Here is a 457,065-nt window from a genome sequence, read left to right as displayed (position 1 = left end):
ACGGCATTCCCCATGGCAACGCCTGTTCCGACAAACTGAATCATTTGCAGATCATTTAATCCGTCGCCGAAGGCATATGTATCGCTGATATCAAACGGAAGACGCTCGATTACTTTTTTAATCCCCTCCGCCTTTGATCCGCCGCGCGGCAGAACATCAGTCGAAAGCTCATGCCAGCGCACAAGATCGAATTCAGGAAAAGCCGCATAAACTTTTTCTTCTTCATCCTGGCAAAACAACAGAAGCTGAAAAATGTCTTTTCCTTCATAGAAGAGGTCATCGGTTTCAGGATAGTCGGTCTTCAGGCTGCCGATTCCCTCCAAGACATGAGGATGATCTGCAACAGTTGCTTTCATTGTATCTTCAGCCATAAACACAACCGGGTGGCTTCCTTCTCCCGCCTGCTTTAACAATCTTCTGATAGCCTCTTCAGGCAGCGGATTCTTATAAATCACTTCTTTTTCAAAGACGACATACTGACCATTGTAGGAGATAAATGAGTGAATGCCTAACTCCTCTAAAATCGGTTTCACCAGAAACGGGGACCGCCCGCTGGCGATAAACACATGGTGTCCCTGCCGCTGAAGCTCTGCTACCGCTTTTCTTGTACTTTCCGGTATTTTTTTGTCATGATCATATATCGTGCCGTCAATATCGAAAAAGATTAATTTTGAGTCCATCGTTATTCCCCTTTATGTCTTAATCTGCAATTCCCACACTCATCATACAAAAAGATTCCGGTTCAGCAAACCATTTCCCTCAAAAACTAAATAAAATTCCATTAATATCCACGAAAAGTCCGTGCTAAACTCCGTATACTATTTGTATATAACAACCTTGGACAAGTAACAATTGAAGGAGGGACCTGCGTTATGCTTAGGAAATTAAAAAAGAAGCTCAGAAGACAATGGAACGGAATGCTCCGCAGGAAAGTCATTGCCTGATAAGGGATCTGTCACTTTTTCAAAGGTCCTTATTTTGCTCAAGACTTTCCTTATATTCCGTTTTCGAATATAATAGAGTAAGGCGAGTCTAACATACGGCATTTAAGGAGAGATTTGGATGATTTATAAGGTATTTTATCAAAAAAAAGCTGAGGAAGTACCTGTTCGGGAAAAAACAGATTCACTTTATATTGAAGGCGTATCAGAGCGTGACGTCAGAACAAAACTGAAAGACAAGAAATTTAATATTGAATTTATCACACCTGTTGACGGTGCTTTTTTAGAATATGAACAACAGAGTGAAAATTTTAAAGTATTGGAGTTATGAGCGGTATGAAATTTGTAAAAAATGATCAGACTGCTGTTTTCGCCCTCGGAGGACTGGGCGAAATCGGTAAAAATACGTATGCGGTGCAGTTTCAGGATGAAATTGTGCTGATTGATGCGGGGATTAAGTTTCCCGAGGACGAACTGCTCGGTATTGATTACGTCATTCCCGATTACACGTATTTAGTCAAAAACGAAGATAAAATTAAAGGGCTTTTTATTACGCACGGGCACGAAGACCACATAGGCGGCATCCCGTACTTGCTTAGACAAGTCAATATTCCCGTTTACGGCGGTAAACTCGCGATCGGCTTACTTCGGAATAAACTTGAAGAGCATGGATTATTAAGACAGACTAAGCTTAACATCATCGGTGAGGATGATATCGTAAAATTTCGCAAAACGGCTGTGTCATTCTTTAGAACAACACACAGTATTCCGGATTCCTACGGTATTGTTGTAAAAACGCCGCCCGGAAACATCGTACATACTGGAGATTTCAAATTCGACTTTACTCCAGTCGGCGAGCCGGCAAACTTAACGAAAATGGCCGAAATCGGCAAAGAAGGCGTTCTGTGTCTCCTTTCAGACAGCACAAACAGTGAAAACCCAGAGTTCACTATGTCTGAACGTCGTGTCGGAGAAAGCATTCATGACATTTTCCGCAAGGTGGACGGCCGAGTTATCTTCGCTACATTTGCGTCGAATATTCACCGCTTGCAGCAGGTAATTGAGGCTGCTGTATTAAATGGAAGAAAAGTTGCCGTATTTGGACGCAGTATGGAATCGGCTATCGAAATCGGACAAACTCTCGGCTATATTAACTGTCCTAAAAATACGTTTATTGAACATAACGAAATCAATCGCATCCCTGCCAATAAAGTAACGATCCTGTGTACAGGAAGCCAAGGGGAACCGATGGCGGCTTTATCCAGAATTGCAAATGGCACACACCGGCAGATTTCTATCAATCCTGGGGATACAGTCGTATTTTCTTCATCCCCTATCCCAGGCAACACAATCAGCGTGAGCCGCACAATTAACCAATTGTATCGTGCGGGGGCCGAGGTTATTCACGGACCTCTTAATGATATCCATACATCAGGCCACGGCGGACAGGAAGAACAAAAGCTGATGCTGCGTTTAATCAAGCCAAAATTCTTCATGCCGATTCACGGTGAGTACAGAATGCAAAAGATGCATGTCAAGCTTGCAACAGATTGCGGCATCCCTGAAGAAAACTGCTTTATCATGGATAATGGTGAAGTATTGGCGCTTAAAGGCGATGAAGCTTCAGTTGCCGGTAAAATCCCATCCGGTTCAGTATACATCGACGGTAGCGGTATCGGTGATATTGGAAATATCGTGCTTCGCGACCGCAGAATTCTTTCTGAAGAAGGTCTTGTGATCGTCGTTGTCAGCATAGATATGGATGACTTTAAGATTTCAGCGGGCCCTGACTTGATTTCTAGAGGGTTTGTTTACATGAGAGAATCGGGCGATTTGATCAATGACGCTCAAGAGCTCATTTCAAACCACTTACAAAAAGTCATGGAACGAAAAACCACTCAATGGTCAGAAATCAAAAATGAGATTACGGATACGCTTGCTCCGTTCTTATATGAAAAAACGAAACGCCGCCCAATGATCCTTCCGATCATTATGGAGGTTTAAAAAAAGATGCACTCACTTAGGAGTGCATCTTTTTTATTGCAGTGCTATATGCTGAAATGACTTTACATCAAACAACCCTGTTGTCGTCATTTTGATGTCAGGAATGACAGGCAAAGCCAAGAATGAAAGCGTCAAAAATGGGTTAAAGCAGTCTTTGAAACCAATAAATGAGAGCTTTTCATGAAGCGTCATTAAACTTTGATTCACCAATTCTGCAGATTGGTCAGATAATAATCCCGCAATCGGCAGAGGAACAGAGTGTAGTTCTTCCCCATCTTTTATAACTGTTAATCCGCCGCCAATTTCCTGCAGCTTATTAACTGCGGCTGCGATATCGGCGTCATTTGTCCCGACAGCAATGATATTGTGCGAATCGTGTGAAATGGTTGTTGCAATCGCTCCGCTTTTCAAACCAAATCCTTTCACAATACCGAGTCCCGTTTCTTTTAATCCCTTATGCCGTTCAACGACTGCAATCTTTAACAAGTCAAGTTCAATATCAGGATGAAAAATGTGTGCTTCTGGAGCCGGAACACTCACAAGGCGTGTTTCAAGCTGATTTGGTATGATTTGAATGACATTCATCTGCTGCTGGGGATTAATTGGCATATGAAAATCCTGTTCGGAAAGAGGAGCAGCAAGGTTAACGGAATCAAGCAGTGCAGGGTCTGGTGTTAGCGTATGAACTTGTGCCTGACCGACTGCTTTATTATCTTCAGCAACAGTTTGTCCTTTTACCATCGTCTTTGTGACAGTGACATTTTCCACATCTGAAATAAAGAGCAGGTCGGCGTCAAATCCCGGAGCAATTGCTCCCTTTGTATCTAGTCCGTAACATTCCGCTGCATTCAGGCTTCCCAATTGGTATGCCAAAAACGGATCGAGGCCTGCTTGAATGGCCATTTTCACCTGATGATTCACACTTCCCTCTGACAATAAATCATCTACATGTTTATCATCAGTACAGAAGAAGAAACGACGCGCATTCTTTTCATTAACAGCCGGCAGCACTTTCAATGTGTTTTTTGCCACTGACCCTTCTCGCATCATGACATACATCCCTCTTCTGATACGATCAAGCGCTTCTTCCTTCGTTGTTACCTCATGATCGGTCAAGACAAGAGCGGTCCTGTATATATTGATGAGATCAGTTGACAAGCCTGCTAAATGCCCATCAATCCGTTTCCCGGCACTCCGGGCATCTAACAGCTTATTAACCATGTCTGCTTCACCCTGCTCAACCGATACATAATCCATCACTTCAGCCAGACCCAATACCTCTTTTTCTTCGTAAAATGGCTCCAAATCGGGCGCCCGGAGTACTGCACCGGATCGCTCAAAGCTGGCGGCAGGCACACTGGAGGGAAGCATAAAATGGATATTCAGCGGTGTTTGGCGGGCCTGTTCAATCATAAATTTGATTCCTTCTTGACCGGACACATTCGCTATTTCATGCGGATCGGTAATAATGGTCGTCACGCCATTCGGCAATACGGCTTTGGCAAACTCGATCGGTGTCACCATTGATGACTCAATATGTACATGACCATCGATAAACCCCGGCACAATGATTTGCCCCTCTGCATCAATGGTTTCTTCACCTTCATACTGGCCGAGGCCTACAATGACTCCGTCTGTTATCGCAATATCTTCATAGATCCACTCATGATTATATACGTCCATGATTTTCCCGTTCTTAATGACGATGTCAGCTTTTTGTCTGCGGGCTGAAGCATTCAGCCTTTTGACCAGCGCTTCTTTATTCAAATGGCCCCCTCCTCTTTTTTATTTATATGGTACAATATGCTATCGGAACGCTTATCCGTAGTCAATAAAATTTTAATAAATTGGCACTCAGTTCTTTAAAGTTGTTATATTCTGATAATATGAAAAAACCGCCCCTAAGGACGGCTTATATTTCTTCTATTTCGTATGAAGAACTCTTTTCTCAAAACGTGAAATATCCGTAACCGATCCAATGACGATGAGAATATCTTCTTGGTGTATCACTTCAGTCGCAAGCGGCGACACGATGACTTCCTTGCCCCTTTTAATCGCTACAATATTAATACCGTATTTCGCCCGTATATCTAAATCGAGAAGAGTGTTTCCGGCAAGACGGCTGTTGGCCACAATCTCGACAAGACTATGCTCTTCTGACAGCTCCAAATAATCAAGTACATTGTTGGAAACGATATTATGCGCAATCCTTTTTGCCATATCTCGTTCCGGGTGGACAATGTGATCCGCGCCGATTTTAGACAGCACTTTTTCATGATAATCGTTCTGAGCCTTAACTGTAATCGTATTGACACCCAGTTCTTTGAGGATCAGAGTTGTTAATATACTCGCCTGAATATTTTCACCGATCGCAACAATGACGTGGTCAAAATTCCTCAAACCTAAATTTTTCAGAACAGATTCGTCGGTCGAATCTCCGATGACGGCATGTGATGCAATTTTGGCATACTCGTTGACTTTATCTTCATCAATATCCATCGCCATGACCTCGACGCCCTCTTCGCTCAATGCTTTGCAAATACTTCCACCAAAACGGCCGAGTCCAATTACCGCAAATTCTTTTTTCATAGTGGTGCTCCTTTACCTAACATCATATTGATCAAATTTTATCATATTCTTTTGAAGCAGTGTTAATTTCATCAACCTTTTGGCAGCGAATTCATATGCTGCTTAAGCCGTTCAGTAAAGCCCGGGGTCAAATAAAGCTCGGCTCCCCGTTCAATCTCGGTTTGATAATGCTGAGGAGGTGCTGTTTCTGCTTCTTTTCGGAGGACGAGAAAGGTTAAACAATCGGTATAGAGCTTTCCCCCTGCTTCAACGTCTACAAATGCCGGCCGATAGGTAAGAGATTCAACCCCTTCTCTTTTATACAAATAGGCGACAGCTGAAAAAGGAAGACGATACAAAACCCCTTCTGTCGTGCCTCCGTCTTCAGTGATATCCGCTCTTGAGCCGTCTTGTCTTTTTAACGTAAAGCGGGTTGTATACCCTTTTAAAACAGCTCCTCCCACTGGATCTTGAAAATAATGATCAACCCCTGCCTTTTGAAAACGGGCATTGTCCATACAAGATCCGTAGGCAAAATAGTACACGGGACCTTTAGATTTGCTGATCATCTGATGTTCTTTCCAGTCACCGCTGCCTATTTTCACAAAGTCAGCACAATCATCTTTTTTCATATCATACACAAGTGCTTTCTTAATTCCAGCATCAGTTTCTACATGTACAGATTTCTTGTAATAGCCTTGATAAAAAAGATCCAGCTTATGTATACATGATTCATCTGCTTCATAAATCTCACCGCAAATATAGCCATCAGCCTCTAAGACGGCCGCAGGTTCCTCGGCTGCCGTATCAAAAAGACATCCCTTTGTCCGTGCCTGCTCACTGATACAAGCCGACTGTGATAACAGATGATGATTTTTTTCATGCTTCCTTAAGGTCCCATATACAAACAGAAGCGAGTTCATCTTGTTTTTCCCCTCTCAGCTGTCAGATTTTAAAGGCAGAACAACTTGAAAGATGCTGCCTTTTCCAGCTTCACTTTCAATCTTCAATTCCCCGTTATGCTCCTTTAATATTCTCAAACAAATCGCGAGCCCCAGTCCTGTGCCTTTCTCCTTTGTTGAATAAAAAGGTTTTCCGATTTGTTCAAGCTTTTCCTGTGACATGCCGTTCCCTTCATCTTTTACGCTTATTACGACGTGTGAAGCTGTTTTAGCAGTAGAAATCGTAACGACACCGCCTTTTGGCATTGCTTCAATTCCATTTTTGATTATATTGATAAAAACCTGCTTCAGCTGGTTTTCGTCCCCTTTAATCATACAGGTTTCTGTCTCATCAAAATTCTTTTCTATAGCAATATTGGACAATATGGCATTTGTATCAAGCAATGTTGTGACTTGTTTCAAAATTTCATTAATTGGGTGCGTTTTAAATGTAATTTCCTGTGGCTTCGCCAGCAGCAAAAGCTCGCCGAGCACCAGATCAATTCTTTTAATCTCTGAAAAGATGATATCAAAATAATCTTTTCTATCCGGATATGATGTTTTCATAATTTGAAGGAATCCGCTGACGGACGTTAAGGGATTTCTGACCTCATGGGCAATGCCGGCAGCCAGTTCACTCGTGATCGACAGTTTCTGCGACTCTCTCGCAAGCCGTTCATTAATCTCCAGAAGCTCATCTTCAGCCTCTTTTCGCTCAGTGATGTCTGACATTGTACCTAAGCTTCCGGTAAATTGCTCATCTCGGTCATAGTAAAGTTTATAGTGGACCTCACCCCAAAAGATCGTCCCGGTCTTTGTCACATATTTTGCCGTAAACATTCCCGAGGATGCTTTGTTTTTGATTTGAGTATTAATGTGATCAGCTACATGCTTTTCTTTTATGAAGTAATCATTATACATTGTCCCCATACATTCACTGATCGAAAAACCTGTGATCGCTGCCCACGCTTGATTTAAGTATGTAATTTCGCCTTTTGCATTTGTTTGGAAAACGATCTCCTGTAAATTATCCATGATGCGGTTCTTCTCATCAGAAAGCTGTTTATACTTCCATTCATTATCTTTCATTTTCTTGACCAGCTGTTTTTTCTCATCGACATAATACGCCAGCATCCAGACACTGAAAATCGTGACTGCTGTATACACAATGTCAACAGGCCAATTAATCGGGTTTTTGCCTATAAAATAAAATAAATAATCCCAAAACATAATAAAAATCATTGCCAAAATAATGGAAATGATACGTGCTTGATATTTTCTCATATGACCACCTGCCGCTTGTGTTTCTCTGTTTATTGTACCATTCTTCGACAAATAATTGAGTAAAATATGTAAAGTATCCCAAATCATTCATTACCTTTTGTTCATGATGTCATATCTTAGGCGGCGGTAATCAGAAATGAGCACGCAAAAAAAGGCGGAGATTACACATTCCGCCTTTTAACATATATTATTCTTTTAAAGCGGCTTGGATTTCTTCGAGAAGCAGCTGTGCACCTTCAGGGCTTAACGTAATTTTACCGTTGCCGTATTCTTTATTTTCTGAAGTGATTTCCCCAGTCATTAAACAAACGCCATGAGGTTTGTACTTTTTCAAGATAATTTTATCACCGTCGACAAAAAACTCAATGCTGTCTTTAATAGCAATATCTAGTGCCCGTCTTAACTCGATCGGCATAACAATACGGCCTAATTCATCTACTTTTCTTACAACACCTATTGATTTCATAAAAACCCTTCTTCCTTAAACGTTTCTTTTTTCATGTAATATTAAAGGTTGTCCCTCAATATATCGTAGACGTACGAAACTTAGAAAAAGTTTCCCGCTTTCTTGAAGAATTGCTCGAAATTTTTTCCATAAAACCGATAAATGTATTACTTCTGTTACACCCTTCCGCATTTTTTTACAAAAACATTTCTTTCCCGACGCACACCCCCACAAATCACTTCTTTTCTTAGAAACTTTAAATGTAGAATCATATTAAATCAGGATAAAGATTGGGTGAAAACATGTTTCAATCAACTGAAATTGGAATTGACTTAGGAACAGCTAATATACTTGTTTACAGCAAAAATAAAGGAATCATCTTAAATGAACCTTCTGTTGTCGCAGTAGATACAACGACGAAAGCAGTGCTTGCGATCGGGACTGACGCGAAAAATATGATCGGTAAAACACCAGGAAAAATTGTCGCTGTCAGACCGATGAAAGACGGCGTTATCGCTGACTACGACATGACAACTGATTTGTTAAGGCACATCATGAAAAAAGCCGGAAAGAGCATCGGCATGTCGTTTAGAAAGCCGAATGTCGTTGTGTGCACACCATCAGGCTCAACTGCAGTGGAACGCCGCGCCATCAGTGACGCGGTGAAAAATTGCGGAGCGAAAAACGTCCATTTAATCGAAGAACCGGTGGCAGCTGCGATCGGAGCGGATTTGCCGGTTGACGAGCCGGTTGCTAACGTGGTGGTAGATATCGGCGGCGGCACGACGGAAGTCGCGATTATTTCCTTTGGAGGCATTGTCTCCTGCCATTCAATCAGAATCGGCGGAGACCAGCTTGATGAGGATATCGTTGCTTTTGTGCGGAAAAAGTACAATTTGCTGATCGGTGAACGCACAGCTGAGCAGGTTAAAATGGAAATTGGCCATGCATTGATTGAGCATGTGCCGGATGCAATGGAAATTCGCGGACGTGACCTTGTAACAGGGCTACCAAAAACCATTCTGCTTCAATCAAATGAAATTCAAAATGCGATGCGTGAATCTCTCCTTCATATTCTTGAAGCGATTAGAGCCACACTTGAGGACTGTCCTCCTGAATTAAGCGGAGACATTGTCGATCGCGGTGTCATTTTAACAGGCGGCGGGGCGCTTCTTAAAGGAATAAAAGAATGGCTGTCAGAAGAAATCGTTGTACCCGTACACGTTGCGCAAAACCCGCTTGAATCCGTGGCAATCGGCACCGGACGTTCCTTAGAGGTGATTGATAAGCTCCAAAAAGCGGTTAAATAATCCTTTTCTCGCAAAATCTCAGAAAGTAATTGAAATTCCTGCTTCTTTTTTCCTCTCTCTCTTCATATTGTGGGAAATGGAGAAACGATAAGGAGGAAACAGATGCTTAGAGATTTAGGAAGACGGGTAGCGATTGCAGCCATTTTGAGCGGAATCATTCTTGGAGGCATGAGCATTTCACTGGCAAACATGCCTCATGCGCCTGAAGGCCCTGTTAAAATGAATCATCCATAAGTATTGAAAAGCCCAAGACAATTTTGTGTTGGGTTTTTCTCTTTGCACTCCTTTCTTTTCTTTATTGGAGATTATTTGATATGATGAGAAAAAAGCACGAGGAGGAAAGATTGATGGATACATTTTCAGAGAAATTAAATACATATGCCCAGCTGGCGGTTGAGGTCGGCGTTAATGTCCAAAAAGGCCAGTATGTGGTTGTAAATGCTTCGACGGAGGTACGTGACTTTGTCCGTCTGATTGTGAAACATGCATATGAAAAAGGCGCAAAAAATGTAACAGTGAATTGGCAGGATGATGAAGTAGCCAGATTAAAATATGAACTGGCGCCATTTGAAGCCTTTGAAGAGTATCCTGAATGGGAAGCAAAAGGCAGAGAAGAGCTAGCCAAAAAAGGAGCTGCTTTTATTTCAGTCGTATCCTCAAACCCAGACTTACTGCAAGGTGTAGATTCCAAACGGATTGCCGCCTTCCAAAAAGCAGCAGGAAAAGCGTTACATACATACAGACAATACATTCAATCAGATAAAGTGAGCTGGACTGTCGTCGGTGCTGCATCAGCAGGTTGGGCTCAGAAAGTGTTCCCTGACAAATCAGAAGAGGAAGCGACACAGCTTCTGTGGGAAGAAATTTTTAAAGCAACACGCGTAAACGAAGAAAATCCGGTCCAAGCGTGGATCAATCATGATCAAAACCTTCATGAAAAAGTTGATCATTTGAACCAAAAACATTACGCCGCTTTACATTATCAAGCAGAAGGAACTGATTTAACAATCAAGCTTCCGAAAAAACACGTTTGGGCTGGAGCCGGAAGCGTAAATGAAAGCGGACATGAATTTATGGCTAATATGCCGACAGAAGAAGTATTCACGCTGCCGCAAAAAGACGGGGTTGACGGGTTTGTATCGAGCACAAAACCGCTCAGCTACGGCGGGAGTATTATCGAAAACTTCACGCTCACATTCAAAAACGGCCGTATTGTTGATATCAAAGCTGAAAAAGGAGAAGACATATTAAAAGAATTGGTCGAAACAGATGAAGGCTCTCACTATCTTGGTGAGGTAGCTCTTGTTCCTTACGATTCAGCTATCTCACAATCAAATATTCTTTTTTATAACACTTTATTTGATGAAAATGCATCAAATCACCTGGCAATCGGCAGTGCCTATGCTTTTAACATTGAGGGTGGAAAACAGATGTCTCGTGAAGAGCTTGTCAAAGAAGGCTTAAACGAAAGCATTACCCACGTAGATTTTATGATTGGTTCTAAGGATATGAACATTGATGGAATTACTGAAGACGGAAAAAGAGAACCGATTTTCAGAAATGGAAATTGGGCTTTTTAAAATAAGAAGGAGGCTTTCGCCTCCTTCTTATTTTTCTGCTTCATACATTTGCAAAATTGGCATAAACCGTTTCTAATACTGGTGTTGAAAGAGATAAACGCTTTGCTTTATCAAGCAAAAAGCCATGCAGATGATCACCTTCAGTCGTTTGGCCATTTTCCATATCACGGAGCATGGAGGATTTCATATGATAAGACATTTTTGTCATCGTGCGGAAGCTATCTTCTTCAAGCTCTGGATCAGCGGGCACCCCCTCCTTGCGCAAGATCATGCCGATTTCCCCAATGAGTGTTTGCGCAGTGTGCCGTCCGCTCTCTGTTTCAAGAATTGGTCCAAGCGGTCTTTGAAATAAGGTTGTCATTCCTGCTTGCGCTGCAATAAACAGATATTTTTTCCAGATGTCTTTCTCGATATGCTCGCTAATGATGACCTCCGCCTTCACTCCTGCGAATGCTTTCTCAAGCTCTTTTATCCGTTTCGTACGCTCACCGTTCCATTCACCAAACACAAAACGATGCGACGCACTTGTATGGTTGATTTCTCCCTGCTTGTTTAAAGCACTTTCTATGAAACACAGCCCGCCCAGCACCTGATCTTTCGAAAATGCCGTAAACAGCTGCTCATAGTGGCGATAACCGTTTAAGAAAGGAATAATGACTGATGCGCTGTGGACAAAAGGTTTGACATCGTCAATCACCTGACCGAGTGAATATGCTTTAGAAGCGATGATGATCACATCAAACTGTCCTCTTTCTCCTGCAGTGATTACTGCTGGGTCGAAGGACACGTCACCCTTTTCACTATGAATAACGAGTCCCGTTTGTTTTAACTGTTCAGCTCTTTTTTGGCGGACAAGAAACGTCACCGCATTCCCTTTCTCTGCAAGCCGTCCGCCAATATAACCGCCTACTCCACCTGCTCCGATTATTAAAAATTTCAAGTGAATGTCCCCTTTCTTTTCTATGTACAAAAAAAAGCAGAGAATTCTCTGCTTTTTTATTACGCGTATAGTTCAGCCAGTTTTTTCTGCACATCAGCATTTTCAAGGAACTCGTCATAGCTCATTTGCTTGTCAACGATGCCATTAGGCGTAATTTCTATGATTCTGTTGGCAATCGTCTGTACAAACTGGTGGTCATGTGATGTAAACAACATAGCGCCTTTAAAGCTGATTAAGCCGTTATTGAGCGCTGTAATGGATTCTAGGTCTAAATGGTTGGTCGGTTCATCCAAAATTAAAATATTGGCGCCAGAAAGCATTGCTTTCGAAAGCATGCAGCGAACCTTTTCTCCCCCAGATAATACATTTGCTTTTTTGTGTACTTCTTCACCGGAAAACAGCATGCGACCTAAGAAGCCACGTAAAAAGCTTTCACTTTGATCATGAGGAGAATATTGGCGAAGCCAGTCTACAAGGTTTAAATCACTGCCTTCAAAATATTCGCTGTTGTCTTTAGGGAAGTACGCTTGAGATGTCGTCACGCCCCATTTAAACGTTCCGCTGTCAGCTTCCATTTCCCCGGAAATGATTTTGAACAGAGTAGTAACAGCCAATTCGTTACGTCCTGTAAATGCAATTTTATCTTCTCTATTCATAATAAAGCTGACATTGTCGAGAACTTTTACACCATCAATTGTTTTCGTTAATCCTTCTACCCGGAGAACGTCATTACCGATTTCTCGTTCCGGTGTGAAGTTGACGTAAGGATAACGGCGTGAAGACGGTTTAATGTCATCAAGAGAAATTTTATCAAGAAGTTTCTTTCTTGAAGTCGCCTGTTTTGATTTAGACGCATTCGCGCTGAATCTAGCCACAAACTCTTGCAGCTGTTTAATTTGCTCTTCTTTTTTCTTGTTCGCTTCTTGTGAAAGCTTCAAAGCAAGCTGGCTTGATTCATACCAGAAATCATAGTTTCCAACGTAGATTTGGATTTTGTTAAAATCAAGGTCAGCAATATGTGTACACACTTTGTTTAAAAAGTGACGGTCATGGGATACAACAATCACAGTATTGTCAAAGTTAATCAGAAACTCTTCCAGCCACTGAATTGCCTGAAGGTCCAAGTGGTTCGTCGGCTCATCAAGAAGCAGGACATCGGGTTTGCCGAATAATGCCTGGGCCAGGAGAACCTTTACTTTTTCAGAACCTCCAATATCTTCCATCTTTTTCGTGTGAAGATCTTCTGAGATGCCGAGACCTTTTAAGAGGATCGCAGCTTCACTTTCTGCTTCCCATCCGTTCAGCTCTGCAAATTCACCTTCGAGCTCTGCCGCACGAATTCCGTCTTCATCCGAGAAATCAGGCTTCATGTAAATTGCGTCCTTCTCCTGCATGACCTCGTATAAACGCTTATGTCCCATAATCACAACTTTTAGCACTTCATACTCTTCATACTCAAAGTGGTTCTGTTTCAGAATGGCAAGACGCTCGCCAGGGCTCATATGAACATCGCCTGTCTGAGGCTCAATTTCTCCTGATAACACTTTCAGAAACGTTGATTTACCAGCACCATTGGCACCAATTAACCCGTAGCAGTTGCCTGGGGTAAATTTAATATTTACATCTTCAAATAACTTACGATCCGCAAACCGCAAGCTCACATTATTTACAGCAATCATTTAATATCCTCCATCATGTCTATCATCATTAAAAGTATACCATGAATGGAAGACAAGAGAAATGCTTCCCTGATAAAAGCAGGCAGAAACACTTCTACACTAAAAGGGAGAAGCTGTGGTACAATTGAAGGCAAAGAGGATGCATCCAGATGGAAAATCATACATTCTTACTCGGAGGAACACATTGAGGCTTTTAACACTGACTGAATATTGCTTATTGATCTTTTTTACAGGCTTTTATCTTGCCGTAACTGGCTTTACCGCCAAAGATATCGGCTTATATATCGGGATCGCCCTGATTTATATCTTCTCACATATCTTCTCTAAACGGTTATTAGAAAAACGCGGCAAAGAGAACAAACAAGTGCACCTTTTCTTCAGTGTGCTGGCCATTATCGGTTCAGTATTTGTCACTGTATTATGCATTGCATTGGTCGCTTCTTTTTCCAATTAAAAAACGCCTGCTGTCCAAAGGCCAGCAAGGCGTTTTTATTTGGTTTGGCGCATTTCATTAAACGGGAAAAATACAAACTTCGACGTACCCACAATCCGATCTTCCGCAATCAGTCCGAGGCCATTTCTGCTGTCCATGGAGTTTAGCCGGTTATCCCCCATGACGAAATATTTGCCTTTCGGTACTTTCACCGGGCCAAAGTCGCCTGTAAGACTGACACCAAGCTTTTCTGCCTCTTTTTTGTTTTTAGACAAATAAGGCTCGTCAACTTTTTTTCCGTTTATATAAAGCGTGTCATCCTTCATTTCCACGGTTTCTCCAGGCTTACCGATCAATCGTTTGACGTAATGGATTTTTGAAGTCTCACCATTGATAATGACGATATCTCCCCGCTTCAGCTCACCGATATAGTGTACCGTTTTATTGACAAACAGCCTTTCGCCGTCATGTAAAGTGGGATACATAGATGAACCTTCGACTAAATACGGTTCAAATAGGAAGTGGCGGATAATGAGTGCCAGCAGGACAGCAATGACAATCGCTTTTCCCCATTCCCAATACGTATTGGTTTTTTTCTTCCCCGCTTTTTCAGTTTTTATTTGATTTTCTTCGGTCAAAGTGTTTCCTCCTAGACGATTGCTATATCAGTTGTTTCCCTTCTTTTACTTTATCATAATTTATTATAAAATACATAACTTAACCGCGCTGCTGCAAGAAGATAGAGAAAAAGCGTCCTTTAGTAACAGGACGCTTTTTCCTTATTTATCAGTTACAGGTTTTTTCACGATACCTAGGATAATCGCCATAACCACAGCACCAATTACAATACTTAATAAGTAAAGGAGCGGATGGTTTGTAATAAAGGCTACGAATATGCCTCCGTGAGGTGCAGGAAGGGTTACACGGAAGAATTCAGTTAATCCGCCGGCAACCGCTGCACCGACCACAGCAGCTGGAATGACGCGAAGCGGATCAGCCGCAGCAAACGGGATTGCGCCTTCTGTTACGAAAGCCGCACCCATGAAGTAGCACGTAATACCTGCTTCACGGTCACGCTGAGAGAACTTGTTTCTGAAAATTGTTGTTGCAAGTGCGATACCTAATGGAGGAACCATACCGCCGGCCATGATCGCTGCATGAGGCGCATAGTTGCCTGCATCAATCATCGCGATACCGAACGTGAAGGCTGCTTTATTAAGCGGACCGCCCATATCGATCGCCATCATACCACCTAAAATAATACCCATTAACACCAGGTTTCCTGTACCAAGACTTTGAAGCCAGTCTGTTAAGAAATTCATAAATGCTGCCACAGGTGTATTGATTACAAATTGCATTAATACGCCAGTGATAAAAATACCAAACAGCGGATAAATCAATACAGGCTTTAATCCATCAAGTGACTGAGGGATAAACACAAATACTTTTTTCAATAAAATTACGACATAACCAGCAAGGAATCCGGCAATCAGGCCGCCTAAGAATCCCGCATTCGCTTGAGTGGCCATAAACCCGCCGACCATACCAGGAGCAAATCCCGGACGATCTGCAATACTCATCGCGATAAAACCGGCCAGAACTGCAACAATCAGTTTTAATGCGTTGTCGCCGCCGATAAAGTTCAATGCTGCAGCAAACGTATTGTAGCTAGGATCATTCGGATCTGAAGAATGGATCCCCCAGAAGAATGAAATTGCAACGAGTATACCGCCGCCCACTACGAATGGAAGCATGTTGCTGACACCGCTCATAAGGTGCTTATAAAACGCGTTTCCAATACCGCCGGAGCTGCCTTTTGCTTCATTTTCATCACTCTGAGCAGAAGAACCGCCGCCGCTGCCTTGATAAATCGGTGCGTCTTGGTTCACCGCTTTTTCGATAAGCTCTTGCGGGCGTCTGATGCCTGCCGTTACCGGAACTTGAAGCACGCGTTTGCCTTTGAAGCGCTCCATTTCAACCTGCTTGTCCGCTGCGACAATGATTGCAGGTGCATCTTCAATTTCTTGGGCAGTTAGCTTGTGCTTAATACCGCTTGATCCATTTGTTTCAACCTTAATCTCAACACCAAGCTCTTTTGCTTTTTCTTTAAGGGCATCCGCTGCCATGAAAGTATGGGCGATACCTGTCGGACAAGCTGTGACCGCTAGGATTTTTCCTTTTCCGGCTGGTGCTGGTGCCGTTTCTTCTTCTTCTTCCTCTTCATCATCATCTTTATCATGCTGATTGATAATGTCAATAATTGCGTCTTCTGATTCAGCTTCAAGCAGCTGTTTGCGAATTTCTTCACGCATTAACAGTGTAGACAGTCTTGACAGCGCTTCAAGGTGGGTGTTGTTTGCGCCTTCAGTCGCTGCAATCATGAAGACCAAGTGAGCCGGCTGGCCGTCTAGTGATTCATAATCGACACCGTCTTTTGAACGCCCAAAGGCAATCGCCGGGTTGATAACGCTTGCCGTTTTCGCATGCGGGATAGCGATTCCTTCACCGATACCCGTTGAACTTTGGCTTTCACGATTTAAAATGGCTTCTTTGTAGGCTTGTCTGTCATTTAATTTACCAGCCTTATCAAGAACTGTGACCATCTCGTCAATAACGTTTTCTTTTTCTTTGCTTTCAATATTAAGCTTTATCGTATGCTTCGTTAAAAGCTCAGTTATTTTCACTTTTGTTTCCTCCTCTATAGACGTGTGACCTTAACTTCAGGAAGAAGCTGCTGGACAAATTCTTCTGTACCAAGTTCCTCAGAAAACGCGGTAGCGCTGCCTGATGTAACTCCTAAGCGGAATGCCTCTTCAAGCGGCAGCTGCTTGGAAACACCGGCAAGAAAACCTGCAACGACAGAATCTCCTGCTCCGACAGAGTTTACCAATTTCCCCTTTGGTACGTTTGCAAAGTAGACGGCATCCTTTGTAAACAGAAGCGCTCCGTCACCGGCCATGGATACGATTACATGCTCAGCGCCTTGTTCTACAAGCTTTTTCCCATAAGGAACAGCTTCTTCAACAGATGAAATCGTCGTTCCGAACATTTCACCAAGCTCGTGATGGTTCGGCTTCATCAAAAATGGTTTCATTTCTGTTGCTTTCATAAGCGCTTCGCCTGAAATATCTAATACAACACGTGCGTTCTGCCGTTTGCAAGCCTCTGCGATTTTTTCATAGGTATCTTGAGGCAGTGAAGAAGGAATGCTGCCAGCAAGAACGACAATATCCCCCTCTTGCAAAGATGTAAACTGTTCTAAAAAGGCATTGAAATCTTCGTCTGAAATCGTTGGTCCCTGACCGTTAATTTCCGTTTCATCACCAGTTTTCAGTTTTACATTGATGCGGGTATCTTCTTTTACTTCAGAAAAAGCTGTTTCCAGATTTTCCTCCCGCAAAAATGTTTTGATATATTCTCCTGTAAATCCGCCGACAAATCCGAGCGCTTTTGACTGAACATGATGTCTTTTCAGCAGTCTCGATACGTTGATGCCTTTTCCCCCTGGATACTTTGTATCATATGCGGAACGGTTCAGGCCTCCTACAGTAAAATCTTCAACGTGAACAATATAATCGACAGATGGATTAAGTGTTACAGTATAAATCATGGTTTCACTACCTTTACGACAGTTTTTTCTTGGTAATTATCGAATGTAAGCTCTTCAGCGTCAGTCGTAATGATTGTTGCGTCGCCTATGCCGGCAAATGCCGAAAATGAAATTTCTCCAAATTTCGAAGGGTCCGCTAAGACGTAAGCGTGTTTTGCCTGTTTGACAGCCTTCGTTTTCAAAAGGGCTTCATCAGGGTCAGGTGTTGTGAAGCCAGCCTCTGTATGCACACCGTTTGCCCCCAGAAAACTCTTATCGAATCTGTACTGATCCATGGCAATCAGTGAAGTGCCCCCGATAACCGCGCCTGTTCTGTGCTTTACATATCCTCCAAGCAGATAAAAAGATATTTCTTTCCTTATCAATGCGTCGATGTGCATAACCCCATTCGTGACCACAACGATATCTTTGCTTTTATCCATAAAATCAATCATGTGCAAAGTCGTCGTGCCCGCATCGAGATAAATGCAATCCCCTTCCTCCAAAAGTGAAGCGGCTTTTTCAGCAATCTTCAATTTGTCTTGAAGGTTTTTGGATGATTTTTCAAGCATATCGGGTTCAAGTCTGATATCGGAAAGCTTGGCAGCTCCCCCATGAACACGCTTTAAAAAACCGCGTTCTTCAAGCGTCGATAAATCTCTTCTGATTGTTGATTCAGAAGCATGTGTTAGATTTATGAGCTCTTGAATCTTTACCACATCATGCTTTTCTATTTGATCAATAATCAATTGATATCTTTCAGGAGTTAGCATGCTTCACCTCCTAATGAAAACGTATTCATTTTGAATACAATTTCATTGTAAACGCTTTTTTTACAATAGGCAACTGAAATCATTCAAATTCATTCAATAACTATCAAAATCTTTCACGTTTCTCCATATTAACGTATGTATATAGGGTTTGTAAACTGTAAATTCGACAAAAACAAGGACAATTGTATGACTTTTTCTCCTTATCTTAATGTAAAAAGTCTTTTATATTCATAGTAAAAAACACCAAGCATTAAAAAACCTCATGCATATGCATGAGGTTACTCGTAACGCAGCGCTTCAATCGGATCGAGCTTAGCAGCTTTATTTGCAGGAAGCATTCCAAACACTACGCCAATAAGCATACTGAACAGCACGCCTACGCATACGACCTGCCAGGATACTAAAGACGGCCAGCCGGCGATGGCAGAAACCAGCGCGGCCCCTCCATATCCGATCCCGATCCCAATTAGTCCGCCGATGAGCGTTAATACCACAGATTCAATTAAAAACTGGGTCAAAATTTGTCCTCTAGTCGCTCCGAGAGACTTCCGAATTCCGATTTCCCGCGTTCGTTCTGTCACTGACACAAGCATAATATTCATGACTCCGATTCCGCCGACTACAAGCGATATGCCTGCAATTGAGCCGATAATTGTGGTCATGATTGTTGTGATCTTTCCAATTCCTGCTGCAATCTCTTCCATGTTCATTACTTGATATGAATCCTCAGTGCCGTGATTGTCATTCATCAGCTGTGCCGCTTCTTTTCCGATAGATTTTATATCATCAGCCGATTCGACCTGCAATGACACATTACTGAAGTCACTTGTACCAAAAGACGATTTCATCATATTAAACGGCACATACATTTCACTTAGTCCGAAAGACAGCAAACCTGTTTCCTTCTTCAGTACACCGATAATTTCAACAGGCTGTCCGTTTACCCAGACAACTTCACCGAGAGGAGAGGATTTATCAAACAGCTCTTCGGCCATTTTTTGTGATATAATGCCCGCCCTTTTTCCCGCAAGAAAGTCATTATCAGTAAAGGTTCTCCCGCTTTCTATTTCTAAGGAATTCACATTCATATATCCGTCGTTGATTCCGTTAATGGTTACATCGGTTTCTTCCTCATGATAACGCGCCTTCATGCTTTCAGAAGTGGATGCAACTACTTGTCTTATCCCATCTATCTCTTTTAATTCGCTAATATCGTTTTCTGTGAAAGTTGACTCCGTTACGGCGTTCGGATTGCTTGCAAGCTCTTCGTCACTCGGCATGTAGTATAGTTCCACCGTATTCCCCGGACCGCTGATGGACTGCTTAAGCATCTGCTCGCCGCCCTGCCCTACAGCAACGACAACAATAACAGAGCCAACACCAATGATGATTCCAAGCATCGTTAAAATGGAACGCATTTTATGTGCAAGAACAGAGCTCAAAGCCATTCTGATGTTTTCTAACAGACTCATTCTCCCACGCTCCTTTGTCCGGAGCCCGGAGGAACAATTTCTCCATCTCGCACCATGATGACCCGGTTCGTGCAATCTGCAACTTCAGGCTCGTGGGTGACAAGTACAATTGTTGTTCCCTCTTCGTTTAACGCTGTAAATTGGTCCATAATCGCTGCACTTGTTTTTGTATCCAACGCGCCCGTCGGTTCATCCGCCAAAATTAATTTTGGTTCATTGACAATTGCCCTTGCAATGGCCACACGCTGCTTCTGGCCACCGGATAACTCATTCGGCATATGAAGCATTCGATCGGCTAATCCGACCTTTTCTAAGGCTCTTTCAGCTCTCTCTTGGCGTTCTTTTTTTCCAATGCCGGAATAAATCATTGGCAGCTCGACATTTTTTTTAGCGTTCAGCCGCGGGAGAAGCTGGAATTGCTGAAAGACAAAACCGATGGATTTGTTGCGGACTGCGGCCAGTTCTTTGTCTTTATAAGAAGAGATGTCTTCGCCGTCCAGCTTATATATACCGGAAGTCGGACGATCCAGACAGCCGATAATATTCATAATCGTTGATTTTCCCGATCCTGACGGCCCCATGATCGAAACGTATTCCCCTTGATTGATGTTCAAATCAATCGAATGAAGAACATCAAACGTTTCTCTGCCGATCTGGTAGCTTTTTCGCACTTTTGAAAGCTGAATCATTTATGCTTTCACTTCCGTTCCGTCAGCCAAATCATCAGCAGGATTTAAAATGACTTGGTCATCCTTAGAAATTCCTTCTTTGATTTCCGTTACGTTGTCTGTTACTTCACCGATTTTGACATCGACTCGCTTGGCTTTACCATCCTTTACTGTATACACGTAATATTGATCATCTTCTTTTTTAACTGCCTTAGAAGGAAGCGTATTGGTTTTCCGCTTATCCGTCTCAATGTTCATAATGAATTTAAAACCCGGCTTTCCTTCTGGAAGATCGCCTTTTATTTTAACTTGGAGCGGGTATTGAACCGCCTGATCTGTGCCAGCTGCTGCCGCGGCGTTTTCCTGCTGATCCGGCACCAGCCCGACAGCGGAAACTGTCCCTTTCCATGTTTTATCCTGAATGACATCTGAAGTGAGTGTGACCTTTTGGCCTTTTTTGACTTTAAGTGTATCGTATTCAGACAATTTTCCTGAAACAACAAGGTTTTTAGGATTACCAATATGTATGACAGGTTCTTGAATATCTGATTTTTTTGAAGCCGCTTCTTTGTTGACTGAAATTACAGTGCCATCGATCTCACTTTTCACTTGAAGATCTGACATTTTATTAGCAAGCGACTGCCGCTGAAGCTCAGTTTGCTTTAATTCAATTTGAGCCGTTTTTTCCTGCATTTCAAGCTCTGTGCGCTCAGATTCAATTTGTTTTTCTGCTTCTTTCTTTCCGAGCTGTTTTGTCAGTTCTTTTTCTTTATTGTCCAACGCTTGTAACTTTTCTAGAATCTGATCGATTTGCAGCCGGTTCGATTCAGCGGTTAATTCATTTTGTTCTTTTTCCAGACTGAGCTGCTCATTCGAATAAGTGACTAACGGCGTACCCTTTTTGACTTTGTCGCCTTCCTTCACTTTAATGTCGTGCAGAGTACCTTTATCCGCTTCATAAAACACATATTGTTCATCTGAAAATTTAAGTGTGCCTGGAACCATAACCGTTGACGATATCTTTTTTTCTTCGAGGCTTCCCGTCTCCACCTTCTGGCCGGCGCTGCCGCTTGCAGGAGCGGCAGACCGGTAAATATTAATTCCAATAAAAAGAGCGACTAATGCTGCAATCCCAATTCCGATCCAGACTTTTTTCATCTAATTATGCACCTGCCACAGAGCTTATTGATCCTGAAATAAACGAAAATGCGACCAAAAGGACGAAAAGAATAATAACGGATATCCACCCTGCTTTTTTTGAGATGCCTCCCGTTTTATGAAGACCGATCGCTAATAATACATAGCTCCAAATGCTGAAGATCTCAAATGTATTTAATACGCTTGTTAAAGGCATGTCTGAATGAATAATTCCAGCAAGTGACGTCATGCTGTAAAGTGAACTTGCATCAGTGGTAAAAGCTACAATTCCATTAACCAATAAGCCTAAGCTGCTGATTAAGGAGACAAACAGACCGAGAGAAAGCATTTTCTTATATGTCGTTACGCCTCCTGATATTTTCACGCAGAGCCAATAAATAAGAGGCGCAATAAATAAAGCTGCAATTCCGCCAAGAATCGAACCTGCCATTGCTCCAAATTTGGTAATGGTTGCGACAGTTGAAATTTGCTCAGGCGATAAGCCTTCAGTATCGGTCGCTTTAAGAAGCTCGCTATAATCCGTTCCGAGCCCCTGCAATACAGCACCAACTATGATGATTGCCGCAACAATTAAGAGCGGGCCCCATACAACCGGCCTTTCTCTTATTCTCTCAAATTGAATTCCAGGACTTGTGATCACGCCAAAAAGGGATGGCTTTTCAGTTGTTACTCCACCGTTTTTTTCTACATTTGCTTCCATATAAATCCTCCTTTAACATATCTAGCTGATAATACGTAAGGACCTAAAAAAAGTTTCATATTTTTTAAAAAATATCCAAATCATTCAAAAGACCTTCCTGATGTTAAAACTGAAGGCTTTTATTCTGCAGCGATGCTGTACTGCGATTTCACCAGTCCTGCGTAAATACCTCTTTTCCCAAGCAGCTGTTCGTGATTCCCCTCTTCTATTTTCCTGCCGTGATCTAGAACGATGATATGGTCGGCGTCGCGGATCGTGGACAGTCTATGGGCAATCATGACGGCTGTACGATCTTTCAGCAATGTTTTTAAAGCCTGCTGGATTTTGACCTCTGTCTCTGTATCAATGCTTGCCGTGGCTTCGTCAAGAATGATAATAGCAGGATCTGCGAGCAGCGCTCTTGCGAAGGAAATGAGCTGGCGCTGACCGGCGGATAATACGCTTCCCCTTTCTTCCACCTCTGTTTCGTATCCTTCTGCTAAACCAGAAATAAACTCATCCGCTCCGACTGCTTGAGCAGCTTTTATTACTTCTTCGTCTGAGGCATCCGGCCTTCCGAAGCGAATATTTTCCATAATCGTTCCGGAGAAAATAAACGTGTCTTGAAGCACAATGCTGATTTGAGAGCGCAAACTGGCAAGGGATAGGTCTGTTATCGGAATGCCGTCTATTTTAATGGTTCCTCCTGTTGCATCATAAAAACGGCTGATTAAATTGGCAATCGTTGTTTTCCCGCTCCCTGTGTGTCCGACAAGTGCAAGTGTAGAGCCTGCAGGAATGGAAAAGGAGAAAGAATGAAGAGCCTTTCGTTTTTCATCATAAGAAAATTCAACCTCTTCGAAGCTGATATGGCCTTTTATATTTTTCTTATGAATGGCTTCCGGTTTTTCCTTGACGTTCGGCTGTTCATCTAAAAATTCAAAAATCCGCTCTGACGAGGCCATCCCCATTAACAATTGGTTATAAACCTGGCCTAATCTTGAAATAGGCTCCCAAAACATGCCTAAATAGAAGGCAAAAGATACGAAGACACCTATCGTAATGGTTTCGTTCATGATGAGTGTGGCGCCATACCATATTAATACGGCTGTTCCTATCGCATTTGTCATTTCTACCAGCGGACGGAACACAGCATTTTTTCTTGTTGCTTCCCGCCATGATTGATAGTTTTCTTGATTGACTCCGTCAAAATACGTCTTGTTTTCTTGTTCCTGCGTGAAAGCCTGCGTTACGCGGATACCTTGGATGCTTTCGTTTAAATGGGAGTTCAGCTTTGATTGCTTCAGGCGCACCGTTTGCCATGAACGGCGGATTTTTTTTCTGAGACTTGTTGAAATAAAAAACATAATCGGCAGAGTCACCATGATGGCTATGGTCAGTTCAGGACTTAGCGTGAATAAAATGATGACGACTCCCGCCAAAAGCAATAAATCTGTTAATAAGTTAATTACGCCGCTTGTGAAAAGCTCCTGAAGGGAGTTAATGTCATTCATAATTCTGACGAGAATAGACCCTGCCGATCTCTGATCGAAAAATCGATGGGACAAGCGCTGCACATGGGTAAATAAATGCTGGCGCAAATCGTAAATGACATGCTGGCCAAGCTGGTTCATCCATCTGATCCTTAGCATATTGGCTGCATAATTAACTGCGTATAAAACACTGATCAAAATCATCAGCTGCATCAGCAATTCCGAATTTTTTGCTGTAATGGCTTGATCGAGAACATAAACACCGATCAGAATGGGAATGACAAGCTTCACAGCAGTCCCAATCAAAACGGTGAGAAAAGAAAGCGGCAGAATTGTTTTTCGATACGGTTTGACATAGCTTAACAGCCGCCACATTTGAGCCCAGTTAAACGGTTTTTCAATGATTTCATCTGAAGAATAATAGAAACGCTCCAAAATCCCCTGTTTTTTTGCTTGTTTCATATGTTCCTCCCTATCCGACCTGATGCGGCTCATTTATCATATTGGCATCCCGGTATTGCAAATCGTATATCTTTTTGTAATAGCCGTTTTTGGCAAGAAGCTCGTGATGAGTGCCTCTTTCACGAATGCTGCCTTTATCGAAGACGAGAATTTCATCTGCGTGTTTCAGTGATGAAATGCGGTGAGCGATGATAAAGGTTGTGCGGTTTTTCATGACATCTTTTAACGCAAGCTGTATGCTGTGCTCCGTTTGCATATCTACTGCACTTGTAGCGTCATCTAATATTAAAATGCTTGGGTTTAAGCAGATGGCTCTGGCAATAGCAATGCGCTGCTTCTGGCCGCCTGAAAGCCCCAGCCCCCTTTCTCCAAGCATGGTGTCATACCCGTCAGGCAGTTCCATAATAAACTCGTGAGCCTGAGCCCTTTTTGCAGCAGCTATAACATCCTCGATCGAAGCATCCGGCTTTCCGTATGAAATATTTGATCGAATAGTAGATGAAAATAGGAATGATTCTTGAAGTACGACTCCAATATTTGAGCGAAGGGTTTTTAATGAATAATCTGTGATAGGTTTATGATCAATCGTGATGATTCCGCCTGCCGGACTGTAAAATCTAGTGAGGAGCTGTGTGACTGAGCTTTTTCCAGATCCCGTAGGGCCCAAAAGTCCGATCATCTTTCCGCTGTTGGCTTCAAAGCTTACATTGGAAAGCGCGTTCGTTTGCTCATTTTTGTATGCGAGAGTCACATCTTTGAATGAGACATCTCCGGTTAACTTTGGCTGGTGTAAAGCATGAGCATGGTCTTTAATGTCTTCCTCTTCATCAAGAATATCTAACAGACGCTCTCCTGAGGCTTTTGCCTGAGAAAACATATTAATCACAAAACCTAAGTTCATGATCGGCCACATCATATAACTGACAAGACTGAAGAAAGCGACAAGCTCACCCGGATTCAGCTGATTTTGCATGACCAAATAGCCGCCGTATGAAAGAAGAGCCACAATACAAATATTGCCGATAAATTCCATCAGCGGAAAATACGCAGACCAGATGAATGACGTTTGTAAATATGTTGTTCTGTAGGCCGCATTTGCCTTATTAAAGGCGCTAATTTGAAAATCTTCTCTTGATAGTGACTTAACTGTGTTGATGCCGCTGATATTTTCCTGCACCTTTGTATTGAGCTTCGCAAACGATTTTCTGATACCTCGGAAGGCAGGGTGTACTCTTTTGTCAAATTGATATACTGTGATCGCCAGAAAAGGCAAAGCAGCGATTGTTACCAGCGTAAGAGGGACCGAATAGTAAAACATGACTGATAAGCTGATCGCAACCAGCAAGCCGAATCGAATAAACTCAGCAAGCCCATAGGATAAAAAAAACCTAAGCCCCTCAACATCGGCTGTCAGCCTGGACATCAAATCACCTGTTTTGGCATTGTCATAGTAAGAAAAAGAAAGCCTCTGCAATTTTCCATACAGGCCATTTCTCAGCCGATAAACAGATTTGATTCCAAACATATCACCTAAATACTGATGAAAAAAAGTGGCGGTTCCTTTTACAGCCATTACCGCAATAAATCCCAGACTGACCCATACTGCAAGCTGATACTGACTCCCCAGTACGATCTCATCAATCGTAATTTGAAGAATGATCGGATAAACGACCGTTATCGCTGTCATCAAAAACATCGCCAGAAGCGACCACATAAACACCTTTCTGTACGGCCAATAAAATGATTTTAATCTTTTAAATGTCTCCATATCCAGCACCCTTCCAGTTTTTTCACCCTTACTATATCGATTCCCGAAATAAATTTCTGTTAATTTTTCAAAATTCAATCTAATGATGGAGATGGTCTCTTACTTTATATGGTGGGACTATGTAAAATAAATGCTTACAGAAAATCATTGTATGCAGGATGAGGAGCAGGATATGCAAAAAACGAGAGATATGGCTTCTAACGCAAAAACCGGACGGCTTTATCGCCGTCCGGTTTTCACCCCCCGCTGACAGGAGGAATAACAGCCACCGTGTCACCGGAAGATACAGAAGTATTTTCTTTGACGTAGCTTTCATTTACGGCAATCATAGCCGTATCAATTGATTCAAGTCCGTATTGTTCCTTTAATACTGCTTTTACATCATCGGTTGTTGCTTGTTCCATATCAATTTCAAGCGTTGACGTGCCGGCCTTTTCAGCAAGTCCCGCAAACAAAAGAATTTTAATCATGCTACTCTCCCTCACTTAGATCTGGTTTTCCATTCGGATAAGCTGTTGTCTCAAGCTGGTCACCAATCCATTGCTCTCCGTCTTCCCAAATTTCTTTTTTCCAAATAGGCACTATTTGTTTAATGCGTTCGATTGCATACTCATTGGCTTCATAAGCAGCTTTTCGATGGGGGGAAGACACAGCGATGACAACTGCCGCTTCGCCGATATCCAGTACACCGATCCGGTGTGTGATAGCAGCTGAGGCACCTCTCCATTTCTCTTCTATTTCAGCCCCGATTTGGGCCAGCATCTGCACAGCCATCGGTTCATAAGCCTCATATTCCAGCCTGATTGTTTTTTTTCCGTTTGTCCACTCCCGAACCGTCCCGATAAACGTGGTAATAGCTCCAGCTTCCCGTTTCTCTACCTTTTTTATGATATCTTCAGTAACGATGGGTGTTTTCGTGATCTCAAATCGACCCATTACACAGATTCCCCCTTCAGCTGTGAAAGCACATAATCAACTCCTGCTGGATCATCCGCGTGAAAAACGGGTAATCCTTGGTGCGAAGCCATTTGTTCTTTTTCTCTGTACATGATTGCGATTATATTTACTGCCTGCAGTTTGGCCAGATCATCCTTATCTCGTACTATAACGACTTTAGGATAAGGAGCTTTTTTAAAGCCTTCTATGAGCAGGCAATCCATATCGAGAAAGCGATATAACTCGATCAGCTGCGGGAGATCCCATTTACGGCGGGCCGTAAGCTGTAAAACACCCGCTCCTTCTACTGCTGTTATATCAGCTCCTGCGGCTTGGTAACGGTTAGTGTCTTTTCCTTCAGTGAATGCTTCCGGTTCGCCTCCATGACCATGATGCTTCAAACAGCCTGCATGCAGCCCCTGTTGTGCGGCTTTTTTAAGTATACGCTCTATCAACGTTGTTTTTCCGCTGTTTTGGAACCCTACAATTTGGACGATTGGGAAAGGACGGACCAAGGCCACTCACTTCCATTCTCTTCTCTGATCAGCAGCACGTGAACCGTTCTGCCCGATTCGTAACCTCTCGTACCGCCCGGCAGGATGATAAACGCATTCGCCTCTGCAAGTGAAGTGACAGAGCTTGACTTATCCAATCCAACGGGAGCCGCTAACAGCTTTCCTTCCTTATGGTGTACATAAGCACGTACAAATCGGGTAAAAGGATTTGGCTTAGGAAAGTCCTTAGTCAAAACAGCTTCTGCGCAAATGGGATGCGGTTTATCATGAAGCAGCCATGTCCGGATCATCGGTTTTACAAACAGTTCAAAACCGACATAGCATGCCGATGGGTTACCTGACAGCCCAAACAGCAGCATATCATTTGCATGAGCGACAGTCGTTACACTTCCTGGACGCATAGCAACTTTATTAAAGAGCACTTCCGCCCCGAGTCTTTCATAGATTGCAGGCAAAAAGTCAAAGTCACCAACTGACACGCCGCCTGTTGTGATTAGAAAATCAACCTTTTCCATTGCTTCTTTGACCGCAGCAAAGCTTTGATCAAGATCATCGGAAATTTTCCCTAAGTAAAGAGGTGAAGCGCCCGCTTCAAGGACTTGTGCATATACCATACTTGCGTTGCTGTTACGGATTTTCCCCGGCTCCAGCGGGTCACTGACATTCAGCAATTCTGTGCCGGTTGCGATGATCCCAACAACAGGCTTTCTCACGACAGGCACAGAAGCGTATCCAAAGGTTGCCAGAAGAGCTGTTACTCCCGGGGTAATTCGAGTGCCCTTTCTGACTAAAACGCTCCCTTTTCTAGCATCTTCACCTGTTTTTGAAATATTGTCCCCTGGGTGGAAGCGGCGTTTTAAAGACATAAACGGCTGACCATTCTCTTCAAAGGTTTGAGTCAGCTCAATCATGACCACGGCATCCGCGCCTTTTGGAATTTGCGCACCTGTCATGATTCGCACTGCCTGAAACGCAGCAAGTTCTTTCTCAGATACAGCCCCTGCTCCGATATGGTCAATGACCTCAAAGCGGACAGGGTGCTCGCGTGAAGCTTCAGCCGTATCGCATGCTCTGACAGCAAAACCGTCATATGGCGAACGGTCAAATGCAGGCACATGGTGATCTGCCGTTACATCTTCAGCTAAAAATCGGTGAAGGCTGTTTTCAAGCGCCACCCATTCTGTTTCCCCTCGTTTTTGAAATCGGCCGACACGCCGAACAGCTTCATCTACCGGTATCGGTGTTCTTTTCTCCAGCATTCTGAACCCTCCTGTTGTTACAATCCGATTACTCTTGCCAACACAGAATTGGCTTCTTTCACATCACTTGTTCCGTGAATCAGAGCCCGTCCGTCATTAAAAATGACGATTCTAAAATGTTCATAATAGATATGAAGCAAAAATGCATTGGCCTCTACCTTGCCGATTGTTTTCAGCCGACTGACGAGCTCCTGCTTCGGTATTCTTTTTAATGACTCTGATCTGACTTGAACCGTATCACGGCCGCACAGTACAGCGGCTTTTGGCGTGTTCCAGTCTTGAAGATAAGGATAAACTGCGTGTGCGCCGCATGACGGACAATCTTCGACTCGTACATCGCTAACGTTTATTTTCATATGTGAATTGTTCCAGACATCAAACGTGACAAAGCCGCGCTGTATCGCCTCTGTGTTTCCTGTTAACAGTTTCAGCGCTTCTGCCTGCTGATAGGCTGAAACCATATGGACCGCAGGGGGAATAATCCCCGCTGTATCGCACGTCGCTCCGCCGACAGGAATTTGTTCAAACAAACAAGACAAACAAGGTGTCTCCCCCGGTATGATCGTCATGAACATCCCTTGACTGCTTACACATGCACCATAAATCCACGGTGTCTTTGTTTTCTGAGCTAGATCGTTGATAAGCATACGTGTTTCAAAATTATCTGTCGCATCGATAACAATATCCGCTTTTTCAATCAGCGGTTCAAGTGTTTCAGCCGTCCCCTCTGTAACATATGCCTCAATATGTATGCCGCTGTTTATAGCGGATAAATGTTCTTTGGCAGCCATAGCTTTCGGCATGCGGAGTTCTGCATCGCTTTCTGTATACAGCTGCTGCCTTTGCAGATTGCTCCATTCTACATAATCACGGTCAATGATGGTGACGGTTCCCACTCCCGCTCTCGATAGCCCTTCAGCTCCGGCTGTTCCGAGCGCTCCTGCTCCTACGATCAGCACGCGGCTGTCTGCCAGTCTTTGCTGGCCCTCTTCTCCAATTTGCTTAAATCTGATTTGCCGTGAATAACGCTCCTCCATCAAACCTGATCTCCTTATCTTTTATGTCAATCATACCATGTTTTTCTCCCGTCAGTCCCAGCAGGAGAATGCCTTGAATTCTTCCAAACGCCTATAGTCATCGCGTGTATTAATATTCATAAACTCTTCCGGCACTGCCGCGATTTCCTCTGCCTGTACGTAACGAACTGAAATACGGTCTAAGAAATCTGATAGTTTTAATTTTTTCTCGGATAGCTGTTCATATAGAATAGGCATGATCCTTTTATGATACAGTGCTATCAATGGCTGCTCTCGTCCGCCTGATATCGGGATGACAGCGTCCGTATCGGCAGTCACCATGCGCCTGAGTTCCGCCATCGTCCTTCTACGTATTAACGGTGTGTCACAGGATAGAATTGTATACAGGTCACCGTCTGTCTTTTCAAAAGCAGTATAGATACCAGCCAATGGGCCCATTCCCTCGAACGGCTCCGCGTCTTGATATACTTCGGTTTCGCCATTCTCTTGAAATCTATCGATAAACTCGGGACGGCTGATGATGACCGCTTGCTCACCAAGCGCCTTTTTAGCCCATTCGTAAAACATGCGGCCTCTCCATTTTACAAAAGCCTTGGGCTCCCCGAATCGGCGTGAGGCTCCTCCTGCTAAAAGTACATTTATATGCTTCATGCTCTCACCTCTAGTTACCAAAAGCATAGCAAAAGCAAGGCTCCAACGCCAATGCTTGTCTGTTTATTAAAGAGGAATAGCTGTTCAGTATTTGCATATTGTAATGTTAACATCATGAGGGAGATGGTTCGCTTGAAAAGATCAGGTCCTTTTTTCCATGACGTGTCACAGGAGAACCTTTATTTAAAATCAGAGCTGTCAAGGTGCCATAAACTTATTTCCGAGCTTGAGGCAAGCTACTTCCATCAGAAAAATAACAAATTGCTCAAAGAAAATACCAATATGAAAGAAAAACTTCAGCAGCTGTCTGCTGAGTTAAAGCAAATGTCAATGAAAGAAAAACACGCCTCCCATACGAGCCATACACTGCATCAAATGAGAGCCGAACTGCTCGATAAAATCGTCACCTTGCAGGAGCTTCTTTCCGCGGAAACCTACAAACGCAAAACTGAAATTGAAGGAAAACATAAGCTTCATATCGAAAAAATCAAAATTGAGGAAGAAAATAAAAATTTGCATAAACAAATCATTCATCTTAATACCTCTATCCAGCGAGAACAGCACGAATTGTTTCAAGCAAAGCAGCAAGCCGAAACGATAAAAGCCGAAAACGGACGCTTAAAAGAGCAAATGATAGAAAAAGAATACCAGCTAAAACATATCAAAATAGAAATAGATCATATGAAAGATCGAATCATAGAAACGAAAGAAAGGCTGCTTGAAATAGAAAAAACGAAAGAAAAACTATTTCAAGAAACTATTATTTCGTACAAACGGCAGCTTGATGAAAGTGATGCCTGGATTGCTTCTCATTTTGCCGATATTGATGGCGGCGCGAAACAGAAAGAAAAAACGGCAGAAGAAGCTCAAACCGTTTACGCACCGTCAAGTCATGTAGAGACCATCCTTGAAGATGTCACAAAACAAGTAAATGAGCTTCAAAAACAGCTGACCAGAGCCCAATCATCTGACCAGCTTATCAATCATAAAATTGAAGAGCTGAAGAGCCGCGCCGCCGAAGAAAAACCTTATCAAAAATGGGTGTATAAGCTTAATCTTGAAAAAGAAAATAAACCTTCCTCGAAAAAAACCCAATAATAAAAAAACTGCTTGAGCTCGCCAAGCAGTTTTTCTGTGTGCTTATTCTGTTGCTGATTCAGTTGATTCAACGGATTCGATTTCGCCCTCTAAAATGTACTGGCCGCGATACGGTTTTTTCACTTCAGGATACATTTTAATTAAGCTTTGCATAAACGTTGTCATATTAGGAATTTCCAGACCGCTTTCCTTTTCAATCTCTTTTTGAAGTTCGGAACTTTTAATTGCCGCGTTGTGGCGTTTTAATGTTTTAATAGCCGCTTCACGCAGTTTAGCTGCTTTTGACCCCGGTCTTGCCGTTCCTCTTCTTCTTCTTGTCGCTCCATCTGGTATACCGGCAGGAAGAGAGGAAATAGTTTGAAGCTGAGGTTGGGCGGACTGCTGCTGTGATGGCGGCTGATAGCTTCTGATTTCCTGAGCTGCAAGCTCGGCGAGAACTGGCAGAGAGTCGGTTTTTCTTTCAGAACGGAACTCTTTTTTCGTTTCGGAAGGGCTTCCATTTCTGTCCAGCTCTCTTAATTTTGCGTATATTTTATCGCGTTCAATTTGATATTCACGAATGACTTTCACTTCAGCTTCATTTAATTGTTCTAATCGCAAGCGCAAAGCTTCTCTTTCATTAAACATTCCTCAATGTACCCCCTATCAGAATTAACATCTTTAATTAAGATATTAGATTACAAAAGTAATTTTATCAACTATTATTTTAGCATTTTACTATTATATTTACTCTATGAAAAATTCCTTATTTTCTGAAAACGTTTTATTTTTCAACAGACCTCTTTATTCACAAGGGTTCAAAGCTTATGTTAATCATTTGGAATAATGTTGAAAATCTATCTTTTAATTACTTCTTTAATGAAATTTAGCGTAATATCTACAATTTTCGCGTTCTGAGATATGAAAAATATCTAAATTTGCAGAAAAACATAAGAAATTAGGTCTCTTTTTTAGAAGATAAGTCATTAAAAAAGGTTTTTCTCATACCCAAATATGGAAAAATAAGCTTCTTACTCTTTTCCTTTTTTGCGCAAATAAAAAAACCTGATACCCTCAGGTTTTTTTATTTGCGCAACATTATTCAGCAGCTTGTTCTGTTTCAGCCAGAACGCGGTTCACACGTTTTTCAAGCATTTTCATGCCGCTTCCGCCCGCTTGAAAATGACGAAGCTGGCCGGTTTTATCAAACACATAGTACGCAGGCACATACTCGTTTTCAAATGCGTCGGTTAAAGCGTGGTCGCTATCAACAAAAATAGGCTGAGTCATGTCATGTTCAGCAGCTACTTCCTTGATTTTGTCGAGATCCAGGTCGTCTTCGGAACGAGGCATATGAACAGCTACAACGTTCAGCTTGTCTTGATATTTGTCACGGAATTCATTCACCTGCGGCATTGCTTCTTTGCACAGATGACAGCTGATAGACCAGAAATGAATCAGTGTCGGTTTTTCTCCAATCAGTTGTTCTTTTGTTACTTCACCGTTGAACCAAGCTTTTTCTCCTGTCAATTCAGGCATTGGCTGACGTAATTTCATCGCTTTTTCCTCCTAGTGAGCAGTAAGAGTCAAAAAGGCCTAACGAATGTTAGACCTTTTTCTTTCGTTCTCAAAAAGAATTAAAGTGTTTTTTGACCTGGTTTCCAGTTAGCCGGGCATAGTCCGCCTGTTTGAAGTGCTTGCAGCACTCGAAGCGTTTCATCAACGTCACGGCCGATATTGTTATGGAAAACCGTTTGATATTGTAGCTCGCCTTCAGGATTGATAATAAACAATCCGCGAAGTGCAACGCCTTCTTCTTCAATTAAAACGCCATATTCACGGGATACTTCATGGTTAGTATCAGCAGCAAGCGGATATTTCAGCTGACCTAGACCATTTTCTTTGCGGTCTGTGTTGATCCACGCCAAGTGGGTATGGATTGTATCAGTTGAAACGCCGATCACTTCAGCATCAAGATCTTCGAATTCGTCATAACGGTCAGACATCGCTGTAATTTCTGTCGGACAGACAAAAGTAAAGTCCATTGGATAGAAGAAAAGAACCGTCCATTTCTCGTTTTTCATGTTTTCTTCAAGACTAACTTTGCCAAATTCCTTATTTGCAAGGACTGCTTCCATTTCAAAACGAGGAGCTTGTTTACCTACCATACGTTCTGCCATATGTATCCCTCCAATTGATAGTTTGGCTTTAAAAGCCAGACGGATAAGAAAATAAAGGAAAATATCCCTTATTTCGTTAATAACATCACAATGACCATTATATCGAAGCGCATTTTCACAGTCAATTTTTAACAAAGAATACATGTCTTTGCCTTCGACATTTTACGTTAAAAAGTTTAACATGTTCATGTATAGGGAAACAAATTTTAACATGCTGCAACACATTCAGAAAGGAAGCTCCAACATGGATTTTATTACACACTATGATTGGGCAGGTCTTGTCACCAATGCGGGTGTTTTACTCATTAAGCTCGTCATTATGATTTGCCTCTATTTTATCGTTCGATCTGTAGGCATGAGAATTATTAAACATCTATTTGCAAAATTTGAAGCGCAAAACAACCTGACTATTGGACGGGCTCACACGCTCCGAAGCCTGACACTTAATGTATTTGCTTACATATTGATTTTTATTTTTTTCGTTATGGTTCTGGATTTGTTTCATTACGATCCGAGCGCTCTTTTAGCAGGTGCGGGAATTGTAGGTCTGGCGGTCGGTTTTGGCGCCCAAGGCCTTGTCAGCGACATCGTGACAGGTTTTTTTATTCTGCTTGAAAAACAATTGGATGTCGGAGATTATATAACCGTTGCAACCTTTAATGGAATTGTGGAGCAGGTCGGTTTAAGAACGACCCAAATCCGCAGCTTTGACGGCACACTGCATTATATCCCGAATCGGAACATCACAAATGTAAGCAACCATTCCCGCGGAACGATGCAGGCGCTGGTTGATATTAAAGTCCCTGCTGAAAGAAACCTCGATGAAACCATTCACATCTTACAACATGTATGTGACGAAACGGCAGCTGCTCTTCCGCAAATTAAAGAGGGCCCTAATGTTATCGGCATTCAAGAGCTGGGAACCTCTGAAATTGTGATCAGAGTCATTGCCAAAACAGAAAATATGGAACAGTGGCGGATCGAACGCGTGCTGAGAAAAGAAATAAAAACAGCACTCGACCGCGCTTTTCCTAAAGAAACAGAATAACAAAAGAACCGAAGCTTTTGCTTCGGTTTTTACTTTATTGAATTCTGCTTTCAACTTCGCTGCAAATTTCTTCAGCAGTCATCCCGGAAGCTGTAATGACTGGTGCTTGTGTTACTGTATCGGCAATACCTTGCACATTGTTGTCTAGCCCTGTTACGACACAGCAGTCACAGCCTTTTGCATCTGCAGGACTTTTCATCATGACAACGTCATATCCTTTTTCTCTTAATGCAGCTTCTACATCTGATAACGACTGTTCAATTCCAATTTTTTTTGTCATAAAGAACACCTCCGTTAAATAGGGTGCTCATCATATGGCATTTTATTCTTTCCATTGTACTTAATTGGCATAAACAGAAAAATAACCTGTCATCACGTTAACCGCTGTTTCGATCGCATTTTCATCAGGATTCAGCTTCGCGTGATGGAGTCCGTGCGATGAATCAGCGCCGAGCCAGAACATGAAACCCGGATATTTTTTTAGCATGTAGCCAAAATCCTCTCCGGTCATCGCTTCTTTTGCTTCAATTACTTGTGCCAATTTGTGCTCAGCAACAAAAGACATAAATTCCTCTGTGAGCCCGCTTGTATTGTAAACTTGGTGATACACAGACGGATACGTCACTTTTCCTTTACAGCGAAAGCCGATTTCGATTCCTTTCACTAAATCTTCGATCCGTTCCTTTACCTGCTTCATGGATTCTTCAGAAAGCGTGCGGATTGTGCCTTCCAGGTGAGCTGTTTGCGCAATGATATTTTGCGCGGAGCCGCCCGTAATCGTACCGATAGTAATCACAGCGCTGTCCAGCGGGTCCGTATTTCTGGAGATGATTGTTTGCAGTTGAGTAACGAGTGTGCTTGCCGCTACAACCATATCCTCGGCTAAGTGCGGATAAGCTGCATGCCCCCCTTTGCCTTCCAGGTCAATGACAAGCTCTGATGTATTCGCAAAAAGCAAACCGCTTTTTGTCGCGATGGTTCCGACCGGCAGCTCTGGAGCAATATGAAGCGCAGTGATGAGATCAGGCTGCCACTTTTTCAAAATGTCGCTCTCTAGCATCGGTTCCGCTCCGCCTGGACCTTCCTCTGCCGGCTGAAATAAAAAGAGCAGATCATGCTTAACAGGGTGATGAACAAAGTGGTCGATGATGCCCAGCGCAATCGTCATATGCAAATCGTGTCCGCAGGCGTGCATTTTGCCGTGATGCTCTGATGCGAATGGCAGCCCTGTCTGCTCTTCGATTGATAGCGCATCAATGTCCGCTCGGTATCCGAGCATTTTTTCCGGCGCTGTTCCGTTCACTTTCACAAAAAGCCCTGTTCTCCATTTCTCAATTTCAATTCTGTCTTTCGGATATTGCTCCAAGACGTTTAATAAATATTGCTGTGTTTTGAATTCCTGAAATCCAAGCTCGGGAATACGGTGCAGATCTCTGCGGATTGCAATGAGCTCCTCTTTCTTCATTTTCATTTCCTCCTGCCTATACGAATAAGGCGTGGATATATCATCCACGCCTTTTTGATCAAATCATTCCTTACAGCTGGCGTAATTCCTGCTTGATTTCAGTTTTGCCTTTTGTTTTCTCATCGATATCTTTAATTTTCTTAGCAGGTGTTCCTGCAACAACTGTGTATGGCTCAACATCGTTTACTACGATCGCACCCGCAGCTACAACAGCTCCTTTACCAACTGTTACACCTTCGAGCACGACAGCATTTGCGCCGATCACAACGTCGTCTTCAATGACAACCGGTTTAGCGGATGGCGGCTCAATAACGCCCGCAAGCACAGAACCCGCACCGATGTGACAGTTTTTACCGACAGTAGCTCGTCCGCCAAGGACAACGTTCATATCGATCATTGTACCTTCTCCGATAACTGATCCGATATTGATAGAAGCCCCCATCATGATGACTGCGTTATCGCCGATTTCAACTTGGTCGCGGATGATCGCACCCGGCTCGATGCGCGCTTTTACATCTTTAAGATCAAGCATAGGAATCGCAGAGTTGCGGCGGTCATTTTCAACCACGTAATCCTCGATTTTGCTTTTGTTTTCTTCAATTGCTGTTTTGATTTCGTTCCATTCACCGAAAACAACACCAGTGTTTCCGTTTAGAAAAGCTTTCGCAGATTCACCGAAATTGATTCCTTCCAGCTCACCTTTTACATAAACCTTTACAGGTGTAGATTTTGTACTATTTTGAATAAATGAAATAATTTCATTTGCGTCCATCATTTTCATATGTATAGTCCTCCTCCTGATTTTCTACCTCATTACTGTATCAAAGGAAAGATACAAAGACAAGAAAAAAAGGAAACAGGCGCTCGGCATTTCTCTTTGCATCTATCAGACAGCACAGCCGCTTTTTCTAGCAAATTGTCTGCCGAATTCCTTTAATGCTTCCTCTTCTTCCCCTTCAGGATTCATTTCAACTTTTACGGAAGGAAGCACAATTTCGCCGCCTCGATCTTTTATTTTCTCTTCAAGTGTATCTACAGCACCGCAGAAAAATTCATATGCTGTATCACCGGAACCGAAAACGGCGCATGTTTTACCGGTAAAGTCAAGTGCATCCATTTCTTCGGCAAGGTCGAGAAATTCGTCAGGCAAATCTCCGTCTCCCCATGTATAGGTTCCTAAGATGATATGTTCATAATCATTAAACAGCTCGGCATCATCAATGTCCATCGCTTCAAAACGGTCTACTTCCGCTTCCGCCTCCTGAAGTCCCTTTTCAATCAAATCAGCCATGGCTTCTGTGTTGCCTGACATCGTTGCGTAAACCAGCAAAATCTTCCCCAATTCCGTATTCCTCCTCTAATGAATCATTGCTGAAACTTCGTACGGCTGGACAAATTTACATTCATACAAACCTGCACAAAAGAAATTTTCTCTTTGATTGGCCACTCTCCAGCCATGACCTTTAATGGTATCAAACCATCTTAGCTCTCGGGCCTTAAGATCAGCCTGATAAATCCTCGAATAGCCATTTTCATCTTGAGCCGTTGTGACATAAATAATGCCATCATCCTCTGAAATATCAAGAAACGATTCTTCCTTTTTCATCATGCTGGAATGTATCGTGACTTCTTCAGCCGTTAAAATATGCTGTGCAATGACGGCTCCGCGTTTCCCTTTTACAGAGCCCATTGCAGCAACCAGCCATTTTTCATTGAACACTAGCATGGATGCCGTCATACGGTTGTCTTCTTTTTTTACCATTCGGACAGCGTCTTGTGTGAAATCGTAAGCCCAAATCCCTCCGAAGCATTCGTGTATTTGTGTACCAATATACAGATTACCACCGTGCAGACACAGTGAACGGATAACAGGCGGATGTTCAAATTCCGCAAAGGGTTTGGCAACCCGCCACGAAATACCGAAGTCTTCTGATACATAAACGCAATGTTTGCCATGGGCGCAAACAAATCCATCATTCCTGCCCGTAATCGCCCACACTGTCGCATTTGTCGGGAAGCTCGATATCGACCATGTTTTCCCCTCGTCAGATGAACGAATGATCGTTCCCTTTTCACCGACACCGAATAAATAAGGACCGATGTAACTGATGCAGTGTATTTTCGCTTTTAAACGAAAAAGCTTCTTCCAGCCTTGTTCCAAAGAATAATGAAAAATGCCCTCTCTTTTTACTGCCACAAAATAGCCAGAAAACGATGATGCCGCAACAGCTGTCGCACCTTTATGAAACATGGCTTTTTCCCTTGTTCACAAAATCTGCCCATGCAAGAAAACCTCTTGCAAATTCTCTGCAGCTTTCCACGTCATCATCCGTTTCAGGGGCAAGCTCAATTTTAAGTGTTTCTTGATAGACAGCAGCTCCCGCCTCTTGCAGCATGTCACTGAACAGATTGACAGCTTCACAAAATTTTGGATAAGAATAATCCCCCGAGCCGAAGCAAGCTGTTTTCAAGCCGTTCAGCTCGAGCTGCTGAACCTCTTCGAAAAAGTCCTCTGCTTCGTAAGGCAAATCGCCATCCCCCCATGTATAGGTGCCAATGAGCACATAATCATAAGAAGTCAGAGCCGATCCTTCTGCGTCATCCATATCGATGCAATCAATGTCTAAACCATATTCCTGCAGCGTATCTTTTATAATTCCAGCAATGTCTTCGGTATTTCCTGACATGCTTGCATATGTAATCAAGGCTTTTGCCATGTTATCACCTCATAATTGATAATGATTTTCAATATCATATGTACCACTTTAAATGATAATGATTTTCATTGTCAATATGTAAATAAAAAAAGACAGCCTTGTGCTGTCTTTTCTCTTAAAATGGGTGCTCTTGATCAAGCATCTCCTTTACAACTGAAACAAAAGCTTGAACTTGCTTCAGTTCAAAAGCAGGTTCATAGCCTAATAACCACGTATCCCGCCCGATAGGGTTTCCTTTACCGTCTAACAGAGGCATTTTATTGACTTTGTCTTCGTTCTGAAGGGTAACAGACGGCAAAATCGCATATCCGATCCCGTGCAGCGCCATCTGTTTGCACGTTTCAATCTGATCAACCAATATAGTCTGTTTTGGCGACGTTTTAAATTTTTGGTGCCACCAATGCTGAATCTCCTGAAAATAAGTGCTGTCGCTTTTAAATTGGATAAACGGCCGTTCTGTATGAGCAATATCTTCTATACAGGATATTTCAGTATCGACTAAATACAGATGGTCTGTCATTAAATAGTCTTTGCGGCCTTTCCACTCGGGGTTACCTCTAATAATGCCAATATGAACCTGATCCTCATAAAGGCTTTTCAGCATTTCGCTGCTCCAGCCGGTAATAAGCGAAACCTTTGCATTCGGATACTTTTCCACATACGTTTTCAGAACTTTAGGAAGCCAATGCTGGCCGATGATAGAGGCGACGGCGAGCTTCAGTGTGCCGTGAATTTCTCCTTCGAGCTCATCGATATTTTCTCTAATTCTATCCTGCTCTGACGTAACGTCATTCGCAAACTGAATGATTTTCTCTCCGGCCGGCGTTACCGTCAATCCTTTTTGGGATCTTAAAAATATCTTTGTCCCCCACGCCTTTTCAATGGTTTGTAAACGCTGAGATAAAGCCGGCTGGGATACAAAAAGCCGTTCAGCCGCCTTTCTCATATTTAACTCCTCAGCTAAAACTACGAGCATATGAAGCTCTTGAAGCTGCATGTCATCCTCCTTTTTATTATCAATAAGTTTTTCTTATCTCCCATTCTAATAAAAACTTAGTTTATGATTCAAGTCCTTTTCACCCCAATTTATGTATGCGCTTTCTTTATTGCTCTGCAAATATAATAAAAAATAGGCCGAGCAGCCTACTTGTTCAACGAGCGAATATGCTTATTCAATTCCTTCAAAACCACTCTTCTCGTGAAGATCCCCTCAAAGACCTGATCATCATTTTCAACGCAAACAAACCCGTTATCAATGACCATGCTGAATCCTTTGATAATCGGATCATTTATATGAAGACGCGGAATATCACTCAGCATGACTTCCTCTACGGTAATCTGGTCAAGCTTTTCGAATTCAATTCTTTCAAGACCAAAAATGCTGTTCATGATCATATTTGTCCCGATTAAGCCGTGTAAACGATAAGACGCATCCAGCACCGGGATGGCCGTGTATCCTGTTTTTGTCAGCACTAATAAAGCGTGCTCCAGGTTGTTCCCAACTTGAACGTGCGCTACTTTGTCCGCCTCAATCATAAATTGTCCGACTGTTGCCTCAAGAAGCTGATCTGATTGCAAGCTTATCATGTTTTCGACCCCTTTTCATTTTCATCAACACATACATTCCCTATACTACAATAATATAAACTTTATCAGTATTTGTCGAAAAGTTTCCTCAATAAAAAAGATACTCTTTGGAGGAGTATCAATTATAAAGTGTTCCATTAATTTTCAAATCGAAATCGGTCGTATAGCGTTACAAGTTTTTTGTAGGTGGTTCCGTCAACGTTTTTGGTTCCTGTCTCTATATCGTTGATCTCACTGCTTAAAAGCTCGATAGCATACTCATGATTGATCAGGATATTCAGCAGAAGTTTTTGTTCTTCTTCTGTAAATCGTTCACCGATAAGACTCATTCGTAATCAGGCCCCCTGTTTTATACTGAATACCTCTGAAAGCAAGAAAACTTACTTTCAGCTCTACCGCTAGAATAAGTAATCAGAAAACAATCGTCAACCGCATAATTCGACATTTCCCTCGGCTTGCGAGCCGGAATTATTTTGTGAAACGATTTGCATAGCTGAAGGCTGTGTATGAATCCGGTTTGATTTTAGCCTCAATCCCCATTGAAGTAATACGTCCTGTCATTTCTTGAATCAGTTCTTTTGTAAGCCCTTTTTTCCCAATATCCAAGTGAACCTCAAATGTAAGATCCGCCCCTTCACCTGTAAAAGGCAGGAGCAGATCGGTAATATCCATCAAGTGTCCATCCAGAATATAGGCGGCTGTTTCTTGACTGTACGCAGTTTCTAACGAAATCTTTTCACGAAGGCTATGTATGGGTCTGTCGACTGCGTGGTTTTTCAAGCAGCCCCAAGCTCCCTTGCCTGTACGATGCAAATGTAATGCAGTAATAAACTTTGTGTAATCACGATAAACCTGAGAATCGGTTCCGATCGATAACACATATGAAGAACGGGGGTCCTTTCGGATAAAGGCTTTAAGCCGCTCCATCACTTCTTGAAAGGTCATCTGTGCTTCTGAAAGATTATAAAACAGAAAAGAATCGGCCATGACGACACTCCTTTTCAAGGATTTACAACCATGAAACAAGTATGCTCCTTACCGTTTATTTCGATTACATGCTGCAAAGCGAAAGCTTGTTTCCCCTATATCAAGAGTCTTACTGCAAAAGTTCAAAGATTTCGATTGAAACCATGTCGATATTATCAAACGGATATGTGTTCGGCTTTTCACCTTTTTGGAAAACCGTCAGTTCGAACGTTTGATTTTTTTCGAAATATTTAACACTGCATATTTTTTCACCATTTACTTCGAAGTAGCGCTGCATTGGCTCGCTAGCCGCTTCCGCCGTTTCTTGCAGACTTTGCAGCCGTGTGATGATACCCATTAATTGTGACATTCTAAAAAAAGACTCCTTTCAAAAAACAACTTCAAATCAACAAGTATTTATTATAATACAAGTTCTATTGAGCATCATACCATAAAGTCGGACAGGATGGCATTTTCCCTGCTGAATTTAAGAAAAGAAAAAAAGTGAAAAAACTATTTTTACGTAGTTTGAGGCTTTTTTTGGAATGTCATACACACAATTATAGTTTTTTTGATATTCCGGCAGAATTCAACAGCCTTTTTGCAATTTTTTCAAAATCCTCTTTTGAATAACGGGATTCGGGATTGGATGCATTTTGCCGATACTTCCGCCAGTCGCAACCTCAAGCGCTTGATGTGAACGCCGCCGCACATGAGCAAATTCAGCACCAGGTTTCCGCTGTTAAACCCATTTTCACCAGTCTAGACTTCACCATCGAATTAAACGGATACGTTTGAGCCGTTTCAATAAGATGCTGGGAATTGCGTTTATTTTTTGCATCTCTCATCGGTGTAAAACACCGGGATCACCTTTAAATGACGAACCTGTCAGCATTAAAGACATAATCCTTCAGCCGTAATGCTTGATACGAGATCGTCGTAAAACGGTTTTAATTTTTTCTTGCAGCGAAAGTTACAGAATTGGAACATGTAATGATTGAGAGTGGACAACCAAATTTGCCGCCTAACAGCTCTTGAACCGCGGCTAGAGCATTTGGGTCAGGATGTTCTGGGGTTGGAAGGTCAATGCGCAGGCTGTTGCTCCTATTGCACATGTTTTAACCTCCTAGTGGCGTTGTTTACCACTAATAAGGTTTATTGTTTTATGGTTTGTCTTATTCGTTGACAAATAAAAAACTTGGCGGGGGTAGCGCCAAGCTTTTCGGATCTTGATCTGATAGAGGGGTTGGGGAACAGAGAGTAGCTTCTCTCTATAATTAAATGATAATGATTCTCAGTATCAATGTCAATCGTTTTTTTTATAATTTTTCAATTCATAAAAAAAAAACGGCTCTTCAGCCGTTTAAATCAAACCATCCTGCTCATATAAATAAGAATACGGCAGGTCTATAAATAAATACATATGATCATCCATCGGATACGAAAACGTTCTAATCATTTCACCTGTTTCCAAATCGCTGTACAAATCACTGAAAAATCCTTTTCTGAGGTTTCTCATTCTCATAATATTCTCTAAAAAATAAGGACGCCAGCTCCAGTTCTTCTCCGTATACTCCGGCTGGTAAATCCATTCTCCGTCTTGTTTAAAAACATTTCCAGTCAGCTGATCGCCTTCTTCATCACAAATATAAATTCTAAAACTGCAATCCGTCAGTTCTTCCGCCAGCTTTTTAATAAAGTCGTCATCATCCGGAGACTGGTTATATTTTCGCAATGATGTAACAGCCTGATGCACCCGTTTGTAAAACTGTTCAGAGTGCTCATAGACGGTTTCTAGTTTCTTTTTCTCATGTGTGATAAATTGGTGAAATTCAGTCTTAAGTCTTCGCTTCAATACATCTCTCTCTAAAAACGATTCTGACGGGGACACCAAATAAAAGCCCTGAAAATAGCGGCCTCCGTTTCTCCATGCATATTGAAGCTGAAAATTCGCCTCAATATCTTCGTAAAGCAGCGCCGCACCGATTTTTCTTGCTAATAATGAAATGCTGTACAGCACATGCTCATAAGACGGAGATGGCTGCGATATTTTCAGCGCCTGCAGATCAATTTTTAACAAATCTGGTGAAAGCAGCGCAATTCGGTCCAGATTGCTGCTTTCTTTTCCGATATTATCAACTGCAATTTTAATTCCGTATGTACGATAGTAGGCAAGCATATGGTAAAGCTGCTCAATATCCCCTTCAAAATTGTGCTCCGTAATTTCAAGCACGAAACGATGAAGTTCGATCCCTCTCGCTTCATACTCTTTCAGAAGCTCAAGAAAGCTTTCGCCGTGATCAAGCATTAAAAGATTGGCATCCTGATTCATAAAAATCAGCAGATCAGAATCCGCTTCTAAAAAGCGGTCAAGAGCCTGGCGGATAATTCTGTTATCAACCTCTAATTTATATTCTTCGGGTATCCCCGCATCTAAAAAAAAGGGTCCGAGACTTTGAATTTCTGAATCTGCCAATATACGTCCCAGCACCTCATACCCGACGATTTTCTGCTCCTCGGCACTGAAAATCGCCTGGTAATATGGGTGGACATCATCAATGTTCGTTAAAATATCAAGTGGATCCAACATGTTATCACCTGCTTCTCTATCTTTGTCTGATTATACACACAATTATATCTACACCACAAATTTTTAAAAAAACATAGCGGAAAAGTGGGTTGTATGGAAGTGTCTTAAAAGAAGAGGATAAAATATTTTTGGGATTATAAATCTACAGACTTAATTAAGGATTTTATTCATTTGTTTCCCAATAACCAAGACAAATACATAAATAAGAGCATTAATACTAGCAGCTGTCCAAAAGTAATGATTCCAATCAGTGCCTTTAAACATCCAATCATTATCATGTTTCAAATTAAAGAAAGTTCCTTTTTTATCGTATGTGCCAAATGTAAGAGTTGTTGAACCACCAACACTCTTTGAAACATCAACTCCATACATTGAACCGACATTGTCAGTATAGTTTATTTTCATATACGTGTAATCAGATAAAATTTTTTCTACCCGTTTGGTTGGCAGAGACACATATAATACAGCAGACGTATCGCCTCCGGGCCCAGCCAAATACTCTCTAGCTTTAATAAATTTCGTTTCATCAGGAAAATCTATATGGTAAAGTTTTTCAAATCTTATTTTTTCATCAGATGTAAGATTTGTATTTTGATAATACTCTGGAGTAAAAGCACATATAATAAAGTACCAAATATTAAAGATGATAACTAAACTGCTTAAAAATAATACAGCTGACATTTTTAACAATTTCTTCAATCGACCACCCCTTAATCTTTAAAAATTATATCATAAATTTGAATAGAAAATAAAACAAGCGAACGACCAGCATTAACGTTCGCTTGTTTTGCAGTTTATTCAGATCTCATTTTTTTCTTAATAACATCTCTAAATGCTTGTGCTGTTATTTTTCCAATCTCTTCACTATAATCCTCAACATCAAAAGCTTTTTTAAAGGCTAACCTAATCGGAACAACAACTGGATCAAGATTTGTATTTAAATAATACTCTGCCTCAGAGAAAATTTTGTCTAATGAACCATCAAATCTATTATTTACAAATTGAGTGAACCTATTCATAAACTCATTATTACTATAGTAATCTCTGATTACGATATTCAGAGGTTGAGCATTAGCACCAACTGATGTCTTATTCGCCAGATTAATTGCATCTACATCACTAAATAAATCATCTAAGCTAAATTGATACATATTACCTATTATCTTTGTAGCCGCATCATAAGGCGAATTAAATTCTTGAGCATGTAATTTCATGTCCTGTATTGTTGTTAATAGATCTCCAGTCCAACCAGCAAAATCTCGTAAAGTTTGAGAGTAACCACCACTATAAATAATGGCATTATAAGTTGCCATAAGATGCTGTGTTCCTATGACAGTTTTCGATTTAGGATCAACAATTCCATTTACTAAATCTTCCCCTAGCGCTTTATCAGCCCATTCGCGATAAATAGGATCAATCTGGCCTGCAGTAGGCACCCACTTCCACCCTTTATAGTTATCCTTTCTTAAATACTGGGCAACCAACTCATTAGCTAATTGTGTTTTTTCTACTCCGTTATTTAAATCACTTTGCATTTGGGCATATTTTTCAGCTGTTTCGTATAAAACATCAATTTGGTCAAAAAACTTTTTATTCTCTGAAGAGACTTCATTTATAGTATTAACTCCAATATCCAAACCTGAACAAATATCATTATCAATTTGTATCATTCCAGAACCACTTCCAACAGTAATTGTTGAAATTTGGTCAAACGCCCAATTGTAAGGCAGGGGATATCCTAAGTTTCCACTAAAACCGGTAGACATACCACTTACAAAACTTGCAAATGCTAAACCTTTTTTAGAAACTGAAGTACATACATTTCTAGGTGCATAAATGCCAATTTTGTAAGTCGAACCTAAAAAACCATTCATTATTTCATTAATACCTTCGAAGTGTGGAATAATATTGTTGTTTAAATCGTTACCATAAGCATCATAATCTACTGCAAAATATATTACAGTGTTATTTTTAAACCCATATTCTTTTGCTGCCTTATAAGCTGCAAGCGTATCTTTTTTTCCTTGTTCTTTATTAAAATAAATTGCTTCTCCCCCATAGGTTTGATAAATCGGAAAAACATTTAAACCTGCTTTTAAGATTGTTTCTAATTCACCTGGTTGTATTTTTTTATTTAGAGTACTCCCCGGCGCATTTGTGAGATATCGCCCTACAATCTTATAACCTGCTCTCTTAAGGGACTCCGCTCTGTCCGATGTAATTTGAGTAATTGAGTCACAAGCAACTCCTTTTCGATTGGGGTCGCCAGTACTTACTAGAAGCGAAGACCATGTTTGAAAGTCAGCGATACCACTCTGTTGCAATTTTACAAAAGATTGAAAATCCATTACTTTTGATTTTACGGATTCAGAGTATACTCCATCAAAAGGAACATTGTACCCATTAAAAATTAGAGCAGCTTGAAATAAATGAACAAAACTATTTCTTTCATCCGTGGATCCAATTCCCAATACAGGAATCAATCTTTGTGTAGTTGGTCCAAAATTCCCATTAGCTATACTATCACCTAATCCTTCCTCGTACTGTATTGCATATACAAGAGACTTTTGAGTATCCCTTGAATACTGACCATCACAGGGCATTAAATAGAAATTCTCTCTATGGTTAAATTTATTATTTAGCCATTGCTGTATTGAACGAACTTTCTCTGATGCTCCACTTAAAAGGATATAAGAGTCCATGTTCAATAAAGCCTTAAACACTTTAGGCGTTACTACACCATCTGCTTTAGAAAGACCCATATTCATTTGCATTTCTGCTATCGCGCCTTTCGTTCCCTGTCCAAATGTACCCGTTAATCCACCTGGACCATAACCTTTACAATAAAGGGCACCTTGAATAATTTTCACAATATTTTTTTTTGAATTAGATGACATAGAAATTGGGCCTAATTCTTCAAGCTTTCTCAAAGTTGTAGGACCAAAACTGTCGGAAGTCTGTATAATTCCCAATTCTAGTTGTAACGCTCTAGTTAATGCATACATTGTTTCCCAGCCAGTTTTCCCATTTTCCTCAATGGGATTATAGCCACTTTTCCCCTTGTACGTTTCATTGAGCCATTCCTGAGTTAACAATACCATTTCGTCCATTATTTAACCTTCTTTCCATAATAATATAACCATAATTAATTCATTCCTATATTTCCTCTTTTTAGTTAACGAAGTAATTATATGAATGTTTTAATCTAAGTTCTTCATACTTCGCCTCCCCTTTTGAAATATAACTTTCATATATTAGGTGGCTTACGTATGACACCAAATCCTCTTAAACACTTAGAGTTTTTTATGTGTTATCTTAATAGGTTTAATGGGATAGGAAGAAGGTTAATTTTGGAGGTTAAACTTTTAAACATAAAAATTTCACTTAATAATTTCAATATTTACTGATAAATATTATTGTAAAATTAAAACGGATAGGGATTCAGCCATTGCCCCCCATCCAGAGTGACACATTCTCCATTCATATAGGAAGCTTCATCAGAAAGCATAAACGCTGCCAAAGCGGCAATTTCCTCGGGTGTGCCAAGCCGGCCGAGCGGTACACTGTTTATCGTTCGGGACATCGCTTTTTCTGATTCAAAAAGCTTCTCTGCACCGCCTGTTCGTTCAATTGGACCGGGTGCAATCGCATTTGAACGGATTCCGTATTGCCTGCCCCACTCTACGGCAAGAGTTCTAGTGAGCGATAATACGCCAGCTTTTGCCGCAGCGGAATGAGCAACTCCCGCACCCGCTCCCCACGCATAAGTGGCGGCCATATTTAAAATAACACCCTTCTGCTGATGCTCAATCCAGTGCCTGGCTGCGGCCTGACTGCAAAAAAATGTACCATTTAATACAATTTCAATTACCGCTTTCCATCCATTGGGCGTGAGCTTTTCCGCCGGACAAATAAAATTGCCGGCTGCATTATTAATAAGTCCATCAAGACGCCCAAACCGATTTAGCGCTTCTGCAACCATTTGTGCTGCAGAAGAATCAGAACGGACATCCATTTGAAAGCAGGCAACTTGGCCCTCAAAGGTTTCAATTTCTTTTTTTGTTTCTTCAAGCGCTTCCTGGTTCCGCCCTGTTATCATGACGTTCCAGCCCAATTCGGCCTGTTTCTTTGCCATTGCTTTTCCCATGCCGCTTGACCCGCCAGTAATAATAACAACCTTTTTTTCCATTGTATGATCCCTCCTATTATGAATGATCATTCATTCAATATTATTCTATCATCATACACCATCTTCTGTCAGCACATGCTGAGATGAGATTTTTTAAAGGTACAGGTGATATAATAGAAAAACTCTATTAAAGGTTGGTTTGAAATGAAAAAGATGTCCAGAAGACAATTTTTAAAAGGAACGTTCGGCGTTTTTGCGGCCGGGGTTTTAACGGCTGGCGGCGGATATGGCTATGCCCGCTATCTGGAACCGCATATGATTGAGACTACTAAACACACGATTAAAAACTCTCTCATTCCCCATGGATTTGACGGTTTTAAAATTGTGCAGTTCAGTGATACACATTTAAGCGATTATTTTACGCTGGATGACTTCAAAACTGTCATTCTGACAATCAATGAATCTAAGCCTGATTTAATTGTTTTTACCGGTGATATTATCGATAACCCTGATACGTACCACAATTATCAGGCAGTGATTCCTTTCTTGAGAAAGCTGCAGGCACCCTTCGGAAAGTTTTGTGTTTACGGCAATCATGATCACGGCGGCTATGGAACCGATGCTTATAAAAGCTTGATGACTTCAGGAGGTTTTACGGTGTTCCGCAACGCCTATCAAAAATTGACGCTCACAGACGGCAGCGAAATTGAGATTGCTGCGCTCGATGATTTAATGCTCGGGAAACCCGATTATGAAGGCACCCTATCGAAACTAAGCGAGAAGCTTTTTTCCATCCTGCTCGTCCATGAGCCTGATGCCGCCTTGAATACAAAAACATATCCTGTCAATCTGCAGCTATCCGGACACACACACGGCGGGCAAATTCAGCTGCCCTTCTACGGACCGCTTATTACGCCTCCGTACGGAAAAGTCTATACCGAAGGAATGTATCAAACAGATGACACTCATATTTATGTGAACCGCGGCCTTGGGATGACGAGACTGCCTTTGCGATTTCTGGCTAAACCTGAGATCACAGTCTTTACATTAAAAAGCACAAATTAATGTAGCAGAATGGGTTCCTCATCAATACTTATAAATAAAAAAGGGAGGATGAGGAAACTGCTCACGTACCAGATTAAACAAGGCGATACACTCACCAGCATCGCGGCCGATTTCAGAATCAGCACCGCTGCTTTAACTCAGGCCAACCCTTCGCTGCAATCAGGAGCTATCGCCGGACAGCGCATTGTCATCCCCGGTCTCCCGGACCCGAATACGATCCCCTATCATATTGCAGTCTCAATTGGGGCTAAAACCCTTACTTTGTACCAAAATAATCGGGTAATAAAAACATATCCGATCGCCGTCGGTAAAATCCTGACACAAACTCCGACTGGCGAGTTCTATATTATTAACCGCCAACGCAATCCCGGCGGCCCATTTGGCGCTTATTGGCTGAGCCTTTCAAGGCAGCACTATGGAATACACGGCACGAATAATCCCGCTTCGATTGGCAAGGCTGTGTCTAAAGGCTGTATCCGCATGCATAACAAAGATGTTCTAGAACTCGCTTCCATTGTGCCAAACGGAACAAGAGTCATGATTAACCGGTAATGTTTTCTTATTTGTTTCAAAAACAGGCGGTTTATAATATGATAAAGTGGGACCTTTAGGGTAAGGAGCGTTTTTATGGATATATTTAAAAATCGTAATTTTGTTCGTCTTTTTTTCGCAGCACTCGCTTCTCAAATGGGCACGACAGTAGGCAACATGGCATTTGCTTTTTTCTTGCTGGACCGCTTCAGCAGCCAGCCTTCGTACACAACCTTGGCTGAACTGATGTATTCGCTTCCTACAGTATTTGTGTTTTTACTTGTGGGAGTTGTGGCGGACCGGTTTGACAGAAAAAAAGTCGCGGAAAACTGTGATTGGATCAGAGCCGCCCTGACTGTCGTTCTTTTTTTCACTTTATTTACCGGCAATATTCCTCTTGTTTTCTGTATTTTGTTTGTCAGAAGCGCTGTAACCAAGTTTTTCTTTCCTGCAGAAAACAGTTTAGTACAAGCCATCCTGCCGAAGGAGCATTATGCGAAAGCGGCCGGGCTTAATCAGATGCTTTTTAGTATCTTTATGGTATTTGGGGTTGGAATCGGTGCTTTTATGTATAACACAATCGGAATTCATGGAGCGATTATTCTTGATTTTATCAGCTTTATTATTTCCGGCCTGCTGATCCGTACCTGCCGGATTCCGAAAGAAGCCAGACAGCCGAACGGTACATTTAACTGGAGACAAGCTTCCTTAAAGGATTCGATAAACGATTTTAAGGAAGGCATTGTCTACATTTTAAAAAACAAGCTGCTGGCCTCTCTGATTTTTGGTTTCTTTGTTTTTGGTTTTGTGAACGGAGGATTTGCTGTATTGCCGATGTTTACAATGAAGTATGGACTGGCCCCCGACCGTTATGAGTGGCATACATCCGTATTTACGATCGCGATCGGGTTTGGGCTGTTGGCAGGAAGTGTGATCGGCACGTTAATCTCTAGAAAAGTAAAGCCTCACTTTTTAATGTCGGTGCCGATTTTAATTGCAGGCTTGCTGATTTTTGTCCTTGGCTACACCAAAGTTTTATGGGTGTACTACGCGACTACTTTTGTACTGGGGATGTGCATCGGTCCGGTAAACATCGCCATCGGGGGATGGATGCCTAAGATTGTCCATCCGAAGCTGATGGGACGTGTAAGCGGCTGGCAAGATCCTTTTATGATGTTTGCGCAGTCTTTGACACTCGGCTTAGTGGCGCTGTTATTCCCTAAGTTCGTATCAAACATCGATTATCTGTATTACGGCATGGGCGTTTTCATCCTGGCTGTTTTCATTTTCTATTTTGTGGCACTGCCAAAATACAGTGCGCAGGCTGTGGAAGTGAATGTACAGGAAACATTTCAAGCTCAGCCGAAAAAGAAAGCAAAATCTGTATAATATCAGTTAAAAATGCGCTTTTTTCCTCAGAAAAAGCGCATTTTTGCATTCAATATTTGCATTTCAACCTTAAAAAAGTATAATCTAATCATAAAGTATTTGATTAGAGCAAAGGAGAGAAATAATGGACGACCATGCATACTCGAAAGATCTGCAGCCAACCGTAGATAATCTTTCAAAAGCAGTTTACACTGTGAACCGCCATGCAAAAACCGCCCCCAACCCTAAATACCTATATCTGCTGAAAAAACGGGCTTTGCAAAAGCTTGTCAAAGAAGGTAAAGGAAAGAAAATAGGGCTTCATTTTTCAAAAAATCCAAGGTTCAGCCAGCAGCAATCGGACGTGCTTATCTCAATCGGAGACTACTATTTTCACATGCCTCCAACTAAAGAAGACTTCGAACATCTTCCGCATTTAGGTACACTTAATCAGTCGTACCGAAATCCTAAAGCTCAAATGTCTTTAACAAAAGCAAAACACCTATTGCAACAATACGTCGGCATGAAAGAAAAGCCGCTTGTGGCGAATCGCCAGCAGCCTGCATATCATAAGCCTGTCTTTAAGAAACTCGGCGAGAGTTATTTTTAATAAAAAAAGCCGCTGCCACTGGGGGACTGACCCCCGTTTTTGAGACAGGGATCAAAACACCTTTTATCCAGCCAATTGCCGATAGCTTATCGGTGATTGGCTGTTTAGTTTCGTTTGAATACGGCTTGTTCCCATACAAAAAACACCTCCAGTCTTATTTCGGACAACAACAATCCGTTTTCAAACTTGAAGGTGTTTTTTATTTGTCTCATCTTATGGGGTCAGTACCCACTTATGGCATCCGTCTTTTTATTAATCGATCACATACGTATCTACTTTTTTAATCAGATCGCCGATTTCCGGCTTGCTGATTTGCTCATCGGCACCGACCACTTCTCCCCGGTGACGCAAATCATCTGTAATTAATGATGAGAAAATCATAATCGGCACATCAGAACTCTTCGGATTGTCTTTAAGCAGCTTTGTCAGCCTGTGCCCGTCCATTTTCGGCATTTCAATGTCACTGATGATCATATCGATCTGTTCTGTTAAATCATTGCCGCTTTCAGCAAGGTTCATGATATAGTCATATGCGTCTTTTCCATTCTCAAACGCTGTAATATTGTTGTATCCGGCTTCTGTTAATTCATCCTTTAAGAGGCGCATCAGAAGCGGTGAATCCTCCACAATGATAAGTTTTTTATCAGCTCTTCTTTCATCGAAGCCCTCGGTATGCATATTATACGTATCAACACCTGAGTCTGATTCGATATCATAGATGATTTTTTCATAATCAGGCAAAAAGATCATCATGTCTTCCAGTTTGATAATCCCTGTGAGGTGGCGCTCCATTCCTTGATTTAAGGAAGTTGGCTTTTCAATCGCTTCCCAGGAAACCCTGTGAATTTGAGAAACAGATCCGACATGGAAAACAATTTTTCGCTGGTTAAATTCAGTTACGATATACTTCTCGTCTTTTGATCCCTCAGGCTCAACCCCAAAAAAGGAAAACAAGCTGATGACTGGGAGAATTTCTCCTCTTAGTTTAATCATTCCTTCTACATGCTGGTGGGAGTGAGGCACTGATGTGACCTCGACAGGCTGAATAATCTCTCTCACTTTCATGACGTTAATGCCGAAAGCATTGCCACCAACGCCAAACTTCACAATTTCTAATTCATTTGTACCAGAATCCAATAAAATTTCGTATTGTTGTAACGACAATTCAATCCCTCGCTATTCGCATTCAGTATTGTACTGTATATATCGGCGCAAATTATAAAAAATGAATGGTGAGGCTCTTCAAAATCCTATTCTGGCCATAGTTATGCTGACAATCTCAAAAAAAGAAACTTTTTTCCTAATGTCCATTGACATTCCGACTGACAGTGATAAAATAGTCAAGGATTTTTCCAAAGAAGGGTGTAAATAATGGGTACTTTAGTAATATTTAAAGAAGATGAAATGACTGTTTTAGAGGATATCAGTGAAGAGACTTATCTTCATATGAAGAAAGAATCTGCTGATCTTCAACAAGAGCATCCCCCGTACATGATTTGGCACGAAGACCTTCATTTTGACTATGGTTATTGATGAAATTGGCACATATAAACAATAATAGAACATGATACAATAAAGACAATCAAATCGCTGGTTGTCTTCTTTTTTTCTGAGAAGGAAGGTATGTTTAGAAAATAGGCGCATACAATCGAAATGTATCGGTTAAAAAGGTGACAAATGGCCAGCTAGTGGTAAAATAGGATAAACTCATTATATATATTAAGGTGATGAATTATGGAACATTTGCTGAATCCGAAAGCCAGAGAGATTGAAATTTCAGGAATACGCAAATTCGCAAATCTTGTATCTCAACACGAAAATGTCATTTCACTTACGATCGGCCAGCCTGATTTTTTCACGCCGCATCACGTAAAAGCTGCCGCAAAAAAAGCCATTGATGACAACGTTACATCATACACTCCAAATGCCGGTTACCTGGAATTGAGACAAGCTGTTCAGCTTTATATGAAGAAAAAAGCGGATTTCAACTATGAAGCTGAAAGTGAAATAATGATCACAACAGGAGCAAGCCAAGCCATTGATGCAGCATTCCGCACCATTTTGTCTCCCGGCGATGAAGTCATTATGCCCGGTCCGATATACCCGGGTTATGAACCTATTATCAATTTGTGCGGTGCTAAACCTGTCATTGTTGACACGACGTCCCACGGTTTTAAGCTCACAGCCCGGCTGATTGAAGAAGCTCTGACTCCCAATACCAAGTGTGTCGTGCTTCCTTATCCGTCAAATCCTACCGGTGTCACGTTATCTGAAGAAGAGCTGAAAAGCATCGCGGCTCTATTAAAAGGCAGAAATGTCTTCGTATTGTCAGACGAAATATACAGCGAATTAACATATGACAGACCGCACCATTCGATCGCAACACATTTGCGGGATCAAACGATTGTTATTAACGGCTTGTCAAAATCCCACAGCATGACGGGATGGAGAATCGGATTTTTATTCGCTCCTAAAGAAATAGCAAAACACATTTTAAAGGTTCATCAATACAATGTGTCATGTGCGTCCTCTATTTCTCAAAAGGCAGCGCTTGAAGCTGTCACTAACGGATTTGACGACGCCCTGATCATGAGAGAGCAGTACAAAAAACGGCTCGATTATGTGTATGACCGCCTCGTGTCTATGGGGCTTGATGTCGTAAAACCGTCTGGCGCATTTTATATCTTTCCTTCTATTAAATCCTTTGGAATGTCTTCGTTTGATTTTAGTATGGCTCTTTTGGAGGATGCTGGTGTGGCGCTTGTGCCCGGCAGCTCGTTCTCAGCGTTTGGTGAAGGATATGTACGGCTGTCTTTTGCATACTCGCTGGACACATTAAGAGAAGGATTAGATCGTTTAGAATTATTTGTACTAAAGAAAAGGGAATCGATGCAGACGATATAAACAACGGCGTTTAAGCCGTTGTTTTATTTTTTTGGAAATGAGATCTTAAACGCTGTGCCTTTATCCGGCTGACTGTCTACATGGATAACGCCTTGATGATTCTCAATGATATTGAATGTTACCATCAGCCCGAGTCCCGTTCCCTTTTCTTTTGTCGTTAAAAATGGTTCTCCAATACGGTTGAGCACCTTTTCAGGTATGCCCTCCCCTTCGTCCTTGACGGTAACATGAACAGAATGCTCATCTTCTGTTACGATAATGTCTACAGTGCCTCCGTCAGGCATGGATTCTACAGCATTTTTTATTAAATTAATGAATACTTGCTTTAGCTGATTTTGGTCCCCGTTTATATAAATGCTGTCTTTCTCATAACGGGTTCTGATGAAAATCCCGTTCAAATTCGCCTGAGTTTCCAGCAGCGCCGAGACTTCACCAATTAGTTTTTTCAAGTTCAAATGCTTTTTAACCGCATTCTGCTGGGGCTTCGCCAGCATCAGCAGTTCACTGAGTATTAATTCAATTCGGCTGAGCTCAGAGAATACAATATCAAAATAATGTTCATTTCCTTCCATCGTCGGTTTCATCAGCTGTAAAAATCCTTTGATCGCTGTCAGCGGATTGCGGATCTCATGCGCGATTCCCGCTGCGAGCTGTCCTGCGATAGATAACTTTTCTGATTTAAGCATGAGTTCCTCTGTTTGTTTTCTCTCAGAAATATCACGCAGAATGACTTGGACAGCTGCTTCACCGAAAAAGGTCGTCGGAATGCAGACCATCTCCGTGTAGATGACCCTGTTTTGAAAGGTAAACCATGATTGCTTAACGATTTCCGATTCTGTTTTTTGCTCGGCAATGTTTTGGATTCTCTCTTTCACGTCCTCATGATCGCAAGGGTGAAGCTGATCGTATATATTTTTGCCGATTAAATCCTCATAGGTAGCCGCTTCAAACAGCGAAATTCCCGACTCATTCATAAACACCCATTTCCCATTATGAATCACAGCAATAGTATCGATTGAATTTTGAATCAGCAGCTGATATCGTTCACGGCTTTTTTGCAGGATGGTTTGGAATTTTTTCCTTGAAGAGATATCGATTAGCAGAAGCAGTTCAGCCTGCTGGTTTTTGTAGACGGTCGGGGACGCTTTCACTTCTAAATGAACAGGTGTGCCATCAAGCCTTTTCCACGTCTGTTCAATCATTCCGACTTCCATTCCTTTTTGCATTCTTATAATTCTGTTTTTCACGATATCATGATACTCTTCCTCAATAAATTCATAGGACCATTTGCCAATAACAGCATCCTTGCTCTTTGCTCCCAGCATAGAAAGCATCGCGCTGTTCACATAGACGATTTTGCCGCTGACACTGATGCATAGCGGGCTTGGAAGATTTTCAACTAGCCGCTCATAATCATCCGTTATATATGTAGTTGATTCCGGGTTCGCAGGCTCAATTTCATGTTTTTCGCAGGTAAGAGGCTGATGCCCGGACTCTTCTTCGAGAATCTTCATTTTCAAAATGATTTCCCGTTCCGTCCGCTCAGCTCTCGTCGTCACAATTTCTACTGCAGCCTCCACCCATACAATCGTATGATCTTTTTTAATGAAACGAAAGGTACACGGCATCAGATGATGTTCATTATAAAAATAGCTTTCAACTAAAAATTGGTCTTCCTCATGCAGAAATGTCTTGAGGAATGATCCGATCATTTCTCCCTGGAGATAACCCAGATACAGTTTGGAGTTGGCTGATATATAAATGATGCGTCCATTAGAAGCCAAGACTGCATGAATATCGGTTTTCGTTTGAAATGGCTTAACATACTGCGTATCCTGTTCCACAGAATCCCTCCTTTGCATGATCATCATGTTCGACATTTACAGATTGACTTTTACCTAGTATGATTCGCTAGAAAATGAGTATTCTCCTTCTATTCTTATAGTGATCTCTAATTTTTGAGGAAAAGAAAGGGCACACAATCTGTCAGATGTGCACCCTGTTTTTTATTTTTCGCTATTTTTCTTTTCGAGCTCTGCGTAAGCGTGTATGGCTCTTTTGGCGATTAACTTATTGATCGGATCGTGATCGTTTGCTACTGAAGGTACAACCACACTAAATGCAACTTTTGGATTTTTCGATGGGTAATAGCCGACAAATGTTAGATTGTATGGGCTTTTTCCCCACCAATTTTGATTTGTGCCATAGTAAAATGTTTCCGCTGTTCCCGTTTTTCCAGACACGTCTTCTGTAAAAGTATTTTTAGCGGTCCCCGAAGTTGTAACTAATTTCATTCCAGTTTTTACTTGCTGAATATCACTTTCCGTATTATTGATTTTATTCAGGATGTTGGGCTTTCTTTGCTCAATTGTTTTTCCAAGCTCCTCTTCACTGCTGGGTTTATGGATACTTGTGACGATTCTAGGCTGTATGCGGTATCCGCCATTTGCGATTGCCGAAATGTACTGCGCCATCTGAAGCGGTGTATATGTATCATATTGACCAATTGCCAAGTCTAAAATTAAGCCCCCTACAACATCAGGTGTCGTTTGCATTCCTGCAGATTCCTGCGGCAGGTCAACACCAGTCTTGACTCCAAGGCCAAACTGGCTGTAGTAATTTCTCATTTTGAGCAGATCCTTCTGATCAGCAGGAAGCGGTCCATGCGGCTTATACGTTACCCCAGCAATATGCATAGCAACATTAAACATATAAACGTTTGAGCTTTTTTGCAAAGCCGTTAATTCATTGATGGTTCCCATATTTGTGTAAGATTTTTTTATGAGGTTCGTTCCTAAATACATCGGCGCATCATGGAAATATTTATAATGCGGAATCCCATCCTGATAGCCCGCGAGAACGGTTGCACCCTTTACTGCTGATCCCATTTCATATTGGGTTGTAAAAGCACCGATCGCATAATCTTGAATCTTATTTGTTTCTAAATCTATCTTTTTTCCTGCCATCGACAAAATATCGCCGTTATTCGGATCCATCATCACAACAAAGGCCCGGTCAAGCATATAGTTTCCGCGTGCGCGGCTATTTCTCACTTCTTCTTCCACAATCTTTTCTACCTTTGCCTGCAGCTCCATGTCAAATGAAAGACGAAGATCATAGCCCCGGCTGCCTTTGTCGATTGTTTTCTGGCTGACGACATTTCCTTTATTGTCTTCCACGTATTCCACTTTTTCTTTATGAGAATTTAAATAGTCCTCATATTGATACTCCAAATAACTTTTGCCGACTCTGTCATTGCTCGCATAGCCTCTCGTAACATAAAAGTCTTTCCGGTCGCTGAGCAGCCCTTGATCAGGTGTTGTGACACCTCCAAAAACGGAATAAAGTGTTTTGTCATAAGGGTATTTTCGTGTCCAATCGTTTACGACATCTATCCCCGGCAGCTCTTCTAAATGCTCAGACACAATAGAAATTTCATCATATGTTAAATCATTTTTCGGTCTTTGCGAGGAGTTTTTCTTTTCATCAAGCAATGATCCATTCTTGCCGTTGCCATTGCTGTTATTCGGGTCCATCGCTTTTACAATCTGAGGTTCATACGCATTCCCGCTTGAAAATCTTGTGTATATGGCCGCGGTTTGCATTTCTCCGTCATCCCGCTGGATGGCCTTCAATTCTTCAGCCGGGACGCGTTCCACTTGAAGCTTGTAAGCCTGTGTCCCCTTCAGATTGCTTTCAGATTCCTTTAACAGGCGGGCGGCTTTTTTCGGATGAGAAGCGAGCCAGTAATCACGTAAATCTCTATCCTTTAAAAATTCGGTATCAATATCGATCAAAGCGGCAAGCCGTTTAGCTGTTTTGATTTTGTCCTTTGTTTTTGTGCTTGATGTTGAGACATACACAATTTCCGGAACGCTCTGGTTATCAACAGCCACTTTCTCGTTTCTGTCATACATCTTTCCCCGAGGCGCTGGATAATACGCTGTTTTCGCATTAGCTTTCTCAGCGTTTTCTTCATGCTGTTCGCCTTCGACAATTTGAACAACGCCAAGCTTAAAGATTAATGCAGTAAATAGAACAAAGACCGCTAAGAAATACAGATTCATTCTGATTGCTCTGCTTCCTTTTCGCTTTTTCTTTGGTTCACGTCCTATTTCAGTCACTTCTGGTTACCCCTCTCAAATCATTCAATATATTTACATATACTGTTTTTAATTGTAACACCTTTGTAATAGTTGTTACAGCGAAAAGGGATAAAAAAAGTTGTCAATAATGAAATACATTAAAATATAACTAACGATTCAAAAAATAGGAAGCTATGTAACTGTGAGATAAAGTCACTACATACACATGACTCGCTTGTCATCAGCAGTTCAGCGCGTTTTGATTACAAAAATGACAATCATCATTTGTCAAAGGAAAGTGATGGATTCTTTATGACAAAAAAGCTATGTTATGATTTTTTTGTAGAAAACAAACAACTCTAGGAGGTTACGAACTAATGAAAAAAGCATTTATTTTATCTGCTGCCGCTGCGGTTGGATTATTCACATTCGGAGGCGTACAGCAAGCATCAGCGAAAGAACTCTCCTGCCAGCCTGTGGTAACGGTCAAAACGGGGAACACAGTGCAAAACCTTACACTTAAGGATGTAGTGAAAAAGCTACATATTAAAACAAATATAAAAACACTAAACGCGGCGAATGAAAAAGAGCTTGAGCAGCTTCTTCAAAAGCATGCGAAACAATCCAACATGAAGATTCAGGATGTTCAAAAACCGGAAGCTGTAAAGCCAGCTCAAAAGGCTCCTGAAAAAGCCGCTGATCAAAGCACTGCTGCTAAAGCACCGGCTACTGCTGAAAAAACCAGCAATAATACAACAACAGCTGCACCTTCATCTGTAAGTGCATATGAGAAAAAAGTTGTTGAGCTGACAAATGCAGAAAGACAAAAACAAGGTTTAAAACCGCTCCAAATTGATGAAACATTAAGCAAATCTGCACGTGCAAAATCACAGGATATGAAAGACAAAAACTATTTTGATCACCAAAGCCCAACTTACGGCTCACCGTTTGATATGATGAAATCTTTCGGAATCAGCTACAAAACAGCTGGTGAAAACATTGCTAAAGGACAAAAAACACCTGAAGAAGTAGTAAAAGCTTGGATGAACAGTGAGGGCCACAGAAAAAACATTCTTAACCCTAACTTTACACACATCGGTGTGGGTTATGTTGAATCAGGCAGCTACTGGACACAGCAATTCATCGGAAAATAATAAAAAGAGATTGCCTGTTTTGACAGGCAATCTCTTTTTATTTCACCCAAAGCTTATATATACTTTGAGTTCCGCTGTTTTCTTCTCCTTGTGCGGCAAGTTGGTCATATAATGATTTCGCTAGCGACAAGCCTGGCATTTCTTCCCCCATTAATTCCGCTTCCTCTAAAGCAATTCCCATATCTTTAATAAAATGCTTTACGTAAAAACCTGGTTCGAAATCACCTTTCAGCATACGCGGGGCGAGGTTTGACAATGACCAGCTTCCTGCCGCTCCAGTTGTAATGCTCTTCAGGACGTTTTCCGGCTGAAGACCTGATTTTTGGGCATAAGCCATCGCTTCGGCTACACCGATCATACCTGCTGCAATCGCGATTTGATTACACATTTTTGTGTGCTGCCCGCTTCCTGCCGGCCCTTGATATTGAATATTCTCTCCCATTAAAGAGAAGATGGGCAGGCAAGCTTCAAACGCTTCTTTTTCTCCTCCGACCATAATCGCCAGTGTTCCGTTTTGCGCGCCGATGTCACCTCCTGAAACAGGTGCGTCTAAGGCACATAATGATTTTTCTTTGGCTGCCTCCGCAATTTTTTTGGCTAACGACGGTTTAGAAGTCGTCATATCAATGAGATACGCGCCTTTTTTAGCATTTTCAATAATTCCGCTGCTGCCGAAATACACTTCTTCTACATCACTGGGATAGCCTACCATTGTAATAATGACATCAGCTTCTTTTGAAAGATCTTTTACGGTGCCTTTCCATACCGCACCTTTTTCCAGTATGCTGTCCGCTTTTTCTTTTGTGCGGGTGTACACCAATACAGGATGTCCATCATTAAGGATATGTGAAGCCATACTGTTTCCCATTACTCCAAGACCGATAAAACCGACTGTTTTTTTCAAGGCGATTCCTCCCAGACGTATTGTTTTCATTTAGTTAAAATTTATCATTTTCTAGACTACCATATCTAGTAATCATATAGTAGAGTCTAGAAAATGAAAAAACCCAAAACTTGAAAAAGTTCTGGGTATCCAATATTTATAATGTGAATTTCTCAATAGCGTTCATAAGCTCTTGGCTAGCATGTTTTAATGTATCAGTTGAGTGTTTGACTTTCTCAAGCGTGATCAGCTGTTCATCGGTTGAGGCGTTGACTTCCTCCGCTGCAGCAGCCGATTCCTGTGATATAGCTGAGATGCTTTGAATCGCTTCAGAAATGGCAAGCTGTTCTTCACTCATTCTTTGTATGTCTTCGTAAATTTGATCAATCCCTTGTACAAGTGACTGCATTTCCGACGTGATTGTGTTTAATACTTCGCCAGTCTCATGGATTGCGCTGTTTTGTTCATCATTCATTTTACTTGCTTCAACCATTGCATGGGAAGCCTCTTTTGTTTCAAGCTGGATCAACTTCACTGTCTCACTGATATGCTTGGTGGAAAGCGCTGATTGCTCGGCAAGCTTCCGCACCTCTTCAGCCACCACTGCAAATCCGCGTCCGCTTTCACCGGCTCTGGCTGCCTCAATACTGGCGTTTAAGGCAAGTAAATTGGTTTGATCTGAGATATTTGAAATCGCAGTAACCACTTCTTCAATATTCTTGGTTTGATTTTCTAAATCCAGCAGCATCGTTTCGACTTTCTTTGTTTCCGTATTGGCTTCGTTTGATTTCATCAGCAGCTGGCCGAGAGCGTCAAGCCCTTTATAGCTTGCATCCTCTGAGGATTTTGAACGTGCTTTCATGCCGCCTGCCTGATCCGCAATTCGTCTGATTTTAGCAGATAGGTTTTCCGATTTTTCGTTAATGGTTTCAACCTCTGAAGCCTGTTCTGTTGCCCCTGCTGCCACTTCTTCGATCGCTTTCGCAATTTGTCCGCTCGTTTCATTGGTTTCAGCGGAGACAGCTGTTAGTTGTTCAGAGGTGTCAGACACTTTTCCTGAGGAATATCTAACTTGTTCCACCATATCCTTCATGTTTTCAACCATCTGATTAAAGTCTCTTGTTAACATGCCGACTTCATCCTTAGTCTTTGACTCTGCGTGGACTGTCAAATCGCCTGCAGAGACAGCCTTTGTTTTCGCAATCAGCTGCTGGATCGGCCCGGTTATTGTTTTGGCGAGGAAGTAGCTGAGAATAATCGTCACCGCCAGCGCGATGAGTGAGATGAAAAGGTTCGCCCGATTCATTTTATCTGAAATCCACATTAATTGATTTGTGTCAAATTGTGTTCCGACTTTCCATCCCGTTTCTCCAACCGTTTGATACACAATCATTTTTCCCTTTGCATCTTGTATCCCGTTTTTGTCAGATGCAATGGTTTTTAATGTTTTGTCCTTGGAGATATTTTTTCCTTGATTTGACGGATGTGCTAAAAGATTGCCGCTTGCATCAGCTAAAAAAGCAAAGCCATTGTATGGCACCTTTTGCTTATTTACCATAGCTTGGATGGAAGAAAGTTTCAGATCATAACTGGCAACCCCTATCACCTTCTGCCCGTCAAGAATTGCTTTTGAGGCTGTGACGACCATTTCTCCCGTCACGACATCTTTATAGGGTTCAGTCCAGACGACTTTATCCGGTGTTTCAGCCGCGCGCTTATACCATGTTCTAGAAGCCGGGTCATAATCTTCTGCGAATTCGGCTTTCGGATATGTAAACATTTCTTTTTTTGCGGTGCCAATATAGGCCATCGCTACATAATCATCGTTTTCTTTAATTTGTTTGATGTCATCATTAAACAGCCTGGCAGCTTCTTTACTTGAGTTTGTCACAAACGCACGGGTTAACTCTCCATTTGCCAATCTTAACAGCGAAATGTCATAACTCTTTAATTGCAGTTCAATATTTTGTTCAAGCGAGTTTGTTACGTTTTGTGTCGTGTTTTTCCCATCCTCTGTAATCATCGGTTTTAACGTCAGGTAAGAAGAAAGCATTAAAAGAACAACTGTAACGATTAACATGATAGAAACAAAAACAGCAATTTTCATGTGAAGTTTTTTAAACAAACCAATCCCCTCCTAATTTCTATATCGGCCTTTTCACCCAAAAAATGAATAATCATAAAATAAATGATATTGAAAACACAGAATATTCATTGAAAATTGTGTTTCAGCAGTTTGATTACGATATAATAAACAGCATGAGAGGGAGTGATTGTCATTTTTAAACAGATGTATGTCCATAATGGCATTAAATTTGAGCGGCTGACGATCAGAAATTATTCAAAAACAGACATTAAGGGATTGCTTTCTCTTCAGAAAGAGTGTTTTCCCCCTCCATTTCCGCAGGAATTGCTGTGGTCAGAAGAACAGCTTGACAGCCATATCAACACCTTTCCGGAAGGGGCTTTATGCGCGCTGGTTAATGGTGAAATCGTCGGTTCGATGACTGCCCTTATCGTGCATTTTGATCCCGATGCTCCCGAGCATACATGGGCGGAGACAACAGATAACGGCTATATTACATGTCATGATCCGCAGGCAAATACATTATATGTAGTTGATATTTCAGTTTCACCGCATTACCGGAAGCTTGGAATAGGAAAATGGCTGATGAATACGATGTATGAATTAGCTGTTGAAAAGCGAATGGAACGGTTACTCGGCGGCGGACGTATTCCTTTTTATCATAAGTACGCCCACGAGATCAGCGCTTCACAATATGTAGAGGATGTAATAGAAGGAAAAAAGAAAGATCCTGTACTGTCATTTCTCCTGCATTGCGGCCGTTCACCGCTCTGTATCGTCAGCAATTATTTAGACGATGAAGAATCGCTGAATTATGGAGTTTTGATGGAGTGGAAAAATCCCTTTTATGAAAAAACGAGCTGTAAAACTGACAGCCCGTTTACGTGAAATATTCAATTTTCGCATTAGGAAAATACGTATCGATATAAGATTCGAGTGTTTCCCGAAGCACATGTTCTTCATCTTTCTGATAAATATATTTTCCGATTCCGTAACGTCCCCATTTATAACGACGTTTTTCTTCATCTAATTCTAGCTTCGTCTTCGGATAATTCTTCTCTATCACTCGTTTGGCCGGTTTTGTAAAACGATGCTGAATTAATTCAAAGGTAACATCATGTCTGACGTCCTGCGGCAAAGCAGCATCCAGCTTTTCAAACAGATGTCTGTATCCTTCCTCCCAGCCTTCGTGAATGTATATCGGCGCAACAATAAAGCCTAGCGGGTAGCCTGCTTTCGCTACTTTTACAGCCGCTTCAATCCGTTTATCGAGAGGAGAGGTTCCCGGCTCAAAATTCTTAATCACATAGTCAGCATTTATGCTGAATCTGAATCTTGTTTTTCCGTTATGTTTAGCATCCAAAAGGTGGTCAACATGGTGAAACTTTGTGACAAACCTGAGCTTGCCAAGCTCACTCTGTCCGAAATGTTCAATGGCGTGCTTGAGCGTGTGTGTCAAATGGTCGATGCCCACAATATCAGAGGTACATGAAGCCTCAAACCTTGTAAACTCCGGTGCACGTTCTTTCATATACTGATCTGCCTGATCCAATATTTCTTCGACGTTTACATAGGTTCTAATATAGGGTTTTGTTCCCATTGTGGTTTGTAAATAGCAGTAATGGCAATGCCCCATACAGCCTGTCGCAAACGGAATCGCATATTCAGCTGACGGTTTTGAAGAATCAAACTTCAATGTTTTTCGGACACCAACTACTAACGTTGATTTTGCATTACGGTATTGCTGAAGATGGTTTTTACCAGGAATATTGCGCACTTGGTTATGGGACGTCGTTTCTCTGATTTCGATGCCCATTTTTTCAAATTTATCATGTAATTCCTGTGCCAATGGATATTCCATTGCTCTCGGTTCAATATAAACGAGCTGCGGAACAAATGGGTTCTGCATGGTGCCACATCCTTTTCCTTTTCCTTTTCTACCGTTACTTTTCTCATAAAACGGAAAGGATATGAGTTGTAATGTTTTCCTTGTTACTCGTACGGATCGATATCAAACAATTCTTTGTAAAGTGTTTTTGCTTCTTCATAGCTTGCAAAAACAGCATCATCCTCGGCAAACGGATGGTAGGTTTCAAATATAAACAGGGAAAGCTCACCCTCATGGTATGGATGATGCACAATTTCAGCTTCCTTTATATGAGCAACATTGGCGGCGTGCGGATTTCTGTAGATCACGTAGACTGTATCTCCTGCGTTAAATTCGTTTGACATTCTATCCCTCCTAGCCATGTTATTGTGCCCCGCTGCAACCCTGATTATGAAAAAAAACCAGACAGGCCGGAGGCCGTCTGGTTTTTGCACATTACTTGAATGTTTCTTTTACGAACGCGACAACTTCTTCTGTCGTGCTCATAGATAAGATTTTCTCTTTGAATGACTCAGCTTCTTGTTTAGACAATTTGCTGATTTGAGTTCTTGCCGGAAGAATAGAAGTTGCGCTCATTGAGAACTCATCTAAGCCTAAGCCAAGAAGAATCGGAATCGCAATTTCGTCTCCTGCCATTTCTCCGCACATGCCGACCCATTTTCCTTCTTTATGTGCTGCTTCAATTACGAGTGTAATTAAGCGAAGGATTGCAGGGTTGTATGGCTGATACAGGTAAGCTACACGTTCATTCATACGGTCAGCTGCCATTGTGTATTGGATCAAATCATTTGTTCCGATACTGAAGAAGTCAACTTCTTTAGCAAACTGATCAGCGATGACTGCAGTCGACGGAATCTCAACCATCATACCGACTTCAATATCGTCAGATACAGGTTGTCCCGCTTTGACAAGCTTTTCTTTCTCTTCAAGAAGGATCGCTTTCGCTTCTTTGAATTCGTTAACTGTCGCAATCATAGGGAACATGATTTTCAAGTTTCCGTATGTACTTGCACGAAGCAGCGCGCGAAGCTGTGTTCTGAAGATTTCTTGCTCTTCAAGGCAAAGACGAATTGCTCTGTATCCCAAGAACGGGTTCATTTCTTTAGGAAGCTGCAGGTAAGGAAGCTCTTTGTCTCCGCCGATATCAAGTGTCCGCACGACAACTGATTTTCCTTCCATACGCTCAAGAACCGTTTTATAAGCATCAAACTGTTCATCTTCTGTAGGCAGCTGATCTCTTCCCATGTAAAGGAATTCTGTACGGTAAAGACCAACTGCTTCTCCGCCGTTTTCAAGAACACCCTTCACATCATCTGGAGTACCGATATTCGCTGCAAGCTCTACATGATGACCGTCTTTTGATACAGTCGGTTCATTGACCAGCTTCGCCCACTCTGCTTTTTGAGCTAAATAAGCGTTATGTTTTTCTTCATACTCTTTTACAGTTTCCGCAGAAGGATCGATAATGACATCGCCATTAATACCGTCAACGATAACAGTCACGCCGTTTTGGATCGTGCCTGTAGCCGCTTTCGTTCCAACAACTGCAGGAATCTCAAGAGAACGCGCCATGATGGCAGAGTGAGATGTGCGTCCGCCGATATCAGTTGTGAATCCTTTAACGAACTCACGGTTTAATTGAGCTGTGTCAGACGGTGTTAAGTCTTCAGCTACAATAATTACCTCTTCTGAAATCATGCTTGGGTTTGGAATTTCAACGCCAAGCAGGTGGCCGGTTACGCGTTTTGTGACGTCGCGGATATCTGCCGCACGCTCTTTCATATATTCGTTGTCCATTGATTCAAACATGGTAACGAACATAGAAGACGTTTCTTTTAAAGCGAATTCAGCGTTCACAGAATCAGAGCTGATTTTTTCTTTCACAGGATTCAGAAGCTCAGGGTCACTGAGAACTAAAAGGTGAGCAGAAAAAATATCAGCTTTATCCTGACCCAGTTCTTTCAAAGCATGCTCTTTGATTTTTTCGAGCTCTTCTTTAGAACGTGCAATCGCTTCTTCAAAACGGCTTACTTCCGCTTCAGAATCAGAGATGTTTTTCTTTTCAACCGTTAAATCTGGCTCTTCAAGCCGGTACGCTTTTGCAATCGCGATGCCGGCTGAAGCACCAATCCCTTTTAATTCTTGCATTACTCGCCGAGACCTTCGCTTTTCATTGTTTCTTCTAAAGCGTTAAGAGCATCGTTTTCGTCAGCGCCAGCTGCAGAAATTGTGATTTCAGCGCCTTTAGCGATTCCAAGAGACATAACACCCATGATTGATTTAAGGTTTACAGTTTTTCCGTTATATTCCAAATTAACGTCAGCGTCGTATTTGCTTGCAGTTTGTACAAGAACTGTCGCAGGACGAGCGTGAATTCCAGAATCTGCAGTTACTTTGAATGTTTTTTGTGCCATTTTTATCATTCTCCTTTTAACTTAAAGCTTTATTACTTCACAATATTATATCATACAGCCGTACTTGTCATCTGACAAGCACAGCGTACTATATACCCTTATTTTTCAATCTTCACAATGTCTTTTTGCTCTCTGTTAACTGATCCGCTTGCCTTAATGCTGACTGTTTCTCCTTCAGCAAGGTTCGTAAATACGATCGGTGTCATCAGAGACGGTACATTCGGTTTTACTGCGTCCAAATCAACTTCAAGAAGCTTTTGTCCAGGCTCAACGCGGTCCCCTTCTGATACGAAAGACGTAAACCCTTCGCCCTTGAGGCTGACCGTATCAATGCCGAAGTGGATTAAAATTTCTTTTCCTCCGTCGGATTGCAGGCCGATTGCATGTTTTGTCGGGAAAACATTTAGTATTTTTCCTCGTACCGGAGAAACGACGATGCCTTCAGAAGGAAGGATCGCAAAGCCGTCACCCATCATTTTTCCTGAGAAGACTTGGTCAGGAACATCAGTAATCGGGTGAATTTCACCAGCAATCGGAGAAACAAAGACTTCCTCGCCAATTTCATTTTGCAGCGGTTCTGCAATGACTTCCTCAACCTGCTGCCCTACTTCTTCCTCAGCGGATGTTTTCGGTTCAGGTCTTGGTTTGCGTCCCGCGATGATGTCCTGCATTTGTGTTTTTAAACCGTCAGAACGCGGTCCGAAAATCGCCTGAATGTTGTTGCCCACTTCCAGCACCCCGGAAGCGCCAAGCTGTTTCAGACGGTCTTTATCAACCTTTTTCTGATCGTTTACAGTTACGCGCAGACGAGTGATACAAGCATCAAGGTGTTTGATGTTTTCTTGGTCACCCATTGCCTGCAGAATCTCGTAAGGAAGGTCGCCTGCTTCTCCTGTTTTCCCAGATGCTGCTGTTTCAGCTGAAGCATCCTCACGGCCTGGTGTTTTCAGATTAAATTTGCGGATCGCAAATCGGAATCCGAAGTAGTAAATAACCGCAATCCCTAAACCAACAGGGATGACAAGCCACCATGCTGTCCGGTTCGGTAAAATACCGAAAAGGAAGTAGTCAATTAAACCGCCGGAGAATGTCATACCAATCTTCACATTCAACAGCTGCATGACCATGAATGAAAGCCCTGCAAACACACAGTGGATCGCAAACAGGACAGGGGCAACGAATAGGAATGAGAATTCTAATGGCTCTGTGATCCCTGTCAGGAAGGATGTCAGTGCTGCTGAACCCATAATACCTGCAACAAGTTTTTTGTTTTGCGGTTTTGCTTCATGATAAATCGCAAGTGCCGCAGCAGGAAGACCAAACATCATAAATGGATATTTACCTGTCATGAACGTACCTGCTGTTAACTGTACGCCATCTTTAATCTGCGCCATAAAGATGCGCTGATCCCCGCGGATGATCTCTCCGGCTGCACTTTTGTAGCTGAAGAACTCATACCAGAACGGCGAGTAGAAAATGTGATGCAGACCAAATGGAATAAGTGAACGTTCAATGACCCCGAAGATAAATGCAGCAAGGGTTGGATTCGCTTCCACTAATCCAGTTGAAAAGGCATTCAATCCATGCTGGATCGGAGGCCAGATCACTAACATAATAAGACCCAGAATCAGTGCGGAAATTGACGTAATAATCGGTACGAAACGTTTACCCGCAAAGAAACCAAGATATTGCGGCAATTCAATTGTATAAAATTTGTTAAACAGCAATGCCGCCAGCACACCGACGATAATACCGCCGAATACCCCTGTCGCCAAGGTGGGTATGCCGAGCATGTTTACATATGCCGGGTGGTTTTCCGTGAAGAACTTGGCTCTTTCGATTGAATCGGAAGGAATGGTTCCGTTTGCAAGAAGAACCGCACTCATGGATACGTTCATCACCAGATAACCGATAATTGCTGCTATCCCGGCAACTCCATCTCCGTTGGCAAGCCCGATGGCTACACCTACTGCGAAAAGAAGCGGAAGGTTATCGAAAACAATCTGTCCAGCGCTTTCCATCACACCCGCTACGAGCTGAACATTGTCATTGCTCAGGAAATGCAGGACTTGAATCATGTCCTTGTTTTGCATTGCATTCCCGATCGCAAGCAAAATACCCGCAGCCGGAAGGATCGCAACTGGAAGCATAAGCGCACGCCCAATTTTTTGAAGAACGCCGAATAATGCTTTAAACATAAGAATTGACCTCCTCTTTTTACTAGTCTGACCTTACAGCTAAAAATCATGACAACGAATTCACAGGCGTAAGTCTTCCAGTTTAACCGTTTACATTTGCCCTTTTACACAACAAAAAAGGCATGAGCAAAATAGGGTGCGCAAAAGAACGAGAATGGACTTCCCGTTTTTTCCCCTCAATCACTCATGCCTGATCGGATCAGTAACACGTTTTTAAAGGATAAACTGAATTTATGAAATTTTATTGGTTAATCGGTACAGATGAAGCGTGAGATAAACCGCTTCCGCCTCATGAACTGGTTTCTTCAATGTTTGCTGCAAGATTTTAATCAATTTCCAAGCTGTATTGTAGCATAGCGGATATTCATTTTTCAATAACAACATTAATTTTTCTGGTTCTTTAGTCGGTTCCTCTTTTTTAATTCTTTCTATCGTAAATCTGATGTGCCGGATAAGCCGTAAATAGTTGACGCTTTCTTTATTTACTTTCATTTGAAACGAGTCTTCAATCACCTCTACAAGCTGCGCCATCAGCTGTGAGTGCTTGTTGACTTCTGACAGCGGGCGATTCGTCAGAGCTGAATGAATGTGCAGGGCGATAAAACCGATCTCCCCTTCCGGAAGGCAGATTCCCGCTTTTTCATTGATAATGTCAATGACTTCTTGGGCTATCTGATATTCATCCGGATAAAGTGACTGCGTCTCCATTAAGAAAGGATTTTTCATGTCAAAGCCCTGCTGCTGCCTTTTGATTGCAAATGCAATATGGTCAGTCAGTGCAATATGAATATGTTCATTTAGTGAGCGGTTTGTCCGATTGCTGATGTGATATATGACGTCGTTTGAAATATCAACGAGCTTTTCATCAACATAGTCGAGGAGCTTTTTAAACTGCTTCTGTTCCTTTTCATCCTTTAAAATGAACATTTTATCGTACCCTTTATCTTCAATCACATCATCTTGTTTTTTTCCGAAACCAATTCCTTTTCCGATCAAAACTACTTCACTGTATTTATGATGAGAAGCAATTAATACATTATTATTCAGTACCTTTTTCACTGTAAAGGACCCATTCACGATCCTCAGCTCCTTTGTCATTCAATACCTCATATCGTACATAACGAACGGAATGCGCGTCAAACCTTTTTTCATGCTTTCACTAAACAGTCGATCTTTCAATGAGACGGTAATCAAGAACCCTGCTTTCAATCGGCTGACCCTGAATCCTTTTTTCCAGCATGGCAAACGCCTGCTTGCCCATTTCCTTCGCTTGAATATCAATGGTCGATATCCCAAGCAATTGGCTGATTTCATGGTTATCAAAACTTAAGATCGCAAGTTCATCCGGAACAGACACTTGCTGAGCTCTCGCTTCCAATATAAGCCCTGCCGATACCTGGTCATTGGCGACAAAAATAGCCGTCGGCCTTTCCCTCCAGCTGTTCCATTTATGAAAAAGCGCTTTTCCGTCGTTCATTGTAATCGCTTTCTCAATCACCCATTCTTCCTTGAATGTTTCTCCGATCTCTTCCAATGCATCTTTATATGCTTTGATGCGAATATGACTGTTCATGCCTTTTTTTCTCGCTAAGCAAATCGCTATTTTTTTATGCCCTTTGGCGATTAAGTAGTTGAGGCCGTCCCGGAATGCAGCTTGATGGGGAATGCTGATTGTGGAAAATCCCCCCTTGTTTGAATTCTGACAAAGCAGTATCGGGCCTTCCCACTCCTTAAGCTTGTCATCAGACAGCGCCTTCGAACAGAAAATCAATCCGTCAACCTGGCGCTGTTTTAATTGGGACAGTGCAAAGATTTCTTTCTTCACGTCATAATTTGTCTGGAACAAGGAGAGGTGAATGCCCGACTCTGCGGCAGCGTCTGCGATTCCCGCCATCATCTCCGCAAAATAAGGAAGGCTGATCGTCGGCATCACGACACCGATCATGTTTGAAAACCCCTTCGACAGATGCACAGCGTGGACATTTCTTGCGTACTCCAAAACTTCCATTGCTTCAAGCACTCTTTTTCTTTTCTCTTCACTGACATAAGGATGATTGTTTATGACTCTGGAAACCGTCGTAACGGAGACACCGGCTTTATCTGCAATGTCTTTAATATTAGCCATAAATTCCCTTCTTTCTGATTTCCCTTGATCTGGAATGCGTTTCATACAATACGATAAGAACGTACCGACAGATTAGATGGTTTTTGCTGAAAGGAGAAGATTTACATGGGTTTCTTCATTTTAATTGGATTATGTCTGGCCGTTCTGGGCGGAAGCTGCCTGGCTGTAAGACCGCTCAATCAAAAACATGAAGTGAAACCATTTCGGACGTTTGATGATTTTTTTATTTAAAGCAGATAAAAAAGGACGATGTCGAGAACAAAGTCCTTTTTTATCTCTGCCTTGTTACGGCAATATCGTTAATTCCTTCGGATATTGAGTCAGCGTAACTGCCCCCTCTTTTGTTACGTGAACGTCATCTTCAATACGTACGCCGCCGACATCCGGCACATAAATGCCCGGTTCGATTGTGTAAACCATTCCTTCTTGCAGCAGCGTGTCATTGGCTTTGCTCATCGACGGGTACTCATGCACTGAAATGCCGAGACCATGGCCCAGCCGGTGAGGGAAATATTCTCCATATCCGGCTTTTTCAATGATTCCGCGGGCAGTTAAATCGAGATCTCCGATTCTCACGCCTGGGTTGCTAGCTTCTATCGCGGCTTTTTCCGCTTGAAGCACCGTCTCGTAAATTTCTTCCTGCTTCGGATTGATTGTTTTGTAAGCAAAGGTTCGCGTAATATCAGAGCAGTAGCCATCCATAATAACACCCAGGTCAAACAAGACAAAATCGCCTTTCTTTAATGTGGCTGTTCCCGGATTTCCGTGAGGCTGACCTGATTTTTTGCCGAATAGCACCATTGTCGAGAAAGACATGCCCTGAATTCCTTTTTTCTTCAACTCATACTCAATCTGAGCGAGAACTTCCACCTCACTGATGCCTTCACGCAAAGCAGCTGTCCCGACTTCAACACCAAAATCGGCAAGCTTTGCCGCCTCTTTCAGCAATTTAATTTCATGCTCGTCTTTAATCAGACGAAACTGGTTAAGGGTTTCTTCTGCTGATACAAATTGTGCCCCTCCAGCTGAATGCTTCAGTTGTTCGGCACGCGAAAGCGAGATTGAATCCTTTTCCACGGCAAGCGTATGTATGCTGACATTTCGTTTTTTGAGAGCTTTTTCAATGAGCTCCCATGGATTTTCGTGATCGGCATAGCCAATAATTTCGTGATTCCATCCGGCATTTCGGGCCTGATCTGCCTCCATTCCCGGACAAACGAAAAATGGCTCCTCCTCTTGAAAGATAAACAAACCCATTACACGTTCATGCGGCTCTGTATAAAAACCGGTTAAGTAAAATACATTTTCTTTCGTATGAATAAATGCGGCAGTATGCCCCGCTTCCTTCAGCCATGAAGATATGCGTTGTATTCTGTTCATTTCTTGTTCCTCCCTGCCTTTTGCCATGCGTTGTTCTTTATATATTGTAACAGGTTTTACGGGTGTTTGCCTTGCACGGCGACTTTCCTTTATCCATCATTTTATTTCCTGCCGGTCATCTTGTATACTGAGAGGAGAGTGAAACGCAGGGAGTTGTTCCGTTTGCTGATGAAATTTTTCAGACGTAAGGCAGTTGTGCTGTTAACAGTTGTGGGAATTTCCGCTCCTTTTATCGGTATGAAGCTGGTGGATTTTTATTATTACAGCTCTATCATAGGCTGTGCAGCCGGCTTCCTTTGCTGCATCCTTGCTCTCATCATCGTGATGAAAAGGCCAGATCAAGAAAAAAAGCAAAGGAAAGTAAAACTTGATCCATAAAAAACAGCTGTCCATTTGGACCGCTGTTTTTTATTTTAAAAGCCTTAAGCCGTTTAAAATCACCAAGATTGTACTTCCTTCGTGGCCGATAACGCCAAACGGCAATTCCATCAACTGTAAAAAGTTTGCACAAATAAGGAGGCAAATGACTGCGAGAGAAAATACGATATTCTGCTTTACAATCCTGTTCATTTTCCGTGATAAACGGCACATTTTTACGAGTTTTTTCAAATCGTTTTGCATGAGCACCATATCAGCAGTTTCAAGCGCCACATCTGTTCCGCCGCCCATTGCAATACCGACATCCGCCGCTTTTAGTGCCGGCGCATCGTTGATTCCGTCTCCGACCATTGCAATCGTTCCGAACTCTTCTTTTAATCGTTTCACTTCATTTACTTTTTGGTCAGGCAGACATTCTGCTGCAACAGTTGTCATTCCCGCTTCCTTCGCTATCGCTTGAGCCGTGTCTTCGTGATCTCCCGTCAGCATGGCCGTTTTAATCCCCAGACGGCTCAGTTCATCCATGACTTCTTTTGCTTCAGGTCTGATTTGGTCTTTCAGAGCGATACAGCCGGCAATGTGGTCGTCCTTTTTCACAAACACAATGGTGTGTTGGCCATTTTGAATGATATCTGATGCAGATTGGTTCAAAAATTGAGCTGCCAATTCTTCCCCAATAAAGCCTGCTTTTCCGACTTTCCATTTGGCACCCGCCACTACAGCCATTACACCAAAGCCTGATGTTTCTTCGATTGATATGTAGCCTGACTTGTTGATGCCGCGGCTTTCAGCGTAGCCGGCAATGGCTTGCGCGAGCGGGTGGCTGGACTGCTTCTCAATCGCATAGACAGCTTCAAGTACTTCCGTTTCTTCGTATCCTTCCGCAATTTTGACCGTCTCAACCGCAGGCTGGCCTTTTGTTACAGTCCCGGTCTTGTCAAAAGCGATCATTTGCACAGATCCCAGCTGTTCAAGAAATACACTTCCTTTCACCAGCATGCCGTTGCGGGCGCCATTTGATATCAAGGACAGCGCTGCCGGCATGATGGACGCAACAAGTGCGCAAGGTGACGCAACCACCATAAATACCATCGCGCGATAAAAGGTTTCACTCCAGCTCCAGCCAAGTGCAAAATGTGGGACAAATAACAGCAGCCCCACCACGATCAGAACGCCTTTTACATATGCATTTTCAAACCGTTCGATAAAGGCTTGCGCAGGTGATACACTGTTTTGCGCAGATTCCACCAATTTGATAATCTTTCGGAATAAAGAATCTTCGTTTGCTTTTGTAACACGGACGGTCAGGGAGCCGTTGCGGTTAACAGTTCCCGTATATACAGCATCGCCGGCGTTTTTTTCTACAGGCATCGATTCGCCCGTTAACGCTGATTCGTCAAGGCTTGTAGAACCAGATTCAATAACCCCGTCAGCTGCCACCCGTTCCCCAGGTTTGATAACAATCTTATCACCGGCCTTTATATCTGCAACCGGTACCCTTTTGGTTTCGCCGTTTACAATCAGCGTTGCTTCTTCAGGTTCAAGCTTCATTAAAGAAGTTAAATCCCTGCTGCTTTTATTCATCGTGTATGTTTCTAAAGCTCCGCTTAAGGAAAAAATAAAGATTAAAACGGCACCCTCTGCCCAGTACCCAATCAATGCGGAACCCACGGCTGCAAAAATCATTAAAAGCTCAACATTCAGCGTTTTGGATTCAAGCGTTTCTTCGATTCCTTCTTTCGCTTTAGCAAATCCGCCGATGACAAAGGCCAGCAAATATAGCGTTACCGATAACAACTGATGTGCGGAAAGGAGCCAGCCTGCTAAAATAAGAGCACCTGACACCAGGGCTGCGATAAGTTCCGCATGCTGAGTCCAGCTTTTTTCTGGCTGTTCTTTCTTTAAAGGCTGATGCTGATCATGTTGGAGCATCACTTGTTCATCCATATCGAATTCTCCTCCCTAATTGAGAACGTAAATCATCTTCATTTCTCTTATAAAAACAAAAATCGCCGCCCAAAAGGCAGCTTCATCGTTTGGTCATTTCATGATGTCTTTCTTAATTATAGCATGCAGAAAGAGAATTTCAATTATAATTATTTTAATTTCTTTTTGATAATAATTATCATTAACAACGGTTCACCTTTCATTATATGACAAAAAAGCTGAAAGGCTACGCTCTCAGCTTATTCTTTCATCCATTCTTTCAATTGTTCTGCCGTCATCGGCCCCACTTTTGTTTCCTCAATTTCACCCTTTTCATTCAGCAAAAACGAGGTAGGAATCGTTATAATATGATATTCCTTCATCAAATCCCCTTTTGTGTCGAGAACAATCGGAAAGGTCAGGTGGTTTGCTTTGATAAAGTCTTCAACAACTTGCTGATTTTGTTCTGAATTGACTAAATTGACCGTTACCAGCTTCACACTGTCAGATCGATGAGCCTCATAAAATGATTGGAACTGAGGAAGTTCCTTTTTGCAGGGCGGACACCATGAAGTCCAAAAATGAAGGATCGTTTTCTGCCCTTTATTGGGGATGGAGATATCCTCCCCTTCTATCGTTTTCATGAGAAAAACCGCAGGAACAGCAGGCTGTTTATTGGCAGCCTGTGCTGAAAGAGGCAGCCATGAAATCATAGCAAATAAGATTAGGCAAGTAGTGAGGGTCAAGCGTTTCGTCAACATGGAATCTTCCTTTCATGCTTTTCAAATAGCTTGCCCCGCTAGAGATTTATCATCCTTCAATCCGCGGCGTTCGGTTTCCTCCCGTCAGAAAAACAGATACACGCAGCGCTTTGCAGATCGTTGTATAATGTAGGCTCGTCAGCAAAATCATACCTGTATTCATCCCAAGGATAATACCGAGCATTTGAAGGTTTTCCATTGAACCCAGCACATACATCATACTCAACGCAACGAGATGGCTCCACACGTTATGATAAAAAGCTTCTTTGACAAAGCCCATCCCGATTAAACATGCCTGAAGGGGCATCACAAATAAATGGAAGAGAAAGTACGGCCACAAAAGCTGCAAATAATATTGTGCTTCTGGAGAGTGAAAAAACAGATGGGTCAAGGGCTCCGCAAACTGGAACATGATCCAGACAGCTGGTATACCGTATCCAAACGTGATAAAGATCGACTGCTTCAGCCTTTTTAATACGATGTCATATTGAGAGAGAGAATAAGCTTCAGAAATACTCGGAATCATGACGACCATTAGCGAGTGGGCGATAAAAGCAGGAAACGCCCCTATCGTCACAGCCACTCCGGCAAGCATGCCGTATTGATCGATTGCAGTTGTCCCGGCAACGCCCGCGGCCAAAAGCGCTCCTTTTACTAAAAAGGGCTCAATGGCATTGACCACAGCGTGAAAAATACGCAGCCCGGTTGTCGGAATCGATACGGCCAGCAGTCTTTTTCTAACATCTTTCCCGCGTAAATGGATATGCTGCTGGCCCGATACCGCACGTCTCGCCAGAATAAACTGCGAATACAAGTACACAAGCACGATCACATCGCTCACGACAAGGACAAACAGCGAAATCAGCACAGCCATGTCCAGCTCAAACGAGTACCATTGAAAAAAGATGAACAAGCACAACAGCTGAATGATTTTTTTAAGTACATTAGCGATTGCGATCTTCCCCATTTTTTGCACACCCATGAAGTAGCCTCTGGCAATTGACGTAAAGGCGACAATAGGAATCAAGCCGATGACGATTCCTTTGATAAACGGGTGATATGTATCAAACACCGGAATAAAAGGAAGCGCAATACTGGCGGCGGCAGTGGAAAAGGCTGTGAAAACAGCTGTCATTCGAAAGGCGTGCCTCAGCATGCTTTCATGGAGCTTTGGATTTGATTCAGCAATAAATTTAGAAATTGATATAGGCAGCTCCAGGCTTGCGATGACAATAATTAAAAAGATGGTAGGCAAAATACTCATGTAAAGCCCCATCCCGTGCTCGCCAAGCTCGCGCGCCAAAATCATATTCACGACAAATTCAAGGCATTCGGCGAAAAAGGCGGCAATGGATAAAAGAATAATCCCTTTTACAAATCGATTCATGATGTCTCTCCTTGTCTCTTGTACTATCAACATCATATGAGACAAGTTCAAAAATTATTTTATTTTTACTCTTTCTATAAAAAAAAGCACAGCTGAGACGTATGGTCTCTTCTATGCTTATATGGCAAAGACATGCCTGCCGATTTTTTCAATGATTTTCCTTGAGCGAATCCAGTCATCTGACGCCGTTTTCGGGTTATAAAAGAAAAGAGCTTCTGTTTCTCTGTCCTTAGATGACATCGCTTCTTCAACAGCCTCAATTGATTCTTTGTCAGGCTCTTGATTAATGCTTCCGTTTGCGACAGGTTCAAAGGCATTTTTCTGATAAATAACCCCTCTGATTGTATCGGGAAAGCCCTTCTTATCCGTCCTATTCAGCACGACGCTTGCAACAGCGACCTTGCCTTCATAGGATTCGCCCTTCGCTTCTGCGTGAACGAGTCGGGAAAGCAATTCTTTTTCAGACTGAGAATAAGTTTCTTTCTTCTCATTCGTTTTCTCTGATTGTTCTTCTTTCTTTTCAGTGTTCGCTGAAAGCTTGATCGGCTTTATTTTTTTCTTGTCCTCATCAGCAGACAGTGAAGAGAAAGATATGTCTGTGTCATGATTTATATGGGTAAGCAGCTTAGCTTCTTCATGGTTTGTCTTCTTTGTGTTCAGTAGTGAAGCTTGTGTATGTTCAATTTTCGAAGCAGGCATGAAACAAAGAAGAAAAACAGCTAGAGCAGTAAATTTTGTCGTCATACAGTTTCCTCCTTAAAGTGCTCAAAAAACACTTCATAACCTTAACAAGAGATCAAATCAATTTCACGGAAAAAGATTTTCCAACTCTCCCAAACAGGTATCAGGATGGAATATACCGGGTGACGCACTGATTAATGGCAAAAAAACAGCCTCATTTTCTATAAATCTTGTCAATTCAAAACATATTTTTCCACTTTTGCCGTTTTACATTTAATTTACGTATGTTACAACGTTTGTAATAAATAACTACTGTTCTGTCATATATGATAAAAAGGCTTCTCACTTATGAGAAACCTTTTAGCTTCTTGGCTGTTCTAAATATTGAAACACCACATCTCCGCCTTGCTGGGCAATGCCTCGGAAATGCTTAAAATCGTCCTGTTTCGATAAAACGGCTCTAAAATCAAGAAAGTGTTCCTTTTGGACTCTCAGTTCTTTTATTTCACCGGTACGCAGCTGCTCAATCTGTTCTGTTATATCTTCGGGACGCAATCAAAACTCCCCCTTTTCAATCTTTGAACGAAAATCAATATATCATTTTTCCTGCGCCAGGACAATTCCTTAGAACGATAAAACTCCTTATCGCTTTACTTCTCAATGAAAATACTGTTTAATACTTTCAAAAGGAATTATTATGTTTAAAGGAGAGGAAGCTTGTGAAAATCGCTAAGGTCGGAAACGTCATTGAATTTAAAAACGGGTTAACCGGTGTTGTTGAAAAAGTTAATGAGAATTCTGTTATCGTAGATGTTACCATTATGGATAACTATCGGGATCTTGAGCTAGATTCACTGACCGTTGTAAATCATAAAAATTACAAGATCATCAGAGACTCCTATTAAATCCTCCTTCATCCACACGCATTTGCAAAAACTGCTAGACAAACAATTAAACACCTTACATATCAAATTAGCTTTCTCAAAAGCTGCCGGCCGGCAGCTTTTTTCATCAAAAAAACACCAATTATAAATCGGCGTTCGCGTCTGTTTCCGTTATTTCGATATAAAATTCACTCACGGCTCCCGCTTCGTACAGGTTGGTCAATGACGTTGAATAATTTGTGATTTCACCGCGGAAGGCAAGATCTCTTTCCGGAACTTCGACGTTAAATGACTTTTCATATAAAAGCACAGCGATATCATGATAAGCCTCACTGGTAACGTGTAAGGTAAAGGCAATTTTCCGCTTCGGCTCGCTCTCTTCTTGAAATGCAGATATTTCTAACGTGACATCGTTTAAACGCAATGTTTTCACTTTGTATCACTCCTTATCAGTTCATGCATCTTAACATAACGCCGTTAACGTTTACAATGAATCTGTTCTGAACATTATTTTAACCATTTCTTTAAAAAAGACGCCTTTACAAACATACGTTCGATACTTTATAATAAAACAGACGAGCTGCCATCCAGCATCCCGTCTTTCATTAGAAGGTGACGAGTGGCATTCCCCCCGGATTCACTCGTCTTTTTTGTCATTAAACTAGAACGAAATTCATTAGGAAATTCTCAAAAATGTGGGTTGTTCTGTTAAGGAGGTGAATATTTTTTATTAAAGATCATAACGTCAACTAACCATCTACAAACATTTTAAGTATATGCTTAATATCAATAAAGTCCTTATATTTAAGATTCAGGTGGTTTAGTACAATTACTATTCCTCTGTACCGTAACAATCCAAAACACATAGCTGAAGCATTTACGATTCTCTTGAGGATAAATCGATTTCAAATATAATAATTACTTGTATCAGTATGGTTTACCATTTTCGTTAAATCTTATAAGAGCATTACCTTCCCTGAATTCTTCAACTAAGTGAAAATTTTTGAGATCTGCATCTTTCCATATTGAATCAGGAATATGTTCTAATAGAATAATTTGATAATCTAATTTTAATTCGTTGTTAACATAATTCATAAATTCATTTAGTAACTTCATTGCAATTGTAATCTTACCTTTATCAGTATCTTTCACTTTTTCCCAGGGAGTATCGTTTTTTATTTCTTCTTCACCGTAATAAGGACGGCTAGGTTGATCCAATATTAACCATCTTGGAACAAAAGAAGACTTTTGCCGAATAAATAACTCATGTAACCCCAAAAACAAACATATATGTAAAAACATATAATTAGAACTACTTCCAACTCTACTTGGATAAGCTGATTTTGGTTTTCTCAGTTCTAATCTTTTTTCATTATAGTTAAATGCCGACTTAAAACCTTTGTAATTTCCTAAAGCATCTTCGCTCTGAATTAGATACGTATCTATTAATTCATCTAACAAATCTAAAATAGTTTTTTTTCTTTCTTCGTAATTATTTAGCTTTCTAGACGCTTTTTCCAACTCCTTCTCCTTACTACGTATATTTTCTCTCAATACATTCAAATTATCATCATTCATTTTTCGAGAACCAAATATATCTAGCTTCGCCTTCAAATGACCTATAAATATTAATTTTTCAATCTCGTTTGTTGTTGCTTTATTAATGGGAACTTCGATAATCCTTTTATCTATTTCCGCTAACTTTTTTTCATAATCTATCAATTTTTTCTTTATATTAAAATTAAAAGGCTTTCTTTTCCGAATTTCATTTTGTATTGATTGAAATTCTTCAGTTAGACTATTAACCAATAATTTAAGCTCAGGAAACTCGTATATTTTCTCACTTTCTTTAATGAAGTCTATAGGCATTAGACTATCTAGGGTGTTTTTTTCAAGCTCTTTATACTGATCATATTCTTTAATAAATCTCTTGATATTTCTGATTTTTCTTATTAAACTATTTTTTTCTTGTTTAAGGTTGTTTATCTTATCAAAGTTCAAGTTAATATTTTCTTGTTTATATTCTTCTGAAATTTTCATTAAACTGCCTAGGTTCTTTTCATTATCCACCTGATCATAACTTATTAGATTATAATATTTTGCTTTATTTATTAATTCAATTAAATTATCATGAAATATTTCTAGTTCTTTCTCCATATTCGATTCTTTTTTCATTAATCGTTTCAATTCAGATTTAATAACATTAATCTTCTCACGAGATTTAAGATTTTGTTCAGTTTCAATGCCTACTGCTAAATCAAAGACTGTTTCCAAAGCATCTCTATATCTATCAGTATTTTGTTTATCAAAAAATACGTCAGTATCGGTAATTATGTTTTCAGATATCGTATTAAAAATCAAAAAATATCTTAATGATATTTTACTTCCTATTTTTATATATTTTCCTCCTTTAGGAAAAATTGTGTTTTCTGAAATTCCAAATTCCTGTTCTAAAATTTCTTTCAGCTCAGAATCATCTATTTTATAAAAAGGTTGATTTGGTATCTCTCCAATAGGAGAAAAATAGTATTGTTTAGAAACATCTCTATTAACTATACGCCCTCTAGCAATTGTGTAAAATTTATTATTTATATTAAAATTAATACCATACCAAGTAACATTCTCATTAATAATTTCATCAGCTATACTAGGCTTACTCCCAAAAAAACAATAATCAATGATACTCAAAATTTCAGATTTTCCAGTCCCACTACTACCTGTAATTACATTTACTTTATTTTTTTCAAAAGATAACATTCTAGTTTTACCATTTTTTAACCACAAAATTATTTTATTAATATGAAAATTCATATTTTCACCCTTAACTCGAAATAAAGACTATTATTATCCATAGATATTAACTTTGCTATTGCTGAAGAAGCATTAATTATATTATTAGCCCTTTTTCCAAGCATTTTTTTTTGTTTAATTAATCTCGTATATTCATTAGCCTCTTTATTCGGCACTATGTTGCCGTTTTCATCAAATGATACTAATCCTAATTTTATCAATATGAGAAGGGAGTTCATGGATACATCCAACAATGAATAATACCTTCTATTAAAATTAGAAAAGAACTCGGTTTTTTTTACAATTAATTGACCCAAACTCATTACTTTAGTACGTGAATCATTCAAGTAAGAGACTAAAGAATTATGCATTGCAATAGGCAATATGAGCATTACCTTTGCGGGGCTAATAGACGAAAATCTCGATATTACTGAGTATAATGCTATAACCCCTAGAATTTCATTATTATATAGTTCAGTCCTAGCAATAGAATTATATAATGTTGTATATTTAGTCATTATTTAGATACCTTTCTTTCCAATCATACCTCCACCCAATAAAAGGATAATCAGATAAATAATAGAATTTTCCATTACTCAAATCAATATCAAGACAAGTTTCATCTAGCACGAGTTCAATATCTAAAACAGCAAAATAACATTCCCTAGCCAATTTATCTAATCTGTATTTATCGATTTCAGATATACTTTTATTTCTAAGTTCAATTTTTAAATCAGCATGTATTCTCTTAAACACATTTCTCCATTTACTCTGCGCTCCCTTGTTAAGAGCTTGTATTTCTTCCTTTGTTATATCACTATCTTGCAACCACCTCTGTTCGTTATTATACATATATATTTTATTAGCAAATATGCTAATTAAATCATCTTCAAAATCCTCATCTTCTTTACTGATGACTTCTGAATCTAATAATTGTTTAATAAAAGTATAGTCAAGTGGATTGGAAGGTAAAGATTCTTGTCTTTCTATTGATCTAATTGGAAGCTTTTTCGATCTTCCCAATTCATAGTATTTTGTAAATTTATGATAATATGTTTTGAAATCTATGTTTACCTTAGTTCTATTAGACACAGTTTCATATATATATGACCTTAGATTGCTATCAATTGACGCAAAAACATCATCTATTCTTGATTCCGCAATGTTTTTTTCTTTAATTTTCAACTTAATTTCTTCGATTAATGACTCCTTTTTCATCAATATCTCTAGTCTTTTAAGAAAGGATTCTAACCAAGCGTCGTCTTGTACTATTAAAGTAGAAATATAACCATCAACTGTAGAAGCTTCTTTCCCATTTGATGGTGCACTTATTTGTTCCAAGTGGTTTTTAATTTCAGCTAGTGAAGTAATATCATTCTTATACTTCTCAAGCAAACTTAAAAATTTGTTAGTATTAGTTTCACCCTTATTTGTAACTAATAAAAATTTTGTTTTATTTATGTATTCAAGCTGTTTTTTTAAAGTATTTCGACCTTCTATTTTATCATTTATAATCTTTATCCAGTTCGATATTGTCTTCCATAAATCACTGTCCTTCTCAGTTAAGTTATTTTTTTTATCAATAGAATGTTTTAATTGAATTAATATTAGCTCGCCATTACTATGATCAATATGAACATCATCCTTTACTTCGTATCCAACTGTCTGTCCTTCTTGAAGTTGAATCATTTTAAGAAAATAATAATAATACTGGTAATCAAATCCTATAGATTTAGTCTCAGCAGCTATCTGATCTTGAATTGATTTCTCCTTACTTTCATTCGTCAATTGATGAATCACCTCATTATAGTTAATAATCACTTCCATTATTCTACTTTATTTAACAAAATTCAATACAGAACAAATGTCCCCCTAGTATTAAAGCATTACAGCAATATGTCCGATTTAAATTTTTTTGACTCTAAAATATTGAGATTAAAACTAGCTACATAAAATGCTTTGATTATTTAAATACAACGAAAAAGGTATCTCCCTTTGGAGATACCTTAATTACACCGGATATTTGTTGATTGCATCACACTATATAGTGTAGCAATTAGGCCGAGTCAGAGTAACTCTTTTTTTGTGCACCTGCCACTCATCTATTATCCACATTCTCCGGATACAAGTCATGATTCATCATGCGGTACTCGGCCATTTTCTCATACTTCGTGCCAGGTTTTCCGTAGTTTGTGTACGGATCAATGGAAATTCCGCCTCTTGGCGTGAATTTGCCCCATACTTCAATGTAGCGCGGGTCCATTAATTCGATCAAGTCGTTCATGATGATGTTCATGCAGTCTTCGTGGAAGTCTCCATGGTTTCTGAAGCTGAACAGGTACAGCTTTAGTGATTTGCTCTCCACCATTTTTTCATCAGGAATATAGCTGATGTAAATTGTTGCAAAGTCAGGCTGTCCTGTTTTCGGGCATAAAGATGTGAATTCAGGGCAGTTGAATTTTACAAAATAATCACGGTTTACATGTTTATTTGGAAAGGATTCCAGCACGTCCGGCGCATATTCAAACAAATAATTTGTTCCTTGGTTGCCAAGCAGTGTTACACCTTCTAATTCGGATTCTTTTCTTGTCGTCATATTTATCTTCCTTCCTATTAAACTCCTCTTTTGTTGCCCCATAACAGGGTATGCAGCTGCGGAAGCACTCTGACGAGATTCAGCTCCGCATCGGCAGCGACCTGATCAACAAGCGCTTCATATTTTCCAAGTAAATGTGCAATGAGTGATTTGTCATCTGCCGTATGCACATCATCGTTCCCGACTTGCAGATAAAACGGTATTCCCGGGTAGCGTTTGTGTACAGTTTTGGCAAACTCGAGATCTTCATCATTAAAAATGACAACCTTCAAGCTGACAGCATGCTGTCTGTTATTCTCTTTCAGTGATGTCAAAATGTGATCCAGCTTATTAAAGTTCGTCACCATTTTCGAACTTGGCGGTTTAGGTGAAATCGTCAGATCATCGATCAGTGTAAACCAATCCTGATAGACTGTCCCCTGTGTTTCGAGAGCTGCACGGATATTGTTTTCCTTCAGCAGCTCTATCAAAGCATCCAGCTGTTTTAACAGCGCCGGGTTTCCGCCGGAGATGGTTACGTGAGAAAACGCGTCTCCCCCAATCTCCTTAAGCTCTGAAAAAATCTCCTCGGCTGTCATCCAGCGAATATCTTTTTTAGCAGATCCGTCCCAAGTGAAGGCGGAGTCACACCAGCTGCAGGAATAATCACAGCCTGCTGTACGGACAAACATTGTCTTCTGTCCGATCACCATGCCCTCCCCTTGAATCGTCGGGCCGAAAATTTCTAATACAGGAATTCCTTTAGCCATTCAAACCACCCTTTTTCGGACGGTAAACACAATAACTGGTCGGTGTTTCACGGACAAACACCTGCACACAGCTTGGTTTATTCTCCAGTGTGTTTAAATAAGCCTGCACTTTGTCATAAATCGTTTTTGCCACGACTTCAGTTGTCGGCAGCGAATACCGGTCGTCCTTAGAAAATTCTTCATGATCATTTAAAAGCGTATGATCATAGGAGCCGTGAACCAGTTTTTTGAGCACACTGAAATTCACGAGAAAGCCGGAATCGTCAAGCTCATCACCGGCAACGGTAATATTTACGGTATACGTATGCCCGTGCACCCTGCTGCACGCTCCCGCACTTTCACGCGGAATAAAATGAGCGGCAGAAATTTGCATGTCCTTATTCAATTCAAATGAATATGGATGCTGGACCTGTGGATAGATTTGAGATAACAATTTATGCCCTCTCTCCTTTCATCGCCATATATTCATCATAGCCTCTGGAGCGAAGGTGACATGCCGGACATTCGCCGCATCCGTCTGCGATCACGCCGTTATAGCATGTGAGCGTGTTGTTCTTCACAAAATCAAGCGCGCCCAGTTCGTCAGCAAGTTTCCACGTTTCCGCCTTATTCAGCCACATGAGCGGTGTATGAATCACAAATGGCTTCTCCATGGCCAGGTTCACCGTCACATTGCAAGATTTAACGAATTCATCACGGCAGTCAGGATAGCCGCTGAAATCCGTTTCGCAAACGCCCGTGATAATATGACGGGCGCCAATTTGATACGCCAGGATAGACGCAAAAGATAAGAATACTAAGTTACGGCCTGGAACAAATGTTGATGGCAGCTCGCCGTCTTTTGCTTCAATTTCTATATCATTTCTTGTAAGGGCATTAGGCGCAAGCTGGTTCAAAAGTGACATATCAAGCAAATGATTTTTCACGCCAAGCTTATCCGCAATCCCCTTCGCCACTTCAACTTCCTGCGAATGACGCTGATTATAATGAAAAGTTACAGTTTCAACTTCTTCAAATTCCTTTAACGCCCACAGTAAACATGTAGTACTGTCTTGGCCGCCGCTAAATACGACAATTGCTTTTTCCTTTTTCATGATTCCTCTCCTTCTCCGCTATAAAAAACCTCGGCGAGAGACATCGCTACAACTGTTAAAATATAAAAAAACACCTTTCCGGAAAGGTGCTCTAGAAAAACATAAAAAAGGCCGTATCCAAGGATACAGCACGTCCTTAGTTTTTTATAGAGGGTGTAGCTAGAACCTCTCCCGCATATCCACGGATTTTCTTCAATTTTTTCACTTCTGCTATCTTACCATAATGTTGTTTTTCTTGACAATAAAAAGATAGCCAAAAGCCTGTCTCATTTCTTTCGCTTGATTCTTCTACACAGCAAAAACACATCAATTCCTGGCTAGCGCAGAGTCCAGCATAAACGTTTGCTTCATTATTATATACGTATAAACATTTTGACTACAAACTGTGCCGGGGAACCTTTTTACAGACCAAAGCGCCTATAAAGGCCAAGCTCACATAGCCAAACAATGGATAAATGGTTGAAATGAGCTTGCCGTAACCAATTTGACTCGTGATATAAGCCGTAATCATAATTGCCGCAAAGATATATTTACTTTTTATAGGAAGAAAGCTCTTCACTTGTTTTTCCAGCCCATAAAGATTTCCGATCACCGACGTGAACACTTCGCCGAATATAATCAACAAGTAAATCAAATGTACAGATCGCGCAAAGAGGTAAACCACTTGAGCCATTGGAATATCATACAAAAATACATCCGGCAGCATTGACAAAGACAAAAAACTAGCAGAAAGCACAATTGTCAGCATTGTCCCTCCGATGAAAGCGCCTTTTCTTATCACCTGTTCTGAAGACATTTCATTCGCCAGCGGCACCAAAACAGCTTGGGCAAGCGATAAATTCAAAGCGCCGTACGACACCGCTGATAATAGCCAGTCCCATCGATGCGGCCACACCCACTGAGTTGTATTCCGCGTCTCACTGAAAATAAAAGAATCGGCCACCACAACCATAGAAAAGATAATCAAAAGCGGTACAACAAACACATTTACACCGAAAATGCCTTTTACTCCTCTTGTCATCACAATCAAACTTAATCCAATTGTGATCAGCATTCCAACTTGAGCGGACATGCCAAGCTGTTCCTCAAAAAGCGCCCCTGCGCCAGACAGCATGACAGATGTGACACCAAGGAGAACAAACAGCATAAAGACATTGATAATCCTTCCGGCAGCCTCCCCGAACAAGTATATATTCATTTCCTGATATGACTTGGCATTGATTCGCTTTGAAATGATCATCAGCTTTGCGCCTAAAAACGTGAACATCCCTCCGCTTATAATAATACCAAGCAATCCGAACCAGCCGAACTTCAGAAAAAACTCAACAATTTCCCTGCCAGTTGCAAATCCCGCTCCGACGACTGTGCCTACATACACAAAAGCGAGCTGATGTGCAGACCCTTTTGATTGTTCCATTTCTCCCCTCCGAACCAACAGCAGTATTGTCCTTTTAGCCTTTTTATAGCCTATGAGACAAGTTCCTTGAAAAGACGAACAAAACAAGTTTTACTGTGGAAACAACTCAAAAATATTTTTGAGCAAAAGGCTTGAAAGTCAAAAAAGGTCAGAGTATACTATTAATCAAAGAAGGTCAAACCAGCCGTCTTTTTTATTATTCTATTGGTCAAAGTTGGTCAAGAAAGACCACTTTGAGCAAATGGTTTTGAAAGCCAGTGAATCTGGCGTATACTATTAGTCAAAGAAGGTCAATTAAATCGACCTTTTTTTTTCAAGTCAATTGGTCAAAGTTGATCAAATTTTATAAGGGGGTTTTGGCAAATGCGTTGTCAACACTGTCATCAAAACGAGGCGACGATTCGCCTTAACATGCAAATAAATTCTGTTCATAAACAAATGGTTTTATGTGAAACTTGCTATCACGAACTGACTCGTAAACCTTCAATGAGCATGGGTCCTCAATCTTTCGGTTTTCCCTTTGAACAAGCATTCCAGCCGAAAGAACAAAGCGCAGCTAAAGCAAGCGAGAAAAAAGGTTTGCTTGATGAGCTGGCGCAAAATATTACAAACGGCGCTAAAGCCGGTCTGATTGACCCTGTCATCGGCCGTGATGAAGAAGTTGCGCGTGTGATCGAGATTCTAAACCGCCGCAACAAAAACAATCCGGTGCTGATTGGAGAGCCAGGTGTAGGGAAAACAGCTATTGCAGAAGGACTCGCTTTAAAAATCGCTGAAGGCGATGTACCACATAAATTAAAAAACAAAGAACTTTACTTGCTAGATGTCGCATCCCTTGTTGCAAACACTGGCATCAGAGGTCAATTTGAAGAAAGAATGAAACAGCTGATCACTGAGTTGAAAGAGCGCAAAAATGTCATTCTTTTCATTGATGAAATTCACCTTCTCGTTGGCGCAGGCTCTGCAGAAGGCTCAATGGATGCAGGAAACATTCTCAAACCCGCTCTTGCCAGAGGTGAGCTCCAAGTCATCGGAGCGACAACACTGAAAGAATACCGTCAAATTGAAAAAGATGCGGCGCTGGAAAGACGTTTTCAGCCTGTCATGGTACAGGAGCCTACAATTGAACAAGCGATCAGCATTCTGCAAGGAATTAAAGACAAATACGAAGCATATCATGGCGTGACATTCAGCGATGAAGCATTGAAAGCATGTGTCACTTTATCAGCACGCTACATTCAGGACAGACATCTGCCGGACAAAGCGATTGATTTATTAGACGAAGCTGGATCTAAAGCCAATCTGTTAATTGATGATTTAAATGATGAAGATGCAGCTGAACAGCTGACTGCAATTGAAGCAGAAAAAACAAAAGCCCTGGAAGAAGAGAATTACGAATTGGCAGCAAAACTCCGTGATGAAGAAATCGCACTGGAGAAAAAACTGAACAGCTCTTCCGCACATTCCGCCGTCACAGTGGAAGCTGAGCACATTCAGGATATCGTCGAACAAAAAACCGGCATTCCTGTGGGAAAACTGCAGGCAGACGAGCAAACAAAAATGAAAGAGCTTGAAGCAAAGCTACATGAACGCGTCATTGGACAAGAAGCGGCTGTTCAAAAAGTGGCAAAAGCGGTCAGACGCAGCCGCGCCGGCTTAAAATCAAAAAACAGACCAGTCGGCTCCTTCCTCTTTGTCGGACCAACCGGCGTAGGGAAAACAGAGCTTTCTAAAACACTGGCGGATGAATTATTCGGCACGAAAGATGCCATTATCCGTCTCGATATGAGTGAATACATGGAGAAACACGCCGTGTCTAAAATCATTGGTTCACCGCCTGGATACGTCGGCCATGAGGAAGCTGGACAATTAACGGAAAAAGTGCGCCGCAATCCATACAGCATCGTGCTGCTTGACGAGATTGAAAAAGCGCACCCAGATGTTCAGCATATGTTCCTGCAAATTATGGAAGACGGCCGCTTAACGGACAGCCAAGGCAGAACCGTAAGCTTTAAAGACACCGTCATCATTATGACAAGCAATGCAGGTACCGGTGAAAAACAAACGAAAGTCGGTTTCCAATCAGAAGACAGCGTGATTGAAGAACAAACATTAATTGATTCGCTCAGCATGTTCTTTAAACCTGAGTTTCTCAACCGCTTTGACAGCATCATCGAATTCCGTTCCCTTGAAAAAGAGCATCTGGTCAAAATCGTCAGCCTTCTTCTTGGAGAATTGGAAGAAACCTTGGCAGAACGCGGCATCAGCTTGAGTGTTTCAGATGAAGCAAAAGAAAAAATAGCTGAACTGGGTTACCATCCTTCATTCGGTGCGCGCCCGCTCAGAAGAACGATCCAGGAATGGATTGAGGATGAAATGACTGATCTGCTGCTTGACAATAACGAGATTGCAAGTTTTCACGTCACAGTAGAAGATGATAACATCAAAGTTCATGCAAAATAAAAATCAGCGGCTTCCTTTTCAGGAAGCCGCTATTTATGTAAAATCCTTCTCTTGTCCGAGAACTGTCATTCCTTCCCTTTCTTAAGGAGGGATGGAACATGTTTATCTATTACGAATATCTATTTCTATTGACAAAAGCCGTTTAGAGAATCAGATACCCACCAATCTATCGCGGTACCGTTAAAACCCGCGGGCTTTTCCATGCTGAAAAGCCCGCGTTTGTTTATTTCTCCCTTCTATGTATCTTCCTTGAATATTTCATGAACAATTTCACAATGTCCCTAAAGTTCCAGACACTGATACCGATATTAACCATAGACAAGCTAGTAAAAAAGGATTTGGTGAAAATTATGGATAAAACTTCGATTATCGGTATTATTCTTGCTTTTGTTGCATTGAGTGTGGGAATGGTTCTTAAGGGCGTCAGTTTCGCTGCTCTTGCAAATCCCGCTGCCATTTTAATTATCATCGCCGGAACGATATCAGCGGTAGTCATTGCGTTCCCAACGAAAGAAATTAAAAAAGTGCCTGTGCTGTTCCGTGTGCTATTTAAAGAAAACAAACAGCTGACAATAGAAGAACTCATTCCTATGTTCTCTGAATGGGCTCAGCTTGCACGCCGTGAAGGTCTGCTGGCTTTGGAAGCAAGTATTGAAAATGTAGATGACGCGTTTCTGAAAAACGGCCTCAGCATGGCTGTTGACGGGCAAAGCGCAGAATTTATCAGAGATATCATGACTGAAGAAGTTGAAGCGATGGAGGACAGACACCAGGCCGGAGCCGCCATTTTTACACAGGCGGGAACTTACGCGCCGACACTTGGGGTGCTCGGTGCTGTTATCGGACTGATTGCCGCGCTTTCTCATATGGACAATACAGATGAACTTGGTCACGCCATCAGTGCAGCCTTTGTAGCCACCCTTCTCGGTATCTTTACGGGATATGTATTATGGCATCCTTTTGCAAACAAATTAAAACGCAAGTCAAAACAGGAAGTCAAGCTCCGTGAAATTATGATTGAAGGCGTCCTGTCCGTTTTAGAAGGACAGGCACCGAAAGTGATCGAGCAAAAACTTTTAATGTACCTTCCTGCGAAGGACCGTTTGAAATTTGCAGAACGAGAAGGAGAGGCGCAAAATGGCGAGAAAAAAGAAGAAGAAGCATGAGGACGAGCACGTTGATGAATCATGGCTGGTTCCTTACGCCGATATCCTTACCCTTCTCCTAGCACTGTTTATTGTGCTGTACGCGAGCAGCTCGATTGACGCAGCTAAGTTTCAAATGCTTTCTAAATCATTTAATGAAGTCTTTACAGGCGGAACCGGCGTATTGGATTATTCCAGTGTCACCCCTCCTAAAAATGAGTCAGATGGAATCGATGAAGTGGAAAAGGAAAAAGAAGAGAAAAAGGAAAACAAGAAACTAAAGGAAAAAGCAGCTGATCAAGAAGAACTTAAAAATGTGCAGAGCCAGGTGGAAAAGTTTATTAAAGATAAAAAGATGGAGCATCAACTGGAAACAAAGATGACTAAGGAAGGTCTTCTGATCACGATTAAAGACAGTATCTTCTTTGATTCAGGAAAAGCGACCATCCGCAAGGAAGACATTCCGCTTGCAAAAGAGATTTCAAACCTTCTCGTGATTAATCCGCCGAGAAACATTATTATCAGCGGACATACAGACAATATGCCGATTAGAAATTCAGAATTTCAGTCAAACTGGCATTTAAGTGTAATGAGAGCCGTAAACTTCATGGGGCTTCTGATTGAGAACCCTAAGCTTGATGCCAAAGTTTTCAGTGCCAAAGGCTATGGGGAGTATAAACCAGTGGCCTCCAACAAAACTGCGGAAGGCCGAAGCAAAAACAGACGGGTTGAAGTTCTCATCTTGCCAAGAGGCGCAGCGGAAACAAATGAAAAATAGTAAAAAAGGAAGCCTTATCTATCACAAGGCTTCCTTTTTTTACTTATTATGAAACTGTTTTGCGTTTAATCCTACCCTTTTTAACATTTCAGTGCACAGTTCAACTTCTTCTTCGCTTAATACGCTGATCATTTCATCAATCTCAGCTGCATGATCAGGGAAAATATCATCCAAAAGACTGATGCCTTTTTCGGTAATTTGTGCAAATGTTACTCGTCTGTCTGTAGGTGATGCTTTCCGAATAAGGAGCTCTTTTTGCTCAAGCTTATCTACGACGTAGGTGATGCTCCCGCTGGCCAAGAGAATTTTATCCCCTATCTGCTGCAGCGGCTGATCACCTTTATGATATAACAGCTCCAGCACAGCAAATTCAGTAGGATTCAGTCCATGCTTATGAATATGCTTATTCATATGATCATTAATAGACCGATACGCGCGCGACAGCACGATAAATAACTTCAGTGATTTTTCTGTCATGTCTCAATCATCCTTTTAGAAACCGTTACAGAGAAACATTAATAAACAAATACCGAAATGTCAATAAAAATCTTTCCAATATTTCTCTTCTTTTTTATTATTCATGTGAGCAACTTGTTTTTCTTAATTATTTTGGTTATTTTTTCTTATTAAACAAGAAGAAACAATGATATAATACCTCTAATCAGGTGTATGTTGGAGCGATGCAAATTGAAAATACTAAAAGGCGCCTGCGGGAGAATTAAGCTTTATATTGCACTAGTAGTGATTCCGGCACTCGTCATAAGCTTTTTCGTCTATGAAAAGGAAAAAGAAACAATAGCTGCCGAACATAAGCAAGAAGCCAGTGTTATGCTGAATCTTCACCGCAACAAAATAAATTATTTAATCGGCGAAACAAAAGCGAGAATGACTTCCTTGTCTATTGCTATCGACAGACCGATAGATATTAAAAAAATGAAAACTGTTTTAGAAAAAACGTTTGATTCCGAACCAAGGTTTTCCGGTCTTTATTTGCTCAATGCCAAAGGAGATGTCACTGCCAGCGCAACAGAATTAAAAACTAAAGTCAATCTGGCCGACAGATCCTTTTTTACAAAAGCAAAACAAACAAAAAAGACTATCATTACAGACAGCTATTCAAGCAGAATTACAGGCCAGCCGATTTTTACAATTTGTGTTCCCGCGCTGGACGAAAAGAAAAATGTCACAGATTATCTTGTGGCAGCTATACAAATTGACTATCTGCAAAACCTGATTAACTTGCTGAGCCCTGATGTCTATATTGAAGTTGTGAACGAAAATGACAAAATGATTTTCTCAAGCGGACAGGCTTCTCACGCAAAGGATCAAAAACCTGTCAGCGGTTATCTCGATGATATCAGCTGGAATATGAAAGTATACCCGAATCCTGTCTCAATAGAGGAGCTGAGTAAAAGCCTTGTGCTTCCTCTTTCCTGTATTATCGTTTTGCTGAATATTCTTTTTATTCTTGTGCTTTATTATTTGCTGAAGCGGCGGACCCAACTGGAGCGCTCGGAAAATGAGCAGCAAAAATTAGAGCTGATCGGAACGCTTGCTGCCAGCACGGCTCACGAAATCCGCAATCCGCTCACCGGCATAAGCGGTTTTATTCAGCTGCTGCAAAAGAAATATAAAGGTGAAGAGGATCAGCTTTACTTTTCAATTATCGACCAAGAGATTAAACGTATCAACCAAATTGTGAGTGAGTTTTTAGTTCTCGGAAAACCGACAGCTGAGAAATGGGAGCTTAACTCGCTTCAGGATATTATCGAAGAAATTATGCCGATCATTTATTCTGAAGGAAATTTATATAATGTGGAGGTAGAGTTAACATTTTTAACTGATAAACCTCTAAAAGTAAAATGTACAAAAGACCATATTAAACAAGTCATTTTGAATGTTGCGAAAAATGGCCTTGAGTCTATGCCGGAAGGCGGCAAACTCACAATTTCCTTAGGAGCAATTGATAAAAAGGCCATTATAAAAGTGATGGATAACGGCGAAGGGATATCACAGGAAATGCTGGAACATATCTTTCTTCCATTTGTCACTTCTAAAGAAAAAGGAACCGGCCTCGGGCTTGTCGTATGTAAACGGATCGTTCTGATGTACGGAGGTTCCATTCATATAGAAAGTGAAGTACGAAGAGGAACCGAGGTTACCATTACCCTCCCCGTCTCCTCTTCCTAGCCCCCTGACAGTCTCAGGAGGGCTTATTTTATTTTCGGGAACGGGTATTTCCATTCCCCTTGCTTACAGCTCCTCCTGAAAAGAAGAATCGGATCAAACGCAGAAGCATTTTTAAAAGCAAAAAGATGACAAAGAACACCAAAAAGCCTTTTAACCCTTCTGTTGCATCTAAAAACTCCATATTTCCCCGTCCGGTCACTTTTTGCTGAATCTCAATTGCAAATACGATCACAATGATGATCGTTACGGTATAGATAAAGGACAAAGCCGTCAAGCTCCATTTAGAAAGCCATGTAAATACAGCGTGAGTGACAGCGAAAAAGAAGATGCCAAATATCCCAATTACCCAAAAATACATTTCTTTGTCGGTTAATTGAATGCCAAGCACCCCGCATATCGAAATAAAAGCATCATGAAATTGGTTTATCATTTCAGTAATGACTACCGCCAGTTCTTTCATCAGTTCCCTCTTTCGTATGAAATTTTCCCAGAAAAAAAGAGCGCTTCTGAAAAGCTCTCTCTTTATATATGCATCAGATAGCGCCGCTATTTATGTGCATCATATGCAGGCATGACGTCTCTTCGGGGCCACAAGCCTAATTTCTTCACAAGGCCTTGAATTCCTTGGGAATGTTCGCTTTCTTGCATGAGCTGGTGGTATTCGTTCATTAAAGAATCCAGCTCCTGACTGTGTCTGATTGTGTCATGCCCTGTAAATCCCTGCTTACTAGCGGCGTCTATCATTAACTTTCTTTTTTCATCAATAGACACCAGCAATCTTTCTTGTTCAGAAGAACAGCCCATTCAATTCACCCCTCGCCGCTAAGAAATAGGAAACAAGTTTGATTGGGTTATTGTGCATTATTACAGATTATACTTTATTTGTAAACATATTTTTATTAAATAACTTAATTTTTCATTTATAATAGATATATTGATAGGATTAGAAGAACAATACCCAGACGAAGACCATCTTAAACACACCGGCAGGCAGGAGGTATGCTAAATGAAGAAAAAAAAAGCGATAATGCTCGGTGCAGCAGGCGGAAAAGCTATTCTGAAAAGAAAAACCCGCAAAAAATTAATCAATCATATTACAATCTTTTGCCAAATGCTTCGTGATTGGCGAAACGGTGACTATCCCCGTTCACAGATGAAAACACTTTTGCTTCTGACAGCTGCTGTCTTTTACATCATCATGCCAATTGATATGATTCCGGACTTCGTGCTCGGTTTAGGAATTCTTGACGATGCTGCCGTTCTCGGTTTGATTTGGACGCTGATCAAAAAAGAAATGTCCCAATACGAGGAATGGCGTTTACGATAAATTAAAAAGCCCCGCTTTTATAAACGGGGCTTTTTGTTCTTATTGGTTTACGCTGTCTTTTTCATAAATCGGAACCCAGCCTTCAGATGTAACAAAAATCCGCACCGCCACAACTTTGCGATCTTCTTGAAGCGTGAAGTAATGGCGGATATTTTCAGGTACTGAGATTAAATCTCCAGGATTTAAACGGACATCAAAAAATGTGCCGTCCTTGCCTTGAATGACGAAAATTCCGTGGCCGCTTACGATAAAACGGACTTCATCGTCTGTATGGTGATGTTCTCTTTTAAAGTTTTCAAGCAGTTCATCCAGTTTCGGATTAGCGTCAGACAAAGAGATGACATCTTGGGCTTTGTAGCCGCGGCGGGCTGAGATATCTTTAATTTCGGCGTCGAAGGTGTCAAGAATCTGTTGTTTTTCTTTTTCAGACAGGTCATATTTTTCTGATAGCTGTTCAGGGAGCTTAGCGATATTCCATTGCTCATAGATTACCTCTTGACTGTCCAGAAAACTTGCCACTTCTTCTTGATTTTCAATTGTTGTATTCGCCTCATCATGAATTCGAATTGTTGCCATTTGCGGTTCCCCCTTTTATTTAACCAGCTGATGCTGGAGTGTTTTCAGTTTCAAATGATAGCTGAATAAAAATTCATATGCTTCAAGCACTCTTTTCGCTTCAAATGCTGTTCTTCCCCAAGCCGTAATGCCATGGTTCCGGATCAGGACAGCTCCTGAATCTCCAGTAACCTGATCCGCGAAAAGCGTTGCGAGAGTCGGAATATGAGCCGGATTTTCTATAATTGGAATGGACACTTCTGCATTCTCTTCCCACAGGCCAAACGCTTTTATAATTTCCTGTCCTTTAAAAGTGATTTGTTTTTGATCTCCATACAGCTCTGAGATGACGTTATTGTTTACCGTATGAATATGAAGGCAGCATCCGGCATTTGTTTTATTGTACAGGTGCGTATGCAAAAGCGTTTCCGCTGACGGTTTTAGATGATGTCCGCTTTCGGCAGGCTCTCCGTTCTGATCCACCAACAGGAAGTCTTCATCCGTTTCTTTTCGTTTATCTTTTCCGCTCGCCGTTACGAGAAATTGCAATGGCTCATCGGAAACCTTGATGGACAGGTTGCCGCTGGTCGCCGGAAACCAATCTCTTTCTGCCAATTCCCGTTTTACTTCGGCAAGCTCTCCCCAGCGCTCTTGTTTTGCAGCCATTTCTTTACCTCCGTTACGTCTTCAATTGCTTTCTTTATTTCATGAAAATCATGGTATGGCATATGATTCAGATGATGCTCCTTGCATTCATTTAATAAATAATCCCTTGCAAAGCAAAGATCAGACAGCTTTGCCGCCTCCACGTCGGTAACGGAGTCACCGATCATGATGATGTATTGATCCGGCTCAGAAAGCTCGTTAATAACAGTCGGTTTGCAGCACCCGCATTGATTTGTGCATGTGCCTTTGCAAGAATGAGGCCAATCAATATGAATGAATTCGTTCTCAAATGACGCACGGTTGCAATAAATATGATCTTTCTCAACAATTCCTTCAAGCAGCGGATAAACAAAAAAGTCCATCCCCCCGCTTACGACATAAAACGGGAGTTCATGCTCGTTAACAAATGCGACAAATTCCCGAAAGCCGTCCCTGATTTTTGCGTCTTCTATTACAAATCTCGTAATCTCCTCTTTTAAACTGCTCGGCAGAAGGCCGAACATCCGCCTGACGCCTTCTTGGATCGACATTGTTTTGGAGAGCACGCCGTCTTTTAACGCAGTCCACTCCGGCGGAGCGAATGTTTTCATAATGTTTATAATGTTGTCGTTCATCGTAATGGTTCCATCAAAATCACATATAATCAACGGTTTTTGAGACGTCATACGGCTTCAGCCTTTCCCCATTTATCAAGCGCAAGCTTCAAATCTTCGCATTGACCGGCTTTTTCTTCAATCGGCTGCGCCTCCAAAACCGCATCAATCATAGCTCTGAACGCTTTGCCCCCGCCTTGGGCGCCGTTTGGATGTCCGTGTATGCCTCCTCCGGCGTTAATAATATGATCAATGCCGAAATCACGCATTAAAAGCGGAACCATACCAGGGTGAATGCCAGCAGACGGAACGGCAAATGTCTGATTAAAGGCATCTTCTCTAACACATTCTTCATGAATCGCCAGCGCGTCTTCTCTCGGAAGCGCAACTGAACCGTATGGAGAAGGAAACAGACTGAAGTCAGCGCCGCAATATCGGTTTAATTTTCCGAGCAAAAGGGCATGGGAAAACCCATAAAACGGTGAGGACGTAAATGCCCCGCTGACTGCAGGGTGCGCCATAATGGGGATTGATACGTCCGGATCTTCCGCAAGGCTTTGCATGACGTCCAAACCGTAAGCGAAGACATTAAATAAAAGCGTATCCGCTCCCAATTCAGCGGCGCGTCTTGCTTTATCTTTAAGCTCAGCCGTTCTTCCAGTCAAATTCACTGCATACAGCGTTTTATGGCCGGTCTGCTCGTATGTTTCTTTCAAAATTTGTTTTCCCTCTGTAATTCTTGTTTCAAAAGGTGCTAAACCCGTCTCAAAGAAAATTTCATCGTCTTTGATTAAGTCAACCCCGCCCAGTGCCTGCTGCCTGAGCTGTTCTTTAATATCATTCAGGTCCCTTCCGATGACCCCTTTAAAAATGCTCATTAACAGCGGTCTTTCAAACTCTCCAAGCATCTTCCGGATGCCGTATACGCCAAACTTCGGTCCTGGAAGTGTACGCTTAAACGCTTCTGAAAATTCGAGATCTATTAATTTGATTTTTCCGTCCAGCGACAGCTTGCCAAACACAGTTGTCAGCAATGCCGGAATATCCTGTGAAAAATTCACCTCGGGATAAGCAATTGTGATGACCGCTTGTTTTCCTGATGCAAGATGTCCCTCTCTCTCCTCGACCTTCACAACCCGTCCCTTATGCTTTTGCATCTGCTCCTGCTTCACCAGAGGCAGATCAGTCCAAGAGCCCACCGTCAACCCTGTTGCGATTTGTTCTGCTTTTTTCACCGTGTCGGCTCCCGGATCGGTCAGGAGATATGTTGCTAATAATTCACTCATGCCAGAGCTCCTTTCATTTTTTCACCCATATAAAAAACCTCTTCAAACAGCAATGCGTCTAAAGAGGTTTCGTTTCTCGTCCGAATCTTATCTCTCAGCCGCCAGCTGCAAGAATTAGCACCGTGCTTTACAAGTCGGTTGCCGGGCTTCATCGGGCTCGTCCCTCTGCCTGCTCTTGATAAGAAAATATAGATTTTATAAATTATTTTGAATTATCCCACCGTTAAAGAATCTTGTCAATGCTTTTTTGGGTAAACAGGTTCAGTTTGCCAATTCGGTAAGCTGCTTCTTTGAGCCTAGCTTCACTCGTTAAGAGCCCCACTCTGACATACCCTTCTCCATATTCACCAAAACCGTTTCCAGCTGCCACCGCCACATTCGCTTTTTCAAGCAAGAGATCTGAGAATTGCTCAGAGCTATAGCCTTCAGGCACCGGCAGCCACGCAAAAAATGAACCCGACGGTGCTGTTACATCCCAGCCGATTTCCCGGCATGCTGCTATCCAAGTGTTGCGCCTGCTTTCATATCGGGCATTTTGCTCCGCTACGCAAGTCTGCTCAGATAAGAGTGCCGTCTCAGCAGCCTGCTGGGTTGCTCTGAAAAGACTGACAAACATATGGTCTTGATAAAGATTGATCGCTTCTATGACCGAGGCGTTTCCAACTGCAAAACCGACCCGCCAGCCCGCCATATTATATGTTTTGGACAGTGTGTAAATTTCAATTCCGATATCCTTAGCGCCTTCAGTCTGCAAAAAACTTAAAGGCTTGTGTCCGTCAAAGCCCACTGCCCCGTAAGCAAAATCATGGATCACACAGATTTCGTTTTCTTTCGCAAAACTCACCGTTTCTTCAAAAAAATCGGCGGTAGCGACGGCTCCAGTCGGATTATTCGGATAATTCAAGTACATCAATTTCGCTTGTTCTCTTATGTCAGCGGGAATGCTTGCGTATTCAGGAAGAAACGCTTTCTCCTTAGTGAGCGGCATCATTTCCATTTTCGCTTTCGCAAGCGTGACACCGGACCAATAATCCGGATAACCGGGATCAGGAACCAAAATCGTATCCCCAGGATTTAGCAGGCATTGCGGCAGCTCGACAAGACCGGCTTTCCCGCCGAATAATACGGCTACTTCAGTTTCCGGATCAAGCTGAACGCCGTATTCTCTGTTATAAAATGCCGCCGCTGCTGATTTTAGACTGTGCGAACCTCGGAATGACGAGTATTTATGATTTTCGGGCTGAGCAACGGCTCGCTTCATTTCCTCCACGATATGCTCGGGCGTTGGCTGATCGGGATTCCCCTGCCCCAAATTAATGACATCATGTCCTTCTTTCAGCTTTCGATTCACTTTCTGCACTAGAGAAGCAAAGAATTGTTTAGGCAGTTCCTGCAGCACTTGAGAATGTTCAAATTTCATCTGTTTTCACCTTCTAAAAAAGTCTTGAAATGATAGTCCAGTATCATATATGGTTAAATGAAAAAAGTAAAGAAAAATATGGGGTGTTAAAAAATGAAATGGACCATATCTTGTCTTCAATTTGATATTTCATACGGAAAACCTTCTGAAAATATAAAAAAGGCTGAATATTTAATCGAAAAAGAGAGTAAACATGCTGATGTTCTTGTTCTCCCTGAATTATGGACGACCGGTTACGACCTTGCCAATCTTGATCAGCTTGCTGATGAAGACGGGCACACTGCTCAAAGCTGGCTGCAAAGAACCGCAAAAAAACACGGGGTTCATATTATCGCAGGATCTGTTGCTGTCAGAAAGGGTTCTGATGTTTATAATACAATGTTCATCGCAGATAAGGAAGGACGAATCATTAAAGAGTACAGCAAAGCCCATCTTTTTCAGCTGATGGATGAGCATGTATATTTATCAGCCGGTTCCGAGGACGGATACTTCGAGCTTGATGGCGTCAAAAGTTCAGGGTTGATCTGTTATGATATCCGTTTTCCGGAATGGATCAGAAAACATACGACAAAAGGCGCTAACGTGCTGTTCATTTCTGCGGAATGGCCTCTGCCCCGCCTTGATCATTGGAAAAGCCTGCTTATTGCGCGGGCCATTGAAAATCAATGCTTTGTCGCTGCCTGCAATTGCACAGGAGCTAATCCCGATAATGAATTCGCCGGGCACAGCCTGATTATTGACCCTTGGGGACGTATTTTGGCAGAGGGCGGCCGAGAAGAAGGCATTGTCAGAGCGGAAATTGACCTCCAAGAAAGCGTTGAGGTACGGGGGAAAATCCCTGTTTTCGATGATATTAGAAAAGATTTATATTAAAAAATATATTGACAATTAAAACACTCACCTGTTACTATGTTCATCAACTGATAAATTAGAATTGTTTAACAAGTGAATATATTCTCTTATCGAGAGTTGGGCGAGGGATTGGCCTTTTGACCCCAACAGCAACCGACCGTAATTCCATTGTGAAATGGGGCGCATCTTCATGGCGCCAGAGACTGTGGTCTCGTAAGGCACGGTGCTAATTCCATCAGATCTGATCTGAGAGATAAGAGAGGCGGGACATAATTGTTAAGCCTCCTTCTCTCTGAGAAGGAGGCTTTTTTACGGCCATTCTGCGGCACACATATCAAGATGTTACATAATTGGAGGGAATGACGATGGCAGTCACAAAAACACCTTTATACGAAACGTTAAATGAAAGCTCAGCTGTCGCCCTGGCGGTAAAACTCGGCTTGTTTCAAAGCAAAAGCACGCTGACATGCCAGGAAATCGGCGATGGAAATTTAAACTACGTCTTTCATATTTATGACCAAGAAAATGACAGGGCTTTGATCATTAAACAGGCGGTTCCTTATGCAAAAGTTGTCGGGGAAAGCTGGCCTCTGACAATCGATCGGGCAAGAATTGAAAGCAGCGCACTGATTCGTCAGGGTGAGCACGTCCCTCACCTCGTACCGAGAGTTTACTATTCAGATACCGCATTGGCGGTCACGGTCATGGAGGACCTTTCACATCTGAAGATCGCTAGAAAAGGACTTCTCGAAGGCGAAAATTATCCAAACCTGTCACGCGACGTTGGAGAATTTTTAGGAAAAACGCTTTTTTACTCCTCTGATTACGCACTTGAGCCTAAGGTGAAAAAACAGCTTGTTAAACAGTTTACAAATCCTGAGCTCTGCGATATTACCGAAAGGCTTGTATTTACAGATCCTTTCTTTGATCATGATACAAATGAATTTGAGGAAGAGCTTCGTCCATATGTTGAAAAGCTTTGGAAAAATGACAAGGTCAAAGTTGAAGCCGCTAAGCTGAAAAAGTCATTTTTAACATCTGCCGAAACCCTGATTCATGGCGATCTGCATACAGGAAGCATTTTTGCCAGCGAGCTTGAGACAAAGGTGATTGATCCTGAATTCGCTTTTTACGGACCAATTGGTTTTGATGTAGGCCAATTTATCGCCAACTTATTGTTAAATGCACTCAGCCGTGACGGTGCTGATCGAGATCCGTTATATGAACATGTAAAACAAGTTTGGAACACGTTTCAAACAACATTCAGTGAAGCCTGGGAGAAACACAGCCTCGATGTGTATGCCAAAATCGAAGGTTATCTCGCTGATACACTCAGCCATATTTTTGAAGAGGCAATTGGGTTTGCCGGCTGCGAACTGATACGCCGCACCATCGGCCTTGCCCATGTCGCAGATCTGGATACGATTGTACCGTTTGATAAACGAATCGAAAGAAAACGGCTGGCGTTGGAAACCGGTGCTGGCTTTATTGAAAAACGTTCACAATTAAAAACCATTACAGATGTTATTGAATTATTTAAGTTACTTGTAAAGGAATGATTCAACCATGACCAATTCATTTGCTGTTCCGCGTTCTGTTGAATGGAAAGAAACAGCCATTAAGATTTTAAATCAGCAAAAGCTTCCTGATGTCACGGAATATTTGGAGCTGACAACGAAAGAAGAAGTATTTGACGCGATTGTCTCACTAAAAGTGAGAGGAGCCCCGGCGATCGGCATTACGGCAGCATTTGGGCTCGCGCTGGCGGCAAAAGACATTGAAACTGATAATGTGGCGGATTTCCGCCGCGAATTGGATAATATCAAAAATGATTTGAACAGTTCAAGGCCGACCGCGATTAATTTATCATGGGCGCTCGAAAGACTGAGCCAATCAATTCAAAACGCCATTTCTGTAAATGAAGCAAAAACCAACCTTGTACATGAAGCGATTCAGATTCAAGTCGAGGATGAAGAAACGTGCCGGATGATCGGCCAAAACGCGCTTCAGCTTTTCAAAAAAGGCGACCGGATTATGACAATCTGCAATGCCGGTTCTATCGCGACAAGCCGCTATGGAACCGCACTTGCCCCGTTTTATTTGGCCAAACAAAAGGATTTGGGGCTTCATATTTATGCTTGTGAAACCAGACCGGTTCTTCAAGGTTCACGGCTTACTGCTTGGGAGCTGATGCAGGGCGGTATTGACGTCACTCTGATTACGGACAGTATGGCAGCCCATACGATGAAAGAAAAACAAATTTCTGCCGTCATCGTCGGCGCTGACCGAATTGCAAGGAACGGAGATACTGCGAATAAAATTGGCACTTACGGTCTTGCTATTTTAGCAAACGCCTTCGATATTCCGTTTTTTGTAGCAGCACCTTTATCTACTTTTGATACAAAAGTAAAAAGCGGGGCTGATATCCCGATAGAGGAACGGGATCCTGATGAAGTCAGGAACATTTCCGGCGTCCGGACCGCTCCGGCTGAAGTGCCTGTCTTTAATCCTGCTTTTGATATTACACCTCGCCATCTTATTTCTGGGATCATTACTGAAAAAGGGATTATGACTGGTTCCTATGAAGAAGAAATTGAAAAGCTGTTCACAGGCGAAAAGGTTCATTAAAAAACCGCTGAAGACTTTGCTCATAAAGGGCCGAGTCAGCGGTTTTTTTGTTTACTCATATTCATATTGATCATTTCATCTTTTTGAGCGCTGGATAAGATATGCAGTTTCACAAGCAGTTCGGCAAAAACGGCAATTTTCTCAGAGCGGCTCGGCTTCAATTGCTTTGTCCTCCTCTTTCATCAGACCAACTTTTTTAACTTAGTAAAATTATATGTCGGCAGCGAAAAAAGGGAACGTGCCATATGTTTTATTTTTCTTTGTAGGAGATTTGCTCGATGCTAAGCAAATAAGATTTGATGTCAGTTTTGCTTCCGGCATACCCTGTTAACGTGCTGTTTTTGCCAATCACTCTGTGGCATGGGACAAATATCGGCAGGTCATTTCGTTTATTTGCCTGTCCGACAGCACGTACCGCTTTCGGACTGCCTACCGCAACGGCGATATCAGCATAGCTTCGTGATTCTCCATATGGAATCATGGCAAGCGCCTCCCATACTTTTTGCTGAAAAGGCGTGCCCTTTTGGCTCAATGGCAGTGAGAATGTCCTTCTTTCCCCTGCAAAATATTCGTGAAGCTGCTTTTTCGCTTCTGCCAGAAAAGCAGTCTCTAACTGCTCCGCACCCTCAACAGATTCTTTCCACTCGATCAAATCTTCCTTACTGAGAAAGAGACGGGTGATGCGGCCTTCTTCCTCGACAATCGCGAGGTTCCCGAGCGGCGTTTCCGCTGTCGTATAGTAATTCATTCGTCTAGCCTTCTTTCTTCAAAATTCTGCCGGACGGGCAGTGTAAGATGGAAAACAGTTCCCTTTCCTTCTTCACTTTCCACCATTATTTTGCCTTGATGTTCTTCAATAATTTTATAGCTTACCATGAGCCCGAGTCCAGTTCCCCGTTCCTTTGTTGTATAAAACGGTTCTCCGAGACGCTTTAATTTATCCTCTGTGATTCCGACTCCTTCGTCTTTTAAAGATATTAAAATATGATGTTGATCAGCTTTTTTGATTGTCACATAAATATTGCCGCCGTCAGGCATGACTTCGATGGCATTCTTTAATATATTGATAAAAACCTGTTTCAGCTGATTCGGTTCACAGTATATCGGCGGAATGTCGCCGACTAAATCCAGATGCATTTGTACGTTGCTGAGATTGGCTTGCGCGTTAAGAAGGTCTAATGTGTCTTTCATAATTTGTGTCACATGTTTCTCCTCATACATGATAGCCTGGGGCTTGGCTAAAATTAAAAACTCTGTGATGATGGATTCGATGCGCTTTAATTCTGAGGTGATGACGTTGAAGTAAAGAGAATAGTCTCCCTCCACACTTCCTTTCAGGAGCTGAATGAAGCCTTTAAGGGCTGTCATTGGATTTCTGATTTCGTGAGCGATGCCGGCAGCGAGTTCTCCAACCACATGGAGGGTATCAGATTTGCGAAGGCGCTCTTCCAGTTCTTTTCGCTCTGTGACATCTTTAAAGATAGCCAGGTTCATATTTTGAATAATATTTCGTTTAAATGAAAATTCTAGTTTTCTATTATCATTGCTGCTAAGCAAGAATGGAATTTCATTATCCATTTCATCGAAATTAATCTGCCTTGCCGGTGATGCCAGATTTTCTATTTCATAGGAAGATATAATATCAAGCAGGCTGTGTCTTTTTAGCTCTTCATGCGGCAGGCCCAAAATATCGCTCGCTAACGGGTTGGCGTCGATGATTCGGTACTGATTGTCGAATAATACGTTGCCGTCCATTGAACCGTTGAACACTTTTCTGAATTTGAGCTCGCTTTCCCGAAGCTCCTTTTCCATCCGCTTTCGGTCACTGACATTTCTTAGAATTGTTAAGTGCTGGTTTTCAAGGATTGTCCGCTTTGAAGTAAATTCAAGCTCTTTGAACTGCCCGTTTCCCATTTGAAACAGCATCTCTTCTCTGATCTCACCGTATTTTGCATATTTTCTCTTCGTCATGCTGTATTTCTTCGAGTCCACGAGAAAATCACACAGCTTTCTTTTTAACAGCAAATTCATCGGCAGCTCAAAAATTTTACAGGCTGACTGATTGGCCTTAACGATTCTTCCGTCATTCGACCAGATGATAATGGCATCCATGGCGTTTTCAAAAATTTCTCTGAAGCGCTCCTCACTTTTAAATAGCTGGAGCTCCATGGATCTCTTCTCAGTGATATCCCGCATAATCGACATATAAAAACCGCTGATGATGTTAGACGTAATCGTAAATTCAAACAGCTTCTGATCTCCTGAACGAAGCCTGACAGGCAGCTCGCCCTTTGCTTTTCCCTTTCGATAGAGCGTGTGCCAAATGTTATCGAAATCTTTTCGTGAGCCGCTGTCTATAAATTGATACAGCGACAAATGTGACAGCTCATTCTGATCGATTTCAAAGCTTTTGCAAAAGGACAGATTGGCATCAATAAAGCCGCCGTCTTTATCAAATAGAACGATTCCGTCGACAGCTCTGTCAAACAAGTCCTTAAAAAGCTGTTCATTCATGGAAAATTCCCGCTCCAAAATTTTCTTTGAAGAAATATCTCTCATAACGACAAAAAAGAAATCTTCACCAATCCCTCTTTTGGCAAGAAACTCAATGTATTTTGTCGCTCCGCTGTCCAGCCGGATTGGAACCTCCTTCCACAGAAAACCTTTCTTAAAAAACTTCTTTACGGAAAGGTCCAGCTCATCCTTTGGAATAGAAAACAAAAAATCAATAACGGAACGCTCTTTCAAACCTTCCGCATCCACTTGAAGCATCCTCGCTGTTGCTTCATTTGCCTGCACGATTTTCATTTCATTATTACATATAAAAATAGCATCGAGCGTATTGTTCACAATCACTTGATGCTGATGTAATTCCTTTTTCAGCCGATCATTTTCTTGTTTGAGGCGCTTCAGTTCCTCTTTCAGACCTGAATTTGTCTCGACATCGAGAGTTTCCATGCGTAAACACTCCTTCTTCAAAACCTATCCCTCAATATTTCTACAAATTGCATGAACTTCCTTCATTCGCCCTATACATTTCAGAAAATTTCAGCGTCATTACATAAAGAAGACATTTTCAACGATCCTTACCGTCACTTTACATCGTCCTAACAATCAGCCATTTTTTCAAATCCTTTTTGATCTTTTATTTTAAAATAAATACCAACAGGGAATAATCTTTTAGTGACTGATTTAAAGAGAAGGTGATGCTATGAATAAATCGCGAGACAGTTATTTTGACAATGCAAAATTTTTATTGATATTCCTTGTTGTATTCGGTCATATTCTTCGATCTTTTATTCATGATAACAATTTTATGCTCTACCTCTACAAGTTCATTTACACGTTCCACATGCCTGCCTTTATTCTTGTATCCGGTTATTTCGCCAAAGGTTTTAAACGTGCCGGATATGTGAAAAAGCTGGCGGTTAAGCTGATTATTCCATATTTGATTTTCCAAAGCATCTATTCCGTCTTTTATTACATTATTCAAGACGAAAGCATGACAAATATGAATCCGATTGATCCGCAATGGTCATTATGGTTTCTGGTAAGCTTATTTTTCTGGAATATCCTGCTCTATCCTTTTTCAAAGCTTTCTAAGCAGTGGGCGCTGTTTGTCAGCTGCGGAATCGCGGTGTTGATCGGCTATCTCGACTTTGTCAGCAGCACACTGAGCCTCTCCCGGACATTTGTATTCTTGCCGATGTTCCTTGTAGGGTTTTATTTGAATAAACATCACTTTGATTTACTGAGATCAAAACGAGGCAAACAGATTGCGCTCGGTGTGCTCGCTGCTGTATTTGTCATCTGTTGGGGGGTCGACTTTGACTATTCATGGCTGTTCGGCTCTAAGCCGTACTCATCATTTGGCGATGTCACCTTGGCAAGCGGTCTTTCCCGGATCAGCTGGTATGTACTTGCCTTTGCGGCAACCTTCAGCTTTTTAGCGCTTGTTCCGCAAAAACGCTATTTCTTTACAAAGTGGGGAACAAGGACATTTTACGTATACCTGCTCCACGGGTTTATCATTAAAACACTCCGGCAGGTCGGGCTTGAGGATGGACTCACCGACTATCAAAACTTAGTCATCCTGCTGCTCTTAACTGCTGCCCTTACCTCCATTCTCTCAAGCAATTTTGTCAAAACGGTTGCTCAGCCGTTCATTGAACTGAGAATGACAGGCTTGCTGCAGCTAGTCAGAGGAAACAGCAAAAATGCCTATTTAAAATAGAAAATCACCTCTTAAGCGGCATTCCGCCTAAGAGGTGTTTTTTATTTTTGCTTTTTCTCTTTTTTCTTTTTCGGCTTTGTTATTTCAAGAGTTTCAATGATTTTCCCGGCGTTGTAATCCCCGAGCTCACTTGAGAATTCTTCCTCAAGCACCTTCTTATTCATCGGCTTTTTATGATTTTGCATATCTTTGCTATGCTGGTTCTTTTTCATGATCACGCGCCTCCTTGCTGACCTTGTTTGGAATTGCGATTGGCCCCACGGAAATTCGGGTCGTCGTGATATTGAGTCTTATATGCATTTCTGTCCATACTCTCAGTCGGTGTATTGTTGTTTTTTATGGCTTCATTGACCTCAGCTTTACGTTTCACAGAAATCCTCCTCGCCAGTTTTTCAAATTTTTATTTCGCTTGAAAATGCAAGACCAGCTAATCAACTGCAGCTGTTTATGTTAGGATCTCCAACTGGTGCCGGGTCACACATCTTTTTTTTGGCAATAAAAAACACCGCCAGATGCGGTGTTTAATTATCCAATAATGACTCTTTCCTTCGGATAATGGTAATTTGCTTCAATTTCTTTTCTTCCGATCAGATAAAGGAAGGTCAATATTCCGATCCGTCCGATAAACATGACGATCATAATGACACATTTTCCTACGTTGCTCAAATCAGCTGTAATGCCGAGGGACAGACCGGTCGTTCCAAAGGCCGAACATACCTCAAACAAGAGCTCCAGCAGAGAATGCTTCTCTGTTATCGTAAGGATCAGTGTCGCTCCAAAAACGAGCAAAATCGCCATCATTGTGACAACAAGAGACTTCATCAAATCTGCTGGGTGCAGCTCCCGTTTGAATACTTTTACCGCTTTATTGCCGCGGGCAAAATGAAACAGCGCAAGCAGGTTCAAAGCAAACGTTGTTGTCCTTATGCCTCCTCCGACTGAGCTTGGTGAGGCACCGATAAACATCAGCGCACACATAAAAAACAGCGTGGGATCCGACAGCTGGCTGATATCAATTGTTGCAAGCCCTCCGCTTCGGGTAGCTGTTGATTGAAACAAAGAGAGAAACAAAATATCGTGCCAAGCCTTTCCCGCAAACGAGTGGCTTGCTTCCAGCGCATAGATGCCGATGGCGCCAAACACTACGAGTGAGCCAAACATAATCGTCGTGATTTTTGTAAAAAGCGTAAACGGATATCTCCGATGCTTTGAAAACAAGAAGTCCTTTACTTCGACAAGCACCGGAAAGCCAATCGCTCCGAATATGATCAAAAGCATCGTAATAAACTGCACAAAATAATCATGGCGGAACGGAACCATAGAATTTCCTGTTATATCAAACCCGCCATTTGTGGTTGCACTGACACTTGCAAAAAACCCGTGTAAATAAGCTTCTTGAAAGGAATCATAGTAGGTTAGAAAATAAGTGCCAAGTATGATTCCTCCAAAAAATTCAATCCACAATATAAGGAAAAGAACCTGTTTCATTAAATTGACAATTCCTGAAAACTGGGATTGATTTTGGTCTACCATAATCAATTTCCGTTCTTTAAGGCCTATTCTTTTTCCCATGATCAGCCAAATAAATGTGCCGAGCGTCATAATACCGATTCCGCCAAATTGCAGAACAAATGCCAAAATAAAAATGCCTGTAGTGCTGAATGTATCAGCTGTATCAACAACCGTCAGCCCCGTGACGCTGACTGAACTGACAGCCGTAAAAAGTGCGTCAATAAAAGTCCAATCCGCTCCCTGCTTATGGGCAGCAGGCAGACTCAGCAATATCAGGGCCACAGTTACTGCGAGAAAATAATATAATGCAATCAGCTGGGCCGGAGATAATGCCTGTATCAATTTTCCAAGCTTTAATCTCATGTGAAATCCTTCTGCCTCTCCATTTAAAGTACGGTAATTATTCTAAAGATATTAGTTCCATTTTTAAAGGCTTTTGCGAAACATTTTCTTAACTTGCATATTTTTTTATTATTTTAGTCAAAGTGAAACAGAAAAAAAACCTCTGAGGGTTCTCAGAGGAAGGATGTTTGATTTTATTTAGCTTCTAACCGTCTGATTCTTTCATCTAAATCAGGGTGAGTAGAGAAAAGCGATGAACGTTTCTTGCCATTAATCTTTAGCGTTTGGACAGCTGTCTGATCTTCTTCCATGATGCGGGAAGAATAGCTCTTAAGCGTTCGAAGAGCATGAATCATCTTATCCTTGCCGGCAAGATCAGCTCCTCCCCGGTCAGCATGGAATTCACGGTGGCGTGAATACGCAAAAACAACGAGGCTTCCGAGAATGGAAAAGACAATCTGAAACACAATCATTGCGATAAAATGAACAATCGGCGCAAGATCTTCCTTAACAAAGCGGCTCGCGATCCATGCAGCGATACGTGATAAAAAGACGACAAAGGTATTCACAATACCTTGTAAAAGCGTCATTGTCACCATATCACCATTTGCAATATGCGCGACCTCATGGGCAAGCACGCCTTCAACCGCAGCGTCATCCATTTGGTCAAGCAGACCTGACGACACAGCGACAAGAGAGCGGCGTTTTGAAGGGCCAGTCGCAAACGCGTTCACTTCGGATGAGCGGTAAATTCCGACCTCCGGCATCTTCGTTAAGCCGGCAGAGCGGCTTAATTTATAAACACGGTCAACCAATTGCTGCTCTTCATAGCTAAGTGTATGTTTTTCCGGATTCAGCACTCTGACACCCATCATTGTTTTTGCCATCCATCTAGACATCGCAAGAGATGTAAAGGAACCGACAAAACCGACGACTAAACTGAATACAAGAAGAGCAATAGGATCTATACCGCCATCAGCTGTAAAGTACGTCCCAACTCCAGTGACAGAGCTTATGACAGATAAAACAATTCCGATTGTTGTAAGCACCAAAATATTCGTTAAAATAAACAGAAAAATTCTTTTCGCCATAATAACCTCCGTTATTTTTAAGATCAAAAGAACTTGTATATTTAAATTATAAAACATCTGTTTGAAAATGCAAGGATTTAGACGTATGATGTTAATGTATTGCTGACGCTTTAATAGTGCATTTATACATAAAGATTATATCCGCGTCAAATTGTCTTGAAGAGGTGAACAATGAATATTTTTAAACTCACTCGAATTGAGATGGTACGGCTGCTCTATTCCCTTAAAGGCCTGGGAGACATTAGCCCGCTCGACATCCTCGTCAAATCAGCGAATATGCCAGCGGAAGAAGCTGCAAGCCATCTTCAGATTCCGGAATTTCTTACAAGATATGAACGAAAAAAACAGAAAAAAGAATACGGTCTGTCTACCAACGAAATCGTTGAGCTTGGCAATTTATGCGAGCTGACGTCGTTAAAGTCAACCGCGATTCAAAATTGGGTGAAACGCGATATCAAAGATCTCATTGGCCATCCTGAGCTGGGTAAAAAGTATTCAGTTGAACAGGCAGTGATTCTTTTAATTGTACGTGACCTAAAATCCATTTATGACTTTGAACACATACGAGCTATCTTAAAAGTTGCTTTTAACACCATCTCAGACAGATCTGATGATGTCATCAGCCCGTTAGCATACTACGAAAGCTGCGCGCGTGTGCTGCATGCCATTCATCACCAAGACACTCCTTCCATGAAGGATTCAAATCTCCAGCAGATCGTCGAACAGGAAACGGACCTTATCCGTCACCATTTTGAAGAGCTGAGTGACGCTCAATGGGTCAAAATCAGGCAGATTATTGCCATTACAGTTCTCTCCATTTTGACGTTCCATATTCAGGCGACCGCGAACAAAATGACCGCAGATATCCTATAATCAGGATGTACCCCCGGCAGGTTGCCGGGGGTTTTTTATTCCCCCACAACAATTGCCAGCATAAATAAACCCCGTACATTTCAAACTAAATACGCGTTAAGAATTTCTTACGAGAAAAAGGAGATGAAAAAAGATGGCGAGCAGAAATAAACTCGTTGTTCCAGGGGTGGAGCAGGCACTAGACCAATTTAAACTTGAAGTAGCTCAAGAATTCGGTGTGAACCTTGGTTCTGATACAGTTTCACGTGCAAACGGCTCTGTAGGCGGGGAAATGACAAAGCGTCTGGTTCAGCAAGCACAATCACAGCTAAATGGCACAAATAAATAAACTCAGGACTCTATTCGCCGGGGGCACTCGGCGAATCTTCAGTTTGAGCTGATTTATTATTGCTGCTGTAGCTATTTGGGTTACGGTGGTAAGAAGCATTATCCCGATTAGATGAGGAATGACCCTTTCCTTTTTCACCGTTATTCCAATTTTTTTGATTCTTGCTATTCTGTTCACCATTGTCTTCTTCTTCATTTCCGTTATCTTGAGGATCTTGTGTAGGGGTTTGCTCAGTATCCCCATCTTTTTCAGTTTTCGTGTTTTCATCTGATTCCTTTACGTCTTTATTCAGTTCACTATCGTCATTCTGCGTGTCTGTTGTATCTTCTTTCTCTGAGTCCGTATCATCCAGCTGTTCATTTTCTCCTTGTTTGCTGTCTTGATCATCTGTTAGATCCGTGTTTTCTTCCTCGCTGCCGGTATTTTTTTGATCCTCTTCCCCGGATTTTTGAGAATCTTCGTTTGGATCTTTCACATTATTCTTTTCATTTGATTTTATGTAGCTTCCTGTTGATACGCCTTCCTTTTTTGCTTTTTCTCTCGTTTTCATATCGGTTTCGAGAGATTCCATGCGGTATGTCGTTTTATATTTTTCCGTTACATCATTCAGCTGTTTTTTTACTCCTGATTTATATGTATTGTCATCCGTATTTTCATAAACAGTGGAAATCAATATTTCTTTCGATTCCTTTACATATCCATGCTCGCTGCAATCCGTAATAATATCGTCTATCACCTTTTTAAAATCAGTCTCCTCCCAATCATCAATGTCACTGATAATCTTCTTGCCGTCATCATTGAGGGGCGTCAGTTCAATCACTTCGTAATCGCTGTTTAACGCCATTTCGAAGCTTGGATTGATATCAATTGTCATATACGCATAGGCCTTGTCATTAGAGAAAACGGGGAGAATAATAAAAATAAAAAGCATAATAGCAGTCATCGTAAAAATCCCCATTTTGAAAGGGCGCAGTCTTAAAAAATCAAAAAAGCTGGCCCTTCTGCCCATACGTGTCTCAGTCGGAAGCATGATTTCTTCTCCGATTTCATATGTTTGGCGATCATTTTTGGCTTTTAAAAATTGTCCGTCAGGGGTCAGCAACGTGACGAATTTTTTATTTTTCTCGACTATGATCCCTCTTCTCATGAGTGCAGCACCCCTTTAAGATAATCTTTTAAATAAATATAATCACCGGTAATGATAATGCACATGGCAATGATATATTTTCTGTTTCGCTCAATCGTTTTTCTGCTTACTGAAACGAGCTGTTCGAGCTGTTTAACAGGAAGCTGTTTCTTCGTATAAAGAATCGCAGCTAGTTCTTCATGCTCTACAAGGGTGAGCGCCACCTTTATAGCGTTTTGCCTTGCGTCTGCATGCTTTGGAGAATGTTCAAGCAGCTCTTGAAATGAAAGACCGTAGTCTTTAAGCTGCTTTTGAAAATACAGGATTTCCTCACGCCTCTGTTCCTGTTCTATTTGGCGGCGGTATTCATCAATAGAAAGCTCGGCTTCAATCAAGCTTTGTGAGGATTCCTGATCGTCACCCTCCTGTAAATCCATATTAATATTTTGAGCGGTTCTTGCTTCTTTTCTAATGTAATCAATAACTTTTCTTTTTATAATAAGCTCTGCGAATGCGAGCAGCGAATTTCCTTTTTCAGGTGAGTATTTTTCAATAGCTTCGTTAAATGCAATCAGTCCGATGCTAAACTCATCGTCTTTTTCATCTATATATCGTTTACAAACGGATGAAACCGTCTTTGCGATAAATGGCTTATACTGCTGTATCAACTCGTTTTGCAGATCTTTATTGCCTTTTTGTATACTTTCAACAGCTTTTTCAAGCGTTTGCTTCTTTTTTCCCAATTTAAACAAAAGGCTAAGCACTGGTTTCACCTCAGTTCCTCCCTATAACTACTCATTAATGATAGCTAATTTGATAGGGAATCGCAAAGGAGAAAAAGAAATATTGATTTCCAATGTCTCAATTGTGACAATACATTCTCACGTACTATACAGGATTTCGTGCCCTTAAAGAGAATTTTGGGGGTTTTATAAGAGGTTTTTGTAACAAAGCTGTTATAAAAATGTTATTTTATTTCGTCAGTGAAAACGCTTCAAACATGAAAAGACTCTGCTTTTCAGCAGAGTCTTTATGATTAAGCCCTTTCTTGGCTTCTGTTATTTTGTTCGTTTTGTGCGTCTTCCGTCTGTTTTTTTGAGCCTGACATAAACCAGCCGCTAACTGCGATCGCCGCTAAGACAACCCAGAAAATCAGCTTCCATGTCCCTGAATGAATAAAGTGCGAGGAAACAATGGCTATGTCATCATGTGCGAGTGTATATAAAGCAAGCTTTACCCCGACCCATCCGACAATTACAAAAGCTGCTGTTTCTAGGCTTGGACGTTCCTTTAAAAGCTTAACAAACATCGAAGCCGCAAAACGCATAATCACCAGCCCGATAATGCCTCCGGCCAAAATAACGAGGAATTGTCCTCCATCAAGTCCGCCGATCTTCGGAAGTGAAGTTCCAGGCAGCGTAACCGCCAGAGCGACTGCTGCTAAGATGGAGTCTACAGCAAAAGCAATATCTGCCAGCTCAACCTTTAATACAGTCGGCCAAAATCCACTTTGCTTCGTCACCTTATGATTGTCTTCTTTCTTAAATACATATCTTTTGAGCAAGTGGCTTGCTGCAATATACAGCAAGTAGAGCGCGCCAATGGCTTGAACCTGCCATACATTGACCAAAAAAGAAATAGCGAATAAAGAACCAAATCTCAAAACAAAGGCGCCTGCCAGCCCGTAAAACAATGCCTTCTTTCTTTGCTCCTCCGGCAGATGTTTTACCATAACCGCCATCACTAAAGCGTTATCGGCGGCTAAAATACCTTCCAGCCCGATCAAGACGAGAAGAACCCAACCATACTCCAATAATAATGCTGCATCCATAAATGATACCCTCCCAAAAAAGTTGTTTTCTTTCTCTTCATCCGATCTTATGCCGGCCGGACATGCAAAAAAGACCTTTGCCGACATAAGGCAAAGGTCTTGCTAGACATGAATTCAGGCATGCCAACAAAGCCGATGGATATCACTATCCATGAAATGACGACTTTGTTTCCGGAAACATTCCGGACGCTACTCCCCTTTGGGATTTCAAGAAATATCATATTATAAGTCAATGATATGCGGAGCGAGCTTATTTGTCAACGCTTATTTTTTAAAAAAACTGAAAAATGTTCAGACTGCATTCGTTTTTTCCTCTTCTTTATCACTAAATAGAGAACAAACAAGATCAAAATGGCGATTCCGATCGGAAGCATATATTGGTCTAGAATAGAGCCAACGTCTTTCCAATTTTCTCCGAGCTTCACACCGAGATATACATAAACAAATGTGATCGGCAGCATAGCGATAAATGTGTAAAGAGAAAACACCCAGACATTCATTTTTGCGATGCCGCACGGTATGGAAATCAGGGTGCGGACCCCCGGCAGGAAGCGGCCGCTGAAAGCGACAAAACCGCCATGTTTTTTAAAAAATTCATCCGATTTGTCAAGAGCCTCAGGCTTGATAAAGAGATACTTTCCGAAACGTTCAAGAAACGGCCTGCCTCCATAACGCCCGATCCAATACAGGGTGAGCGGACCGGCGACTCCTCCTAATGATCCTGCCAGAACAGCGCCGGCAAGCGTCATGTCACCTCTCGATACCCAATAACCCGCAAGCGGAAGGACAATTTCAGCCGGTATAAATTCAATACAGAGCGCCAGAAAAATTCCGAAATAAGATAAGCTTTTAAATGCTTCTATCAATGACATAACCAATTCTTCGATCATCTTCACTTCCCTTTTCCCTGATCTATGTATACACATTTTTGTTTTTAACTCAAAACATCAAAATGATTTTAACATATTTTTGACGGTCAGCAGAACTAAAAACAGAGAATCTTCATTCCAAACGTTTTTCTGACAATTTCTCTAGGCTTATAGACTGAAATTCTTTAGCTGGCAGCCGATATTAAGGAGAGTCAACCAGACTGGAACACACGGGGGAATCTCCATATGGAATTACACGTAACATATAATACAGCACTCATATGTTTATCTATTCTTATTGCTTGTGCAGCATCTTTCACCTCCCTTGAACTATCAAGAAAAGTCACCATTCATACAGGATTAAAAAGCAAGGTGTGGCTGATTGCAGGCTCTTTCATCATGGGCTTTGGGATTTGGTCTATGCATTTTATCGGAATGATGGCTGTTCATACGGAGGTACCGATGCATTATGAACTGGTGCCTTTAGTTGCCTCGATTGCAGCTGCTGTTTCTGGATCATTTGTTTCTTTATATATTGTCAGCCGGTATATGCTTACCTTTTACAGGCTGCTTACAGGATCGGTGATGCTGGGTGCATCGATTTCATCTATGCATTATATCGGAATGTCTTCCATTTCCCGGGTAATGATGATATATGAACCGCTGCTGTTCACATTATCCATTGTCATTGCCATTGCAGCATCATTCATCTCACTAAAGATTTTCTTTGACTTGTCCATGAAAAAACCTGCAGACAATTTGCTGATTTATAAAATCATCAGTGCCTTAATAATGGGAATTGGCATTTCGGGAATGCATTATACAGGAATGATGGCCGCTACATTTTATAAAGATAGTGCACCTCCCGACCATCATATGGAAGTCCATACATTCGATTGGTCTATTCTGATTGCCTTAATCATCTTCTGTATTCAAACGTTATTATTATTCAGTTCCCATGCCGATCGAAAATTCATGAAACAAAATGAACGCATGAAGGATAACGAACAGCGGTTTCAATCTTTAATTATTCACAATATTGATGCGATCTTTATCCTGTCATTAAAAGGAGATATTATTTCTTCTAATCATGCTGGTGAGGATATGATGAATAACTTCGGCCTAAACCATCAAAATTGGAATCACTATATGCCGACAAAAATCAATGCGCTTTTTAAGCAGGTCAAAAGCGAAAAACAAGCCATTAACAGCGATGCCACTCTTATGACGGACAAAGGCCAGTTTCATTTGAATATTACGTTTATACCTGTTGAGGTTAATCAAGAACTGGACAGCATATATGTCATCTGTAAAGATGTGACAAAACAGTACAGAGCCGAAAAAAAAATCCATAGAATGGCTCATTACGACTCACTTACAGATTTACCCAACAGAAGACATGCGATCTCCCACCTAACAAAGGTCTTGAACCGCGAGCATGCCCTGGATTATAACACCGTGGTATTTTTCTTAGATTTGAATCGATTTAAAGTGATAAATGATGCATTAGGCCACAATGTCGGCGATCAACTGCTCCAGCTCGCGGCTAAACGGCTTTCATCTGTTATACCAGATAATGGGTTTATCGCACGGCTTGGGGGTGATGAATTCATTATTATTTTGACTGACGCCAATACCGGAACGGGTGAAGCAGACATTTTGGCTAAAAAAATCATTCAGCAATTCAAAAAGCCATTTAAAATTCAGGACCACACACTGATTACATCCGTCAGCATCGGTATTGCGATTTCTCCTAAAGACGGAACAGACGGCCCTGAATTGATGAAAAAGGCAGATATGGCAATGTATGCGGCCAAAGAGCGAAACAAAAGCAAATACAGATACTACTCTTTCTCAATCGGCAATAAAGAAACCGTCAAGCTCAATCAAGAAATGGAGCTGAGGGAAGCGATTGATAACAAAAGATTTGTCTTGCATTATCAGCCGCAATTCAGTTCAAAAGATCAGAAAATGACAGGTGCTGAAGCGCTCATACGCCTTGTCACTCCAGACGGCAATCTGCGTCCGCCTGGAGAATTCATCGGTGTTGCCGAAGAAACCGGCCTTATTATTGATATCGGAAAGTGGATTATTGATGAGGCGTGCCGGCAGGCAAAAGTGTGGCACGACAAAGGATTTGATCTTTCTGTCGCCATTAATATTTCCGCCAGACAGTTTCAATCAGAGGAACTGATTCCGCTCATCAAGAATACCCTTTTTAAATACAGGCTTCCCCCTCGCCTTCTTGAAGTTGAAGTAACAGAAAGCATGACCATGGATAATCTAGACCACTCCAAAAAGGTTCTATCTTCTTTAACCAAATTAGGCATCAGGATCAGCATTGACGATTTTGGCACGGGGCACAGTTCTCTAAGCTATTTAAAGGATTTTCCGATTCACAGACTGAAAATCGATAAATCATTCATCGATGATATTCAGACTCATCCGAAATCAGAACAAATTACCGGCGCCATTATTGCCATGGGCCATCAGCTGTCTTTACAAGTCATTGCCGAAGGCGTAGAAAACTCCGGCCAAAAACAGCTGCTTGACGAAAAAGGCTGTGACCATTTACAGGGCTTCTTTTTCAGCAGACCGATACCGCCGGAACAGCTTGAACACTTGATATTAAACCAGCCGCCGCATTAACAGCGCCGGCTGTTTTTTATACCCATAAGTTACTACACATGAATCCCCCCTCATATCTCCACAATAATGAAAAAAAGGTGGTTCATCGATATGCACACAATGTGGAAGGGATCCATCAGCTTCGGTTTGGTGAATATCCCCATCAAGCTTTATGCCGCCACAGAAGATAAAGACATTAAGCTGCGAAGTCTTCATAAAGAAGATCATGCGCCAATTAAATATGAAAAAATATGCACGAACTGTGAAAAAACGCTCAGCCCTGATGAAATTGCGAAGGGATATGAATACGTAAAAGGAAAATATGTCGTGCTGACTGATGAAGATTTAAAAAGCTTAAAGCAGGAGCATGAAGAGAAAGCGGTTGAAATTGTCGATTTTGTTCAACTGCAGGAAATAGACCCGATATATTTTAACCGTTCCTACTATGTCGGGCCCGGTGATAACGGCACAAAAGCCTATACTCTTCTTCGCGAGGCGCTTCGATCCACCGGAAAAATCGGGATCGCCAATATGACGATCAGGTCGAAACAGCAGCTTGCCATTCTCCGCGTATATGAAAATTGCATCGTAATGGAATCCATTCATTATCCCGATGAGGTAAGAAGCGCTGCCCACGTACCCGGAGTGCCTGATCAATCAAATGTAAATGATAAAGAGCTGCAGACCGCCATTACGTTGATAGATGAGCTGACAACTGAATTTCAGCCAGAACAATATGAGGACACGTATCGAAAAGCCTTGCTGCAAAGAGTCAATGATAAGCTGGAGAATAAAGAAACAGCCGTTACTCCTGACAAAGCGCCTCCTCGTGAGGATGTGATCGACCTGGTCAGCGCACTTCAAGCCAGCATCGATCGAACCAAAAGGCCGAATCGGGAAAAACCAGCGGCAGCACCAGCCGAAGGCGGAGAACCGAAAGGAGCCGGAGAAAAAAAGCAGAAAACCACTAGAAAAAAAGTCTCCGGCACATCATAGCCAATGGCGTTTACCATGCAGCCCGTCCTTACTTCTTCACCTCCAAAAGGAGCGGAATGGCGTTACGAAGTAAAATATGACGGGTTTCGCTGTATTCTCCGCATTAATCCGTCAGGTGTGACATTAACGAGCAGAAATGGTTTAGAGCTTAACAGTAAATTCCCTGAAATTTCTACATTCGCCGAAACTGCTTTTCAGCATATAAAAAAGGAACTTCCGTTAACACTTGATGGAGAAATCGTTTTTTTGGCGAATCCATTCCGTTCAGATTTTGAACATATTCAAGTGCGGGGACGCTTGAAAAGGCCGGATAAGATACAGGAATCCGCAAACTCTCGGCCTTGCTGCTTTCTCGCATTTGACCTTTTGGAACGAAGCGGACAAGATGTATCCACTCATTCCTATATTGACCGAAAAACATCGCTGCATGAGCTGATGTCTGCTGCAAAGCTCCCGGCTGAGCCAAATCCTTACGCAAAGGAAACCATTCAGTATATCCCCTCCCACCAGCACTTCGATCCAATTTGGGAGAAGGTAATAAAGTATGACGGAGAGGGAATTGTAGCGAAAAAAATCAACAGCAAATGGATCGAAAAAAAACGATCATCTGATTGGCTGAAATACAAAAACTTTAAACATGCCGATGTTTGTATCACAGGATTTAATCCTCACAATGGATTTCTGACGGTTTCTGTGTTAAAAAACGGTGTAATGACGCCTGTCGCCTCTGTATCACACGGAATGAGCGAGGAAGAAAAAAATGCCATACGCGCAATTATGGAACAGCACGGACAAAAAACATCATCAGGTGAATACACACTCGAACCATCGATCTGCGCTACTGTTCAGTACTTAACGATTTTACAAGGCACGCTAAGAGAGGTTTCGTTTGTCAAATTTCAATTTCATATGGACTGGACCGACTGCACCTTTGCACAGCTCGTGCGCCGCTCAAAGCCGGTTCATCCAAAACTGCAGTTTACAAGCCTAGATAAAATCATATTTGAAAAGCATAAAAAAACAAAAGAAGATTTCATCCAGTATATGATTGAAATCAGCGACTATCTGTTCCCGTTTCTCAAAAATCGTGCTGTCACGGTTATTCGCTATCCGCACGGATCAAGGGGTGAATCCTTTTTCCAAAAAAATAAGCCTGATTATACGCCGGACTTTGTCCAATCCTTTTTTGACGGGAGCCATGAACATGTGGTCTGTAAGGACCTGTCTACCTTATTGTGGCTTGCCAATCAGCTCGCTTTGGAGTTACATGTTCCTTTTCAAACGATTGCAAGCAGGAGGCCGGCAGAGATTGTCATTGATTTAGATCCCCCGTCCCGGGATGACTTTCTAATGGCTGTTCAGGCAGCAAATGAACTTAAACAGCTCTTCGAATCCTTCGGCATCACATCGTATCCTAAGCTTTCCGGCAACAAGGGGATTCAGCTTTACATTCCCTTGTCACCAGAAGCATTTACGTACGAGGACACACGCCAATTTACACAGCTGATTGCCGAATATTGTACCAATGCATTTCCGGAGCTATTTACAACCGAACGTTTGATCAAAAACAGGCATGGAAAATTGTATCTCGATTATTTGCAGCATGCTGAAGGAAAAACGATTATCTGTCCCTATTCCACCAGGGGAAACGAGCTTGGCACCGTAGCGGCACCGCTCTATTGGCACGAGGTACAGCCATCTTTGACACCGGCGATGTATACAATCGATACCGTCGTTGACCGGGTCAAGAAACACGGATGCCCGTTTTATGAATTTTACCGCAATCCGCAAGATGAACCTCTTGCCGCTATTTTGAATCAGCTGAAGAAAAAGAGCTGACTTATTCGGTCAGCTCTTTGTGTTATTTCAACTGTATTTTTTCTCCAAATGCTCACTTTCCTGCCGCTGCAGCGGGCTTAAGGGCTCATTATACAAATCGATATCAACCGCATATTTCGGCCGTCTTTTCACCTCAGAAAAAATCGTTCCAATATATTCGCCGATAATGCCGATTCCCATGAGCTGCAACCCGCCCAGAAACCAAATGGAGATGATGAGAGACGCCCAGCCTGCATTTGTGTGTCCGAGCATTTTTTGAATGACTGCGCCAACCCCCGCCATGGCGCTTACCAAAAATAATAGAAAACCCAAAAGCGTAAAAAAGCGAATCGGGGCCACGCTGAAGGATGTGATTCCGTTAAAAGCGAATGAAAGCATCTTTTTCAGCGGATATTTCGTTTTACCGGCAAAACGTTCTTTGCGGTCATACAACACTTCGGCTGATCTGAAGCCGATCATAGGAACGATGCCCCTTAAAAACAAATTGGCTTCCGGATAGCGCGCAAGTTCTTCAAGCGCCCTTTTATTCATTAAACGAAAATCGGCATGATTGTAAATTAACTTAATCCCAAGCTTATTCATGAGCCGGTAAAACCCTGTAGCCGTCGTGCGCTTGAAAAAGGTATCGGTTTTCCGGCATCGGCGCACGCCGTAAACAATTTCAAAACCATCGTGATATTTCAGCATAAATTCCCTGATAACAGAGATATCATCCTGCAGATCGGCATCAATCGAAATCACGCAGTCTGATTTTTGCTTTGCTTTATGCAGACCTGCTAAAAGCGCTTTTTGATGTCCGACATTGCAGGCTAATTTTAATCCGGTTACCTTCTTGTTTTTCACGCTTTCCATGGCAATCAAAGACCAGGTGCGGTCTTTGCTGCCGTCATCAACAAATAAAATTTTACTGTCTTCTGATATCATTTTTTCTTCCATTAAGCTGTTTACAACCTCCGTCAGCTGACGGCTTGTCTCTTTAAATACTTCCTCTTCATTGAAACACGGAACGACGATGGTTAACACTGGCTGTGGCTGTTTCAATCGATATCCTCCTTATTTTGTTTCGTATAAATAAATGCGCCAGGCGGAGTCTTTATGGTCAAATGTTTTCACGAGCGCCAGGTGGTTTTGATCAGCGTTCATGATGGGAACCGAAGAAAAAATATATCGTCCGCCCATTTGTTTAAACACATCTGTATTTAATTCAAGATGATTGATTGTTTTCTTTGAATTCTTTTTAAAGTCATATCGTTTGCCAAGCTCATCGACGAACAGATAGCAGCGGCTCCCCCATTCATCAAAGTACCGTTTCAATTGGGCGTTTTTTTCGAGCTCTTTTTCAATGATTTTTCTAAATTCATATTTATATGAGAGCGGGTACAGGTTGTTATATGTATCTAAGGTGTAAAAGCCGTTGTATTGAGCAATAGACGGATGCAGACCGATACTCGCCACCCTGTACGAATCTTGCGGGCGCCCGATATACTCCTTAATCTCTTTGAATTGGTCAGACGCGTAAAATTCGCGAAATGTCGGCGCGTTGTAGTGAACGCCATACGTATACTCCTCATTAAAAGGCGCCAGCACCATCAGCTGCGCAGTAATTGCCGCATATACGAGCCATTGCCACTTCTTCCCCATTCGCCAAATGAGGTACAAAGCGAGCGCAAAACTCATGTAGATTACCAGCGGTCGCAAAAAATGAAAACGGGCAAAATTGAATTCGGCTAAAAATGCAAATTTCTGCTTTGGAACAGCCCATATTTTGTTGAACCAAAACGCATACCACAGTGAAAGCGCATAATTCAGCACGCAGAGAAAAAGATAAACGTTTTCTTCCCTTGTCCGATTTCGTTTGAACAGCACAGCAAAAAATACGAGTAATAAGATTGGAAGAATCACAACGGTATGAACTGTCATGACATGGTTATGGCCGTAGACAAAGTTTTTGACGGATAAACGCAGAGAGTGCCATACATCATGCCTTGATGAAATAAATTCAATCCGGTGCATCGGCGCGTGTGAGATCACCATTGAATAGACAAGCCGGTACTCGACAAAAAGATAAATACTTGTCATAAAAGCGATGCTGCCTAAAAAAATGAAATTCCATTTTCTTTTTGTGATGACATCATACAGCCAGAAGCATGCCATCCCAGCCAAGAAAAAGAAGAAGCCTAATACAAAGCTTGAATACAGCGGCAGCAAACCGAGCGTCAGCCATTCTCTCCATGAGATATCCCCTTTTCGGATATTCAAAAAAGCCCACAGCGCCAAAGGGTATCCAAGCGTGCTCAGCATTCCAGAAGGCCAAAAAGGCGTTAAGGCAAATGCGAGCGATACGCCAATTCGGATCAATGCCGCTTTCTGCTCCGGAATCACATGTTTCTTCAGCAGCACATACATTCCGAAAAAAGCGACAACTCTCGTAATGGTCTGGCTTACCGCATAGGCGGTCATAGAAGAAAACAACGCGTGCAGCCAAACAATGCCGCTCCACTCGGTGCCGAACGCATCCCGGGGCAGCCCGTTAATGATCTGCGGAATGGCCGCATCCACTTTGCCGATGATTTCTCCGCTGTCGGCCAGCACCTTATACCACGCGATATTAGAATCCAAATTATCGTGTACGCGAATATGGGCGTCTTCCTTCAAAATAAAAAGCGGGGACACATACAGCAAAAGGAGAAATAAAGCCATCAAAAGATAATAGGTTTCTTTTTTGTGTCGTCTTAATCGTAACATCCCTAACACATCCATCTGTTATTCTGACTTCTATCGGGCATGATCTGCCTCACGTGTCAAAATTTATTATCCCTTTTCCCTTCTAAAACATTCATCAAATGTCAATCCTTTCTGCATTTTTCAAACTGGTCTTCAACCCATTAATTCCCGCTATCCATAGGGCTGGACCACTTACTATACTGGTAGAAGGGAGGGGATACATGTGTCCATCTTACTTTCATTGGTCATACTGGCTGTTATACCATTTATATATAAAGCAAACCGCAACACAAAAGATGTGAAGGTCAACACGATTTCAATTGATCAGCAAGACGGCCTTCCAGCAAGAAAAAAACTGAATATCCTTCATTTATCGGATCTTCATTTAGAAAATATTTCTGTATCGCCTGATGAGCTGTATCGTTTAACAAATAATCAACCTGTAGACATCATTGCTCTTACCGGAGATTTTCTGGACCGGAAACGAAATATTCCAAAGCTGGCCGGCTACTTGCAGGCATTGCAAAAACTGAAGCCTGCCTATGGCATGTACGCGGTGTTTGGCAACCATGATTATGTATTAAAAGAAAAGGACTTTCTAAGATTAAAGCGAGTGCTGGAGGAAAATGGATGCATGACGCTTCAAAATGAACATGTTCACATCAATACTGATGCAGGACCTGTTAATATTATCGGCATTGACGATTACAGTACGAATCGCAGTAAAATCACAAACTCTTATAAAGGTCTGGAGAATGGCTATCACCTTGTACTGACACATGATCCGAACATTATATTAGAGATGGAAGATATTCATTTTGACTACCTGTTATCAGGCCATTTTCATGGAGGGCAAATCCACTGGCCAAAGCCGTATCATTTGGTGAAAATGGGCAAGCTTGTACGCATGAATATGATTAAAGGCCTTCATTATCACCACGATAAACCGTTTTATATCAGTGAAGGTTTAGGACAAACTGGCGTTAATATCCGTGTAGGAAGCCGCCCGGAAGTGACTTTCCATCAAATTTAAAAAGACTGTGCTGACCATGGCATCAGTCTTTTGTTTGATAGGTGTGCTGAAGCTTTTCTTTCGAGATAAACAAATAGGATGAATTCGGTAAATTTCGGAAGCTCACTGGCTTTGACGTTAAATATAAAATCGGCATATGGGTGATCTTTTTAAAGGATCTGTAAAAAGGATTGACCGGGGTTACCACGTCAAAGCCGAGCCTTTCTACCCCTTTATCAAGCATTGTAATGCCAATGATTCCTTTGATTTTTTCGCTTTTTTTATGATTGTTGATATATTCCAGCAGCATCGGCATTGATTGATATACTTTTTGATAAATGATGATTCCTTTTCTGACCGCGCTTTCAATGCTTTGCAGCTCTCTGACCAGCTTGATGTTATGCAGATGGATTTTAACGAGCACATCGTTTTTTCTTATATGGGTTCCGTCACTCAGCACGACATGATGCCCTTTGTATTTTGTCAGTCTGACTCGAAAGACACATTTTTGCTCATCATCAATCAAGGTCAGCCTCGAAAAAAAGAAATAAATTGGGTCAATCACTCTCCAAATGGAAAGGAAACAGGTTTTCATCTCTTCACCTTCCTTATCAGCAAAAAAACACCCTTATATTTTGTGATGATTCTCCCCAAAATATAGTTGGCATATTTTTAAGGGGGACAGACATGACAAACATTCTCATTTTTCCTTTTTTAAGTATTTCCACCGGGCATCATCATGTCGCTGATACCTTGAAGACTGATCTGGAATCTAAAGGGCTGCATTCAGAAAAAATCGATATCTTCTCTCATACGTATAAACGCTTAGAAAAACTGTCCTCCTCAGCTTATTTAAAATGGATTCAATATGTTCCGAAAACGTACAGCGGAATATACAAGCTTCTCGCTTGCGGAGATTGTAAGAAGGTCAGACGCTACGCCATGTATGAATGGCTGTTTATGCAAAGCATGAGACAGATTCTCAAAGAAAAACAGCCTGATATCGCCTTCTGCACGCATGCCCTGCCTTCTTACCTGCTGAACCGGCTAAAACCGGAATATCCAAACATGGCCATCGTAAATGTATACACGGATTTTTTTGTGAATCAAGTATGGGGGCGGGAGAACATTGACTACCACTTTGTCCCGATTATGGATATTAAGAAGCAGCTCATGTCCGAAGGAATCAACCAGGAAAAAATATTTATGACCGGCATTCCCGTTCACCGGGCTTTTGAAACAGGAACCGCAGACACCTGTCAGCATCGTCCGCCTTATACTGTCATGATCACAGGCGGCAGTATGGGAGTCGGAGGTATTTTTAAGCTGGTGCAGGAGCTGTCGCCAGGCGGAAATATCTTATACAAAATATTATGCGGCAGAAACGAAAAGCTCTACCGCTATGTTAAAAGTTTACAACATCCTTTTATTGAGGCGATCCCTTACCTTCACAGCAAAGCAGAAATGAACCGGCTGTACGCAGAGGCCTCAGGCGTCATGACAAAGCCAGGAGGCGTAACCATTAGTGAATGCTTAAAGAAAAGGCTTCCGGTATTTATCTATCATGCGTTGCCGGGCCAGGAGGAAATGAATGTGAACCTGTTAAAAGAACGGCAGCTTGTTACAGATATAAGAAACTGGGATATGAAGCGGGCAGAAGAGCGCATTTCCGCATTTTTTCAATCGAATGAACGGGCAGCAGCAGAAAAGCGTATCAGCAGGTATCTTGGCCAAATGTGCGACCTGAAGATTGAGGAGGTTTTAAACAGGATATTAGATGAATGTGAATATAAAAAAACACTCTCCTGAAAAGAGAGTGTGAAATGGCTAACGAAACAGTAAATGCTGGCTGTGGATGCCAGCTTTCTTCAGCAGGAGGATCAGCTGGTCCTGCTCATCAGACGAAAGGCCTGAAAACGCTCTCGCTATACGGAGCGCATGAATTGGATAGATCTTATCCAAATACTCATTCCCTTTATCGGTGAGATGCGCGTAAACAGAGCGTTTATCTTTCGGGTCCTGCTCCCTGACTAAAAACCCGTTTCTTTCTAGCTTGTCAATGACATATGTGACGTTTCCGCTTACAAGCAGAAGTCTCGACCCAATTTGCTGTAATTTTTGCGGGCCTCTCGTATACAAAAGTTCCAGTACGGCAAATTCTGTGGGATTGAAGCCGTGCTCTTTGCTGTCACGGATGCTGTGTTCAGAAACACTTTTGAAAGCCCTTGCAAAAACCCTGTACAAATTCATCGCACGCTCAACTTCTTCTTCGTTAAACGATAATCTCATCATATCTACCCCGTATATAGAATTTTTATAAAAAAATAATGAAAACCCTTACATATAATAAGAGTTTAATGCCCTTATTATTTTTATTCGCTATAATTCGAGAAATTCCTTTTCAGGAAACAAAAAAATCCTTATACGTTATTTTGTATAAGGATTTTTTTGGTGATATGGAATGCTGCGAAAGAAATATGCGTATTCCTTTCGCAATTCAGAAAGTGTCATTTTGTTCATTACTTCTTTATTATAAACTCCGATTTGAAAGAGTTTTTCTGAATAATGGCTTCGTTCTTTTTCTAATGCTGATTTCAATAAATTACTCATAGCGTCCTCCTTCATTTTGAGGTATCCTTTTCATAAGATACTCTTTTTAAATGAACGTGGTATGAATCCAGTGTAAAGAATTTATGTTTACGAAGATTTTCGGTAAAGTCCGTTTTGAACTGATCTTAAAAGCTGAAAAGCATGTTCTCCGGCAAGCTGCATAAACGTTTCAAGCATTTCATCCCGTTTCATATCCAACTCGATTATTTCCTTTGCCAATGAGACCGCTTTTTCTTCCTCCATGCTTATCCTTCCTCCTCATTAATCTTTATTATAGGATAAAGCGCGCTTATCGGTTACGCATCATTCTTGTTAATTTTTCTGCCGTATTTTTTCAAAAATCTGTTATTTCATGTTAGAAAATATAACAAGCGTCAGGTTTTTTCTCTATGTTTTTTATATACTATTATCAAAAGACATCCAGGGGTGGAAAAATGACCACAGAAGATCATTCTTATAAAGACAAAAAAGTGATTTCAATTGGGATTGTCAGTGAATTGACAGGATTGTCCGTAAGACAGATCAGGTATTATGAGGAGCGGAAGCTGATTTATCCGCAGCGTTCTTCAAGGGGAACGAGAAAATATTCTTTTGCAGATGTCGAGCGGCTGATGGATATCGCCAACAAACGCGAAGACGGCGTGCAGACGGCTGAAATTTTAAAAGATATGCGCAAAAAAGAACAAATGGTAAAAAACGATCCGCAAGTGCGGAAAAAAATGCTGGAGGGGCAGCTTAATGCTCACTTTAGGTACAAAAACCGATAAACGATAAAAGTCCGCCTCGCAATCTGAGACGGACTTTTATCGTTTATAATGAGTGAATGAATGCAGTTGCAATACCAAAATAAATTAATAAAGACAAGATATCATTTAGCGTCGTAATGAGCGGGCCTGACGCAATGGCCGGGTCTACATTAAGTCTGTGCAGAATAATAGGGATGATTGTTCCGGACATCGTGCCGATAATCAAGGTCAGCAGCAGTGAAGAGCCGACAACAAATCCTAAAAGTACATTCCCCTGCCATATGATGGCGATCACCGTAATTAAGACAGAGCAGACCACACCGATATAAATACTCGTTCTGAGTTCCCGAAAAATCAGTTTCATAATCGTTTTTTTATTCATTTCTTCTTTAGATAAACCTCTGATGACAACCGCGAGAGACTGTGTTCCTGTATTCCCTGTCATCCCTGACACCATCGGCATAAAGAATGCCAGCGCCACGACCTGCTTCAGCGTATCTTCAAAATAGCTCATGATGCTGCCTGAAATCAGCCCAATGAACAAGAGCAGGATCAGCCATGGAAGGCGGCGGTATGCTGCAACATATGCTTTTGTATCGAAGGTAATGGCTTTACCTGAAGCGGCGAATTTTTCGTAATCCTCATCGGCTTCCCGAATAACGACATCGATGATATCATCGACCGTCACGATCCCGACAAGCACATTGTTTTCTTCCACGATCGGAATCGCTAAGAAATCGTAACGTTCAATCAGCCGCGCCACTTCTTCCTGATCTTGAAGCGCGTCTGCTGCGATGACACGGGTAAACATCAAGTCTTGTACCTTTTCTTCCGGTTCCCCGAGAATCAAATCGCGATATGACAAAACGCCGACAAGCTGCTTACTGTCATTTATGACATATAAGTAGTTGATAGACTCTGCGATTTCCGCGAAACTTTTTAGTTTGACGACCGCGTCTTTTACCGTGTAATGCTGAGGAATCCACACATAACGGTTGGTCATCATGCGCCCCGCTGAATCAGCCGGGTAATTCATAAGGAGCTGAACGGCTTTTGACTCTGAGGCCTCCATGCTGGATAAAAGCTGATCCTTCAGCTCTTCATCCATTTCTTCAAGCAATTGAGCGAGGTCATCGTTGTCCATTTTGTTCATCGCGAGTGTTGCTTTTGTTTTTCCGACTTTATTTAAGACGGCTAGCTGAAATTCCCGTTCCAGCTCGCCGATCATATCAGTAATATCATCAACAGTTAAATAAGATAAATAGCGGGCGCGGTGTTTTTCCGGCATTTCTTTAAAAATAAACGCCATATCATAGGGCTGAAGCTCATCAATAACACTTCTGAAATCCCTGATTTTTCCGTCTCGCAATAATATAATGATGCGTAAAATGAGTTCGTCATAGGTCATGTTTTGAACCATTGGGACTCGTACCTCCTCTACGGAGACGTGCCGGCCTCGCCAGAAGGTGCGGCAGATCGTCTCCTCATCGTGTGATCAATTGTCTCGCTGTCATAGTATATGGGTACTTCTTCAGATTGACTCGAATGGGGAGAATCCATACTCCGCACCTCCTTTTTGTTCAGCATTTCGTTTTCAAGGCATAAAAAAAGCCTTCTGGATTGAAGGGGAAAGAAGCACGGCAAAAAAAGCGTGCGGGCGCCTTCAATCGTAGAGCTTTAGCACTGTATGGCATAGGAGCAATATCCAGCTGCATTAAAAATCACCTTATGTCGATGATTTCTGTTGACCCATTGGCGTCTTTGGACATTTTTGGGCAGCAGCGTATCTCCATACAGGAGCCTCACCTAACGAAGTTCGTAATTGAATTGACACACTGAGATTACAGAAAAAAACAAGCTATGTCAACTTAAAAAAGTTATTAATGCGTTTACACCTCATCAGATGAAATAAAATAAGGGCCTTAAGCCCTTATTCTGTTGTTTGCGTTTCATCATCTTCAGAAAGCAAATGATAGGTTTCATGAAGAAATAAGGCGTACTCCCCTTCCTTCGTCGGATGTGGAACATACTCAGCCTGATTGATGTATTGTTCTTCTTTCTTTTCCATGCGCTTCGCCTCCTTTACTCATTAGATTCTCCAAAAAACCGTTCGTTATCATGAAAAAAACCCCGCGTGTGCGGGGTTAGTCGTCTAATTCCTGTTTAATTATACGTCCGTCCTTTGCAGAGATGTCAAATTCTGCTTCAGTCCCTTGTTTCGTTTGAACCTCAATTTCGTAGATGTACGCACCATCGTCTTCATCCAGCTTGCTTTCTGTGACGGTTCCAGCTGTTTGCTTTAGAGCAATCTGTTCTGCTTTTTCTTTTGTCAAAACAACTTGCTCTTTTTTCTCTTTTAACGGGTCATTGAGAGCTTGTTTGGTCTTGATATCCACATAAACATCATAATCTTCGCCGTCTTTTTCGATTTCAACTTCATAGGCTTCTTTGCCGTTATAGATGTCTCTGTCGATGTCATCCACTGTTCCGTCAACAACTGTTTTGGCAATGGACTCCGCTTCTTGTTCAGTAAGTCCGCCAGTTCCAGAAACAGACTGTGTATGTTCATTATTTTCTTTCGCAAGCGCGTTGTAGCTGAATCCTCCGGCCGCTAAACAACCTGCTAATATGCCTATCATCCATCTCTTCTTCAGCATATGTGATTCCTCCCTTGTTTTGTTATGAGTTCAGTTTACACACTCAACATGAAAGGAAAACGAGAGAAAGATGAGAATTTGATGAGAAAACCATTAGTCTTCATAGATAATATTAGAAACTTTGCCGGTATAGGCGTTTATTTTCACTGTAGCTTCCTTGTCATTCGGGAGGTCAACATCTACTTCAAACAGGAGAGTGCCTTCGCTTTCTTCCAAATCGGCGTCATCTGCTTTTCCTCCAGCTTCACGCTCTGCGATGGCTTTTGCCTCTTTTTCCGAAATTGTTGTCTTTTGTTTGTCTTTGCTGCTGATTTTATCAGCGGACACCACCGCTTTTGTCTTCATATCTACCTTCACTTCGTATGTTTCCCCATTATTTTTTTGAATGGTATACGACGCAACTCCATGTTTTCGCGTGTTTTTTTTGACGGTGCCCGGCACCCGCACCAGAGCAAGCTGCTCAGCTTCTTTTTCTGTCATGTCAGATGTGTTCGTCTCTTTCACTCTGTTCATTGACAATATGTCACCCGATTTAGCATCAGCTTTCAGAAAATAAATTCCTTTTGGATTTTCCAGAGTCATATCATACGTTTTTTTATCATTGGATCGCGTCACTTTTGTGATGTCGCCTTCATAGGAGGCTTCTACTTTTTTTATGACTGCCTCCTTTGACAGCACGTCCTCATGGGTCTGCTGAATGATAAGAACCGCGCAGATGACAATGGCTAAAACGGCTGCCGCCGCCGCCGCAGCTCCTGTTTTCATTCGTTTTGTCATAGCGCTCCCCCATTCTGTTCTCTAAATTGCATTGTGACATTTGTTCCCTGTCCCGGTTTGCTTTTTACAGACAGGTCAATGCCATGCTCATCGGCAATATGTTTCGCAATGGATAGACCTAAACCCGTTCCGCCTGTTTTGCGGTTACGCGCCTCATCCGCCCGGTAAAAACGTTCAAACAGGTGCGGGAGATGCTCCTCAGGTATGCCGATCCCTTCATCCCTTACAGACAAAAACGGCCGGCTGTTTTTGGTTCCTGCGGCAATCACAATGCCCTTGTCACTATACTTTATGGCATTATCAAGCAAAATCGTCAGCAGCTGCTTTATGCGTTCTTCATCTGCCGTTACGAGCAAATGCTCTTTGCCCGCCTCGAGAAAAATGTCGCGTTTATAAACCGGCTGGAGTGTTTGTATGACGGCGCGCGATATTTCGATCAGGTCAACCGTTTTCAGATCAAGCTCCAGTTCTTTATGGCTCTTGGCCAGGGTAAGCAGCTGATTGGTCAGTTTTTTCATATGGATCGCTTCCGAATGAATGGCTTCAATGGATTCCTCAAGCACTTCAGGCCTTTTTGCCCCCCAGCGTTTCATTAGATTGCTGTAGCTTTCAATAATGGTGAGCGGGGTTTTCAGCTCGTGTGAAGCGTCTTGGACGAATTGCTGCTGTTTGTCGTAGTGCTCTTTCAGCATGCTCGCCATCTCATTAAAAGTCAGCCCCATTTGATATAATTCGTCGTGCGACTGTCCTTCCAGAGAAATTATTTTGAATGCTTTTTCTCTCTGGATGTCTTTCATCGTTGTCACCAATTGTCTGATTGGATTGATGATATGGCGGGCGAGTAAGCTGCCGGCAAAGAAGGAAGCGATACAGACCGCTGCGCTGGCCGCAATTAAAATAAATTTTAGCAGAAAAAGACTTTCTTCTGTATGCTCCAGCCTTTCCACGAGCTGAAGAGATACGACTTGTCCATCTGTCCAAATGACAGGGACAGCTGCTGCTGCAAACAGTTTGCCTTTATGCTTTGTCACGTCTGTCGTTTCTCCGCTGTGAAAAGTAAGAGGGAAGTCTTTATATGCTTTTTCCTTGGTGATAGTCATAACGGCTTTCTGATCCGCATTCACTATCCGTACCATTCCGTTTGCCGGAAGATACGCCTGCAGCATATCCTGCAAAGCCACTCCTTGTGTTTCGGCGGTATGAAGAGCTTCGGCGATATTGTCCGTTTCATCAGCAAGACGGGCTGCATCCTTTGAGGTGAGTGCCGATGAAAAAATGAGATAGACCGCAGTATGGACCAACATTAATAAAATCAACAGCCAAATAGATGTATAAAGATGAATCTTAGTCTTCAGCTTCATCATTTACCCCTTAATGGTATAGCCGACTCCGCGCACGGTATGAATCAGCTGTTTTTCGTAAGGATAGTCCAATTTTTTTCTGATATACCTTATGTACACGTCGACGACATTTGTATCACCGATGTAATCAAACCCCCATACAGAGCTGAGAATTTGCTCCCTCGTCAGCACTTGTTGCGGATGCTTCAGCATATAGACAAGCAAATCAAATTCCCGGGGCGTTAATTCAACTTCTTTGTCTCCCCGTCTGACTTCACGTGTTTTTTCGTTTACTTGCAAATCGTCATATGTCAAAAATGTGCCGATATCCTCTGTTTTGCTTCCGGTTTGGCGAAGTGCCGCTCGGATTCTGGCAAGCAATTCTTCAATTTCAAACGGCTTGGTGACATAGTCATTCGCACCGATGTCCAGCCCTGTTACCTTATCTGGAATGCTGTCGCGGGCGGTTAATAAAATAACCGGTGTTCCTTGATCTGTTTTCCTCAGCCGGCGCAGCACTTCAAGCCCGCTCATCCCAGGCAGCATGACATCAAGCAGCAGCAGGGAATACGAACCTTCGGCGGCCGCGTCAAGCCCTTCAGTGCCATTATGTTTGATGGTCACGCTGTATCCTTCATATTCCAATTCAAGCTGAAGGACCCTGGCGATTTTTTCTTCATCTTCCACAATTAATATGTGCCCTTTTTCCAAATCCGATCATCCTCTCATGTTCCTATATGAAAAAAATGATTTCATTGTTTACAAAATGATTCTTATCATCTATTATGATGTCAAAATAAAAAATTGTATACGGAAAGCACTAGGGGTGCTGTTATGGCTGAGATAAAGCGCGAAAAAACGCGCTTTGATCCCTTATGACCCGATCTGGATAATACCAGCGTGGGGAAGTGCAGGTTGACCGAAAGGTGTATTTTTTCGTGCGCTTACTCGATCTATGACTGCATATTCCCTAAGGATATGCAGTTTTTTATTTTACCAAAAAAACAGGAGGTCAGAGAAATGGACAACTTATGCGGTACAAGCAGAATCGCCGGTTTTCGGTTCTCTTTATACCCAATGACGGATGATTTTATCAGTGTGATCAAGTCTGCGCTGAAAAAAACCGATACGTCAAAGGTTTGGACAAAAACCGATCATATCAGCACAGTTTTGCGCGGATCGATCGAGCATGTATTCGACGCCGCCAAAGCCATCTACCTTTATGCAGCAAATAGCGAAAAACACATCGTTATGAACGGGACGTTTTCCATCGGCTGCCCCGGCGATACACAAGGAGATACATTTCTGACAGCAGATGAAAAGCGTGTCAACGAAGAATTTGTCCATACCCTGAAAGCAGAGGCTCCATGCCAATTTGCACTTTATCCGATGAATGAGCCGGATTATATGGACATCATCATGAAAGCTGTTGAAATCGCTAAGGCTGACGGCACCTTTGTACAGGGTGTTCATTACGCAAGTGAGCTAGACGGAGATGCACACGACGTGTTCCGAACGCTGGAAGCCGCTTTCCGCATGGCAAATCAGCAAACAACACACGTCGCAATGACCGTGAACTTCTCGGCAAACAGTCCATCAAGAAAACAGAAAGCAGGGATAAAATGAAAAGCTGGAAAGTAAAAGAAATTGTCATCATGTCTGTAATCAGTATTGTTTTTGCCATTGTTTATTTAGTATTCACTCATTTTGGAAACGTACTTGCAGGGATGTTCGGGCCCATCGCTTATGAACCGATATACGGCATTTGGTTTATCGTGTCGGTGATTGCCGCGTACATCATTCGCAAACCGGGGGCTGCCCTTGTATCTGAAGTCATCGCAGCTCTCGTTGAATGTTTGCTGGGAAATCCTTCAGGCCCGATGGTTATCGTGATCGGCGTTGTTCAAGGTCTCGGAGCAGAAGCAGTATTTCTTGCGACACGCTGGAAAGCATATTCCCTTCCTGTGCTGCTTCTGGCGGGTATGGGGTCTTCGGTGGCCAGCTTTATTTATGATCTCTTTGTTTCCGGTTATGCGACGTATTCACCAGGCTACCTGCTCATTATGCTTGTGATCCGTCTCGTTTCAGGTGCGGTTCTGGCCGGGCTTCTTGGAAAAGCTATCAGCGATTCTCTCGCATATACGGGCGTCTTAAACGGAATGGCGCTGGGAAAGGAACTGAAAAAGAAACGGAAACGGGTATCTAATCATGCAAGCCTATAATACGTTACTTTCGGTTGACCGGCTTCGTTTTTCATATGAAGAAAACGAGAAACCGATTTTTCAAGAGATAACGTTTGAGCTCCTAAAAGGAGAATGCGCTTTATTGTCAGGACCGAGCGGGTGCGGAAAAAGCTCGCTTGCCCTCTGTTTAAACGGACTTTACCCCGAAGCTTGTGACGGGGTGCTGTCCGGGCATGTATTCTTATTTCAAAAACCGATCACTGATGATGAAACCTCTGAAACGATCGCTCAGCATGTCGGAGTCGTCTTTCAGGACCCTGATCAGCAGTTTTGTATGCTGACAGTGGAGGACGAAATCGCCTTCGGATTGGAAAATTTGCAAGTTCCTCAAGAAGAAATGGCAAAGAAAATTGATGCGGTTCTGGATAAATTACACATCTCTCATTTAAAGAAAAGCACAATTTCTACTCTGTCAGGGGGCCTGAAGCAAAAAGTCGCGCTCGCCTGTATTTTGGCGATGGAGCCTGAGCTCATTATTCTGGATGAACCGACTTCCCTTTTAGATCCTTATTCAGCGCGGGAATTCGTTCAAATGATCAAAGAGCTTCAGCAGGAAAAAGGCTTCGGCCTTCTCGTCATCGAACATCAGCTTGATGAGTGGGCGCCTTGGGTTGAAAGAACAATTGTACTGGATGGAGCAGGCAAGAAAGCCTTAGACGGGCCGACTACGGATATGTTTCAGCATCACTCAAACATGTTAAGAACAATGGGAATCGCTGTGCCAAAAATTTGTGACTTACAAGAAAATGTGATTATCCCGTTTACATTGTCAAAGGAAACGCTGTTCAAGGAACCCTTCCCTGCTGGGCATACTGAAGAAGCTGTGGTTCTTTCTGCTGAACATGCAGTGCAGGTCAAGAACTTATCGTTTTCAAGAGGACAGCAGACCATTTTCAAAGACATCAGTTTTTCATTGCGTGCAGGCTCTTTGACAGCAATGGTCGGGCCAAACGGCACAGGAAAATCTACGCTGTTATCTGTTCTCGCCCGTTTGCTCAAAGCGAACAGTGGCAAGATTCTTCTGCATGATAAGCCGCTGGAGTCTTACAAAGAAAAAGAGCTTCGTAAACAATTGGGGTTTGTTTTCCAAAATCCAGAGCACCAGTTTGTGACTGATACAGTATATGATGAGCTGCTGTTCGGCCATACGGCAAATGCCGAAACCGAGAAAAGAGCGCAGAATCTGCTGCAACGCTTCGGTCTTGCACATTTGGCGGACCACCATCCGTTTGTGATCAGCCAAGGGCAAAAACGGCGGCTGAGTGTCGCTACCATGCTGATGCATGATGTAAAGGTCTTGCTTTTAGACGAACCGACCTTTGGGCAAGACGCCAAAACAGCAGCTGAATGTATGGAGATGATTCAGCATATCCAGGCAGAAGGCACCGCTGTTCTTATGATCACACACGATATGGAGCTTGTATCTTCATATGCTGACAGCGTGCTTGTGCTTCACGACACACATTTGGCCTTTGACGGAACACCGGAACAATTATTTTCTAAGGAAGCCGAGCTCGTCCAAAAAGCAAAGCTCACCCTCCCCCTTCGATATGAATGGATGACATACCAGCAGGAGGTGCGCGATGAAGCAGCCGTTACATCTCATTAACCCGGCAGTAAAAGCAGCGGCGGTTTTTTGCTGTGTCGTCATGCTGTCGTTTATTTACAATCCTTACACACCGGCGTGCTTTTATATCATAATTGTTGCGGGTGTCCTGTTTGCGGCCAGAATACCGCTGAAAAAATGGCTTTTGTTCACGATTCCGTTTTTGATTTTAGCATTCGGCTGCGTATGGACAGCCGCTGTTTTCGGCAAAATTCCCACGACTGCAGATAATATTCTGTTCCAAGCCGGCCCTTTTTCGATCAACAGTGAAAATGTGGCTGTCGGCGTCTCACTCGGGTTTCGGATTTTGTGCTTTTCTGCCTTATCGATGATGTTTGTTTTTACAACCGATCCAATTCTATTTATGCTGAGTCTTGTGCAACAGTGTAAGCTGTCCCCGAAGCTCGCATATGGCGTCATTGCCGGATTTCGTTTTCTCCCTCTGTTAAAAGAGGAGGTCCAGCTGATCCAGCAGGCACATAAAATCCGAGGCGGGGCGGCGGAAAATGGCTTAAAAGAAAAAATAAGCGCGTTAAAGCGCTATACAATCCCGTTATTAGCAAGTGCGATCAGAAAAGCGGAACGAACAGCTCTTGCGATGGAATCAAAAGGATTTACAGGCAGCCGAAACCGGACGTATTACCGGTCGCTTACCGTCAGCCTGCGCGACTGGCTGTTCTTTTTCATCGTTCTCTTGTTATTCGCAGGATCTTTTCTTGTGTCTTTATGTTTTACCTCATAAAAAAGCCGCTATGTTGAATAGCGGCTTTCTCATTATTGATGATAGTTCAATGCTTGGGCAAGATTGGTTTTAATATTAATGTTCGTAAAATCAATACCAAGCTGTACAGCGGTTTGCGCGATTTCTGGCCTGATTCCAGACAATGTGGATCTGACACCGATTAAAGTAAGCGCCTCAATCAATCTAAAGATTTGATGCGCCACCATTGTATCCACAACCACGACACCTGAAAGATCGATTAACAGATGCTCAATGCGTCTTTTCGCACATGCACTAAGCGTGTTCTCGAGAATAAACTTTGCCCGTTCAGTATCAATATCACCGACAAGCGGCAGCAGAGCTGTCGTTTTGCTCAGAGTAATGACAGGCGAACTTAATTCCAGTATCATTTCTCTCTGGGCATTTAATTGCTGTTTTGCATTCGATTCAGCGTGATCGACGAATGTATAAATGGTAAAATCAAAAACTTTCACAATCAAATTAGCCCATTTTTGTTTTTCTCCCGGTCCAAATGCCGACTCGTTTTCTTTTGCGAATTTCTCAAAATACTTCGTATATAATCTTCGGTTTCTCATAAACTCACGGATGACGTATTGCACCGGGGTCTCGAGATGTTTTTGATCATTCGTCAGCTCAATAACCCATTGTTGAAATTCATCGAGAAATTGTTTTTCCGGTAAAACATACATGTAATTCAGATGCCGGTAGAACTCTCTGTCCTGCTCTTTCAGCTCCTCGGTTACAGTTGCATTATGTAAGGCATAAATTGAATTCGGATCGCTTTCCTCCATTGTGTCAATCCATTCCTCAGCCATTTGTTCTACATGCTCAGAAAAAAACGCAAATATTTTTTCATTCAGTTTCATCACACTGCTCCTTTCCCAGCTTCTATTATAACTTGACTGACAGCTGAATCCCAGTCATACACGCTAAACCCACCCATTATTTTGAAAATGACTAATCCATTGGATTGTATCCTATTTTTTCAAAATGCTTCAAACGACTCTGTCCGAGCGGCTGTTTTTTTCATATAATGTGAGATAACACCCTTGTATCCACTTGCAGGCATAAAAAAGGAGGGCTTTTTTATGAATGGTGAAATCCGCTTGATCCCGTATGTGACGAATGAGCAGATTATGGATGTGAACGAGCTTCCTGAGGGTATTAAAGTGATTAAGGCGCCAGAAGTGTGGGCAAAAGGGGTTAAAGGCAAAGATGTAACAATTGCTGTATTGGACACCGGCTGCGATACAAGCCATCCCGATCTGAAAAACCAAATCATCGGCGGCAAGAATTTCACAGATGATGACGGCGGCAAGGAAGATGCCATTTCCGACTACAACGGACACGGCACTCACGTTGCCGGAACGATTGCGGCTAACGATTCAAACGGCGGCATTGCCGGAGTCGCGCCTGAGGCAAGCCTTTTAATTGTAAAGGTGCTTGGCGGTGAAAACGGCAGCGGAAAGTACGAATGGATTATTAACGGCATTAACTATGCTGTTGAGCAAAAGGCTGATATCATCTCAATGTCCCTTGGCGGACCGAGCGATGTGCCTGAACTGGAGGAAGCAGTCAAAAACGCCGTCAAAAACGGAGTGCTAGTCGTTTGTGCCGCGGGAAATGAAGGTGACGGCGACGAACGCACAGAGGAGCTTTCCTATCCTGCTGCGTATAATGATGTGATTGCGGTTGGATCGGTTTCCGTAGCGCGAGAATCGTCAGAATTTTCAAACGCAAACAAAGAAATTGATCTTGTTGCACCTGGTGAAAACATTTTATCCACTCTTCCCAACAAGAAATACGGGAAGCTGACGGGCACTTCAATGGCTGCCCCTCATGTCAGCGGAGCGCTTGCTTTAATTAAAAGCTTTGAAGAAGAATCTTTTCAAAGAGAGCTTTCTGAATCTGAGCTTTATGCGCAGCTGATCCGCAGGACACTTCCGCTCGATATCGCAAAAACATTGGCGGGGAATGGATTCCTGTATTTAACTGCTCCTGATGAGCTGTCGGAGAAAGCAGAGCAGTCACATTTACTGACCCTATAATATTATTTTTCTCATATAATATATCCCGTAATTTGTAAAATAAAATTTAAAATCTCTGTTGACAATGAATTTGACTTGCTGTTAAGATTACCAACAAATGATTCAACTTTTCAAAAAATTAATAACATTTTCTCTTATCGAGAGTTGGGCGAGGGATTGGCCTTTTGACCCCAACAGCAACCGACCGTAATTCCATTGTGAAATGGGGCGCACTGATTTTCGCGCCGAGATTTATATCTCTTAAGGCACGGTGCTAATTCCATCAGATTGTTTCTGAGAGATGAGAGAGGCTATATGTTTTGTAAAAAAGCCTCTTTCTCTCATGGGAAAGAGGCTTTTTAGTTGTGAGAAAACCTCTTAATAGCCTGTATCCGCGGGTCAACAAGAGTGTTTTACATATAAAGGAGGAGAAACAATGACAACAATCAAAACATCGAATTTAGGATTCCCAAGAATCGGACTGAACAGAGAATGGAAAAAATCGCTTGAAGCGTATTGGAAAGGAAACAGCGATAAAGATACGTTTTTGAAGCAAATCGATGAATTATTCTTATCCGCAGTGAAAACGCAAATTGACCAGCAGATTGATGTTGTGCCTGTTTCTGATTTCACACAGTATGATCACGTTCTTGACACGGCGGTCAGCTTCAACTGGATCCCGCAACGCTTCAGACACCTGACTGACCGTACAGATACATACTTCGCCATCGCCCGCGGAATAAAAGACGCCGTATCAAGTGAAATGACAAAATGGTTTAATACAAATTACCATTACATCGTGCCTGAATATGAAGAGAGCCTAGAGTTCCGCCTGACAAGAAACAAACAGCTGGAAGATTACCGCCGAATCAAACAGGAGTACGGCGTTGAAACAAAACCTGTTATCGTCGGCCCTTATACGTTCGTCACGCTTGCAAAAGGCTACGAGCCATCTGAAGCTAAAGCAATTCAAAAGCGCCTCGTTCCTTTATATGTTCAGCTTTTAAAAGAGCTTGAAGAAGAAGGCGTAAAATGGGTGCAAATTGATGAACCTGCGCTTGTCACCGCTTCAGCAGAGGATGTACGCGGCGTAAAAGAGTTATTCGAGAGCATCACAAATGAGCTTTCTTCCTTGAATGTGCTCTTGCAAACGTATTTCGATTCTGTTGATGCTTATGAAGAGCTCGTTTCTTATCCTGTACAGGGCATCGGGCTTGATTTCGTTCATGATAAAGGCAGAAACCTGGAACAGCTTAAGGCACACGGCTTTCCGAAAGATAAAGTGCTGGCAGCCGGCGTTATAGACGGCCGCAACATTTGGAAAGCGGATCTTGAAGAACGCCTCGATGCCGTGCTTCATATCCTCAGCCTCGCACAGGTTGATGAACTATGGATTCAGCCTTCCAGCAGCCTGCTCCATGTTCCGGTAGCGAAACACCCAGATGAGCATTTGGAACAGGATCTGCTGAACGGATTGTCCTACGCAAAAGAAAAGCTTGCAGAGCTGACAGCTTTAAAAGAAGGCTTAGTATCAGGCAAAGCCGCCATCAGTGAGCAAATTCAGCAGGCGAAAGCTGATATTTTAGCGCTTAAACAATTTGCAACAGGCGCCAATTCTGAACAAAAGAAAGAGCTGGAGCAGTTAAGCGATAAAGACTTCAAGCGCCCGATTCCGTTTGAAGAACGTTTATCCCTGCAAAATGAATCTCTCGGCCTCCCGCTTTTGCCGACGACTACGATCGGAAGTTTCCCGCAGTCTGCTGAAGTGCGGAGCGCACGCCAAAAATGGCGGAAAAACGAGTGGTCTGATGAACAATACCAAAACTTTATCAATGCGGAGACGAAAAGATGGATTGATATTCAGGAAGAATTGGATCTTGACGTTCTTGTTCACGGTGAATTCGAACGGACAGACATGGTCGAATACTTCGGTGAAAAGCTGGCCGGCTTTGCCTTCACAAAATACGCTTGGGTTCAATCATACGGCTCACGCTGTGTCCGCCCGCCAGTGATTTATGGAGATGTAGAGTTTATTGAACCGATGACAGTAAAAGATACTGTATACGCTCAATCGTTAACATCCAAGCATGTAAAAGGAATGCTGACAGGGCCTGTTACGATTTTAAATTGGTCTTTCCCTCGGAACGATATCTCGAGAAAAGAAATCGCGTTCCAAATCGGGCTCGCCCTTCGCAAAGAAGTAAAAGCGCTTGAAGACGCAGGCATTCAAATCATTCAAGTCGATGAACCAGCGCTGCGTGAAGGTCTTCCATTAAAAACCCAAGATTGGGATGAATATTTGACTTGGGCGGCAGAAGCCTTCAGATTAACCACTTCTTCCGTGAAAAACGAGACGCAAATTCATACGCATATGTGCTACAGCAACTTTGAAGACATCGTCGATACGATTAATGATCTTGACGCGGATGTTATTACGATCGAGCACAGCAGAAGCCACGGAGGATTTTTGGATTACTTAAAAGAGCATCCGTATTTGAAAGGACTCGGTCTTGGTGTTTATGACATTCACAGTCCCCGTGTCCCGTCAACTGAAGAAATGTACAACATTATCGTTGATGCGCTTGCCGTATGTCCGACTGACCGTTTTTGGGTAAATCCTGACTGCGGTTTAAAAACAAGACAGCAGGAAGAAACAGTCGCAGCCTTAAAAAATATGGTTGAAGCGGCAAAACAGGCAAGAGCCAAGCAAACACAGCTTGTATAAGATGAAAACCATCTGCAGATGCAGATGGTTTTTCTTTTAGAAAACGGAAATCGGTTTTCGATGCTCTCCATCCCCTTCTTTTAAAATATCGGCTGTTCCGTTTTTATCAAATGCCACAAGGCTCAAAGACGTATCATGTATGTAAGAGGAGTTCCATATGTCATGAATGCCTCTTCCGTTTATGATATTTAACAGCATCAATATAAAGACAGAATGGGTAACCAGAAGAACATTCCCGGAAGAATGGCTGTTTAAAATCGATTGGAGAGCCAGTCTTACCCGGCTTTCAAGGTCAAAAAAACTTTCACATCCCGGCTGGTGATATGCTTCAGGATGATGAAAATAAGCATGAAAAAGATCAGGTTCGTCTCTTTCAATATCCTCTTGTTTTTTCCCTTCCCAAGGCCCCAGTGACATCTCTCTGAATATACGATCTTTCACCAGCGGCAGGTGGCGCGATCCCAATATAGCTTTTGCCGTCTCTTCTGTCCGCTTGCTCGGGCTGATGTAAACCTGATTGAATTCAATATCCTTCAACCGTTTTCCAAGAGCACGGGCGTTGTACATCCCAAGTTCTGTTAGACTAGAATCCAGCCAGCCCTGCATCCTTTTTTCTACGTTCCAATGCGTCTGTCCATGCCTGGCAATATACAAATGCAGCATATGCTCCCCTCCCTTTTTTCATCTTAGCAAATCCCCCAAATATTTTGTTTATTTTTCATTTTTTTGAGAATGTTTTTTGCACTTCTTTTCGGCTATACTTATATCATTCGATCGACTGGGAGGGTTTGGGATGAATCATGAAGCGTTTTTAAAGCGGGCTGTCGAGCTTGCACGTGAAGGAGTGAAAGCTGGAATCGGCGGGCCTTTCGGAGCCGTTATCGTGAAGGATGGAATTATTATAGCCGAGGGACAGAACAACGTCACTACAAGCAATGATCCGACTGCCCACGCGGAAGTGACTGCTATTCGAAACGCCTGTAAAGCACTTGGGACATACCAGCTGGATGACTGCATGTTGTATACGAGCTGCGAGCCATGCCCCATGTGCTTAGGCGCCATCTACTGGGCCCGGCCGAAAGCCGTTTACTTTGCTGCTGAGCATACAGATGCTACTGAAGCAGGATTTGATGATTCATATATTTATGAAGAAATTGATAAACCTACTGAAGAGAGAACGATCCCCTTTTATCACGTGACTCTTGCGGAGCATTTGTCTCCGTTCCAAGCATGGCGGGATGTTGACCATAAAAAAGAATATTAAAGGATCAGGCATGTACGGCCTGATCCTTTGTTAATTCGCTGAGCAGTTGCTGTGCCTGAGTACACCTCGGGTTCGCTTTCAGCGCTTTTTGAAAATATAAAACTGCTGTCATATGTTGATTCAATTCAGCGTGACAGACACCCAGCCAGCAAAGGGATCGAAAATCAGCGGCTCCTTTCACCTGTACGTACTGATGGTTTTCACCTTGCGTTTGCAGACAGGATTCAAATGCTGTAATCGCTTCTCTGACTTTTTTATGCTGATACATCATTATCCCTTTGTAGTAGTAAAGGGTGCTGTAATCCGGATAATGCCGCAGCGCTTCATCAATATCCCGTTCAGCTTCTTCATACCGTTCAGTATCAATGAGGAGTTTAAACTTGATATAATATATAATCGCTGGAGGAATTTGCTTTTTGCTGTTACATTCATTTATGAAATTCATTGCCAAGCGGATGGCTTTGCTCGGTTCGCCGCCTCTGTCGTACTCAGCTGCTTTTTGATAAATGAGAAGCGGGTCGGCATATGACGACGATAATTCTGTATTCAAAATGCTTACATTGTGTTTATGCTTACACTTTGCCTCCTGCTCCAGATAGCCGTAATGGTGAATAACACAAGGGAGAGAGAAAGCGCCGCTTGCCTCCTCACCCACGGGCTTTTCGCAAATTCTTCCCTTAAAATTTATTTTCCGCTGATTCCGTATCAGCCTGATTTGCATTTGTTCAAATGCTTCGTTTTCATCCCATTGCTTTCCCGTATAGTTTATAACCTTCACGTAACCAAGGGACTGCCTGCAGTCATTCAGCAGTGAACGCAACAAGCTTCCCGTATCCAAGTCTAACTCTTCATCTGCATCCAAAATCAAAATCCACTCACCCTTGGCATGCTGTAAACTGATGTTTCTTGCTTGCGAATAATCCTGTGTCCACCGATGATGATAGACTTGAGCATGAAAACTTCTGCAAATTTCTTCTGTTTGATCGTTTGATCCGGTATCAACGACAATGATTTCATCAGCAATATGCTCCACGCTTTCTAAACAGCGGACAATATGACGTTCTTCATTTTTAACAATCATACAAACTGACAGCTTCGGTCTTTTCATTTGCTCACCTTTTCTCTAGTCTGAATCCACCTATACTACATGTATTCACACTTCGAAAAGATCATAACCAATCCGTTATTATCCGCAAAAAAACATCCTGAGAACTCTCAGGATGCCGCAAATTATTTTAATTCCAATTTCACATCAACATTTCCTCTTGTTGCTTTAGAATAAGGGCAGAATTCATGGGCAGCCTCGACAAGCTTTTGGGCCTGATCCCGATCCAATCCCTTTGTATTGACGACTAGTGTGACTCCGATTTTAAAACCGCCGTCTTTCTCATCCTTCATGAGGCTGACCTGGCCTTCTATTTCTGAATCAATGTCAATATTTTGTTCTTTGGCCACGTGTTCAAGCGCGCCGCCAAAGCATGCTGCATAGCCTGCGGCAAAGAGCTGTTCCGGGTTTGTACCGGTTTGTCCTTCTTTTTTTGCATTGGGCATGACAATGTCAAAATCGAGAACCCCGTCATCTGATTGAATATGTCCTGAACGTCCACCGCGAGCAGTGGCTTTTGCTGTAAATAATGCCATTTGTTTTCAGCCTCCTTATTTGTCTTTAGTTGTTATATTTCCCATACACATCTTTTTAAACATGTTTTGTTTGCCGAGAATAGGAAAAGTGGTGTTTTTCAGCTACAATAGTATGTAATGTCAGAAAGAGTTGGTGAACACAGATGGAAAATGGATTTGATCATATGAAATTAGAGAATCAGCTTTGTTTTTTGCTTTATGCGAGTTCGCGGGAAATGACAAAGCAGTACAAGCCGCTGCTTGAAAAGCTGAATGTGACATACCCTCAATATTTGGCTTTGCTTTTATTGTGGGAACACGAAACACTTTCCGTCAAAAAAATGGGCGAGCTTCTGTATTTGGATTCCGGAACGCTGACACCGATGCTGAAACGGATGGAGCAGCAGGACTTGATTACAAGAAAAAGAGCTGAAGAGGATGAGCGGTTGGTAATGATCAGCCTGACAGAGAACGGAACGTTATTAAAAGAAAAAGCGGCTGATATTCCGGGAACGATTCTGGCACTCTCAGGCCAGTCCGGCGAGGAATTAAAACACTTAAAATCGGCTCTATATACATTGCTTGAAACCCTGCACCAAAAAAAATGAGGATGCCCTATGTGAGGCATCCTCATTTTTTATTCAGCGACTTCCAATGTGACATCGATATTGCCTGAGGTTGCTTTTGAATAAGGGCAGACACCGTGCGCTTTTTGGACAAGTGCCTGTAATTCTGATGCACTGACTCCTTTTCCTTTCACCTGCAGCGTCACACCCAGTTTGTAGCCTTGATCTGCTTCATCCTTTAGCAGGCTGACATGCGCCGTAACCTCTGTCTCCACTTTTACTCGTTCTGTTCTTGCTACAAGCTGAAGTGCACTGTCAAAGCAAGCTGCGTAACCTGCCGCAAACAGCTGCTCCGGATTTGTCGCTTTTTCTAATTTCTTTGCTCTCGGTGTTCCCGGCATTGCGACATCGAGCTCGAGAACGCGGTCTGATGAAATCACCTTTCCTTCTCTTCCTCCTACCGCTGAAACAGACGCTGTAAATAATGGCTGACTCATTTTTGTATCCCCCTAAATATATTTTATACAATTTAATTGTACACAATATAATTTATTGTGTCAATTTTTCAGCGCACAAAAAAGCTTATCCCGTTACGAGATAAGCTTTTTCATCGAACATTGCCCCGCTATTCGCGGATTTGTCCTGTTCCTTTAATGATATATTTTGTAGAAGTTAATGCAGGAAGACCCATCGGTCCTCTTGCATGAAGCTTTTGTGTACTGATGCCGATTTCTGCTCCGTAGCCAAATTCAAAGCCATCGGTAAAACGGGTTGACGCGTTATGATAAACCGCGGCGGCATCGACAGCCGTTTGAAAGTAAGCTGCATGCTTATCGTTTTCAGTTAAAATGGCTTCAGAATGATTAGTGCCGTATTTCTGGATATGCTGTACAGCTTCCTGTACACTTTCAACCGTCTTTACACTGATGGCAGGCCCTAAGTATTCCGTTCCCCAATCTTCTTCTGACGCCTGTTTGCTTGAAGAATGAAGTCCACATACGAATTCATCACCGCGGATTTCGACTCCCGCTTTTTCCAGCTGCGTCAGCAATTCTTTTCCGTGCTGCTCTGCCCATGCTTTGTGGATCAGCAGTGATTCAATCGCGTTGCAAACGGAAGGGCGCTGCGTTTTGGCGTTTACAACGACCCTTTCTGCCATTTCCGGATTTGCCGTTTCATCTATGAAAATATGACAGTTGCCTGCTCCGGTTTCTAATACTGGGACTGTTGATTCTCTAACAACGAGATCGATCAGTTTTTTGCCACCGCGCGGAATCAATACATCCAAGCCGTCATTTAACGTAAAGAGTTCTTTGGCTGTCTCTCTGCTCGTATCCTCAATCAGCTGCACAGCGTTGATGGGAAGCACTGACTTCTCAAGCGCTCTGTGAATAACAATGACGAGTGCTTTGTTGCTGTGAATGGCTGAGGAGCTCCCCCGCAGGACAACCGCATTCCCTGTTTTCAGGCAAAGGGTAGCTGCATCAACTGTGACGTTTGGCCTCGCCTCATAAATCATTCCGGCAACTCCGAGCGGCACACGGATTTTTTCAATAAACAGACCGTTCTCTTTTTCAATTGTTTCAAGAGATTCGCCGACTGGGTCATCCAGATCAATCAATAGCTCTACCGCATCCGCGATGTCGCGTATGCGTTTCTCATCCAGCGTGAGACGGTCAATGACATCGGGTGTTAACCCATTTGCTTTTCCGTTCTTTATGTCTTTTGCATTTTCCGATAAGAGAAAATCCAATTCTTTCCGGAGTCCGTTTGCAATGAGACTGAGCGCCTCATTCTTTTCAGCCGTTGTTTTCATCATCATTTCAGCTGCTGCTTCTTTTGCCAGCTTCGCTTTTACAGAAACTTCACTCATTTTTCCGCCCCCTAGTCTTTTAAGTTGACCCAGTCATTCCTGTGAATGACCTCAAACGTTTTGTCAAAATCAAGCTCATTGCTTCGTTTGCCTTTTGCCTCCATAATTTCCTCAGATGAATAATGGGTCTGGCCTTTGCCAATCACACCGCCCGGTCCACGGACTTCCACGACAGCCCCTTTTGGAAAGCTTCCGTTCACGCCCACTACGCCAGCCGGTAAAAGACTGCTTCCGTTATAAACCATCGCATCTTGGGCACCCGCGTCAATGACAATTTCTCCTGATATTGGCGAGTGGAATTGAATCCATTGTCTCGTATTGTTGACTGAGGATAGCTCCTTGTCGCCGATATAAGTCCCATCTCCCCTGCCGTCTAGAATATCCGCCAGCTTTTGTTCACCGCTGCCTGTTCCGATGAATACTTTGACCCCAAGAGACAGTGCTGTTTGTGCGGCCAGCAGCTTTGATTTCATACCGCCAGTGCCGACCTTTGATCCAGCTGAACCCGCGTATCCCAGCAATTCAGGGGTGATCTCCGGCAGGTAATCAAATCGCTTCGCATCAGGATTTTCATTCGGATTGGCATCATACAGCCCGTTAATGTCAGTGAGAATCATGAGCTGGTCCGCATGAATCAAACCGCTGACCAACGCAGAAAGCATGTCATTATCCCCGAATGTCAATTCTTCAACAGATGTAGAGTCATTTTCATTGATAATCGGAATGACGCCGCGCTCCAGTAATTCCATTATCGTTGCATACGCGTTTCGATACCGCTCTCTTTTCGAAAAATCATTTCTCGTCAAAAGGATTTGTCCCGGGGTAAGTGAGTATTGTTTAAATTGATTCATGTATTGCTGCATTAACAGTGTTTGTCCGACCGCTGCTGCCGCCTGTTTTCCCTTGATGGTAACGGGACGGGACGGATAACCGAGACTGGAGAACCCCGCCGCTACTGCTCCCGAGGTAATCAAAATCAGTTCATGCCCCGCTTTTTTCAAAAGAGAAATTGCCTGAACGTGTTCTCTAATTTTTACCTCATCAATGCTTCCGTTGCTATTTGTAAGCGAACTGCTTCCTATCTTCACTACTATTCTTTGTTTTTTCATTTATTCTCCTCCGCGGCTTTTCGCCAGCCAACTTACAATAAAAAAACCCATTTCATCCTTATTGATAAGGACGAAATGGGTTTCCGTGGTACCACCTTGTTTGAACGCACTTCAGCACGTTCCGCTTCCCTGTAACGCCAGGTTATGCGCCTAGGTTTTCCCCCTAAGACTCCAAGGCAGGTTCGGCAGGTTTCATGCGGCAAAATGTTTCAGCCACTCATTTTGCTCTCTGTCACAGAAAGATCTGCTTACTAATCCTCTTCAACGCTCAATGATTTTTTTATATTATGCAAAGAAAAAGGCTTCTTGTCAAGGTTTTTTACACATCAAAAAAACCCGCATTACGCGGGCGCCTGGCAGTCTAGTTAAAGACAATTGTTTTATTTTCGTGAACGATGACACGGTCTTCTAAGTGCCATTTCACAGCGCGGGCAAGAACGCTGCGTTCGATCGTTCTGCCGATATTTTTCAGCGCGTCGGCATTGTCGCGGTGGTCAACACGCTCAATGTCCTGTTCAATGATCGGCCCTTCATCTAGGTCATTTGTGACATAGTGAGAAGTTGCGCCAATCAATTTGACCCCCCGCTCATAAGCCCGTTTATACGGATTGGCACCGATAAAAGCAGGCAGGAAGGAATGGTGGATATTAATGATTCGATTCGGGTGAGCTGACACAAAATCAGGCGTTAAGATCTGCATGTAGCGAGCAAGAACGATCACATCAATATCATATTGCTCCAGCAGTTCAAGCTGCTGTTTCTCCACTTCCGCTCTGATATCTTTGTTCGCTTTTAAATAGTGGAATGGAATATTCAGCGGTTCAACAAGGTCTCTCGCATCTTCATGGTTGCTGATGACAACCGCGATTTCCGCCATGAGATTGCCTGTTTGCCATTCCCAAATGAGCTCATGCAGACAGTGAAGCTCCTTTGATACAAAAATAGCGACACGCTTGAGCTCGCTGGCCATCGTTAAGCTCCACGTCATGTCGAATGTATCCGCAATAGACGAAAACGCGTCCTGGAGTTTTTCTTTTTTCTCCTGAATGCCCTTGCAATCGAAGTCAATTCTCAGGAAAAAACGCCCGCCTTCAGGATCTGTCGTGTATTGATTGGATTCAATAATATTGGCGCCATGTTCCAATAAAAACGCAGAAACCGCAGCAACAATTCCCGGCTGGTCGGGACAGCTGACCAAGAGGCGCCCTTTATCTTCATTTCCGTCACGGTATTCATTTAACCGCTGGGTCATATATGATTTCATGAATAATCCCTCTTATCTTTGTAAGTCTAGACTAATTATCCATTATACTGAAGATTTGATAAAAATCAATTTATGACAGAATTTTTAAACCGACGGCCGAGCACAAGATTAAAGCGATAAAGAAGATCCGTTTGGCGTCTTTCTGCTCATTGTAAAAGAGAATGCCGATAAGCGCCCCGCCCGCGGTGCCAATGCCTGTCCAAACGGCGTAAGCGGTGCCCATCGGAATGGTTTCCATAGCAAACGATAATAAGGAAAATGAGGCGGCAAAACCGATAATGATCAGCACCACCCATTTCGCGCTTTTTTCTTTCGCAAATTGATTCATAAGTGCGACGCCTGCCATTTCCAAAAAGCCCGCGCCTAATAAACTGATCCAATGAAGCATTATGCCTCGCCTCCTTTTTCATCAGCCTCATCCTGTGTCACAAGCTTCAATCCGATCACACCGATTAAGAGCACACCGATTAACACGAGCTTCGGCCATCCGACCGGTTCGTGAAACAGAAACATTTCACTCATCACCGTTCCTGCTGTGCCAAGACCTGTAAAGACGGCGTATACAGTACCGACCGGCAGGCTGCTTGTCGCCTTCATTAATAAATAAAAGCTAACTATGATACCGACGGCAGTGCCGCTCCATGTTAAGAGTGAGTCAGCATGCTTTAAGCCCACAACCCAAACAACCTCAAACACGGCGGCCAGCACAACCAATCCCCATTTCATATCACATCATTCCTTTCTTTCTACATTGTCCGAAAACAAAAAAACCCCGGACAGTCGACTCTAATGAGCTTGACTCTCCCGGGCTTTTTTCCCTCCGTGTGCATATGCGCTGTTATGATGCGCATATGTGTTTTCTCTCGGACCAGTCCATGTCAATTAACATGCGGAACCCTAGAAAACTTTATCTGGTCTTATGATACTACACCTCAATGCTGTCTTCAATTGTAAGATTTTCTTTCATACACAGCAATCGGTTTATTCCATTTTCTGATCGTCCGGCTGTAAAGCATGCCGATTTTCTCCGCCACCCGTATAGACGCTTTGTTATCCGGGTCAATCAAAGCCGCAATTTTGCCGTACTGCCGGTGATTGAAGCCATATTCCAGGCAGGCTTTGGCCGCTTCTTGCGCATAGCCGTTTCCCCAGTGCCGGCGTGCAAACATATAGCCGATTTCCATCGCCGTTTCATTTTCAGTTTGCTGAGGTACGATTCCGCATTGGCCTAAAAAATCCCCCGACTGTTTGTCCTCAGCGATCCAGAGACTGACCCGGTACCCTTTTTCATTTCTTTTGTTCCAAGCGATCCACTCGCGGGTTTCCTGTTTATCTTTTAAACCGGAATAATACTTCATCACTTCAGGGTCGCTGAAAAGCTCAAGTAAAGCTTCTTGATCCCTGTCCTCCATACAGCGCAAACGAATCCGTTCGGTCTCAAGCTTCGTTTCAGCGCGCATTTTTGATTATATCCTGCTTCCATTCTTTTTTGAGGGCTTCAATATGGGCTTGATGATAGCGATTATGATCCGCCATATGCCAGATGCCCCATCTTACTGTTGCCTTGTCACCCTCGTAAGAAAGCGTTTGATGCAAATCGTTCTCGGTCAAGGTCTTACATACCGATTTCAGCTCGTTTACGACATGTTGGTGCCTTGTCAAAAGCTCTTCTAATCCCGGCTGATTCTTTGGTTCAGGCAATCGTCCGCTTTCATCTGTCATCGGGCCGTAAATGTCTTCAATATGGTCAGGGACCCGATTCTCCTTTATGCGCCACACCCATCTTATATCAACATTTGCGATATGCTGCAGCAGCTGGGCCGTGCTGTTTTTCGTTTGAGACCCCTTATCATATAGCTCTCTGTGAGTCATGCGGCTAACAATAGATGCCAAACGGAGTCTGTTTTCTTCCACTGCGGAATACAGCAGACTGACTGTCAGCTCCATGTCTTTTCTAATGAATAAGTCCCTCATGTTCCATTCCCTCCTTACCTAAGTGTACATTTGACGTAAGGGGGAACATTTCCTTTGCAGAAGGCACAATCTAATCTATCAAAAAAGCGCGAAAGAATGTCGGCACAAATTAATTGTTATTTCCAGGCTTGTATAAATACGGGTCATGGTGCGAATCGTTGGCTGTATTCAAATCGAGTGAGATGTCACCGCGGTCATTTAACGTGCCGAGCGTGATCAAAGACAGCTGTTTTGGGCTGTGCCCTTTTTCCTCAAGCTTTTCATACAGCCAGCTTCGGTTTTTTTGAAGGTACTTCAAATTGTGATCAAGGATCTCGCCGTCCAATATGAGGGGAATCGGGATAAAGTTCCGTTCAGCCTCCATATTCAAATCCCGCACCTGCACTGCTCTCGCTTCTTCTGTCGGGATCACGCTTACTTCTCCCGTTTCTTCAATGATGGCAAGGTCAATATCAGCCGGATCTGCATAGCCCTTTTCTCTCAGTTTTCCGAGCAGCTCATTGACGGTCAGCCTCTCTTTTTTGAGTCCGCGCTCATCGATATCCCCGTTCCGGATTAACACTGTCGGACTGACCACCAGCAGCCACCTCCACTTATTAGAAAGAGCAAGCTTGCTCATCAGAAGATAAAGCAATAAAAAGGAGCACGCGTAATAAATAGACATCGGCAGTTTGGATGTGAGAATCGGCTCACTGATAATGGTTCCGATTGCGAAGGTCAAAAGCAAATCAAAATTGTTCATTTGTGACACGGCTTTTTTACCGGCAAGCCGAAACAAAATATAAGCAATCGAAAACACGATAACAGGCTTGAGTAAAAATGCCCATACCATCCATAACACTGATCATTGCCCTCCATCCGCTAGCCATAATGAATATATTGTTCCCTGGGACCGGAACGCTATGCATATCTTTACCTCTTCATCCAGCATCTAAATAGGCGAACGTGCAGAATGCAGGCACATAACATAGTAGAAAGCCATGTTGATTGGAGGGACAGCATGAAACATCAGCATAAGAGTGCCAATTGGCACTATGAAAGCATACAGCAAAAATCCGCAGCCTATCAGCCATACCATACAGCTGACAGGCTGGCCGGTTTAGAGCTTAAAATGGAACAATTGATCAGAGCCATCGAGGTGAACAATGAATTGCTGAGAACGATTCAAGAGCAGCAAAATCGCGTATGCACCAGCGGAGGCGGATCAGTCATTGTACGGATGTAGAAGAAGGCGCTCGTCCGCCTTCTTCTATTATCCTAAAAAGGGCTCTTCCCAATATTTGAGAAGAGCCGCGTGTAGTTAAGAAATAGACTTCGCCATACTTAATTGAGGACCGAACAGTTCGTAATGGATAGACTCTGGCGCTGATCCGAGTTCCGATACAAGCTTATGCATGTGAGTGATAAATGAAGGTGAACCGCAAATGTAATAATCCGCATCTGTATTGGCAATCAGAGCTTTGAGGTACTGCTGATCAATCTGCCCTTCATGAAATTGAATGTTACCTGCTCGGTCTTTTTCTGTTGGCTCGCGATACACAAATGCCGTTTTAACAGAAGAATGCTCTGCTGCCTCTTCTGCTTCATCGCGTAGCGCGTGGTATTCACTATTTTTCGCAGCATGGATAAACACAGTCTGCCGCTCAGGCTGTTTGGAAACAGACGTTTTCAGCATGCTGATCAGCGGCGTAATGCCAACTCCGGCACTAAGCAGAACGAGATCTTTACGGGATGAGAAATCTAAAACAAAATCCCCTGCCGGTGCGCTGATTTCTAATGAATCCCCTTCATGCAGCTTATTGTGTAAATAAGAAGACACCACACCGTCTTTCTTAACTGAAATTCGATAATAGTCTTTTCCCGGCATATCGGACAGGCTGTATTGACGGATATGCGTATATTCAGAATCAGGAATCCGGACTTTGATGCTGATATACTGCCCTGCTTGAAATTCACATAACGGCTTGCCGTCTTCCGGTTTCAAATAGAAGGATGTAATTTCTTTGCTTTCACGCACTTTTTTCGCTATGACGAAAGGCTTATACTCCTTCCATCCGCCGGTTTGATGTTCTGCCTGCTCATACATTTCTTTTTCAATTCTGATAAATGCGTCAGCTATTACCCCATACGCTTTCTCCCACGCCTGCATTATGTCAGGAGCCGCTGCATCTCCCAAAACATCTTTAATGGCAATCAGCAAATATTTGCCGACAATCGGATAATGTTCAGGCTTAATGCCGATACTGCGGTGTTTATGGCCGATTTGTTTGATGACCGGAATGATATGGCCAAGCCGGTCAATATTGGCGGCAGCTGCAATAACAGCATTCGCCAAGGCAGTACGCTGTGTTTTTTTCTTTTGGTTTGTTTGATTAAAAATGTTTAAAAGCTCAGGATGATTTTGGAACATGAGGTCGTAAAAACGTCCTGTAATGGATTCACCGTGCTGCTGTAATACTGGCACAGTACTTTTTATGATTTCGATTGTTTTATTATCTAACATCGTTTAACAACCCTTCCGAAAAGATGTATTTTAAATATACCTTTAAAATACATGATCCCGCCCTTAAAAGATATATTTTAAATGAATCTTTAAAAAAGTTGCCACAAAATTATCAATTTAACGTGACAATTGTTGCTTTTGCATAGAATTCCCTAGCAAAAACGGACTAATCTTTGTGGTTTATCAGCATCGGCAGCGAAATAATCCGAAGGCACAAAAAAACCCAAAACAAATTTGTTTTGGGTTTCATGTTTACCAAGGCTTGTCTGTTCCAAGCACATTTGCCAGCGCTTGACTGTGTTTTTTTCGGTTTTTCCGTTCACTTGCACGCTGAACCGCTGTGTTATGCAGCATGATTTCCTCTTCTGTCTCCGGTACAACTCTCGGCACAGGCACCGGCTTGCCGTTGGAGTCTAATGCGACAAAGGTCAAAAAGGATGTCGCGGCGAGTTCCCTTTCACCAGTCATCAGATGCTCTTTGATGACTTTCACAAACACCTCCATGGAAGATGTGCCCACCCACGTCACATAAGATTCCAAGCAGACAGACTCCCTTTGCCCGATCGGTTTCAGAAAATCGACAGAGTCCATCGAAGCCGTTACCGTATCACGTCTGCAATGGCGCGCTGCGGAAATAGACGCAATATCATCGATATAACTCATCAGTTTTCCGCCAAACAGCGTATTATGATTGTTTGTATCAAGAGGGAATACCCTGCTGGTTTTTACAACCTTTGACTCTTTACAAAATTTTGTTTCCTGTGCTTCCATACCTTTCTCCCCTTTGATGTCTGATCGATTAGTAAATGCACTCATATTCTCCTATTAAACAATATTCTCATCCATTTGTCTAAAATTTAAAATGGTTTGTCTGTGAGGTTTTCTTTCTGGAATGTTTAATGATCAGGATGATGAGGGAATAATATACGTATTTCACACGGTCAGGAGGAGAAACAAATGGATGTATCCGTACCAAAACATCAGCACAAAACCGTATGCCAAACAGAATATGGCACCTTGAAGAAAGTTATTTTATGCAAACCCGAGCATATGACAATTAAGGACGTGATTAATGAAACCCAAAAACAGTTTGAAGATGACAATATTCAGGTCAAAACCGCCAAAGAGCAGCACAGCCGCTTAGTAGAAGAGCTCAGGTCACACAGTATTGAGGTCATCCTTTTGCCTGTTCAACACGGACTGCCTGAGCAGGTATTTACCCGGGATATCGGTTTTGTCATCGGGGAAAAAGCCTTTCTTTCCAGCATGACTGAGCCCATTCGCCAAGGGGAAGAAGCAGTGATAAAAGAATTTTTCCACAATCAAGGGATTCCTTATACCCGGATGCTCGATACTAGCATTGAAGGCGGTGACGTCGTCATAGATGGTGATACCGTTTATGTCGGAATCAGCCAGCGGACGGACATCTCAGCGGTCGGCCAGCTGCAAGAAGAGCTTCCTGAATACACCATTATCCCAGTTCCGCTCCATGAAAAATTTCTGCATTTGGACTGCGTATTTAATATCATTTCTGAAAGCGAAGCGTTAATCTATCCTGAAGCCCTTCCGCAGCAGGAAGTCGATATGCTGGCAGACCGTTACAATCTCATTGAGGTACCGGAAAACGAACAATTTACACTTGGCACCAATGTCCTGTCTATCGGCAGAAAGACCATCATCAGCCTGCCGGGCAATCGTCATGTCAATCGTGAATTATCCAAAAGAGGCTATCACATCATCGAAATTGACTTGTCAGAAATTATCAAATCAGGCGGTGCCTTCAGATGCTGTACGATGCCGCTCATTCGAGGCGAATGAAGAATATTCCCCTTTTTCATGTTTTAAACAGCGTATTTCACTAAGATACGTTAATATAGAGATGACATCATTTTTAAGGGGGAAATCGCATGACAAAGTACATAGGATATGTCGGAACATATACAAAAGGCGGAAGTGAAGGCATTTATTCATTTGAGCTGGATACTGACACAAAAACACTCAGCGAGCCAAAGCTTGCTGCAAAGCTGGGAAACCCCACATATGTGACGCCGAATAAAGACAACACGATTCTTTATTCAATTGAAAAAGCAGACGGAATAGGCGGTGTTGCTGCCTATCAAATCGATAAAAACAGCGGCGAATTAACATTTCTGAATCATCAGTTAATCGATGGCCCATCGCCATGTCATGTAAGCGTCGATGATCATCAGCAATACGTATTGACAGCCAACTATCACAGCGGGAAGGTGCACGCTTTTCCGGTTCAAAAAGACGGAGGTTTGCAGTCCCCCGCTTCAGAAGCCGCCCATACAGGAAAGGGTCCGCATGAAAGACAGGAAAAGCCGCATACACACTATGCGGGCTTTACACCTGAACATAATTATGTTGTAGCGGTTGACTTAGGGACAGATAAGCTGTACACCTATCAACTAAAAGACGGTGAATTGAAGGAATCTGGTAGCCATTCCTTCGCTCCAGGTGCAGGCCCTCGTCATATCGCTTTTCACCCAAAAGAAAAGTACGCTTATGTCATGACAGAATTAAGCAATGAAGTAATTGCGCTTGAATACAATCCGACAGCCGGCGAATTCAGAGAACTTCAAGTCGTCTCTGCCATTCCTGATGATTTCACAGATAACAGCCAGGGAAGCGCCATTCATGTCACTCAGGACGGCCGTTTTGTTTACGTAGCAAACCGCGGCCATGACAGTATCGCTGTGTTTGAAGTGAATCAATATTCAGGCGAGCTGGCATTTGTGGAAAGAGTGTCGACTGAAGGAAACTGGCCTCGTGACTTTGTGCTGGATCCAACGGAGTCCTTCCTTGTCGCTTCAAACGAAGAAACAGGCAATCTCGTATTGTTTGAAAGAGACACAGAGACAGGCCGGCTGACACTGCTTCCTTCAACCGTTTCTGTCCCTTATCCGGTATGCGTGAAATTTTTACAGCAATCATAAAAGAAAGCTGGCTCCTAACAACGGAGCCAGCTTTTTATTTATCTCACCTTTTCTTTCGTTTCAGCATTTCGATATAAATGGCAGGCAACGAAACGGCCGGCTTCGATTTCTTGAAGCAAAGGGCGTGATTCCCCGCATTCAGGCATCGCCTCCGGGCAGCGCGTCCGAAACACACAGCCACTCGGCGGATGAACCGGACTCGGCAGCTCCCCTTTTAAAATTATGCGCTCACGCTTGTCCTCTAACTCAGGGTCCGGAATCGGAATCGAAGACAGCAGCGCCTTCGTATACGGGTGCAGCGGTTCACGATACAATGTGCCGCTATCTGTAATTTCCATCATGTGGCCTAAGTACATAACGCCGATCCTGTCGCTGATATGCTTTACCATCGATAAATCATGGGCAATAAACAGAAACGTGAGCCCTTTTTCTTTTTGAAGCCGCTTCAGCAGGTTGACCACTTGCGCCTGAACCGACACATCAAGCGCAGAAATTGGTTCGTCCGCTACGATGAACTCCGGATTCAATGACAGCGCTCTGGCAATCCCGATCCTCTGCCTTTGACCTCCGCTGAATTCATGTGGGTAACGGCTGCCGAAATCCGGGTGCAGCCCTACTGCTTCAAGCAGCTCGTCCACAACAAGAAGCCGCGCTTTATGAGTATTGTAAAGATTGTGAATTTCCATCGGCTCTAGAATGATGTCTCGAACTGTCATCCTCGGATTGAGTGATGCATAAGGGTCCTGAAAAATCATCTGCAGTTTGCGGTTATAGGCAAACTGCTCTTTCTCACTGAGGGCGTGAAGATTGGTTCCGCGGTATTTGACGCTTCCTTCTGTGGGATGGTATAGACGCATCAGCACTCTTCCCAAGGTTGATTTCCCGCAGCCGGATTCCCCGACAAGCCCGAACGTCTCCCCCTCATGAACCTGGAAGGTTACCCCGTCGACCGCTTTGACTGTTCGCTTTTTCCCTGCGTCAAAATGCATTTTCAGCTGACTGACCTCTAGCAGTGGTGTCATGTGTCTCCCTCCTCATTCTGAAAAACAGCGGCGTGCCGCACAAAGCTCTTTTTCATATTCTGTATTTTTCAGCGTGATGATTTCGATCAATTTCCCTGTCTTAGGAGAATGAAGCATTTTTCCGTCTCCTATGGACAGACCCACGTGATGAATTGCTCCTTTTCCTTCTTCATATGCAAAAAATAGCAGATCACCGGCACCGATGTCGTGAAGCGGCACTTTCTTCCCTGTTTTCGCCTGGTCTCCCGCATCACGGGGAATACTGTACCCATTGGCTTTAAATAAGCTGTACATAAAACCAGAGCAGTCAAATCCAAATCCGCTTATACCTCCCCATAAATAAGGAAGTCCAAGAAAACATGCCCCTGTCTGAATGATGTCTTCGGCCGTTCCTTTCTTATGCTGAACAAGCTCCGCATCAGTTTGTCTCAGAAGCCTATCTCCAATAGGAGTCGCTACTTTGAAAAAGCCGTCCTCTTCACCAATCAGAGGCAGAGCAGTTAAGAAGCTCAGTTCAATTTCCTTTTCTCGGGTATCCCCATACAAAAAAGCTGTTGGTTTGCTGATCGACACGGTGTGATTCGATTGTGTGAGATTTGTGCTTATCAGCTGGTTCTTTTTCATCCAGCCCGGATATCCGCGTTTATCCTTGCGGGATGACTGGCCGGGCACAACGACAGACACCCATTCATCCTGTTCCTTCGTGACCAGCACCTCCTCGCCAAAGAGAACCTGCGTTTGGATCACATTATCTTTACATAACCCAAGCCGCTGATCATAGGTCATGCTCTTGAGCCATTCTCTGATCGACACGGTTGGATCGAGCATTGTGTGATCAAATGGACGAGGTGAATCAGGTGCCGTCCATATGTTGGCAACTGCTGATATAACAGTATGGTTCATGTCTCCGTTTCTCCTTTCTGAAGCACAACTCCTGTAATGCCAAGACCCGGTTTGTCTGGCAACGTAATCGTGCTGCCGCTGTATACAATTCCGCCCTTGATCAAATCCGTTTTCAGCATGAGCGGGGCATCGAAGTCAAAGCGCGTAACGTTTTTTTTGCTTGCCGCGAAATGCGCCGCAGCTGTAATGCCGAGCTTTGTTTCGATCATGCTGCCGACCATGCACTCCACCCCGCAAATCTCTGCCATGGCATTGATTTTCTCTGCTCCGCTGATTCCTCCTGCCTTCATCAATTTAATATTGATCAGGTCGGCGCTGCGGGTTTGAAGGACTTCGAATGCCTGTCGCGGAGTAAATACACTTTCATCAGCCATGATTGGCGTGTCCGTTGCATCCGTCACTTTCTTGAGCCCGGCAAGATCATCCTTATGGACAGGCTGTTCGACAAGCTCAATGTCCAGGCCGGCATCCTCCATTTTCCGAATAGCGGTTACCGCTTCTTTCGGCGCCCATCCCTGATTGGCATCCAAACGAAGCCTCGCCCCAGGCCCGACCCGTTTTCTGACTTCTTGAATACGGGCGATATCTGTCTCAATGTCATCTCTGCCAACCTTTATTTTTAGCGTTTGAAAGCCTTGTTTAAGAAAACGCTCTGCATCCGCCGCCATCTCTTCAGGCGGGTTCACACTGACGGTGTAGTCCGTTTCAAGCGTGCTTCGATATCCGCCGAGCATTTGGTAAAGCGGCTGCCCGCCCATCTGCGCCCAGCCGTCGTATACAGCCATTTCCACAGCTGCTTTTGCGCTTTGATTTCCTGCCAGAAGATGCTGGATGTCATGCAGAATGGCCTCGCACCCGGACAGGCTTCTTCCAAGCAGTGCCGGCTTTAGGACGTTGTGTATCGCACTTTCGATACTGTCCATGCTGTCTCCGGTAATCACAATCGTCGGAGGCGCTTCTCCCCATCCGATTGCGCCATTGTCATAAGTGATCGTTACGATCACAGATTCAGCTGTATACACTGTGCGAAGCGCCGTTTTAAACGGCTTTGTCAGCGGCACAGCGACCCGTTTTGTGTCTATTTTTATTATTTTCATACTCAATGCGCCCCTCCAGAAACGCCCGCCTCAATGACGACCGTTTTTTTGGCTGTATCCATGGCCGCGTGCGCACCGATCGGAACGGCAATACTCGGCGAACAGTGGCCAATCTTAAACCCTCTAAGAGCAGGCCTTCCGGAGGACACAATATAGTCTTCGAGCACCTGCTCAAGTGTCAAAGATTTCTCCCGTTTCACCGGGATGCAGTTATGAAAATCACAAACAAGAATGCCGGCTGCGTCCGACAGCTTCCCTGCCATTTTCAGCTGATTCAGCATCCGGTCAATTTGATAAGGCTCCTCGTCAATATCTTCAATAAACAGGAGCTTTCCCCTCGTATCAATCTCAAACGGCGTGCCGAGTGTAGATGACAGCAAGGATAGATTGCCGCCGACAAGCTCCCCTTCCGCTTTTCCCGGAACAAGCACCGTCAGCGGTGAAAGTTTTTCTGTATAGGTGAATGCCGTCTCTTGAAACAGCTGCTGATACGACGCTTTTGTCAGGGGATGAACGTCTTCCAGGCCTATATCTGAGCTGAGCATCGGCCCGTGAAAAGTGACGAGGCCCGTGTTTTGATGGATGGCGGTATGTAAAAACGTAATATCACTGTATCCCCAAAAGATTTTAGGGTGTTTGCGGAGCAAGCTGTAATCAATGCTTGAGGCGATCCGTCCCGTGCCAAAGCCTCCGCATGCGCACAGCACCGCTTTCACCTCCTGGTCTTTGAACATCTCGTGCAGATCAGCCAGCCGCTCATCATCCTGTCCCGCTAAATAGCCGTGCTGGTTTTTCAGCGCCTTGCCCAGCTTTACCTGAAGGCCGAGCTCCTCTAAAAACAAAAGCGCCGTGTCAAGCTTTTTCGGATCAGGCGGGCTTGCAGGTGCGATGACACCGACTATATCGCCTTTTTTCAGTGCGTTCGGCTTGTGGTTCAACTCCGATCAGCTCCCTTCATTTGCTCTGCCCCCTACGTATACGTATAAATAAGAGAAAAAATACCGCTCCTTCACATAAAGAGAGCAGTATTTTCTCAATCGCCGTGTTAGTTTTTATCGGCCCATTTTAAATCGATATAGCCGACTGGGTGCCGGACGATGTCCTTTACATGTTCGTTTTGCAGATTGACCTGATTATAGAAATAAACCGGAATGATCGGTGCTTCATTGATGAGAAGCTTTTCCGCCTTATGCATGAGTGAAAAACGCGTTTTTTCATCCGCTTCATTTTTCGCCTGCTTCATCAGCTGATCATATTCTTTGTTGGTCCAGCCTGTGCGGTTCATCGAATTTCCTGTTTGGAAGGCTTCCAGGAAACTGATAGGGTCCGCATAGTCAGGCAGAAATGAGCTTTGTGAGAATTGGAACTTAAGCGCTTTTTGCTCCTCTAAAAACACGTTCCACTCCATATTGGCCAGTTTCACATCGACGCCAAGAGTATTTTTCAATTTTTGCTGGATGGCTTCAGCAATCTTTTTATGCTCCGGTTTCGTACTGTAAGTAAGCGTGACCGCAGGCAGCTTGTCATACTTCTCTTCCTTCATTCCTTTTTCTAACAGCTGCTTCGCTTTGTTTTCATTTGGTGTGATCAGGTCTCCGCCCGCTTCCCGAAAGTCCTTGCCGTCAGGCTGTGTAAACCCGGGCGAAACAAAAGCGTGTGCCGGTTTTTCATTGTTTTTCGTGACGTATTTTACGATTTCCTTCTGATCAACAGCCATTGCGAAGGCTTTTCTGATGTTTTCATTTTGAAACGGCTCCATATTGACATTAAAGCGGTAAAAGTATAAACCCGCCTGATCAACGATGTGCACGTTGTCTTGATCCAGCAGCTGGTCACTTAGCTCAGCCGGTACGTATGCGGTGTCCAATTCTCCAGACTGAAACATTTGGTAATCTGTATTTCTGTCACTCACCATTGCCCATTTCACTTTGTCAAGCTTAACGGTTTCTTTATCCCAGTACGTATCGCTTTTTTCCATTGTGATGCTGTCATCATGCTTCCATTCCGCCAGTTTAAACGGGCCGTTGCCGACAAATGTATCAGCTTCAGCAAACCACTTTGGATTTTCTTTATCAACTTTTTCGTTAACCGGAAAATACGCCGGGTTTGACACCACGCTCAGGAAATATTTTTGCGGCGCGGCAAGTGTCACTTCAAGGGTATGATCATCCTTTGCCGTCACCTTCACATCGTCTCTTTTCCCTTTTCCGCTGTTATAGGCTTCGCCGCCTTCAATAAAGTAGCCGAGAAACGCGGAAGATGCTCCTGTTTTCGGATCAAGCATCCGTTTCCAAGCGTATTCAAAATCTCCGGCTGTCACAGGGTCTCCGTTCGTCCATTTCGCATTTTCCCGAATCGTAAAAGTGTACGTTTTTTTATCCTTCGACACAGACCACTTCTCTGCCATCGCCGGCTCCGGTTCATTGTCTTTACCGAGGCGCGTTAACCCTTCCATGATGTTATTTAACGGCTGCCAAGACACATTATTAAAACCGATCGGCGGGTCAAACGAAGTCGGTTCATTTTCATTATTTAAGTACAGTACCTTTTCTCCGCTTGTCTTTGCCTTATCTTCTCCGCTTTCTTTTCCAGCCTGCTCATTTGCCGTGCATCCCATCAGCGCAAATGAAAGTCCCAGTGCAAGACCCATTCCCCATAGCTTCTTCACTCTCTTCATCCTCTTCCCCCTTTTTCGTTATTCATCCTTCGCTCCCGGCAGCACCGCGTGCTCAGCCCGTTTATCCTGAAGCCAGCAGTGAACAGCGTGCGTGCCAGATCGAACGGTTTGATCAGGGTATACCCTGTCGCACACGATCATTCCGCTCGGACAGCGGGCGGCAAATGGACAGCCCGGCGGCGGTGAAAATAAATCCGGCGGCGTCCCGTCAATCGGAATCAGCTCCGCGTCCTCAAGATCCAGCCGCGGGACGGAATTCAGCAGCCCTTTTGTATAAGGGTGCTGCGGCTTGTAAAATATATCTTTTCTCGTGCCAATTTCCGCTATTTTTCCGGCATACATCACTGCCACCCTGTCAGCAACCTGCGCAACCACCCCTAAATCGTGTGTGATCAAAATGACAGAAACCTTTGTTTTTCTCTGAATCTCTTTAAACAGTTCCAGAATTTGCGCCTGTATGGTGACGTCAAGGGCAGTTGTCGGTTCATCCGCTATTAAAATATCAGGCTCGCAGATCAGCGCCATCGCAATGACAATCCGCTGTCTCATACCGCCGCTAAATTGATGGGGATACTGCTTCAGGCGTGCTTCAGGATCTGGAATGCCGACCAATGCCAGCATAGAAAGAACCTCTTTCTCAGCAGCCTTTTTCTTCATCCTCTTGTGACGAAGAAGCGCTTCTGCCAGCTGGTCTCCGACAGTCAGCGTCGGGTTTAACGCCGTCATCGGATCTTGAAAAATCATTGAAATGTCCGCTCCCCTTATGCTCCTCATTTCTCTGTCAGAGAGACGGCAAAGGTCTTTGTTTTTAAATAAAATGCTGCCGTCTGTCACCTTCGCTGAATAGGGCGGGAGCAGTCCCATAATGCTTTGGGAGGTGACGCTTTTGCCGCAGCCCGATTCGCCGACAATGGCAAAGGTTTCGCCTTTGTACAAATCGAAGCTCACGCCTCTGACCGCCTGAACCGTCCCGCCGTAAGTCGTAAAAGAAACGTGCAGATCATTGACTGACAGAACTTTCTCCATACAGCTACCTCCTTAGCTTAGGGTCCAGTGCATCCTGCAATCCGTCCCCCAGCACATTAAACGCGTACATCGTTAATGAGATGAAAAAGGCAGGAAAGAACAGGCGCCACCAATGCCCAGATAAAATGGTCGGTAGGCCGTCATTCGCCATCACACCCCAGCTGGCAAACGGTGCTTGAATGCCGAGACCGAGAAAGCTCAAAAATGATTCTGCGAATATGGCGGTAGGTACAGTTAAAGTCATTTGTACGATGATCGCGCCCATTGTATTCGGCAGCAAATTTTTGCGAATGATGCGAAAGGTTTTCGCACCAAAGGTTTTCGAGGCGAGCACATACTCGTAATTTTTTATTTGCAGCACCTGGCCCCTTACAATTCTCGCCATGCCGACCCATCCCGTCACAGTCAGCGCTACGATAATGGTGCCAAGCCCCGGACCCATCAAGACCATCAGCAAAATGACAACAAGAAGATACGGCAGCCCGTACAGCACTTCAATAATCCGCATCATAACACTGTCTGTTCTGCCGCCTTTATAGCCGGCAATGCCTCCGTAAATGACACCGATCAAAAAATCAATCAGTGCAGCCATCACTCCGACAAATAACGAAATCCTCGCTCCGTACCATGTTCGTGTAAACACATCCCGGCCAAGCTCATCTGTACCGAACCAATGATCTGCAGAAGGGGGAAGGTTTTGTTCTGTCAGCGATTGGCGCGCGACACTATGAGGGGATAAAAAAGGACCGACTGCTGCCATCACAAATAGAAATAAAAGAATTAAAAGCCCGGCCATCGCTAGTTTATTTTTCTTCAGCCTCCTCCAGGCATCCTGCGCGTAGGACAAACTCGGCCGTTTGACTGAATCGGTCTCTTGGGTCTTCTCCTGATTCGTAACAAACCATTCGTCCGGCACCTGAACGTGCTGCTGCGGCTGGCGTTCATCTGTTTGTACAGGGAGATTCATACGCTTCACCCTTTCTTATGCAGTTTAATGCGCGGGTCCAGCAGACCGTAGGCCAAGTCGACCAAAAACAGCATCACGATCAAAATGACGCTGTAAAAAACGGTCGTTCCCATAATCACGGGATAGTCCCGCTGATTAATGCTTTCGACAAAATATTTTCCCATTCCGGGAATGGCAAAGATTTTTTCAATAACAAAGCTTCCTGTTAAAATGCTGGCAACGAGTGTTCCCAGTACGGTAATGACGGGCATGAGCGCGTTTCTGAGTGCGTGTTTTACGATAATTTTGAGCGGAGACAGCCCTTTCGCTTTCGCTGTGCGGATATAATCCTGTGTCAGGACTTCGACCATGCTTGATCTTGTCAGCCTGGCGATAATCGCCATCGGTCCAACTGCGAGCGCTGCGGTCGGAAGCACCATATGGATCGGGCTCGTCCACGTAGCGGCGGGAAATAGTTTAAAATTGACGGCAAACTGCTGAATAAGCAACGTCGCCATAATAAAATTCGGGATGGAAATGCCGAGTACCGCGAGGCTCATCGCAGCGTAGTCCAAAAAGCCGTTGCGGCGCAGCGCGGCGGTTACGCCAAGTATCAGCCCTGAGATCACAGCAATGACAATCGCTGCCATCCCAAGTTCGAAGGAAACGGGAAATCCGCGCTCCAGCATATCATTTACACTGTCTGACGGTTTTTTAATAGAAGGGCCAAAATCGAATGTAATGATGGATTTTAGATAGATGATGTATTGGATAATGAGAGGATCGTCTAAGTGATAGTAGGCTTCGAGATTTCTTTGAACCGCTTCATTTGTACCCCTCTCCTCATTAAAAGGAGATCCGGGAATGACCTTCATCAGAACAAAAGTCAGGGTGGTAATGACCAAAATCGTAGCTGCCATTGCCAAAAAACGCTTCATTATATATCTTGCCAAAGCCTTAACACCCCTTTAGCAGAATGATGTTCGCATCGCCAGTTCAGTCATGACAAGCATAGCCTGGTAGGCTTCAAGCATATCCTTCGCCTGAAATTGAACGATTGTGGTTCCCGGTTTGATTTCTGTACCCGGCATTAGATGAGCCCACTCAGCTTGGCCGTAATTGGCAAATTCAATGCTCAATACAGGCCTGTCAGGCGGTGTAAGCGGTTTTACTTTATCCTTGTTCTGCAGGGCATATGCGGTTTTTTCTGTCAGCAGCCGGCCGGCTTTCGCAGGCGACAGACATTTAACTGCAGATCTTGAAATCGTTTGTTTAACAGCAGCTGTCGTGACATTCGGGATGAGCTCTTCAGCTTCTTTGGCCGCCCGGTCATCACCGGCTACCATTAATACCGGGACATCGTAATAACCGGCAACGTAAGCATTTAATCCAAGCTCACCGACAGGCTGATCATTTATGTAAAAATGACGAACACCGAAAATCATGCTATGGGACATGACACCGGGAGTTGATGCTCTTGCGTGATAGCCGAGAAACAACGCGCCCGTGAAAGTATCATCCAGCCCCTGCACCATTGAAAATGGTTTAACATCGCCGGAAATCAAATCTGCCTCCGGATGAAGCTTTTCAACCATCAGATTATTCATTTTCGAATGGCTGTCATTCACCAGCACCTCCGTACACCCGCTGTTAAACGCTTCGGTAATACAGTAGTTTGCTTCTTCGGTCATGATTAGCCGTCCGCGTTCATAATTACGTTTGCCGGAATCAACAAAGGTATCATCCGGAAGACCTGAAATACCCTCCATATCTACTGACATGTACAGTTTCATAGCGTTCCTCCTTTTTTACTAAATTATGAATATTCTAACAGATTATATTAAAAAAAGAGGGAAAATGCAATATAGCTGGGAAAAATCGCTAACGGTCAGAGATAAAAAAGAATCCTCTTTCAAGGATTCATGTTTCTTTTGCTGCCTGTTCTGTCAGCTGCTCGTATTTTCCGAGTGTTTTTTCAAATACTTGATCAAATACATTCGGCACGGAGGCACGTATCACCGCCGCCCCCTCTCCTGTAATTCCGCCTTTCGTTGCAACACGGTTCAGCGTCTCCTCAAAGGTCATCTTCTTTTCAATCAGCAGCTTGCCTGTCCCATACAGTGAGTGTATCAGGAAATCAAAGGCTTCTTCTTTTGTCAGGCCGCTGTTTCTCACAGCCGCCAGCGCTAATTCTTCAAACACTGCGGCAATGAAGCCAGGAGCAGAGCTCGTCAGATTACTGGCGGCATCCAAATTGGATTCTTTTATTTCTCGCACACTGCTGAAAGCCGATAACAGTTCATCCAAACGTTCTTTCTTCTGTGCCGCCAGAGCTTCACTGTGAACAACCAGTGAGATGCCGGCTTCTGCTTCAGATGTAATGGCCGGGATCACCCGTGATATTCCAGCTGCCGTTTCAGCCTCTAAAAGCCGCAGAGGCACACCAGCCGCAACGGATACAATATGAGTATTCTGGTTCACATACGGGTGCAGCCGGCGCACTGTTTCAATGACATGGAGCGGCGGGACACATATAAAGATCAACGCGCACTTTTCCGCCCATACCTCGAGCGGTTTTGCCGAAACGTTTGGATAGTCAGCGAGCAATGCCTGAAGCCGATCGCCCTTAGTTCTTGTCTCAACAAACAGCTCATTTTCCTCTATTTGTTTATGCTTCAGCAGCTGTCTGGCGATCATATCCGCCATGCTGCCATATCCGATCAATCCGATTGGTTCCATCGTTTCAGCCCTTTCATGTACAATATTCCTTATAAAGTGTACCGGTTTTCGTACTTTTTCACAATTTCCCATAAAGTTTTCATTTTTATCCCACAGTTTTTGTTTATGATAAAATCAAGTCATAAAACTGCCATAATCAAGATGTAATGAGTTGAAAATAGAGAGAAACGGAGTGAACATGATGGATAACTATCGTGACGAAAATAGAACAGAAGGACAAGAAAATGAGGTTTTTTTAACGAAAGAGAATGATCAAAACCCTTCTTACTCAGCCCGCAATGTGATTCATGATCAAGAGAAGAAAAAGCGCGGATTCGGATGGTTCAGGCCGCTGCTTGGCGGAGTCATCGGCGGAAGTCTCGCCCTTGGCATTTATACGTTCACACCGCTTGGCGACCACGATTCTCAGGACGCAGCGAAACAGACGTCCAGCCAGCAGCAGCAAACTCAATCTGTTACAGCTAAAAGCACCTCCTCTGAATCAAACAAAAGCTCGACGGGCTCAAGCAGCTCATCTGCATTTAAGAGCGAGGATTCTTCTAAAATCTCAAATATGGTGGAAGATCTATCACCGGCGATTGTGGGTATCACAAACCTTCAGACTCAGTCAAATAGCTCTTTGTTTGGTTCCGGCTCTGATTCTAGCGAAGATACAGAAAGCGGCTCAGGATCAGGTGTCATTTTCAAAAAAGAGAACGGCAAGGCTTATATCATTACGAATAACCACGTTGTAGAAGGCGCAACTTCACTTAAAGTGTCTTTATACGACGGCACTGATGTGACAGCAAAGCTTGTAGGCAGTGACTCTTTAACAGATTTAGCGGTTCTTCAAATCAGTGATGACCACGTAACAAAGGTAGCAAACTTCGGTGATTCATCAGATCTCAGAACAGGCGAAACCGTCATTGCAATTGGAGATCCGCTCGGTAAAGACCTGTCTCGCACAGTAACACAAGGAATTGTAAGCGGCGTGGATAGAACAGTTTCAATGTCAACATCAGCCGGTCAAACAAGCATTAACGTGATTCAAACTGATGCCGCAATTAACCCGGGTAACAGCGGCGGTCCGTTGTTAAATACAGACGGCAAAATTGTCGGCATTAACAGCATGAAAATCAGTGAAGATGATGTTGAGGGCATCGGATTTGCCATTCCAAGCAACGACGTCAAACCGATAGCTGAAGAATTGCTGTCTAAAGGGCAAATTGAACGTCCATATATCGGTGTCAGCATGCTCGATTTGGAACAGGTGCCGCAAAACTATCAAGAAGGCACACTTGGCTTATTCGGCAGCCAGCTGAATAAAGGCGTATACATCCGTGAAGTCGCTTCAGGCTCCCCTGCTGCAAAGGCCGGGCTGAAAGCCGAAGATATTATCATCAGCATAAAAGGCAAAAAAATCAACACAGGCAGCGAATTGCGCAATATCCTATACAAAGACGCAAATATCGGCGACACCGTCGAAGTGAAAATTCTCAGAAACGGCAAAGAAATGACGAAAAAAATCAAACTCGATCAAAAAGAAGAAACACCTTCTTAAGAAAAGCGCCTCAGGCCGCAAAAGCGGTCTGAGGCTTTTTGTTAGATAAAAGAACGATCTACTCTATGAAACTTTCTACCGATACACCCGTATATGATACAGGCTGATTTGATTCTAATCAGATGCTTGAAGCATTGTTTAAAAGGAGGTATGACATGAAAACCATGGGATTGAGCATGATTTGCGCAGGATTGGCTTTTCTGATGCTAAGCTATCTCCTTCCTGCAGCAACATTGGCATGGGGAGTTACACTGGGGGCCAGTATTCTATTAAACATAACAGGTACGGCTTTGATCATGCGGTTCTTAAAAACTTCTCAATCTAACAACTAAATTCAGCAACGCCTAAGGTGAAAGCTTTTAGGCGTTGCCGTTTTTATTTCAGCTTGCCTGAACCGCAGTGCAAGCTCACAATCCCTTCTTCTCTCCCTCTCCCTTCCATATCAGCATCTTTACTTTGATACATAAAAACCCCTGTCCGTAAAGGACAGGGGCTTCTGGTCAGGACATATGCTGGTCCCTATAGAGTCTTTTATTTTCAATCCCGTACGATTTCTGTACGATGTAAAGCGGCCGGTCTTTGGCTTCATCATAGATTCTGCCGATATATTCACCAATCATCCCCAATATCAGAAGCACGATGCCGCTGAACAGAAGCTGGATGACAATAAGCGATGACCAGCCGGTAATGGTGCTGTCAGTGAACAGCTTCAAATACAGCACGATAAACATATACAGAAAACCTGCGCCTGACATTAAGACCCCGGCATAGCTCGCCAGCTTCAGCGGTTTATGTGAAAATGTCGTAATGCCGTCCATTGAAAGCTTCAGCATTTTCTTAAGCGGGTATTTCGTTTCTCCGGCAAGCCTTTCATCACGTACATACTCAACTGCCGTTTGTTTGAAGCCTACCCAGCTGACGAGGCCTCGGACAAAAGGATTTTTTTCCTTTAATTTTTTCATTTCATCACAGACTTTTCTGTCCAAGAGACGGAAATCCCCGGTATCTATCGGGATATCAATATCTGTCATGCTGCTGAGAAGCCGGTAAAACATGGCCGCTGTCTGTTTTTTGAAAAAGGTTTCCCCTTTTCGTTTTGTCCGCACGGCGTATATGACCTCATAGCCTTCCTTCCACTTTTCAATCATGTCTAAAATTAACTCAGGAGGGTCCTGCAAATCGGCGTCAATAACGACGATTGCATTCCCCTGTGCATAATCCATTCCCGCTGTAATCGCGATCTGGTGCCCAAAATTCCTGGAAAAATCAATGATTTTCACTCTCGAATCAATCAGACTGTGTTCCCTTAAAATCTCAATACTGCGATCTTTGCTGCCGTCATTGACAAAAAGCAGCTCATAGTTTTCCTTCGTTTGATCCATGACCTCTTTTAAGCGCTGATAGGTTTCATGAATGACAAGCTCTTCATTATACACAGGTATCACAATTGAATATTGAATATGTCTGCTCATGTTTTTTCCTCCTATTCATCAGCATTTAGTTCGTATAATGTAGCTGACTGGTTCATTCCGCCAGGCCCGCCGCCCATTTTGCCGGTTTGGCCTGAAGCGTTTGCCGTACCTGATGAATCAGTCTGATCAGAGCTTGACTGCCATTTATCAGAAGAAACTTTCTTGCCGTTTTCTTGAACCCATTCGACAATTTCATTGTTTCCGCCTTTCCCCATTCCTGAAGCCAAGAAGTATTTCACTTTTCCTTCTTTTACGAGCTTTTTAAATTGAGTCAGCGTGATGGCCGGGTCAGAACCGCTGAATCCGCCGATCGTCATGACGGCCTTTTTCGTTTTAATAATATACGGAGCCGCTGTGTTTGAATCAGTTGTCGCGAATAAATATTCCGCTCCGGAGCTGTTTTCTTCTAAATACTCAATCAATTTTTCATTTACACTCGACTCGTTCATTCCCATGCCTTTTCCGCTGCTTGAAGCGAGCTGCGGCCCTGTTTCAGGAAGAGAGCTGTTCCCTCCGTACAGGAGAGGTGTGCTTGCCCAATAAATCGGCATCACAAGCAATACAAGAAGCCCTGCAAGTGATATATAATATGTGAGCGGTTTTTGGCGCTGTTTTAAAATCAGAAGAGCAATGGCAGATAACGCACCGATAACTCCTACGCCGATACTCCATCCAACACTGATTTGATCGTTGTAGTTTCTCAGAATAAACAATTCAAATCCCGTTGTGGCAACCATCGCCGCCGGCAAAAGCCAAGACTTCCAGCCTGTATGGCTTCGGTATAACTGAACGAGCGCAACCCACCCAGCTCCGACAAGTGCAGCAATCGGCGGCGCCAGCATAATGAGATAATAATGATGGAAAAATTCTGCTACACTGAAGAATCCGGCAATCGGCACAAGCCATGCAACCCAGAACACCGTCTCCTTCTGCTCAACAGATAATCTTCTTCTTTCTCTCGCGCCTGCAATCAGCAAGCCTGCCATTCCAAAAATCGCAAATGGCAGCAGCCAGCTGATTTGATCAGATAGTTCTTGTTGGAAGAGCCGAAGCGGACCAGGTGTTCCCGTTCCGAACATTCCTGTACCTGATTGCATTTTCGATCCGCCTGAACCGCCCTTACCTCCGTCGCCGCCAGGTCCGCCTTGTCCGTCATCTCCTCCGCCGTTTGGAGGGCCTCCTTGACCGCCGCTTGGCATTTCCCCATTGGATGGCGGTGCCGTCATATTGCCATTTGCAGATTTGTCATCGTTTGATGAGCTGCTGCTTGTTGACTGATTAGGCGGTGCCTGAGCGTCAGATGAACTGTTCTCCGAAGAAGGCATTTCTTTTGCTGCGTCTTTGCTTGACCCGCCCTGACCGCCGCCGGAATTTTGCCCTGTCAGCCGCTGAATTCCGTTGTATCCGAAAGCCAATTCCAAAACAGAGTTGGTCTGGCTGCTTCCGACATAAGGACGTTTGCTGGCAGGGATATTGTCAACGATGAGCGGCCATGATAACGAAACTGCCGCTAATACGACTAATGCACTTCCTAGTGAAATGATTTTTTTCTTGACTGTGGCATTTGCGGCAATCAGGTAGAACAATAAGAAAGCCGGTAAAATCATATAAGCTTGAAGCATTTTTGTGTTGAAACCTGCACCAACTACGAAAAATGCTGCTAACAGCCAGATCAGCTTTCCTTTTCTGATGGCTTTAAAGAGAAGCCATGTAGCCAGCAATAAGAAAAATACCAGTAACGCATCAACATTATTTGTCCGGGCGACAGCCACCGCAATCGGTGTGCATGACATGATGAAAGAGGCGATCCTTGCTGCCGTCTTACCGAATGTCGGTTTTATTAACAGATACATTAAAAGGACAGAACTTACACCAGCAAGTGCCTGAGGCAGGATGACGCTCCAGCCGTGCATACCGAATATAAGGGCGCTGATGGTTTGTATCTGGAACGTAATAGGCGGTTTATCAACCGTTATAAACCCCGCCGCGTCGAATGAGGCATAGAAAAAATTATGAAAACTTTGCATCATACTTGTGACGGCAGCGGTGTAATAAGGATTCACCGTATCGTCATTCCAGATGTTATAGATATTTAAGAATGCAGATGCGAGCAAAATGAGGATCAGGAAGATGTCCAGCTCGCGCTTTTTCGTTTCCACGTGTGTCTTCACTCCTTTTCGTCTACCTTTGAAATAGTGTAACAAGCAAATGTGAAAAAACTATTAATAAACAAAGGCAATAGTTTTGCCGAAACCAATTCATACGATCTGTCCATAAAAACAAAGGTTTTTGAGTCTTTATCCTGATTCAAATCTGATATTTTCTACCTAATCAGCATGCGGTATATGTCAAAATTTAAAATATTAATAAAAACACACCCGTTTTTGAACAAAAAAAGCCTTCCGGTGACGCCGGAAGGCAAAGAATCACAATATATCGTTATTGAATCGGCTTCAGTCTTGCTTCAATTTCCTCTCTTCTATGCTCAAGATAAGGCGGAAGAGCGATGGTTTGGCCAAGCTCATCAATTTCTTCGTCAACCATAAAGCCCGGACCGTCTGTAGATAACTCAAACAGAATGCCGTTCGGTTCTCTGAAATACAGCGCCTTGAAATAGTAGCGCTCAACGATGCCTGAGTTGCTAAAGCCTTCCTGGCTGATGATGCGGTGCCATCCGGCAAGCTCTTCTTCATCTCTCACGCGAAATGCGACATGATGGACACTTCCTTTTCCTTGACGTTCGCGCGGAAGATCATTTCTTTCAATTAAATGGATTTCTGTGGCCGCACCGCCTTCTCCAGATTCTAAAATGACCGCTGTTCCCTGTCCTTCAACCGGCTCCCGGCTGATCTCTGTAAATCCAAGAATATTGGTTAATACGTGTAAGGTTGGTTCAGCGTATGGCACTGTCAGTTCAACAGGCCCTAACCCGCGAAATGAAACTTCTTCCGGAATGCCGCTTTGTTTAACAGGCAGACCATAACCTTTTCCTTTCTCATCAGCAGTCAGCACAAGGCGCTGTCCTTCATGATCTTCGAACGCCAATATGTCACGTCCGGCTCTTTGGGCGATACCGCTATGCGCCACCTGATGCTCTTCAAAACGTTCTTTCCAGTAATGCAGCGCGTCTGTGCTTGGAACACGTAATCCAATCGAAGAAATACTGTTTGTTCCCGCATGAAACGGCGCAATGCGGGGAATCTCAAAAAACGTCAGTTCCGTTCCCGGATTTGCCACTTCATCTCCGTAGAATAGATGGTACATCGTCGGTTCATCTTGGTTTACGGATTTTTTGACAAGTTTTAAACCTAAAACTTTACTATAGAAATCCAAATTTTTTTGTGCGTCAGCTGTTAATGCGGACACGTGGTGAATGCCGTTGACTTTCATATGCTGTCCCTCCAGGTCAATTTATCTCGATTTCAAGATATTATATCAAAGATGTCTATTTATTTTCCTAATTACAAGATATTTTATTCACATACGAAAGTCAACATATCAGCTTCATCTGGGTCCGGCATCCTGCTAAGTCCCGCCGCCAGCCATTTATTGTGTTCATTCTCCACTTGAACACCCTTCATAAAACACGAACAATACAAAAGATTATACTCACCTTTATTCGTTTAAAGAGATAAAAAATAGACGTTTTCACAGATTTCACGAATGTAAATATAGCAATTATCGAAAATCAGAAAATTTATTTTATTTCAGTTTTCTAAAATAGGGTTTACAATATGAAAAATAGATTCTTCATCACGAAGCTTCATCATAGGAGGTTAAGGACATGCATAATGAAGAAAACGGTTTGAAAAAAGAGATAGGCCTCATGTTTGCCCTTACTCTTGTTATTGGAACCATTATTGGTTCCGGCGTTTTTATGAAGCCCGGCGCTGTGCTCGCTTATTCAGGAGACTCAAAGACTGCGCTATTTGCGTGGCTGTTAGGCGGTATATTAACGTTGGCAGGCGGACTGACGATTGCAGAAATCGGTACGCAGATTCCGAAAACAGGCGGACTTTACACGTACCTTGAAGAAGTTTACGGCGAGTTTTGGGGATTTTTATGCGGCTGGGTGCAGATTATTATTTACGGCCCGGCGATTATCGGTGCACTCGGTTTATATTTTGGATCTTTAATGGCAAATCTTTTTGGCTGGGGTTCAGGACTATCAAAGGTAATCGGTATTATAGCAGTTATTTTTTTATGTGTGATTAACATTATTGGTACAAAATACGGCGGTTTTGTTCAAACACTGACTACGGTCGGAAAGCTGATTCCGATTGCCTGTATCATTATTTTCGGTCTTTGGAAAGGCGATCAGCATATCTTTACGGCAGTAAACGAAAGCATTTCTGATATGAATTTCGGGGCAGCCATTTTGGCTACATTGTTTGCTTATGACGGATGGATCCTGCTTGCGGCTCTCGGCGGAGAAATGAAAAATCCCGAAAAGCTGCTGCCACGCGCAATGACGGGCGGATTATTAATTGTAACAGCAATTTATATTTTCATTAACTTTGCATTGCTTCATATCCTGTCTGCGAACGAGATTGTGACACTTGGAGAAAATGCAACAAGCACTGCTGCCAGCATGCTGTTCGGTTCAATCGGTGGAAAGCTGATCAGTATCGGAATTATTGTCAGCATCTTCGGCTGTTTAAACGGAAAGATTCTTTCTTTCCCGCGTGTGACCTTTGCAATGGCTGAACGAAAACAGCTGCCTTTTGCTGAGAGATTGTCCCGCGTGCACCCGACATTCCGCACACCATGGATTGCAATTTCTTTCCAAATTGCTGTAGCGATTATCCTGATGCTCATCAGCAACCCTGATAAGCTTTCTGAAATCTCTATTTTTATGATCTATATCTTTTACGTAATGGCCTTTTTTGCAGTATTTATTCTTCGGAAACAAACAAAGGGAAAAACGCGTGCTTACAGTGTTCCGCTTTATCCGTTCATGCCGATATTGGCAATCGCAGGTTCATTCTTTGTATTGGGAAGCACACTCATTACAGACACATTAAGCTGCGGATTATCAATTCTCATCGGCCTGGCCGGACTCCCTTTGTATTATTGGATGCAAAAACGAAAAACCAGCTAAAAAAAAACGGTTCCCTTGTTTAGGGAATCGTTTTTTGGTGAATCAGAAGATAAATGTTGACAAAAAAAACACAACTTTTGATATACTTTTTACGTTAACCAGAAAGATTTTGCAAACTTGGTTCGTTTTTTTGAGATGAAGTAGGCCAAAATAAGGAGACACGTTTTACTGAAAAAGTCAAGCCGCGTTTTTTTCGACTTTTCCTGTTTTTTTTCGACAAAAGGCTATATAATAATTTGATGTGTGCATTGTTCATTCAAACTATGGAGGGTTTTTAATGATAAGAAGAAAAAAAGATAAGTTCTCACTCCTTTTAACAGAAATTGCAAAGAACATAGACGAAACTGCAGAATATTTTTTGAATTTTAAGGTCACTAACCAAACGACGCTTAAAGAGTTTGCAGACACGTTAAAGGAATATGAAACAAAAGGTGACAATCATGTTCATGTCATGATCAAAGAGCTTAACAAAGCATTCATCACTCCTATTGAGCGCGAGGATATCCTTCAGCTGACAAACAGCCTGGATGATGTGCTTGACGGAATCGAACATTTCTCTGCCATGATGGAGATTTTCTCAATTACTTCATCAGACGAGCATATCGATAAATTCAGCGGCTACATCAGAGAATGCGCGAAAGAAATTTTAATTACCATTGAGCTGCTGGCAGAAAACCGCTTAAAGGATATTCAGCCTCACGCGATCAAAATTAAAGAGTATGAGCACAGCTGTGACAACCTGCACAGAAAATCATTAAAGAATCTTTTCGGAAATGAAACAGATCCAATTAAAGTCATTCAATATCGTGAAATTTACGAAACGCTTGAGGAAATTGCCGATTCTTGCCAAAGTGTTGCCAATAATCTTGAAACCATTATTATGAAAAACGCGTAACGAGGGATAAAAATGGATATTCTATTTATATTAACGATACTAATTGTCATTTTTGCTCTGGCGTTTGATTTCATCAACGGGTTTCATGATACGGCGAACGCAATTGCGACTTCAGTATCAACAAAAGCGTTAAAACCGCGCCATGCCATTATAATGGCGGCAGTGATGAACTTTGTCGGAGCAATGACGTTTACAGGTGTTGCCAAAACCATAACGAAAGATATTGTAGACCCTTATACTTTGGAAAATGGCTCTGTTGTTATTTTGGCTGCTTTAATCGCAGCAATAGCGTGGAACCTGCTCACTTGGTATTACGGCATCCCAAGCAGCTCATCCCATGCCATCATCGGGGCGATTGCCGGTGCAGCCGTTGCGGCAGCCGGATTTACTGCGTTAAATTATAAGGGCTTCATTAAAATCATTGAGGCACTCATTTTATCACCAATTATTGCCTTTGTCCTTGGTTATATTCTTTACACCATCGTCAAGCTGATCTTCAAAGACAGCAATTTGGCGAAAACGAACAAGCAATTCCGCAGAGTGCAGATTATAACTGCTGCCCTGCAATCGTATACACACGGAACAAACGATGCGCAAAAAGCAATGGGAATTATCACAATGGCTCTCATCACAGCAAATTTACATACTTCTGCTAATGATATTCCAACCTGGGTGCAATTCGCCTGCGCGACAGCCATGGGTCTCGGAACTTCAATCGGCGGATGGAAAATCATTAAAACCGTTGGCGGAAAAATCATGAAGATTCGTCCGGTAAACGGTGTATCCGCTGACTTAACCGGGGCAGCCATTATTTTCGGCGCCACATTTATTCATTTGCCGGTCAGTACAACCCACGTCATATCTTCATCAATCCTTGGCGTCGGTGCATCACACCGGGTAAAAGGCGTAAACTGGGGCACAGCTAAGCGGATGCTCATTACATGGGTCATCACGCTTCCAATTTCAGCGACACTTGGTGCCATCGCCTACTTTATCTTAAATATGATTTTTTAATGTCTCACCGCTTCTGTCAAAGGAGCGGTTTTTTTGATGAAACAGGAAAACCAGCCGCATTTCTAGAATACAATAATCAGAACCTATTTCAGATGCGAGGGATTGATGTATGCTTTTATTCTTTCAAATCATGGTCTGGTGCACTATGGCCGCTTTAGGCTTTTACGTATACGCCACGTGGCGGTTCGAAGCGAAGGTCAAAGAAAAAATGTCCGCCATCCGAAAAACATGGTATTTGCTGTTTGTTTTTGGTGCCATGATATACTGGACATATGATCCCTCTTCCCTGTTCACAAACTGGGAGCGGTATGTGATTGTCGCTGTCAGCTTTGCTTTAATTGACGCTTTTATCTTTTTGAGTGCTTATGTTAAAAAGCTGGCCGGCAGTGAACTGGAAACAGACACAAGAGAAATTCTCGAAGAAAACAATGAAATGCTCCACATGTATCTCGATCGGCTGAAAACATACCAATATCTATTGAAAAACGAACCGATTCATGTTTATTATGGAAGTATAGAAGCATATGCTCAAGGAATTGATAAACTGCTGAAAACCTATGCTGATAAAATGAATCTGACAGCCAGTCTTTGTCACTATTCGACACAGCCTGATAAAGACCGGTTAACAGAGCATATGGAGGATCCCGCTGACGTACAAACGAGGCTGGATCGAAAGGATGTCTATTACGACCAGTATGGGAAAGTAGTGCTCATTCCCTTTACAATCGAGACACAGAGCTATGTCATCAAACTGACGTCTGACAGCATTGTAACAGAATTTGATTATTTGCTTTTCACATCATTAACGAGCATATATGATTTGGTGCTGCCAATTGAGGAGGAAGGTGAAGGATAATGGAAAACGCGTTTCAAAACGGATGCCATCCACAGGCAAAGAAACCGTTCAAAATCCTGAAAAAACGTTCAACCACCAGTGTCGCAAGCTATCAAGTCAGTCCGCACACAGCAAGAATCTTCAAAGAAAACGAACGGCTGATTGATGAGTATAAACGAAAAAAAGCATGATCACACTAAAAGGACAAGGGAAAACAGCTCTTGTCCTTATTCCTTTTCTTAAGGGGCTACATATAATAAAACAAACAGAGGATAATGTCAGGTGATACAGTGAAAAAATTGGTGCGGCGTGTGAAGTTTGTTGATTACGGAAGATTTGGTCTTTCCGGGTATTCGCTTCGGGTGAGAGAGCGGAGTGCGGGAATTCTAAAAAAATTGAGGAAGAAAAAATAAATCCCGGAGCAACTCCGGGATTTTTATGTTCTTTCATCAGCTTAATTGAGCAGCGATCTTCGCTTTTGTCGCAGGTCCGTAGATACCGTCGGCGGTTAGACCGTTAACAGACTGAAAACGCGCAACCGCGTCAGCAGTTTTCGGCCCGTAAACGCCGTCAATCCCGTTGTTCACAGCTCCTTTATCAGGATAAAAGTAGAGAGCCGCCAGCGCTCGTTGCACCTGAAAGACGTGTTCGCCTGAGGTATATGGTGTTGTCAGTTGAATGATGCCGTCAGGGAGCGGATAGAGTTCTGGCTCTACAGCGGACGAGGGGGCACTTACAATTAACACTTGACCTACTTGAATGAAATTTGGATCTTCGATATTGTTCCACTCTTGCAGCTGAGCTACAGTGACACCGAACGCTCTCGCTATGGATGTAAGTGTGTCACCTTGTTTCACGATATAAGTTTGGCTGCCGCCACCGCCAATTCCCGCTTTAAACGAGTCCCACGTATCCAACAGTTTGCGAGGGCATTCCTTCCCTGACCAATATTTGTGAGGCACCACGTTAGCGAGGCTGATAGCGTGTTCAGCCATCAATGTTTTGATCAGCCACTGGGCATTAGCAGTTGCTTTTGCAAAGTCGCCATCCGCATTTTCACAAATTTCAATCCCGATAGAAGCTCGGTTGCCGCTTCCGTTCCCGTCTCCTGCATGCCAGCCGTTTTCATTTAACGGCAGATGCTGATAAATCTCTGTATCATCAACTGTAAAATGCCAGCTTGTTGCCGTATCAGGGTTTTTCAAATAGCGGGCATGCGCTTGGGCGTCTGCGCCTGCTGCCGTGTTCGCTGTATTGTGTACGGTAATATAAAGAGGTGTCATCGCGTAGCATGGGCGGTTATTGGCACCGACCGGAATAAAGTCTTGAATAATGTTAACCATTTTCATCTCTCCTTATTTCGTCAGATTATTTTCCTTTAGCAAGTCGCGTTGCTTTTTCCCTTTTTCTGTTACATAGTTGTTTTTAAACCAAGCTGCTAGTGTTGTCCCAATTGTGAAGATCACTGATCCTGCTGAATACAGAGCATCTGCAAGCTGATTCACCTGCTCTTCCTGTATATCCAATGGTGATTTGCCAAGCATCAGCATGCTCTGGTTGATGAGCGCAAGCAAAAGAAGCACCGTCCTAGTGACCGTGCCTTTATCATACGTTTTCATGATAATCCCCCTTAATGCTGCAGCAGGTTGTACATAATGGCGATGGCTCCGCCGATGATCCCTGTGCACACTGCTGTGATGATGGCACCTGTGATGGTGCGTTTAATCCATGTTGTGTTCTCTTCAATTTTGTTCAATTTTTCGTTCAGCGTCATGATTTGCTGGTCTTGCCGGTCAGACACTCGTTCTAATGCGGAGACCCTCTGCTCCAGCGCTTTTTGTCCACCTTTTATGTCTGCTAAATCCTGCTGAAAGACATTAACATCTATGTCTTGCTGCATCATTCACTCCTCCTTTACATACGAATCACCTCCTTCCCGAGGCCAATTGCAATGGTTAAGAGACCGCGGTTCCTTTAATTGATAGGCTCCCGCCGGTCATGCTGGCAATCTCCATCACGATCTCCTTAAAGCCTTTAATATCAAAGGACCAAGCCTCATCCTTGCCTAAGGTGCTGCAAGCGGCAGAAGCATCATCCGATTTCACACCTTTAATTGGAAGTTTCTGTCCTGACAAAGATTTTCCCCAAAATTTCACCTCACTCGTTTCCGCTGTGCCGAATACTTCAACCAGTAAATGCAAGGCGCCTTCTACGGGTAAGGCAGCACCTTCGCCAGCCGACTCGGCATTCTCATGAAAAACAAAATCAATTGTTTTGCCGGCCTCCACTTTCAGCCGTCCGTCATCTGTCTGATTTTCCTTGAAATCAATTTGCAAAGGAAGATTTTCATTTAAGCGTACGTCCAATTCACCTGCGCCGACTGATTGATATAACACAAACTCCGATTGCTGGAGATTTCCGTTCACATATCGGAAGCGGTAATAGCGTTTAGAAAGGTACACCCAGTCTGTCGCTGTCAGAACACCCGCAGCTACATAGACAGCTTCCGTCGTTGTCCAAACATTGTTATTGTCGCTTTCTTCTATAAAGAGCGTACCTTCACGATCTGCATATGCACAGCCCTTTACTTTCGAAATCAGAACTGCGCCAAGCCGGTCTTGTCCGAGCTGACTGTATGCCTCAGTGGCCTTTAGCGCGGCATTTGTTAAAATCTCCGCTACACCTGACAGATTCGAAACAGGTGTGACAAAATCGGTTTTTTCTCCTCTATACGGCTTCACAGCTCCAGCTTTTCCAGTCTTATCGAGAGGAAACTCATATTGATACTTGACCATTTTTATCCTCCTTTTCATGTAAAAACGAGCAAAATAAAAAAGCCTACATGGCTTTACCGGTAATTTCTTCATACTGGTCAGAAGTGATCAGTTTTTTGTTCACGCCTTCTGCCAGATCCTCTTTAGAACAATCTTTAAATGCGATGGCCTGCTTCACCATATCTGTCGTCGCCCAATCATAATGTAAGGCAAGCACCCAATAATTCATTCAGCACGCTCTCCTTTCAAAAATAATAATGAAAGCTTTATATCTGACAGCTCGCTCCCCAACGTTTTGTTTAGCTCTTCAAGCTGCTTGCGTGCCAGCTTTTCCTGCGACAATTCCTGAGCTAGTACCTCCACCTGATCAGGCGGCTCGTACGGCGGTTTTTCTTGCGATTCCTCCCACCAGGCTTCCAGCTCTTTTTGCGTCGGGATCGGGGCACGCAGGTTCCATTTTTCAATATAGGAACCATTTCCGTCATTCCGCAGCTCGAAATCCTTTCTTGGCACAGCGTCAGGGTATTTGTACATGATTGCGTCGTATAATATCATTTTGCACCTCCTATAGTGTAGGGAAATTTCGGCCTCCGAGTTCTAGGATATCAAAGTAATTTTTACTAATGGACGTATCATCAACAATATAACGAGTTTCTGTACCTGTATATCCTACATAGACGTAGATTTCAACATAATCACCCGCATTAAGCGATACCGCAACCGATCCTGTAACAGTTACATAAAATTCTTTTGAATCACTATTATCTTTAGGAGCTGGCGTTCTAAACTGATTCATTAATTTATATTGCGAACCATTCACATACGTATACAACTCAAAATTGGAATACTGTAATGTATTTTGAAAATATAAGCTGGCATTAACCAAATACATACCAGCGTGACTTGCTACAAATCTACTGTTCGATGGATCATACAGGTTATTGCTATCCTTCAATACATTTTTAAATAATATTTTATTTTGTTCCCCTTTATTCAGCGCTTGTTTACCTGTTGTTTTTGCAATCATATGCCCGAAACCAGAGATTTTTTCCCAAGGAGTCCATCCTGAACCAGACCACCAGTGACGTATCCAGGTTCCGGTATTGTTTGCATATACACTTGTTTCATTACCTGTACCATAAAAATATTGTGTAAAACGATAATTACTATATTTTTCATTTTTCACAATTCCATAGCCTAGCGGATAACCTGTTGTATTTCCTTGGCCAATATCCATAAAGGTAAGTCCTGGCGGATAAGATTCTCCACCAGTTCTTGCGTCTTGAATTGCATTAGAACCTGTAAGAATGGTTAGTTTCTGATTTGAGTAGTTTGTATCTACATAGTTTTTTGCATCAGTTAAGGATTTATCAACCTTTGTTTGAGCACCGCTTTCAGTTTCAACTTTATTCCATCCTTGCCAATCCAAATTAGCACCAAGATAATTTGTAAACATGTTATTCCTATAATCAATAGCGACTACGTACCCAAAAGTTCCATTCCCATCACTATCAGTAGCTGTAAAATGAAAAAATCCTCTTGTAGATAAGGCAGAAGGTGCATTAGTCGGTTTTCCAGTAGAATAAAAAGTTCCAAACTTCTCTCCAGTTTGAACAATTTTACTTAGGAAATCATCTGCGTCACCTATTGAAACTAGAACCCCGCCCGTATCGTTCGTAATTTTAGACAACTGACCTGCATTCCATTTGTTCCGTTCCTCTGTCGTAATATGAGCTGTTGAGTCCTTGGCATGATTAGATACTTTAGATTGTGCTCCCACAGTTGTTTCTAGTTCTGTCCACTCAGACCAGTTCCCTCCAGATATTGTCTTTCGATAAGTTTTATTTGTATTATCAAAAGCAATAATCTGGCCGTAATTTCCGGTAGCATTAACTGTCCATATGCCTCTAAGTGCAGTACCAGGACCATTGATTGTATTAGAAGCAGATGTAAAATGAACCATTCCAGTGTTCTTTGGTACAATTTCATGGAAATCATCGGTTTCATTTAAGTATAGTTTTCCTTGACCATTATCCGCTGTTATTTTAAAAAGCTGGCTGTTGTTCCATTTATCCTTCTCCGCTTGTGTTACGTGTATATCCGACTTGGCGGCATGAGCGTTCACCTTTGTTTGAGCACCATTTGTTGTCTCCAATTCAATCCAATCTGACCAGTTGCCATTTGATAACGTTTTGCGATAGGTTCTATTATCATTTGTCATCACAATAACATGCCCATATAACTTACTATCACTGCAAGTCCAAAATCCCCTTCCTGATCCACCCGGAGAATTTAAAGGTGAGCCACTGTAAGAAAAATAAGTCAATGTAGGATAGTTCAACAGTTCCGTATGGAAATCACTCGTGATATTGAACATAGGTTGTCCATTATCATTTGTAATCTTAGATAACTGTCCACTGTTCCATTTCACCCTCTCTTCCTCTGTAATATGCCGCACCTGATCTTGCTCATGTTCATCAAAATCCTTCTTCGCCGCCTGCTGCACGTTATCCACGTTCCCCAGCCCAATTTGCGCCTTTGTTGTGTTGTGGGGGTTGTTCATGTCGTTTTTGTGGGCGGCCAGGTCTGTGTGGGCGTCTTTTATGCCTTTTTCCCAGCGGTTGACGTCATCTTCGTTGATGGGATCGTCCGGGAGCCAGTCTGTTTTTTCTTCGTATGCCATGTTTACACCACCTCAAAGATAAATCTGAAATCAAGTGTTCTGTTTTCGCTGACGTCCAGGTCTGTTTTTCTTTCTGTAATGACATTGCCCAGTTCGTCAACAATTTGTACCGTTTCGATATGTTTAATATCTTCCTCACGTTTTGTCAGAACAGTCACTTTTGCACCGTCAATGGTGAGCTCCACTATTTCTGTTTCTTGGCCGTTAAGCAGCACGTGATGAATCCTGCTTTTCAGATCGGCAGCTGTGCGTTCTCTGTATATGGTTGAAATCAAGTTAAGACCACCTCATTATTGTTAAGGGTGACAGAATATCCGACCTTCAGCTCACTGGCTGTTCGGTATCTTCGATGATTCAGGATGACTGTGTCCTTTATTTGGAGCGTCTCATTTAATCCGCCTCTGAGCGTATACGCCAGATGTGCCGGCTTCATATTTTCCAATGCTTCGATCAGCTCATTCATGTGCTGGAGATCATCAATATTGATGTCTACATTAAAGCGGTATTCACCGGGCAGCAGGCGGACTTGTGCTGACGGTTTTTTTAAGAAACGATTCACCGCTTGCTCAATGGCCCGGTATGTGATTGGCGGAATGTTCGACATTTTTGAAATGAGCCTCAATCGCCTGATTTCATCGGTGTCTCCCGATTCCCGCGGCACGTTTAAAATCTTTTCCCAGCGGCTGAGCCCCCATGTTGCTGTTGGCACGAATAACTGGTCTGTCAGATCAAATATGCTGTTATTTTGTTGTTCAAACTCAGGCGCTTCCGCTTTCAGCAGCTCCGACATTTCTTTAAGGCTGGTGAGAAACGGAGGCAGATAGGCTCTCATGTCATCTTGTTTGCTCAATGATCTTCACCTGCCCAAGCTTAGGGATTTCTACGTCGCTCAGCACTAAATTTTCGGAAGTGCCGTTGATTTTAATATTGGAATAATCACTGACAGACGGCGAATTATAGACGATATTATTAATTTGAGAAAGGCGGATGACATTGTCTTCAAACGCCATTTTCTTAAAGAGATTTAAAACGCCCTTCTCAATTTCTGACTTCACTTCATCAATTGAGTGATTGATCTCTGGCAGCACCTCGGCAGAAATCTCAACTTCCTTCCAGACCGCGCTTTCCACTGTGACAACGGCTCCGATTGGCGCCTGCCCCTCGCCCTGACCGGGCTCAGGGTCAATATAGTCTTTCACTTTTTGAATTAAGATTTCAGAAGCCGGCTCAAGGTTGGCATTCGTGACGACAATTTTAACCGTCCCGTCTCCGTTCCAAAGCGGAAAGATCTTCGCCTTCCCTACTCCGTCCACTTCTTCAGCCCATTCTTTGTAATGCATTTTGTTAGCGCTGACAGCCTCGCGACGAACCCTCGTAAAATACCGTTCTCTTAAACTATCGTCTCCTTCTTCTTCACGCCCCGGAATCAGAATCTCTCTGACAATCGCTTTTTCCAATCCCGGGATAGTATCCAGTGACAACAAATTGCGTCCGGTCAGATTGGCGTTTCCTGCTTCTCCCGGCGTTTCACAGACCAATGTCCCATCTCCTGTATATTGAAAATAAAGATTATCCACGTAGAAGCGGGAGCCTTCAGGAATTCTGACGCCAGCTGTGAACTCTCCTGCTCTCACTGCCTTTGTTGCAGCTGTCCGTTCAATCCCCGCTTCCGCAGCGCGCCGGTCCAAAAACTCTCCTTGCGCGGTATCAGAAAACACAAGCTCGAGCACGGTGTCCAGCCATATATACGACTTCGCAAGCTCGGCTGCCGCTGGGGCTAATGCGTTATAAATAACGCTGCCTTCTCTCGTGTCAATATCTGCGGAGATGCTGTTCAGCATACGCTCCATTATCTCTTCAAAGGTCTGATTTTCAAACATCTGCGCCAATCACCTCCTCAATCTCAAGCGATCCTTCATCTGTCTCGACTACAAAGGAAACATGAAACGCATCGCCTTGTTTTTCTATCTCAAAATCTGTTACAGCGGAAATCCGGTCATCATAAACAAGTGCCTCTTCTATGAGCCTTGGAATCTCCATTTTTTTGTAGGCATCAGTCGTCTCATGATCTGTAAGCACGTCCTGCAGCTCATTTCCGACATTATGGCTGTATACGGAGTACGCATATCGTTCTGTTTGTAAGGCGATATACACAAACTGTCTGATCGCTTCCAGCCCGGTAATCAGCTCATTTGTAATTCTTCCGTTTTCAAAATCTATTTTGTATGTTTTAGAGGTTTCAATGACTTCGCTGTCATCTTCGATATCCTCAAACTCCACTTCTGGTGTCAGGGCCATGATGCCCACTCCTTTTTACAAGCTAAATAAAAACCCCTTCATGCCGAAGCGGTTTGTCTATACTTTATCTAAAATAAAAAACGATTGCCCGCCAGTCAGAGCCGCGGCCATGACGCGATCCCCCGGCTCGATTGCATCGTCTCCTCCGGACTGCATCCGTTTTGGGATGATGAGGGCGTCAGCCGGTATGATCAGTTTGCTGTTTTCTTTTAATTTGATTTCAACAGGCGAAACCGAAACCACCTCAGCAGGGAGCAGCTCCACCGGAGATTCAGCATCAACCGCACCGACGGCCAAATGTTTAATGGCTTCACTCAGTCTCATCAGGAAACCCCTTCCGGCATCGTATTCTTCTCGACTACATCAATGGTCATCGTATGTTTCGTTCCTTTAAACTCGTGCCGATCTGTATCTACCCAGTAGGTTTTCTTAATCCCGGCCTCCGGAATGGAAATATAAACAGGCAGGCCGCTCTGCACTTCTGGAATGCCGACTGCCTGAATATTTTTCAGTTCTTTTTTTACGCCCTTTTTTTCGGCAAGGCGTACGTCAGCTCTCTGCTGAAGCTGCGCCTGGTTAATTTCGTCTGTTACAGTCTCCGTATATTGAAGCACGCCGTATTTGTTTAAGCCTGAACTGTCCTTCGCAGACGCTTTATACGTCTTATTGTCCTTCTGCCGACGGAGCACCACCCTTGTTGCCGTGTCGTTTATAGACGTGCTGTATTGGTAGCCCGTAATATTGACTCCGGTTTCCAGCACCCATACCTCTGCCGGATCTGGCCAAGCGCGCAGGCCGAGCTTTCCTTTTTCCGAATACAGCTGATAATTCCGTCCTGTCTGGCTTTTCGTCTGTTTCAACGCTTTTAAGATGATGTCATACAGGGTCGTATCATTTTTAATGACAAGGCTTTTGATCGTATGGCCTGTGTTCGCAATCGAGGCTGTCGGTATCTGAAAATCATTGGCAATCCTCCTGATCATCTGGTCAGCACGCTGGTTGGAAAACACGTACACATCCTGATTTTTGACCAGATATTGCAGCATATCGTAAGCACTGAAGGCAAGCGTATGTTCATCAGGCGTTCGGGCGAAGACGGTCCCGCGGAAAAGCTCTTTTCCCTTCCATTTAAACAAGACGGTATCTCCTTCTGTGACGCTGTAATACGTATGGTCGCCCTGTTTGATGACGATGGTCGCTTCTATGGAGCGCGGCGCCTGAAAGCGGTGCCCCTCCAGCGACACGCTTTCCGCTACCAGCTCAAGCCATTCTGTATCTTTAATGACAAACAATTCTATCATCATACATCACCTGTCTCATTGCGGTATCTTTAATTTTTGGCCGGGAAAAATCCAGTGGCCCGGCTGCCTGATATTTCGTTTGCTTCGTTTAATCATGGCTGTTTTATTGGCATTCCAAATTTTGCGCCATTGCGTGCTGTTCCCGTAAAATCTGCCGGCAATGTCCCAAAGCGTGTCTCCCTTTTTCACTGTATAGGTTTTCGGAGACGCCTTCGACGGGCGTTTTGCCTTTGTTTTTTTCTTCTGCTTGATTTTTCGGGGTGATGCGGTTTTGTATTCTTTTAATTGAATATCAAACGAGCGATCACCGATATCCTGCTGACCTTCGCTATAGGAAAAACCTTCAATGCTGCAAGTCAGATTCACTTTAGTTCCCGTAATCAAAAACTGGACCGGTTTTTTGGCCTTCATCCATTTTTCAATTCTTGTTATCGCATTTTCTGGCGACGGGAAGTTTTGATATTCTGCTATCGGACTGTATTTCTTCGGAAAAAACGAAGAGAACGAAATTTCTTTCGCTCCCTGTTCGTCAATAAATGTAAGGTCACCAAACTTGGCTACTTTAACCGTCTCATTCTGAACCGTATTTGAAATATTCAGCTGGTCGGGAAGAACGGGGAGCCGCAGCTTGTCCTTCCCTTGTGAAATCCAAAATTCATATACGGATTTAGTCAAACGCAACGACTCCCTTCGTTCCAATATTGATATCCTTTTGCAGTTCGTCTATTAGCGCCTGCTTGATTTTCGCTGCAAGGGTTTCGGCGTCTTGTCCATTATGGAAGTGCTGGTCACCGTTAAATTGAATATATATATCTTTTGATCCCGAAACTGCTGCCGTTGGCCGGCTAGCTGAAGTAACAGCGGAAACTTGTCCTGATGAAAGCTCAGACTGCTGGGATTGAGATGGATCTGTTACTTCCATTCCTAAAGCTTGGGCTGCTCTCTGAAGGAGGTAGCGGCCGCGTATGCCTCGCTCCTCCGGAATGATCCATTCCCGCTTGTTTCCTTCACCGACACGGGCGATTTGTTCTTTTGTGATCAGTCCGCCGTTGGCATATCCAACATACGGTCCGCCACGTTTCAAGCTTTTAATACCAGGCACATTGTCAATTGATCCATATCTGCTTTTGATATAGCCGATTGCGGCAGCTGCATTGTGAATCGGGTTTCTAATGTTACCCATGCCTGGCGCTTTATGTGCATTAAATGTAGTCGGTATCGTCTGCATAAGCCCTTGTGATGGATTTCCCGCCTTCGCGTTACTATCCCACAGGTTAATAGAGTTTGGATTTCCACCAGATTCATACTTTGCAATTGTCATTAACCCTGGAAGCCAGTTTAATGGTGTCTTTGTGGCCATCATTGCAGCCATAAGCCACTGTTTCACATTTCCTCCCACTGCTCCCATTCCAGAATAAGCAGCAGCCAGTGAACCGGCTTGCTTTTCAGCGTATTTTTTCACATCGACAGAATCCAGGCCTTTTACAACACCGACAGAGGCAAAGCGGCCGAGACTCATCATAACTCGAGAAGGCGAATGAATATCCAGCTCTTCACGGAATGCCTTCTCAACTTTTTTGGCCAGTTCCTTGGCGGCTTCGTGGACTTCACTTGCTTTTGAAGTCATACCTGATACAAAATTCGCGATCATACCGGTTCCCCAGCCGTTTGATGATTCTTTAGATCGCAAAAACGGCTTATTCACATGTGTATTTACATATTGATCAGTACCGGTTTGGGAACTATTTTGTCCTGAAGCAAACCCTTTGATTGTACTGCTTCCCCATGATGAAGATTTGTTTACAGTAGCTTGGAACGGTGTTTTGACTTTCGTCTGAAGGAAGCCGTCTGTTCCGGTTGCTGTGCCGTTTTGCCCCTTAGCATATCCGCTTACCATCTGTTTTCCGTAATTTGGTGAAGAAGAAGTCATTTGTGTAAATGGCGTATTGATGTTTTTCTTTTTCCAATCTTCCATTTTAACCGGCTGATTGCTGATGCCTTTACCAAAGCCTTCTGAAAATTGCTGTCCAAGTGTGGACGCTTGCCCTGTCAGATTTGCAGTCTCCATTGATGGAGAGGCTGATCCTGATAACGGACTGGCAGCAGCTCCTCTTGAAACAGCTACCGGGCTTCCAGCAGAAGACGAAGCGGTTCCCATATTGTCTACGACTTGCATACCAAGTTTAGACGCCGCTTGTGAGAGAAGCATTTTACCTCTGCCTCGGTTATTATCAACTGGGATAACGAATTCCTTGCCGGCTTCACCGATCCATGAAATGGTTGGTTTGGTGATATAGCCGCCTGTGGCATTTTTTTCAGTTTTAGTTTTTTCTCCTTTATAGTCATCCGGGTCTCCTCCGCCAGTTACGAAGTTGACAATGCTTGAGACAACGCCGCCTGCTTTATCCCAAATTTTCTTTACCCAGCCGAACGCTTTAGAAAAAGCATCCGAAACTGTTTCTCCAACCTTAGTAAGAGGTTCTTGAATATTCTTTTTAAACCAGCCGCTCAGACCCTTCCAAATGTTCTTGACCGTATCTAAAGCTTTTTGGAAAGCATCAGATATTCCCTTGCCTACATCTAAGACTGTATTTTTAACTGGGTTCCAAACTGTATCCATGAACCATCCTGATACTGTACTGAAAACACTCTTAATCTTATCCCAAGCGCCCGTCATTTTATCCCAGATAGTGATTGCCGCTCCGATAACAGCCGATTTGACTGGCTCCCATACATTGCTCATAAACCATGAAGCAACTGCACTGAACACATTTTTAATCGTAGTCCATGCGTTTACAATTTTAGACCATATCGCTGTAGCCACACCGACAACCGCGGATGATACCGGTGTCCAAACATTATCCATAAACCATGTTGCCACGGTACTAAAGATTGTTTGTATCGTGGTCCATGCGTTTACAATATTTGACCATATACTTGTAGCCACACCCACAACTGCGGATGATACTGGTGTCCAAACATTGTCCATAAACCATGTTGATACAGTTCCCCAAATACCCTGAATGGCTGACCAAGCATTTTGCGCTCCCTCTGTAATGCTGTTCCATGTATCATTCAGTGCGCCGGCATCAAATGCCTTCCCTAAACTTTCACCACCGAAAGTGCCGGCAATTCCTCCTACAACACCGCCAATAGCGGTTCCCACTCCAGGCACAACGCTTCCAATAGCCGCTCCGGCAGCTGCTCCGGCTAAACCTCCGCCGGCTGAACCTACTTTTTCACCGGCATTATCCTTATTGATTCCAGCTAAGTCAGTTAGAGACAAAATTTCGCCTAATCCCGGTATTCCTTTTGCGGCTCCTTTTAAACCCTTCAGTCCGCCCTTCAAACCTTTTGATTCTCCCAATGTTTTCAGAAGGCCTGAAAAACCTTTGCCTGATCCGCCTTTAGCTGCTTTTGCCGATTTAGGCGTATTCACAGGATTTGATTGATTGCCTTTCTTTGATGAACCGTTTCTATTTTTGACTTTTTTGCTTTTGCCTGTGCTGATACCGGCACAACAGCATCCGCAAGCTCCGCCCCATTTGCCGCCTGATTTCTTCGATTTAGAACCTGACACTTTTTGGTTCATCGAAGGTTTTTTAGTGCGGTTTGAGTTGTTTGAAGTTGATTGATTTGTATTGGCTTTTGAGGCTTTTTGTTTGCCTTTGCTTCCGCTGGATTTGCCGCCAAGCAGTCCTCCAAAATCCAGATTCCCCAGTTTTTCAGCAATGCCTTTTATCATTTTTTCAAAAAATTCCGCTGCTTTTTCAATAATTTTATCAGGGCTGAATTTCTCAAATTTTTTCGCGATTTTTGAGACAATATTATCAAAAAACTTTTCTGCTTTATTCGCGATTTTATCTGGGTTGAGGAAATCGAATTTTTCAGAGATTTTGTCAACAATATTTGTTACAAAGTCTTCCGCTTTAGTGAAAATTGCGTCCGGACTGAATTTACTTACGATATCATCCACTTTTTTCATAAAGGAGTCTGTAAAATTGTCCAGTTCGTTAAAAATGGTTTCTGGACTGAATTTACTTACGATATCGTCCACTTTATTCATAAAGGAATCCGCAAACTTATCTAGTTCGTTAAAAATGGTTTCTGGGCTGAATTTACCTACGACATCGTCCACTTTTTTCATAAAGGAATCTGCAAACTTATCCAGTTCGTTAAAAATGGTTTCTGGGCTGAATTTACTTACGACATCGTCCACTTTTTTCATAAAGGAATCTGTAAATTTATCAAGCTGCTTAAAAATGGCTTCAGGGCTGAACTTACTTGCGATTTCGTCTACTTTTTTCATAAAGGAGCCTGTAAACTTGTCAAGCTGCTTAAAAATGGCTTCAGGACTAAATTTACTTGCGATTTTGTCCACTTTACCCATGAATGATGTTGTGAACTTATCCAGCTGTGCCAGAATTGTTTCTGGACTGAACTTTGTCGCAATTGCATCCACCTTACTCATAAACGATGTTGTGAACTTATCCAGCTGTGCCAGAATCGTTTCTGGACTGAACTTTGTCGCAATTGCATCTACCTTACTCATAAACGATGTTGTGAACTTATCCAGCTCTGTCAAAATTGTCTCTGGACTGAACTTTGTCGCAATCGCATCCACCTTACTCATAAACGATGTTGTAAACTTATCCAGCTCTGTCAAAATCGTCTCTGGACTGAACTTCGTCGCGATTTCGTCCACTTTTCCCATGAACGATGTTGTAAACTTATCCAGCTCTGTCAAAATCGTCTCTGGACTGAACTTCGTCGCGATCTCATCCACTTTTCCCATGAACGATGTTGTAAACTTATCCAGCTCTGCTAAAATCGTATCCGGACTGAACTTCTCAGCTAGTGCAGTCATTTTAGATGTAATGGATTCTGTGTATGATTCTAATTTTGAGGTGATCGATTCGGGTGTAAAGTGTTCAAATTCCTTCAAAAAGGTATTTTTTAATTCCTCAATCGCGTTGCTGATACCGACTGTACCTTCACTAATAAATGAATCTAAAAGGCCTCCGCCTCCTGATTCTGCGGCTCCTCCAGCTCCTGGGTTCAATCCGTTGCAGCAGCACGCATTTTCTGCCGGAGTTTTTTCTTCGGGACCGAACACTTTATCTAATAATGCATAAAACTTATCATCCAGTATTTTTTCTGGATTAAATTTTTCAAACTTTTGGGTAACACGATCAATAACGGCTTCTTTATATTCAGTTACTTTTTCATCTAGCTTTTCTTTGATCTTCTTTTTGCCTTCTTCAACGAGGTTTCCCCAGAAGGAACCGCCTTCTTTTTCCTCTCCCTTTTTGCTCTCTGCTTTCTTAGCTGATGGGGAAGCTGTTTTCTCAACTGTCTTTAGTTTTCCAAAGCTATCAATTTTCTTCTGAAGTTCATCCAGCTTTTTTGATACCTGATCATTCAAAGTAAGCTGAATTAGATTATCTTTTTGTGTAAGTGCATCAATGCCTGCTGAAATGCGGCCGACTGTTTTCATGACGTGATCAATCACGCGTATCGTAACAGAGTAACCATTTTTAAGTGCGGTTTCCATATAACGCTGTATTTTTTGCACAGCTGGCGAAACTTGATCTTCCGCACTCAGCATAATCGTAAAGCCTTTGAAACCCGCAACGAACTCTCTTAATCGCTCAAACTTTTCTGTTGCTTGATCATTAGCGCCAATTTTAATAGATACCGATGCCGGCAATCCCTGCAATTGAGTTTGAACCTTCTGAATGACAGTGCTGGCGTTATCCTCAGCTGAAATGGATATCATTTGGGCCCCAAGCTTTTTCTTTATTGATTTTTGTATCCGATCAATTGTACTTAACACAGTTTTGCTTTCTTTTCGTATATCAATAGCGCTATTTCGCTGTGCCATTTTTCTATACTTTTCAAGTGCTCTGAACCCATTTTGTATCTTTCTTAACTTTTTGCTTACACGGTCTTCCATTTCAAATCTTGCTGTCAGCTTTGCCAATTACGATGCCCCTCCTTTCTTAGCTTGTTTTTCAAGGAGATCCAGCTTATATCCAATCAGTCCATACAAAAGCGCCTTAAAGTTTCTGGGCGCTTCATACAGTTCTAATAAATCCGATGGAGAATAATGAAGCTCGTGCATCGCATAGTAGAGATACACGGCTTCTTTATGCCCATCCTTGATTAGTTTTTTACTTCTTCTTCCAGATCCTCTAATTCATCTTCGAAACCATTAATCTCAATCGCTTTGTTGAGCCAGTTTGCGTATTCGCCTCCAACTGAGAGGACGCGTTTCGCAACTTCTACCGGGTCGGCCGTTTTGTAAGCTTCTCGAAGCTCTTTTGAACGGAAGTCCGGATAAACGGTTGATTCAACTGCGATTCGGGCATAAAAGCGCTGGCTGTCTAAATCTTTTACACGGCCTCTGCCTTTGACATTTTTATAAGTTGTTGTTTCTTTCTCTAATTCATCAATGCGCTCCGTCGTGATCGCTTTAAATATAAATGGTACGATGTCCCCTTTTTTATCAACAAAACGCTTAGAGATCGGCACTTTGATTTCTTCGGCTTCGATTGTTTTTCCCGGCATAAAAAAGGAAAGATCATATACGTTTTCGTTCTTCTCGCTCATGTAAAAAACTCCCTTATCTTTAAATTGATTTCATCATTAAAAAACAGACCTTTCTGAGAAAGGTCTGCGTATGGCTTGTTCAGTTTTGATTAAAACGTGTCAGAAAGCTTTTCAGGCACGTCGAAGTCTTCAAATGTAAACGGAACTTCTTCCTCTAATGCTTCTGAATCAACATCGAGGCTGGCGATTTTGGCGGAGTCGAAGTTTACATCGTAAAGTGTGACTCGTTCTGTGCCTCTTCCGGAGGACTTATCATCCAGCACAGCTTGCAGCGTAAAGTAAGGATCACTGCCTTTTTTGACGTAGTCCATCATCAGAATGACAAATTTTGATGTGACTTTGTAGAATGTCGCTGTGCCTGTTCCGTTTGCGCCTGTTGTTTTATGGCCTGTCATGCGGCGGCCCATAATGTTTACTTCAGACTTGTTTTTCTCCACATTTGCTTCAAATGTTTTGATATGCGCCATTTCTTCTCCATCGAGAAATAAGCGTCCTTCTTTACCTGAAATCGTGTTTTGTGCTTTTAATGCCATATTAGTTTACCTCCACATTAAAGTAGAATTTTTCTGCTGCGTCGACAGGCTGTACAGCCAGGTCAATCAAGAAGCCGTCACGATCCTCATTCATTGAAATTGTGATATCTTCATCAGAATCAAAACCGGTAATGCCGCCCGCATCCTGAAGCGTTGTCATGTATTGCGTAATCATCGTTTTCACATACTGAAGTCCGTCTTCTGACGCCGGAATATCGCTTCCGCTGCCTTTTCTTGATTTAATTAAGGCTTTCAGCTCGCGTGTTAAATCGTTATTGACGGCGTCTAAGACACGGACGATTTTGTTTTTCGCAAACTTCTTGTTTTTCTCAGCCGTAAACGTGACAAGTGAGTTAATGTCTTTTTCAACGCTTACCGATTTATCACGGGCGTCAAATGTGAATAAAAATTCGCCTTTGCCTAAGCGTTCCACAATCGTGTCGTGGTCAAGGCGGTTTAAGACATCAACGGCTCCTTCATACTCCACAAATGTAAGCGATTGGTTAAAGGTTGCTCCCGCACTTGCGCCTGCTACCCAAGCTGTTGCTTTGTCCGGTGTCACTTCTGTTCCGTCTTCCAGCAGCACACCTTCTGTCACGTTGATGATGCCTTCATAGTCACCGCTGTAGTTAGCTGTAACCCCTTGGACTTTTTGCCCTTGGCCGTCACGCAGACGCTTAATGAATGCGGCAAAGGTCGCCTTCAGCTGATCTCCTTCTGCAACCGGCAAAGCGATGACATCAAAGCTCTCCGTTTCAGCCGCAGCCAAGAAATCGGTATAGTCTGAGTTGACCGGGGCTTTATCTGTACCGCCGGATAAACGGATTCCCGCAGATGCGTTCAGCGTCTCGGCAGCCGTGTCTCCCTCTGATCCAGTCAGCGGAATTGAAGAGGAAAGATCTCCTGTTCCGGTAAATGTCACATAGCCGTTCGCTGTTAACTCTTCAGCTTTTTTGACAGTCTGTTTATCCACTTCTGATTCATCCATATACGTTGTGACATCAAATGCCGCTGCATCCAGTACATTTTCATTGATTCGGATGATGATGTCATTCCCTTTTGATCCGCCGTATAAAGCAGTCGCTTTAACGCCTTCGGCAATATCGGCAGATGCTCTGACGCCTTCAGTGAGACGGTACATCAATACCGTTTTCGCGTTTTTCTTCGCTTCACGCAACAGCAATAAAGATGGATCGTCGATGCTGAGACCCACTTTTTTGTTTAAATCCTCCACGCTTGAAATGGAGACGAATGTTTTCGCTTCGCCCCAGCTTGATGCAACCGGAAGTGCGACCGTCCCCCGTTCACCAAGTGACACCCGTTCCTGTGCCGTCGTTTTAAAATTGAAATAAATGCCTGCACGTTCCTTTTCTGTTCCTGCTGTAAATGTTCCGCCATTCATTATTGCATGACCTCCTTAGTTAAAAATGTTTGTATCAATTGACTGGCCTCTGATTTCGCCAGACGTGTTTTGTCCACGCCAAATAAAGCCCCCTGAAGGATCTCCGGCTTAACGCCGAACAGCTCCTTTGCGTGCTTGATCAAATCCGCTGTATCAAAAAGAGCTTCCCGGCTCTCTGTATGTACAGCCTTCACTTGTTTCTGCTTTGCCACCGCTACTTCACCCCGCTGTTCATGTCGATATCCTGTAAGACAGGCTGTTCTGTTTTGTGATAATAATATCGGCTGCTCCACCTGATCACCATGACCGCCTCGCCCCTGTCTCCTACCCTCGTCTCGATACGGGTGATGCGAACCATATCCCCCGTCTTCTCACCGGATTCACTGAGCAGCGGAACCATATTTCTCGCTTCTCTGATGGCATCCGCGAGCCTGTCCGCTTCATCCAGCGCCTGCACGGAGTCAAGATGAAACAGCTTCACATTGAGACTGTAGGTTTTTTTAAATGTGGAGACCGTATCTGTTTCTTCAAAAACAGATGGCGCAGGGACATATAAAGACGGCACTTGAAACTGATCAGGCAGCTGGCTTTCATAAATGGGAACAGACCACTGGCTGTACAAAAAAGCCATGATCGATCCTGTTTCGCTGTTCATCCCGCTCCTCCTTTACATCTTTTTCAGCCACTGGCGCAATTTATGTTCCATTGATGTTGCAAACAGCTTTTCATATAGAAGCAGTGCATGCTCCCAATAGCCCGTACCGGGTATCCATTTTTTCTTGAGTGCCATGCCTGTGGAAGAAGCCGGATCATAGATAAACCGCGAGCCTTGAAAATGCCCCGGCACCCATCTCACATCGTCTCCTTTTGACGTCCAGTGGCCGTCATTGAGAAAAGAGGCATATTCAAGCTGGGTCCCGACCTCAAGTGAGAGTCCGCCGCTTTGTGCCATCCAGAGGTTGTCCTCTGAGCCTTTCTGAAAGGAGCTGAGCAGTTTTTCTGTATCTATCGTTTGCGTGCTGATGATTTCAGATTGTACGATCTCCAGAAAATCTTGCCCGCACTCTTCAAGCCACCGGGACGCCTCGCGGGAAAAACCGCCGGATGCCGCTTCTTTTAACGATGCGTTCAGCTGTTTAAGTCCCGCTATCTTCATAGACTTTCATCCCTGACAGCGATGACTTCCCAATGATGGTGTCTGATCTTTTTTGGCAGCTTCAGAATATAGCTGTTGTGTTGCCAAATGATTTTGTCGTTCATACGGATATCCGAAGACCCTGGAAAATGGACAAGAAAGCTGTGGTACACGGTTTGATCAGGCTCCTCCTGAATCAGCTGCTGCGTTTTTTCTGTAAAGTAGCAGGGGACATTTTCTTCATCGGGTGTATCCGGATATGAAAATACCGGCTGAAGCTTGTCCGCCGGAATCCCGAATCGTCCCGCCAGCGGCGACTGCGCTGTTTCATGATAAATATCACAGCGATGGATCAGCATCTGCTGATAGCTCATAACGACCGCACCTTCAATCTGGCGGACTCCGGAACATAATCCGGTTGGATAAACTCTTCCAGCAAATGATACACATCGGGCTTTTGAATACCGGCTTCACCGGAAACCGTGTAGGAGTAATCCCCCATTTTCTCAGACTGATAGCTTGATGCCGCTGATTCGTCGCTGTTTACTAGCGCAAAGTATTGGGCGAGCTTCAGCAAAGCTAATTTTGCCTTTTCAGGAAGCGGATCGTAGACGCTGTCTGTAAAGCTGTGCCCTGTAATGAGGGCAGCTTCCGATTCCGCCTCGATGATATCCTGCGCCAGCAGTTCTTCCGGCCTGTTTTTCACCTGGTCATAGACCGAATAAGAAACGATGTCAGTCGGTTCGATGAGCATATAAGCTGGCCACCCCATTTCTATTATTCTTTTACGTTAATTAATTTAGCGCAGGCATCCTCTTCCTCGAATTTGCTGTCCAGCTTGGCTGTTAAGACAATGATGAACTTACGGGAGCGGATATCCTTGTCGACTTCGATTCGAATATTGCGCGAGAAGCCGAGAATGATATTTTTCGGATGTGTCAGAATGATATCAGACGCATCATATTGCGCGTCTCCCTCTCCGACTGCGTACGGCTGGATATTGGATACCCCTTTTACCGGTACGCCGAATGCTGTGGACAAGCCGCCTTGAACAGCCTGGTCCCCAAGATTTGTCTGACGGTCCGCCACGCGGTCCTTCCATTCAATTTCTAAGCCGTGAGAGGTATAGAATCTGAATTCCTGAGGGATGCGCAAATATTTTGGCGGAACAGCCTTTAAGCCTTTTTTAAATGTCGCTCTGGACAGTTCTTCACCGTTCATATCGACGATGTGGGACACTGCTTGTTTACGGATCCCGTCAAGCTGCGCCAGGTATGGATCTTTTGATGCGGTATCTCCGTTTACGATCAGCTCTTCAATATCAACTGCCGCCCGCTCTGCTAAAATTTGCATGATCGTTTGCTGCAGTCCGCCTTTTTCGATATTGTTTTCGAGCGTGTCGTACGTAATGTTAATTTCCGCAATGACTTCCTTTGTGTTCAGCTGGACAGTGCTGGTCGTCGGAACCGTCAGCTCGTCTGTTGTCAGCGCTTTTCCTTCTTGAGCTGCACGTAAGATACGCTGGCCGAAGCCGATTTTCTCAAATTTTTGTGAATCGTTTTCCATTTGAATCACGCGGGATTCACTGAAAATGGTCGGCGTGTTTTGCACCATGCGGATAAAAGCTGATGCTTGTGCAGGGTTCATGAGCCCGCCGCTTTTTAAAGCAGAAAGCGACATTTCCGCTTTCCGAATGATCTCTTGATTTCTCAATTGATTTCCTCCTCTTTGACTGGTTTACAGCAGTCCGCTCCAGATTGTTTTTTTGACTTGCTCTGTATTGCCGGCCGCATCGTCCGCCGTCTGTTTAGAGGCTCCCCGAGCTTTTTCCAGGGCTTCAATGCGTTCGATCAGCGGGGCAATCATGTCCTCAACGAGCTTCTTCAGGCGCTCGTCATCTCCCGTCTGCTCCGGTTTTTCCTCTGTTTCTGTGTTTTTTTCAATGGTCTCCAGCCGTTTGAGTAACGGATACAGTGCATGCTCGATTGATTCCCTCATGTCTTCTTTCCTCATGTCTTCAGTCTCCTTTCCTGTTTTGTCGGCCAGCAGCTGCTTGAACACGCTTAAGAATCCGGCTTTTTCAACCGGTTCTTCTTCATGTACATCCGCAGTGCCCGCCATGCTGTAGCCGGTGATGATGCCGGCTTTGATCTGTTCCCACACCTCATCTGACGCTCTTGTCACAAGCACCCACGAGCCCTTTGTAATCCGTTTTGTTCCGATGATAAAATCATCGGGCGCCACATAGGATTCAACGACCACGCCTGTGCCGCCTTCAAAGCTGTGATTGATATCAATCTCCCGCGCGTCTGCAAGAAAGCCATGCGCCGCTTTTTCAATTTCTTCTGCGGTCATATAGTCGCCGTGGGCATCTGGAACATCAGGCTCATACACAATTCCGTATACAAGCTTTTGTTCATCCTGCTCGCTTTTCGTAAACAGCCGAACCTTTTTTTCAAATGACGGAGGTTCGGCTGACTTCGTAAAGAAAAATTCTGTCTGGTTTGCCGCCTTGTCCACATAGCTGACAAAGCTGATTTTGGCATTTTTCAATTCCCGCGCCACCTGCTTGATTCACCTCCCTTCAGGACGTTTTGATATCTTCGATGCTGTCCTTCAGCTCCTGCATAAGTGCTGTCAGATTCGTCTTTTCAGCATCTTGTCCGGCAGGGCGTTTGTAAACGTCCTCCGGCCACTCCTCAAGCGTTTTGCCGAGCACCCGTCCGGCAAGGTCTCGTAAATCATTTGGCGAAACGGCTCCAGCCGTAATAAAAGGACCGAGCACTTTCGCAATCTCAAGCGGATCACGAAAGTCCGGTCCTTTTAATGTCAGCCTCACATCATGAAGATTCAGCTCCGGCAAAAGCAGTGTGTTCAATTTGTTGACAAGCGTTTTCCGCTCTGGCTGAAACACCTGTTCCTCCGTAATTTTTCTCGCTGTATCAGCCGTAGCCCGGTTGTATTCCTGAGCTTCTCCCGTATAAAGCGGGGGCAGACGGAAAGCAGAGCGCAGCTTATTTCTGCTTTTTTCATCATATTCAAGAAACAAGGCGTCGTTTTGCAGGATTTCCGCAAGAGATTTGATCTCCACAGAAACCGGCGTGATATCTTCACCGCCGTGTAGATCCTTCTCCTTCGCGATGCCTTCCGCCTCAATCAAAAGAAATTTATGGGCGTTTTCCACACCTTCAAGGTCATTCATGTACGCCTGCAGCTCCCGGTAAGACGCTTCAGACAGCATCCCGTTTTCCACTGTAATCGCAGCGGGTACGTGACGCCCCTGCTTAAAGTACATAAAATTGAGCTCTTCCGCTTTCCGGGCGCCGTATAAATTGACGATATTGCCTACCCAGCGGGGCACGCCGTATACGCCGCTTCCGATTTTAAGATGGATCACTTCATTTGCTTGGTGCTTTTCAGCCAGTGTGCTGACATATTCGCCCGTGCGCATGTCCATCTTTCGAGGATCGCCGTATTCTTTGAAAAATACTTTTTTTCCATTGATCATCTGCACAAATTTCCGAAACCGTTTCTGCCTTTTAATTCTCTTCACTTTTCCATTTTCTTCATACATAAAAGATACTTCGACAGGCTCGCCGGCCCCGCATACGCGCATATATTTCACATCCAAATATTCAATGCCGGCCGGTTTTCCCATTCCGTCGCGAAGCACTTCCATAAAGCCGTTTCCGGTTTTTTCCCTGTCTTCAATGGCATAGCCTAAAATCATTTCAGCAGATTCATCAAAGTGAAGGCATTTGTAAAAGGCTTCAAGTCTGGCCCAGTCTTTTTCCGCTTTCTTCTTTTTCTCCTGGTCGACCTCCGTGGCATTGACATCAAACGTGTACTCCACATCAAAACCAAAACCAGTAATATTCACTCTGTACGCATCAATGCATTGCTGAAGAATGGTTGAGTATTCAGCAATTGTTTTGAGCTCGGTGATATTGTAGGGCGGAGCGATGATATCCTCTCCGTACAAATCAGAAAAGTCGTCTTCATAAATTTGCTTTGTCTGAGGAGCAGATGCATTGGCTTTTAAAACGGTTGCTCTGACTGTTTGATTGTGCGGCATTTATGACCTTCTCCTTTCTCTGTTCGGACGGATTCGTTTTTGCGCTGTCTCCTTCACATCTGCGACCTCATAATCATCAAGCGCATACCAAATGGCAGAAAGCGTATGCGGATCGATCGTGAATTCATCCTCAATCAGCGCACCGTTTTTATCTTTGGCATACGTCAGTGTCTTGAGCTCATAGATGACATTTTCACAGCGATCCGAACAGAAAATTTTTTTGAAGCGTTTGACCTTTTTGGTATATTGAAGCCTGGAGCCGGGAAACTTTCTGGCTCCGACCATCCGAAACCCCTGCTGGCGGAAATATTGAATGCTTTTCGGCTCAGCAGAGTCGGCTTTGATCATTTCCTGTGTTTCAAGCAATTCCCGCAGCTCCTCAGCCGTCCTGTCATCTGTCATTTTGTTTTTATAATACTCCCAATAAATGTAGAGATATTTCTTATCAGGATCGACGGCGAGACGGACAACAGCATTGTAGGATTCTTCAAAACCAAAATCCATGCCCGTGCGAAGGATTGGCTGGCTGATGGCCGCAATATGCTCTTCGATAAGGTCGTGCGGGAGCACCTCAAACTGCGGCAGCACCCTGATTCCATTAACGCCGAACCTGCCTTTTCGGGCAATTCGGTAAAGGTCTGGATCATACTCCCTCAGTCCGTCAAGCTGCCTGATATAGCTTTCCGGGAGAAAGAGGTTGTCGTTTGCCGTGGAATGATGATAATACGTATCTCCCCTGACAAGTGTCCGCTTTTCGTAAAGCTCGCTGTCATCCAGCACAAACCGCTGATTGCGTTCATCCCGAAAAAAATGCCGGTATGTCCAATTGGAGGTGCCGACGGGATTGGTGGTGCAAATCATGTGCAGCTTCAGCTCAGGGTGGCGCAGACGGCCGATTAATTCCTTAAAGCCTTCATACTTCACCTCAGAGCACTCTTCAATCCATATTAATGAAATGTTGTGAACAGATTTCAGCTTCGCCGGGTTGTCCATTCCTTTGAACATGATCCGGCTGCCGTTTTGAAACCGCAGCTGAAGCGGGGAAGAAAGTGTTGCGGCTGCCTTCGTGAGACCAAGCTCTTCAATCACCTCTTCAAATAAAGCGAAGGTCGAATCCCGGTGGGTATCGAACACCTCGCGGACAACGAGCGCCGTCCGCTTTTCCTTCAGCAGCTTTAATACGATTTTCAATGCGGTATGATAGCTTTTAGATGAGCCATAGCCGCCGACGAGAAACTGGTACGTCTGCTCCCAATTGAACACGTAATCTTCAAAATGAGGATTGATTTCTTTTACAATCATGCCTTGTCCTCTTTTCGTTTGATCATGATTTCAATTGGCTCGCGGCCGTCATCAGTTTTATCCGCTTTTTGTTTCGCGAGCTTTAACTTCTCATTTTCTATTTTTTGCTTAAATTGATCCGGAAACAAATCAAAGTATAATGACAGCTTTTCAAGTGCTTTCATTTTATCGGCAAGCTTAATGGCGATGCCTTCCTTGCCGAGCTTTGCCTCCGTGACAATGGTGCCGTCAACAAGACCGGAGTCTTTGACATCGACAAAGCTGACTTCCTTCATGATCGGGTTATCATCTTCATCAAACAGCGGTCCTGACTTCCCGACGGCCTGCACCTCTTTTTTGCCAAAGGTCACATAATCCGTGATATCGGCGAACGCGATTTTGACATATACCTGCAAAACGTCCATCGCTTCAATAAACACTTCATTCACCATTTCTTTTTTTATCCGCCTGATTTCAGCGGCAACCTTTTCATTCTTTAACAGCCGGCAGCCCGTCACATGGGCGCTGTCCGGAGAATAGCCCGCCTTGATCGCTGATTGTGTCGCATTGAAGCTTTTTACGTAGTAGAGGCAGAACAGCCGCTGCCGTTCATTTAATTCATCGTTTTCTATGCGGCGCTGCTTATGTCCGTTTTCAGAAAACAAGGCTTCTTTCCATCTGTCCTGTTTTTTCCAAATGCTGATTGTTTTCGCCGAAACGCCGATTGTGTCTGCAATGGCCCGGTTTGTGATATTTCCCTGATGGTGCTGATAGATTGCTAATGCTTGTTTTCTTTGTTGTGTTTTCATGCTACGGCATCACCGCCACCTCCAGCATAGATTTCTATTCATAAAAGCGGCCGGTAATGCCGGCCGCTTATGTGTCATGCTCTTTTCACTTATAGGTGGCAAACGTATGACAAGCTTCAGGCAAGTGATCGGTTCATTTCCTCCTGCTGTCTCTGCATCTTTAATAGAGCCCGTTTGATGGTCGTCTGCACAGTTGATTTTTTGACGCCAAGAAGGTCAGCAATGCGTTCATAAGAAAAGCATTCTACCTTATGCAGCAAAAACATTTCTTTCTCCCTGTCCGTTAAAAGGGATAAAGCTTCTCGGATTCTGTCCTTGTCTTCCTCAGATACCTGTCCGTCCGGCTCAAACATCATATTGCCAGAAAATGATTCTATGATTCTTGGATCTTTGATCATCAGCCGCTGATACGCATCACGCCGGTCAATCGCCCGTCTGATGCCGGGCTGCCTTCCTTTTTCAAGCCATTCTGTTACATATTCGAGGTCTGTGATGATGTTTCTGATAATCTTTTTATCCTTCATGTCTTCAGCTGAGAGCACTGATTCATCTGCTTCAGCGAGCGGTTTATAAAGTGTTCTTGTTTGTTTTAATGTGCGTTTATATTCAAATAATAAATCTTGCATTCTATGATTCCTCCTCATTTGTGCAATAAAAAAGCGGACACCAATCAACGCACAAATGCTGTGCATGTTGATCAGTGTCCGCAGGCTTTCCGTCTTGGACGTATTCTTTTTTCGCTTTAGTTTAATTTGTAGCCGATTTCAAATTCTACTCGGGCAAGGTCTCCCTTTCTCGTTTCAACAAGCGTTTTCCCGTGCTCTGGAGCTTCTGTGATCCAGGCTTCATGCTTTATGCCGTCGACTATAATAACGCGGATTTTCCCATCCTCAAGCTGGCTGTCGAGCGTGATGGAATCAATATTTACGAGTTTTTTAGGATTGATCATATGTCTTTTCCTTCCTTTCGGGTTCAGCGCTTTTGTTAGCTTTTTCTAATACCCTTATGATGTGCTCCTTGGAATGAGCGGAATTCCCGTTCAGAAAATCCAGCGCCGCTTTAGCCGCTTCCTTCAGCTCAGGTGCGGCTGCCATCAAGTTGGCATTGCTTATTTGCGAAAAAGAGCTGAGGTCAAATACAGCGGCGATCAGCCGGCCGTTTGAATAAGGGAATCTCTCTTTTTCTTCTTCACTGTAAGCAGAATAGATATAAATTGGCTTCGTATCTCCGCATGCGACAGCACGCCACGGCGCAGGACTCATTTCAAATTGTTTTGTTTCTTGCATCTGCTTCACTTCCCGTCATCCTTGTACCATTGTTCGATGTTTTTTTCTGTTCGCTTCGCACGAAACAGCAAAGCGAACAGAGCAGCCAGCTGTTTAATCACGGGCATTCAGCCCCGCTTTTCCGGCTGTCAGCATTTGTTCCAGCCTTTGAATAACTGGCGTTAAATCATTGCCGGACCGGCAGTTCGGACATGGATGAAAAACCGCTCCGATCCCGGTATGTTCAACAATTACTTTCTTTGTATGACAGAGCTTGCACATTATCTGATGCCCTCCAATCTATGATTCAGGTCATACGCTGTTCCTTTGATAATCACTAAATAATCACTGCACATTTCATAGATTCTCGTGCCGATCGCTTCATCAACCCGGACAAGCGTTTCAATCGTAAGCTCGCTTGAAAGCAGAATCGGTTTATGATTTAAGTAGCGGTAGTTCAAAACGGAATACATTTGTTCCAGCTGCCAATCAGTGGCGCGCGGTTTGCCGTTTACCGGTTTAAAGAGATCATCAATGAACAGCACGTCTGCCTGCTTTATTCGGTTCAGCTTAGCTTCCAAAAGATCAAAATCATTTTTTAAATCAGTAAAGCCTTCGACGAATGGAAAATAAATGACCGGCACATGGCGCTTTCTCATCAAGTCATTAGCCGCAGCAGTAAGAAGGTGTGTTTTCCCAGAACCGGGCTGACCCAAAAGGGCGATGCTGTTTTTCCGGCTGTCCTTGATGTGTTCATAATCCGCCACAAACTCTTTGGCGCATTCAAACGCGTCCTTGACGACCTGTGGCTTCCCTTGGGTGCGGAATTCATGAAAGCCAAGCTGTCTGAAGGCAGGGGTAATTTCACTGGCGCCCAGCAGCCGTTTCACTTTTCGTTCTGCCATACAGCTGCACATTGTCCATACTTCCAGACCGTCTTGCCGGCTGAGATATCCCCCCTGATCCTTGCATCTCTGGCAATCATACCGGCTTGCGTCTGATTCGGCCGGTTTGTCCGCCAGTAATGGACGTCTCCCTTTTCTCAGCTCGTCTAAAATCTGCTCGATTGTATGTTTTGTCATTACTTTCATTCCTCTCATGTTGTATTGCGGCGGTCTTTTTGGCTTGCTGCGCGAAAAATCGGTCTTCGATGAATTTCGAACAGTAGCGAAAGGCCTTTATCGTTTCAGAAGCAGCGGTTCGCCGGTTTTCAAAAGCTTGAAAACATTCCTCAAGCCATTTGATTGTTTGCGTTACAGGAACGCCGATGGCGACAATACGGGCGATGGCTTGATAATCTCTGGAGGAAGGATACACGGTGCGTCCTTCTTGAGCCGACCGTAATTGTGTAAACCGCTTCGCAATGTGATCCACTGCATCATCAGCAGCAGTATATGTTTTTGTTTTATCTATATTAGAGCGGTCTTCTTTGTCCAGTGCCAGCGGCGGAAATGACCGCTCTTTGTCGCTGCGTTGCTCCGTTTTGTCCGATCTGAAGCTGAATTTTTTGGAATGCTTCACAGAAATCATGAGTCCGTATGGCGCGCGGGCAGCCTTTATGTATCCATGGCTTTCAAGAAGCTCCAGCCATCTTCTGACTGTTTTTTCACTAACACCGAATACGGCTGCCATCTCTTTTGCTTTTAATGGCTTATGGCCGAGCACAATTCCCCAGTTCACGCCGTCCATTTCAATTTCTTTTGTCGTTGAGCTGATAAACCAGAGAAACAGCCACAGAGCCGACCCTATTTTGTCATAATGTTCTGAATTCAACAGCCCTGAATACATCGGAAAAGGATAGCTTTTATCCCCTTTCATTGCGTTTCACCTCTTCTTTTAACAGCAAGTACGCTTGAAATTGTTCTCGATTTTCAAAATGGAATACCGGAAGGCCGCATGCCGTAAAAGAAATGGAGCCGCCGGATTGTCCGAGATGGCGCTGATCTATCGGATTTTCACTAAAAACGATTTGAATCGGATGCATGTGATCACTCTCCCGATTTGTTTTTGATACAATTCGTATCAACTGTTACCAAGTATAAACGATACATTTTGTATCATCAAGTTATTTTTGATACTTTTTTTATCATAACTTTATTTTGATACAGATTGTATCTATAATCGTAAGTAACTTAGGAAGTTAAAAAAAGAGAGGTCATAGTATGATAGGCAGCAGATTGAAGAGTCTCAGAGGGAAAAGGACACAGGAAGAAATCGCAACTCACATCGGTGTATCGCGCGCACGCTATTCTCATTATGAAAATGGGCGAAGCGAACCTGATTACGACACACTGCAAAAGCTGGCTGATTACTTCCAAGTGACAACCGATTACTTATTAACAGGAAAAGAAAAACAATCTGACGATGATATGTTTTCTGATCCGGACTTGCAGCTCGCATACCGGGATATGCAGGATTTTTCCCCGGAAAGCAAGCAGCAGGCCATCGAATTTATCAACTATTTAAAAGAAAAAGAAAAGAACCGGAAACCGAAAAACAAATAAATATTTTTTCTGTTCTCTAAAACATATAAAAAATAGACCGATATAAAGAAAAAAGTGTTTATTTTTTAAAGAAAAGGGAAAGATTTCAACACACTTTTTTAGTCCTAAACGGGCTTTTCTTTCTCGCTACAAACAGAACATACGTTCGAAAGGGAGTATTCAATTGGGCGATTACTTATCACATCTGGAGGAATACGTAAAAAATTTATACAGTCGGCTGGGCATTACCTCTCCCCATCACATTGACATGCTGAAAATCGCAAACGACCTTGATATATGGGTTCATTTCGAGGAGATGGGAAGCATGATGGTAAAATACGACGGCATGTACAGTATCATATTGAACCAAAAAAAGTCCCAAGAAGAGCAATGGGAGGATTTTGGCCATGAACTGTGCCACGTATTAAAGCATGCAGGCAATCATTTTCAGATGAACAAGCTCTTCAGGGAGCTGCAGGAATTCCAGGCGAACCAATTTATGTACCACTTCTGTGTGCCAACCTTTATGCTGTTGCAGATGGAACTGCCGCAATGGAGAAGTCAGGCTCTTGCAACCATTGCGACGGTATTCCGGGTGACAAAGGACTTTGCTGAGAAAAGACTTGAAATGTTTGAACGGCGTAAAGCAGGTATTCAATTTCAGAAGAGGCTTGCTTATTTATTATCACATAAGCGGCCAAATGCGTACGAGGAAGGCGATCAGCAGCACTTGCAGGTCGCTGAAGAAAAAGCATTGTATCAAATCGGCAAGTACAGCTAATCAAAAACGGGCTGGGGACATTTGCCCTCAGCCCGGCATAGATATTAATATTTCGACATCGGAGGCATGGTATTCTGCAGCCACATTGGCGCCGGTTTAAGATGAGGCGCAGATGCGAACGCAATCGGAGCCGGGATATACCTGAACTCGCCCCGGCCATCAAAGGCTTCGCCATGAGCCCACCTTCCCTGTGAGCTTTCATCCCCTCTGGAAAAGTTAAACAGATCATAGGATACTTCCTGCTTTTCTAGCTCACGCGGAAATGTCGTGGGAACGACAATATCCCGTTCTCTTTCTTCCAGCTCTTTAATCGCTGCATACCACATATTTTGATGATAAGTATCCCTTGCAATCAAAAATGACAGCATATCTCTTACCCCGGGATCATCAGTCATGGCATAGAGTCGCGTCACCTGAAGGCGCCCCTGGGCTTCCGCATTTAAGTTTGCGCGGAAATCCGCCAGCAGATTTCCGCTAGAGATAATGTATTTTGCATTCCACGGATAACCCTCACTATCTGATGCCATCGCACCTAAGCCGGACACAATAGCGTGCTGAGGGTTCATCCCTGACATCACGGCTGCAATAGCGGGGTTGCTTTTATAAGCATTTTCCTGTACATCAGCGGGAGCACCATCCAGAAGCCTGGAAATCATTGTAGCCAACATTTCCACATGTCCGATCTCTTCCGTCCCCACATCACATAGCAAATCTTTATACTTGGCATCTGCCCTGCAGTTAAAACCCTGAAACAAATATTGCATCATCACGCTAATTTCACCAAATTGGCCGCCAAGCACCTCTTGAAGCTTTTTCGCATAAACAGGATCCGGACGGGAAGGCTTTGCCTGATATTGAAGCTCTTTAATATGATAAAACATGAGTTCATTCCTCCCTACGCATTCACACATTCACAGCGTATGAAGAAATAGGCAGTTATTGCAGGTCCTACTTGCTTTTTCCATAAAAACCAAGCTTAACAGCATTCACATATTGAGAAAAAAGCTTGTTTTCTATGTACCGTCCTTTACGGCAGCCAAAATTGTGAAATAACGCGCTCCGCTGCGCCGTACTCAGTTCCAGCTGCAGCCCCATCGCCCTTTTTGTCCGATTGACGATGTTTTGCGGATGGACACCTGCCAGCCGGTCTTTTTCATTGACCAGTTCCGCACTGAACCCCGCCTCATTCAGCAACTCACAAATGGCTGCTGCTTTTCTCCGATCCGCGCCTCCAACCAATGTATGCGGCTTTTTCAGATCACGGTAGCCGTGAAAGGCCAGTGCGAATCGGTGGGCGTTTACTTTTTCTAAGGCAAGCGGTTCATCAAAACGAGTGCTTGTCAGGTGAAGCGAACGGTTATTGCGCTGCTTCAATCCTTCAAAAATATAAATGGAACATTGATCAGCAAATGCCCGCACCAGTTCGCTGACGCCAGGCTCAATTCTTCCGCCGTGAGGACCAAGAACAATATGCTCGCTCCCGCTGTTCTCTTCATAAATAATCCGGTACTCCGATTCAGACGCAGAAAGGGATATAAAACTGTCATACATATCTTTCATGCTAAGCGCTCTCCTTTATCAGTCAGCACCAGTTTACGCTACTCATCTATGAATGAAAACCTTTTTATCGTATTTACATTTCAGGAGATAGATAAAGGGTTTATTGGTGGATTGACTCTACAGCGGAGGCGAAAGAAAAGTTAGCTCTTCTTTTACTAGAGAGGAAAAAATGCGGCGTTTACATTGGAGTGTGATTCTGACATACGTCTTATACGGTCGATCAACAGGTGGATTACTCGGTAAAAAACAATCGTACACAAGCATATCAAGGTACAAGGCGGAAAAAAACATGTTTACTCAAACGAGGCTAAACTATTATTACGTTTATTCAGCAGGATTTCTATTTTATGTCTTCAGGCTTGCCAAATCTTTCAACAAGCTGGCACGCTATCTATTATTATCAGTTTGTTTTTTAAAACAGCCTTTTTTTGTCGACGAATACATATGACCATACCATCTCTTTTTGAATTCATATAATAAAACTGATCAAACATTAAAGGAGGAGTAAGCATGGGTTATTATAAAAAATATAAAGAAGAGTATTACACTTACAAAAAGAAATATTACAAGAAGTATTATGACCATGATAAAAAGTATTATGATGATCATGAGAAAGATTACGATTGCGACAAAAAGTGCTATGACCATGATAAAAAATATTATGACCATGGCAAAAAGTGTTATGATCATGACAAGCATGACTATGATTACAAAGTAGAATATAAAAAATATCACTAAACCTTTAACTTTCTATTTATTTTCCCCGGTAATTACCGGGTCTTTTTTTTTCTGTGTTAATGCTCAAAGATTGTTGCTTCTCTAGATTTCCTTGGCAGCTTTAAGCCTAGGAAATTGTCAATAACACTTAAATCCTTTTGTGGCGCGGCACTCCCCTGCTGTACCAAATCAGTCTAAAAGTATATCTGATATTCAAGAGGTTCTCACTGCGTTTATGTAAGATGAAAAAGGAAGCTCCATTCAGGTGAAGCTTCCTTTTTTCATTATAGTTTTTGTTCCATTTTGGCTTTCGTTTTCGGCCCGTAAATGCCGTCTGCCGTTAATCCGCTGACAGATTGAAAGCGCTTGACAGCATTTGCTGTTTTTGGCCCATATACACCGTCCACCCCATGATTCTTCGCCCCTTTATCAGGATAAAAATATAGAGCTGCCAGTGCAGTTTGCACCTGCTTTACTTTTGTGCCTTTTGTCAGCGGGCTCGTTACTTTGATTATCCCGGATGGCAGCGGGTATGAGGATGGGGCATGGCTTTTAGAAGAAGCGGTCCCGGAAAGCTTGATCTCCTGTCCGACTTTAATGAGATTTGGATCAGTAATGTGATTGAAGCTTTGCAGTGTTTTCACACTCACACCATGTGATGCTGCAATGCCGGACAGCGTATCTCCTTTTTTTACATAATACACTTGCGCAGAAGATGAAGCTTTTTTCGCTGATACGCCACCGTTTAATTCCTTTTCAATTGCCGCCTTGACTTGCTCCCAGCGCCCCTCTGATAAAATGCGGTGCGGACAGTATTTACCGTTCCAGTCTTGGTGCTTTTTGACACGGTCAATTCCCCAGCCCCGCTCCTTCAAAAGCTGTGCCACAAAAGAGATCGCCAATGCCTCGGCTGCCTCGTACTTTGGGCCTCCCGATTTGCTGTAGCAAATTTCAACGCCGATCGACTTGCGGTTGCCTGTACCGTTTGTGCCGTCACCAGTATGCCAAGCGTTACGGTTAAGCGGCAGTCCTTGAATCACCTCTTTATCGTCAACCGCGAAATGAAAGCTTGTCGAGCTGGTGTTCCCGATCATGTAGCTGATTTCATTGGCAGCGGACGCGTCGTTGGCCGTGTTGTGAATGGTAATGTATTCAGCGGACATCGCATTCGGGCATTTCAGCGCGTACTTCGCCTCAGAAACCAAATTTTTCTTCACTTGAATGCTCACCTATCATCTCTCCTTTTTCTTTTTTCATTAATAGGTGGCATTCGTAGGACGTAAATATTGTGTCTTCCGTCACCTTCGCGCTTAATAATTTAGGCCCATTCAGCGACGCTACAGGCGGAGTTTTCGTCATCAAAGCGTGCTCACTGAAGAGGCGCCCGAAATATCGGACAAGCTGATCAATTGGTGTCCAGCGGGTCCTCTAAAGCTGGCCATTAAGGAATGGAAGCTAAAATAAAAAAGACCCTTCCGCAACCGGAGGGGTTTTTTTCGTTATCATCATGTTTGATTGCGTGCCGCAATATGAAATGTTTTTCCCTCTGTATCCGCTGTTTCTCCTGCATGGACCATCTCCTGAGTAAAGCTGAACACGACCGCAACGATTAACAAACCTGACATCCATTTAGATTTCATATAAACAATCTCCTCTCTGGATTTGTTTTTGTGCGTGCACCATTTTCTCATAAAAGGAAAGTGCTTTTTCAGGCTGTCCGTTTTCTATATAGAATTGGGCAGCATCATGCGCCAGCTCTTCAATGTAAGGATACAGCAAATGTTCTTCGAGAAATTGAAAGGTGTGTGAGACTGATTCTGTGTCAATGTTTTTTCCGTATAACGCATGTAAAAATTGAAAAAGCTCCACGAATAATTCATCGCTATACTGACGGGCGATTTCCAATCCTTCACGATATTGCTTTTGCGCCTCGGCATCATTTTTTTGTTTATACAGAACTTGTGTTAATGAGTAGATAGAATGCGGAAGATTATCGAACTTTTCCGACTTGCAAATAGAAACAGATTTCTCAAAGTATTCGGCTGCCTTTTGCAGTTCACCCATTTTCTCGTAACAGTTTCCGAGATTGTAAAGGGCCGAACTGATCAGGCGGGGATTGCCTTCTTTCTTTGCAAGATCTAAAGCCAGTTCTAAATGGGGCAATGCTCTTTCCGGATACTGCATATCATCATAATTACCTGCAATAACGAATTCACATTGGATTCTGCGGACAGTGTACGTTTCATACATCTGATACGTTTCTAATGCCTGAACGGCATAGCTCATAGAGACATACGTCTGCTTTAAATTGTAAAAGATCTCAGCCATTTTAAAAGCAAATTCAGCTTTTTCAATGTCGTCTGACACAAGGGCAAGGTTCTTTTCTGCCCTCTTATAGTACATCATGGCACTGACAAACATTTTCTGCTTAAATTCATACATCCCGCGAAAAAAGTTAAAATAGTACTCGAGCAGTCCTGTCAGCTTGTACTGATTCCCTTCGATGTCTTCTAATAATTCTGAAAACTCTAGCTGTGAGGTGTCCTCTCCAAAAGGCTTAATGTAATCCAGCATAACACGGTGCCTAAATTCCATTAGAGAATAATACAGCAGCAAATCTTGATCTTCTTCCATATCCTCGATTTCTCTTTCTACTTCGAGCTTGACCCGTTCTGCTTCAGCTACGTGAAACTGCCGGATATGGGTATACCATTCATTAATTTTAAGCCCGACATAAGAGGACGGAATAGTCTGCTTCATCCTCAATTAATCCCCCCTTTTATATACCCGAGATATGTCATATTTTATCATATTTACAAGAAAAAGAAGAACGCAAAAAGACCGCAATTGTCGAATTTCGGCTAACCGCAAGAATATACAATCAATTCTTAGCATATTGCTTGTTAATTTATGCCCATTGATATAGGATTTCATTGCACCATTTATTTTGAATATGGAGGAGATTCTATTGACCCAATCCACTCAAATTGTGAGTCACTTTTTGTCACATCGCAATGTGACGATTGAGCTGACAGAAAAAATCAGCAAAGACCATTACAGCTACAAACCGACGGAAACATCAATGTCAGCAGAAGAGCTGGTCAAGCACATCCTGACGTCTTTCTATCTGTTCGCAAATGTCATTAAAGAAGGCAATGCCTCACCTTTTCAAAACCAGCAGGAAGAAACGGAAACGGATCTCAATGTTTTGGCTAATACGTATACAGAAAAAACGGCTGCCATCCTTGAACAGCTGACTGAGGAACACCTTAACAGAGAAATTGATTTGACAGCTGCTTTCGGAAGAAAAGTCACTGGAAGCGCATTGCTTCAGCTTGCGCTGGAGCATGAAATTCACCATAAAGGCAACCTGTTTGTTTATGTAAGAGAAATGGGCCATACGGAGCTGCCGTTTTATCAGCAGCGTATGTAACCTAAAAAAAGATACCTGACCTAAAGGTATCTTTTTTTATTGCCTTCGTTTCCTACCGCATCCAATACACACCTCGATTCCCAGTGACAGCCGGTATTGGCACAAAGATGGCTGACTGGTTGACCTAATTCAACCAAATACCGACCCGAATGACCTGTTTTAACCGGTCAAACTTACTCCCATCTCGTCCTGACACTCATTATGGGGCAAATGAATAAAGATATTGAGCATACAAAAATCAAAGAAGCATCCGTACAAATATTCAAAAAATTTAATTGATTAAAGCGACCTAATCATATATAATCTGATAAAAATAGTCGGGTTTTCAGGAGGCCTTTATCATGAGTGTTAGCATCATTTTGATGGGTTTGTTAGTCGGTGTCTTAGTCGGATTGACAGGTGTAGGCGGAGCTGCGCTTTTAACTCCTCTTTTAATAGTGCTTGGAATCAATCCTTCCATAGCGGTCGGCACGGACCTTGTCTATAACTCAATCACCAAGCTGTTTGGCGTTGCGTCCCATTGGCGGCAGAAAACAATCAATTTTAAATTGGTAAAATACTTAGCCATCGGCAGTATTCCGAGTGCTTCTATAGCCATTGGCATACTTCATTTGTTCCCCGCCTTCCACCAGCATCAGGAAGAGATTATTAAACACGCTCTTGGTTATGTTCTGACCCTAGTTGCCATTTCGATCATCGTCCGCCTGTTTCTGGACAAAAAACTTCGCCCGAACCGCTGGCAGCTGATGCCGCTAGAAGATAAGCGAATGCTTACGATTCTTATCGGTGTCGTGTTTGGATTTATCGTCGGCTTAACATCGATCGGTTCCGGCTCGTTGTTTGCGATTGCTATGCTGTACTTATTTAAAATGAAAACATCCGACATTGTCGGAACCGATATTGCGCATGCTTTTCTGCTCGTTACTGCGGCAGGTATTTTAAACGCAAGCTTCGGGAGCGTTGATTATTTGTTAGCGGCCAATTTGCTTATCGGTTCCATTCCGGGGGTGCTGGTTGGCAGTCATCTCTCACCTAGATTTTCACCCCGTCCGCTGCAATTTATTATGGCATCCATTATCTTAATCAGCGGACTAAAGCTGATTTAATCAAGAAAGGCTATCCTTTACAGGATAGCCTTTCTTGTTATAGCGTCACACCCGATTTAAAAATAGCAAGCTCTCTGAAGTCATTTTTTTCGTGATTCACAAGCTCTCCGTTTGCAACCTTCGTGATATAATCGATAAACTCTCGAAGCACAAATTCCTCATGAACATCATCCTCTGCTAAGAGACCTGCGTTAAAATCAATCCAGTGCGGCTTCGTCTCGTACAGCTGTGTATTCGTCGCCACCTTTACTGTTGGAACAAAAGTGCCGAACGGCGTGCCTCGCCCAGTTGTAAACAGGACAATGTGGCAGCCCGCCGCAGCCAATGCGGAGGAGGCGATTAAATCATTGCCTGGCGCGCTCAAAAGCGTCAGTCCATTTGTCTTAAGCACTTCTCCGTATTTTAATACATCTGAGACAGGAGAAATCCCCGCTTTTTGCGTACAGCCCAGCGATTTATCCTCAAGGGTGGAAATGCCGCCTGCTTTGTTGCCTGGCGAAGGGTTTTCGTACACCGGCTGATCATGCTGTATAAGATATTGTTTAAAATCATTAATTAAATCGACAATCTTATGGAATACCTCTTCATTGGCAGCCCGCTGCATCAGCAGCGTTTCCGCACCGAACATCTCCGGTACCTCCGTCAGAACCGTGCTGCCCCCTTGCGCGATGATATAATCAGAAAACCGTCCGAGCAATGGGTTCGCTGTGATGCCGGAAAAACCGTCAGATCCCCCGCATTTCAACCCTATTTTCAGTTCAGAAAGCGGGATGTCTTCCCGTTTATCCCCTTTGGCTGCTTTATGGATGTCCTTCAGCAATGCGACACCTGCCTCCATTTCGTCTGTCACCGACTGGGATTCGAGAAACTTCACCCGATCCTTGTTGACATCCTGAAGTGCTTTTTCCATTGCTGCCAGCTCGTTATTTTCACAGCCGAGCCCCAGCACCAAGACACCGCCGGCATTTGGATGGCGAATGGCGTTCAGCAGGATTTGCCTAGTATTTTCATGATCATCGCCAAGCTGTGAGCATCCGTATTGATGTTTTAACACTAATACATTGTCAAACGGGGCAATATCCCCCGTTTCTCTGACAAACCGCTGAAGCATTTTTTCGGCAATTCCATTGACACAGCCGACGGTTGGCACGATCCATAATTCATTACGAACACCGGCATTTCCGTTTTCTCTTCTATATCCTTTAAATGTCCGGTTCTCATGCGTGTATGGATTTTGTTCAAATTTCGGTGTATAACTGTACGTTTGGATATCAGATAAGTTTGTTTTTGTATTATGAACATGAATATGCTCTCCAATAAAAATTTCTTTTAACGCATGCCCGATCGGAAACCCGTATTTGATGATGCTGTCATTTTCCTTTATATGCTGCAATGCAATCTTATGCCCTCTTTTAATATCATCTTTTACTTCAATCATCACGCCGCCCGCATCCAGCCGCTCTCCCTTCTGAATATCACGCAAAGCAAGCAAAACATTATCCTGTCTATGAATCTTTATAAATGATTTCACAGCACTCTCCCCCTTTGCAGACAGCATTGTTCAAGAGCCCGCTCCATTCCCAGTTCATGAATATGATTCAAGTACTCAGCGACTCTCTCAGTCAGCTTCGGAATCTCATTCAGATTTGCTCCCCACAGCCATTGTTCTCCTAATAAGGCTGAAGCGATACGGAGCATATCTCCGGTCTCCTGATTCCAAACCTCTTGGAAAAATCGAAGAACAGCCGGGTCATCCTGCATTTCCCTATTCCGATAACTATACAGAAGCGCGCTGAATGAAAACACTAAACGTGCAGGAAGCTGTTCCTTCTGTTCAACAAATTCCTGAAGGGTCGGCAGGTTTCTCGTTTTGAATTTTGACACTGAATTCAGTGCGATGCTTTCTACATAATGTTTGATGTACGGGTTTTTAAATCGATTCAGCACATCCTCCGCATATTGAGTAAGCCCTTCCATTTTCAAAACAGGAAGTATTTCATCATGAATCAGTTCCTCAACAAAGCGCCCCACTGCCGGATGTTCAACTGAATCACACACCGTTTTCAAACCGTATAAAGAAGCCACTGGCGTCATTGCCGTATGCGCGCCATTTAAAATTCTCACTTTTTTCGTCCGATATGGGGTCAGATCACTGACAATCTTTGTATGGAGACCGGCTGCCTCAAAGGGCAATTCTTCTTCAATCCAATTCGGCCCTTCAATCACCCATAAATAATACTGTTCTCCCACAACAACCAGTTCATCTTGATAGCCTAATTCCGCAGTGATCTCATCAATGCTGTCTACAGGATAACCGGGAACAATGCGGTCTACTAAACTATGACAAAACGTGTTGGCGTTCTGAATCCATTGCGTAAACCCCTCTTCCAGCTCCCATAGATCAGCATAATGCAGAACCGCTTCCTTTAGCTTTTGTCCGTTATTTTCAATCAGCTCACATGGAATCAAGACACACCCTTTTGTCTCGTCTCCGGCAAATGCCTGGTAGCGAAAGTACAGAAAAGCTGTTAATTTCCCTGGAAATGTTTTTTGCGGCCTATCCTCTAAGCGGTCTTCTTTCTCACAAACAATACCAGCTTCGGTCGTATTAGAAATGATAAAACGCAGCTCTTCGCTTGAAGCCAGCTTTTTGAACTCGTCATAGTCGGAAAACAGATCAATCCCGCGGCTGATTGAATTGATAATCGTCTTTTCGTTTACCGCTTCCCCATCCTTCATTCCCTGTAAAAAAAGAGTATACAAGCCATCCTGGTCATTTAATCTATTGATTTTCTCTGAGCCTCTCGGCTGTACAACTGCGACACTTCCATTGAAATCAGTATGCCGATTCAATTGTTCAATTTGCCAATCGACAAACGCCCGCAGAAAATTCCCTTCCCCAAATTGGAGAATCCTTTCTGGATACTGTGTATAGCTTTCATACAATTTTTTATTCAGCTTTTGCACCGTCATTGCCTCCCTTTCATATTTATGCACACGTTAACATTTTTCTGTATAAAGAATGCCCGCTGGAAAAACGGGGCATCATGTCGTGACATTTTTTACAGAGTCACGCACCATAAACTCTGTGTTTTCAAAGATTTTTTCTGCTTTTGTATCAGGTGTGCTGATCAGCGCCAATAATTTTTTTGCACCGAGCACGCTGATTTTCTCGACAGGACGTTTCACTGTTGAAAGCCTTGGCGTAATATATTGCGAAAAACCAATATCATCAAATCCGATGACAGATATATCATCAGGCACGCGCATCCCCTTAGCAAATATGGCATTCATTGCTCCGATCGCCATGTCATCATTCGAACAAAAGACAGCGGTTGGAATGTTCGGAAGCGCCAGCAAACGTTCCATCGCCTGAAAGCCGCTCTCCATATCGTATTGCCCTTTTACACTGTATTCATGTTTAATCGGGATATGATGGCGAATCAGCGCCGCTAAGTAGCCTTCCTTTCGCTGCTGAGAGGATTTAAATCCTTCGATTCCCTCAATGATTGCGATGTCTTGATGTCCGTTTTTAATCAAGTATTCTACAGCTTCCTGAGAACCTTCCTTGTCATTGGACAATATGTTGGTAATGCCCCTGTCATCGATATCCCGGTTCAGCACGACGAGCGGGATCTTTTTTTCCTGAATATGATAAATAAAAGAATTATCAATATCACTTTGACTCATTAAAATAATGCCGTCATATCTCATTGGTGTTACAGAATCATAGCTTTTCAAATCATCAATGCCGCGCACATACAGATTGTACTCCTCGCTGATCGCCTGGTTTACGCCTTTTATGGTATCAGCGAAAAAACTGTGTGAGGTTCCGTTTGTGATGCTTGTAAAGAAAAGCCCGATCGTATGGGATTTTTGCATTGCAAGGCTTTTCGCATTCACATTCGGTGTATAGTTGAGCTGGGATGCAAGCTCCAATATTTTTTTCTTCGTGTGTTCTTTAATATAAGGGCTGTTATTGAGTGCTCTGGAAACGGTTGTATGGGATACGTTTGCAAGTTTTGCGATATCTTTAATGGTTACCATCTATTTCCCTTCCTTATCATACCGGCTGCGATTAGTTATTACATATTGTATCATCAAACACACCGCCTCTCCCACCATATTTCCAGATTAATAAGAAACCGTATCATCAGCATGCGTTCCGGCAGTGCTGCTGATGATCGGCCGCACAAAACGGATGACAGCCAGCGAAGCGAATACGGCCAGCCCTCCGGCAAGTAAAAATGCGCCAGAAAAAGTACCTGTCCGGTCAACAATAAAGCCGGTCAAAGCGGGACCGATGATGCCTGCGGTGTTGGCGAGAAAATGCATGAATCCGCCAACAGAACCGACATTCTTTTGATCGACTACATCCTGAATAACAGCCCAGTAGATCGCACCCGTCAAATATAAAAAGAAGACGGACAGAGCCACGAGCGTAACAGCGCTTACAGTTGTGGTGACAAGCCCAGCCAAACCAATCAATACCGCGGAAGAAAACAAACACGTGACAAGCACGACTTTACGCGAAAACAGCACGCCTTTCCGGACTGTTTTTTTGTATACATAATCAGAAACAAATCCCCCGGCTGCCAGGCCGATAAATCCTAAAATCCACGGAATGACTGTGATGACACTCATTGACCCAACACTTAATCCCCGCTCCTCGACAAGATAGCTCGGAAACCACGTCAAAAAGAAGAAGAGGATGTAGTTGTAAGCGAAAAAAGCAAACGCCGTGAACAAGACTGTTTTTTGTTTCAGATAAAAGGTCAGCGGAATTTTCTCCTCGGGAGCGGCTTCAACTTTCATCGCAGGTGCATTGCCCATTGGCTTAGCCGGCTTTTCTTTTACGAATTTTAACCAGAGAAATGCCCAAATCAATCCGATGATCATGATCAGAACGAAGGAAACCTTCCAGCTGAATGCAACGGCGATCATGCCGACAATTGGGCCGGAAATGGCTCCGCCAAGGGGCGTTCCGCTATTTGTGACTCCGACAACAGACGCCCGCTGAGTCGGCGGGAACCAGTTATTGACCATTTTATTGATGGTCGCCGAAAGCGGCCCTTCCCCCATTCCAAACAAAATTCGTATGATCAGCAGGCTGACAAAGCCAAAAGCCAAAGCAACTGCTCCGCTGAACAGCGACCAAACGACCATGGCCACAAATAAGGTCAGTTTTGCTCCATAGCGGTCAGATGCCACACCGCCGAGAAAATTGAAAACGGCATATCCAATCGAAAAACTGCTGAAAATCAAGCCCATTTGTGTAGCGGACAGTGTGAGATCATCCTGGATGAATGGAGCTGCAATGGATAATGCCGAACGGTCCAGATAGTTAATTACACCAGCCAGGAACAAAAAAAGGATGACTGGAAGCTTATCTTTTGAAAACATCTCAACCTCACCCCTATGTTGGTTCAGTATCTGTAGCTGCTTTCGTCACACTCCTGAATAAGCCATAAACCCTCCATCGACAGGAACGGTAATGCCGGTGACAAAGCCTGAATAGGAATCATCCGCCAGCCAAAGAAGCGTGCCGAGCAGGTCCTCTGGTTTTCCAAAACGCTTCATCGGTGTTCCCGCAATAATCTTTTTAGAGCGGTCTGTAAAGCTTCCATCCTTATTGATCAGCAGATCGTGATTTTGTTTTGTTAGAAAAAAGCCTGGTGCGATTGCGTTAACCCGCAGTCCGGTTTCCGCAAAATGAACAGCCAGCCACATTGTAAAGTTATTGATTGATGCCTTGGCCGCACTGTACGCCGGGACCTTCGTCATAGGTGAATAAGCGCTCATTGATGAGATATTTACAATGGCCGGTGAGTCTGCCTTCAGCAGTTCCTTTCCAAACACTTGGGTAGCCAGAAATGCCCCAGTGAAGTTGGTTGAGAAAACAGTTGAAAATCCGTTTTCATCCATGTCAAAGAATGATTGCCCTTCTCCCTCGTCATCATATGTCTCCACATCAGTAATCGCAGCGGGATGATTTCCTCCTGCTCCGTTAATTAACAAATTGACAGCGCCAAATCGGCCAAGAATTTCAGTCTTCGCCTTCTCAAGCGACGTCCTGTTCAGCACATCAGCAGAAACGGAATATGCCGTACCGCCAGCTTCTGTAATGTCCCGCACAACCTCTTGGCCTGATTCAGCTGACCGGTTCAGTATCGCCACCTTCATACCATGGCGGGCAAGCTCCCGGGCCATTGCCGAGCAGAGCACACCGCTACCGCCTGTGATAACAGCAACTTTACCTGCCAGCCGATGATGAAGAGGAATCATAATTCCACCTCTTTTTTCGCCATTGATTCGTATGCGTCCCACAGTCCGTTCAAATACATGATGCCTAAAGCGCGATCATATAAGCCGTAGCCTGGACGGCATTGCTCTCCCCAAATATGGCGACCGTGATCCGGCCTGACATATCCGTTGTAATCCTGCTTGTGCAGTTCTGCCATAACCCCATGAATATTAATTGAACCGTCCTTTGTCAGATGAGACGTTTCAATAAAATCGCCATTTTCAAAGATCTTCACATTACGGATGTGTGAAAATGGAGCAAGCCCGGCATATGTTTTAGCAATTTCCACCATATCATTGGCGGGATTGGCCCCCATTGAACCGGTACATAAGGTGATGCAGTTAGAAGGTGAATCTGATATGGCCCGCAGCTTCTCATAGCTTGCCTCTCCTGTGATAATACGCGGCAATCCGAAAATCGGCCAAGGCGGGTCATCCGGATGAATGGCCATTTGAATGCCGTGCGCTTCAGCAACCGGCAGAATTTCCTTCAAAAAGAACGATAAATTGTTCCAGAGCTGTTCTTCATCGACCGCCCTGTAGGCCTCAAACAGTTCTTTGATCTGAGCCATTTTTTCAGGCTCCCACCCCGGGAGTGTCAGGTCAGACGCTTCTTCCACCGTCCGGATCAGCTCTTGAGGCTCCAAGCTCTCCACTTTGGCTTTCTCAAAAAACAGAGCGGTTGAGCCGTCTTCCAGCGGACGGAACATGTCGGTGCGCGTCCAGTCGAAAATCGGCATAAAATTGTAGCAAATCACTTTCACGCCAAAAGCAGACAGATTGCGGATGGTCTGCTTATAATGTTCAATGTACCGGCCGCGTTCTTCGCTGCCCAGTTTAATCGCTTCATGAACGTTCACGCTTTCGACAACCTCCGCATGAAAACCATGGGATTGTATATATTCCGTCTCGGCTTTAATTTCTTCTATTTCCCACACTTCCCCAACAGGTTTGTGATGGAGGGCCCAGACGATGCCTTTCACCCCGGGAATTTGTTTCACGTGTTCAAGTGTGACTGTATCGTTGCCTCGTCCATACCATCGAAATGTCATATTCATCCTGCACCTCCGGATTGAGCCTTTTAATCAAATGTGATCACTGCCTTCCGCACCTGGTCGGGATGCTCCTTGATAAATTGAAACGCGTGATGGACATCATCAACTGAAAACGTATGGGTGACGAGCCCGTTATGCGCTAACCGGCCTTCATTCAGCAGCTTTACAACCTTCGGAAACTGATTTGTCTGGAGTCTTGAGCCGGTAATCGTGACTTCTTTTTTTGTAATGGGGAGCTGAGGAATTTGTGACGCTCTCTCATCAAATCCAAGCACCACCACACGCCCTGCCGGAGAAACGACATCAACAGAAAGCTCAAAAGTCTCAGGGAGACAGACTGCATCAATGACTACATTGGCTCCTTCACCTCCCGTCCATTCCCGAACCCGCTCAGCCGCATGTTCTGTTTGAACATTCATAACAGCGTCCGCACCGTTCTCAGTGGCAAATGCCAGCCGCTCATTATTTAAGTCGGTTATCATGACGGAAGCACCCGCAAGCTTTGCCATTTTTAACACACAGATGCCGATAGGCCCCGCTCCCTGAATCAGAACGCGATCGCCCTTTTCTACCTGTCCACGCCAAACGGCTTGGGCACCTATCGAATAAGGCTCGGCCATCACTGCCTCCTCCCAGGGCAGCTCTTTTGAAACGACGTGAAGCTGCTTTTCAGGAAGCACAACATATTCCCGCATCCCGCCATCTTCATGAACGCCAAACACAGAAAGCTTCGCGCAAACATTCGGCCGGCCTTTACGGCAGGCATAACAGTTTCCGCAATAAGAAATCGGTTCAATCACAACATGGTCGCCGGCTTTCAGGCCTTTAACATTCGCACCAACCTCCTCCACCTCTCCCGTTACCTCGTGTCCGATTACTCTCGGAAGGGTCGCAAGCGGATTCGTGCCATGATAAATATGCATGTCAGAACCGCAAATTCCGACTCGTTTTACTTTGACGAGCACCTCATCAGCCATTGAAAGAACAGGCTTTTTCATGTCTGCTGTCACCAAATCATACGCTTTTCGCACTTGAACCGCTTTCATTTTCTCACCTGCTTTTTAAAAATTCATACACGCTCCGAGCAATTGAAATCCCGTGCTTCCTGTTTCTTTCCTCATGCAGCTGCTCCAATTCGCCAGGCACATAGACGCGCTCGACTCCTCTAGCCGGAGGTGATTGCTGCAGTTCATCAAGCATGGCGTCCATCTGCTCTAAAAACATATCTTGTCCGGTAAAATAGGACGGATGGATCGCGCAAACATAATGTCCAAGCTTCCTATTTTGATCAAGATCGCCATACATTTTAGCGATATGCGGCCCAAAAGCCGCCCCAGCCAGCAAGCCTGAAAACACATCCACCACAACAGATAGCCCGTAGCCCTTAGGACCGCCGAAGGTTGAAAGTGAGACGACCTTATGAGGATCTGTTACCATCTCTCCGTTTTCATCGACTCCCCACCCTTCTGGTATTTCTGTGCCCTCTTCACGCGCCTGCAGAATCTTTCCAAATGCCACTTTTGAGGTCGCCATATCTAGGATAAACGGTTTTTTATGCTTTGCCGGCACCCCATAAGCAATTGGATTCGTGCCTAAAAAAGGAGACCTCCCGCCAAACGGGACTACAATACTGTCAGTATGAGACATAGCGATTCCGATCAGTTTTTTCTCAGCCGCTTTTTGCACAAAATAACTTAACGCTCCGCAATGGCTGCTGTTTGTCGCAGTGACCATGCCAACACCATTTTTCATTGCCATTTCAATGGCATGAGCCATCGCCTTATCGGCAATCACATGGCCGAACCCGTCATCACCGTCCAGCACTCCTGTCACCGGGCCCGTTTCTTTAAAAACGGGACGCGCTTTTGGATTGATGCCTCCAGCCCTGAGCCTGTTCACATAATGTTCTGTTCGCAAAACACCATGAGAATTTACATTGCGTAAATCAGCGTGTACGAGCACGTCTGCTACTTTTTCGGCATCTCGTTCATTTAAATTGGCGCCGATCAGCTTTTGCTGAACCAGTTCCTTCGCTTCTTCAGCGGAAATCGTTACCGTATTCAATAAAGAGCCTCCTTTCTTTCAGTTTCATCACTTAGCGAAAACCCTTACAAATTATTTTTACTTGCGAACTATTCAAAATATTCTATATAGGATTGTTTGATCAGTTTCTATGCTGAAGCTCCTCGACAATCTGGGCATGCTGCTGATCTGTTAGTTTATAAAGAAAACCGATAATAATCATAGCTAATGCCAAAGCAATGGCGGGATACAGAAGAAGAAGCGCTTTAATGCCGATCAGCGCCTGTGCCGTCTGGGCTACGTTCGGCATATATCCGACAAGTCCCAATCCGATCCCCGAGAGAAATCCAGACAATGACTGGGCAAGCTTCCGGGAGAAGTTAAAGAGGGAATACGTCGTTGCTTCTTTCCGCTCACCGGATTTCCACTCGCCATAGTCAATGATATCTGAGACAAGCGCCCACGTAATGCCATTGGGAATACTGATTCCGATAAACGCGATGCTTGCAAGGATGGTAAACACATATACATTTGAAGGAAGCATAAAGTTGATCAGGTCCGCGGCAACGCTGATGCCGAAACCGATCATTGCGGTTTGTTTCTTTCCAAACATCTTGACGAGCTTTGGCAGAAACACGACGCCCAAAAAGGAAGAACCAATAATGATAAAGTTCATATAAGCCATCAGTTCGACATTGCCTAGGTTATATTGTGCGAAGTATACGAGCATTGCGGATTTAATGTTGTATGCGGAAATCGAAAAAATGGTCATCAGGACAAGGGTTAACAGCGGTTTGTTCGTTATAAACGTTTTGACGACAGATGAAAATGTTAATTTCTCTTTTGGCGCTTCCGCAATAACAATACGTTCCTTGCAGTTGCGGTAGCAAATATAAAACCAAAGCACACCGAGAACAGCAAACAATCCCATGACCACCGGGTAGCCTACCTTCGGGTTATCAAACTTGACGAGCAGCGGCATGACGGCCACGCTTGTGATAAACAAAGCCCCAAGTGAGCCGATTTGGCGAAAAGTAGAGATAGATGTCCGATCTTCCGTATTTTGAGTCATCGCTGCTCCTAATGAGCCGTAGGGAATGTTTACAAATGAATAGCCCACGCCCCACAGCATATAGGATGCATACGCATAAATCAGCTTGCCTGTCGTTGATACATTCGGGGACAGAAAAATAAGAACAGTAAGCACAGCAAGAACAATACTGCCGATTAATAAATAAGGCCTGAATTTCCCCCGCCTGCCGATATTTTTGCGATAATCAATTGATGAGCCGACAATCGGATCTGTAATCGCCGCAAACAGCTTGCTGACTAAAAAAATCCCCCCCGCCATTGCAGCCGGAATTCCCGCTACATCAGTGAAATACTTCAATAAATAAATCTGACCGAGATCAAACATAAAACCGTTGCCAAAATCACCAAAACCATAGGAAATTTTCTCCTTCAGCGGTAGCCTCTTCTCCGTTTCAATCGACACAACCTTATTTTCCAGTTCTGCTCGCATCTTCCACCTCTGTGTCTTAAGAATTTTCGGTGAGATATCCGCTCAGTATGACCTAGACTATTCTGAGCGGAACCTCTTTTATACGTTTGCCTTTTCTTCTTGAAATTGAAAATATAGTTTCGCATTGTGATAGCAAATGCCTTGTACGATACCGCCAAGAAGCTCCATATCTTTCGGCACTTCACCGTTTTCAGCCCATTCGCCGATCAGATTGCAGACAATCCGTCTGAAGTACTCATGGCGTGTATACGACAAAAAGCTTCTGGAATCAGTCAGCATGCCGATAAAACGGCTGAAAAGCCCGACGTTTGATAACGCTTTCATTTGGTCGAGCATCCCATCCTTGGAATCGTTAAACCACCATGCTGTGCCGAATTGTATTTTCCCAGGCGTGATGCCGTCTTGAAAGCTATTGATCATGCTGGCAATGACATAGTTATCATTTGGATTGAGCGAATATAAAATCGTTTTCGGCAGCTGGTTTTTCATTTCGACGGAGTTCAGCAGCCTGTACAAAGGCTTCGCAATTTTTTCGTCATTCATAGAATCATAGCCTGTATCCGGTCCCAATTTCTTCATCATTTTTATATTCGTATTTCTGAGTGCATTGATATGAAACTGCATCGCCCAGTCAAGCTCAGCATACAATCCGCAAAGAAATTGAAGCGTATATGTCTTGAATTTCTTCTCAGCTTCGCAAGAAACCTGTTCCCCTTTTAATCTTGCGGTAAAAATGAGGCCCGCTTCCTCTTTGTCCGTTTCGGCATACACCATTGAATCAATCGCATGATCAGATACTCTGCCGCCGACTGAATGGAAGAAACGCACTCGTTCTTCAAGAGCCTCCAAAAACTCATCATAGGTTGTAATCGACAGTGATGCAGCCCTTTCAAGCGCCTGCACCCAATCCGGGAAGCCTTCGCGATTGATTTCCAGCCCTTTATCCGGCCGAAATCCCGGCAGCACACTGACAGGAAAATCTTTTTCCTCTTTTAATAAGAGGTGGTATTTGAGAGAATCGACAGGGTCATCGGTTGTGCATACTACTTTCACATTGGATTTCACAATCAAATCCCTTGCCCCGAAGCCTTCTCCTTGGAGCAGTTCATTCGTCCGTTTCCATATAGCCGGCGCGGATTGCTCATTTAAAATCTCATAAATTCCAAAAAAACGCTGCAGTTCTAAGTGAGTCCAATTGTAGAGCGGATTGCCGATCGCCATCGGCACGGTTTTCGCCCAAGCCATAAATTTCTCCTCATCAGTCGCATCGCCTGTAATGTATGTCTCATCAATCCCATTGGCTCTCATGATGCGCCATTTGTAATGGTCTCCATACAGCCAGGCTTCTGTGATGTTTTGAAATCTCTTATTTTCATAGATTTCTTTCGGGCTTAAGTGGCAGTGGTAATCAATAATCGGCATGTCTTTCGCATAATGATGATAAAGTTTGACAGCGGTTTCATTTTTCAGCAAAAAATTTTCGCCCATAAAGGGTTCCATGTCCTCACCGTCTTTCATTCTATTTCAAAATGTTAACGTTAACATTTTGATATGGTTTTATTTTACCTTTATATTCCTCTGGGATCAATCTCTTTTTTGAAAATGAAATGTTAACGTTAGCAAACTAAATAAAAAAGACATTGCCGGAAAGCATCCCGAAAGGAACGCTTTGGCAATGTCTGAACCACAACAAAGGATTAGTAAGCCAGGCTGAATAGTCCTTTAATGTGTGTTAAGTAGCGAACGTTACTTGCTTCTTTCATCAAGGAAGCAGGAAGACCTTTAAGCGGTGTAGAATTAGCACCAATGATGGCAACCGCATCTTTGCGTCCAAGACTTGCAAGTGTACCAGAGTTTACTGGCTGAAATGTTTCAAGTGTTTTTCCTTCTAAGTAAGCGAATAGGTTGTAACCGATCAGCTCACCCATTTGCCATGCGATTTGTGCAGTTGGCGGATATGGACGGCCGTCTGGACCAAAGTAAACTGCGCTGTCTCCAGCAACGAATACATCCTCATGTGATGTAGATTGCAGGAAGTCATTTACTGTCGCACGTCCGCGGTTCACTTCAAGGCCTGATTCACCTACTAATGGGTTACCTTGTACGCCGCCAGTCCAAACAAATGTGTTGGCAACCACTTTTGATCCGTCTTTCAGATCAATTACGTTTCCTTCTACATTTGTAACAGGAAGGCCTGTTAAGAACTCAACGCCGCGTTTTTCAAGACTTGCAGTAGCACGTTCGATAAGATCATCCGGAAGAACAGGAAGGATTTTCGGACCTGCTTCAACCAGTTTCAATTTGATTTCTTTATGATCTACGCCGTATTTTTTCGCAAGGTTCGGCATGATGTCAGCAAGCTCACCGACAAGCTCAACGCCTGTTAAGCCGCCTCCGCCGATAAGGATTGTTGCATCTGCTTCGTTTTTCGTTTTAGAGTACTCACGTACACGGTCTTCAACATGTTTGAAGACTTTGTTCGCATCAGCAGCAGATTTAAGAACCATGCTGTTCTCTTCAAGTCCTGGGATGCCGAAGTAAGCAGTGACAGAACCAAGGCCTACTACTAGCGCATCGTAAGTTAATGTAGAACCGTCAGCAAGCGCAACCTCTTTTTTATCAACAGAGAAAGAGCTGACTTCCGCGATTTTAAGATCAATGTCTTTGCCTTTGAAAAGTTTTTCTAACGGCATTGCAACCGCTTTTTCAGACACGTTGCCTGCTGCAAGACGGTGTAATTCCGTAATGATTTGGTGAGTTGGGTATTTGTTTACCACTGTCACGCGTGCTTGTTCTTTTGTGTAGTGTTTGCGAACTGTTAAAGCAGAAAGAACACCGCCATAACCAGCGCCTAAAATGACAATATGTTTTGACATCGTATATCCTCCGTCCTTTATATCAATTTGAATCTGAGATTATTTTTGTTTTTCGTTCATGATTTCAAGGTAGCTGTTAGCAAAACGGAACAGCTTTTGAGCTTGAGGATCTTTCAGCATGCGCAACAGGCCGAAAAGTCCAATCGTTTCGTTGCTAGCATCCGCGCGGTCTTTCGCTTCGATTGCAGTCGCAGCCACTTCTTTTGCTGTTTCTTTTACAGGCTCAAGAATTTCAGTGATCGCACCGACTGTATCGCTTTTCAATACTTCGTCAGTCGCAACAGACTGAGCGAAATCATAAGACTTCGTTAAAATATTCACTAACTCAGTCAGCTTTGGAAGCTGGTCAACTAAAACAGTCAGTGATTCTTGAACTTCTGGCTTTAACAGCTGATCAATAAGATCTTGCTGGCTTTGGCTGACAGACGCATTTGTTTGATCGATTGTTTCTGGCATATCCAATTCTCCTTTACTATAAGCAGTATGCTGATTTTTTGGAAAGGGTAGTGCCTCTCCCTGATCTCATGTTTGAAAGCATGAGAAGAAGGATTGTGAATTCATGCACAATCATTCGCAAAAATAAATGTTTACTACCCAGTTTTTCATCTTGCCATATTCAGTATTATTTTTATCTCAAAAATAAACCATTGAATAAGTCAAAATCCTTTACTCTCTCTGAAAATAGCAAACACAAAAAACTCCAATTTGATTACCTTCTATATGATAACACTTTTTGAACAAAATTTGAACGTGAATTGCTTCGATTATGAAATTAATTTATATGGTGCCCGTGTCATAACATTTCTTCAGCACTAGTTATTGACAATCCAACAATTTTCTCCCCTGCGACTTACCCATATGTCCAATAGAGGTTCTCTTTTTCCTGTAACTGGATCCAATGCCGGAAGTACTGCTTGCTCTATATTCTCTAGCGCAGCCGCTCTTTCATCGGGCTTTCCCGTCTTTATATCATACCGAGAACCTTCTGGATAAGCGCCGATCACGGTAAAATCCGGGCTCGCGCTTAGCTTTTTATGCCCGACACCGGCTGGAATGACCGCTGCGTCGCCCGTTTTGATAGGAATAGCAGCTCCTTTTTCTCCCCCAAATTGAATAACAGCCTCCCCTCGGACTGCGATTAGGACTTCATGCGTGTTGCTATGATAATGATGGTACGGAAAAACACTGCCCGACCAGCTGTTTAGCCAGCCATGCCGGTTGACGATCCGCTCTGCCAGTTCAGCACGTCCCATAAAAACACTTTTATAGATAACGAGCGGAAAATCAGGGTGATTTGGAATCCTTCCGTCATCCTGAAAAAAGTACGTTTCTGTTTCCATCATTTCGCCTCCCTATTTCTGTCTTCCACATCTATTGATCTGTAAAACATCATTATTTTCTCACAATTCCGTTGATCTGTATCATCCCGGGTAGTATAGTATAAAAAAATAATGCCAGAATGAGGGATTTGATGAAAGCAATTGTAATCGGAATATTGGCTTCTCTCTTTTTCGCCGTTACCTTTATTTTAAACAGGGCGATGGAATTATCCGGAGGCAGCTGGCTTTGGAGCGCCTCGTTACGCTTTATATTTATGGTTCCGTTTTTATGTCTGATTGTCATAATGAAAGGGAAGTTCGTTCCTCTTTTACAAGAAATGCGGAAAAAGCCGTTATTTTGGATAAAGTGGAGCTTTGTCGGCTTTGTGCTTTTTTATGCGCCAATCACGTTTGCCGCCGCATTCGGGCCGGGCTGGCTCGTAGCCGGAACATGGCAAATTACCATTGTAGCCGGTGTGCTGCTGTCTCCATTTTTCTATGAGAAAAAAGACACGCCTGGAGGCACTTTGCTCGTTCGGCAAAAGATTCCCCTTGTTTCACTGGGCACTTCCGTCGTCATTCTGATCGGAGCGGCACTGATACAGCTCCAGCATGCAGAATCGCTTTCCGGAAAACTGCTGCTCTTCAGCGTGCTGCCGGTTGTCATCGCGGCTTTCGCCTACCCGCTGGGAAACCGGAGAATGCTTGAGCAATACGGAGGCAGGCTTGATACATTTCAGCGCGTGCTGGGAATGACCCTTGCAAGCCTTCCATTCTGGCTTGTATTGGCAGCTTACGGCTGGTGGTCAGATGGCCTTCCGACAGCGGGGCAAACCGTTCAATCCTTTATCGTTGCCGTCAGCTCAGGCATCATTGCGACCGTTTTATTTTTCTGGGCAACGGATATGGTAAGGGATAACCCGCAAAAGCTCGCTGCTGTTGAAGCAACACAATCCGGGGAAGTGATATTCGCTTTGCTTGGTGAAATAATCCTGCTGTCAGGAGTTTTCCCTTCCATTTTATCGTTTACCGGCTTAATGATCATTATTGCCGGAATGGTGCTACATACCTTCGCTTCCCAACAAAAACCCAAAAAGAAAACGCAGTCAAATCTGACTGCATAGCAGCGGCTGGAGAATGGGCGAAAACCCGTTCTCCTTTCTTTTTTAACTCCTTCCAAAAGAGACCTGTTTCACGTTATATTTATGTAGAGTCTAAGCCCACTTAACTGAAAGGTGATATTTTAATGGAAGCAAACAATCAAAAAGACGATATACCAGCGATCTCATTCACATCTGTGCGAAAAAGCTATGAACAAGAGGGACAAACCTATGACGTATTGAAGGCTGTCACCGGAGACATTCAACAGGGAGCAATCGTGGCCGTTTTGGGCCCTTCCGGTTCAGGTAAAAGCACACTGCTGTCCATGTGTAATTTGATGAAAACACCGGATCACGGTGAAGTGAAGATTTACGGAAAGGAAGTCAGAGACTGGAATGTGAATAAACTAAGGCGGACGGCCGCACTCGCCTTTCAATCCGCTCCCGTCCTTGACGGAACGGTGCGTGACAATTTGAGTCTGGTACAGAAGCTGCATCAAACCCAGCTTTACTCTCCTGAAGAGCTCGCTTCACTGACAGGCCTGTCTCCAGAGCTGTTAGACAGGAGCGCCAAGGATTTATCCGGCGGACAGCGGCAAAGGCTCTCACTTGCCAGAACACTCGCAAACCCTTCCTCCATCCTATTATTGGACGAAATTACATCTGCCCTGGACCCTGTTTCTGCTCTGGAGATTGAAGAGCTAATCAAAAAGCAGCATCAAGAGAAAAAACTGACGGTGATGTGGGTGACCCATAACATGGAGCAGGCGAAACGAGTAGCCGATACCATTTGGTTTATGGCTGATGGCCGGCTGTTGGAAATCGCGGAGACAGACACATTTTTCTCGCGTCCTCAGCATGAAGCAGCCCGTGAATTTTTGAAGGGAGGCACACGGTAATGGATTACCTTTCTCTCTCATTAACCATGATCTTTGTGCTGATTGCCTTGTTTTTATCAAAATCCTTTAAAACCGGCGTTGAAAAAGATATGATAATCGCAACGATCCGGGCGGCGGTACAGCTGCTTGTGATCGGTTATGTGCTGTCGCTGATATTTCATGGAGACCACCCTGTGTTTATCCTGCTGATGGTGCTGTTAATGCTGGGTGTGGCGGCTCAAAACGTCGTCAAACGAAAGAAAATGAAAATCGGTTCTTTTTGGAAGGTGTTTCTGGCCTTAGCGATTGTAGAAATCGTCACCCAAGGCATTCTTCTGGCGCTTCACATCATCCCGCTTACGGCACGGTATGTCATCCCGATCAGCGGAATGGTCATCGGAAATTCGATGGTGCTTTCCAGTCTATTTTTAAACCGGCTCAGCTCAGAAGTCGAAGTTCGCAAAGAAGAAATTCAATTAATATTGTCTCTTGGAGGCACACCGAAGCAATCCATACAGCGTATTCTTACTTCTGCGATGAAAATGAGTATGATCCCGACGCTGGAAAGCCAGAAAACACTTGGGCTTGTCCAGCTTCCCGGCATGATGACCGGCCAAATCTTAGCGGGCGCCGATCCGATTCAGGCGGTTCGCTTTCAGCTTTTGATTGTTTTTACAACGATGGCGTCCGCTGCGCTGACATGTGTGATCTTAAGCGTGCTGACATACCCGTCATTATTCACCGCGCATCAGCAATTAAAGGAAAATGGATAACGACAAAGCCGCTTCCCATTTGGAAAGCGGCTTTTGTACTGGTTATTCCTTTTCTTCATAATACTTGGACAGCTCAATAATCATCGCGCCCATCCGCTCAATCTCCGGTGCAAGCAGCCTTGTGATGCCTTCTTCCCGCAGCGCTTCAGCAGTCACTTTTCCGACAGCCGCTGCGATGACACGCTCTTCGAATACAGCCTTCACTTCATTGATAAAGCCGCGCTCCTTGGCAAAATCAAACAGAGAACGAACCTGAATCGCCGTGGTAAAACAAACAGCATCCAATTCACCATTCAGCAGTTCCCGGCATAACTGTTCCACCGTTTCCTTCTCTGGCGGGATATGCTGATATGGAAGGATCGGCAAAACTGAAGCTCCCTTTTCTTTCAAAAATGCTATAAGGGCGGGTGCATTTTCTCCGTGAAGCTGCACCATTACTTTTTTTCCTGAAAAGTCGTAAGGCTCCAAGGACCGGATCAATCCGCTGGTTGTCCCATCTTCATCAGAAGCCTCTGCTGTGATTCCGAGCTTTTTTAACGCAGACAATGTTTTGTACCCTCGGCATGCCGCTTTAGCCTGGCGAATCGCCAGCAGGAACTCGTCCTTTACGCCGATTTTCTCTGCCATCTTCACAAGCGTCTCCGTACCGATGCCTGTCGTAAAGATCACCCAATCGGCTTTTTCTTCCGCAAATTTGCGCAGCTCCGGCTCCACCTGTTCCTCTGCCAAATATACCGTTCCTTGGAGAGAACGGACGACAGGAATTCCGCCCTGTTTTTCAATGATTGTGCTGATTTCTTCCGTTTTCCGAGAACCGCCGATCGCAACGCGTTTTCCATGTAAACCTTTCCCCATATCCGTTCCTCTCCTCTTTGCCAGCTTAGGCTTTATATGTATATAACCTTTAATAAAGCTATTGTGTCGCAAATCAAAGGAGAAATCAAGATGAACCAAATGCCTCTCATTACCCGTTGAATACACCGGGTGCATGCTATAATATAAACAATAGACACGTTTTTTTAACGGAGGATCGATTATGGAAACAAAAGAAGAATACGAAACAAAAGGCTACGACACATCGGTTATTTACGAATTCAACGAATATCCGGACGTCCACAGCGGGCGCTGCGACAATTGTGACTACACACTGTTCAAAAGCTCCGTAAAAGGCGGAAAGTTTTTGAGAGAATGCCGGAGATGCGGGATGAAAAAAAACATTTAAACAGAAAACCGAAATCAAATTGATTTCGGTTTTTATGTTACTGCGGTACAGCGGATTTTTTTATAAACGCTTCAATCTCAGCTGCCGCACGCTCCGCTCCGCCTGCTTCTTTTACATCCTTTTGCACATTCTTGACGCGGCTGAGCACCTCTTGATCACCGGATACCGCCTGAACCGCTTCCTGAAGCCTGGAAACAGTCACTTCTTCTTTCGGCAAATAAACGCCAAGGCCTAATTCATCGACACGCTTTGCAGTGAGCTCCTGCTCATACATTTGCGGAATGACGACGAGCGGCACACCGGCATTCATCGCCTCCATCGTACTGTTCATCCCGCCATGAGAAATAAACAAATCGGCTTTCGCCAATACCTCAAGCTGCGGCACGCTTTGGCGAATGGTAAAGTTAGCAGGGATCTCATCCAGGCTTTCAGGATCAATCGTTTTTCCGACAGACATAATCACTTGCCATGAAGAATTCCGAAATGCCTCGATGCACATCTTGTAAAATTCCGGCCATGCGTTAAACGCCGTTCCCAATGAAATCAGCATAAGCGGGCCATTACCCTTTTCAATTTCCAAACTTTCTTGTTCCGTCCGTTTCCCAAGGGATGGGCCGACAAAACAGAAACGGTCATCGAACGTCTCATGCTGAATCTGAAAAGACTTCGGCATAAAGACAATATTTAATGCTTCCGGCACAGCTAACTGTTCAAATGAAACAGCCGGCAATTGCTCTTGCTCCAAATAGGCTTTAAATTCAGCCTCTGCTTCTTTCATTTTTAACAGCATGTCTTCACTTCCGAGCTGAAAGGATTCATTTTGGGCATATGAGGAACAAAGCTTGATGACCGGTATATGAAGCTTGTCAGCAAACAATTTTCCCGCTAGCGCAATAAAATCATAGATAATCAGATCAGGATGATCATTCTGATATAAATCCTCAAGCTGCGGAAGAATGCTAAGTGATTCTTTTAAGAGACTGATCGGCGTCTCATTTTTTTCTATCATCTCCCTGATTTGCTTAGGATCAATATTCAAGGATGTATGATAGATCAATGCTTCTGCACCGGCTTGCTGAACACTGGCGGCGAACTCCTCAGTCGTCGCATATGTGACACGATGCCCTTTCTCACAAAGCTTCTCCACTAATGCAAGCGTAGGATTGACATGCCCGTACGCCGGGATGTTGATAATCGAAATATGGTGCTTTTTCATGAATCTCCAGTCTCCTTATCTATTAAATTTTCACTCGGAAGCTTTTTAATCCGTATATCACACTGTTTTTAATCGGAGTGATACTGACGCATTCCATATGAGGAAAAGCAGAAATCAAGGATGTTAACGCGATCTTTGCTTCAAGCCGTGCAAGCGGAGCCCCGAGACAAAAATGAATGCCGTGGCCAAACGCAATATGCGGATTGGGATGGCGGTGAATATCAAACATGTGCGCCCTGTCAAACTTCGCTTCATCACGATTTGCTGATGCTACAAAAGCCAGAACCATATCACCTTTTTTCATCTGATGGCCCCTGATCTCCGTATCCCGCTTGGCAATGCGTCTCAAAACAGGTGCGGGCGCTCTGAAACGCAGAGCTTCCTCCACCGCCTGAGGCACCAGCTCTGGATGCCGCCGCAATTCGTCATAGGCACCCGGCGTGTCTAAAATGCTGTACATCGCGTTTGAAATCAAGTTCGTTGTCGTTTCGTTTCCCGCCACCAGCAGCAATGTACAAAACGGAATCAGCTCTTCTCCAGAAAGCTTGTCGCCGGTTTCTTCCGCTTTAATTAAAATGGAGATGATGTCTTGTTCCGGTTTCTTCCGTTTTTCTTCTATGATGCCGGCAAAAAACGCGGCCAGTTCTTCCTCGCACTTGTTTCGCTCTTCCAGAAAGACTTTCTCCGCCTCCTCACTTCCATCCCTTGGTGTGCTCACCAATATATCAGACCATGTCTTAAACGCATCCATATGCTCTGAAGGCACGCCTAAAAGCTCGGATATCACAATGACAGGAAGCGGATATGAGAAATCTTGAACCAAATCAAACTCGCTTCGTCCCTGAAATTTTTGGATCAGTTCATCTGTGATTTCCTGAATTCTCGGTTCCCATTGCTTCATCACGCGCGGTGTGAACGCTTTATTCACAACTGAACGGATTTGCGTATGCCTTGGCGGGTCCATATTAATGATTGAATTTCCGATAGAACTTGTCTGCTCCGGCATATAACTGGAGAAAAGCTCTTTATCCCCAATGACTTTTTTGACATCATCATAAAGAAAAACGCTCCACACTTCATTTTCTTCATCAAAGGAAACAGGCGCTTCCTTTCTCATCGATTCGTACCACGGAAACGGATGATAAGCATCCTGGTTATTTTTTCCGTTCATCAATGCACGCTGCAAAGCTTGTCGCCGATTTACCACATTCATGCGTTTCCCCTCCCCATGAAAGAAAAGATTCAGCAATTGACGAACTTCACCACCTCCTGCTATCGAAAAAAAGAGGGATATCCATTTTGTCGTCTGACACAGCAGGCAGGTTTTCAAGATGCCGGTGCAGGCATCATATAATCCCCCTCGAATGTTGTTCATCTTACCATAATCTTTCAATTTTTTTCTATTACGCACACCCGATTTGATTCACAATGTGACCTTAGGCATGCCCATCCATATAAGAACCGCAATCAATAGCTTATGAAAATCTCACACGCCATCCTCATTCGCAACATAAGCACTACTTTAAAAGATGACTTTTCCATTATGTAATCCAAGCGAAAGATATGATTAAATAGAAAGTAAAATGGTGAAGGAGAGAACAAATGACAGCACAGATCAACCGCAAGAAACTCGTTGTCGGCATCGTACTTTCACTTGCATTTGTATTGTTTGTGTTCTCTTTTTCTGAGAGACATTCAAAGCCGCTCGTTGAGGGATCAAAACAGGAAAACTGGCATACTGTCGTTGACAAAGCCTCTGTCGACATATATGGAAGCCGTTTAGTTGAAGAAAGCAAACTAAAACAAAGGCTCGGCCATAAACAAGCTGATTCGGTACTAACCCTTCTGAAGCTTGCCAGCCAAAAACATATTGTCTTGTAAAACAAAAAAGAGCCTCCGGCTCTTTTTTGTTTAATCAAATACGATTTTCTTATCCGGATGACGCTGAAAGTCAAAAAGCATGCTGAGCTGTGACTGAGTGTTTCGTTTCGGAGAAAGCGGCGGGAGCCTGTCTTCCGGAAAAAGCGGCATGGTTCGTCTCAATCCCGGTTTTCTGCTGCCCGCCCGTTATGCTGCATTCAATGAAGATCTTATAGTAATGATAAGGCTGAGGGGGGTGAGGATGCTTATGGCTGTCCAGCACGGCCAGTAATCGAGAAGGCACTGTATCGTACCCCGACTCTTCTTTGATTTCCTTGATCACATTTTCAGCGGGCGATAAACCAATTTCGCAAAACCCGCCCGGAAGTGACCACAGCTCGTCATGCTTCTCCCGGACAAGCAATATGCAATTCTCTCGAAATACCGCGCCGCGAACATCCGCCTTCGGTGTCGGATAGCCTTTCTCGCCTTTCCATAAATCAGTGATGACTTCAATGTCCTTCTTCGAGTAATCCGCCATCATCTCTGAGCTGAGCTTCATCAGCTCTTCGTACCTTTCCCTGTCATACACATCCTTGGAAAAAGCAAGCCCCGACTGTGCGATCGCCTGAATCCGCTGGGCCCGTTCAAGCCACTTGGTTTGCACGTTTATCACTCGTCCTTTCAAGTTATTTTTCTCTATAAAAAATGCACGTTTCACTAATGAAAAACGTGCAGCTTTAAATCAAGTTCTAATCTAATTTCACCAAATAATCAATATCGTCCTTTACTCTCTCTTCAGTATTACTGCTATTTGTATCAGCTAAAAACGGATTATATACCAGTGTGTAATGTTTCTGTTCTCCTTTAGGGATGACATAACTGAGTACACCTGTAACCTTTTTCCCTGGTGTCAGTGTTCCTGTCATCAGGATCCTGCCCTTCTCTTCTATTGAAAAAACCGGCTGGACTGATTGATTTTTCTTGTCTTTTAAGTCTAACCCGAGAAAATTGTATTGCACTGAATCTTTCCCTATGTTTTCTATCGTAACTTCTATAATGAGCCGTTCCTCATCATCTTTTATTGTTTTTGGCTTCGAGCCTACAGCTCCTCCAAATTTCGAATATTCACCTTTTTGCACTCTATCAACTTTATTCACTGTAAAATTCGTATGTCCCGCTTTAAACGTTTCTCCTATTTTATGTATTTGATCATCTTTTTTAATCTTCGGCTCACCGCCTTTTTTCAGTTCCTTATCAAGTTCCTTTTCAAGCTCTTCTTGCGATTTTTTTTCTTTCGGCTTTTCCTTTTCAGACGCATCGCTTGATTGGCTGCACGCAGAAAGTGCAAACCCGATCGTCAAGACAGATAATAACAATAAGACTTTTTTCATGATTGTTCCCCCATCTAAAGTAATCGTTTTCTATTATAATCAGATTTTTCCTTTTCTTAACAGATAAGAAAGCATCAATTTTTTCTATTTCATTCGTTACAAACTTACTTATTCCTAGAATATGAATACTTTTTACTAGTCCATTAGACCTTTTCATCAAAAAACCCGAGCTGGCAGCAGCCGGCTCGGGTGGGTGGTCAATCTCGCTTATCCATTCCCCTTTTCTCTCGGGGTTCCTGATGATGTTTTTGATGCTCCGGAGGCTGAGTTGTGCGTTCCAGCTCCTTTGTATCTTGTCCCATTCCTTTTAAAAAGGAGAACAGCAGCGTAACCGCTTTGTTGATTTCCGGGTCTTTAAGCGACCGGATGATATCAAAATAACCTGTTTTCTCTTCACTGTTCTTCTGTTCTACCGCGTTCGCCACACCGGCATTCACTTTCAAAATGAGCGGCTCCAGCTGTTTGACATCCAGCATGCCAAGCGTTCCAAACAGGAGAAGCAGGTTTTTAAGCATATTGGCCGTTTCCTCTGTATCTGCCTTTTTCACTAGGATGTCAAGGACTTTATCACCTTGGCCAAAAAGACCGCGGAGCAAGGGCAGTACGCCCCGATCGTTCATGTGCCCAAGCATTTGCAGCGTCTCCAGAATGGCTTCTTTGTTGTCGACTAAGGCATCTTCGATTTCTTCTAAATCACGTTTGCGCTGATCTTCTTCGGTCACCTGTACTTTCTGAATGCGTTTAATCGCTTTAGCCATTGTGCCCAAGCCCCCTTTTCACTGCGTCGCCAGGGAAAATGTAATCCTTCCGCGCCCATTTCTTATGAACCTGCACACCAATTTGCGGCTGCGGGTTTCCGTTGCGGTGATTGATTTTAGGCAGCGGATTGATTCCATCCTGCTTCAAGATTTCCATCTTCGCTGATGTTTCTTTGTAAGCAGGCGTGTCGGTATCCTTGTCCGCGTGGCTGCCTGTTAACAGGTTAATCGCCGCTTCCCCAGAATCGTTCATTGGCAGATACACTTCCTTCCCTTTGACACGATCGGTGATCAGACATTTCACCTTCACATTTCCAAAAGGCGATGTGAGTCTGACAAGGGTCCCGTCCTGAATCCCCCGTTCTGCCGCAAGCTCTGGAGAAATTTCTAAGAATACATGCGGCGTTTTTTCAGAAATGCCTTTTGATTTATACGTCAGGTTTCCTTCGTGGAAATGCTCCAAGAGCCTGCCGTTATTTACATGGATATCATATTCTTCACCGAACTCCTCGGGCTCAGTCCATTGAACCGGATAAAGAATCGCTTTGCCGTCCGGGAAAGGAAAACGCTCTGTAAAGAGTAAAGGCGAATCCTTCCCATCAGCACGAACAGGCCATTGCAGGGAATTGTAGCCCTCAAGACGTTCATAGGTTACTCCTGCATAAATTGGTGACAGCATTGCAGCTTCTTCCATTATGTCGGAAGGATGCTCATAATTCCAATTGGCCCCAAGCTTATTCGCTATCTCCATAATAATCTGCCAGTCCGGCTTTGATTCACCCAGAGGTTCAAATACCTGGTATAAACGCTGAATACGGCGTTCAGTATTTGTAAAGGTTCCTTCTTTTTCAAGGCTCGGGCTCGCGGGAAGAACAACATCTGCAAATTCTGCCGTCCGAGATAGGAAAATGTCCTGCACAACAAAGAAATCAAGCTTTTCATATGCGGCGTGCACATGATTGATATTTGAGTCGACAAGACCCATTTCCTCCCCTTTTACATACATCGCTTTCAGCTGTCCGGAATGGATTTTTTCAATCATTTCATGGTTGGTCATGCCCGGCTCCTTCGGCAGCTGCACACCCCAGGCTTGTTCGTATTTCTTGCGGACTTGTTCATCCTTCACTTTTTCATAGCCCGGCAGGCTGTCAGGCATGCTTCCGAAGTCACTTGCCCCCTGGACGTTGTTATGGCCGCGTAATGGATAAGAACCCGCACCCGGTTTTCCGTAGTTACCTGTGACAAGCAGCAAATTTGAAATCGCAGTGCTTGTATCGCTGCCTCCAATGTGCTGGGTCACACCCATGGCCCACAACGCGCACACACTGTCAGCCTCATGAATCATTTCAGCCATTTGGATCAGGGTTTGTCTATCAATTCCGGTTTTCTCCTCTGCATATTCAAGTGTGTACGGCGCAAGGCTTTTCACGTATTCATCCCGACCGTTGACCCTTTCCTGCAAAAAGCGTTCATCGGCCTTGCCGCTTTCAATCAGATATTTGGCGATGGCATTCAGCCAGACGATATCTGATCCGGCACGCGGCTGGACAAATAGATCAGAACGCTCAGCCATTTCGTGTTTTCTGATATCGGCCACGATGACCTTCTGCCCTCTCAGCTTGTGAGCCCGTTTAATGCGGGTAGACAATACCGGGTGCGACTCTGACGTGTTCGAACCGATAATCAAAACTAGATCTGCCTGGGCGATATCTGTAATCGATCCTGAGTCACCGCCATATCCGACTGTCCGGAACAGTCCGGCAGTAGCCGGAGACTGGCAATAGCGCGAGCAGTTATCCACATTATTTGTGCCGATAACCCCTCTGGCCAGCTTTTGCATCAGGTAGGATTCTTCATTCGTACATTTAGACGACGTGATAAAAGCAAGTGAGTCAGGGCCACATTCTTCTTTCAATTCAGTGAACTTGCCGGCGATCAGTGTTAAAGCTTCCTCCCACTCTGCTTCCCGGAAATGGTCGCCTTCGCGGATGAGCGGTTTTGTCAGACGCTCCTCGCTGTTTACAAAATCCCAGCCGAACTTGCCTTTTACACAAGTGGAAATGCCATTGGCGGGCGCCTCCTCCTGCGGCTCCACTTTCAGAATATCTCTGCCCTTTGTCCAAACATCAAAACTGCAGCCGACACCGCAATAGGTGCAGACGGTTTTGGTTTTTTTGATTCGTTCATCACGCATGGCAGATTCCATGTCAGAAATGGCGAGAATCGAGCCGTAACCTGTCTCTACGCCTTTCGTGATCTCAATCATCGGGCGCAGTGACTTGTTATTGATGCCTGTTAAATATCCTGCTTCCCCTTCCATTCCTTTTTCCATCATCGCGTTGCACGGACATACGGTTGAGCAATGGCCGCACGACACACATGACGACTCGTTAATCGGCACGTCATGATCCCAAATGACACGCGGGCGTTCCCGCTCCCAGTCAATCGTCAGTGTTTCTGTCACCTGTACATCTTGGCATGCTTCGACACAGCGGCCGCACAAAATACATTGATCAGGATCATACCGGTAAAACGGATGGGATTCATCCTTATGATAAGGCTTATGATCAAACGGGATGCTTTGGTGATTGATTTTCATTTCCTTCACCGTATTATGTATTTCGCATCCTCCATTGTTGTAATCACAAACTGTACAGTAAAGCTCATGATTATATAAGATTTTATCCATCCCGATGACCTGTGCTTTTTTCACATCAGACGAAACCGTATCAATGACATCGCCATCCTTCATTTCAGCAGAGCACGATCTCTTCAGCTCACCATTGATGCTGACGATACACGTATCACATGTTTCAATCGGCCCAAGGCTCGGATGATAGCATACTTGCGGCACTTCGATTGAACTGTTATTCAAAAGCTGCAGCACCGTCTGGTCTCCGGCTGTCTCTAGCTCAACGCCGTTAATTGTTACTTTTTTTGTGTCCGCCATCTCCATTCCCCTTTCTTGCGTTTATATACCGAATTACCCATTTCAGTTCCCTTACATGTGCTGATTAAAACATACAGAGCGCATAGGAATGTTTTAATGCACGAACACCGGGAAACGACATGATAGACAAAAAGGGAGGGAGAACCATGAAGAAAACCATTTCCGCATTAACAGCGGCGGCAGCACTGTCATGTACTGTTTTTGGCTTTGGGACGGCAATTCCGGCGAAAGCTGCCGCTCAGGCAAATCCGCCTGCTGAAGAAACAACCTCATCATCCGCTGAGCTTGTAAAAAGTCTTTATAACACCGCTTTTACAGGTGAAATGCCGCAGCAGGTACAAGGCCTTACGATGAACAAAAGCACAAAAGGGGATGTCCATGCCAAGATGGGAGAACCGGAAAGACCGGCTGGAGGAAACAATATGTTTGATTTATACAGCTGGAATATGGGAAATCCCGGTTACGGCTTTTCCTATAACAAAGACATGACCATTTCAGAAATCCGTTACTTCGGAACCGGAGTAGAACGCCATCTGAATCTTGGAGGGGTTACACCGGATGTACTGAGCGATCAAATTGGCCCCGCCGATCGAATTTTAACTGTCCCATTCACGGATGAAATCGACTATATCTATGATACAGGCCGCTATGAGCTTCATTTCGTCATTGGAGAAGACCAGACAGCCAACCATGTCAATCTAAGAGCAAGATAAAGTACCTGCGGCTGTTCAACCGCTTTTTTTATGGACAAAGTGAGGATGGATTCCTTACAATACATGGGAGGAAAAATGCGAGAAGAGGTATCAATCATTAATGAGAAGGAACCGGTTCATATATGCGGCCTTTACAATATTCATCATTGGATTGGGACTGGGGTCAAGAGCATTCTCCAGTTTTCTTCCGGCTAGCGTCAATGCCTATCTCGGAGATGCGCTGTGGGCCGCAATGATTTTTACGGGCTGCGGCTTTCTGTTTCAAACGATGAAAACCATCACGACAGGCATTATCAGCCTTTCATTTTGCGTTATTATCGAATGCAGCCAGCTGTACCATGCTGAGTGGATCGACCGGATCAGGGACACTTCGCTCGGCGGCCTCGTGCTGGGGTACGGATTTTTATGGAGCGATATCATAGCTTATACGATAGGAATTGTCACCTGCACACTCATAGAGCTGATCCATCAAAACATCAAAAAGCGCCGCTGACGTGACGCTTTTTCTTATAGCGAGAACAGCCCACACTGAGACAGAATCGTCTCTGTATCCAAGAGCGTGGCCTCCTTTATATCGACCCGGTGTTTATTCATAAAAGACTGAACAGCGTGATATCCAACCGCATATCCGGCAAAAGCAGATAATCCCGCCGGCTCAAAGCCTTGCGCTTTCGCTATTTGATCTCCAAACATGTAACGGCTCACCTCTGAAAAGCCTTTTACATCAAGCGCCTCTTTTATAACTTCAATGGAATATTGCAAATCGTCCCGATCAAAGCGAGTAACCCAAGGGCCTAATTGTTCTTCGCCAAAGAGCTCCCGCGCAAATGACTCAGCCAGCCCTTCAATGACAAGATAATCCCCGACTGACACAGAACCTCGGTGAAAATCAAAATACGAAAACCGCAGATTATGATGAAATTCATGGGCAATAATCGATGAAATCCTCAGAAGGTTATAGCTGTTCGGATACATCCAAACGTGAATAAAGCCTGGAATTCCCCCAAACCCGCAATACCCTTTTTGCAGCTTCAGCTTGTTTGGATCAGCAATGTAAAGCCCGAACCTCATTTCTTCCGCATTTACTCGCAGCTTTTCACGCTCGGCAAAATGTATACACTGCTGCAGCGCAGATGCAGCAGTCTCGGCAATATGCAATTGCTGCAGTTTTCTCAATGCTTTCTGTCCGGTTTCAGCATCACACACATCCAAATAACCAAGCATCTTTACCGCCATCATCACATCATATCCATTCGGTGTCTTCGCTTTTAGCGGAACCTGTATGGCGCGCCACATTCTTTCAAACGGTCCCATCATCGTATACCGAAACTCGTCCTCTCTTTCGTGTTCTTCCATGGAAAACAGCTTTTCATATTGCTGAAAGGTCTGTTCTATTACGATATTCATCCTAATCCCTCCTTACGAAAAATATACGGTATGCCGCAGCGTAAGGGTCAACAGAAAAAATTAAGCCTTTCTGCCCTATAAAATCAAAGCGGGCCGCCGATAGGAAAGGCATAGGAGGTGTAGCAATGGATATTCCTGCATTATCAGTTGCCATGCATCAAGCAAATCTGGCCCAAAATGTTGATATCGCTTTAACGAAAAAGATGCTGGACACTGCCCAGCAAAATGCGGATCAAACCCTTAAGCTGATTCAGCATCCGACGCTTGGACAAAAAATTGACCTAAAAGCTTAGCTTCACGCTAAAGGCGGCAAAGAAACACCATCTCCCGGCCGTCTTTGTTTTTCACAAAAAAGCATGCATGTTTTGCTCTTTCCTCCGTATGATTAATTGTTTGTCATTTTAAGGAGGTCAGGAAAAAATGAAAAGAATGGTTAAAAAGGTGTCTTTGGCGTTGTTCGCATTCGTATTTATTTTTGCCGTCAAGGGAGCACCCGCTCATGCGGAAACGCATGCCTACGATGGAAAAAGCCCTTATTACAATGATTGTGCGTCCAGTGCCACCACAAAAAAATCTTCTAACCTAGTGAACGCAAACAATCAAGTCATCGGAGTCGTCGAGCTCAAGTTCAGCAGTACGTGCAAAACGGCATGGGCAAAAATCACGATGAACAACACCTTGACAACAGGCTATGAAGCAAATGCGGAAATTACCCGGAACACAGATAAAAAGAGATATAACTGTGACTCTGCAGGCGGCAATGGCAAAGCAGTGGCAGGCCAAAAATCTTGTTATACGCCTATGGTTTATGACTTAGACCCGAGAACCTCCTACGCTTTCGGTAAATATTCAGGCCCCAACCTGAATGTATGGGCAACCACAGGCTCTTATTAAAAAGAAAAAAGGCTGTCCAACGGGCATTTCCCGCGACAGCCTTTCCACAATTATTTCGCTTCCCTTTGTTTTTTTACCTCTTCAAGCTGAGTGACCGTCACCAATTGGTAGCCTTGATCGGTCAGTCTTTTAATAATTTCATCGGCCGCATCAGCAGAGGTGCCGTAAATATCGTGTACTAAAATCGTCTTACCGTCAGCCGCGTGGCTCATGACTCGGTTGACAATTGTGTTTTTATTTCGATCTTTCCAATCTTCCGGATCAATGTCCCATAACGCGACATCCATTTTCAGCTTGCTTCGCAGTTCATCATTAATGCCCCCATATGGAGGCCGCACAAGCGCCGGACGATACCCGCTTATTTTTTCAATTATGTCCTGCGTGTCATTGATCTGCTTTAATGCCTCTTTCACTGAAAGCCTTGTGAGAAGCGGATGGCTCCATGAGTGGTTCCCCACTTCATTCCCTTCTTTCAGCATTCTTTTTAACGTTTCCGGATAATATTGAACCCTGCTGCCCAGCACAAAAAACGTTGCATGTCCCTCATATTTCTTCAAGGAGTCCAAAATCTGATTTGTTGTCGCAGGATTCGGGCCGTCGTCGAAAGTAAGCGCAATGACTTTTTTATTCGGATCAATTGTTTCTTCTTTGGGTAATGAAATGACTTCGTGCTTCGGTTTTTGTTCTTTGATTTTATTTTTGTTTTTCGCTTTATCAATATATTGTTCTTTCAATATATCTTTTAAAAGATGTTTCTTAATCGCAATCGACTGCTCTCCCAGATAGCCCGCAGCGACTTGATATGTATCAAAATAAAACTCGATATAATCTTCCTTGACGGCAAAACGGCTGAAATTGTCTTTTGCCGGTGCAGTTCCCTCTTTTAACAGTTCGTCGTCCGCTGCAATGTCCTTATTCTTTTTAAGCTCATGATAAGCGATCAGAGAAAGCTTTTGTAAATAATCCGATTCCTTTTTAAAAATATCATCAATAGAAAGAAAGGCTTCCTTACTAAAATCAAAGTTAAACGTTCTTTTCACGGTTTGTCCATGAGCGCCGCCTATGTATTTATATTCAGTAAAGACCACTGCCGCTGTCTGCTTGGCGTAATGAACGATTTCGTAATCGATGTTGAGTTCATTGCGCTTTTTTGTATGCTCCTGGTCAGCATCTTTCGTTTCCTTTTGAAATTGCCGAACCTCTTTCTCTGCGAAACGCTTTAATGCCGCATCCATTTTTTTATTTTTAAAAACAGGATAGTTGACCGCGTAATTAAATGTTTTCCCGTCATTCACAAGCGTTGCGATCTCTACATCTCCATACTGAGAATCGGTTTTCACTTGATTCATGACCGTTTCTTTTTTTGATGTATTATGGCAAAAGCCTATGACCCCTGCCACACAAACTACTGCTAGCAATAATTGAAACCATTTGATTCTTTTCCCCAACAAAACAAATTCCTTCTTTCGTAATCACTTCGATTTATATTCCATCAATAGATTCAGATAATGTTCTTTATGCTTTTTCTTCCCAATGAGAAATGTTTTTGTAACATTAAAGTAACATTTATTTCACATTTGTAATATTAGGAGATTTAGAAGTTCTTGTCAATCCCTTTCTAAGGATTTACTCATTAAAAAAACAATCTGGTCAATGGACATACACCTATTTCTCATATCAGGAATAAGGTAAACAGAATAAAAAATGCTAGGGAGGTAACCCTCTTGGAATTTCCTGTGAATTACGACCAGTATGAGCAAGTTTCCCCTTTTGATGAAAGACAGCCATATTACTACCCGCGTCCGCGCCCTAGACCGCCCTTTTATCCGCCTTATTATTACCCAAGACCGTTTTATCCGTTTTATCCACGTCCGCCTTACTACTACCCGCGCCCTCCTTACTACCCTTGGTACGGATACGGCGGCGGATATGGAGGATACAACAGATAGCAGGTTTATGTACCGAAAATGGGGGCAGTCCAGCTCCCCTTTTTTTGTATAAATATTGACAATATCATGACAAATACAGGAAATAATTGTGATCTGGCTGGCCTCTTGGTACGATAACAAAAGCATGCAGTTTTGGGGGAGGCGTCTATTTTTGGAGAATTCAAGAGTTTCTGCTCCGATTTCTGAAACAAAATACATAAAAGCCTCGAACCGGGTATCCGTTTACGATTTTATAAAGCTTGCAAAACCCGGCATTATCATATCAAACTCAATAGCAGCCTTCGGCGGATTTTGGATCGCATTTGTGAGCTCAGAAAAACCATTAACGGGACTCGCTTTTTTCATGACAATGGTGACGGCAATGCTTGGGACCGCGTTTGTCATGGCTTCCGGCACTGTCTACAACAACTATTTTGATCGGCATATGGACGCAAAAATGGAGCGCACCCGCAGCAGGGCCTCAGTCACAGGAAAAATGCCGCCGGCTTTAATCTTAACGTATGGCTCTGTTTTAGGAATAGCAGGTCTTGCCATGCTGTATTCCCTCAATCCTTTACCTGCAATTCTCGGACTGGCCGCCTTTATTTTTTATGCCATCATCTATACAGTATGGGTGAAACGGGCCTCGGTATGGAGCACATTTGTCGGAAGCTTTCCGGGAGCTGCTCCGCCGCTAATGGGTTATTGTGCCATCACAGGAGAAATTAGTGTAACCGCCGTTATGTTATATGCCATTATGTTTCTGTGGCAGCCCCCGCATTTTTGGGCCATTGGGATAAGACGCAAAGAGGAATATCGAGCGGCTGGTGTCCCGCTCTTGCCTGTTGTAAAAGGAAATCATGTAACGAAAGTAAAAATGATTCAATATATTGCAGTCCTGGTGCCGGTTACGCTATTATTTCCTTTTTCTCTCGGCACCGGCCATATCAGCCCATTTTATTTTTTAACTGCCTTGGTTCTTGGAGGTATATGGATCAAAAAAGGCGTCCATGGATTCAAAACAGACGATGACGTAAAATGGGCAAAGGATATGTTTGTCTACTCGCTCATTTATTTTTGCTTGCTGTTTTTTGTCATGATGGTTGATTCATTTGTAATGTTTTTAATCAGATGATTTTATGCAAAAAGAGCCACACATTAATGTGACTCTTTGTTGTTTGGAAAAATAGTCTCTAATAGAAATGTCATGATAAAAAACACAGCCGTGCAAATCAAAAATCGTATGATTTCCATCAAAATCCAGCTATGGGCAATACTCATATCATCGGTTTCCTGGAGGGCTGCACATATTGAAAAAATAGTAAGTATGTATTTTATGATTTCTTTGTTCATGGACACCATCACTTTCTGGATATGATCACCAATATCCAAAATAACACATAGCTGAGAGCGACAAAAGACGAAAGAGTAAAAAAGCACCCGCCCAGGCAGAACTAAAATTCCAATGAGATACATAATGTCTATCCATTCTAAGATATGAAACTATACCAGACTAAGATCTTTTCCATTACCAGTCCCAATCCGGAAATAAAGAAAAAATTGTTTAACTGCCTACATTATGGTAATATATGATTTGCTTTTCTCATGTTCATTGATTTGGAGGCATACGATGAAAGGGATTGTTTTAGTTGTTCAGCTTGGATTTTCATTTATGGCTTTTCTGTTTTTAGCCGCTGTCAATTGGTATCAAGGAAGCGAGCTTGTTTCAGATCAATTCGATTGGAATTACACAGCCAAATTTACAAAGCTCCTTAACGGCATTGACACCATCACCAGCCCCAAACAAATTTCACAGCTGGACTTTTTCATATACTCTGCGAAACACTATCCACTCATGAGTATACTGATGATCTGTTCGTTTTTATATGTGTTATTATCACTTGTTTTGCTGATCCGCGATTGCCACACGGCTCGGTAAAGAATATGTCATTTCCACATGCCCCATTGAAATATCATAAAAGGAGCACCGTTATGATCCTCTCCCCCTTTTTCTAAATCGCCGGTTCATCTAGATGATAGGACAAGGCGTACCTCGCTCTGCGTTCTTGCTTCCGACCATTGGCTTTTTTTGAAAATCAGCATCTCACGATTAGGTACTGGTCAATCAGAACTGTGTGAATATGATCAGAACTCGAATGTTCTTGAACCGTTAGTTATTTTCGGTATGTTCATCTTTTGTTTTCCCATCTTTCGGAAACTTTTCTCTCGCTCTTTCGTATAACCTTAGAGGAGGTATCACATGATGAAAGAGTATGAATTCGTTAGAGTCGAACTTAGTACCATGAGAAGAAGGCCCAAAGAAGACTACCAACAAATCATCCGTGATTATGCTCAAAGAGGATGGAAGTTTATTCAGATTTTCGCCCCTAGTATAGACGGGTATGGAGCAGCTGCTTATTTTGAAATAATATTTGAAAGAGATGTCGAGGATGCTTAGTCTTTATGGCTAAGTATTCTTACATACATTTATAAAGACACATTTAAAAAAGCTTACAATTAGTAAGCTTTTTACATTTTACAGGTCCTACGCTACCTTACATTTCAAACTTTTTGAAGAAAGTAAACAAGAGGATTCCCCATCATTACCAAGGAATACTCTTGTTTATTTCAATCGTGCTTCAAACTTCGCAATCGTTTTCGCCTGATAACGTCCATGCATCAGTTGCACGCTTAATCATTTACTTTCCCCGTATATACATAGATCACCTGTCTTAGAAATTCAGCTAATCCCTCACCATGTTGATCGTAATATCGTTTAAAGCGCTCATCTGATACATACATCTCCCCTAGACCTACATGCGCTTCTTTGCTGTAGTCGCTCCAATGATAAAGAAGCCATTTTTTGTGCAATTCCGCCGCTTTCAATGCATCTTCACTTTTTGGATCTCCTTCTTCAAATGCTTTTTGAAGTTTTTCGAACATTTCTTTCTCTGTAGCGGTCAGCTCTTCATATTGCTCCTTTGTCATATTCAACACTTTTTGGTTAGCTTCTTCTACCACTTCTTTGCCGTACTTTTGGCGTATTTCCGCTCCGTATTTCCTCTCGTTTTCTTCCACAAGCTCTTTTTTAAATCCGGTAAATTTCTCTTTATCTCTCATCTTTTCATTTCTCTCCTCTGCATGAATTGTTTTCTCTACATTTTGGATAAGGCTATCAATCCGGGCTCTTTCTTCTAAAAGCTCTGAATGATGATCCTTTAATGCTTTCTGACGATCAAAAGATGGGGAAAAGATTAATTTTTTTATCTCCTCTAATTGGAAGCCTAACTCTCGATAAAATAAAATGTGCTGTAATTGGTTGACTTCTTTTTCCCCATAAATTCGGTATCCAGATGAATTAATCCGTGCTGGCTGTAAAAGGTTAATCTCATCATAATACCTAAGCGTTCTTGTGCTGACTCCCGCTAATTTGGCTAACTTCTGAACGGTATATTCCATTTCTTCTCCCTCCTTATACAGTAACCGTACACTTTAACGTAACGTGAATGTCAAAGCTTTTTTTAAAAAAAGATCTCCTTGAATGTTTCAAGGAGATGATGTATCTACAACTTGTCATATACCGGATTATCTGGTGTCTTTATTAAGAAGTTCTTTTAAAAGTTGATTGAACTCCTCCTGTTGTTTTATATTTTTGCGGCCATTTCGATTAATTGCTGCTAGTTCGCAGACAATTCCAGCCGAAATAAAAAACAATAAACCTTCAAACATATAGCATCCTCCAACGTTTAAGAAATAGTCAACTGTGTTTGTTTATTTTCTAAAGATTGCTTATCATTTTTATCTTCCCTACGCTGAAAAATGTTATTTAGAATAAGTGCTGTCATGACAAGCAGTGTTCCTGCTACATCAAAAATGGTGATTTTAGATCCTTGTATCATCATGATCAACAATGTAGTAATGGGAACAAAGTTAATAAATAAAATCCCGTTAATGGGTGATAAAATTTTAACACCATAGTTCCAGCTAAGGAGAGCTACGATACCTGGTAAAGTAATCATAAATAATAAGTCATACTTAATTTCAGCAATCACTTTTATACTTGGTATGGACACGTATCCTTGAGCGGTGAGCGCAGCTGTTAGAATACCCGTTATAGCTGTACCAAATAAACATGTCAATGTTGAATAGCGCAGTGTAGACCATTCTTGAAACATCTGTCCTCCCATTGTATAAATGACCCATCCCACAACACCCATTAAAATAAAGGTTAGCGAAAACAGATTATCTCTCAATGTATAAAAGAAACTCATATCACCTTTGGTAATAACAAATGCGGCTCCAAAAAAAGCAATCATAATAGATAGAATCTTATATTTTTTCGGTTTCACATGTTTATACCCCCAAAGGATAAAAATAGAAATGATTGGCATCAGTGCCTCTGCAATAGACGCAGTCATGATTCCAGACTTCCCCATCAATCTTTGGCCCCAAAAAATAAAAACATTGTATACAGTAAACGCCATCACACCAAAAAAAATGAGCAATTTTGCTTTACCCTCTAAACGAAATGATTTCTTCCCCTCCCTCACCAATAATAAAATCACTAAGATAACTGCTGCCACACCGTATCGAATAGATGAAAAATAAAATGGATCAACAAATGCTAATGCATGATCCGCAACTGGAAACATTGCGCCCCACGACATACTTGCTATTAAACATGTGAGGACACCAATGAATAATTGGCCGTTTTTCATTGTCATTTCCTCCTTTTCTTGTATTGACAATGAGAATTATAAAAAGAGGAATGACATCATGTAAAATGAATAAAAATGATGAAAAACATCATTTATAATGATATTTTAAATGAAGGAGGGATACCGAATGGAGTTGCGAGACTTACAAATTTTCCAAAGCGTTGCCCATCACAAAAGTATTACCAGCGCTGCAAAGGAATTAAGCTATGTACAATCCAATGTAACAGCACGTATTAAGCAATTAGAAAACGAACTCAAAACACCTCTTTTCAATCGGCATAAAAAAGGGGTAACATTAAATCCCGAGGGCCGAAAAATGCTTGAATACGTAAACAAAATCTTGATAGATGTTGAAGAGCTAAAACAAGTCTTTCTTGATAGTGATATACCGTCGGGAATATTAAAAATCGGGACAGTGGAAACAGTGAGGATACTGCCGACCATCTTAGCCTCCTATTATAAAAAGTATCCTAACGTTGATTTATCATTGCAGGCTGGCTTAACAGAGGAACTGATTGAGAAGGTAACTAACCACGAATTAGACGGGGCTTTTATATCAGGGCCAATTAAGCACTCCATACTCGAACAATATGATGTCAATACTGAAAAACTTACTCTAGTAACAGCAAATAAAACGTTTCAAATAGAGGATTTTATGACGACGCCGATCCTTGTGTCTAATCAAGGATGCGGATATCGTTCTAGGCTAGAACATTGGCTCAAAGATGAAGGTTTGCTTCCAAAAAGAATTTTGGAATTTAACATTCTAGAGACCATTTTAAACAGTGTTGCACTTGGTCTTGGAATCACAGTCGTACCCGAATCTGCCATTACACATCTTTCAGCCGCAGGTAAGGTTTATTGTCACCCGCTGCCTGAGAAATATAGCATGATCTCAACCATCTTTATTCGTCACAAAGACGCTTACATGACAAATTCGATGCGCAGCCTGCTGAAGACGATTGGTGAGCATCAAAGTATGTGTATGTCTTAGGAAAGTCTGCTACTGCTTTGTTCTCACCGCCAAACTTATGCATATTCCTGTGAATGATAAATAATAAAGAGCAAGCACCAACTCTGCTCCCCCTTTACTCCGTGTCATCCATTTTTTCTATTTAATATTTAGATGCAGACGGTTTTTCTTACCATTTTGAAGGCATACTGATTTCTTAATCGTTTTCCTGTACCTAGTTAATGAATTTTTCTGGTGTGGCACATATGACGGATACGTTAAAGAGAGAAAAAATTATGTTATGAAGTGCCAATTCATTCTCGGGATAAATTAACGTAAAAAAGGATTCACAAGTATGGATATCAAGCAGAAGAGAGGCTAAAGAGATGGTTCTCCTTGAAACGGATCGGTTACTATTAAAAACGATTGATGTTAACCTTCTAGACGCTGCATCTAAACGGGATCATCAGGCTATTATAGACCTGGGTTATAAAACAAATGGGGAATGGCCAAACTCCGATTTTTTTGAAGCAATTCCTTATTTCCGCGAGATTTTAATGAAAAACAAAGGAACAAAAGGATTCGATTCATGGATCATTTTAAAGAAGGATGATTATGAAATTGTTGGAGGAATTGGATTTTTAGGCGACCCTGATACGGATGGCATGGTTGAAATCGGCTTTGCAACAAATAAAAGTCACCGCCGTAAAGGTTATTGTTTTGAGGCTGCTCAAAAGTTAATAAACTGGGCATTAAGCCAAGAGAATGTTAGCTGTATTACGGCTAGATGTGAACATGGCAATATTGGTTCACAACATATTTTGGAGAAGTTAGGGTTTAAACTGGACGCTAAAGAAAAAGACTTTATCCATTGGAGATACGCTAAAGTGTAAAAACATATAAGAAAGCAGGCTCTATGCCTGCTTTCTTAAGCTATTTTCCTCTATGCTTTTTTTTAGCTTTTTGCTTTCTGAGGAGATACTTTTGTTCTTTTATTTTCTCTCTTTGTTCTTTGGTTATTTGTTTTTTCTTTTGCTTGTTCGCTTCAAACTCTTGTTTCATGGCTTCCTGTGCCTTTAAGGATGCTCCGGCACGTTTTAATTCCTTCGAAACCTGACGTTGCAATCTTTTCGGATTTATCTTTTTCTGATCTTGGGCTTTTACACGAACCCCTTCCTGCTCAGCCTGAGACAGAGTCTTTAAGAGCTGCCTATTAACAAAATCGAATACTTCAGAATCCTTCGGCTCATTGCCAAACAAATGCCGAGAGGCCTTTAGTTTTCCGTTTTTCACAACCTCGATAACGCCTACCCAAAACTGACCATCGTAGTAAATCGTTAATTTCATAACGATTCCCCCCTCTTTTAAATGATGAAAGAATGACGGACATCCCGAGGAGGGGAAGGTTACTGACATGTAAAATGCATCCGGACTACCAACCGAATCGTGTTTTTTCATTCTTCTGCATAAATTTTATCAATTTTTCCATTTAGAGAAAAGAGATTGATAGCATCCTTTACGTTTTGTTTCATGCATCAGCATGAACCTTTTTCTCTATTCAAAATTAAGAAATCCAAAGAAGCCTGAAAAAGATTAAATATAATTGCTTGTTATAGACACTCTTGTAATGAGAAGGGTTCTCTTCTTTTAAAAGATTATCAGGCTTCGGTTTCCTTTTCGTTTCGCAAATGCCCGCAGCTGTCAGGCCCGTTCACATAAACCGTGAATGCATTATTTCCACACCTCTTTTGAAAAAGGCCTCAGAAGTAGCCGTCGATCAGATGAAAAATAAAAACGGAACTAACTCAAGTTCATTCGAGTCAGCTCCGCTTGATGATTAGTCCAAGTTTTGGTCGATGGTTCCCTCAAAATAGTCATCACTGACTTGTTCATGCGTTTCTGCCAAACCCTGTTCCAATTGCGTGCTTCCTTTGTAATCTGACGGTTCAAAATATCTTCCTGCCACATTCATATTTTCGTTTGCTTCTTCTTTGTTATTGGTTTGTTCGTTCTTGTCTAATGTCTCCGACTTAGGATTGCCATGTAGGGTTTGATTAAAATCAAAGTCCTTGTCGATTTCAGAAAATCTTTTATAATCATCAGGTCTGTCTGCTCCATTTTTTTGAGTCACATCATCCACTCCCATTCCTTATCAATCAATACGACAGGCCAAAAACAGTTGGCCTAAATCTTGTGAAACAAAACTTATTTTGTCCTCTTTGAATCTGTACCATGTTTTTTAGGATCATCTGCTTTGAATGCTGTTTCAGTCTCATGATCATTTCTCATTTGTTCAATACTTGAATTTTGAATCCCTTTTTTCGTCATCATTTCACCTCTTTTCTAAAAACATTGGAATACAGCTCCCCCCTTATTCTGTCTATTGAGCAGGCATTCATTCACACCTTTTGACCAATAAAAAAAATCCCCCTTAACTTAAGAGGACCCTTAGTTATGAGAACTCGTTCTGTATCTGCCAAAGTATAATTTAACTTTCAGTCAACACAATAAGTTCAAAGATGATGTTATCCATTTTAATATGACAGAAACTTTCTATTTACTGTAGAGAAACACTCTTTATTTAGGGGGGATCAGCCAGAGCGTGTATATTCGGAAAGGGTGCAGCCGGTTTCTTTACACCCGCTACTTATTTGCTAACGAAAATCACCTTATTCTGTTGAATGGATATTAATCGGTCCGTTTAGATTGTAGTTGTTGGACTTGGCGATAGAGCGAAGCACGTCCAAACGGGCAACCGATTCACTCCACTCCTCAGGGTGTCCGGATCTGCTAGGTTCATCTTTGAGGAAGTTGCTCTCTAGCTTGAGGTCTTAGATTAGGTTTCCTTATGAGATTTTCAGGCTAAAAAAAACACCCCAATCGCTAAACTCGTTGTCTAACAATTGGGGCGCAATTTACGATTCATTTATAGCATCCTTAGGATTTTCTCCATATTGATTAACTTTTGTTTCACTATCTTGGCAGTTAAAGACAAGCATGATAATAGGACCGACTACCGGAATAAAGCCTATACATATCCACCAGCCACTTTTGCCGATATCATGCAATCTGCGGATACTGAGAGCAAGCGACGGAAGAAAAACAGCTAACTGATAAAGAAAGATCAGAATATATGCCAGTAATCCCCCGCCATATCCAATTACGTATCCTACTTGAGAACTGGCATATCCTTCTGCAGCCAATGGGCCTGATGTAAATAATCCAACTAGTATTAATGATAATAGTAATAAAATAACACAAATGATGCCATTAAAAAGATGAAACATCCAGTATTCCTTTCGCCGAGCTCTGCCTTCAAAATTGACATAGTTCTTTAAGCCATCCCAATACCACTTCATATCATTTCCTCCGTTACCAATACTATAGTTTACTGCAAAACATATCCATTATATCATAAAAACAATGAAAAATAGGAGGTCTATAAAACTAGTCAATGGCAAAAAGATCTCATTATCAAATAGCTTGCTATACAAAAAATGAAGGCAGGCGTTAAAAAAAAATAGACAAGTTCATGATCCTCACTCCTTTAGTTCCATTCTTAGTCAACGTGAAACAAAACAGGAATTAACGAAATATGCCAACATACACTTTGTATGAATGTAAACGAAGGAGTGGTTACTTTGTATCATTACTATTATGTTCCTGCGTTAATTCCTCACTTACCACCTGCTCATCACACGCAAAGAAATCAAGACTTTTCAGAAAGACAGCGAAGAAGAGAAATCACATTGAATGTAGATGGCTTTATACCGCCATCTTCCACCGAGGATCTTGGTGACGGCTTTTATTCTTACGCATGGACTAACCAACAGGTCATAGATCCTGGTGAATACCTTGTTTGTTATCTTGAAGGAAGAGAGATAAAGGTCATTAATGGCGGGTTTACTCCACGTGATTATGCTCCATTGTATGCAATAGGCAGCTATCCAAGGAGAAGAAACCAGTGGGTGATTACGATTCATAATCCTCTTCAAACCCAAAGAGCCATATCACTTTATCTCATTGCGAAAAGATAAAACAACACATTGCACACATTAAGCATCCAGATGATATTGAAATCGGGATGCTCATTCTTTTTCTGTTTTTATATGTACCAGTACGTTGATGTTTGATTTTGTAAAGTTGGATTATTCTTGAGCTGTTTGCCTATCCTTATTTTTTTCTTGAATTGTACGTTTCAGTGCTCAATGTATGTTGAGTACTAGCATAATCAGAGCATGAGCAATGTTTTTTGCCCTTCTATTCCTCCCAGTATTGAACGTATATCTTACTTTTTGATTTCATTTCCCTCCCATCCTTTGTACATGTCGCTATATAAGCAGACCAAACAAAAATCGGCGGGAACGCATTTTAATAGAGGATGAGGATGATATATTAGCGGCAGAAAAGGAGTTTAGGCATAAAACGCTAATTTTTATCAGAGGAACAAATATTATATTGGAGTGTTTACAATGATTAAATTTTTTGAGTATAACTGGCAGGTAAGAGATGAATGGTTTGAATGGTGCAATCACTTAACTACTGAGGAATTATTAAAAAACCGCATTGGAGGAGTTGAAAGTATTTTATATACCCTCTTTCATATCATTGACGTGGAATATAGTTGGATTCGTGCCATTCAAGGCAAGAAAGACATTGAAGTGAATTTTAGTGACTACAATACCATTCAAAAACTTAAATCCCTTTCAGTTACTCTGCGTACTGAAATTAAGGAGTTTGTTGACAAAGACTTAGACAATTTAGAAGATGAACTTGTTTCAATTCCATGGATGAAAGAAATGTTCAAAAGGAGTGAGATATTACATCATATAGTTGCTCACGAAATTCATCACATTGGACAACTATCTGTTTGGGCAAGAGAATTCAACTTAAAGCCAGTATCTGCTAACTTTATTGGGAGAGGGATATAATTTAAAGATATGTGTAGGAACTGAGATTTAAATGGTGGAAATAATAAGATGCCTTTAAACAATTGAAACACTTCATCGTTATCAAATGAACTTTTTCGTGCCACAGGACTCAAAAAGGTAAGAATATGATCATGAAAGTCTTTAAAGCTAAAACATTGCTATCTGAAGCTGAGAGCTGATCAAGAGAATTCAAGAGAAGAAGAAGCCAGATGGTCAATCTCAAGAAGCCTTCAATGCCGGAGCAGATTTAGATGACAGTGAGTTTTCCGGCAAAGGTGCCAATAACATCAACCCATTTTATAAAGATTATGCGAGTGTTGCTGACAATTCGATTGATTTAAATGCTATAAAAATTGCTTTTTTAATAAACATTTCATGTTCTTTAGAGGACGCCAGCTTATCTGTGCATACATCGAAAAATCCTCTTTAGAACACAAGCTGCTAACGCTTACACAAAATCAAAATCCATTATGTCTGAACAGAAGAAACCCATACATAAAAGATATCTTAAGTGCTATAAACGATATCCTTCCGCTTGACCTATTAAGCAGCTGGAGAGCACCCCCCCCCTGACTACTCTCTCTGGATTAGGAGCTTTTTGTGAATTGAAACGGATCTGGTTCAATCTAAAGCATGTTCATATTTCTAAAAATCCGTTCATTTGTCTTCCCTCTTCTCTATATAATTTCAATATCTCTTAAGTAAGCAGCAGCGTGAATGAAATGATTCCCCCGATCAAAGTAGGGTTCGCTCTCATGCCCGGCCTGTAATCGTGTTGGACATATATCCTAAAGCCGCATCCTATTAGTTGAAGCAGTAGTATCCTGAGAATAAAAATCAACAGTGGTTAAGGAAAGCCTTACTACTATACAAGCCCTACCGTAAAGTGAGCTAACATTAAAAAGAAGTACGGCCTAAAAGATGTTCGTCTTCATAACTTTCGGCATACAATAGTTCGTCTATTCACTGTGATCGAATTCTTTCACCTAACTGATTTTAAACAGCCCTATTAATAAAATATCAGTGAATTTGACCATACCATATAATATAAACTTCATATATTAATTTTGATCAAAACAATAGGAGGGTTTACATTGGGTTATTATAAAAAATATAAAGAAGAGTATTACACTTGGAAAAAAACTTATTACAAGAAGTATTACGACCACGATAAAAAGCATTATGATTGCGACAAAAAGTATTATGATTTTGATCATGACAAGAAGTATTATGATGATGATCACGATTATCATTACGATAAAAAGTATTTTGATGACGATGATCATTATTATGATTATGTCAAATCGTATAAAAAACATCACTAAATCTCTTAACACCTATAAAAGTTTTATATAATTAATACACTTTATGGCAAGTGATGTAAAAATAGAAAAGCTCCCTATTCTGTGGGAGCTTTTCTTAGAAATTTGAGATTTTATGTACATATCCAGGTTGAAATTAACCACCGCTGAACTTTTCAATAATTTTGACCCTAAAACGAGACAGGAATAATGAATTTCTAAGCCGAAAAATCAAGTTTGTCCTTTTATTTAAAGGCATATTGAATTATACATCTGATGATTTCTGAATGAAAATGATGATTGTTGGCAGAGTTGGACATAAATCCGTCAATAATTTACAAGTGGCTGTGTTCTTAGTCATTGAATGGCTCTTTATAAGGAGCTTTTTAATCATTCACATTACTTTTCATTAACCATTCAACTTCCGTTAATTCTTGTTTTTGAACGTCTTTTGTGTGTTTTTGCGTGAAATGGGCTTTAACAGCTTCTTCGTTTTCCCAAATCTCCCAAAGCATTATTTTACGTTCTGATGGTTCAAGCGGATAAGCATGAAATTTGATACACCCTTCTTCTTTGTTTGTTTCTTCCTCAAGTTTTTTAAATTCCTTCATTATTTCATTAAGGTCCTTATCACTGATGATTTTTAAACATGCAGTTATGTAATGCACCGTAATCCCCCCTCTTTACATTATTCATGGCTTTTCATTATAGCATTTTCTCGGAAAATAAAAACAACTGCGAAATTTATATAATGGTTGCCCTATGGATTTACTAGCACTAGAAAACTGTGGAGTGTATTAAATAACAAGAAATAGCGGATAAGAATCAGCAGCTAACCTATTGGGGCTTCAAACTTCTCCATCTTATATGCGGGCAAACTTATTCTGAAGAAATATGTCTGAAATAAACAAATAATACTTCAAGTTTTGCTTTCGTTTTCGTCGATAAATGCAATCTTGAGTAAGCTGGAACAGTCTGACAGCATCAGCTGTTGAAAGCCCTTCTAAAAAAGAGGGCTTTTATTTATTTGTTAAGTAAACAGACAAAAAGGAATCGAATGAAATAAGATATTACGGACCAAGCTTTCTAAAGTAGGTAAAGTGGCTGAAGGTGGAACAGCCGCTGCTCATGTGAATAATGGGATTAAAAAGGGAACAGCCTATATTAATTCTATTGTTAGAAATAAGAATGATCTTGCACTTGTCGGGATTGCCCAAGACATCGATAATACGTATAACGCAAAAAATACTCCTCTATTAAAAAGGATTGTTGAAGATCAAAAAGAGAGTATTCTCAGGAAATCAGAGACTTCTAATTTCAATTCGGGAAATGGTAAGTATACTACAGGTACAATGAAGCACATTTACCGAAATAAATAAACGCGGAAAAGCAGTTGGTTATCACCATGAAAGTATGATGGGCGGAAAGATTATTCCAGGTACTGAAAAGAAACCTGATAAAAATGGAGTTTATATGGCAAAGGTTGAGGTTGATGGTGTTAAAAAAATAGCTGATTCTAGTTTCTTCCCTAAAGAGTGGAACCGTGCAGATGTATTAAAAGCTATTGATGAAGCTTATCAAACTAAAAAGCAAATCGGCTCAAATAAATTCAGGGGCATCTCTGCTTCGGGTATTAAAATAGAAATGTATCTAAATAAAGATGGAACAATCGCAACTGCTTATCCGTTATACAAAAAATAATCTTGAAGGTGAAATAGCATATGAAATATACATATAAATTTGAAAAAGATCCATTTGGTGATTTAGGAATGGTATTGCCAGAGAAAATCAGTATTTTCTCTGATTTTATTGAAAACATCGCTACAGAAGAACAAGCCAACGAGTATATAGATTACATTGAAAAGGTTTTAGAAGGGATATATGAAGATTTTGAGATTGAGTTAAATGCTACAAGTGTTCTCATCAAAAAAGATGTGACAATTGTTGAAAACTCTTTTAGGATAGAAGAACCCTATGAAAACTCAATTGAAACCGATCAATTTAGAGAGTTGTTAATAATATGGCGAGATAAAATTCCAGAAATATTTAATGGTTAAATAAAATTAAAACCCTTCTTACGTAGAGAAGGGCTTTATATCGAGGTGGGGATTTCATACGGTTGAATGGGATTTCGCAGAGCATACCAGTTGGCCGAATGTCTGGAGATAATAAAGTCCTTTGGAGATTAGATTATGACCCCGAAAAGGGGCCTCATATAAATATTGAGGATTATAGAAATGGAAAAGGAGATAAGGCAAAGAAATATTATATACCTTTTAACGGAAACGAAAATACTTATAAAATCCCTTTTAAAACATTTAATTAAATAGGAAGTGTTAATATGACTTTATACGAAGAATGTCTAGAAGCTCTTGGAAATAACAAAGAAGTTCTCACTATTTCTGACACACGCAAATATCATGAACAACTTGGCGAAAGTTTCCCCTTCACATCATGGGGAAGAATTAAATGGGATGAAGTAACTACTCACAGATCTATTGATTACGCTGAAGATATCGATGAATGGTTAATTGAGAATAAAATAGATGATAAAACTATTATTCTCCTTTGGGCTTACGGTGATTATCCAGCTGTAAAAACCAGCTTAGACAATGCCTTAAACGTAATTGATGATGTAACTGCTGTAGGTTCAGATACTTTCATGTTCAGCGAATCTGGTTATGTTATTGAATTTTTCCATGATGGAGATGTAACAATAGGAAAGGCAATTTGAAAATAATAGCCCTTCTTAGTTAAGAGGACCAATATGAACTTAGAGAAAAAAATGGAAGCTATATTAATTAAAAGAAAAGAACTTAATTTTAATAATGATTATGGAATTCAAAAGAGTTGGGATGAACAAATTGAAGTACTCTCAGAAAATGAGGAAAATACAATTAGCTATTTAGAAAATTGTAATAAAGAAGATTTATATTGGATCAGTGAGGTATTTGAAGATTTAGCTGAAAGTTTGCAAAGTAAAAAACTTATTAATTGTTTAAGAAATTAGATGAAAAATACCCTGACTTAGAAATGACAAACGATATTGATATAGCAGAAAGTTATATAGAATAAGATACGCACCATTTCTCAGATTTGAAGTTAACATTTCTTGGTGGTGATAAGTAATGATTGAAATTGAAGTTTCTGATCCTATGTTTAGATTCCTTGGTGGGTTTTTCCATCAGGATATTGATACTCCAGAATCAGCACTGGACGGATACTTAGGAGAGATTCCAAAAGAAGAGCAAGAAACTGATATAGTAGCATTAAAAGATTTTATTAACAGTGATTATTCGGATGAAGAAAAGAATGATTTTATCGATGAAGCTGCTGACGGAGTGGACATTCTTAGTTACGGAGTATCTCCATTAGTATGGCTCGAACAAGTTATTCAAAAAATAGAAAAGAATATTGAAACCTTATAATCCATTAAACCTAGCATAGAAACAGGGCTGATTTTGAATTCACTTCTTAATCAGCCCAAAAAAATTTTCGTCCTCAATTCGTCCCATGTAGACACAAAGCTAACAAATATAACTAAATACAAAAATAAAAACCCTTGCTGCGCAAGGGTTTAAGCTATGATTCCGACTGGGCTCGAACCAGCGACCTCTACCCTGTCAAGGTAGCGATTATGTTCTGACACGAACGGATGTTTTATTTCCAAACCCTATTTTATAGGGTTTTCTTACATAAGTTTCTGATTAAAAATATTCCTTTTTGATTAAAAATGAAGAAGTTGGTCCCCAATTCGTCCCCATCTGTCCCCAAATAGCATTATAACTTACCGATTCTTTTTCTAATTAGGATTAAACTACAGCTCTTGATATTCCATTATTTTCTCCGTTGATAAAAGAACATTTGTTCGCATATAATTTATTCAAGGAGATGATCGGAATGAGTCAAGGAATTTACGACAAGAGATGGGAACAAAAATTCATATTGCCTGAGCAAAGGGCTGTCCTTTTAAACAGAAAGAGAGAAGTCCAAAAGGTTGAAAAACCCATTCTTGATGAATACCAACTGGAGGAGATGGCACGCACTATTTACGAAGCCATGGAGTTTAATTCCGCTCTGGTCATCCGTGTATACAGAGACGGTTTTATCGAAGAAGTTACAGGACATATTCATTACATAGATGAAGTAAAACAGAGGCTGCACGTGAAGGATTTAAAAGGTGATACATGGTTTATTGCATTTGAAACGCTCCTGTCTGTAGATGAGTAATAAAATCATGAACAACATTGCTTATTAATCAAATAAATGTTTTGAAAAGTAATGACGTTCTCTAAAAAATAGAGTACATTATATATAAACAAATGTAATAAGGAGGGGTTTAGATGACTGCCTCAGATATCGCCAAATTCTTTATATCACTAAGTAAACCTGGTACATCAAACAATATTACAAACTTAAAACTCCAAAAAATTTTATACTACGCTCAGGGAAAATTCTTAGCACTAAAAGGTAAACCCTTATTTGAAGAGGAAATTGAAGCATGGGTACACGGTCCAGTTGTTCCGGAGGTTTATCATGAATATAAAAAATTCGGATATAGTGATATTAAACAGCCTGAAAATGACGAGATTATTAATAATATAGATCCAGAGTTAAAAGCCTTCCTCGAAAAGATATGGAAGGAATATAAGAACAAAACAGGGAAAGAATTAGAAGAGGCTACCCATAACGAAGATCCTTGGAAAGATGCAAGAAACGGGTTACCTGATTTTATATCTTCTAATGCAAAAATACCCAAAGAAAAATTAAAGGATTTCTTTATTACGGCTAATTAAAAAAGCCGTAATTTTTTAGGAGAGATAAATTTAATGGATTTTTTAAATTTTTTAGTCGATTTTTTAGACTACTCATCTAGAATATTATATGATCAACTCCCTCCTATTTTTAGATTATTAATCCCGTTTACTTTAACAATTTATTTATTTAGTTATAAAGAAAGGAAAGAAGTTACTTATTCTTATTTGAAACAAAAAAAGGTTTCTAAGAATGCACTAATTTCAATTGTTCTTACTGTCATTGTTCTTGTTTTTCTTGGATTACATTACTATTCTGAAATCAGAGATACTTGGTTCAATAATCTTTTCGTAGTATTCTGTGCACTATGGGCTTTCTTTATTTTTTATACATATAAAGAGTTGTTTAACTCTGTTAATATCTTTGCTGTTAAAGATCGTCACTTAAAAGTCATTAAAAAAGTAAATGGAAAAATAAAAATGTACAGCTATATATATAGTTCTATAATCTATATAGCTGAAAAGTTATATAAGAGCATTGAGAATAATATTAAAATTAATTTTATTAAAAATACATGTAAGTATTTTCTTTCTATATTATTCATTATTTCAAAAGATGAAATCAGAAAAAAGTACTTAAAGGAACTTGAAAGTTTAGATTTAGCAATACAAATATTAACCCAAATATTATTATCAAAAACTAAGTATAACCTCTCGAAAGATGTTTCTAAAGCTTTAAAAGATGTAACTGATGAATTAGTTATCTTTACAAGTTATAGTAAAGATTCTATGTTTAATGAAAATTTAGTATCTTTAGACATAATTATGGACGTTGAATCCGTATATTCAACAATACTTAAAAATATTGAGATGTTAGTTGAAAGTTCTTTGAAAAATTCCAGAACAGAAGATTTACATCAATTACTAAAAGTTCCAAAAAACATAGAACTTCCACCTTTAATCGTAAATGAAACAGTATATCAATTATCTTTAAATAAACGCTTAATTACGAAAATTAATGAGGATCTTCTTAATTTGAGAAGAGTTTATATTAAATCTATTAAGTCACTTACTTCAATATTACATACAAATCAGTATATGGGTGATTTAACGTTAGTTCGAAATATTATAAATCTCCCTAATGAAGGTAATGAAAACACTACCGGTTTGCCTTCTTCGGAGGCTATTTTTACACTGCAAGTGTCAATTATTATTGAGTCTATTATGAAAAATAACATTAAGTTATTGACTGATATTGTTAATATAACCCTTGAGAATAATCATAATAAAAAAATCGAAAGTTCTGTATTAAATATATTTGTACTTTGTGCAATTAAAGCAATAGAACAGGGCCATTATAAATGTGCTGGGCACTTGGTAAAAATGATTGTTAAAAATGCCGATATTGAAGACATTAAAACTTCAACGTCAGAAATAATCAGACACTTTAATGGTGTTGAATTTCACAGTGAAGATGAATTTTTGAACCTCTTTCGAAAGGATATCGATTCTAAGCTTGCAGACGAGTTCATGTTATCATTGCCATTTAGTAAAATTTCATTTGATTATTGTTTTTCAAAATTTATTTTCTTATTGGAACAGCAATATAATTTTATAAAAAAAGTTGAGAATAATGATTTATTTGATTCTTTTAAATTTGCTACGCCAAAGGATTATATTAAAAATAAAGTAAATGGTCTTCATAAGGAGTATGGACTGATAATTTTACGAGAAGATATAATGACACAAGAACAAGAAGTTCAAATGGTATAGGTTATATTATTTAAAAATGTCCTCTTGAAATTCAAGAGGACATTTTTTTATTATCCTAAATTTGTTATCAATTAAACATTTCCTTTTAGAAAAGGGCTTCTTTTATTACTCCAATAACGTTTCGAGTTTCGCTTTCGTTTTCGGGCCATAAATGCCGTCAGCTCTTAAGCCATTCATTAACTAGAACCGTCTGACTGCGTCATCAGTTTCCAAACAAATAATCTGAATAGGTAAATTTACACAGATCAAATGATTCATTTCCCACTTTTGAATTACATCGCTGTCTTTTTCTTCATTCCCCTATGGTAAAATCTAGTTAGAGTTTTTCAAACGAAAGGATATGATCATGAAAGTATTTGAAGCCAAATCACTGCTTTCAGAAGCAGATAGACGCGCAAAGGAATACAAGGAATTAAGAAGTCAGATGGTCAATCTAAAAAAGGCTTTTAAAACTGTAGCAGATTTAGATGACAGTGAGTTTTCCGGCAAAGGCGCCGACAACATTAAAGCATTTTACCAAGATCACGCAGGTGTAGCTGACAATTGGATTGACTTACTTGATATGAAAATTGCTTTCTTGACAAGCATTTCAGGCACTTTAGAGGACGCCAGCTTATCTGATGCATATATAGAAGAATCCTTCTTAGAACATGAGCTGGCTAACGCCTATACAAAATCAAAATCCATTATGTCTGAACAAAAGAAAGCCATGAAGGATATCTTAAATGATATCGACGATATTCTTCCGCTTGATTTGTTCTCGACAGAGGTCTTCAAAGACGAACTTGCTGATGCAGAGAACAAACGTAAAAAAACAGTCGATAAACTAGGCAGCGTGGACGAAGCACTTGTTACTGAATATGCTCAATCAGAGCCAAACGAGCAATTCATCAAGAAGGACTTCCAAAAGCTTGAGGAATCAACAGGCAAAGGCAAGAATGCTACACCCATCCATTACAATGCCAAGGCGTACCGTGAAAGTGACATACATAAGAAAAAAGGTGATATCGAGAAAAAGACTGAAGCCTATCTGAAGATCAAGAAAGATGAAGCGAAAGAACGAGAAATCAAAGAGCTAAAGAAGAAACTAGCTGACGGAGTTACGGACCCGGATGAATACTTAGAAATTGCCAAGAAAGTCGGCTATGAGAATCTTACCCCTGAACAGCTCCAGTATGTGGTACAGCTTGAACAAGCAAAACAGCTGGAGGCCGTCGGTGAAAGTGTAATCAATGTCGGTAAGACAGCATTTGATATCATCGATGGTATTAATGATGGGATTAACGATACCATTGACGATACGATATATGGCATCAAAGACTTGATTGTAGGAGCCTGGGAATATTCACAGCTTCCTATGGAATTAAAACTTACAAAAACAATTACAACAGTCTTAAGCGTTCCCTCTTATCCAAAAATAATCTGGACAAACATCGCCGATTCATGGAATGATAAAATGATAAATGGTGATGCATACACAAGAGCACATTATATCAGTTATGCAATCGGCAATATTGTTGGACCAAAAGGTGCGGGTGCCGCGGTACAAACCACTACCAAGCTTTCTAAAGTAGGTAAAGTGGCTGAAGGTGGAACAGCCGCTGCTCATGTCAATAAAGGGCTTTTAAAAGGAAAAGACTTTATTAATCCCTTATTAAAAAATAAATATGAACCTGCACTTGTAGGGATAGCTCAAGATATAGAGAATACCTACAATGTGAAAAATACATCTATATTAAAAAAAGAGATTCAATCAAAACAAGATCAATTCGTCCAAGCTGCACCATATACACATAAAGATGCATTCGGTAACACCGTCACAACCAACTTAAAAAATGGACATTTAAAAAATGATGTTCACCCTGTAACCGGAGTACCTTATGATAAAGATGGCTTCCCAATTTTCGAACCAGTTACCGAAGTAAAGATCGATAAATCATTATATCTACAGAAAGATACTGCACAATTTAAAAAAGCCACTGAACTATTACAGCAAGAAATTAATAAAAATCCAGAGTTAAAAAAACATTTTACAGAAATGCAGTTAAAACAGATTTCAAAAGGCAAAAAACCAAAAGGTTTTACATGGCACCACCATCAAAATGAAGGTATAATGCAGCTAGTAGATGCAGATATTCATGGCAAGACAGGACATACTGGCGGAAGAAACATATGGGGCGGAGGTTCCAAATACAGATAAAAGGAGTTTATTAAAATGGTTGAATGGGATTTCGGAGAGCATCCTGTTAGTAACGAGGAAATTATTGAAGTAGAAAACATGTTACAAGTAAAGTTCCCAAAAGATTATGTAGAATATGTAAAAATCTATTCTGGTGCTACCCCCTCTCCCGAAACTTTTGATCTTGAAGATAGGGAAGGAATTGCATTCGGATACTTACATAGCTTCCATAAAGAAAGTGAGTCATATATAGTTAACGTTTCTAATCGTTATCGAGATGGTAGAATGCCCGACAAAGTAATACCGATTGCGGATGATGTGTTTGGCAATGAAATCTGCTACGATTTTCGAAAAGAACTCAGTAGTCCTTCTATTGTTTTTTGGGATCATGAAGTTGCATATAAAAATCCTGACGGAGCTTTGAGTCATATATGTGATTCATTTACCGAGTTGGTTAATAAACTATACGAGGAATAAGAGGAATAAACGGATAAATCCCTTCTCGTTATGAGAAGGGATTCATTCATCATACGGTCGGTACTTCTTCCGTCCGGCTTCTAATTCTATGAATGTCATCCTAGAATGAAGTTCCAGCTCCAGGCAACACTCTGTATTTACTAAAATCTAGTGAGTATGCAGTGCCCGACAAGCTTGCATAACCTCCATTATTCTTGTTCATGTGTACAGCTCCACTAACACTAAGTCCTATGCCATTCATACCACCTACAATTGCATCTCTTTTAAAGCCGGAATGATATCTTAATTTTACTTTACCTTCAAAGTGGTACGGCCAATATGTGTTGGGTCTAACAGTCCAGTAGATGGTTCTTCCTCTATCGCCTGCGGTAACAACTGCTTTTCCACCAGGACCCACAACTTGAGGTTTAATTCCAGCATTCTCTTCTGCTATAACACTATTCGGGTCTTCAGTAATGATATTAGAAATTACAGGGTCATTGCCTAAATCTCTTACTGTAATCTCATCATCTTGATAAACAATTTCGCCAAGGTTAGATAAATCTTCTAAATTCTGAGGTTTTTCACTGGCTAAAGTAGGAACGGCTAAAAACAAAGATAAAAACACAGTAAATGACATTAAAAATAATTTTTTCATATTTTTCAAACCCTCTCCCATTTTATTTCCACTTGGATAATGGTACCATAAAAACAAAATAAAGGGGTGATTTTTTGACAGGAAATAATGAAGATTTAGACATTTTCAAACAATATGTGAAGGGTCTTTGCAAAATTAACGACATTTCTCCCCGAAAACCTAGGTTTGAAACTATCGGAAATATTGTGGTTATTAGTATTAAGAACCATTTAAAAGACGGAGTGGATTTAGATTGTTTTAAAATTTTAAACCTGATATACCGAATAGTCGGGCAAGTAGGAATAAAATTTAACCAACAATTATTCCTCTATCCAGATTCAGATAGAGTGGATAGAGTAACTGTCTCTTTTAATAAAGAGGATTATGATGCATTAAATATAAAAATGAAGGATGGAAACATAGATAACTGAATTTAATCCCCCCTTCTGTTGTAAAAGGGGGGGTTATTTTTATTTTAATTTTCCTTCAAGTTTCGCTTTCGTTTTTGGTCCGTAAATGCCATCAGGATTTAAACCATTCATCAGCTGGAACCGTCTTACTGCATCAGCTGTTTTCGGCCCATAATAGCTATCAATCCCAAAATTTTTGGCTTTCTTATCCGGATAGAAATGCAACGCAGCCAGGGCTGTTTGAATTTGCTCAACTGCACTGCTATGAATCAACGGGCTTTTCACTTTAAAAATGCCAGAAGGCAGATTGAAAGATGATTTCTTTTTACTTGAGCTTGATTTTTTCACCGTTTTGGATGAAGTTGTTTTCTTGCTGGATGATTTGCCGCCAAGTGCTTTTAATTCAGCATCAATCGCCGCTTTAACTTCATTCCAGCGTCCCTCGTCTAAAATACGGTGCGGGCAATACTTTCCGCTCCAATCTTGGTGCTTCCGCACACGATCAATGCCCCATCCGCGTTCTTTCAGCAGTTGCGCCACAAACTTGATAGCCAACTTTTCAGCAGCCCTATATCGTGCGCCTCCTGACTTGCTGTAGCAGATTTCAACACCGATAGACTTACGGTTCCCGGTGCCGTTTGTACCGTCTCCTGTGTGCCATGCATTGCGATCTGTTGGGATGCCCTGCCTTACCTCTTTGTCATCAACGGCAAAGTGAAAGCTCGTTGAACTGGTGTTTCCAATCATGTAGCTGACTTCGTTCGCAGCTGATGCATCATTGTAAGTGTTGTGGATGGTGATATATTCAGCGTCCATATAATTAGGGCATTTCAAGCCGTATTTTGATGTTGAAACAAGGTTCTTTTTCACTGCGATTGTCATAAATGATCTCTCCTATTCTATTTTTCAAATAAAAAGAGCTACTGGATTATCCAGCAGCCTGTTCGTCTTTTTCTTTTGTTTGTTCGTTGTCGTTTTCGATTACATGCAGCCGCTCCGTAATGGTGGCCGGAATCTTAACGCCGATCTGTGCTAGGTTCTCTGTAATCGACAGTCCTTCATTTGCGATATAAAAAAGAACGGTTCCAAATGTGAGAACACCGTTCAGGTTAAGAATTGTATCTACTATATTTGCCACAATGACCACTAGAAAACTGAGCATTTTCCGGACATACCCGAACCAAGCGCTCCGGCTTCGTAGCTTTTTGAATTTCCATGCCTTGATTACACCTGTTATAACGTCGATAATGCTGAGAACTAGTAGTAAATCTAGGTATTTCACACCTCCAAACAGGTAAACCCTCGCTAAATCTAATGTTTCAAAATTAATAAACACAGTCGTTTCCTCCATTTCTTTGATCACCTCCTTAGAGGCAAAATAAAAAAGCCCTTATTGACTGGCTTCTGTCGTTTCCTCATATGTCTGACCTGTTACCTCGTGGTATTGGTCATGTGTAATGTATTTTGCTTGAACACCTTCTTTCATGTCCTCAACGGAACAATCGTTAAATGCATAGATGTTGTAGCCCATTTGTAGAACAACGCAAATACCCAGAAATTAAGATTCACTTGTCATTCCTCCCTTTAAACTCAGTACGTCTAATTTTAAAACTGCCATTTGTTCACCAAGAGATTGATTCAAGGCCTCTGCTTCTTTCCTTGCCAGCACTTCCGCTGTCAACTGTACACCTAAAGCATTCTGAGCCTGCTCAGCTTGTTTTCTTGCGAGCTTTTCGTCCGCCAGCTGCTGCCCGAGGGTTGCAAGCTGTTCTGCTATAGGATTGGTTTCAGGAATACCGCCTTGTTTCAGCTGCTCTTTGTATTCTTCATCAGCAGTTTCAACCCATGTTTGTTTTTCCTCATCGAATAAAGGCCGCCACATACCCTCTCCATTTATTTCTGGAGGAATATCAGTAGCATTCGCCGGGATAACATATCTTCCTGACTCTCTATCAGGGTATAACTCAACCGGCCTTCCTAAATAGATTTTATCCTCACCATATGGGTATATTAATTTCATGCTTCTCCCTCCTTTCTTTAGGTTAGAGGAACAACTAAATCAATATAATATCCATTTACCTTTGACTCAGTAGTTGCCATTATACCTGTTAGTTTCATATCACCAGATGCATATATAATAATCTTGCTATAACCGGTCGTGCCGCTGGTTGCAACCATTTTGACAATCCCTTTTTTCGGGGCGCTTGAAGACGGGATACTCGCAAAAACTACCTCTCTATCAGTAAGAACGTGACCATTAAGATGCAACGTGTTTCCAACTTTACGGTATTGTAAAGGTCTATCACCTGAAGTTGCCCCGTTTTTGTATGGAACATTTACCCACGGCGTCTCTATAAAATCTAAGTCTGTAACAACCTCTCGCCACCCAGTGAATTCTCCCTCTTTGTGCTTTGTTCCAATCCATGTACGGTTATCATAGGATCTTGTTGCTACAATTTTCTTTAACCCTTGAGGTGGGGCAAGGTCGGCCGGAACATCTGTAATATCATAATAGTACCAGGCAGCATCATCATCCCCTGGATGATTCACAACACCTGCCCCAAAATAAAAGCCAGTCGGATAATCAAAAAGGTTTTGTCCTTTAGTTATTTTTATTCGCTGACCGGTTTGGGTTGTCAGTGGATAGAGTTGTCCATTATTCCACTTGTTCTTATCTTCTTTCGTTACATGAATGTCTGTTTTATTTTCATGAGTATTGACCTTTGCTTGGGCTCCTGCGGAATATTCAATCTCCATCCAAGGTGTCCAGTTTTCTGATCCACTCACCTTATTTCTTATGAATTTCCGCCGATTATCAGGTATAGAGGTTGTTGCACTGGTATATGCTGTGAACTCCTGATATGGATAGGTGCCGTAGTTGTAAACCAATAAATAACCATTGCTATTCACAGGGGCATTCAGTGCAGTTGAAACTGAAGTCATATAATAAAACCCTGTTTCAATAACAGTATTGAAATCTACGCCTGACAAGTATTTCATCAAACCATTGTCTTGTGTTAATTTTGATAACTGAGCCGCATTCCACTTGGTCCTCTCTGCATCAGAAATATGTCGAATCTGGTTATAGTTATGTGCATCAAACTCCGTTTTGGTTGCCTGTTTGTCATTGGTAACATTACTGAGCCCGACTTGATCTTTTGTTACTCCGTGAGGGTTACTTTTATCATTAATGTGCTGATCAGTATATGTTTTTGCGTTTTTTTCGGCTGTATCAGCCTTGTTTTGCGCTCCTGTAGTCGTTTCCTTTGCATTCCAGTTTGAACGCTCTGTGGACGTAATATGCCGCGTAGAATCTGTATTGTGTGCGTTGAATTCTGCTTTAGTTGCTTGCTGCACGTTGTCTACGTTCCCTAAACCAACTTGCCCCTTTGTGACTTGGTTGGGGTTATCCCTACGCGCAGCAAATTCATCTGTATATGCTTTTGCTGTTTTTAAAGCAGTGGAAACATCATCCTGCGTTGCTCCGATCTCTTGCAATTCCTTTAGTGCATGATAGGCCGTATATTGATACCAATTGAACCAATCCGCAGGGGGATGATCCATCGGTTTGTATCCTTCATCAATGGAGGACTGCGGGGGCCTCTGCCCGGCGTTCCCCCATTCAGGCAATTCTTTTGTAAAAGGCATAAAAATCACTCCTTAAATCGGTAAAGGGTAATCATCTTCAGGCTGAAAGATTCCGCCGAGTGTTCCCCCGTCTGTCCCGTCTGTTGAAAATCCATATTGACTCGTTTCTATAGAGTTAGCAGATGACGAAAAGCGAAAAGTGCCGTTTAAATCTACATAAGCCACTCTCACGCCCGCAGCTACTGTTTTTTGAACGATATTTGAAAACTGTGTTGCGCTCATTCCGACTTTGCTCAAAGCTTCAATAGGTGCCTTTTTTACAATGATGGAGGCTGGTTCGTCTTCGTTGTTTTCCTTACTGCTGACAATGTGTATTTCACTTGGCTTACAGTTCAGTGTTTTTGCTAAAGCTTCGATGATCCGGTTTGTGGTACCGTCAGAAACATTTCTGGCAACCTTGCCACGAATAAGCACACGATAAATTTCATCGGTGGCACGGCCTCGATCCTGCGATACGTTGTCACCAAGTAGATCCAGAGCCTTTCCTTTTGCTGCGTCAATATCCCGCCAGTTCTCAGCTGTAGTCAGTGCACTTTTAAGTGCTGTCAGCTGTTCATCGACAATTAAAAAAAGCTTACCGATATTGCTCTTTTCGTCTTTCAAAAAGGCATCGGTCAGCTTTCCTATTAAGTCTTTAATCATATGAGATTCACCACTATTTCATCAAAATGTACCTGAGCAACCTCTTTAGGTTCAATCTCAATGTTTGACTGTGAAAGGCTTGTCGCATCTTTCCCTATCTTGATCGTTACATCGGAGACACCATCTACTTGATATACCGCGTTGAATAACTGCGACAATATAACATCATCGCCCATTTGTGAGCCGGTATAGTAAGAGCCGTTCGCATCAATTCCCCCGATTTTATAAACGAGGTTGTTTTTGATCTGGCTAACTCCATCAATAGGGAAAGAAGCATTTGTTTTTAAATCCAGCTGCAGATATATTTTGACTTCCCTTGCAAAATCAAATTTGACGGCATGATCAAGCCCGCTGGCGTCTGTTATCGTAACAACTTGCTCCCCGACCGTTTCAATTCCCGCAGCAACACTGTCAAACAGTGCTTGCGCAACATCATCTTTTGTACCGCCCAGTACATAAGCGTGAATGCTTTTTGGTGGGTTACCGTCCGCATCGGTCTGCATTGTATTGTTGGCAACAATGTTCGCTGATCTGACGCCCGAAACGTTCAGCAAGGCCGAAATAATACCTCCGTTTGTAGATGCTGAACTGCCCTCAACTGATTTCTTTATACGTGCTCGGAATTCCGAATCTGTTTCCTCGTCGGCACCACCTGCCGATGGTTCCGGATTTGTAACTGAATACACGCCCTCTGAAGGCTCTGCCTGCACGGTAATGGTATTTGCCGCAACATTGTTTATAACGCCCTTAGAAAGCGAGACAGCCGTCCCTGAGCCTGTCCCATTAGCCTCAATTACAACGTCTTCAATCAATTCAAAATAGATGCCTGATTCCGTAGTAAACTGAGTTTGTTCTTCAATTACGATACCGGGTTCTCCGGTAAAGGACAGAGTCACAACTGACTCTGCAGCTGGTTCACGGGTGATTCCCGAGTTGCTGCCAAGACGATCAAGCTGCACGCCCTCAGACTTACTGACAAAGCCGCTGTTATAAACTCTTTCTGCAATGTCCCACAAGCCGGCCAGAAACCAAGCAAAAATACGAATAATAATTCCTAACGGTGTTTTACTGGATGTGTTTACATCCTCCCCGAATTGTTCCCGCGCCCGGTCCTCCATACTATCTACAAGTTCGGAATAGGTTTGCCGTTGAAAGCCCGTTTCATCAAGCAAGATCAACACCCCCTATTTCAATTGTTTCTTCATCTTCTTTTGTCATTTTTACATGTACTGAGAGATTGCGTGATTCTTTATTAATCGAAAAGCTCACTGACTCAACACTGGCAATTCGCTCTTCTTGAGAAATCGCATTGATGATGTCATATTGCGCCTCTTCTTGATCAAACTGCTTTCTTAAAATGTTGCTGCGATCAAGGCCGACATGTTCATCAAGATCAAATTCTCCCATACTTGTTTTAAGAATCATTTCTACCGATTGAGCCAACTCAGCGTCACCATCAACCATCTGCAGTTCACCGTTTTCGAAGCAGAGATCCCCGTTTTTAAGCTTGAGAGTCTTCATCCTTCCCACACCCCTATGACAACCGGATCATTTATGCTGTGTGTACGTCGGGAATCAGGATCAAAGGTTTGATTGCCGTCCAGGTTATCAAGTGACCGTTCAGCAAACGAAACAAATACACAGGCCCCCACTTTTATATCAGCCTCAACATGTTTCAAGACAGGCGCATGCTCAATCAAAGGGTATTCATGAAGATATTCACCATCATTGGTTTGAAACAGCAATTTCAGATCAGCAGTATGTTTTTCAGCATTATAATTTACAACCTTCGCTGGTGCCGTTGTATGGATTGACTGTTTTATCCGTTTCTCAAATGCATCAAAAAATCTTGTCGCTTTACTCATTAAATCACCTTACATTCTGTAAAAAAGTCTTTACCGTCAAAAGAATGGGTACCCTCTTTCACTCGATATTTTCCTTTTGCTGTCTTACTGTTCACCTCTATGATTGAGGCTACTGCAATACGATGCTGCAGAAGACATTTCACCTTATACCCTTTGAGATCATCTTCCTCAAATTGTTCTGGCGTTTCTACAAGACCTGTCGCCTCTTCGAGCTTGAAACGTTCGTCATCCCCTTGGCTGAGTGGCCGAATAACAGGACGGCCGCGTCGATAGTACATTACAGCCCCAGCATCATGAATGACCTCTTCAAGATTGTTTTCAATCAGTCCGGTGACGCGATAGCCTTTTTTATAAACTTTATTTTTTGGCAGAATGATATTTTTAACTTTAATACCAAGCACACGCAGAAGCTTATCGACAATTTGCCTTGAGGTTGTGCCTGACTTGAACGTGATTTTCATGTATCTCTTACGGTATCTGACCTCTGTCCGGGTGCCGTAATTCCTGACTGTTTTATATGTCCGGCCGTTTTTGTCTTTTTTTACAGTCACTACTGGTTTTGCGAGCTTGTACCGCTTTTTCACATAATATTTTTCAGCAGGATCAGCATTTTCAGTGGTCACTTTCATATGTGTGTAATCATCGCCATCTTTTGAATAGATGGCCGTTACCTTATTCAAACCGTCCCAATTATTCAGCACCTTGGTAACTTTACCGATAGTTAAAATACCGTAATCATCTTTATAACCAGCTTGAACAGTGATAGTGCTGCCTTTTTTAATTTTGTTTATTGAATCTTTGCTCAGGTTGTATATTTCAACCTTTGTTTCATTCGGTTTGAAGTCATCATCAAACGGTACTTCAAAATGAATTTCTAAGTCTTTATAGTCGAAAGTTGTCTGTGAACTGCCGTTATCTATCGTGACCTTAACGACGCGCCCAAACAGCATTTTATTCGTTGCCATCGTCTTCTCCCTCCGCATCGTCCGAGACATCATCAATATAAAGAAACACGGTTTGCATAAAATTCTCGTATGTAACCCGTGTTTCTGTATTCGATTCATCCATAGGGATAAGGGAAGGCGCTGGCAGATTTTCATTTACGATGTCTTCCCACAAAGGAACGTTTAATATTAGCTTTTCGCCCAGCACGATTGGTTCCATATCTTGATCGTATAAATCAAGTGAAAAACTATCGTCTGTTTGATTGTAATTGATACGCAAAATGTACGTGTCATCTGCTAAATCAAATTCAAACTGCTGTGGTATGTCCTCTTTGTCAAAAGGAATGTAATCTCTTGAAGCCATGCCTTTCCCTCCTTCATCTGATCCTCATTTTGACCCCTATCGGAATTCTTCGGTCCGGCCACGGATTCAGCCGACGCAAAGCATTTACTGTGGTGCCGTATTTTCGAGCGCAGCCCCAATAAGTGTCACCCTTCTTGACCTTGTGGTATAGCTTGCTGGATTTTTTTGTTTTCTTCTTGCTGGCTTTCTTCTTTTTTCCGGCTGTTTTCACTTTCTTTTTGACCCACGGGCTTTTTGCAATACGGATTTCTTGCAACTCAATTGAAATAGCGAAACCATTTGTGTAATCGCCTGTGTCGCGATCTATCTTTGTGATGATCACATTTTTAGCGACCTTACGGCCGGTATAAGTCAAAAGAGTGCCGGCATAAGCCTGCTTTTTCAGATATTCATAATCACTATTTGCTGTTTTGCCTAATAAATAGCCAGAGACTGTTGTCGTCTCTGGCTTTCTTTGTACATGGTCCGTGATCGGGACCCCTTTTTCAACGGGATATGAAGTAACCTCCACATCCGCGCCGTCAGATTCCTTTTCGTTTACAAGATTAATCTTTCCGAGCTTCGCCAATTAATAAGCCCCCTCTGGTGGATAAAGCGACTTCAGCATGTCGAAAACTTCGTCAAATGTTTCAGTTACAACCTTTTTCACCTTGGTTTCTGTCCCTTCACTGCCGCCCTCAACTTTTACATTGATCGACGGGTTAAACGTGATATTGACAGATGAACTGCTCGAGCTTGTAGCAGCCTTTTCTGGTGTGTACCCAGTATCCGCGCCAAGCTCCCGACCGAGTGCAGCATACATTCCGAGTGATTGGTTTCTGTATCGTGGCTCAGTGGTGATGACATATTCTCTAAAGCCGTTTTCACCAAGCGCAGCGACTTGTGGGCTGTTAATGACTCCGCCTGTCGCATAACCTCTATACGGGCCACCATGTGCCATAGACACAAGGCCAGGATGTTTCAAGATGCCGCCGTATCTGCTGTTCAAATAATTGATAGCAGCAAGGATCTGGTCGACTGGATTTTTAATGTTTCCGTGACCCGGTTCCTTGTTGGCGTTAAACGTGCTTGGAATGAACTGCATAAGCCCTTGAGACGGGTGCCCGGCTTTCCAGTTTGAATCCCATCTGTTCACAACATTAGGATTTCCGCCTGACTCTTTCATGGCAATGGTTTCAAGTGCGCCAGCATATTCAGAGCCAAGGCCCTTGATTGATAGCGCTTGAGCCACCCACTTTTTGACGGCTTTTGAGCCGCCGCCAGAAAAGCTTTCAGCGTAACTGGACATTTTGCCTTTAACAAAACCAACGGCTTTATCTTTAACAAAATTAAAAGCTCCTTTTGCAAGATCGCCGAACGATCCGGACATAGAAGGAGCTTTGACACCCATATTTTCCAAGACCTTCGTTAACAGTTTGGATGGATGGCCAACATAATCAAATACATCGAGAGCTATGTCTTTGGCTTTTTTCACCACGTGTTTTGCCCCGTCTATTGCTGATGTGGCTTTGTCTTTGACCCAACCCAAAGCACCTGAGATACCTCCGCCAACATTTCCACTACCGTATGCAGGGAGAGCCGACAAAGCAGCCCTTGTCTGTTTTGCAGATAACACCTCAGTGCCTTTCGGAAGGTTCATCAGTGTATCATTTGCAGGGCTGAGTCCCACATGACCCGATGGAGTACGATACATTTCGGGACCAGCGTTTGCCCCTTTACCGTCCCCAAGTATCGCCGGGCCTCCTGGGTGCCCTCCGGTTCCGTGTGCATATTTAGGTACTTCCCATTTAGGGATATGCTTATCTTTCAAACCGATCTTATCAAGGACCCAGTTCACTCCGCCGATTACACCATTTACACCTTTTCCGAGTGCACCAGCAAGTTTGTTCGCTAAGCTAGTCACGCCAGACGTGGCCTTATGGGCCATATTCTTGATACCATCGCCGATTTTACCCGGTAGAGCCTTGGCAGCATCGACAATATCCCAAAACTTATCAGTGACCTTCTTCCACAGACTGTGTGCCAAATCACCGACTTTTGTTCTGATATAAGTCCATCCTTTGATAATTCCATCTGCTGCGTTAGACACCAGCTTTTTCACCATACCAACAGCACTAGAGAAAATCTGCTTCACACCGTCCCACATCATGCGGAAATTCCCAGTGAATAAGCCTTTGAAAATCTTCACGATCCCCATAATAATGCCAATTGCACCCTGTATGATCGCAATGATACTTTTTAGGGCAACTTGAATTATTGAGAGTACAACCGGGAACACAGCAGTCACGATATTTAGGATGAAACGGATCGCCGGAATAACAACAGTTGTGATGATATTCGCCACAAGTCGCAAAAGAGAAACAACAATCGGAAGTACCGCTTGTATGATTTGCATGATCTGTGGGAATACCTGCTGCACGACTTGAATCAAGATAGGAAGTGCCGCTTGTGCCAACTGTAAAATGATTGTTGCCGCCACAGTAAGCAATTGTGCCACGATTGGAAGAACAGCCATGATGACCTGTTTAATAATCGGGAACACTTGCTGTACCGCTGATAAAATTAACGGCAGCACTTGAACCGCTATTTGTCCGATGGATGAACCTAATAGCTGAATCAATTGCAAAACAATCGGAAGAGCTTGTTGTACAATACTCAGGATCAACGGGAATGCAAGTTGAATCATCTGGACCAAAATCGGTAAGGCATTTTGCACAATTGAAACAAGGATTCCCGAGAAACTGCCTATCAATTGAATAATGATTGGCAGGACCGCATTAATTACGCTCAGAATAACCGGAAAAATTGTCTGGAAGCCTTGAACAAGTAACGGCAGTATGCTGCTTGCTATTTGCAAGACACTTGTCCATAAAGTACCTGACAGCTGCATCCAAGCTGAAAGCAATTGCTGAATCAGTGGCAGGATTTGTGGACCGATTGTCTGGAACGTTTGCGAGATAGCTGCAGCAAATAAAACAAGCGTGCCGCCTATTTGAACGAAAGCCTGCTGAAGTTGTCCAGCCAGCTGCTGAAACTGTGGTGTCAATTGAGTGACCAACTGCCCGAAAGACTGTTGAATCGTGTTGATGATTGGCTGCAATGCCTGAAAAACAGTCATAAGAACAGATTGTACCGATGTCCATGCTGTCTTTAAGGCCTGGCTTACATTTTGGTTTGTTTGTTGCATGCGATACAAGGCACCGGCAACACTCAAAATAGCACCGACAGCCACACCGATAGGCCCTGACACTCCGAGGAATGCAAGCCCTATCGCCGCGACAAACGGAGCAACTAGAGAAACCATTCCTTTAAAGCTGGATAGACCGACTTTCAACTGCTCCATGAAACCTGTTACGATTCCATTTAACCCGTCTGACAGCCCTTTCCCGAAGAAATCTGAGATTGTCTTTCCAGCATTATGAATGAAGCCTGACACGGTTTTCACAGCCGTTTTGTAAGCCGACTCAATACCAGCTACTAATTGAGGGTGTGATTCACCGAGACGATCCCACAGTTTTAAGGACTCGGATTGCATCTTATGAATAGCCGTGATAGCCACTTTTTGCGCGTCCTTAAAACCTTTCATGAAGGCAGGCTTTAGACCCTCAGCTTCTTTGATCATCGTATGGAAAGCACCGACAACCGCCGATTTCCCCATGTCAGCAAAGCGTTTCATCGCGTCTGTCGCTGGCTTGAATCTCTCTTGAAGCTTATCGAAATTCTTGTACAGCAAATAAATGCCGGTTACAAGGAGAACGATGGCCCCAGCTACGACATACACCGTGCCCGACATAGCTGCCAGCCCGGTTACAACTGGACCAATGAACATCCACAAACTGCTGAGAGCTCCAAGGAAACCATTCACTAACCCTACCCCTATCGCTAATGGCGATAAAAGTAGGGTTAAAACAGGGATGAGAAGCATAAATCCTTGGATCATTTTGGAGAGTACAGGGTGTGCCTCATTAAACTGAATGATCAGTTTTGCAACGGCTGTAATGCCCTTGTATATCGCCATCGCAAATGCCGCAAACACTTCGATTGCTGGCTGAATGGCTTTCAGTAGTGTACTGCACATCTCTTCCCATGCCTTTGAATAGCCGGGAACTGTTTGTGTTGCCGCTTTATGAAGCCCTTGAAACATGAAAAAGTTTGTAAAAGCCGCGCCCAGTGCCACCATTTGAAAACGCATATAACCCTGAGTAATCATCATTGTCATATCGTTAAGCTCTTTCATGTTGGCAGTAGGCCCGAGCATTTTCAGAGCCAAATGTGCAGCAGTCCCCTGCTTCGCCATGTTCTCAAGCGTATTTGATACGGCAAGACCCGCTTTATTGACTTGATATAACGGGTTTCCCATTCGGTCATAGTTGGCCGCGATCTTCTCTGATTGAGTAGACCGGGCCATTAGTGTTCCGACAGTCTGCAGCATGCTCATGCGCATCATTTTGTTGTTTTTCATCATGTTGTCTGTGACTTGTTTGTGAGCTCTTCCCAGCCTGTACACTTCATCCATAAACTGCTGATTGGTGCCAGACCAGCTGTCCATCTGGTTTCCTAACTGAAAGAAACCATACTGAGCCCGGATCATTTCATTCCGGAAACCTGACATATTGTATCGTTCATTGTTCCATGCCTGCCGCATCTCGTTCATCATTCGGATTGTGTCTTCTTCCAAACCATGAGTTGAACCGCGCAAAAAGTCCATTTCACGGCCATACTGCCGCACACCCCTATAATCTGGGGCCGGGACAGCTATCGCTGCCACGTTATTTTGAACACTTTGTGTGTTCTGCGTAACGTTTGTGCTTGGTGCAGGTGTACCAATGCGACTCATATCAACGTTATTCAAATTCTCTCTGAGCCTATCAATCTGATTATTTGTATTTGTGATTGATGTCTGATCAATATTTATACTCACTTCAGACGGTAGATTCTGAATAAGCCGGCTTGTCTCTTGTACCTGATTATTCAGATGACTCATACGGGAGGTAACTAAGTCGATTTGAGGCCCTAGCTGTTCTATCGTTTGACTGGCAGTTTGTAGCGATGAGTTATCCAGAATCATACTCATATGGATGTCTCTAAATTGCCGCTGTTGCCTTTGCACCTGAGCCATCCGTGTACGCATCTGTGAAAAACTGCCGCCAGCATCGCCGACATGATCAACGAGTCTATCTATTTGCTGATTTGCTCTTTCTAGAGGGGAGGTATCAACGTTTAATTCAACGTCAATATGCGTACTTCTTAATGCTTCTGACAACGTTCATACCCCCTCATTTCTTTTTATTCCTCTTGTTTTCTTGCTCAATATGGATATCGAGGGCTGCGTTTGCTTCAAGTAGAGTGTCGAGATCCATCGCCGCGACCTCCGAGAAGGAGAACTTCTCAGACATCACGAGCCGATACATAGGCCAGTTGTCACTCGCCTTCTTTTTGTAGAACTGTTTCGGCTTCGGTTTCGGCGCTAAGAAAGGTTTGAACCTCTTTCATCAGCTCAAGGAAACCAGGTTTTTTATCAAAATAGTCATAGCTTACTTTCGGTTCAACAACTACTTCTTTCATGTACAGTTCATACAGTTTGGCAGACGAAAACATCCCTGTATTGATATTGATAGCTTCATCGTTAAATTCAATTGAACGACGTGTTCCCGGGTGTTGAAGAGTGTACTCAGTTCCTTGGATAGTTACTTTCTTTTGTTTACCGAATTTTGACATAGGTTTTCCCTCCGCTTGTTTAGTTTGCATATATTGAAAAGCAGCCCTATTGGACTGCTTCTTTGCGTTTGATTTCTTCTTTTTTGCCATAGCTTAATTACTGTTCCAATACTGTATAGTCAAAGACTTGAATCTCGAACTCACGATCTCCAATCTCGTCACTGAATTCAGCGTCAGCAGGCTTTTTGACCATCGCTTCTGTTCCACCGATTTTTTCCTGTCCACCAGTAACCCAGATCGGGAAAGTTTGGGCTGTATTTGCCAGTTTGTTTAGGTACGGCACGAATGGCGACCCCATGGAAAGAGTCAGTGTGATTGTTCCAAGTGGATTGTTTTTCGTTGCAACACTGACATCACCCTTGGCACTGACTTTCGTCGAGAACTTTTCTTCATCTTTGGAACACGAAACCATTGTACCCTCGGAATAACCCGTTACGATTTTCCCGTCAATGTTCGTGTTGACTTCATTTGCATCATAAACGTATGCTGCCATTGTTTAGATCCTCCTTAAATTGAGATTTCACCAGTGATTTCAGCAGAATGAACCGCGCCAGCCAGCTCAAAAGTAAATGACAAGCCGTCGTATACACGATTTTTTCTGTTTTCATCTGTGATTTGATCACGGGTTTTAGTGCTGATTGAATATACTGGCTGCCCGTCTGCATCTTCAGCAACGATGCCATTTGCAAAGGCTGTTTGCAGAACGTTTGTGACCTGTACACTCAGCAATGAAAAACCAGCATTCGAGAACGGGATTTTGCCGTTGTTTGAGAATGCTGATTGAATAGAGGTTTCAATATTCAATTTCACCCAGTCTTTGCCGTGCAGCACGTCGATATATTCCCCGGATGCAGTAATGCCCTCGGATGTCTCGTTGTGGCCCGCTTTGGTTACATAAGCAATAGCCCCTTCTGTGTGCAGTTTCTTCAACTCGTCAGCTTTAATATCTTGAGGCGTGATACCTACGATATTTTTAAACTTCCAAGTTACCGAGCCCACCGTATGAGAAGCAACCGAACCAACAAGGCCAGCGTCCGGATGCTCGTCATTTAACGGGTGATAGAAAACGATTGTCCGGTCCTTGCCTTTGTAAGAAGCAACTTCTTCACGGTCAGTAACCTGTAAAACTACGAATTTATATGACTTTTCTTCCATCGCTTTTGCCGCTTCCATTCTTTCATCCGCTGTCGCATCAGCAAGGATCAAGAAATGCCAGTCATTATCGAAATACTCGTCAAACGCATTCCGAATGGAGAACGTTGCTTGTGTAGTCGCTCCTTCCTCTGGTGTTTCTGTGCTGCCTCCATAAGTACCGATGGCAACCTTTGACGGTGCATTGTCACCCTGAGCAAAGATAGCCGCAGCCTTTTTATATGCTGCTGTGGTTTCCGCATAGTCTGCCTTAATAGCTTCTAATGAGCCATATTCTTTATATGTGTTGTGGCCGTCTACCTTCGCAAGAATCAGAGGTGTTCCCAATCCTTTAAGGCTGGACGGTTTCACTAAGTCAATTTTGACTGTAACGTCACTAAGTGGCATATGAATTACCCTCCTGTATTTTCAATTCGTACAGAGTCAAAAACCTCTGCATTTGCTTCTCCATGAGTGACACGCGTTCTAAAGCGCGTATCAAAGCCGTGACGGCGTTCTGTGTCGATCGTGATAAATGTATCTCGATTACCGAAACCGTCGTTCCTGACCCACGCCAGCCCACTATCATGAAGTTTTTGACGCGCTTCAGCTGTTTTGAAGTACGCTGCTGTTTGTTGAGCAAGGGAAATGGCCTCAATATGGCTGTTTGAAACCCATGTAAAAGAGAAAACAAGCTCGATGTCTTCCGTTAACACTCCCTGTTCTTCAATGCCTCTATGTTGGGGCAAATACGGGGACGTCACGGTATATGTGCAAAAAGGATAGACAGGTTGTTTCCCTGTACCATTTGCAACGATAACGACATGGCCTGTTTTCTCTCTAATCAGTCCCAAGACTGTTTGTATTATGCAGTTGTAGTCCATCTGAATTGATCACCGCCTTTAAGATATAGCTGTTGAAATCGGCATACGTCCCATAAGGCGTCATTGCTTCAACATCAAAGGTGGCACCATTAAAAAGCACTTGAGCTTTCAGAGGTATTTCCTTCTGAATAAATAGCTGCCTGTCCATAGATGTAAGTCGGCCGCCAGATTGATAGATCAATTGAGACTGTAAAGGAACTATTGCCCCTCTTTCGTCTGACTTCGTCGGTTTCGGTGGCACCCATTCGCCGAGATCATCGTATGAGCCTTCTTCAGATGGAATAAGCAATGTAAAATCAACGCTGTACCGCTTGATCAGATCAGAAAAAATGAAATGATTACCCATCAGCTTTCAACCTCGTAATCCATTGAACCAATCATTTCCCCGGTATCGACCAATGGATTTGAAGAACCCTTCTCCTCAGTTGTGAATGGATGGTTTGCCGGGTTCCGCAAGTCTCGTGCATACACTTGAAGCCGCCCTTTCGCAAGCAGGCCCACTGTTTCCATGATGTCATTCATTGAATCGCCATTCTCTAACGCTCTATTGACCAGATCCTCTACCTTTTGAACGATCTCTTCCTCGTTCTCGTCCCACCCAGCACGGATGAAAGAACGCTCCGGAATGTTGATATATTGAGTTTCTTTCTTGAGGTACAGCCCTTTTGCAGCAAGATAGTTCCTCATTCGATCAGTTACAGCAATACGGCAGCCAAATTCGTGAACAGCCGCGATCATCTGCCGCTCACTGTCCAGGATTCCGACTTTCACCTTACCGACGGAACCGAGGTTTCTTATGACTTCTGGAATACGGTTGCTATCTCGTACCCGAATGTTTCTATGTGCCATTTGATCACCTCAGTGGTTTAAAACGAATTTTTTTGTAAGGCCGAAAAAAATCAAACGCAGGCTTATACCTTATGTCATCCGCCGTGTAAGTCTTGCTCATTCCGCCAATTGATTCAGACTGAACACCTTTCGGGCTGTCCCGATCAATTTCAATCATGAGAGCAATCCCTTTCTTCACAGGGCCTGGTAATGATTCAACCCCATCTGGCCCGATAAAAGAGTTATTGCACTCCTCCTTAACGAAAGAAATCGCGTCTGCAAGGTCTATTTGTAGCTTTGCATCCTGGGATGTGTCATCAGCTGGAATCCCTAACCTGACTTTTAATTCTGCCAAGTCCATTTCTCTCATTCCTTTCAAAGAACCGGTTCATATGTCGCAAAGCATCGGCAATTAATATCATTTGGTGGATCACCGCTTTGCCCCGGCGCTTCTGCTGTTACATGTACACCATTTTTATTGATGCCAAGATCAAACAACTGATTGACCATGCGTTCCTGCCCTTCTAAATGGACATGATCCGCATGTTTTGTCTCACGAACTCTTTCATCACCAACGTTGTGCCAGATTTTTTTCATGTTGATGCCCCGCGACTGAGCTTTTTTAGCAGCGTCGAGCATTGCCTTTTCCCTTGTGCGATGCATTTCAGTATTTGCAATGCGCTTTGATCGGTTGTAACTCAGGCCGACATCAGTCTGCAGCTCCTTCGCTATCTGAGCAAAGCGTTTCCGCTCAATAAAACCGCGTTCGATTGTCTTGTTAATCTGCTGTATTGTCTTTTTGCGATCAGTTTCAATGGCTTTGTCCATTTGTTTACTTTTAATAGCCCGCTGAACGTCTCCGGGAGCCCATTCAGCAGGCAAATTCAGCTGTTTCAGTGTTGCCTTTGGCCGCGCAAGTTTGATCCCTAACGTAGCCAGAACGCCAAGGATCAGCCAGCTGTAAGATGATTCGTAGGTTTCTTCGAGAAATTCTATAATCATAGCCTTGACCTTTGCTGAAAGATCACTAATTAACGAGGTGAGTTCCCGCTTTATACGGTTTAGATCACCGTGCCGATTAGCGTCAGCAAGTGTCGGTTCTTCGATTTGATCAAGCTTGACGAATAACGCAGTCAGCTTTGACAGCACATCTTTTGAAGCACGCTGAAAAAGCCGTTTGAGTTTCCGTAAGAATTCCTTGGTTTTACGGTTCAACGGCTTCAAAAGCTCTTTTTCAGTTTTTTCTTTATCCACCGCTTACCCTCCTACTCGTCAGCTTCTGCTTCTTTACCTACAGTTTTTTTACTGTTCTTTTCGGCTTTTTTAATGGGAGACTGCACTTTTTTAAATTTATCTTCCTTCAAAAGCTTATTGCCATGCTCTTCACCCACAAACCAAGTAGAATCAGTTTCAGTATTTTGAATCCACATAAAAAAATCCCTCCTTATTTCGGACGGGCTGCACTCAGAACGGCCAGCGCTTCCGGTCTAGTTACCTTTGCACCATACAGATGAAGTCCTTTAACTGCATCAGCAAAACGTTTTTCAGGACGGTAAGCCTCAACTTGAGCCGCTTGATCCGCATATGACCATGCAATATTATGACCGGCGATAATCTTATGATTTTCTGTTCCACCTTCCGGAGTGGATACTGGCGCGTTATTTGACTTTAGAATCAAGAATCCTGCAGCTTGTCCTACTACGCCGTTCATCAAACGATCTTCGGAAGACATGTTGCCAGCTTTAACAAAACGATCATCTTTCAGCATTAAACCTTCATACCATGGTGGAACAACCGCCCATCGCCCTTGTTCCGGGACATCCGCTTCATCCAGTTTTACTGACAAATCAACAAGATACTCATAAGCATCATTCTTTGTTGGTGTAACAACATTTGTATCACTACCGATCATATGAGCTGCGTTTACGTATTGAGAAGCAATAAACGAATCTGCTTTATTTTTAAGCGCGTATGCCGCCTCTTTCATAGCTTCATCCATTAATTTAGGGTTTTGCTGGATCTTGTCCACATCATCAATCTGGAAGTTGAAATATTTCATTTCGGTAATGACAAGTTTGCGTGATTGATCATCCAGTGTTTGTGGACTATCCATATCAGCATTTTTTGTGTAATCTCCTACACTTACTCGACCGATGTTGTTAATTGTTACTGAATCACCAAGGTTCTTGATTTCACCTTCATAATCTCTATTGATTACGCCCGGTTGTCCATAAACAAGGTTCTTTTGTAGGTTATAAAGTAGCCTTGCGCTCCAGAGTGTAGGAATAAAATTGTTTAATGCCATGTTTTTTCATCCTCCTATTTTCCTTTGTAAAACTCTTGAATTCGATCCCAGTTTTTATTGATTTCATCAGGTGTCATCTTTTCAATTGCCTCATGCGTTAATGGTGTTGGGGAGCCACCTGATGGTGGTGGTGTTGAACCACCTTGCTTGAACTGTTCATTTACAATGTTTTGCTGAAATGTTTTGAATGCTTCTGAAAGCACGCCAAGATTTTGTTCAGTTGCCGCTTCATCTTGTCCGATAAAAAAGTCCACCAAGTTGGTTGGCAATCCTTTTTCAGTAGCAATTGACAAAGCTTTATTCCTCAAAGTTTCGCGCACTTTCTCCTGCTCTAAGCTTTGAAATTTATCTTGCAGCTCACGTAATTGTTTTTGTTCTTCCGTTTCAGGCGGAAACCTTTTTGAGATCTCTTCTTCAAGTTTCTTCGGCAAGGTTTTTGATTCATAAGTCTTAATAGCATCTGTAACCCTGCTGTCTGAAAATGATTGCAGCCATTTTTTCCCCTGTTCGTTGTTCTCAACAAAATTACGTACAGCATCTAATGTTATTTCACTGCCGCCCAGCTGAGGTGTCGGTGACGGATTGTTTCCTGCATTACCGGAATCCTGATTACCTGCTGGATCAGCAGTAGAACCACCTTCTTCGCCTTCAGCGAAAAACTGCATATTTTTTAAGTGGAGTGGTAATCTTTCATTACTAAAAAACTTCAATGACTGTGCATTTAATTGTTTCATTCTGTATAGCCTCCTTGCCCTTATCAGTTGCCCTAGCCCCTAATAAGTACAAAAGTATTTCGGTTGCTCTTTAACGCCTACAACGCGAAAAAAAGGCATGAAAAAAGCCCCTCAAGAAGTGAGTTGCTGTACTTTATATATTTTATTTTTGTAATCCGTAATCTTCGTGTTGTTCCTGTTCTTCAATGTAGTTTCCCTCAAGATCATAGGCATCTCGTTCCGCTGCCATTCTTTCAAGCTCAAAACGCACATCATCAACGAAGGATAATAGAGCCAGTCGTGTTTCTTCACTAACTTGCCCTTTGAGTTGCGCAGACGCTTGAGCCTCTTCAAGAATATTTACAGGTAAATTCCTTTTGAATTGAAACCAAAGTTTCAAATACCCATTTTTGTCTGCAAGGATCTTCTTGTCCCATGCTGAGCAAAGAATTTTATACTGATACCGGAATGCTGCTGTCATTTTGCGTTCCATTGTAATTGCTTTATGCTCTAAGGCCATAAGTTTGTAACGCATAGCAACACCCGTTATAGTTCCACCAAATGAGCCATCTGAGAAATTGACCGTCTTTGCGAAACGAAGAATGTTTTCTTCCAACCGGTTCAAATGATTTTCAATCATAGTATCGTTGATTTCCTTGGTTAGAAATTTCACATCGCCATTTTCGTCAAATACTTCAAAAACACCGCTTTTTTTCAGATTCTCCATATCTTCCTCATCCAGTGAAGCCCCTTTTACAATCAGATAAGCAAGACGAAACTGCTCAATCTCATTAGAAGCATCAGAAAGAGTTCGATCATATGCATCAATTAGAGAAATAACCTTTTCTGTGTCGCCTTTCAGTTCTTTGTTATTAGGCACACCAAACAAAGGGCAGCCGTCAAACATGTGCGGTTTTCGTTCGATCAATTGATAAAGCTCTTTATCTGACGACTTGAAAGAATAAATGTACGTAGCATCATAGAAATCGGCCCGATATGATGTTACTTTCGTTTCACCGGACCACTCAAACACTTGATAATAACGCAACCCAAATGTCGGCTCTGTAATGTCGTCAGAAGCAAGAATAATAGCTTCCCAAGGATCAACATTGCGTAGCCGCTCATTACCTTCCTCATCAACATAAAGTAACCGGGCACCGTATCCACATATAGAAGCTGTTTTCCCTAGTTCAGAATCAGAGTCCTCAATGTTATTTCTAGTATTGAATGTACTGACCAATTCCTTGAGAGCTACATCTTCGGTTTCATAGGTGATTGGGTGACCAAACATATACCCTGTTTTTGTATCTATGATTTCGGAATCAAAAGAGTTGTTCAATTTATTATTGACCTTGTCATCGATCCGCTTTACTGCTTCATTACCAATACCATCATAGTCAATTAACTTTCTTGTAAGAATAGGAACACCAGAGGGATCAGCCTTGTATCGTGCATATAGCTTGATCATTTTGTCCCTAATGGGTCGATGCTCCTCAATCATCAGCTTAATGATATTTCCATTGATACCATTCTGCTGAATAAGATTTATGAATTCTTTCATGGTTTCATCTCCTACAATCGCACGCGCTTTTTGATTGGCTCCATGCTATACCGAAGCGCATCAATGAAATGGTTATACTCATCTATAGGCTTATTGATAAGCTTGCCGTCTTTGTTTTTGTCCCACACATAGTTACTAAATTCCATTGCAGCATTCGAACATTTCGGATGAATAAAGATGGTGAACTGCTGCAGGAACTGGATGCCTGCTTTAATGCTGTCAGGCCCCTTCTCAGCCGGCTTGATCTTCTTTAAGCCGTATTTACGGAGCTCTGCAATACTTTTTTGCTCAGCTGAATCAGCGATAATCAGTTCTTTTCTGTAACCCATATCAGTGATAGTTTCTGCTATCTCGTTATTTAAGAGCCCCGGCTTATACATTTCATCAAATATATAAAGCTCTCGGTTTTTAATATCCACTAATGAACACGCCAGAGCAGATGGATCAGTTGTAAACCCAAAGTCCAAACCGAAAGCCGATTTGATACCTTCACGCTTCGCTATCTCAAAACGATCAAAGGCAAATTCACGCCAGTTCGTAAAGATTGCACCTTCTGCAATCCCCCATTCGCCCAAACCTTCAATTTTGTAACGCCGGAGATTGTTCTTTTTCATCCAGTCAAATAGCTGCCTGTCATCATCACCTAGAAATTCATTGCATTTGTAATTCGTAGTGAGAGCCAAAATATTGTTGTCTTGAACATCAAAAAAACGCCGCTTCAACCAGTGTTTTTCATTCCACGGGTTAAATGACAGCGTTATTTGCTTAAAATATCCGGGTGGCAATTCACCCCGAATACTCATATCAACTTTGTTAAAATCGTCTTCGTTTAATATCTGATATGCTTCCTCAAACCAAGCCCAGCAGAGGTACCCTACATCAACTGTGATTGAAGTTACACTCATTGGATCGTCTAAACCACGAAACAAAATCTTCTGTCCTGTCGGCTTGTATCTGATCTCCAATGGGCTTTTAGTCCATTCCCATAGGTGTTCAACTTTAAGGCGTCTAATAGCCCATTTAAGCTGAGCATATGTTGAATCTTTATGATCTTTGAAAACCTTCCTCACAACAAGCGTATTTGCTTGAGGGAATTGCATCATGCGGTAAATAATGTTCAGTGCAGTTGTGGTGGATTTTTTAGAACCACGGCCGCCCTTTACCACACGATAACGACCTTCATAATTCCAGAAGGTTTTATAACCGCCGCCAACAATCTCTTTTAAACTGACGCGTACAGTATTAATCATCTAAATCATTCACTATCTCAACTTTTATATCAGCGCCACCATTTTTAACAACTGCTCTTGTTTTCTCGATATTCAAGCGCATTTGCTCCAATTTAAGGCGCCGCTCGTCTGTTTCGTGAGCCAGCTGGTCAAACTGTTTGATCAAACCCCTTAGCTCTCCCATTGCCCGAGATTGGGCATTCAAGAATGTAGCATGACGATCCCAAGCAAATTGTATTTCAAGTTCTTCTTCAGCAATGGACTTTTCAAAATACTCGTTGCCATCTTCGTCCTCTTGAGGTTGATAAACGTATTTCGCTTTTTTCAGCTCTTTTGCAAGGTCGTCTTTATTCTGTACAAACATAATGCGCTGCGCCCGGATAATAGCTGCATATTGAATCTGTATCTGATCCCATATCATATCAGCAGGCGACCGCTCCTGAATCTCTTCCATGATTTCAAGCGTCTCTTCTGGCAGGAATTTAGAGAAAAAGCCGTGAGTCACAGCGTTTTGATTCCTCTGTGGGGCGCCGCCGTTGTTCCCGACTGCATTTTTGTTGCCAGGTTGCCCGCCTTTTTTTGTGTGCACACTTTTTTCAATGGGTGCACCCTTTTTCCTTTCCCAACCATGCCGCTGCTTCCACGATTTGATTGTGTTCACTGACACCTCGTATTTCTCGGCAAGGTCCTTGTATTTCATGCCTTTGACGTAATCCTTATACGCCTGAATGTGCTTTTCGGCCATCTACATTCACCGCCGCCCCCTTCTGATTCGTGTTGTTTTGGAATAAAAAACGCCTTTCACTTAAGTGAGTTAGGCGTTGGTACTTAATAGTTATATTAGTGATTCAATTAAAAAGCGCCTTCCCTACTGGAAAAGCGCCTGCCGATATTGTGTCATAATTTTAATCAGTGAGTTTTTATAAAATCAGTTATTAATTGTTCTGTTGTTAATATTGTGGCAAACTCATCGTGCAATGTGGCTATAGATACATTATGGATAGTATTCGCATCATAATATCTATCATTCTGATCCTTCATACCAAACGCTGCTGTTGCATCAGAAATCAGATATGTATCAAATCCTAAATTGCCACTCATTCTTGTTGTTGTTGATACACAGTGAGGCGTAGTCAAACCAGTTATTACTACAGTTGTTATTTCGTTTAATTTTAAGAATTCTTCTAAATTAGTACCAATAAAACTACTATTTACTTTCTTGGTTATAATTACTTCTTCATCCATAGGTTTAACTATTTCCTTTATAGCAAACCCCTGATTCTTTGGATGAAATAAAGATTGAGGTTTATCAGAAGTGTGTTGTATGTATACTACTGTCCAACCTTTTTCTCTCCATAATTGTAGTATCTTTCTAATGTTTTCTTCCGCCTCTAGGTTATTTCGTTCCCCCCATTTTTTATCATCAAAGGCCTTTTGTACATCCACAATTATTAAAGCTTTTTTCTTTTCTCCCACAAGATAACCTCCTAAGTTGAATTTCTTATTTATTACTACATTTTAAATACTGATTTTACTTTTGTACAATGGGTTCAATGATAAATTTCAAATAACATCCTCCGTACCGGGAAAGCGTTCGAATATATTCCCTCTAAACCACCCCCGTGCTCAAGCCGTTAACCGCCAATTGTCTATCCTGAGACTTACCGGAAGCAGTTTACAAAAAATATAAAACGTCCTCTCATTTTGAAAGGACGTCAATTATTGTTTTCTTATAAGATATATTTTATAACTCAATAATCTGCACCTAAGGTTATCATTTTCACAATTTTTAAGATCATAAAAATTATAATTAGTTATTAATATAATTTCATTGTCAGCTTTGTATATGTTATATCCAAAGAATAAAAACAGTGGGTTTAAATAAACGAGACCATTTTTCACATAAAGAAAACCAATCAATAAAAATAATCCGGCGTTTACAATTAAGCTATTTGTTTCGTGTATCTCTATAGATAATAAAGGCAACAGGTATGTGACCACATAATTTAACAAATGATCTTCAGTTTTATTTATCCCCTTAAAAGAATGAACCTCGTTAAGACGTGCTTTAACGATAAAGAGTAAGGAAACAATTGATATTATTATTAAAAGAAAAATAACAATCCAAAATGAACCTGCGTTCAAATCCTTGAATTTAAAAATTTCTCTTATTTCTCTAATAGTAGGTATATCTTTATAATTACTCATAATCAACAATACATATAGTGGAAAAAAAGAAGATATATATAAACCTATTCTAGGTAATACTTTAATCACTTTTTCACCACCTTATCCGTTTATACTCCCTCATCAACGCCCTTGGCTCCAGTTATAACTGTCTCATAAAAGGAATCTCTTATTAGTCTTGTGATATCCATTAGCTGGCTTTTATCCTCATAGATCAATGCAGTATTTCCTTCTTCAAACTCAATTTCCAGTTCAAAAATATCTACAACTTTGATTACATTCTCGAAATTTTCAAAACACTGATTTATTCTTTGTTCCTCATTCAAGATTTTTGTTAATGCCCTCGTAACACGTTTATCAGCTAAACAATCTTCCTTAAACTGGTCAAAATTTGTTATTCTTTGAGCTCTTTCAACGATGTTAAGTGTCTCAGTTGCTTTTTCAGTATACTGGTCGTATATAGAAAATATTCTTTCTAAGGATATATGATTTAATATTAGGATATCATCATTAAAAATAATAATATCTAAATTTTCATCAATTCCTAGTAAGTTGGGTTCAAGCTTTTCAAAATCACCATCTGCTATTCTTCCAATAAGACCATGTTTAAGCCGGTTAAATTTTGTAACTCTCCTAAATGTCCACAAATCACCGTAGTTCTGTATATTAATTTTCAGGATATAAAAATTAAATTTCCCAATTTCTTTTGATGTAATATTCCCTCTTTTTACGATCTCTTCGTCTACGCTATCCATAATTTCTTTGTAGCTATTTACTTCCTGCACGGTTGTAGTTTCTATTGTTTCATCTATGACTCCTATTGGACTAAACTCTCTCTGCTCTGTATCCCTCACTCTGTTTAATGCATTTAAAACAATTTCCTTTAGATTCTTCTGCAGACCAACAGAAATACCCGGAGAGTAAGAAGTATAACGACCACTTTGCTTCTTTCTTGTAAAATAAAGTCGAATACTTATCTCGTCATCCGAGGTATTATTTAATATAGTAATCAATTCTTGAATATTCACATTCATTCCCCCCACCTTATTATCGGCTACATGGGTTTTGAATGGAACTATCTGCAAAATTTGTCGAACGAAAGCACTATTCATAAATAGGTGGCAATCGTAAGACAAAAAAGCACCCCTTTATCTGCGGGTGCTCATTTCTTCCTATGCTTTTGGAATTCCAATATATCCTCTTTTATAAATAACCTGTCCCTTGGCATTTCTTTAACCGGTTCAAGTTGACCGGTTTTAATTAGCTGATTGAGATATTGACGAGTAAAGCCCAATATTTCAATCGCTTCACTTGTATTAACGATCTCATCATTCAAAAACTTTTTAATTGCATCACGCTCTTTAAGGCTGTACACCAAGCATCATCCTCTTTTTTCACGATATTTTTGGTAAAGGAAAATTGATTTCTCCACAATTGAAACAGCAAACAAAATAATTATGCATATATCTAAAGTGGTCTTTAATGAACCGGCTGCGACATGCTGCCGAACAAATAACATGTATCCCAAAGCAAGAAGGACAAAAATATCAGTTGATGTTCTGAGTTTTTCCATTTGTTGAAAGTGGCTGCTTTCATCGTTATATAATTATTTGTGTCACTTATGTTATACTTGGAGCAAGGGAGAAGCTCTACCTTCTCCCTCGGCTCAAAATCATCTGCGCTTTCTTGGTCGTCTGCGTCTTTTGATTTTGGGCTTTTTTGTTTTAAGCTTTTCTCTTATGATAAGAACTTTTTCAAAGATAGTGAGTGCTGTAAGTATGATGCCCAGTATCACTGCTATTTCAGCCACTTTCGTTCCCCCCTTTCTATACTTTAATTATATATGATTACTTTACTCACGTCAAGTTAATTTAGAGAATTATTTTCCTGTTTTCTCATAAAAAACAACCTATTCATGCTAAACAGAATAGGCTGTGTTCTGCTCTATTTTTCATTTTCAAACGGGAACGCTCAATGTTTTTCTGTACTGTTCCTTTTTTAATGTCTAGCAGCTGGGCGATCTCTTCAAAAGACATGTTTTGCACTGTGTGCATGATGAAAATGTCCTTTTCTCTTTCAGTAAGGACAGAAAGGGCATCGGCAATTCTTTCTTTGTCCCAATCACTTACCTCTCCTTCTGGCTCCTGATTGATCGCATATTCTTCTGGCATTGCATCAATGATACGAGGATCAGCAAGAATCGTTCTTTGGTAGACGTCCCTTCTGTCAGCTCCCCGACGCGCTCCTGGTTGTCTTCCGTTCTGCAGCCATTCGAGAGTGAATTCAATATCGCTGATCATACTGCCAATGATTTTCTTATCGTTCTTTTGTTCTGCTGTCATTTCATTTTCTGGTGTTTCCGAGAATGCCCGGTACATCTTTCTCGCTTCTTTTAACGCTCTTTTGTATTCAATGATTAAGTCCTGCATGTTTATCCTCCTCTTATTTACGCTTAAAAGCGCCGCCTTTGCCACGTCTGAGTGTTTGCATGTTTGTGTTCATCATTGATTGCCAGAAACGATCTGAGCGCTCCTGTTGCTTCTGTGATGGCTTCTTTTTGGACTGTTTCATGTATCATCACTCCTTTCACCGTTAGTAATCGCGATAGACATCCAGATAGTTGCGAAATAAAAAACGGACACCGAACAAACAGCGCAATGCTGTAAGTTCAGTGTCCGCAGGCTTTCCGTCTTGGACCATTTATTTAGTTATCATCCCTAATTCCTTTCTAATTGAATTAAATTTTTCTGTTACATGTTTATAAAGTTTGTTATCTTCATCAACTTTTGATGGATTAGAATAACCCATTTTGGCCATATCATCTAATTTCGTTGAATCATCAAAAAGATCATTTACTAAATGTATTAATTCTTCTGTGCAATATTCAGGAAAGTTATCAACAAAACCTTTTATCTGAGTAATTTGTTCATGGTTTAAACCGTCGTATCCTTTTGGTGTATATAATTCTTTCGTAACTATTTTATATATAGGTGTATAAATTTTGCTCAATGCTTCTTCTTTGTATTTTACTGATGCATTTTCATTACGTATTTTCTTTTCTTTTAGATATGTTGCGAAATTTGCAAAGAGCGCTGATAAAATTGCAGTTAACGCTATAGTAAAAAATTGTGCCCAGCTCATAATAAACCCCTTTTTAGGTATTATTATACTAGACTCTTTATTATATTTTCTATATTTTAAAGAATTTGCTGGTATCAACTTTGCGTCTATATTTAGTTTTTAAAATCTCAACTAAATAAAACAAACCAGCAAAAATATTTAAAATAGGAATAAATACAATCACAGCATCTGAAATATTGGGTGATATGCTTTTGAAAGCAATTTGATGCCCTACCTTTGTCATTAACCAAGCAAATGGTATAGATGCCAAATATAGAACTATAACAAGCACTAAAATCATTTGTCTTCCCTCTTCTCTATATACCTATCAATATCCTTAAAGTAAGCCGCAGCTGTAAATGAAATGATTGCCCCGATCAAAGCAAGGTTCGCTTTCATGTCCGGCCTGTAATCGTGTTGGAAATATATCCAGAATCCGCATCCCATCAGCAGAAACAGTATCCTGAGAATCATAAGTTACTCCCCATCACTCCGCGCCCTCCTTATTCGGTAAATGTTTCACTTTTCCATCCGCAACGGCATTTCATAGCCCACCAAGACGGGTATCCTTTTTTATCACGTCTTAAAAATTTCCCTGTTTTCGCAGACTTTTCAAACCCCAATGTCATTTCGCCATATTCAATAAGCTGAACATTCCCGCATTCCGGGCATTCTGTGTATTCGTCCTCCTCTTCATCTTCATCATTTACACCCACTAAAACATGAGGAAATTCTTCATGAGGATAATTTTTTAATGAAAACTCCATACATTCCCGTTCTATCCCTGTGAACAACGTGGCGTTATTTCTTGTATCAAAAACACGAGCTGGCTTTCTATTTATCTTCATCCTTCGCGCCCTCCTGATTCAAAATCATCTCTTTCAGATCATTCAATTCAACGACAAAATCATTGAATGCATCGTGCAACGGATTTTCCTCATGCGATATTGCATCTGCTCTTCTCTCATATACACTTATCAGCCTTTCAACTTCTTCAAATGGTGTTTTCAGCTTTTGAAAATTCTCTTTCACTACCGCTTCAATTAATGAATAGCGAGGAATGTTGTTTAAAGGGGAATATTCCATATTGCCAGTGTCTCCCCATATTCCATGAAAATGAATGATTTCAGAAATAATCACATCTTTATTTCCTATTCCTAACAATGTACAGAATGCATTGTACTGCTCAGCTGTCAATTTAAGCATCACTCTGCGCCCTCCAATAACTCAGGATTTCGATATACATCGCCGATGACTTGGTTTGTTGCTGTTTCAGAAAACAATGGTCGGCACTCTTCATTTTTCTCATTGACTATGCACCATGAGCCGTCAATCATTTTCACTTCGCCGATAAATTTTCCCGAACCGTACGGACTCCCTAACTCCGTTTCATCTTGCCTAACAATATCTCTTGCATAAATGCGGGCTTCTTCTTCGTGTTCATCTTTCCAAATATCAAATTGATCTGTCCCTTTCATGAGCGCCGCTTCATCATCATCACTAGATACAACACAACCGCCGCCGGAACTGTGCCATAAAAGCCAACTTCCGTCATTTTTTATAGTTAGACTTAAATGATCCTCATCCCAATAGTGCATCTGCTCGCCGTCCCAAACTCTGTATGCTGTGTTCATTTGTTTTCGTTCTCCTTTTCCTTTTCATAGGACTCAATTCGTTCGTTAACCAGATCCAAAACACTCGGCTGACCCTCGTTCAGCTTTTTGATCATCGCTTTCCAATTGTTATAGTCGATTTCGCTCACGCTATTTCCTCCTCAACGCCCATGCTGCAGCCGCATTTCGGGCAGCGTGCATCTGGGCGGATTTTTATATCTAATTCGTTGTGACCACATTCAGGGCAGCTGTATTCGATCACACACCGCACATCCCTTCACACTCATTCAAAAAGTGATCAATGTCGAGCTGATCCTCATTGAAATTAACTTCCTCCAAAGGCTTTCCAGACTTATGCAGGAAGGCGTTATTTTTGAATCGTGGCAGCTTCCGAATAAGCCGATCTATTTCCACCGCGTCTTTCCATAGATGAACGCCTTCTTTAATGCGCTGCCTCGGCTTGTACCCGAGCAATGAACGGATTTTCCGATTAACAGGCAATATTTTGTATTCATTTGTACACTGCCGGCGGGCGATGCCTATTTCACCTTTTGAATCCCGAGTAAAGAATGGAATACTGGCGAACCGATCACCTGTCTCAGCACCTTGTACTATGTCATCACGGATGTTTCCGTTATCTGTGAAAATGATTTCTCGTCCGTATGTTGCTTTGATGTGTTCGTTTACTTTATTGACCCAGTCATAAACGTGTTGTGGCTCCCAGCCAGTATCAGAGAAAATGATATAGTCTGGAATAACACCATTTATTTCACCTTTCAAAGCCATAAGGAGAAGGGCCGTTGACTGTGTGCCCCCTCCATATGAAAGAACGTGTATATGCTTTTTGCCATCGTCATAATGCTGCTTGATCATTCTGTCATCCCCCTATCCCCGGCAGAACCGCAATTGCAAAGAATAAAACCGCCACAATACCGCCGAGAAGCCAGCCATTTGTCTTATCACGCTTTGCAATGATTGTTTCATCACCGATCATTTTCAGATCGTCTGACTTTGCCACGAGCACCGGTATGTAATCTGGATGCACTTTCAAATATTCCGCCGCCTGCTCAACTGTCATCGCTTCGTCTTTCGTGGATTTGACTGCCCGCTGAAGCTCAACTTGTAAAGGGATCATTTCGTAGCACCTTCCAATGCCAAATTGGCTGTAGTAACTGCAAATTGAAAGTTGCAAGCGTTGATATCATTGCTAGTCGAAGGCTTGAGAGCAGCGATTTTTTCTAATGCTTGTTTGAAACCGTCACTCTCTTTAGTGATCCGCTGAATCTCTTCCTGAGCCTGTTGCGTTTCCTTTTTCAGCCGCTGGACTTCGTCAAATAAATCCACGTTTATTTGTTCCTGTGATAATCCGCTCATTTCACATCCCCCTCCAATTCATTCTGGGCAACTGTTATCGCGAAATTTAGATTGGTAATGATCTTCTCCAATGCTTGTTTGTAGCGCTTCCTATCCCCGCTTAGATGCTGAATGTCCTTTTGAGCCTGCCGGAACTGATGAACCGTTACTTCCTGCTGGCGCTTGTTTTCCTCGATGATTTCCTGCTGTTTTTCTACTGATTGAATTAGAAATTCTTGATCCTCAAGAATAGTGGCCCAATTAACGTCTATTTGCTTTTTATAAAGTGAAGTTGCTATCGAAAATCTATTTTTTATTTCCTGAAATTTATCCATGCCGTTCCTCCCCCGCAGGGGAAAGCCCCTGCTATTTGATTTTGAAACCTATTTCGTGATCGACTCGAGCAAAGCTGCCCTTTGCCGTTTGAATGATTGTTTTGCCATGCTCCGGGGCTTCCAAGACATGTGCGGTGCCCTGGCTCCCGTCTAAAACGATGATCTGTATTTTGCCCGGCTCAATTGCCTGTTCGATTGTTGTATCTTTGCTTAAATTAATTTCTCTTGGGTTGTACATTCTTAGCGCCCCCTGTGCTATGATAGAAGTACCAGTTCATATCAAAGCTCCGGGGCTAACGCTTCGGTGCTTTTTTTATGTTTAATAGTGGTCCGGTTTCCATCCGGCCATCGTGAATGCTGGCGATGGTTTCAGATCCTCCCGGTAAACGATCGGGTGTTTTTTCACGTATTCCGCCAGCTGTTCCGGCGTCATCTTCCATTCTTCAACCGGTCCTGGCTTGTAAGGATTGATGCTTTGCTGTTCCATGGTATCTACCTCCTGAATTGATTTTGGGAATTTCCGTGCCGCCGAGCTTCTTGCAATCAGAACCCATTCGGCTGGCGCATACCTTAAACTGAGAGCAACGTGTCATACAGGCCATGAGCTTATCTTCTTCCTGCACCCACAACGGCCGATCGTCTGCGATTACCATGTTTAACAGTGGACTTTCCTGCCTTTCTTTTGAGTTTTTTCAGCTCGTCCAGCTCGATGAAGCCAAGTGACTTATCAAGAGCCAGCACCTTGAGTGGCGTATCATAAAGCCGCTCATACAGCTTGCGTTTTATAGCAAATTCCTTTGTTTCCACGCCCTTGATGTCAATGATCTCGATGCTGCCGTCCAAGTTATGAACCTCAAAGTCTGCAATATATTCAATCTTCCGAAAAGTTTTGCCGTTCTTTTTAAATGCTTCTTGCAGCAGGAACCGTGGCTGCAGCTTAAAACCTTTGATCTGCTTACTCACCTTGAGCCATTTCAGCTGCTCATAGTATTTGGCTTCGGCCCGGCTATCGAACGTGATGCCGTCCACCTGTGTTTTTCTGGCGCCGTACTTATTTGCTGGCATGCGATGCCTCCAAAAGCTCGGGATTTTGAGAAACGTCGCCGATGACTTCGATATTTCGATGTTTGTTGAAATACTCATGTGCGTTCCAATTTCCAAACATGTAGCAGCCATTAAGATAATTAACCTGTTGCTCAATTAGAATAATTTCATCGTCCCTCTGGTAATGATGCGAACCTTGGACAATATCTCCTTCATAAATCTCCTGGCCGTTCTTATCCTTCAATCCGGTGTATAAATCCCGGCTGATTAATTCATATTCATCTGAGAATACCGGAGACAACTTGGCGGCCGCCCTTTCTTCCAATTGCCCGATGCTGTACCATTTCATTTCAATGTTGCCGCTGCCTTTATGCCTGAATGTGTAACGAATCTTGATAATGTCCATTCTCCTTACCTCCCGTCATTCTCTTCCCATTGCTGAATCTGCTTTTCTTTTGCTGGCGCCGTCAGTATGATGGCCGGCAGCAGGATCATCGCTTTAAGCACTGCGCATCAGCTCCATTTGTCTGATCTTTTCCTCAAGCACCCGGATAGTCGGTGTGAGATCCTTGCCGTCCTTTTGTTCAGCAGGCCCGAACAAATACATTCCTTTGGATCCTATAAAGTTCGTTTTTTCATCCATTTCTCAACCCTGCCAATCTATGATTTAATTGCATTCTGTCGCCCTTGATGATCACGCAATAGTCCGCGCACATTTCATAAATCCGGGTGCCGAGTGCCTCGTCAATATCCACCAGCTCTTCGATGTCCAATTCGCTTGAGATAAGAACCGGTTTATGATTCAGATATCGATAATTGATGACAGAGTATGTCTGCTCCACCTGCCAATCGGTTGCCCGCGGTTTCTTAATCCTGCCTTCTTTGCTGTTTGTGTACACAGGCTTGAACAGATCATCTATGAACAGCACATCAACCTCTTTCATGCGGTTGAGTTTCTCTTCCAGCTTGTCAAAATCGTCCTTCAGATCGTTGAATCCTTCCACGTATGGAAAATACTGAACAGCAATATTTTTCGCTTTAATCAGCTTGTTTGAAATAGCTGTCAGCAAATGCGTTTTCCCTGAGCCAGGCTGCCCCAGTAAAGCAATGCTGTTGTTTCGGGTGCCACGGATGCTGTCAAAATCCTTGTAGTATTCCACCGCAGTTTCGTAAGTGTCTTTCACGACAGCTGGCTTTCCTTCAGTTATAAAATTCTTGAACTTCAACTTCTCAAATTCAGCAGTTATGTCACTAGAATTCATCAGTTTTCGGATGCGCCGGCGCTCTATGCATTTGCACCGGACCCAAACCTCGTGTCCGTCCTTGTTTTCGATATAGCCAAGCTGATCCTTACATTTAGGGCATTCATAATCAGCCTTTTCTTCTGAGCCGTCCAACTCCGCCGAAAATTGGGCTGACTTTTCCTGAAGCTTCTTCAGTATTGCTGCCATTGCCGCGTCCGTACTTTGCGTTTTGTGTTTTTCCATGTTGCCACTCCTTACTTTTGTTCTTGTTTGACTGGAGAATGCGCTGTACGTAGGCAAGATTGCGAGCGTTCCGCGTTACTGCCTCTTTCATTGCATCCAACACCTTGTTTTCGCCGTAATCGTCTATCAAACTATTAAGCTTCTCAGCCATGAACGATGATAGAAGGCCGAACCCCTCGTCTTCAAAAAATGCAAATACGTTACTCTTCATTTTCTTCTCATCCTCCTGCTGCTCTTCTTGTGCTGGTACCGGTTCAGGAACAGGCTTTTCTGATGGTTCCTGCTTCGATACAGGCGTTTCAAAAGAGATCAGCCTGTATTGCCCTGCTTTCCTCCCCTGCGGCTTATATTCAATTCTTTTAAGATCAATCAGCATTTTTCGGTGTTTGATCAACGTATTTTCGGAAATCTCGATCTTTGCCTGCAAAGTGGTATTTGAAGTGGTGAACCACTCCCGCCACCCTGCCTTGTTGTTTATGTTCAAAAGATGAAACCATAATGCTTGAGTTGTAGCAGACAACGGATTCGTTTCTAACCAATTCATGAAGCCGTTCATTTCTTTCAGGTAGTTCATGGCTCACCTACTTCCTTTCACACAGTGCTGTCATTCCGCTGATGCGGACTAAACGTAAGCCAGGTTCATTTGTTCTGAGATAGCCTTCGACGTAAGCACGAAACAGCTGCGCACGATTCGGCGCCCCTTCCGCTAGCCACTTGTAACAGAAGGGGATGCTAACCTTAATCAAATGGGAGGTCATCGTCACTGATGTCTACAGGCTTGCCATCAAAAGGATCGGCATCCTGCGCGCTTGGTTTTTCCTCTGATACTTCTGCGTCAATGATTTCTGGCTCAGACATTTCGTCAGTGATGTCAATGCGCTCTCGTGCCTCATCGTCCTCAATGACAGCCTTCTGCATTTCCACTGACAAGATGCCCCATTTACTCAGAATCGCTTTCAAAACAGTTTTTAATGCCATTGCATCCCAATCGTTTTTCCAGCCGAAGTCCGACTTACTAAATTTCTTTTTATGCTTTTCAACTTGCGCCTTTGTCCAATACACTGTTTTCCGGAAACCGTTTAAAAGTTCGAAGTAAGCAGCGTAACCAATAACCGCATCTGATTCCCGTTTTTCAAAATCAATTTCTATTTCCTCGGTTAATGGGTTCCACTTTTGCAATTCTCCTTCATGGACCGGTATGCAATTGATGAATTTATACTGGCCTGTACGCAAAGCCAGCTGAATGTACCCCTTGTATCCAAGCTGGAATTGGGCACGGCCGCCATACGGAACAATCCAGGCATATCCTAAGTTCTTATCAACTGGCAGATCAAGCGTAGCAGCTACCATAGCCGATGAAATCACGCTCATAGGCTCTGCCTTCTGGAGCATCTTTTCACCGTTGTAAAGGCTCAGAATTGACGCTGTGAATTGGGAAGCCCTTTTCCCTAGAACTTCTTCGAAACGATTCATGACTGCCGGAGAAGAAAGCAGACCTTTCATCGTTGTTCCTTGCTGTTGTGCTGGAGCACTGTTTTGTTTCTTCTGGATATTGCTTTTCAGCGATTGATTTGTAGCCATATTTAGCTAACCTCCTTGATTCCAAAGCGTCTAAATTGAACTTCTTTAGTGACTTTCTCGTATACATCAGGAAACTGCTCTTTGAGTTTCTTTGAGTCAATCCGATTAGTTGAAACTGACTTCCAGCTAGTTTGATAGTTTCCGATGAAGCCGTATTCTGCTTCCTTCATTTCGTGTTTGATCTGGTTTTCTAATTCCTTAGCCTGCAATTGAAGTTCATTGATCTGATCTTTGAGCTGCAAATATTGCTGAATGCGTGTTTTATTAGCTGAAGTGAGATCAACGACTTTACCGCCCTCTGCCTCGGCATAACGTTGCTTGAGATATTCTTCTGCTGCACTCGAACCATCAAGCACAGGGGCCTGTCCGCTCAATACATTTTCATTCCAAAATTCAATCTCAGCTTGAAAGATCATCGCAATGAGCTCGTCATCACGCTCAATCTCTTTCCAAATGAATTTGTTGCCGCCGATTAGGACGGCGAAGTACGCTTTTTTATATTCAGGCCCCAGCACTCCTAGATAATGCTGGACCTGAACAATATAGCTGTCGGGAATCTCGTCATCTTCCCACTCTTTCAAGTTGTATGCCGACGTGGTTTTGCACTCCAAAATGGCTTTTTCACCAACAATCATTCGGTCAACATTCGCCAGTATAAAATCGTGCTTGGGATGCCTGAGCATCGCTTTTCTCCGTCTAACTTTTTTGCCGCTACGAATCTCAAACTCTTTTGCAACAACGTCTTCAAGAAGCGAGCCAAAGTATGCTGCTTCACTGCCTGATTCGCTTACAGGTACCTGACCTGTTTTGTCTAGCCACAATTCAAACGGTGTTTGCCATTTGTTTATGCCTAAAATAACGGAAGCATCAGAACCGCCTATGCCCTTCCGTCGCTCAAGAAGCCATTCGTCCCGACTCATGTCCGCTGTCGAGAAAACCTCTGCTTGCATCAGACCAGCCCCACCTTTCTCTTGTACTCTTCCGCGTCAAGCCGCTGCCATTCCCGGTAATGGTCCATTGAAGGGAATTGGAATTGTGGTTTGCCCTTACTGAACACAATCGAACCACCGACCTGTCTTAAACGTTGCTGATCCTCTGCACGCTCGCTGAATGCCACTTTAACTGCTTTAGCCATGTATAAAACCTCCATTGATTTTTATGAGGCGTTTTGGTATAATTAAGTAATCAATCAATTTCAAAACGCCTTACCGAGTCCACTTGCCAGAGTGGGCTTTTTTATTGCTCATTTTTAAATTTGAAACCAAGCTGTTCCCTCAGATAACGATCGAGGTTCTCTCTCAAGATCACCGCGCCGCAATCGATTACATAATCATCAACTGGTGTTACTTCATCCCCGAAAAAATCCTTTTGTGTTTCTGGCTCAGTCAGTCTGTCGTGCCAATTGTTTAGGATCATTGGGTTCTCGACTTCCATTTTCCTCAGCTCCTTCGTTTGCTTTAGCAAGTTTTGCAAGACTGTCGATTGCATTCTCTAAAGAGTAAAATTCCTTATGAAGAATACTCACGGCACCTTTGATCTCTTCCTCTGAATATTTCGCGTTTTGGGCATGTCGCAAGAAGCTTGCCGCGAGCTCAAATTTTCTGAGATTCATCCAAAACACCTACTTATCACTGCCAAATTGATGCCCCGCTGTTGCATTTTCATAGCTGTTTCATACAATCGACCTTTATTAGCCAGTCGGCTGATATCCTCAGTAAGAACTTTGATACTCCCAGCGAGACTGATTGCCTCTTCATAATCACCATCACGTAAAGCCTCTAACAACATGATTGAAAGCTCTTCGGCTGATTCGATTTTTCTTGCAGCTGACTCTACATCTGCCTTTAAAAATTGATTGGTTTTCATACTAATACCGCCTTTCTTTCTTCTTGTTTTGCCATTGCAACTCGATCCATTAATGCCTTACGTGTCCACCTGTCAGCCAGTTCTTGCATATTCAGTCCATGACTCCGCACTAACGAATAAATCAGTGTTTTATTTGCTGGGATCAGATCGAATATCTGTTTAATATCTCCCATCGGTAAATCATCTGACCTTCCGGGCCGATCATTTGCCAGCCAGCGCGCCAAATGCTTTGTAGCTTGTAATGCCTCTTCGAGCTGATGAATCATATTGATAACTGCGCTACTTGCGCTCTCATTTAACGCTGGGTCAATAGGCGCCGCTGCTGTTGGATGAAGCTTAAATAAGAAATGTACGAGATCGATATGTTCATAAGCCCCGCAAGCTTCAAACCACTTGATACACAATTCAGGTGTTAAAGGAAAAATACCGTTTTCGACATTCGAAACATACGATTGATCTCTTTTCCCGATAACCTTGCCAATTTGGTATTGCGACAATTTCGCCCTTTTGCGTTCCCGCCTGAGAATACTTGGTAAATTGTCCATATTGTATGGATTGTTCGACATAAGTTCGCCCCCTGATATATTTAGTTTTAGATGGTAAAATTTAAGTAATGAAGGAACTAGCTCGCTTGCTGTTTCAGCTTATTGATGATGAAGGCTTGTCCCTTCGGAGTGATGCGCATTGTCAGCCAGGACTTTGGCGTGCCGTTTACATCTCGCACCCCCTGTGCGATTTCAAAGTAACCACGCTCGATATATTCCTGGTATGGCTCATTTCTGTTGGCCATGATCATCTTCCATTCGCGCAGCTTCTGAAAGAGCCGTTTCTCACCGATAACAATGCCGTTTTTACATGCAAGCTTTTCCAGTTCACGAACAAGCATTGATCTTTCTGATGCCATACAACTCTGTGCAAAGTTGACTAATGGTTCTTGAATCTTCAATGTTTGTTCAAGTTGCTGCCGTTCTTCCTGCTCGCTGATCCATCGCTTTGCTCGGCTGACTGGATCTTCGATCATGTAGGACGGCTGAGTCATTTTTTGCAACTCTGCTTCCATGCGGTTAAATTCCGCAATGTATTTTTCTTTGAATATCGCTGCCTTTGCGCCTGTATAACCAAAAACTAAAAATGTGAGTCCATCACGTTTGATTAGATATTTTTTATAAGTGCGGTTTTTATTGTCCTGGTACTCAACCTCCGCAAAATTGTGGAGATTAAATTCTTTACTAGAATCAAGGTTTCTGATGTCACGCAAAACCGTGTCATGACGTTTTCCGAAGACTTCTGCGACAGTAAGACTATCTGTTACAACTTGGTTGCCTTCAATAAAAACGAGTTGATTCACTCTATAGTGCCTCCTTCATATTTGCTTGTTCCTGCGCTTCGATCCAAGCATCTATATTGTGCTTAGTGAAGAAAATACGTGTGCGCACTCGGAAGTGAGGAATTTCTTTTTCACGAACCATTGTGTAAATCGTGTCGTGGTGAACACCGAGGTATTCAGCAGCTTCCTGCACGGTCATTGTGTTGCGAGTCATTTCGTAACCTCCTATGCTGTATATGTTCTTTGCAACGAATCGTCGCATTCAATTTCAAAAAAAAGATCGGGAAATAGTTCTTTTTCACTTACGTTGAAGTACTTAGACATTTTGACCATTAATTTTACTGTTGGATTTCTTTCACCAGTTTCTAAAGCACTTAAATATTGTCTCGATATTTTCAGATCATCAGCGACTATCTGTTGTGAACCTATTGATTTTCTAATGTTTGAAAGGAGTTTTCTTTCGTTAACGTTTTCCAAACTTCTCACCTCACTTTTGCCACAATTAGTAACAACTCAACTAAAGTATAATGCTACACTTTGTGGCTGTCAATATCCTTTTGCAACTTTTTGTGGCAATTGTTTATTTTGCTACATAATGTGTCTTATAATTGTGATTGGATCAAAATGTCACAAGAAAGTTGGAGTTAATTATGTTAAGTGACCGTTTAGTCGAACTACGAAAAAGTAAAAAGCTTACACAGCAGGGCTTAGCAGATAAATTGAAGATTACACGTTCATCTTTGTCTCAGTATGAAATCGGAAATAGACAGCCTGATTATGAAACATTAAAAAAGATAGCCGACTTCTTTGAAGTAACAACCGATTATTTATTGGGTTACTCTAATACAAAGCCTGTGGTCAAAGAAGAAAAGACTCCTTACAATGTTACAGATGATCCTGACCTTCAAATTGCCTTTAAAGAAGCAGCGGACTTTTCTGAGGAAGCCCGTAGACAAACTATAGATTTTATCAACTACCTAAAAGAGAAGGAAAAAGCAAAAGGACGTAAAATTCCAAATTCATCTGATAAGTAAACAGAAGCAAAAAATAATTACATAACAAATGCTTTATCTTTATTTATTATTATTGTTTTGTTTAGTTTAATTAATGCTGAACATTTCGCCTCAAAATTTGAGGTGAACTATTCAGTTGAAACCATTTCAACCTCAAATTTTGAGGTATTCTTTGAGGTTATTTTTACTTTCAACCGCAATTTTTGAGGTTAACTATTAAGGGTTTGATAACCAAAAAACAGATAAAAAAAGTAAAATGACCCTTAATTTGGTCGATACAGAGAAAGAGAATGCACTTCATTATAAAAGGGGAAATTACAATTGAAAAAATGGTTGCTAGGTGTAGGAGTTTTAACATTAAGCCTTTCACTGACTGCTTGCGGCTCCACAACAACTTCTGAAAAAAACACAGAGTCATCACAACAGACAGTTGAAAAACAATCAAATGAGACGAGCAAATCTAATTCGAATTCAGCCAAAAGCACAGAAAATAAAAAGAATTTAGTTGACGTTACTCTAGAAAAGTCAATCGATGGAGACACAATTAAGGTTAAATTTAAAGGGAAATCTGAAACAGTTCGTTACCTGTTGGTTGATACGCCAGAAACAAAAAAACCTAATTCATGTGTTCAGCCTTATGGAGAGGATGCCTCTAAGAGGAACAAAGAGTTAGTTAGCAATGGCAAACTACAATTAGAGTTTGATAAAGGTGACCAAAGAGACAAATATGGAAGAATGCTTGCTTACGTTTATGTAGACGGTAAATCAGTACAAGAAACATTATTAAAAGAAGGTCTAGCAAGAGTAGCCTATGTGTACGAACCAAACACAAAATACATAGATCAATTTGAAAAAGACGAACAGCAAGCAAAAACAGAGAAATTATCCATTTGGAGTAAAAATGGATACGTGACTGATAAAGGATTTAATGGATGTGTTAAACAAAAAACAACCGCTGTAAAAAAAGATACTACTTCTAAACAATCTACATCACAGCCATCAACTTCAAAAGATTCAACTGCTAGTTCGGCAGAAACTGTTAACGATACAGCTGATGTTCCAGCTTCTTCTGCTACTTCGTCAGGTGGATCAGAGAGCTTTGCGAACTGCACTGAACTAAGAAAAAAATATCCTAATGGTGTTCCGAGTTCACATCCAGCATACCAATCGAAAATGGATCGTGATCATGATAACTATGCTTGTGAGCGATGAATAGAGGAGATTAGTGATGGCACAAAAATTTCAAAAACTAAACTATAAGTATGGAATCATAGACTATCCAATATTTCTTAAAGAGCTTGAATCTATCATTCAAGAATTCCCTAAATCAGAAAGAAAGTTTTACGAATATGCAATTAAAGCTTTAAAAAAAGAAGTTGGTAAAAAGGAAAAGATTCTACATATAACTTCTGCCGATCCGAAGTTGACTAAATTTGGTTTTATGGTTATCACTGAAAAGAAACTTTTATTTGTCATTATGAAAGGCGGTATTTTCGGTGGTGCCGATACTGAAGTTGTTGAATTTAAAAGTATCAAAGAAGTTGACTTTGACATTGCCCCAAATCCATTGGGAATGGCTACAATGCAATTGGGAATTCTCCATTTGAAAATCAAAGGTAAGCTTGGAATGAGTAGCAAGCGCACCATTAGAAATATTGATGAACATTCTCTTGATAGAATAGTATCTATTCTAAGAGACCAAATAAAATAAGCCCGGTTTGGGCTTTTCTTTCACACCAAAAACAGAACATACATTCCCATACGGCGGTGTTTATTATGGCAATCCAGTTATCACATCTAGAAGAAGAAGTAAAAAAGATTTATACAAAATTAAATATGCTTACTCCCGAGGATATAGATCTTGAACGCATTGCCGCTGCTTTTAAGATATGGATTCATTATGAGAAAGCTAATAGCAGCATGTTTTGTATCAATGGGCTTTATAGCATGGTTTTGGATATTAGTGCTTCACCACAAGAGCAATGGCAAGACTTCGTTCACGAACTCGCCCACGTACTGAAGCATGCCGGAAACCAATTTAATATGAACAGAATGTTTAGAGAGCTTCAAGAATATCAAGCCAATAGTTTCATGTATCACTTTTGTGTACCGACATTCATGCTCGAAAAGATTTCGTTGCCGTGCATGCAATCGGAGGCTATAAAGTTAATTGGGGATACCTTTAACGTCACATACCCTTTCGCAGCTAAACGGCTTGAAATGTACAAAAGAAAACAGTTTTCTATTCTCTGGCATCAAAAGCTCTATCAAGCAAATTAATTTAGACAAGGAGGTAGCCACATGGCTAGTATTGAAAGACGCAGTGAAAAATCTTTTAGATTAATAGTCGAAAATGGTTATGACGCAAACGGTAAAAGAGATAGAAAAAAGAAATCGATCCGTATCGAAGATCCAAAAATATTAAAGTCTAAACGGAAATTACAGGAGTATCTCGAAGATCAGCTGCACCGTTTCAGAATTGAAGTAGAGGCCGGCGAGTATATTGCTCCTGAAAAAGCTACCTTTGAATCATTTGCGGAGAAATGGGTTGAAAAGAAACTCTTTAATAAAAATGGAAAACCTTACTCTTATACAACATCTGTTAAGTATTCAAATCACTTAAACAATCACATCCTCCCAGCATTAGGTCATAAAAAAATAGACAAAATAAAAAGTCTTCATATTGTTGATTTTATTGATGATTTATCTAAAGATGGAGCTAGAAAAGATGGGAAGCCTGGCGGATTAGGAGATCAAACAATCAAAGATATATTTAAAATTCTGCAAGCATTGTTTAAAACCGCAACAGAGGAATGGAAATTGATAAAAGATGATCCTATGGAAGGATTGAGTTCACCTGAAGCTGAGAATAAGGAAATGAAATTTCTTGAATCGGAAGAAGCAGCTGAATGTATTAAAGTGTTGTATGAAATAGATATTAAATGGCGCTTATATTATCTTGCAGCCTTGATCGGGGGGCTTCGTAGAGGAGAAGCTCTTGCTTGTGAGTGGCACTTGGATGTAGATTGGGACAAAGGTGGAATATACGTAAATAGATCAATTTCTAAAACAATTAACGGAGAGCCTCACGTCAAAAGCCCAAAGTCAAAAAGTTCTCAACGATTCGTTAAAATGCCTGATTTTTATATGGAAGAGTTGGCAAAATATTATCGCATATGGAAAAAGGAAAAATTGTTACTTGGCGATGCCTGGGAAGGCGGAGAACATCAATATGTATTTCACAGTGGGAAAGGAAAACCTTACTACTATACAACCCCTACCGCAAAATGGACTAAAATAAAAAAGAAGTACGGCCTAAAAGATGTTCGTCTTCATGACTTGCGGCATACTATGGTGGCTCTCCTTATGGAAGCTGGCGAAAGTCTCAGTGCTATTCAAAGAAGAGCTGGACATGCCAGTGCTCGAACAACTAGTGATATTTATGGTCATGTTACCGAGAAACTCGAAAATAGCACAGTAAAACACTTTAACCAGTTCGATCCTAGAAACCTAGCACAAAGACAGAGTTGATTTTGAATTCCCCTTCAAAATCAACTCAAAAAAATAATTTCGTCCCCAATTCGTCCCCAACTCGATTAATGATGACAAAATCAATAAATAAGCAAAGTAAAAAACCCTTGCTACGCAAGGGTTTAAGCTATGATTCCGACTGGGCTCGAACCAGCGACCTCTACCCTGTCAAGGTAGCGCTCTCCCAGCTGAGCTACGGAATCATGATATGTATGTGTTGCTGGGTATGTTGTTGTCTTTCTGACAAGTTCTATTATATTACCTTCCCTTCTATTCGTCAACTGCTTTTTCAGAAAAACTTTTTTTGTCCGGACTTGCTGTTCTTTCCTCAGGCCTTTATAATATGTCTTAATTTTCTAATAATTGAGGTGATGAGTTTTGCATTCTTTGATTTCTTCTGATGATGTTTGGGTGCTGTGGGGGTTTATTGCGGTGTGGGCAGCGGTGAGCATCGGGCTGGAGCAGCGCTTTAAGTGGGCGTCCGCTGTGTCTGGCGCTATCATCGCGCTTTTAGGTGCTATGGTGTTTACAAATATCGGAGTGCTTCCTGTTGAATCGCCTGTATATGATACTGTGTGGTCTTATGTGGTGCCGCTTGCGATTCCTCTGTTGCTGTTTCAGATCAATGTGCGGCAGATATTTAAGGAAAGCAGGCGTTTGCTGTTTATTTTTCTTATAAGTACCTTAGGGACAGTGTTTGGCAGCATCGCCGCTTTTTTTCTATTAAAACAGCATATTCCCTATCTAGACAAGATCGGCGGAATGATCAGTGCCTCTTATATCGGCGGAGGGATTAATTTTGCGGCGATGGCTGCAAAATTTGAGACACCGGGCGAATATGTGTCGGCAACGGTTGTGGCAGATAACTTTATGATGGCGCTGTTGTTTTTTATTTTAATCAGCATTCCCGCACTCAAATGGTTTCGCCGGCATTATGCGATGCCGTTTGAAGATAAGGCAAAAGCAGAAGGAAACAGTGATAACAGCGCGGAAAGCTATTGGAAGCGGAGGGACATTTCATTAAAGGATATTGCCTTTAATGCCGGAGCTGCTTTTGCCCTTGTTGCGGTAAGTGTTAAGATTTCCGGCTATTTCAAAATTACGTTTTCCCATCCTCTTTTGACCGGGACGCTTGGCGATCAGTACCTTGTGTTGACGTCTCTATCTGTTCTCATCATCTTTTTGTTCCCTCGTTTTTTTGAAGGGCTCAATGGATCTCAGGAACTTGGCACCTACTTGATTTATTTGTTTTTTGTGGTAATTGGTATTCCTGCAGATCTCCGATTAATCATTACAAATGCGCCTCTTATTCTCTTATTTGTCTTTATCATTGCCATCAGCAATTTAGCGGTTTCCTTAGCTGTCGGTAAATTGTTCCGCGTGCGCCTTGAGGAAATTCTGCTTGCCGTAAACGCCACAGTCGGCGGCCCTACGACAGCTGCTGCGATGGCGATTGCCAAAGGGTGGCGAGAGCTTGTTGCGCCAATTATGCTGGTCGGCACACTCGGCTACTTGATCGGCAATTATGTTGGCACCTTTATGGGAAATTGGTTTTCTTCCTTTTTGTAAAGGATTTCTATACTTTCCTTAGAATATTATGTAAAAGAAATTGCTGACGAGAGAACGGAGAGATTACTGTATGTTAAAAGGACATACTATTTATATAAGACCTTTAGAAACAGAAGATGCTGAAGAGAATCTTCGGCTGCAAAGCGAAAACCGGGAATTTTTTGAACAGTTCTCCATGATTCGCGCAGACGATTACTATACGATTGAAGGACAGAGAAAAAGGATCGAACAATATCAGCAAAGGCTGGAGAATGACCAAGAGTATCACTTCGGCATCTTCACAGACACAGACCATACATTAATCGGGACGGTTTCCCTTTTTCAAATGATCCGCGGAGCGCTGCAATGCGCGTTTATTGGATACTTTTTAGACAAAGCACATAACGGAAAGGGCCTGATGACTGAGGCGGTCAGATTGGTTGTTGATTATGCGTTCCACGAGTTAAAACTTCATCGCATTGAAGCCGGTGTCATGCCTCGCAATCTGGGGTCCATGCGCGTATTAGAAAAAGCGGGATTTCATAAAGAGGGCATTGCCCGAAAAAACGTGAGAATCAACGGAAAATGGGAGGATCATCAAGTACTGGCGATTCTCAATCCTGATGATGAAAAATAAAAAGAAGCCGGGCTATCGCCGGCTTCTTTTTTAACGGACCGCCACTGGCGCGATTTCTTTCAGCGCTTGTTCAAAATCGCGCTCTAAATCATCTGCATGTTCAACTCCCACACTGAGACGGAGCAAGCCGTCAGTAATGCCTCGTTTTTCGCGTTCTTCCTTAGGCATTGCCGCATGAGACATCGTTGCCGGATAGGACAAAATCGATTCCACGGCGCCAAGGCTCACAGCAAAGACCGGCAGCGACACGTTCTCTACTAATTTCCGAACAGCTTCCTTGCTTTCTAGCTCAAAGGAAAGCACAGCACCCGCTCCCGACGACTGGCCTTTATGAGTTTCAGCGCCCGGATGATCAGACAGCCCCGGGTAATACACGCGTTTCACCGCCGGATGCTTCTGGAAAAATTCCGCAAGCCGCTGCGCTGTTTGGCTCGCTTTTTCTAAACGGACCTGTAATGTTTTTAAGCCGCGCAGCACGAGCCAGCAATCTTGCACACCAAGGACGGCGCCGAACGAGTTTTGCAGCTTATATAGCTGCTTCCCAAGCTCTTCATCCTTGACAGCAGCGAGGCCTGACAGCACATCGCTGTGTCCGCTCAGGAATTTTGTTGCACTATGAAGCACAATATCCACGCCGAGATCAAGCGGACGCTGCAATGCCGGTGTCATAAATGTATTATCCAGAAAGGTCAGACAGCCGTTTTCTTTTGCAAGCTGGACAACCGCTTTAATATCAGTAATCCCAAGTGTCGGATTTGACGGTGTCTCCATGTAAATGACCTTTGTGTTTGGCTGGATACTCCGCGCCACTTCGTTGATATCTGTCATATCAACAAACGTGTGCTCAATGCCAAAACGGGTCAAAACCTCTGTCACCATGCGGAAGGTTCCGCCGTATACATCTTCTGTCACAAGAACGTGATCGCCCTGTGAGAGAAGTAAAAATGCTGTTGAGATCGCAGCCATGCCTGAACTGAAAGCAAATCCTCTCGTTCCGCCTTCCAGTGCGGCAATTGTTTCTTCGAGTGCTGTTCTTGTTGGCGTGCCTGAGCGGCTGTAATCATATGCGCCAAACGCTTCAAATGAAGATTGGTGGAAGGTCGAGGCGTGCTGGATCGGTACACTGACCGCCCCGGTTGCGCCGTCTGCTTTAAATGGATTGTGCACGAGCTGGGTCTCCAGCGTCCAATTATGATTACTCATATGAAACAGCTCCCTCTTTGACCTGACATAACGCCTGTTTTAGGTCCTCTTTTAAATCTTCGGCATGCTCAATTCCGACCGAGAAGCGCAGCAAACGGTTGCAGACGCCGTTTGCGATGCGGATCTCTTCAGGAATGTCCATGTGTGTCTGTGTGGCAGGATATGTAATAAAGCTCTCCACCCCGCCGAGGCTTTCTGCAAAGCAAATCGTTTTCAGTGCTTTTAAAAATGGATTCACCCATTCTTCTTTTTGCAGACGGAAGGACAGCATGCCTCCTTTTCCCGGGTAAAGCACATCCTTGATTTCTTCTTGCTTCTCTAAAAAGGCCGCTAGCTCCTGAGCGTTCGCCTGATGCTGGCGCATTCTGAGACTGAGCGTCTTCATTCCTCTCATCAGAAGCCATGAATCGAACGGAGGCAGCACGGCGCCGATGGCGTTTTGATGCTGAAACATTTCTTCTCCAAGCTGTTCATCCTTGACAACGACAAGACCCGCAAGCAGATCGTTATGCCCGCCTAAATATTTGGTTGCGCTGTGAATGACAATGTCGGCTCCAAGCTCAAGCGGACGCTGCAATACCGGTGTATAAAATGTGTTGTCAACAATCACCAAAAGATCGTGCTCTTTTGAAATCCGAGCGATTTTTTCAATGTCCGCCTCCTGCATCAGCGGATTTGTCGGTGTTTCCACAAACACTGCTTTTGTATTTGGTGTAATTTTGGAGCGTAAACAGTCCTCATCATTGAAATCATCATAATAAAAGGTCAAGCCGTATTTTTTCCATTCATTTTCAAACAGACGGTACGTGCCGCCATACAAGTCTGATGAAACGATCAGTTCATCCCCGCTTTTAAACAGCGCCATAATCGTTTGAATTGCTGCCATTCCCGAACTGAAGGCAAGCCCTCTCGCTCCATTTTCTAAACTGGCTATCGCGTCCTCAACAAGCTGGCGTGTCGGGTTTTTTGTCCGAACATAATCAAATCCGGTTGATTCACCGACCCCTCTGTGGCGGTATGCTGTTGATAAATAAATAGGGGGACTCACTGTTCCTGTTACTTCATCGCTTCGGTTTCCGATTTGGGCTAATTTCGTTTCAACGTGCTGTGACATATAGCTGACACCTTCCCTTTTCATAATAAAAACCCCTTCTTCATAAGAAGAAGGGGTTTAACGCTTCTTCTTATCTTCCAAGCATAATAAACGCTTGCTGGATTTAGCACCTTGGCGCTTTGCATATGCAAAGCAAGCCGGTTGCTGAGGTTTCTAAGGGCCAGTCCCTCCACCTCTCACGATAAGAAATATCGGTTTCAATTTTCTGATTGTTTTATATTAGCGCAATTTGCAGTTTATTTCAATACTTTTTTCTTCGAGTTCCGAACGGTTTAAAGAGAGAAATTTCTAATAATTCATGGTACAATAATTTCAAATGCAAGAAAGTCTAGTGATGTCCTGGAGGAATGTATTATGGCACCGAAAAACGGCACAGTTCAAGAAAAGAAGCTCTTTTCAAAAGAGCTTAACGAGGAAATGACAGTACTCGTTTATCTGCCGTCAAACTACTCCCCTCTTTATAAATATCATCTTATTATCGCGCAGGACGGCCACGATTATTTCAGGCTGGGGAGAATCGGCAGACAAGTGGAGGAATTGCTGTCTAAAAGAGAAATAGACCGAAGCATTATTATCGGTGTTCCTTACAAGGATGTAAAAGAACGCAGAAAAACCTATCATCCGGAAGGTTCTAAGTTTTCGGCATATAAACGATTTATTGCCCACGAGCTAGTTCCTTTTGCGGACCATGAATTTCCGACGTACCAAGTCGGCTACGGGCGGACACTGATCGGTGATTCTCTCGGAGCGACCGTTTCTCTTATGACAGCGCTTGATTATCCAAATATGTTTGGGAACATCATCATGCAGTCTCCCTATGTTGATCAACATGTATTAGATGCCGTGAGACAGTCAGACGACATCAAACACCTCTCTCTTTACCACCAAATCGGAACAAAAGAAACAGATGTCCATACGACAGACGGCAATATTTTGGACTTCACAGAACCGAATCAGGAGCTGAAAATGCTCTTGGAGGAGAAGCTTTCCGATTATTATTTTGAGCCATTTGATGGAGACCACAAGTGGACATACTGGCAGCCGCTCATTACGCCGGCTCTGAAAAAAATGCTCTAACATACTTTATTTTCAGGAGGGACATACTATGAAATACGGAATCGTTTTATTTCCATCAAAAAAACTGCAAGATCTCGCGAACTCTTACAGAAAGCGCTATGATCCGAGCTATTCCCTGATCCCGCCTCATTTGACGCTGAGATCTTCATTTGAATTTACAGAAGAGGAAGCCGGTGAATTGGTATCACAATTGAGAGAAATCGCTAAAGAATCTCATCCGATTGTTCTCAAAATGACCAAATACAGTTCTTTTGCACCTGTCAATAATGTCATTTACATTAAAGCTGAGCCGACAGAAGAATTAAAAACACTGAATGAAAAACTTTACACCGGTGTATTAGCTGGTAATCAGGAATACAATTTTGTTCCGCATGTGACGGTCGGCCAAAACCTTTCCGACGATGAGCATTCTGATGTATTAGGGCAGTTAAAAATGCAGGAAGTATCTCATGAAGAAATCGTTGACCGTTTTCATCTCTTGTATCAATTGGAAAACGGTTCATGGACGGTGTATGAAACGTTCCTGTTAGGCGGAGGAGAATAAACGATTTGGAAGCTGTTATCGCAAAAAATGAAGAACAAATGAAAGATGCATTTTATGTAAGAAAAGAAGTCTTTGTCAAAGAACAAAACGTACCAGCTGAAGAAGAAATTGATGAGCTTGAAAACGAATCAGAGCATATTGTGGTGTATGACGGAGATCAGCCGGTCGGCGCCGGAAGATGGCGGCTAAAGAACGGATACGGCAAATTAGAGCGAATTTGTGTCTTAAAAAGCCACCGCTCAGCCGGTGTCGGCGGCATCATTATGAAAGCGCTGGAAAAAGCGGCAGCAGACGGCGGTGCTTCCGGTTTTATGTTAAATGCGCAAACACAAGCAGTGCCATTTTACATAAAACATGGCTATCGGGTGCTGTCTGAAGAGGAATTTCTCGATGCCGGCATTCCCCATTTGCAAATGATTAAGGATTAAACACCATCCGGGTCTTCAGAGATCCGGATTTTTTTGCATATAAAAAACCGCTCTCTCATGTGAACGGTTTTTTATACATATCGATTAATAGATGTGCCTATCCCTTTTTCTCGCAATCTTTTATAAAGAGAGCGCTTACGTTTTGCCTCATTTACTTTTCTTTCAGCGGCTGTCTGAATCTCCTGCTGTTTTTCAAGTTCCTTGTACATCCGCTGAAACGGGACGTATCTGACCTTCTCAGTTCCGGCATAATCCTGTTTATGGCCTATTGTGCGATTGGCATATTGAGCGTATTGCTGGTTCTGAATCTGACCTGCATATATCATTCGATACCCACCCTTCTGCTGTCTCTTTTCCCTTAAACTTACTTTTTGAAACACGTTTCTTTTGATATGATAGTCTTTGTCTGTAATGAACACCTTTTTTTGATTGGGAGGACCCCTTTTTGAAATGCGCCCGACTGAATGATCGAACCATACATTTACATACATATTCGAGAGAACATTATCAATTCCTTTTTGAAGAAGGAATAAAAGGCCATTTATTTTGTTCTCATTGCGGAAAACCCGTTTTGTTAAGGCTTAATATCACCGATCCGCCGGAGTTTATCCACCGCCAGCCAGGCCACTTTCCGGCATGTGAGGAGGCCTGCGAAACGAAACCCGCTAAAGAAGAAAAGAAGGAAAACTATCAGGAATCCGGTGTTTTTCGATTACCCAAGGGGAAAGCGATTGCTGCTGACTCGTCTCCGGCTGTCATGGAATGGCAGCGGCCGAGAAGCATTAAACCCGGAACACCATTTGTTCAAAAAACAATAGAACCTGATACGAGCCTTTTTCCGACAGTCGGCTTAAACACAGATCAGTTGAAAGCTGTCACGGAAACGGAAGGCCCATTATTGGTGCTTGCCGGTGCAGGAAGCGGAAAAACACGTGTGCTGACTGCGCGCGCTGCCCACATGATCGAACACCTAGACATACCGCCGGAACATATGCTGCTTGTCACCTTTACAACAAAGGCCGTCGCGGAAATGAAAGATCGCATGGCGAAGCAGTACGGATTACAGCCGTCAAAAGTCAGAAGACTTGTCACCGGAACCTTCCACAGCTTGTTTTATAAAATCCTGTATCACTATGATTCTGCCAAGTGGAATGGCGAGCACCTGTTGAAAATGGAATGGCAAAAGGAACAATATATGAAAAAAGCACTCTATGAGGAAGGCGTAGATGAGAAAGAGTTCCCCGTCGATCAGGCCTTGCAGCAAATCGGTTTTTGGAAAAACTCTTATTTGCCGAATGAACGTATTCCTTTAAAGGATGACTGGGAAAAACAAGTCTACCGCCTGTACGAATATTATGAGCGCCAGAAAAAAGAACACCGCCAATTTGATTTTGATGATATGGCGTCTGCCTGCTATGAACTGTTCATAGAGCGGCCTGATCTTCTGGAGCAATATCAATCTAGGTTTACGTATATTTTAATTGATGAATTTCAGGACATTAATCCGGTCCAATATAAAATCATGCAAATGCTGGCGAGTCCGGAACAAAACCTGTGCTGTGTTGGGGACGACGATCAGTCGATCTATGCGTTCCGCGGCAGCAGCCCTTCTTTTATTCTGGAGTTTCAAAAGGATTATCCTGGTGCCAAAACAATCTACTTAACAGCGAACTACCGTTCAACACATCCGATCGTTTCCAGTGCTGATATTGTCGTGAAAAAGAACAAAAACAGGTATGCCAAGATGCTGGAAGCTGCTCGTGACGACGCGCAGGTCCCTGTGCTGTTTTATCCTTATGACGAAGAAGAAGAAGCGACAATGGTGGTTTCCGATATGAAAGAAAAAATTCAAAACGGCGCAAAACCTGAAGACTTTGCGGTTCTCTACCGGACAAACAGCGCCGGCCGCGCCATTTATGAAAGGCTTCATCAATCATCAATTCCGTATACCGCTGATCGCGGCGTCCAGTCCTTTTACAGCAGAAGAATCGTCCGCCAGATACTCGCATACTTGTACGCGAGTCAAAACGAGGATAATACTGAAGCGATTAAACACTTGCTGCCTGCCTTATTTCTAAAGCAGTCTGCTTTAAACACGCTGAAGGCGCTCTCGATTACCGAGGACTGCTCCATGATTAAGGCGCTGGCCAAACTGCCGGATCTGAAGCCGTTCCAGCTGGATAAAATCAAAAAAATCGTACCCTTTTTCGCAAGCATCCGCACCATGAAGCCTGTGGAAGCCATTACCTTTGCTGAAGGAAAAATGGGCTTCTCCGAATACTTAAAAAAACGGGGCAACGAAGGAAACAAGCTGGAAAAAGGCTCTGATGACTTGCGTGACGTCAAGGTTGTCGCAAAAAAATTCAAAACCATCCCTGACTTTCTCTCCCATGTGGATCACATGCGGGCTGCTGAGAAAAACAAAACAGATGAAAACGGTGTACAGCTGATGACCATTCACCGATCAAAGGGCCTTGAATTCAAAACCGTCTATGTATTAGGCACGGTAGACGGCTCCATCCCGCATGATTTCTCATTAGAAACAGCGAGAAAGGGAGACGAAGCTCCGCTTGAGGAAGAAAGACGTCTTCTGTATGTTGCAATGACACGGGCCAAACAGCATTTATATTTGTCTTGTCCCGCAAACAGGCGCGGCAAAACAGCCCACCGTTCAAGGTTTTTGTATCCTCTTCTGCAGCAAACGAGACAGCTCTTGCCCAAATAAACAGCCCGGCAGCGATACTGCCGGGTTTTTCACTGTAAAAAAGGCCCGTTGCCCAGGCCATCCGCTTATTTATTATCCAACATTTTAGAAATTGTTCCAAAATCAAGCTTTTCTTTTCCGCTTGTAATGGACTGGACAATCTTATCTTCCATTTCTTTCGGCACGCGTCTGTTTGCCAGCTGCGCCACGCGCTTAATGACGCTGCGGACTGTGTTTTCATCTTTAAAATTGGCGTTTTGAAGTGAGCCTGCAAGATTCATGACATCCTGCATGTTCACGCCTGTTTTCTTTTCAATGTTCTTAAAAAATTGATTATCCATAATACGCCTCCTTTTGGCGGAGTAATACAGTATTGTATGAACGCTTTACGTATAATGTGATGATTCGCAAGCAGAAATAAGTTACTGATTTAAAAAGCAGCAAAGGATACATAAAGTAGGAAGAAGCACGGAAATCATCCGTACTTCCTCCTTTATTCATTTCTTAGTAGTTAAAAAAAGATGCACCTACGATGATGAGAAGAATGAACAGTACGACCACAAGAACGAATGTTGAACCGTAACCGCCTGAATATCCTCCAGCATAACCGCCGCCGTAGCAGCCGCCTCCGTAACCAAATCCCATAACTAAGCACCTCCTTTACTCTCTATACACTATGCGAGACATCATGATCGGCTTGGATATCCGCATAGGGCGCTTGCGGATTTATAATGGATCATGCTGAGCCTGCCGTTTTTTCAGTAAGGCTTCCGTCTTTTCAGCCAATTCTTCAATTTCTTGTTCAAACGACAGGCCGGCTTCGTCAAATAAAGCCAACTCCTTTTCAATCTGTTTGATCATCTTGTCATGCTTGTTTTGCTTTTGATCGTGCGGTTCATACCTGCCCTCTATGAATTTTTCAAACTCATTCATGAGATCCCCCCTCTCATGACATATGCTGAGCGAACCATCATTGTTAAAAAAACAAAAAACCGGACATCTCCGGTCTCTTGTCAGGGTCAGGCTATTGAGGTTTTTTCTTTTTACTGCCGCACCCGCAGCCTTTCTTTTTGATCTTTTTTGTTTGATACGATGAATCTGTATATGGAGTTTTTTGGGAAGGTTTGTTAATTTGATTCACTTTGATCCCTTCCTTTCCTTATGTCATATATGCTACTTTATGCGGAGACTGACGGAAAGTTGCTGGTGGGAATGCCTCATTCCTGCAGCCATTTTGATACAAGGGTTTCAATTATACCGGCCAGCCCGGCGATCGCCAGCAGCAAAACCAGCCACTGGGCCACCTCTGGAATGAATGCCTGGCACAAAATCAAAAAGCCGGCGCACCACACGCCTGTGCACCAATAGCAGCTCAGCAATTCACCGATAAACGCCCTCACACCTGTTCCCTTTATGACAATGTACGTTTCGATGTTCCCGTCCGCATCCTTTTCCTCCTTCTCTTCATGAAAAAGGCTGCGAAGCGGCGCCATAATCGTATCAAACACGAAAAGACGCGCGAGCCGGAAGACCGCAAGCGAAAGAAGGAAAAGAGACAGCCAATTGATAACCACTTGTTCACTCCTTTCATCATCCCCTTCACATATATGCAGAAACCCTAGCTTTCATGAATTTGTATCTTGTCCTGTTGAAAATTGGTTATTTTTCTTATTCCGCTCTGCACCTCTTCTGCATTATATACAGTATGGATAAGAAAGGAGTGAAGGTTATGTCATTTGAAGAAGAAGTTGAATCCCTGCATCCTGAAATATTTGAGCAATTATCAAGCGAATTCGAACAGCAGATCGAAGTCATTGATTGCGAAAATATCACAATAGATACGTCACATATAACAGCTGCCCTTTCTATACAAGCCTTGGCTACAACATTGATTATCCTGACGATACAGCTCGTCATCGCCGACGAGGACTTGTCTGACACAGTAGCAAGCGAAATACTCATTCTCGATAACTCCCAAATCAAAAAAAGAACCATCATTAAAATTATCAACAGCCGAAATATCAAAATCACTTTATCTGCCGACGAAATAATAACCTTTGTACAAATTTTGCTTCAGGTGCTAAATAGTATTCTCCTTGAGCTTGACGTCCTTTAACCCTTTCTTTTCACAAACTTAAAAGTCGAGGTGAAAACAAATGTCAGATAACGATAAAATCAAAGAAGAGCTTGAAAAGCTTCCGGAAGTTGATCCTATGTCGAAAATGCTGGTTCAAAATATCTTTCTGAAACACGGCGTCACCAAAGACAAAATGAAAAAACTTTCAGATGAAGAAAAGGAAATGCTATTGAATATGGTAAAAGACTTGCAAGCTAAATCAGCGGAAATAGTTGAAAAACAAAAGAAGAAAAAAGAAGAAGCCACTGTGCAAGAGCAAAAGAACGAAAAACCGCTAAGCCGGAGAGAACAATTAATTGAACAGCTCAGACAAAGACGTCAAAACAATAACAATTCAAACCAATCATAAAAAATAGGGTTCTTCATCAGGATATATGCCTCAGTCAAAATTTGAGGCTCGCTCATCTAATAACAGTAAAAGAAAAGGAGGAATAGATATGGAAAGCAGACCATATTCTTGGGTTGCACTTGATCCTGACTGTGACCATCCGTTAGACGAAAAAGATAAAAAAGAAGAAAGAAAATGCAATTGCGATATTTGCTGTAATGGCAATGGGGCTTTTGGCGACGACAACGCCTTCATCGACCAAAATCTCGCACAGGCAAATCTCAACAAACAAGTTTCCGATGAAACAATTATTATTAGAGACTCTTGTGACATCAACATTTCATCTACAGACATTCAAGCCGTAACATCAGTTGTAACAGCGCTTAATGCAGCTGTTCTAACAGTAGCTCTCACATCCATTGCAGACGGAGTAATTGCAGAATTAGTCGCACAAGATTTATTGCAGCTGACAGCTAACAAACAAGTAAACCGCCAAAAACTTCTCATCGAATGCTCCCGCGGTGTAAATGTCACAACAGTAGATGCTGATGTAGCAACATTAATCTCCACAGCTACTAACACACTTGTGGCAGCCCTAGTCATCATACTCATCCTGTAAATCTAAAAGCAGAGCTAAAAACGCTCTGCTTTTTCTTATTTTCCCGCATATGATGAATATATAGACGTTCACCCACACCAAGTGAGGCACGAGTACATATGTTGTTAAGGACTAAAGTCAAATACCCTATAAAGAAGGAGCTGAAATCAATGAGCTGCGGAAAAACCCATGGCCGACATGAGAACTGTGTATGCGATGCAGTGGAAAAGATTTTAGCAGAGCAGGAGGCAGTTGAAGAACAGTGTCCGACTGGCTGCTATACCAACCTTTTAAACCCTACGATTGCTGGAAAAGACACAATTCCGTTTCTCGTTTTTGATAAAAAAGGCGGGTTGTTCTCCACATTCGGAAACGTGGGGGGATTTGTGGATGATATGCAATGCTTTGAATCCATTTTCTTCCGCGTCGAGAAATTATGCGATTGCTGCGCTACACTGTCTATTTTACGCCCGGTCGATGTTAAAGGCGAAACCTTAAGTGTTTGCCATCCTTGCGACCCGGATTTCTTCGGGCTTGAAAAAACAGATTTCTGCATAGAAGTGGATCTCGGATGCTTCTGTGCGATTCAATGCCTGTCACCAGAGTTAGTTGACAGAACATCCCCTAACAGAGATAAAAAGCATCATCACAATGGATAAACACTTGTAAAGAGGAATCCCCTTCCAAACTCTATTACAGGTGCAAATCATTCAGCTGCTTCGAAAGTGAGGCAGCTGACTCTCCATCATTTCGCCAGTCTCAAAATTACAAGGCAGGAGGGATAATATGAGCCAGAAAACATCAAGCTGCGTGCGTGAAGCGGTAGAACAAATTGAAGATCTGCAAAACGCGGTTGAAGAGGATTGCCCGACCGGCTGCCACTCCAAGCTTTTGTCTGTAAGCCATTCATTAGGAAATACAGTGCCTTTTGCAATATTTACATCAAAATCAAAGCCTTTAGTCGCCTTCGGTAATGTCGGCGAGCTGGATAACGGACCTTGCTTTAATACAGTATTTTTTAGAGTGGAAAAAGTTCATGGCAGCTGCGCAACGCTATCCTTATTAATCGCATTTGACGAACACAAACACATTTTGGACTTCACCGATAAAGACACGGTTTGTGAAGTGTTCCGACTTGAAAAAACGAACTACTGCATTGAAGTGGATTTAGACTGCTTCTGCGCGATCAATTGCTTAAATCCTCGTTTAATCAATCGCACACATCATCATTCATGATAAGACGGAAAAGCTTGCAAGATTTGCAGGCTTTTCTCTATGTAAAAAAGCTGCCGGAACGATCTGCCGGGCAGCTTTTTGCTTTCATTAAAAACCTAACGGGTGCAGAGATGTTATCTCATCGATCGCCAGCTCAGTCGGAGCACCATTTCCGGTCGTCCGAAGCAGGACGGAATCATTTCTTCTTCCGACAATCACGCCTCTGTACGTTTTTCCATTGGCTTCAATCAGACAAAGCGCTCTCGGCATGTTATGCGGCAGTTTTGTTAAAAAATCGATTTTTTCATGGATGGACATCTTGCTCATCGGTTTTTTCACTTTTCTGGCCGGCGGTGCCTTTTCTTCAGCTTTAGCTGCATTATGCACGGCCTCCGGTTCCTTTTCAGGCTTACGGGCTTCAGGTGCAGGCTCTTCCTTTTTTTCCGCTTCCCGAGACTGCTGTTTGGGGATTTCTTCAATTGCCTGCGGCTCTTCTAACGGTACCTGCTGCTTTTTCTGGTTCTCCGGCTCTCTTACCTCTTGTTTTTGCTGACGCACTGGTTCCTCTGCCTGTTTTTTCTCTGTTTGCTGAGCATCTTTTGCCTGAATGTCTTCCCGCTTTTTTTCCTCTGTTTCCACAGCATCTTTTACCTGAATGTCTTCCCGCTCTTTTTCATGGTAAACCGGCTGTTCCTCTGCTTTTGGCGGAGCCGGTTTAGCCTTTCTTTTAATGACGATCTCCTGCATGGACGAGCGTGTTTCCACATAGTCCGGCTGAACAATATACATGAGCGGTTTTTTATCCGCGTTTCTTTTCTTATTAGACATCTTCATCCCTCCGATTCTGTCATATTCTATCTATATGACAGAATGCTGAAAATCAGAAGAAATAAAAAAGCAATCCCTGTTTGGGACTGCTTGAAGGTGAAACTGCCTAGCGGGCAGTGATATGGAAACCTGAATCAACATGAAGATTTTCACCTGTAATGCCTCGGGACATATCGCTAAATAAAAATGCAGCTGTATCTCCCACCTCTTCAGGTGTGGTCGTGCGGCGAAGCGGTGCACGCTCTTCGATGTCTTTTAAGATTGAGTTGAAGTCACTGATGCCTTTAGCAGATAATGTTCTGATCGGACCAGCAGAAATGCTGTTAACGCGGATATTTTCTTTTCCTAAGTCAGCAGCTAAGTACTTCACACTTGCGTCAAGAGAAGCTTTCGCTACACCCATCACATTGTAGTTCGGCATAACGAGCTCTCCGCCAAGGTAAGTCAGCGTTACGATGCTTCCGCCTTCAGTCATCATCGGACGCGCCGCTTTTGCGACAGCGGTCAGTGAGTATGAGCTGATGTTGTGAGCTAGAAGGAAGCCCTCACGATTTGTGTTTAAATATTCGCCGACAAGCTCTTCTTTGTTGGCAAACGCGATACAATGCGCGATACCGTGGATCACACCGACCTGCTCTTTAATGCTTGCGAAACAAGTTTCGATTTCCGTGTCGTTTGTTACGTCGCAAGGAAGGATAATGGAATCGTTTCGCTCTAAAGTTCCAGCGAGTTCATGAACAGATTTCTCCAGGCGTTCACCTGCATATGTGAATATCAATCGTGCGCCCGCTTCATGTAAAGAGCGCGCTATTCCCCAAGCGATACTGCGTTTGTTGGCTACTCCCATAACAACAATGTTGCGGCCTTCAAGTGAAAAATTCATATGTATAAAGCCTCCTATATTGGTTAAAGACATAGTATTAGTACCTGATCTTAATACCTATCATATCATAACCTTGTCCAGATGAAAAGCGCATATCAAAGTCAAACATGAAAGAGACCACCATAAGCAAGTGGTCTCATCGGTTTATTTTTATGCTGTTTCGTTTAAAAGCGAAATGATTAGTCGGTCCGTGGCCCGATCCGATGCCGAGCGTATTTTCTACGGCTTCGCGGACAAAGTTGGCAGCAACCTCGAATGCCTGATGGATGCTGTCTCCTTTAGCGGTTTGGGCTGTTAAAGCCGCAGCAAAGGTGCAGCCAGTGCCATGCGTATGCTTCGTATCGATATAAGGATGGCTGATTTGCATAAACATGTTTCCATCAAAAAGAAGGTCAGTAATGTGATTGTCCTCAGGCTGGTGCCCGCCTTTGATAATCACATGCTGCGCACCCATCTTCACTAGCTGTTCCGCAGCTTTCTTCCGGTCATCAAGCGAACGGATCACCATACCCGTCAGCGCTTCTGCTTCCGGCACATTCGGCGTGATCGCATAGCTTCGTGGGATCAGCAGCTCCTTCAGCGTAGCGATTGATTCATCGCGCAGCAAGGACGCCCCGCCCTTCGCGATCATAACCGGATCAACGATCACCCGGGTTAATTCGTATTGATCAATTTTCCTTGCCACTTCTTCAATCATTTCTGCATTCCAAAGCATTCCTGTTTTTACGGCGTCCGGTCTCAAATCCTCCGCCACAGCATCAATTTGCTCTCTCAGTGCCTCTGCAGTCAGCGGATACACGCCGTGAACGCCAAGTGTATTCTGTGCAGTTACCGCCGTGATGGCAGACATTCCGAATACACCAAGCTCCTGAAAGGTTTTAATATCTGCCTGTATTCCCGCGCCGCCGCCTGAGTCAGAGCCGGCGATCGTCAAGGCTTTATATATACTCATTACACTACACTCCTTTTATTACCCGATCCATTTATGATAGATGGATTTTGCCCTGGCAATATCGTTTGTTCCATGGATCAATGCTCTGCCATCCCGAAACAGCACCATTTTCATGTCATCCGAGCGGCAGGAAATTAAATACGGATTCGCTGCTACTTCCAGCCCCGCCTGCCTCAGCTGCCCCGCCATCACGTCAAGATCTGCTTCTTTTGTGAAAGAGGATCTGATTTGCACCGTGTTTCTGCCGCACAATACTACTGCTTTCGTTTGGTTTTCGTATGATAAAAACGGAAAATCCTTTGTGCCGCAGCTTGGACACGAATCATCTTTAAGTCCCGCTGCTCTTACTTCTGACCGCTCATTTTTCCACAGGTCAAAGGAGCGCAGCACGGGCTCGCATTCCTCTCCCGTCAGCAGTTTCAGAGCGTCTGTCACCTGAAGGACAGCAACCTGCAGAACAGCCGGGCTGATAATGCCGGCTGTGTCGCATGTCGCACCGCCAATCGGAAGGGTATCGAGTAAACAATGAAGGCAGGGGGTTACCCCCGGCAATACAGTAAACGTAAGGCCGTAGCTACCCACACAAGCGCCGTAAAGAAACGGAATGCCTTCTTTCACTGCAGCATCGTTAACAATAAGCCGGGTTTCAAAATTATCGGCGGCATCTACAATGATTGATGCGCCGCGAATCAGCTCGGATACGTTTTCTGCTGTGACATCCATGACAAGTCCGGTCACATCCACATCACTGTTAATGGAACGAAGGCGCTGCTCAGCAGCCGCTGCTTTCGGCATTTCCTTTCTGACATCATTTTCTGTGTAAAGCTGCTGGCGCTGCAGATTGCTCCATTCGACGTAATCTCTATCGGCGATTTTCACCGATCCGACTCCCGCTCTCACCAGCATCTCTGCGCTGGCCGTTCCCAGTGCGCCGGCGCCGATGATCACAACGCGCGCCTCTCTCAGTTTCTTCTGGCCTTCGGGGCCGATTGGAGCAAACAGCTCCTGCCTGGAGTACCTGTCCGTCATACAGGAAGACCTTCTCCCGGACTGCTTGCCGTTCCATATGACTTGACTGGAATGCGGCCTGCTTCATAAGATAGACGCCCTGCTTCTACTGCGAGCTTCATGGCGCGCGCCATTTTCACCGGATCGTTCGCACCTGATACGGCCGTATTCAGCAGTACGCCGTCCGCTCCAAGCTCCATTGCATATGCCGCATCTTTTGGCGATCCGATTCCGGCATCCACGATGACCGGCACTTTGGCCTGTTCAATGATAAATGACAGATTCAGAGGATTTAAAATCCCCTGTCCCGATCCAATCGGAGAAGCCCCCGGCATAATAGCATGAACACCAAGCTCTTCAAGCTTTCTCGCCAGCACCACATCATCCGAGGTGTACGGCAGCACAATAAATCCCTCTTCAAGAAGCTGTTCAGACGCTTTTAACGTTTCCACAGGATCGGGCAGCAAGGAACGGCTGCACCCGATGACTTCGACTTTAATCATGTCACAAAGCCCGGATGCTTTCGCGAGCCGTGCAATTCGAACTGCTTCTTCCGCCGTACTGGCGCCAGCTGTATTTGGCAGAAGCGTATATTTGGATAAATCAAGCTGTTCCAGAAAATTAGGCTGAGACGCTTCAAAGATATTCATTCTCCGTACAGCAAATGTTAAAATATCAGACTCTGAAACAGCCACCGCTTCCTTTTGAATATCAAACGATGGATATTTTCCCGTGCCCAACAGCAGCCTTGATTGAAATTGTTTCCCGCCAATTGTTAACATTCTCATCCGCCTCCTACAAAATGGACAATTTCGATGACATCACGATCACACAGCTCTACCTCGTGATATTGTTCTTTGCCGATAATTTCTTTATTTCTTTCAACGACAACGATTTTATGTTCAAGCTGATAAGACGCAAGCAGATCCTGAATCGTACCTGAGTCTCTATCCCATTCAACTTGTTTACCGTTCAGCTGAAGCATCATATCTGAACCGCCTCCTTGCGATCAATTCGAAAGGCGTGCAGCCAGTCTGCCTTGACCTCTTTATTCATAATGAGATCACCAATTAAAGCACCCGTTGCAGGAGCAAGCAGAATCCCGTTTCTGAAATGGCCCGCCGCAAATAAAATCCGGCTGTCCTGAGGGTGCTTGCCAATGTATGGCTTTCCGTCCTTTGTCCCCGGACGCAGTCCCGCCCAAAAACGATCAACCTTCATATTCTGAATCGCCGGCAGCATCGTTTTCGCTTTTTCCATAACCGACTGAAGTCCGCCAAGATTCGGCTTCTCGCTCCAGTCACCAGGCTTCATCGTCGCGCCGACAACCAGTCTGCCGCTTTTTCTCGGTACGATATAGCAATGATCATGATAAAGTGTTTTTGTCAGCGGAATGTCATCATTCCAAACAGACAGGCACTCTCCTTTTACAGGAAAAAATGACTGATTCAGCCCGAGCTGCTTAAAAAACATCCCGCTCCAGACCCCGCTGGCAACCACGACATAATCCGCATGCATGTCACCGGACGCTGTTTTGACCAAAATGGATTCACCGCCACGTGTCACATCGAGAACAGGAGCATGCTCAAAAATATCCGCACCAAGCGCTTTAGCCGATTTAGCGTATGCCTTGCATACAAAATAAGGCTCAACATGAACATCATCCTGAATAAAGCTCGCCCCATAAATCTCACTGGCCGTATACGGCTCTTTTTCCAGCACTTCTTCTTTTGTATGCCAGCTGACAGAATCCAAATCGTCCATCCGTCTGAGGCGTGACACGTCTTCTTCGGAGAATGCAAGCTTAAACATACCGCCATCATGCCTTCTAATATCGATACCGGATAATGCAAATAGCTCCTCTCCAAGACCTCGGTACATACGCTGACTGTGCATGGCGAAATCAAAAAACGCATCCCGTTCCTCGCACTCGGCATGGGCGCCAAGCATCCCTGCCGCGGCGCTTGTTGTTCTGCCGCCGATTGTTCCGCTTTCAAGCAATGCGGTGTTTTTCTTTTCTTTTGCCAACTGATAAGCAATCGCGGAACCAATAATTCCGCCTCCAATGACAACTGCATCATAATGCCTTTTCATACTGAATCTCCTTTAGCTTGCGGGAATATCGTCTGGCAGCTTCCAAAGGATCATCGGAAGAAAAAATTCCGGACATGACAGCAATACCGTCTGAACCTGCTTGCTTCATTTCTCTTAATCTGGCAGGTGTCATCCCTCCAATTGAAATAACCGGAATCGAGATCCTCTGTTTGATTTCTGAAAGCAAAGACACGCCTCTGCCCTCAAGGCCTTGTTTGCAATCCGTTTCAAACACATGGCCGAACAAAACATAATCAGCATCATCCTTTTCTGCCTGAAGCGCTTCCTCCAGTGAATGCACTGATCGCCCAATGTGCAGGTGAGGAAATCTGGCTCTTACTTGTTTCGGCGAAAAGCTGCAGCTCGGCAGCTGAACACGATGAATATTTGAAAAAAGTGCAATATCAACCCGGCCATTCATCACCAGCTTTTGCTTATCAACACCGCCTTCAGAAATAAGCTCCAGCAGTTTCAAAATGTCAGCCGCCGATTTAGACCGTTCGCGAATATGGATGAAATCAACCTCATCCTGAATGGCTATAATAGATCTCACTAGATCTTCAACCGGCTTGCGGTCATCAGTTATGGCGTGCAGCTCCAAGTCCTTCCACCTCTTTTACGCCGCTGTCTGACCAGCCTTCTTTTCGATAAGCCATTCCCCAGAACTGATATTCATAATAGCTGGAAATAACAAAATTCTCTTTCATCTTGGCACGCACTTCCTTGGTGCTGTTTTCCGCCAGCTCATCCAAACGGTTAATTTGTTCTTCCACCTGCTGTCTGAACCAGTCACCGCCGTAGGTACCAATCCACTTCTGATAGATCGGATGCCCCGGATCACATGTCAGCAATTTCTCACCAACCTCATAATAAAGCCAATAGCACGGGAGAAGAGCTGCCAAGATTTCTGCAAAATTCCCGCTCAAGACCGAACGGTACATATGAGATGTATAAGAGTAAGCGGTAGGAGATGGCTTAAATGCCTTCTGTTCTTCCTCACTAATTTCCAAAAGCTCTGTAAACTCGCGATGAAGCGCCATTTCTGCTTCATATGTACCTTGAGCATGGCTGGCCATGCGTCCCGTTGTGTAAAGGTCCTTCGCATAAGCGGCGCCGAACGATTGCACCTTCGCAAAATGCGTTAAATAATAAGAATCTTGAAGCACGTAGTATTTAAAACGGTCAATCGGAAGAGTTCCGTCACCTATTCCCGTAACGAACGGATGGACAAAACTCCCCTCCCACCATTCTGCGGCTGCACTGCGGCATTCTTCTGAAAACTTCACACGTCATTCCCCCTGTCTGATAATAAAAAAACCACTTTCCCGCAAGGAAAAGTGGTTTGGAATTGGCATAGTTATATAACACAAATACCGCTCCACTTCCCTACGCAGGTCTGAACCTGTTCAAGTTATGAGGGTCTAAAAGTCACACTTTTATCTCAGCCCTTATAAAGGACACCCCTAGTGGTTTTACGAATACATATTGAATTGTTCTGCACCTCTATATTAACACGAATCCTTATTTGGTCAAGATATTATCCTTCCAATGTTTTCTTAAGATCCGTTACGTACCCGCGTGATCCGGTGACAATTAAGCGGTCTCCGATTTTCAGCCTTGTATCGCCGTGAGGAACAATGCTGTCCACACCTCTGAAAATCCTGACAAAAATCACATCGCCTGTTAAAGGGAATTCACGGAGAATCACGCCGTCGTATTTGCTGTTCTCCATATTAATTTGATACAGCGAAGATTCCTGGTTTGTGAGCAGTTTCATGACGCCAGGTGCTTCTATCAGCGCGCGAAGCAGTGTTTTGGTCGACAGCAAGATGGAAAAGATGCCGATGCCCTGCTCCTTCAATTTCGCTTCGTTCTTCGGTGATCCGGTGCTGGCGATGACTCTTTCTGTCCCCTTTTCTTTGGCGTATAATGCGATGTCCGTATTCATGTCTTCATCCCCTGTTGCCACTACAAGGATATCTGTATCAAATATACCGAGTGATTCAAGGGTTTGATGCTCATAATCAGGAAGCGTTTCAACGGAAAATACTGAGTCTGACAGCTTTTCCTCAGCGTTTTCTTGATAAACGTGCACGACACGCACTTCATACTCACTCTCAGGCAATTCAAGTGTAACAGGCAGTGTCATTTGATTAGCGCCGATAAATGTGATCTTCTTTTTCTCCTCCGGCTGCTCCTGTTTTTTGTACAGCTTTTTAAATCCGACCGGCGTAAAAATGCTTGCAATAACCGCCACCAGCGTAAGCGCTCCTGACATATTCGCACTGATGACATGAAGCTGCTGGCCGATTGTCGCAGCGGCAATCACAAGAGAAAGCGTTGATGTCAGCAGGAAACCAGACGCCAATATTGTGCGGTTATCATACCATTTCTTCAAGTACAGGATAGGAAGAATCTTGCTTACTAACAGTGCCATAAGCAGCAGCGGAATCATCACTAAAATTTTCGGGTCCTGAAAAAGTGTCCAAATATCCAATTTTACGCCAACCATCACAAAGAAAATCGGTATTAAGAACCCGTAGCCGAAGGAATCGAGCTGCTGAACCAATTCCTTGTTCGGCGAGAGCAGGGAAACAAGCACGCCCGCTAAGAAAGCGCCGAGTATATTTTCTGCCCCCAGTGATTCAGACAGAGCCACCAGTACGATAATTAAGGTGAAAATAGCACGGGTGCCAATCTGGATCGTCCCTTTAGACATAGACTGAACAAAAGAACGGTGTTTAAAGATCCGACCGAAGAAGTAGAGCACTACTCCCGCTGCAAACAAGATCATTAAGAGCCACATGTTTCCGCTGTCCTCTCCGTACAAAGAAGAAAATACAGCAAGAAGAATCATAGTGACCAAGTCAGCAATCACGGCAACAAGCAGGATGATCTGCCCGATGTTTGAATTCATGAGCCGTTCTTCCTTTAAGGTTGGAACGACAACACCTAACGAAATCGTAGAAATAATAAGCGTCATTAAGAAAGCATTTTGGATAAATCCGGCCACGACGAACCCATAAGACAGCAGCAATGATAAAATAAAAATACCGATAAAAATAATGGATGCTGTGGCAAATGTATTGGGTGCTTCCTTGCCGTTTTGCAGAAACTGCTTTTTCTTTCCCTTCTCAAAGGATGAAAAATCAATTTCAAGACCGCTTAAAAACATTAAAAAGATAAATCCGAGCATAGAGAGTGTCTGAAGCCAAGTATCACCCTCCACAACTAAATTAAGACCGCTTTTTCCTATAATCAATCCCATAATAATTTCAGCAACAACAACAGGGATGCTGAGTTTAAACCGATGCAAAAGGATGGGAGTCAAAAATGCAACGATAAGTACGACAACTAATGATGCGACAGATGTATGCGCCATAATCTGAACCTCCTTTTAAAAAAACATAACGCGATTTTAACAAGGGTGATGATGAAAAATAAAGTAATAAGGTCTCATTTTTTTTAGAAAATGATTCTTCTATAATTTGCACATAAAAGCCGGTGATGACTCACAGCAATTTGCTTCATAATAAATAAAATCATGAGTAAGGAGGATGCTGCATGGCCTACTACGATATCATCAGCGATATTCATGGCTGCTACGATGAAATGACAGCCCTAATAGAAAAACTTGGATACACAATAAAAAATGGATTGCCTGTACATGATGCAGGCAGGGTGCTTGTTTTTGCCGGGGATTTGACAGACCGTGGCCCTAAATCAATTGAAGTCATCCGCTTTGTAGCCGGAGCTTATGAACAAGGAGCCGTGCGCTATGTCCCGGGAAATCATTGCAACAAGCTGTACCGCTACTTAAAAGGAAATCCAGTTAAAGTGATGCACGGTCTTGAAACAACCGCGGCAGAGCTTAAAGCACTTTCTGAAGAAGAAAGAAGAAAAGTCAGCGAACAATTTATGAGGCTTTATGAAACTGCGCCGCTTTACGACATCTTACATAATGGAGAATTGGTTGTCGCCCATGCTGGCATAAAGGCTGACGATATCGGCAAAAACACGAGGAGAGTAAAGGACTTTGTGCTTTACGGCGATGTGACGGGTGAAACGTATCCGGACGGCAGACCCGTCAGGCGGGATTGGGCCGCTGCTTATAACGGGACAGCCTGGGTTGTATACGGACACACACCTGTTAAAGAGCCCCGCATAAAAAATCGCACCATTAACATTGATACAGGCTGTGTGTTTGGAAATGAACTGACGGCCTTCCGTTTTCCCGAACTGGAGACCGTCTCCGTTCCAAGCTCTATGCCTTATGACGAAACTAGATTTCGCCCCATATAAAAAAGGAGAGAATCGTTTTAATGATTCTCTCCTTTACATAATTCCTAACATATCGTGCGGCAGAGCCGCATGAAACGTCATTTTTTCCTGCGTCAGCGGGTGGATAAACGACAGCTGCTCACTGTGCAGCGCCTGCCTGTCAATCTTCTGTCTCGTTCCGCCGTACAACGTATCGCCGCACAGCGGGTGGCCGAGATAGCTCATATGAACGCGAATTTGATGGGTCCGCCCTGTCTCAAGCTGCAATGCCACCGTGGTTAAGTCATCCGTAAGACGTGTGACACGAAAGTGAGTAATAGCCTTCTGACCGCCAGGTGTCACTATCCGTTCAATGATACTGTCAGGATGTCTGCCAATCGGGGCGTCTACCTTTCCCTCTGTCTCTGCCATACGTCCATGCACAATCGCAACATATCTGCGTTTCACAAGGCCGTTTTTTTGCGCCGACGATAAAATGGAGTGGGCAAAGCGGTGCTTGGCAACAAGCATGACACCTGACGTATCCCGGTCTAGCCGGGTGACAAGATGAACCGTGGCCCGTACTCCGTTTTTTTGGTAGTGATGGATGATGCCATTCGCGATGCTTCCCGCCGGGTGCTCTCGCGATGGAATAGATGACACATACGGCTGTTTGTTTATCACAAGCACGTGTTCATCCTCATACATAATATCGAGCGGAACAGGCTCGGCCAAAAGCGTCTCGCTCACCTGTTCCTCAGGAAACTTTACAATAAGAAAGTCCCCCTCTTTCAATACGTATTTAACAGTCACATGTTCACCGTTAATGAGAAGATCTCCTCCGCCAAATTTGATGTCGGTCAGCAGACGCTTCGAAATTCCCAGATCGACCGTATATTCCTTTAAGGTCATTCCGTCTTCAGCGGTAGTGATCTTCTTTTCAATCATAAATTGCTTCACGATACGTCCTCTTTCTACTCACCTTTTCCGATAAATGAATCCTGAACTCTTTTCCAAAACGGAAACGGACGGAATCTTGCAAATCTTACATTTTCGGATGCCACCTGACAGCGGATGGACTTTACATCCTTATGAAGCAGGGTTAAATGGTCAATTGTCACTTGAAAGTCAACTTCGTTTCTCGGTTTAATCATGCAATCATGATGGGAAGGGAGAAGGAGCGGTGATCCGACCGTCCGGAATACGCGGTTATTGATAGATGCCATTTCCGCCAGCTGAATCGCTCTGATGGATGGGTGGATAATTGCTCCGCCCAGCGCTTTATTGTAGGCTGTGCTCCCAGAAGGCGTGGACAGGCAAAGGCCGTCGCCACGGAACGTTTCAAAAAGCTGCCCTTTGATTTCCACATCCGCCACAAGGCTTCCTTCTATACTTTTAATCGTACATTCATTTAACGCCAAATATCTTTCTTCCCGCTCATTTTCATGATAGGTTACTATTACTTCAAGGAGCGGATATTCCACAGTGTGATACGGTGTTTTCGCAATTGCGAGCACGAGTTTTTCAATTTCATGAGGAACCCAGTCCGCATAAAACCCCAGATGACCCGTGTGAACGCCGACAAAAGCTGTTTTATCTAATCTGTCGCTGTATCTGTGAAAAGCGTATAAAAGCGTCCCGTCGCCCCCGACTGAAATGACGATTTCCGGTTCATTTTCATCCAGTTCCATGTCAAAATCCAATAAATACGCCTGTATTTTGCTTTTCAGCGTATCAGAAACATTGTCTCCTTTTGACGATACGGCAAATTTCATGCTTTTTCTTCCCCTTTACCTATTGATGCTCGCTTCCTTTTTTCTTTCTAGAAAAGGCAGCTTGAGCTTCCTGTATTTCACCCTTGATCTCCGACATCTCTTCATCAAGCCGTGAAGCTGCTTCAGAAGCGCGCTGAAGCCTCAGTTTTACTTTTTCAGGAATGTTTCCGCTGTATTTATAATTTAATGAATGCTCAATGGTCGCCCAAAAATTCATCGCCAGCGTACGGATCTGTATTTCAACAAGAACATGTTTCTCTCCGGATATCGTCTGCAAAGGATACATCACGACAAGATGATATGACCGATACCCGCTCTCTTTATGTTCTGCAATATAATCTCTCTGATCCACAACGGTGAAATCTTTTCGGGCAAACAGCATTTCCTTTACAAATTGGATGTCATCGACAAATTGGCACATGATCCTAAGGCCTGCGATATCCTGCATGGTTTCAATTTCATGTAATGGTATGCTTTTCCGTCTGGCTTTTTCGAGTATACTCGCCACAGGCTTGACGCGTCCTGTCACAAACTCAATCGGTGAATGGTCATCCTCATATTCATAAAGCGTGCGGATCCCCTTGAGCTTCACTTTTAATTCTTCAACAGCCTGGCGGTACGGCACTAAAAAACGCTCCCATTGCTTGTCATCCATCATACATCCCCCAATTCAGCACCAGTTTCTATAGAAAAACGCGTTTCACTGTTTCTTCCATTTCTTCTCCGTAGTTCGCATTATCTTTAATATTTTCTAAAAGATACTCCAGCTCATCATGCAGGCCTGACAGCTCAATGCTTTCATTCCCTGCCTCTAAAACGATCGGTTTTCTTTGATCATGAGCCTGCTTTAGTTCAGGCCATATATGTTCCTTTATCATGACATATTCAAAAGAATCAGCTAATTCAAGTATGTATACAAAAGCAATGTTGTCAGAATCAACTAGCATTTGACCTGACGGCTTGCGTTCTGCTTCTTTTCCTTCTGTCTCACAGGTAAGGCGAAGCTCATCATCCGATAGTGTTGCATTTAAAATTTCGATTCTGTTTTGCATAATGCTCTCCTTTATAAACAAAGTACAGATTCATTTTATCATATCAAGCTTGATATTGATAAACCTAACATCTAAAGAGATAATAGTAAAAATGAGATTTACAGAGCTGAAAGGAAGACCATTATGAGCCAAGAAATTGAAATTGAATTTAAAAACCTGCTTACAAAACATGAATTTAAAAACATAGCTGCGGCACTGGATTTGGCAGAAAAAGAATTTACTAATCAAGAGAATCACTATTTTGATACAAACTGCTTCGCACTGAAACAGAAACAGGCGGCGCTTCGAATCCGCAAGAAAAATGACGAATATGTGCTGACATTAAAAGAACCGGCTGAAGTTGGACTTCTGGAAACCCACCAGAAGCTTTCCGGCGTATCCGACTTTACACGTTTCACGATTCCGAAAGGCCCTGTCAAGGACCAGCTGAAGAAGCTTCACATCGATACAGACGCCATTCATTATTTTGGATCTTTAGCAACAAATCGCGCAGAAAAAGAAACAGAAAAAGGTTTAATAGTTTTAGATCACAGCCGATATTTAAATAAAGAGGATTATGAAATTGAATTTGAGGCGGCTGACTGGAATGAAGGCAAATTGGCCTTTGAAAAGCTGCTTCAGCAATTCAGTATTCCTCTGCGAGAAACCAAAAATAAAATTCAGCGTTTTTATGAAGAAAAACGAAAGTCTATATAAGGTGGAATGACATAGTGAACGTAACGAATTGGGCGGCTCTCCTTCAGCTTCAGGCATTACAGTCTATATCAAATGCACGCAGCACGGGCAGTCAGAGCGCTGAGAGCCCGCTGTCAAACTTCAGCTCCTTGCTCAGCCAATATACAAATGGACTGTCCCAGCAAACACCTGTGTCAACAGCATCTTCAAGCCCGATCAGCCAGCTGAACAGCTCTTACGGGACATCGCCGTCACTGCTTTCAGCTAACGGGCTTAACTCCTATTCAAACGACAATGTCGGCCAATTTACAAAAGCGAGTGAAAGCACTGAAACAGCTGCTGTTGGTGCCTCCTCAAACAAACAAGAGGATAAAAACATCAGCTCGGGTGACTTCTCAATCGACAGCGCTATAAAAAAAGCCTCTGACAAATACGGAGTCGATGAAAAACTAATCCGCGCTGTCATCAAACAGGAATCCGGCTTTAATGCAAAAGCCGTCAGCGGTGCAGGCGCAATGGGTTTAATGCAGCTGATGCCGTCAACAGCAACCTCACTTGGCGTTTCCAACCCGCTTAATCCGCAGCAAAACGTTGAGGGCGGAACGAAATATTTAAAACAAATGCTGGATAAATACGATGGCAATGTATCCATGGCGTTAGCAGCTTATAACGCCGGCCCGGGAAACGTTGATCGATACGGAGGCATTCCGCCTTTTAGAGAAACTCAAAACTATGTAAAAAAAATAACAGCAACCTATTACGCGTAACCGGAGCGGCACTTGCCTTCCGGTTTTTTTGCGGAGTGAAATCTTACACATTCATGATTTGTATGTGATATGATATGAAATACAAACCCGGCGCTCAGCCGAACCCTGTCTTCAAGCGCATAAAAAGCGCTTAAAAGGCAGTTTGTTTGTAGAAATGATGCCTTGTTGCTAAAATAATTCATAGATGAATTGAAATAAATACAGAAAATAACTTTTTGCAATAGGAATTATGATTCCTATTAGCCATATTTAAAGGAGTAGTCAACATGGGACAATCGTTTAACGCACCTTATGAAGCGATTGGAGAAGAACTTCTATCGCAACTTGTTGATACTTTTTATGAGCGTGTCGCGTCTCATCCTTTGCTTAAGCCCATATTTCCGAGCGATTTAACAGAAACGGCCAGAAAACAGAAGCAATTTTTGACACAGTATTTAGGCGGGCCTCCCCTTTATACCGAGGAACACGGCCATCCCATGCTCAGGGCAAGGCATCTCCCCTTTCCGATTACAAACGAGAGGGCCGATGCGTGGCTCAGCTGTATGAAAGACGCAATGGACCATGTAGGACTTGAGGGCGACATTCGTGAGTTTTTGTTTGGCCGGCTGGAGTTGACAGCAAGGCATATGGTGAATCAAACAGAAGCGGAGGATCGATCATATTGACAAATTATCAGCATGAGCAATACTTCGCCCATTGCCACGGCCATCCAAAAAAACCGCTGGAAATCTACATGTTTGTTGACCCTTTATGTCCCGAATGCTGGTCCTTAGAGCCTGTCATAAAAAAAATGAAAATCAGATACGGACGTTTTTTTACCTTACGCATCATAGCTTCCGCAAGCCTTACAGCGTTAAATAAGAAACGTAAAAAGCACCTTCTGGCAGAAGCCTGGGAAAAGATCGCAAGCCGCTCCGGTATGCCGTGTGACGGCAGTGTATGGTTTGAGCAAGATCAGCCGCTCTCTTCTCCATATATGGCTGCTCTCGCATTTAAGGCAGCAGAACTTCAAGGAAGAAGAGCCGGTATGCAATTTCTTCGGAATATGCAGGAGAGTCTGTTCGTTTCGAAGAAGAACATTACGGATGAAAACGTGCTTTTGGAAATAGCGTCAAAAACAAGCCTGGATCTAGAGGAATTTCAAAAAGACCTCCATTCCCAAAGCGCGGTCAAGGCGCTTCAATGCGACATGAAAATCGCGGCTGAGATGGATGTTACAGCCACTCCGACGCTGACGTTCTTTAATACGCAGCATGACGACGAAGGACTTAAAGTCCCCGGCAGCTATTCATACCATGTGTATGAAGAAATCTTATTTGAGATGCTTGGCGACGAGCCTAAGCCCTCGGAAACACCGCCTCTGGAATGTTTTATTGAATATTTCCGTTTCGTTGCCTCTAAGGAAATCGCTCTTGTATATGATTTGAGTCTTGAAGAGGTAGAAAAGGAAATGAAAAAATTGGCGTTTGCTAAAAAAGTTGCCAAAGTAGAGGCCAAGCACGGAATGTTTTGGCAGTCCCTCACCAGCAGTTCTGATGAATACCAATCATGTGAAAAATAGCCGCAGGCATGTATATGCTTGAGGCTATTTTTTTGCACAAAAATCAAACATATGTTCTGTACAAAGCACTAAAGAAACCGCGCCGGGATAAGCGCGGTTTCATATGTCTTAACGACAACAAAGGGGATGGGAGAAATTTTTCACGGTCAAACAAAGGGGTAATGTTTGTTTGTGATCAATTTCACATCCTTATCATATCAAAAGTTGTCGACTGTTGACAACCATTAAGTTTAATGTTCATATTTTTGTCACAAAACATAACTGACAGGTTTCATTCATATGCTTGTAAGGAACAAGGACGAGGAGGATCGCCATGCTGTTTAATGTGATCTCAATTGTATGCATTGTTGTTTTTTTCTGTTTAAATTTATTAGCTATGATGCATATGCTGCCTCTTTACATTACGTCCCCTCTGCTGTTTCTGTCTATTCTGTTTACCTTGTACCGTCTGAATCATCGGAAAACCTTTAAAGGATTTTAAAAAGCCTGTGCATCATTTATGCACAGGCCATTTTTTATTAAGACTGCTTTACTTTCAGCAGCAGTTCTTCCATTTCATCAAGCTTTTCCTCAAACATTTTGCACGCAGCTTCAATCGGTTCTGGTGACGTCATATCAACGCCAGCTTTTTTCAGGATGTCGATCGGATATTGTGAGCTGCCCGCTTTCAGGAAGTCAATATAACGGTCAACCGCAGGCTTGCCTTCCTTCAAAATTTGGCTGCTTAACGCCTGTGCAGCACTGTACCCTGTCGCATACTGATACACATAGTAGTTGTAATAGAAATGCGGAATCCGTGACCATTCGAGTCCGATTTCTTTATCAATCACCATGTCGTTTCCGAAATACTTTTTATTCAGATCATAATATACATTGGTCAGAAGCTCAGGTGTCAGCGGCTCCCCTTCTTGGGCTTTTATATGGATAAGATGTTCAAATTCTGCAAACATCGTTTGTCTGAAGACGGTTCCTCTAAAGCCCTCAAGCATGTGGTTGAGAATATATAAACGCTGTTTTTCATCCTCTAAATTGTTCAGCAAATATTCACCAAGCAGTGCTTCGTTTGTCGTAGAAGCAACTTCCGCGACAAAGATGCTGTAATTGCCGTAAGGATATGGCTGGTGTTTTCTCGTATAATAGCTGTGAACAGAGTGGCCGAACTCATGCACTAGCGTAAAGAGATTATTGACGTTATCATGCCAGTTCATTAAAATATACGGATTTGTGCCGTATGTTCCTGAAGAATAAGCGCCGTTGCGTTTCCCTTTATTCTCATAAACATCAACCCAGCGGTTTTCAAGCCCCTCTTTTAAGATAGAGCGATATTCCTCTCCTAAAGGTGCAAGCCCCTTCAGCATATAATCCTTAGCTTGCTCGTACGTAACCTTCATTCCCGCATCCTTCACAAGCGGTGTATACAGATCATAGATATGCACTTCATCCAGCTCAAGCACTTTCTTTCTCAGTGCAATATAACGATGCAGCAGCGGAAGATGCTTGTTAATCGTTTTGATGAGATTGTCGTATACCTCTTCAGGAATACTGTTGTTAGAAAGCGCAGCTTCACGTGCTGACTTGTATTTTTTCATTCTTGCGTAGAAGTTGTCTTTTTTCACAGTCCCGCTCAAGGTAGTCGCCATTGTATTTTTATATTGGCCGTATGTTTTATATACAGCGTCAAACGCATTTTTGCGGACTTCACGGTTTTCACTTTCTAAGAAATTAATAAAATTGCCGTGAGTGATCTGTTTTTCATTTCCCTCTTCATCTTTAATAGATGGGAATGTAATATCGGCATTATTTAACACGCTGAACGTATTTGACGACGATGACAGCACCTCAGAAGCTTCAGCCAGCAGCGCTTCTTCCTTCTCGCTCAGCACGTGCGGGCGTTCCTTTGTGATTTCTTCAATGGCATGTGAGTAAAGCTTCAGCTCTTCTTTTTCAAGAATAAACTGCTGCAGTTTGTCTTCCTCTATGGATAAAATTTCCGGAACAAGATAAGCTGTTGCGCTTGCGGCCTGTGTATACAGATTTCCAGCCTTATCATTAAGTCCCTGATAAAAGGAGTTCCCTGTATCTTGGTCTGAGCGCATATGCGCGTATGTGTAAAGTTTGCCCAAACGCTCCATCACCTTATCCTGGTAAGTAAGGGCTTCGTATAAATGATCGGCTGAATCAGCCAGCTTGCCTTTATACTTAGATAAATCCGGTATTAATTCTTTAACAGCTTGAAATTCTTTATTCCAGGCCTCATCACTAGGAAAAATATCCTCAAGTCTCCATGTGTCCTCTACCTTTACCTCACTTCGGTCAGGCAGTTGATTTGCTTTTTTTTCCTCAGCCATGGTGATCCCCCTCGTTTTCTTTAATTCAAGCCAATTGAAAAAACGGTTGTTTCTCAATAAACTTGTGTTGTGAATATCTTCCGGTTTTTCACTGCCATTTGTCAAATCATATGCAGTTATGAAGAGAACGAATGCCAAAAAAGCAGTAAAAACACGAAAAACCTTTCCTTTTGTGCTTCTCACAACCAGCCCACCACCTTTGTCTTAGGGTGAGCCAAATCAGGAAAACTCATTCGATAAAACAGCTTCTGTCTTTTTCAATGAGATCCTGTAATGATTGGCTGCGCTTTGCGGGCTGATTCAGCACATATACTTCTTTCTGAGTCTCTCTTAAAAATCCCTTCTTGCACAAAAATTCAATGTACTGTTTAACAGCCTCACTGAGACCCTGATCGCTGTATTCTCCTCTGAGTAGAATGTTCTTTTTATGAATGTGTAGTTTGCAGTGCTGCAAAATGGCTGAAAAGCGAATGGGCGCATGTTTATACCCAAGATCCGTAATAAACAGATAAAGATAACCCTGCCATACAAAAACGGGACTCTTGAAAACGGCTCCTTTCTGTACAGGAACAAACACCTCTGTCGGAAGAAAAGAGAGAGGCGTTTGCCGTTTTTCATAAAACAAAAGCCTAAGCCGATTTATATCTTTAGAGAGAAACCGATGAGTTTTGCGGCGAAAACGGAGAATGGCTCCTGTCCAATCTGTGTGCTTAAACGATGAATCCGATTCAGTGAAAAAGAGATCTTCTGCCGCTGCCTGACGGACTGGAATCGTTTGGACGGAGCAGTAAAAATGGGTTGTGTAAAACGGGATGATGTGGCTGAGCCTCAGGAAAGAATGTGTTTTGGGGCAGTAACATAACAGATCGCTGTTCTGACTGGTATTGATAAACTGCCAATGGAAAGCGGACAGCTGGTAAAAGGATGAAGATGTCCGTTTTAAGCGGTTGCCCCCAAGAATCCACCGCGGTATCATTCCTGCTTGTTTGAAACCGGCTGTTCTTTTTTGAAAGACATCAGGAGGGAGAGTCGCGCATTGGTATTCAACAGCAAGCGTATTCCCCTTAACTTTCGCCAAGATGTCGGGCCTTTGTTTAATCTCTCGGACATACGGCTCTAAGAGCGGTGAAGCCTTTTGCGTTTTCAGCCATACATATAGCTGCCGTTTTCCTTCTAAGTGATAGGCGCTCTCAGGTTCTATGTCTATCGTGCAGGACTTGTTCTGTTTATGGGCAAAATGCGGCGCTTTCTGAGACCCTAGCTTCACATCGAGCTCCTCTGCACACACCGGGCAAAAAAACCTGGTCTGCTTTAATTTTTCTCTGCTCTGCCTGCCTATGAGGTGAAAAACTTGACCGTCTTCTGTCACAGCACTAAACAATTGTCATCTCTCCTTTCCAGATTCATCACTCTTTCTGGAAATGACCGATGAACTCCTGTTTGCTGATGTTTTGCCTATATGTATGTTTTTGATTTTCCAGCTTCAATATGTTGTTTTGAAATAGAAAAAAACCGATTTCCGGCAAGAAATCGGTCTGCTATGATGCAAAGTGTTTTTTTATCGTTTCAAGAGCCTGCTCTGACACAACCAGCTTGCCGTATTCTTCAAGTCGGTGTATGCTGATTGAGGATTCAGACGCATACTCCAACAGGATGCTTAGCTGATTTTCAACCTCTTCATCAGTCAAATTGTAAAAATCCACATATAAATAATATCGGTTCTCAAACGAATATAAAGTCGTTTTACTTCCGTTAACGTTTAATTTAGATAGAGAAATTACATCTTCGAAGTCATCAAACCGCAAGACAAATTGTAGCTTTTGTTCCTTCTCTTCCTGATTGACTTCTTGCTCTTCTTTTTGGAAATCATCCAGCAAGGCGTCAAGATCCTCAGATGCTGGTTCTTGCTTTTTATCCTCAGGAATCGGCAGTTCGAGCTTTTGTCCGTCTTTGGAAAGCTGGGCTTTGGTGACGATAATTTCTAATCCTTTGTCCATTGCCTGAACTTGAATCCAAAGAGGGCCTTCAACAGCGAATTCCTCTTCCTCATGAACTTCATCCATAACTTCCCAGAACAGTTCTTCACTGCGCTCACGGTTATACCAAATTTCTTCTCTGTCAAAACCGCGATCTTCAATATCTCCATAAGACATATAAAATTTTACTGTATGCTCGTTAATTCTTTCAATTTCCATTTGCCAACCTTCCCTTCTATATAAGATGTTGAAGGGACATCTAAGCTCCCGATTAATAGTACTTTACTACACTTTACCCATTCCGTCCACATCTTAACCTTGAACCAAGGAAGTGTGAATTCCTTTGTATTTCTATTTTATGATAAATCAGTCACAAAAGAAATAAAAATGCATCTTCGCCCAAAAAAATGGCTTGTCTTCCAGCACCGCTATCATAAATTGCGTCCCGCTTCATATATTAGTGGTACAAGCGATGGAACGAAAGCGAGGTGCCGATGCATGGAGCATGACTATCTGATTTCACTGCTGCTTATCGTCGGAATTGATCTGATTCTCGGCGGCGATAATGCAGTCGTGATCGCCATGGCCAGCCGAAATTTGCCGGACAAGCAAAGACAGCAAGCCATTATTCTCGGAACATTTATCGCCGTTGCGATGAGAATCGGATTAACAAGTGCAGCGGTTTATCTTTTGAATATTCCTTTCCTGCAATGTACCGGGGGAATATTCCTTCTATATTTGGGATACCAGCTATTAATTGAAAAAAAAGACGCCCAGCACGTCAAAAGCAGCACCTCTCTATGGAAAGCCATACGAACGATTGTACTCGCAGACCTGTTTATGTCATTGGACAATGTTATTGCTGTCGCAGGAGCTTCGCACGGTGAGCTTTCTCTCGTTATGATTGGTCTGTGTGTATCGGTGCCGGTTATAATTTGGGGCAGCAAACTCATCCACATCGCGCTTGAGAAAATACCGTTATTGATTTATGTGGGAAGCGGATTATTGGCTTATACAGGCGGAGAAATGATTGTCCGGGATCAAAAGCTGTCTTTTTTTATGGCTCAGCACGGCACGGTTGAAGCGCTTCTCCCCATTTTAACTGTCGTCTTTGTGATCCTTGCCAGCATTTATTATCAGCAGGTTGAAAAATAAAAGAAGGCTGATGTCTCAGCCTTCTTTTTAACGTGCGATCTATTAGTTTGCCAAACGCTGTGCTTCTCTTAATTGGAAAGAGCGGACTTTTCTTGGCAAGAAACGTCTGATTTCGTCTTCGTTGTATCCGACCTGCAAACGTTTTTCATCGATGATGATCGGACGGCGAAGCAAACCTGGGTGCTCGTTGATCAAGAGGTACAAATCTTGCAGCGGCATTGATTCAACGTTCACATTCAATTTTTGGAATACTTTTGAACGGGTTGAGATGATCTCATCTGTTCCGTCCTCAGTCATTCTTAAGATTTGTTTTATTTCATCAATTGATAAAGGTTCAGAGAAAATGTTTCTTTCTACGTACGGAATCTCATGCTCCTCGAGCCACGCTCTCGCCTTTCTGCATGAAGTACAGCTTGGTGATGTGTATAATGTAACCATTCATCTTCACTCCTCTAATTAGTAGGATGAACATCTATTTTATTCTTAAATTGAAATTACTCTAAAAAAGGAATCTTTATAGGTATTATACTATAAAAAAGTAAGTGTGAACAGTGTCCTAAGAAAAAAATGTGTCAATCCAGCAAATTTTATTTTATTCATGTGTTTGCATTCTCAATTAGCTTAACTCATCGAAAATATTTTTTTGCTTTTCTTCATCAATGAGTGTCAGGACTTCATCCGTTTTTTCGTATGATTCCCCGTACCATTTCTCATCTTTATAAGTATGAATGTTTTCATATGTCTGTTTCATGGCTTCAAGAATCTCTTCTTCTGATTCTGTTTTCGGTGACCAGTACAGAATCTCCATCTTATTGACTTCATTCGTAGCCAATGACCGGCGCCGGTACCCAATTGACTGAGCATGCTTAAAATGCTCTCTTTGATAGAATCTCAGGCGTTTTTCTGTATCAGCATCATCTTCATCCACAGGCTCCACCTCAAGCAATATCGGCTTATTTTTCTTTTTCAGCTTGGCAATCAGTTTGCCGCCAAGCCCTTGCCCTCTTGCATCTTTTGACACATACAGATAATCAACGAAGATAAAAGATTCAAATTCCGCAAACATTAAAATATGATGCTTGCCTTCATCTTTATGATAAATATCGCTTCGCTCTTTCAAAAGAGCTTCCATATGCGCTTTTGATTTCAATTCTTCAATTGGAAAGTACTCGCTAAGCTTTTCGTACCAGTTCATTGATTTGCTCCTTATGAGTTCGTTGTCTTCATACTTTTAGATATACCCCATTTCTTCTTGTTTAAACAGCCTTACATCTATAAAGACGTACGAACTTTCCGCATGGTTTCATTTTTTTCAGCAAGTAAGGCAATTCGTCGTTCCAACGGAGATGTTTGATCATGCTCAATTCGCATGTCTCTCCCTTTTGTAATGACTCAGGCCGGGCTGCGCCAACGCAATCAAAAAAGTCATGCCATATAATACAGCCGCCGAAATAAAAGCTGTTTTTGCACCGGCAGCATCAGTCAGCAGCCCCATGATGGAATAGGTAACACCAGACCAAGGAGTCAACAGCGCGTTTTTGGCAGCCATTATCCCGATGCGCTTATGTGCCGGAATGACCTCCTGCAATACGGTTTCCTGACATATATCTCTGACTTGATAAAAAGGTCCCATCGCCGCGCAAGCCAGGGCGCATAAAAACGGCAAGGGAGAAACCGCAAAGAGGAATGTCAGCACTGCCATCACAAGTGAGCTGAATATAATCGCGTACCCCATATTTTGCTCAAAACATGCAGAAAAATGGATGGCGATGACACTGCCGATCATAGCACCAATAAAATAAGAAGCGTTAAAGATTCCCCACCATACTTCTGTTTCATGCAGAACCGCCACTGTAAAAGCCAATAGAATAGCGGATGACCAAACTGAGCCGGCAAGAGCTTCTATCATGTCCATTGCAGTGATGTCTCTTACAATCGGGGTTGTCATCAAATCCTTCCATACACTTCTTGCAGATGCTGTTTCAGCTGTTCTTTTCGTTCTTGCATCGTTCACATGAAGCAGGCTGATGACAGCTCCGGAAAAGACAAACAGGCAAATGGCACTGCCGACAACAAACTCAAAAGGTGCAGCAAATGTCAGAAGACCTCCAAGTCCCCAGCCAGCTGTTAAAAACAATTGATTAGCGAGTGAAATCACACCGTTTGCTTTCACGTAATGCTCTTTTGAAACAATAACAGGCAGCAGCGCGAACCTTGCCGGCTGAAAAAAGGCGCCAGAAAATGAAAAACAAAAAACAAACAGCAGCGTCATGATATAGAAGGCAATTCCATCTTGGCTGACACTGTATGCGATTAGCAATGCAAAGACCGCTCTCAGCAGACTTGCACCGGCAAGCACCTTTTTAAAACCAAGCTTATGGAGTACACCCGAAATGCAAAAGCTTGCCGCAACACTTGCAAACGACATGAAGGATAAAATAAGACCCGAAAAAAAGACAGAGTCGGTCATTTGATAGACCCTTACCATTAAAACGATTGTCACCAGGACTCCAGCTAAAGATTGCAGAGATTGCGACAGAAGCAGTGCAAAGACATTTTTCTGACGAAGAATTTGAATAGTGTCCGCCTCCGTTTTTCCTCTAATTGTAAAAGATGTGACTCTTACTTTCTATCATCCTATATAAAAAATCCTTCAAAACATTTGTTTTGAAGGATTTTCAACTTATGAATAGGCTTTAAATTCCTCTTCCGTGCACATAACAAAATGACCTGGTTTTACTTCACGGAATTCCATCTTTTCTCCATCCTTTAACCGATGCACGGATACATCGTATTTTTGGCGGACACGATTTCTCTCATAATCCGGATCAGGAAGCGGAATGGCAGAAAGCAATGATTTTGTATACGGGTGTAACGGGTTTTCGTAAAGTTCATCTGCCGGCGCAAGCTCAACCAGCTTACCGAAATACATGACTCCGATACGGTCGCTGATGTATTTGACCATCGATAAATCGTGGGCAATAAACAGGTATGTGAGCCCTTTTTCTTTTTGCAGTTCTTTCATTAAATTCACGACCTGCGCTTGAATGGATACATCCAAAGCGGAAATTGGCTCATCTGCAATAATGAATTCCGGATCTACAGCAAGAGCTCTCGCAATCCCGATTCTTTGCCGCTGACCGCCGGAAAATTCATGCGGATAACGGTTGGCATGCTCCTTGTTTAAACCGACTGTTTGCAGGAGTTCATGAACCCGCTGCATACGCTCTTTCTTCGTTTTCGTCAGCTTATGAATATCAAGGCCTTCTGCAATAATGTCTGCGACTGTCATTCTCGGATTCAGCGATGCATATGGGTCCTGGAAAATCATTTGCATTTTGCGGTTGAATTCGAGCAGCTTTTTACGGGATTTTTTACCGTGAACATTTTCACCGTTAAACAGCACCTCGCCATCGGTTGCTTCGTATAGCCGAATGATACTTCGGCCTGTTGTCGATTTACCGCAGCCGGATTCACCAACCAGACCTAATGTTTCGCCCCTATAGATATCAAACGACAGGTCATCTACGGCTTTAACCGTTCCTCTCGGCGTAACAAAGTGCTGTTTTAAATGTTTGATTTCTAATAGTTTCTCAGTCAATTTATTCACCCTCTCTCACTAAGACAGGTTTTTGATACGTATTCGCCAGCGTCCGTATTTTTGCTTTTACCGCTTCAGGCGGCTCTACCTTTGGCGCATCAGGATGAAGAAGCCACGATTTCACATAATGAGTATCGGAAACCTTAAACATTGGCGGCTCCTGTTCAAAATCAATTTTCATCGCATATGGACTCCGGAGCGCAAAAGCATCTCCTTTTGGAGGATTTGTCAAATCAGGCGGTGTGCCAGGGATTGCTGTCAGCTGTTCGTCTCCTGAGCTGTCAAGTGTCGGCATGGATGCCAGCAGCCCCCAAGTATACGGATGTCTCGGATCGTAGAAAATTTCGTCTACCGTACCGGTTTCTACAATCTGTCCCGCATACATCACGGCAACCCTGTCGGCTACGTTAGCAACAACACCGAGATCGTGTGTGATAAAGATGATGGACGTGTCAATTTTCTTTTGCAATTCTTTCATCAATTCAAGAATCTGCGCTTGGATGGTCACGTCAAGAGCAGTTGTCGGCTCATCGGCAATTAACAGCTTCGGATTCGCCGCAAGTGCCATCGCAATGACGACACGCTGTCTCATCCCGCCTGAAAACTCGTGCGGAAATTGGTTGACCCGTTTTTCCGGCATTGGGATACCTACTAAATCCAGCAGCTCAACAGCACGCTTTTTCGCAGCTTCCTTTGAAATGTTTTCGTGTTTAAAAAGCACTTCCGTAATTTGCTTGCCGACTTTCATTGTCGGGTTTAAAGAGGTCATCGGATCCTGGAATATCATTCCGATCTCTTTCCCCCGTACATTTTGCATCTCTTTTTCGGAAAGCGGCACTAAATCCTTGCCGTCAAATAAAATCTCACCGCGTTTAAAATAACCCGGAGGCATCGGAATCAGCTTCATGATTGCTTGAGATGTCACACTTTTTCCAGAGCCTGACTCCCCGACGATTGCCAATGTTTCTCCTTTATTCAGATGGAAATTCACTCCGCGGATCGCCTGGACCTCTCCGCCGTATGTTTTAAATGAAATCGCTAAATCTTTTACTTCTAATAGGCGTGTCACCCGTATCACTCCCTTATTTACGTAACTTAGGATCCAATGCGTCTCTTAATCCGTCGCCGACAACGTTAAAACCAAACATGGTAATGCAGATAAAACCGGCAGGGAAAAACAAACGCCACGGATAATAGGTCAATGCAGGCAATCCGTCAGAAGCCATCGTTCCCCAGCTTGCAAGAGGAGCCGGAACACCAAGTCCTAAATAGCTTAAAAAGGCTTCTGTAAAAATTGCGGTTGGAACAGTTAGTGTCATCGTGACTAAAATAGAGCCCATTGCGTTCGGGACGATATGTTTAAACAGCAGACGGGATGTTTTCGCCCCGAGTGTCTGCGACGCAAGCACGTATTCCTGATTCTTCAGCTGCAGCACTTGGCCGCGGACGATTCTGGCCATGTTAATCCAGCCCGTAATCGTCATGGCAATAATAATCGTTAACAGCCCTTTCGGAAGAACAACCATCAGCAGGATAACCATTAATAATGAAGGAACAGCCCAAAGGATATCTGCGATACGCATCATAATCTCATCTGTTCTGCCTCCGCGGAACCCTGAAATACTGCCCCAAATCACGCCAATCAGCAAGTCAAGAACAGCGGCTGCGACACCGATAAAGATTGAAATTCGGGCACCTACCCATGTACGGACGAAAATGTCCCTTCCAAGATCATCAGTCCCGAACCAGTGATCTTTTGAAGGCGGCTTATCCGCATTTAAGAGATTGGTAGTCGAATAATCATATTTTGAGAAAATAGGTGCAAAAATCGCCATTAGAATAATGAGAATAATAATAACAAGCCCGACCATCGCAAGCTTATTGCTGCGGAAACGTAGCATCGCATCTTTCCAGAGGGAAAGGCTCTTTTTACTTATTTTCTCAGCATCGCCGGCATTCGCTGCGGCTGGTTCAAACATGTTTTTTGGAATGTTCTGCATGGCCTAGGCTCCTTTCTTTGCTTTGGAAAGCTTGATTCTTGGATCAATAATGCCGTATAACACGTCTACGATTAATACACATAAAAGCAGGATGACACTGAAGAACACCGTTACACCCATAATGACTGTATAATCACGGTTTGTAATACTGTTAACAAAGTGTGCACCAAGCCCCGGGATACCAAAAATGGTTTCAATGATAAAGCTTCCGGTTAAAACTTGAGCGGCCATAGGGCCCATATATGTAACGACTGGCAACAGCGCGTTTCGGATGGCGTGCCGCACTGTAACTGCTGGACGCGACAGCCCTTTCGCTTTTGCTGTGCGAATATAATCACTGTTTAATACTTCGATCATGCTTGAACGGGAAAGTCTGGCAATAAACGCCATCGGCATGGAAGCAAGAGCGATGGAAGGCAGAAAGGTGTATGCCCAGGACTCCCACCCCGCGACCGGAAACAGCCCAAGCTTCATGGAGAACACATATTGCAGCACAGCCGCCATGATAAAGCTCGGAACTGAAATACCAAAGATCGTTAAAATCGCGACGGTATAATCCTGCCACTTATTATGGTAAAGGGCTGCAATGACCCCAAACAATACACCTAATGCTAAAGCGAGGAGAATAGCTTCTGCTCCAAGAGTGAATGAAACGGGGAAACCTGAACTGATCAGGTCATTGACACTCTGACCTTTATATTTAAATGACGGTCCGAAATCCCACATTGCAACTGATTTCAAATAACTTACATATTGTACAAACAGCGGCTTGTCCAAGCCATAATGCGCATTTAAGTTTGCTTCAATTTCAGGCGGAAGCTTTTTCTCACCTGAAAATGGCCCGCCCGGTGCTGCTTGCATTAAGAAGAATGTCACGGTTACAATCACAAATAATGTGATGATCATATAGACTAAACGTCTTCCGATATATTTTAGCAAGGGGGAACACCTCCATGGTTTTTACTTTTTTTATACTCCATCAGTAAGAAAGAAAGGTATATGGGGCTTTTTTCCCCATATACCTTGAGGTCTTTTATTTTCAGATAAAGCCTTATTTAAAATATGCGTTTCTGAAATAAACCTCACCAGTACCTGGCATGATAACACCTTTTAGGTTTTCATCCTGTACCCATGTATCAGTGTAGAAATAGATTGGAGCAACTGGCATTTCATCAATGAAAATATTCTCTGCTTTTTTCAGCAGCTCTGCACGTTTTGTTTTATCTGTTTCAGTTTGTGACTGGTTCAGAAGCTTTTTGAATTCTGGATTTTCCCAGCCGGTATCGTTATTTCCTCCGTCTTTGTCACGGAACAGCTCAAGGAAGTTAATCGGATCGTTGAAGTCGCCAAGCCAGCCCATACGGCCGACTTGATAATCTTGGCTGTGAAGCTTATCAATATATACATTCCATTCTGAGTTATCAAGCTCAATATTAACGCCTAAATTTTTCTTCCACATTTCTTGCACTGCTTGAGCGATTTTTGCATGTGCATCATCCGTGTTATAAGATAATTTGATTTTCGGCAGGTCAGATGCCTTGCTTAAGCCCATTTCTTTCAGGCCTTTTTCAAGGTATTCTTTTGCCGTTTTGACATCGTTGTCTTTGAAGTAGCCTTCTTTGTTATCTTCAAATCCTTTCATTGTCGGCGGAACCGCGGCCATAGCCGGGATTTGCTCACCTTGTGTAACGTTTTTAACAATCGATTGGCGGTCAATTGCATATGTTAAAGCTTTACGGATATTTATGTTGTCTAACGGCTTCGCTTCAGTGTTAAATTTGTACCAATACACACCTGCAATCGGCTCAACATGTAAAGAACCGTCTTTTTTCAAGCTAGGCAGAGATTCAGTCGGAAGCTGTCCGAGCGGCATACCGGCCCAATCAAGTTCACCAGCTTGGAATTTTTTCAGTTCAGTATTGTTGTTGTTGATCATAACCATATTGATTTTCTTCAGTTTGACTTTGTCTTTATCCCAGTATTGATCATTCTTTTCAAGATCGATAGATCCGCTGTGTTTCCATGCCGTCATCTTAAATGGTCCGTTTGACACGTAATCATCTCCGGCATCTGTGTTCCACTTTTTGTTTTTCTCTGCAATTTTTTTGTTAATCGGCATATAAGTATAAAATGCTGTTAATTCAGTGAAGTATGGAGTCGGGTTGTTTAGCTCAACCTTTAATGTTTTATCGTTTTCAGCTTTCACTGCCACATCATCAAGGCTTCCTTTACCGGTATTTGCCGCCTCAGCACCTTTTATGTAGTAGAGCTGGTAAGCGTATTGTGATTCGTTATTAGGATCAAGCGCCCATTTCCATGCATATTCAAAATCTTGCGCTGTGACAGGGTCGCCATTTGACCACTTTGCACCATCACGAATCGTAAACGTATAGGTTTTTCCATCTTTGCTTGTTTCAATTTTAGAGGCTGCACCTTCTTCGGGCTCACCATCTGCATTAATACGTGTCAATCCTTCAAAAGTCTGACGGATAACACCGCCTGATACCGAGTCATTTGCCAATCCCGGATGTAAGGAGAACGGCTCAGTTTTAATATTAATGTTAAGAGTTGTCTTCCCTTTGCTGTCTTTTTTCCCATCACCGTTTGAACCGCTGCCGCCAAAGCCGCATGCGCTCAGTACGAGAGTGAAAATGAGCATTAACGTGACAATCGACCAACGTTTTTTCATATCCACAAACCCCCTAATAATCATTTTTCAGCTCCTTACGGCTAAATCCTCAGAAATATCAGACAAATGAACCTGAATTTGCATAACTTTTATTCTGTTCCGTCTTTTCTGATTATTTTTGTAAAAAAGCTGTAACAATAGAGTGAACAAGTTCATTATAATGAAACAAATTCTTTATTGCAATATTATTTTATCAATTTAAAATTTTTAAACTTCGTTAGTTTTTCTGCCAATAACGCGATATCCTTCTACCGTTTAAAGCGTAAATTGATTAAAAACTATTGTAGGAGTTTCCAATCCATATTGCTTTATACATATAATATCTAGCTGTTTAACCGCTGAGAGCAGTTATCATTTGGGCGATTTACGGCTGTTCTATTATTTATATCATTACAATTTTCATGCAAAAAGAATGTTTTTTCAGGATGACAATTGGTTATAATTGATTTATAATGAAGCAATCAAAAGAAAAGCTTGCTATGAAAAAGAGTAGTACACATTTCACCCGTTTGAAGAGAGTCTGCGGTGCTGGGAGCAGATAACGGGCAATGTGGAATGGACTTTGGAGCAGCTGACCGAACCAAAAAGTAGGCTCAGCCGGAGCAGTCTCCGTTACAAACGCCAGAGTGATTCCATTTTAATGGAATAATCAGGGTGGTACCACGGTTCATTCGTCCCTTTTTTACAGGGGAAGAATGAGCCTTTTTTATTATGTTTTAAGAAATGAGGTTGATTTTCCAATGAAACAGACGATTTTTTCAGGCATCCAGCCGAGCGGTTCCGTTACACTCGGCAACTACATCGGTGCAATGAAGCAGTTTGTCGAACTGCAGCATGATTATAACAGCTATTTTTGCATCGTAGACCAGCATGCAATCACAGTTCCTCAGGATCGGCTTCAGCTGAGAAAAAATATCCGCAGTTTGGCGGCGCTTTATCTAGCTGTCGGTCTCGACCCTGAAAAGGCAACGCTGTTTATTCAATCAGAGGTTCCCGCACATGCACAGGCCGGTTGGATGATGCAGTGCGTCGCTTATATCGGCGAGCTTGAGCGAATGACTCAATTTAAGGACAAGTCAAATGGAAAAGAAGCAGTTGTCTCGGGCCTGTTAACATACCCGCCGCTGATGGCTGCAGATATTCTGCTGTACGGTACAGATCTTGTGCCTGTCGGCGAGGATCAAAAGCAGCACCTTGAGCTGACACGAAACCTTGCAGAGCGATTTAACAAAAAATATAACGACATCTTTACAATTCCGGAAGTGAAGATTCCAAAAGTAGGCGCTCGGATCATGTCTTTGACTGACCCGCTGAAGAAAATGAGTAAATCTGATCCGAACCAGAAATCTTTTATTACATTGCTGGATGAACCAAAGCTGCTTGAAAAGAAAATCAAAAGCGCTGTGACTGATTCTGAAGGCATTGTAAAATTTGACAAAGAAAACAAACCTGGCGTTTCCAATCTACTTACGATTTATTCAATTCTCGGCAATACGACGATTGAAGAGCTTGAAGCGAAATACGAAGGAAAAGGCTATGGCGAGTTCAAAGGTGATTTGGCAGAAGTGGTAGTCGGTGCATTGAAGCCAATTCAAGACCGTTATCATGAACTGATTGAATCCGAAGAATTAGACCGGATTCTTGATGAAGGCGCTGAGCGGGCGAACCGGACAGCGCACAAAATGCTCAAAAAAATGGAAAACGCCATGGGTCTTGGCCGAAAAAGACGCTAATCAAAAACCGCTCTTGCGATTTGCAAAGAGCGGCTTTTTTTAGTTTACCTTTGATTCATTTTCCATTTCCCAAAGCTTCTCGAAAAAAGGCTGTCCTTTGATCAGATTTTCGCAAAAAGCCAAATGCTTGTCCGACCAGCCTTCAATTGTTTCGTTATACAGCATGTCCCAAATCTCTTCAAAGCTCATCCGTTTGATTTGTTCATACATATGCGGGTTCCACTCTGTGTACCAGTAGCCGATCTCCGCACGGTTTTTCAGCCCTTTTAATTGATCCAGCGCCATAAACATAAGCTGCTTAATTTGCCGCTCTTTTCTCGTTAATCCTCTGACGTGCTCTGGTGCCAATGATAAGATATGATATTCTTTTGAGGACTCCAGCTTCTTCGGCTCAAATTCATACGTTTCCGGCTCTACATCTTTCACCATTTCATACACGAGCTGCTCCTGCCGCGGGATAAGGCGGCTTTTTCTGACAGGGATCGTGTAGCCGATTGTATCAACAGCCAAAATGCCGATTCCGTCTGTCACAACAAAACAATACTCCAGCTTTGTGCGTTCATGATTTTTGCGAATGTACGATTTTTGATGAACCTCTTCAAGCAAATCTTTCGGAAGCTCTGACAAATCATTTTCTATGTAATGAAACAGTACTGACGGCACCCTTAAGAGAGGCACCTGGTCCAAAAGCTCAACCGTATCTTCCTTGCGCCATTCATGAAAGTGGCATACATTGTAGCCATTTTCTTCCCCTTCAAACCAATTGACCCACACATCATGAAGAAATAACATCTCTAACCCCTCACTTTATAAAAACTGTTGTCCACAGTATAGGCAAGGTGCAGAGAAATTATTCCATAGAGATTGAGGAAATCTGGAATAACTGGGTTTCTTTTATGAACACAAGAAGCAGACTTCCTCGTATATTTTCTGACAAAGGAAATCTGCTTACTTCAGGAATTCGTTACATTTTCTAACGAAAAAGATTTTCATTTTATTTAATATTTTTAGGATCCAGAGCATCCCGCAAGCCGTCTCCGACAAAGTTGAAGCACAGCACAGTAATTAAAATAAATAGCCCGGGAAATAATGGGTACCACCATGCTTGAATCATCACTGTGAAATTTTGTGCGTCTTGAAGCATATTTCCCCAGCTTGCGATTGGCGGCTGAATCCCGAAGCCTAAGTAGCTCAGCGCGGACTCAGCGAGAATGACTGAGCCTACCTTTAATGTTGCTGACACAATAATCGGTCCTAACGCATTGGGGAGAATATGTGAAAAGATAATTTTGTGCGTCTTCGTTCCGATTGTTTTAGCAGCCAGAACGTATTCCCTTGAACGAAGCGATAGAAACTCTCCTCTTACCAATCGTGCCGTTGTTGTCCAGCCGGTGAGACAGAAAATTAAAATTAGTTTGTCCACGCCAGGCTTGAAAATGGTAACCAGCGTGATCAGCAAGAAAATATCCGGAATGGATAATACAATGTCGACTAAACGCATAATGACAGCGTCGACTAATCCTCTGAAATAACCTGCTAACGCCCCTAATACAGTTCCGATTAAAATAGAACCGACTACAGAAGCAAAACCGACCAATAAAGAGACGCGCGCTCCATACAAAATCCGGCTGAAAATATCGCGGCCGAATTTATCCGTTCCCATTAAATGTTCAAGGCCCGGCGCTTTATACTTGTCAAGCAGGCTTTGCTGCTCTTGGGGGTAAGGTGCAATCAAAGGAGCGAAAACAGCCGACATAATAATGATAAACAGAATGACGGCACCTAGAATGGCCAGCTTGTTTTTCGAAAATTTTTCCCAAAAGATCTTGGTCATCGTCTCTGGTTTTTTCGAAATGTTTTCTTTCAGTCTAATCTCCGGCGAGGGAGTTGTTTGCAGCTCTGACATCTCTGTTTCCCTCCTCTTAATATTCGATCCGCGGATCAACAATCGCGTAAAGGATGTCTGCAATGAGGTTTCCGATCACGACAAGCACTGCCGAAATCACGGTCATTGCCATAATAACCGGATAATCACGCTGGAATGCCGAATCGACAAACAGTTTTCCCAGCCCCGGCCAAGTGAAAATCTGCTCTACAACAACCGCTCCGCCGATAAATGAGGGAATCATTAAACCGAAGATCGTAATAACAGGCAATAGCGCATTCCGCAAGCCATGCTTAAATAGCACACGATTTTCTTTAAAGCCTTTTGATCTGGCTGTTCGGATATAGTCTTGGTTTAACACATCAAGCATATTTGACCTAGTATATCTCGTTAAGCCAGCCATATCTGCCGTAGCTAACACAAATGCGGGTAATAACAAATGATGAATCCGGTCTAATAAGCTAAAATCTGTGTTAAGAGTAGCGACTCCCCCAGTTGGGAACCAGCCGAGGTTCACAGCAAACACCATAATTAAAATCAGACCGAACCAAAAGTTCGGAATGGCTAAACCGATAAATGAAGTAAATGTAATGCCATAATCCAGTTTTGAATAAGGTTTTTTTGCAGAAATCACGCCAAATGGGATTGAAATGATCAGCGCCAAAATCGTCGACACCAGCATAAGGAGGAGTGTGTTAGGTAGCCTTGCTATAATCAGCTCTGAAACAGGCGTTCCTTTTCTGATAATGGACGTCCCGAAATCCCCTTGAACCATATTGCCGAGCCATTTTAAATATTGAACGTATTCCGGGTCATTCAGGCCGTATTTTTCAATAAACTGCGCTCTGTCTGCCTGGCTGATGGTAGGGTCCATCATAAGCGTCATCGGATCTCCGGGAGCCGCTTTCATAATGACAAAAGACAAAATTGTAATTCCTAATAAGATAGGAATTGAAGCTAATGTTCTTCGAATGATATATGTAACCATATTCTTGTCCCCTTTGTGGTTCTTTTTCAATATAGAAGGGGAAGGAAATTCGCTCCCTCCCCTTCAAGGGAAAATTATTGGGCAAGCCACCATTTTTCAATCTGATATAGTTCACGTTTCGGATGATACACATAACCCTCTAAGTTAGCTGGCATCGCCATATGGTTGTTCGGATAATAAAGGAAGGTGTACGGCTGATCTTCAGCAAGCTTTTGGTAAATCTTCTCATAGGCTTTAGAGTATTCCTCACGGTCACTGATCGATTTTGCAGCTTTCAGAAGTTTATCGACCTCTGGATTTTTATACCACATGTTATTTAAGCCTTTTTCAGACTGGCTTGAATGGAAAATATCGTAATGATCCGGGAATGTGGACAGGCTCCAGCCTAATACCATTGCGTCATAGTCCCAATTAGGGGCGCTGGTTTGCTCAACAAGCGCACTCCATTCCACGATTTGCGGCGTTACTTTAATACCGACTTTCTTCAGCTGCTCTTGAACAACAACTGCAATATCTTCACGCACCTTATTTCCTTGGTTCGTTTTCAGGGTAAACTCGAATTTTTTGCCGTCTTTATCTAGGATGCCGTCACCGTCAGTATCTTCCCAGCCGGCTTCTTTCAGCATCTTCTTCGCTTTTTTCACATTGTATTTAAATTTAGGCACTTCTACGCCTTTCGGATAGTTCCAGGAAGCCGGACTTTCCGGGATATAAGCGACCTCTCCGTCGCCATCCAATACAGTTTCAACCATCGTTTCACGGTCTAACGCAGTGGTAAGCGCCTGGCGCACTTTTTTGTCTTTAAAGAGCTCGTTTTTCTCATTCCAGCCGATATATGAATAGCTCAGCGCCAAGTCTGTTACAACCTTGACATTATTAAACGATTCAGCTGTCTTATAATCAGTTGACGGAACGTTAAAGAAATCAATATCCCCCGCTTGAAGCTGGGCAACCGCAGCATTGGCATCAGGAATGATTTTATACGTCACACTGTCTAAATACGGACGCCCGTCATAGTAATCATCATTGGCAACGAGCTTCACGTATTGTCCATCTTTCCATTCTTTAAATTTGAAAGGCCCTGAGCCGATCGGATTTTTTCTGTTAAATTCATTATCTTCAAGCTGCGCAACAGGTACATCTTTTAAAATATGCTCAGGAAGAATGCCGTAGCTGTCCAACGTATTGTTATAGAAGTTAGGGTCTTTGTATTTCAGGGTAAATAAAACCTCGTAATCTCCCTTTTTCTCTACTGACTTCAGCATCTCAAAGTTAGAGCCGCGCTCACCTTTGTAATCCTTGTTCAGCGGGATGTTAAACGTAAATACTACATCGTCGGCAGTAAGTTCTTCTCCGTCATGGAACTTCACGCCTTTTTTGATTTTTACATCATATTTCAGTCCGCCATCCAGCTCTTTGACACTCTCAGCCAATGACATTTTGACATTTAATTTTTCATCTGTTTTTGTTAAAAAGCTATAAATCATTTGTTCAATATCCGTACTCGATTCATCAGTTGAATATAATGAGTTGAAAAGTGTCGGAGCACCGATTGAACCCACAACCAAATCCCCGCCTTGCTGCGGTTTTCCGTTTGATTTTTTCTCACTGCTGCTGCTCGATTTTGATCCCGAGCAGGCCGATAAAAAGATGGCCATCACCATCAATACACTTAGCATCATCAGTGCGGTTTTACGTCTTTTCATTCCATATTCCCCCTCTTGAAATGGTCGTTCTTCTTAGCTGCTGTTTATGTAGTATGCATACCCCCTCTCAAAGCTGTGTGGGCGACAAGTTAGCTATAAAGGTGACAAGCCACAAAATGGCTGGGAGCAGCTTCTTTGAATTCTGGTATTTGTTCCTTGCATATTGGTTTTGCAACGGGACATCTCGTATGGAAAACACAGCCTTTTGGCGGATTGGCCGGGCTGGGCAGTTCTCCTTTCAGGACGATGCGTTCGCGTTTGACAGATCCTTTTTTTCTTGTAACCGGGACAGATGATAAAAGCGCTTGGGTGTATGGGTGGAGCGGATTGTCATATAACTCGTGCTTATCGGTCAGTTCCATCATTTTGCCAAGGTACATTACCCCGACTCTGTCGCTGATATGGCGGACGACACTTAAATCGTGAGAGATAAATAGATACGTCAGATTAAATTCTTCCTGCAATTCTTCCATTAAGTTGATGACCTGGGCCTGAATCGATACATCAAGTGCAGAAACCGGTTCGTCTGCAATGATAAGCTCCGGATTCAGCGTGAGGGCTCTCGCAATGCCGATCCGCTGACGCTGTCCGCCGGAAAATTCATGAGGATAGCGGGAGGCAAACGACGGATGAAGACCTACTCTCGCAAGCAGCTCTTCGACTTTCTCATTTCGTTCTCGCATCGTGTACATATGGTGCGTGTTAAAAGGCTCCTTAATAATAGAACGCAGCGTTTTTCTTGGATTCAGCGAAGCGAATGGATCTTGAAAGACCATCTGGATATTTTTGCGGACGTTTTTTCGTAAATTCTCCTCTGACAGATTGGAAATATCCTGCCCCTTAAAGAAAATTTGGCCTTCAGTCGGTTTGTACAGCCTGATCATCGTCCGGCCGGCAGTCGATTTTCCGCAGCCCGATTCTCCAACGATTCCAAGTGTTTCTCCTTTTTTTAAGGAAAACGAAACACCGTCCACCGCTTTTACATCACCAACTTTTCTTTGAAAAAAGCCTGAGCGGATCGGGAAATATTTTTTCACGTCCCGAAGTTCTAAAATTGTTTCCTGATTAGCTGCTGTCATGATTGTTCGGCACCTTCTTCCTCATATAAAAAGCATCTCACTGACCTTCCGCTTTTATGTGTCAAAAGCGAAGGCTGATGGGTCCAGCATTTATCCATGGCTTTTGGGCACCTTGGAGCAAAACGGCACCCCGGCGGCAGATTATCTGGTGTCGGCACGCTGCCTTTAATCGCATTTAATTTATCAATCTCTCCATCTATGACGGGAATCGACATAAGCAGTCCTTCTGTATAAGGATGAAGGGGCTCTAAAAATAACTCATCGACTGAAGCATTTTCTACGACTTGTCCGCAGTACATGACAATCACTCTGTCGGCTGCTTCCGATACAACACCTAAGTCATGTGTAATCAGCAAAATTGACGTATCAAACTTCTGGCAGAGATCCTTCATTAGCTCCAGCACTTGGGCTTGTATCGTCACGTCTAACGCCGTTGTCGGTTCATCGGCAATCAGCAGTTTTGGATTACAGCTGAGCGCGATGGCGATCATTACCCTCTGTCTCATTCCGCCAGATAGACGGTGCGGATATTCCTTCATAATTTGCTCCGCTCTTGAAAACCCAACCATCTTCAAGAGTTCGACGGCTCTTTGATATGCTTCTTTTTTCTTCATGTTTTTATGGTAAATCAGCACTTCGGTAATTTGTTCTCCGATCGTTAACACCGGATTGAGGGAGGTCATTGGTTCTTGAAAGATCATGGATACTTCGTTTCCGCGGATTTTGCAATAGTCATTTTCAGTGAATGAGGTGAGGTCCTTGTCTTCGAGTTTAATCGTACCGTCCATGATTTTTCCGCCTGAGCTCTGGACAAGACCCATAATAGACAATGAAGTAATACTTTTGCCGGAGCCGGATTCGCCTACAAGCGCGACGGTTTCGCCTTTTTTGATGTAGAAATCGACTCCGTCCACCGCAGGGATCGGCTCCTTTTTTCTAAAAAAATAAGTCTTTAAATTATTCACTTCTAAAAGTGTGCTCATGCTAGCTCCCCTTTCCCCCTCTTGTCGTCAAACGTTTTCAAGAGAAAGTAATCCCTTTATTCAGAAATAATAAATAATATTGAATTATCGAAAAATTTTATAGTTGTATATTATTACAATCATTTTGCAAAATCAAGAATTTTTTAGGATAAATGTAATATTATTAACGAAATTCCATTATTTTATTCTATTAAAGCGTTGCCTTCAAAAAGGTTTCAGGAGAGATGGACAGCCCGTCTGCTGTATTGGCTTTGTTCTCTGATAAATATTTTTTTACAATATTGAATCCGACTGCATATCCAAGCATTTTCGGCTGGTATCCTTTGCCGTATAAAAGCTGATCGAACAATCGATGTTCCCGTTTAATGTTCAGATGGGGCGCAATCTTTTTTTCGTAAAAAACCTCAAGCTGCAGAGGGGTATACCAGTTGGTCCAGTCAGCCGTTTGGCTCTGGCCTAACCTCTCATAAACAGCATATTCTGCCAACCCCTCCATGATGATTGTATCAAGTAATGTGACGTCTTTTTCCTCTTTAGTCATATGATCTAACCGGCAAACATGATGATATTCATGTGTCATAAGGGCTGACACCGAGGATAATTCGATATCTGACGAGAGAAAGAGAAACATTTTATCTGGAAAGGCGAGCCCTGATTTTGATCCGAATTCTAAACGGATTCTTCTGTTTCGTTCATCAACCGGCAGTGCTACGATTGGCACGTCAGGTCCTTGCCACTTCTTTTTGAGATACTGCTCCTCTTTTTGTATATGCTGAAAAAGTCCTTTTTCTTTCAGAATGGAAGACGTGCTTATTCCCTCTTCTATGTTTTTAAACATTCCGTGATGCTGCAAATGTCTCAAGATGCCTTTCCAGTCTTCTTTCTCCGTTCCTGAAAAGTGCGGGACAATGTAATGCGCCAGATCATCTATTGAAGCGGCTTTTTCAAACCATTTGTATGTTTGTTCCACGCTCATGCTATCGCCTCCTCTTTTTTATCCTATGCGCACGAAAAAAACCGGCTACCCTTTTAGGGCAGCCGGTTTGGCGTCATGATTACTGATATTTTTTGAAGATGAGCGTTGCATTATGTCCGCCGAATCCCAGTGAGTTGCTGAGAACATAGCTGAGATCTTGTCTGCGTGCTTCACCAGGCACATAATCTAAATCGCATTCTTCGTCAGGCGTTTCAATATTGATTGTTGGCGGGATCATGCCTTCTTTAATGGCAAGGATAGAGAAAATGGCTTCAATACCGCCCGCCGCGCCTAGAAGGTGGCCCGTCATAGATTTTGTAGAGCTTACCGCAAGTTTGTAGGCATGCTCGCCAAAAACAGTCTTAATCGCCATTGTTTCGTATTTGTCATTGTAATATGTGCTTGTGCCGTGAGCATTGATATAGTCAATCTCTTCAGGCGCAATGCCCGCATCTTTAATGGCTTCTTGCATCGCTCTCGCTCCGCCTTCGCCGTCTTGGGCAGGCGCTGTGATATGATAAGCGTCTCCCGTCGAGCCGTAACCGACGATTTCTCCGTAAATTTTAGCGCCGCGTGCAAGTGCGTGCTCAAGTTCCTCAAGAACGATAATTCCCGCACCTTCACCCATGACGAATCCATCACGGTTTTTATCAAACGGACGGCTTGCTGTTTTCGGATCAGGATTTGTAGAAAGCGCTTTGTTGGCACTGAAGCCAGCGAATGACATTCTAGTCAGCGGCGCTTCTGTTCCGCCTGTGATCATAGCGTCTGCATCGCCGCGCTGAATGACTTTAAACGCGTCACCGATAGAGTTTGTCCCTGTTGCACATGCAGTTACCGTACAAGAGTTAACTCCCTTTGCTCCTAAAGCAATAGAAATTTGGCCTGTCGCCATATCAGGAATCATCATCGGCACAAAAAACGGGCTTACCCGTCTTGGGCCTTTTGTTAAGAAGATTTCAAATTGAGACTCAAGCGTTTCAAGTCCTCCGATTCCGGAACCAACCCAAACACCGACTCTCGGCGCGATTTCATCAGTAATTTTAAGACCTGCGTCTTCAACCGCCATTTTCGCAGCGACAACAGCATATTGAGTGAAACGGTCCATTTTTCTTGCTTCTTTTTTGTCCATGTAATCTTCAACATTAAAGTCTTTTAATTCAGCGGCTACTTTAGCCGGATATTCTTCAGCATCAACACGAGTGATCGGACCAATTCCGGACACACCGTTGATTGCGTTATTCCAACTTGTATCAACGTCGTTGCCAAGCGGAGACAATGCTCCGAGTCCTGTAACAACTACTCTTTTTTTACTCATCTTGTGTGCACCTCACCTTTTTTTATCGGCCCCAGCGGATTGCAATGGCGCCCCAAGTTAATCCTCCGCCGAATCCTACCATGACGATCACATCGCCATCTTTGATTTTACCGGCTTCCAATTCTTCTACAAGAGAAATAGGAATGGATGCGGCAGAAGTGTTTCCATATTTATGAACTGTTTTAGACATCTTTTCGACAGGAAGCTCTAAACGCTCACGTGCAGCTTCCATGATGCGGATGTTCGCCTGATGCGGAATCAAAAAGTCGACGTCCTCTTTTGAGAGCCCTGCTTTTTCAATGACATTTACGCATGATTCACCCATTTGGCGGACCGCAAATTTGAAAACTTCACGTCCATTCATGATTGTATGTCCTTTTTCATTCAGATACAAGTGCTGACCGCCTGTGCCGTCTGCTCCTAGTTCAAATGAAAGAATTCCTCTGTCATCACTGACTGGCCCGACTACCGCAGCGCCCGCTCCGTCGCCAAACAGAACGGCTGTGTTGCGGTCTTCCCAGTCTGTAATGCTTGAGAGCTTTTCTACACCGACAACAAGGACATGCTTATAGGTTCCGGATTCAATAAATTGTTTGCCGGTTACAACCCCGTACATAAAGCCTGCACAAGCCGCGCTGATATCCATGGCACATGCTTTCTTTGCGCCGAGCTGCTCTTGAATCATACAAGAAACTGTAGGAAATGACTGATCAGGTGTGACAGTCGCAACGAGAATCATATCGAGATCCTCAGCGGACACTTCAGCTTGTTCCAGCGCTTTTTTCGCTGCTGCAACAGCCATATGTGATGAATATACGTCATCTGCGGCAATTCTTCTTTCTTCTATTCCTGTTCTTGTACGAATCCACTCGTCAGAAGTTTCAACCATTTTTTCTAAATCATGATTTGTTAAAACCTTCTCAGGGATATAACGTCCAACTCCAAGTATTCCAGCTTTCATAAGGGAAGACTCCTTTATATAGTTAATTTAGAAGATCAATCAGGTTATGATCAATTATTAGTATCAGGTACTAATTCTATCCTATTTTTTTTCACATGGCAATATATTCGTCTAAACTATCAGTTCAACTTACTCATAGAGTATGGTATATGGAAAAGGAGGCGTATGCAGGTGGATGTGTTTTCAAAAATGATGTTCGGCGATAACGCCAAACAAAAAACAGAAAAAGAAGAAGTGCAGGAGGAGGAGGTTTCCCCGACCAACGAAGAAGAGACGATTGATTACATGTATATCATGAACCAAATCGGTTCGATTATGAACTCTCTCGATCAAATCAAACCCGCTCTGAAGGAGCTCGCACCTATGGTATCCGCTATTAAAAAGAAAATCATGTGAAAAGCCACTTTCGAGAAAGTGGCTTCTTCTTATTCGGTTTCAGATTTTGCGTCGGATTTACCTAGCTCGTAGGCTTCCGCCATTACCGTTGTAAATAAATTCATAAACGGCTGAATGGCCTCCATCGACAGTTCTATTCCCGATTTTTCTAGCTGCTCTTTCGCTTCAGGCAGATATTTCATTGCAATTTGCAAAAACTCAAGTGATTTTTCGTGCTGCATGTGACGTCACCCCGTTACTCGTTTTTTGGCAGTTCACCTGTTTTGTTATACATTTTGACCAGTTTGGCGATTTTTTTCTGAAAGTCTTTGTCCACAAGCGGACTGAAGGTTCCCATTTCGACAACTCGGCTTTTCAGATCGTAATAGTGATCGCCGCCTTTTAAAGTGCCTTTGTCGAATTGCTCAGCTATGATTTCATAGGCCTTGTCCACATTTTGCACCGTGCTGGTTAACACGGTGTTCTCGCCAAGATCGGATTGATCTGTGACATAGCCGATCGCATATAGGCCGTCTTTTTTGATTTGCTGAATGACAGGAACATTATACCCGTCTCCGGCAGGATACACAACATCCGCGCCTTCGTTCTTCATTTTTTGATAAAGGTTAACCGCAGTCGAATCATCATCCCAGTGATCCGTATATTTTGTATTCACTTCTATATTAGGATCTTCATACTTAGCCCCTTTTATAAAGCCGTCAACTTCTGGCTGCCATGTAAAAGAAGCGATAACACCGACCTGATTGGTTTTTGACATATGGGCAGCAGTCATTCCGCCGAAAAAGCCGATTGCTTCCCCGCTGAGATGGACGCTTGTGACATTGTCCGCTTTTGCTTTTGCATTTGAAATCACAAACTGCATATCCGGATAGTCTTCACTGACCAAGTTAAATACTTCTTCAAACTCACTTCCATGGCCAAAGAGGAGATTGACGCCGCGCTTATGAAAATCTTCAATCGCATTTATAATATCTTCATCTGTTTTTACGCCTTCTTTATAGTAGACGTCCACATTGTATTTAGACTGTATATTCAATAATCCTTTATACCCTTTTGTGCCCCATACGAGGTCATTAATCGTATCAGGAAAGAGCATGCCGATCTTCTCAATTTTTCCTTTAAACGGAGTTTGTCCACATCCGCTTAATAAAAGGAGGACAGAAAAGATCATGACAAGCCTTGTGATCAAGTCATGTTCAACTCCTTTTTGACAAGCTATAACATGTATTAAAATGATATGTTTATTGTATCTAGAAAACTCGAAACATGGAAGGTTTTTCTTAATATTTGTCGAAAATTGATGGAAATTGTCTTTTCCACTCGAGAATTTTTGTTTTCGCTTCATCTTTGGAGGTTTTTTTAGTGATTTGCAAATCAAAAATGGAACTTTCGCCAGGATCACGGCCGGGGTCTAGCAGGAATCTCAAAAGCTCTTCAGCTACATCTTCTGTATAAAAGCCCTCTTCCTCCTGTTCTTCTTTCCACGGCCCATACATTTTCGGAAGAATCACCGCTTTTTCTGAACCTGTCTTTTCACGTTTCTCCCACTCTTTTCGGTCTTGTTCATATACCAAAACATAAGCTGATTTATATTGATCCAAAGGCAAAAAGCCGCTGCCATATTGGATACAAATTGTATCATATAATTGATCCTCAATGTGCTCGAGCTTCCGAAAGTGCTCATTTCTCCCAAGCCACATGAGTCTTTCCTCTAAGTACATTTGTCTGCTTTCATCATCTGTTTCAGCCAAAACGACATCGACGTATATGCCTTCATCCATCATTCGCTCGCATAAAGAAAGGCCGAAAAATTCATCCGCCCCTACAATCAGCGTTGATTTCATTTCATCTGCCGCCCTTCCGGTTTTTCATTTTATCCAAAGCAAAACAGCCTCCGCAAAAGAGAAGGCTATTGTTATTGTATTCTTTATAGCTCTTTTTCATGACTGTGAAAGAATTTGCAGATTGATGCATAGATCCTGCTTGGGTGCTCAAATAAATGAAACGTTATGTCAACCGGACAGCCTTGTTTTCGCTGCTGCATTTCCTTAAATACCTCCGCATGCAGGCTGTACGGATACGGAGATCCGGTCATCCTCTGCCATATATGAACCGGTACGCTGCTCGGATAGGTTTCGATTGTTTTATAACGAAGTGAAGCCGCTTCTTTTTCGGGGATTTCGTAACTTTCCGATACTTCTTTCAAAAATTGCTTATAGAAAAATTTATTTTCTTTTTCTGATTCATAATGTGCCTGAAGATCGAGACAAGGATTCAACATCGCGGCTGATCGGATATGATCCGGGGAAAAACGAAGCAGTTCATCGGCCACGAGAGCGCCCATTCCTTCTGCTAAAATATGAATCTTCGGATTGAGTATTTCCTGCTTCAACACGAAATGTATCAGCTGCTTGGCATAGGTGACCGCTTTTTCCGCGCCCCAGTGCCTTCCGAACAGATTGCTGTTAAAAATGGTATAGCCTTCGTCCCTCAGCATATTTAAAAGCTGATTTCTGCCGTAATGCTGAAGCCAAAAGCTCGAATCATTACCGACAAAGTGGGTTCTGTCTCCGAGGACGAAGATACCGAAGCCGTTCGGACGATAGGGCAGGTGAATCACGTTATGCTCCGTTCCCAATTGAAAATACCTTTCCGTTATTCCCATCGCTTGCCCGCCTCCTTTCACACTTCATCTCACGCTATCTTATGTAAAAAGAAAAGAAACGAATAAGGTAAAGTCCTAGCCTTTCTATGTTTTGGCTATTATACCAATTGACGATATTTATTTTTTATATTTTACCATTAAAAATGTGACGAATCAGACTCTTTTGTCACCTCACTTTCTTCTAAAATTAGATTCCCCCTTGGCTTTATGTATGGTATGATAACTTCTAGAATAGAATGAGAAGGACGAGGTGGAAACGTGCGATTTATTATTGCTTTTATTTGGACGTTCCTTTTATCGCATATGGCATGCTATTTGATTGCCAGCATGAACAGTGTAGCGTATAACTTCACAACATCATCCGTAATTGCTGTCGTTTTATATGTGCTGATCATGGCGCTAGCAGCAATCATGCCTATGAACAACAATGCCAGCCAGCATTAATAAGCCAAAAACCCAAAACATATATTGTTTTGGGTTTTTTCGTGATCACGGTTTTCTTTTATACGTCCACAGGCGGTTGTGATTAGATGTTTCAGGAAACATATCTCCTGCAGACAGATGGACCTTTTGCGGATTTTTGACCATACTCCCCGTCTCGCCGATTTCTACATAGACGCCGTTGTTGGGCGCTTTCTGCCCGGGCCGGAATTGATGCTGCTGTCCCACTGTTTTTCCTCCTTTTCCTTTTTCGTGTAGTATGCGCCTAAGCGGGTGTGAATATGTTTCCATAAAAAAACTGCTGAGAGCCGGCTCAGCAGTTTTTTCGATTATTCTCCGTTGTATAGGATCGCCTTTAACAGCGCTTTTTGCACATGGAGGCGGTTTTCGGCCTGCTGGAATACAGCGGAATTCGGACCGTCAATAATCTCCGCCGTCACTTCTTCTTCACGGTGTGCAGGAAGACAGTGCAAAAATGTATAGTCAGGTTTAGCATGGCTGACAAGCGATGCATTCACCTGGTAAGGCGAAAAGACTGAGAGACGCTCTTGCTCTTCCGCTTCCTGTCCCATGCTAGTGAATACATCTGAATAAATGACGTCCGCATTTTTTACGGCTTCAATCGGATCAGCTGTAAGTGTAATGGAAGCACCTGATTGAAGGGCCGCTGCCTTGGCTGCTTCCACCGCTTCGTCTAACACTTCGTATCCCTCAGGTGAAGCAATCGAGATATCACAGCCCATTTTTGCGCAGCCGATCATCAGGGAGTGCGCCACATTATTTCCGTCACCGATATATGCGACTTTCACACCTTTGAGATCGCCTTTGATTTCCTTGATCGTCAATAGATCCGCAAGCGCCTGGCAAGGATGATATTTATCGGTAAGCCCGTTGATAACTGGAATATCAGCGTGTTCAGCAAGCTCCTCCACCTTTTCATGCTCGAAGGTCCGGATCATGATCGCATCTACATAGCCTGAGAGCACTTTTGCCGTATCAGCCACAGTTTCACCGCGGCCCAGCTGCAGATCTTTCTGGCTTAAAAAGAGGGCATTTCCGCCAAGCTGCGCCATTCCGGCTTCAAATGAAACACGAGTCCGCGTGGATGATTTTTCAAAAATCATCGCAAGGGTTTTGCCTTGAAAAATAGGCTGAATTTTGTTTTGTTTCAGTTCACTGGCTTCAGCAAGCAACGCGCTGATATCCTGTTCACTGAGATCTTTTAGCGTTAATAGGTCTTTTCCGAATAGACTGGTTTGCGTTTCTCCCATATTCACTGTGTGCATGATGCCACTTCCTTTTTATAAAGATCTCTGAGGGAAACAGGGTGCGGACTGCCTGATCCGCTTTGCAAAAACGCCCGTACGGTTTCCTCTTCAGTAAAGACGGTAATGCCGTGTGTCATGGCTTCCAGACGCTCTTTGCGTGCTTCTTCAGAGCCGTTTAAATTGATATGAAGAGCTTTTTCATCCTGTTCCATCCATGAGGCGAATGTACCTTCATGAACCGTAAAACCGGCGTTTTCCGCTAATGTCTTCAAATCTTCGGGTCCGTTTTGCAAATAAATGCTTCCTTTTTGATTCCAAACACGCGTGTAGATTTTTTTCAAGGCGCTGTCGGCGTCGTATGCAACACACATGCCTTCTCCCGTCGATTTCATTTCCGGTCCAAGCTTCACATCTACATCTTGAATGGCATGTGTTGAAAAGACCGGGAACTTTACAGCAACGCCGTGGTGATTTTGAACTGCCGGGTTTACATCTTTTAGAGATGCCCCCGCCAGAAGCCGTGTGGCGAGCGGAATCATCGGAACGCCCATGACTTTGCTGACAACCGGAACTGTCCGGCTCGCTCTCGGATTCACTTCAAGGACGAGAATGTTTTCGTTATCGATCACAAATTGGATGTTCATAATGCCTTTAAACGAAAGCTTTCGGGCAATTTTTTGTGCAGCATCTTTCATTCCTTGCTGCAATTTGTTTGTGACGGAAGGCCCCGGGAGAATGGCAAAGCTGTCCCCTGAGTGGACGCCCGCCCGCTCAATATGTTCGGTATATGTCGGGATAAAGACTTCTTCACCGTCGGAAATCAAATCAATTTCGACTTCTTTTCCTGACACGTACTGATCAATCAAAATGGGGTACGGCATGCTGTCTTCTCCGTCCAGCAGCTGAGAAAGCGCAGCTTCCGATTCAACGATAATCATACCCATCCCGCCAATGACATAAGAAGGACGGATTAATACCGGATAGCCGATGCCGTTAGCTTTCTCTGCAGCCTCTTCTTTTGTATAGGCAATTTCTCCTTTAGCATGCTGCAATCCGAGTTCATCAAGAAGCTGATAAAATTGATCGCGATCCTCTAACACGTCAAGCGTTTCAAACGATGTGCCGAGAAGCGTGATTCCGGCTTTTTCGAGCGCTTCAGCAGCATTGATCGCGGTTTGGCCGCCGAACTGCACGATCGCAAAGTCAATGCTTTCCTGCTCCGCCACGTTTAATATGTGCTCCGTTGTCAGCGGTTCAAAATACAGTCGATCCGCAATTTCATAATCTGTGCTCACGGTTTCCGGGTTGTTGTTAATCATAATCGTTTCGAACCCAAGCTTTTGCAGCGTTAACACCCCATGAACAGCACTATAATCAAATTCAACGCCCTGGCCGATGCGGATCGGTCCTGATCCGATAATCAGCGCGCGCTTTTTCTCTTTGCGGCTGATGTCTCCATCGGTTTCTCCGAAATACGTGGAGTAAAAATAGTTGGTTTTCGCATCAAACTCAGCTGCGCAAGTATCAACAATTTTGAAGGAAGGCGTAATCCCCTTCTCCTTGCGAAGAGCGCGCACCTCTTCCTCTGTCTTGCCGATAAGCGAGGCTATCGTTGCATCTGAAAACCCTTTTTCCTTTGCCTTTTTTAATAAATCAAAAGAGAGGTCGCTCCCCGCTTCCATGATCTGATTTTCCAGCTTGATGATATTGTTAAAGGTATGGAGGAAAAACGGGTCGATTTTTGTTTTTGCATGGATTTCTTCTATCGATATCCTTCGGCTTAACAGCTCCATCACAACGAAAAATCTTCGATCGTCAGGTGTGATCGCCAGTTCCCAGAGCGCTTCAATTGATAAGCCGCCGAGCTCGGGCAGATGCGTGCCGACGTTTTTCAGCTCAAGGGAGGCTGCCGCCTTTTGGATTGCCGCTTCTATATTACGTTCAATCGCCATCACTTCTCCGGTGGCTTTCATTTTCGTGCCGAGCTTGCGGTCCGCGTTTTTGAATTTATCAAACGGCCAGCGCGGAAACTTGACGATGACATAGTCCAATGCCGGTTCAAAGCTCGCATAAGTGGAGCCTGTAAGCGGGTTTTTTAATTCGTCAAGCGTGTATCCAACCGCCAATTTCGCAGCCATTTTCGCAATGGGATAACCTGTTGCTTTTGACGCGAGAGCAGATGAACGGCTCACACGCGGATTCACTTCTATAACGTAGTATTGCTTGCTGAACGGATCAAGCGCAAACTGAATGTTGCAGCCGCCTACGACATCAAGTGCAGAAATGATCGTCAGACTTGCCGTCCGGAGCATTTGATAGTCTTCATCAGTTAATGTTTGTGAAGGCGCCACTACGATTGAATCGCCTGTATGCACACCGACAGGATCGATGTTTTCCATATTACAGACGGTAATGCATGTGTTGTTGCTGTCACGCATCACTTCATATTCAATTTCTTTAAAGCCGGCAATGCTCTTTTCTACCAGGCATTGATTGATCGGGCTAGCCAAAAGGGCTTGCTTGATCATGGCGGTAAATGCTTCTTTCGTAGGCGCGATGCCCCCGCCTTTTCCGCCTAACGTGTAAGCAGGCCGGATAATGACCGGAAAGCCGATCGATTCCGCAAAGCGAATGGCGTCGGTTTCGTTATCGACAATTTCGCTCTCTGGAACTGGCTGATTCAGCTCGTTCATTAAAGAACGAAATTTCTCCCGGTCCTCTCCTTTTTGGATTGTATCCACGGATGTACCTAGAAGTTTGACGCCGTGCGCCTTTAGGATACCCGCCTCTTCAAGTTCAACCGCTAGATTCAGTGCAGTCTGCCCGCCTAAATTGGCCAAAAGTCCGTCGGGCTTTTCTTTCTTAATAATGTCTGTTAAGCTTTCCGCCGTCAGCGGTTCAAAATAAATGTCATCCGCGAAAGCTTCATCGGTCATAATTGTGGCCGGGTTGTTGTTGACGAGAATAACCCGATAGCCTTCTTCCTTGAGCGCGATGCACCCTTGAGTGCCTGAATAATCAAATTCTGCCGCCTGGCCGATGATAATCGGGCCTGAGCCGATTACTAATATGCTTGAAATACTGGTGTCTTTAGGCATGGGCGATTTCTCTCCTTGCTGGTATCACATTCTTTAAATAATCATCAAAAATCCATTCGCTTTCCGCCGGTCCGGGATGGGCTTCCGGGTGGAATTGCACACTCATGACTGGCAGCTTTTTATGGGAAAGCCCTTCAACTGACGTGTCATTGACATGGTGGAATCTGATCGTCAGCTCTTCTTGGTTGATGGATTTTTCATCAACCACATAGCTGTGATTTTGGCTGGTCATGAAAACCCGCTTCGTTTCACGGTCGATGACCGGATGGTTTGCGCCTCTGTGTCCAAACGGCAGCTTAAACGTATTTCCGCCAAAAGCGAGCGCAATCAGCTGATGGCCGAGACATATGCCGAGCGTCGGAAAACGGCTGACGATGTTTTTGATTTGTTCCATATACGGTGTAATGGCTTTCGGATCTCCGGGTCCGTTGGATAACACGACACCGTCCGGCTTTATGCCGTAAACAGTTTCCATTTGCTGATACGGTATAACGGTGACCTTGCAGCCTCGTTTCACGAGTGATGATGCAATTGATTTTTTATAGCCAAAGTCAATGAGAGCGATATGTTTATTTCCTTCGCCGATTGTGCTGATGTCCTGTGCTGCCGCCTGTTCTGCGACGTTCTCAGGCTGCAGAGCAATCTCAGCCGCTTCTTTAGAGGCAGTGACAGACGCCCCCATCGTTCCGTTCGCACGGATTTTTTTGACGACAGCCCTCGTATCGATATGGGATAAAAGCGGGATGTTCCATTTTTTCAGATATTCCTTAAGGCTGTATACCGCTTCATGATGAGAAAAATGATCGCATGCCTCGTAAACAACAGCTGCTTTCACTTGCGGTTTTTTGCTTTCAAAGTCGTTTTCATTAATGCCGTAGTTGCCGATCAGCGGATACGTAAATACGATAATCTGTCCTTTGTATGACGGGTCTGTCAGCACTTCCTGATAGCCCGTCATTCCTGTGAAAAACACAGCTTCGCCCGTGCAGTTTTCATGTCCGTCCAGTTCGCCGCTGAACACTGTCCCATCTTCTAATACTAAATAACCTTCCATCTAAAAGCCCACCTCTTGATGAATAATTAATTATACAAATGAATTTTTATGCTTTTATATCGAAAAAAAATTACAAATTGACAGCGGAATGCTGTGCAATCGCTTGTTTCAGCTTGCTGATGGCTTCTGTTATTTCATCCTTTGTCACGGTGAGCGGCGGCAGCAGACGAATCACGTTCGGTCCGGCCGGCAGTACGAGCAAGCCTAATGTCTGCAATTCAGTAATGATGTCTGCAACCGGCCCATCACACTCAATTCCAAGCATTAATCCTTTGCCGCGGATTTGCCTCACAAAAGGACTCTTCAGTTCAGCCTCCAGCTGTTCTTTCAAAAACGCACCCTTATCAGCAGCCTCTTGCAGAAATTCAGGCTGGAATACAACCTGCAATGTTGCATTGACGGCGGCCATCGCCAGCATATTCCCTCCAAAAGTCGTTCCGTGAGACCCAGGAGTAAACGCTGTTCCCAGCTCTTTCTTTCCGATTACCGCACCGACTGGAAAGCCGTTCCCCAATCCTTTTGCAGCCGTGATGATATCAGGTGAGAGGCCGAAGTGTTCGTATGCGAAGCCTTTTCCTGTCCGTCCAATACCCGTCTGAATTTCATCTACGATCAGAAGCGCCTGCTTTTCCTTGCAAAACGACTGTACGGCTGTTAAAAATTCTGCACTGGCCGGATTGACTCCGCCTTCTCCCTGTACGGTCTCAAGCATGACCGCGGCTATGTCGTCTTCCCCCCCAAGAGCGTCAAAAGCGGCAGGATCATTGTACGGGAGGTAGTGAAAGCCTTCCAGCATCGGGCCGAAGCCTGTTTTGATTTTATCCTGTCCGGTAGCTGCCATCCCTGCATAGGTGCGGCCGTGGAATGATTGAAGAAATGTGATGATTTTCGTTTTTCCAGTTGCCTTTCGTGCCAGCTTAATCGCGCCTTCATTCGCTTCCGCTCCGCTGTTGCAGAAAAAAACGAGATCTCCGGCACTGTTTGCCGCTAACTGCTGTGCCGCTTGCTCCTGAAGACTGTTTTCAAACAGATTGGATACGTGCCATACGCTGTCGAGCTGTTTTTTAACCGCTTCTGTGACCGCTTCATGGCAGTGGCCTAGGTTGGAAACCGCAATCCCTTGAATGAAATCGAGGTATGTTTTGCCGTTTTGATCCTCAACGCAAGTTCCCTTCGCTTTCTTTATCTCGATGTTCCACCGACCGTAGGTTTGAAACAAGCTGCTCATGAAACAGCCTCCTTTGCTTTGACGATTTTTGTTCCTTCAAATGTTTGATTTGAGAAAAACGACCCTTTTCCGTTTACGATCATCACTTCTGAAACCTGATCCGATAAAGCTGACAAGGCTGAATTGACCTTCGGTATCATCCCGCCTGTGATCACTTCCTGTTTGATGAGAGTCTGAATTTCCTCAGGGGTCAGGATGTCGAGACGCTGTTTTTCCTTCATGATTCCCTCTACGTCTGTGACGAACATCAGCTTATCGGCTTTCAGCGCCCCGGCGACCGCCGAAGCCGCAAGATCAGCATTGACATTCAGTGTTTTGTAGTCGCTCGTCAAGGACAGGGGCGCGATAACCGGAATGATGCCTTCATCCATCAGCGCATTTACCATAGAGGCATTAACCTTTTTAATTTCTCCGACTTCGCCGTATGTGTCTGGATCGAGATAGTCTGCTTCGAGAAGGCCTCCATCCTTGCCGGACACTCCCGCAGCCCGCAGCCCGTGTTTGGCAAGCTCGGCAACGAAAAATTTATTGACTGAGCCGGACAGGACCATTTCAGCCACTTCCAATACTGGTTTGGTTGTTTTCCGCTGTCCGCCTGAGAACTCTGTTTTGATGTTTAACCGTTTCAGCATATGTGTAATTTCCGGTCCGCCGCCGTGCACGATTGCCAATTTCCATCCTGATTCCATCAATTCTTTCAGGTTTTGAAAAAATTCTTCCGACAGCTCACGGATGACACTTCCCCCGCATTTAAAAACGATTGTTTTCTTCATTGTGCTCCCCTTTATTACGTGCGATAGCTCGCATTAATTTTGATATAATCATAGGTCAGGTCACAGCCCCATGCTCTTCCGTTCCCGTCCCCTTCATGCATCTTGATGACAATGGCAATCTCGTCTCCTTCGAGGTATTCTTTCGCGAGAGATTCAGAGAATGGCTGAGGTTCGTTGTTTTTAAACAGGCATTGGCCCCCGAGATAAACCTCTACTTCTTCAGCCTTCACCTGGGCCGCGCTGTGCCCGATAGCCCCGATGATGCGCCCCCAGTTTGCGTCTGTTCCGTACACAGCTGTTTTTACGAGGTTCGAACCGACAATTTTCTTGGCAATTACGTTTGCATCAAGATTGTTTTTTGCCCCTTTTACTTGGGCTTCGATTAGTTTTGTCGCGCCTTCTCCGTCTCTGGCAATCTCCTTAGCCAAATCTTCGCAAGTCATAAGAAGCGCTTTTTTAAAGAGCGGCCAGTCCTTATGATCTTCCGTAAGGCACTCATTTTCCGCGCAGCCATTTGCCATGACCAATACCATGTCATTGGTGGAGGTTTCTCCGTCAACTGTAATTTGATTAAAAGAGACGTCAGTGATGTCGCGAAGCACTTTTTGCAGCGCTTTTTCTTCGATTGCCGCGTCTGTTGTCACAAACCCCAGCATGGTGGCCATGTTTGGGTGAATCATTCCGGAGCCTTTAGCCGCTCCGCCGATGGTGACTTTTTGACCGCCGATTGTCAGTTCATAGCACGTTTGCTTGATGACGGTATCTGTCGTTAAAATCGCTTCCTCGAAATCTCCCGATCCCGCAGGTGTTTGTTTCAGGAGCTCGATGCCTGCCTGAATTTTTTCCATGTCTAAATATTCGCCGATGACGCCCGTTGATGAAACAGCGACAAACTCCGGCTCAATACCCAGCTGTAAAGCGAGGCTCTCCCGCATTTTGTATGCGTCCTCTAAGCCTTGTTCCCCTGTACAAGCATTGGCAATGGCGCTGTTGACAATGACTGCTTTCAGAGCTGATCCATGCTTTAAGCTGTCCTGTGTGACTTTAATCGGAGCCGCCTGAAAGTGGCTTTGCGTATAAACTGCCGCGCTCACTGCCGGTGTCTCGCTGATGATGACACCAAGGTCTTTTTTCGAGTAGCGCAGTCCGCAATGCACACCCTTTGCCTGAAATCCTTTCGGCGAGGATATATCACCTTTTACTTTCACTATTTGATCTTCACTCAACTGAATCATGGTTCGATTCTCTCCTGTTCTATGGATAAATTGGTGTCATGGTCAGACCTGTCTCTTCGTTCCAGCCATTCATGATATTGAAATTTTGTACTGCCTGCCCGGCGGCACCCTTCATCAGATTATCAATTACAGATACGATCGTTACCCTGTTTGTTCTTTCGTCAAGGGTAACGGATACATCGCAGAAATTGCTGCCGAACACTTCCTTCGTTTGCGGATAATGCCCCATAGGCCTCACTTTCACAAAATATGAATCTTGGTAAAATTCCGAATATAAATCGTGCAGATCTTCTGCAGATAGATCAGATGTTAATTGCGTATACATCGTCGCCATGATTCCCCTTGTCATTGGAACCAAGTGAGCAGAGAATGTAATAGCCTTCAACTCTGGCTGCCATTCTTTTAACGTCTGTTCAATCTCGGGGGTGTGCTGATGTTCATTTACTTTATAAATTTTAAAATTGTCGTTAAGCTCAGAAAAATGAGTTCCCATGGACGCTTTCCTTCCCGCGCCGGAAACGCCTGTTTTCGCATCAACGATAACGAACGATTCATCAAGCAGCTTTTTTTGTGCCAAAGGCGCGAGGCCTAGCAGTACAGCCGTCGGAAAGCAACCTGGATTGGCGATGAGCTTCGCCTGCTGAATGTTTTTTTGATTCAGCTCTGAAAGGCCGTAAACCGCCTCTTGAATTGTTTCTTTTGGTGCCGCTGTCCGTTTATACCACTTTTCATATACAGCAGGCTCTTGTATCCTCAGATCACCTGACAGGTCAATAACCGGAATTCCCGCCTCTGCAAGCTGCGGAGTCAGTTCACTTGATACTCCCGGGGGCGCAGCAAGAAACATGACATCGATTTCCTGTTTGATTGTATACATATCAATGGGCTTCAGCTTCTGCTCAGCCAAGCCGGTTAGATGAGGGTAAACATTACTATAGACCTTTCCTTCTCCGCTGGATGAATAAAGTATACATTCTTCTGCATGAGGATGATGTGTAAGAATCCTGACAAGTTCGGCGCCCCCATAACCCGTAGCACCTACAATTCCTATTTTCAAAACGAATTCACCTTCTTGGTCTTTGTGAAATTATTTAACATTATAACATGAATAAAAATTAATTCAATCGTATATTTAATATTTTTATTCATTTATAAATTTTCTGTTCAACAAAAAAATCCACTCTTAAAAAGCAAACAGAAATCGCTTCAAATTGTTGTTCCAGCGCCTTTTGCAGCTGCATAAAAAAACAGGCTGACCGTGTCAGCCTGTTTTCATCATCATCAATCCGCTTAGAAAATATAGAATAGAGCTTGTATAAAAAATCATTTGCACCGTAAAAAAGTCGGCGAGAAAACCGCCGAGCATAATAGCAGCCGCTGAAAAAACAGCGGTCCAAAAATGATAATTTCCAATCTTTTTTCCACGTTCCCCAGTGTCTGTAAAGTCGGCGATTAATACTTTTTCTCCGTGCTTTTGCATCGCCCCAAAGAGACCTAACAGCACTTGCACGATGTACACTTGAAGAACGCCGTTAACATGCGGGACATACAAAAGCAGAACCGCCATGCCCCATGAGTTCGCAAGCAGATAATAGCGGCTGTCGATCCTTTCAGACAGCCGGCCGAGGAGCGGGTAAATGAGCGCTCCGCTCAGTCCGAATAATCCATAGGAAAACCCGAACTGCGTATAGCTTGAGCCGATATTTTTCACAAACAGAATGTAAAACGGAAAAATTAAACTGCTTGCGAAAAACACGCTGCTTTGTGAAAGTGTCAGCCATTTTAATTTGTTTTTCCCCATTATTTATACCTCTGATAAAAGTAATTCATAAACCGCTCATCCGGATCGTACGTGCGTTTTTTCTGAAAAAACGCTTCGGTTTTCGGGTACGCCTGTCTCATTTGCGCTTTTGTCTGATATGTCATATACGGCAGATAATAGCTTCCTCCGTGTTTGAGCGCAACGTCTGTCATGCGCCTGATGATCCGAGCAGTGTCAGCCTGGTCTTCTTTTAAGAAGCCCTCGTTGATTAAGAGCACGAGCGAAAACATATCTTCCTTCGCATAAGACAGGTCGGCCTTTTCGTTTTTTTGCACATATCGGATCGTGATATTAAGCAGATTCAGGTCTTCATGTGACAGCGTTTGTCTCAGGTCATCAATATAGGAAGCGTACTCCTTCACCGGCACAAAGTATTCCTGCAGCACGTCTGTATTTTCATTGTTTTCGTATTCGAGAAATTTTGATTCTGACCGCATGACGTTATTGCGTGAGATCTTTGTTCCATTTTGGCTTAGAAAATAGGATTGCTGGGTGTTCCAGAGCCAGTTTCTGCCCCACTCGTACCGTCTTGACAGGCCGAGCGCGAATTTCGTCACTTGTGTATGCTCATCTTCTTTGAGATCGCTGTAAGATGTCAGCTGATTCTGCCCCTCTGCTAATGCGTAATTTGTGACATACATGTCTTTCAGAAATCCTTTTTCTGCTGTTGAGATACGCGCCAGATGCATGCGGACACCGGGATTGCCTTTGACATGCTTTGCAAAATAGTCGGCGTATGTACTGTAGTTCATTTTTTCTGTTTGCATGACGTACAGCTCGTCATCCGTTAATTCAAGCTCAACATCGAGAATCACGCCAAAAAGACCGTACCCGCCGATGACTGCTGAAAACAAGTCATCTTTTGGAGTGACGGTGACAATTGAGCCGTCGGCTTTTAATAGGCGGAATGATTTGACTGTATCAATCAGCGATCCGTAGCGAATATCACGCCCGTGGGCATTGGCGCTGAGAGATCCTCCGATTGTAAAAATATTTTGTGACTGCATGACTTTTACCGCAAGCCCGTATGGATTCACGTATTTCTGTATGTCATTCCACGTCGCCCCGCTTTGGATCCTGATGGTTTTTTTCTCTTTATCGAAAGCGAGGATTTTGTTGTAGCCTGTCATGTCGAGAACGATGCCGTCCTCGTAATATGTATGGCCGCCCATCGAATGCTGGGTTCCGGCTATTGAGATTTTTATGTTTTTTCGATTGGCCTCTTTGACTGTGTCAATGAGGTTATTTTCTTCCTGCCCTTTCACTGTCTGCTTAATTTTCACCGGCATCAAACGGCTGACATCCGTCATCTCGCTGGAGTCGTTTTTTTGCTCCGAGTGAACAGAGTACGCAAACAGGGCAGCATACGCACCAGTGCACAGCGCGAATGCAAGCAATTTCTTTTTCATGGCGCTCTCCCTGTTTTTTATGGCCATTATACCATGTTTGCGTCCTCTTTTTTCCAGATTAACGTCTTGCCCGTTTTTCAGCGCGGCGGTCAGCCACGATAAAACAAGCGTGAATGGCGCCCGGCAGCCAAAAGATACATGTCAAAATGAGATTGAGCAGTGCCTGAAACGGCTTCCCCGTAAACAAAACAGCAAGCGGCGGGCATAGAACGGCAAGCAGGTACATCATTTCGCTTCACTCCTTTCAGTTTTAAAAAGGACAGCCTCAAAGTAAGGCTGTCCTCTTTTGTTTTATTGTATGCCAAGCGCGATTTTTGCATATCTTGACATTTTGTCTCGAGTCCAAGGCGGGTTCCACACAATGTGAACTTCCGTCTCTTTCACTTCTGGAATGTCCGCTAACGCTTTTTTCACTTCATCCACGATAATCGGCGCTAAAGGGCAGCCCATTGATGTCAGTGTCATCGTAACGTGCGTTAAGCCGTCTTCATCCATATCAACATCGTATACTAACCCGAGGTTCACGATATCAACGCCAAGCTCAGGATCGACAACCTGTTCCAGGGCGCCCATAATGTTTTCTTTTAATGCTTCTTCCACGTTCCCTCACTCCTTTTTTTATACAGTATAACGTAAATCCGGACAGTGTTAATACCTTTGTGCTTTATAAATGCGTTTCAAACCATTCAACAGTTTTTAACACAGCCGCCCGCGGCACTTTATGATCCGCTCGTTCATCCGCAATAAACTGGAGACGTTCCGGCTGCTCGCGATAATGAGATTTAATCGTGTCATAAAATTTCCGGGTCGGCGCGTAAGGCACGACTTGATCTTTAACACCATGCCAAAATAAAAGCGGACGCTGCTGCAGTTTCTCCGGCTGACGGCTGAGATCCCGCATTTTAAGGCGCTCCATGAGCTCCTGCACCCTTTCCTCCGGCACATCGATATCAATGCCCTGAGATTTGATGTGGTCGATCTGCTGCTGGAACAGTTCAACATAATTCGGGCTTCCCATCAGACTGACGCCGGCTTTTACCCAATCATAAACCGTTAAGGCGCCAAGCGTTGTAATGCCGCCCATAGATGTACCCGCAAGCCCAATACGGCCGCCGTCTATCAGGCCTTCTTTCTCAAAATGATTCATAAGTACATCAAGCTCTTCAATCTCGTTTAGCACGATGTCCCAAAAATAGCCGGCCAGCTTCTCAACAGCTATATGCTCTCCGCGTTCGCCATGGTGCAGCGCCTCCGGTAAAACAGCTCTGAAACCTTTTTCTGCAAGAAGATAAGCAAAATGAAGGTTGTGTTCCTTGGCGCTTGCAAAGCCATGTATAAAGAAAACAAGAGGAACGGCACGGTGCCTGTTCTCTTCTTTTACAATATGTAAAAACGGAATGCCGGAAACGGTTTGATTTTCAATTTGAATCACAATGTCCCCTCCTTAGGATAACCATAATCATAAGTGTAACATGTAGACAATAAAGATGGTAAAAAGCTACACTGTCATTAAGGCAGCTTACGCAAAATCTAAGGTTAAAGGAGCTTTTCATGGAAACAAAACCCTATGTAATCGCATTAGATTTAGATGGAACATTATTAAAGGACGATAAAACAATATCAGAAAACACCCTTCAAACGATACAGCGTTTAAAAAATGACGGACATTACGTCTGCATCTCCACCGGCCGGCCGTACCGTTCAAGTTCCATGTACTATGAGCAGATGAAGCTGACAACGCCAATTGTCAATTTTAACGGAGCGTTTGTCCATCATCCGCAGGACGACAGCTGGGGACGATATCATACCTCGCTGCCGCTTGAAGTTGTCAAACAATTAGTGGATATCAGCGAAAGCTATAACGTACATAATGTGCTTGCCGAAGTCATTGATGACGTGTACTTTCATTACCATGACGAGCACTTGATTGATGCCTTTAACATGAATACAACAAATGTGACGGTCGGAGACTTGCGGGAAAATCTCGGTGAAGATGTTACATCCGTACTCATTCACGCAAAAGAAGAAGATGTACCGGCCATACGCTCCTATTTATCGGATGTGCACGCCGAGGTGATCGATCATAGAAGATGGGCCGCGCCGTGGCATGTTATAGAAATTATTAAAAGCGGCATGAATAAAGCGGTCGGCCTGCAGAAAATCAGTGATTATTACGGTGTGCCGAGGGAGCGGATCATCGCTTTCGGAGATGAGGATAACGATTTGGAGATGCTTGAATTCGCAGGCTGCGGCGTTGCGATGGGAAATGGAATTGATGAGGTCAAGCAGATTGCCAACCGGACAACGGCTACAAATGAAGAGGACGGCGTGGCAAGATTTTTACAAGAGTATTTCTCACTTTAAAGACCGCCCATTTTAATTTTTCCCACTCATAAACGTTACTTCGCCCCACCATACTATTGAAGACGACTCATCTCGTCAAAGTATGGAAGGGGGCAGTCTCACAATGGGTAAACGAAGCAAATCCAGAAGGTTTATTCACCAGGGTAAAGACTCCATCGGGCAACACGCCGCAAGATTTCCATATCGGTCTACTTTAGAAGAAGCTCACCAGCATGCCGCGGCACGAGACTCGGCTGAAAGGCAGTATGAATATTAAATGAGAAACGAACTGTTTCAGCAGGCGAAATCATTTGTTCAACAGGCTGTCATGGTGACAAACGGCTTTGAGGAAGGCGATCAGGAGCAAGCGATTCTGAGGGCCAAAAATGCTGTGTCTTCTGCGTATGCCAATTCGACAGATGCGGAACGTCAACAGCTTCATCAATTTCAAGATCAACTGGATAAATTGCAATAAAAAAAGGCTATGGCGAATCGCCATAGCCTCTTATTTGACTTCAAATTGCTGAACAGCCTGAACCTGCTTGAGATTTTCCGCTTTGCCCTTAAATGTTACCTTCACCTCGTAAGTTCCCGGCTCAGGGACTTCCTTCCACTCATCAGTGAAATCATAGGTTTCTCCCGGTTCAAGCGTCAGGTTTTGAAAAGCCTGTGTAAACATTTTGTCTTTTGAATAACGGTATCTTTCTTTGTGATCTGAATCGTACACGACAAGTTCAAATTTTTGTCCCGTGCTGAATTGAAACTCCACACTGCGTTCGCTTTGGTTCTTCAGTGACATGTTAAACTTGATTTGTTCAGGCTCCTGAATTGCGTCAACAGATAAAACAACCTCTTGATTCTCCATTCCGCCTGATACCTCCTTATCGGGTTCTGTCCGCTCATGTTTCCCGCAGCCCATTAAAAGCACCACAGGCAAGAGCATCACAAGCAGCCGTTTCACGACTTCCACCTGCTTTCGTCAGTCTTTTCTAAAGAAACCAAAAATCCCGGTCGTTTGGACAATGTTTGTAAATGCTTTCGGGTCCACTTCTTTTACGATTTTTTCTAAATCGTACAATTCATACCTCGTGATGACGATAATCATCATTTCTTTCGGCTCGTTTGTAAAAGCGCCTTTGGCTGGGACAGTCGTTATGCCCCGCACCATTTTTCCATAAATGGCTTCTTTAATTTCGTCCGCTTTTTTCGTCACAATCATCGCTGTCAGTTTCATATGCCGGGTATGAATCGCGTCGATCACCCTCGTTGTCACATACAAAGTAACAAGGGTATATAAAGCTTTCTCCCAACCTTGCAATAATCCTGCCGTCAGAATGATAATCCCGTTCAGAATAAAGAAATACGTGCCGACGGGTTTATCCTTCCACTTGGCCAGTACCATAGCGACGATATCAAGACCGCCTGTCGAAGCGCCGTACTTTAATGTTAAACCGATGCCGACCGCGGAAATGACGCCGCCGAATACCGCGTTCAGCAGGATGTCATGAGACAGTCTCATTTCCGGCAGGATTCCCATAAACAACGTGGTCAGTGCGACACTCAAAATGCTGTACACCGTAAACGATCTTCCGACCTTCAGCCACCCTAAAATACCGACCGGAATATTTAAGAGGAACAAGAGCGTTCCCGTCGATATGTAGAAGGGGGCATATTGGTCAACGACGCTTGATAAAAGCTGGGCGACACCCGTAAATCCGCTGGCATATACATCTGCTGGAATCAGAAATAAGTTCAGCCCGGCCGCATTGAGTAAAGCCCCGATGATGACGATGAGTAATTTTTTTGTTTGATCTAGTACCATGGCATGTTCCTCCGCTCATTCTTCTTTATTATGTTTTCCCTTAAAACAAATATTTGAACACGATTTTGAGTAATTAATATGATATAGTTGGCTTAAATCACATGATAACGAGCGATAAATGGAAAGAAGGGAAGCAAAATGACAGTTCACCTCATTGCTGACAGCGCCGCTGATCTGCCTCGTTCTTATTTTGAGGAAAACGGCCTTGGCTTTATCCCGCTTAGAGTTTCTCTCGGCGACAAAGAATATGAAGATGCAGTCACGATCCATGCGGAACAAATATTTGAAGCGATGCAAAATGGGGAAGCGCCCAAGACGTCCCAAGCCTCACCGCAAACCATTAAAAATGTATTTTTGCAATATGCCGAAACAGGAGAGCCCGCTCTTTACATTGCTTTTTCCTCAGGGCTCTCCGGCACCTATCAGACAGCCGTCATGATCGCCAATGAAGTGAAGGAAGAATTCCCCGATTTTGATTTGCGGGTGATTGATTCCAAATGCGCTTCATTAGGCTACGGTCTGGCCGTCCGGCATGCACGCGAACTCTGTATCAACGGAAATACAATACAAGAAATCGAAACGTCTGTAAAGAACTTTTGCGCACAGCTTGAGCACATTTTTACAGTCGATGATTTAACGTACCTCGCCCGGGGCGGCCGAATTTCAAAAACGTCCGCTTTTGTCGGCGGTCTGCTCAATATTAAACCACTGCTTCATATGGAAGACGGCAAGCTTGTGCCGCTTGAAAAAATCCGCGGGCAGAAAAAGCTGTTCAAACGGATTATCGAATTAATGAAAGATCGAGGAGACAATTGGAGCGATCAAACCGTCGGAATCAGCTATGCCGCTAACGAAGGAACAGCCAATGAAATGAAACAATTGATCGAAGACGCCTTCAAGCCGAAAGACATCATCATGCACTCCATCGGCTCTGCTGTCGGATCCCATTCCGGACCCGGCACACTGGCGATATTTTTTCTGGGAAGGTCATAAAAAAACAGCCAGGCTGAAAAGCCCTGGCTGTTTTTTCATTTTTATTGGATTCCGACTGCGTCATATGCCTTTTCGACAGAAGCTGATTGCTTCGAGCCTTCACCGTATAAATCTTTGGCAGCTTCGATTGCCGCTTGCCTCATCATGCTGAAGTCTGAAGAAGGCGTGACGTAATATGTCAAAGCCCGATAATAAATTTGCTCACAAGCTTCACGCCCGATCCCCTCTACCCGCACATCATGGTGCACGCCGCCTTCCGCGAGAAGATATGCCGCTTTATTGTGGATCGACGAATTGATATGCACCCCGCCGTAATCCTCTGTGCCCGTATAACGGTTTGAATAATGATCCGGATTCCCCTGCTTGGAAGGGTCCTCTAACGAACGTAAAGCATCCCCGCGTACGTCCGGCGTATATACATCCTCGCCGATTTCCCAGTCATCCCGGTCTGTCATCACCGCCATAATATCAGAAATGGATTCGTTTAACGCGCCGGGTTCTCCCTGATATAAAAGGCCGGCGGAATACTGGGTGACCGCGTGTGTCATTTCATGCGCCACAATGTCGAGCGATCCGGAAAGCGGCTTAAACTTTGCGCCGTCACCATCCCCGTACACCATCTGCACACCGTTCCACGCCGCATTGTTCCACTGTTTTCCCACATGTACGGTAGACGTAATTCTTGCTCCGTTTTGATCGAAGGAATGGCGGCCAAACGTGCGGCTGTAATAGTCGTAAACCGTTTGCGCGTTTGCATGGGCATCTACAGCCGCCGGGTCTTTAAATACGGACGTGCCGCTGGCCACTTCTTTGCCTGTATACCCGATCAATTGAGACAAAAGGGTAAATAAGGTTTCGTTCAGGTTCTTTGCGTCAAAAGTATTTATCCCTTTTCCCCTTGTTTCATCAGCCAAATAATAACGCCCATTCTGTTCAGTTACTTCAAAGCTTTTTTCTTCGCCTGATACGCCAATTCCTGTACCTGCTGCTTCATGAATGGCATTGAAAGAATCAATGACCTTTCCGCTTTTGGCATGAATGAAATAATGCCAATATCCAGGTTCAGGTTCAGACGTCGAAAGTCTTACAAGGTAGGCAAGATCATATGCGCCTTCGTGCGGATAAATATATAATTCGGCTTTTGGTTCCCCGTCAACATACTCGATTTTTCCAATAGATGCCTCAAGCGCACGGCGCGCTGTATGTATAGCTTTTTTCTTGGATACAGACGGTGTGACAGATATGTCATTTAGTTGCGGGTGTACCTTCCCGAAGAAACTTTTCACTTGTTTGTTTTCCTTCATCGCGACCGCCTGTCCAAAGCCGTATACAGGAATTCCTTTATACACTTCCTCTAATTTAAAAAACGTTTGTTTTGTCTTTGGATCCTTTATGGTTTTCGAAATGCGAAAATGGCTGTTCGCATTTCCTTTGAGCTTAAAATGCGTTTGGTGCTTGTCCAGATATGAAAATAGCGCTTCTTTCTGCGTTAGGTTTTGAGCTGGCTGCCATGATGGCTGTGATTTTTCGATGATGTATGAAGGGGTTTGATACGTATGGTCGTATTTGATGCTTTGATCTGCTGAGGCATTTGATGCAAAAACACATTGAGCCGCCGTGCATAAGCCGGCCATGAATAGAGATGTCTTGAACAGTGTAGGCAAAACACCACATCCTTCCTGATTTGGAACTTATTTTTCGTTCATCCTAACAAAAAAACCGAAACTTGTATGTGGTGCTTCGTTCCTATTTTCAGGAAAAAGAAAGAAGGACAGAGATTCGCTCCGTCCTTCAGCTCCTATTCTACCAGTTTTTTATTCACGTAAATAATAACCCCTGCACCATATGCCAAAATAAGCGGCGGAATCAGCTGCTCCTGGCCTTGAAATGAGATAAAGCTGTTCAGCAGAATGAACAAACCGGAATTCAAGAAAAAATAGCCTGCTATTCTGGCCAGCCGATCCTTATCCCGGATACGTGCCTCATTAAACCCCGCCAGCATCCACGTCTGTTTTTTGATCCCGACCAAATAAGCTACCACAAAGAATAAAAGCGAAATGACAATTAATAGATAATTGATGCTAATTTCCATATTACAGCCTCCTACAACATTACTTGACGTTCAAAAAAAGAAAAAAAGCGGCACAGCTAACCACAATCAGCAGAAGGACGACGAATGCATTGATGAGCGGCTGCACAAGAAGCAGAACAGCCAAAAACAGCAGATACACCGCACCGACCCTGGAAATCGTGACAATCTCATGTTGAGAGCGCATTTTGTTTTTTCTTACACCCGCAAACATCATTACCTTCTTCCGCTTCCATACATAGCCTGCGAGCACCGCCAAATAAAGAGCCAATGGCACATATCTGTATGAGGGCGGCAGCAGCGGCAGGAGTATGATTACAGCAATAAGAAAGACCGAAAGTCCGCTTTTTCCTAACACAGAACCCCTCCGTTTCTGTTCCTCCCCTTCACCCATCATCGCTTCGGCAAGCTCTTTCGGATGAGAAAACTCAGTTTCAACAGCTTCCCGCAGATCCTCCACACTATGGCCGGCATTCATTCTGTCTTGTACAAAAGCGGTTAAATGGCCCTTCAATTCGGCTATCGTGTTTTCTCTCTCTACTTCAGGCATATTCGCCAGCTCAGCGTTTAGTTCCTCCGTATAGCGGTCAATGATGTGCTGTGCATTCATAGCAAATCCCCCGATAAGGACAATAAAGCTTGATGGGTTTCCAGGTATTTCTCCAGCCGTTCTTTTAACATCTCTTCTCCTTTTTGCGTCATTTTGTAGTACTTCCTTTTCGGGCCGTCCAAAGAATCTTGCCAAAAAAATTCGACCCAGTCCTTCTCCGTCATCCGTTTCAAAATCGGATAAATCGCACCCTCCGAAATAGCCAGTGCCGGAGTTGTTTTTAAGGACGATGTCAATTCATAACCATACATCGGCTTTGAGCGCAGCAGGGATAAAATGGCCAGCTCGAAAATTCCTTTGCGAAATTGAACAATCCAGCGGTCGTTAATTTGATTCGTTTTCATGGTTTAAATATATCGAAAAAACCACTATATATCAATGACATATAGCAGTGAAAAATGTCCTGTTTTTTCATTTAACAAAAATGGAATTTCTCCTACTTTCTAACCTTTTTATTACAAAAATGTTTTTATATGATGAAAAGTAAGAAAAGTGAATTTCGTCAGTTTAAAAAGGAGCAGTCGAATGCAGAAATCGATATCATTTTTTATCATTTTTTCGGTCCTCTGGGGGTCTTTATTTCTGTTTTCAATCATTGGCAGCTTAGGGACAACCCCGATTCCGCTGACAAAGGACTCCAAATTTCTCATGTCCAGCGTCATTCCTCAGGGCTGGGGCTTTTTCAGCAAAAATCCCCGTGATACCGCCATCGGCTTATATGAGGATGGAAATGCCACCGCCAAGGTCAGATGGCCCAATATGAGGGCTGATAACCTATTCGGCCTGTATCGTTATGGGCGATCGCAGGGTGTAGAAATGGGTGTTGTCTACAGCCAAGTCGGCAAGGAAGAGTGGACAGAATGTAAAGCAACGGACCTAAGTGCCTGCAAAAGCAAAGCCAAAACCGTTCAGCTGCAAACACCGGCACCCCGCCCGCTGCTTTGCGGCAGCTATTATTTAACGAAAGAGGATATCGTTCCGTGGAGTTATTCTAAATATACCGCTTCGTCTTATCAGATAAAAAGCATAGTCAAGGTTGTGATCTCATGCTCGAAAACATAAAACAGACCATCACCGGATGGGACGAGAGAAACCCGTGGACAAATGTATATGGACTCGCGCGAAGCATTATTGCTTTATCCAGCCTGCTGACGCTGCTCGTCAATCATCCGAGCCTCATTATGAAGCCCGCCAGCGGAATCAGCAGTTATCCTGCTTGTAAAATGAATTTCAGTCTCTTTTGCCTCGGCGAAAATAACTATATGATGTTAAACCTGGTCAGGTGGATCTGCATTGCCATTCTGGTGCTTGTTGTGATCGGGTGGCGCCCCAGAATCACCGGGATTCTTCATTGGTATGTCAGTTACAGCCTCCAGTCGTCGTTAATTGTCATCGACGGAGGCGAGCAGGCAGCCGCGGTTATGACATTTTTGCTCATTCCTATCACGCTGACCGATCCGAGAAAATGGCATTGGAGCGGAAGGCCTGATGATGCAGAGGGCCAAAGAACAATTGGAAAAATCACAGCATTTATTTCTTATTTTGTTATCAGGCTCCAAGTGGCAGTGCTTTATTTTCACTCTACTGTCGCTAAGCTGTCTCAGCAGGAATGGGTGGACGGTACAGCCGTCTATTATTTCGCCCAGGAAAAAACCATCGGCTTCAACGGCTTTTTTCAGGCATTAACGAAGCCGTTTGTGACTAGTCCGTTTGTGGTGATTCCGACTTGGGGGACGCTTCTCGTCCAGATTGTCATCTTTGCGGCACTGTTCGCGCCGAAGAAGCATTGGAGATTGATTTTAATCATCGCTGTTTTTATGCATGAGATATTCGCGGTTATGCTGGGTTTAATCAGCTTTTCAATCATCATGGCCGGCATTTTGATATTGTATCTCACTCCAATTGATTCCACGTTTCAATTTACATATATTCGCAGACTGAAGTGGAATAAAAAAGAAAAGAAGGGAGAGGTTTCAGTTTGAAGAAGGCGTTTCTCGTATTTTTGTCGGTTGTATTGGTGACGACAGTGTTTATGGTGAAGCAGCAGGAAAGTGTAGCACAGGCAAAGCAGCTTGAGTATTCGGGTGAAGAGATTTTTAAAGGGTTTGTGTTCGCTCAGGGTGAAGTGGGCAAACAGCTTCCAGAGGTATTTAATAAAGCCATGACTGACAAACTCAACACAAAACAGGCAAAGGCTTTTGCCAATCAGGTTGTTGCTGATATTAAAAAAGAGGATGCTGACTTTTTTGACAATCTGAAGAAAGCTGTTTACAGCAAAGATGCAATGAAGGTGGATGAACTGCTGAAAAAAGCGGGTCAAATCGTTGAAGAAAAAGTAGAAGCTGCAAAGGAAATTGCCGCTTCCAAGGATGATACGTCCAGAGTTCAAGCTGAGCTCGTCAACACGGTCGAAACCGCTAACTATTTCTATTATGTTTCTTATGTTGCCGCAGCCGGTGCGCTGATTCTTGTCATTCTTGCCATTGATATTACTCCGATCGCGATTTCAGACAATGTGGATCGCGAAATGGCAATCAGAACGCTGGTTGATGAATTAAATTAGAAATAAAAAACGGCTCGCTCCGCAGTTCTGCTGCAGGCGAGCCATTTTCATGCGCTATTTTTTCTCGTATGTCCAGCCGTCTTCCTGATACACTTTTCCGTTTTTCATTAAGTGGCCGAGCGCCCGTTTAAAGGCGGCCTTGCTCATGTTAAAACGTTCTTTGATATCATCAGGCTGGCTTTTGTCGCTGTACGGCATGGCGCCATTTCTCGTTCTTATATACGTAAGAATATACTCGGCATCAACAGACAGCGCATCCTGCTTTCTCGGAAGTAGCGACATATTCACTGAGCCGTCTTCCTTCACTTGAATCACTCGTCCTGTCACTCTTGAGCCGAGTCTTGGCTCTTCTTTTCTTTCTGATGAATGAATAAAACCGCGGATTCCGTCATCCGTAATGATGAACGATCCTGAAGCGATCAGCCTGTACACCGTTCCGGTCAGCTCTTTATTCATCAGGTCGTCTGAAGCGTCCGTAAACAGCTCGCTGATGATATCCTCCGGTGCGGGTTTGGCAAACATGCGCCCCCGATTCGTCACCTTCAGCATACAGTAGAGCTTATCCCCTTTTTGCGGCCAGACATCTTCATACGGCGGCAGATGCTCTGTTGCGACAAGCGCGTCTTTTGAGAGGCCGACATCGACGAATACGCCCATATCCTCTACCGTGTCCACTACCTCTACCCAACCGTATTCATCCGCGCTGATGACCGGAATTTTCATCGTTGCTGCGAGCCGTTCCTGCTGGTCAACGTATATAAAGACCTCTACCTCATCTCTGTCTTCTATATCCTCTGTCACTTCACTGTTATGTAAGAGAATCGTATCTTCTCCATCGGTTAAAAAGTAACCGAAGTCAGTTTCGTGATCTATACTCAAGGTTAACTGCTGCCCTGGTCTCATGCTATCGTCCTTCCTCTTCCCGCTGATTTCACTGCGGATCTTGTTAACATTTTTTCCAATCATCACAAATTGATTCTTTGTTCTGTTGGAAGTTTCTCTTTATTCTACTATAATCAACACATAAGTTAAATGTTATGGAGGTTTTCATATGGCAAAAGAAAGTTCTTTTGATATTGTATCCAAGGTGGAGCTCCCTGAGGTGCAAAACGCGATTCAAATCGCACTGAAGGAAATCAGCACACGCTATGACTTCAAAGGGAGCAAAAGCGACATTTCATTAGATAAAGAAGAGCTTGTTCTTGTTTCCGATGATGAATTTAAATTAAGCCAGCTCAAGGATGTGCTTGTCAGCAAATTGATTAAGCGCAACGTGCCGACAAAAAATATTGATTACGCCAAAATTGAGAATGCGTCCGGCGGCACCGTGCGCCAGCGCGCAAAGCTCGTTCAAGGGATTGACAAAGACAACGCAAAAAAAATCAATACGATCATCAAAAACTCCGGACTGAAAGTGAAATCTCAGGTACAGGATGATCAAGTGCGTGTCACCGGAAAAAACAAGGATGATCTTCAGCAGGTTATCGCAGCAGTTCGAGGTGCTGATCTGCCAATTGACGTTCAATTTATAAATTTCAGATAAATTTTTCTGATTCCTATTGATTATTGTCTTTATTTTCGGTAAATTTGGAGAAAGGGAAAATGCCAGGCATCTTTTGGCAGCTCCTGAACATTAAAATTTCATATCCGTTCTTATCAAGAGAAGCAGAGGGACTGGCCCGACGAAGCTTCAGCAACCGGTGTAATGGCGCATTTGCCATGACCAAGGTGCTAAATCCAGCAAGCTCGAACAGCTTGGAAGATAAGAAGAGACAATATCACTGACAAAGTCTTCTTCTTAAGAGGACTTTTTTTATTTCTCTTTTTTCCTTGCTGAATGTGAATAAAGGAGGCAGACAATGGGACTTTTAGAAGATTTGAAGAAACAGGTGTTAATCGGTGACGGCGCAATGGGCACGCTGCTTTACTCCTACGGAATAGATAGATGCTTTGAGGAACTTAATATTTCTAAACCCGAGGAAATTCAGCGTATACATAAAGCTTATGTCGAGGCGGGAGCAAACATCATTCAAACCAACACGTACGGAGCGAATTATATTAAATTATCGAGACACGGCCTTGAAGATGACATCAAAAAAATGAATCAGGAAGCAGTAAAAATCGCGCGGGCTTCCGCCGACGATGCGTATGTGCTCGGGACAATGGGAGGCATCCGCACGTTTAACAAAAACGCATACAGCCTTGACGAAATCAAACGAAGCTTCCGCGAACAGCTGTATTTACTGCTGCATGAAGAGCCGGACGGGTTGCTGTTAGAAACGTATTATGATTTGGAAGAAGCCCATGAAGTGCTGAAAATCGCCCGGAAAGAAACCGATCTTCCGATTATGCTGAATGTATCCATGCATGAGCAGGGTGTGCTTCAGGACGGAACGCCGCTTTCTGATGCGCTGCGCTCGATTGCGGATCTCGGTGCCGATATCGTCGGCATTAACTGCCGGCTCGGCCCTTACCACATGATTGAAGCGCTCAGTGAAGTGCCGATTTTTGATGACGTATTTTTATCTGTCTACCCGAACAGCAGCCTCCCCTCTCTCGAAGAAGGGCGGCTCGTATATGAAACTGACGATACGTATTTTCAAAACAGCGCAACTGAGTTCCGCAAGCAAGGCGCGCGGATTATCGGCGGCTGCTGCGGCACAACGCCAAACCACATACGAGCCATGGCAGAGGCTGTGGGCGGGCTCGCTCCCATTACGGAAAAGCATGTAAAGGTTCGGGCAAAGGAATTGGTGACTGTCCAGCACGAACGGACAGAGCCGGGGTTGGATGAAATCGCTGCGAAAAAGCGCTCCATTATTGTTGAGCTGGACCCGCCGAAGAAATTGAGCTTTGATAAGTTTCTGTCCGCCGCTGCTGAATTAAAAGAAGCGGGAATCGACGCCCTGACGCTCGCCGATAACTCACTGGCAACCCCGCGGATCAGCAATGTTGCCTGCGGCGCCCTTGTTAAGCAGCAGCTCGATATGCGGTCTCTTGTCCATCTTACGTGCCGGGACCGAAACATTATCGGCCTCCAGTCACATCTAATGGGACTGGACACATTAGGGCTGCATGATGTGCTGGCGATTACCGGCGATCCTTCTAAAATCGGTGATTTCCCGGGTGCAACGTCTGTCTATGACTTAACGTCCTTTGATTTAATCAGGCTGATTAAACAGTTCAATGAAGGGCTGTCTCTGTCCGGAAAACCGCTCGGAAAGAAAACCAATTTCTCAGTGGCAGCTGCTTTTAACCCAAACGTCCGTCATCTCGATAAAGCCGTAAAACGGCTGGAGAAAAAAATGGACTGCGGCGCTGATTATTTTATCTCACAGCCCGTCTATTCGGAGCAGCAGCTTGTCGATATTCATAATGAAACCAAGCATTTGAAGACTCCGATTTATATCGGCGTTATGCCGCTGACAAGCAGCCGGAACGCTGAGTTTATCCATAATGAAATTCCCGGCATCAAACTGTCCGATTCCATTCGCGAAAAAATGGCGCGTGCCGGCGAAGATAAAGAGAAACAAAAGGCGGAAGGCCTTGCAATTGCACGCTCCCTGCTGGATACTGCCTGCGAGCTGTTTAACGGCATCTATTTAATAACGCCTTTTCTCAGATCCGACTTAACCTCGGAACTTACTTCTTACATTAAGCAAAAAGATGAACAGCGTCAGAATATTTATTTGCATTAACATCCCTTTCTAAGACTGTCCGAACCAATTGGGCAGTCTTTTTCAAACCCGATTCGTGTTACGATATAGAAAATAAATTACATTAGAGGAGGAACATCATGCTTGAAGTGAAAACCATTCCCGCAGAGGATACTTATGAAATTCGGAACCGCATTTTGCGTCCCCATCAATCAATTGAACAATGCAAATATGATCAGGATCATGCAGAAGGCTCCTTCCATCTCGGCGCTTTTTTTGAAGAAACACTGATCAGCATCGCTTCCTTTTCTCCCGAGAATCAGCCGCTATTGACCGATTCTCCCGCATATCGGCTTAGAGGCATGGCAACGCTCGAAGAATACCGTGATCAAAAAGCCGGAAGCACACTGATCAAATACGCGGAGCAGAAACTGGCCGATATGGGCGTGCAGGCGGTCTGGTGCAACGCAAGATACCATGTGAAAGGCTATTACGAAAAGCTTGGCTGGAAAGAACTTGGCGAGCCGTTTGAGATTTCCGGCATTGGCACCCATATTGTGATGTACAAAAAAACAGAAACAAGCAGGTGATGACATGCATTCAGCGTTTGAGCTGATTCAGCTTACAGAAAAACATGTGCCCGGTCTATTGCGTCTCTCCCGGCAAGCCGGGTGGCCGGATTACGGCGAGCGAGAGCTGCTGTTGCTCGTAAAACACGGACGATTATTCGGGTATCAAAACAGCCAAGGAGACGTCATCTCCTGCATCGGTTTGTTTTCGTATGGCCGACTTTCTTCTATTGGACTTGTTATCGTCGACAGCGAGTACAAACGGCGGGGCCTGGGGCAGCGGATGGTGAACGCGTGTATCAGTCAAGTCGATGAAAACACCGCCACCATGCTTTGCGCCACGAAGGAGGGTTTGCCGCTTTATGAAAAATCCGGTTTTCAAACAGCGGGTTCAATCCGCAAATACAGCTGTCAAAGCTTCATCCCGATTACAAAGCAGCACGACATTGAACTGACATCTTTTACAGAAAAGGACTTTCCGGAATTAACAGCGGCTGATCAAGCAGCCTTTGGCGGAGACAGAGCAGCACTCCTGCATCAATTGATCTCTCAATCAGGGGAATGTATAATTGCGAGAAATTTGGAAGGCGAATTCATTGGCTATGGCTTATCTATACAAACACCGGCCAATCTGAAATTAGGCCCGATTATCGCTCCGTCACCGGGTCTCGCTGCCGGATTGATCAACAGGCTGGCCGCAGGAAAACAAGGACCGATGCGAATCGACGTGCCTGGTGACGCCGCACCGTTGCATGACAGCCTGGAAGCAATGGGATTTCACTTAGACGATGAACCTCCGCTTATGATGTACAAAAAAAAGACGCTGCCTGTACGAAACGGACAATTATTCGCTGTCATCTCACAAGCGCTCGGTTAACCCTTTTTTACCCGGACAGGAAGATTCTGTTCGGTTTTTTTAATGACTTCAGGGACACTCTAAGCAGAAGAAAAGGAGTGTGCTTTGAGATGGAAACATCAAAACAAAATAACGGAATGACGATTGTAGCTATCGGTTCAATCCCTTTAATATTAACCCTTGGAAACTCTATGCTTATTCCTATATTGCCAAAAATGAAATCTGAACTTCATTTATCCCAATTTCAAGTCAGTCTCGTGATCACGGTGTTTTCCCTGATTGCGGCGTTTGCGATTCCGATTGTCGGCTATCTCGCAGACCGGTTTTCACGAAAAATCATCATTATTCCCTGCTTATTTTTGTATGGAGCAGGCGGATTGCTGGCCGGGTTTGCGGCAGGTTTTTTTGACAATGCTTATCCGTGGGTCATGGCTGGCCGGGCTCTTCAGGGTATCGGAGCAGCCGGAACGGGACCGATTGCGATGGCCCTGTCAGCGGACCTATTTAAAGGCGCGCAGGAAAGCAAAGTGCTCGGCCTTGTTGAAGCGTCAAACGGGATGGGGAAAGTTCTATCGCCGATTATTGGCTCACTTATCGCTCTGATCGTTTGGTATGGCGCATTTTTTGCCTTTCCTGTGTTTTGTATCATTTCAATCGTGCTGACTTGGATTTTTATTAAAGAAAAGAAAAAAGAAGAAGAGCCGCCTCCTATCGGAAAATATGCAAAAGGGCTGTTAAGTGTATTTAAGCATGAAGGCAGATGGCTGTTTACCGCTTATTTAGCCGGGGCTACCTGTTTGTTTACCTTATTCGGCATTTTGTTTTACCTATCAGACGTACTGGAAAAAACATACGATACAGACGGCGTCAAAAAAGGACTGATTTTGGCGATTCCGCTTTTGGTTATGTGTGTGACATCTTATACGACGGGCAGCAAAATCGGACAAAAGCAATCGTTAATGAAAAAGCTGATCGTCATCGGTTTAGCGTTTATGACTGTGTCTTACGCGGCACTGTCATTCATTGAAAATCTCGTCCTGTTTATCAGCGTTCTCGTGCTGAGCAGTATCGGTTCGGGCCTTGTCCTTCCTTGTATTAACAGTTTTATCACAGGCGCTGTCGGCAAAGAAAGACGGGGTTTTGTGACGTCGCTGTACGGATCAGTGCGTTTTCTCGGGGTGGCGATCGGACCTCCTATTTTCGGGCGCTTGATGCAGTGGTCAAGACCTGGCATGTTTTTAAGCATTGCGGGCCTAACGCTGGTTGTCGGCATTCTTGTGCTGACGCTGATTCATGTCAAACAAAATAAAGAAGATACGAATGAAAAAGAAGAGCCTAAAATGAATGGCAATCGGCTGCAGCCGGCTGAGGAAAGGTAGCATCCGGTTTGAAAATCGAACGAATTGAGACCTTCCCGCTCTTTCACCGATTAGAGAAGCCTTACGGAGATGCAAACGGATTTAAACAATATCGGACATGCTATCTGATCAGAATTATCACAGAAAGCGGCATTGACGGCTGGGGAGAGTGCGTGGATTGGCTCCCGGCCCTGCATGTCGGTTTTACAAAACGAATTATTCCCTATCTCGTGGGTAAACAGGCAGGCAGCCGCCTGCCTTTAGTGCGCACAATCAAAAAATGGCATCAGCGGGCGGCATCGGCTGTGAGTATGGCACTGACGGAGATTGCTGCGAAAGCGGCAGGTTGTTCCGTATGCGACATGTGGGGCGGACGGTACAGAGAAGAACTCCCAGTATATGCCTCTTTCCAATCATATTCAGACCATCCTCAGTGGATCAGCAGCTCGCTTACGAATGTTGAAGCGCAATTGAAAAAGGGCTTCAATCAAATCAAAATCAAAATTGGCGGGACAACCTTTGAGGAAGATGTGCGGCATATCACTGCCCTGCAAAACACGGCCGGCAGTTCAGTTTCCATTATTTTGGACGCAAACCAAAGCTACGATACAGCCGCAGCTTTCAAATGGGAGCGCCATTTTTCGAAATGGGACAATATCAGCTGGCTGGAAGAGCCTCTGCCTTTTGACCAGCCGCAGGATTACACTTTGCTGCGAAGCCGTTTATCCGTCCCTGTCGCCGGCGGAGAAAATATGAAAGGCGCGGCGCAATTTGCGCCTCTCCTCTCACAGGGCTGCTTGGATATTATTCAGCCTGACGTCATGCATGTCAATGGAATCGATGAGTTTCGCGACTGCCTCCAGCTCGCGCGTTATTTCGGTGTGAGAGCGTCTGCTCATGCCTATGACGGCGCTCTTTCCCGGCTTTATGCTTTATTTGCTCAGGCCTGCCTGCCTCCGTGGTCAAAAATGGAAAACGACCAAATTGAACCGATTGAGTGGGATGTAATGGAGAATCCTTTTACAGAACTGATCAGCCTTCAGCCTTCAAAAGGAATCGTGCACATCCCGAAAGGAACAGGGATCGGCAGAGAAATCAATATGGAGATCATCAATCGGTATATGTGGGATGGTTCAGCGTTTTAAGCTGTCCCATCCCTTTATTTATAGACATAAATCATGGACAGCCTCATAAAATGGTAACAGCGGACAAGTCTTTTCATAAAGGAGCAAATGACTTAATGGCTGAACTGCTGATGAAAGCAAAACTCACGTTTATGATTGTCACAGGCGGTGTATTACAGGGACTCGGCATGTCCTTATTTTTATTTCCGCATGATATTCCGACAGGCGGGGCGGCAGGTATTGCGGTCTTATTGCACCATTTGTTTCACATTCCCCACGGCTTCTCGGTATGGGCTGTGAATGTGTCGATGCTTTTTACTGCTTTAAAATGGCTGGAGATGAGAACATTTACCGGCACTCTCGCCTCGATTACCGTCACCTCTGTTTCGGTATTGATTTTTGATGTCATTTTTCCGGACATTACATCAAACCTGTGGCTTGATTTGGCAAGCGGCGCCGTTTTATTAGGACTCGGCATCGGACTTTTATACAAATATAAAATTTCTAACGGAGGTTTTGGAGCTCTTGCTCTCATGATCTCAATTTACCGGGGCGGAAACCCGGGAACCATCTTGCTCATTATGAATTGCATCATTTTTATGATTACCGCATCAATTATTGCCTGGGGCATTGTGATTCAAGCTCTGATTTGCCAAGTGATCTCAACAAGAGTCATCGACTTCATCTATAACATCCGCCTGACCTCTCTTCCCATACTTACGCCTATGTACCGTCATAAAAAGTAATAGGCAAGAGGCTCTCCCGATACCGAGAGCCCCGCAGCCGCTGTTTTACAAATAAAAAGTATCGGATCTTAACCCCAAGCGCAAAGTCTCCAGAGCAATCGCATCGTGAAATGAGATATTCGCCAGATTGACATTCGGCCCGATCCTTTGAATAAACCCTTGCTGGAGCGTTTTGTTCGGTGCTTCAAATATCATTCGGCTGATATCAATATCTGACGAAATGATATCATCAACGATTTGAAACCGGACATCTCCGCTGCTGGAACAGATACCTCCTGTTCCGCTTTCCCTTGCTTCCGTAATCACCTTCTCTGCGCCTGCCTCCATATCTTCGAGAATATACTCAAGCCATTCCTCAGAGCACTGGCAGCTTGACACTTCTTCATCCTTGCTGCCCACCTCGCTGAGCACAAGAAATTCATCAGAAAAATCAGCAATGTAAGCCGCTTTTTCTTTATTCGTCATCGGGAGAGTGCCGTTTGAGATCTCAATATATTCGCACCCGAAGTAGGTGCAGTACCGATGAAATTCATTGACTTTATTCTGGCTTACATATTTCTCAAACAGTGTGCCGCCGAAGAAAAACTTCACGTCATGCTCTTTCAGGGAGCTGATTTTTTCTTCAAGGTCTTTTGTAAGTAATGAAGTGCCCCAGCCGAATTTCACAAAATCAATATAGTCGGACGCCGCGCCTATCACATCTTTGAAAAACTGCAGGGGGTAGCCGTTGTCGATTAAAATGGTCTGTCCGTTTTCTCTCGGTTTACTTGTTCTCACTGGCAATTCTAGTGAAAAATCGTTCATATCATGACCCTCTCTATCGTTGGAACTTCTCTTTCTTGTTTTACTTTCATCACGAAATCGCCCGTTATTTCTTTTGTACAGTAAGCAATGTCTTCCGGATCAAATAACGGCTGGCTGCTGTCAAAAAACTTCTCCGCAACGGATGAGGTTTTGATTCTTTCAATCACTTCGGCCGCCGCACCATTCGTCCCTTCTATGATGCTTTTGATATATTCCGCACACGCCATATCATCATCACCTGACGGATGGGAAGCCACAATGTTCAGCACACAATCTTTTGCAGTGAGCTTTTTCACATATTCCGCTGTTGTTCTGGCATTAGAAAATCCGGTCACTAAAAGATGCTTGGCCTTCAGCGCTCCTAACGCTGCTGTGACGCCGTTTGTCGTTTTCTGAATCAGCCGCTTATCCACCATATCCTGCTCAGCCATACGCTTTGGGGAATTATCCAATTCAAACCCCTTGATTCCGACCCCCTTTTCCTCTCCTGTTAATACATAATCCGGATAGGTTTCTTTCAGCTTGAAGGCTTCCTCAGTTGTCCGGACCAAGAGAATTTCTTTCGCCCCGCCGATAAAAGCAAAATGGGCTACGGTAAAGGCTCGAATGACGTCAATAACGATATTGATATCTGCCGGGGCAAGTGAATGATGATGCCCCTGATAAATGGTAATCGGCATAATACCTCTCCTTGGGCATAAAACCATTTTGCTAAAAAGCATATTCAGCTGGTCTCTTATTGGTTCCGCCGCGCCTCCGTCTCCTCATTTTAGGCGGCTACCGCACGAACCTTTATCTCAAAAGTGAATAGTCTGCCTATAACTCGATCAATAGATAAAAAACAGACAGATGCAAAACGGGGGGAAAATATTGAACGAACACATCACGTTTGACACATGGAACGAAACGCTGTCAAAAGAGATAATGGACCAATTGATCGATGAGCTCGATGTATTGAAATGGGCTTACAGGACATACGGGGATAAGATCGTGTATGCATGCAGCTTTGGCGCTGAAGGGATGGTGCTTCTCGACTTAATTTCAAAGATCAACAAACATGCGCACATCATCTTTTTAGATACAGGGCTCCATTTTCAGGAAACATATGAGCTGATCGAAGCCGTCAAACAAAGATACCCGGCATTTACGATCCAGCTGCTTGAACCTGAACTGAACTTAAAGGAACAAGCGGAGCAGTACGGCGATGAATTATGGAAACACAACCCAAATCTTTGCTGCCAATTACGGAAAATCGCACCTCTACAAAAACATTTATCGGGCATGACAGCTTGGATTTCAGGTCTGCGCCGGGAGCAGTCGCCGACGAGAAAGCATATTCAATTCATCAATCAGGATCAGAAATTTAAGCTTATTAAAATCTGTCCGCTCATTTACTGGACATGGGATGATGTTTGGACGTACATCCGGCTCCACAATTTGCCTTACAACAAACTGCACGATCAAAATTATCCGAGCATAGGCTGTGAAATGTGCACATTGCCTTCTTCAATCCCAAATGATGAGAGAGCGGGAAGATGGGCCGGACGCGAGAAAACTGAATGCGGTCTGCACCAGGATTGAAAGAACGCTTGTCCTGAAAATGGAGCGCCAGCAGATTTTATTCTTATTCTTGAATGAAGTCTGTATGTGTTACGGTTTCACATTTTCAATTGAAGAAGAAGCCCGTCCAGACTGTTAAAAACAACGTAAATCGCAAAGATGGAGGTTAAGCACGTGAATGCAATCGAGCCCCATGGAGGGGTGTTAATCAACCGCTTCGATCCCGCATGCACTTTTGATGGCTGCACTTGCGAAGCTGAGCTTGATCAGCTGGCACTGAGCGACCTCGAGCTTATCGGGATTGGCGGCTACAGCCCGTTAACAGGTTTTTTGGGAGAAAAAGATTATCATTCCGTTGTGAAAGAGATGAGGCTGGCGAACGGTTTGCCGTGGAGCCTGCCTATTACGCTGCCTGTCAGTGAAGAAACAGCAAAACAGCTGTCTGTCGGAAATCACGTGAAGCTTGTGAAACACGGCGTGACGTACGGCATGATGACAGTGACTGATATCTATCAGCCAGATAAAACACTGGAGGCGCTGTCTGTTTATAAAACAAACGATCCCGCTCACCCCGGAGTGAAAAAGTTGCTGGAGCGGCCGGACTTTTATATTGGAGGGCCTATCCTTGTCAGCCGCTTTCCCGACAAGTCCTTCGAACAGTTTTATGCAGCGCCGGCGGAAACGAGAACGGCCTTTGAAAAGCTCGGCTGGAAAACGATTGTCGGCTTTCAGACGCGAAATCCCGTTCACAGAGCCCATGAATATATTCAAAAAACAGCGTTGGAAACCGTCGACGGTCTGCTGCTTCATCCGCTAGTAGGAGAAACGAAATCAGATGATATTCCGAGTGATATCAGAATGGAAAGCTATCAAGTTTTGCTTGACCAGTATTATCCAAAGGACCGGGTGATGTTATCGGTGTTCCCTGCCGCCATGCGGTATGCCGGACCGCGTGAAGCAATTTTCCATGCGCTCGTCCGCAAAAATTACGGCTGCACCCATTTTATCGTCGGCCGCGATCATGCAGGCGTCGGCAGCTATTACGGAACGTACGACGCACAGACCATTTTCGGATCATTCACCGAGGAAGAGCTGGGTATCAAGCCGTTGTTTTTTGAGCATAGCTTTTACTGCCGGAAATGCGGAAATATGGGCACCTCCAAAACGTGCCCGCACAGCGCAAGAGATCACATCCATTTATCAGGCACCAAAGTGAGGGAGCTTCTCCGCCAAGGCAAAAAGCCGCCGAAAGAATTCAGCCGGCCCGAGGTCGCAAACGTACTGATAAAGGGGCTCCATCAGCAGCCTGTTGCCATTCAGAGAAACAGCGAGGGATCAGAATGACACACAATTCGAATATCGTTTGGCATCCCGCGGCGATCAAAAAATCTGACAGACAAAGTTTAAACGGACATAAAAGCTGCGCCCTTTGGTTTACCGGTCTGTCCGGCTCAGGTAAATCAGTCCTCGCCAATGCAGTAGATGAAAAGCTCTATCGCATGGGAATTCGGAGTTATGTGCTAGACGGCGATAATATCCGCCACGGATTGAATCAAGATCTCGGCTTTCGGACTGAGGACAGAATTGAAAACATCCGCCGGATTGGGGAAGTCGCGAAGCTGTTTGTCGATAGCGGCCAAATGATCTTAACAGCTTTTATTTCTCCGTTCAGAGAGGATCGGGATATGGTCAGAGCGCTGTTTCCCGACGGAGAATTTCTAGAAATTTATGTGAAATGCCCGCTCCAGATTTGTGAACAGCGGGATCCGAAAGGCCTTTATAAAAAAGCGCGCAACGGAGACATTAAACATTTCACGGGGATTGATTCTCCATATGAAGCACCTCTCTCTCCCGATTTAATCATTGAATCTGACCAAACGTCCATTACGGACGGAGCTGATTTGATCATCAAAGAATTGCAGCGCAAAGGCATTATTTAAAAAACCCGACATTGATCGGGTTTTTTTATTTAGCAAACTGCGCAATCAGGCTGTTGATTTTTTCTTTTTCCTCATAAAAGAGCCCGTGTCCATTGTTTTCAAATGGAACCAATTCCGACTGCTTTATGCCGCGTTTTAATTCTCTAGCAAAATCAAACGGAGCGATTTTGTCCTTTCTGCCGTGCAGGATGAGTGTCGGCACCTTGATGTCCGCCAGATCCTTTCTGAGATCCTCGTCTCTTAACGCAATGCCTGAGTGAATCGTTCCGTAAGAGGAAGCGTCCAGCAAAAGATTCTGGAACCATTGCTGGAACTCCGGAGAAACTTGTTTCTCGAAAAACTGCTTTCCCAGGTCAGCAAGCGTCTTCGGCCGATCGCTTTTGAATTGTTCAATCATGTCATCAATGTCCTGTTTCCTCATGCCGTACGGATAGCCCGGGCGCTTTGTAAATGCAGGCGCGGCCGCTGACAATAAAACCAGCTTATCGATATCGGCGCTCTCATGCCTTGCCATGTAGCGGATCGCAATTGCGCCGCCCATCGAAAAACCGGCAAGAACCGCGTTCTCAAGCTGCAGCGTATAAATGACTGCCTTGACATCATCGGCCATCGTGTCATAATCATAGCCTTCCCACGGACGGTCGGAATCCCCGTAGCCCCGAAAATCGATACCAATAAAACGAAAACCTCTTTTCGGCAGCTCATTCATTTGATATTCAAACATCTTATGATTCAGCGGCCAGCCATGCAAAAAAATAATCGGCCTTCCCTGCCCGATATCCTCCACAAACATTGTCACATGCTCCTCGGTTTTTACGTAATGCCCCACTCCACATTCCTCCTGTTCCCTTTTCTTTCCGGTCTTGTAAACGCCTTGACGTGCTGGAAGCTTTGCATTTATGCTTACAAAACAAGCGGGCTTGCAGCACCCAGAAAAGGCCCTTCACGTTTTACTATATGTATCAATTCGCGTAAACGATCTATGAAATTGATCCTGATGGCTTTAGGTCATTCAGGAATGTAAAGGATGTCAGATGATGAATAAAACAGCGATTCAAAAACCGTACGTACCAGAAAACCTGCAAGTTGCCGATTTTCATGAAACGGCTGCAACAGATGATGTAATCAGCATGCATTTATTTGAAGATTGTTCAATTTCCGGTGAAGACATAGACAGGCTTTGTATTGAAAAAACCGTATTTCGGAATGTCATGTTTATCGATGTTTCCTTTCGTTTTATTGAGCTGACAGATGTGATTTTCGAAAAATGTGATGTATCGAACGCTGATTTCAGCGGGGCTGTTCTTCACAGAACTTTATTTAAGCAATCGAAGATGGTCGGGATAAACCTGGCGGACTCAACGCTGCGGAATGTGTCGTTCGAGGAATGTCATGGACAATTCAGTTCATTTTATTATTCGAACATGAAACACGTTCTGTTTCATCATTGTGTCCTACTGCAAAGTGAATGCAGCAGCATGGCGCTCCAGCAGACACACTTTGATGCATGCGAACTGGAGGGCGCCAACTTTACCGGTACGTCACTTCAAAACGTGGACATCAGCTCCTGCAGGTTTGAACAGATCCATGTTTCACTAGACAAATTAAAAGGCTGCAAAATTGCTCCGGAGCACGCAATGGCCTTTGCGAGAGCGCTGGGGGCTGTCATCGTCTAGCTGCTTAAGCCTGTGTCATCAGGCGGCGGGCTGTCTCTGCAGCCGCCTTAATGCCGGCTTTCAGATCCTGAAGAGACGCATAGGAATACGACAGCCGGATGCTGCGCCGGTCTTCGCCGTCATAAACGGAACCGGGGTTCACCAGCACATGCTGTTTCAATAATTCAAGAAACAGCTGCCTAACAGGCAGTTGTTTGTGGAATGTGACCCATATATAAAAGCCGCCGGCTGGAATGCGCCACTCGGCAATATCCCCTGCATATTGCTGAAGAAACTGAAGTGCCGCGTCTCTCCTTTTCTTCAGTTCCACTCTTACCCAAGCGAGGTGTTCATCATAATAACCTTGTGACAGCCATTGCGCCGCTGCCCATTGAGAGAGGCCGCTTGATCCGTAATCCGTCTGCATTTTAATGTCAGCCAGCCGTTCAATAACTGGTTCCGGGCCGACCAGCCAGCCGATTCGAAGACCGGGGCTTACTGTTTTCGAAAACGTGCCGAGATACAGGACATTGCCTTCCTGATCCATCGACTTTAACGGCAGCGGCGGCTGTTCTTCCAACCACAAATCACCGTACGCATTATCCTCAATGACCGGCAGCTGCTCTTTTTTTGACAGATTGACAACCTCTTCCCTTCTCTTCTCTGACATGACGATGCCAGTCGGATTATGAAACGACGGGATCGTGTATAGCAGCTGGCCCCCGTATTGTTTCCGATAAGCTGAAATCAGTCCCGGCTGCATTCCTTCTTCATCCATAGGCACGCCGCGAAGCCGCATTCCTGCGGATTGAAACACATGCAAAGAGTGAAGATAGGATGGTTTTTCTGTCAAAATGACTGAGTCCCGCTTTAAAAGCCCAATCGAAATGAGCTGGAGCGCCTGCAGCGCGCCGGATACAATTAAAATGGCGGAAGGTGACACATTGATATGCTTTGTTTTTAAATGCTCAGCCACCGCCTCCCGCAGGTTTATATTTCCTTTCGGCTGTTCGTATCCTAAAGACAGGGCAGGCGGATTGATTTGCTGAAACATCCTGCGCATCGTTTCAGCCGGCAGCAGCTCTGGTGAAAGCTCTCCCGTTCCCAGCCGAATGATATCCGCTCGCGCCTCGTTTTTATTAATATCCTGAATGATAGAAGAATTGGGATGATGAATCCCTGAGCGGACATAGGTGCTCCAATCAAGCGGCGGAGCTGACGCAAGCACGCTCCATGTGCTGTTTACTACCTTCGTGCCGCCGCCTCTTCTCCCCTCTAACAGACCTTGAGACGCGAGTTCATCAATCGCCGCTGTCACTGTGCTCCGGTTAACCTGAAACATATCCGCCAGCGTTCTTTGCGACGGAATTTTCGTCCCTACAGCCCACTCGCCATGGAGAATTTTCTTTTTTATATATTGCTCGATTTGCCGATGAAGCGGAATGTCCGATTCACGGCTCGGCTGCCAATGTGACAACGTTACGCCCCCTTTTTTCATCATTATACATTTGGCTGGGTTCAAAACCAACCAAATGGCCGGAGACATGTAAAATCTTCTCTATTATCATGAGAAAAACAGATGTGAAGGGAGTTTTTTCAGCATGAATGCAATGATTCACGGAATCGTGCTGGCCTTCGGCTTAATTTTGCCGCTGGGGGCGCAGAATGTGTTTATTTTTCAGCAGGGAGCGTGGCAAAGGCATATTTGGCGGGCACTCCCCGCCATCATTAGCGCTTCTGTCTGCGATACTCTGTTAATTGTTTTAGCTGTCGCAGGCGTATCTGTCATCGTGCAACAGCTGCCTATGTTTGAAACCGTCATCATGACCGGCGGATTTTTGTTTCTTCTCTATATGGGCTGGGTGACTTGGAACAGCCGTCCGAAAGCAAACCAAAATGAGAAACATACGTTCACAGCTAAAAAACAAGCTGCGTTTGCGGCCGCCGTTTCTCTTTTAAACCCACACGCTATTCTGGACACGATCGGCATCATCGGCACGAGCTCGCTCCAATATTCAGGGCTTGAGAAATGGCTCTTTATGACCGCCTGCATCGCTGTGTCTTGGATTTGGTTTATCAGTCTTGCGCTAGCGGGCCGGCTGTTTCAGACGATGGATACAAGCGGCAGGCTTATGCTAATCGTAAACAAATGTTCTGCGGTGGTAATGTGGGCTGCCGCCGTCTATTTCTTGTTCTCGATCTTTCGTTAACTAAAGGAAAACACAGCCTAAACATCGAATTCTATTTAGAAAAGGGGGCGATGTTTGTGACTGATGCAAGACAGTTTTATGACTACCATTGCTGGGCGAACAAGCGAGTATTGAACCATATCGAAAACCTGCCGGAGGAAACGGCTTATCAAGAAGTAAAGAGCGTATTCCCTTCTGTCAGCGACGTGCTGCTTCATATGTGCAGGGCTGACTACATATGGCTGAAAACTCTTTCAGGAGCAACCTACAAAGAGGTGATAGACAGTGTCGGCAAATTCGAGGCTGCACATCGTAATATGGCAGCGATTAAAGAGCATGTAGCTGAACTGCAGGCACAGTATCATGATTTCTTCAGCCGCCAGACGGACTTTGAACAGCAAGTCTCATTTCAGCATCCGACACATGGAACACTAGAGACAACTTATGCAGACGTCATCCTGCATGTCGTCAACCATGGCACGTATCACAGAGGGAACGTGACCGCAATGCTGAGGCAGCTTGGCCATACAGGTGTACCAACCGATTATGTCTATTATCTATATGAAAAGACAGAAAGCAAGGGCTAAATTGTCCTTGCTTTTTTGATATGAATTTGCAGGAATACGGAAGCTATAGGTATCATGATAAGGTTGACAAACTAGTGTAAGCACTCTTCTCATCCAACTGTACAGGCCTGCCGCTTCGATACGAATGGGTTGCGGCGATGCCGACTTCTAAATTGATCGTCGCATCGATATCTGTCACAATCGGCGCTTTACCACTCCGGACACACTCAGCAAAATGCTGAAGCTCCAAGCAGTAGGCTTCATGAAAACGAGTTTGAAAGTCTGGGATAATCTCATAGCTGCTCCCTTTAGCGGTCAGGATGGTCACATGTTGATTTCTCAATGTCCCTATGAAAATACTGCCTTCTGTCCCGATAATTTCTGCACGGATGTCATGTCCGTATGGAGAAGTTCTGCTTGCCTCAACGTCCCCAGCTGCGCCGGAATCAAATTCTAAATACGTCAGCGCTTGATCAACATCGCCGTATTGTTCCATAAACGGGTTGTTTAAAATCCGGCCGTGTCCGGAAACAGAAGTAATCTCCGCTCCGAGCAAATAACGGGCAATATCGTAGTCATGGATGGAACAGTCGATAAAGATCCCTCCGCTATGTTTGATAAACTCAGCGGGAGGCGCTCCCTGGTCGCGTGTAAAGCCTTTATAATAAATGGGTTTGCCGATCTCACCCGCATCTATCCGCCGTTTCGCATCCGCATATGCAGGATCAAAACGCCTCATAAAACCGACTTGGCAGATGACACCTGTTTCTTTTATTTTTTCAGAAACCGCCTTTGATTCCTCAAGGCTTAATGTCAGCGGTTTTTCAACGAAAATCTGCTTGCCGTTTTCCGCCGCTTTGATGATCATTTCCCCATGTGTGCTTGTCGGCGTTACGATGACCACTGCATCAATCTCGGGATCTGCTAAAATCTCATGCGGATCCTCCGACCATTTTTCAAGCCCGAATTCTTTAGCGACCTGCTCGGCTTTCCCTTTCATCGGATCACCGACACTGACAAGCTCAGCTCCCGGAACACTGGTCATAAGGTTTCTTGCATGATAGTGTCCCAGTCTCCCTAACCCTAATACCGCGCATCTTACTCGATTCCCCATGTCCTCATCTCCTCATACTCCTTTTTTACCGCCTAATGAAAGCGCTTCACCAAAATGCTTTAAAAAAATAGCGGTTTACCCACTATTTGGCTGATATTTATTGCGCAAGCGCTTTCTCAAAAGGTGATTTCATTTTACAATGTCCTTTGTTCCCATGCAATATCTTTTTCGTCTTCTCTGTCAAAAAGAAAAGAACCCGCTGTATTATCGGATTCTTTTCTTGAACGGTGATGTAGAATGTCTGATCACTAGCTCAGGTGATAACACTATTTTTTGTTTTGTCTTTCGTTTTCCTTCGATTTCTTCCGCCAGCAGTTCAATGACGCGCTGCCCCATTTCTTTAATCGGCTGGGCTATTGTAGTCAGGGGCGGATCGACCATTTCAGCGAGTATGGTGTTATCAAAACCGATGATTGACAGGTCATCCGGGACTTTCATGCCTCTTATTCTCGCCGCCTGAATGGCGGCACAGGCCAATACATCGTTAAAAGCGAAAATAGCCGTAGGCGTATCCCTGTCCAGCAATTTTCCAGCCTCTTCTTTTCCGCTCTCCAAAGAGAAGCGTGTCGGAATGATCAGCGACTCATCGACCGGCACATTCGCTTCCTCCATCGCCTGCCGGAATCCTTTGATTCTGTCTTTTTCACCTGTCGTTGACCCATCACCCACAATGCAGGCGATCTTTGTGTGGCCCAGTGATAGAAGATGCTTGGCAGCCTCATACCCGCCGAGCACATCATCCATCACGACGATATCCATCGGAAGAAGAGGCTTATCCTGAGAAATCATGGCGAGCGGGATATGTTCGTTAATGATTTCCTCTAAAGCGGCCATGCTGTCATGATTCTCAATTCCTGTCGCAAAAATGATGCCGTCTACGTTTTTTTGCTTTAAGACAGAAAAATATTTCGTTTCTTTTTTCGGATCGTAATCGGTACTGCAAATGATTATCTGAAAACCAAGCTCATCCGCTCTTTCCTCTATGCTTTTCGCGAGCTCGCCGTAAAACGGATTTGAAATATCAGGCGTCACAAGGCCGATAATATTGGTTCGCTTTCCCGTTAAAGCAGCGGCGTGGACATTGGGCGTGTACTCCATTTCCTTCATTACATTCATGACCCTTTGCCTTGTTTTGTCGCTGATACGGCCCGTATGGTTAATGACGCGCGAAACGGTCGTGATCGAGACACCCGCCTTCCTCGCCACATCGTAAATTGTCGTTTTCATCTTCATCCCTCGTCTGCTTATTGGACTTTCCGGCTGACAATCTTCCGGTATTCAATTGGTGAAATGCCTTCAATTTGCTTAAAGAGCTTTGAAAAGTATGTCGGGTCCTCCATTCCAATCGTTTCCGCGATGACGCCCATTTTATCATTTGTCGAGGATAAAAGGCGCTTGGCCTCGGTCATTCTCACCCGATTTGTGTATTGGCCCGGCGTAACACCAAGCACTTGCTGCATGCAGCGGGTCACATAATCCTGATTATAGTGCAGGGCGAGTGACAGATCCTTGATTGTCGTTTTCTCCTTATAATGCTCCTGTAAGTATCGGGCCGCCTCCCATGCCACCCGCTCTTTTGCAGATGGAATTTGGAACGCCTCTTTTTGCAGGTGCAGCATCAGCTCCTCAAACAAAATTTGTTTTCTGAGCGGCAAATCGGAGTTTTCTGCAGAATAATCAATAAGTCTTTCAAATTGCTGCGCCATAAATTGCGGGCGCTGCACCTTGCCTTTTCTCGGCAATGCAAGTCCGTAGCGGGCCGGTTCCTCGAAGCTCCCCTTTTCCTGCTGAAGCTCTGCCCAATTGCTGCCCCCTTTTGCGGTAAATTCGTATCTATGTTCATCAAAGTGAAGCCAATAATAGGAGGTCGCTTCATCACTGCCCTTTGTCCCATAGTGTTCAAGACCGGGAGAAAGCAAGATATATTCGCCCCCTTCAACGGAGAACGATTTTTCATTTTCAGTGATATATAACGTCCCCTGCTTGACGTATATCAGATCAAATACAGAGAAAACACGTTTGACATGGGTTTCTCCTTTTTTAAAAACACCTTCTCCGGCTGCAATAAACACCGGAAAAGGCGGGACTGTAAACAGGATGCGAGGCAATTTGATCATCCTCCTTTTTAAGTCGGATTTTTGCAAGAAGTATCGTTTCTCTCCCTTTTTATTATAAGGAAATGGAGGTACACTTTAAAACGTTGATTTTATTTACGAAAGGGGTTAGACACTATGAAACAAGCTGTCTTCAAATCAACTGCTTTGAAAAAACCCGCTGACAAATCGTTCTCATTATTTTCGCTTACTTGGCCGATCTTTATTGAGGTCTCATTATATATGTTTATGGGTAATGCTGATACACTGATGCTCAGCCAATACTCAGATAACAGTGTGGCGGCAGTCGGCGTCAGCAACCAGATTTTGAATTTAATTATCGTGATGTTCAGCTTTATCGCAACAGGTACAACTGTTGTCATCTCACAATTTTTAGGATCCCGGCAAAAGAAAGCGGCAATGGAAGTCGCTTATGTGTCAATCGGAGCCAACTTCTTCATCAGCCTTGCCATCAGCGCTCTCATCTTTTTTGCGGCAGTTCCTCTGCTTCAAATGATGGGATTATCAAATGAGCTGATGCCTGACGCTAAAGTCTTTTTACAAGTTGTCGGAGGTCTGTCCTTTATTCAGGCTTTAATCATGACATTCAGCGCGATCTTAAAAAGCTACGGCCACACAAAGGATACAATGTTTGTCACAATCGGCATGAACATTTTAAACATTGCCGGAAACTTTGTTGTCATTTTCGGCCTGTTCGGCTTCCCTGTTCTCGGCGTTGCCGGTGTTGCCATGTCCACATCTATCGCACGTGTCATCGGATTAATCGCGATGATTGTCATTGTAAACAAACGCATTCAGCTGAAGATGTCGTTGAAAAAAGTATTTCATATGCATAAAGACCATTTGCGCAAGCTGCTGAAAATCGGCATTCCTTCAGCAGGCGAACAGCTTTCTTATAACCTTTCGCAAATGATTGTCACTTATTTTATTGCCATCATGGGTGCGCAGGCTTTAACAACCAAAGTGTATACGCAAAATATTACGATGTTTATTCTGCTCTTCGGGACTGCGATCAGCCAAGGCACACAAATTTTAATCGGCCGCTATATCGGCGGCAAACAGTTTGACGCCGCATATGAGCGCTGCATGAAAAGCTTGTATTGGGCGCTTGGAATCGCTGCGGCCACATCTGTTTTGATGACCATCTTTTCAAAAGACCTTATCGGCATCTTTACACAAAGCCCTGATATTATTGCCACTGCTAGCCTTTTGATTGCGATGACCATCATCCTTGAACCGGGCCGCTCGTTTAATGTGATTATCATTAACTCCCTGCGCGCCGCGGGGGATGCGAAATTCCCAGTCTACATGGCCATGATTTCCATGTGGGGCATCGGCCTTCCGCTTGCTTATCTATTGGGCATTCATCTCGGCTTCGGGCTTGCCGGCGTATGGATTTCTTTTATCGCGGATGAATGGGTCCGGGGAATCCTCATGTACAGAAGATGGCGCTCACGGATCTGGATTCAAAAAGGTATGGCGTAACACCCGGGCAGAACAAGCCGGGTGTTTTTTTACAGTTTGGACAGAATCAGTTTTACTTCGCTGTCTGTTAAGGCGTGCTTTTGTTCAAAAACGTTGTACTGCTCCGCTCGGACTTTTTCCAGAATGGCTCGGTACAGCTGGGCTGCAGTTTTTACCGCTTTTTGAGAATACTGAGGGAAAAGCGGCAGGGCATCCAGGCACTCTTCAAGGTAAGCCTCCGCTTCAAAAGCGATGTACTCCCACGTCATCGTGAACGCTTTATTGACGGTGCCTTTTTGAAGGTCGGTCTCTGTATAGCCGAATTGCTGCATCACCTGGCGGGGAATGCAGTTTTTTTGGTGCTGATCCGTGCCGAGATCGTTTAAAATTTGAATCAGCTGTATGGCCAAGCCGAGAGAGACGGCTGCTTGTTTGAGCTGATCTTGATTTCGGCGTGTCAGCATCGGCAGCAGCATTAACCCCGCGTTTCCGCCCGTCTGATATGCGCCCATGAGCAGTTCATCAAGGGTTTCATGCGTCTTCGGTTCTTCTTTCTTTGCGGCAAGGAATTCCCGAAAAGGCTCGCTGTCTAATCTAAATGTCTGATACGCATGATCAAACGCCTTCCACAAATCGTGTTTCCCGTTACTTGTTCTTTGAAAAACATGTTCAGCCTCAGCTTCGAATACAGGTAACGCCTCCTCGTCCGCACTGGCTGTCGTATGACAAAATGCCAACACTGCCCAAACAGCTTGTCTTTGCTTCAGCGGGAGAAAAGAGAATGCCTTAAAACAGGCTGGCGCGTATTCGCTGACAATCTGTCCGCATTGCTGATAAGCTTCTTTTATTTCTTTCATTCCTATTCACTCCTATGTATTCACTTCTTCAAGTCTATTATGTTTTTTCGCAAATGTATATGAAGAAAGGCCGATTCCTTTTTGCAGAATCGGCCTCTCTTTTATGCTTCTTCAATATCAATTCGATATGCCTCAAACCATGTATGAATTTGGGCAAGATGGGCGATCAGCTGCGGTCCTTTCATCAGCTGTCCGTACCATGGGACCTGAAAGGAGGAGCCTTCCGTCTCTAAAAGCTGATCCAATTGTTTTCTGTCCAGCAGGGTATGGAGCACGGAGTCCTTTTGGCTCCTGATCGCTTTCAGCCACTCGCTGACTCCTTTTGTATATTCGGGATGGTGGGTTTTCGGGTACGGGCTTTTTTTACGATATAAGATGTCATCAGGCAAAATGCCTTCAAGTGCTTTTCGCAAAATGCCTTTTTCCCGGTTGTCATGCATTTTCATTTCCCATGGGATATTCCAGACGTATTCAACGAGCCGATGATCAGCAAACGGCACCCGCACCTCAAGGCTCGCCCCCATGCTCATGCGATCCTTTCGATCCAAAAGATTGGTCATAAACCATAGCATATTCAAATAGAACAGCTGCCTTCTCGCTTTATCCTCACCTGTTTCACCGTCTAATAATGGCGTTTCGGCCAAGGTTTCTTCGTATTTTGCATATACGTATTCTTTCAAATTCAATTTTTTCTGCCACGAATCGGAGAGCAGCTTCATCCGCTCTTCTGTCGATCTCATCCACGGAAAACCGGACTCAACGTCTGCTGTATGGAACCAGGGGTAACCGCCGAAAATCTCATCCGCGCATTCTCCTGACAGGCTGACGACAAAATCCTTTTTGATTTCACGGCAAAACCACAATAGAGACGAGTCGACATCAGCCATTCCCGGCAGGTCTTTGACCAGAACGGCTTCCTCCAAATGATCGACGAGATCTTTTTGGCTGATGACACATTTATGGTGCGTCGTGCCGAAGGCCTCTGTCATTTTTTCAATCCACGGCCCGTCGTCATTCGGCTGAAAGGCGCTCGCCTGAAAAAATTTATCGTTTTCTTCGTAATCAATCGAATAAGTATGAAGAGGGGCTTTTCCTTCCTTTTCAAAATGACCTGCGGCAATGGCGGTAATGGCACTCGAATCAAGTCCTCCGGATAGGAACGTACAAACCGGAACATCCGACACAAGCTGCCGCGTCACCGCATCCTGAAACAATGATCTCACATTGGCCACACTGTCTTCAAAGCTGTCCGTATGTTTCTCGCTTTTGACATTCCAATAACGCCATATGTTCAGACCGTCTTTAGAAAACGTCAGCGCGTGGGCCGGCCGGACTTCTTTTATGCCTTTAAACACGCCTGTACCCGGAGTTCTGGACGGTCCAAGCCCGAAAATTTCCGAGAGACCCGTTCTGTCCACCCGCGCTTTCACCTCGGGGTGTGCGAGGATGGCTTTGAGTTCGGATCCGAAGAGAAAAGAAGAGCCTTGCTCCGTATAAAAAAACGGCTTCACGCCAAGACGGTCCCTCGCCGCAAACAGCAAATCACGCTTTTCATCCCACACGGCGAAGGCGAAAATGCCGTTCAAGCGATCTACACAATCCTCCTGCCATTCAATGTAGCTGTGCAGCAACACCTCGGTATCAGACGTCCGCTCGAACTGATGACCCCGCGCCCGCAGCTCTTTGCGCAGATCTTCCGTGTTATACAGCTCACCATTGTAAATAATTGTGTACGTATCCCCTTTATAGGTGCATGCCATCGGCTGGCGTCCGCCTTCAATATCGACAACCGCAAGCCTTTTATGTCCGAATAAAACATGGTGCTCTCCCCAAACGTTAGAATCATCAGGCCCCCGTTTGGAAAGAGTGTCTGTCATTCTGTTCATCGTTTGTTTTTCTTGGACGAGCTGCTTTTTAAAGTCGACCCAACCCGTAATTCCACACATGTGATATCAGCTCCAATCCCGTTTCTATCGGTATCAAATTCGTTTCTTTCAGCACCTTAGTAAGTTTATGCATCTATAGACAGATAGTTGATTTGTCCACAAAAGAGTTGTATGGGACAGGCTTGTATTGGAAAGAAAAGAGAGGAACGAAGAAAAAAGGAGAGCACTTCATTTATGAAACGAAAACAATTTCTATATAAAGATGAACAGAAATGGGAATACGGCACCATACTGATCGAAGACGGCATATGCTTAATTGAAAACGAGGAAGGTGATGTGCTGCTGGCGGAAAGTCTTCAAAACAGACCGATCTGGATTCAGCGTGAAGGGAAGTGGGCACAGGCCGGCTTCCAGAACAAATTGGTTCTGACATGCTGCGGAGAGGACATCTCCCTTTCCGGCGGAGAATGCATACGCTATGAAAAATCGGTAAAACGTCCGCTCATGGCGCTTCTGGATTCGCTGGATGATGAAACCTTTCTCGCTTTTTTGCAGCATTTGCACAGCTTTGGTTTATCGGTATTCGATTGCGTGTTTTCTTATAATAAAGAGGTCTTTTCAGATATCTCAGAGGAGCAGGGCGTTTCCTTTTATCACTTCTCAAACGACACCGCCCAATGCGCGCTGCAGCACCATTACAGCAAAGGAGCGGCTGGCGACCGGTTCGAATGGACGGCTTCCGATGGAAAGCGCTCCATTATGTATTCAGCAGTCCAGCGGGGACGCAAATAAAAAAGCGGTGCTTCGGCACCGCTTTTTCTTTATTTTTCTACAACAACCTTTACAGCCTTGCTTTCTTTTTTATCCGTATCAGCTGCCGTGACGTACAGCACCGTCCCGGCTTTTTGTTTTTTGATTTTTACCGTAAAGGCCCCTTTGGCGTCAGCTTTACCAGAAGCGATCACTTTTTTCGATTTGTCTTTCACTTTGATCACCGCTTTGCTGTTCGCCGTGCCTTTTACTGCTGTGTCTTTCGTTTTGACAGCCTTTACTTTTGGTGTGCCGGATGGTTTTCCTTTCACGACAACCACTTGTAAGGATGTTTTTGCATCGCCTTTAGAGGCTTTCACATGCAGGACTTTATCTTGTTTCTGAGTCGGGATGCTGACTTTGAATGCACCGTCTTTTCCCGCTTTGGCACTCCCGAGTTTTTTCTTGCCGCTCATCACCTCGATCAGCGTGCCTTCCTTCGCTTTTCCTCTGACGGCTGTTTGCGTGCTTTCCAGCTTATTGACCTTTACCTGTAAATCAACAGCACTGACAGCCTGCATCACATTCAGCCGGCCGTATCCGGAATGCCAGTCAACTCCTGGGATGCGGGGAATTTCAATTGGATCGCCATTATCGTCATACATTTCCTCTTCTCCGCCGTCGGCGCTTTCAAAGGAAATATCATCCGCTGTCTTTTTCAGAATATCCTCCACTTCTGTTCTTTTAAGCTTCGGATTTTGTGCAAACAGCAGTCCTGCCGCAGCCGCCGCATAAGGTGTCGCCATGGACGTTCCGCTCATGTACGTCACATTTCCGTTCGGCACCAAGCTCGGGATATCAGAACCCGGCGCACTGATGTCGAGACCTTTCCCGTAGTTAGAGAAGTCTGCTGTCATATCCATACGGTTCGTCGCTCCGACTGACATGGCATATTTAGAGGAAGCTGGGTAAGATAAGGAATTGGCTCCATCGTTTCCGCTGGCTGCCGCAACCAGGACGTTTTTGTCAGCCGCGTATTTCAAAGCAAATTCAAGCACGCGGCTGTAGCCTCCGCCTAAGCTTAAGTTAATGACCTTTGCTCCTTTGTCAACTGCGTATTTGATGCCGAGGGCAATTTGTTCAGTATCTCCGTAGCCTGTGGAATCAAGCACTTTTACCGGTATAATTTTCGCTTTGGCGTTCAGGCCAGTCATGGAATAACCGTTATCACTTTGGGCGGCAATAATGCCGGCGACATGTGTTCCATGTCCCTGATCATCCATTGCATTGTTATTCCGTCCCACAAAATTGTGTCCGAGATCGGTTCTTACTTTCCCTTTTAAATCAGCAAGCGTACTGTCTACACCTGTGTCCACAACCGCAATCAATGTATCGTTCAGCTTGCGCTTGGACAACAATGTGCTGGCAGGCTCGTATTTGACATCCGCATTTTTGATGCCGCCGTTTTCACCATTGTTTCGAAGCGGCCACTGGTAAGAGTACTGAACGTCGTTAGACAGGCTTTTGTATTCCTGAACCGGTTCCGCAAACTCTACGTTAGACATCTTGGATAATGTCGCAGCAGCGCTTTTCACGCGTTTTGCGCTTGCCGTATATGTCCCGCTTTGCTTTTGATCCTTCGGCAGTTCAAAAGAGTACAGGTTGTCAAACAGTTTCTTTGCCTTTTTCACATTAGAAATGTCTTTTTTCGATTGCGCGCTGGCAGTAAAGCCCTTCATTTCGTTATGTACGGATGAGAGGCTTTTATTGTTCTTCACCTTGAAAATGACCTTTGTTGTCTGAACTTCGCTTTTTGCCGCAATCTTGTTTTCTGTTAAAATTGCTCCTGCTGTTTTGCCTTGCAGCTGCTTGATATTTAATCGTTCCGCCTGTTTCTTTATCTCCTCTTTAAGGAAAGACGGGACTGATTGTAAAGCTGTATCGTAAAGCCGATTAATCGCTTTTTGATCCTTTTCAGTCATCTTATATGAAGAAGAAGCTCCGTTTTCTGACACATCCTCAAACAGCGGCTTTAATGTCACAAGGTCCTGATAGATTTCATTTCTCGCTGTTTTATTGAGTGCTAGCTTTGCCACGATAAACGGCGCCGCTTTGTAGTAAAGGCTTGTCAGTTCTTTGCCTTCTGCTGTTTGGCTCAGCTGCTCATCACGAATCGCTCTCAGCTTGTCCAGGATGCTTTTTCCCGATTTTTTCTGATCGACACTCATTTCCACCGGACAAGCTTCTTCCTGCTCTAAATCTGACGGCTGTTTTTTGGTGCCTGTATATCCAATCGTATATTTGGCTTCCTCAGCTGCTTCGGCCGTTCCGCCGTCCTCTGGTTCTTCTTCTCCGAGGTATTCAACTTTCACATAGTAAGGACCGCTCCACGCGTATGGAAAAACAATTTCACTTTTACCATCCTCAGCTGTGTAGGAACGGTACATGTCAAACGTCTCATCCTTAAGCGCTTTTTCCTTGCTTGGGTAGACAGATACATTCAGAACAGCATCACTCTTAACAGTCAATGCCATATGAGAGTCTTTCTGAATATCTGCCTTTCCCGGATTCACTTGATACCATTTCGCCTGTTCCGGCTCCTTCATGGTTCCTGTTTGTTCCTTGCCTTTTTCCAGCACACCGGCTACATCAATGGTTCCGGCAGCTGCTGCTTTGATTCCCGGAGAAAAAAGGCTGAAGATCAGTGCGAAAATAAGCACTGTCGCCAAAAAAGAGCTGAATTTTCTTCGTTTCATGTTATCCCTCCTGTAAAATAATGAATCTTTTTGAAATGTATCATAATTTCATAGGCCGAGATACCGCTTACAGGGAATTTTAAGGTTATTTTAAATGATTTGGAATATCAGGGGGAAACCATACAAAAAAACCCGACTCTCTTAGAACCGGGTTCAAGCTTTTTCTATTAAAATAATCGGAATCCAATCGGCAGATGAAGACCGAGCAGCACTGTTAGCACAAGGACAATGATAAAGCCGATCCATAGGCCTCCAGTTGATTTTTCTTTTTTCTTGCGGATGAGGAGCATTTCCATCAGGCCGATGGTGATAATGCCAAGAATCATTTTCCCGGCGTATTCTCCATTCCAGTTGGCGAAACGGACAAACAGCTCAGCTCCTGTCAAAATAATTAGGATATAGAATAGCCGCAGAATCATATGAGTGATTTTTGCGCCCTTCGCACTTCCTGACGAATAGAGCGAGTAGCTGACGAAAAGCAGTATCAGCGCCACCACCCATGTCGTAATATGTAGATGTGTCATACAGGTTCCCCCTATCAGATAAATTACCCCACTTATAGTACCATGAACTTGTCCTTTGCCACAAAGATGATCCACAGAAAAAGCGGGCGGTTCCTGTGCCGCCCTCCTTATGATTAGCCGATTTGATTTGACAGCGTTCCGATGGGTTCAATCGTGATGTCGATTTGATCGCCTCGCCGCAGAAATTTCGGCGGTGTAAAGCCTTTTCCTACACCAGACGGCGTGCCGGTCGCAATGATGTCTCCCGCTTCAAGCGTCATCCCCATTGAAAGGGTTTCGATTAATTCCGCGACAGAGAAAATCATATCGCTTGCCGAGCCGGATTGGCGCAGCTCGCCGTTGACCCTCGTTTCAACCTTAAGGCGCTCCGGATCGGGAATTAACGATTTATGTACAAGCACAGGTCCCATCGGACATGTCGTATCCAAACTTTTTCCGATAAAAAACTGCTTATGCCTTTTTTGCAGATCCCGCGCCGTGATGTCATTCACAATCGTATATCCGAAAATATGGTCATATGCGTCTGCTTTTGATATGCGGGTGCCGCTTTTTCCGATGACGACAGCAAGCTCTCCTTCATAATCAAGCTGAGATGTGATTTCTTCATGGCTGTTCACCGTATCACCATGGCCTGTGATTGTTACAGGCGATTTGGTAAATACCATCGGATGCTCCGGAATGTCAGCCTCACTGCCCATTTCAATTGCGTGATCCCTATAGTTTTTGCCGATGCACATGATATTTTTTGACGGCTTAGGAATAGGTGCATGGAGCTTCACGTCAGATAATGAGTAAATAAATGATCCAAGCTCATCATTCGGTTTCTTCGCCCACTCTGCCAGCTGCCTTGCATGCGCAACAAATTTATCCCCTTCTGCGATACATTCAATCAGCGATCCCGGAATCGTCTCAAGTTCAAACAGTTTTTTTTCAGCCCTTTGCAAATCCATAATTTTATCATCTTCAATGATCAGGCCGACAAACATTCGGTTGTAAAGTTCCCCTGTCGCAAATTTCATGTTATTCCTCCATCATCTTTTAAATCAGAGTTCTACTTCAGTTATTCTCTGTCGAATACTGAAATTCCTTTTTATCAAATGCGTGTTTTCATTCCCGTTTCGGGACTGGCTCGCTGTACATATCATACAAATGGCGTCTGAAGAGGAGGAAAGAATATGGAAAGCATACATTTATTTTTTCGTCGGCAGCAGCTTAACAGAACGGGGACTGCCAAGGGACTGATGTTGACAGACAGAACCGTTTCTCCCATTCTTCTCACACAGCGTGATACCCTGCAAAAGGCGTCCTATGAAATAAACTGTGAACAGTCGCCGCTCAGCGAAAAAAAGTTTTATCTGAATGCAGAACAAGATGATCCTTCACTGATGCGGCGCAGGCTTGCTTATTGTTTTTTTCATCAACTTGGCGTCGCTTCCCAGGATGCTTCCTACATCTTCCTGATCATCAATGGTCAAAGAGAAGGCATTTATTTAAAAATTGATGCGCTCGATACGAATCTCCGGCTTCCGAAAGGAGCCATATATGAAGTGAAGGATACCGATCCGAGGGTTCCGCTGTCTGTTTTCAAACACGAAGCTTCCATTGAAAACAGACAACGGACCGCATACTTACGTGAATTTCTCACGCTGATCTGCACAGCGGAGGATGAAGAATTTGCCGAACGAATTAAAATGTATCTTGATGTAAAGCTGTTCTTTCTGTGGCTAATCGGCAGCGTTTGCACCCGCCAAGCCTTTTATTACGGCTTTTGTTTGAACGAGTCCGGCCGCTTTCACATCGCTCCCATGGAAACAAAAGCGCTTGCCGCATACGGATTTACTGAAGAGGACCCTCTATTGACAAACGGCCGTACACTTGCGTCAAGACTTCTCTCCATTCCAGCTTTCCGAGCACAATATCACACACTCATGAAAAATGTGCTGAGCCGGGAATTTACGATCGACCGTCTGTCTCCGTTTATCAGAGACTGGCATTTTGACATTTGTCAAAGAGCAGGCGATGATCCTCACATAAAAAAAAGCCCCTTACAGTTAGAAAAGGAACAAGCAAATATCCTGCGCGAAATCGAAGAGCGGCAGGACTTTTTACAAGTACATCTGGCAAGACTATAGTCCTTTCTCAACCAAAGCAAGTCAAAAAGACCGCAGCAAAAATTGTCGCTTTTTTAGTCAAATTGACGAAAGGCAACCTTTTCAGCCAAAATAGGTTATACTATCTATATCCTGTATGCACCACAATAAAAATCTAGAATTGGAGATTGTTTCATGAACAGAAAAATTGAAGAACTGAGAGTTATGCTAATTAAAACAGCACAAAAATACGGTATGAATTCAAAAGAAACAATTCAATGCAGCCAAGAGCTCGACAACCTGCTCAATATTCGAATTAAAGAAGAAATCACCTCTTGGGGGCAAAACGCCCGTGTGTGATCATATGATATGTATTCAAAGGCTTCCTGCATCACCCGCCGCATATTGCTGAGCAACATCCTGAGACATGCCTCTGGGCGAGAATTTGCCGCCTGAAAACAGATTTTGAACAATTCAGCAGATCCTTTCTGGATCAGCATGAAACATCACGGCCGATATCACTCCAGCAGCACGAATTACTCCGAAAGACATTTCCTGTACCTCTATTGCCCATACACCAACGCAAAACAATATACAATCACGCAGGCGGACAGCGGCAGCATCGCCGCATTTCCGCTTGGCCCTATACAATAACCAGCTTCTGAAATGTTTAAGCCTTCACCTGAAAAAAATAAACAGATTTTTTTATCAATCTCTCCGACATGTCCCCATTTAATTTTCTCTCACACAAATGTGCGTTTGTCATAAGCTATCGTGAATAGCCCAGCAGAAACAAATCTTGTCCTTATTTCACCTGCCTTTTTTCAATTTAACAACAAAGGATGTGCTCGTATGCCGGCAATTGTCGGAGCGTTTAAAATTAATGCGGTCGGTACGAGCGGAGTCGTTCACATCGGAGACTGCATTACCATTTCTCCTCAAGCTGAGGTCAGAACGTTTGCCGGGGCAGGCAGCTTTAATACCGGTGACAGCCTTAAGGTGATGAATTATAAAAACGCAACGAATGTGTACGACAATGATGTGGTTGATCAGCCGATCGCAGGCAATGCGTAAAGGAGTGATGCTTCATGAATTTTTATATCAATCAAACCATTCAAATTAACTATCTCCGGCTGGAATCCATCAGCAACTCCTCCATTCTGCAAATCGGAAGCGCCGGGTCTATTAAATCGCTTTCTAACCTGTACAATACAGGCAGCTATGTAGAAGCGGCTCCCGAGGTTTCCGCTCAGGGGCAGCCAGTCGAATTACAGGAGCCCGATACAGGTTCATTGGTTCCGCTCCAGCCTCCTGGCCGTTAATCATATGAAAGAGGTGAAAGACATGTATGATCAATCTGTTTCCTCTTACTTGCAAAACTTGAATTCCTTCGTTCAGCAGCAGGCGCTGCATATTCAGCAGCTCGAACGGCAGCTGAAAGAGATGCAAACTGAAATGAATACCATGAAACAGCGGCCGACCACAACTATTGAGCGTGTAGAATATAAATTTGATCAGCTGAAAATCGAACGGCTCGACGGCACGCTGAATATCGGTTTAAATCCGACAGACCCAAACAGCGTTCAAAACTTTGAAGTGAGCCAGACTACACCGGAAATCGGAATGATGCAGCAGGAAGAGAGCGCCCAGCTCATGCAGCAAATCCGGCAGAACGTCGACATGTACTTAACCGAGGAAATCCCGGCTGTTTTGGAGCAGCTAGAAAACCAATATGACAGCAGGCTTGACGATACAAATCGGCATCATGTCATTGAGGACATCAGAAAACAAATAGACAGCCGGATTCACTATTATATGTCCCATATTAAGAAAGAAGAAAACACACCGCCCAAACAATATGCGGAACATATCGCTGAGCATGTGAAGCGTGATGTGATCCGTGCTGTGGAACATTTTCTCGAACATATCCCCTCCGAGATGAAAGGAGATGAGCAAGCATGATCTTTACCGTCGTCAACCGCAGCCTCGAAGTCGGAGATATCCGAATGAATGGTGTATCCAGTTCCTCTGTTTTCCACATTGGAGACGCAGAATCCATCTATTTATCTTCCATTTTCGATACGCCGCCTGAATCTCTTATTATCGGTCCGTTTGCTCCGCTGCCGTCGAATCATGCTTAAGCGTCTATCCCACATCAGACAGATTAAATTTAACTCTCTCGGTATAGCAAGCGTATTTCAAGCAGGCGATACAAACGAAATCGATATGAAAATAAAAGTGCTCGCTGTTCAGCGCTCGCTTTCAACATTTTATGAAAATGAAGGCTCATTTAATAGAAAGGATTATCCTATTTTTGAGCAGCACGCTGTGAAGCTTCTTCCGGAAACGGGCGTGCAAACCGCTTTTTGCCATGAGGTGCCTGTCATTCATGTCCGCAACATCAAAATTCAAGGGGTCTCATCCTCTTCCGTTTTTCATGCAGGCTCAGCTTCGGTCGTACGCGGCGACGCGCGGATTAAACATATCCGCCAGATTATTCCCCCAAACTCACAATCGTCCGGCACGGGCATATAATAAACAGAGACTTCTATAAAGGGTGTCGTCTATGCCAGCAATTGTCGGGCCTATAGCTATCAATTCCATATCGGGCGGAGTCGTGAACTTTGGTGATTCTTTTTACCTTTCTCCGAAAAGCTCTTCAAAATCTGCGCTCGGTTCGGGAGCAGGAAACACGGGAGATTTCCTTCTTTTAAACAACGCAGTCAACGCGACAAATTATATAGACCCCGATGTCAGCGATCAGGATATGGTTGGAAACGGATAAAAAGCAGCCGCTCTGCAAGGAGAGGGCTGCTTTTTATTTTTTCTTTTTCCGTTCATTGGACTTCTTTGTTTTAATCAGCTTTTCAGGCGGCTGTTTTCTGATCCATTTGACAAACCGGGCAAGCTTTGGATCGCTTCTGAGCTCTTCTATACCGGACAGTCGAACTGCCAGTTCCTGATTTGTATACAAGGCATGGATCTGTTTATGGCAAGGGATGCAAAGCATCGCAGTCGGCAGGAACGTACCGCCTTCTTCCTTCGGTGTGAGATGGTGCTCTGTCAGCTGGACATCGCTCCGGCCGCATAGCTCACATATCCCGACAGTCTGTTTTGCCACATCCGCGTCCCCCTTACATCATCTCGAGTGTTACCCTTGTGCCGCGTCCGCTAGGTTCAGCCGGATGTACGATCAGCTTTTTCGGAAGCCGTGCCCGCAGTTCCTGCACATGGCTGATCACGCCGACAGACAGATTGTCTGACTGCAGTTTTTCCAAGGCAGTGACAACCGTATCTAGCAGATCTTGGTCAAGCGTTCCAAACCCTTCATCCAAGAAAAAGAACTGCAGCGGATATTCACCGCGGAGCTGGATCTGCGCAGAAAGTGCGAGAGCAAGAGCAAGCGAGGTAAGGAAGGTCTCCCCTCCCGACAAGCTTGATACCGGGCGCTTGACGCCTCCATTGGCATCATCCCGCATCACAAATCCGCCTTCTGAATCCACTTCAATGGCATAACGCTGTCTTGTCAGCACGCCGAGCCGTGCTGACGCATCCCTTGCAACACTTTCAAGCTGTTCCTCAGCTAAAAATTCGACGAACGTGTTGCCTTTAAACACTGCTTGAAGCTTGTCCAGCCTGTCGATATGGGTCTGCCATTTCTTCAGCTCAGCCTCAATTTCATTGAAACGTTTGTGCTGGTCGCGGATCACAGCCAGTGCTTTAGCCGCTGCCCCTTTTTCTTCCAAAGCAGTCCCAAATGCCTCCTCGGCTTCTTTTAATGACGTGACGGTTTCGTTCCATTCACTCTCGGATAAGGATCTGCCGGCGAGCTTATCAGATACACGTTTTAAGTTTGCGGCATTTTGCTTACATTTATCCAAAAACTGGTCAATACTGCCTTTGATCTTTTCAAGCTCATCGGCTGGGATGAGGCTGTATTCTACCTCGTCAGCCCGGACAAAGCGGGTGCTTTCCGCTTGTTCAAGCCAATCCGCTTCCGCTTTTTTCAACCTATCTTCCGCTTCCTTAAGCGTATGCTCGCTTGCTGAAGCACGGCTTTTTGCCTGATTGAGCATCATTTGAGCGCTTTGCAGCTCTTCATATAGAGATTGCTCTTTTTCTTTTAAATACTTCAGGTCCTGCTGAACTGAGCGGAGCTTCGTTTGGATGGAATCCTCTTTTATATAGTCCCCGAGTTCCTTCTTATAATCTGCTATGGCACTCTTCGCCCGTTCTGCGGCATAGTGAAGCTCCAGTTTTTCCCTTTCAAGCTGATGGCTCGATTCCCGCAGCTTTTCCTTCTGTGACTCATGCTCAGAAAGAAAAGCGATGCTTCGTTCAATTCGTTTCTCGCATTCTTCCGCAGCCCGGTCCTTTTCTTCAATGTCTTGCTGCCATTTTTCCGCTTCATCCAGAGAGTGGCCTTCAAATGATTCATGAAACATCTTCTGCTGGCTGTCCATCGAGGACTGAAGCTCTGCTATTATGCTGCCAATACGGTCAGCCTCTCGTTTTTCATAACTCATTCTTTCGTTTAGCTGCTCGGCTTTTTTTAATGATTCCTGATATGTGCCGATCATTTGGGTCATTCGTGTTTTGACTGACAGGATGTCCTGTTTGATTTGCTTCCATTCTATTTTCGCTGCATGAAATGCTTCCTGCACCGGCTGATTCTCGTAGGAAGCAGCTGCCTCAAGGGTCGGCGCTTGAATCGATTTCAAAAACGGACACTGCTCAAGAAAGCGGGCGGACTGCTCTTCAAGTGTGATTTTGGCAGAAAGAATCTCCTGACTGAGCGCCGCCGCTGCTGACAGCAAATCTTCTGTCTGTTTGATTTCTGCTTCAACATTGTGATCCGGCTCATATGTCCCATGTGCTGAGGCTGACGGATCATGTTCAGTTGAACCGCAGACCGGGCAAGGTTTTCCGTCCATAAGTTTTTCCGATAACTCCTTGGTAAGTGCCGCCATTCTTGCTTTCTCACGCTGAGTGTGAAGTGTGTGTTGTCTCTGTTTTGCCTGATCAGCAGTTCGCGTGAGTGATCGTTCCGTCTCACAGACCATATGATACACGGCTTGAACAGCCTCATATGCTTGTATGATTTTATTTTCTTCCGCTTCAGCCTTTTGTACGAGTGTATTCTTTTCCTCGTTCATCTTCTGTAATACAAGGTTCAATGCGTCAATTCGCTTTTTCTCTTTTGCCAGCTGCTCCTCAGTCTGTCTGATCCGCAAAGCCATTTCAGCGGCCTGCTGGCATCTTTTCCGCTCATCAGTGGTTACCTGCAAGGTTTTGAGCTGCTGCTTTAATTCAGCCTGTCTGTTTTGTCCCCTTATAAGACGGTCTGTCACGGTTTCTAATTCCTTCATGACAGATTGAAGATTTTCGGCCTTCTGCTGAAGTTCAGCCTGTTTGCGCTCTGCCTCCTGCTGGGCCTCTCTCCATTTGATTTCGATCTCCTGCAAGCGGAAGAGCTGTTCCTGCTCAGCTAAACGCTCTGGCTCTTTCTCGCTTTTATGCCGGCGCCACGCTTCATATTCTTCATTCTTTTGCTGAAAGAAAGTGGTGCGTTCTGTTAAATCCTTTTGGGCAAGCACTTCTTCGCTCGCAGCCTTCTCCTCATGCTGTACCGCTTCCAAGTACCGGTCCGCATACGGCTTTAGAGCGGCTGCTGTTTCCGCTTCCGCCAAGCGTTTTTGCATGCTGTCGACATGCGGCTTTTCCTCTTCAAGCCGCTTTTTCTCTGCTTCATAAACGTTTTTTTCCTTTTGGCCATTCCAAATCTCTTGATGCTCAGCAAACCGGTCTTTTACTAGATCACGATTCTTCCGCACTGATTCCAGTTTGGCTTCCGCTTGTCCAAGCGCTTGTTCCGCTTGTTCAACCGCTTCTGAACTCGCCTCGCCGAGACCCGATTGCTCTGCAAGCATTTCGTTCTTTCTCGCATTGGCTTCCTGCGCCTGCCGTCTCAGCTTTTTCACAAGGCGGTCTCCATACTGCTCCAAATTGAATAAACGCTGAAGCATATGCCTGCGTTCCGCTCCTTTTAAAGACAGAAATTCAGCAAACTTCCCTTGCGGCAGCACAACCGCTCTTGTAAAGTCATCGATGGTCAGCCCCAAGAGCTCCTCGACTCTTTTATTCACTTCATTGGCCTTATCAGCAAGCACGGTTTGTTCATCCTTGATCTCGATAAAACGGCAAAGCGCTGTTTTCACCTTCATTTCATCCGTTCTCTTAAACACACGCTCGACCTTGTAAGAGGTTTGATGATTCGTCTGAAGCGCAAAGGTAAAGGAAACAGTCAGCGAATCTTCCGCATGGTTTAAGATCCCGTGCGTATTGTTCGCCGCCCGCTCTACCTTTCCGTATAAAGCAAGGGTCATCGCATCAAGGATCGAGGATTTACCGCTTCCTGTCGGCCCAAAAATACCGAAAACACCTGCACCGGAAAGGCTGTCAAAATCTATCGTCTGCTCCTCCCTAAAGCTGTGGAGCCCTTTTATCGTTAAGGCGATCGGCTTCATCTTGCTTCCTCCTCATCTTCTGCGCCTGATGCAAGCTCTAAAAACAGCTTTACCATTTCAGCATCCGGCACTGCGCCGCCTGTCTGTTTTTCATAAAATTTCTTAAAACGGTCTTCGATGGACACATGCTTAACCTCGATCCGTTCGCGCTCAATGTTTTGTTCTTCAAAGACCGGCCTGATATGGACAAAACCCGGATGTGCTTTTCTGAGCCTGTGAATGTCTTCAAGTGACAGCTGGTCCGTTACACTGATTTCAAGATCAATCCAGGCATTCTGATCCCTGCCTTCATCGAGCCAGCTGTATACCTCGCTTAAACCATTTTCCGCTTTCCATTTTACAAGAGACTTGCCGCTTGATAATAAAACCTCATGCCAAGAGGCTTCTTCGCCCGGCTTTGCGTCTACAATGGTCACCGATTTGGCGTAGCCTGCCTCAGAAAAGCTATAGGCCAGCGGAGATCCAGAATACCGCGCGAGCGTCCTTGCCCGTTTGATTGTTTGCGGGCGATGCAAATGGCCGAGCGCCACGTAAGCGGCCTCCGCCGGCAGGCTTTCAGCGGCCACCGTATAAGCGCCGCCGACTTCAATCGGCCGCTCCGAGTCCGTTTGGTTGCCGCCCGCAACATAAATATGGCTGGCGGCAATCTTTATGGCGTCTTTTCGGAAGCGGCTTGTGATCTGCTCAAATGCCTGCCTGATTTTCACATCATAGTGATCACGGAGAAGTTTCTCCTCAAATGTATCGGAAAGAACTTCATTTAACCTTGCCTCAGACGGGTATGCCAGCGCTCCGACAGCCAAAAGCTCCCCTGCTGAGGGCACTTCTATATGAAGCGGTTCAGTTGTCGGATAGCCGATTAAATAAATGCCGTTCTCATGTGTCAGCGGTGAAGCAGCGGACAACCTGTCAGGATTATCATGGTTTCCGGCAATGACAACGATTGGGCGCTTTCCTCTGTCACTGAGAGCGGACAGGCTTTCATAAAATAACTGCTCGGCTAAAGCCGGCGGGTTCACGGTATCAAACGCGTCACCCGCCATCACAATGGCGTCGATCTGCTCTTCCTTTACGATTGTATTCAGTTCGTCCAATACATCCGCCTGTTCACTCAGCCTGCTTCTTCCTTCAAGGGTTTTTCCAAGATGCCAGTCAGCCGTATGTAAAATCCGCAAATGTGTTCACCTCTCTTTTGTATAGAAAACGAGATCCGCTCCGTCTGAATCCCCGGAGCCTATGGATCTCGTTATAAAGTCAGAATATGCCCTCCGTCAAAGAAATAAAGCGCACACCCTTTTACCTTCGTTTGAGCAATTTGTTCAACGGCCCTTGTGTACAGCTGAATTTGCGTTTCATATCTCTTTTTCAGGATCGGGGCTGCTCCTTCAAAGCCGTGCTGGAATTTCCCCTCAATCCGGTCTGTTTTATAGTCCAGCAAATATAAGCCGTCCTCTGTTTCGTAGAGACAATCGATGATCCCCTGCACCAATAGCGGCTCATCCGCCTCTTTCGCATCAGGATAAATCTCTTTTGCCGGAAGCGCCAAACTGAATGGAACTTCACGGTCCTTCCATTTAGCGCCGATCAGTTTTTCGCCAATTTCGGTATGGAAAAATTGAACGATTTCCTCAATATCGATAGCGGATTGCTGTTCTTCGGTGAGCAGCTCTTTTTCATAAAGATGCCGCACTGTCCGCTCCGCTTCTTCTGTCGTCGGCACATGTGTCAGCGGAATATGCTGCATGACCGTATGCATAGCTGTTCCTTTCTCTGCTGCTGTCAGGCCTTTTTTCATCATGAAAGCCGGGCGTCTGTACAGAATGCTTCCATCAGCCGGTGTAACGGGGGCCCGTCCGCTGTATTCGTCTTCGTACTCTCTTCTTCTCTTAATCTCAGAAACAGACTGCTTCGTGCGAATTTGTGTCACCTCGTGATGCGAATACTTCCAGGCCAGCCGCTCGCGAGCTTTTTCCTCAAATGCAAACGGGCCGGGAACCGGTTCACCACGGCGGATCGCTTCAAGACGTTCGCTTTTTTCTTCCAGTCTCTCTTCCAGCTCATCATCAAGCAGATCATATGAATGGATCATTTGAATAGCAAAGCGGGCCGGATGGCCTGATATATCAGAAGCCGCTGCCGCACCGCCCTCAGCCAAAGACTCCAAGTCTCTGTGTCTGACAAGAGCAGGTCCGATGAAATCCAAATACGTTTTCGCCTGATAGCGATCAAATTCCGGCAGGAGCCAGTCAGCTTGGGATGCCGATGCCTGCCATTTTGCCAGCTGTTTCTGGTGATCCTTGCATGAACCGACAAGAAACAGCTTCTCCTTTGCCCGCGTTAAAGCAACATAGAGCACACGCAATTCCTCAGACAGCAGCTCCCTGCGCATTTTTTTCTTCATCGCGATGAGCGGAAGCGTCGGATAGCTGATGCGCCATTCAGGATGGATAAATTTCGTGCCAAACCCAAGCTCCTTGTCCAGCAGATAGGATTTGTTGAGATCCATCATGTTGAAATTCCGGCCAAGTCCCGCTGTGAAGACGACTGGAAATTCGAGCCCTTTGCTGCTGTGAATGGTCATTAAGCGGACAACATCCTCCTGTTCGCTTAACGCTCTCGCCGTTCCCAGGTCATCGCCGCGTTCCTGCATGCGTTCGATAAACCTCAAGAAACGAAACAGGCCGCGAAATGCCGTCGATTCATATTGGCGTGCCCGGTCATAGAGGACGCGCAAGTTAGCCTGCCGCTGTTTTCCGCCCGGCATTCCGCCAACATAATCCATATACTTTGTGTCGCGGTACACTTCCCAGATCAGCTCGGACACCGAATGGTTTTTCGAAAATGCGCGCCATTTTTGCAAATGCCCGTAAAACGTTTGCAGCTTTGGATAAAGCTCATCGTTTCGGTCGCCGGCTGCCAGATAGTCTTTCATTGCTTCATAGTATGGCGCCTTTTTGTTTTCAAGCCGGATCAAAGACAGTTCGTTCTCGTCAGCACCGACAATCGGTGAACGCAGAACGGAAGCAAGCGGAATATCCTGATACGGGTTATCAATCACCTTCAGGACAGAAAGCACGACAGACACTTCCACCGCATCAAAGTAGCCTGATGTTAAATTGGCGTAAACCGGTATGCCCTGAGCTCTCAGCTCTTCCATGATTTGCGGCGCCCACGGCATGGATCGCAGCAAAATCACGATATCGCGGTATTGAATATTGCGGTGTGTCTTCGTTTTCCCGTCATATACTTTAAATGGCGATGAGATCAGCTTGCGTATTTCCTTGGCGATCGCTTTTGCTTCGAACTGTACCGTTTCCAGCTCTTCCGCTTCCTCTCCTGCGTCCGTCTCCTCGGACTTGTCAATCAGCAGCAGCTCGGTTTCCGTTTCATTGTTTTCCGGATACGCCGCGCCGAGTTTCAGTTCAGCCTGTTCATCATAATCGACCTCGCCGATTTTGCCGCCCATCAGCTGTTTGAACAAAAAGTTTGTGCTGTCTAAAATATCAGCCCTGCTTCGAAAGTTTTTGTTCAAGTCGATTTTCCGGCCCGACCCTTCTCCGCTCTCTGTAAACCGTTTGTACTTAGACAGAAAAAGGAGCGGCTCCGCAAGCCTGAATCGATAAATCGACTGCTTGACATCTCCTACCATAAACAGGTTTCCTGTCTCTTCCGGCCCGCTTGTGACGAGCTGAAGAATGGATTCCTGCACCAGGTTGGTATCCTGATATTCATCGACGAGCACCTCATGAAACTGCTCCTGATAAAATCTTGCCGCCTCACTTGGTTCACGTTCACCCTTTTCGTTCACAGCGGTCAAGATGGACAGGCAATAATGCTCCAAATCAGAAAAATCAATGAGCGATTTCTCCTGCTTTGCGGCTTCAAACCTTTTCCCGTAGCTGATGACAAGCTGTACGAGTGTTTCAATGACAGGCTTCATGTCAGCCAAACTCTTTAAATGCTGCTCCGGGCTTCTGGTGAAGTAATCGGTTTTGAGTTTTTCAAGGAGTTTTTTGGCGCCATTTCTCAAGTCTGTCGCTTCATCAAGCAAGACGGGGTCAAACTCGTCCCCTTTCACCGCTTTTGCACGCTTAAAGGAGACAGCGGGCACGCGCTTATAAAGTTCATTGAAGTCATCCTGATGCTCAATCAGGTCATCAATCTGCGCGAGATCATCGAGAAAATTTTCAGCGCGCGGCGCAGGTCCGCCCGGCGCTTTTGTCAGCTCAAGAGCACGCTGAAGCTTTTCCTTTGCTCCCTCCAGCACCATCGCAATATCTTCTTTGACATATGGATAAAACGGCAGTTCCCTGATCGCGCTCTTTTCTGTTACATCATACAAATGAACAAAGCTTTTCAGCCATGTTTCCGGATCCGGGTGGGAACGGGAATACTCATACACCTGTTTCACGAGATATTGCAGATCTAAGTCATGCCGGTCAGTTGTGTATCGGTCGACAAGCTCAAAAAACGCCTTATCGCCCTTTGCATATTCATCCTCAAACAGCTCATCAAGCACCTCGTCCCCGAGAAGTTCGCCTTCTGTCTGATCAGCAATCCGAAAGCCCGGATCAAGATCAATCAGGTAGTAATATTTTTTCAGCACCTGCAGGCAAAACGAATGAAGCGTTGAAATGCTGGCCCGGTTTAATAGAGACAGCTGGCGTCGGATATGCAGCGAACCTGGGCGTTTTACCAGCTCTTTTTCCAGTGCATCCGCAATCCGGTGTTTCATCTCTGCAGCTGAGGCGTTTGTAAAGGTGACAACAAGAAGCCGGTCTACATCGATCGGATGTTCTTCCGCCGTGATTTTCCGGATCATTCTTTCCACAAGAACAGCCGTTTTACCAGATCCTGCCGCCGCTGCCACAAGGATATCCTGGCCGGTTGAGACGATGGCATTCCACTGGTCATCTGTCCATGTGCTGTCTGCCGGTTTAGGAATGTTCATTGCCATCAGCCTCCTTCTTTATCCAATCAAGTACCGTCTTGTCCTTTTCGGCCTTTAACTGACGATACTCGTTTTCTTCTAATGATTCATCAAATTGGCATACTGATTTAAACGCACAGTATGTGCAAGGTGTCTTGTTCTTCATTTTATACGGCTCAATGGATACGCGCCCGTCAGTGATTTGCTCGCCTGCTTCTTGGAAGGTGCGGCGCACATGCTTCGTCAACAGCTCAAATTCTTTTTCACCGACTGCTGCTGAATCCGATCTGAGAGAGCCGTCTTTCTTCAAGCCCGCATTGATGATATTTGATCTTCCTTCTTGAAGGGTTGTATCCATGAGGCGAATTGCCTCCTGATCACCGAGGAGGAGGCCCTTCATCTTAAATTTCTTAAAAATTTCCCGTTCAATCTCATCAAGTCCAAGCGGAAGATTCGATTGTATCATCGGGTCATGAATATGGAAGTACAGCACCCCGGCCGGCGTGGCTTTCATTCCTAGCCAGTCTAACGAATGTGTAATCGATAAATCCAGATACGTCAGCATTTGCAGCGCAAGTCCGTAATACACTTCCGCCAAGTCAAGGCCTTTATCACTGGATTTATAATCGACAATCCGGAGGAGCAGGCCTTTAGAGCTTTCCGCTTTATCCACGCGGTCAATCCGCCCAACGAGCTCCATCGTACAGCCGTTTTTCAGCTTAAAGGTAAGCGGCGGGAGCGGGCCCTTTCCGCCAAAGCCCAACTCAAGGCCGATCGGCACGAATCCGCTCGCTTTCGCATGCTCGCTTAAAATGCCGGACACGCGTGTCACAATTTTTTGCAGTTTTTCCTTCACGTAATAATGCCGGTTTGAACTGAGCAGAATTTCTTTTTGCAGCTTCGGTGCCAGCCGCTCGACCGCGTCATAAGAAAACAGCTCGCACTGCTCCTTCGTTAGGTCGCGCCAATCTATTTTTTGCTCACGAAGCCGGTCTGAAATCAGTTTTAAACTGGAATGAAAGAGCTGCCCGATATCCGGTGCTTCAAGCTTGAAAAATTGACGTTCCTTCAGATGCAGCCCGTGGGACGCAAAATGGGAGAAAGGACAAGCGTTAAAAGTTTCCATCCTCGACACGCTCCCTTGAATACGTTCACCATAGAGCTGTCTCGATACAGAACGTTCAAGCTGCTTGACTTCATTGCGGAAAAACAGGCTTGAGAAAAGCTTTTTCGACTCCAGCCTGTCAGGTTCATTCATCAGCGCATTGTACGCGCTCCACCAGACGTCGCTGATCTCATATTCCCTCGTCCATAATCTGAGCTGGCTAGCGGTGTATGATTGCGCCACACTTTTATTGACAAGGTACATTAGCTGTTCCTCATCGCTGACCTGCTCCGGTTCATTTGTCAATAGACGCTCGCGATGCTGCGGAAACAGTTCTTCCAGCCGCTTGATGACAATCGACGGCAAAAGCGTTTTTCCTTCCGCATCAGCAATCGGATACGTCACATAAAGGCGGTCAGATGGGCTAGAAAGCGCCATATAGATCAGGAAATGCTCATCAAGCAGACGCTCCCGCCCGCCGGAGGAAAGCTCAATACCTATCGTCTTCAGCCACTCACGATCATCATCCGACAGCACGCCATTTTCATCAGGGCGAGCCGGCAGGACGCCGTCGTTTGCCCCAACCACAAAGGTACATGAGGTACCGTATATTCTGGACAAATCCATATTGCCGACAAACACCTGATCAAGCGCCGGAGGAATGAGAGAGAATGTCAGCGACTCTGCACCGGTTTCCATCATCTGCTGAAACAAATCAAGAGAAATTTCATCTTCGCCCATCATTTCCACAAACTCCTCAAGCAGCTGAATGACAGCGTCCCATGCCTGCTGATGCTGCTGTGCTTCAATGATTCTGCCGTCTTCCTCAGCCCGCTGTCTTTCCTGATCCAGCTTCAGCGGCACATCCGTCTCTTCTAAATAACGGTAAAGCGCCTCCGCCTTCTCTTGAACCGTTTTTGCTTTTTTCATTCGTTTCTGCAGCTGGAACAGCGGCGGAACAATCCAATCGCGCGTGTCATTCAGCATGTTTTCCATTTCAATTTCTTGATCGGTCTGCGCAAATTCATCATCTAGCGACACAAAACGTCTGTAGTGGAAACGGTCGCCCTTTGTCCAGCGATCGCCTTTGATGCCGTAAGCGATACAGTAATTCTCCAGCTGATCAACTTGCTCTCTTACCTTGGCCTTCGGCTCGTTAAGCGGGAATAACAGTTCGGTTTTCACGCAGCGGAACACTGCTTCATAACGCCAATTCCCCTTTAATACGTCAAGGCTTGACCGGATAAACTCCACTAACGGGTGGTTCAGCATAGATGTTTTCCCGTCAATAAAATAAGGAATCTCGTAATCTGCAAATACTTCCTTGACCATATCCTTGTAGTCTTCCGGCTGACGCGCTAAAATCGCCACATCCTTGTAACGGTAGCCCTTCTCTCTGACAAGACTATGGATTTCCCGGGCAATACCTTCCAGCTCTGCCCGTCTGTTTGCGGCCTGCATCACGGTAAAAGCCTCTTGTTTCTCAGCAAACGGAATAACCGGACGCGCTTCATACTGTGCTTCCAAATGGGCTAATTCCGGTACGTACTTGTGCCGCTTTAATCCATCAAGCTCTTTATAGGTGATGTCCAGATTCAGTTCCTTTGCCGTCTGGTGCAGGCGATAATACGTTTTTCCCGTCATTCTGAACAAATCAAGTTCCTGCGGCTCCCTCTCATGTGACGGCTTGTCCGCTGTGAGTGAAAACGTGATATGCTCTGCCTGAAGCATAAGCTGCTCTAACACCCTGAATTCCTGCGGTGTAAACTGATAAAAGCCGTCTACATAGACATGTGCCCCTTTCAAATCTTCCGCCTGCGGGATATGCTCTGCCAATAGTGTCAAATAATCCTCAGAATGAAGATACTGACCTTCTAGGCTTTTTTCCATCTGCTGGTACAGAATCGATAAATCATGAAGCTTTTCAGATAAAACACGTTCCCCTCGATACTCGGAAGCTGTTCCGCTATCCGCCATCCGGCGAATATCTTCCGGTTCCAGACAGTATCTCTTAAACTCAGTCAGCATCCGTTCTACCTGTGCGGTAAAACCGCTTTTGTCACTTGCTTTTTGATAGACTCTAAACTCCTGTTTATGCTCTTCAATGAGCTTCCGCAGGAGCATCTGTACGCCCGTGCTCGTAAGAAACGGCCTACTCATTCCTCCCGTATGCTGGAGGACGCGCCAGGCCAGTCGTGAAAAGCTGAAGACTTGAGCACGAATCATGCCGCCCGTATCAGGCGTTTTAGCAAGCTCGTATTCCATTAAAAACGTCATTTGATCCGGGACTAGAAAAATGATCGGTTTCCCGAATGGAGCCCGGCGCAGTTCATCTTGAATGCTGTCGATGATCAGCTTCGTTTTTCCACTCCCGGACCTGCCTACTAAAAACTCTGCTCCCAAATTAGAAGACCCCTCTCTTTTTATCTGTTTATATTTTATCGAACATTGACGAAAATGACCAATCTGATCTATTGGTAAAAACGGCCTTTCCACTTATAAGAAGCTGATTTTCTCCGCACATGTGTCCTGGCCTCACATATACTTTTACAGAAGCCCAATATCTTAAGATTGAAGCTGAACCCCCTTGTATTACAGCTATTTTCCTTATCCAGCGAAATCTCGGGAAGACCCCGTTTTCATTTAAAATCTCAGAAGGCCATCAACGGAGAATTGAGCGTGGTTCAATCCTACCGCAGGCTTGCTGAACTGGTCCACCCTGCTTAGGACAGAAAACAAATTGAAGAAATCAGGCGCGTTGAGATCCGACATCTACGTAATATACGGAGCCATTACGCAAACATATCATGCCGAAACAAACAGAGGAATGCGTGGACACTTTTACAAAAGGACTTGATGTCGCTTTTAAAGATGATCAGGAAACCATTGACTTTTCCTTACGCGCAGCTGAGGAACCTCAAATATAAAGGCAAAGGGTATCTTTACGCACGCCGCACGGGATGAACAAAATCACGATGTTTGGTTTCTATACTATCTGATGAACGTTAGATTTACCCAATCAGGGTACATATACATACCCCTTCCCCGAAAACACACTCCACTGTTTTTCTTACCATCAGCCGGGAAACATAAAATCATACACGAACATATGAGGAGGAATCAAGCATGCAGCAAACCATTGAAGCTTGTATCACATGTATGGAAGCTTGCAACCATTGTTTCACAAAATGTTTGGCAGAAAGTGCACACCACGATCTGAGCGGCTGCATCCGGCTTGACAGGGAATGTGCGGATATTTGCGCGCTGGCAGTGAAAGCCATGCAAACGGACAGCCCCTTTATGAAAGAAATTTGCGCACTTTGCGCCGATATTTGTGAAGCCTGCGGCACTGAATGCGAAAAGCATGATCATGATCATTGCCAAGCGTGTGCGAAGTCTTGCTTTGCCTGCGCTGAGCTCTGCCGCAACATGGCTGCGTAACAGAAGCATGAGAGGGGTCAAATGAGAGCCCTCTTCACTCCTTTGACAGCCATACAGAGTAAAAATCAATCCACCCCTCTTCATCCAGCATGAGATCCTCAACCGTCTCACTCGATGCTACCTCAAGCACATTTTGATACAGCGGTATCGCGCTGAAGCTCCCTATAAGCTGACGGTCAATTTGTTTTACTATATTCATTCTGGAAGACCGGTCGGGTAATGAGAAAAACCGTTCTATCATTTCTGAAAATGTCTGTTTCTGGTCACCTGAAAGATGCTGATGCAAAAAGCTGTTCTCCGAAAGCAGCAAATGTAAAAAACCAAACTCACCTTCTTCATAAAACGTTGCGCTGTCATGAATGATATCAGCCATTTGTACGATTTCCGGTCGGCGCAAATCGGCAGCAGTACAAAATTCCAGATTAAGCCTAATGCCGCTCCGTTCACAAATCTCTTGAATCCATGCTGCGTCCTCGCAATGATCCGTTTCAGAAAAAGTGAATAGTGACAACGTCTCTCCCGCATATCCGCTTTTTTTCATTAATTCCGCAGGTGAAGCATCTCCCCAATCAAAAGGCGCCCGGTGGAAAAAAGATGATACAGGAATGCTTCTGTGTCCTCCCGCCTCACGAACGAGCTGTTCAGATGAAATCAGCAGCCGAAGGGCTTTTCTCAAGCTTGGATGCTGAAGCGGCCCTTTCTTTCTGAGGTTTAGTGACAAGTATTGAACATGCCGTTCTTCAAAAACAGTTTGCCGCTCAGGAGGTTTCTGTTTTTCTCGAAGGGTAAAACCGTACATATCATCTGCTTGCTCAGAAAACACAAACTCAATACGATCTAAGAATGCCCGGCCCTTAAAGTAACGCTCGTTGGCTTGAAGAATGAGCATGTGTTCGTCATGCTGAACAAGGCAAAAAGGTCCTGTTCCATTCACCTCGCCGTTCATTTCTGCCGGCAGGATAGACAGCCGTTCATCACAAAGAATATATGGCAAAAGCTCATTTGGCTGATCGAGCTCAATGTCCACACAAAAAGGCCCTTTCTCTGAAATCCGTTCAACACCTTTCAGCAGCCATTTATATGGATTTTCATCATGATCCATAAAACGCTGAAACGTAAATACAACATCCCTTGACGTCAATGGCTTTCCATTATGAAAAGAAACGCCTTTCCGAAGAAAAAATCTCCACCGTTTTTTCCCCGCCTTATTCCATCCGTGGATTAAATGCGGCTGCGGCTCTCTCTTTTCCCGATCAAATCGGACCAGTGTATCATAAATCTGCTTGACAAAATGGCCCTCTGACCGCAGAAAAATCCTGCACGGATCAAAACTGCTTACCGCTGCTGGGGCTATAAACAAGCGCAGCACATCCTGTTCACCATCCTGTCCGGTTTCTGTTACAAAACCGAACACCTCAGAAAACCACATGTCATACACATTTTGAATCCCAGGAAACACCGGCTGATAATATTCAAGCAGTTCTTTTGCTTTTTTAAGCTTTCCGGCTGTTGTATATTCCTTGGCAGTTTGAAGCAGCAAATCTTCCGGCTGACGGAGAAAAGCGATTTTTGATTTATGGCCGCGCCCCGATCCGCTCTCGCGAATGATCCATTTTTTGCTCTCCATCTTATGTAAAATCAGCTTCACATTTCTCTCTGTACAATATAAACAAGCCGCAATCTCACTGAGCGGCATTTCCTTCATCTGTCCCGGTTCGCCGCTCTCAGCTTTTGCGAGCGCCACATAATGGTCAATCAGCTTCAATCCCTGCACCTCCTGACAACAAAGGGGAATTTTTTTCACTAATTTTCTTCTCTTTTTGGCCCGCCGCCCCTTTTATACACTACTACTATATCAAACATCGAAAGGCGGAAATCACATGTTTCTCCTCTTCCAATCAATGAAATCCCGCTACACAGCACCCGTTTGGCTCCGGTTTTTCGGCGAAATGCTGACAAGCCTGACAGGTGCCATGATGGGGCCGTTTATGGTGCTGTATCTGCATGAGCAATTAAACGGAAGCGTGATGCTTCCCATGCTTATCATCAGTCTTCAGCCCTTCGCTGATATTTGCCTGACACTCATAGCGGGACGTGTGACAGATCAGCTCGGACGGCGAACAGCGATCCTTACTGCCCTGCTTCTGCAAACAGCTGCAATGGCGGGTTTTGTTTTTGCTCATGATGCATATTTTTTCGCATTCCTTTATATCCTCAACGGCATCGGCAGATCCCTGTACATTCCTGCATCACGCGCACAGATCGCCGAAAGCACGCCGGAAAGCAGACGTTCGGAAGTTTTTGCCGTCATCAATGCCATCTACTCAGCAGGATTGACGGCAGGTCCGCTGCTTGGGCTGCTGCTGTACGCTCAAGATCCCGTTTGGATATTTGCATTAGATGCCGCGGCCCTGTTCGTTTATTTTCTTATCGCCGCCTTTAAATTACCAGAAACAAAGCCGCTAAAAGCCGATCATCCCGCAGCATTATCCGAGCGTTTCACAAGATATCGGCCTGTTTTGATCCTTTTGCTGCTTTCTCTCCCAATCAGCATGTTATACGCGCAAACAGAAACGACATACAGGCTGTTCAGCAAAAGTGTGTTTCCTGATTACCTGTCCATGCTGGCAATCTATTCAGCGGCAAAAGCGTTATTAAGCTTTGTTCTTCAAGTTCCTCTAGTAAAATGGACAGAAAAGTTTTCGATGAAAGCGATTCTTCTCATCACCTATATCAGCTACTCACTTGCGGCCGCCGGCTTTGCATTCTCAACATCATTGACGCTGCTTATGCTGACTGCTGCCGTGATGACGATTGGAGAAAGCATCGGACTCACTCATATTCAAACCTTTATTTCCCGGCTGGCGCCGCCGCATATGCTCGGCCGTTTCTATGCGATATACGGCTTGCATTGGGATATTTCACGGTCAATCGGACCGCTGGCCGGCGGACTGATCCTGACTTCGTTTGGCGGAGAAATCATGTTCTACAGTCTTTCCGCTTGTCTTCTCGCCGCCGGTTTCTTGCAGTCTCATATCATGGAGAGGATTGAATATAAGGTCATAAGAAAAGTGAATGGCTGACAGAAAAAAATTCATAATTTCATTATCAACAAAAATATACTATAGTAATGATACATTCACTACATGAACAATTGGAGCTGTAAGTTAATAGGAAGAAGGGTTTTATATTGAAGAAAGACAAAAATCTCCTCACAGATGTATGGTTTATCGCAATCAGTGCAGCCGGGGGGTTTATTCTTTCGTTAACCGGAATATCGATCGGATGGATGATCGGAACGCTGATTGTCGCCTGCTGTCTCGCTATGCTACGGCCGGCTTGGCTGATGATGGCGCCAGATCAAAAAGGAATTAACCGCCGGTGGCTCGCTCTCGGGCAGATGATCCTCGGCATTGAATTGGGCCAAAAGCTGAACCTATCCGTTCTGTCTGTCCTCAAAGATCATTGGTTTTCGGTCGGCATCATGCTGATTTTATCGATACTCCTTGCCATGCTGTCAGGCTATGTGCTTTGGCGTTTCAGCAAAACAGATATGATGACCAGCTTTGTCGGCACGGCTCCCGGCGGACTGTCCGCCATGCCGAGTATTGCCCAGGAGGTCGGTGCCAATACCGCTATTGTCAGTCTCGTTCAAATGATGCGGGTGCTGCTCGTGGTCCTGTCTATTCCGTTTTTGGTTATCCTGATTTACGCTAAACAAGATGGTCCCGCAAATGCCACAACCCAAACGGTATCCGCTGCCACGACAGAAATCGGGCTCGCTCCCGTACTGTGGACCGGCGTTCTCATTTTCGTTGCCTGGGGAGCTTGCAAAGCGGCAAAATATTTAAAATTTCCCGCTCCGTGGCTGCTCGGCAGTATGCTCGGTGTAGCGGCCGTGCACATAGGCGGCGCTTCAATAACAGGCCATGACATGCTTGCATGGTGGCCGTCACAGGCAAACCATCTTTCGCAGATATTTCTAGGGGCTACAATCGGTTCTAAGATGTACAAAAGCATGTTTGCCGGCGTTACACGTATCATGATCGTCGGTTTCATTTCATCAGTCGGCTTAATTGCCGCTATGCTTTTAAGCGCGGTGATTGTTTCCAAACTGACAGGAATTTCGCTGATCACCTCTGTTTTGGCATTTGCCCCCGGCGGCATCGCGGAAATGGCAACGACGTCTGTTACATTGCATGCCGATTCCACCTTTGTCGTTGCGGTTCAGGTCATACGCGTCATCCTTGTCATTGCCCTCTTGCCGCCGTTTTATCGTCTGCTTCACCATCTTCATGGTGAAAAAAAAGGCAAAGAGAGTTCGATAAGCGGCAGCAATGCCTAGTTGAAAAAAAGAAAGACTTAGGCATAAAAGGGGGGAGTCACTCTATTCTGCAGAGTATGGAGACTTCAAAATGGGGCAGGAAAGTGAAATTTCCTGATTGAAAAAGAGGTTATTATATGAATAACCTCTTTTTTCTATACACAGTTATAAAATGATAAGGAAGTGAAAATCTATAGTTAAGTTGATTCTCTTATAATAAGTTTTGTTGGCAGTTTAATAATTCTTCTGTTTAAAGAAGTGTTACCCGAAATATACTCGATCATTTTCAACACAGCCTGTTGCCCTAATTCTATTATGGGAATATCAATTGTTGTGATGGTCGGAGTCACTACTTGGCAAATCGATTGGTTGTCAAAACCAATTACAGCTAAGTCTTCTGGAACGTCAAAGCCATTTTTTATCGCCTGTTTAATAATCCCTGCGGCGACTTGATCATTTCCTGTAAATATTGCTGAGGGTCTGTCCTTTAGATCCTTTATCTTATGAAAAACACGAAAGCCATCCTCGATATTAAACAATTCACCAAATATCCATTCGTTTCTATGATGTAAATTGTAATCTCGTAAAGCTTTCAAGTAACCCTCTTTCCTCTGACATTGAGCTTCGCTGTATGGAGTATCAAAACAAAATCCAATTTTTTCATGTCCTCTTTCAATTAAATGTACTACCCCCATGTATGTCGCTTCAAATTCATCATACCCAATGATCGTGATGTCCGCTGAGTGATGATATTCATTACATAATAAGATAGGACCATACTTTAAGAAAGGAGATATCTTATCCCATTCATTTTCTAGAGTTCCAAGAATAATACCATCCACTTCTTTGTGTTTCAATAACTCTAATAGCTCCAGCTCTGTCTGTTTGTCATAAAAGGTTTGAAATACAATGACCTTGTAATTCTTAAACAGTGCTTCATGAGAAACCCCTTTTATTAATCGAGCGAAAAATGGATGGTCGATACTCGGAACCGATAAAGCTATCGTTTGTGTCTTATTTCTCCTAAAATTACGAGCCAAATAATTGGGAGTGTAGTCAAGTTCGTTAATAGCCTTTAAGATCGTATCTCTTTTTTCTTTCGACACATAAGGGTGATTATTCAACACTCTTGAGACTGTGGTTTTAGACACATTGCATAATCTTGCTATTTCATCAATTGTAGGCATATTTTCCCTTCCTCAAAAAAGTTATTGACATGTTATCGGTTTCAGAAATTAGGATAAATTTGTATCAAATTTTCCAGATTATAAATCATTGGAGGTACTGTTCATGCAAAAACAGGTTAGAGTTTCAGGTAAAAGTAAAGAAAACATGTTACTGCTAAAACACTTAAAAGGTGACGTACAAGGAAAAGAACTTGTTATTGAAGACAGTATTGTAAACGAGCGATTAAGACAAGTCTTAAAAGAAAATACAGATATTGAAAATGACCTTTTCAACTACCAAAAAAATCGCGAAATTAATAAAGTCCCTTTTATGCCTGTAGACAGATTAATAACCAATGATGAAGTGGATGATATCTTAAATACATTATCTAAAGTTTTGCCAACTGGAAAATTTACGAGTGGTTCCTATTTAGAGCAATTCGAGAAAGTTTTATCTACATATTTACATAAAAGGTATGTAATTGCAACCAGCAGTGGAACGGATGCTATTATGATAGGATTATTGGCTTTAGGGTTAAACCGAGGGGACGAAGTGATCATGCCAGCTAATAGCTTTTCAGCTACTGAAAATGCTGTGTTAGCCTTGGGAGGCGTTCCTATCTATGTAGATAGTAACCCACAAACATTCTGCATCGATCCTAACAAAATTGAGGAAGCAATAACTCCTTCTACAAAGTTTATTCTACCTGTGCATTTGTACGGAAAACATTCAGAAATGAAGCATATCCGTCAAATAGCAAATCGTTATCAATTGAAAGTAATTGAAGATGCTTGCCAAGGAATTGGACTGACAGACTTAGGAAAGTATGCAGACATCACTACATTAAGTTTTAATCCATATAAGAATTTTGGTGTATGCGGTAAGGCTGGGGCAATAGCAACTGATAATGAAGAACTCGCTAAAAAGTGCATTCAATTTAGTTATCATGGTTTTGAAGTAAATGTAAAAAATAAGAAAGTCATCAATTTTGGATTGAATTCAAAAATGGACAATTTACAGGCAGCAATTGGTTTAGAGAGAATGAAGTATCTTTCATTAAACAATTTCAAAAGACTGTTTTTGGCGGATAGATACATTACTCAATTAGCAGAATTACAGAATAAAGGCCTCATTGAATTACCAGAATTAAGTGAAGATCATGTGTGGCATCTGTTTCCTATTAAGGTAAGAACAGAAGACAGGACAGATATCATGACGAAATTAAATGAAGAGTTTGGTGTTCAAACAGATGTATATTATCCAATACTGTCTCATATGCAAAAAACTCCACTAGTACAGGACAAGTATACAAAACTCCAATTGGTTCATACGGAAAAGGCTCATAGTCAGGTACTGCATTTGCCATTATATCCGTCATTTACTTTAGAAGAACAAGACAGAGTAATGGAGGGACTGTTTCATGTTATTAAGCAAGAAGTCAGAGTATAAAACGTTATCCAAGGTTGAACATCCTAAGTATATTGTTTTTTGTGATTTTGATGAAACGTATTTTCCGCATACAATCGATGAACAAAAACAACAAGACATATATGAACTCGAAGACTATCTAGAACAAAAAAGTAAAGCTGGGGAACTACTAATCGGATGGGTTACTGGGAGTAGTATAGAATCTATTCTCGATAAAATGGGAAGAGGAAAATTTAGATATTTCCCACATTTTATAGCTAGTGATCTTGGAACTGAAATTACGTACTTTTCAGAGCATAACTTCGGACAGCAAGATAATGAGTGGAACAGTCGTATAAATGAAGAGTTTAGTAAAGAAAAGATTGAGATACTTGTAAAACAGTTACATGAAAATCATAACATTCTTTTGAATCCTCAAACTCAATTAGGAACGTCACGGTATAAGCATAATTTCTATTATCAGGAACAAGATGAAATAAACGACAAGAAAAACCTATTAGCTATTGAAAAAATCTGCAAGGAATACGGAGTTTCAGTAAATATAAATCGGTGTAATCCTTTAGCGGGTGATCCAGAAGACAGCTATGATGTCGATTTTATACCCATGGGAACAGGAAAGAATGAAATTGTAAAGTTTATGTTAGAGAAATACAACCTAAATACTGAAAAAGCTATCGCATTTGGAGATAGTGGAAATGATGTTCGGATGTTACAGGCAGTAGGAAATGGATATCTACTAAAAAATGCAACACAAGAAGCAAAAAACCTGCACCAATTGATAACTGATAGTGAGTACTCAAAAGGAATTACTCATACCTTAAAAAAATTAATTGGATAATGAGGAGGAAATAGATATGAAGAAGATTGGTATCATAGGTGCAGGCGGTATTGCAAAAGCGCACGCAACTGCTTTATCTACAATAAAAAATGTAGAGTTAGTAGGAGTGTATGACATAAATCAACAAAATGCGGAAAGCTTTGTGAAAACTTTCGGTGGGAAGACATATGAAAATGTAGATGAACTTATAGATGTCTCTGAAGGTTTAATTGTAGCATCACCAAACTTCTGCCATAAAGAACATGCTTTGCAAGCATTAGAAAAACATAAGCATGTATTGTGCGAAAAGCCTATGGCTATTTCTCTTGAGGAAGCAAGCATAATGAAAGATACTGCTCAAAGGTTAGGCGTAAGAGCTAGTATGGGATTTAATTATAGATATTTGTCTTACGTAAATATCTTAAAAAGCTTAATTATCAATAATGAACTAGGTAACATACTGTCTATAAAAGTACACTTCAAGAAAAATAGTGCGCTTAGACGTAAGAAATTTACTTGGAGAGATGACGCTAATAGTAAGAAGACTAGTGGATCATTGGGAGATCTGGGTATTCACCTTATCGACATGGTATGGTATTTGTTTGAGAGTGATTTCATCACAGAATCAGTAATGGCAAAGATGAACACAAATGTAAAAACAAAAGAGGATAAACAGGTACTTGTAGATGACTATGCAGAAATTTATGGACAATTGAAGAACAAGGTATTTGTAAATATTATCACATCAAAATGTTCTGTACCTGAAGACTGCGGTTTTAGCATTGAGGTAGTTGGACACAAAAAAGAGTTTAAATACCACACTGGTAACCCTCACGTTTACAAGCTCATAGATGGCTTGAACGTGGTAGACTGCCCAGTACCGCAAAGTCTATTAAACGATCCGCCAAACGAATTTTATGGTTGGGCTGATTCTTTTAGAAGCGAGTTGATCAACTGGATTGCTTCAACTCAGAAAGATTGGGTTGAGATCCCTTCTTTTAACGATGGTTTTAGATCACAGGAAGTATTAGAAATGTTCTTTGAGAAAGATAGCAACTCTCAAACAATGTCTGTTTTAGCAGTCAACTAGTATTTCGAAGAGATAAGTTACTGAAAAAGCAGGAATTTATTTTCCTGCTTTTTCATATAGGGGTGTAATGAATGGTAAGAGGGACATATTTATTTGGATATGCTTTCTTTTTCACAGTGGGTATTATCCATATATCAACAGGAAGTTTGACACCATTTCTTTTAGAGTCTTTTAACAAGACAACAGATGATATTTCGATCATCATTTTCTTTCAGTTTAGCGGATTCCTAAGCGGAGTATTAATCGCACCGTTAATGATTAAGAAATACAGTCACTTTAGGACACTTACTTTAGCTTTGACAATAATGCTTGTAGCGTTAAGTATCTTTTTTCTCACTAAGGATTGGTATTATATTGTTGTAATGGCTTTTCTCTTAGGATATGGAGCAGGTACATTAGAAACGACAGTTGGTTCCTTTGTTATTGCTAATTTCGAAAGTAATGCAGAAAAAATGAGTAAGCTGGAAGTCCTCTTTGGATTAGGCGCTTTATCTTTCCCATTATTCATTAATTCCTTCATCGATATCAATAACTGGTATTTACCGTATTACTGCATATTGACCTTTTTGTTCGTCCTATTAGCAGGGTGGCTCATTTTCTTATCCAAGAACCGAAAGGACGCCAAGCATGCTAACCAGCAAGTGGCCTTGCCAGATGTAGGAGCGTTTCAATACTTTATAGGAGATAGAAAGAAATCAAAGCAATTAGGCTTTTTTGTATTTTTTGCTTTCCTATATGCCGGGATTGAAACAAATTTCGCCAACTTTTTACCTTCCATCATGATAAACCAAGGCAATGAACAAATTAGTCTTATCAGTGTCTCCTTTTTCTGGGTAGGAATCATCATAGGAAGAATACTGATTGGTTTAGTAAGCAGAAGGCTCGATTTTTCTAAGTACCTCCTATTCAGTTGTAGTTGTTTAATTGTTTTGTTGATTGCCTTCCCTTATATAAGTCACCCCATACTTCAATTGGGTGGTACATTTTTGATTGGTTTAAGTATAGCGGGCATATTTCCCATTGCTTTAACACTAGCATCCATCATTATTCAGAAGTACGTGGACGAAGTTACAAGTTTATTTATTGCTTCGGCCAGTTTCGGAGGAGCAATCATCTCTTTCTTAATTGGATGGAGTTTAAATCAGGATACAATCTTATTAACCATGGGAATATTTACAACCATGGCGGTCATTCTAGTAGGTATTTCTGTAAAGATTAGGCGAACTAAAACAGATAACCCTATTTCACTTGAAAGCAAAGCTTCAAAAACACAGTGAAAAACGTGTAAATTAAATCATATCGTAAGGAAGAAGAGGACTTAATGTCCTCTTTTTTATCAGGAGAAAACAGTGTTTTTGCAAGGGAGATAGAAGTGATGATGATTCTGTACCTGTCAGAGATACGTTCAGGTCACGCAGCAAAGGTATTTACAGAATTGTTTTATGATCCATCCATAAATCAAGGTATACTAGCCTGTTGCTCCCCATCAAAAATAATTCTAAAATTCCTCGAAATATTCTGAAGAAGCAACAAAAGCCAAAGATCAAATTTTGAGATGAACCGAAGATACATGTAAACTAAAGGAGAAATCATAAAATTAATAGGGGCGTTATGATGAAAAAGATTTTTAAAGGGAGTTTGCTGCGCGACAACCCCGAGAAAGCAATGCACTTATATTATGGAATATGTTTAGGAATCTGGCTGATTTATAATTTGGTGACATCCAGCTCCCCTGGACTGCCGCTTATCATTTTAGCCGGAGGAAATCTGATTTACCTTACAATCTTGAAAAAGAAAGAAGAAACGTGAAAAACACGCACCTCAGTGCGTGTCTTTTATTTAAAAACTTTGTGAAGCCCCTCTTCCATTTCTTCTGAGGATGGATACCATTTTGTCACCAAATCCCGCAACAGCCTTTCCGCAAACAGAATCTCTTCCTCTGTATAACGGTCAAAAAAGGAAAGAAAACGCTGCTCGACCTTTTGATGATAGTATTGATGCAAGCTGTGCAGCTTCTTCCCTGCCGGCGTCAAACGGAAGTAGACCTCCTTCTTATTATCGCTGAGCTGTGTTCTGTGGAGGAAGCCGGCGCCAAGCAATTTTGTGCTGATGCGTGACACCGTCGCTTTCGTCGTATTCATTTTGGCGGCAATCGAAGTGACATTGATCGGCTCACCCTCCCCCACACAGGAAAGAACATGAATTTCTGTCATCGTCAATTGAGATTTTTGTCCGTGCTCCTGATCCAGCTTCTTCATTTCATCAGCCAAAAAGGCTTTTATGAGCCCCTCCCATTTCTCCTGCTGATGAATGAGTTCCGTATATAATTCAAAAAGTGATCGCTTAGTATGTTCTGTATCCATACGGCTCTTCCATCCTTTATTAATCAATTGTTTCTTATATCATAACGTTTTGTTACAGATGAAACAATCGATTTGTGTTACACACGGCTGGCAATTGGGAGCCAGCGTCTGATACCTGATTGAATCACTTCTGCCGCATCTGGCCCGGCGGCATCGACTGCCCAGGCGGCATGACCATCAGGCCGAACCAATACAGTATGCACGTCTCTCCACTCTTCACGCGGCTCTGCAAGAGAAGCACACACTGTGTGTAAGCCATTAAATGGGATATGGTCATTATCAGCTCCTTGTTTCAGTGACAGCAAAACATATGCCCCGTTATGCAGGCAGTTATAGAGGCGTTCCATACTGCCATCAGGAAGCCGCAGTTCCACATCCGGAAGTCTTTTGCCGTTCAACCGATGCGGCGGCATGTTTTGGTCAGCTTCATACCCGACATCGATTGCAGAAATTTGGCCCGCTACAAAGCGATTCACATCGGGAAAAGCAAGCATATCGGACACCATGCTTCGCAAATGGAGACCGGCCTTCGTGAAATCCATCAGCCGCGTCTGCGCCTCTGTGTTCCGAAGAAGATCTTCCGCCACCGGATGCCGCTCAGCGTGATAGCTGTCCAAAAGCCATGAAGGTGCAGAGCCGCCGACAGCCGCCGCAAGCTTCCATCCAAGGTTCATGGCATCCTGAAGACCGACATTCAGCCCTTGGCCGCCAGCAGGAAAATGAATATGTGCTGCATCGCCCGCAAGAAAGAGTCTGCCGCTCCGATACTGCTTCGCTTGACGGGAGGCATTCCCGAATCGGGACATCCACGTAGGCTCGTTTAAGCCAAAATCAGTTCCGCAAATCCGGATGAGATCTGTTTTCAGCTCCTCTTCTGTGACAGGAGCATCTTTCGGCGTCTGCGTGCGGTAAGGGCTGATCAACACAACGCGGTATCGGTCAGGAGAAAGCGGAACAATCATGACTCCCCCCTCTTTCGTACAAAGCGACAAGACTCCTGATGGCGGCGGAGAAAGCAGCTTCACATCACCAAGAGCTGCGGTGACGGTGCTGTCTGTTCCAGGAAACGCAATTCCCGCCTGTTTCCGAACAACGCTCCCTGCTCCGTCAGCGCCAACGGCAAACAGGCTGCTCAACGTCCGCACACTGCCTTCCCGATCCTTGAAAATGGTTTGCACCCCCTCTTCGTTTTGCGTTACCGTTAGCGCCTCTGCCCCTCGTAACACCTCTGCCCCCAGGCTTCGCGCACGTTCCTCAAGCAGCTGTTCAGTCTCGGTCTGAGGAAGCAATAGCGTATAAGGACAACTCGTATCTAGGCTGGAAAAATCAAGACGGGTATCGAGCATTGAAAAATGTCCAGAAGATATCTTTTTCCCACGAGACGCAAAACGCTCAAGCACCCCTCTCATTTCAAAAAGTTCAAGCGTGCGGGGATGCAGCGTCAACGCCTTCGAATACGGCATTGGCTGTTCAAGCCGCTCAAGCACGCATGTTTTTACCCCTGCCAATGCCAGCTCAGAAGCCAGCATCAATCCAACCGGTCCGCCTCCGATAATGACTGTTTCGTAATTCATCATAAGCTCCACTCCTTTTGTTTCACTTGCAACTTAATAAAAACCCTGATAAACAGTGACGAGAAAAAACATATTTTTTATTTTCGTTACATACGTAACAAAATTGATTATATCGGCTGACAAATGATCTTGCAACATATTTTTCCAATCAGCACAAAAAAGACGCCTAGCAAATGGCGCCTTTTTCTCAGTGTACAGCTTCCTAATCCGAAATGACTCCGACAATGTCTTTTTCCCTGATCGGACCAAAATGCCGGCTGTCAAAGCTATATATACGGTTATCTCCGATCACAAAATATTGCCTCTTCGATAACGTCTTTTTCCCTGTCGTCTCTTTCAGAGAAAAATCTCCCGTTACATGACTTCCGGCAGATACAGATTTCAATGGTTTCAAAAATGGTTCAGCCACCTGTTTTCCGTTCACATACAGCTGATCGTCCTTATATTTGATCGATTCACCGGGCAGCCCAATGACTCGCTTTATCAGCACTTTTTGATCAGGGCCTTTAAACAAAACAATATCAAAACGATGAATGGTTTTGAATCGATGTGAAAATTTATTGACCAACAGTTCGTTCCCTTCCTGAAAAGTCGGGTTCATGCTTATGCCTTCTACTTTGTAATCAATAAAGACGGCATTTTTGACTTGAATGGCGAGAACGACGGAAACAACACCGGCAAGAAACCAAAACCGTTTTTTCATGTTACTGTCTCCCTCCATCATGCTCACGCTGGCTGGCTCTCACATGCAGATGCCGTTCCACCCTTTTGCCGACATACCATAAGACAGCAATTACCACAACGGCAATAACTGTGCGAATCGGCTGCGTGATCAGCGCGTGAAGATCATATCCGATGAAGCTGATCATAAAAATCATGACGAGCTTTCCCGAGGCTGCCGCCAAAACAAACGGCCGCGTCCCGATCCTTGACAAACCGGCGACAACATTCACCGCGGCAGACGGTGTAAATGGAAAACAAAGCAGAAGAAACATCGGGCCAAAACCGTGTCTTTCCACCCATAACATAAGCTTTCTGACAGACGGATGCCTGCGGATGAACCCAAGAGCTCTTCTTTGTCCATAATGACGGACAATGAAAAACACGAGAATGGACCCCGCTGTTGATCCGGCCCATGACAGGATGAAGCCTTCCCACAATCCAAACGAATTGGTATTCGCCACCACAAAAACGATAAGCGGCAAAAACGGGAGAAATGCTTCAACTAAAGGCAGCAGCACAGCAATAAGCGGACCGAAAGCCCTATAGCTTTGAAATAATTCTGTTAAACGATCCTCTGTCAAATAGGATAAAAATTGCTCCAACGTTTATACTCCTCACCGGGTTTGTCTATCCTTATTCTACACATTCTCGGCGAAAAACTAAAAAGTTTTGGCGATTTTTTCTGTCTTGAAATATTTCACCAGCCGATATAGAATACGATTAGAACAAACGTTCCCTTAAGAAAGAAGGAGTTACCATGCCTCATTTGCAGCCAGAAGGATACGAATTGATAGAGCGGGCTCTTTTTTTGCCTATGGTCATTACCATTTTAAACCGTGATCTCAACGGAATTGGAAAAAGCACATTAAAATTAAAACACCCTTATATACAACTTATCAACGAATCATTAAAAATAGCACAAAAGGATCTGATTGAGGTCAGAAAAGAGCTGAGGAAAAATAAAATTGCCATCCACGAGGCTGAGCGTGATGAAGCCTTTACACTTTATTTATTTGTCATTGATGGCTACGAAGAAAAACACCGCTATTTTAACCCGCGAATCCGTGAGCAAGTAAGCAGTTTGTTAACATTCTATTTATTTGCGCCGGACGCGCCATGAGTCTTTCGAATCATTCTGATCTCTCCTCCTTGCGCCCGTCCACTCTCCGGGCGCCTCACCAATAAATTTCTGACAATTCACACTATACAAACAAAATAAATTTATTTATAATTCGTACCACAGCCTTTTACTCCCCAAAAAGTGACATGTGCCGCCAAATTAACGACATGATTTGCAGCCTGCACATGACACGCACCGCCCAACTTTTAATCAAAGGAGGACTCTATGAAACTGATTCACATTCTTGCTGCTCTGCCCTTCATCGGACTTTTGCTTGGCATCCCTTTTGCAAACAAAGTGACACCCTATCTGTTTGGCATGCCATTCATTCTCGCCTATGTCGTCATGTGGGCTTTGCTGACCTCTGTCCTGATGGCGATCGTGTATGTCCTTGACAAAGAAAATAAAAGGGAGGAAGCAGAATGAACGCAGCTCTCATCATCATTTTCGGCGTCTTGCTATTCAGCATGTTTCTCGGCGTACGCGCCCAAAAAGGGAAAGACATGAATCTTGAGCAGTGGACGGTCGGAGGCCGCGGCTTCGGAACCTTGTTCGTGTTCTTATTGATGGCAGGCGAAATTTATACCACATTTACGTTTCTCGGCGGAAGCGGCTGGGCCTACGGGAAAGGCGGACCGGCCTTTTACATCATCGCCTATGGCTGTCTGGCTTACATCCTTTCTTATTGGCTCCTGCCTGCGATATGGTCCTATGCGAAACAGCATAAGCTGATGTCGCAGTCCGATTTTTTCATCAAAAAGTACAACAGCCCGCTGCTTGGCGTGCTCGTCTCACTGGTCGGCATCGCCGCTCTTATTCCTTATCTTGTGCTGCAACTGAAAGGGCTTGGATTGATTGTATCGGAAACATCTTACGGAAAAATTTCTCCCACTGCTGCCATTTGGATCGGCGTCATTTCAATCACAGTTTACGTTATGGTATCCGGCATCCACGGGTCCGCCTGGATATCCGTTGTCAAAGACATCATGATTTTGGCTGTCGTTTTATTCTTAGGCGTATATTTGCCGATTCATTACTACGGCGGATTTCAAGACATGTTTCAGCAGATTGAAAACGCAAATCCCGGTTTTATTACCCTGCCCGAAACAGGGCAAAGTGCTGCATGGTTCAGTTCAACCGTGCTGCTGACGGCGCTGGGCTTTTACATGTGGCCCCATACGTTTTCCGCTTCCTATTCAGCAGAAAACCCAAAAGTCTTTCGGAAAAACGCCATTATTATGCCCTTATATCAGCTGGTCCTTCTATTCGTCCTTTTTGTCGGCTTTGCGGCTATCCTGCAAGTTCCCGGTCTGAAAGGCGCAGACGCGGATTTATCACTTTTGAGACTGTCTCTTCAAACCTTCGATCCTTGGTTTGTCGGAATCATCGGAGCAGCCGGACTGCTGACGGCGCTTGTGCCGGGGTCTATGATTTTAATGTCGGCCTCCACTTTGTTTGCCAAAAATGTTTATCAAGTGTTTGCTCCCCGCACGACGGAACAGCAAGTGTCATTATTGGCTAAATGTTTAGTGCCAGTGATTGCGCTGATTGCTGTGTACTTTACATTCAAAGGCGGGAACACAATCGTTACGCTTCTCCTGATGGGCTACAGCCTTGTCACACAGCTATTTCCGGCCCTGCTGTTCAGCCTGTTCAAGCATCATATCGTGACCAAACAAGGAGCATTTGCCGGCATTATAACCGGTGTCGGAGCCGTTTCTTATATTACGGTTACGGAAACAACAATTGGCACGTTATTTCCGGCGCTGCCACAAGCGGCGAAAGACTTAAACGTCGGCATTGTCGCTTTGCTGCTGAATGTTACGGTCATGATGGCGGTCAGTCTCATGACAAGAAAAACAAAAAACGCTACTGCTGATCAAGCCGCTTAAACAAGAAAAAAGCAATCTGGACAACAGATTGCTTTTTTTCTTTAGCGTTCGCAGGCGATAAAATCTTTATCACGGTCGCTCTTTTTATTGGCGTCATAAAGCGCCTTTGATACGTAAGGCTTGTACTTCGTTTTTCCGCCTTTATTTTTCACTTTGGACGTACGGGCTACCCCGCCTTTGTACACTTTGTTTAATTCCTTGCAGTTCTTATACGTCTTGACCTTCGTTTTGGCTTCCGCCACATGGTCAGCTCCGTATGAAAAACCGAAAACGAGACCGAGTGACAGCAAAAGCGCCGCGGCTTTTTTCATGACAATATACTCCCCCATACCCAATATTTAGTTGTTTTATAGCGATTTTATCATAATTCAATTCACCCTATTTTACAAGATAAATATGGAAGGAGCGGCATTTTTTTCGGCTTTCTTTGTCTTGCAGAGATGCAAACTGCCAAAACATGTTTTCCTCACTTTGCTCAAGGGTACACATACGAATGTACACCACACACAAAAAGGGGCGTTGATGATGTCTGATACAAAACGAAACAATCCTTTAACAGCATTTTTTCACGATGAATTTCCTGAACAATACCAAGAACCGCCCGGCTTGCAGCAAAAAATGAAGCCGGTGCCGGACTGCGGAGAAAAAAGCTACAAAGGAGCTGGCAAACTAAATGGCCGAAAAGCTCTTGTCACCGGCGGTGATTCCGGTATTGGCCGCGCTGCAGCCATCGCTTATGCCCGGGAAGGCGCCGATGTCGCAATCAACTATTTGCCCGCGGAACAGCCTGATGCAGAAGAAGTAAAAGAACTGATTGAAGCAGAAGGACGCAAGGCAGTCCTGATTCCAGGTGATCTGAGTGATGAATCGTTTTGTCAGGATTTAGTCAAACAAGCGCATAACGAACTCGGCGGGCTGGATGTGTTAGCGCTCGTTGCCGGTAAACAGCAAGCAGTGCAAAACATTGAAGACCTTCCTACCGAACAAATCTATAAAACGTTTGAAGTGAACGTCTTCTCCCTATATTGGGTGGTTAAAGCGTCGCTTCCGTATTTGCCGGAGGGCGCGTCTATTATTACCACAACTTCAGTTGAAGGCTACAATCCAAGTCCGATGCTGTTAGATTATGCGGCGACGAAAAACGCCATTATCGGCTTTACCGTTGCGCTCGGAAAACAGCTTGCACCCAAAGGCATCAGAGTGAACTCTGTTGCGCCAGGACCAATCTGGACTCCGCTGCAAATTTCCGGCGGACAGCCGACTGAAAACATTCCGAAATTCGGCAAAGGAACACCGCCGTCACCATTAAACCGCGCCGGCCAGCCGGTGGAGCTGGCAGATGTTTATGTATTCTTAGCTTCAGAGAATTCAAGCTATGTGACATCTCAAATATACGGCATCACCGGCGGAATTCCGACGGCCTAGCGTTTTAGAAGGAGCTGCCCTGTTTGGTCAGCTCCTTTCTATTTTCTAATACCGCTCCCCAAGCTCACGCAAAATAAAATCATAAATCATCTTCGTCCGCTCTTCCTTCGGATACAGCATAAATTCCTGCCGTTTCGGGACACGGTGTTCGATTCTGTCCTGAAATTTGGTTCTGAGCCAGGCTGTCCGGTATACCTGATTCTCGAACGAATTGCATGAGACCGGCAGCTCCAACGTTTTTCCGTTTGAAAA

The 457,065-nt window shown here is 43.3% G+C and carries 501 protein-coding genes, 1 tRNA gene, 16 pseudogenes, 10 riboswitches and 1 other annotated feature (2 of these 529 cut by a window edge); of the genes and pseudogenes, 160 read left to right on the top strand and 358 right to left on the bottom strand.

Annotated features, from left to right (window positions below; translation table 11 throughout):
- Positions 1-680: the 5' portion of a Cof-type HAD-IIB family hydrolase gene (locus NST56_RS08375; protein ID WP_268505592.1), read on the bottom strand. It extends 94 nt beyond the left edge of the window; 680 of the gene's 774 nt are visible here — the first part of the coding sequence; the start codon lies at positions 678-680; the stop codon falls past the left edge of the window.
- 382 nt (positions 681-1,062) lie between these two features.
- Between NST56_RS08375 and rnpZA the strand changes: the two genes are divergently transcribed.
- A complete protein-coding gene (gene rnpZA / locus NST56_RS08370; protein WP_010334097.1) occupies positions 1,063-1,272 on the top strand; it encodes an RNA polymerase subunit omega 1 in 210 nt (69 codons plus the stop codon).
- A gap of 5 nt (positions 1,273-1,277) precedes the next feature.
- A complete protein-coding gene (rnjA, locus tag NST56_RS08365) occupies positions 1,278-2,945 on the top strand; it encodes a ribonuclease J1 (protein ID WP_010334096.1) in 1,668 nt (555 codons plus the stop codon).
- A gap of 33 nt (positions 2,946-2,978) precedes the next feature.
- Here the strand turns inward: rnjA and ade are convergent, their stop codons facing one another.
- From ade to abhA, 5 genes are all read right to left on the bottom strand, one after another.
- Positions 2,979-4,712, bottom strand: coding sequence for an adenine deaminase (ade, locus tag NST56_RS08360; protein WP_339181296.1), 1,734 nt, complete (start codon positions 4,710-4,712; stop codon positions 2,979-2,981).
- 156 nt (positions 4,713-4,868) lie between these two features.
- Positions 4,869-5,534, bottom strand: coding sequence for a Ktr system potassium transporter KtrC (gene ktrC / locus NST56_RS08355; protein ID WP_010334094.1), 666 nt, complete (start codon positions 5,532-5,534; stop codon positions 4,869-4,871).
- A 71-nt stretch (positions 5,535-5,605) separates the two neighbouring features.
- Positions 5,606-6,436, bottom strand: a complete 831-nt coding sequence (locus NST56_RS08350) for a gamma-glutamylcyclotransferase (protein ID WP_168747682.1) — start codon at positions 6,434-6,436, stop codon at positions 5,606-5,608.
- A 15-nt stretch (positions 6,437-6,451) separates the two neighbouring features.
- Complete coding sequence (locus NST56_RS08345; RefSeq protein WP_010334093.1) at positions 6,452-7,738, bottom strand: ATP-binding protein; 1,287 nt, start codon at positions 7,736-7,738, stop codon at positions 6,452-6,454.
- A gap of 187 nt (positions 7,739-7,925) precedes the next feature.
- Positions 7,926-8,204 carry a transcriptional regulator AbhA gene (abhA, locus tag NST56_RS08340; RefSeq protein ID WP_003244728.1) on the bottom strand — a complete coding sequence of 93 codons (279 nt, stop codon included), beginning with the start codon at positions 8,202-8,204 and terminating at the stop codon, positions 7,926-7,928.
- Between the two features lie 281 nt (positions 8,205-8,485).
- On the opposite strand from abhA, the gene mreBH reads away from it, so the two are divergent.
- The 3 genes from mreBH to NST56_RS08325 all read left to right on the top strand — a co-directional run bounded on the left by mreBH (position 8,486) and on the right by NST56_RS08325 (position 11,073).
- Entirely contained in the window at positions 8,486-9,493 is a 1,008-nt protein-coding gene (gene mreBH, locus NST56_RS08335; RefSeq protein WP_168747680.1) for a cell shape-determining protein MreBH, read from the top strand.
- Positions 9,494-9,595: 102 nt separating this feature from the next.
- The gene (locus NST56_RS08330; protein WP_010334091.1) at positions 9,596-9,727 is read left to right on the top strand and encodes a protein YkpC; all 132 of its coding nucleotides are present in this window, start codon (positions 9,596-9,598) and stop codon (positions 9,725-9,727) included.
- A 113-nt stretch (positions 9,728-9,840) separates the two neighbouring features.
- Positions 9,841-11,073, top strand: a complete 1,233-nt coding sequence (locus NST56_RS08325; protein ID WP_268505579.1) for an aminopeptidase — start codon at positions 9,841-9,843, stop codon at positions 11,071-11,073.
- A gap of 27 nt (positions 11,074-11,100) precedes the next feature.
- On the opposite strand, the pseudogene NST56_RS08320 reads toward NST56_RS08325, so the two are convergent.
- Positions 11,101-12,013, bottom strand: a pseudogene (locus NST56_RS08320) (ketopantoate reductase family protein).
- Between the two features lie 59 nt (positions 12,014-12,072).
- Positions 12,073-13,692: an ATP-binding cassette domain-containing protein gene (locus NST56_RS08315; RefSeq protein ID WP_168747675.1), complete on the bottom strand. Its 1,620-nt coding sequence runs from the start codon at positions 13,690-13,692 to the stop codon at positions 12,073-12,075.
- 184 nt (positions 13,693-13,876) lie between these two features.
- Here NST56_RS08315 and NST56_RS08310 point away from each other — a divergent pair, with 184 nt between their 5' ends.
- On the top strand, positions 13,877-14,146 hold the full coding sequence (locus tag NST56_RS08310) for a hypothetical protein (RefSeq protein ID WP_010334087.1): 270 nt from the start codon (positions 13,877-13,879) through the stop codon (positions 14,144-14,146).
- 35 nt (positions 14,147-14,181) lie between these two features.
- On the opposite strand, the gene lepB (NST56_RS08305) is transcribed toward NST56_RS08310, so the two are convergent.
- From lepB (NST56_RS08305) to NST56_RS08230, 16 genes are all read right to left on the bottom strand, one after another.
- Positions 14,182-14,763 (bottom strand): signal peptidase I, encoded by a 582-nt coding sequence (lepB, locus tag NST56_RS08305; RefSeq protein WP_029441233.1) that lies wholly within the window; start codon positions 14,761-14,763, stop codon positions 14,182-14,184.
- Positions 14,764-14,904: 141 nt separating this feature from the next.
- Positions 14,905-16,809, bottom strand: coding sequence for a fructose-specific PTS transporter subunit EIIC (locus tag NST56_RS08300; protein ID WP_339181289.1), 1,905 nt, complete (start codon positions 16,807-16,809; stop codon positions 14,905-14,907).
- Positions 16,810-16,823: 14 nt separating this feature from the next.
- The gene (pfkB, locus tag NST56_RS08295; protein ID WP_010334084.1) at positions 16,824-17,735 is read right to left on the bottom strand and encodes a 1-phosphofructokinase; all 912 of its coding nucleotides are present in this window, start codon (positions 17,733-17,735) and stop codon (positions 16,824-16,826) included.
- Complete coding sequence (locus NST56_RS08290; RefSeq protein WP_339181286.1) at positions 17,732-18,487, bottom strand: DeoR/GlpR family DNA-binding transcription regulator; 756 nt, start codon at positions 18,485-18,487, stop codon at positions 17,732-17,734. Before NST56_RS08290 ends, pfkB begins: the two co-directional genes overlap by 4 nt.
- A 278-nt stretch (positions 18,488-18,765) precedes the next feature.
- Positions 18,766-19,959: an ABC transporter permease gene (locus tag NST56_RS08285; RefSeq protein ID WP_326332865.1), complete on the bottom strand. Its 1,194-nt coding sequence runs from the start codon at positions 19,957-19,959 to the stop codon at positions 18,766-18,768.
- Positions 19,956-20,648, bottom strand: coding sequence for an ABC transporter ATP-binding protein (locus tag NST56_RS08280; RefSeq protein WP_286058598.1), 693 nt, complete (start codon positions 20,646-20,648; stop codon positions 19,956-19,958). Before NST56_RS08280 ends, NST56_RS08285 begins: the two co-directional genes overlap by 4 nt.
- A complete protein-coding gene (locus tag NST56_RS08275; RefSeq protein WP_339181282.1) occupies positions 20,649-21,785 on the bottom strand; it encodes an efflux RND transporter periplasmic adaptor subunit in 1,137 nt (378 codons plus the stop codon). It lies immediately after the preceding gene.
- A 4-nt stretch (positions 21,786-21,789) separates the two neighbouring features.
- Positions 21,790-22,485 (bottom strand): toxin SDP protection protein YknW, encoded by a 696-nt coding sequence (gene yknW / locus NST56_RS08270; RefSeq protein ID WP_268505568.1) that lies wholly within the window; start codon positions 22,483-22,485, stop codon positions 21,790-21,792.
- A gap of 119 nt (positions 22,486-22,604) precedes the next feature.
- Positions 22,605-24,419, bottom strand: a complete 1,815-nt coding sequence (locus NST56_RS08265) for an ABC transporter ATP-binding protein (protein ID WP_339181278.1) — start codon at positions 24,417-24,419, stop codon at positions 22,605-22,607.
- 10 nt (positions 24,420-24,429) lie between these two features.
- The gene (locus NST56_RS08260) at positions 24,430-26,187 is read right to left on the bottom strand and encodes an ABC transporter ATP-binding protein (protein WP_339181275.1); all 1,758 of its coding nucleotides are present in this window, start codon (positions 26,185-26,187) and stop codon (positions 24,430-24,432) included.
- A 236-nt stretch (positions 26,188-26,423) separates the two neighbouring features.
- Positions 26,424-26,657: a molybdopterin converting factor subunit 1 gene (gene moaD / locus NST56_RS08255; RefSeq protein WP_010334075.1), complete on the bottom strand. Its 234-nt coding sequence runs from the start codon at positions 26,655-26,657 to the stop codon at positions 26,424-26,426.
- A 1-nt stretch (position 26,658) separates the two neighbouring features.
- Positions 26,659-27,123, bottom strand: a complete 465-nt coding sequence (locus NST56_RS08250) for a molybdenum cofactor biosynthesis protein MoaE (protein WP_339181272.1) — start codon at positions 27,121-27,123, stop codon at positions 26,659-26,661.
- Positions 27,123-27,644: a molybdopterin-guanine dinucleotide biosynthesis protein B gene (mobB, locus tag NST56_RS08245; RefSeq protein ID WP_339181270.1), complete on the bottom strand. Its 522-nt coding sequence runs from the start codon at positions 27,642-27,644 to the stop codon at positions 27,123-27,125. Before mobB ends, NST56_RS08250 begins: the two co-directional genes overlap by 1 nt.
- On the bottom strand, positions 27,605-28,897 hold the full coding sequence (gene glp, locus NST56_RS08240; protein ID WP_268505562.1) for a gephyrin-like molybdotransferase Glp: 1,293 nt from the start codon (positions 28,895-28,897) through the stop codon (positions 27,605-27,607). Before glp ends, mobB begins: the two co-directional genes overlap by 40 nt.
- Positions 28,898-28,914: 17 nt before the next feature.
- On the bottom strand, positions 28,915-29,934 hold the full coding sequence (locus NST56_RS08235) for a MoeB/ThiF family adenylyltransferase (RefSeq protein ID WP_268505557.1): 1,020 nt from the start codon (positions 29,932-29,934) through the stop codon (positions 28,915-28,917).
- A gap of 51 nt (positions 29,935-29,985) precedes the next feature.
- Entirely contained in the window at positions 29,986-30,585 is a 600-nt protein-coding gene (locus NST56_RS08230; RefSeq protein WP_268505555.1) for a molybdenum cofactor guanylyltransferase, read from the bottom strand.
- A 132-nt stretch (positions 30,586-30,717) separates the two neighbouring features.
- Between NST56_RS08230 and NST56_RS08225 the strand changes: the two genes are divergently transcribed.
- Positions 30,718-31,683, top strand: coding sequence for a sporulation protein (locus tag NST56_RS08225; RefSeq protein ID WP_339181265.1), 966 nt, complete (start codon positions 30,718-30,720; stop codon positions 31,681-31,683).
- A 42-nt stretch (positions 31,684-31,725) separates the two neighbouring features.
- On the opposite strand, the gene rok is transcribed toward NST56_RS08225, so the two are convergent.
- The 3 genes from rok to ahpA form a co-directional block, all read right to left on the bottom strand.
- Entirely contained in the window at positions 31,726-32,310 is a 585-nt protein-coding gene (gene rok, locus NST56_RS08220) for a transcriptional regulator Rok (RefSeq protein ID WP_010334068.1), read from the bottom strand.
- Positions 32,311-32,760: 450 nt separating this feature from the next.
- Complete coding sequence (gene ykuV, locus NST56_RS08215) at positions 32,761-33,219, bottom strand: thiol-disulfide oxidoreductase YkuV (protein WP_010334067.1); 459 nt, start codon at positions 33,217-33,219, stop codon at positions 32,761-32,763.
- 80 nt (positions 33,220-33,299) lie between these two features.
- Entirely contained in the window at positions 33,300-33,842 is a 543-nt protein-coding gene (gene ahpA / locus NST56_RS08210) for a biofilm-specific peroxidase AhpA (protein ID WP_268446327.1), read from the bottom strand.
- 244 nt (positions 33,843-34,086) lie between these two features.
- Here ahpA and NST56_RS08205 point away from each other — a divergent pair, with 244 nt between their 5' ends.
- Positions 34,087-34,890: a mechanosensitive ion channel family protein gene (locus tag NST56_RS08205; RefSeq protein WP_268505551.1), complete on the top strand. Its 804-nt coding sequence runs from the start codon at positions 34,087-34,089 to the stop codon at positions 34,888-34,890.
- A 34-nt stretch (positions 34,891-34,924) separates the two neighbouring features.
- On the opposite strand, the gene NST56_RS08200 is transcribed toward NST56_RS08205, so the two are convergent.
- From NST56_RS08200 to fadH, 17 genes and pseudogenes are all read right to left on the bottom strand, one after another.
- On the bottom strand, positions 34,925-35,170 hold the full coding sequence (locus tag NST56_RS08200) for a YkuS family protein (RefSeq protein WP_010334064.1): 246 nt from the start codon (positions 35,168-35,170) through the stop codon (positions 34,925-34,927).
- Between the two features lie 60 nt (positions 35,171-35,230).
- The gene (locus tag NST56_RS08195) at positions 35,231-36,355 is read right to left on the bottom strand and encodes an N-acetyldiaminopimelate deacetylase (RefSeq protein WP_268450396.1); all 1,125 of its coding nucleotides are present in this window, start codon (positions 36,353-36,355) and stop codon (positions 35,231-35,233) included.
- Positions 36,356-36,425: 70 nt separating this feature from the next.
- Positions 36,426-37,136, bottom strand: a complete 711-nt coding sequence (gene dapD, locus NST56_RS08190) for a 2,3,4,5-tetrahydropyridine-2,6-dicarboxylate N-acetyltransferase (RefSeq protein ID WP_168747648.1) — start codon at positions 37,134-37,136, stop codon at positions 36,426-36,428.
- A 105-nt stretch (positions 37,137-37,241) separates the two neighbouring features.
- Positions 37,242-37,697 (bottom strand): flavodoxin, encoded by a 456-nt coding sequence (locus NST56_RS08185; RefSeq protein ID WP_229148106.1) that lies wholly within the window; start codon positions 37,695-37,697, stop codon positions 37,242-37,244.
- Between the two features lie 15 nt (positions 37,698-37,712).
- The gene (locus NST56_RS08180; protein WP_268450393.1) at positions 37,713-38,606 is read right to left on the bottom strand and encodes an exo-alpha-sialidase; all 894 of its coding nucleotides are present in this window, start codon (positions 38,604-38,606) and stop codon (positions 37,713-37,715) included.
- Positions 38,596-39,072 (bottom strand): flavodoxin, encoded by a 477-nt coding sequence (locus NST56_RS08175; RefSeq protein WP_268450390.1) that lies wholly within the window; start codon positions 39,070-39,072, stop codon positions 38,596-38,598. Before NST56_RS08175 ends, NST56_RS08180 begins: the two co-directional genes overlap by 11 nt.
- A 115-nt stretch (positions 39,073-39,187) precedes the next feature.
- Complete coding sequence (gene ccpC / locus NST56_RS08170) at positions 39,188-40,069, bottom strand: transcriptional regulator CcpC (protein WP_010334058.1); 882 nt, start codon at positions 40,067-40,069, stop codon at positions 39,188-39,190.
- A gap of 146 nt (positions 40,070-40,215) precedes the next feature.
- On the bottom strand, positions 40,216-40,659 hold the full coding sequence (gene cbpB / locus NST56_RS08165; RefSeq protein WP_010334057.1) for a cyclic-di-AMP-binding protein CbpB: 444 nt from the start codon (positions 40,657-40,659) through the stop codon (positions 40,216-40,218).
- A gap of 137 nt (positions 40,660-40,796) precedes the next feature.
- Positions 40,797-40,988 carry an AbrB antirepressor AbbA gene (abbA, locus tag NST56_RS08160; protein WP_003218673.1) on the bottom strand — a complete coding sequence of 64 codons (192 nt, stop codon included), beginning with the start codon at positions 40,986-40,988 and terminating at the stop codon, positions 40,797-40,799.
- A 139-nt stretch (positions 40,989-41,127) separates the two neighbouring features.
- Positions 41,128-41,646: a ribonuclease H-like YkuK family protein gene (locus NST56_RS08155; protein ID WP_339181253.1), complete on the bottom strand. Its 519-nt coding sequence runs from the start codon at positions 41,644-41,646 to the stop codon at positions 41,128-41,130.
- A 109-nt stretch (positions 41,647-41,755) separates the two neighbouring features.
- Positions 41,756-41,995, bottom strand: a complete 240-nt coding sequence (locus tag NST56_RS08150) for a DUF1797 family protein (protein ID WP_010334055.1) — start codon at positions 41,993-41,995, stop codon at positions 41,756-41,758.
- 347 nt (positions 41,996-42,342) lie between these two features.
- Positions 42,343-42,740, bottom strand: a pseudogene (locus tag NST56_RS08145) (manganese catalase family protein); the annotation flags it as partial.
- A gap of 248 nt (positions 42,741-42,988) precedes the next feature.
- Positions 42,989-44,215, bottom strand: coding sequence for an EAL-associated domain-containing protein (locus NST56_RS08140; protein WP_010334051.1), 1,227 nt, complete (start codon positions 44,213-44,215; stop codon positions 42,989-42,991).
- Between the two features lie 150 nt (positions 44,216-44,365).
- The gene (locus NST56_RS08135; protein WP_010334050.1) at positions 44,366-44,914 is read right to left on the bottom strand and encodes a hypothetical protein; all 549 of its coding nucleotides are present in this window, start codon (positions 44,912-44,914) and stop codon (positions 44,366-44,368) included.
- Positions 44,915-45,009: 95 nt separating this feature from the next.
- Positions 45,010-45,528 (bottom strand): hypothetical protein, encoded by a 519-nt coding sequence (locus tag NST56_RS08130; RefSeq protein ID WP_227492946.1) that lies wholly within the window; start codon positions 45,526-45,528, stop codon positions 45,010-45,012.
- A gap of 78 nt (positions 45,529-45,606) precedes the next feature.
- Positions 45,607-47,325, bottom strand: a pseudogene (locus NST56_RS08125) (glycoside hydrolase domain-containing protein); the annotation flags it as partial.
- A 314-nt stretch (positions 47,326-47,639) separates the two neighbouring features.
- A complete protein-coding gene (gene fadH / locus NST56_RS08120) occupies positions 47,640-48,404 on the bottom strand; it encodes a 2,4-dienoyl-CoA reductase (RefSeq protein WP_339181248.1) in 765 nt (254 codons plus the stop codon).
- Positions 48,405-48,548: 144 nt separating this feature from the next.
- On the opposite strand from fadH, the gene NST56_RS08115 reads away from it, so the two are divergent.
- From NST56_RS08115 to NST56_RS08100, 4 genes are all read left to right on the top strand, one after another.
- Positions 48,549-49,409 carry a metallophosphoesterase gene (locus NST56_RS08115; protein WP_339181245.1) on the top strand — a complete coding sequence of 287 codons (861 nt, stop codon included), beginning with the start codon at positions 48,549-48,551 and terminating at the stop codon, positions 49,407-49,409.
- A 57-nt stretch (positions 49,410-49,466) separates the two neighbouring features.
- The gene (locus tag NST56_RS08110) at positions 49,467-49,961 is read left to right on the top strand and encodes a L,D-transpeptidase family protein (protein ID WP_339182128.1); all 495 of its coding nucleotides are present in this window, start codon (positions 49,467-49,469) and stop codon (positions 49,959-49,961) included.
- Positions 49,962-50,036: 75 nt separating this feature from the next.
- Entirely contained in the window at positions 50,037-51,329 is a 1,293-nt protein-coding gene (locus tag NST56_RS08105; RefSeq protein ID WP_010334045.1) for an MFS transporter, read from the top strand.
- A 124-nt stretch (positions 51,330-51,453) separates the two neighbouring features.
- Positions 51,454-51,918 (top strand): YkyB family protein, encoded by a 465-nt coding sequence (locus tag NST56_RS08100; protein ID WP_168747640.1) that lies wholly within the window; start codon positions 51,454-51,456, stop codon positions 51,916-51,918.
- A gap of 252 nt (positions 51,919-52,170) precedes the next feature.
- Here NST56_RS08100 and cheV read toward each other — a convergent pair whose 3' ends face one another.
- A complete protein-coding gene (cheV, locus tag NST56_RS08095) occupies positions 52,171-53,082 on the bottom strand; it encodes a chemotaxis protein CheV (protein ID WP_168747638.1) in 912 nt (303 codons plus the stop codon).
- Between the two features lie 207 nt (positions 53,083-53,289).
- On the opposite strand from cheV, the gene NST56_RS08090 reads away from it, so the two are divergent.
- Both NST56_RS08090 and NST56_RS08085 read left to right on the top strand, forming a co-directional pair.
- The gene (locus NST56_RS08090) at positions 53,290-53,451 is read left to right on the top strand and encodes a hypothetical protein (protein ID WP_229148095.1); all 162 of its coding nucleotides are present in this window, start codon (positions 53,290-53,292) and stop codon (positions 53,449-53,451) included.
- A 201-nt stretch (positions 53,452-53,652) separates the two neighbouring features.
- Positions 53,653-54,822: an aminotransferase A gene (locus NST56_RS08085; protein ID WP_010334041.1), complete on the top strand. Its 1,170-nt coding sequence runs from the start codon at positions 53,653-53,655 to the stop codon at positions 54,820-54,822.
- A gap of 23 nt (positions 54,823-54,845) precedes the next feature.
- Here NST56_RS08085 and kinA read toward each other — a convergent pair whose 3' ends face one another.
- A complete protein-coding gene (gene kinA, locus NST56_RS08080) occupies positions 54,846-56,666 on the bottom strand; it encodes a sporulation histidine kinase KinA (protein WP_168747635.1) in 1,821 nt (606 codons plus the stop codon).
- A gap of 162 nt (positions 56,667-56,828) precedes the next feature.
- Entirely contained in the window at positions 56,829-58,946 is a 2,118-nt protein-coding gene (locus NST56_RS08075) for a penicillin-binding protein 2 (protein WP_339181238.1), read from the bottom strand.
- A gap of 338 nt (positions 58,947-59,284) precedes the next feature.
- Between NST56_RS08075 and NST56_RS08070 the strand changes: the two genes are divergently transcribed.
- Entirely contained in the window at positions 59,285-60,061 is a 777-nt protein-coding gene (locus tag NST56_RS08070) for a CAP domain-containing protein (protein WP_029441230.1), read from the top strand.
- 37 nt (positions 60,062-60,098) lie between these two features.
- Here NST56_RS08070 and NST56_RS08065 read toward each other — a convergent pair whose 3' ends face one another.
- Together NST56_RS08065 and NST56_RS08060 are read right to left on the bottom strand one after the other, a co-directional pair.
- Complete coding sequence (locus NST56_RS08065; protein WP_339181234.1) at positions 60,099-60,965, bottom strand: NAD(P)-dependent oxidoreductase; 867 nt, start codon at positions 60,963-60,965, stop codon at positions 60,099-60,101.
- Between the two features lie 136 nt (positions 60,966-61,101).
- Entirely contained in the window at positions 61,102-63,069 is a 1,968-nt protein-coding gene (locus NST56_RS08060; protein ID WP_339181230.1) for a methyl-accepting chemotaxis protein, read from the bottom strand.
- 147 nt (positions 63,070-63,216) lie between these two features.
- On the opposite strand from NST56_RS08060, the gene NST56_RS08055 reads away from it, so the two are divergent.
- Positions 63,217-63,918 (top strand): GNAT family N-acetyltransferase, encoded by a 702-nt coding sequence (locus NST56_RS08055; protein WP_229148178.1) that lies wholly within the window; start codon positions 63,217-63,219, stop codon positions 63,916-63,918.
- Here the strand turns inward: NST56_RS08055 and splB are convergent.
- The 7 genes from splB to NST56_RS08020 all read right to left on the bottom strand — a co-directional run bounded on the left by splB (position 63,911) and on the right by NST56_RS08020 (position 71,655).
- The gene (gene splB, locus NST56_RS08050) at positions 63,911-64,939 is read right to left on the bottom strand and encodes a spore photoproduct lyase (protein ID WP_168747627.1); all 1,029 of its coding nucleotides are present in this window, start codon (positions 64,937-64,939) and stop codon (positions 63,911-63,913) included. The genes NST56_RS08055 and splB overlap by 8 nt on opposite strands.
- 83 nt (positions 64,940-65,022) lie before the next feature.
- Entirely contained in the window at positions 65,023-65,262 is a 240-nt protein-coding gene (gene splA / locus NST56_RS08045) for a splAB operon transcriptional regulator SplA (RefSeq protein WP_044156104.1), read from the bottom strand.
- A 91-nt stretch (positions 65,263-65,353) separates the two neighbouring features.
- Positions 65,354-67,066 (bottom strand): phosphoenolpyruvate--protein phosphotransferase, encoded by a 1,713-nt coding sequence (gene ptsP / locus NST56_RS08040; RefSeq protein WP_029441228.1) that lies wholly within the window; start codon positions 67,064-67,066, stop codon positions 65,354-65,356.
- Positions 67,066-67,332 carry a phosphocarrier protein HPr gene (locus NST56_RS08035; RefSeq protein ID WP_010334034.1) on the bottom strand — a complete coding sequence of 89 codons (267 nt, stop codon included), beginning with the start codon at positions 67,330-67,332 and terminating at the stop codon, positions 67,066-67,068. The genes ptsP and NST56_RS08035 overlap by 1 nt, the downstream gene beginning before the upstream one ends.
- A 98-nt stretch (positions 67,333-67,430) precedes the next feature.
- Entirely contained in the window at positions 67,431-69,530 is a 2,100-nt protein-coding gene (gene ptsG, locus NST56_RS08030) for a PTS glucose transporter subunit IIABC (RefSeq protein ID WP_268446349.1), read from the bottom strand.
- 231 nt (positions 69,531-69,761) lie between these two features.
- Entirely contained in the window at positions 69,762-70,628 is an 867-nt protein-coding gene (glcT, locus tag NST56_RS08025) for a ptsGHI operon transcription antiterminator GlcT (protein ID WP_026014700.1), read from the bottom strand.
- 61 nt (positions 70,629-70,689) lie between these two features.
- Positions 70,690-71,655, bottom strand: coding sequence for a LacI family DNA-binding transcriptional regulator (locus tag NST56_RS08020; protein ID WP_268446351.1), 966 nt, complete (start codon positions 71,653-71,655; stop codon positions 70,690-70,692).
- 105 nt (positions 71,656-71,760) lie between these two features.
- Here NST56_RS08020 and NST56_RS08015 point away from each other — a divergent pair, with 105 nt between their 5' ends.
- On the top strand, positions 71,761-71,886 hold the full coding sequence (locus tag NST56_RS08015; protein ID WP_010334030.1) for a hypothetical protein: 126 nt from the start codon (positions 71,761-71,763) through the stop codon (positions 71,884-71,886).
- Positions 71,887-71,940: 54 nt separating this feature from the next.
- On the opposite strand, the gene NST56_RS08010 is transcribed toward NST56_RS08015, so the two are convergent.
- Positions 71,941-73,035 carry a Xaa-Pro peptidase family protein gene (locus NST56_RS08010; RefSeq protein WP_010334029.1) on the bottom strand — a complete coding sequence of 365 codons (1,095 nt, stop codon included), beginning with the start codon at positions 73,033-73,035 and terminating at the stop codon, positions 71,941-71,943.
- A 162-nt stretch (positions 73,036-73,197) separates the two neighbouring features.
- Here NST56_RS08010 and NST56_RS08005 point away from each other — a divergent pair, with 162 nt between their 5' ends.
- Complete coding sequence (locus tag NST56_RS08005; protein WP_229148087.1) at positions 73,198-73,413, top strand: hypothetical protein; 216 nt, start codon at positions 73,198-73,200, stop codon at positions 73,411-73,413.
- Between the two features lie 30 nt (positions 73,414-73,443).
- Here NST56_RS08005 and NST56_RS08000 read toward each other — a convergent pair whose 3' ends face one another.
- The 5 genes from NST56_RS08000 to NST56_RS07980 all read right to left on the bottom strand — a co-directional run bounded on the left by NST56_RS08000 (position 73,444) and on the right by NST56_RS07980 (position 78,723).
- On the bottom strand, positions 73,444-75,360 hold the full coding sequence (locus NST56_RS08000; RefSeq protein ID WP_326331295.1) for a heavy metal translocating P-type ATPase: 1,917 nt from the start codon (positions 75,358-75,360) through the stop codon (positions 73,444-73,446).
- 239 nt (positions 75,361-75,599) lie between these two features.
- Complete coding sequence (gene stoA, locus NST56_RS07995) at positions 75,600-76,100, bottom strand: endospore biogenesis thiol-disulfide oxidoreductase StoA (protein WP_339181219.1); 501 nt, start codon at positions 76,098-76,100, stop codon at positions 75,600-75,602.
- Positions 76,101-76,149: 49 nt separating this feature from the next.
- Positions 76,150-77,487 (bottom strand): sporulation protein YkvU, encoded by a 1,338-nt coding sequence (gene ykvU / locus NST56_RS07990; protein WP_010334025.1) that lies wholly within the window; start codon positions 77,485-77,487, stop codon positions 76,150-76,152.
- Between the two features lie 117 nt (positions 77,488-77,604).
- Entirely contained in the window at positions 77,605-78,231 is a 627-nt protein-coding gene (locus NST56_RS07985; protein ID WP_168747618.1) for a cell wall hydrolase, read from the bottom strand.
- 297 nt (positions 78,232-78,528) lie between these two features.
- Positions 78,529-78,723, bottom strand: a complete 195-nt coding sequence (locus NST56_RS07980; RefSeq protein WP_010334023.1) for a hypothetical protein — start codon at positions 78,721-78,723, stop codon at positions 78,529-78,531.
- 164 nt (positions 78,724-78,887) lie between these two features.
- Between NST56_RS07980 and NST56_RS07975 the strand changes: the two genes are divergently transcribed.
- Positions 78,888-79,073 (top strand): YkvS family protein, encoded by a 186-nt coding sequence (locus NST56_RS07975; protein WP_003232446.1) that lies wholly within the window; start codon positions 78,888-78,890, stop codon positions 79,071-79,073.
- 121 nt (positions 79,074-79,194) lie between these two features.
- Here the strand turns inward: NST56_RS07975 and NST56_RS07970 are convergent, their stop codons facing one another.
- From NST56_RS07970 to NST56_RS07930, 9 genes are all read right to left on the bottom strand, one after another.
- Positions 79,195-79,485 carry a DUF3219 family protein gene (locus NST56_RS07970; RefSeq protein WP_268505532.1) on the bottom strand — a complete coding sequence of 97 codons (291 nt, stop codon included), beginning with the start codon at positions 79,483-79,485 and terminating at the stop codon, positions 79,195-79,197.
- A 494-nt stretch (positions 79,486-79,979) separates the two neighbouring features.
- Positions 79,980-81,863 carry a DUF3732 domain-containing protein gene (locus NST56_RS07965; protein WP_339181215.1) on the bottom strand — a complete coding sequence of 628 codons (1,884 nt, stop codon included), beginning with the start codon at positions 81,861-81,863 and terminating at the stop codon, positions 79,980-79,982.
- Positions 81,860-82,360, bottom strand: a complete 501-nt coding sequence (locus NST56_RS07960; protein WP_339181211.1) for a three component ABC system middle component — start codon at positions 82,358-82,360, stop codon at positions 81,860-81,862. Before NST56_RS07960 ends, NST56_RS07965 begins: the two co-directional genes overlap by 4 nt.
- Positions 82,353-83,630, bottom strand: a complete 1,278-nt coding sequence (locus tag NST56_RS07955) for a hypothetical protein (protein WP_339181209.1) — start codon at positions 83,628-83,630, stop codon at positions 82,353-82,355. The genes NST56_RS07960 and NST56_RS07955 overlap by 8 nt, the downstream gene beginning before the upstream one ends.
- A gap of 310 nt (positions 83,631-83,940) precedes the next feature.
- Entirely contained in the window at positions 83,941-84,438 is a 498-nt protein-coding gene (gene queF, locus NST56_RS07950) for a preQ(1) synthase (protein WP_339181208.1), read from the bottom strand.
- 17 nt (positions 84,439-84,455) lie between these two features.
- Positions 84,456-85,187 (bottom strand): 7-carboxy-7-deazaguanine synthase QueE, encoded by a 732-nt coding sequence (gene queE, locus NST56_RS07945; protein WP_010334016.1) that lies wholly within the window; start codon positions 85,185-85,187, stop codon positions 84,456-84,458.
- A complete protein-coding gene (gene queD / locus NST56_RS07940; RefSeq protein WP_229148067.1) occupies positions 85,180-85,620 on the bottom strand; it encodes a 6-carboxytetrahydropterin synthase QueD in 441 nt (146 codons plus the stop codon). The genes queE and queD overlap by 8 nt, the downstream gene beginning before the upstream one ends.
- 1 nt (position 85,621) lies before the next feature.
- A complete protein-coding gene (queC, locus tag NST56_RS07935) occupies positions 85,622-86,281 on the bottom strand; it encodes a 7-cyano-7-deazaguanine synthase QueC (protein WP_010334014.1) in 660 nt (219 codons plus the stop codon).
- A 130-nt stretch (positions 86,282-86,411) separates the two neighbouring features.
- A riboswitch (PreQ1 riboswitch) is annotated at positions 86,412-86,456 on the bottom strand.
- Between the two features lie 201 nt (positions 86,457-86,657).
- Positions 86,658-87,698: a membrane protein gene (locus NST56_RS07930; protein WP_010334013.1), complete on the bottom strand. Its 1,041-nt coding sequence runs from the start codon at positions 87,696-87,698 to the stop codon at positions 86,658-86,660.
- Positions 87,699-88,061: 363 nt separating this feature from the next.
- Here NST56_RS07930 and clpE point away from each other — a divergent pair, with 363 nt between their 5' ends.
- From clpE to motB, 3 genes are all read left to right on the top strand, one after another.
- The gene (gene clpE, locus NST56_RS07925) at positions 88,062-90,161 is read left to right on the top strand and encodes an ATP-dependent protease ATP-binding subunit ClpE (RefSeq protein WP_339181205.1); all 2,100 of its coding nucleotides are present in this window, start codon (positions 88,062-88,064) and stop codon (positions 90,159-90,161) included.
- A gap of 350 nt (positions 90,162-90,511) precedes the next feature.
- On the top strand, positions 90,512-91,327 hold the full coding sequence (motA, locus tag NST56_RS07920; protein WP_029441223.1) for a flagellar motor stator protein MotA: 816 nt from the start codon (positions 90,512-90,514) through the stop codon (positions 91,325-91,327).
- Positions 91,299-92,084, top strand: a complete 786-nt coding sequence (gene motB, locus NST56_RS07915; protein WP_029441222.1) for a flagellar motor protein MotB — start codon at positions 91,299-91,301, stop codon at positions 92,082-92,084. The genes motA and motB overlap by 29 nt, the downstream gene beginning before the upstream one ends.
- 39 nt (positions 92,085-92,123) lie before the next feature.
- On the opposite strand, the gene mhqR is transcribed toward motB, so the two are convergent.
- Positions 92,124-92,561 carry a MarR family transcriptional regulator MhqR gene (gene mhqR / locus NST56_RS07910; RefSeq protein WP_010334010.1) on the bottom strand — a complete coding sequence of 146 codons (438 nt, stop codon included), beginning with the start codon at positions 92,559-92,561 and terminating at the stop codon, positions 92,124-92,126.
- Positions 92,562-92,753: 192 nt separating this feature from the next.
- On the opposite strand from mhqR, the gene NST56_RS07905 reads away from it, so the two are divergent.
- A complete protein-coding gene (locus tag NST56_RS07905; RefSeq protein ID WP_168747611.1) occupies positions 92,754-94,274 on the top strand; it encodes a PAS domain-containing sensor histidine kinase in 1,521 nt (506 codons plus the stop codon).
- 28 nt (positions 94,275-94,302) lie between these two features.
- On the opposite strand, the gene NST56_RS07900 is transcribed toward NST56_RS07905, so the two are convergent.
- The gene (locus NST56_RS07900) at positions 94,303-94,734 is read right to left on the bottom strand and encodes a hypothetical protein (protein ID WP_339181201.1); all 432 of its coding nucleotides are present in this window, start codon (positions 94,732-94,734) and stop codon (positions 94,303-94,305) included.
- Between the two features lie 86 nt (positions 94,735-94,820).
- A complete protein-coding gene (locus NST56_RS07895; RefSeq protein ID WP_010334007.1) occupies positions 94,821-95,078 on the bottom strand; it encodes an aspartyl-phosphate phosphatase Spo0E family protein in 258 nt (85 codons plus the stop codon).
- 202 nt (positions 95,079-95,280) lie between these two features.
- On the opposite strand from NST56_RS07895, the gene NST56_RS07890 reads away from it, so the two are divergent.
- The gene (locus tag NST56_RS07890) at positions 95,281-95,601 is read left to right on the top strand and encodes a YkvA family protein (RefSeq protein WP_168747609.1); all 321 of its coding nucleotides are present in this window, start codon (positions 95,281-95,283) and stop codon (positions 95,599-95,601) included.
- A 39-nt stretch (positions 95,602-95,640) separates the two neighbouring features.
- On the opposite strand, the gene NST56_RS07885 is transcribed toward NST56_RS07890, so the two are convergent.
- The 5 genes from NST56_RS07885 to NST56_RS07865 form a co-directional block, all read right to left on the bottom strand.
- On the bottom strand, positions 95,641-96,177 hold the full coding sequence (locus tag NST56_RS07885; protein WP_010334005.1) for an acireductone dioxygenase: 537 nt from the start codon (positions 96,175-96,177) through the stop codon (positions 95,641-95,643).
- A gap of 15 nt (positions 96,178-96,192) precedes the next feature.
- Complete coding sequence (locus tag NST56_RS07880; RefSeq protein ID WP_339181197.1) at positions 96,193-96,822, bottom strand: methylthioribulose 1-phosphate dehydratase; 630 nt, start codon at positions 96,820-96,822, stop codon at positions 96,193-96,195.
- Positions 96,780-97,487 (bottom strand): 2-hydroxy-3-keto-5-methylthiopentenyl-1-phosphate phosphatase, encoded by a 708-nt coding sequence (gene mtnX / locus NST56_RS07875; RefSeq protein ID WP_268448687.1) that lies wholly within the window; start codon positions 97,485-97,487, stop codon positions 96,780-96,782. Before mtnX ends, NST56_RS07880 begins: the two co-directional genes overlap by 43 nt.
- Positions 97,484-98,701, bottom strand: a complete 1,218-nt coding sequence (gene mtnW, locus NST56_RS07870) for a 2,3-diketo-5-methylthiopentyl-1-phosphate enolase (RefSeq protein WP_268448686.1) — start codon at positions 98,699-98,701, stop codon at positions 97,484-97,486. Before mtnW ends, mtnX begins: the two co-directional genes overlap by 4 nt.
- A gap of 84 nt (positions 98,702-98,785) precedes the next feature.
- Positions 98,786-98,886: riboswitch (SAM riboswitch) on the bottom strand.
- A gap of 38 nt (positions 98,887-98,924) precedes the next feature.
- Entirely contained in the window at positions 98,925-100,121 is a 1,197-nt protein-coding gene (locus tag NST56_RS07865; protein ID WP_168747606.1) for a pyridoxal phosphate-dependent aminotransferase, read from the bottom strand.
- A 93-nt stretch (positions 100,122-100,214) separates the two neighbouring features.
- Here NST56_RS07865 and NST56_RS07860 point away from each other — a divergent pair, with 93 nt between their 5' ends.
- From NST56_RS07860 to mtnA, 3 genes are all read left to right on the top strand, one after another.
- Complete coding sequence (locus tag NST56_RS07860; protein ID WP_010334000.1) at positions 100,215-100,994, top strand: carbon-nitrogen family hydrolase; 780 nt, start codon at positions 100,215-100,217, stop codon at positions 100,992-100,994.
- 83 nt (positions 100,995-101,077) lie between these two features.
- Positions 101,078-101,233: riboswitch (SAM riboswitch) on the top strand.
- Between the two features lie 105 nt (positions 101,234-101,338).
- Positions 101,339-102,532, top strand: a complete 1,194-nt coding sequence (gene mtnK, locus NST56_RS07855; RefSeq protein WP_339181189.1) for an S-methyl-5-thioribose kinase — start codon at positions 101,339-101,341, stop codon at positions 102,530-102,532.
- A gap of 7 nt (positions 102,533-102,539) precedes the next feature.
- Positions 102,540-103,601 carry an S-methyl-5-thioribose-1-phosphate isomerase gene (gene mtnA, locus NST56_RS07850; protein WP_326333551.1) on the top strand — a complete coding sequence of 354 codons (1,062 nt, stop codon included), beginning with the start codon at positions 102,540-102,542 and terminating at the stop codon, positions 103,599-103,601.
- Between the two features lie 35 nt (positions 103,602-103,636).
- Here the strand turns inward: mtnA and NST56_RS07845 are convergent, their stop codons facing one another.
- The 3 genes from NST56_RS07845 to NST56_RS07835 all read right to left on the bottom strand — a co-directional run bounded on the left by NST56_RS07845 (position 103,637) and on the right by NST56_RS07835 (position 106,559).
- Positions 103,637-103,762 (bottom strand): hypothetical protein, encoded by a 126-nt coding sequence (locus tag NST56_RS07845; RefSeq protein WP_010333997.1) that lies wholly within the window; start codon positions 103,760-103,762, stop codon positions 103,637-103,639.
- Positions 103,763-103,851: 89 nt separating this feature from the next.
- Positions 103,852-104,349, bottom strand: coding sequence for a methylated-DNA--[protein]-cysteine S-methyltransferase (locus tag NST56_RS07840; RefSeq protein ID WP_339181185.1), 498 nt, complete (start codon positions 104,347-104,349; stop codon positions 103,852-103,854).
- A complete protein-coding gene (locus tag NST56_RS07835) occupies positions 104,346-106,559 on the bottom strand; it encodes a PAS domain S-box protein (protein ID WP_339181182.1) in 2,214 nt (737 codons plus the stop codon). The genes NST56_RS07840 and NST56_RS07835 overlap by 4 nt, the downstream gene beginning before the upstream one ends.
- A gap of 253 nt (positions 106,560-106,812) precedes the next feature.
- Between NST56_RS07835 and NST56_RS07830 the strand changes: the two genes are divergently transcribed.
- A complete protein-coding gene (locus NST56_RS07830; RefSeq protein WP_010333994.1) occupies positions 106,813-107,835 on the top strand; it encodes an acyltransferase family protein in 1,023 nt (340 codons plus the stop codon).
- 41 nt (positions 107,836-107,876) lie between these two features.
- Here the strand turns inward: NST56_RS07830 and NST56_RS07825 are convergent, their stop codons facing one another.
- The 4 genes from NST56_RS07825 to htpX form a co-directional block, all read right to left on the bottom strand.
- Complete coding sequence (locus NST56_RS07825) at positions 107,877-108,047, bottom strand: hypothetical protein (RefSeq protein WP_010333993.1); 171 nt, start codon at positions 108,045-108,047, stop codon at positions 107,877-107,879.
- A 2-nt stretch (positions 108,048-108,049) separates the two neighbouring features.
- A complete protein-coding gene (locus tag NST56_RS07820) occupies positions 108,050-108,205 on the bottom strand; it encodes a hypothetical protein (RefSeq protein ID WP_010333992.1) in 156 nt (51 codons plus the stop codon).
- Positions 108,206-108,360: 155 nt separating this feature from the next.
- Positions 108,361-109,710 carry a Ktr system potassium transporter KtrD gene (gene ktrD, locus NST56_RS07815; RefSeq protein WP_010333991.1) on the bottom strand — a complete coding sequence of 450 codons (1,350 nt, stop codon included), beginning with the start codon at positions 109,708-109,710 and terminating at the stop codon, positions 108,361-108,363.
- A gap of 173 nt (positions 109,711-109,883) precedes the next feature.
- Positions 109,884-110,780 (bottom strand): protease HtpX, encoded by an 897-nt coding sequence (gene htpX, locus NST56_RS07810; RefSeq protein ID WP_168747598.1) that lies wholly within the window; start codon positions 110,778-110,780, stop codon positions 109,884-109,886.
- 171 nt (positions 110,781-110,951) lie between these two features.
- Between htpX and NST56_RS07805 the strand changes: the two genes are divergently transcribed.
- The gene (locus NST56_RS07805) at positions 110,952-111,653 is read left to right on the top strand and encodes a DUF1836 domain-containing protein (RefSeq protein WP_168747597.1); all 702 of its coding nucleotides are present in this window, start codon (positions 110,952-110,954) and stop codon (positions 111,651-111,653) included.
- 133 nt (positions 111,654-111,786) lie between these two features.
- Entirely contained in the window at positions 111,787-111,981 is a 195-nt protein-coding gene (gene sspD, locus NST56_RS07800; protein ID WP_010333988.1) for an acid-soluble spore protein SspD, read from the top strand.
- A 10-nt stretch (positions 111,982-111,991) separates the two neighbouring features.
- Here sspD and NST56_RS07795 read toward each other — a convergent pair whose 3' ends face one another.
- The 4 genes and pseudogenes from NST56_RS07795 to NST56_RS07780 all read right to left on the bottom strand — a co-directional run bounded on the left by NST56_RS07795 (position 111,992) and on the right by NST56_RS07780 (position 115,864).
- The gene (locus tag NST56_RS07795) at positions 111,992-113,128 is read right to left on the bottom strand and encodes an anti-sigma factor domain-containing protein (protein WP_339181177.1); all 1,137 of its coding nucleotides are present in this window, start codon (positions 113,126-113,128) and stop codon (positions 111,992-111,994) included.
- Positions 113,125-113,880: an RNA polymerase sigma factor SigI gene (gene sigI / locus NST56_RS07790; protein ID WP_010333987.1), complete on the bottom strand. Its 756-nt coding sequence runs from the start codon at positions 113,878-113,880 to the stop codon at positions 113,125-113,127. Before sigI ends, NST56_RS07795 begins: the two co-directional genes overlap by 4 nt.
- Before the next feature lie 263 nt (positions 113,881-114,143).
- Positions 114,144-115,159, bottom strand: a pseudogene (locus NST56_RS07785) (TerC family protein).
- Positions 115,160-115,195: 36 nt separating this feature from the next.
- Positions 115,196-115,864, bottom strand: a complete 669-nt coding sequence (locus NST56_RS07780; RefSeq protein WP_339181174.1) for a DedA family protein — start codon at positions 115,862-115,864, stop codon at positions 115,196-115,198.
- Between the two features lie 189 nt (positions 115,865-116,053).
- On the opposite strand from NST56_RS07780, the gene NST56_RS07775 reads away from it, so the two are divergent.
- From NST56_RS07775 to NST56_RS07765, 3 genes and pseudogenes are all read left to right on the top strand, one after another.
- A complete protein-coding gene (locus NST56_RS07775; protein WP_339181172.1) occupies positions 116,054-118,456 on the top strand; it encodes an EAL domain-containing protein in 2,403 nt (800 codons plus the stop codon).
- Between the two features lie 38 nt (positions 118,457-118,494).
- A pseudogene (locus tag NST56_RS07770) lies at positions 118,495-119,431 on the top strand (Ku protein).
- Positions 119,432-119,434: 3 nt separating this feature from the next.
- Entirely contained in the window at positions 119,435-121,270 is a 1,836-nt protein-coding gene (locus tag NST56_RS07765; RefSeq protein WP_339181169.1) for a DNA ligase D, read from the top strand.
- A 27-nt stretch (positions 121,271-121,297) separates the two neighbouring features.
- Here NST56_RS07765 and NST56_RS07760 read toward each other — a convergent pair whose 3' ends face one another.
- Entirely contained in the window at positions 121,298-122,311 is a 1,014-nt protein-coding gene (locus NST56_RS07760) for a glycosyltransferase family 2 protein (protein ID WP_286058629.1), read from the bottom strand.
- Positions 122,312-122,323: 12 nt separating this feature from the next.
- Entirely contained in the window at positions 122,324-124,015 is a 1,692-nt protein-coding gene (locus NST56_RS07755) for a DUF6044 family protein (protein WP_339181165.1), read from the bottom strand.
- A 202-nt stretch (positions 124,016-124,217) separates the two neighbouring features.
- Between NST56_RS07755 and NST56_RS07750 the strand changes: the two genes are divergently transcribed.
- Positions 124,218-125,027, top strand: coding sequence for a metallophosphoesterase (locus NST56_RS07750; protein WP_286058631.1), 810 nt, complete (start codon positions 124,218-124,220; stop codon positions 125,025-125,027).
- Positions 125,028-125,049: 22 nt separating this feature from the next.
- Here the strand turns inward: NST56_RS07750 and NST56_RS07745 are convergent, their stop codons facing one another.
- Positions 125,050-125,601, bottom strand: a complete 552-nt coding sequence (locus NST56_RS07745; protein WP_268446385.1) for a hypothetical protein — start codon at positions 125,599-125,601, stop codon at positions 125,050-125,052.
- Between the two features lie 92 nt (positions 125,602-125,693).
- On the opposite strand from NST56_RS07745, the gene NST56_RS07740 reads away from it, so the two are divergent.
- Positions 125,694-126,815, top strand: a complete 1,122-nt coding sequence (locus tag NST56_RS07740; RefSeq protein WP_326333556.1) for a glycosyltransferase — start codon at positions 125,694-125,696, stop codon at positions 126,813-126,815.
- Between the two features lie 18 nt (positions 126,816-126,833).
- Here the strand turns inward: NST56_RS07740 and NST56_RS07735 are convergent, their stop codons facing one another.
- The 3 genes from NST56_RS07735 to NST56_RS07725 all read right to left on the bottom strand — a co-directional run bounded on the left by NST56_RS07735 (position 126,834) and on the right by NST56_RS07725 (position 127,859).
- A complete protein-coding gene (locus NST56_RS07735) occupies positions 126,834-127,298 on the bottom strand; it encodes a MarR family transcriptional regulator (protein ID WP_081638289.1) in 465 nt (154 codons plus the stop codon).
- A 135-nt stretch (positions 127,299-127,433) separates the two neighbouring features.
- Entirely contained in the window at positions 127,434-127,616 is a 183-nt protein-coding gene (locus NST56_RS07730) for a hypothetical protein (protein ID WP_010333975.1), read from the bottom strand.
- A gap of 87 nt (positions 127,617-127,703) precedes the next feature.
- Entirely contained in the window at positions 127,704-127,859 is a 156-nt protein-coding gene (locus NST56_RS07725; protein ID WP_010333974.1) for a hypothetical protein, read from the bottom strand.
- Between the two features lie 191 nt (positions 127,860-128,050).
- Here NST56_RS07725 and tnrA point away from each other — a divergent pair, with 191 nt between their 5' ends.
- Entirely contained in the window at positions 128,051-128,383 is a 333-nt protein-coding gene (tnrA, locus tag NST56_RS07720; protein WP_003239028.1) for a MerR family transcriptional regulator TnrA, read from the top strand.
- 43 nt (positions 128,384-128,426) lie between these two features.
- Here the strand turns inward: tnrA and mgtE are convergent, their stop codons facing one another.
- The 7 genes from mgtE to ykoG form a co-directional block, all read right to left on the bottom strand.
- Positions 128,427-129,782 carry a magnesium transporter gene (mgtE, locus tag NST56_RS07715; protein ID WP_339181157.1) on the bottom strand — a complete coding sequence of 452 codons (1,356 nt, stop codon included), beginning with the start codon at positions 129,780-129,782 and terminating at the stop codon, positions 128,427-128,429.
- A gap of 17 nt (positions 129,783-129,799) precedes the next feature.
- On the bottom strand, positions 129,800-129,922 hold the full coding sequence (locus NST56_RS07710; protein ID WP_267495994.1) for a hypothetical protein: 123 nt from the start codon (positions 129,920-129,922) through the stop codon (positions 129,800-129,802).
- Positions 129,923-130,017: 95 nt separating this feature from the next.
- Positions 130,018-130,183, bottom strand: a riboswitch (M-box (ykoK) riboswitch).
- 109 nt (positions 130,184-130,292) lie between these two features.
- A complete protein-coding gene (locus tag NST56_RS07705; RefSeq protein ID WP_003218541.1) occupies positions 130,293-130,430 on the bottom strand; it encodes a transcriptional regulator SplA domain-containing protein in 138 nt (45 codons plus the stop codon).
- 76 nt (positions 130,431-130,506) lie between these two features.
- Positions 130,507-131,019 (bottom strand): PepSY domain-containing protein, encoded by a 513-nt coding sequence (locus NST56_RS07700; RefSeq protein ID WP_339181152.1) that lies wholly within the window; start codon positions 131,017-131,019, stop codon positions 130,507-130,509.
- Positions 131,020-131,112: 93 nt separating this feature from the next.
- Positions 131,113-131,796, bottom strand: a complete 684-nt coding sequence (locus NST56_RS07695) for a PepSY domain-containing protein (RefSeq protein WP_339181149.1) — start codon at positions 131,794-131,796, stop codon at positions 131,113-131,115.
- Positions 131,793-133,157, bottom strand: a complete 1,365-nt coding sequence (locus tag NST56_RS07690) for an ATP-binding protein (RefSeq protein WP_339182125.1) — start codon at positions 133,155-133,157, stop codon at positions 131,793-131,795. Before NST56_RS07690 ends, NST56_RS07695 begins: the two co-directional genes overlap by 4 nt.
- A gap of 3 nt (positions 133,158-133,160) precedes the next feature.
- Entirely contained in the window at positions 133,161-133,847 is a 687-nt protein-coding gene (gene ykoG, locus NST56_RS07685) for a two-component system response regulator YkoG (RefSeq protein WP_010333969.1), read from the bottom strand.
- Positions 133,848-133,948: 101 nt separating this feature from the next.
- A riboswitch (TPP riboswitch) is annotated at positions 133,949-134,060 on the top strand.
- A 96-nt stretch (positions 134,061-134,156) separates the two neighbouring features.
- Here ykoG and NST56_RS07680 point away from each other — a divergent pair.
- The 4 genes from NST56_RS07680 to NST56_RS07665 are packed head-to-tail and all read left to right on the top strand — an operon-like array spanning position 134,157 to position 137,727.
- Positions 134,157-134,762, top strand: coding sequence for a YkoF family thiamine/hydroxymethylpyrimidine-binding protein (locus tag NST56_RS07680; protein ID WP_268446391.1), 606 nt, complete (start codon positions 134,157-134,159; stop codon positions 134,760-134,762).
- Positions 134,759-135,358 carry an ECF transporter S component gene (locus tag NST56_RS07675; protein WP_339181145.1) on the top strand — a complete coding sequence of 200 codons (600 nt, stop codon included), beginning with the start codon at positions 134,759-134,761 and terminating at the stop codon, positions 135,356-135,358. Before NST56_RS07680 ends, NST56_RS07675 begins: the two co-directional genes overlap by 4 nt.
- Positions 135,345-136,988: an ABC transporter ATP-binding protein gene (locus tag NST56_RS07670; RefSeq protein WP_339181141.1), complete on the top strand. Its 1,644-nt coding sequence runs from the start codon at positions 135,345-135,347 to the stop codon at positions 136,986-136,988. Before NST56_RS07675 ends, NST56_RS07670 begins: the two co-directional genes overlap by 14 nt.
- Complete coding sequence (locus NST56_RS07665) at positions 136,963-137,727, top strand: CbiQ family ECF transporter T component (protein ID WP_326332826.1); 765 nt, start codon at positions 136,963-136,965, stop codon at positions 137,725-137,727. Before NST56_RS07670 ends, NST56_RS07665 begins: the two co-directional genes overlap by 26 nt.
- A 32-nt stretch (positions 137,728-137,759) precedes the next feature.
- Here the strand turns inward: NST56_RS07665 and NST56_RS07660 are convergent, their stop codons facing one another.
- On the bottom strand, positions 137,760-138,593 hold the full coding sequence (locus tag NST56_RS07660) for an STAS domain-containing protein (RefSeq protein WP_339181139.1): 834 nt from the start codon (positions 138,591-138,593) through the stop codon (positions 137,760-137,762).
- A gap of 222 nt (positions 138,594-138,815) precedes the next feature.
- Here NST56_RS07660 and isp point away from each other — a divergent pair, with 222 nt between their 5' ends.
- Positions 138,816-139,775 carry a serine protease Isp gene (isp, locus tag NST56_RS07655; RefSeq protein ID WP_326197165.1) on the top strand — a complete coding sequence of 320 codons (960 nt, stop codon included), beginning with the start codon at positions 138,816-138,818 and terminating at the stop codon, positions 139,773-139,775.
- Between the two features lie 131 nt (positions 139,776-139,906).
- Positions 139,907-140,062, top strand: a riboswitch (SAM riboswitch).
- A 128-nt stretch (positions 140,063-140,190) separates the two neighbouring features.
- Positions 140,191-142,479, top strand: a complete 2,289-nt coding sequence (metE, locus tag NST56_RS07650) for a 5-methyltetrahydropteroyltriglutamate--homocysteine S-methyltransferase (RefSeq protein WP_339181136.1) — start codon at positions 140,191-140,193, stop codon at positions 142,477-142,479.
- Between the two features lie 36 nt (positions 142,480-142,515).
- Here metE and NST56_RS07645 read toward each other — a convergent pair whose 3' ends face one another.
- A complete protein-coding gene (locus tag NST56_RS07645) occupies positions 142,516-143,142 on the bottom strand; it encodes a histidine phosphatase family protein (RefSeq protein WP_339181133.1) in 627 nt (208 codons plus the stop codon).
- Positions 143,143-143,272: 130 nt separating this feature from the next.
- Between NST56_RS07645 and NST56_RS07640 the strand changes: the two genes are divergently transcribed.
- Complete coding sequence (locus NST56_RS07640; RefSeq protein WP_339181130.1) at positions 143,273-143,743, top strand: nucleoside deaminase; 471 nt, start codon at positions 143,273-143,275, stop codon at positions 143,741-143,743.
- 4 nt (positions 143,744-143,747) lie between these two features.
- Here NST56_RS07640 and NST56_RS07635 read toward each other — a convergent pair whose 3' ends face one another.
- Positions 143,748-144,851: a glycosyltransferase gene (locus NST56_RS07635; RefSeq protein WP_339181127.1), complete on the bottom strand. Its 1,104-nt coding sequence runs from the start codon at positions 144,849-144,851 to the stop codon at positions 143,748-143,750.
- A gap of 122 nt (positions 144,852-144,973) precedes the next feature.
- On the bottom strand, positions 144,974-145,384 hold the full coding sequence (locus tag NST56_RS07630) for an organic hydroperoxide resistance protein (protein ID WP_010333958.1): 411 nt from the start codon (positions 145,382-145,384) through the stop codon (positions 144,974-144,976).
- 143 nt (positions 145,385-145,527) lie between these two features.
- Between NST56_RS07630 and NST56_RS07625 the strand changes: the two genes are divergently transcribed.
- On the top strand, positions 145,528-145,971 hold the full coding sequence (locus NST56_RS07625; protein WP_326197169.1) for a MarR family transcriptional regulator: 444 nt from the start codon (positions 145,528-145,530) through the stop codon (positions 145,969-145,971).
- A gap of 29 nt (positions 145,972-146,000) precedes the next feature.
- On the opposite strand, the gene NST56_RS07620 is transcribed toward NST56_RS07625, so the two are convergent.
- From NST56_RS07620 to NST56_RS07580, 9 genes are all read right to left on the bottom strand, one after another.
- A complete protein-coding gene (locus NST56_RS07620) occupies positions 146,001-146,426 on the bottom strand; it encodes an organic hydroperoxide resistance protein (protein WP_010333956.1) in 426 nt (141 codons plus the stop codon).
- A gap of 128 nt (positions 146,427-146,554) precedes the next feature.
- Entirely contained in the window at positions 146,555-147,802 is a 1,248-nt protein-coding gene (gene proA, locus NST56_RS07615; RefSeq protein ID WP_339181123.1) for a glutamate-5-semialdehyde dehydrogenase, read from the bottom strand.
- Positions 147,803-147,813: 11 nt separating this feature from the next.
- On the bottom strand, positions 147,814-148,911 hold the full coding sequence (gene proB, locus NST56_RS07610) for a glutamate 5-kinase (RefSeq protein WP_339181120.1): 1,098 nt from the start codon (positions 148,909-148,911) through the stop codon (positions 147,814-147,816).
- Positions 148,912-149,272: 361 nt separating this feature from the next.
- A complete protein-coding gene (purU, locus tag NST56_RS07605; protein WP_168747561.1) occupies positions 149,273-150,175 on the bottom strand; it encodes a formyltetrahydrofolate deformylase in 903 nt (300 codons plus the stop codon).
- Positions 150,176-150,245: 70 nt separating this feature from the next.
- Entirely contained in the window at positions 150,246-150,563 is a 318-nt protein-coding gene (locus NST56_RS07600) for a multidrug efflux SMR transporter (RefSeq protein ID WP_010333953.1), read from the bottom strand.
- On the bottom strand, positions 150,563-150,901 hold the full coding sequence (locus NST56_RS07595; RefSeq protein WP_229148014.1) for a multidrug efflux SMR transporter: 339 nt from the start codon (positions 150,899-150,901) through the stop codon (positions 150,563-150,565). The genes NST56_RS07600 and NST56_RS07595 overlap by 1 nt, the downstream gene beginning before the upstream one ends.
- A 73-nt stretch (positions 150,902-150,974) precedes the next feature.
- Positions 150,975-151,087: riboswitch (guanidine-I (ykkC/yxkD leader) on the bottom strand.
- A gap of 32 nt (positions 151,088-151,119) precedes the next feature.
- Positions 151,120-151,635, bottom strand: coding sequence for a GNAT family N-acetyltransferase (locus NST56_RS07590; RefSeq protein WP_010333951.1), 516 nt, complete (start codon positions 151,633-151,635; stop codon positions 151,120-151,122).
- Positions 151,625-152,149 carry a DinB family protein gene (locus NST56_RS07585; RefSeq protein WP_339181115.1) on the bottom strand — a complete coding sequence of 175 codons (525 nt, stop codon included), beginning with the start codon at positions 152,147-152,149 and terminating at the stop codon, positions 151,625-151,627. The genes NST56_RS07590 and NST56_RS07585 overlap by 11 nt, the downstream gene beginning before the upstream one ends.
- Positions 152,150-152,258: 109 nt before the next feature.
- Positions 152,259-152,990: a DUF421 domain-containing protein gene (locus NST56_RS07580; RefSeq protein WP_339181112.1), complete on the bottom strand. Its 732-nt coding sequence runs from the start codon at positions 152,988-152,990 to the stop codon at positions 152,259-152,261.
- A 159-nt stretch (positions 152,991-153,149) separates the two neighbouring features.
- On the opposite strand from NST56_RS07580, the gene NST56_RS07575 reads away from it, so the two are divergent.
- Positions 153,150-153,374: a hypothetical protein gene (locus NST56_RS07575; RefSeq protein WP_010333948.1), complete on the top strand. Its 225-nt coding sequence runs from the start codon at positions 153,150-153,152 to the stop codon at positions 153,372-153,374.
- A gap of 75 nt (positions 153,375-153,449) precedes the next feature.
- Here NST56_RS07575 and hmpA read toward each other — a convergent pair whose 3' ends face one another.
- Together hmpA and NST56_RS07565 are read right to left on the bottom strand one after the other, a co-directional pair.
- The gene (gene hmpA, locus NST56_RS07570; protein ID WP_339181110.1) at positions 153,450-154,652 is read right to left on the bottom strand and encodes an NO-inducible flavohemoprotein; all 1,203 of its coding nucleotides are present in this window, start codon (positions 154,650-154,652) and stop codon (positions 153,450-153,452) included.
- 252 nt (positions 154,653-154,904) lie between these two features.
- Entirely contained in the window at positions 154,905-155,423 is a 519-nt protein-coding gene (locus NST56_RS07565; protein WP_339181109.1) for an acyl-CoA thioesterase, read from the bottom strand.
- A 186-nt stretch (positions 155,424-155,609) separates the two neighbouring features.
- Here NST56_RS07565 and NST56_RS07560 point away from each other — a divergent pair, with 186 nt between their 5' ends.
- Together NST56_RS07560 and NST56_RS07555 are read left to right on the top strand one after the other, a co-directional pair.
- Positions 155,610-156,470 carry a dimethylarginine dimethylaminohydrolase family protein gene (locus NST56_RS07560; RefSeq protein ID WP_010333944.1) on the top strand — a complete coding sequence of 287 codons (861 nt, stop codon included), beginning with the start codon at positions 155,610-155,612 and terminating at the stop codon, positions 156,468-156,470.
- Between the two features lie 89 nt (positions 156,471-156,559).
- Positions 156,560-157,609 carry a lactonase family protein gene (locus NST56_RS07555; protein WP_326201986.1) on the top strand — a complete coding sequence of 350 codons (1,050 nt, stop codon included), beginning with the start codon at positions 156,560-156,562 and terminating at the stop codon, positions 157,607-157,609.
- A 38-nt stretch (positions 157,610-157,647) separates the two neighbouring features.
- Here NST56_RS07555 and NST56_RS07550 read toward each other — a convergent pair whose 3' ends face one another.
- From NST56_RS07550 to proG, 10 genes are all read right to left on the bottom strand, one after another.
- Positions 157,648-158,631 (bottom strand): oligopeptide/dipeptide ABC transporter ATP-binding protein, encoded by a 984-nt coding sequence (locus NST56_RS07550; protein ID WP_010333942.1) that lies wholly within the window; start codon positions 158,629-158,631, stop codon positions 157,648-157,650.
- Between the two features lie 12 nt (positions 158,632-158,643).
- Entirely contained in the window at positions 158,644-159,534 is an 891-nt protein-coding gene (locus NST56_RS07545; RefSeq protein ID WP_339181103.1) for a C40 family peptidase, read from the bottom strand.
- A complete protein-coding gene (ykfB, locus tag NST56_RS07540) occupies positions 159,531-160,631 on the bottom strand; it encodes an L-Ala-D/L-Glu epimerase (protein WP_339181101.1) in 1,101 nt (366 codons plus the stop codon). The genes NST56_RS07545 and ykfB overlap by 4 nt, the downstream gene beginning before the upstream one ends.
- Positions 160,632-160,633: 2 nt before the next feature.
- Positions 160,634-161,569: an LD-carboxypeptidase gene (locus NST56_RS07535; protein ID WP_286058648.1), complete on the bottom strand. Its 936-nt coding sequence runs from the start codon at positions 161,567-161,569 to the stop codon at positions 160,634-160,636.
- Between the two features lie 107 nt (positions 161,570-161,676).
- Entirely contained in the window at positions 161,677-163,308 is a 1,632-nt protein-coding gene (gene dppE / locus NST56_RS07530; RefSeq protein ID WP_339181097.1) for a dipeptide ABC transporter substrate-binding protein DppE, read from the bottom strand.
- 18 nt (positions 163,309-163,326) lie between these two features.
- On the bottom strand, positions 163,327-164,334 hold the full coding sequence (locus NST56_RS07525; protein ID WP_339181094.1) for an ABC transporter ATP-binding protein: 1,008 nt from the start codon (positions 164,332-164,334) through the stop codon (positions 163,327-163,329).
- 4 nt (positions 164,335-164,338) lie between these two features.
- A complete protein-coding gene (dppC, locus tag NST56_RS07520; protein WP_339181091.1) occupies positions 164,339-165,301 on the bottom strand; it encodes a dipeptide ABC transporter permease DppC in 963 nt (320 codons plus the stop codon).
- A 5-nt stretch (positions 165,302-165,306) separates the two neighbouring features.
- Positions 165,307-166,233, bottom strand: coding sequence for a dipeptide ABC transporter permease DppB (gene dppB, locus NST56_RS07515; RefSeq protein WP_010333935.1), 927 nt, complete (start codon positions 166,231-166,233; stop codon positions 165,307-165,309).
- 15 nt (positions 166,234-166,248) lie between these two features.
- Complete coding sequence (gene dppA / locus NST56_RS07510) at positions 166,249-167,073, bottom strand: D-aminopeptidase DppA (RefSeq protein WP_010333934.1); 825 nt, start codon at positions 167,071-167,073, stop codon at positions 166,249-166,251.
- 127 nt (positions 167,074-167,200) lie between these two features.
- Positions 167,201-168,019: a pyrroline-5-carboxylate reductase ProG gene (gene proG, locus NST56_RS07505; RefSeq protein WP_339181088.1), complete on the bottom strand. Its 819-nt coding sequence runs from the start codon at positions 168,017-168,019 to the stop codon at positions 167,201-167,203.
- A 181-nt stretch (positions 168,020-168,200) separates the two neighbouring features.
- Here proG and htrA point away from each other — a divergent pair, with 181 nt between their 5' ends.
- Complete coding sequence (htrA, locus tag NST56_RS07500) at positions 168,201-169,559, top strand: serine protease HtrA (RefSeq protein WP_339182122.1); 1,359 nt, start codon at positions 168,201-168,203, stop codon at positions 169,557-169,559.
- Positions 169,560-169,714: 155 nt separating this feature from the next.
- Complete coding sequence (locus NST56_RS07495; RefSeq protein ID WP_326330602.1) at positions 169,715-169,891, top strand: hypothetical protein; 177 nt, start codon at positions 169,715-169,717, stop codon at positions 169,889-169,891.
- Between the two features lie 168 nt (positions 169,892-170,059).
- On the opposite strand, the gene NST56_RS07490 is transcribed toward NST56_RS07495, so the two are convergent.
- From NST56_RS07490 to NST56_RS07480, 3 genes are all read right to left on the bottom strand, one after another.
- A complete protein-coding gene (locus NST56_RS07490) occupies positions 170,060-171,031 on the bottom strand; it encodes a glycosyltransferase family 2 protein (RefSeq protein WP_010333930.1) in 972 nt (323 codons plus the stop codon).
- An 11-nt stretch (positions 171,032-171,042) separates the two neighbouring features.
- Positions 171,043-173,190, bottom strand: a complete 2,148-nt coding sequence (locus tag NST56_RS07485; protein ID WP_339181085.1) for a glycosyltransferase family 39 protein — start codon at positions 173,188-173,190, stop codon at positions 171,043-171,045.
- A 280-nt stretch (positions 173,191-173,470) separates the two neighbouring features.
- Positions 173,471-174,421: a ring-cleaving dioxygenase gene (locus NST56_RS07480; protein ID WP_339181082.1), complete on the bottom strand. Its 951-nt coding sequence runs from the start codon at positions 174,419-174,421 to the stop codon at positions 173,471-173,473.
- A gap of 394 nt (positions 174,422-174,815) precedes the next feature.
- On the opposite strand from NST56_RS07480, the gene steT reads away from it, so the two are divergent.
- From steT to spoIISC, 6 genes are all read left to right on the top strand, one after another.
- On the top strand, positions 174,816-176,132 hold the full coding sequence (gene steT / locus NST56_RS07475; RefSeq protein WP_339181080.1) for a serine/threonine exchanger: 1,317 nt from the start codon (positions 174,816-174,818) through the stop codon (positions 176,130-176,132).
- Positions 176,133-176,409: 277 nt separating this feature from the next.
- Entirely contained in the window at positions 176,410-177,027 is a 618-nt protein-coding gene (locus NST56_RS07470; protein ID WP_010333926.1) for a DUF47 domain-containing protein, read from the top strand.
- A gap of 12 nt (positions 177,028-177,039) precedes the next feature.
- Positions 177,040-178,041: an inorganic phosphate transporter gene (locus NST56_RS07465; RefSeq protein WP_010333925.1), complete on the top strand. Its 1,002-nt coding sequence runs from the start codon at positions 177,040-177,042 to the stop codon at positions 178,039-178,041.
- A gap of 109 nt (positions 178,042-178,150) precedes the next feature.
- Positions 178,151-178,897: a type II toxin-antitoxin system SpoIISA family toxin gene (locus tag NST56_RS07460; RefSeq protein ID WP_010333924.1), complete on the top strand. Its 747-nt coding sequence runs from the start codon at positions 178,151-178,153 to the stop codon at positions 178,895-178,897.
- A complete protein-coding gene (locus tag NST56_RS07455; protein WP_010333922.1) occupies positions 178,897-179,067 on the top strand; it encodes a type II toxin-antitoxin system SpoIISB family antitoxin in 171 nt (56 codons plus the stop codon). The genes NST56_RS07460 and NST56_RS07455 overlap by 1 nt, the downstream gene beginning before the upstream one ends.
- An 84-nt stretch (positions 179,068-179,151) precedes the next feature.
- The gene (gene spoIISC, locus NST56_RS07450; RefSeq protein WP_326203297.1) at positions 179,152-179,289 is read left to right on the top strand and encodes a three component toxin-antitoxin-antitoxin system antitoxin SpoIISC; all 138 of its coding nucleotides are present in this window, start codon (positions 179,152-179,154) and stop codon (positions 179,287-179,289) included.
- A gap of 36 nt (positions 179,290-179,325) precedes the next feature.
- Here the strand turns inward: spoIISC and NST56_RS07445 are convergent, their stop codons facing one another.
- From NST56_RS07445 to NST56_RS07265, 37 genes and pseudogenes are all read right to left on the bottom strand, one after another.
- Positions 179,326-180,219 (bottom strand): N-acetylmuramoyl-L-alanine amidase, encoded by an 894-nt coding sequence (locus tag NST56_RS07445; RefSeq protein ID WP_339181075.1) that lies wholly within the window; start codon positions 180,217-180,219, stop codon positions 179,326-179,328.
- 12 nt (positions 180,220-180,231) lie between these two features.
- The gene (locus NST56_RS07440) at positions 180,232-180,495 is read right to left on the bottom strand and encodes a phage holin (protein ID WP_010333919.1); all 264 of its coding nucleotides are present in this window, start codon (positions 180,493-180,495) and stop codon (positions 180,232-180,234) included.
- A gap of 11 nt (positions 180,496-180,506) precedes the next feature.
- Positions 180,507-180,776 carry a hemolysin XhlA family protein gene (locus NST56_RS07435; RefSeq protein WP_010333918.1) on the bottom strand — a complete coding sequence of 90 codons (270 nt, stop codon included), beginning with the start codon at positions 180,774-180,776 and terminating at the stop codon, positions 180,507-180,509.
- Between the two features lie 55 nt (positions 180,777-180,831).
- Entirely contained in the window at positions 180,832-181,671 is an 840-nt protein-coding gene (locus NST56_RS07430) for a phage portal protein (RefSeq protein ID WP_339181072.1), read from the bottom strand.
- A gap of 43 nt (positions 181,672-181,714) precedes the next feature.
- Positions 181,715-181,879 carry an XkdX family protein gene (locus NST56_RS07425; protein ID WP_268446437.1) on the bottom strand — a complete coding sequence of 55 codons (165 nt, stop codon included), beginning with the start codon at positions 181,877-181,879 and terminating at the stop codon, positions 181,715-181,717.
- On the bottom strand, positions 181,876-182,205 hold the full coding sequence (locus tag NST56_RS07420; protein WP_339181068.1) for an XkdW family protein: 330 nt from the start codon (positions 182,203-182,205) through the stop codon (positions 181,876-181,878). The genes NST56_RS07425 and NST56_RS07420 overlap by 4 nt, the downstream gene beginning before the upstream one ends.
- Before the next feature lie 10 nt (positions 182,206-182,215).
- Positions 182,216-184,027, bottom strand: coding sequence for a terminase (locus tag NST56_RS07415; RefSeq protein ID WP_326333700.1), 1,812 nt, complete (start codon positions 184,025-184,027; stop codon positions 182,216-182,218).
- A 39-nt stretch (positions 184,028-184,066) separates the two neighbouring features.
- Positions 184,067-184,333 (bottom strand): annotated as a pseudogene (locus NST56_RS07410) (terminase); the annotation flags it as partial.
- A 2-nt stretch (positions 184,334-184,335) separates the two neighbouring features.
- Positions 184,336-184,608, bottom strand: coding sequence for a hypothetical protein (locus NST56_RS07405; protein WP_339181065.1), 273 nt, complete (start codon positions 184,606-184,608; stop codon positions 184,336-184,338).
- A complete protein-coding gene (locus NST56_RS07400; RefSeq protein ID WP_339181062.1) occupies positions 184,605-185,183 on the bottom strand; it encodes a YmfQ family protein in 579 nt (192 codons plus the stop codon). The genes NST56_RS07405 and NST56_RS07400 overlap by 4 nt, the downstream gene beginning before the upstream one ends.
- Positions 185,167-186,213: a baseplate J/gp47 family protein gene (locus NST56_RS07395; RefSeq protein WP_339181060.1), complete on the bottom strand. Its 1,047-nt coding sequence runs from the start codon at positions 186,211-186,213 to the stop codon at positions 185,167-185,169. Before NST56_RS07395 ends, NST56_RS07400 begins: the two co-directional genes overlap by 17 nt.
- On the bottom strand, positions 186,206-186,631 hold the full coding sequence (locus NST56_RS07390; protein ID WP_326130602.1) for a DUF2634 domain-containing protein: 426 nt from the start codon (positions 186,629-186,631) through the stop codon (positions 186,206-186,208). Before NST56_RS07390 ends, NST56_RS07395 begins: the two co-directional genes overlap by 8 nt.
- A gap of 57 nt (positions 186,632-186,688) precedes the next feature.
- Positions 186,689-186,955, bottom strand: a complete 267-nt coding sequence (locus NST56_RS07385) for a DUF2577 family protein (RefSeq protein ID WP_339181057.1) — start codon at positions 186,953-186,955, stop codon at positions 186,689-186,691.
- The gene (locus tag NST56_RS07380; protein WP_168747511.1) at positions 186,955-187,932 is read right to left on the bottom strand and encodes a phage portal protein; all 978 of its coding nucleotides are present in this window, start codon (positions 187,930-187,932) and stop codon (positions 186,955-186,957) included. The genes NST56_RS07385 and NST56_RS07380 overlap by 1 nt, the downstream gene beginning before the upstream one ends.
- Before the next feature lie 15 nt (positions 187,933-187,947).
- Positions 187,948-188,607, bottom strand: a complete 660-nt coding sequence (locus tag NST56_RS07375) for a LysM peptidoglycan-binding domain-containing protein (RefSeq protein ID WP_229147958.1) — start codon at positions 188,605-188,607, stop codon at positions 187,948-187,950.
- Positions 188,600-192,598 (bottom strand): transglycosylase SLT domain-containing protein, encoded by a 3,999-nt coding sequence (locus NST56_RS07370; protein WP_339182117.1) that lies wholly within the window; start codon positions 192,596-192,598, stop codon positions 188,600-188,602. The genes NST56_RS07375 and NST56_RS07370 overlap by 8 nt, the downstream gene beginning before the upstream one ends.
- Before the next feature lie 1,317 nt (positions 192,599-193,915).
- Positions 193,916-194,056: a hypothetical protein gene (locus tag NST56_RS07365; protein WP_072692631.1), complete on the bottom strand. Its 141-nt coding sequence runs from the start codon at positions 194,054-194,056 to the stop codon at positions 193,916-193,918.
- Between the two features lie 41 nt (positions 194,057-194,097).
- On the bottom strand, positions 194,098-194,544 hold the full coding sequence (locus tag NST56_RS07360) for a phage portal protein (RefSeq protein WP_003327445.1): 447 nt from the start codon (positions 194,542-194,544) through the stop codon (positions 194,098-194,100).
- An 89-nt stretch (positions 194,545-194,633) separates the two neighbouring features.
- Entirely contained in the window at positions 194,634-195,077 is a 444-nt protein-coding gene (locus NST56_RS07355; protein ID WP_003220592.1) for a phage tail tube protein, read from the bottom strand.
- 1 nt (position 195,078) lies between these two features.
- Positions 195,079-196,479, bottom strand: a complete 1,401-nt coding sequence (locus NST56_RS07350) for a phage tail sheath family protein (RefSeq protein WP_326191926.1) — start codon at positions 196,477-196,479, stop codon at positions 195,079-195,081.
- Positions 196,479-196,691: a hypothetical protein gene (locus NST56_RS07345; RefSeq protein ID WP_268505440.1), complete on the bottom strand. Its 213-nt coding sequence runs from the start codon at positions 196,689-196,691 to the stop codon at positions 196,479-196,481. The genes NST56_RS07350 and NST56_RS07345 overlap by 1 nt, the downstream gene beginning before the upstream one ends.
- Positions 196,692-196,693: 2 nt before the next feature.
- Positions 196,694-197,134 carry a hypothetical protein gene (locus tag NST56_RS07340; RefSeq protein ID WP_010333903.1) on the bottom strand — a complete coding sequence of 147 codons (441 nt, stop codon included), beginning with the start codon at positions 197,132-197,134 and terminating at the stop codon, positions 196,694-196,696.
- 12 nt (positions 197,135-197,146) lie between these two features.
- The gene (locus NST56_RS07335; RefSeq protein ID WP_339181048.1) at positions 197,147-197,635 is read right to left on the bottom strand and encodes an HK97 gp10 family phage protein; all 489 of its coding nucleotides are present in this window, start codon (positions 197,633-197,635) and stop codon (positions 197,147-197,149) included.
- A complete protein-coding gene (locus NST56_RS07330; RefSeq protein WP_010333901.1) occupies positions 197,632-197,988 on the bottom strand; it encodes a DUF3599 family protein in 357 nt (118 codons plus the stop codon). The genes NST56_RS07335 and NST56_RS07330 overlap by 4 nt, the downstream gene beginning before the upstream one ends.
- Positions 197,985-198,368, bottom strand: coding sequence for a DUF3199 family protein (locus tag NST56_RS07325; protein ID WP_010333900.1), 384 nt, complete (start codon positions 198,366-198,368; stop codon positions 197,985-197,987). The genes NST56_RS07330 and NST56_RS07325 overlap by 4 nt, the downstream gene beginning before the upstream one ends.
- A 23-nt stretch (positions 198,369-198,391) precedes the next feature.
- A pseudogene (locus NST56_RS07320) lies at positions 198,392-199,330 on the bottom strand (phage major capsid protein); the annotation flags it as partial.
- A gap of 21 nt (positions 199,331-199,351) precedes the next feature.
- Positions 199,352-200,179: an XkdF-like putative serine protease domain-containing protein gene (locus NST56_RS07315; RefSeq protein WP_010333898.1), complete on the bottom strand. Its 828-nt coding sequence runs from the start codon at positions 200,177-200,179 to the stop codon at positions 199,352-199,354.
- Between the two features lie 19 nt (positions 200,180-200,198).
- Positions 200,199-201,689, bottom strand: a complete 1,491-nt coding sequence (locus NST56_RS07310) for a phage portal protein (RefSeq protein WP_010333897.1) — start codon at positions 201,687-201,689, stop codon at positions 200,199-200,201.
- Positions 201,690-202,991 (bottom strand): PBSX family phage terminase large subunit, encoded by a 1,302-nt coding sequence (locus tag NST56_RS07305; RefSeq protein ID WP_339181045.1) that lies wholly within the window; start codon positions 202,989-202,991, stop codon positions 201,690-201,692.
- Positions 202,988-203,779: a terminase small subunit gene (locus tag NST56_RS07300; RefSeq protein WP_326333575.1), complete on the bottom strand. Its 792-nt coding sequence runs from the start codon at positions 203,777-203,779 to the stop codon at positions 202,988-202,990. Before NST56_RS07300 ends, NST56_RS07305 begins: the two co-directional genes overlap by 4 nt.
- 116 nt (positions 203,780-203,895) lie before the next feature.
- Positions 203,896-204,405 carry a sigma-70 family RNA polymerase sigma factor gene (locus NST56_RS07295; protein ID WP_229147944.1) on the bottom strand — a complete coding sequence of 170 codons (510 nt, stop codon included), beginning with the start codon at positions 204,403-204,405 and terminating at the stop codon, positions 203,896-203,898.
- Positions 204,406-204,521: 116 nt separating this feature from the next.
- Complete coding sequence (locus NST56_RS07290; protein WP_010333893.1) at positions 204,522-204,728, bottom strand: XtrA/YqaO family protein; 207 nt, start codon at positions 204,726-204,728, stop codon at positions 204,522-204,524.
- Positions 204,715-205,074 carry a hypothetical protein gene (locus NST56_RS07285; RefSeq protein ID WP_010333892.1) on the bottom strand — a complete coding sequence of 120 codons (360 nt, stop codon included), beginning with the start codon at positions 205,072-205,074 and terminating at the stop codon, positions 204,715-204,717. Before NST56_RS07285 ends, NST56_RS07290 begins: the two co-directional genes overlap by 14 nt.
- Positions 205,075-205,158: 84 nt before the next feature.
- Complete coding sequence (locus NST56_RS07280; RefSeq protein WP_010333890.1) at positions 205,159-205,326, bottom strand: hypothetical protein; 168 nt, start codon at positions 205,324-205,326, stop codon at positions 205,159-205,161.
- On the bottom strand, positions 205,326-206,126 hold the full coding sequence (locus tag NST56_RS07275; protein ID WP_339181039.1) for an ATP-binding protein: 801 nt from the start codon (positions 206,124-206,126) through the stop codon (positions 205,326-205,328). The genes NST56_RS07280 and NST56_RS07275 overlap by 1 nt, the downstream gene beginning before the upstream one ends.
- The gene (locus NST56_RS07270) at positions 206,026-206,862 is read right to left on the bottom strand and encodes a phage portal protein (protein ID WP_339181036.1); all 837 of its coding nucleotides are present in this window, start codon (positions 206,860-206,862) and stop codon (positions 206,026-206,028) included. The genes NST56_RS07275 and NST56_RS07270 overlap by 101 nt, the downstream gene beginning before the upstream one ends.
- The gene (locus NST56_RS07265) at positions 206,849-207,028 is read right to left on the bottom strand and encodes a hypothetical protein (RefSeq protein ID WP_229147937.1); all 180 of its coding nucleotides are present in this window, start codon (positions 207,026-207,028) and stop codon (positions 206,849-206,851) included. The genes NST56_RS07270 and NST56_RS07265 overlap by 14 nt, the downstream gene beginning before the upstream one ends.
- A gap of 178 nt (positions 207,029-207,206) precedes the next feature.
- Between NST56_RS07265 and xre the strand changes: the two genes are divergently transcribed.
- Positions 207,207-207,548 (top strand): HTH-type transcriptional regulator Xre, encoded by a 342-nt coding sequence (xre, locus tag NST56_RS07260; protein ID WP_339181034.1) that lies wholly within the window; start codon positions 207,207-207,209, stop codon positions 207,546-207,548.
- Positions 207,549-207,711: 163 nt separating this feature from the next.
- Positions 207,712-208,308, top strand: coding sequence for an ImmA/IrrE family metallo-endopeptidase (locus NST56_RS07255; RefSeq protein ID WP_010333884.1), 597 nt, complete (start codon positions 207,712-207,714; stop codon positions 208,306-208,308).
- Positions 208,309-208,352: 44 nt separating this feature from the next.
- On the opposite strand, the gene NST56_RS07250 is transcribed toward NST56_RS07255, so the two are convergent.
- Together NST56_RS07250 and NST56_RS07245 are read right to left on the bottom strand one after the other, a co-directional pair.
- A complete protein-coding gene (locus tag NST56_RS07250) occupies positions 208,353-209,189 on the bottom strand; it encodes a manganese catalase family protein (RefSeq protein WP_010333883.1) in 837 nt (278 codons plus the stop codon).
- A gap of 67 nt (positions 209,190-209,256) precedes the next feature.
- On the bottom strand, positions 209,257-209,868 hold the full coding sequence (locus NST56_RS07245; RefSeq protein WP_339181032.1) for a poly-gamma-glutamate hydrolase family protein: 612 nt from the start codon (positions 209,866-209,868) through the stop codon (positions 209,257-209,259).
- Positions 209,869-210,378: 510 nt separating this feature from the next.
- Here NST56_RS07245 and NST56_RS07240 point away from each other — a divergent pair.
- Entirely contained in the window at positions 210,379-210,606 is a 228-nt protein-coding gene (locus NST56_RS07240) for a hypothetical protein (RefSeq protein WP_026014694.1), read from the top strand.
- A 263-nt stretch (positions 210,607-210,869) separates the two neighbouring features.
- Here the strand turns inward: NST56_RS07240 and NST56_RS07235 are convergent, their stop codons facing one another.
- The 3 genes from NST56_RS07235 to rapA form a co-directional block, all read right to left on the bottom strand.
- On the bottom strand, positions 210,870-211,814 hold the full coding sequence (locus NST56_RS07235) for an N-acetylmuramoyl-L-alanine amidase (protein ID WP_339181031.1): 945 nt from the start codon (positions 211,812-211,814) through the stop codon (positions 210,870-210,872).
- A 276-nt stretch (positions 211,815-212,090) separates the two neighbouring features.
- Positions 212,091-212,225 carry a phosphatase RapA inhibitor PhrA gene (phrA, locus tag NST56_RS07230; RefSeq protein ID WP_010333880.1) on the bottom strand — a complete coding sequence of 45 codons (135 nt, stop codon included), beginning with the start codon at positions 212,223-212,225 and terminating at the stop codon, positions 212,091-212,093.
- The gene (gene rapA, locus NST56_RS07225) at positions 212,215-213,351 is read right to left on the bottom strand and encodes a response regulator aspartate phosphatase RapA (protein ID WP_339181030.1); all 1,137 of its coding nucleotides are present in this window, start codon (positions 213,349-213,351) and stop codon (positions 212,215-212,217) included. The genes phrA and rapA overlap by 11 nt, the downstream gene beginning before the upstream one ends.
- Before the next feature lie 202 nt (positions 213,352-213,553).
- Here rapA and NST56_RS07220 point away from each other — a divergent pair, with 202 nt between their 5' ends.
- Both NST56_RS07220 and NST56_RS07215 read left to right on the top strand, forming a co-directional pair.
- Positions 213,554-214,018, top strand: coding sequence for a DinB family protein (locus NST56_RS07220; protein ID WP_339181028.1), 465 nt, complete (start codon positions 213,554-213,556; stop codon positions 214,016-214,018).
- Between the two features lie 341 nt (positions 214,019-214,359).
- Positions 214,360-215,124, top strand: a complete 765-nt coding sequence (locus NST56_RS07215) for a sulfite exporter TauE/SafE family protein (RefSeq protein WP_044156273.1) — start codon at positions 214,360-214,362, stop codon at positions 215,122-215,124.
- 37 nt (positions 215,125-215,161) lie between these two features.
- On the opposite strand, the gene NST56_RS07210 is transcribed toward NST56_RS07215, so the two are convergent.
- The 13 genes from NST56_RS07210 to NST56_RS07150 all read right to left on the bottom strand — a co-directional run bounded on the left by NST56_RS07210 (position 215,162) and on the right by NST56_RS07150 (position 230,242).
- Complete coding sequence (locus NST56_RS07210; protein ID WP_339181025.1) at positions 215,162-216,655, bottom strand: altronate dehydratase family protein; 1,494 nt, start codon at positions 216,653-216,655, stop codon at positions 215,162-215,164.
- Positions 216,652-218,091 carry a tagaturonate reductase gene (locus NST56_RS07205; RefSeq protein ID WP_339181022.1) on the bottom strand — a complete coding sequence of 480 codons (1,440 nt, stop codon included), beginning with the start codon at positions 218,089-218,091 and terminating at the stop codon, positions 216,652-216,654. The genes NST56_RS07210 and NST56_RS07205 overlap by 4 nt, the downstream gene beginning before the upstream one ends.
- A gap of 78 nt (positions 218,092-218,169) precedes the next feature.
- The gene (locus tag NST56_RS07200) at positions 218,170-219,171 is read right to left on the bottom strand and encodes a LacI family DNA-binding transcriptional regulator (protein ID WP_339181019.1); all 1,002 of its coding nucleotides are present in this window, start codon (positions 219,169-219,171) and stop codon (positions 218,170-218,172) included.
- An 87-nt stretch (positions 219,172-219,258) separates the two neighbouring features.
- On the bottom strand, positions 219,259-220,527 hold the full coding sequence (locus tag NST56_RS07195; RefSeq protein ID WP_326330586.1) for an MFS transporter: 1,269 nt from the start codon (positions 220,525-220,527) through the stop codon (positions 219,259-219,261).
- A 45-nt stretch (positions 220,528-220,572) separates the two neighbouring features.
- Positions 220,573-221,409, bottom strand: a complete 837-nt coding sequence (locus NST56_RS07190) for an SDR family oxidoreductase (RefSeq protein WP_010333873.1) — start codon at positions 221,407-221,409, stop codon at positions 220,573-220,575.
- The gene (gene uxuA / locus NST56_RS07185) at positions 221,406-222,485 is read right to left on the bottom strand and encodes a mannonate dehydratase (RefSeq protein WP_339181015.1); all 1,080 of its coding nucleotides are present in this window, start codon (positions 222,483-222,485) and stop codon (positions 221,406-221,408) included. The genes NST56_RS07190 and uxuA overlap by 4 nt, the downstream gene beginning before the upstream one ends.
- Positions 222,486-222,508: 23 nt before the next feature.
- Positions 222,509-223,528: a zinc-binding alcohol dehydrogenase family protein gene (locus NST56_RS07180; protein WP_339181013.1), complete on the bottom strand. Its 1,020-nt coding sequence runs from the start codon at positions 223,526-223,528 to the stop codon at positions 222,509-222,511.
- A 4-nt stretch (positions 223,529-223,532) separates the two neighbouring features.
- Entirely contained in the window at positions 223,533-224,546 is a 1,014-nt protein-coding gene (allD, locus tag NST56_RS07175; RefSeq protein WP_168747482.1) for an ureidoglycolate dehydrogenase, read from the bottom strand.
- 100 nt (positions 224,547-224,646) lie between these two features.
- The gene (locus NST56_RS07170; protein WP_029441212.1) at positions 224,647-226,026 is read right to left on the bottom strand and encodes an MFS transporter; all 1,380 of its coding nucleotides are present in this window, start codon (positions 226,024-226,026) and stop codon (positions 224,647-224,649) included.
- A 78-nt stretch (positions 226,027-226,104) separates the two neighbouring features.
- Positions 226,105-227,526, bottom strand: a complete 1,422-nt coding sequence (gene uxaC / locus NST56_RS07165; RefSeq protein ID WP_339181010.1) for a glucuronate isomerase — start codon at positions 227,524-227,526, stop codon at positions 226,105-226,107.
- A 197-nt stretch (positions 227,527-227,723) separates the two neighbouring features.
- Positions 227,724-228,902, bottom strand: coding sequence for an NAD(P)/FAD-dependent oxidoreductase (locus tag NST56_RS07160; protein ID WP_010333868.1), 1,179 nt, complete (start codon positions 228,900-228,902; stop codon positions 227,724-227,726).
- A gap of 39 nt (positions 228,903-228,941) precedes the next feature.
- Positions 228,942-229,358, bottom strand: coding sequence for a DUF1641 domain-containing protein (locus NST56_RS07155; RefSeq protein ID WP_010333866.1), 417 nt, complete (start codon positions 229,356-229,358; stop codon positions 228,942-228,944).
- A 356-nt stretch (positions 229,359-229,714) separates the two neighbouring features.
- Complete coding sequence (locus NST56_RS07150) at positions 229,715-230,242, bottom strand: cupin domain-containing protein (RefSeq protein ID WP_326191940.1); 528 nt, start codon at positions 230,240-230,242, stop codon at positions 229,715-229,717.
- Between the two features lie 131 nt (positions 230,243-230,373).
- On the opposite strand from NST56_RS07150, the gene NST56_RS07145 reads away from it, so the two are divergent.
- The 3 genes from NST56_RS07145 (at position 230,374) to fetB (ending at position 232,972) form a co-directional block, all read left to right on the top strand.
- Complete coding sequence (locus tag NST56_RS07145; RefSeq protein ID WP_339181004.1) at positions 230,374-231,345, top strand: multidrug resistance efflux transporter family protein; 972 nt, start codon at positions 230,374-230,376, stop codon at positions 231,343-231,345.
- 122 nt (positions 231,346-231,467) lie between these two features.
- Positions 231,468-232,220, top strand: a complete 753-nt coding sequence (locus NST56_RS07140) for an ATP-binding cassette domain-containing protein (protein WP_229147903.1) — start codon at positions 231,468-231,470, stop codon at positions 232,218-232,220.
- Positions 232,220-232,972 carry an iron export ABC transporter permease subunit FetB gene (gene fetB / locus NST56_RS07135; RefSeq protein ID WP_339180999.1) on the top strand — a complete coding sequence of 251 codons (753 nt, stop codon included), beginning with the start codon at positions 232,220-232,222 and terminating at the stop codon, positions 232,970-232,972. The genes NST56_RS07140 and fetB overlap by 1 nt, the downstream gene beginning before the upstream one ends.
- 42 nt (positions 232,973-233,014) lie before the next feature.
- Here the strand turns inward: fetB and NST56_RS07130 are convergent, their stop codons facing one another.
- A complete protein-coding gene (locus NST56_RS07130; protein WP_268448546.1) occupies positions 233,015-233,827 on the bottom strand; it encodes a uroporphyrinogen-III synthase in 813 nt (270 codons plus the stop codon).
- A 181-nt stretch (positions 233,828-234,008) separates the two neighbouring features.
- Between NST56_RS07130 and NST56_RS07125 the strand changes: the two genes are divergently transcribed.
- On the top strand, positions 234,009-234,194 hold the full coding sequence (locus NST56_RS07125; RefSeq protein WP_010333860.1) for a hypothetical protein: 186 nt from the start codon (positions 234,009-234,011) through the stop codon (positions 234,192-234,194).
- 37 nt (positions 234,195-234,231) lie between these two features.
- On the opposite strand, the gene NST56_RS07120 is transcribed toward NST56_RS07125, so the two are convergent.
- Together NST56_RS07120 and NST56_RS07115 are read right to left on the bottom strand one after the other, a co-directional pair.
- A complete protein-coding gene (locus NST56_RS07120; RefSeq protein ID WP_339180996.1) occupies positions 234,232-235,410 on the bottom strand; it encodes a macrolide family glycosyltransferase in 1,179 nt (392 codons plus the stop codon).
- Between the two features lie 22 nt (positions 235,411-235,432).
- Positions 235,433-236,623, bottom strand: a complete 1,191-nt coding sequence (locus NST56_RS07115; RefSeq protein ID WP_339180993.1) for a cytochrome P450 — start codon at positions 236,621-236,623, stop codon at positions 235,433-235,435.
- Positions 236,624-237,012: 389 nt separating this feature from the next.
- On the opposite strand from NST56_RS07115, the gene NST56_RS07110 reads away from it, so the two are divergent.
- Positions 237,013-237,291, top strand: coding sequence for a hypothetical protein (locus NST56_RS07110; protein WP_010333857.1), 279 nt, complete (start codon positions 237,013-237,015; stop codon positions 237,289-237,291).
- Between the two features lie 30 nt (positions 237,292-237,321).
- Here the strand turns inward: NST56_RS07110 and NST56_RS07105 are convergent.
- The 4 genes and pseudogenes from NST56_RS07105 to fdhF all read right to left on the bottom strand — a co-directional run bounded on the left by NST56_RS07105 (position 237,322) and on the right by fdhF (position 242,372).
- Positions 237,322-237,946: pseudogene (locus tag NST56_RS07105) on the bottom strand (NUDIX hydrolase).
- Between the two features lie 76 nt (positions 237,947-238,022).
- Entirely contained in the window at positions 238,023-238,664 is a 642-nt protein-coding gene (locus NST56_RS07100) for a DUF4352 domain-containing protein (RefSeq protein WP_339180990.1), read from the bottom strand.
- Between the two features lie 197 nt (positions 238,665-238,861).
- Positions 238,862-239,422, bottom strand: a complete 561-nt coding sequence (locus NST56_RS07095) for a DUF1641 domain-containing protein (RefSeq protein ID WP_059292983.1) — start codon at positions 239,420-239,422, stop codon at positions 238,862-238,864.
- A complete protein-coding gene (gene fdhF, locus NST56_RS07090; protein ID WP_339180987.1) occupies positions 239,415-242,372 on the bottom strand; it encodes a formate dehydrogenase subunit alpha in 2,958 nt (985 codons plus the stop codon). The genes NST56_RS07095 and fdhF overlap by 8 nt, the downstream gene beginning before the upstream one ends.
- A gap of 146 nt (positions 242,373-242,518) precedes the next feature.
- On the opposite strand from fdhF, the gene NST56_RS07085 reads away from it, so the two are divergent.
- Both NST56_RS07085 and NST56_RS07080 read left to right on the top strand, forming a co-directional pair.
- The gene (locus NST56_RS07085) at positions 242,519-243,085 is read left to right on the top strand and encodes a YjgB family protein (RefSeq protein WP_010333852.1); all 567 of its coding nucleotides are present in this window, start codon (positions 242,519-242,521) and stop codon (positions 243,083-243,085) included.
- Positions 243,086-243,185: 100 nt separating this feature from the next.
- Positions 243,186-243,578, top strand: a complete 393-nt coding sequence (locus tag NST56_RS07080) for a DUF2809 domain-containing protein (RefSeq protein ID WP_339180984.1) — start codon at positions 243,186-243,188, stop codon at positions 243,576-243,578.
- Between the two features lie 14 nt (positions 243,579-243,592).
- Here NST56_RS07080 and NST56_RS07075 read toward each other — a convergent pair whose 3' ends face one another.
- Complete coding sequence (locus NST56_RS07075; RefSeq protein ID WP_268505392.1) at positions 243,593-244,492, bottom strand: DUF2268 domain-containing protein; 900 nt, start codon at positions 244,490-244,492, stop codon at positions 243,593-243,595.
- A 125-nt stretch (positions 244,493-244,617) separates the two neighbouring features.
- Between NST56_RS07075 and NST56_RS07070 the strand changes: the two genes are divergently transcribed.
- Positions 244,618-244,785, top strand: a complete 168-nt coding sequence (locus NST56_RS07070; protein WP_010333849.1) for a YjfB family protein — start codon at positions 244,618-244,620, stop codon at positions 244,783-244,785.
- A gap of 127 nt (positions 244,786-244,912) precedes the next feature.
- Positions 244,913-245,386: a YjfA family protein gene (locus tag NST56_RS07065; protein ID WP_168747468.1), complete on the top strand. Its 474-nt coding sequence runs from the start codon at positions 244,913-244,915 to the stop codon at positions 245,384-245,386.
- A gap of 50 nt (positions 245,387-245,436) precedes the next feature.
- Here the strand turns inward: NST56_RS07065 and NST56_RS07060 are convergent, their stop codons facing one another.
- A complete protein-coding gene (locus tag NST56_RS07060; protein WP_168747467.1) occupies positions 245,437-246,837 on the bottom strand; it encodes a polysaccharide deacetylase family protein in 1,401 nt (466 codons plus the stop codon).
- A gap of 273 nt (positions 246,838-247,110) precedes the next feature.
- Here NST56_RS07060 and NST56_RS07055 point away from each other — a divergent pair, with 273 nt between their 5' ends.
- From NST56_RS07055 to NST56_RS07040, 4 genes are all read left to right on the top strand, one after another.
- Complete coding sequence (locus tag NST56_RS07055) at positions 247,111-247,335, top strand: spore coat protein (protein ID WP_168747466.1); 225 nt, start codon at positions 247,111-247,113, stop codon at positions 247,333-247,335.
- Positions 247,336-247,459: 124 nt separating this feature from the next.
- Positions 247,460-248,449 carry a heme o synthase gene (cyoE, locus tag NST56_RS07050; RefSeq protein ID WP_339182112.1) on the top strand — a complete coding sequence of 330 codons (990 nt, stop codon included), beginning with the start codon at positions 247,460-247,462 and terminating at the stop codon, positions 248,447-248,449.
- A gap of 495 nt (positions 248,450-248,944) precedes the next feature.
- Positions 248,945-249,253, top strand: a complete 309-nt coding sequence (locus tag NST56_RS07045) for a YjdJ family protein (RefSeq protein WP_010333844.1) — start codon at positions 248,945-248,947, stop codon at positions 249,251-249,253.
- Positions 249,254-249,577: 324 nt separating this feature from the next.
- Complete coding sequence (locus tag NST56_RS07040; RefSeq protein ID WP_326226898.1) at positions 249,578-249,772, top strand: DUF4177 domain-containing protein; 195 nt, start codon at positions 249,578-249,580, stop codon at positions 249,770-249,772.
- Between the two features lie 233 nt (positions 249,773-250,005).
- Here NST56_RS07040 and NST56_RS07035 read toward each other — a convergent pair whose 3' ends face one another.
- The 3 genes from NST56_RS07035 to NST56_RS07025 all read right to left on the bottom strand — a co-directional run bounded on the left by NST56_RS07035 (position 250,006) and on the right by NST56_RS07025 (position 252,032).
- Positions 250,006-250,773 carry a MerR family transcriptional regulator gene (locus NST56_RS07035; RefSeq protein ID WP_326226897.1) on the bottom strand — a complete coding sequence of 256 codons (768 nt, stop codon included), beginning with the start codon at positions 250,771-250,773 and terminating at the stop codon, positions 250,006-250,008.
- Positions 250,774-250,899: 126 nt separating this feature from the next.
- A complete protein-coding gene (locus tag NST56_RS07030; RefSeq protein WP_010333841.1) occupies positions 250,900-251,043 on the bottom strand; it encodes a YrzO family protein in 144 nt (47 codons plus the stop codon).
- Positions 251,044-251,060: 17 nt separating this feature from the next.
- Positions 251,061-252,032, bottom strand: a complete 972-nt coding sequence (locus NST56_RS07025; protein WP_268446479.1) for a DMT family transporter — start codon at positions 252,030-252,032, stop codon at positions 251,061-251,063.
- A gap of 127 nt (positions 252,033-252,159) precedes the next feature.
- Between NST56_RS07025 and NST56_RS07020 the strand changes: the two genes are divergently transcribed.
- Together NST56_RS07020 and NST56_RS07015 are read left to right on the top strand one after the other, a co-directional pair.
- On the top strand, positions 252,160-253,026 hold the full coding sequence (locus tag NST56_RS07020) for a LysR family transcriptional regulator (RefSeq protein WP_268446480.1): 867 nt from the start codon (positions 252,160-252,162) through the stop codon (positions 253,024-253,026).
- Between the two features lie 344 nt (positions 253,027-253,370).
- Positions 253,371-253,877 carry a GNAT family protein gene (locus tag NST56_RS07015; RefSeq protein ID WP_268505383.1) on the top strand — a complete coding sequence of 169 codons (507 nt, stop codon included), beginning with the start codon at positions 253,371-253,373 and terminating at the stop codon, positions 253,875-253,877.
- A 40-nt stretch (positions 253,878-253,917) separates the two neighbouring features.
- Here the strand turns inward: NST56_RS07015 and NST56_RS07010 are convergent, their stop codons facing one another.
- The 5 genes and pseudogenes from NST56_RS07010 to NST56_RS06990 all read right to left on the bottom strand — a co-directional run bounded on the left by NST56_RS07010 (position 253,918) and on the right by NST56_RS06990 (position 256,343).
- Positions 253,918-254,400 carry a YjdF family protein gene (locus NST56_RS07010; RefSeq protein WP_229147878.1) on the bottom strand — a complete coding sequence of 161 codons (483 nt, stop codon included), beginning with the start codon at positions 254,398-254,400 and terminating at the stop codon, positions 253,918-253,920.
- A 421-nt stretch (positions 254,401-254,821) separates the two neighbouring features.
- On the bottom strand, positions 254,822-255,115 hold the full coding sequence (locus NST56_RS07005) for a YozQ family protein (protein ID WP_268505380.1): 294 nt from the start codon (positions 255,113-255,115) through the stop codon (positions 254,822-254,824).
- Between the two features lie 74 nt (positions 255,116-255,189).
- Entirely contained in the window at positions 255,190-255,312 is a 123-nt protein-coding gene (locus tag NST56_RS07000) for a biofilm-forming protein (RefSeq protein WP_168747461.1), read from the bottom strand.
- A 341-nt stretch (positions 255,313-255,653) separates the two neighbouring features.
- Positions 255,654-255,758: pseudogene (locus NST56_RS06995) on the bottom strand (chitosanase); the annotation flags it as partial.
- A 141-nt stretch (positions 255,759-255,899) separates the two neighbouring features.
- Complete coding sequence (locus tag NST56_RS06990; protein ID WP_268505376.1) at positions 255,900-256,343, bottom strand: DUF805 domain-containing protein; 444 nt, start codon at positions 256,341-256,343, stop codon at positions 255,900-255,902.
- Between the two features lie 282 nt (positions 256,344-256,625).
- Between NST56_RS06990 and NST56_RS06985 the strand changes: the two genes are divergently transcribed.
- The 4 genes and pseudogenes from NST56_RS06985 (at position 256,626) to NST56_RS06970 (ending at position 259,240) form a co-directional block, all read left to right on the top strand.
- Entirely contained in the window at positions 256,626-257,021 is a 396-nt protein-coding gene (locus NST56_RS06985) for a hypothetical protein (RefSeq protein WP_010333833.1), read from the top strand.
- Between the two features lie 435 nt (positions 257,022-257,456).
- A complete protein-coding gene (locus tag NST56_RS06980; protein WP_339180970.1) occupies positions 257,457-257,915 on the top strand; it encodes a DinB family protein in 459 nt (152 codons plus the stop codon).
- A 131-nt stretch (positions 257,916-258,046) separates the two neighbouring features.
- Positions 258,047-258,467: pseudogene (locus tag NST56_RS06975) on the top strand (T7SS effector LXG polymorphic toxin); the annotation flags it as partial.
- A gap of 542 nt (positions 258,468-259,009) precedes the next feature.
- Complete coding sequence (locus NST56_RS06970; RefSeq protein WP_339180968.1) at positions 259,010-259,240, top strand: spore coat protein C; 231 nt, start codon at positions 259,010-259,012, stop codon at positions 259,238-259,240.
- 362 nt (positions 259,241-259,602) lie between these two features.
- Here the strand turns inward: NST56_RS06970 and NST56_RS06965 are convergent, their stop codons facing one another.
- On the bottom strand, positions 259,603-259,884 hold the full coding sequence (locus NST56_RS06965; RefSeq protein ID WP_268451259.1) for a putative quinol monooxygenase: 282 nt from the start codon (positions 259,882-259,884) through the stop codon (positions 259,603-259,605).
- 408 nt (positions 259,885-260,292) lie between these two features.
- On the opposite strand from NST56_RS06965, the pseudogene NST56_RS06960 reads away from it, so the two are divergent.
- From NST56_RS06960 to NST56_RS06920, 9 genes and pseudogenes are all read left to right on the top strand, one after another.
- Positions 260,293-260,917 (top strand): annotated as a pseudogene (locus NST56_RS06960) (EndoU domain-containing protein); the annotation flags it as partial.
- 20 nt (positions 260,918-260,937) lie between these two features.
- Positions 260,938-261,273, top strand: coding sequence for a tRNA-Val4 (locus NST56_RS06955; RefSeq protein ID WP_326332790.1), 336 nt, complete (start codon positions 260,938-260,940; stop codon positions 261,271-261,273).
- A 62-nt stretch (positions 261,274-261,335) separates the two neighbouring features.
- Positions 261,336-261,542 carry a hypothetical protein gene (locus tag NST56_RS06950; RefSeq protein WP_339180963.1) on the top strand — a complete coding sequence of 69 codons (207 nt, stop codon included), beginning with the start codon at positions 261,336-261,338 and terminating at the stop codon, positions 261,540-261,542.
- A gap of 15 nt (positions 261,543-261,557) precedes the next feature.
- Positions 261,558-261,950, top strand: a complete 393-nt coding sequence (locus NST56_RS06945) for a hypothetical protein (RefSeq protein ID WP_339180960.1) — start codon at positions 261,558-261,560, stop codon at positions 261,948-261,950.
- A 33-nt stretch (positions 261,951-261,983) separates the two neighbouring features.
- Positions 261,984-262,291 (top strand): annotated as a pseudogene (locus NST56_RS06940) (hypothetical protein).
- Positions 262,292-262,344: 53 nt separating this feature from the next.
- Entirely contained in the window at positions 262,345-262,644 is a 300-nt protein-coding gene (locus NST56_RS06935; RefSeq protein ID WP_229147867.1) for a contact-dependent growth inhibition system immunity protein, read from the top strand.
- Between the two features lie 472 nt (positions 262,645-263,116).
- Positions 263,117-263,446, top strand: a complete 330-nt coding sequence (locus tag NST56_RS06930) for a YolD-like family protein (RefSeq protein ID WP_114168528.1) — start codon at positions 263,117-263,119, stop codon at positions 263,444-263,446.
- A 113-nt stretch (positions 263,447-263,559) separates the two neighbouring features.
- On the top strand, positions 263,560-264,012 hold the full coding sequence (locus NST56_RS06925; protein ID WP_114168526.1) for a type II toxin-antitoxin system antitoxin SocA domain-containing protein: 453 nt from the start codon (positions 263,560-263,562) through the stop codon (positions 264,010-264,012).
- A 33-nt stretch (positions 264,013-264,045) separates the two neighbouring features.
- Positions 264,046-265,743, top strand: a complete 1,698-nt coding sequence (locus tag NST56_RS06920; protein WP_339180955.1) for a hypothetical protein — start codon at positions 264,046-264,048, stop codon at positions 265,741-265,743.
- Positions 265,744-265,848: 105 nt separating this feature from the next.
- Here the strand turns inward: NST56_RS06920 and NST56_RS06915 are convergent.
- Positions 265,849-265,953, bottom strand: a pseudogene (locus tag NST56_RS06915) (peptidoglycan-binding domain-containing protein); the annotation flags it as partial.
- 136 nt (positions 265,954-266,089) lie between these two features.
- Here NST56_RS06915 and NST56_RS06910 point away from each other — a divergent pair.
- Complete coding sequence (locus NST56_RS06910) at positions 266,090-267,943, top strand: T7SS effector LXG polymorphic toxin (RefSeq protein WP_339180953.1); 1,854 nt, start codon at positions 266,090-266,092, stop codon at positions 267,941-267,943.
- A gap of 15 nt (positions 267,944-267,958) precedes the next feature.
- Complete coding sequence (locus NST56_RS06905; RefSeq protein WP_339180951.1) at positions 267,959-268,399, top strand: SMI1/KNR4 family protein; 441 nt, start codon at positions 267,959-267,961, stop codon at positions 268,397-268,399.
- A 100-nt stretch (positions 268,400-268,499) separates the two neighbouring features.
- Here the strand turns inward: NST56_RS06905 and NST56_RS06900 are convergent, their stop codons facing one another.
- Positions 268,500-269,045, bottom strand: a complete 546-nt coding sequence (locus NST56_RS06900; protein WP_339180948.1) for a hypothetical protein — start codon at positions 269,043-269,045, stop codon at positions 268,500-268,502.
- Positions 269,046-269,110: 65 nt separating this feature from the next.
- Between NST56_RS06900 and NST56_RS06895 the strand changes: the two genes are divergently transcribed.
- Positions 269,111-269,446 (top strand): hypothetical protein, encoded by a 336-nt coding sequence (locus NST56_RS06895; protein ID WP_339180947.1) that lies wholly within the window; start codon positions 269,111-269,113, stop codon positions 269,444-269,446.
- Between the two features lie 39 nt (positions 269,447-269,485).
- Here NST56_RS06895 and NST56_RS06890 read toward each other — a convergent pair whose 3' ends face one another.
- The 60 genes and pseudogenes from NST56_RS06890 to NST56_RS06595 form a co-directional block, all read right to left on the bottom strand.
- On the bottom strand, positions 269,486-270,307 hold the full coding sequence (locus NST56_RS06890; protein WP_339180945.1) for an N-acetylmuramoyl-L-alanine amidase: 822 nt from the start codon (positions 270,305-270,307) through the stop codon (positions 269,486-269,488).
- Between the two features lie 46 nt (positions 270,308-270,353).
- Positions 270,354-270,776: a holin family protein gene (locus NST56_RS06885; RefSeq protein WP_041052495.1), complete on the bottom strand. Its 423-nt coding sequence runs from the start codon at positions 270,774-270,776 to the stop codon at positions 270,354-270,356.
- A 39-nt stretch (positions 270,777-270,815) separates the two neighbouring features.
- Positions 270,816-270,994, bottom strand: a pseudogene (locus tag NST56_RS06880) (XkdX family protein).
- Positions 270,984-271,445: an XkdW family protein gene (locus tag NST56_RS06875; protein WP_339180941.1), complete on the bottom strand. Its 462-nt coding sequence runs from the start codon at positions 271,443-271,445 to the stop codon at positions 270,984-270,986. The pseudogene NST56_RS06880 and the gene NST56_RS06875 overlap by 11 nt, the downstream one beginning before the upstream one ends.
- Positions 271,446-271,462: 17 nt before the next feature.
- Positions 271,463-273,073 carry a pyocin knob domain-containing protein gene (locus NST56_RS06870; protein WP_339180938.1) on the bottom strand — a complete coding sequence of 537 codons (1,611 nt, stop codon included), beginning with the start codon at positions 273,071-273,073 and terminating at the stop codon, positions 271,463-271,465.
- A gap of 12 nt (positions 273,074-273,085) precedes the next feature.
- On the bottom strand, positions 273,086-273,715 hold the full coding sequence (locus NST56_RS06865) for a hypothetical protein (RefSeq protein ID WP_199680908.1): 630 nt from the start codon (positions 273,713-273,715) through the stop codon (positions 273,086-273,088).
- Positions 273,712-274,896 carry a baseplate J/gp47 family protein gene (locus NST56_RS06860; RefSeq protein ID WP_339180934.1) on the bottom strand — a complete coding sequence of 395 codons (1,185 nt, stop codon included), beginning with the start codon at positions 274,894-274,896 and terminating at the stop codon, positions 273,712-273,714. Before NST56_RS06860 ends, NST56_RS06865 begins: the two co-directional genes overlap by 4 nt.
- Positions 274,880-275,236, bottom strand: a complete 357-nt coding sequence (locus NST56_RS06855; protein WP_199680910.1) for a DUF2634 domain-containing protein — start codon at positions 275,234-275,236, stop codon at positions 274,880-274,882. Before NST56_RS06855 ends, NST56_RS06860 begins: the two co-directional genes overlap by 17 nt.
- Complete coding sequence (locus tag NST56_RS06850; RefSeq protein WP_248337202.1) at positions 275,233-275,580, bottom strand: Gp138 family membrane-puncturing spike protein; 348 nt, start codon at positions 275,578-275,580, stop codon at positions 275,233-275,235. The genes NST56_RS06855 and NST56_RS06850 overlap by 4 nt, the downstream gene beginning before the upstream one ends.
- The gene (locus tag NST56_RS06845; protein ID WP_339180925.1) at positions 275,580-276,545 is read right to left on the bottom strand and encodes a hypothetical protein; all 966 of its coding nucleotides are present in this window, start codon (positions 276,543-276,545) and stop codon (positions 275,580-275,582) included. The genes NST56_RS06850 and NST56_RS06845 overlap by 1 nt, the downstream gene beginning before the upstream one ends.
- Positions 276,532-276,888 carry a hypothetical protein gene (locus tag NST56_RS06840; RefSeq protein WP_248337197.1) on the bottom strand — a complete coding sequence of 119 codons (357 nt, stop codon included), beginning with the start codon at positions 276,886-276,888 and terminating at the stop codon, positions 276,532-276,534. The genes NST56_RS06845 and NST56_RS06840 overlap by 14 nt, the downstream gene beginning before the upstream one ends.
- Positions 276,889-276,901: 13 nt before the next feature.
- Entirely contained in the window at positions 276,902-277,456 is a 555-nt protein-coding gene (locus tag NST56_RS06835; RefSeq protein ID WP_015715399.1) for a LysM domain-containing protein, read from the bottom strand.
- A complete protein-coding gene (locus NST56_RS06830; protein WP_339180921.1) occupies positions 277,457-282,151 on the bottom strand; it encodes a transglycosylase SLT domain-containing protein in 4,695 nt (1,564 codons plus the stop codon).
- A gap of 158 nt (positions 282,152-282,309) precedes the next feature.
- Positions 282,310-282,606: a hypothetical protein gene (locus NST56_RS06825; protein ID WP_017696627.1), complete on the bottom strand. Its 297-nt coding sequence runs from the start codon at positions 282,604-282,606 to the stop codon at positions 282,310-282,312.
- Between the two features lie 97 nt (positions 282,607-282,703).
- Entirely contained in the window at positions 282,704-283,099 is a 396-nt protein-coding gene (locus tag NST56_RS06820; protein ID WP_015715395.1) for a hypothetical protein, read from the bottom strand.
- Positions 283,100-283,113: 14 nt separating this feature from the next.
- Positions 283,114-284,145, bottom strand: a complete 1,032-nt coding sequence (locus NST56_RS06815; RefSeq protein WP_339180917.1) for a DUF3383 family protein — start codon at positions 284,143-284,145, stop codon at positions 283,114-283,116.
- 5 nt (positions 284,146-284,150) lie between these two features.
- Positions 284,151-284,621, bottom strand: a complete 471-nt coding sequence (locus NST56_RS06810; protein ID WP_339180915.1) for a hypothetical protein — start codon at positions 284,619-284,621, stop codon at positions 284,151-284,153.
- Complete coding sequence (locus tag NST56_RS06805) at positions 284,578-284,967, bottom strand: hypothetical protein (protein ID WP_339180912.1); 390 nt, start codon at positions 284,965-284,967, stop codon at positions 284,578-284,580. Before NST56_RS06805 ends, NST56_RS06810 begins: the two co-directional genes overlap by 44 nt.
- The gene (locus NST56_RS06800; protein WP_339180910.1) at positions 284,967-285,470 is read right to left on the bottom strand and encodes a hypothetical protein; all 504 of its coding nucleotides are present in this window, start codon (positions 285,468-285,470) and stop codon (positions 284,967-284,969) included. Before NST56_RS06800 ends, NST56_RS06805 begins: the two co-directional genes overlap by 1 nt.
- Before the next feature lie 4 nt (positions 285,471-285,474).
- Positions 285,475-285,810, bottom strand: a complete 336-nt coding sequence (locus NST56_RS06795) for a phage head-tail connector protein (protein ID WP_144527349.1) — start codon at positions 285,808-285,810, stop codon at positions 285,475-285,477.
- Between the two features lie 14 nt (positions 285,811-285,824).
- Entirely contained in the window at positions 285,825-286,703 is an 879-nt protein-coding gene (locus NST56_RS06790; RefSeq protein ID WP_095713567.1) for a phage minor head protein, read from the bottom strand.
- Between the two features lie 11 nt (positions 286,704-286,714).
- Positions 286,715-286,879 (bottom strand): hypothetical protein, encoded by a 165-nt coding sequence (locus NST56_RS06785; RefSeq protein ID WP_176471074.1) that lies wholly within the window; start codon positions 286,877-286,879, stop codon positions 286,715-286,717.
- A 14-nt stretch (positions 286,880-286,893) separates the two neighbouring features.
- On the bottom strand, positions 286,894-287,754 hold the full coding sequence (locus tag NST56_RS06780; RefSeq protein ID WP_095713568.1) for a P22 phage major capsid protein family protein: 861 nt from the start codon (positions 287,752-287,754) through the stop codon (positions 286,894-286,896).
- A gap of 14 nt (positions 287,755-287,768) precedes the next feature.
- Entirely contained in the window at positions 287,769-288,488 is a 720-nt protein-coding gene (locus NST56_RS06775; protein ID WP_095713569.1) for a DUF4355 domain-containing protein, read from the bottom strand.
- Positions 288,489-288,630: 142 nt separating this feature from the next.
- Positions 288,631-290,028, bottom strand: a complete 1,398-nt coding sequence (locus NST56_RS06770) for a phage portal protein (protein WP_095713570.1) — start codon at positions 290,026-290,028, stop codon at positions 288,631-288,633.
- Between the two features lie 11 nt (positions 290,029-290,039).
- Positions 290,040-291,278, bottom strand: coding sequence for a PBSX family phage terminase large subunit (locus NST56_RS06765; RefSeq protein WP_095713571.1), 1,239 nt, complete (start codon positions 291,276-291,278; stop codon positions 290,040-290,042).
- The gene (terS, locus tag NST56_RS06760; RefSeq protein ID WP_339180901.1) at positions 291,271-292,002 is read right to left on the bottom strand and encodes a phage terminase small subunit; all 732 of its coding nucleotides are present in this window, start codon (positions 292,000-292,002) and stop codon (positions 291,271-291,273) included. The genes NST56_RS06765 and terS overlap by 8 nt, the downstream gene beginning before the upstream one ends.
- Before the next feature lie 164 nt (positions 292,003-292,166).
- Positions 292,167-292,733: a cysteine hydrolase family protein gene (locus tag NST56_RS06755; protein ID WP_339180898.1), complete on the bottom strand. Its 567-nt coding sequence runs from the start codon at positions 292,731-292,733 to the stop codon at positions 292,167-292,169.
- 243 nt (positions 292,734-292,976) lie between these two features.
- Positions 292,977-293,534, bottom strand: coding sequence for a hypothetical protein (locus tag NST56_RS06750; protein WP_339180895.1), 558 nt, complete (start codon positions 293,532-293,534; stop codon positions 292,977-292,979).
- Positions 293,535-293,554: 20 nt separating this feature from the next.
- Entirely contained in the window at positions 293,555-294,472 is a 918-nt protein-coding gene (locus tag NST56_RS06745; RefSeq protein WP_339180893.1) for a Kiwa anti-phage protein KwaB-like domain-containing protein, read from the bottom strand.
- Positions 294,473-294,606: 134 nt separating this feature from the next.
- Positions 294,607-294,819, bottom strand: a complete 213-nt coding sequence (locus NST56_RS06740) for a helix-turn-helix domain-containing protein (RefSeq protein WP_339180890.1) — start codon at positions 294,817-294,819, stop codon at positions 294,607-294,609.
- Positions 294,820-295,357: 538 nt separating this feature from the next.
- Positions 295,358-295,873 (bottom strand): sigma-70 family RNA polymerase sigma factor, encoded by a 516-nt coding sequence (locus tag NST56_RS06735; protein ID WP_041336224.1) that lies wholly within the window; start codon positions 295,871-295,873, stop codon positions 295,358-295,360.
- A gap of 13 nt (positions 295,874-295,886) precedes the next feature.
- Entirely contained in the window at positions 295,887-296,015 is a 129-nt protein-coding gene (locus NST56_RS06730; protein ID WP_041344252.1) for a hypothetical protein, read from the bottom strand.
- A gap of 129 nt (positions 296,016-296,144) precedes the next feature.
- Positions 296,145-296,585: a hypothetical protein gene (locus NST56_RS06725; protein WP_213419264.1), complete on the bottom strand. Its 441-nt coding sequence runs from the start codon at positions 296,583-296,585 to the stop codon at positions 296,145-296,147.
- Positions 296,586-296,634: 49 nt separating this feature from the next.
- Positions 296,635-296,865 carry a hypothetical protein gene (locus NST56_RS06720; RefSeq protein ID WP_339180883.1) on the bottom strand — a complete coding sequence of 77 codons (231 nt, stop codon included), beginning with the start codon at positions 296,863-296,865 and terminating at the stop codon, positions 296,635-296,637.
- Complete coding sequence (locus tag NST56_RS06715) at positions 296,862-297,038, bottom strand: hypothetical protein (protein ID WP_339180881.1); 177 nt, start codon at positions 297,036-297,038, stop codon at positions 296,862-296,864. The genes NST56_RS06720 and NST56_RS06715 overlap by 4 nt, the downstream gene beginning before the upstream one ends.
- A 29-nt stretch (positions 297,039-297,067) precedes the next feature.
- The gene (locus tag NST56_RS06710; protein WP_339180878.1) at positions 297,068-297,412 is read right to left on the bottom strand and encodes a hypothetical protein; all 345 of its coding nucleotides are present in this window, start codon (positions 297,410-297,412) and stop codon (positions 297,068-297,070) included.
- Positions 297,399-297,773: a hypothetical protein gene (locus tag NST56_RS06705; RefSeq protein ID WP_339180875.1), complete on the bottom strand. Its 375-nt coding sequence runs from the start codon at positions 297,771-297,773 to the stop codon at positions 297,399-297,401. The genes NST56_RS06710 and NST56_RS06705 overlap by 14 nt, the downstream gene beginning before the upstream one ends.
- Positions 297,770-298,198: a YopX family protein gene (locus NST56_RS06700; protein ID WP_339180873.1), complete on the bottom strand. Its 429-nt coding sequence runs from the start codon at positions 298,196-298,198 to the stop codon at positions 297,770-297,772. Before NST56_RS06700 ends, NST56_RS06705 begins: the two co-directional genes overlap by 4 nt.
- Entirely contained in the window at positions 298,195-298,326 is a 132-nt protein-coding gene (locus tag NST56_RS06695; RefSeq protein ID WP_339180870.1) for a hypothetical protein, read from the bottom strand. Before NST56_RS06695 ends, NST56_RS06700 begins: the two co-directional genes overlap by 4 nt.
- Before the next feature lie 109 nt (positions 298,327-298,435).
- Complete coding sequence (locus NST56_RS06690) at positions 298,436-299,050, bottom strand: phosphoadenosine phosphosulfate reductase family protein (RefSeq protein WP_339180868.1); 615 nt, start codon at positions 299,048-299,050, stop codon at positions 298,436-298,438.
- Positions 299,051-299,054: 4 nt separating this feature from the next.
- Entirely contained in the window at positions 299,055-299,312 is a 258-nt protein-coding gene (locus NST56_RS06685) for a hypothetical protein (protein ID WP_286058079.1), read from the bottom strand.
- Positions 299,309-299,551 (bottom strand): hypothetical protein, encoded by a 243-nt coding sequence (locus NST56_RS06680; protein ID WP_339180861.1) that lies wholly within the window; start codon positions 299,549-299,551, stop codon positions 299,309-299,311. Before NST56_RS06680 ends, NST56_RS06685 begins: the two co-directional genes overlap by 4 nt.
- Positions 299,548-299,865: a VWA domain-containing protein gene (locus tag NST56_RS06675; protein WP_129093274.1), complete on the bottom strand. Its 318-nt coding sequence runs from the start codon at positions 299,863-299,865 to the stop codon at positions 299,548-299,550. The genes NST56_RS06680 and NST56_RS06675 overlap by 4 nt, the downstream gene beginning before the upstream one ends.
- 31 nt (positions 299,866-299,896) lie before the next feature.
- Complete coding sequence (locus NST56_RS06670) at positions 299,897-300,103, bottom strand: XtrA/YqaO family protein (protein WP_017697395.1); 207 nt, start codon at positions 300,101-300,103, stop codon at positions 299,897-299,899.
- A gap of 81 nt (positions 300,104-300,184) precedes the next feature.
- Positions 300,185-300,352, bottom strand: coding sequence for a hypothetical protein (locus tag NST56_RS06665; protein WP_017697393.1), 168 nt, complete (start codon positions 300,350-300,352; stop codon positions 300,185-300,187).
- A gap of 119 nt (positions 300,353-300,471) precedes the next feature.
- Positions 300,472-300,930, bottom strand: a complete 459-nt coding sequence (locus tag NST56_RS06660; protein WP_339180855.1) for a DUF1064 domain-containing protein — start codon at positions 300,928-300,930, stop codon at positions 300,472-300,474.
- Positions 300,917-301,315, bottom strand: coding sequence for a YopX family protein (locus tag NST56_RS06655; RefSeq protein ID WP_339180852.1), 399 nt, complete (start codon positions 301,313-301,315; stop codon positions 300,917-300,919). Before NST56_RS06655 ends, NST56_RS06660 begins: the two co-directional genes overlap by 14 nt.
- 93 nt (positions 301,316-301,408) lie before the next feature.
- The gene (locus NST56_RS06650) at positions 301,409-301,552 is read right to left on the bottom strand and encodes a hypothetical protein (protein WP_339180849.1); all 144 of its coding nucleotides are present in this window, start codon (positions 301,550-301,552) and stop codon (positions 301,409-301,411) included.
- Positions 301,545-302,396, bottom strand: coding sequence for an ATP-binding protein (locus tag NST56_RS06645; RefSeq protein WP_339180847.1), 852 nt, complete (start codon positions 302,394-302,396; stop codon positions 301,545-301,547). The genes NST56_RS06650 and NST56_RS06645 overlap by 8 nt, the downstream gene beginning before the upstream one ends.
- The gene (locus NST56_RS06640; protein WP_339180844.1) at positions 302,281-302,970 is read right to left on the bottom strand and encodes a DnaD domain protein; all 690 of its coding nucleotides are present in this window, start codon (positions 302,968-302,970) and stop codon (positions 302,281-302,283) included. Before NST56_RS06640 ends, NST56_RS06645 begins: the two co-directional genes overlap by 116 nt.
- A gap of 164 nt (positions 302,971-303,134) precedes the next feature.
- On the bottom strand, positions 303,135-303,977 hold the full coding sequence (locus tag NST56_RS06635) for a recombinase RecT (RefSeq protein ID WP_033884309.1): 843 nt from the start codon (positions 303,975-303,977) through the stop codon (positions 303,135-303,137).
- A gap of 2 nt (positions 303,978-303,979) precedes the next feature.
- Positions 303,980-304,927, bottom strand: a complete 948-nt coding sequence (locus tag NST56_RS06630) for a YqaJ viral recombinase family protein (protein ID WP_339180840.1) — start codon at positions 304,925-304,927, stop codon at positions 303,980-303,982.
- Entirely contained in the window at positions 304,927-305,112 is a 186-nt protein-coding gene (locus tag NST56_RS06625) for a hypothetical protein (RefSeq protein WP_095713587.1), read from the bottom strand. The genes NST56_RS06630 and NST56_RS06625 overlap by 1 nt, the downstream gene beginning before the upstream one ends.
- Before the next feature lie 101 nt (positions 305,113-305,213).
- A complete protein-coding gene (locus NST56_RS06620; RefSeq protein ID WP_095713588.1) occupies positions 305,214-305,411 on the bottom strand; it encodes a hypothetical protein in 198 nt (65 codons plus the stop codon).
- Positions 305,412-305,585: 174 nt separating this feature from the next.
- Positions 305,586-305,843, bottom strand: a complete 258-nt coding sequence (locus tag NST56_RS06615; RefSeq protein ID WP_095713590.1) for a YqaH family protein — start codon at positions 305,841-305,843, stop codon at positions 305,586-305,588.
- Positions 305,840-306,409, bottom strand: coding sequence for a helix-turn-helix transcriptional regulator (locus tag NST56_RS06610; RefSeq protein WP_061188388.1), 570 nt, complete (start codon positions 306,407-306,409; stop codon positions 305,840-305,842). The genes NST56_RS06615 and NST56_RS06610 overlap by 4 nt, the downstream gene beginning before the upstream one ends.
- 56 nt (positions 306,410-306,465) lie before the next feature.
- Positions 306,466-307,191, bottom strand: coding sequence for a phage regulatory protein/antirepressor Ant (locus NST56_RS06605; protein WP_339180832.1), 726 nt, complete (start codon positions 307,189-307,191; stop codon positions 306,466-306,468).
- A gap of 1 nt (position 307,192) precedes the next feature.
- A complete protein-coding gene (locus NST56_RS06600; protein ID WP_061188386.1) occupies positions 307,193-307,384 on the bottom strand; it encodes a helix-turn-helix domain-containing protein in 192 nt (63 codons plus the stop codon).
- A gap of 11 nt (positions 307,385-307,395) precedes the next feature.
- A complete protein-coding gene (locus tag NST56_RS06595) occupies positions 307,396-307,647 on the bottom strand; it encodes a helix-turn-helix transcriptional regulator (protein ID WP_326223669.1) in 252 nt (83 codons plus the stop codon).
- Between the two features lie 173 nt (positions 307,648-307,820).
- Here NST56_RS06595 and NST56_RS06590 point away from each other — a divergent pair, with 173 nt between their 5' ends.
- The 5 genes from NST56_RS06590 (at position 307,821) to NST56_RS06570 (ending at position 311,714) form a co-directional block, all read left to right on the top strand.
- Entirely contained in the window at positions 307,821-308,204 is a 384-nt protein-coding gene (locus NST56_RS06590) for a helix-turn-helix transcriptional regulator (RefSeq protein WP_326223668.1), read from the top strand.
- 300 nt (positions 308,205-308,504) lie between these two features.
- Positions 308,505-309,395, top strand: coding sequence for a thermonuclease family protein (locus NST56_RS06585; RefSeq protein WP_339180823.1), 891 nt, complete (start codon positions 308,505-308,507; stop codon positions 309,393-309,395).
- A gap of 16 nt (positions 309,396-309,411) precedes the next feature.
- Positions 309,412-309,894 (top strand): PH domain-containing protein, encoded by a 483-nt coding sequence (locus NST56_RS06580; protein ID WP_095713597.1) that lies wholly within the window; start codon positions 309,412-309,414, stop codon positions 309,892-309,894.
- 65 nt (positions 309,895-309,959) lie between these two features.
- The gene (locus NST56_RS06575) at positions 309,960-310,463 is read left to right on the top strand and encodes an ImmA/IrrE family metallo-endopeptidase (protein WP_095713598.1); all 504 of its coding nucleotides are present in this window, start codon (positions 309,960-309,962) and stop codon (positions 310,461-310,463) included.
- 21 nt (positions 310,464-310,484) lie between these two features.
- The gene (locus NST56_RS06570; RefSeq protein WP_339180812.1) at positions 310,485-311,714 is read left to right on the top strand and encodes a site-specific integrase; all 1,230 of its coding nucleotides are present in this window, start codon (positions 310,485-310,487) and stop codon (positions 311,712-311,714) included.
- 130 nt (positions 311,715-311,844) lie between these two features.
- On the opposite strand, the gene NST56_RS06565 is transcribed toward NST56_RS06570, so the two are convergent.
- Positions 311,845-311,917, bottom strand: a tRNA-Val gene (locus NST56_RS06565).
- A gap of 175 nt (positions 311,918-312,092) precedes the next feature.
- Here NST56_RS06565 and NST56_RS06560 point away from each other — a divergent pair.
- Entirely contained in the window at positions 312,093-313,283 is a 1,191-nt protein-coding gene (locus NST56_RS06560) for a DUF819 family protein (RefSeq protein ID WP_339180809.1), read from the top strand.
- Positions 313,284-313,353: 70 nt separating this feature from the next.
- Positions 313,354-313,899, top strand: a complete 546-nt coding sequence (locus NST56_RS06555; protein WP_339180806.1) for a GNAT family protein — start codon at positions 313,354-313,356, stop codon at positions 313,897-313,899.
- A gap of 30 nt (positions 313,900-313,929) precedes the next feature.
- Here NST56_RS06555 and metC read toward each other — a convergent pair whose 3' ends face one another.
- Positions 313,930-315,102 (bottom strand): cystathionine beta-lyase, encoded by a 1,173-nt coding sequence (gene metC, locus NST56_RS06550; protein ID WP_339180803.1) that lies wholly within the window; start codon positions 315,100-315,102, stop codon positions 313,930-313,932.
- The gene (metI, locus tag NST56_RS06545) at positions 315,095-316,216 is read right to left on the bottom strand and encodes a cystathionine gamma-synthase/O-acetylhomoserine thiolyase (protein WP_339182108.1); all 1,122 of its coding nucleotides are present in this window, start codon (positions 316,214-316,216) and stop codon (positions 315,095-315,097) included. The genes metC and metI overlap by 8 nt, the downstream gene beginning before the upstream one ends.
- A gap of 67 nt (positions 316,217-316,283) precedes the next feature.
- Positions 316,284-316,404, bottom strand: a riboswitch (SAM riboswitch).
- 166 nt (positions 316,405-316,570) lie between these two features.
- On the opposite strand from metI, the gene NST56_RS06540 reads away from it, so the two are divergent.
- Genes NST56_RS06540 through NST56_RS06530 form a run of 3 tightly spaced genes read left to right on the top strand, consistent with a single transcriptional unit; the run spans position 316,571 to position 318,265 of the window.
- The gene (locus NST56_RS06540) at positions 316,571-317,293 is read left to right on the top strand and encodes an esterase family protein (RefSeq protein ID WP_168747444.1); all 723 of its coding nucleotides are present in this window, start codon (positions 316,571-316,573) and stop codon (positions 317,291-317,293) included.
- Positions 317,294-317,321: 28 nt separating this feature from the next.
- Positions 317,322-317,837 (top strand): YjcG family protein, encoded by a 516-nt coding sequence (locus NST56_RS06535; RefSeq protein ID WP_010333788.1) that lies wholly within the window; start codon positions 317,322-317,324, stop codon positions 317,835-317,837.
- A gap of 5 nt (positions 317,838-317,842) precedes the next feature.
- Complete coding sequence (locus NST56_RS06530; protein ID WP_168747443.1) at positions 317,843-318,265, top strand: GNAT family N-acetyltransferase; 423 nt, start codon at positions 317,843-317,845, stop codon at positions 318,263-318,265.
- A 71-nt stretch (positions 318,266-318,336) separates the two neighbouring features.
- On the opposite strand, the gene NST56_RS06525 is transcribed toward NST56_RS06530, so the two are convergent.
- Complete coding sequence (locus NST56_RS06525) at positions 318,337-318,591, bottom strand: hypothetical protein (RefSeq protein WP_010333786.1); 255 nt, start codon at positions 318,589-318,591, stop codon at positions 318,337-318,339.
- 119 nt (positions 318,592-318,710) lie between these two features.
- On the opposite strand from NST56_RS06525, the gene NST56_RS06520 reads away from it, so the two are divergent.
- The gene (locus NST56_RS06520; RefSeq protein ID WP_339180798.1) at positions 318,711-320,990 is read left to right on the top strand and encodes an ATP-dependent helicase; all 2,280 of its coding nucleotides are present in this window, start codon (positions 318,711-318,713) and stop codon (positions 320,988-320,990) included.
- A gap of 65 nt (positions 320,991-321,055) precedes the next feature.
- Here NST56_RS06520 and NST56_RS06515 read toward each other — a convergent pair whose 3' ends face one another.
- The 4 genes from NST56_RS06515 to NST56_RS06500 all read right to left on the bottom strand — a co-directional run bounded on the left by NST56_RS06515 (position 321,056) and on the right by NST56_RS06500 (position 322,543).
- The gene (locus NST56_RS06515; RefSeq protein WP_010333784.1) at positions 321,056-321,310 is read right to left on the bottom strand and encodes a stage VI sporulation protein F; all 255 of its coding nucleotides are present in this window, start codon (positions 321,308-321,310) and stop codon (positions 321,056-321,058) included.
- A gap of 163 nt (positions 321,311-321,473) precedes the next feature.
- Positions 321,474-321,614: a YjcZ family sporulation protein gene (locus NST56_RS06510; protein ID WP_010333783.1), complete on the bottom strand. Its 141-nt coding sequence runs from the start codon at positions 321,612-321,614 to the stop codon at positions 321,474-321,476.
- A gap of 81 nt (positions 321,615-321,695) precedes the next feature.
- On the bottom strand, positions 321,696-321,902 hold the full coding sequence (locus NST56_RS06505) for a hypothetical protein (protein ID WP_229147862.1): 207 nt from the start codon (positions 321,900-321,902) through the stop codon (positions 321,696-321,698).
- 284 nt (positions 321,903-322,186) lie between these two features.
- Entirely contained in the window at positions 322,187-322,543 is a 357-nt protein-coding gene (locus NST56_RS06500) for a DUF1360 domain-containing protein (RefSeq protein WP_286058710.1), read from the bottom strand.
- Positions 322,544-322,698: 155 nt separating this feature from the next.
- Here NST56_RS06500 and cotV point away from each other — a divergent pair, with 155 nt between their 5' ends.
- The 5 genes from cotV (at position 322,699) to cotZ (ending at position 325,268) form a co-directional block, all read left to right on the top strand.
- The gene (cotV, locus tag NST56_RS06495) at positions 322,699-323,085 is read left to right on the top strand and encodes a spore coat protein CotV (protein WP_168747439.1); all 387 of its coding nucleotides are present in this window, start codon (positions 322,699-322,701) and stop codon (positions 323,083-323,085) included.
- Positions 323,086-323,125: 40 nt separating this feature from the next.
- Entirely contained in the window at positions 323,126-323,455 is a 330-nt protein-coding gene (locus tag NST56_RS06490; RefSeq protein ID WP_168747438.1) for a spore coat protein, read from the top strand.
- A gap of 88 nt (positions 323,456-323,543) precedes the next feature.
- Positions 323,544-324,053, top strand: a complete 510-nt coding sequence (cotX, locus tag NST56_RS06485) for a spore coat protein CotX (protein ID WP_168747437.1) — start codon at positions 323,544-323,546, stop codon at positions 324,051-324,053.
- A 149-nt stretch (positions 324,054-324,202) separates the two neighbouring features.
- Complete coding sequence (cotY, locus tag NST56_RS06480) at positions 324,203-324,691, top strand: spore coat protein CotY (RefSeq protein WP_010333777.1); 489 nt, start codon at positions 324,203-324,205, stop codon at positions 324,689-324,691.
- A gap of 127 nt (positions 324,692-324,818) precedes the next feature.
- Entirely contained in the window at positions 324,819-325,268 is a 450-nt protein-coding gene (cotZ, locus tag NST56_RS06475) for a spore coat protein CotZ (protein WP_339180788.1), read from the top strand.
- Positions 325,269-325,355: 87 nt separating this feature from the next.
- Here the strand turns inward: cotZ and cotO are convergent, their stop codons facing one another.
- The 10 genes from cotO to NST56_RS06425 form a co-directional block, all read right to left on the bottom strand.
- Positions 325,356-326,081 (bottom strand): spore coat protein CotO, encoded by a 726-nt coding sequence (gene cotO, locus NST56_RS06470; protein WP_168747435.1) that lies wholly within the window; start codon positions 326,079-326,081, stop codon positions 325,356-325,358.
- Between the two features lie 100 nt (positions 326,082-326,181).
- Complete coding sequence (gene fabI / locus NST56_RS06465; RefSeq protein ID WP_326197239.1) at positions 326,182-326,958, bottom strand: enoyl-ACP reductase FabI; 777 nt, start codon at positions 326,956-326,958, stop codon at positions 326,182-326,184.
- A gap of 136 nt (positions 326,959-327,094) precedes the next feature.
- Complete coding sequence (gene thiD / locus NST56_RS06460; protein ID WP_168747433.1) at positions 327,095-327,910, bottom strand: bifunctional hydroxymethylpyrimidine kinase/phosphomethylpyrimidine kinase; 816 nt, start codon at positions 327,908-327,910, stop codon at positions 327,095-327,097.
- Positions 327,911-327,928: 18 nt separating this feature from the next.
- Positions 327,929-328,939, bottom strand: coding sequence for a thiazole biosynthesis adenylyltransferase ThiF (gene thiF / locus NST56_RS06455; protein WP_339180782.1), 1,011 nt, complete (start codon positions 328,937-328,939; stop codon positions 327,929-327,931).
- Entirely contained in the window at positions 328,936-329,706 is a 771-nt protein-coding gene (gene thiG / locus NST56_RS06450) for a thiazole synthase (RefSeq protein WP_081720775.1), read from the bottom strand. Before thiG ends, thiF begins: the two co-directional genes overlap by 4 nt.
- Complete coding sequence (thiS, locus tag NST56_RS06445) at positions 329,703-329,903, bottom strand: sulfur carrier protein ThiS (protein ID WP_286059665.1); 201 nt, start codon at positions 329,901-329,903, stop codon at positions 329,703-329,705. Before thiS ends, thiG begins: the two co-directional genes overlap by 4 nt.
- Positions 329,903-331,012, bottom strand: coding sequence for a glycine oxidase ThiO (gene thiO, locus NST56_RS06440; protein WP_339180779.1), 1,110 nt, complete (start codon positions 331,010-331,012; stop codon positions 329,903-329,905). Before thiO ends, thiS begins: the two co-directional genes overlap by 1 nt.
- The gene (gene tenI / locus NST56_RS06435; RefSeq protein WP_286058715.1) at positions 330,996-331,613 is read right to left on the bottom strand and encodes a thiazole tautomerase TenI; all 618 of its coding nucleotides are present in this window, start codon (positions 331,611-331,613) and stop codon (positions 330,996-330,998) included. The genes thiO and tenI overlap by 17 nt, the downstream gene beginning before the upstream one ends.
- Entirely contained in the window at positions 331,591-332,298 is a 708-nt protein-coding gene (gene tenA / locus NST56_RS06430) for a thiaminase II (protein ID WP_339180776.1), read from the bottom strand. The genes tenI and tenA overlap by 23 nt, the downstream gene beginning before the upstream one ends.
- An 80-nt stretch (positions 332,299-332,378) precedes the next feature.
- A riboswitch (TPP riboswitch) is annotated at positions 332,379-332,487 on the bottom strand.
- A 62-nt stretch (positions 332,488-332,549) separates the two neighbouring features.
- Positions 332,550-334,394, bottom strand: coding sequence for a monovalent cation:proton antiporter family protein (locus tag NST56_RS06425; protein WP_326330437.1), 1,845 nt, complete (start codon positions 334,392-334,394; stop codon positions 332,550-332,552).
- A 182-nt stretch (positions 334,395-334,576) separates the two neighbouring features.
- Between NST56_RS06425 and prpE the strand changes: the two genes are divergently transcribed.
- Positions 334,577-335,314, top strand: a complete 738-nt coding sequence (gene prpE / locus NST56_RS06420) for a bis(5'-nucleosyl)-tetraphosphatase PrpE (RefSeq protein ID WP_268449919.1) — start codon at positions 334,577-334,579, stop codon at positions 335,312-335,314.
- A gap of 33 nt (positions 335,315-335,347) precedes the next feature.
- Here the strand turns inward: prpE and NST56_RS06415 are convergent, their stop codons facing one another.
- Genes NST56_RS06415 through NST56_RS06400 form a run of 4 tightly spaced genes read right to left on the bottom strand, consistent with a single transcriptional unit; the run spans position 335,348 to position 338,099 of the window.
- Positions 335,348-336,232, bottom strand: coding sequence for an RluA family pseudouridine synthase (locus NST56_RS06415; protein ID WP_286058718.1), 885 nt, complete (start codon positions 336,230-336,232; stop codon positions 335,348-335,350).
- A gap of 14 nt (positions 336,233-336,246) precedes the next feature.
- Positions 336,247-337,047 carry an NAD kinase gene (locus NST56_RS06410; RefSeq protein WP_010333761.1) on the bottom strand — a complete coding sequence of 267 codons (801 nt, stop codon included), beginning with the start codon at positions 337,045-337,047 and terminating at the stop codon, positions 336,247-336,249.
- A 19-nt stretch (positions 337,048-337,066) separates the two neighbouring features.
- On the bottom strand, positions 337,067-337,702 hold the full coding sequence (yjbM, locus tag NST56_RS06405; protein WP_024120930.1) for a GTP diphosphokinase: 636 nt from the start codon (positions 337,700-337,702) through the stop codon (positions 337,067-337,069).
- 28 nt (positions 337,703-337,730) lie between these two features.
- Positions 337,731-338,099: a hypothetical protein gene (locus tag NST56_RS06400; protein WP_326226882.1), complete on the bottom strand. Its 369-nt coding sequence runs from the start codon at positions 338,097-338,099 to the stop codon at positions 337,731-337,733.
- A gap of 123 nt (positions 338,100-338,222) precedes the next feature.
- Between NST56_RS06400 and NST56_RS06395 the strand changes: the two genes are divergently transcribed.
- The 5 genes from NST56_RS06395 to NST56_RS06375 all read left to right on the top strand — a co-directional run bounded on the left by NST56_RS06395 (position 338,223) and on the right by NST56_RS06375 (position 341,583).
- The gene (locus tag NST56_RS06395) at positions 338,223-338,795 is read left to right on the top strand and encodes a CYTH domain-containing protein (RefSeq protein WP_268449914.1); all 573 of its coding nucleotides are present in this window, start codon (positions 338,223-338,225) and stop codon (positions 338,793-338,795) included.
- A gap of 14 nt (positions 338,796-338,809) precedes the next feature.
- The gene (locus NST56_RS06390; protein WP_268449912.1) at positions 338,810-339,541 is read left to right on the top strand and encodes a lytic transglycosylase domain-containing protein; all 732 of its coding nucleotides are present in this window, start codon (positions 338,810-338,812) and stop codon (positions 339,539-339,541) included.
- Positions 339,542-339,807: 266 nt separating this feature from the next.
- Positions 339,808-340,206, top strand: a complete 399-nt coding sequence (locus NST56_RS06385) for a thiol management oxidoreductase (protein WP_010333756.1) — start codon at positions 339,808-339,810, stop codon at positions 340,204-340,206.
- Positions 340,203-341,102, top strand: a complete 900-nt coding sequence (gene spxH, locus NST56_RS06380; RefSeq protein WP_010333755.1) for a protease adaptor protein SpxH — start codon at positions 340,203-340,205, stop codon at positions 341,100-341,102. Before NST56_RS06385 ends, spxH begins: the two co-directional genes overlap by 4 nt.
- Before the next feature lie 313 nt (positions 341,103-341,415).
- Complete coding sequence (locus tag NST56_RS06375; protein WP_010333753.1) at positions 341,416-341,583, top strand: hypothetical protein; 168 nt, start codon at positions 341,416-341,418, stop codon at positions 341,581-341,583.
- A gap of 37 nt (positions 341,584-341,620) precedes the next feature.
- On the opposite strand, the gene pepF is transcribed toward NST56_RS06375, so the two are convergent.
- The 4 genes from pepF to NST56_RS06355 form a co-directional block, all read right to left on the bottom strand.
- On the bottom strand, positions 341,621-343,450 hold the full coding sequence (pepF, locus tag NST56_RS06370) for an oligoendopeptidase F (RefSeq protein ID WP_010333752.1): 1,830 nt from the start codon (positions 343,448-343,450) through the stop codon (positions 341,621-341,623).
- A gap of 229 nt (positions 343,451-343,679) precedes the next feature.
- Positions 343,680-344,831 carry a competence protein CoiA family protein gene (locus NST56_RS06365; RefSeq protein WP_339180766.1) on the bottom strand — a complete coding sequence of 384 codons (1,152 nt, stop codon included), beginning with the start codon at positions 344,829-344,831 and terminating at the stop codon, positions 343,680-343,682.
- Between the two features lie 157 nt (positions 344,832-344,988).
- Entirely contained in the window at positions 344,989-345,645 is a 657-nt protein-coding gene (gene mecA, locus NST56_RS06360) for an adaptor protein MecA (protein WP_229147846.1), read from the bottom strand.
- A complete protein-coding gene (locus NST56_RS06355) occupies positions 345,612-345,737 on the bottom strand; it encodes a hypothetical protein (RefSeq protein WP_120698858.1) in 126 nt (41 codons plus the stop codon). Before NST56_RS06355 ends, mecA begins: the two co-directional genes overlap by 34 nt.
- 187 nt (positions 345,738-345,924) lie before the next feature.
- Here NST56_RS06355 and NST56_RS06350 point away from each other — a divergent pair, with 187 nt between their 5' ends.
- A complete protein-coding gene (locus NST56_RS06350; RefSeq protein ID WP_168747421.1) occupies positions 345,925-346,581 on the top strand; it encodes a TerC family protein in 657 nt (218 codons plus the stop codon).
- A 42-nt stretch (positions 346,582-346,623) separates the two neighbouring features.
- On the opposite strand, the gene spx is transcribed toward NST56_RS06350, so the two are convergent.
- From spx to oppA, 8 genes are all read right to left on the bottom strand, one after another.
- Positions 346,624-347,019, bottom strand: a complete 396-nt coding sequence (spx, locus tag NST56_RS06345; protein WP_010333748.1) for a transcriptional regulator Spx — start codon at positions 347,017-347,019, stop codon at positions 346,624-346,626.
- Between the two features lie 178 nt (positions 347,020-347,197).
- Positions 347,198-347,776, bottom strand: coding sequence for a GNAT family N-acetyltransferase (locus NST56_RS06340; protein WP_010333747.1), 579 nt, complete (start codon positions 347,774-347,776; stop codon positions 347,198-347,200).
- A gap of 165 nt (positions 347,777-347,941) precedes the next feature.
- Entirely contained in the window at positions 347,942-349,159 is a 1,218-nt protein-coding gene (locus tag NST56_RS06335; protein WP_339182103.1) for an MFS transporter, read from the bottom strand.
- A gap of 105 nt (positions 349,160-349,264) precedes the next feature.
- A complete protein-coding gene (gene oppF, locus NST56_RS06330; RefSeq protein WP_010333745.1) occupies positions 349,265-350,182 on the bottom strand; it encodes an oligopeptide ABC transporter ATP-binding protein OppF in 918 nt (305 codons plus the stop codon).
- A 1-nt stretch (position 350,183) separates the two neighbouring features.
- Positions 350,184-351,260 (bottom strand): oligopeptide ABC transporter ATP-binding protein OppD, encoded by a 1,077-nt coding sequence (oppD, locus tag NST56_RS06325; RefSeq protein ID WP_339180762.1) that lies wholly within the window; start codon positions 351,258-351,260, stop codon positions 350,184-350,186.
- A gap of 4 nt (positions 351,261-351,264) precedes the next feature.
- The gene (oppC, locus tag NST56_RS06320; protein WP_010333743.1) at positions 351,265-352,182 is read right to left on the bottom strand and encodes an oligopeptide ABC transporter permease OppC; all 918 of its coding nucleotides are present in this window, start codon (positions 352,180-352,182) and stop codon (positions 351,265-351,267) included.
- A gap of 3 nt (positions 352,183-352,185) precedes the next feature.
- A complete protein-coding gene (gene oppB / locus NST56_RS06315) occupies positions 352,186-353,121 on the bottom strand; it encodes an oligopeptide ABC transporter permease OppB (RefSeq protein ID WP_003239289.1) in 936 nt (311 codons plus the stop codon).
- Positions 353,122-353,233: 112 nt separating this feature from the next.
- Positions 353,234-354,871: an oligopeptide ABC transporter substrate-binding protein OppA gene (gene oppA, locus NST56_RS06310; protein ID WP_010333742.1), complete on the bottom strand. Its 1,638-nt coding sequence runs from the start codon at positions 354,869-354,871 to the stop codon at positions 353,234-353,236.
- A gap of 470 nt (positions 354,872-355,341) precedes the next feature.
- Positions 355,342-355,553 (top strand) — a binding site (T-box leader).
- 58 nt (positions 355,554-355,611) lie between these two features.
- Between oppA and trpS the strand changes: the two genes are divergently transcribed.
- A complete protein-coding gene (trpS, locus tag NST56_RS06305; protein WP_229147843.1) occupies positions 355,612-356,604 on the top strand; it encodes a tryptophan--tRNA ligase in 993 nt (330 codons plus the stop codon).
- A 39-nt stretch (positions 356,605-356,643) separates the two neighbouring features.
- On the opposite strand, the gene NST56_RS06300 is transcribed toward trpS, so the two are convergent.
- The 9 genes from NST56_RS06300 to fabH form a co-directional block, all read right to left on the bottom strand.
- Entirely contained in the window at positions 356,644-357,396 is a 753-nt protein-coding gene (locus NST56_RS06300) for a YjbA family protein (RefSeq protein WP_029441208.1), read from the bottom strand.
- 202 nt (positions 357,397-357,598) lie between these two features.
- A complete protein-coding gene (appC, locus tag NST56_RS06295) occupies positions 357,599-358,510 on the bottom strand; it encodes an oligopeptide ABC transporter permease AppC (protein WP_010333739.1) in 912 nt (303 codons plus the stop codon).
- Positions 358,511-358,526: 16 nt separating this feature from the next.
- The gene (locus tag NST56_RS06290) at positions 358,527-359,477 is read right to left on the bottom strand and encodes an ABC transporter permease (RefSeq protein WP_010333738.1); all 951 of its coding nucleotides are present in this window, start codon (positions 359,475-359,477) and stop codon (positions 358,527-358,529) included.
- 74 nt (positions 359,478-359,551) lie between these two features.
- The gene (locus NST56_RS06285; protein ID WP_010333737.1) at positions 359,552-361,183 is read right to left on the bottom strand and encodes a peptide-binding protein; all 1,632 of its coding nucleotides are present in this window, start codon (positions 361,181-361,183) and stop codon (positions 359,552-359,554) included.
- 89 nt (positions 361,184-361,272) lie between these two features.
- Positions 361,273-362,262, bottom strand: coding sequence for an oligopeptide ABC transporter ATP-binding protein AppF (gene appF / locus NST56_RS06280; RefSeq protein WP_029441207.1), 990 nt, complete (start codon positions 362,260-362,262; stop codon positions 361,273-361,275).
- Entirely contained in the window at positions 362,259-363,245 is a 987-nt protein-coding gene (gene appD / locus NST56_RS06275; RefSeq protein WP_010333735.1) for an oligopeptide ABC transporter ATP-binding protein AppD, read from the bottom strand. Before appD ends, appF begins: the two co-directional genes overlap by 4 nt.
- A 190-nt stretch (positions 363,246-363,435) precedes the next feature.
- Positions 363,436-364,221 carry a DUF2268 domain-containing protein gene (locus NST56_RS06270; RefSeq protein WP_268446763.1) on the bottom strand — a complete coding sequence of 262 codons (786 nt, stop codon included), beginning with the start codon at positions 364,219-364,221 and terminating at the stop codon, positions 363,436-363,438.
- 79 nt (positions 364,222-364,300) lie between these two features.
- Entirely contained in the window at positions 364,301-365,539 is a 1,239-nt protein-coding gene (fabF, locus tag NST56_RS06265; RefSeq protein WP_106022352.1) for a beta-ketoacyl-ACP synthase II, read from the bottom strand.
- Positions 365,540-365,561: 22 nt separating this feature from the next.
- Positions 365,562-366,500 carry a beta-ketoacyl-ACP synthase III gene (gene fabH, locus NST56_RS06260; protein ID WP_010333732.1) on the bottom strand — a complete coding sequence of 313 codons (939 nt, stop codon included), beginning with the start codon at positions 366,498-366,500 and terminating at the stop codon, positions 365,562-365,564.
- 165 nt (positions 366,501-366,665) lie between these two features.
- On the opposite strand from fabH, the gene NST56_RS06255 reads away from it, so the two are divergent.
- Entirely contained in the window at positions 366,666-366,896 is a 231-nt protein-coding gene (locus NST56_RS06255; protein WP_081638273.1) for a hypothetical protein, read from the top strand.
- Between the two features lie 29 nt (positions 366,897-366,925).
- Here NST56_RS06255 and comZ read toward each other — a convergent pair whose 3' ends face one another.
- From comZ to NST56_RS06235, 4 genes are all read right to left on the bottom strand, one after another.
- Positions 366,926-367,117, bottom strand: coding sequence for a ComG operon transcriptional repressor ComZ (gene comZ / locus NST56_RS06250; protein WP_003224559.1), 192 nt, complete (start codon positions 367,115-367,117; stop codon positions 366,926-366,928).
- Positions 367,118-367,131: 14 nt separating this feature from the next.
- Positions 367,132-368,085: a BMP family ABC transporter substrate-binding protein gene (locus tag NST56_RS06245; RefSeq protein ID WP_339180750.1), complete on the bottom strand. Its 954-nt coding sequence runs from the start codon at positions 368,083-368,085 to the stop codon at positions 367,132-367,134.
- Positions 368,086-368,176: 91 nt separating this feature from the next.
- Complete coding sequence (locus NST56_RS06240) at positions 368,177-368,740, bottom strand: hypothetical protein (RefSeq protein WP_168747415.1); 564 nt, start codon at positions 368,738-368,740, stop codon at positions 368,177-368,179.
- An 83-nt stretch (positions 368,741-368,823) separates the two neighbouring features.
- Positions 368,824-369,561 (bottom strand): hypothetical protein, encoded by a 738-nt coding sequence (locus tag NST56_RS06235; protein ID WP_168747414.1) that lies wholly within the window; start codon positions 369,559-369,561, stop codon positions 368,824-368,826.
- A gap of 258 nt (positions 369,562-369,819) precedes the next feature.
- Between NST56_RS06235 and NST56_RS06230 the strand changes: the two genes are divergently transcribed.
- Entirely contained in the window at positions 369,820-370,005 is a 186-nt protein-coding gene (locus NST56_RS06230) for a YjzD family protein (protein WP_010333727.1), read from the top strand.
- 45 nt (positions 370,006-370,050) lie between these two features.
- Here NST56_RS06230 and NST56_RS06225 read toward each other — a convergent pair whose 3' ends face one another.
- From NST56_RS06225 to NST56_RS06165, 13 genes are all read right to left on the bottom strand, one after another.
- Positions 370,051-370,230, bottom strand: coding sequence for a YjzC family protein (locus tag NST56_RS06225; RefSeq protein ID WP_010333726.1), 180 nt, complete (start codon positions 370,228-370,230; stop codon positions 370,051-370,053).
- A 101-nt stretch (positions 370,231-370,331) separates the two neighbouring features.
- Complete coding sequence (argF, locus tag NST56_RS06220) at positions 370,332-371,288, bottom strand: ornithine carbamoyltransferase (RefSeq protein WP_339180745.1); 957 nt, start codon at positions 371,286-371,288, stop codon at positions 370,332-370,334.
- Complete coding sequence (locus NST56_RS06215; RefSeq protein ID WP_339180742.1) at positions 371,276-374,368, bottom strand: carbamoyl phosphate synthase large subunit; 3,093 nt, start codon at positions 374,366-374,368, stop codon at positions 371,276-371,278. The genes argF and NST56_RS06215 overlap by 13 nt, the downstream gene beginning before the upstream one ends.
- Entirely contained in the window at positions 374,361-375,422 is a 1,062-nt protein-coding gene (locus tag NST56_RS06210; protein ID WP_339180739.1) for a carbamoyl phosphate synthase small subunit, read from the bottom strand. Before NST56_RS06210 ends, NST56_RS06215 begins: the two co-directional genes overlap by 8 nt.
- Positions 375,423-375,492: 70 nt before the next feature.
- Positions 375,493-376,650, bottom strand: a complete 1,158-nt coding sequence (locus NST56_RS06205) for an acetylornithine transaminase (protein WP_339180736.1) — start codon at positions 376,648-376,650, stop codon at positions 375,493-375,495.
- Positions 376,647-377,423: an acetylglutamate kinase gene (gene argB, locus NST56_RS06200; protein WP_229147824.1), complete on the bottom strand. Its 777-nt coding sequence runs from the start codon at positions 377,421-377,423 to the stop codon at positions 376,647-376,649. Before argB ends, NST56_RS06205 begins: the two co-directional genes overlap by 4 nt.
- A gap of 14 nt (positions 377,424-377,437) precedes the next feature.
- Entirely contained in the window at positions 377,438-378,658 is a 1,221-nt protein-coding gene (gene argJ, locus NST56_RS06195) for a bifunctional ornithine acetyltransferase/N-acetylglutamate synthase (RefSeq protein WP_268447699.1), read from the bottom strand.
- Positions 378,659-378,677: 19 nt separating this feature from the next.
- Positions 378,678-379,715: an N-acetyl-gamma-glutamyl-phosphate reductase gene (gene argC / locus NST56_RS06190; protein ID WP_268504855.1), complete on the bottom strand. Its 1,038-nt coding sequence runs from the start codon at positions 379,713-379,715 to the stop codon at positions 378,678-378,680.
- A gap of 204 nt (positions 379,716-379,919) precedes the next feature.
- Complete coding sequence (locus NST56_RS06185) at positions 379,920-380,459, bottom strand: MFS transporter (RefSeq protein ID WP_029441206.1); 540 nt, start codon at positions 380,457-380,459, stop codon at positions 379,920-379,922.
- Entirely contained in the window at positions 380,459-381,889 is a 1,431-nt protein-coding gene (locus NST56_RS06180) for an FAD-binding oxidoreductase (protein WP_339180732.1), read from the bottom strand. The genes NST56_RS06185 and NST56_RS06180 overlap by 1 nt, the downstream gene beginning before the upstream one ends.
- A gap of 58 nt (positions 381,890-381,947) precedes the next feature.
- Positions 381,948-382,118 carry a YqaE/Pmp3 family membrane protein gene (locus NST56_RS06175; protein WP_003224527.1) on the bottom strand — a complete coding sequence of 57 codons (171 nt, stop codon included), beginning with the start codon at positions 382,116-382,118 and terminating at the stop codon, positions 381,948-381,950.
- A 62-nt stretch (positions 382,119-382,180) separates the two neighbouring features.
- Complete coding sequence (locus tag NST56_RS06170) at positions 382,181-382,489, bottom strand: metal-sulfur cluster assembly factor (protein ID WP_003224525.1); 309 nt, start codon at positions 382,487-382,489, stop codon at positions 382,181-382,183.
- Positions 382,490-382,553: 64 nt separating this feature from the next.
- Positions 382,554-383,321, bottom strand: a complete 768-nt coding sequence (locus NST56_RS06165; RefSeq protein ID WP_339180727.1) for a prolyl oligopeptidase family serine peptidase — start codon at positions 383,319-383,321, stop codon at positions 382,554-382,556.
- A gap of 119 nt (positions 383,322-383,440) precedes the next feature.
- Between NST56_RS06165 and yitU the strand changes: the two genes are divergently transcribed.
- The 3 genes from yitU to NST56_RS06150 all read left to right on the top strand — a co-directional run bounded on the left by yitU (position 383,441) and on the right by NST56_RS06150 (position 384,707).
- Complete coding sequence (gene yitU / locus NST56_RS06160) at positions 383,441-384,253, top strand: 5-amino-6-(5-phospho-D-ribitylamino)uracil phosphatase YitU (protein WP_339180724.1); 813 nt, start codon at positions 383,441-383,443, stop codon at positions 384,251-384,253.
- A 103-nt stretch (positions 384,254-384,356) separates the two neighbouring features.
- Positions 384,357-384,509 (top strand): hypothetical protein, encoded by a 153-nt coding sequence (locus NST56_RS06155; RefSeq protein WP_010329347.1) that lies wholly within the window; start codon positions 384,357-384,359, stop codon positions 384,507-384,509.
- Positions 384,510-384,707: a DUF3813 domain-containing protein gene (locus NST56_RS06150; RefSeq protein ID WP_003224518.1), complete on the top strand. Its 198-nt coding sequence runs from the start codon at positions 384,510-384,512 to the stop codon at positions 384,705-384,707. It begins immediately after the preceding gene.
- Positions 384,708-384,737: 30 nt separating this feature from the next.
- Here the strand turns inward: NST56_RS06150 and NST56_RS06145 are convergent, their stop codons facing one another.
- Both NST56_RS06145 and NST56_RS06140 read right to left on the bottom strand, forming a co-directional pair.
- Positions 384,738-385,193, bottom strand: a complete 456-nt coding sequence (locus NST56_RS06145) for a BsuPI-related putative proteinase inhibitor (protein ID WP_010333713.1) — start codon at positions 385,191-385,193, stop codon at positions 384,738-384,740.
- Positions 385,194-385,211: 18 nt separating this feature from the next.
- Positions 385,212-386,054: a YitT family protein gene (locus NST56_RS06140; RefSeq protein ID WP_010333712.1), complete on the bottom strand. Its 843-nt coding sequence runs from the start codon at positions 386,052-386,054 to the stop codon at positions 385,212-385,214.
- A gap of 138 nt (positions 386,055-386,192) precedes the next feature.
- On the opposite strand from NST56_RS06140, the gene NST56_RS06135 reads away from it, so the two are divergent.
- Positions 386,193-387,047, top strand: a complete 855-nt coding sequence (locus NST56_RS06135) for a DegV family protein (protein WP_168747403.1) — start codon at positions 386,193-386,195, stop codon at positions 387,045-387,047.
- 41 nt (positions 387,048-387,088) lie between these two features.
- Here the strand turns inward: NST56_RS06135 and NST56_RS06130 are convergent, their stop codons facing one another.
- The 4 genes from NST56_RS06130 to NST56_RS06115 form a co-directional block, all read right to left on the bottom strand.
- Positions 387,089-388,711, bottom strand: a complete 1,623-nt coding sequence (locus tag NST56_RS06130; RefSeq protein WP_326331269.1) for a M4 family metallopeptidase — start codon at positions 388,709-388,711, stop codon at positions 387,089-387,091.
- Between the two features lie 134 nt (positions 388,712-388,845).
- On the bottom strand, positions 388,846-389,139 hold the full coding sequence (locus NST56_RS06125; protein ID WP_010333709.1) for a DUF3784 domain-containing protein: 294 nt from the start codon (positions 389,137-389,139) through the stop codon (positions 388,846-388,848).
- Between the two features lie 19 nt (positions 389,140-389,158).
- Complete coding sequence (locus NST56_RS06120; RefSeq protein ID WP_268504851.1) at positions 389,159-389,746, bottom strand: hypothetical protein; 588 nt, start codon at positions 389,744-389,746, stop codon at positions 389,159-389,161.
- Positions 389,743-390,090, bottom strand: coding sequence for a PadR family transcriptional regulator (locus NST56_RS06115; RefSeq protein WP_010333707.1), 348 nt, complete (start codon positions 390,088-390,090; stop codon positions 389,743-389,745). Before NST56_RS06115 ends, NST56_RS06120 begins: the two co-directional genes overlap by 4 nt.
- Positions 390,091-390,271: 181 nt before the next feature.
- Between NST56_RS06115 and NST56_RS06110 the strand changes: the two genes are divergently transcribed.
- The 3 genes from NST56_RS06110 to NST56_RS06100 are packed head-to-tail and all read left to right on the top strand — an operon-like array spanning position 390,272 to position 392,309.
- Positions 390,272-390,808 (top strand): SdpA family antimicrobial peptide system protein, encoded by a 537-nt coding sequence (locus NST56_RS06110; protein ID WP_326197269.1) that lies wholly within the window; start codon positions 390,272-390,274, stop codon positions 390,806-390,808.
- Positions 390,793-391,728 carry a sporulation-delaying protein SdpB family protein gene (locus NST56_RS06105; protein ID WP_168747399.1) on the top strand — a complete coding sequence of 312 codons (936 nt, stop codon included), beginning with the start codon at positions 390,793-390,795 and terminating at the stop codon, positions 391,726-391,728. The genes NST56_RS06110 and NST56_RS06105 overlap by 16 nt, the downstream gene beginning before the upstream one ends.
- Entirely contained in the window at positions 391,725-392,309 is a 585-nt protein-coding gene (locus NST56_RS06100) for a sporulation delaying protein family toxin (protein WP_010333704.1), read from the top strand. Before NST56_RS06105 ends, NST56_RS06100 begins: the two co-directional genes overlap by 4 nt.
- A gap of 54 nt (positions 392,310-392,363) precedes the next feature.
- Here NST56_RS06100 and NST56_RS06095 read toward each other — a convergent pair whose 3' ends face one another.
- The gene (locus NST56_RS06095; RefSeq protein ID WP_010333703.1) at positions 392,364-393,212 is read right to left on the bottom strand and encodes a S1 RNA-binding domain-containing protein; all 849 of its coding nucleotides are present in this window, start codon (positions 393,210-393,212) and stop codon (positions 392,364-392,366) included.
- Between the two features lie 148 nt (positions 393,213-393,360).
- Between NST56_RS06095 and NST56_RS06090 the strand changes: the two genes are divergently transcribed.
- From NST56_RS06090 to NST56_RS06060, 7 genes are all read left to right on the top strand, one after another.
- Complete coding sequence (locus NST56_RS06090) at positions 393,361-393,852, top strand: YajQ family cyclic di-GMP-binding protein (RefSeq protein ID WP_010333702.1); 492 nt, start codon at positions 393,361-393,363, stop codon at positions 393,850-393,852.
- A 107-nt stretch (positions 393,853-393,959) separates the two neighbouring features.
- A riboswitch (SAM riboswitch) is annotated at positions 393,960-394,078 on the top strand.
- A gap of 90 nt (positions 394,079-394,168) precedes the next feature.
- The gene (locus NST56_RS06085; RefSeq protein WP_326226862.1) at positions 394,169-396,007 is read left to right on the top strand and encodes a bifunctional homocysteine S-methyltransferase/methylenetetrahydrofolate reductase; all 1,839 of its coding nucleotides are present in this window, start codon (positions 394,169-394,171) and stop codon (positions 396,005-396,007) included.
- Positions 396,008-396,105: 98 nt separating this feature from the next.
- Complete coding sequence (locus tag NST56_RS06080; protein ID WP_286058739.1) at positions 396,106-396,555, top strand: GNAT family N-acetyltransferase; 450 nt, start codon at positions 396,106-396,108, stop codon at positions 396,553-396,555.
- Between the two features lie 4 nt (positions 396,556-396,559).
- Positions 396,560-397,411, top strand: a complete 852-nt coding sequence (locus tag NST56_RS06075) for a GNAT family N-acetyltransferase (protein ID WP_339180711.1) — start codon at positions 396,560-396,562, stop codon at positions 397,409-397,411.
- Positions 397,412-397,500: 89 nt separating this feature from the next.
- The gene (locus NST56_RS06070) at positions 397,501-398,769 is read left to right on the top strand and encodes an MFS transporter (protein WP_229147802.1); all 1,269 of its coding nucleotides are present in this window, start codon (positions 397,501-397,503) and stop codon (positions 398,767-398,769) included.
- A gap of 8 nt (positions 398,770-398,777) precedes the next feature.
- The gene (locus tag NST56_RS06065; protein WP_339180708.1) at positions 398,778-399,893 is read left to right on the top strand and encodes a mandelate racemase/muconate lactonizing enzyme family protein; all 1,116 of its coding nucleotides are present in this window, start codon (positions 398,778-398,780) and stop codon (positions 399,891-399,893) included.
- 95 nt (positions 399,894-399,988) lie between these two features.
- Positions 399,989-400,618: a YitT family protein gene (locus NST56_RS06060; RefSeq protein WP_010333695.1), complete on the top strand. Its 630-nt coding sequence runs from the start codon at positions 399,989-399,991 to the stop codon at positions 400,616-400,618.
- Positions 400,619-400,663: 45 nt separating this feature from the next.
- Here NST56_RS06060 and NST56_RS06055 read toward each other — a convergent pair whose 3' ends face one another.
- Positions 400,664-401,422 carry a phosphosulfolactate synthase gene (locus NST56_RS06055; protein WP_010333694.1) on the bottom strand — a complete coding sequence of 253 codons (759 nt, stop codon included), beginning with the start codon at positions 401,420-401,422 and terminating at the stop codon, positions 400,664-400,666.
- Entirely contained in the window at positions 401,419-402,102 is a 684-nt protein-coding gene (locus tag NST56_RS06050; RefSeq protein WP_339180705.1) for a 2-phosphosulfolactate phosphatase, read from the bottom strand. Before NST56_RS06050 ends, NST56_RS06055 begins: the two co-directional genes overlap by 4 nt.
- 190 nt (positions 402,103-402,292) lie before the next feature.
- Between NST56_RS06050 and NST56_RS06045 the strand changes: the two genes are divergently transcribed.
- From NST56_RS06045 to cysC, 3 genes are all read left to right on the top strand, one after another.
- A complete protein-coding gene (locus tag NST56_RS06045; protein ID WP_339180702.1) occupies positions 402,293-403,003 on the top strand; it encodes a phosphoadenylyl-sulfate reductase in 711 nt (236 codons plus the stop codon).
- A 153-nt stretch (positions 403,004-403,156) separates the two neighbouring features.
- Positions 403,157-404,326 carry a sulfate adenylyltransferase gene (gene sat, locus NST56_RS06040; RefSeq protein ID WP_168747387.1) on the top strand — a complete coding sequence of 390 codons (1,170 nt, stop codon included), beginning with the start codon at positions 403,157-403,159 and terminating at the stop codon, positions 404,324-404,326.
- Positions 404,323-404,922 carry an adenylyl-sulfate kinase gene (gene cysC / locus NST56_RS06035; RefSeq protein ID WP_339180699.1) on the top strand — a complete coding sequence of 200 codons (600 nt, stop codon included), beginning with the start codon at positions 404,323-404,325 and terminating at the stop codon, positions 404,920-404,922. The genes sat and cysC overlap by 4 nt, the downstream gene beginning before the upstream one ends.
- Before the next feature lie 25 nt (positions 404,923-404,947).
- On the opposite strand, the gene NST56_RS06030 is transcribed toward cysC, so the two are convergent.
- On the bottom strand, positions 404,948-405,751 hold the full coding sequence (locus NST56_RS06030) for an alpha/beta hydrolase (RefSeq protein WP_339180697.1): 804 nt from the start codon (positions 405,749-405,751) through the stop codon (positions 404,948-404,950).
- A 208-nt stretch (positions 405,752-405,959) separates the two neighbouring features.
- Between NST56_RS06030 and NST56_RS06025 the strand changes: the two genes are divergently transcribed.
- The gene (locus tag NST56_RS06025) at positions 405,960-406,598 is read left to right on the top strand and encodes a pentapeptide repeat-containing protein (RefSeq protein WP_339182100.1); all 639 of its coding nucleotides are present in this window, start codon (positions 405,960-405,962) and stop codon (positions 406,596-406,598) included.
- Positions 406,599-406,602: 4 nt separating this feature from the next.
- Here NST56_RS06025 and NST56_RS06020 read toward each other — a convergent pair whose 3' ends face one another.
- The gene (locus tag NST56_RS06020; RefSeq protein WP_339182097.1) at positions 406,603-408,075 is read right to left on the bottom strand and encodes a PLP-dependent aminotransferase family protein; all 1,473 of its coding nucleotides are present in this window, start codon (positions 408,073-408,075) and stop codon (positions 406,603-406,605) included.
- 103 nt (positions 408,076-408,178) lie between these two features.
- On the opposite strand from NST56_RS06020, the gene NST56_RS06015 reads away from it, so the two are divergent.
- Together NST56_RS06015 and NST56_RS06010 are read left to right on the top strand one after the other, a co-directional pair.
- Positions 408,179-408,787: a LysE/ArgO family amino acid transporter gene (locus NST56_RS06015; RefSeq protein WP_268446726.1), complete on the top strand. Its 609-nt coding sequence runs from the start codon at positions 408,179-408,181 to the stop codon at positions 408,785-408,787.
- Positions 408,788-408,843: 56 nt separating this feature from the next.
- Positions 408,844-409,353 (top strand): DinB family protein, encoded by a 510-nt coding sequence (locus tag NST56_RS06010; RefSeq protein ID WP_026014686.1) that lies wholly within the window; start codon positions 408,844-408,846, stop codon positions 409,351-409,353.
- A gap of 52 nt (positions 409,354-409,405) precedes the next feature.
- Here NST56_RS06010 and NST56_RS06005 read toward each other — a convergent pair whose 3' ends face one another.
- The 3 genes from NST56_RS06005 to NST56_RS05995 all read right to left on the bottom strand — a co-directional run bounded on the left by NST56_RS06005 (position 409,406) and on the right by NST56_RS05995 (position 412,554).
- Positions 409,406-410,446 (bottom strand): Gfo/Idh/MocA family oxidoreductase, encoded by a 1,041-nt coding sequence (locus NST56_RS06005; protein ID WP_010333684.1) that lies wholly within the window; start codon positions 410,444-410,446, stop codon positions 409,406-409,408.
- A gap of 204 nt (positions 410,447-410,650) precedes the next feature.
- On the bottom strand, positions 410,651-411,673 hold the full coding sequence (locus NST56_RS06000) for a LacI family DNA-binding transcriptional regulator (RefSeq protein WP_168747380.1): 1,023 nt from the start codon (positions 411,671-411,673) through the stop codon (positions 410,651-410,653).
- A gap of 17 nt (positions 411,674-411,690) precedes the next feature.
- A complete protein-coding gene (locus NST56_RS05995; RefSeq protein WP_010333682.1) occupies positions 411,691-412,554 on the bottom strand; it encodes an AraC family transcriptional regulator in 864 nt (287 codons plus the stop codon).
- Between the two features lie 123 nt (positions 412,555-412,677).
- Here NST56_RS05995 and NST56_RS05990 point away from each other — a divergent pair, with 123 nt between their 5' ends.
- On the top strand, positions 412,678-414,045 hold the full coding sequence (locus tag NST56_RS05990; RefSeq protein ID WP_339180692.1) for an MATE family efflux transporter: 1,368 nt from the start codon (positions 412,678-412,680) through the stop codon (positions 414,043-414,045).
- Between the two features lie 29 nt (positions 414,046-414,074).
- On the opposite strand, the pseudogene NST56_RS05985 reads toward NST56_RS05990, so the two are convergent.
- Positions 414,075-414,901, bottom strand: a pseudogene (locus tag NST56_RS05985) (phytoene/squalene synthase family protein).
- Positions 414,902-414,982: 81 nt separating this feature from the next.
- Entirely contained in the window at positions 414,983-416,827 is a 1,845-nt protein-coding gene (gene asnB, locus NST56_RS05980) for an asparagine synthase (glutamine-hydrolyzing) (protein WP_268504839.1), read from the bottom strand.
- 174 nt (positions 416,828-417,001) lie between these two features.
- On the opposite strand from asnB, the gene NST56_RS05975 reads away from it, so the two are divergent.
- Positions 417,002-417,559 (top strand): DUF2777 domain-containing protein, encoded by a 558-nt coding sequence (locus NST56_RS05975; RefSeq protein ID WP_168747376.1) that lies wholly within the window; start codon positions 417,002-417,004, stop codon positions 417,557-417,559.
- 29 nt (positions 417,560-417,588) lie between these two features.
- On the opposite strand, the gene NST56_RS05970 is transcribed toward NST56_RS05975, so the two are convergent.
- From NST56_RS05970 to NST56_RS05960, 3 genes are all read right to left on the bottom strand, one after another.
- Positions 417,589-420,273 (bottom strand): peptidase S8, encoded by a 2,685-nt coding sequence (locus NST56_RS05970; RefSeq protein ID WP_339180689.1) that lies wholly within the window; start codon positions 420,271-420,273, stop codon positions 417,589-417,591.
- A gap of 167 nt (positions 420,274-420,440) precedes the next feature.
- Positions 420,441-420,797: a YisL family protein gene (locus tag NST56_RS05965; protein ID WP_010333676.1), complete on the bottom strand. Its 357-nt coding sequence runs from the start codon at positions 420,795-420,797 to the stop codon at positions 420,441-420,443.
- A 113-nt stretch (positions 420,798-420,910) separates the two neighbouring features.
- Entirely contained in the window at positions 420,911-421,816 is a 906-nt protein-coding gene (locus tag NST56_RS05960; RefSeq protein WP_010333675.1) for a fumarylacetoacetate hydrolase family protein, read from the bottom strand.
- Between the two features lie 156 nt (positions 421,817-421,972).
- Here NST56_RS05960 and NST56_RS05955 point away from each other — a divergent pair, with 156 nt between their 5' ends.
- The 8 genes from NST56_RS05955 to NST56_RS05920 all read left to right on the top strand — a co-directional run bounded on the left by NST56_RS05955 (position 421,973) and on the right by NST56_RS05920 (position 425,672).
- Positions 421,973-422,929, top strand: a complete 957-nt coding sequence (locus NST56_RS05955) for a CotH kinase family protein (protein WP_339180686.1) — start codon at positions 421,973-421,975, stop codon at positions 422,927-422,929.
- Positions 422,930-423,082: 153 nt separating this feature from the next.
- Entirely contained in the window at positions 423,083-423,247 is a 165-nt protein-coding gene (locus NST56_RS05950; RefSeq protein WP_229147781.1) for an aspartyl-phosphate phosphatase Spo0E family protein, read from the top strand.
- 492 nt (positions 423,248-423,739) lie between these two features.
- The gene (locus tag NST56_RS05945) at positions 423,740-423,961 is read left to right on the top strand and encodes a spore germination protein (RefSeq protein ID WP_010333672.1); all 222 of its coding nucleotides are present in this window, start codon (positions 423,740-423,742) and stop codon (positions 423,959-423,961) included.
- Positions 423,962-423,975: 14 nt separating this feature from the next.
- Positions 423,976-424,209, top strand: coding sequence for a spore germination protein GerPB (locus NST56_RS05940; protein ID WP_003224438.1), 234 nt, complete (start codon positions 423,976-423,978; stop codon positions 424,207-424,209).
- A gap of 22 nt (positions 424,210-424,231) precedes the next feature.
- The gene (locus NST56_RS05935; RefSeq protein ID WP_339180684.1) at positions 424,232-424,849 is read left to right on the top strand and encodes a spore germination protein GerPC; all 618 of its coding nucleotides are present in this window, start codon (positions 424,232-424,234) and stop codon (positions 424,847-424,849) included.
- Entirely contained in the window at positions 424,846-425,028 is a 183-nt protein-coding gene (gene gerPD, locus NST56_RS05930) for a spore germination protein GerPD (RefSeq protein ID WP_010333669.1), read from the top strand. The genes NST56_RS05935 and gerPD overlap by 4 nt, the downstream gene beginning before the upstream one ends.
- Positions 425,021-425,422, top strand: a complete 402-nt coding sequence (locus tag NST56_RS05925) for a spore germination protein GerPE (protein WP_268447685.1) — start codon at positions 425,021-425,023, stop codon at positions 425,420-425,422. The genes gerPD and NST56_RS05925 overlap by 8 nt, the downstream gene beginning before the upstream one ends.
- A 31-nt stretch (positions 425,423-425,453) precedes the next feature.
- Positions 425,454-425,672 carry a spore germination protein gene (locus NST56_RS05920; protein ID WP_010333667.1) on the top strand — a complete coding sequence of 73 codons (219 nt, stop codon included), beginning with the start codon at positions 425,454-425,456 and terminating at the stop codon, positions 425,670-425,672.
- 33 nt (positions 425,673-425,705) lie between these two features.
- Here NST56_RS05920 and hlpB read toward each other — a convergent pair whose 3' ends face one another.
- From hlpB to addB, 5 genes are all read right to left on the bottom strand, one after another.
- Positions 425,706-426,008, bottom strand: coding sequence for an HNH nuclease-like protein HlpB (hlpB, locus tag NST56_RS05915; protein ID WP_229147779.1), 303 nt, complete (start codon positions 426,006-426,008; stop codon positions 425,706-425,708).
- Between the two features lie 13 nt (positions 426,009-426,021).
- Positions 426,022-429,414, bottom strand: a complete 3,393-nt coding sequence (gene sbcC / locus NST56_RS05910; protein WP_339180682.1) for an exonuclease subunit SbcC — start codon at positions 429,412-429,414, stop codon at positions 426,022-426,024.
- A complete protein-coding gene (gene sbcD / locus NST56_RS05905; RefSeq protein ID WP_339180680.1) occupies positions 429,411-430,589 on the bottom strand; it encodes an exonuclease subunit SbcD in 1,179 nt (392 codons plus the stop codon). Before sbcD ends, sbcC begins: the two co-directional genes overlap by 4 nt.
- A 71-nt stretch (positions 430,590-430,660) precedes the next feature.
- Positions 430,661-434,365, bottom strand: coding sequence for a helicase-exonuclease AddAB subunit AddA (gene addA, locus NST56_RS05900; RefSeq protein WP_339180678.1), 3,705 nt, complete (start codon positions 434,363-434,365; stop codon positions 430,661-430,663).
- Positions 434,352-437,852, bottom strand: coding sequence for a helicase-exonuclease AddAB subunit AddB (gene addB, locus NST56_RS05895; protein ID WP_339180675.1), 3,501 nt, complete (start codon positions 437,850-437,852; stop codon positions 434,352-434,354). Before addB ends, addA begins: the two co-directional genes overlap by 14 nt.
- A 184-nt stretch (positions 437,853-438,036) precedes the next feature.
- On the opposite strand from addB, the pseudogene NST56_RS05890 reads away from it, so the two are divergent.
- Both NST56_RS05890 and NST56_RS05885 read left to right on the top strand, forming a co-directional pair.
- A pseudogene (locus NST56_RS05890) lies at positions 438,037-438,450 on the top strand (rubrerythrin family protein); the annotation flags it as partial.
- A gap of 125 nt (positions 438,451-438,575) precedes the next feature.
- Positions 438,576-438,890 carry a four-helix bundle copper-binding protein gene (locus NST56_RS05885; protein ID WP_268446705.1) on the top strand — a complete coding sequence of 105 codons (315 nt, stop codon included), beginning with the start codon at positions 438,576-438,578 and terminating at the stop codon, positions 438,888-438,890.
- A 34-nt stretch (positions 438,891-438,924) separates the two neighbouring features.
- On the opposite strand, the gene NST56_RS05880 is transcribed toward NST56_RS05885, so the two are convergent.
- On the bottom strand, positions 438,925-440,655 hold the full coding sequence (locus NST56_RS05880; protein ID WP_339180671.1) for an ABC transporter substrate-binding protein: 1,731 nt from the start codon (positions 440,653-440,655) through the stop codon (positions 438,925-438,927).
- A gap of 115 nt (positions 440,656-440,770) precedes the next feature.
- Between NST56_RS05880 and NST56_RS05875 the strand changes: the two genes are divergently transcribed.
- Positions 440,771-441,973: an MFS transporter gene (locus NST56_RS05875; RefSeq protein ID WP_326328298.1), complete on the top strand. Its 1,203-nt coding sequence runs from the start codon at positions 440,771-440,773 to the stop codon at positions 441,971-441,973.
- 107 nt (positions 441,974-442,080) lie between these two features.
- Positions 442,081-443,235, top strand: a complete 1,155-nt coding sequence (locus NST56_RS05870) for an AbrB family transcriptional regulator (RefSeq protein WP_326130645.1) — start codon at positions 442,081-442,083, stop codon at positions 443,233-443,235.
- A gap of 176 nt (positions 443,236-443,411) precedes the next feature.
- Here NST56_RS05870 and ntdR read toward each other — a convergent pair whose 3' ends face one another.
- Positions 443,412-444,401 (bottom strand): NTD biosynthesis operon transcriptional regulator NtdR, encoded by a 990-nt coding sequence (ntdR, locus tag NST56_RS05865; RefSeq protein WP_326328296.1) that lies wholly within the window; start codon positions 444,399-444,401, stop codon positions 443,412-443,414.
- Positions 444,402-444,504: 103 nt separating this feature from the next.
- Between ntdR and NST56_RS05860 the strand changes: the two genes are divergently transcribed.
- From NST56_RS05860 to NST56_RS05840, 5 genes are all read left to right on the top strand, one after another.
- The gene (locus NST56_RS05860; protein ID WP_339180664.1) at positions 444,505-445,830 is read left to right on the top strand and encodes a DegT/DnrJ/EryC1/StrS family aminotransferase; all 1,326 of its coding nucleotides are present in this window, start codon (positions 444,505-444,507) and stop codon (positions 445,828-445,830) included.
- Positions 445,802-446,647 (top strand): kanosamine-6-phosphate phosphatase, encoded by an 846-nt coding sequence (gene ntdB, locus NST56_RS05855; protein WP_339180662.1) that lies wholly within the window; start codon positions 445,802-445,804, stop codon positions 446,645-446,647. The genes NST56_RS05860 and ntdB overlap by 29 nt, the downstream gene beginning before the upstream one ends.
- A 16-nt stretch (positions 446,648-446,663) precedes the next feature.
- The gene (ntdC, locus tag NST56_RS05850) at positions 446,664-447,716 is read left to right on the top strand and encodes a glucose-6-phosphate 3-dehydrogenase NdtC (RefSeq protein WP_339180659.1); all 1,053 of its coding nucleotides are present in this window, start codon (positions 446,664-446,666) and stop codon (positions 447,714-447,716) included.
- 71 nt (positions 447,717-447,787) lie between these two features.
- Positions 447,788-448,993, top strand: coding sequence for a glucose/mannose transporter GlcP (glcP, locus tag NST56_RS05845; protein WP_229147756.1), 1,206 nt, complete (start codon positions 447,788-447,790; stop codon positions 448,991-448,993).
- A gap of 334 nt (positions 448,994-449,327) precedes the next feature.
- Positions 449,328-449,525: a hypothetical protein gene (locus tag NST56_RS05840; protein ID WP_032731040.1), complete on the top strand. Its 198-nt coding sequence runs from the start codon at positions 449,328-449,330 to the stop codon at positions 449,523-449,525.
- Between the two features lie 26 nt (positions 449,526-449,551).
- Here the strand turns inward: NST56_RS05840 and NST56_RS05835 are convergent, their stop codons facing one another.
- The 4 genes from NST56_RS05835 to NST56_RS05820 form a co-directional block, all read right to left on the bottom strand.
- Complete coding sequence (locus tag NST56_RS05835; protein ID WP_339180655.1) at positions 449,552-450,079, bottom strand: MarR family transcriptional regulator; 528 nt, start codon at positions 450,077-450,079, stop codon at positions 449,552-449,554.
- Positions 450,080-450,156: 77 nt separating this feature from the next.
- Positions 450,157-451,656: a monooxygenase gene (locus NST56_RS05830; protein WP_339180653.1), complete on the bottom strand. Its 1,500-nt coding sequence runs from the start codon at positions 451,654-451,656 to the stop codon at positions 450,157-450,159.
- A 199-nt stretch (positions 451,657-451,855) separates the two neighbouring features.
- Entirely contained in the window at positions 451,856-452,356 is a 501-nt protein-coding gene (gene lepB, locus NST56_RS05825; protein WP_010333645.1) for a signal peptidase I, read from the bottom strand.
- A 1-nt stretch (position 452,357) separates the two neighbouring features.
- A complete protein-coding gene (locus NST56_RS05820; protein ID WP_010333644.1) occupies positions 452,358-452,978 on the bottom strand; it encodes a TVP38/TMEM64 family protein in 621 nt (206 codons plus the stop codon).
- A gap of 155 nt (positions 452,979-453,133) precedes the next feature.
- On the opposite strand from NST56_RS05820, the gene NST56_RS05815 reads away from it, so the two are divergent.
- From NST56_RS05815 to NST56_RS05805, 3 genes are all read left to right on the top strand, one after another.
- Positions 453,134-453,496: a hypothetical protein gene (locus NST56_RS05815; protein WP_339180649.1), complete on the top strand. Its 363-nt coding sequence runs from the start codon at positions 453,134-453,136 to the stop codon at positions 453,494-453,496.
- A 225-nt stretch (positions 453,497-453,721) separates the two neighbouring features.
- Entirely contained in the window at positions 453,722-453,922 is a 201-nt protein-coding gene (locus NST56_RS05810; protein WP_010333642.1) for a DUF3311 domain-containing protein, read from the top strand.
- Positions 453,919-455,388 carry a sodium:solute symporter gene (locus NST56_RS05805; protein ID WP_339180646.1) on the top strand — a complete coding sequence of 490 codons (1,470 nt, stop codon included), beginning with the start codon at positions 453,919-453,921 and terminating at the stop codon, positions 455,386-455,388. Before NST56_RS05810 ends, NST56_RS05805 begins: the two co-directional genes overlap by 4 nt.
- A gap of 41 nt (positions 455,389-455,429) precedes the next feature.
- On the opposite strand, the gene NST56_RS05800 is transcribed toward NST56_RS05805, so the two are convergent.
- On the bottom strand, positions 455,430-455,699 hold the full coding sequence (locus NST56_RS05800; RefSeq protein WP_010333640.1) for an excalibur calcium-binding domain-containing protein: 270 nt from the start codon (positions 455,697-455,699) through the stop codon (positions 455,430-455,432).
- Positions 455,700-455,913: 214 nt separating this feature from the next.
- Between NST56_RS05800 and NST56_RS05795 the strand changes: the two genes are divergently transcribed.
- On the top strand, positions 455,914-456,813 hold the full coding sequence (locus tag NST56_RS05795) for an SDR family oxidoreductase (RefSeq protein ID WP_326192562.1): 900 nt from the start codon (positions 455,914-455,916) through the stop codon (positions 456,811-456,813).
- Between the two features lie 45 nt (positions 456,814-456,858).
- Here the strand turns inward: NST56_RS05795 and comK are convergent, their stop codons facing one another.
- Positions 456,859-457,065, bottom strand: the end of a protein-coding gene (gene comK, locus NST56_RS05790; RefSeq protein WP_010333638.1) for a competence transcription factor ComK. 372 nt of this gene lie beyond the right edge of the window; the window shows 207 of its 579 coding nt (coding positions 373-579); the start codon falls outside the window, past its right edge; it ends in the stop codon at positions 456,859-456,861.

Source organism: Bacillus sp. FSL R5-0560 (assembly GCF_037966305.1).
Classification (GTDB): Bacteria; Bacillota; Bacilli; order Bacillales; family Bacillaceae; genus Bacillus; species Bacillus mojavensis.
This window is presented reverse-complemented; position numbering and strand designations above follow the sequence as displayed.

Bases quoted from the DNA above. Each gene is read 5' to 3' on its own strand.
- rnpZA (WP_010334097.1), top strand. From the start codon at position 1,063: ATGATTTATAAGGTATTTTATCAAAAAAAAGCTGAGGAAGTACCTGTT.
- rnjA (WP_010334096.1), top strand. From the start codon at position 1,278: ATGAAATTTGTAAAAAATGATCAGACTGCTGTTTTCGCCCTCGGAGGA.
- ktrC (WP_010334094.1), bottom strand. From the start codon at position 5,534: ATGAAAAAAGAATTTGCGGTAATTGGACTCGGCCGTTTTGGTGGAAGT.
- NST56_RS08350 (WP_168747682.1), bottom strand. From the start codon at position 6,436: ATGAACTCGCTTCTGTTTGTATATGGGACCTTAAGGAAGCATGAAAAA.
- NST56_RS08345 (WP_010334093.1), bottom strand. From the start codon at position 7,738: ATGAGAAAATATCAAGCACGTATCATTTCCATTATTTTGGCAATGATT.
- abhA (WP_003244728.1), bottom strand. From the start codon at position 8,204: ATGAAATCAATAGGTGTTGTAAGAAAAGTAGATGAATTAGGCCGTATT.
- mreBH (WP_168747680.1), top strand. From the start codon at position 8,486: ATGTTTCAATCAACTGAAATTGGAATTGACTTAGGAACAGCTAATATA.
- NST56_RS08330 (WP_010334091.1), top strand. From the start codon at position 9,596: ATGCTTAGAGATTTAGGAAGACGGGTAGCGATTGCAGCCATTTTGAGC.
- NST56_RS08325 (WP_268505579.1), top strand. From the start codon at position 9,841: ATGGATACATTTTCAGAGAAATTAAATACATATGCCCAGCTGGCGGTT.
- NST56_RS08315 (WP_168747675.1), bottom strand. From the start codon at position 13,692: ATGATTGCTGTAAATAATGTGAGCTTGCGGTTTGCGGATCGTAAGTTA.
- pfkB (WP_010334084.1), bottom strand. From the start codon at position 17,735: ATGATTTATACTGTAACACTTAATCCATCTGTCGATTATATTGTTCAC.
- NST56_RS08290 (WP_339181286.1), bottom strand. From the start codon at position 18,487: ATGCTAACTCCTGAAAGATATCAATTGATTATTGATCAAATAGAAAAG.
- NST56_RS08285 (WP_326332865.1), bottom strand. From the start codon at position 19,959: ATGAGTCTGTTAGAAAACATCAGAATGGCTTTGAGCTCTGTTCTTGCA.
- NST56_RS08280 (WP_286058598.1), bottom strand. From the start codon at position 20,648: ATGATTCAGCTTTCAAAAGTGCGAAAAAGCTACCAGATCGGCAGAGAA.
- NST56_RS08275 (WP_339181282.1), bottom strand. From the start codon at position 21,785: ATGAAAAAAGTCTGGATCGGAATTGGGATTGCAGCATTAGTCGCTCTT.
- yknW (WP_268505568.1), bottom strand. From the start codon at position 22,485: ATGGAAGCAAATGTAGAAAAAAACGGTGGAGTAACAACTGAAAAGCCA.
- NST56_RS08265 (WP_339181278.1), bottom strand. From the start codon at position 24,419: ATGAAACAAGCAAAAAAACAGGGGATTTTGGAGCGTTTCTATTATTCT.
- NST56_RS08260 (WP_339181275.1), bottom strand. From the start codon at position 26,187: ATGGAGACATTTAAAAGATTAAAATCATTTTATTGGCCGTACAGAAAG.
- moaD (WP_010334075.1), bottom strand. From the start codon at position 26,657: ATGATTAAAATTCTTTTGTTTGCGGGACTTGCTGAAAAGGCCGGCACG.
- NST56_RS08250 (WP_339181272.1), bottom strand. From the start codon at position 27,123: ATGGGTCGATTTGAGATCACGAAAACACCCATCGTTACTGAAGATATC.
- glp (WP_268505562.1), bottom strand. From the start codon at position 28,897: ATGCTGGAGAAAAGAACACCGATACCGGTAGATGAAGCTGTTCGGCGT.
- NST56_RS08235 (WP_268505557.1), bottom strand. From the start codon at position 29,934: ATGGAGGAGCGTTATTCACGGCAAATCAGATTTAAGCAAATTGGAGAA.
- NST56_RS08230 (WP_268505555.1), bottom strand. From the start codon at position 30,585: ATGAAGCATATAAATGTACTTTTAGCAGGAGGAGCCTCACGCCGATTC.
- rok (WP_010334068.1), bottom strand. From the start codon at position 32,310: ATGTTTAATGAAAGAGAAGCTTTGCGCTTGCGATTAGAACAATTAAAT.
- ykuV (WP_010334067.1), bottom strand. From the start codon at position 33,219: ATGAAATTACGTCAGCCAATGCCTGAATTGACAGGAGAAAAAGCTTGG.
- ahpA (WP_268446327.1), bottom strand. From the start codon at position 33,842: ATGGCAGAACGTATGGTAGGTAAACAAGCTCCTCGTTTTGAAATGGAA.
- NST56_RS08205 (WP_268505551.1), top strand. From the start codon at position 34,087: ATGGATTTTATTACACACTATGATTGGGCAGGTCTTGTCACCAATGCG.
- NST56_RS08200 (WP_010334064.1), bottom strand. From the start codon at position 35,170: ATGACAAAAAAAATTGGAATTGAACAGTCGTTATCAGATGTAGAAGCT.
- NST56_RS08195 (WP_268450396.1), bottom strand. From the start codon at position 36,355: ATGAAGAAAGAGGAGCTCATTGCAATCCGCAGAGATCTGCACCGTATT.
- dapD (WP_168747648.1), bottom strand. From the start codon at position 37,136: ATGAAAATGATGGACGCAAATGAAATTATTTCATTTATTCAAAATAGT.
- NST56_RS08180 (WP_268450393.1), bottom strand. From the start codon at position 38,606: ATGTTTCATAAAGGTGCGACAGCTGTTGCGGCATCATCGTTTTCTGGC.
- NST56_RS08175 (WP_268450390.1), bottom strand. From the start codon at position 39,072: ATGGCAAAAGCCTTGATTACATATGCAAGCATGTCAGGAAATACCGAA.
- ccpC (WP_010334058.1), bottom strand. From the start codon at position 40,069: ATGCAGCTTCAAGAGCTTCATATGCTCGTAGTTTTAGCTGAGGAGTTA.
- cbpB (WP_010334057.1), bottom strand. From the start codon at position 40,659: ATGATAAGCTTGCAATCAGATCAGCTTCTTGAGGCAACAGTCGGACAA.
- abbA (WP_003218673.1), bottom strand. From the start codon at position 40,988: ATGAGTCTTATCGGTGAACGATTTACAGAAGAAGAACAAAAACTTCTG.
- NST56_RS08155 (WP_339181253.1), bottom strand. From the start codon at position 41,646: ATGGCCGATTCTTTTCTGTTTTATAATCTTTCAGAAGCACAGATGACC.
- NST56_RS08150 (WP_010334055.1), bottom strand. From the start codon at position 41,995: ATGTCACAATTAATGGGTATCATCACACGGCTGCAAAGTCTGCAAGAA.
- NST56_RS08140 (WP_010334051.1), bottom strand. From the start codon at position 44,215: ATGTTGGATCCACTTGATATTTTAACGAACATTGATGATGTCCACCCA.
- NST56_RS08130 (WP_227492946.1), bottom strand. From the start codon at position 45,528: ATGGCAACTTATAATGCCATTATTTATAGTGGTGGTTACTCTCAAACT.
- fadH (WP_339181248.1), bottom strand. From the start codon at position 48,404: ATGGAAAAAAAGGTTGTTATTATTACTGGCGGGTCAAGCGGCATGGGA.
- NST56_RS08115 (WP_339181245.1), top strand. From the start codon at position 48,549: ATGAAAAAGATGTCCAGAAGACAATTTTTAAAAGGAACGTTCGGCGTT.
- NST56_RS08105 (WP_010334045.1), top strand. From the start codon at position 50,037: ATGGATATATTTAAAAATCGTAATTTTGTTCGTCTTTTTTTCGCAGCA.
- NST56_RS08100 (WP_168747640.1), top strand. From the start codon at position 51,454: ATGGACGACCATGCATACTCGAAAGATCTGCAGCCAACCGTAGATAAT.
- NST56_RS08090 (WP_229148095.1), top strand. From the start codon at position 53,290: ATGGGTACTTTAGTAATATTTAAAGAAGATGAAATGACTGTTTTAGAG.
- NST56_RS08085 (WP_010334041.1), top strand. From the start codon at position 53,653: ATGGAACATTTGCTGAATCCGAAAGCCAGAGAGATTGAAATTTCAGGA.
- NST56_RS08070 (WP_029441230.1), top strand. From the start codon at position 59,285: ATGAAAAAAGCATTTATTTTATCTGCTGCCGCTGCGGTTGGATTATTC.
- splB (WP_168747627.1), bottom strand. From the start codon at position 64,939: ATGCAGAACCCATTTGTTCCGCAGCTCGTTTATATTGAACCGAGAGCA.
- splA (WP_044156104.1), bottom strand. From the start codon at position 65,262: ATGTCAAACGAATTTAACGCAGGAGATACAGTCTACGTGATCTACAGA.
- ptsP (WP_029441228.1), bottom strand. From the start codon at position 67,066: ATGCAAGAATTAAAAGGGATTGGTGCTTCAGCCGGCATCGCGATTGCA.
- NST56_RS08035 (WP_010334034.1), bottom strand. From the start codon at position 67,332: ATGGCACAAAAAACATTCAAAGTAACTGCAGATTCTGGAATTCACGCT.
- ptsG (WP_268446349.1), bottom strand. From the start codon at position 69,530: ATGTTTAAAGCATTATTCGGCGTTCTTCAAAAAATTGGGCGTGCGCTT.
- glcT (WP_026014700.1), bottom strand. From the start codon at position 70,628: ATGACAAAGGAGCTGAGGATCGTGAATGGGTCCTTTACAGTGAAAAAG.
- NST56_RS08020 (WP_268446351.1), bottom strand. From the start codon at position 71,655: ATGGCTAATATTAAAGACATTGCAGATAAAGCCGGTGTCTCCGTTACG.
- NST56_RS08015 (WP_010334030.1), top strand. From the start codon at position 71,761: ATGGGTTTCTTCATTTTAATTGGATTATGTCTGGCCGTTCTGGGCGGA.
- NST56_RS08010 (WP_010334029.1), bottom strand. From the start codon at position 73,035: ATGAACAGAATACAACGCATATCTTCATGGCTGAAGGAAGCGGGGCAT.
- NST56_RS08000 (WP_326331295.1), bottom strand. From the start codon at position 75,360: ATGGATGAACAAGTGATGCTCCAACATGATCAGCATCAGCCTTTAAAG.
- stoA (WP_339181219.1), bottom strand. From the start codon at position 76,100: ATGTTGACGAAACGCTTGACCCTCACTACTTGCCTAATCTTATTTGCT.
- ykvU (WP_010334025.1), bottom strand. From the start codon at position 77,487: ATGAATCGATTTGTAAAAGGGATTATTCTTTTATCCATTGCCGCCTTT.
- NST56_RS07985 (WP_168747618.1), bottom strand. From the start codon at position 78,231: ATGACGACAAAATTTACTGCTCTAGCTGTTTTTCTTCTTTGTTTCATG.
- NST56_RS07965 (WP_339181215.1), bottom strand. From the start codon at position 81,863: ATGAATTTTCATATTAATAAAATAATTTTGTGGTTAAAAAATGGTAAA.
- NST56_RS07960 (WP_339181211.1), bottom strand. From the start codon at position 82,360: ATGACTAAATATACAACATTATATAATTCTATTGCTAGGACTGAACTA.
- queF (WP_339181208.1), bottom strand. From the start codon at position 84,438: ATGACGACAAGAAAAGAATCCGAATTAGAAGGTGTAACACTGCTTGGC.
- queE (WP_010334016.1), bottom strand. From the start codon at position 85,187: ATGGCTAAAGGAATTCCTGTATTAGAAATTTTCGGCCCGACGATTCAA.
- queC (WP_010334014.1), bottom strand. From the start codon at position 86,281: ATGAAAAAGGAAAAAGCAATTGTCGTATTTAGCGGCGGCCAAGACAGT.
- NST56_RS07930 (WP_010334013.1), bottom strand. From the start codon at position 87,698: ATGGAACAATCAAAAGGGTCTGCACATCAGCTCGCTTTTGTGTATGTA.
- clpE (WP_339181205.1), top strand. From the start codon at position 88,062: ATGCGTTGTCAACACTGTCATCAAAACGAGGCGACGATTCGCCTTAAC.
- motA (WP_029441223.1), top strand. From the start codon at position 90,512: ATGGATAAAACTTCGATTATCGGTATTATTCTTGCTTTTGTTGCATTG.
- motB (WP_029441222.1), top strand. From the start codon at position 91,299: ATGGCGAGAAAAAAGAAGAAGAAGCATGAGGACGAGCACGTTGATGAA.
- mhqR (WP_010334010.1), bottom strand. From the start codon at position 92,561: ATGACAGAAAAATCACTGAAGTTATTTATCGTGCTGTCGCGCGCGTAT.
- NST56_RS07905 (WP_168747611.1), top strand. From the start codon at position 92,754: ATGTTGGAGCGATGCAAATTGAAAATACTAAAAGGCGCCTGCGGGAGA.
- NST56_RS07900 (WP_339181201.1), bottom strand. From the start codon at position 94,734: ATGAAAGAACTGGCGGTAGTCATTACTGAAATGATAAACCAATTTCAT.
- NST56_RS07895 (WP_010334007.1), bottom strand. From the start codon at position 95,078: ATGGGCTGTTCTTCTGAACAAGAAAGATTGCTGGTGTCTATTGATGAA.
- NST56_RS07890 (WP_168747609.1), top strand. From the start codon at position 95,281: ATGAAGAAAAAAAAAGCGATAATGCTCGGTGCAGCAGGCGGAAAAGCT.
- NST56_RS07885 (WP_010334005.1), bottom strand. From the start codon at position 96,177: ATGGCAACAATTCGAATTCATGATGAGGCGAATACAACAATTGAAAAT.
- NST56_RS07880 (WP_339181197.1), bottom strand. From the start codon at position 96,822: ATGGCTGCAAAACAAGAGCGCTGGGGAGAGCTTGCCGAAGTAAAACGG.
- mtnX (WP_268448687.1), bottom strand. From the start codon at position 97,487: ATGACGTCTCAAAAACCGTTGATTATATGTGATTTTGATGGAACCATT.
- mtnW (WP_268448686.1), bottom strand. From the start codon at position 98,701: ATGAGTGAATTATTAGCAACATATCTCCTGACCGATCCGGGAGCCGAC.
- NST56_RS07865 (WP_168747606.1), bottom strand. From the start codon at position 100,121: ATGAAATTTGAACATTCTCAAGTGCTGCAGGAACTGCCTAAACAATTC.
- NST56_RS07860 (WP_010334000.1), top strand. From the start codon at position 100,215: ATGAAATGGACCATATCTTGTCTTCAATTTGATATTTCATACGGAAAA.
- mtnK (WP_339181189.1), top strand. From the start codon at position 101,339: ATGGCAGTCACAAAAACACCTTTATACGAAACGTTAAATGAAAGCTCA.
- mtnA (WP_326333551.1), top strand. From the start codon at position 102,540: ATGACCAATTCATTTGCTGTTCCGCGTTCTGTTGAATGGAAAGAAACA.
- NST56_RS07840 (WP_339181185.1), bottom strand. From the start codon at position 104,349: ATGAATTACTATACGACAGCGGAAACGCCGCTCGGGAACCTCGCGATT.
- NST56_RS07835 (WP_339181182.1), bottom strand. From the start codon at position 106,559: ATGGAAACTCTCGATGTCGAGACAAATTCAGGTCTGAAAGAGGAACTG.
- NST56_RS07830 (WP_010333994.1), top strand. From the start codon at position 106,813: ATGAATAAATCGCGAGACAGTTATTTTGACAATGCAAAATTTTTATTG.
- NST56_RS07825 (WP_010333993.1), bottom strand. From the start codon at position 108,047: ATGAAAAAGAACCAGCATAGCAAAGATATGCAAAATCATAAAAAGCCG.
- ktrD (WP_010333991.1), bottom strand. From the start codon at position 109,710: ATGAGATTAAAGCTTGGAAAATTGATACAGGCATTATCTCCGGCCCAG.
- htpX (WP_168747598.1), bottom strand. From the start codon at position 110,780: ATGGCGAAAAGAATTTTTCTGTTTATTTTAACGAATATTTTGGTGCTT.
- NST56_RS07805 (WP_168747597.1), top strand. From the start codon at position 110,952: ATGAATATTTTTAAACTCACTCGAATTGAGATGGTACGGCTGCTCTAT.
- sspD (WP_010333988.1), top strand. From the start codon at position 111,787: ATGGCGAGCAGAAATAAACTCGTTGTTCCAGGGGTGGAGCAGGCACTA.
- NST56_RS07795 (WP_339181177.1), bottom strand. From the start codon at position 113,128: ATGAGAAGAGGGATCATAGTCGAGAAAAATAAAAAATTCGTCACGTTG.
- NST56_RS07780 (WP_339181174.1), bottom strand. From the start codon at position 115,864: ATGTGTATACATAGATCAGGGAAAAGGGAAGTGAAGATGATCGAAGAA.
- NST56_RS07775 (WP_339181172.1), top strand. From the start codon at position 116,054: ATGGAATTACACGTAACATATAATACAGCACTCATATGTTTATCTATT.
- NST56_RS07765 (WP_339181169.1), top strand. From the start codon at position 119,435: ATGGCGTTTACCATGCAGCCCGTCCTTACTTCTTCACCTCCAAAAGGA.
- NST56_RS07755 (WP_339181165.1), bottom strand. From the start codon at position 124,015: ATGTTACGATTAAGACGACACAAAAAAGAAACCTATTATCTTTTGATG.
- NST56_RS07745 (WP_268446385.1), bottom strand. From the start codon at position 125,601: ATGAAAACCTGTTTCCTTTCCATTTGGAGAGTGATTGACCCAATTTAT.
- NST56_RS07740 (WP_326333556.1), top strand. From the start codon at position 125,694: ATGACAAACATTCTCATTTTTCCTTTTTTAAGTATTTCCACCGGGCAT.
- NST56_RS07735 (WP_081638289.1), bottom strand. From the start codon at position 127,298: ATGATGAGATTATCGTTTAACGAAGAAGAAGTTGAGCGTGCGATGAAT.
- NST56_RS07730 (WP_010333975.1), bottom strand. From the start codon at position 127,616: ATGAGTAATTTATTGAAATCAGCATTAGAAAAAGAACGAAGCCATTAT.
- NST56_RS07725 (WP_010333974.1), bottom strand. From the start codon at position 127,859: ATGGAGGAAGAAAAAGCGGTCTCATTGGCAAAGGAAATAATCGAGTTG.
- tnrA (WP_003239028.1), top strand. From the start codon at position 128,051: ATGACCACAGAAGATCATTCTTATAAAGACAAAAAAGTGATTTCAATT.
- mgtE (WP_339181157.1), bottom strand. From the start codon at position 129,782: ATGGTTCAAAACATGACCTATGACGAACTCATTTTACGCATCATTATA.
- NST56_RS07710 (WP_267495994.1), bottom strand. From the start codon at position 129,922: ATGGATTCTCCCCATTCGAGTCAATCTGAAGAAGTACCCATATACTAT.
- NST56_RS07705 (WP_003218541.1), bottom strand. From the start codon at position 130,430: ATGGAAAAGAAAGAAGAACAATACATCAATCAGGCTGAGTATGTTCCA.
- NST56_RS07700 (WP_339181152.1), bottom strand. From the start codon at position 131,019: ATGCTGAAGAAGAGATGGATGATAGGCATATTAGCAGGTTGTTTAGCG.
- NST56_RS07695 (WP_339181149.1), bottom strand. From the start codon at position 131,796: ATGACAAAACGAATGAAAACAGGAGCTGCGGCGGCGGCGGCAGCCGTT.
- NST56_RS07690 (WP_339182125.1), bottom strand. From the start codon at position 133,157: ATGAAGCTGAAGACTAAGATTCATCTTTATACATCTATTTGGCTGTTG.
- NST56_RS07680 (WP_268446391.1), top strand. From the start codon at position 134,157: ATGGACAACTTATGCGGTACAAGCAGAATCGCCGGTTTTCGGTTCTCT.
- NST56_RS07675 (WP_339181145.1), top strand. From the start codon at position 134,759: ATGAAAAGCTGGAAAGTAAAAGAAATTGTCATCATGTCTGTAATCAGT.
- NST56_RS07670 (WP_339181141.1), top strand. From the start codon at position 135,345: ATGCAAGCCTATAATACGTTACTTTCGGTTGACCGGCTTCGTTTTTCA.
- NST56_RS07665 (WP_326332826.1), top strand. From the start codon at position 136,963: ATGAAGCAGCCGTTACATCTCATTAACCCGGCAGTAAAAGCAGCGGCG.
- NST56_RS07660 (WP_339181139.1), bottom strand. From the start codon at position 138,593: ATGAAACTGAATGAAAAAATATTTGCGTTTTTTTCTGAGCATGTAGAA.
- isp (WP_326197165.1), top strand. From the start codon at position 138,816: ATGAATGGTGAAATCCGCTTGATCCCGTATGTGACGAATGAGCAGATT.
- metE (WP_339181136.1), top strand. From the start codon at position 140,191: ATGACAACAATCAAAACATCGAATTTAGGATTCCCAAGAATCGGACTG.
- NST56_RS07645 (WP_339181133.1), bottom strand. From the start codon at position 143,142: ATGCTGCATTTGTATATTGCCAGGCATGGACAGACGCATTGGAACGTA.
- NST56_RS07640 (WP_339181130.1), top strand. From the start codon at position 143,273: ATGAATCATGAAGCGTTTTTAAAGCGGGCTGTCGAGCTTGCACGTGAA.
- NST56_RS07635 (WP_339181127.1), bottom strand. From the start codon at position 144,851: ATGAAAAGACCGAAGCTGTCAGTTTGTATGATTGTTAAAAATGAAGAA.
- NST56_RS07630 (WP_010333958.1), bottom strand. From the start codon at position 145,384: ATGGCATTATTTACAGCAAAAGCCACTGCTCGCGGTGGACGTTCAGGA.
- NST56_RS07625 (WP_326197169.1), top strand. From the start codon at position 145,528: ATGGAAAATGGATTTGATCATATGAAATTAGAGAATCAGCTTTGTTTT.
- NST56_RS07620 (WP_010333956.1), bottom strand. From the start codon at position 146,426: ATGAGTCAGCCATTATTTACAGCGTCTGTTTCAGCGGTAGGAGGAAGA.
- proA (WP_339181123.1), bottom strand. From the start codon at position 147,802: ATGAGTGAAGTTTCTGTAAAAGCGAAGCTGGCAAAAGAAGCAGCAGCT.
- proB (WP_339181120.1), bottom strand. From the start codon at position 148,911: ATGAAAAAACAAAGAATAGTAGTGAAGATAGGAAGCAGTTCGCTTACA.
- purU (WP_168747561.1), bottom strand. From the start codon at position 150,175: ATGAAATCATATATGACCCAGCGGTTAAATGAATACCGTGACGGAAAT.
- NST56_RS07600 (WP_010333953.1), bottom strand. From the start codon at position 150,563: ATGCTTCATTGGATCAGTTTATTAGGCGCGGGCTTTTTGGAAATGGCA.
- NST56_RS07595 (WP_229148014.1), bottom strand. From the start codon at position 150,901: ATGAAATGGGGATTGGTTGTGCTGGCCGCCGTGTTTGAGGTTGTTTGG.
- NST56_RS07590 (WP_010333951.1), bottom strand. From the start codon at position 151,635: ATGCGCGCTGAAACGAAGCTTGAGACCGAACGGATTCGTTTGCGCTGT.
- NST56_RS07585 (WP_339181115.1), bottom strand. From the start codon at position 152,149: ATGAGGGACTTATTCATTAGAAAAGACATGGAGCTGACAGTCAGTCTG.
- NST56_RS07575 (WP_010333948.1), top strand. From the start codon at position 153,150: ATGAAACATCAGCATAAGAGTGCCAATTGGCACTATGAAAGCATACAG.
- hmpA (WP_339181110.1), bottom strand. From the start codon at position 154,652: ATGTTAGATAATAAAACAATCGAAATCATAAAAAGTACTGTGCCAGTA.
- NST56_RS07565 (WP_339181109.1), bottom strand. From the start codon at position 155,423: ATGGAAGCACAGGAAACAAAATTTTGTAAAGAGTCAAAGGTTGTAAAA.
- NST56_RS07560 (WP_010333944.1), top strand. From the start codon at position 155,610: ATGGATGTATCCGTACCAAAACATCAGCACAAAACCGTATGCCAAACA.
- NST56_RS07555 (WP_326201986.1), top strand. From the start codon at position 156,560: ATGACAAAGTACATAGGATATGTCGGAACATATACAAAAGGCGGAAGT.
- NST56_RS07550 (WP_010333942.1), bottom strand. From the start codon at position 158,631: ATGACACCACTGCTAGAGGTCAGTCAGCTGAAAATGCATTTTGACGCA.
- NST56_RS07545 (WP_339181103.1), bottom strand. From the start codon at position 159,534: ATGAACCATACTGTTATATCAGCAGTTGCCAACATATGGACGGCACCT.
- ykfB (WP_339181101.1), bottom strand. From the start codon at position 160,631: ATGAAAATAATAAAAATAGACACAAAACGGGTCGCTGTGCCGCTGACA.
- dppE (WP_339181097.1), bottom strand. From the start codon at position 163,308: ATGAAGAGAGTGAAGAAGCTATGGGGAATGGGTCTTGCACTGGGACTT.
- NST56_RS07525 (WP_339181094.1), bottom strand. From the start codon at position 164,334: ATGGAGAAAGTTCTGTCAGTCAATGATCTGCACGTTTCTTTTACGACT.
- dppC (WP_339181091.1), bottom strand. From the start codon at position 165,301: ATGAATCTCCCTGTACAAACAGATGAACGCCAGCCGCAGCAGCACGTT.
- dppA (WP_010333934.1), bottom strand. From the start codon at position 167,073: ATGAAACTGTACATGTCAGTAGATATGGAGGGTATTTCAGGTCTTCCG.
- proG (WP_339181088.1), bottom strand. From the start codon at position 168,019: ATGGAACCAATCGGATTGATCGGATATGGCAGCATGGCGGATATGATC.
- htrA (WP_339182122.1), top strand. From the start codon at position 168,201: ATGGATAACTATCGTGACGAAAATAGAACAGAAGGACAAGAAAATGAG.
- NST56_RS07495 (WP_326330602.1), top strand. From the start codon at position 169,715: ATGAAAACCATGGGATTGAGCATGATTTGCGCAGGATTGGCTTTTCTG.
- NST56_RS07490 (WP_010333930.1), bottom strand. From the start codon at position 171,031: ATGAGCAGACATATTCAATATTCAATTGTGATACCTGTGTATAATGAA.
- NST56_RS07480 (WP_339181082.1), bottom strand. From the start codon at position 174,421: ATGAAAGTCAACGGCATTCACCACGTGTCCGCATTAACAGCTGACGCA.
- steT (WP_339181080.1), top strand. From the start codon at position 174,816: ATGCATAATGAAGAAAACGGTTTGAAAAAAGAGATAGGCCTCATGTTT.
- NST56_RS07470 (WP_010333926.1), top strand. From the start codon at position 176,410: ATGATAAGAAGAAAAAAAGATAAGTTCTCACTCCTTTTAACAGAAATT.
- NST56_RS07465 (WP_010333925.1), top strand. From the start codon at position 177,040: ATGGATATTCTATTTATATTAACGATACTAATTGTCATTTTTGCTCTG.
- NST56_RS07460 (WP_010333924.1), top strand. From the start codon at position 178,151: ATGCTTTTATTCTTTCAAATCATGGTCTGGTGCACTATGGCCGCTTTA.
- NST56_RS07455 (WP_010333922.1), top strand. From the start codon at position 178,897: ATGGAAAACGCGTTTCAAAACGGATGCCATCCACAGGCAAAGAAACCG.
- spoIISC (WP_326203297.1), top strand. From the start codon at position 179,152: ATGTCAGGTGATACAGTGAAAAAATTGGTGCGGCGTGTGAAGTTTGTT.
- NST56_RS07445 (WP_339181075.1), bottom strand. From the start codon at position 180,219: ATGGTTAACATTATTCAAGACTTTATTCCGGTCGGTGCCAATAACCGC.
- NST56_RS07440 (WP_010333919.1), bottom strand. From the start codon at position 180,495: ATGAAAACGTATGATAAAGGCACGGTCACTAGGACGGTGCTTCTTTTG.
- NST56_RS07435 (WP_010333918.1), bottom strand. From the start codon at position 180,776: ATGCAGCAAGACATAGATGTTAATGTCTTTCAGCAGGATTTAGCAGAC.
- NST56_RS07430 (WP_339181072.1), bottom strand. From the start codon at position 181,671: ATGGTCAAGTATCAATATGAGTTTCCTCTCGATAAGACTGGAAAAGCT.
- NST56_RS07425 (WP_268446437.1), bottom strand. From the start codon at position 181,879: ATGAATTATTGGGTGCTTGCCTTACATTATGATTGGGCGACGACAGAT.
- NST56_RS07420 (WP_339181068.1), bottom strand. From the start codon at position 182,205: ATGATATTATACGACGCAATCATGTACAAATACCCTGACGCTGTGCCA.
- NST56_RS07415 (WP_326333700.1), bottom strand. From the start codon at position 184,027: ATGTTCAATATCACGAGTGATTTCCATACGGAACTGTTGAACTATCCT.
- NST56_RS07395 (WP_339181060.1), bottom strand. From the start codon at position 186,213: ATGTTTGAAAATCAGACCTTTGAAGAGATAATGGAGCGTATGCTGAAC.
- NST56_RS07390 (WP_326130602.1), bottom strand. From the start codon at position 186,631: ATGGCCCTGACACCAGAAGTGGAGTTTGAGGATATCGAAGATGACAGC.
- NST56_RS07385 (WP_339181057.1), bottom strand. From the start codon at position 186,955: ATGAGACTGAGTGAAGCCATTAAACATTTGGCCGTCGGTGCGGTTGAT.
- NST56_RS07380 (WP_168747511.1), bottom strand. From the start codon at position 187,932: ATGATAGAATTGTTTGTCATTAAAGATACAGAATGGCTTGAGCTGGTA.
- NST56_RS07365 (WP_072692631.1), bottom strand. From the start codon at position 194,056: ATGCACGAGCTTCATTATTCTCCATCGGATTTATTAGAACTGTATGAA.
- NST56_RS07360 (WP_003327445.1), bottom strand. From the start codon at position 194,544: ATGAGCGAGAAGAACGAAAACGTATATGATCTTTCCTTTTTTATGCCG.
- NST56_RS07355 (WP_003220592.1), bottom strand. From the start codon at position 195,077: ATGGCATTAAAAGCACAAAACACGATTTCAGGTAAAGAAGGACGCTTA.
- NST56_RS07350 (WP_326191926.1), bottom strand. From the start codon at position 196,479: ATGAATGGCGGAACATTTACAGCAGGAACAGAAAAGGAACGTGCAGGC.
- NST56_RS07340 (WP_010333903.1), bottom strand. From the start codon at position 197,134: ATGAACAGCGAAACAGGATCGATCATGGCTTTTTTGTACAGCCAGTGG.
- NST56_RS07335 (WP_339181048.1), bottom strand. From the start codon at position 197,635: ATGAAGATAGCGGGACTTAAACAGCTGAACGCATCGTTAAAAGAAGCG.
- NST56_RS07330 (WP_010333901.1), bottom strand. From the start codon at position 197,988: ATGAGCTATCAGCAGATGCTGATCCATCGCTGTGATATTTATCATGAA.
- NST56_RS07325 (WP_010333900.1), bottom strand. From the start codon at position 198,368: ATGCTCATCGAACCGACTGACATCGTTTCTTATTCGGTCTATGACCAG.
- NST56_RS07310 (WP_010333897.1), bottom strand. From the start codon at position 201,689: ATGCCGCACAATCAAACAGTCAGAGCAACCGTTTTAAAAGCCAATGCA.
- NST56_RS07305 (WP_339181045.1), bottom strand. From the start codon at position 202,991: ATGATTGTAAAAGAAATCAATCCTCATTTTGAAGATTACGTGTTCAAT.
- NST56_RS07300 (WP_326333575.1), bottom strand. From the start codon at position 203,779: ATGAAAACACAACAAAGAAAACAAGCATTAGCAATCTATCAGCACCAT.
- NST56_RS07295 (WP_229147944.1), bottom strand. From the start codon at position 204,405: ATGCAAGATTTATTATTTGAATATAAACGCACATTAAAACAAACAAGA.
- NST56_RS07290 (WP_010333893.1), bottom strand. From the start codon at position 204,728: ATGATCAATCCTAAAAAACTCGTAAATATTGATTCCATCACGCTCGAC.
- NST56_RS07280 (WP_010333890.1), bottom strand. From the start codon at position 205,326: ATGTGCAAGCTCTGTCATACAAAGAAAGTAATTGTTGAACATACCGGG.
- NST56_RS07275 (WP_339181039.1), bottom strand. From the start codon at position 206,126: ATGACAAAACATACAATCGAGCAGATTTTAGACGAGCTGAGAAAAGGG.
- NST56_RS07270 (WP_339181036.1), bottom strand. From the start codon at position 206,862: ATGAAAGGGGATAAAAGCTATCCTTTTCCGATGTATTCAGGGCTGTTG.
- NST56_RS07265 (WP_229147937.1), bottom strand. From the start codon at position 207,028: ATGCATCCGATTCAAATCGTTTTTAGTGAAAATCCGATAGATCAGCGC.
- xre (WP_339181034.1), top strand. From the start codon at position 207,207: ATGATAGGCAGCAGATTGAAGAGTCTCAGAGGGAAAAGGACACAGGAA.
- NST56_RS07250 (WP_010333883.1), bottom strand. From the start codon at position 209,189: ATGTTTTATCATATTAAAGAGCTTCAATATCAGGCAAAGCCTTCCCGT.
- NST56_RS07245 (WP_339181032.1), bottom strand. From the start codon at position 209,868: ATGAAAGATATGTATGACAGTTTTATATCCCTTTCTGCGTCTGAATCG.
- NST56_RS07240 (WP_026014694.1), top strand. From the start codon at position 210,379: ATGGGTTATTATAAAAAATATAAAGAAGAGTATTACACTTACAAAAAG.
- phrA (WP_010333880.1), bottom strand. From the start codon at position 212,225: ATGAAATCTAAATGGATGTCAGGTTTGTTAATCGTTGCGGTCGTGTTC.
- NST56_RS07215 (WP_044156273.1), top strand. From the start codon at position 214,360: ATGAGTGTTAGCATCATTTTGATGGGTTTGTTAGTCGGTGTCTTAGTC.
- NST56_RS07200 (WP_339181019.1), bottom strand. From the start codon at position 219,171: ATGGTAACCATTAAAGATATCGCAAAACTTGCAAACGTATCCCATACA.
- NST56_RS07195 (WP_326330586.1), bottom strand. From the start codon at position 220,527: ATGTTTTCAAAAGATAAGCTTCCAGTCATCCTTTTTTTGTTCCTGGCT.
- NST56_RS07190 (WP_010333873.1), bottom strand. From the start codon at position 221,409: ATGATTCCTCTTCATCATCGGCTGGCAGGTAAAGTTGCTGTTATCACA.
- uxuA (WP_339181015.1), bottom strand. From the start codon at position 222,485: ATGAATATGACATTTCGATGGTATGGACGAGGCAACGATACAGTCACA.
- NST56_RS07180 (WP_339181013.1), bottom strand. From the start codon at position 223,528: ATGAAAGCGGTTCAAGTGCGAAAAGCGTATGATTTGGTGACAGCAGAC.
- NST56_RS07170 (WP_029441212.1), bottom strand. From the start codon at position 226,026: ATGCGAGCAGAACTGGAAAATAAGGTTGTGTCGATTGAAACGGAGAAG.
- uxaC (WP_339181010.1), bottom strand. From the start codon at position 227,526: ATGGAACCCTTTATGGGCGAAAATTTTTTGCTGAAAAATGAAACCGCT.
- NST56_RS07160 (WP_010333868.1), bottom strand. From the start codon at position 228,902: ATGTCAAAACATATTGTCATTTTAGGCGCTGGTTATGGCGGTGTTCTT.
- NST56_RS07155 (WP_010333866.1), bottom strand. From the start codon at position 229,358: ATGCCAGAAACAATCGATCAAACAAATGCGTCTGTCAGCCAAAGCCAG.
- NST56_RS07150 (WP_326191940.1), bottom strand. From the start codon at position 230,242: ATGGAAACAGAAACGTACTTTTTTCAGGATGACGGAAGGATTCCAAAT.
- NST56_RS07145 (WP_339181004.1), top strand. From the start codon at position 230,374: ATGAAAGCAATTGTAATCGGAATATTGGCTTCTCTCTTTTTCGCCGTT.
- NST56_RS07140 (WP_229147903.1), top strand. From the start codon at position 231,468: ATGGAAGCAAACAATCAAAAAGACGATATACCAGCGATCTCATTCACA.
- fetB (WP_339180999.1), top strand. From the start codon at position 232,220: ATGGATTACCTTTCTCTCTCATTAACCATGATCTTTGTGCTGATTGCC.
- NST56_RS07130 (WP_268448546.1), bottom strand. From the start codon at position 233,827: ATGGGGAAAGGTTTACATGGAAAACGCGTTGCGATCGGCGGTTCTCGG.
- NST56_RS07125 (WP_010333860.1), top strand. From the start codon at position 234,009: ATGGAAACAAAAGAAGAATACGAAACAAAAGGCTACGACACATCGGTT.
- NST56_RS07120 (WP_339180996.1), bottom strand. From the start codon at position 235,410: ATGAAAAAGCACCATATTTCGATTATCAACATCCCGGCGTACGGGCAT.
- NST56_RS07115 (WP_339180993.1), bottom strand. From the start codon at position 236,623: ATGAATGTGGTAAATCGGCGACAAGCTTTGCAGCGTGCATTGATGAAC.
- NST56_RS07110 (WP_010333857.1), top strand. From the start codon at position 237,013: ATGACAGCACAGATCAACCGCAAGAAACTCGTTGTCGGCATCGTACTT.
- NST56_RS07100 (WP_339180990.1), bottom strand. From the start codon at position 238,664: ATGAAAAAAGTCTTATTGTTATTATCTGTCTTGACGATCGGGTTTGCA.
- NST56_RS07095 (WP_059292983.1), bottom strand. From the start codon at position 239,422: ATGGCTAAAGCGATTAAACGCATTCAGAAAGTACAGGTGACCGAAGAA.
- fdhF (WP_339180987.1), bottom strand. From the start codon at position 242,372: ATGGCGGACACAAAAAAAGTAACAATTAACGGCGTTGAGCTAGAGACA.
- NST56_RS07085 (WP_010333852.1), top strand. From the start codon at position 242,519: ATGAAGAAAACCATTTCCGCATTAACAGCGGCGGCAGCACTGTCATGT.
- NST56_RS07080 (WP_339180984.1), top strand. From the start codon at position 243,186: ATGAGAAGGAACCGGTTCATATATGCGGCCTTTACAATATTCATCATT.
- NST56_RS07075 (WP_268505392.1), bottom strand. From the start codon at position 244,492: ATGAATATCGTAATAGAACAGACCTTTCAGCAATATGAAAAGCTGTTT.
- NST56_RS07070 (WP_010333849.1), top strand. From the start codon at position 244,618: ATGGATATTCCTGCATTATCAGTTGCCATGCATCAAGCAAATCTGGCC.
- NST56_RS07065 (WP_168747468.1), top strand. From the start codon at position 244,913: ATGAAAAGAATGGTTAAAAAGGTGTCTTTGGCGTTGTTCGCATTCGTA.
- cyoE (WP_339182112.1), top strand. From the start codon at position 247,460: ATGCAGTTTTGGGGGAGGCGTCTATTTTTGGAGAATTCAAGAGTTTCT.
- NST56_RS07045 (WP_010333844.1), top strand. From the start codon at position 248,945: ATGAAAGGGATTGTTTTAGTTGTTCAGCTTGGATTTTCATTTATGGCT.
- NST56_RS07040 (WP_326226898.1), top strand. From the start codon at position 249,578: ATGAAAGAGTATGAATTCGTTAGAGTCGAACTTAGTACCATGAGAAGA.
- NST56_RS07035 (WP_326226897.1), bottom strand. From the start codon at position 250,773: ATGGAATATACCGTTCAGAAGTTAGCCAAATTAGCGGGAGTCAGCACA.
- NST56_RS07030 (WP_010333841.1), bottom strand. From the start codon at position 251,043: ATGTTTGAAGGTTTATTGTTTTTTATTTCGGCTGGAATTGTCTGCGAA.
- NST56_RS07025 (WP_268446479.1), bottom strand. From the start codon at position 252,032: ATGAAAAACGGCCAATTATTCATTGGTGTCCTCACATGTTTAATAGCA.
- NST56_RS07020 (WP_268446480.1), top strand. From the start codon at position 252,160: ATGGAGTTGCGAGACTTACAAATTTTCCAAAGCGTTGCCCATCACAAA.
- NST56_RS07015 (WP_268505383.1), top strand. From the start codon at position 253,371: ATGGTTCTCCTTGAAACGGATCGGTTACTATTAAAAACGATTGATGTT.
- NST56_RS07010 (WP_229147878.1), bottom strand. From the start codon at position 254,400: ATGTCAGTAACCTTCCCCTCCTCGGGATGTCCGTCATTCTTTCATCAT.
- NST56_RS07000 (WP_168747461.1), bottom strand. From the start codon at position 255,312: ATGACGAAAAAAGGGATTCAAAATTCAAGTATTGAACAAATGAGAAAT.
- NST56_RS06990 (WP_268505376.1), bottom strand. From the start codon at position 256,343: ATGAAGTGGTATTGGGATGGCTTAAAGAACTATGTCAATTTTGAAGGC.
- NST56_RS06980 (WP_339180970.1), top strand. From the start codon at position 257,457: ATGATTAAATTTTTTGAGTATAACTGGCAGGTAAGAGATGAATGGTTT.
- NST56_RS06955 (WP_326332790.1), top strand. From the start codon at position 260,938: ATGAAATATACATATAAATTTGAAAAAGATCCATTTGGTGATTTAGGA.
- NST56_RS06945 (WP_339180960.1), top strand. From the start codon at position 261,558: ATGACTTTATACGAAGAATGTCTAGAAGCTCTTGGAAATAACAAAGAA.
- NST56_RS06935 (WP_229147867.1), top strand. From the start codon at position 262,345: ATGATTGAAATTGAAGTTTCTGATCCTATGTTTAGATTCCTTGGTGGG.
- NST56_RS06930 (WP_114168528.1), top strand. From the start codon at position 263,117: ATGAGTCAAGGAATTTACGACAAGAGATGGGAACAAAAATTCATATTG.
- NST56_RS06925 (WP_114168526.1), top strand. From the start codon at position 263,560: ATGACTGCCTCAGATATCGCCAAATTCTTTATATCACTAAGTAAACCT.
- NST56_RS06920 (WP_339180955.1), top strand. From the start codon at position 264,046: ATGGATTTTTTAAATTTTTTAGTCGATTTTTTAGACTACTCATCTAGA.
- NST56_RS06910 (WP_339180953.1), top strand. From the start codon at position 266,090: ATGAAAGTATTTGAAGCCAAATCACTGCTTTCAGAAGCAGATAGACGC.
- NST56_RS06905 (WP_339180951.1), top strand. From the start codon at position 267,959: ATGGTTGAATGGGATTTCGGAGAGCATCCTGTTAGTAACGAGGAAATT.
- NST56_RS06890 (WP_339180945.1), bottom strand. From the start codon at position 270,307: ATGACAATCGCAGTGAAAAAGAACCTTGTTTCAACATCAAAATACGGC.
- NST56_RS06885 (WP_041052495.1), bottom strand. From the start codon at position 270,776: ATGGAGGAAACGACTGTGTTTATTAATTTTGAAACATTAGATTTAGCG.
- NST56_RS06875 (WP_339180941.1), bottom strand. From the start codon at position 271,445: ATGAAATTAATATACCCATATGGTGAGGATAAAATCTATTTAGGAAGG.
- NST56_RS06870 (WP_339180938.1), bottom strand. From the start codon at position 273,073: ATGCCTTTTACAAAAGAATTGCCTGAATGGGGGAACGCCGGGCAGAGG.
- NST56_RS06865 (WP_199680908.1), bottom strand. From the start codon at position 273,715: ATGATTAAAGACTTAATAGGAAAGCTGACCGATGCCTTTTTGAAAGAC.
- NST56_RS06855 (WP_199680910.1), bottom strand. From the start codon at position 275,236: ATGAAGACTCTCAAGCTTAAAAACGGGGATCTCTGCTTCGAAAACGGT.
- NST56_RS06850 (WP_248337202.1), bottom strand. From the start codon at position 275,580: ATGAGTAAAGCGACAAGATTTTTTGATGCATTTGAGAAACGGATAAAA.
- NST56_RS06845 (WP_339180925.1), bottom strand. From the start codon at position 276,545: ATGGCAACGAATAAAATGCTGTTTGGGCGCGTCGTTAAGGTCACGATA.
- NST56_RS06840 (WP_248337197.1), bottom strand. From the start codon at position 276,888: ATGGCTTCAAGAGATTACATTCCTTTTGACAAAGAGGACATACCACAG.
- NST56_RS06825 (WP_017696627.1), bottom strand. From the start codon at position 282,606: ATGTCAAAATTCGGTAAACAAAAGAAAGTAACTATCCAAGGAACTGAG.
- NST56_RS06820 (WP_015715395.1), bottom strand. From the start codon at position 283,099: ATGGCAGCATACGTTTATGATGCAAATGAAGTCAACACGAACATTGAC.
- NST56_RS06815 (WP_339180917.1), bottom strand. From the start codon at position 284,145: ATGCCACTTAGTGACGTTACAGTCAAAATTGACTTAGTGAAACCGTCC.
- NST56_RS06810 (WP_339180915.1), bottom strand. From the start codon at position 284,621: ATGGACTACAACTGCATAATACAAACAGTCTTGGGACTGATTAGAGAG.
- NST56_RS06805 (WP_339180912.1), bottom strand. From the start codon at position 284,967: ATGGGTAATCATTTCATTTTTTCTGATCTGATCAAGCGGTACAGCGTT.
- NST56_RS06800 (WP_339180910.1), bottom strand. From the start codon at position 285,470: ATGGCACATAGAAACATTCGGGTACGAGATAGCAACCGTATTCCAGAA.
- NST56_RS06795 (WP_144527349.1), bottom strand. From the start codon at position 285,810: ATGGACTTGGCAGAATTAAAAGTCAGGTTAGGGATTCCAGCTGATGAC.
- NST56_RS06785 (WP_176471074.1), bottom strand. From the start codon at position 286,879: ATGTGGATTCAAAATACTGAAACTGATTCTACTTGGTTTGTGGGTGAA.
- NST56_RS06780 (WP_095713568.1), bottom strand. From the start codon at position 287,754: ATGGCATTAAACAATTTTATTCCTACACTCTGGAGCGCAAGGCTACTT.
- NST56_RS06775 (WP_095713569.1), bottom strand. From the start codon at position 288,488: ATGAAACAATTAAATGCACAGTCATTGAAGTTTTTTAGTAATGAAAGA.
- NST56_RS06770 (WP_095713570.1), bottom strand. From the start codon at position 290,028: ATGAAAGAATTCATAAATCTTATTCAGCAGAATGGTATCAATGGAAAT.
- NST56_RS06765 (WP_095713571.1), bottom strand. From the start codon at position 291,278: ATGATTAATACTGTACGCGTCAGTTTAAAAGAGATTGTTGGCGGCGGT.
- terS (WP_339180901.1), bottom strand. From the start codon at position 292,002: ATGGCCGAAAAGCACATTCAGGCGTATAAGGATTACGTCAAAGGCATG.
- NST56_RS06735 (WP_041336224.1), bottom strand. From the start codon at position 295,873: ATGCAGGACTTAATCATTGAATACAAAAGAGCGTTAAAAGAAGCGAGA.
- NST56_RS06730 (WP_041344252.1), bottom strand. From the start codon at position 296,015: ATGAAACAGTCCAAAAAGAAGCCATCACAGAAGCAACAGGAGCGCTCA.
- NST56_RS06725 (WP_213419264.1), bottom strand. From the start codon at position 296,585: ATGAGCTGGGCACAATTTTTTACTATAGCGTTAACTGCAATTTTATCA.
- NST56_RS06720 (WP_339180883.1), bottom strand. From the start codon at position 296,865: ATGATTTTAGTGCTTGTTATAGTTCTATATTTGGCATCTATACCATTT.
- NST56_RS06715 (WP_339180881.1), bottom strand. From the start codon at position 297,038: ATGATTCTCAGGATACTGTTTCTGCTGATGGGATGCGGATTCTGGATA.
- NST56_RS06710 (WP_339180878.1), bottom strand. From the start codon at position 297,412: ATGAAGATAAATAGAAAGCCAGCTCGTGTTTTTGATACAAGAAATAAC.
- NST56_RS06700 (WP_339180873.1), bottom strand. From the start codon at position 298,198: ATGAACACAGCATACAGAGTTTGGGACGGCGAGCAGATGCACTATTGG.
- NST56_RS06690 (WP_339180868.1), bottom strand. From the start codon at position 299,050: ATGATCAAGCAGCATTATGACGATGGCAAAAAGCATATACACGTTCTT.
- NST56_RS06685 (WP_286058079.1), bottom strand. From the start codon at position 299,312: ATGATCCCTTTACAAGTTGAGCTTCAGCGGGCAGTCAAATCCACGAAA.
- NST56_RS06680 (WP_339180861.1), bottom strand. From the start codon at position 299,551: ATGAGCGGATTATCACAGGAACAAATAAACGTGGATTTATTTGACGAA.
- NST56_RS06675 (WP_129093274.1), bottom strand. From the start codon at position 299,865: ATGGATAAATTTCAGGAAATAAAAAATAGATTTTCGATAGCAACTTCA.
- NST56_RS06670 (WP_017697395.1), bottom strand. From the start codon at position 300,103: ATGTACAACCCAAGAGAAATTAATTTAAGCAAAGATACAACAATCGAA.
- NST56_RS06665 (WP_017697393.1), bottom strand. From the start codon at position 300,352: ATGGAACAGCAAAGCATCAATCCTTACAAGCCAGGACCGGTTGAAGAA.
- NST56_RS06660 (WP_339180855.1), bottom strand. From the start codon at position 300,930: ATGCCAGCAAATAAGTACGGCGCCAGAAAAACACAGGTGGACGGCATC.
- NST56_RS06655 (WP_339180852.1), bottom strand. From the start codon at position 301,315: ATGGACATTATCAAGATTCGTTACACATTCAGGCATAAAGGCAGCGGC.
- NST56_RS06650 (WP_339180849.1), bottom strand. From the start codon at position 301,552: ATGGATGAAAAAACGAACTTTATAGGATCCAAAGGAATGTATTTGTTC.
- NST56_RS06645 (WP_339180847.1), bottom strand. From the start codon at position 302,396: ATGGAAAAACACAAAACGCAAAGTACGGACGCGGCAATGGCAGCAATA.
- NST56_RS06640 (WP_339180844.1), bottom strand. From the start codon at position 302,970: ATGAACTACCTGAAAGAAATGAACGGCTTCATGAATTGGTTAGAAACG.
- NST56_RS06635 (WP_033884309.1), bottom strand. From the start codon at position 303,977: ATGGCTACAAATCAATCGCTGAAAAGCAATATCCAGAAGAAACAAAAC.
- NST56_RS06630 (WP_339180840.1), bottom strand. From the start codon at position 304,927: ATGCAAGCAGAGGTTTTCTCGACAGCGGACATGAGTCGGGACGAATGG.
- NST56_RS06625 (WP_095713587.1), bottom strand. From the start codon at position 305,112: ATGGCTAAAGCAGTTAAAGTGGCATTCAGCGAGCGTGCAGAGGATCAG.
- NST56_RS06620 (WP_095713588.1), bottom strand. From the start codon at position 305,411: ATGGAAGTCGAGAACCCAATGATCCTAAACAATTGGCACGACAGACTG.
- NST56_RS06615 (WP_095713590.1), bottom strand. From the start codon at position 305,843: ATGAAAACCAATCAATTTTTAAAGGCAGATGTAGAGTCAGCTGCAAGA.
- NST56_RS06610 (WP_061188388.1), bottom strand. From the start codon at position 306,409: ATGTCGAACAATCCATACAATATGGACAATTTACCAAGTATTCTCAGG.
- NST56_RS06600 (WP_061188386.1), bottom strand. From the start codon at position 307,384: ATGACTCGCAACACAATGACCGTGCAGGAAGCTGCTGAATACCTCGGT.
- NST56_RS06590 (WP_326223668.1), top strand. From the start codon at position 307,821: ATGTTAAGTGACCGTTTAGTCGAACTACGAAAAAGTAAAAAGCTTACA.
- NST56_RS06580 (WP_095713597.1), top strand. From the start codon at position 309,412: ATGGCACAAAAATTTCAAAAACTAAACTATAAGTATGGAATCATAGAC.
- NST56_RS06575 (WP_095713598.1), top strand. From the start codon at position 309,960: ATGGCAATCCAGTTATCACATCTAGAAGAAGAAGTAAAAAAGATTTAT.
- NST56_RS06570 (WP_339180812.1), top strand. From the start codon at position 310,485: ATGGCTAGTATTGAAAGACGCAGTGAAAAATCTTTTAGATTAATAGTC.
- NST56_RS06555 (WP_339180806.1), top strand. From the start codon at position 313,354: ATGTTAAAAGGACATACTATTTATATAAGACCTTTAGAAACAGAAGAT.
- metC (WP_339180803.1), bottom strand. From the start codon at position 315,102: ATGAGTAATCATAATTGGACGCTGGAGACCCAGCTCGTGCACAATCCA.
- metI (WP_339182108.1), bottom strand. From the start codon at position 316,216: ATGTCACAGCACGTTGAAACGAAATTAGCCCAAATCGGAAACCGAAGC.
- NST56_RS06540 (WP_168747444.1), top strand. From the start codon at position 316,571: ATGGCACCGAAAAACGGCACAGTTCAAGAAAAGAAGCTCTTTTCAAAA.
- NST56_RS06535 (WP_010333788.1), top strand. From the start codon at position 317,322: ATGAAATACGGAATCGTTTTATTTCCATCAAAAAAACTGCAAGATCTC.
- NST56_RS06525 (WP_010333786.1), bottom strand. From the start codon at position 318,591: ATGATATATGCAGGTCAGATTCAGAACCAGCAATACGCTCAATATGCC.
- NST56_RS06515 (WP_010333784.1), bottom strand. From the start codon at position 321,310: ATGGATAATCAATTTTTTAAGAACATTGAAAAGAAAACAGGCGTGAAC.
- NST56_RS06510 (WP_010333783.1), bottom strand. From the start codon at position 321,614: ATGGGATTTGGTTACGGAGGCGGCTGCTACGGCGGCGGTTATGCTGGA.
- NST56_RS06505 (WP_229147862.1), bottom strand. From the start codon at position 321,902: ATGAATGAGTTTGAAAAATTCATAGAGGGCAGGTATGAACCGCACGAT.
- cotV (WP_168747439.1), top strand. From the start codon at position 322,699: ATGTCATTTGAAGAAGAAGTTGAATCCCTGCATCCTGAAATATTTGAG.
- NST56_RS06490 (WP_168747438.1), top strand. From the start codon at position 323,126: ATGTCAGATAACGATAAAATCAAAGAAGAGCTTGAAAAGCTTCCGGAA.
- cotX (WP_168747437.1), top strand. From the start codon at position 323,544: ATGGAAAGCAGACCATATTCTTGGGTTGCACTTGATCCTGACTGTGAC.
- cotY (WP_010333777.1), top strand. From the start codon at position 324,203: ATGAGCTGCGGAAAAACCCATGGCCGACATGAGAACTGTGTATGCGAT.
- cotZ (WP_339180788.1), top strand. From the start codon at position 324,819: ATGAGCCAGAAAACATCAAGCTGCGTGCGTGAAGCGGTAGAACAAATT.
- cotO (WP_168747435.1), bottom strand. From the start codon at position 326,081: ATGAAGATGTCTAATAAGAAAAGAAACGCGGATAAAAAACCGCTCATG.
- fabI (WP_326197239.1), bottom strand. From the start codon at position 326,958: ATGAATTTTTCACTTGAAGGCCGCAACATTGTTGTTATGGGAGTAGCC.
- thiD (WP_168747433.1), bottom strand. From the start codon at position 327,910: ATGAGTATATATAAAGCCTTGACGATCGCCGGCTCTGACTCAGGCGGC.
- thiF (WP_339180782.1), bottom strand. From the start codon at position 328,939: ATGACGGACAGGTACTCCAGGCAGGAGCTGTTTGCTCCAATCGGCCCC.
- thiG (WP_081720775.1), bottom strand. From the start codon at position 329,706: ATGAGAATGTTAACAATTGGCGGGAAACAATTTCAATCAAGGCTGCTG.
- thiS (WP_286059665.1), bottom strand. From the start codon at position 329,903: ATGCTTCAGCTGAACGGTAAACAAGTTGAATGGGATAGAGACTCAGGT.
- thiO (WP_339180779.1), bottom strand. From the start codon at position 331,012: ATGAAAAGGCATTATGATGCAGTTGTCATTGGAGGCGGAATTATTGGT.
- NST56_RS06425 (WP_326330437.1), bottom strand. From the start codon at position 334,394: ATGGCGCATACATCTGTCGCATCATTAGTTGTCGTACTTATCGTTGCA.
- prpE (WP_268449919.1), top strand. From the start codon at position 334,577: ATGGCCTACTACGATATCATCAGCGATATTCATGGCTGCTACGATGAA.
- NST56_RS06410 (WP_010333761.1), bottom strand. From the start codon at position 337,047: ATGAAATTTGCCGTATCGTCAAAAGGAGACAATGTTTCTGATACGCTG.
- yjbM (WP_024120930.1), bottom strand. From the start codon at position 337,702: ATGGATGACAAGCAATGGGAGCGTTTTTTAGTGCCGTACCGCCAGGCT.
- NST56_RS06400 (WP_326226882.1), bottom strand. From the start codon at position 338,099: ATGCAAAACAGAATCGAAATTTTAAATGCAACACTATCGGATGATGAG.
- NST56_RS06395 (WP_268449914.1), top strand. From the start codon at position 338,223: ATGAGCCAAGAAATTGAAATTGAATTTAAAAACCTGCTTACAAAACAT.
- NST56_RS06385 (WP_010333756.1), top strand. From the start codon at position 339,808: ATGGGACAATCGTTTAACGCACCTTATGAAGCGATTGGAGAAGAACTT.
- NST56_RS06375 (WP_010333753.1), top strand. From the start codon at position 341,416: ATGCTGTTTAATGTGATCTCAATTGTATGCATTGTTGTTTTTTTCTGT.
- pepF (WP_010333752.1), bottom strand. From the start codon at position 343,450: ATGGCTGAGGAAAAAAAAGCAAATCAACTGCCTGACCGAAGTGAGGTA.
- mecA (WP_229147846.1), bottom strand. From the start codon at position 345,645: ATGGAAATTGAAAGAATTAACGAGCATACAGTAAAATTTTATATGTCT.
- NST56_RS06355 (WP_120698858.1), bottom strand. From the start codon at position 345,737: ATGTGGACGGAATGGGTAAAGTGTAGTAAAGTACTATTAATCGGGAGC.
- NST56_RS06350 (WP_168747421.1), top strand. From the start codon at position 345,925: ATGGAGCATGACTATCTGATTTCACTGCTGCTTATCGTCGGAATTGAT.
- spx (WP_010333748.1), bottom strand. From the start codon at position 347,019: ATGGTTACATTATACACATCACCAAGCTGTACTTCATGCAGAAAGGCG.
- NST56_RS06340 (WP_010333747.1), bottom strand. From the start codon at position 347,776: ATGAACTGGTACGAAAAGCTTAGCGAGTACTTTCCAATTGAAGAATTG.
- oppC (WP_010333743.1), bottom strand. From the start codon at position 352,182: ATGCAGAACATTCCAAAAAACATGTTTGAACCAGCCGCAGCGAATGCC.
- oppA (WP_010333742.1), bottom strand. From the start codon at position 354,871: ATGAAAAAACGTTGGTCGATTGTCACGTTAATGCTCATTTTCACTCTC.
- trpS (WP_229147843.1), top strand. From the start codon at position 355,612: ATGAAACAGACGATTTTTTCAGGCATCCAGCCGAGCGGTTCCGTTACA.
- NST56_RS06300 (WP_029441208.1), bottom strand. From the start codon at position 357,396: ATGTTATTTCTTCATGATGTGTGGGTCAATTGGTTTGAAGGGGAAGAA.
- appC (WP_010333739.1), bottom strand. From the start codon at position 358,510: ATGTCAGAGCTGCAAACAACTCCCTCGCCGGAGATTAGACTGAAAGAA.
- NST56_RS06290 (WP_010333738.1), bottom strand. From the start codon at position 359,477: ATGGTTACATATATCATTCGAAGAACATTAGCTTCAATTCCTATCTTA.
- NST56_RS06285 (WP_010333737.1), bottom strand. From the start codon at position 361,183: ATGAAAAGACGTAAAACCGCACTGATGATGCTAAGTGTATTGATGGTG.
- appF (WP_029441207.1), bottom strand. From the start codon at position 362,262: ATGACAGCAGCTAATCAGGAAACAATTTTAGAACTTCGGGACGTGAAA.
- appD (WP_010333735.1), bottom strand. From the start codon at position 363,245: ATGAGCACACTTTTAGAAGTGAATAATTTAAAGACTTATTTTTTTAGA.
- NST56_RS06270 (WP_268446763.1), bottom strand. From the start codon at position 364,221: ATGAGCGTGGAACAAACATACAAATGGTTTGAAAAAGCCGCTTCAATA.
- fabF (WP_106022352.1), bottom strand. From the start codon at position 365,539: ATGAGTAAAAAAAGAGTAGTTGTTACAGGACTCGGAGCATTGTCTCCG.
- fabH (WP_010333732.1), bottom strand. From the start codon at position 366,500: ATGAAAGCTGGAATACTTGGAGTTGGACGTTATATCCCTGAGAAGGTT.
- NST56_RS06255 (WP_081638273.1), top strand. From the start codon at position 366,666: ATGCAGGTGGATGTGTTTTCAAAAATGATGTTCGGCGATAACGCCAAA.
- comZ (WP_003224559.1), bottom strand. From the start codon at position 367,117: ATGCAGCACGAAAAATCACTTGAGTTTTTGCAAATTGCAATGAAATAT.
- NST56_RS06240 (WP_168747415.1), bottom strand. From the start codon at position 368,740: ATGAAATCAACGCTGATTGTAGGGGCGGATGAATTTTTCGGCCTTTCT.
- NST56_RS06235 (WP_168747414.1), bottom strand. From the start codon at position 369,561: ATGGGAATAACGGAAAGGTATTTTCAATTGGGAACGGAGCATAACGTG.
- argF (WP_339180745.1), bottom strand. From the start codon at position 371,288: ATGCACACAGTGAATATGGGAGAAACGCAAACCAGTCTATTCGGAAAA.
- NST56_RS06215 (WP_339180742.1), bottom strand. From the start codon at position 374,368: ATGCCTAAAGACACCAGTATTTCAAGCATATTAGTAATCGGCTCAGGC.
- NST56_RS06210 (WP_339180739.1), bottom strand. From the start codon at position 375,422: ATGGAAGGTTATTTAGTATTAGAAGATGGGACAGTGTTCAGCGGCGAA.
- NST56_RS06205 (WP_339180736.1), bottom strand. From the start codon at position 376,650: ATGAGCAGCTTGTTTCAAACCTACGGTCGGTGGAACATCGAGATAAAG.
- argB (WP_229147824.1), bottom strand. From the start codon at position 377,423: ATGAAGAAAACAATCGTTTTTAAATGCGGGGGAAGTGTCATCCGTGAG.
- argJ (WP_268447699.1), bottom strand. From the start codon at position 378,658: ATGATTCAGTTGAGTGAAGATCAAATAGTGAAAGTAAAAGGTGATATA.
- NST56_RS06185 (WP_029441206.1), bottom strand. From the start codon at position 380,459: ATGGGGAAAAACAAATTAAAATGGCTGACACTTTCACAAAGCAGCGTG.
- NST56_RS06180 (WP_339180732.1), bottom strand. From the start codon at position 381,889: ATGAAAAAGAAATTGCTTGCATTCGCGCTGTGCACTGGTGCGTATGCT.
- NST56_RS06175 (WP_003224527.1), bottom strand. From the start codon at position 382,118: ATGATGTACCTGCTTGCCGTTCTATGCCCGCCGCTTGCTGTTTTGTTT.
- yitU (WP_339180724.1), top strand. From the start codon at position 383,441: ATGGAAACAAAACCCTATGTAATCGCATTAGATTTAGATGGAACATTA.
- NST56_RS06155 (WP_010329347.1), top strand. From the start codon at position 384,357: ATGGGTAAACGAAGCAAATCCAGAAGGTTTATTCACCAGGGTAAAGAC.
- NST56_RS06150 (WP_003224518.1), top strand. From the start codon at position 384,510: ATGAGAAACGAACTGTTTCAGCAGGCGAAATCATTTGTTCAACAGGCT.
- NST56_RS06140 (WP_010333712.1), bottom strand. From the start codon at position 386,054: ATGGTACTAGATCAAACAAAAAAATTACTCATCGTCATCATCGGGGCT.
- NST56_RS06135 (WP_168747403.1), top strand. From the start codon at position 386,193: ATGACAGTTCACCTCATTGCTGACAGCGCCGCTGATCTGCCTCGTTCT.
- NST56_RS06125 (WP_010333709.1), bottom strand. From the start codon at position 389,139: ATGGAAATTAGCATCAATTATCTATTAATTGTCATTTCGCTTTTATTC.
- NST56_RS06120 (WP_268504851.1), bottom strand. From the start codon at position 389,746: ATGAATGCACAGCACATCATTGACCGCTATACGGAGGAACTAAACGCT.
- NST56_RS06115 (WP_010333707.1), bottom strand. From the start codon at position 390,090: ATGAAAACGAATCAAATTAACGACCGCTGGATTGTTCAATTTCGCAAA.
- NST56_RS06110 (WP_326197269.1), top strand. From the start codon at position 390,272: ATGCAGAAATCGATATCATTTTTTATCATTTTTTCGGTCCTCTGGGGG.
- NST56_RS06105 (WP_168747399.1), top strand. From the start codon at position 390,793: ATGCTCGAAAACATAAAACAGACCATCACCGGATGGGACGAGAGAAAC.
- NST56_RS06095 (WP_010333703.1), bottom strand. From the start codon at position 393,212: ATGAGACCAGGGCAGCAGTTAACCTTGAGTATAGATCACGAAACTGAC.
- NST56_RS06090 (WP_010333702.1), top strand. From the start codon at position 393,361: ATGGCAAAAGAAAGTTCTTTTGATATTGTATCCAAGGTGGAGCTCCCT.
- NST56_RS06085 (WP_326226862.1), top strand. From the start codon at position 394,169: ATGGGACTTTTAGAAGATTTGAAGAAACAGGTGTTAATCGGTGACGGC.
- NST56_RS06080 (WP_286058739.1), top strand. From the start codon at position 396,106: ATGCTTGAAGTGAAAACCATTCCCGCAGAGGATACTTATGAAATTCGG.
- NST56_RS06075 (WP_339180711.1), top strand. From the start codon at position 396,560: ATGCATTCAGCGTTTGAGCTGATTCAGCTTACAGAAAAACATGTGCCC.
- NST56_RS06070 (WP_229147802.1), top strand. From the start codon at position 397,501: ATGGAAACATCAAAACAAAATAACGGAATGACGATTGTAGCTATCGGT.
- NST56_RS06060 (WP_010333695.1), top strand. From the start codon at position 399,989: ATGGCTGAACTGCTGATGAAAGCAAAACTCACGTTTATGATTGTCACA.
- NST56_RS06055 (WP_010333694.1), bottom strand. From the start codon at position 401,422: ATGAACGATTTTTCACTAGAATTGCCAGTGAGAACAAGTAAACCGAGA.
- NST56_RS06050 (WP_339180705.1), bottom strand. From the start codon at position 402,102: ATGCCGATTACCATTTATCAGGGGCATCATCATTCACTTGCCCCGGCA.
- cysC (WP_339180699.1), top strand. From the start codon at position 404,323: ATGACACACAATTCGAATATCGTTTGGCATCCCGCGGCGATCAAAAAA.
- NST56_RS06025 (WP_339182100.1), top strand. From the start codon at position 405,960: ATGAATAAAACAGCGATTCAAAAACCGTACGTACCAGAAAACCTGCAA.
- NST56_RS06020 (WP_339182097.1), bottom strand. From the start codon at position 408,075: ATGAAAAAAGGGGGCGTAACGTTGTCACATTGGCAGCCGAGCCGTGAA.
- NST56_RS06015 (WP_268446726.1), top strand. From the start codon at position 408,179: ATGAATGCAATGATTCACGGAATCGTGCTGGCCTTCGGCTTAATTTTG.
- NST56_RS06005 (WP_010333684.1), bottom strand. From the start codon at position 410,446: ATGGGGAATCGAGTAAGATGCGCGGTATTAGGGTTAGGGAGACTGGGA.
- NST56_RS06000 (WP_168747380.1), bottom strand. From the start codon at position 411,673: ATGAAAACGACAATTTACGATGTGGCGAGGAAGGCGGGTGTCTCGATC.
- NST56_RS05990 (WP_339180692.1), top strand. From the start codon at position 412,678: ATGAAACAAGCTGTCTTCAAATCAACTGCTTTGAAAAAACCCGCTGAC.
- asnB (WP_268504839.1), bottom strand. From the start codon at position 416,827: ATGTGTGGAATTACGGGTTGGGTCGACTTTAAAAAGCAGCTCGTCCAA.
- NST56_RS05975 (WP_168747376.1), top strand. From the start codon at position 417,002: ATGAAACGAAAACAATTTCTATATAAAGATGAACAGAAATGGGAATAC.
- NST56_RS05970 (WP_339180689.1), bottom strand. From the start codon at position 420,273: ATGAAACGAAGAAAATTCAGCTCTTTTTTGGCGACAGTGCTTATTTTC.
- NST56_RS05965 (WP_010333676.1), bottom strand. From the start codon at position 420,797: ATGACACATCTACATATTACGACATGGGTGGTGGCGCTGATACTGCTT.
- NST56_RS05960 (WP_010333675.1), bottom strand. From the start codon at position 421,816: ATGAAATTTGCGACAGGGGAACTTTACAACCGAATGTTTGTCGGCCTG.
- NST56_RS05955 (WP_339180686.1), top strand. From the start codon at position 421,973: ATGGAAAGCATACATTTATTTTTTCGTCGGCAGCAGCTTAACAGAACG.
- NST56_RS05950 (WP_229147781.1), top strand. From the start codon at position 423,083: ATGAACAGAAAAATTGAAGAACTGAGAGTTATGCTAATTAAAACAGCA.
- NST56_RS05945 (WP_010333672.1), top strand. From the start codon at position 423,740: ATGCCGGCAATTGTCGGAGCGTTTAAAATTAATGCGGTCGGTACGAGC.
- NST56_RS05940 (WP_003224438.1), top strand. From the start codon at position 423,976: ATGAATTTTTATATCAATCAAACCATTCAAATTAACTATCTCCGGCTG.
- NST56_RS05935 (WP_339180684.1), top strand. From the start codon at position 424,232: ATGTATGATCAATCTGTTTCCTCTTACTTGCAAAACTTGAATTCCTTC.
- gerPD (WP_010333669.1), top strand. From the start codon at position 424,846: ATGATCTTTACCGTCGTCAACCGCAGCCTCGAAGTCGGAGATATCCGA.
- NST56_RS05925 (WP_268447685.1), top strand. From the start codon at position 425,021: ATGCTTAAGCGTCTATCCCACATCAGACAGATTAAATTTAACTCTCTC.
- NST56_RS05920 (WP_010333667.1), top strand. From the start codon at position 425,454: ATGCCAGCAATTGTCGGGCCTATAGCTATCAATTCCATATCGGGCGGA.
- sbcC (WP_339180682.1), bottom strand. From the start codon at position 429,414: ATGAAGCCGATCGCCTTAACGATAAAAGGGCTCCACAGCTTTAGGGAG.
- addA (WP_339180678.1), bottom strand. From the start codon at position 434,365: ATGAACATTCCTAAACCGGCAGACAGCACATGGACAGATGACCAGTGG.
- NST56_RS05885 (WP_268446705.1), top strand. From the start codon at position 438,576: ATGCAGCAAACCATTGAAGCTTGTATCACATGTATGGAAGCTTGCAAC.
- NST56_RS05875 (WP_326328298.1), top strand. From the start codon at position 440,771: ATGTTTCTCCTCTTCCAATCAATGAAATCCCGCTACACAGCACCCGTT.
- ntdR (WP_326328296.1), bottom strand. From the start codon at position 444,401: ATGCCTACAATTGATGAAATAGCAAGATTATGCAATGTGTCTAAAACC.
- NST56_RS05860 (WP_339180664.1), top strand. From the start codon at position 444,505: ATGCAAAAACAGGTTAGAGTTTCAGGTAAAAGTAAAGAAAACATGTTA.
- ntdB (WP_339180662.1), top strand. From the start codon at position 445,802: ATGTTATTAAGCAAGAAGTCAGAGTATAAAACGTTATCCAAGGTTGAA.
- ntdC (WP_339180659.1), top strand. From the start codon at position 446,664: ATGAAGAAGATTGGTATCATAGGTGCAGGCGGTATTGCAAAAGCGCAC.
- glcP (WP_229147756.1), top strand. From the start codon at position 447,788: ATGGTAAGAGGGACATATTTATTTGGATATGCTTTCTTTTTCACAGTG.
- NST56_RS05840 (WP_032731040.1), top strand. From the start codon at position 449,328: ATGATGAAAAAGATTTTTAAAGGGAGTTTGCTGCGCGACAACCCCGAG.
- NST56_RS05835 (WP_339180655.1), bottom strand. From the start codon at position 450,079: ATGGATACAGAACATACTAAGCGATCACTTTTTGAATTATATACGGAA.
- NST56_RS05830 (WP_339180653.1), bottom strand. From the start codon at position 451,656: ATGATGAATTACGAAACAGTCATTATCGGAGGCGGACCGGTTGGATTG.
- lepB (WP_010333645.1), bottom strand. From the start codon at position 452,356: ATGAAAAAACGGTTTTGGTTTCTTGCCGGTGTTGTTTCCGTCGTTCTC.
- NST56_RS05815 (WP_339180649.1), top strand. From the start codon at position 453,134: ATGCCTCATTTGCAGCCAGAAGGATACGAATTGATAGAGCGGGCTCTT.
- NST56_RS05810 (WP_010333642.1), top strand. From the start codon at position 453,722: ATGAAACTGATTCACATTCTTGCTGCTCTGCCCTTCATCGGACTTTTG.
- NST56_RS05805 (WP_339180646.1), top strand. From the start codon at position 453,919: ATGAACGCAGCTCTCATCATCATTTTCGGCGTCTTGCTATTCAGCATG.
- NST56_RS05800 (WP_010333640.1), bottom strand. From the start codon at position 455,699: ATGAAAAAAGCCGCGGCGCTTTTGCTGTCACTCGGTCTCGTTTTCGGT.
- NST56_RS05795 (WP_326192562.1), top strand. From the start codon at position 455,914: ATGTCTGATACAAAACGAAACAATCCTTTAACAGCATTTTTTCACGAT.